393 protein-coding genes, 2 tRNA genes and 3 pseudogenes (1 of these 398 only partly in view) are annotated in these 461,373 nt (G+C 71.7%); 174 read left to right on the top strand and 224 right to left on the bottom strand.

The genetic code is table 11. From position 1 onward, the window contains the following. From FVE25_RS14240 to FVE25_RS14215, 6 genes are all read right to left on the bottom strand, one after another. A protein-coding gene (locus tag FVE25_RS14240; protein ID WP_157247133.1) for an ABC transporter ATP-binding protein crosses the window boundary here: on the bottom strand, positions 1-428 show its 5' end (the start). 499 nt of this gene lie to the left of the window's left edge; only the first 428 of its 927 coding nucleotides appear in the window; it begins with the start codon at positions 426-428; its stop codon lies off the left edge, out of view. After that, positions 422-2,137, bottom strand: coding sequence for a dipeptide/oligopeptide/nickel ABC transporter permease/ATP-binding protein (locus FVE25_RS14235; RefSeq protein ID WP_157247131.1), 1,716 nt, complete (start codon positions 2,135-2,137; stop codon positions 422-424). Before FVE25_RS14235 ends, FVE25_RS14240 begins: the two co-directional genes overlap by 7 nt. Then, positions 2,134-3,078 (bottom strand): ABC transporter permease, encoded by a 945-nt coding sequence (locus tag FVE25_RS14230; protein WP_157247129.1) that lies wholly within the window; start codon positions 3,076-3,078, stop codon positions 2,134-2,136. The genes FVE25_RS14235 and FVE25_RS14230 overlap by 4 nt, the downstream gene beginning before the upstream one ends. Position 3,079: 1 nt before the next feature. After that, positions 3,080-4,600 (bottom strand): ABC transporter substrate-binding protein, encoded by a 1,521-nt coding sequence (locus FVE25_RS14225; RefSeq protein ID WP_157247127.1) that lies wholly within the window; start codon positions 4,598-4,600, stop codon positions 3,080-3,082. Positions 4,601-4,621: 21 nt separating this feature from the next. Then, positions 4,622-6,187: an amidohydrolase gene (locus FVE25_RS14220; RefSeq protein ID WP_157247124.1), complete on the bottom strand. Its 1,566-nt coding sequence runs from the start codon at positions 6,185-6,187 to the stop codon at positions 4,622-4,624. 140 nt (positions 6,188-6,327) lie between these two features. After that, positions 6,328-7,221, bottom strand: coding sequence for a formylglycine-generating enzyme family protein (locus FVE25_RS14215; protein WP_246267008.1), 894 nt, complete (start codon positions 7,219-7,221; stop codon positions 6,328-6,330). A gap of 96 nt (positions 7,222-7,317) precedes the next feature. Here FVE25_RS14215 and FVE25_RS14210 point away from each other — a divergent pair, with 96 nt between their 5' ends. The 3 genes from FVE25_RS14210 (at position 7,318) to FVE25_RS14200 (ending at position 11,018) form a co-directional block, all read left to right on the top strand. Next, positions 7,318-7,875 (top strand): PadR family transcriptional regulator, encoded by a 558-nt coding sequence (locus FVE25_RS14210; RefSeq protein WP_181019588.1) that lies wholly within the window; start codon positions 7,318-7,320, stop codon positions 7,873-7,875. Then, on the top strand, positions 7,872-9,626 hold the full coding sequence (locus FVE25_RS14205) for a sulfatase (protein WP_157247118.1): 1,755 nt from the start codon (positions 7,872-7,874) through the stop codon (positions 9,624-9,626). Before FVE25_RS14210 ends, FVE25_RS14205 begins: the two co-directional genes overlap by 4 nt. A 69-nt stretch (positions 9,627-9,695) precedes the next feature. Further along, a complete protein-coding gene (locus FVE25_RS14200) occupies positions 9,696-11,018 on the top strand; it encodes an MFS transporter (protein ID WP_157247116.1) in 1,323 nt (440 codons plus the stop codon). Positions 11,019-11,074: 56 nt separating this feature from the next. On the opposite strand, the gene FVE25_RS14195 is transcribed toward FVE25_RS14200, so the two are convergent. The 4 genes from FVE25_RS14195 to FVE25_RS14180 are packed head-to-tail and all read right to left on the bottom strand — an operon-like array spanning position 11,075 to position 13,264. Further along, the gene (locus tag FVE25_RS14195; RefSeq protein WP_157247114.1) at positions 11,075-11,509 is read right to left on the bottom strand and encodes an SRPBCC domain-containing protein; all 435 of its coding nucleotides are present in this window, start codon (positions 11,507-11,509) and stop codon (positions 11,075-11,077) included. Next, complete coding sequence (locus FVE25_RS14190) at positions 11,506-11,829, bottom strand: ArsR/SmtB family transcription factor (protein WP_157247112.1); 324 nt, start codon at positions 11,827-11,829, stop codon at positions 11,506-11,508. Before FVE25_RS14190 ends, FVE25_RS14195 begins: the two co-directional genes overlap by 4 nt. 38 nt (positions 11,830-11,867) lie before the next feature. After that, positions 11,868-12,386 carry a GNAT family N-acetyltransferase gene (locus FVE25_RS14185; RefSeq protein ID WP_157247110.1) on the bottom strand — a complete coding sequence of 173 codons (519 nt, stop codon included), beginning with the start codon at positions 12,384-12,386 and terminating at the stop codon, positions 11,868-11,870. After that, complete coding sequence (locus tag FVE25_RS14180) at positions 12,386-13,264, bottom strand: SCO6745 family protein (protein ID WP_157247108.1); 879 nt, start codon at positions 13,262-13,264, stop codon at positions 12,386-12,388. The genes FVE25_RS14185 and FVE25_RS14180 overlap by 1 nt, the downstream gene beginning before the upstream one ends. A 29-nt stretch (positions 13,265-13,293) precedes the next feature. Here FVE25_RS14180 and FVE25_RS14175 point away from each other — a divergent pair, with 29 nt between their 5' ends. Then, positions 13,294-13,902, top strand: coding sequence for a CGNR zinc finger domain-containing protein (locus tag FVE25_RS14175; protein ID WP_246267007.1), 609 nt, complete (start codon positions 13,294-13,296; stop codon positions 13,900-13,902). A 39-nt stretch (positions 13,903-13,941) separates the two neighbouring features. On the opposite strand, the gene FVE25_RS14170 is transcribed toward FVE25_RS14175, so the two are convergent. Next, positions 13,942-14,703, bottom strand: a complete 762-nt coding sequence (locus FVE25_RS14170) for an SDR family NAD(P)-dependent oxidoreductase (protein WP_157247106.1) — start codon at positions 14,701-14,703, stop codon at positions 13,942-13,944. A 32-nt stretch (positions 14,704-14,735) separates the two neighbouring features. Next, entirely contained in the window at positions 14,736-15,365 is a 630-nt protein-coding gene (locus FVE25_RS14165) for a hypothetical protein (protein WP_157247104.1), read from the bottom strand. 158 nt (positions 15,366-15,523) lie between these two features. On the opposite strand from FVE25_RS14165, the gene FVE25_RS14160 reads away from it, so the two are divergent. After that, a complete protein-coding gene (locus FVE25_RS14160) occupies positions 15,524-17,809 on the top strand; it encodes a HelD family protein (RefSeq protein WP_157247102.1) in 2,286 nt (761 codons plus the stop codon). On the opposite strand, the gene FVE25_RS14155 is transcribed toward FVE25_RS14160, so the two are convergent. Further along, positions 17,799-18,260, bottom strand: a complete 462-nt coding sequence (locus tag FVE25_RS14155; RefSeq protein WP_246267005.1) for a MarR family winged helix-turn-helix transcriptional regulator — start codon at positions 18,258-18,260, stop codon at positions 17,799-17,801. The two genes, FVE25_RS14160 and FVE25_RS14155, sit on opposite strands and share 11 nt — an antisense overlap. A gap of 104 nt (positions 18,261-18,364) precedes the next feature. Here FVE25_RS14155 and FVE25_RS14150 point away from each other — a divergent pair, with 104 nt between their 5' ends. Next, positions 18,365-21,604 carry an efflux RND transporter permease subunit gene (locus tag FVE25_RS14150; RefSeq protein ID WP_157247098.1) on the top strand — a complete coding sequence of 1,080 codons (3,240 nt, stop codon included), beginning with the start codon at positions 18,365-18,367 and terminating at the stop codon, positions 21,602-21,604. 297 nt (positions 21,605-21,901) lie between these two features. Here FVE25_RS14150 and FVE25_RS14145 read toward each other — a convergent pair whose 3' ends face one another. Continuing rightward, positions 21,902-22,168, bottom strand: coding sequence for a hypothetical protein (locus FVE25_RS14145; protein WP_157247096.1), 267 nt, complete (start codon positions 22,166-22,168; stop codon positions 21,902-21,904). Between the two features lie 145 nt (positions 22,169-22,313). On the opposite strand from FVE25_RS14145, the gene purB reads away from it, so the two are divergent. Continuing rightward, positions 22,314-23,741, top strand: a complete 1,428-nt coding sequence (gene purB, locus FVE25_RS14140) for an adenylosuccinate lyase (RefSeq protein ID WP_157247094.1) — start codon at positions 22,314-22,316, stop codon at positions 23,739-23,741. Further along, positions 23,738-24,478: a GNAT family N-acetyltransferase gene (locus tag FVE25_RS14135; protein ID WP_219825492.1), complete on the top strand. Its 741-nt coding sequence runs from the start codon at positions 23,738-23,740 to the stop codon at positions 24,476-24,478. Before purB ends, FVE25_RS14135 begins: the two co-directional genes overlap by 4 nt. A gap of 243 nt (positions 24,479-24,721) precedes the next feature. Here FVE25_RS14135 and FVE25_RS14130 read toward each other — a convergent pair whose 3' ends face one another. Next, positions 24,722-25,951: an isochorismate synthase gene (locus FVE25_RS14130; RefSeq protein ID WP_181019587.1), complete on the bottom strand. Its 1,230-nt coding sequence runs from the start codon at positions 25,949-25,951 to the stop codon at positions 24,722-24,724. Positions 25,952-26,135: 184 nt separating this feature from the next. Between FVE25_RS14130 and FVE25_RS14125 the strand changes: the two genes are divergently transcribed. Genes FVE25_RS14125 through FVE25_RS53825 form a run of 4 tightly spaced genes read left to right on the top strand, consistent with a single transcriptional unit; the run spans position 26,136 to position 28,857 of the window. Continuing rightward, entirely contained in the window at positions 26,136-26,939 is an 804-nt protein-coding gene (locus FVE25_RS14125) for a GDSL-type esterase/lipase family protein (RefSeq protein WP_157247093.1), read from the top strand. 24 nt (positions 26,940-26,963) lie between these two features. Beyond that, complete coding sequence (locus tag FVE25_RS14120; RefSeq protein ID WP_157247091.1) at positions 26,964-27,173, top strand: hypothetical protein; 210 nt, start codon at positions 26,964-26,966, stop codon at positions 27,171-27,173. Further along, the gene (locus tag FVE25_RS53830) at positions 27,155-28,666 is read left to right on the top strand and encodes a protein kinase domain-containing protein (RefSeq protein WP_181019586.1); all 1,512 of its coding nucleotides are present in this window, start codon (positions 27,155-27,157) and stop codon (positions 28,664-28,666) included. The genes FVE25_RS14120 and FVE25_RS53830 overlap by 19 nt, the downstream gene beginning before the upstream one ends. Continuing rightward, the gene (locus FVE25_RS53825) at positions 28,639-28,857 is read left to right on the top strand and encodes a hypothetical protein (protein WP_181019585.1); all 219 of its coding nucleotides are present in this window, start codon (positions 28,639-28,641) and stop codon (positions 28,855-28,857) included. The genes FVE25_RS53830 and FVE25_RS53825 overlap by 28 nt, the downstream gene beginning before the upstream one ends. Here FVE25_RS53825 and FVE25_RS14105 read toward each other — a convergent pair. Then, on the bottom strand, positions 28,854-29,561 hold the full coding sequence (locus FVE25_RS14105) for an HNH endonuclease family protein (RefSeq protein WP_157247087.1): 708 nt from the start codon (positions 29,559-29,561) through the stop codon (positions 28,854-28,856). The two genes, FVE25_RS53825 and FVE25_RS14105, sit on opposite strands and share 4 nt — an antisense overlap. 71 nt (positions 29,562-29,632) lie before the next feature. Here FVE25_RS14105 and FVE25_RS14100 point away from each other — a divergent pair, with 71 nt between their 5' ends. Genes FVE25_RS14100 through FVE25_RS14090 form a run of 3 tightly spaced genes read left to right on the top strand, consistent with a single transcriptional unit; the run spans position 29,633 to position 31,318 of the window. Continuing rightward, positions 29,633-29,995 carry a fluoride efflux transporter FluC gene (locus tag FVE25_RS14100; protein WP_157247085.1) on the top strand — a complete coding sequence of 121 codons (363 nt, stop codon included), beginning with the start codon at positions 29,633-29,635 and terminating at the stop codon, positions 29,993-29,995. Next, complete coding sequence (locus tag FVE25_RS14095) at positions 29,992-30,357, top strand: fluoride efflux transporter FluC (RefSeq protein ID WP_157247083.1); 366 nt, start codon at positions 29,992-29,994, stop codon at positions 30,355-30,357. The genes FVE25_RS14100 and FVE25_RS14095 overlap by 4 nt, the downstream gene beginning before the upstream one ends. 49 nt (positions 30,358-30,406) lie before the next feature. After that, on the top strand, positions 30,407-31,318 hold the full coding sequence (locus tag FVE25_RS14090) for a S1C family serine protease (protein ID WP_157247081.1): 912 nt from the start codon (positions 30,407-30,409) through the stop codon (positions 31,316-31,318). 185 nt (positions 31,319-31,503) lie between these two features. Here FVE25_RS14090 and FVE25_RS14085 read toward each other — a convergent pair whose 3' ends face one another. The 4 genes from FVE25_RS14085 to FVE25_RS14070 form a co-directional block, all read right to left on the bottom strand. Next, entirely contained in the window at positions 31,504-32,751 is a 1,248-nt protein-coding gene (locus FVE25_RS14085; RefSeq protein ID WP_157247079.1) for a glycosyltransferase family 4 protein, read from the bottom strand. Positions 32,752-32,904: 153 nt separating this feature from the next. Beyond that, on the bottom strand, positions 32,905-36,000 hold the full coding sequence (locus FVE25_RS14080; protein WP_157247077.1) for a S41 family peptidase: 3,096 nt from the start codon (positions 35,998-36,000) through the stop codon (positions 32,905-32,907). A 255-nt stretch (positions 36,001-36,255) separates the two neighbouring features. Beyond that, a complete protein-coding gene (locus tag FVE25_RS14075) occupies positions 36,256-36,435 on the bottom strand; it encodes a hypothetical protein (protein WP_157247075.1) in 180 nt (59 codons plus the stop codon). A gap of 44 nt (positions 36,436-36,479) precedes the next feature. Beyond that, on the bottom strand, positions 36,480-36,743 hold the full coding sequence (locus FVE25_RS14070) for a DUF3040 domain-containing protein (RefSeq protein ID WP_157247074.1): 264 nt from the start codon (positions 36,741-36,743) through the stop codon (positions 36,480-36,482). Positions 36,744-36,875: 132 nt separating this feature from the next. On the opposite strand from FVE25_RS14070, the gene FVE25_RS14065 reads away from it, so the two are divergent. After that, positions 36,876-37,913 (top strand): Rv2578c family radical SAM protein, encoded by a 1,038-nt coding sequence (locus FVE25_RS14065; RefSeq protein ID WP_181019584.1) that lies wholly within the window; start codon positions 36,876-36,878, stop codon positions 37,911-37,913. A 142-nt stretch (positions 37,914-38,055) separates the two neighbouring features. Here FVE25_RS14065 and FVE25_RS14060 read toward each other — a convergent pair whose 3' ends face one another. After that, positions 38,056-38,982, bottom strand: a complete 927-nt coding sequence (locus FVE25_RS14060) for an AraC family transcriptional regulator (RefSeq protein WP_246267003.1) — start codon at positions 38,980-38,982, stop codon at positions 38,056-38,058. 71 nt (positions 38,983-39,053) lie between these two features. On the opposite strand from FVE25_RS14060, the gene FVE25_RS14055 reads away from it, so the two are divergent. Continuing rightward, positions 39,054-39,899: an SDR family oxidoreductase gene (locus FVE25_RS14055; protein WP_157247072.1), complete on the top strand. Its 846-nt coding sequence runs from the start codon at positions 39,054-39,056 to the stop codon at positions 39,897-39,899. 59 nt (positions 39,900-39,958) lie between these two features. After that, positions 39,959-40,348, top strand: a complete 390-nt coding sequence (locus tag FVE25_RS14050; RefSeq protein WP_246267000.1) for a DUF4440 domain-containing protein — start codon at positions 39,959-39,961, stop codon at positions 40,346-40,348. A gap of 251 nt (positions 40,349-40,599) precedes the next feature. On the opposite strand, the gene FVE25_RS14045 is transcribed toward FVE25_RS14050, so the two are convergent. Beyond that, positions 40,600-41,220, bottom strand: coding sequence for a TetR/AcrR family transcriptional regulator (locus tag FVE25_RS14045; protein WP_181019583.1), 621 nt, complete (start codon positions 41,218-41,220; stop codon positions 40,600-40,602). 48 nt (positions 41,221-41,268) lie between these two features. On the opposite strand from FVE25_RS14045, the gene FVE25_RS14040 reads away from it, so the two are divergent. From FVE25_RS14040 to FVE25_RS14005, 8 genes are all read left to right on the top strand, one after another. Then, positions 41,269-43,254, top strand: coding sequence for a HelD family protein (locus tag FVE25_RS14040; protein WP_157247068.1), 1,986 nt, complete (start codon positions 41,269-41,271; stop codon positions 43,252-43,254). A gap of 83 nt (positions 43,255-43,337) precedes the next feature. Next, the gene (locus FVE25_RS14035; protein ID WP_157247066.1) at positions 43,338-43,724 is read left to right on the top strand and encodes a hypothetical protein; all 387 of its coding nucleotides are present in this window, start codon (positions 43,338-43,340) and stop codon (positions 43,722-43,724) included. 33 nt (positions 43,725-43,757) lie between these two features. Further along, positions 43,758-44,519: a MerR family transcriptional regulator gene (locus FVE25_RS14030; RefSeq protein WP_157247065.1), complete on the top strand. Its 762-nt coding sequence runs from the start codon at positions 43,758-43,760 to the stop codon at positions 44,517-44,519. Continuing rightward, positions 44,516-45,124 (top strand): hypothetical protein, encoded by a 609-nt coding sequence (locus FVE25_RS14025; RefSeq protein WP_157247063.1) that lies wholly within the window; start codon positions 44,516-44,518, stop codon positions 45,122-45,124. Before FVE25_RS14030 ends, FVE25_RS14025 begins: the two co-directional genes overlap by 4 nt. Further along, complete coding sequence (locus FVE25_RS14020; protein ID WP_157247061.1) at positions 45,121-45,453, top strand: YciI family protein; 333 nt, start codon at positions 45,121-45,123, stop codon at positions 45,451-45,453. Before FVE25_RS14025 ends, FVE25_RS14020 begins: the two co-directional genes overlap by 4 nt. Next, complete coding sequence (locus FVE25_RS14015; protein WP_157247059.1) at positions 45,450-45,797, top strand: YciI family protein; 348 nt, start codon at positions 45,450-45,452, stop codon at positions 45,795-45,797. Before FVE25_RS14020 ends, FVE25_RS14015 begins: the two co-directional genes overlap by 4 nt. Continuing rightward, positions 45,794-46,963, top strand: coding sequence for an RNA polymerase sigma factor (locus FVE25_RS14010; RefSeq protein ID WP_157247057.1), 1,170 nt, complete (start codon positions 45,794-45,796; stop codon positions 46,961-46,963). The genes FVE25_RS14015 and FVE25_RS14010 overlap by 4 nt, the downstream gene beginning before the upstream one ends. Positions 46,964-47,016: 53 nt before the next feature. After that, positions 47,017-50,406 carry a serine/threonine-protein kinase gene (locus FVE25_RS14005; RefSeq protein WP_157247056.1) on the top strand — a complete coding sequence of 1,130 codons (3,390 nt, stop codon included), beginning with the start codon at positions 47,017-47,019 and terminating at the stop codon, positions 50,404-50,406. 63 nt (positions 50,407-50,469) lie between these two features. Here FVE25_RS14005 and FVE25_RS14000 read toward each other — a convergent pair whose 3' ends face one another. From FVE25_RS14000 to FVE25_RS13980, 5 genes are all read right to left on the bottom strand, one after another. After that, positions 50,470-51,501, bottom strand: a complete 1,032-nt coding sequence (locus FVE25_RS14000; RefSeq protein WP_157247054.1) for a hypothetical protein — start codon at positions 51,499-51,501, stop codon at positions 50,470-50,472. Between the two features lie 61 nt (positions 51,502-51,562). Then, on the bottom strand, positions 51,563-52,402 hold the full coding sequence (locus FVE25_RS13995; RefSeq protein WP_157247052.1) for an LLM class flavin-dependent oxidoreductase: 840 nt from the start codon (positions 52,400-52,402) through the stop codon (positions 51,563-51,565). Between the two features lie 72 nt (positions 52,403-52,474). Then, positions 52,475-53,881, bottom strand: coding sequence for a DUF2207 family protein (locus tag FVE25_RS53820; RefSeq protein ID WP_181019582.1), 1,407 nt, complete (start codon positions 53,879-53,881; stop codon positions 52,475-52,477). Positions 53,882-53,883: 2 nt separating this feature from the next. Then, positions 53,884-54,435, bottom strand: a complete 552-nt coding sequence (locus FVE25_RS13985) for a LemA family protein (protein ID WP_425489488.1) — start codon at positions 54,433-54,435, stop codon at positions 53,884-53,886. A gap of 55 nt (positions 54,436-54,490) precedes the next feature. Then, positions 54,491-55,981 (bottom strand): pentapeptide repeat-containing protein, encoded by a 1,491-nt coding sequence (locus tag FVE25_RS13980; RefSeq protein ID WP_157247048.1) that lies wholly within the window; start codon positions 55,979-55,981, stop codon positions 54,491-54,493. A gap of 49 nt (positions 55,982-56,030) precedes the next feature. On the opposite strand from FVE25_RS13980, the gene FVE25_RS13975 reads away from it, so the two are divergent. Continuing rightward, entirely contained in the window at positions 56,031-56,612 is a 582-nt protein-coding gene (locus tag FVE25_RS13975) for an NUDIX hydrolase (protein ID WP_157247046.1), read from the top strand. A 2-nt stretch (positions 56,613-56,614) separates the two neighbouring features. On the opposite strand, the gene FVE25_RS13970 is transcribed toward FVE25_RS13975, so the two are convergent. From FVE25_RS13970 to FVE25_RS13960, 3 genes are all read right to left on the bottom strand, one after another. Then, the gene (locus tag FVE25_RS13970; protein WP_246266998.1) at positions 56,615-57,268 is read right to left on the bottom strand and encodes a lysophospholipid acyltransferase family protein; all 654 of its coding nucleotides are present in this window, start codon (positions 57,266-57,268) and stop codon (positions 56,615-56,617) included. A gap of 80 nt (positions 57,269-57,348) precedes the next feature. Then, entirely contained in the window at positions 57,349-58,050 is a 702-nt protein-coding gene (locus tag FVE25_RS13965) for a hypothetical protein (protein ID WP_157247044.1), read from the bottom strand. Between the two features lie 251 nt (positions 58,051-58,301). After that, complete coding sequence (locus FVE25_RS13960) at positions 58,302-59,147, bottom strand: SDR family oxidoreductase (protein ID WP_157247042.1); 846 nt, start codon at positions 59,145-59,147, stop codon at positions 58,302-58,304. Between the two features lie 77 nt (positions 59,148-59,224). On the opposite strand from FVE25_RS13960, the gene FVE25_RS13955 reads away from it, so the two are divergent. Together FVE25_RS13955 and nadE are read left to right on the top strand one after the other, a co-directional pair. Further along, positions 59,225-59,695, top strand: a complete 471-nt coding sequence (locus FVE25_RS13955; RefSeq protein ID WP_157247040.1) for a MarR family winged helix-turn-helix transcriptional regulator — start codon at positions 59,225-59,227, stop codon at positions 59,693-59,695. 56 nt (positions 59,696-59,751) lie between these two features. Then, positions 59,752-60,582 carry an ammonia-dependent NAD(+) synthetase gene (nadE, locus tag FVE25_RS13950; RefSeq protein WP_157247038.1) on the top strand — a complete coding sequence of 277 codons (831 nt, stop codon included), beginning with the start codon at positions 59,752-59,754 and terminating at the stop codon, positions 60,580-60,582. Here nadE and FVE25_RS13945 read toward each other — a convergent pair. The 3 genes from FVE25_RS13945 to FVE25_RS13935 all read right to left on the bottom strand — a co-directional run bounded on the left by FVE25_RS13945 (position 60,572) and on the right by FVE25_RS13935 (position 65,342). Continuing rightward, complete coding sequence (locus FVE25_RS13945; RefSeq protein ID WP_157247036.1) at positions 60,572-62,836, bottom strand: hypothetical protein; 2,265 nt, start codon at positions 62,834-62,836, stop codon at positions 60,572-60,574. The genes nadE and FVE25_RS13945 overlap by 11 nt on opposite strands. Before the next feature lie 78 nt (positions 62,837-62,914). Next, positions 62,915-63,967, bottom strand: a complete 1,053-nt coding sequence (locus FVE25_RS13940) for an LLM class flavin-dependent oxidoreductase (protein ID WP_246266997.1) — start codon at positions 63,965-63,967, stop codon at positions 62,915-62,917. Positions 63,968-64,613: 646 nt separating this feature from the next. Then, on the bottom strand, positions 64,614-65,342 hold the full coding sequence (locus FVE25_RS13935) for a hypothetical protein (RefSeq protein WP_181019581.1): 729 nt from the start codon (positions 65,340-65,342) through the stop codon (positions 64,614-64,616). Between the two features lie 40 nt (positions 65,343-65,382). Between FVE25_RS13935 and FVE25_RS13930 the strand changes: the two genes are divergently transcribed. Further along, positions 65,383-66,024, top strand: coding sequence for a TetR/AcrR family transcriptional regulator (locus FVE25_RS13930; RefSeq protein WP_157247034.1), 642 nt, complete (start codon positions 65,383-65,385; stop codon positions 66,022-66,024). Positions 66,025-66,275: 251 nt separating this feature from the next. Here FVE25_RS13930 and FVE25_RS13925 read toward each other — a convergent pair whose 3' ends face one another. From FVE25_RS13925 to FVE25_RS13900, 6 genes are all read right to left on the bottom strand, one after another. Continuing rightward, positions 66,276-66,923: a hypothetical protein gene (locus tag FVE25_RS13925; protein ID WP_157247032.1), complete on the bottom strand. Its 648-nt coding sequence runs from the start codon at positions 66,921-66,923 to the stop codon at positions 66,276-66,278. Positions 66,924-66,975: 52 nt separating this feature from the next. Next, positions 66,976-67,185 (bottom strand): hypothetical protein, encoded by a 210-nt coding sequence (locus tag FVE25_RS13920; protein WP_157247031.1) that lies wholly within the window; start codon positions 67,183-67,185, stop codon positions 66,976-66,978. A 511-nt stretch (positions 67,186-67,696) separates the two neighbouring features. After that, positions 67,697-68,320, bottom strand: a complete 624-nt coding sequence (locus FVE25_RS13915; RefSeq protein WP_157247029.1) for a CoA transferase — start codon at positions 68,318-68,320, stop codon at positions 67,697-67,699. Further along, positions 68,305-69,075: an enoyl-CoA hydratase/isomerase family protein gene (locus tag FVE25_RS13910; RefSeq protein ID WP_157247027.1), complete on the bottom strand. Its 771-nt coding sequence runs from the start codon at positions 69,073-69,075 to the stop codon at positions 68,305-68,307. The genes FVE25_RS13915 and FVE25_RS13910 overlap by 16 nt, the downstream gene beginning before the upstream one ends. Then, positions 69,072-69,227 (bottom strand): hypothetical protein, encoded by a 156-nt coding sequence (locus FVE25_RS13905; RefSeq protein WP_157247025.1) that lies wholly within the window; start codon positions 69,225-69,227, stop codon positions 69,072-69,074. The genes FVE25_RS13910 and FVE25_RS13905 overlap by 4 nt, the downstream gene beginning before the upstream one ends. Continuing rightward, on the bottom strand, positions 69,212-70,453 hold the full coding sequence (locus FVE25_RS13900) for a CaiB/BaiF CoA transferase family protein (protein WP_157247023.1): 1,242 nt from the start codon (positions 70,451-70,453) through the stop codon (positions 69,212-69,214). The genes FVE25_RS13905 and FVE25_RS13900 overlap by 16 nt, the downstream gene beginning before the upstream one ends. 143 nt (positions 70,454-70,596) lie before the next feature. On the opposite strand from FVE25_RS13900, the gene FVE25_RS13895 reads away from it, so the two are divergent. Continuing rightward, positions 70,597-71,313 carry a GntR family transcriptional regulator gene (locus FVE25_RS13895; RefSeq protein ID WP_157247021.1) on the top strand — a complete coding sequence of 239 codons (717 nt, stop codon included), beginning with the start codon at positions 70,597-70,599 and terminating at the stop codon, positions 71,311-71,313. Positions 71,314-71,742: 429 nt separating this feature from the next. Beyond that, positions 71,743-73,047, top strand: coding sequence for an ankyrin repeat domain-containing protein (locus FVE25_RS55115; protein ID WP_246266995.1), 1,305 nt, complete (start codon positions 71,743-71,745; stop codon positions 73,045-73,047). Between the two features lie 130 nt (positions 73,048-73,177). Here FVE25_RS55115 and FVE25_RS57000 read toward each other — a convergent pair whose 3' ends face one another. Then, entirely contained in the window at positions 73,178-73,741 is a 564-nt protein-coding gene (locus FVE25_RS57000; RefSeq protein ID WP_425489492.1) for a transposase, read from the bottom strand. Here FVE25_RS57000 and FVE25_RS55110 point away from each other — a divergent pair. Continuing rightward, positions 73,625-73,879: a hypothetical protein gene (locus FVE25_RS55110; protein WP_246266993.1), complete on the top strand. Its 255-nt coding sequence runs from the start codon at positions 73,625-73,627 to the stop codon at positions 73,877-73,879. The genes FVE25_RS57000 and FVE25_RS55110 overlap by 117 nt on opposite strands. Positions 73,880-74,575: 696 nt before the next feature. On the opposite strand, the gene FVE25_RS13880 is transcribed toward FVE25_RS55110, so the two are convergent. Next, a complete protein-coding gene (locus FVE25_RS13880) occupies positions 74,576-76,066 on the bottom strand; it encodes a carboxylesterase/lipase family protein (RefSeq protein WP_157247017.1) in 1,491 nt (496 codons plus the stop codon). 97 nt (positions 76,067-76,163) lie between these two features. Here FVE25_RS13880 and FVE25_RS13875 point away from each other — a divergent pair, with 97 nt between their 5' ends. Beyond that, positions 76,164-76,763: a TetR/AcrR family transcriptional regulator gene (locus tag FVE25_RS13875; RefSeq protein ID WP_157247015.1), complete on the top strand. Its 600-nt coding sequence runs from the start codon at positions 76,164-76,166 to the stop codon at positions 76,761-76,763. 85 nt (positions 76,764-76,848) lie between these two features. Here the strand turns inward: FVE25_RS13875 and FVE25_RS56995 are convergent, their stop codons facing one another. From FVE25_RS56995 to FVE25_RS13855, 4 genes are all read right to left on the bottom strand, one after another. Continuing rightward, the gene (locus FVE25_RS56995) at positions 76,849-76,992 is read right to left on the bottom strand and encodes an undecaprenyl diphosphate synthase family protein (RefSeq protein WP_157247014.1); all 144 of its coding nucleotides are present in this window, start codon (positions 76,990-76,992) and stop codon (positions 76,849-76,851) included. A 1,212-nt stretch (positions 76,993-78,204) separates the two neighbouring features. Next, a complete protein-coding gene (locus tag FVE25_RS13865; RefSeq protein ID WP_157247012.1) occupies positions 78,205-79,098 on the bottom strand; it encodes an alpha/beta hydrolase in 894 nt (297 codons plus the stop codon). Positions 79,099-79,784: 686 nt separating this feature from the next. Continuing rightward, a complete protein-coding gene (locus tag FVE25_RS13860; protein WP_157247010.1) occupies positions 79,785-80,159 on the bottom strand; it encodes a peptidase inhibitor family I36 protein in 375 nt (124 codons plus the stop codon). A 422-nt stretch (positions 80,160-80,581) separates the two neighbouring features. Continuing rightward, entirely contained in the window at positions 80,582-81,763 is a 1,182-nt protein-coding gene (locus FVE25_RS13855) for a M20 metallopeptidase family protein (protein ID WP_157247008.1), read from the bottom strand. 220 nt (positions 81,764-81,983) lie between these two features. Between FVE25_RS13855 and FVE25_RS13850 the strand changes: the two genes are divergently transcribed. The 7 genes from FVE25_RS13850 to FVE25_RS13820 all read left to right on the top strand — a co-directional run bounded on the left by FVE25_RS13850 (position 81,984) and on the right by FVE25_RS13820 (position 89,556). Beyond that, a complete protein-coding gene (locus FVE25_RS13850; RefSeq protein WP_181019579.1) occupies positions 81,984-83,639 on the top strand; it encodes an ABC transporter substrate-binding protein in 1,656 nt (551 codons plus the stop codon). A 15-nt stretch (positions 83,640-83,654) separates the two neighbouring features. After that, the gene (locus FVE25_RS13845; protein WP_157247683.1) at positions 83,655-84,677 is read left to right on the top strand and encodes an ABC transporter permease; all 1,023 of its coding nucleotides are present in this window, start codon (positions 83,655-83,657) and stop codon (positions 84,675-84,677) included. Further along, positions 84,674-85,540 carry an ABC transporter permease gene (locus tag FVE25_RS13840; protein WP_219825490.1) on the top strand — a complete coding sequence of 289 codons (867 nt, stop codon included), beginning with the start codon at positions 84,674-84,676 and terminating at the stop codon, positions 85,538-85,540. Before FVE25_RS13845 ends, FVE25_RS13840 begins: the two co-directional genes overlap by 4 nt. After that, a complete protein-coding gene (locus FVE25_RS13835; RefSeq protein ID WP_157247004.1) occupies positions 85,537-86,547 on the top strand; it encodes an ABC transporter ATP-binding protein in 1,011 nt (336 codons plus the stop codon). The genes FVE25_RS13840 and FVE25_RS13835 overlap by 4 nt, the downstream gene beginning before the upstream one ends. Then, positions 86,544-87,347: an ATP-binding cassette domain-containing protein gene (locus tag FVE25_RS13830; protein WP_181019608.1), complete on the top strand. Its 804-nt coding sequence runs from the start codon at positions 86,544-86,546 to the stop codon at positions 87,345-87,347. The genes FVE25_RS13835 and FVE25_RS13830 overlap by 4 nt, the downstream gene beginning before the upstream one ends. Positions 87,348-87,422: 75 nt before the next feature. Next, positions 87,423-87,920: a hotdog family protein gene (locus FVE25_RS13825; RefSeq protein WP_157247000.1), complete on the top strand. Its 498-nt coding sequence runs from the start codon at positions 87,423-87,425 to the stop codon at positions 87,918-87,920. A 43-nt stretch (positions 87,921-87,963) separates the two neighbouring features. After that, the gene (locus tag FVE25_RS13820; RefSeq protein WP_219825489.1) at positions 87,964-89,556 is read left to right on the top strand and encodes a class I adenylate-forming enzyme family protein; all 1,593 of its coding nucleotides are present in this window, start codon (positions 87,964-87,966) and stop codon (positions 89,554-89,556) included. A 48-nt stretch (positions 89,557-89,604) separates the two neighbouring features. Here the strand turns inward: FVE25_RS13820 and FVE25_RS13815 are convergent, their stop codons facing one another. The 4 genes and pseudogenes from FVE25_RS13815 to FVE25_RS13800 form a co-directional block, all read right to left on the bottom strand. Then, complete coding sequence (locus FVE25_RS13815) at positions 89,605-90,195, bottom strand: TetR/AcrR family transcriptional regulator (RefSeq protein ID WP_219825488.1); 591 nt, start codon at positions 90,193-90,195, stop codon at positions 89,605-89,607. A gap of 111 nt (positions 90,196-90,306) precedes the next feature. Then, positions 90,307-90,498, bottom strand: a pseudogene (locus FVE25_RS55105) (ISL3 family transposase); the annotation flags it as partial. A 181-nt stretch (positions 90,499-90,679) separates the two neighbouring features. Beyond that, positions 90,680-91,342: a response regulator transcription factor gene (locus FVE25_RS13805; protein WP_157246994.1), complete on the bottom strand. Its 663-nt coding sequence runs from the start codon at positions 91,340-91,342 to the stop codon at positions 90,680-90,682. Then, positions 91,330-92,490 carry a sensor histidine kinase gene (locus FVE25_RS13800; protein WP_181019578.1) on the bottom strand — a complete coding sequence of 387 codons (1,161 nt, stop codon included), beginning with the start codon at positions 92,488-92,490 and terminating at the stop codon, positions 91,330-91,332. The genes FVE25_RS13805 and FVE25_RS13800 overlap by 13 nt, the downstream gene beginning before the upstream one ends. Positions 92,491-92,625: 135 nt before the next feature. Between FVE25_RS13800 and FVE25_RS13795 the strand changes: the two genes are divergently transcribed. Continuing rightward, positions 92,626-94,140, top strand: coding sequence for an alpha/beta hydrolase (locus FVE25_RS13795; protein ID WP_157246991.1), 1,515 nt, complete (start codon positions 92,626-92,628; stop codon positions 94,138-94,140). A 6-nt stretch (positions 94,141-94,146) separates the two neighbouring features. Here the strand turns inward: FVE25_RS13795 and FVE25_RS13790 are convergent, their stop codons facing one another. Further along, positions 94,147-94,335: a hypothetical protein gene (locus FVE25_RS13790; RefSeq protein ID WP_157246989.1), complete on the bottom strand. Its 189-nt coding sequence runs from the start codon at positions 94,333-94,335 to the stop codon at positions 94,147-94,149. A 688-nt stretch (positions 94,336-95,023) separates the two neighbouring features. Here FVE25_RS13790 and FVE25_RS13785 point away from each other — a divergent pair. Beyond that, positions 95,024-95,905, top strand: a complete 882-nt coding sequence (locus tag FVE25_RS13785; protein ID WP_157246988.1) for a hypothetical protein — start codon at positions 95,024-95,026, stop codon at positions 95,903-95,905. Positions 95,906-96,069: 164 nt separating this feature from the next. Here the strand turns inward: FVE25_RS13785 and FVE25_RS13780 are convergent, their stop codons facing one another. After that, positions 96,070-96,381, bottom strand: a complete 312-nt coding sequence (locus FVE25_RS13780) for an RNA polymerase sigma factor (RefSeq protein WP_157246986.1) — start codon at positions 96,379-96,381, stop codon at positions 96,070-96,072. A 47-nt stretch (positions 96,382-96,428) separates the two neighbouring features. Between FVE25_RS13780 and FVE25_RS13775 the strand changes: the two genes are divergently transcribed. Further along, on the top strand, positions 96,429-96,668 hold the full coding sequence (locus tag FVE25_RS13775) for a hypothetical protein (RefSeq protein WP_157246984.1): 240 nt from the start codon (positions 96,429-96,431) through the stop codon (positions 96,666-96,668). Positions 96,669-96,935: 267 nt separating this feature from the next. Beyond that, a complete protein-coding gene (locus FVE25_RS13770) occupies positions 96,936-97,274 on the top strand; it encodes a hypothetical protein (RefSeq protein ID WP_157246982.1) in 339 nt (112 codons plus the stop codon). Positions 97,275-98,159: 885 nt separating this feature from the next. On the opposite strand, the gene FVE25_RS13765 is transcribed toward FVE25_RS13770, so the two are convergent. The 4 genes from FVE25_RS13765 to FVE25_RS13750 form a co-directional block, all read right to left on the bottom strand. Beyond that, positions 98,160-98,705: a pyridoxamine 5'-phosphate oxidase family protein gene (locus tag FVE25_RS13765; protein WP_157246981.1), complete on the bottom strand. Its 546-nt coding sequence runs from the start codon at positions 98,703-98,705 to the stop codon at positions 98,160-98,162. A 352-nt stretch (positions 98,706-99,057) separates the two neighbouring features. Next, positions 99,058-99,297: a hypothetical protein gene (locus tag FVE25_RS13760; RefSeq protein ID WP_157246979.1), complete on the bottom strand. Its 240-nt coding sequence runs from the start codon at positions 99,295-99,297 to the stop codon at positions 99,058-99,060. Between the two features lie 231 nt (positions 99,298-99,528). Continuing rightward, entirely contained in the window at positions 99,529-99,786 is a 258-nt protein-coding gene (locus tag FVE25_RS13755; protein ID WP_157246978.1) for a hypothetical protein, read from the bottom strand. 27 nt (positions 99,787-99,813) lie between these two features. Further along, positions 99,814-100,098: a hypothetical protein gene (locus FVE25_RS13750; protein ID WP_157246976.1), complete on the bottom strand. Its 285-nt coding sequence runs from the start codon at positions 100,096-100,098 to the stop codon at positions 99,814-99,816. A 35-nt stretch (positions 100,099-100,133) separates the two neighbouring features. Here FVE25_RS13750 and FVE25_RS13745 point away from each other — a divergent pair, with 35 nt between their 5' ends. Both FVE25_RS13745 and FVE25_RS13740 read left to right on the top strand, forming a co-directional pair. Then, complete coding sequence (locus tag FVE25_RS13745) at positions 100,134-100,352, top strand: rhodanese-like domain-containing protein (protein ID WP_157246975.1); 219 nt, start codon at positions 100,134-100,136, stop codon at positions 100,350-100,352. Then, positions 100,349-100,810, top strand: coding sequence for a MerR family transcriptional regulator (locus tag FVE25_RS13740; protein ID WP_157246973.1), 462 nt, complete (start codon positions 100,349-100,351; stop codon positions 100,808-100,810). The genes FVE25_RS13745 and FVE25_RS13740 overlap by 4 nt, the downstream gene beginning before the upstream one ends. 398 nt (positions 100,811-101,208) lie before the next feature. Here the strand turns inward: FVE25_RS13740 and FVE25_RS13735 are convergent, their stop codons facing one another. Beyond that, complete coding sequence (locus FVE25_RS13735) at positions 101,209-103,026, bottom strand: IS481 family transposase (RefSeq protein WP_219825487.1); 1,818 nt, start codon at positions 103,024-103,026, stop codon at positions 101,209-101,211. A 107-nt stretch (positions 103,027-103,133) separates the two neighbouring features. On the opposite strand from FVE25_RS13735, the pseudogene FVE25_RS13730 reads away from it, so the two are divergent. Beyond that, positions 103,134-103,400: pseudogene (locus FVE25_RS13730) on the top strand (YnfA family protein); the annotation flags it as partial. 145 nt (positions 103,401-103,545) lie between these two features. Here the strand turns inward: FVE25_RS13730 and FVE25_RS13725 are convergent. Beyond that, a complete protein-coding gene (locus FVE25_RS13725; protein WP_157246969.1) occupies positions 103,546-104,199 on the bottom strand; it encodes a TetR/AcrR family transcriptional regulator in 654 nt (217 codons plus the stop codon). Positions 104,200-104,296: 97 nt separating this feature from the next. Here FVE25_RS13725 and FVE25_RS13720 point away from each other — a divergent pair, with 97 nt between their 5' ends. Further along, entirely contained in the window at positions 104,297-105,319 is a 1,023-nt protein-coding gene (locus tag FVE25_RS13720) for a glycoside hydrolase family 113 protein (protein ID WP_157246967.1), read from the top strand. 116 nt (positions 105,320-105,435) lie between these two features. Next, positions 105,436-107,007: an FAD-dependent oxidoreductase gene (locus FVE25_RS13715; protein ID WP_157246966.1), complete on the top strand. Its 1,572-nt coding sequence runs from the start codon at positions 105,436-105,438 to the stop codon at positions 107,005-107,007. 479 nt (positions 107,008-107,486) lie between these two features. Here the strand turns inward: FVE25_RS13715 and FVE25_RS13710 are convergent, their stop codons facing one another. Then, the gene (locus FVE25_RS13710) at positions 107,487-107,873 is read right to left on the bottom strand and encodes a helix-turn-helix transcriptional regulator (RefSeq protein WP_246266991.1); all 387 of its coding nucleotides are present in this window, start codon (positions 107,871-107,873) and stop codon (positions 107,487-107,489) included. Between the two features lie 166 nt (positions 107,874-108,039). Here FVE25_RS13710 and FVE25_RS13705 point away from each other — a divergent pair, with 166 nt between their 5' ends. Beyond that, positions 108,040-108,483, top strand: coding sequence for an STAS domain-containing protein (locus FVE25_RS13705; protein WP_157246964.1), 444 nt, complete (start codon positions 108,040-108,042; stop codon positions 108,481-108,483). Positions 108,484-108,847: 364 nt separating this feature from the next. Here the strand turns inward: FVE25_RS13705 and FVE25_RS13700 are convergent, their stop codons facing one another. Further along, positions 108,848-109,255, bottom strand: a complete 408-nt coding sequence (locus FVE25_RS13700) for a helix-turn-helix transcriptional regulator (protein WP_246266989.1) — start codon at positions 109,253-109,255, stop codon at positions 108,848-108,850. A gap of 351 nt (positions 109,256-109,606) precedes the next feature. On the opposite strand from FVE25_RS13700, the gene FVE25_RS13695 reads away from it, so the two are divergent. Continuing rightward, complete coding sequence (locus tag FVE25_RS13695; protein ID WP_157246960.1) at positions 109,607-109,999, top strand: STAS domain-containing protein; 393 nt, start codon at positions 109,607-109,609, stop codon at positions 109,997-109,999. A gap of 279 nt (positions 110,000-110,278) precedes the next feature. Here FVE25_RS13695 and FVE25_RS13690 read toward each other — a convergent pair whose 3' ends face one another. The 5 genes from FVE25_RS13690 to FVE25_RS13670 form a co-directional block, all read right to left on the bottom strand. Beyond that, a complete protein-coding gene (locus FVE25_RS13690; protein WP_157246958.1) occupies positions 110,279-111,622 on the bottom strand; it encodes an erythromycin esterase family protein in 1,344 nt (447 codons plus the stop codon). Positions 111,623-111,778: 156 nt separating this feature from the next. Continuing rightward, complete coding sequence (locus FVE25_RS55100) at positions 111,779-111,946, bottom strand: helix-turn-helix domain-containing protein (protein WP_425489487.1); 168 nt, start codon at positions 111,944-111,946, stop codon at positions 111,779-111,781. Continuing rightward, the gene (locus FVE25_RS13680; protein ID WP_157246957.1) at positions 111,946-112,239 is read right to left on the bottom strand and encodes a sensor histidine kinase; all 294 of its coding nucleotides are present in this window, start codon (positions 112,237-112,239) and stop codon (positions 111,946-111,948) included. The genes FVE25_RS55100 and FVE25_RS13680 overlap by 1 nt, the downstream gene beginning before the upstream one ends. Before the next feature lie 431 nt (positions 112,240-112,670). Continuing rightward, a complete protein-coding gene (locus FVE25_RS13675; RefSeq protein WP_157246955.1) occupies positions 112,671-113,297 on the bottom strand; it encodes a TIGR04282 family arsenosugar biosynthesis glycosyltransferase in 627 nt (208 codons plus the stop codon). A 29-nt stretch (positions 113,298-113,326) separates the two neighbouring features. Next, positions 113,327-114,619, bottom strand: a complete 1,293-nt coding sequence (locus FVE25_RS13670) for a glycosyltransferase 87 family protein (protein ID WP_157246953.1) — start codon at positions 114,617-114,619, stop codon at positions 113,327-113,329. 121 nt (positions 114,620-114,740) lie between these two features. On the opposite strand from FVE25_RS13670, the gene FVE25_RS13665 reads away from it, so the two are divergent. The 4 genes from FVE25_RS13665 (at position 114,741) to FVE25_RS13650 (ending at position 118,437) form a co-directional block, all read left to right on the top strand. Further along, positions 114,741-115,721, top strand: a complete 981-nt coding sequence (locus FVE25_RS13665) for an NAD-dependent epimerase/dehydratase family protein (protein ID WP_246266987.1) — start codon at positions 114,741-114,743, stop codon at positions 115,719-115,721. Beyond that, positions 115,718-116,374 (top strand): glycosyltransferase family 2 protein, encoded by a 657-nt coding sequence (locus FVE25_RS13660; protein WP_157246951.1) that lies wholly within the window; start codon positions 115,718-115,720, stop codon positions 116,372-116,374. The genes FVE25_RS13665 and FVE25_RS13660 overlap by 4 nt, the downstream gene beginning before the upstream one ends. Positions 116,375-116,572: 198 nt before the next feature. Beyond that, positions 116,573-117,616 (top strand): hypothetical protein, encoded by a 1,044-nt coding sequence (locus tag FVE25_RS13655; protein ID WP_157246949.1) that lies wholly within the window; start codon positions 116,573-116,575, stop codon positions 117,614-117,616. 134 nt (positions 117,617-117,750) lie between these two features. After that, positions 117,751-118,437, top strand: coding sequence for a maleylpyruvate isomerase family mycothiol-dependent enzyme (locus FVE25_RS13650; RefSeq protein WP_157246947.1), 687 nt, complete (start codon positions 117,751-117,753; stop codon positions 118,435-118,437). On the opposite strand, the gene FVE25_RS13645 is transcribed toward FVE25_RS13650, so the two are convergent. The 9 genes from FVE25_RS13645 to FVE25_RS13605 all read right to left on the bottom strand — a co-directional run bounded on the left by FVE25_RS13645 (position 118,372) and on the right by FVE25_RS13605 (position 123,413). Further along, positions 118,372-119,319 (bottom strand): cytochrome c biogenesis CcdA family protein, encoded by a 948-nt coding sequence (locus tag FVE25_RS13645; protein WP_157246946.1) that lies wholly within the window; start codon positions 119,317-119,319, stop codon positions 118,372-118,374. The genes FVE25_RS13650 and FVE25_RS13645 overlap by 66 nt on opposite strands. Then, the gene (locus FVE25_RS13640) at positions 119,316-119,891 is read right to left on the bottom strand and encodes a redoxin domain-containing protein (protein WP_157246944.1); all 576 of its coding nucleotides are present in this window, start codon (positions 119,889-119,891) and stop codon (positions 119,316-119,318) included. Before FVE25_RS13640 ends, FVE25_RS13645 begins: the two co-directional genes overlap by 4 nt. Positions 119,892-119,926: 35 nt before the next feature. Continuing rightward, positions 119,927-120,502 carry a CGNR zinc finger domain-containing protein gene (locus FVE25_RS13635; protein WP_246266986.1) on the bottom strand — a complete coding sequence of 192 codons (576 nt, stop codon included), beginning with the start codon at positions 120,500-120,502 and terminating at the stop codon, positions 119,927-119,929. Then, a complete protein-coding gene (locus FVE25_RS13630) occupies positions 120,499-121,089 on the bottom strand; it encodes a pyridoxamine 5'-phosphate oxidase family protein (RefSeq protein ID WP_157246943.1) in 591 nt (196 codons plus the stop codon). The genes FVE25_RS13635 and FVE25_RS13630 overlap by 4 nt, the downstream gene beginning before the upstream one ends. Further along, entirely contained in the window at positions 121,086-121,508 is a 423-nt protein-coding gene (locus FVE25_RS13625; protein WP_157246941.1) for a nuclear transport factor 2 family protein, read from the bottom strand. The genes FVE25_RS13630 and FVE25_RS13625 overlap by 4 nt, the downstream gene beginning before the upstream one ends. A gap of 78 nt (positions 121,509-121,586) precedes the next feature. Then, complete coding sequence (locus FVE25_RS13620) at positions 121,587-122,123, bottom strand: carboxymuconolactone decarboxylase family protein (protein ID WP_157246939.1); 537 nt, start codon at positions 122,121-122,123, stop codon at positions 121,587-121,589. 129 nt (positions 122,124-122,252) lie between these two features. Next, a complete protein-coding gene (locus FVE25_RS13615; protein WP_157246937.1) occupies positions 122,253-122,405 on the bottom strand; it encodes a hypothetical protein in 153 nt (50 codons plus the stop codon). 57 nt (positions 122,406-122,462) lie between these two features. Continuing rightward, positions 122,463-122,666, bottom strand: coding sequence for a hypothetical protein (locus FVE25_RS13610; RefSeq protein ID WP_157246935.1), 204 nt, complete (start codon positions 122,664-122,666; stop codon positions 122,463-122,465). Positions 122,667-122,804: 138 nt separating this feature from the next. Then, on the bottom strand, positions 122,805-123,413 hold the full coding sequence (locus FVE25_RS13605; RefSeq protein ID WP_157246934.1) for a helix-turn-helix domain-containing protein: 609 nt from the start codon (positions 123,411-123,413) through the stop codon (positions 122,805-122,807). A gap of 112 nt (positions 123,414-123,525) precedes the next feature. Between FVE25_RS13605 and FVE25_RS13600 the strand changes: the two genes are divergently transcribed. Further along, positions 123,526-124,344, top strand: coding sequence for an MBL fold metallo-hydrolase (locus tag FVE25_RS13600; protein ID WP_157246932.1), 819 nt, complete (start codon positions 123,526-123,528; stop codon positions 124,342-124,344). Then, a complete protein-coding gene (locus tag FVE25_RS13595; protein WP_281367853.1) occupies positions 124,320-125,585 on the top strand; it encodes a DUF6004 family protein in 1,266 nt (421 codons plus the stop codon). Before FVE25_RS13600 ends, FVE25_RS13595 begins: the two co-directional genes overlap by 25 nt. 117 nt (positions 125,586-125,702) lie before the next feature. Here FVE25_RS13595 and FVE25_RS13590 read toward each other — a convergent pair whose 3' ends face one another. Next, on the bottom strand, positions 125,703-125,897 hold the full coding sequence (locus tag FVE25_RS13590) for a hypothetical protein (protein ID WP_219825485.1): 195 nt from the start codon (positions 125,895-125,897) through the stop codon (positions 125,703-125,705). A 922-nt stretch (positions 125,898-126,819) separates the two neighbouring features. On the opposite strand from FVE25_RS13590, the gene FVE25_RS13585 reads away from it, so the two are divergent. The 4 genes from FVE25_RS13585 (at position 126,820) to FVE25_RS13570 (ending at position 134,578) form a co-directional block, all read left to right on the top strand. After that, positions 126,820-128,070, top strand: a complete 1,251-nt coding sequence (locus tag FVE25_RS13585) for an NAD(P)/FAD-dependent oxidoreductase (RefSeq protein WP_157246928.1) — start codon at positions 126,820-126,822, stop codon at positions 128,068-128,070. After that, positions 128,070-128,453 (top strand): RidA family protein, encoded by a 384-nt coding sequence (locus tag FVE25_RS13580; RefSeq protein WP_157246926.1) that lies wholly within the window; start codon positions 128,070-128,072, stop codon positions 128,451-128,453. Before FVE25_RS13585 ends, FVE25_RS13580 begins: the two co-directional genes overlap by 1 nt. A gap of 1,197 nt (positions 128,454-129,650) precedes the next feature. Further along, positions 129,651-130,001, top strand: coding sequence for a hypothetical protein (locus FVE25_RS13575; protein WP_157246924.1), 351 nt, complete (start codon positions 129,651-129,653; stop codon positions 129,999-130,001). A 218-nt stretch (positions 130,002-130,219) separates the two neighbouring features. After that, positions 130,220-134,578, top strand: a complete 4,359-nt coding sequence (locus FVE25_RS13570) for a WD40 repeat domain-containing protein (protein ID WP_157246922.1) — start codon at positions 130,220-130,222, stop codon at positions 134,576-134,578. 75 nt (positions 134,579-134,653) lie between these two features. Here FVE25_RS13570 and FVE25_RS13565 read toward each other — a convergent pair whose 3' ends face one another. The 4 genes from FVE25_RS13565 to FVE25_RS13550 form a co-directional block, all read right to left on the bottom strand. Continuing rightward, entirely contained in the window at positions 134,654-135,193 is a 540-nt protein-coding gene (locus FVE25_RS13565; RefSeq protein WP_157246920.1) for an SNARE-associated domain-containing protein, read from the bottom strand. Positions 135,194-135,226: 33 nt separating this feature from the next. Beyond that, on the bottom strand, positions 135,227-136,342 hold the full coding sequence (locus FVE25_RS13560) for a serine hydrolase domain-containing protein (protein ID WP_219825484.1): 1,116 nt from the start codon (positions 136,340-136,342) through the stop codon (positions 135,227-135,229). 427 nt (positions 136,343-136,769) lie between these two features. Beyond that, on the bottom strand, positions 136,770-137,933 hold the full coding sequence (locus FVE25_RS13555; protein ID WP_157246918.1) for a hypothetical protein: 1,164 nt from the start codon (positions 137,931-137,933) through the stop codon (positions 136,770-136,772). Between the two features lie 180 nt (positions 137,934-138,113). Next, the gene (locus FVE25_RS13550; RefSeq protein ID WP_157246916.1) at positions 138,114-138,683 is read right to left on the bottom strand and encodes a DoxX family protein; all 570 of its coding nucleotides are present in this window, start codon (positions 138,681-138,683) and stop codon (positions 138,114-138,116) included. 348 nt (positions 138,684-139,031) lie between these two features. Here FVE25_RS13550 and FVE25_RS13545 point away from each other — a divergent pair, with 348 nt between their 5' ends. The 3 genes from FVE25_RS13545 to FVE25_RS13535 all read left to right on the top strand — a co-directional run bounded on the left by FVE25_RS13545 (position 139,032) and on the right by FVE25_RS13535 (position 141,429). Next, positions 139,032-139,367, top strand: a complete 336-nt coding sequence (locus FVE25_RS13545; RefSeq protein ID WP_157246914.1) for a PadR family transcriptional regulator — start codon at positions 139,032-139,034, stop codon at positions 139,365-139,367. Further along, positions 139,364-140,257, top strand: coding sequence for a hypothetical protein (locus tag FVE25_RS13540; protein WP_157246912.1), 894 nt, complete (start codon positions 139,364-139,366; stop codon positions 140,255-140,257). The genes FVE25_RS13545 and FVE25_RS13540 overlap by 4 nt, the downstream gene beginning before the upstream one ends. 242 nt (positions 140,258-140,499) lie before the next feature. Beyond that, entirely contained in the window at positions 140,500-141,429 is a 930-nt protein-coding gene (locus FVE25_RS13535) for a DUF4184 family protein (protein ID WP_219825483.1), read from the top strand. A 585-nt stretch (positions 141,430-142,014) separates the two neighbouring features. On the opposite strand, the gene FVE25_RS13530 is transcribed toward FVE25_RS13535, so the two are convergent. After that, the gene (locus FVE25_RS13530; protein WP_157246910.1) at positions 142,015-142,506 is read right to left on the bottom strand and encodes an alpha/beta hydrolase; all 492 of its coding nucleotides are present in this window, start codon (positions 142,504-142,506) and stop codon (positions 142,015-142,017) included. A 341-nt stretch (positions 142,507-142,847) separates the two neighbouring features. On the opposite strand from FVE25_RS13530, the gene FVE25_RS13525 reads away from it, so the two are divergent. The 3 genes from FVE25_RS13525 to FVE25_RS13515 all read left to right on the top strand — a co-directional run bounded on the left by FVE25_RS13525 (position 142,848) and on the right by FVE25_RS13515 (position 145,208). Continuing rightward, positions 142,848-143,828, top strand: coding sequence for a helix-turn-helix domain-containing protein (locus tag FVE25_RS13525; protein WP_157246908.1), 981 nt, complete (start codon positions 142,848-142,850; stop codon positions 143,826-143,828). A gap of 270 nt (positions 143,829-144,098) precedes the next feature. Then, on the top strand, positions 144,099-144,440 hold the full coding sequence (locus FVE25_RS54375) for a hypothetical protein (protein WP_157246906.1): 342 nt from the start codon (positions 144,099-144,101) through the stop codon (positions 144,438-144,440). A 339-nt stretch (positions 144,441-144,779) separates the two neighbouring features. Further along, positions 144,780-145,208 (top strand): hypothetical protein, encoded by a 429-nt coding sequence (locus tag FVE25_RS13515; RefSeq protein WP_219825482.1) that lies wholly within the window; start codon positions 144,780-144,782, stop codon positions 145,206-145,208. 154 nt (positions 145,209-145,362) lie between these two features. On the opposite strand, the gene FVE25_RS13510 is transcribed toward FVE25_RS13515, so the two are convergent. After that, positions 145,363-147,558 carry a S9 family peptidase gene (locus tag FVE25_RS13510; RefSeq protein ID WP_219825481.1) on the bottom strand — a complete coding sequence of 732 codons (2,196 nt, stop codon included), beginning with the start codon at positions 147,556-147,558 and terminating at the stop codon, positions 145,363-145,365. A 50-nt stretch (positions 147,559-147,608) separates the two neighbouring features. Here FVE25_RS13510 and FVE25_RS13505 point away from each other — a divergent pair, with 50 nt between their 5' ends. Further along, on the top strand, positions 147,609-148,226 hold the full coding sequence (locus tag FVE25_RS13505; RefSeq protein ID WP_157246901.1) for a TetR/AcrR family transcriptional regulator: 618 nt from the start codon (positions 147,609-147,611) through the stop codon (positions 148,224-148,226). 135 nt (positions 148,227-148,361) lie between these two features. Continuing rightward, positions 148,362-149,654: a retropepsin-like aspartic protease gene (locus tag FVE25_RS13500; RefSeq protein WP_157246900.1), complete on the top strand. Its 1,293-nt coding sequence runs from the start codon at positions 148,362-148,364 to the stop codon at positions 149,652-149,654. Positions 149,655-149,889: 235 nt separating this feature from the next. Here the strand turns inward: FVE25_RS13500 and FVE25_RS13495 are convergent, their stop codons facing one another. Then, complete coding sequence (locus FVE25_RS13495; RefSeq protein WP_157246899.1) at positions 149,890-150,273, bottom strand: hypothetical protein; 384 nt, start codon at positions 150,271-150,273, stop codon at positions 149,890-149,892. Positions 150,274-150,965: 692 nt separating this feature from the next. Between FVE25_RS13495 and FVE25_RS13490 the strand changes: the two genes are divergently transcribed. Genes FVE25_RS13490 through FVE25_RS13480 form a run of 3 tightly spaced genes read left to right on the top strand, consistent with a single transcriptional unit; the run spans position 150,966 to position 152,268 of the window. Then, a complete protein-coding gene (locus tag FVE25_RS13490; RefSeq protein WP_157246898.1) occupies positions 150,966-151,553 on the top strand; it encodes a GrpB family protein in 588 nt (195 codons plus the stop codon). Next, positions 151,535-151,717, top strand: a complete 183-nt coding sequence (locus FVE25_RS13485) for a hypothetical protein (protein WP_157246897.1) — start codon at positions 151,535-151,537, stop codon at positions 151,715-151,717. Before FVE25_RS13490 ends, FVE25_RS13485 begins: the two co-directional genes overlap by 19 nt. Further along, positions 151,717-152,268: a Pycsar system effector family protein gene (locus FVE25_RS13480; protein WP_157246896.1), complete on the top strand. Its 552-nt coding sequence runs from the start codon at positions 151,717-151,719 to the stop codon at positions 152,266-152,268. Before FVE25_RS13485 ends, FVE25_RS13480 begins: the two co-directional genes overlap by 1 nt. 25 nt (positions 152,269-152,293) lie before the next feature. Here FVE25_RS13480 and FVE25_RS13475 read toward each other — a convergent pair whose 3' ends face one another. From FVE25_RS13475 to FVE25_RS13365, 23 genes are all read right to left on the bottom strand, one after another. Next, the gene (locus FVE25_RS13475) at positions 152,294-153,319 is read right to left on the bottom strand and encodes a tetratricopeptide repeat protein (protein ID WP_181019575.1); all 1,026 of its coding nucleotides are present in this window, start codon (positions 153,317-153,319) and stop codon (positions 152,294-152,296) included. 140 nt (positions 153,320-153,459) lie between these two features. Further along, a complete protein-coding gene (locus tag FVE25_RS13470) occupies positions 153,460-154,167 on the bottom strand; it encodes a Crp/Fnr family transcriptional regulator (protein ID WP_157246893.1) in 708 nt (235 codons plus the stop codon). A gap of 17 nt (positions 154,168-154,184) precedes the next feature. Then, complete coding sequence (locus FVE25_RS13465) at positions 154,185-155,486, bottom strand: tetratricopeptide repeat protein (RefSeq protein WP_181019574.1); 1,302 nt, start codon at positions 155,484-155,486, stop codon at positions 154,185-154,187. A gap of 34 nt (positions 155,487-155,520) precedes the next feature. Continuing rightward, positions 155,521-156,204, bottom strand: coding sequence for a vWA domain-containing protein (locus FVE25_RS13460; protein WP_157246890.1), 684 nt, complete (start codon positions 156,202-156,204; stop codon positions 155,521-155,523). Between the two features lie 14 nt (positions 156,205-156,218). Beyond that, positions 156,219-157,280 carry a hypothetical protein gene (locus FVE25_RS13455; protein WP_157246888.1) on the bottom strand — a complete coding sequence of 354 codons (1,062 nt, stop codon included), beginning with the start codon at positions 157,278-157,280 and terminating at the stop codon, positions 156,219-156,221. Continuing rightward, positions 157,277-158,131, bottom strand: a complete 855-nt coding sequence (locus FVE25_RS13450) for a protein phosphatase 2C domain-containing protein (RefSeq protein ID WP_157246886.1) — start codon at positions 158,129-158,131, stop codon at positions 157,277-157,279. The genes FVE25_RS13455 and FVE25_RS13450 overlap by 4 nt, the downstream gene beginning before the upstream one ends. Beyond that, a complete protein-coding gene (locus tag FVE25_RS13445; protein WP_157246884.1) occupies positions 158,131-159,207 on the bottom strand; it encodes a hypothetical protein in 1,077 nt (358 codons plus the stop codon). Before FVE25_RS13445 ends, FVE25_RS13450 begins: the two co-directional genes overlap by 1 nt. An 85-nt stretch (positions 159,208-159,292) precedes the next feature. Beyond that, complete coding sequence (locus FVE25_RS13440; protein WP_157246882.1) at positions 159,293-161,419, bottom strand: hypothetical protein; 2,127 nt, start codon at positions 161,417-161,419, stop codon at positions 159,293-159,295. After that, positions 161,416-162,126, bottom strand: coding sequence for a hypothetical protein (locus FVE25_RS13435; protein ID WP_157246880.1), 711 nt, complete (start codon positions 162,124-162,126; stop codon positions 161,416-161,418). The genes FVE25_RS13440 and FVE25_RS13435 overlap by 4 nt, the downstream gene beginning before the upstream one ends. 3 nt (positions 162,127-162,129) lie before the next feature. Continuing rightward, positions 162,130-163,779 carry a hypothetical protein gene (locus FVE25_RS13430; protein ID WP_157246879.1) on the bottom strand — a complete coding sequence of 550 codons (1,650 nt, stop codon included), beginning with the start codon at positions 163,777-163,779 and terminating at the stop codon, positions 162,130-162,132. Beyond that, a complete protein-coding gene (locus FVE25_RS13425; protein WP_157246877.1) occupies positions 163,779-165,569 on the bottom strand; it encodes a GTPase domain-containing protein in 1,791 nt (596 codons plus the stop codon). Before FVE25_RS13425 ends, FVE25_RS13430 begins: the two co-directional genes overlap by 1 nt. Beyond that, on the bottom strand, positions 165,566-166,537 hold the full coding sequence (locus tag FVE25_RS13420; RefSeq protein ID WP_157246875.1) for a protein kinase family protein: 972 nt from the start codon (positions 166,535-166,537) through the stop codon (positions 165,566-165,568). Before FVE25_RS13420 ends, FVE25_RS13425 begins: the two co-directional genes overlap by 4 nt. Next, positions 166,537-168,687: a hypothetical protein gene (locus FVE25_RS13415; protein WP_157246873.1), complete on the bottom strand. Its 2,151-nt coding sequence runs from the start codon at positions 168,685-168,687 to the stop codon at positions 166,537-166,539. Before FVE25_RS13415 ends, FVE25_RS13420 begins: the two co-directional genes overlap by 1 nt. Beyond that, a complete protein-coding gene (locus tag FVE25_RS13410; RefSeq protein ID WP_157246871.1) occupies positions 168,684-171,815 on the bottom strand; it encodes a tubulin-like doman-containing protein in 3,132 nt (1,043 codons plus the stop codon). Before FVE25_RS13410 ends, FVE25_RS13415 begins: the two co-directional genes overlap by 4 nt. A 19-nt stretch (positions 171,816-171,834) precedes the next feature. Continuing rightward, positions 171,835-174,177, bottom strand: a complete 2,343-nt coding sequence (locus FVE25_RS13405) for a VWA domain-containing protein (protein WP_181019573.1) — start codon at positions 174,175-174,177, stop codon at positions 171,835-171,837. 534 nt (positions 174,178-174,711) lie between these two features. Beyond that, positions 174,712-175,557, bottom strand: a complete 846-nt coding sequence (locus tag FVE25_RS13400) for an alpha/beta hydrolase (RefSeq protein ID WP_157246867.1) — start codon at positions 175,555-175,557, stop codon at positions 174,712-174,714. Positions 175,558-175,568: 11 nt separating this feature from the next. Then, entirely contained in the window at positions 175,569-176,522 is a 954-nt protein-coding gene (locus tag FVE25_RS13395; RefSeq protein WP_157246865.1) for an acetamidase/formamidase family protein, read from the bottom strand. Continuing rightward, positions 176,515-177,345 carry a carbon-nitrogen hydrolase family protein gene (locus FVE25_RS13390; protein ID WP_157246864.1) on the bottom strand — a complete coding sequence of 277 codons (831 nt, stop codon included), beginning with the start codon at positions 177,343-177,345 and terminating at the stop codon, positions 176,515-176,517. The genes FVE25_RS13395 and FVE25_RS13390 overlap by 8 nt, the downstream gene beginning before the upstream one ends. A gap of 71 nt (positions 177,346-177,416) precedes the next feature. Continuing rightward, on the bottom strand, positions 177,417-178,199 hold the full coding sequence (locus FVE25_RS13385) for an ABC transporter ATP-binding protein (RefSeq protein WP_157246863.1): 783 nt from the start codon (positions 178,197-178,199) through the stop codon (positions 177,417-177,419). Beyond that, entirely contained in the window at positions 178,196-179,149 is a 954-nt protein-coding gene (locus FVE25_RS13380) for an ABC transporter ATP-binding protein (RefSeq protein ID WP_157246862.1), read from the bottom strand. Before FVE25_RS13380 ends, FVE25_RS13385 begins: the two co-directional genes overlap by 4 nt. After that, on the bottom strand, positions 179,146-180,006 hold the full coding sequence (locus FVE25_RS13375; protein WP_157246861.1) for an ABC transporter permease: 861 nt from the start codon (positions 180,004-180,006) through the stop codon (positions 179,146-179,148). The genes FVE25_RS13380 and FVE25_RS13375 overlap by 4 nt, the downstream gene beginning before the upstream one ends. After that, positions 180,003-180,965, bottom strand: coding sequence for an ABC transporter permease (locus tag FVE25_RS13370; protein WP_157246860.1), 963 nt, complete (start codon positions 180,963-180,965; stop codon positions 180,003-180,005). The genes FVE25_RS13375 and FVE25_RS13370 overlap by 4 nt, the downstream gene beginning before the upstream one ends. A gap of 9 nt (positions 180,966-180,974) precedes the next feature. Next, positions 180,975-182,624 (bottom strand): ABC transporter substrate-binding protein, encoded by a 1,650-nt coding sequence (locus tag FVE25_RS13365; protein ID WP_157246859.1) that lies wholly within the window; start codon positions 182,622-182,624, stop codon positions 180,975-180,977. Between the two features lie 256 nt (positions 182,625-182,880). On the opposite strand from FVE25_RS13365, the gene FVE25_RS13360 reads away from it, so the two are divergent. Both FVE25_RS13360 and FVE25_RS13355 read left to right on the top strand, forming a co-directional pair. Further along, the gene (locus FVE25_RS13360) at positions 182,881-183,555 is read left to right on the top strand and encodes a GntR family transcriptional regulator (RefSeq protein WP_181019572.1); all 675 of its coding nucleotides are present in this window, start codon (positions 182,881-182,883) and stop codon (positions 183,553-183,555) included. Between the two features lie 221 nt (positions 183,556-183,776). After that, positions 183,777-186,902, top strand: a complete 3,126-nt coding sequence (locus tag FVE25_RS13355; protein WP_157246857.1) for a GH92 family glycosyl hydrolase — start codon at positions 183,777-183,779, stop codon at positions 186,900-186,902. A 55-nt stretch (positions 186,903-186,957) separates the two neighbouring features. Here the strand turns inward: FVE25_RS13355 and FVE25_RS13350 are convergent, their stop codons facing one another. The 4 genes from FVE25_RS13350 to FVE25_RS13335 form a co-directional block, all read right to left on the bottom strand. Continuing rightward, positions 186,958-187,584 carry a DUF1345 domain-containing protein gene (locus tag FVE25_RS13350; RefSeq protein ID WP_157246856.1) on the bottom strand — a complete coding sequence of 209 codons (627 nt, stop codon included), beginning with the start codon at positions 187,582-187,584 and terminating at the stop codon, positions 186,958-186,960. 75 nt (positions 187,585-187,659) lie between these two features. Then, entirely contained in the window at positions 187,660-188,004 is a 345-nt protein-coding gene (locus FVE25_RS13345; protein ID WP_157246855.1) for a DUF1801 domain-containing protein, read from the bottom strand. A 35-nt stretch (positions 188,005-188,039) separates the two neighbouring features. After that, on the bottom strand, positions 188,040-188,789 hold the full coding sequence (locus FVE25_RS13340; RefSeq protein ID WP_157246854.1) for an SDR family NAD(P)-dependent oxidoreductase: 750 nt from the start codon (positions 188,787-188,789) through the stop codon (positions 188,040-188,042). A 185-nt stretch (positions 188,790-188,974) separates the two neighbouring features. Continuing rightward, positions 188,975-191,671, bottom strand: coding sequence for an ATP-binding protein (locus FVE25_RS13335; protein WP_157246853.1), 2,697 nt, complete (start codon positions 191,669-191,671; stop codon positions 188,975-188,977). Between the two features lie 68 nt (positions 191,672-191,739). Between FVE25_RS13335 and FVE25_RS13330 the strand changes: the two genes are divergently transcribed. Together FVE25_RS13330 and FVE25_RS13325 are read left to right on the top strand one after the other, a co-directional pair. Next, on the top strand, positions 191,740-192,306 hold the full coding sequence (locus tag FVE25_RS13330) for a DUF4291 domain-containing protein (protein ID WP_157246852.1): 567 nt from the start codon (positions 191,740-191,742) through the stop codon (positions 192,304-192,306). A 30-nt stretch (positions 192,307-192,336) separates the two neighbouring features. Next, positions 192,337-193,164 (top strand): M55 family metallopeptidase, encoded by an 828-nt coding sequence (locus FVE25_RS13325; RefSeq protein ID WP_157246851.1) that lies wholly within the window; start codon positions 192,337-192,339, stop codon positions 193,162-193,164. Positions 193,165-193,177: 13 nt separating this feature from the next. Here FVE25_RS13325 and FVE25_RS13320 read toward each other — a convergent pair whose 3' ends face one another. Then, positions 193,178-195,022, bottom strand: a complete 1,845-nt coding sequence (locus FVE25_RS13320) for a M4 family metallopeptidase (protein ID WP_157246850.1) — start codon at positions 195,020-195,022, stop codon at positions 193,178-193,180. 252 nt (positions 195,023-195,274) lie between these two features. On the opposite strand from FVE25_RS13320, the gene FVE25_RS13315 reads away from it, so the two are divergent. Further along, on the top strand, positions 195,275-195,826 hold the full coding sequence (locus FVE25_RS13315; protein ID WP_157246849.1) for an RNA polymerase sigma factor: 552 nt from the start codon (positions 195,275-195,277) through the stop codon (positions 195,824-195,826). After that, complete coding sequence (locus tag FVE25_RS13310) at positions 195,823-196,686, top strand: hypothetical protein (protein ID WP_157246848.1); 864 nt, start codon at positions 195,823-195,825, stop codon at positions 196,684-196,686. The genes FVE25_RS13315 and FVE25_RS13310 overlap by 4 nt, the downstream gene beginning before the upstream one ends. Positions 196,687-197,043: 357 nt before the next feature. Here FVE25_RS13310 and FVE25_RS13305 read toward each other — a convergent pair whose 3' ends face one another. Then, complete coding sequence (locus tag FVE25_RS13305) at positions 197,044-197,559, bottom strand: hypothetical protein (protein WP_157246847.1); 516 nt, start codon at positions 197,557-197,559, stop codon at positions 197,044-197,046. Between the two features lie 68 nt (positions 197,560-197,627). Further along, complete coding sequence (locus FVE25_RS13300; RefSeq protein ID WP_157246846.1) at positions 197,628-198,041, bottom strand: VOC family protein; 414 nt, start codon at positions 198,039-198,041, stop codon at positions 197,628-197,630. 90 nt (positions 198,042-198,131) lie between these two features. On the opposite strand from FVE25_RS13300, the gene FVE25_RS13295 reads away from it, so the two are divergent. Beyond that, complete coding sequence (locus FVE25_RS13295; protein ID WP_181019571.1) at positions 198,132-199,088, top strand: helix-turn-helix transcriptional regulator; 957 nt, start codon at positions 198,132-198,134, stop codon at positions 199,086-199,088. Positions 199,089-199,232: 144 nt separating this feature from the next. Further along, positions 199,233-200,273: a M4 family metallopeptidase gene (locus tag FVE25_RS13290; RefSeq protein ID WP_157246844.1), complete on the top strand. Its 1,041-nt coding sequence runs from the start codon at positions 199,233-199,235 to the stop codon at positions 200,271-200,273. Here FVE25_RS13290 and FVE25_RS13285 read toward each other — a convergent pair. Together FVE25_RS13285 and FVE25_RS56990 are read right to left on the bottom strand one after the other, a co-directional pair. Then, on the bottom strand, positions 200,270-200,875 hold the full coding sequence (locus FVE25_RS13285) for a three-helix bundle dimerization domain-containing protein (RefSeq protein WP_157246843.1): 606 nt from the start codon (positions 200,873-200,875) through the stop codon (positions 200,270-200,272). The two genes, FVE25_RS13290 and FVE25_RS13285, sit on opposite strands and share 4 nt — an antisense overlap. Further along, the gene (locus tag FVE25_RS56990; RefSeq protein WP_219825480.1) at positions 200,796-201,476 is read right to left on the bottom strand and encodes a methyltransferase domain-containing protein; all 681 of its coding nucleotides are present in this window, start codon (positions 201,474-201,476) and stop codon (positions 200,796-200,798) included. Before FVE25_RS56990 ends, FVE25_RS13285 begins: the two co-directional genes overlap by 80 nt. 40 nt (positions 201,477-201,516) lie before the next feature. On the opposite strand from FVE25_RS56990, the gene FVE25_RS13275 reads away from it, so the two are divergent. Continuing rightward, the gene (locus FVE25_RS13275; protein WP_157246842.1) at positions 201,517-202,215 is read left to right on the top strand and encodes an alpha/beta fold hydrolase; all 699 of its coding nucleotides are present in this window, start codon (positions 201,517-201,519) and stop codon (positions 202,213-202,215) included. Here the strand turns inward: FVE25_RS13275 and nrfD are convergent. The 7 genes from nrfD to FVE25_RS13245 form a co-directional block, all read right to left on the bottom strand. Beyond that, positions 202,206-203,108, bottom strand: a complete 903-nt coding sequence (gene nrfD / locus FVE25_RS13270) for an NrfD/PsrC family molybdoenzyme membrane anchor subunit (RefSeq protein ID WP_157246841.1) — start codon at positions 203,106-203,108, stop codon at positions 202,206-202,208. The two genes, FVE25_RS13275 and nrfD, sit on opposite strands and share 10 nt — an antisense overlap. Next, positions 203,101-203,916 (bottom strand): 4Fe-4S dicluster domain-containing protein, encoded by an 816-nt coding sequence (locus FVE25_RS13265; protein WP_157246840.1) that lies wholly within the window; start codon positions 203,914-203,916, stop codon positions 203,101-203,103. Before FVE25_RS13265 ends, nrfD begins: the two co-directional genes overlap by 8 nt. Before the next feature lies 1 nt (position 203,917). Continuing rightward, positions 203,918-204,583 carry a formate dehydrogenase accessory protein FdhE domain-containing protein gene (locus FVE25_RS13260; RefSeq protein ID WP_157246839.1) on the bottom strand — a complete coding sequence of 222 codons (666 nt, stop codon included), beginning with the start codon at positions 204,581-204,583 and terminating at the stop codon, positions 203,918-203,920. Then, a complete protein-coding gene (gene fdnG / locus FVE25_RS13255; RefSeq protein ID WP_281367848.1) occupies positions 204,583-207,006 on the bottom strand; it encodes a formate dehydrogenase-N subunit alpha in 2,424 nt (807 codons plus the stop codon). The genes FVE25_RS13260 and fdnG overlap by 1 nt, the downstream gene beginning before the upstream one ends. A gap of 12 nt (positions 207,007-207,018) precedes the next feature. Next, positions 207,019-207,594 carry a molybdopterin-binding domain-containing protein gene (locus tag FVE25_RS54370; RefSeq protein ID WP_219825478.1) on the bottom strand — a complete coding sequence of 192 codons (576 nt, stop codon included), beginning with the start codon at positions 207,592-207,594 and terminating at the stop codon, positions 207,019-207,021. A gap of 69 nt (positions 207,595-207,663) precedes the next feature. Next, positions 207,664-208,164, bottom strand: coding sequence for an LLM class flavin-dependent oxidoreductase (locus FVE25_RS13250; protein WP_157246837.1), 501 nt, complete (start codon positions 208,162-208,164; stop codon positions 207,664-207,666). Then, positions 208,161-209,915: a selenocysteine-specific translation elongation factor gene (locus tag FVE25_RS13245; protein WP_157246836.1), complete on the bottom strand. Its 1,755-nt coding sequence runs from the start codon at positions 209,913-209,915 to the stop codon at positions 208,161-208,163. Before FVE25_RS13245 ends, FVE25_RS13250 begins: the two co-directional genes overlap by 4 nt. Positions 209,916-210,046: 131 nt before the next feature. Between FVE25_RS13245 and FVE25_RS13240 the strand changes: the two genes are divergently transcribed. The 4 genes from FVE25_RS13240 (at position 210,047) to FVE25_RS13225 (ending at position 212,920) form a co-directional block, all read left to right on the top strand. Then, positions 210,047-210,685: a TetR/AcrR family transcriptional regulator gene (locus FVE25_RS13240; RefSeq protein WP_157246835.1), complete on the top strand. Its 639-nt coding sequence runs from the start codon at positions 210,047-210,049 to the stop codon at positions 210,683-210,685. A gap of 4 nt (positions 210,686-210,689) precedes the next feature. Further along, positions 210,690-210,986 carry a DUF6204 family protein gene (locus FVE25_RS13235; RefSeq protein WP_157246834.1) on the top strand — a complete coding sequence of 99 codons (297 nt, stop codon included), beginning with the start codon at positions 210,690-210,692 and terminating at the stop codon, positions 210,984-210,986. A gap of 189 nt (positions 210,987-211,175) precedes the next feature. Next, positions 211,176-212,084, top strand: a complete 909-nt coding sequence (locus FVE25_RS13230; protein WP_219825477.1) for an NAD(P)H-binding protein — start codon at positions 211,176-211,178, stop codon at positions 212,082-212,084. Beyond that, positions 212,081-212,920, top strand: coding sequence for an NAD(P)H-binding protein (locus tag FVE25_RS13225; RefSeq protein WP_157246833.1), 840 nt, complete (start codon positions 212,081-212,083; stop codon positions 212,918-212,920). The genes FVE25_RS13230 and FVE25_RS13225 overlap by 4 nt, the downstream gene beginning before the upstream one ends. 69 nt (positions 212,921-212,989) lie before the next feature. On the opposite strand, the gene FVE25_RS13220 is transcribed toward FVE25_RS13225, so the two are convergent. From FVE25_RS13220 to FVE25_RS13205, 4 genes are all read right to left on the bottom strand, one after another. Continuing rightward, complete coding sequence (locus FVE25_RS13220; RefSeq protein WP_157246832.1) at positions 212,990-214,429, bottom strand: MFS transporter; 1,440 nt, start codon at positions 214,427-214,429, stop codon at positions 212,990-212,992. A 225-nt stretch (positions 214,430-214,654) separates the two neighbouring features. Further along, on the bottom strand, positions 214,655-215,836 hold the full coding sequence (locus FVE25_RS13215) for a cytochrome P450 family protein (RefSeq protein WP_157246831.1): 1,182 nt from the start codon (positions 215,834-215,836) through the stop codon (positions 214,655-214,657). Positions 215,837-215,905: 69 nt separating this feature from the next. Next, the gene (locus FVE25_RS13210) at positions 215,906-221,557 is read right to left on the bottom strand and encodes an RHS repeat-associated core domain-containing protein (protein ID WP_157246830.1); all 5,652 of its coding nucleotides are present in this window, start codon (positions 221,555-221,557) and stop codon (positions 215,906-215,908) included. Next, the gene (locus FVE25_RS13205) at positions 221,554-228,033 is read right to left on the bottom strand and encodes a LamG domain-containing protein (RefSeq protein ID WP_181019570.1); all 6,480 of its coding nucleotides are present in this window, start codon (positions 228,031-228,033) and stop codon (positions 221,554-221,556) included. Before FVE25_RS13205 ends, FVE25_RS13210 begins: the two co-directional genes overlap by 4 nt. Positions 228,034-228,193: 160 nt before the next feature. On the opposite strand from FVE25_RS13205, the gene FVE25_RS13200 reads away from it, so the two are divergent. Then, positions 228,194-229,189, top strand: a complete 996-nt coding sequence (locus FVE25_RS13200) for an ArsR/SmtB family transcription factor (protein ID WP_157246828.1) — start codon at positions 228,194-228,196, stop codon at positions 229,187-229,189. Position 229,190: 1 nt separating this feature from the next. On the opposite strand, the gene FVE25_RS13195 is transcribed toward FVE25_RS13200, so the two are convergent. The 4 genes from FVE25_RS13195 to FVE25_RS53800 are packed head-to-tail and all read right to left on the bottom strand — an operon-like array spanning position 229,191 to position 232,664. Continuing rightward, positions 229,191-230,735, bottom strand: a complete 1,545-nt coding sequence (locus FVE25_RS13195; protein WP_157246827.1) for a hydantoinase/oxoprolinase family protein — start codon at positions 230,733-230,735, stop codon at positions 229,191-229,193. Beyond that, positions 230,732-231,805 (bottom strand): S-methyl thiohydantoin desulfurase family protein, encoded by a 1,074-nt coding sequence (locus FVE25_RS13190; protein ID WP_219825476.1) that lies wholly within the window; start codon positions 231,803-231,805, stop codon positions 230,732-230,734. Before FVE25_RS13190 ends, FVE25_RS13195 begins: the two co-directional genes overlap by 4 nt. Beyond that, the gene (locus tag FVE25_RS13185) at positions 231,802-232,110 is read right to left on the bottom strand and encodes a DUF6092 family protein (RefSeq protein ID WP_157246825.1); all 309 of its coding nucleotides are present in this window, start codon (positions 232,108-232,110) and stop codon (positions 231,802-231,804) included. The genes FVE25_RS13190 and FVE25_RS13185 overlap by 4 nt, the downstream gene beginning before the upstream one ends. Next, positions 232,107-232,664 (bottom strand): nitroreductase family protein, encoded by a 558-nt coding sequence (locus tag FVE25_RS53800; protein WP_181019569.1) that lies wholly within the window; start codon positions 232,662-232,664, stop codon positions 232,107-232,109. The genes FVE25_RS13185 and FVE25_RS53800 overlap by 4 nt, the downstream gene beginning before the upstream one ends. A gap of 130 nt (positions 232,665-232,794) precedes the next feature. Between FVE25_RS53800 and FVE25_RS13175 the strand changes: the two genes are divergently transcribed. Together FVE25_RS13175 and FVE25_RS13170 are read left to right on the top strand one after the other, a co-directional pair. Beyond that, positions 232,795-234,387 (top strand): PucR family transcriptional regulator, encoded by a 1,593-nt coding sequence (locus FVE25_RS13175; protein WP_181019568.1) that lies wholly within the window; start codon positions 232,795-232,797, stop codon positions 234,385-234,387. A 34-nt stretch (positions 234,388-234,421) separates the two neighbouring features. Beyond that, positions 234,422-234,844, top strand: coding sequence for a MerR family transcriptional regulator (locus FVE25_RS13170; RefSeq protein ID WP_219825475.1), 423 nt, complete (start codon positions 234,422-234,424; stop codon positions 234,842-234,844). On the opposite strand, the gene FVE25_RS13165 is transcribed toward FVE25_RS13170, so the two are convergent. Further along, the gene (locus tag FVE25_RS13165; protein ID WP_181019567.1) at positions 234,783-237,287 is read right to left on the bottom strand and encodes a PEP/pyruvate-binding domain-containing protein; all 2,505 of its coding nucleotides are present in this window, start codon (positions 237,285-237,287) and stop codon (positions 234,783-234,785) included. The two genes, FVE25_RS13170 and FVE25_RS13165, sit on opposite strands and share 62 nt — an antisense overlap. A 63-nt stretch (positions 237,288-237,350) precedes the next feature. On the opposite strand from FVE25_RS13165, the gene FVE25_RS56255 reads away from it, so the two are divergent. Further along, on the top strand, positions 237,351-237,479 hold the full coding sequence (locus FVE25_RS56255; protein ID WP_281367847.1) for a hypothetical protein: 129 nt from the start codon (positions 237,351-237,353) through the stop codon (positions 237,477-237,479). 45 nt (positions 237,480-237,524) lie between these two features. Here the strand turns inward: FVE25_RS56255 and FVE25_RS13160 are convergent, their stop codons facing one another. Together FVE25_RS13160 and FVE25_RS13155 are read right to left on the bottom strand one after the other, a co-directional pair. Continuing rightward, positions 237,525-237,974 (bottom strand): iron chaperone, encoded by a 450-nt coding sequence (locus FVE25_RS13160; protein WP_157246820.1) that lies wholly within the window; start codon positions 237,972-237,974, stop codon positions 237,525-237,527. A gap of 193 nt (positions 237,975-238,167) precedes the next feature. Then, positions 238,168-238,728: a cysteine hydrolase family protein gene (locus tag FVE25_RS13155; RefSeq protein WP_157246819.1), complete on the bottom strand. Its 561-nt coding sequence runs from the start codon at positions 238,726-238,728 to the stop codon at positions 238,168-238,170. Positions 238,729-238,990: 262 nt separating this feature from the next. Between FVE25_RS13155 and FVE25_RS13150 the strand changes: the two genes are divergently transcribed. From FVE25_RS13150 to FVE25_RS13130, 5 genes are all read left to right on the top strand, one after another. Beyond that, positions 238,991-240,571, top strand: a complete 1,581-nt coding sequence (locus FVE25_RS13150) for an RICIN domain-containing protein (RefSeq protein ID WP_157246818.1) — start codon at positions 238,991-238,993, stop codon at positions 240,569-240,571. A gap of 140 nt (positions 240,572-240,711) precedes the next feature. Further along, positions 240,712-241,113 (top strand): VOC family protein, encoded by a 402-nt coding sequence (locus FVE25_RS13145; RefSeq protein ID WP_157246817.1) that lies wholly within the window; start codon positions 240,712-240,714, stop codon positions 241,111-241,113. After that, positions 241,110-241,985, top strand: coding sequence for a sigma-70 family RNA polymerase sigma factor (locus FVE25_RS13140; protein WP_343046139.1), 876 nt, complete (start codon positions 241,110-241,112; stop codon positions 241,983-241,985). The genes FVE25_RS13145 and FVE25_RS13140 overlap by 4 nt, the downstream gene beginning before the upstream one ends. 54 nt (positions 241,986-242,039) lie before the next feature. Then, positions 242,040-242,519, top strand: coding sequence for a MarR family winged helix-turn-helix transcriptional regulator (locus tag FVE25_RS13135; protein ID WP_157246816.1), 480 nt, complete (start codon positions 242,040-242,042; stop codon positions 242,517-242,519). Next, the gene (locus FVE25_RS13130; RefSeq protein ID WP_157246815.1) at positions 242,516-243,598 is read left to right on the top strand and encodes an alpha/beta fold hydrolase; all 1,083 of its coding nucleotides are present in this window, start codon (positions 242,516-242,518) and stop codon (positions 243,596-243,598) included. The genes FVE25_RS13135 and FVE25_RS13130 overlap by 4 nt, the downstream gene beginning before the upstream one ends. On the opposite strand, the gene FVE25_RS13125 is transcribed toward FVE25_RS13130, so the two are convergent. Together FVE25_RS13125 and FVE25_RS13120 are read right to left on the bottom strand one after the other, a co-directional pair. Continuing rightward, positions 243,595-245,289 (bottom strand): hypothetical protein, encoded by a 1,695-nt coding sequence (locus tag FVE25_RS13125; RefSeq protein ID WP_181019566.1) that lies wholly within the window; start codon positions 245,287-245,289, stop codon positions 243,595-243,597. The genes FVE25_RS13130 and FVE25_RS13125 overlap by 4 nt on opposite strands. Positions 245,290-245,316: 27 nt before the next feature. Continuing rightward, positions 245,317-248,334: an Ig-like domain-containing protein gene (locus FVE25_RS13120; protein ID WP_157246813.1), complete on the bottom strand. Its 3,018-nt coding sequence runs from the start codon at positions 248,332-248,334 to the stop codon at positions 245,317-245,319. A gap of 197 nt (positions 248,335-248,531) precedes the next feature. Between FVE25_RS13120 and FVE25_RS13115 the strand changes: the two genes are divergently transcribed. Together FVE25_RS13115 and FVE25_RS13110 are read left to right on the top strand one after the other, a co-directional pair. Next, positions 248,532-251,663, top strand: a complete 3,132-nt coding sequence (locus FVE25_RS13115) for an AfsR/SARP family transcriptional regulator (protein WP_181019565.1) — start codon at positions 248,532-248,534, stop codon at positions 251,661-251,663. 67 nt (positions 251,664-251,730) lie between these two features. Further along, a complete protein-coding gene (locus FVE25_RS13110; RefSeq protein WP_157246811.1) occupies positions 251,731-253,248 on the top strand; it encodes a carboxylesterase/lipase family protein in 1,518 nt (505 codons plus the stop codon). Between the two features lie 4 nt (positions 253,249-253,252). On the opposite strand, the gene FVE25_RS13105 is transcribed toward FVE25_RS13110, so the two are convergent. Then, positions 253,253-254,095 carry a LysR family transcriptional regulator gene (locus FVE25_RS13105; protein WP_181019564.1) on the bottom strand — a complete coding sequence of 281 codons (843 nt, stop codon included), beginning with the start codon at positions 254,093-254,095 and terminating at the stop codon, positions 253,253-253,255. 72 nt (positions 254,096-254,167) lie between these two features. Between FVE25_RS13105 and FVE25_RS13100 the strand changes: the two genes are divergently transcribed. Beyond that, positions 254,168-255,367 (top strand): MFS transporter, encoded by a 1,200-nt coding sequence (locus FVE25_RS13100; protein WP_157246809.1) that lies wholly within the window; start codon positions 254,168-254,170, stop codon positions 255,365-255,367. A 24-nt stretch (positions 255,368-255,391) separates the two neighbouring features. Here the strand turns inward: FVE25_RS13100 and FVE25_RS13095 are convergent, their stop codons facing one another. After that, a complete protein-coding gene (locus tag FVE25_RS13095) occupies positions 255,392-256,165 on the bottom strand; it encodes a methyltransferase domain-containing protein (RefSeq protein WP_157246808.1) in 774 nt (257 codons plus the stop codon). A 154-nt stretch (positions 256,166-256,319) separates the two neighbouring features. Here FVE25_RS13095 and FVE25_RS13090 point away from each other — a divergent pair, with 154 nt between their 5' ends. From FVE25_RS13090 to FVE25_RS13075, 4 genes are all read left to right on the top strand, one after another. After that, complete coding sequence (locus tag FVE25_RS13090) at positions 256,320-257,150, top strand: S1 family peptidase (protein WP_157246807.1); 831 nt, start codon at positions 256,320-256,322, stop codon at positions 257,148-257,150. A 102-nt stretch (positions 257,151-257,252) separates the two neighbouring features. Next, positions 257,253-258,443, top strand: a complete 1,191-nt coding sequence (gene dxr, locus FVE25_RS13085) for a 1-deoxy-D-xylulose-5-phosphate reductoisomerase (protein WP_157246806.1) — start codon at positions 257,253-257,255, stop codon at positions 258,441-258,443. A 71-nt stretch (positions 258,444-258,514) separates the two neighbouring features. Continuing rightward, positions 258,515-259,639: a sensor histidine kinase gene (locus FVE25_RS13080; protein ID WP_157246805.1), complete on the top strand. Its 1,125-nt coding sequence runs from the start codon at positions 258,515-258,517 to the stop codon at positions 259,637-259,639. Further along, a complete protein-coding gene (locus FVE25_RS13075) occupies positions 259,636-260,304 on the top strand; it encodes a response regulator (RefSeq protein ID WP_157246804.1) in 669 nt (222 codons plus the stop codon). The genes FVE25_RS13080 and FVE25_RS13075 overlap by 4 nt, the downstream gene beginning before the upstream one ends. A 145-nt stretch (positions 260,305-260,449) precedes the next feature. Here FVE25_RS13075 and dxs read toward each other — a convergent pair whose 3' ends face one another. The 4 genes from dxs to FVE25_RS13055 are packed head-to-tail and all read right to left on the bottom strand — an operon-like array spanning position 260,450 to position 265,410. After that, on the bottom strand, positions 260,450-262,321 hold the full coding sequence (gene dxs, locus FVE25_RS13070; RefSeq protein ID WP_157246803.1) for a 1-deoxy-D-xylulose-5-phosphate synthase: 1,872 nt from the start codon (positions 262,319-262,321) through the stop codon (positions 260,450-260,452). Then, entirely contained in the window at positions 262,318-263,430 is a 1,113-nt protein-coding gene (gene ispG, locus FVE25_RS13065) for a flavodoxin-dependent (E)-4-hydroxy-3-methylbut-2-enyl-diphosphate synthase (RefSeq protein ID WP_157246802.1), read from the bottom strand. The genes dxs and ispG overlap by 4 nt, the downstream gene beginning before the upstream one ends. Next, positions 263,427-264,389 carry a 4-hydroxy-3-methylbut-2-enyl diphosphate reductase gene (locus tag FVE25_RS13060; RefSeq protein ID WP_157246801.1) on the bottom strand — a complete coding sequence of 321 codons (963 nt, stop codon included), beginning with the start codon at positions 264,387-264,389 and terminating at the stop codon, positions 263,427-263,429. The genes ispG and FVE25_RS13060 overlap by 4 nt, the downstream gene beginning before the upstream one ends. A gap of 10 nt (positions 264,390-264,399) precedes the next feature. Beyond that, positions 264,400-265,410 (bottom strand): polyprenyl synthetase family protein, encoded by a 1,011-nt coding sequence (locus FVE25_RS13055; RefSeq protein WP_281367846.1) that lies wholly within the window; start codon positions 265,408-265,410, stop codon positions 264,400-264,402. 161 nt (positions 265,411-265,571) lie between these two features. Here FVE25_RS13055 and FVE25_RS13050 point away from each other — a divergent pair, with 161 nt between their 5' ends. Next, positions 265,572-266,288 carry an IspD/TarI family cytidylyltransferase gene (locus FVE25_RS13050; protein WP_219825473.1) on the top strand — a complete coding sequence of 239 codons (717 nt, stop codon included), beginning with the start codon at positions 265,572-265,574 and terminating at the stop codon, positions 266,286-266,288. A gap of 78 nt (positions 266,289-266,366) precedes the next feature. Here FVE25_RS13050 and FVE25_RS13045 read toward each other — a convergent pair whose 3' ends face one another. The 9 genes from FVE25_RS13045 to FVE25_RS13005 all read right to left on the bottom strand — a co-directional run bounded on the left by FVE25_RS13045 (position 266,367) and on the right by FVE25_RS13005 (position 275,944). Then, entirely contained in the window at positions 266,367-267,161 is a 795-nt protein-coding gene (locus tag FVE25_RS13045) for an AfsR/SARP family transcriptional regulator (RefSeq protein WP_157246799.1), read from the bottom strand. Positions 267,162-267,170: 9 nt separating this feature from the next. Further along, positions 267,171-268,481, bottom strand: a complete 1,311-nt coding sequence (locus tag FVE25_RS13040; protein WP_246267067.1) for an alkaline phosphatase family protein — start codon at positions 268,479-268,481, stop codon at positions 267,171-267,173. A 53-nt stretch (positions 268,482-268,534) separates the two neighbouring features. Continuing rightward, positions 268,535-269,383 (bottom strand): TatD family hydrolase, encoded by an 849-nt coding sequence (locus FVE25_RS13035; protein ID WP_157246798.1) that lies wholly within the window; start codon positions 269,381-269,383, stop codon positions 268,535-268,537. A 4-nt stretch (positions 269,384-269,387) separates the two neighbouring features. Next, entirely contained in the window at positions 269,388-270,032 is a 645-nt protein-coding gene (locus FVE25_RS13030; RefSeq protein ID WP_157246797.1) for an EboA domain-containing protein, read from the bottom strand. Beyond that, the gene (locus FVE25_RS13025; protein ID WP_157246796.1) at positions 270,029-270,925 is read right to left on the bottom strand and encodes an SCO3242 family prenyltransferase; all 897 of its coding nucleotides are present in this window, start codon (positions 270,923-270,925) and stop codon (positions 270,029-270,031) included. The genes FVE25_RS13030 and FVE25_RS13025 overlap by 4 nt, the downstream gene beginning before the upstream one ends. Next, entirely contained in the window at positions 270,925-272,076 is a 1,152-nt protein-coding gene (locus FVE25_RS13020) for an inositol-3-phosphate synthase (RefSeq protein WP_157246795.1), read from the bottom strand. The genes FVE25_RS13025 and FVE25_RS13020 overlap by 1 nt, the downstream gene beginning before the upstream one ends. A gap of 11 nt (positions 272,077-272,087) precedes the next feature. Next, the gene (locus FVE25_RS13015) at positions 272,088-273,218 is read right to left on the bottom strand and encodes an FAD-dependent monooxygenase (RefSeq protein ID WP_246267066.1); all 1,131 of its coding nucleotides are present in this window, start codon (positions 273,216-273,218) and stop codon (positions 272,088-272,090) included. Between the two features lie 119 nt (positions 273,219-273,337). Further along, positions 273,338-274,495: a metabolite traffic protein EboE gene (gene eboE / locus FVE25_RS13010; protein ID WP_157246793.1), complete on the bottom strand. Its 1,158-nt coding sequence runs from the start codon at positions 274,493-274,495 to the stop codon at positions 273,338-273,340. A 12-nt stretch (positions 274,496-274,507) separates the two neighbouring features. Then, complete coding sequence (locus FVE25_RS13005) at positions 274,508-275,944, bottom strand: TIM barrel protein (RefSeq protein WP_181019563.1); 1,437 nt, start codon at positions 275,942-275,944, stop codon at positions 274,508-274,510. A gap of 443 nt (positions 275,945-276,387) precedes the next feature. Between FVE25_RS13005 and FVE25_RS13000 the strand changes: the two genes are divergently transcribed. After that, positions 276,388-276,915 carry an SRPBCC family protein gene (locus FVE25_RS13000; RefSeq protein ID WP_157246791.1) on the top strand — a complete coding sequence of 176 codons (528 nt, stop codon included), beginning with the start codon at positions 276,388-276,390 and terminating at the stop codon, positions 276,913-276,915. Between the two features lie 109 nt (positions 276,916-277,024). On the opposite strand, the gene FVE25_RS12995 is transcribed toward FVE25_RS13000, so the two are convergent. Together FVE25_RS12995 and FVE25_RS12990 are read right to left on the bottom strand one after the other, a co-directional pair. Beyond that, positions 277,025-277,687 carry a response regulator gene (locus FVE25_RS12995; RefSeq protein WP_157246790.1) on the bottom strand — a complete coding sequence of 221 codons (663 nt, stop codon included), beginning with the start codon at positions 277,685-277,687 and terminating at the stop codon, positions 277,025-277,027. Next, complete coding sequence (locus FVE25_RS12990; protein ID WP_157246789.1) at positions 277,684-278,286, bottom strand: sensor histidine kinase; 603 nt, start codon at positions 278,284-278,286, stop codon at positions 277,684-277,686. The genes FVE25_RS12995 and FVE25_RS12990 overlap by 4 nt, the downstream gene beginning before the upstream one ends. A gap of 1,529 nt (positions 278,287-279,815) precedes the next feature. On the opposite strand from FVE25_RS12990, the gene FVE25_RS12985 reads away from it, so the two are divergent. The 4 genes from FVE25_RS12985 to FVE25_RS12970 all read left to right on the top strand — a co-directional run bounded on the left by FVE25_RS12985 (position 279,816) and on the right by FVE25_RS12970 (position 285,375). After that, on the top strand, positions 279,816-281,066 hold the full coding sequence (locus tag FVE25_RS12985) for a cytochrome ubiquinol oxidase subunit I (RefSeq protein ID WP_157246788.1): 1,251 nt from the start codon (positions 279,816-279,818) through the stop codon (positions 281,064-281,066). A 10-nt stretch (positions 281,067-281,076) separates the two neighbouring features. Beyond that, a complete protein-coding gene (locus tag FVE25_RS12980; protein WP_157246787.1) occupies positions 281,077-281,814 on the top strand; it encodes a cytochrome d ubiquinol oxidase subunit II in 738 nt (245 codons plus the stop codon). Between the two features lie 90 nt (positions 281,815-281,904). Then, positions 281,905-283,410 carry an MFS transporter gene (locus FVE25_RS12975; protein WP_157246786.1) on the top strand — a complete coding sequence of 502 codons (1,506 nt, stop codon included), beginning with the start codon at positions 281,905-281,907 and terminating at the stop codon, positions 283,408-283,410. A gap of 522 nt (positions 283,411-283,932) precedes the next feature. Further along, positions 283,933-285,375, top strand: a complete 1,443-nt coding sequence (locus tag FVE25_RS12970) for a DUF6777 domain-containing protein (protein WP_157246785.1) — start codon at positions 283,933-283,935, stop codon at positions 285,373-285,375. 511 nt (positions 285,376-285,886) lie between these two features. Here the strand turns inward: FVE25_RS12970 and FVE25_RS12965 are convergent. Then, on the bottom strand, positions 285,887-286,294 hold the full coding sequence (locus FVE25_RS12965) for a hypothetical protein (RefSeq protein WP_157246784.1): 408 nt from the start codon (positions 286,292-286,294) through the stop codon (positions 285,887-285,889). Positions 286,295-286,803: 509 nt separating this feature from the next. Between FVE25_RS12965 and FVE25_RS12960 the strand changes: the two genes are divergently transcribed. The 5 genes from FVE25_RS12960 to FVE25_RS12940 all read left to right on the top strand — a co-directional run bounded on the left by FVE25_RS12960 (position 286,804) and on the right by FVE25_RS12940 (position 290,860). Next, positions 286,804-287,280 carry an RNA polymerase sigma factor gene (locus tag FVE25_RS12960; protein WP_157246783.1) on the top strand — a complete coding sequence of 159 codons (477 nt, stop codon included), beginning with the start codon at positions 286,804-286,806 and terminating at the stop codon, positions 287,278-287,280. After that, a complete protein-coding gene (gene rnc / locus FVE25_RS12955) occupies positions 287,277-288,215 on the top strand; it encodes a ribonuclease III (protein ID WP_425489486.1) in 939 nt (312 codons plus the stop codon). Before FVE25_RS12960 ends, rnc begins: the two co-directional genes overlap by 4 nt. A gap of 99 nt (positions 288,216-288,314) precedes the next feature. Next, positions 288,315-288,385, top strand: a tRNA-OTHER gene (locus FVE25_RS12950). Between the two features lie 21 nt (positions 288,386-288,406). Next, positions 288,407-288,477 (top strand) — tRNA-Arg (locus tag FVE25_RS12945). 28 nt (positions 288,478-288,505) lie between these two features. Beyond that, entirely contained in the window at positions 288,506-290,860 is a 2,355-nt protein-coding gene (locus FVE25_RS12940) for a hypothetical protein (RefSeq protein ID WP_157246782.1), read from the top strand. A gap of 6 nt (positions 290,861-290,866) precedes the next feature. Here FVE25_RS12940 and FVE25_RS12935 read toward each other — a convergent pair whose 3' ends face one another. Genes FVE25_RS12935 through FVE25_RS12915 form a run of 5 tightly spaced genes read right to left on the bottom strand, consistent with a single transcriptional unit; the run spans position 290,867 to position 297,358 of the window. Beyond that, positions 290,867-291,700, bottom strand: a complete 834-nt coding sequence (locus tag FVE25_RS12935; RefSeq protein ID WP_157246781.1) for a sugar ABC transporter permease — start codon at positions 291,698-291,700, stop codon at positions 290,867-290,869. Next, positions 291,697-293,073, bottom strand: coding sequence for an ABC transporter permease subunit (locus FVE25_RS12930; RefSeq protein ID WP_157247668.1), 1,377 nt, complete (start codon positions 293,071-293,073; stop codon positions 291,697-291,699). The genes FVE25_RS12935 and FVE25_RS12930 overlap by 4 nt, the downstream gene beginning before the upstream one ends. Continuing rightward, entirely contained in the window at positions 293,073-294,263 is a 1,191-nt protein-coding gene (locus FVE25_RS12925; RefSeq protein ID WP_157246780.1) for a sugar ABC transporter substrate-binding protein, read from the bottom strand. The genes FVE25_RS12930 and FVE25_RS12925 overlap by 1 nt, the downstream gene beginning before the upstream one ends. A 9-nt stretch (positions 294,264-294,272) precedes the next feature. After that, positions 294,273-295,592 (bottom strand): alpha/beta hydrolase, encoded by a 1,320-nt coding sequence (locus tag FVE25_RS12920; protein ID WP_157246779.1) that lies wholly within the window; start codon positions 295,590-295,592, stop codon positions 294,273-294,275. Continuing rightward, positions 295,589-297,358, bottom strand: coding sequence for a glycoside hydrolase family 13 protein (locus FVE25_RS12915; protein WP_157246778.1), 1,770 nt, complete (start codon positions 297,356-297,358; stop codon positions 295,589-295,591). Before FVE25_RS12915 ends, FVE25_RS12920 begins: the two co-directional genes overlap by 4 nt. A 105-nt stretch (positions 297,359-297,463) precedes the next feature. On the opposite strand from FVE25_RS12915, the gene FVE25_RS12910 reads away from it, so the two are divergent. Continuing rightward, positions 297,464-298,468 carry a LacI family DNA-binding transcriptional regulator gene (locus FVE25_RS12910; protein ID WP_157246777.1) on the top strand — a complete coding sequence of 335 codons (1,005 nt, stop codon included), beginning with the start codon at positions 297,464-297,466 and terminating at the stop codon, positions 298,466-298,468. A 7-nt stretch (positions 298,469-298,475) separates the two neighbouring features. Here FVE25_RS12910 and FVE25_RS56815 read toward each other — a convergent pair whose 3' ends face one another. After that, positions 298,476-298,775 carry a hypothetical protein gene (locus FVE25_RS56815; RefSeq protein ID WP_343046138.1) on the bottom strand — a complete coding sequence of 100 codons (300 nt, stop codon included), beginning with the start codon at positions 298,773-298,775 and terminating at the stop codon, positions 298,476-298,478. Positions 298,776-298,777: 2 nt separating this feature from the next. Beyond that, positions 298,778-299,086 carry a class I SAM-dependent methyltransferase gene (locus FVE25_RS56810; protein WP_343046137.1) on the bottom strand — a complete coding sequence of 103 codons (309 nt, stop codon included), beginning with the start codon at positions 299,084-299,086 and terminating at the stop codon, positions 298,778-298,780. A gap of 114 nt (positions 299,087-299,200) precedes the next feature. Between FVE25_RS56810 and FVE25_RS12900 the strand changes: the two genes are divergently transcribed. Together FVE25_RS12900 and FVE25_RS12895 are read left to right on the top strand one after the other, a co-directional pair. After that, positions 299,201-299,815, top strand: a complete 615-nt coding sequence (locus tag FVE25_RS12900; protein WP_157246776.1) for a TetR/AcrR family transcriptional regulator — start codon at positions 299,201-299,203, stop codon at positions 299,813-299,815. 18 nt (positions 299,816-299,833) lie between these two features. Continuing rightward, positions 299,834-300,715, top strand: a complete 882-nt coding sequence (locus tag FVE25_RS12895; RefSeq protein WP_157246775.1) for an alpha/beta fold hydrolase — start codon at positions 299,834-299,836, stop codon at positions 300,713-300,715. Between the two features lie 8 nt (positions 300,716-300,723). On the opposite strand, the gene FVE25_RS12890 is transcribed toward FVE25_RS12895, so the two are convergent. The 3 genes from FVE25_RS12890 to FVE25_RS12880 all read right to left on the bottom strand — a co-directional run bounded on the left by FVE25_RS12890 (position 300,724) and on the right by FVE25_RS12880 (position 302,788). Continuing rightward, on the bottom strand, positions 300,724-301,866 hold the full coding sequence (locus tag FVE25_RS12890) for an NAD(P)/FAD-dependent oxidoreductase (RefSeq protein ID WP_157246774.1): 1,143 nt from the start codon (positions 301,864-301,866) through the stop codon (positions 300,724-300,726). Between the two features lie 55 nt (positions 301,867-301,921). Further along, positions 301,922-302,092 carry a hypothetical protein gene (locus tag FVE25_RS12885; protein WP_425489491.1) on the bottom strand — a complete coding sequence of 57 codons (171 nt, stop codon included), beginning with the start codon at positions 302,090-302,092 and terminating at the stop codon, positions 301,922-301,924. A 237-nt stretch (positions 302,093-302,329) separates the two neighbouring features. Then, complete coding sequence (locus FVE25_RS12880; protein WP_157246773.1) at positions 302,330-302,788, bottom strand: MarR family winged helix-turn-helix transcriptional regulator; 459 nt, start codon at positions 302,786-302,788, stop codon at positions 302,330-302,332. 172 nt (positions 302,789-302,960) lie between these two features. On the opposite strand from FVE25_RS12880, the gene FVE25_RS12875 reads away from it, so the two are divergent. Together FVE25_RS12875 and FVE25_RS12870 are read left to right on the top strand one after the other, a co-directional pair. After that, complete coding sequence (locus FVE25_RS12875) at positions 302,961-304,301, top strand: hypothetical protein (RefSeq protein ID WP_157246772.1); 1,341 nt, start codon at positions 302,961-302,963, stop codon at positions 304,299-304,301. Positions 304,302-304,308: 7 nt separating this feature from the next. After that, on the top strand, positions 304,309-305,511 hold the full coding sequence (locus FVE25_RS12870; protein WP_157246771.1) for a hypothetical protein: 1,203 nt from the start codon (positions 304,309-304,311) through the stop codon (positions 305,509-305,511). Here FVE25_RS12870 and FVE25_RS12865 read toward each other — a convergent pair. Further along, positions 305,492-308,668 carry a CHAT domain-containing protein gene (locus FVE25_RS12865; protein WP_157246770.1) on the bottom strand — a complete coding sequence of 1,059 codons (3,177 nt, stop codon included), beginning with the start codon at positions 308,666-308,668 and terminating at the stop codon, positions 305,492-305,494. The genes FVE25_RS12870 and FVE25_RS12865 overlap by 20 nt on opposite strands. A 174-nt stretch (positions 308,669-308,842) precedes the next feature. Next, complete coding sequence (locus FVE25_RS12860; protein WP_157246769.1) at positions 308,843-309,277, bottom strand: DUF6196 family protein; 435 nt, start codon at positions 309,275-309,277, stop codon at positions 308,843-308,845. A gap of 187 nt (positions 309,278-309,464) precedes the next feature. On the opposite strand from FVE25_RS12860, the gene FVE25_RS12855 reads away from it, so the two are divergent. The 7 genes from FVE25_RS12855 to FVE25_RS12825 all read left to right on the top strand — a co-directional run bounded on the left by FVE25_RS12855 (position 309,465) and on the right by FVE25_RS12825 (position 317,398). Next, the gene (locus tag FVE25_RS12855; protein ID WP_157246768.1) at positions 309,465-310,676 is read left to right on the top strand and encodes a glycosyltransferase; all 1,212 of its coding nucleotides are present in this window, start codon (positions 309,465-309,467) and stop codon (positions 310,674-310,676) included. Positions 310,677-310,709: 33 nt separating this feature from the next. Beyond that, positions 310,710-312,869 carry an RNA polymerase recycling motor ATPase HelR gene (gene helR, locus FVE25_RS12850; RefSeq protein ID WP_157247666.1) on the top strand — a complete coding sequence of 720 codons (2,160 nt, stop codon included), beginning with the start codon at positions 310,710-310,712 and terminating at the stop codon, positions 312,867-312,869. A gap of 194 nt (positions 312,870-313,063) precedes the next feature. Then, positions 313,064-313,897, top strand: a complete 834-nt coding sequence (locus FVE25_RS12845; RefSeq protein WP_157246767.1) for a hypothetical protein — start codon at positions 313,064-313,066, stop codon at positions 313,895-313,897. Between the two features lie 146 nt (positions 313,898-314,043). Next, the gene (locus FVE25_RS12840) at positions 314,044-314,700 is read left to right on the top strand and encodes a L,D-transpeptidase family protein (protein ID WP_157246766.1); all 657 of its coding nucleotides are present in this window, start codon (positions 314,044-314,046) and stop codon (positions 314,698-314,700) included. Between the two features lie 93 nt (positions 314,701-314,793). Continuing rightward, on the top strand, positions 314,794-315,414 hold the full coding sequence (locus FVE25_RS53795; protein WP_181019560.1) for a hypothetical protein: 621 nt from the start codon (positions 314,794-314,796) through the stop codon (positions 315,412-315,414). Positions 315,415-315,497: 83 nt separating this feature from the next. Further along, positions 315,498-315,722 carry a nuclear transport factor 2-like protein gene (locus FVE25_RS12830; RefSeq protein WP_181019559.1) on the top strand — a complete coding sequence of 75 codons (225 nt, stop codon included), beginning with the start codon at positions 315,498-315,500 and terminating at the stop codon, positions 315,720-315,722. A 95-nt stretch (positions 315,723-315,817) separates the two neighbouring features. Continuing rightward, positions 315,818-317,398, top strand: coding sequence for a penicillin-binding transpeptidase domain-containing protein (locus FVE25_RS12825; RefSeq protein WP_246266980.1), 1,581 nt, complete (start codon positions 315,818-315,820; stop codon positions 317,396-317,398). A gap of 114 nt (positions 317,399-317,512) precedes the next feature. Here FVE25_RS12825 and FVE25_RS12820 read toward each other — a convergent pair whose 3' ends face one another. The 3 genes from FVE25_RS12820 to FVE25_RS12810 form a co-directional block, all read right to left on the bottom strand. After that, positions 317,513-318,589 carry a hypothetical protein gene (locus tag FVE25_RS12820; protein ID WP_157246764.1) on the bottom strand — a complete coding sequence of 359 codons (1,077 nt, stop codon included), beginning with the start codon at positions 318,587-318,589 and terminating at the stop codon, positions 317,513-317,515. A gap of 86 nt (positions 318,590-318,675) precedes the next feature. Beyond that, the gene (locus FVE25_RS12815; protein ID WP_157246763.1) at positions 318,676-319,629 is read right to left on the bottom strand and encodes a tyrosine-type recombinase/integrase; all 954 of its coding nucleotides are present in this window, start codon (positions 319,627-319,629) and stop codon (positions 318,676-318,678) included. Positions 319,630-319,655: 26 nt separating this feature from the next. After that, a complete protein-coding gene (locus FVE25_RS12810; RefSeq protein WP_157246762.1) occupies positions 319,656-321,299 on the bottom strand; it encodes an acetolactate synthase large subunit in 1,644 nt (547 codons plus the stop codon). 87 nt (positions 321,300-321,386) lie between these two features. Here FVE25_RS12810 and FVE25_RS12805 point away from each other — a divergent pair, with 87 nt between their 5' ends. Beyond that, positions 321,387-322,079: an alpha/beta fold hydrolase gene (locus FVE25_RS12805; protein WP_157246761.1), complete on the top strand. Its 693-nt coding sequence runs from the start codon at positions 321,387-321,389 to the stop codon at positions 322,077-322,079. On the opposite strand, the gene FVE25_RS12800 is transcribed toward FVE25_RS12805, so the two are convergent. After that, positions 322,051-323,259: a cysteine desulfurase-like protein gene (locus tag FVE25_RS12800; RefSeq protein WP_157246760.1), complete on the bottom strand. Its 1,209-nt coding sequence runs from the start codon at positions 323,257-323,259 to the stop codon at positions 322,051-322,053. The genes FVE25_RS12805 and FVE25_RS12800 overlap by 29 nt on opposite strands. Before the next feature lie 38 nt (positions 323,260-323,297). Further along, positions 323,298-327,017, bottom strand: coding sequence for an nSTAND1 domain-containing NTPase (locus tag FVE25_RS12795; protein WP_157246759.1), 3,720 nt, complete (start codon positions 327,015-327,017; stop codon positions 323,298-323,300). An 836-nt stretch (positions 327,018-327,853) separates the two neighbouring features. On the opposite strand from FVE25_RS12795, the gene FVE25_RS12790 reads away from it, so the two are divergent. The 3 genes and pseudogenes from FVE25_RS12790 to FVE25_RS12780 all read left to right on the top strand — a co-directional run bounded on the left by FVE25_RS12790 (position 327,854) and on the right by FVE25_RS12780 (position 331,476). After that, entirely contained in the window at positions 327,854-329,293 is a 1,440-nt protein-coding gene (locus FVE25_RS12790; protein WP_157246758.1) for a WS/DGAT/MGAT family O-acyltransferase, read from the top strand. Between the two features lie 252 nt (positions 329,294-329,545). After that, positions 329,546-330,460: pseudogene (locus tag FVE25_RS12785) on the top strand (RNA polymerase sigma factor); the annotation flags it as partial. A gap of 77 nt (positions 330,461-330,537) precedes the next feature. Beyond that, positions 330,538-331,476: an adenosine deaminase family protein gene (locus FVE25_RS12780; RefSeq protein ID WP_157246756.1), complete on the top strand. Its 939-nt coding sequence runs from the start codon at positions 330,538-330,540 to the stop codon at positions 331,474-331,476. Here the strand turns inward: FVE25_RS12780 and FVE25_RS12775 are convergent, their stop codons facing one another. The 6 genes from FVE25_RS12775 to FVE25_RS12750 all read right to left on the bottom strand — a co-directional run bounded on the left by FVE25_RS12775 (position 331,477) and on the right by FVE25_RS12750 (position 337,499). Further along, on the bottom strand, positions 331,477-332,019 hold the full coding sequence (locus tag FVE25_RS12775) for a DinB family protein (RefSeq protein WP_157246755.1): 543 nt from the start codon (positions 332,017-332,019) through the stop codon (positions 331,477-331,479). Between the two features lie 9 nt (positions 332,020-332,028). Then, a complete protein-coding gene (locus FVE25_RS12770; protein WP_157246754.1) occupies positions 332,029-332,904 on the bottom strand; it encodes an oxidoreductase in 876 nt (291 codons plus the stop codon). A gap of 145 nt (positions 332,905-333,049) precedes the next feature. Then, complete coding sequence (locus FVE25_RS12765; protein ID WP_157246753.1) at positions 333,050-334,222, bottom strand: ROK family protein; 1,173 nt, start codon at positions 334,220-334,222, stop codon at positions 333,050-333,052. Then, positions 334,219-335,607, bottom strand: a complete 1,389-nt coding sequence (locus FVE25_RS12760) for an FGGY family carbohydrate kinase (protein ID WP_157246752.1) — start codon at positions 335,605-335,607, stop codon at positions 334,219-334,221. Before FVE25_RS12760 ends, FVE25_RS12765 begins: the two co-directional genes overlap by 4 nt. Then, the gene (gene xylA / locus FVE25_RS12755) at positions 335,604-336,779 is read right to left on the bottom strand and encodes a xylose isomerase (RefSeq protein WP_157246751.1); all 1,176 of its coding nucleotides are present in this window, start codon (positions 336,777-336,779) and stop codon (positions 335,604-335,606) included. The genes FVE25_RS12760 and xylA overlap by 4 nt, the downstream gene beginning before the upstream one ends. An 81-nt stretch (positions 336,780-336,860) precedes the next feature. Continuing rightward, positions 336,861-337,499, bottom strand: a complete 639-nt coding sequence (locus tag FVE25_RS12750; RefSeq protein WP_157246750.1) for a VTT domain-containing protein — start codon at positions 337,497-337,499, stop codon at positions 336,861-336,863. A gap of 197 nt (positions 337,500-337,696) precedes the next feature. On the opposite strand from FVE25_RS12750, the gene FVE25_RS12745 reads away from it, so the two are divergent. Then, entirely contained in the window at positions 337,697-338,434 is a 738-nt protein-coding gene (locus tag FVE25_RS12745; protein WP_157246749.1) for a serine/threonine protein kinase, read from the top strand. Then, on the top strand, positions 338,362-339,639 hold the full coding sequence (locus tag FVE25_RS12740) for a protein kinase family protein (protein ID WP_181019558.1): 1,278 nt from the start codon (positions 338,362-338,364) through the stop codon (positions 339,637-339,639). Before FVE25_RS12745 ends, FVE25_RS12740 begins: the two co-directional genes overlap by 73 nt. Here the strand turns inward: FVE25_RS12740 and FVE25_RS12735 are convergent. Both FVE25_RS12735 and FVE25_RS12730 read right to left on the bottom strand, forming a co-directional pair. Next, positions 339,636-340,781 (bottom strand): MalY/PatB family protein, encoded by a 1,146-nt coding sequence (locus FVE25_RS12735; RefSeq protein WP_157246747.1) that lies wholly within the window; start codon positions 340,779-340,781, stop codon positions 339,636-339,638. The two genes, FVE25_RS12740 and FVE25_RS12735, sit on opposite strands and share 4 nt — an antisense overlap. After that, positions 340,778-342,355 carry an APC family permease gene (locus FVE25_RS12730; protein ID WP_157246746.1) on the bottom strand — a complete coding sequence of 526 codons (1,578 nt, stop codon included), beginning with the start codon at positions 342,353-342,355 and terminating at the stop codon, positions 340,778-340,780. The genes FVE25_RS12735 and FVE25_RS12730 overlap by 4 nt, the downstream gene beginning before the upstream one ends. Positions 342,356-342,429: 74 nt before the next feature. On the opposite strand from FVE25_RS12730, the gene FVE25_RS12725 reads away from it, so the two are divergent. The 9 genes from FVE25_RS12725 (at position 342,430) to FVE25_RS12685 (ending at position 359,758) form a co-directional block, all read left to right on the top strand. After that, positions 342,430-343,350 carry a LysR family transcriptional regulator gene (locus tag FVE25_RS12725; protein ID WP_157246745.1) on the top strand — a complete coding sequence of 307 codons (921 nt, stop codon included), beginning with the start codon at positions 342,430-342,432 and terminating at the stop codon, positions 343,348-343,350. A gap of 169 nt (positions 343,351-343,519) precedes the next feature. Further along, positions 343,520-345,061, top strand: coding sequence for a fused MFS/spermidine synthase (locus FVE25_RS12720; protein ID WP_157246744.1), 1,542 nt, complete (start codon positions 343,520-343,522; stop codon positions 345,059-345,061). Positions 345,062-345,113: 52 nt separating this feature from the next. Beyond that, positions 345,114-348,392, top strand: a complete 3,279-nt coding sequence (locus FVE25_RS12715; RefSeq protein WP_181019557.1) for a non-ribosomal peptide synthetase — start codon at positions 345,114-345,116, stop codon at positions 348,390-348,392. Beyond that, the gene (locus FVE25_RS12710; RefSeq protein ID WP_157246742.1) at positions 348,389-351,625 is read left to right on the top strand and encodes a non-ribosomal peptide synthetase; all 3,237 of its coding nucleotides are present in this window, start codon (positions 348,389-348,391) and stop codon (positions 351,623-351,625) included. The genes FVE25_RS12715 and FVE25_RS12710 overlap by 4 nt, the downstream gene beginning before the upstream one ends. A gap of 21 nt (positions 351,626-351,646) precedes the next feature. Then, entirely contained in the window at positions 351,647-356,065 is a 4,419-nt protein-coding gene (locus FVE25_RS12705) for a non-ribosomal peptide synthetase (RefSeq protein ID WP_157246741.1), read from the top strand. A gap of 5 nt (positions 356,066-356,070) precedes the next feature. Next, a complete protein-coding gene (locus tag FVE25_RS12700; RefSeq protein ID WP_157246740.1) occupies positions 356,071-356,283 on the top strand; it encodes an MbtH family NRPS accessory protein in 213 nt (70 codons plus the stop codon). Between the two features lie 16 nt (positions 356,284-356,299). Next, a complete protein-coding gene (locus FVE25_RS12695; protein ID WP_157246739.1) occupies positions 356,300-357,388 on the top strand; it encodes a methyltransferase in 1,089 nt (362 codons plus the stop codon). A gap of 64 nt (positions 357,389-357,452) precedes the next feature. Next, positions 357,453-358,553, top strand: a complete 1,101-nt coding sequence (locus FVE25_RS12690) for a methyltransferase (protein WP_219825471.1) — start codon at positions 357,453-357,455, stop codon at positions 358,551-358,553. Beyond that, positions 358,550-359,758: a cytochrome P450 gene (locus tag FVE25_RS12685; protein WP_157246738.1), complete on the top strand. Its 1,209-nt coding sequence runs from the start codon at positions 358,550-358,552 to the stop codon at positions 359,756-359,758. Before FVE25_RS12690 ends, FVE25_RS12685 begins: the two co-directional genes overlap by 4 nt. A 103-nt stretch (positions 359,759-359,861) precedes the next feature. Here FVE25_RS12685 and FVE25_RS12680 read toward each other — a convergent pair whose 3' ends face one another. Together FVE25_RS12680 and FVE25_RS12675 are read right to left on the bottom strand one after the other, a co-directional pair. Beyond that, positions 359,862-360,770 carry an SDR family oxidoreductase gene (locus FVE25_RS12680; RefSeq protein ID WP_157246737.1) on the bottom strand — a complete coding sequence of 303 codons (909 nt, stop codon included), beginning with the start codon at positions 360,768-360,770 and terminating at the stop codon, positions 359,862-359,864. 47 nt (positions 360,771-360,817) lie between these two features. Beyond that, a complete protein-coding gene (locus tag FVE25_RS12675) occupies positions 360,818-362,362 on the bottom strand; it encodes an FAD-binding oxidoreductase (protein WP_219825470.1) in 1,545 nt (514 codons plus the stop codon). 174 nt (positions 362,363-362,536) lie between these two features. Between FVE25_RS12675 and FVE25_RS12670 the strand changes: the two genes are divergently transcribed. After that, complete coding sequence (locus FVE25_RS12670) at positions 362,537-363,034, top strand: pyridoxamine 5'-phosphate oxidase family protein (protein ID WP_157246736.1); 498 nt, start codon at positions 362,537-362,539, stop codon at positions 363,032-363,034. Beyond that, positions 363,031-363,507 (top strand): hypothetical protein, encoded by a 477-nt coding sequence (locus FVE25_RS12665; RefSeq protein WP_157246735.1) that lies wholly within the window; start codon positions 363,031-363,033, stop codon positions 363,505-363,507. The genes FVE25_RS12670 and FVE25_RS12665 overlap by 4 nt, the downstream gene beginning before the upstream one ends. An 18-nt stretch (positions 363,508-363,525) precedes the next feature. Here the strand turns inward: FVE25_RS12665 and FVE25_RS12660 are convergent, their stop codons facing one another. Together FVE25_RS12660 and FVE25_RS12655 are read right to left on the bottom strand one after the other, a co-directional pair. Then, positions 363,526-366,600, bottom strand: coding sequence for an FAD-dependent monooxygenase (locus tag FVE25_RS12660; protein WP_157246734.1), 3,075 nt, complete (start codon positions 366,598-366,600; stop codon positions 363,526-363,528). Beyond that, positions 366,600-368,036 (bottom strand): cytochrome P450, encoded by a 1,437-nt coding sequence (locus FVE25_RS12655; protein WP_157246733.1) that lies wholly within the window; start codon positions 368,034-368,036, stop codon positions 366,600-366,602. Before FVE25_RS12655 ends, FVE25_RS12660 begins: the two co-directional genes overlap by 1 nt. A gap of 163 nt (positions 368,037-368,199) precedes the next feature. Between FVE25_RS12655 and FVE25_RS12650 the strand changes: the two genes are divergently transcribed. Both FVE25_RS12650 and FVE25_RS12645 read left to right on the top strand, forming a co-directional pair. Continuing rightward, positions 368,200-369,255 (top strand): hypothetical protein, encoded by a 1,056-nt coding sequence (locus FVE25_RS12650; RefSeq protein ID WP_157246732.1) that lies wholly within the window; start codon positions 368,200-368,202, stop codon positions 369,253-369,255. A gap of 16 nt (positions 369,256-369,271) precedes the next feature. After that, positions 369,272-371,680, top strand: coding sequence for a M20/M25/M40 family metallo-hydrolase (locus FVE25_RS12645; protein WP_157246731.1), 2,409 nt, complete (start codon positions 369,272-369,274; stop codon positions 371,678-371,680). 1 nt (position 371,681) lies between these two features. Here the strand turns inward: FVE25_RS12645 and FVE25_RS12640 are convergent, their stop codons facing one another. Continuing rightward, positions 371,682-372,266, bottom strand: a complete 585-nt coding sequence (locus FVE25_RS12640) for a TetR/AcrR family transcriptional regulator (RefSeq protein WP_157246730.1) — start codon at positions 372,264-372,266, stop codon at positions 371,682-371,684. A 93-nt stretch (positions 372,267-372,359) separates the two neighbouring features. Between FVE25_RS12640 and FVE25_RS12635 the strand changes: the two genes are divergently transcribed. Together FVE25_RS12635 and FVE25_RS12630 are read left to right on the top strand one after the other, a co-directional pair. Next, positions 372,360-373,760, top strand: a complete 1,401-nt coding sequence (locus FVE25_RS12635) for an MFS transporter (RefSeq protein WP_157246729.1) — start codon at positions 372,360-372,362, stop codon at positions 373,758-373,760. A gap of 444 nt (positions 373,761-374,204) precedes the next feature. Next, the gene (locus FVE25_RS12630; RefSeq protein WP_219825469.1) at positions 374,205-374,540 is read left to right on the top strand and encodes a helix-turn-helix domain-containing protein; all 336 of its coding nucleotides are present in this window, start codon (positions 374,205-374,207) and stop codon (positions 374,538-374,540) included. On the opposite strand, the gene FVE25_RS12625 is transcribed toward FVE25_RS12630, so the two are convergent. The 6 genes from FVE25_RS12625 to FVE25_RS12600 all read right to left on the bottom strand — a co-directional run bounded on the left by FVE25_RS12625 (position 374,535) and on the right by FVE25_RS12600 (position 381,566). Further along, the gene (locus tag FVE25_RS12625; protein ID WP_157246728.1) at positions 374,535-376,808 is read right to left on the bottom strand and encodes a tetratricopeptide repeat protein; all 2,274 of its coding nucleotides are present in this window, start codon (positions 376,806-376,808) and stop codon (positions 374,535-374,537) included. The two genes, FVE25_RS12630 and FVE25_RS12625, sit on opposite strands and share 6 nt — an antisense overlap. A gap of 206 nt (positions 376,809-377,014) precedes the next feature. Next, on the bottom strand, positions 377,015-377,293 hold the full coding sequence (locus tag FVE25_RS12620; protein ID WP_157246727.1) for a MoaD/ThiS family protein: 279 nt from the start codon (positions 377,291-377,293) through the stop codon (positions 377,015-377,017). Between the two features lie 31 nt (positions 377,294-377,324). Continuing rightward, positions 377,325-378,707, bottom strand: coding sequence for a trehalose-6-phosphate synthase (locus FVE25_RS12615; protein ID WP_157246726.1), 1,383 nt, complete (start codon positions 378,705-378,707; stop codon positions 377,325-377,327). Positions 378,708-378,715: 8 nt separating this feature from the next. Further along, entirely contained in the window at positions 378,716-379,975 is a 1,260-nt protein-coding gene (locus FVE25_RS12610) for an MFS transporter (RefSeq protein WP_157246725.1), read from the bottom strand. A gap of 20 nt (positions 379,976-379,995) precedes the next feature. Next, entirely contained in the window at positions 379,996-380,763 is a 768-nt protein-coding gene (locus tag FVE25_RS12605) for a beta/alpha barrel domain-containing protein (RefSeq protein ID WP_157246724.1), read from the bottom strand. A 200-nt stretch (positions 380,764-380,963) separates the two neighbouring features. Continuing rightward, positions 380,964-381,566, bottom strand: coding sequence for a TetR/AcrR family transcriptional regulator (locus FVE25_RS12600; RefSeq protein WP_157246723.1), 603 nt, complete (start codon positions 381,564-381,566; stop codon positions 380,964-380,966). A gap of 72 nt (positions 381,567-381,638) precedes the next feature. Here FVE25_RS12600 and FVE25_RS12595 point away from each other — a divergent pair, with 72 nt between their 5' ends. Then, the gene (locus tag FVE25_RS12595) at positions 381,639-382,682 is read left to right on the top strand and encodes an SDR family NAD(P)-dependent oxidoreductase (RefSeq protein ID WP_246266977.1); all 1,044 of its coding nucleotides are present in this window, start codon (positions 381,639-381,641) and stop codon (positions 382,680-382,682) included. A gap of 42 nt (positions 382,683-382,724) precedes the next feature. Here FVE25_RS12595 and FVE25_RS12590 read toward each other — a convergent pair whose 3' ends face one another. From FVE25_RS12590 to FVE25_RS12580, 3 genes are read right to left on the bottom strand one after another with little or no spacing between them, the layout of a single operon-like run. Then, positions 382,725-383,531 carry a MerR family transcriptional regulator gene (locus FVE25_RS12590; RefSeq protein ID WP_157246721.1) on the bottom strand — a complete coding sequence of 269 codons (807 nt, stop codon included), beginning with the start codon at positions 383,529-383,531 and terminating at the stop codon, positions 382,725-382,727. Further along, positions 383,525-384,265: an alpha/beta fold hydrolase gene (locus FVE25_RS12585; RefSeq protein ID WP_157246720.1), complete on the bottom strand. Its 741-nt coding sequence runs from the start codon at positions 384,263-384,265 to the stop codon at positions 383,525-383,527. Before FVE25_RS12585 ends, FVE25_RS12590 begins: the two co-directional genes overlap by 7 nt. 43 nt (positions 384,266-384,308) lie before the next feature. Next, positions 384,309-384,983, bottom strand: coding sequence for a MarR family transcriptional regulator (locus FVE25_RS12580; protein WP_157246719.1), 675 nt, complete (start codon positions 384,981-384,983; stop codon positions 384,309-384,311). Between the two features lie 184 nt (positions 384,984-385,167). Between FVE25_RS12580 and FVE25_RS12575 the strand changes: the two genes are divergently transcribed. Both FVE25_RS12575 and FVE25_RS12570 read left to right on the top strand, forming a co-directional pair. Further along, positions 385,168-386,301: a serine hydrolase domain-containing protein gene (locus FVE25_RS12575; protein ID WP_219825467.1), complete on the top strand. Its 1,134-nt coding sequence runs from the start codon at positions 385,168-385,170 to the stop codon at positions 386,299-386,301. 461 nt (positions 386,302-386,762) lie between these two features. Continuing rightward, a complete protein-coding gene (locus tag FVE25_RS12570) occupies positions 386,763-387,017 on the top strand; it encodes an EcsC family protein (RefSeq protein ID WP_157246717.1) in 255 nt (84 codons plus the stop codon). Between the two features lie 7 nt (positions 387,018-387,024). On the opposite strand, the gene FVE25_RS12565 is transcribed toward FVE25_RS12570, so the two are convergent. The 3 genes from FVE25_RS12565 to FVE25_RS12555 form a co-directional block, all read right to left on the bottom strand. Beyond that, positions 387,025-387,453, bottom strand: a complete 429-nt coding sequence (locus tag FVE25_RS12565) for a pyridoxamine 5'-phosphate oxidase family protein (RefSeq protein WP_157246716.1) — start codon at positions 387,451-387,453, stop codon at positions 387,025-387,027. A 101-nt stretch (positions 387,454-387,554) separates the two neighbouring features. Beyond that, positions 387,555-388,871 carry an amidase gene (locus FVE25_RS12560; RefSeq protein WP_157246715.1) on the bottom strand — a complete coding sequence of 439 codons (1,317 nt, stop codon included), beginning with the start codon at positions 388,869-388,871 and terminating at the stop codon, positions 387,555-387,557. A 135-nt stretch (positions 388,872-389,006) separates the two neighbouring features. Then, positions 389,007-390,209, bottom strand: a complete 1,203-nt coding sequence (locus FVE25_RS12555) for a glycoside hydrolase family 1 protein (RefSeq protein WP_157246714.1) — start codon at positions 390,207-390,209, stop codon at positions 389,007-389,009. 64 nt (positions 390,210-390,273) lie between these two features. On the opposite strand from FVE25_RS12555, the gene FVE25_RS12550 reads away from it, so the two are divergent. After that, the gene (locus FVE25_RS12550) at positions 390,274-390,846 is read left to right on the top strand and encodes a TetR/AcrR family transcriptional regulator (protein WP_219825466.1); all 573 of its coding nucleotides are present in this window, start codon (positions 390,274-390,276) and stop codon (positions 390,844-390,846) included. 87 nt (positions 390,847-390,933) lie between these two features. Here the strand turns inward: FVE25_RS12550 and FVE25_RS12545 are convergent, their stop codons facing one another. Both FVE25_RS12545 and FVE25_RS12540 read right to left on the bottom strand, forming a co-directional pair. Then, on the bottom strand, positions 390,934-391,761 hold the full coding sequence (locus FVE25_RS12545; RefSeq protein ID WP_181019556.1) for an NAD(P)H-binding protein: 828 nt from the start codon (positions 391,759-391,761) through the stop codon (positions 390,934-390,936). A gap of 49 nt (positions 391,762-391,810) precedes the next feature. Next, positions 391,811-392,203: a hypothetical protein gene (locus FVE25_RS12540; protein ID WP_157246712.1), complete on the bottom strand. Its 393-nt coding sequence runs from the start codon at positions 392,201-392,203 to the stop codon at positions 391,811-391,813. Positions 392,204-392,561: 358 nt separating this feature from the next. Between FVE25_RS12540 and FVE25_RS12535 the strand changes: the two genes are divergently transcribed. From FVE25_RS12535 to FVE25_RS12520, 4 genes are read left to right on the top strand one after another with little or no spacing between them, the layout of a single operon-like run. Continuing rightward, on the top strand, positions 392,562-393,233 hold the full coding sequence (locus tag FVE25_RS12535; protein WP_157246711.1) for a GOLPH3/VPS74 family protein: 672 nt from the start codon (positions 392,562-392,564) through the stop codon (positions 393,231-393,233). Between the two features lie 27 nt (positions 393,234-393,260). Beyond that, complete coding sequence (locus FVE25_RS12530; RefSeq protein ID WP_246266975.1) at positions 393,261-394,730, top strand: APC family permease; 1,470 nt, start codon at positions 393,261-393,263, stop codon at positions 394,728-394,730. A gap of 25 nt (positions 394,731-394,755) precedes the next feature. Continuing rightward, a complete protein-coding gene (locus FVE25_RS12525) occupies positions 394,756-395,343 on the top strand; it encodes a GNAT family N-acetyltransferase (RefSeq protein ID WP_157246710.1) in 588 nt (195 codons plus the stop codon). A gap of 39 nt (positions 395,344-395,382) precedes the next feature. Further along, on the top strand, positions 395,383-395,673 hold the full coding sequence (locus tag FVE25_RS12520) for a hypothetical protein (RefSeq protein ID WP_157246709.1): 291 nt from the start codon (positions 395,383-395,385) through the stop codon (positions 395,671-395,673). Between the two features lie 30 nt (positions 395,674-395,703). Here the strand turns inward: FVE25_RS12520 and FVE25_RS12515 are convergent, their stop codons facing one another. Genes FVE25_RS12515 through FVE25_RS12505 form a run of 3 tightly spaced genes read right to left on the bottom strand, consistent with a single transcriptional unit; the run spans position 395,704 to position 412,817 of the window. Next, on the bottom strand, positions 395,704-396,048 hold the full coding sequence (locus FVE25_RS12515; RefSeq protein WP_157246708.1) for a nucleotidyltransferase domain-containing protein: 345 nt from the start codon (positions 396,046-396,048) through the stop codon (positions 395,704-395,706). After that, positions 396,045-405,449 (bottom strand): Tc toxin subunit A-related protein, encoded by a 9,405-nt coding sequence (locus tag FVE25_RS12510; RefSeq protein WP_157246707.1) that lies wholly within the window; start codon positions 405,447-405,449, stop codon positions 396,045-396,047. The genes FVE25_RS12515 and FVE25_RS12510 overlap by 4 nt, the downstream gene beginning before the upstream one ends. Before the next feature lie 18 nt (positions 405,450-405,467). Beyond that, positions 405,468-412,817, bottom strand: coding sequence for a SpvB/TcaC N-terminal domain-containing protein (locus FVE25_RS12505; RefSeq protein WP_157246706.1), 7,350 nt, complete (start codon positions 412,815-412,817; stop codon positions 405,468-405,470). Between the two features lie 206 nt (positions 412,818-413,023). On the opposite strand from FVE25_RS12505, the gene FVE25_RS12500 reads away from it, so the two are divergent. Then, complete coding sequence (locus tag FVE25_RS12500) at positions 413,024-413,359, top strand: helix-turn-helix transcriptional regulator (protein ID WP_157246705.1); 336 nt, start codon at positions 413,024-413,026, stop codon at positions 413,357-413,359. On the opposite strand, the gene FVE25_RS12495 is transcribed toward FVE25_RS12500, so the two are convergent. Continuing rightward, positions 413,356-414,306 carry a DNA topoisomerase IB gene (locus tag FVE25_RS12495; RefSeq protein ID WP_157246704.1) on the bottom strand — a complete coding sequence of 317 codons (951 nt, stop codon included), beginning with the start codon at positions 414,304-414,306 and terminating at the stop codon, positions 413,356-413,358. The two genes, FVE25_RS12500 and FVE25_RS12495, sit on opposite strands and share 4 nt — an antisense overlap. Before the next feature lie 41 nt (positions 414,307-414,347). Next, complete coding sequence (locus FVE25_RS12490) at positions 414,348-414,635, bottom strand: WhiB family transcriptional regulator (protein ID WP_157246703.1); 288 nt, start codon at positions 414,633-414,635, stop codon at positions 414,348-414,350. A gap of 154 nt (positions 414,636-414,789) precedes the next feature. Here FVE25_RS12490 and FVE25_RS12485 point away from each other — a divergent pair, with 154 nt between their 5' ends. Beyond that, on the top strand, positions 414,790-416,076 hold the full coding sequence (locus FVE25_RS12485; RefSeq protein ID WP_157246702.1) for a glucose-1-phosphate adenylyltransferase: 1,287 nt from the start codon (positions 414,790-414,792) through the stop codon (positions 416,074-416,076). Positions 416,077-416,199: 123 nt separating this feature from the next. Continuing rightward, positions 416,200-416,604, top strand: a complete 405-nt coding sequence (locus tag FVE25_RS53790; RefSeq protein WP_181019555.1) for an isoamylase early set domain-containing protein — start codon at positions 416,200-416,202, stop codon at positions 416,602-416,604. 75 nt (positions 416,605-416,679) lie between these two features. On the opposite strand, the gene FVE25_RS12475 is transcribed toward FVE25_RS53790, so the two are convergent. Then, positions 416,680-417,828 (bottom strand): alpha/beta hydrolase family protein, encoded by a 1,149-nt coding sequence (locus FVE25_RS12475; RefSeq protein WP_181019554.1) that lies wholly within the window; start codon positions 417,826-417,828, stop codon positions 416,680-416,682. A gap of 154 nt (positions 417,829-417,982) precedes the next feature. Continuing rightward, positions 417,983-419,494 carry a M1 family metallopeptidase gene (locus FVE25_RS12470; RefSeq protein WP_157246700.1) on the bottom strand — a complete coding sequence of 504 codons (1,512 nt, stop codon included), beginning with the start codon at positions 419,492-419,494 and terminating at the stop codon, positions 417,983-417,985. Positions 419,495-419,612: 118 nt separating this feature from the next. Here FVE25_RS12470 and FVE25_RS12465 point away from each other — a divergent pair, with 118 nt between their 5' ends. After that, positions 419,613-420,647 (top strand): alpha/beta hydrolase, encoded by a 1,035-nt coding sequence (locus FVE25_RS12465; protein ID WP_157246699.1) that lies wholly within the window; start codon positions 419,613-419,615, stop codon positions 420,645-420,647. Positions 420,648-420,776: 129 nt separating this feature from the next. Beyond that, positions 420,777-423,287, top strand: coding sequence for a chitinase C-terminal domain-containing protein (locus FVE25_RS12460; RefSeq protein WP_157246698.1), 2,511 nt, complete (start codon positions 420,777-420,779; stop codon positions 423,285-423,287). Positions 423,288-423,343: 56 nt separating this feature from the next. Here FVE25_RS12460 and FVE25_RS12455 read toward each other — a convergent pair whose 3' ends face one another. The 3 genes from FVE25_RS12455 to FVE25_RS12445 form a co-directional block, all read right to left on the bottom strand. Beyond that, entirely contained in the window at positions 423,344-424,363 is a 1,020-nt protein-coding gene (locus FVE25_RS12455; protein WP_157246697.1) for a 2-oxoglutarate and iron-dependent oxygenase domain-containing protein, read from the bottom strand. Positions 424,364-424,521: 158 nt separating this feature from the next. Further along, complete coding sequence (locus tag FVE25_RS12450; RefSeq protein ID WP_157246696.1) at positions 424,522-424,851, bottom strand: hypothetical protein; 330 nt, start codon at positions 424,849-424,851, stop codon at positions 424,522-424,524. 104 nt (positions 424,852-424,955) lie between these two features. Further along, the gene (locus FVE25_RS12445) at positions 424,956-425,708 is read right to left on the bottom strand and encodes an IclR family transcriptional regulator (protein WP_157246695.1); all 753 of its coding nucleotides are present in this window, start codon (positions 425,706-425,708) and stop codon (positions 424,956-424,958) included. 153 nt (positions 425,709-425,861) lie between these two features. Here FVE25_RS12445 and FVE25_RS12440 point away from each other — a divergent pair, with 153 nt between their 5' ends. After that, positions 425,862-427,229 (top strand): sensor histidine kinase, encoded by a 1,368-nt coding sequence (locus FVE25_RS12440; protein ID WP_246267062.1) that lies wholly within the window; start codon positions 425,862-425,864, stop codon positions 427,227-427,229. Continuing rightward, positions 427,226-427,873 (top strand): response regulator, encoded by a 648-nt coding sequence (locus FVE25_RS12435; protein WP_157246693.1) that lies wholly within the window; start codon positions 427,226-427,228, stop codon positions 427,871-427,873. The genes FVE25_RS12440 and FVE25_RS12435 overlap by 4 nt, the downstream gene beginning before the upstream one ends. Here the strand turns inward: FVE25_RS12435 and FVE25_RS12430 are convergent. The 6 genes from FVE25_RS12430 to FVE25_RS12405 form a co-directional block, all read right to left on the bottom strand. Further along, a complete protein-coding gene (locus tag FVE25_RS12430; protein ID WP_157246692.1) occupies positions 427,862-429,070 on the bottom strand; it encodes an ABC transporter permease in 1,209 nt (402 codons plus the stop codon). The genes FVE25_RS12435 and FVE25_RS12430 overlap by 12 nt on opposite strands. Beyond that, the gene (locus tag FVE25_RS12425) at positions 429,060-429,725 is read right to left on the bottom strand and encodes an ABC transporter ATP-binding protein (RefSeq protein WP_157246691.1); all 666 of its coding nucleotides are present in this window, start codon (positions 429,723-429,725) and stop codon (positions 429,060-429,062) included. The genes FVE25_RS12430 and FVE25_RS12425 overlap by 11 nt, the downstream gene beginning before the upstream one ends. Next, a complete protein-coding gene (locus FVE25_RS12420) occupies positions 429,722-430,750 on the bottom strand; it encodes a peptidoglycan-binding domain-containing protein (protein ID WP_157246690.1) in 1,029 nt (342 codons plus the stop codon). Before FVE25_RS12420 ends, FVE25_RS12425 begins: the two co-directional genes overlap by 4 nt. Continuing rightward, complete coding sequence (locus FVE25_RS12415; protein WP_157246689.1) at positions 430,743-431,258, bottom strand: hypothetical protein; 516 nt, start codon at positions 431,256-431,258, stop codon at positions 430,743-430,745. The genes FVE25_RS12420 and FVE25_RS12415 overlap by 8 nt, the downstream gene beginning before the upstream one ends. 173 nt (positions 431,259-431,431) lie before the next feature. Beyond that, positions 431,432-431,692, bottom strand: a complete 261-nt coding sequence (locus FVE25_RS12410) for a dsRBD fold-containing protein (RefSeq protein WP_157246688.1) — start codon at positions 431,690-431,692, stop codon at positions 431,432-431,434. 64 nt (positions 431,693-431,756) lie between these two features. Beyond that, complete coding sequence (locus FVE25_RS12405) at positions 431,757-432,599, bottom strand: helix-turn-helix transcriptional regulator (protein WP_157246687.1); 843 nt, start codon at positions 432,597-432,599, stop codon at positions 431,757-431,759. Positions 432,600-432,685: 86 nt separating this feature from the next. Here FVE25_RS12405 and FVE25_RS12400 point away from each other — a divergent pair, with 86 nt between their 5' ends. The 6 genes from FVE25_RS12400 (at position 432,686) to FVE25_RS12375 (ending at position 440,975) form a co-directional block, all read left to right on the top strand. Next, positions 432,686-433,468 (top strand): SDR family NAD(P)-dependent oxidoreductase, encoded by a 783-nt coding sequence (locus tag FVE25_RS12400; protein ID WP_157246686.1) that lies wholly within the window; start codon positions 432,686-432,688, stop codon positions 433,466-433,468. A gap of 97 nt (positions 433,469-433,565) precedes the next feature. Next, complete coding sequence (locus tag FVE25_RS12395; RefSeq protein ID WP_157246685.1) at positions 433,566-436,205, top strand: outer membrane protein assembly factor BamB family protein; 2,640 nt, start codon at positions 433,566-433,568, stop codon at positions 436,203-436,205. Between the two features lie 218 nt (positions 436,206-436,423). Further along, positions 436,424-437,269, top strand: a complete 846-nt coding sequence (locus FVE25_RS12390; protein ID WP_157246684.1) for a hypothetical protein — start codon at positions 436,424-436,426, stop codon at positions 437,267-437,269. A 138-nt stretch (positions 437,270-437,407) separates the two neighbouring features. Beyond that, entirely contained in the window at positions 437,408-437,563 is a 156-nt protein-coding gene (locus FVE25_RS12385; RefSeq protein ID WP_157246683.1) for a hypothetical protein, read from the top strand. 178 nt (positions 437,564-437,741) lie between these two features. Beyond that, positions 437,742-438,356 (top strand): CPBP family intramembrane glutamic endopeptidase, encoded by a 615-nt coding sequence (locus FVE25_RS12380; protein WP_157246682.1) that lies wholly within the window; start codon positions 437,742-437,744, stop codon positions 438,354-438,356. 195 nt (positions 438,357-438,551) lie between these two features. Continuing rightward, entirely contained in the window at positions 438,552-440,975 is a 2,424-nt protein-coding gene (locus FVE25_RS12375) for an ExeM/NucH family extracellular endonuclease (protein ID WP_157246681.1), read from the top strand. Between the two features lie 54 nt (positions 440,976-441,029). Here the strand turns inward: FVE25_RS12375 and FVE25_RS12370 are convergent, their stop codons facing one another. Together FVE25_RS12370 and FVE25_RS12365 are read right to left on the bottom strand one after the other, a co-directional pair. Further along, complete coding sequence (locus tag FVE25_RS12370) at positions 441,030-441,446, bottom strand: BP74-related protein (protein WP_157246680.1); 417 nt, start codon at positions 441,444-441,446, stop codon at positions 441,030-441,032. Positions 441,447-441,567: 121 nt separating this feature from the next. Next, positions 441,568-442,806, bottom strand: coding sequence for an MFS transporter (locus tag FVE25_RS12365; protein ID WP_157246679.1), 1,239 nt, complete (start codon positions 442,804-442,806; stop codon positions 441,568-441,570). 138 nt (positions 442,807-442,944) lie between these two features. Between FVE25_RS12365 and FVE25_RS12360 the strand changes: the two genes are divergently transcribed. Further along, a complete protein-coding gene (locus FVE25_RS12360) occupies positions 442,945-444,084 on the top strand; it encodes a serine hydrolase domain-containing protein (protein ID WP_157246678.1) in 1,140 nt (379 codons plus the stop codon). A 342-nt stretch (positions 444,085-444,426) separates the two neighbouring features. On the opposite strand, the gene FVE25_RS12355 is transcribed toward FVE25_RS12360, so the two are convergent. Genes FVE25_RS12355 through FVE25_RS12330 form a run of 6 tightly spaced genes read right to left on the bottom strand, consistent with a single transcriptional unit; the run spans position 444,427 to position 447,066 of the window. Beyond that, positions 444,427-445,128, bottom strand: a complete 702-nt coding sequence (locus tag FVE25_RS12355; protein ID WP_157246677.1) for a DUF998 domain-containing protein — start codon at positions 445,126-445,128, stop codon at positions 444,427-444,429. Next, on the bottom strand, positions 445,125-445,670 hold the full coding sequence (locus FVE25_RS12350; RefSeq protein ID WP_157246676.1) for a Clp protease N-terminal domain-containing protein: 546 nt from the start codon (positions 445,668-445,670) through the stop codon (positions 445,125-445,127). Before FVE25_RS12350 ends, FVE25_RS12355 begins: the two co-directional genes overlap by 4 nt. Before the next feature lie 7 nt (positions 445,671-445,677). Then, positions 445,678-445,884 carry a helix-turn-helix domain-containing protein gene (locus tag FVE25_RS12345; RefSeq protein WP_157246675.1) on the bottom strand — a complete coding sequence of 69 codons (207 nt, stop codon included), beginning with the start codon at positions 445,882-445,884 and terminating at the stop codon, positions 445,678-445,680. A 50-nt stretch (positions 445,885-445,934) separates the two neighbouring features. Further along, positions 445,935-446,624, bottom strand: coding sequence for a tRNA-dependent cyclodipeptide synthase (locus tag FVE25_RS12340; RefSeq protein WP_157246674.1), 690 nt, complete (start codon positions 446,622-446,624; stop codon positions 445,935-445,937). 59 nt (positions 446,625-446,683) lie between these two features. Continuing rightward, positions 446,684-446,938, bottom strand: coding sequence for an SRPBCC family protein (locus FVE25_RS12335; protein WP_157246673.1), 255 nt, complete (start codon positions 446,936-446,938; stop codon positions 446,684-446,686). Then, on the bottom strand, positions 446,935-447,066 hold the full coding sequence (locus FVE25_RS12330) for a sigma factor-like helix-turn-helix DNA-binding protein (protein WP_157246672.1): 132 nt from the start codon (positions 447,064-447,066) through the stop codon (positions 446,935-446,937). The genes FVE25_RS12335 and FVE25_RS12330 overlap by 4 nt, the downstream gene beginning before the upstream one ends. Before the next feature lie 79 nt (positions 447,067-447,145). Between FVE25_RS12330 and FVE25_RS12325 the strand changes: the two genes are divergently transcribed. The 5 genes from FVE25_RS12325 to FVE25_RS12305 all read left to right on the top strand — a co-directional run bounded on the left by FVE25_RS12325 (position 447,146) and on the right by FVE25_RS12305 (position 453,250). Then, positions 447,146-447,865 carry a phytoene desaturase family protein gene (locus tag FVE25_RS12325; protein WP_157246671.1) on the top strand — a complete coding sequence of 240 codons (720 nt, stop codon included), beginning with the start codon at positions 447,146-447,148 and terminating at the stop codon, positions 447,863-447,865. A 13-nt stretch (positions 447,866-447,878) separates the two neighbouring features. Next, positions 447,879-449,147, top strand: coding sequence for an FAD-binding oxidoreductase (locus tag FVE25_RS12320; protein WP_246266973.1), 1,269 nt, complete (start codon positions 447,879-447,881; stop codon positions 449,145-449,147). Between the two features lie 97 nt (positions 449,148-449,244). After that, positions 449,245-449,421 carry a hypothetical protein gene (locus FVE25_RS12315; protein ID WP_157246669.1) on the top strand — a complete coding sequence of 59 codons (177 nt, stop codon included), beginning with the start codon at positions 449,245-449,247 and terminating at the stop codon, positions 449,419-449,421. A 23-nt stretch (positions 449,422-449,444) separates the two neighbouring features. Further along, a complete protein-coding gene (locus FVE25_RS12310) occupies positions 449,445-451,958 on the top strand; it encodes a class III lanthionine synthetase LanKC N-terminal domain-containing protein (protein WP_157246668.1) in 2,514 nt (837 codons plus the stop codon). Positions 451,959-452,089: 131 nt separating this feature from the next. Then, positions 452,090-453,250, top strand: coding sequence for a serine hydrolase domain-containing protein (locus FVE25_RS12305; RefSeq protein WP_246266971.1), 1,161 nt, complete (start codon positions 452,090-452,092; stop codon positions 453,248-453,250). Here FVE25_RS12305 and FVE25_RS12300 read toward each other — a convergent pair. Beyond that, complete coding sequence (locus tag FVE25_RS12300; RefSeq protein WP_157246666.1) at positions 453,240-456,434, bottom strand: AfsR/SARP family transcriptional regulator; 3,195 nt, start codon at positions 456,432-456,434, stop codon at positions 453,240-453,242. The two genes, FVE25_RS12305 and FVE25_RS12300, sit on opposite strands and share 11 nt — an antisense overlap. 45 nt (positions 456,435-456,479) lie before the next feature. Beyond that, the gene (locus FVE25_RS12295) at positions 456,480-457,451 is read right to left on the bottom strand and encodes a zinc-binding dehydrogenase (protein ID WP_157246665.1); all 972 of its coding nucleotides are present in this window, start codon (positions 457,449-457,451) and stop codon (positions 456,480-456,482) included. 79 nt (positions 457,452-457,530) lie between these two features. Between FVE25_RS12295 and FVE25_RS12290 the strand changes: the two genes are divergently transcribed. Then, positions 457,531-457,731, top strand: a complete 201-nt coding sequence (locus tag FVE25_RS12290) for a hypothetical protein (protein WP_157246664.1) — start codon at positions 457,531-457,533, stop codon at positions 457,729-457,731. A gap of 11 nt (positions 457,732-457,742) precedes the next feature. Here FVE25_RS12290 and FVE25_RS12285 read toward each other — a convergent pair whose 3' ends face one another. From FVE25_RS12285 to FVE25_RS12275, 3 genes are all read right to left on the bottom strand, one after another. Further along, positions 457,743-458,426, bottom strand: a complete 684-nt coding sequence (locus tag FVE25_RS12285; protein ID WP_157246663.1) for a hypothetical protein — start codon at positions 458,424-458,426, stop codon at positions 457,743-457,745. Next, positions 458,423-459,226: a hypothetical protein gene (locus tag FVE25_RS12280; protein ID WP_157246662.1), complete on the bottom strand. Its 804-nt coding sequence runs from the start codon at positions 459,224-459,226 to the stop codon at positions 458,423-458,425. The genes FVE25_RS12285 and FVE25_RS12280 overlap by 4 nt, the downstream gene beginning before the upstream one ends. A 512-nt stretch (positions 459,227-459,738) precedes the next feature. Continuing rightward, positions 459,739-461,088, bottom strand: a complete 1,350-nt coding sequence (locus tag FVE25_RS12275) for an SLC13 family permease (protein WP_157246661.1) — start codon at positions 461,086-461,088, stop codon at positions 459,739-459,741. Positions 461,089-461,373 lie beyond the last annotated feature (285 nt).

The raw sequence follows: 461,373 nt of genomic DNA, 5'->3' as shown, positions 1-461,373 counted from the left end.
TGCCCGCCGGACAGCTCGTAGGGGTAGCGGCCGGCCAGCTTCTGCGCCAGGCCGACCTGGTCGAGCAGCTCGGCGACGTTCGCGTCGCCGCCGCCGGCGCGCACCGCCTGCTCCAGCGTCTGCGAGACGAGCATGCGCGGGTTGAGCGAGGCCAGCGGATCCTGGAACACCACCTGGACGGCCCGGCGGTACCACTGCGGCGTCCTGCGCCCGAAGGCGGCCACGTCGTGCCCGTCGAAGGTGATGCGCCCGGCCGAGGGCCGCACCAGCCGCAGCAACGCCCGCCCGGTGGTGCTCTTGCCGCAGCCCGACTCGCCCACCAGCCCGAACGTCTCCCCGGGCGCGACGGTGAAGCTGACCCCGCGCACCGCGTCGAAACGCCGCCGCCCCGAGGCGTAGGTGACGCGCAGCCCCTCAACGCTCAGCATGGGCTCACTCCCGTCGGCGTGGCGGCGATCAGCGCCTTGGTGTAGTCGTGCGCGGGCGCGTTGAACAGCGGATCGACCGGCGCCGTCTCCACGATCCGGCCCTCGCGCATCACCGCCACCCGGTCGCAGGCGTCGGCGACCACGGCCAGGTCGTGGGTGATCAGGATGATCGTCATGCCGAACCCTTCCCGCAGGTCCAGCAGCAGGTCGAGCACCTGGCGCTGGATCGTCACGTCGAGCGCGGTGGTCGGCTCGTCGGCGATGAGCAGCTTGGGCCGGGCCGCCAGCGCCCTGGCGATCACCACCCGCTGGGCCATGCCGCCGGAGAACTGGTGCGGGTAGTCCTTCAGCCGCCGCTTGGCGTCCGGGACGCCGACCAGCGTGAGCAGCTCGGCCGCCCGTTCCCTGGCCGCGCGCCTGGACAGGCCCTCGTGGGTGCGCAGCGGCTCGCAGAGCTGGCGGCCGATCGTGTGCACCGGCGACAGGGCCGAGACCGGGTCCTGGAAGACCATGCCGATCCCCGGCCCGCGCACCGCGGCCAGGTCGGCGTCGCTCAGGCCGATCAGCTCCCGCCCGGCCAGCCGTACGCTGCCGGAGGTGACCTCGCCGGGCGGCGGGACCAGCCCCGCGAGCGCCAGCGCGGTCATCGACTTGCCCGAGCCCGACTCGCCGACGATCCCGAACACCTCGCCTTCCGCCACGTCGAAGCCGATGCCGCCGACCGCGACCTGGCCGGGGAACTCCACGCGCAGATCGTGCACCTGCAGCAGCGCCCCGCCGTCGGCCGCGGGCGTCGGCGTGGCCTTGGGGGTACGGCGCCGCCACGGCAGCACCGCGTCCCCGTGCCGGCCCATCGCGTCCCGGATGCCGTCGCCCAGCAGGTTGAACGCCAGGACGGTCAGTGTGATCGCCAGGCCGGGGAAGACCGGCAGCCAGGGCTGCTGGGCGGCGTAGGCGCGGGACTTGTCCAGCATCTGCCCCCAGCTCGCGTCGCCCACCTCGATGCCCAGCCCGAGGAAGCTCAGCGTGGCCTCGAACAGCTGGGCCAGCCCGAGGAAGATGGCCGACTGCACGATGAGCGGCCCGGCCACGTTGGGCAGGATCTGGCCGAAGACGATGCGCGGCGTGGAGAGCCCCAGCACCCTGGCCGCGTCCACGTACGGCTGCTCGCGCTCGACCAGCACCGCGCCGCGGGTGAGCCGGAGCAGGTGGATGCCGAAGACCACGCCGATGGCCAGCATCGCGTTGGTGAGCCCGCGGCCGAGCACGGCGATGACGCCGAAGGCCAGCAGCAGGGCGGGCAGCGAGCTGATCGCGTCCACCAGGCGCATCGCCACCCGGTCCCACCAGCCGCCCAGGTAGCCGATGACCAGGCCCAGCGGCACGCCGACCAGCAGCGCCAGCGCCACCGCCTGCAGGGAGGCGCGCAGCGCGACCCGGCTGCCGTAGATGATCCGGGACAGCTGGTCGCGGCCCAGCTCGTCGGTGCCGAGCCAGTGCCCGGCGCTCGGCCCGGCGAGCTTGCCGGGCACGTTGAGCCGGGACGGGTCGTGCGGCGCCAGCCAGGGCGCGAACACCGCCGCCGCCACCAGGAGCAGCAGGAAGGCCATGCAGACGAGGGTCAGCGGCTGGCGCACCAGGCGGCGCAGCACCCGCGCCCACCCGGTGGTGACGACCACCCGCTCGACCTCGACCTGGTCCACGCTCATTGGGGCCTCGCCTTCGGATCGAGCAGCCCGTAGGCGACGTCCACGGCCAGGTTGATCAGCACGACCATGCAGGCCACCAGCAGGATGCCGCCCTGCACGAGCGGGATGTCGTTGCGCACCACGGCGTCCAGCAGCAGCGTCCCGGTGCCCGGGATGGCGAACACCCGCTCCACCACGAAGCTCACCGCCAGCAGCACGGCCAGCTCCCAGCCGATCACGGTGACGATCGGCACCATCGCGTTGCGCAGCGCGTACCGGTAGACGATGCGCCGCCGTGGCGTGCCCACCGCGCGCAGCGCCTGCACATAGGGCGCCCGCAACGTCTCCAGCACCGCGCCGCGCGTCTGCCGGGCGATCACCGCGGCCGAGTGGATGGCCAGCGCGACGCTCGGCAGCACCAGCCCCCGCGCCCACGCCGCCGGATCGTCCTGGAACCGGGTGAACCCGAGCACGGGAAACCACCTCAGCTGTACGGCGAAGCCCAGCACGAGCAGCAGCGCCAGCCAGAATCCGGGGATCGCCAGCCCGAGCGAGGTGATCCCGGTGACCACCCGGTCGGCGGCGGACCCGCTGCGCAGGGCGGCGAACACGCCCAGCGGCACCCCGATCGCGATCGCGACCAGCGCCCCGCCGGCCACCAGCGCCAGGGTCACCGGCAGCCGGCCCAGGAACGTCTCCAGGATGGGCTGCTTGGTGAAGATGGACACCCCGAGGTCGCCGCGGAATGCGCCGAGCACCCAGTCGCCGAACTGCACCGGCAGCGCCCGGTCATAGCCGAGCTCGCGGGCCAGCTGCGCCCGCTGCTCCATGCTGGAGCCCTCGCCGAGGATCTGCCTGATCGGATCGACCGGGGTCAGGTGGATCAGCACGAAGACGATGACCGACACCAGCAGGAGCAGGGGCACCAGCGTGACCAGGCGGGTGAGGATCAACCTGCTCATCTCAGCCGGTCACCTTCGCTTCCCGGTACCGGAAGACCGACGGCTCGGAGCGGGTGGGCACGATGTTGTCCACCTTCTTGGGGTCCCAGGCGAAGACGATCGGCCGGCTGAAGAAGCCGCAGTCGTATGCCTGGTCGTGGATGAGCTTGGTCATCTGCTGCCAGACCTTCTCCTGGGCGACCGGGTCCTTCTCGGCCAGCCCCTTCTCGGCCAGCTCGTCCAGCTCGGGCGCGGCGGCCTGGAACGGGTTGCCGACGCCCTTCTTGGCGAAGCGGTAGGCGTAGTAGTCGTAGACGCCGGGCGTCTCGGAGTTGCTGGTGTTGTAGGCCGCGGGGAACTTGCCCACGTCGAAGGTGGAGAAGAACTGCGGCACCGACATCTTCTCGATCTTGACGGTGATGCCCGCCTCACCGAGCTGGCTGCGGATCAGCTCCGCCATCGGCTCCAGCTCGTTGTAGATCGGGAAGGTGAAGGACAGGCTGGGCTTGCCGGCCGCGGCCAGCAGGCTCTTGGCCTTGGCGATGTCGCGCGGCCAGGCTTTGACCGCCGGGTCGTGGCCCGGCGTGCCCTGGTCGAAGCGCTGGTCGTAGCTCTCGCCCAGGCCCTCGAACTGGCCGTCGATGAGGGCCTTGGTGTCGAGCGAGGAGCAGACGGCCTGCCGTACCCTCGCGTCGGCGAAGACGTCCTTGCGGTCGAAGAACAGGAAGTGGTAGCGCAGGGCCGGGTACCACAGGGTCTTGAAGCCCTGGGCGTCGGCCTGGGCCTTGATCGCGGGCGAGACGGAGATCACGTCGAGCTGGCCGGTGGACAACGCGTTGATGGCCGCGTTGTCGTCGCTGACCGTGTGGATCTCCAGCCGCTTGGCGACGGTGGCGGACTTGTCCCAGTAGCCGGGGTAGGCGTCGAGGACGACCTTGGCGTCCTGGACCGTCTCGCCCGGGTTGAGCTTCCAGGCGCCGGTGCCGGCCGGCTGCTTCTGGAAGGTCTTGTCCTTGATGGTCTTGGGGCTGAGCATGTAGCCGCCGCTCCTGGCCAGCTCGGGCAGGAGCGTGGGCGCGGCCCGCTTGAGCTTCAGGACCAGGTGCGTCGGGTCGACGACCTCGACGGCGGCCACCGGGCCCATGATGGGCGCGTACTGGCTGGGGCTGTCGCGGACGCGCTCGAGGTTGGCTTTCACCGCCTCGGCGTCGAACGGGGTGCCGTCGTGGAAGGTCACCCCCTCGCGCAGGGTGAACTCCACCTGCTCGGGCGTCTGCTTCCACTCCGTGGCCAGGCGCGGCTGCAGGGTCACGCCGTCCGGGGCCAGCTCGACGAGCTGCTCGAACACCGCGGAGATGAAGGTGTTGTTGGGCTTGTTGAAGGTATCCCAGTCGTCGAGGGTGAATCCGACGCCGAAGCGGATCGTTCCCGAGTTCGCGCCGGCGGAGGCGGGAGCGGCGGGAGCGGGGCCGGTGTCCGCACCGGAACATCCGGTGAGGAGGACGGCGGTGGCCAGGGTGACGACGGTCAATGAGCGGGACATGTGGCGGCTCCCATCACACGGTTACGCAAACGATCGGCCGGTCCAGGTCCGGCGGCCGTCCACCACGGTGAGCTCGACCCCGATCTGCGGGATCTCGTCCTCCGGGATGGTGAAGTAGTCCCGGTCGAGCACGGTCAGATCCGCGCGCATCCCGGGCTGGAGCCGTCCCCGCTCGTGCTCCTCGAAGCTGAACCAGGCGGCGCCGTGCGTGTAGATGCGCAGCGCTTCTTCCCTGGTCAGTAAGTTGCCGGCCGCCCTGATGCGGCGGCCGCCGATCTCCTTGCCCGACACGTACCAGTGCAGGGCGGTGAAGGGCAGGTAGGAGGCGACGCGCATGGCGTCGGTCCCGCCGCCCAGCGGCACCCCGGCGTCCAGCAGGGCGCGCAGCGGCGGGGCGTGGGAGACGTCGCCCCACGCCTCGGCGAGCTCCATGCCCTCGAAGCGGAGCATCGCCGGGACCAGCACGCCCACGCCGAGCGCGGCGACCCGGGCGACCAGGTCCGGGGTCAGGCCCTCGCCGTGCACGATCGACCAGCGCAGCTCGCCGATGGGGGCGTCCAGTTGCTCCCAGAGCGAGATGACCGCCTCCAGGGTGTCGGTCCTGATGGCGTGGATCTGCAGCGGCCAGCCCTTGTCCGCCGCCTCGCGGAAGCGCTCGCCCAGCGCCGCCAGCGAGGCGGGCGACAGGTCGGGGGCCCGGCTGAACACGTCGTGCACGTTGTAGTGGATGACCTCGCCCATGCCCAGCACCTTGAGCATGCCGTCGCCGAAGCCCGGCTGCAGGTACCTCAGGTATCCGGGCAGCTCCTCCTGCTCGGCGCCGGGTTTGGAGGCGTGGACGGTCGGCCGTACCCGCACCGTCAGCTCGCCGCGCCGCCACGTCTCGTACAGCGCCGCGTAGCTGTCGGGGCCGGTGTTGGCGCCGCCGCCGTCGATGAGGCCGGTGATGCCCGCCGCGCTGAAGGCCCGGGAGGCGGCGGCGGTCGAGGCGGCCTGCTGCTCGAGCGTGGGGACGGGGAACTGCCAGTAGGCCCAGCGCATCGCCGCCATGCCGCGGAACACGCCGTCCACGACGTCGACGCCCTCTTTCTCGGCGCGCTCCAGGTCCATGGCGCGCATTCCGGCGGAGTTGAGCATCGCCCAGCTGTAGGCGAACTGGACGTAGACCGGGTGCTCGGGCGCCGCCGCGTCGAGCTCGTCGCGGGTGGGCGCCCGGCGCTCGGCGAACTGGTCGGGATGCCAGCAGCCGATCACCTGGATCCACGTGCCCTTGGGCCGGTCGAGGGCCGCCCGCGCGATCAGGGCGAGCGCCTCGGCCAGCGTGGTGACGTTCACCCAGTGGATCTCGTCGTTCCAGGTGAGCCCGGCCCGCACGAAGTGGGTGTGGCTGTCGATGAGCCCGGGCACCACCCGCCGCCCGCCCAGGTCGACCACCTCTGCGGTGTCCCCGGCGGCTGCCGTGACCTCGTCGGTACGGCCGGCCGCGGCGACCCGGCCGCCGGCCAGCCACAGGGCTTCGACCTCCGGCGGGGTGGTTCCGTCCGCGGCCAGAGTGGTGATCTTGCCGTTGGTGAGCAGCAGGTCCATGGCGGCGAGTCTCTGACCAATGCGCCCCTTCTGTCAATCGTTTGCGCTCGCTTTTGCCACGATTGACGCTCTAGCTGGGGAGAAGTACTGTGCAATCGATTGCGAACCGGAATGCGCTTGACCGGTCACCCGGACGGCGCTCAGCCGGCCGGTTTCACCGTGCGGAAACCGCAGTTGCCCGAACTGGATGAGGGGGTGGTGGCCGAGCGGGCGCTGACCCGGTAGCGGTGGCAGTAGGAGTCGTGGCACAGGTACGACCCGCCCCGGATCACGCGGCGCTCGCCGGTGCCGGGGCCGGTAGGACTCATGACCGGAGACCGGCCATAAAACGCGACGTCGAACCAGTCGGCACACCATTCCCATATATTTCCGGACATTTCGTGTAGACCGTATCCGTTCGCCGGGTAGGCGCGCACGGGTGCGGTGGCCGGCCAGCCGTCCTCCGCGGTGTTGTCCGATGGGAAGCGCCCCTGCCAGATGTTGCACATCCAGCGGCCCTCCGGCAGCAGCTCGTCACCCCAGGCGAAACGCCGCCCGGCCAGCCCGCCCCGGGCGGCGTACTCCCACTGCGCCTCGGTGGGCAGCCGCCGCCCGGCCCACGCGCAGTAGGCCGCCGCGTCGTGCCAGGACACGTGCACGACCGGGTGGCCGTCCTCGGCCCGCGACAACGGGCCGAAGGGGTGCCGCCAATCGGCCCCGCGCACGGTGACCCACCACGGCGCCGCCGGATCGACGCCCAGGACGTCGCTCCGGGAAGCGGCCACCGCCAGGTGGAAGACCGCCGAGGACCCCGCCCGCTCGGCGTCGGTGCGGTACCCGGTCTCCCGGGCGAAGGCCGCGAACATGCCCGCCGTCACCGCCGTCGCGTCCATGCGGAACGGCGGCAGCCGTACCAGGTGCACGGGCGTCTCGCCGTCGGCGGGATAACCCTCGGCGAAGGCGTCGCCCATGAGGAACGAACCCCCCGGGATCGCGACGTCGTCGTGGGGGACCGGCGCGGCGGACGGCGTGATCGCGGCCCGGGGCTCGGACACCGGGCCGGTTACGGGTGTGCAACAGGGCGTTGACGGCTTCATGCTGCGAAGTATATGAATCAACTCACATAAGTGCACTTGCACATAGGAGTCTCCGTGAGGTTTGACCACGTCCTGCTCGCACTGCTGGCCGGTCGTCCGTTCAGTGGCTACGACCTGCGCAAATGGCTTGAGGTCGAGGGACAGTTCGTGCGCTCGCGCGCCCACCACAGCCAGATCTACCGGCTGCTCGGCCGGATGGCGGCCGACGGCTGGGTGGAGTTCGAGGTGGACGAGCGCGAAGGGCGGCCGGACGCCAAGGTGTACCGGCTCACCCCGGAAGGGCGGCGCGTGCTGCTGGAGTGGGTGCGCTCGCCGTACGAGCCGCCCAGCCGATTCCAGGACGCCGACTTCACGGCCAGGTTCGGCTTCGCGGCGGCGCTCGACCGGCAGGCGGCGCTGGACATGCTCCGCACGGAGCTGGCCTACCGGCGCGAGCAGATCGCCCGCAGCCGCCACCGCGACCGCACGCTGCGCTTCGAGGACGCGCTGCCCGAGCTCGACCAGGCGCTGGCGCAGGAGGTCTTCGACCGCATGCACGAGGGCGGCGCGGCCGCGGCGGACGCGTGGGTGGCCTGGCTGGAGGAGACCGAGGCTTGGCTGGAGGGCCGATGAAAGCGATCATGGTGATGTTCGACAGTCTCAACCGGCGCATGCTGCCGCCCTACGGCGGCGACTGGACGCACGCGCCCAACTTCGCCAGGCTCGCCGAGCGCGCCACCACCTTCGACCGGTGCTACGCGGGCTCGATGCCGTGCATGCCCGCCCGCCGCGAGATGCACACCGGCCGCCACAACTTCCTGCACCGCAGCTGGGGGCCGCTGGAACCGTTCGACGACTCGATGCCCGAGCTGCTCAAGCAGAGCGGCGTCTACACCCACCTGGTCAGCGACCACCCGCACTACTGGGAGGACGGCGGCGCCACCTACCACGGCCGTTACAACACCTGGGAGTTCTTCCGCGGCCAGGAGGGCGACGCGTGGAAGGGCCAGGTGGCCGACCCGGAGATCCCCGACGACCTCAAGACCATGCGGCACGCCGTCTACCGCCAGGACTGGGTCAACCGGCAGCACATGGACACCGAGGAGCGCCACCCCCAGACCCGCACCTTCGACGCCGGCCTGGAGTTCGTGCGCGCCAACGCCGCCCAGGACCGGTGGTTCGTCCAGATCGAGACGTTCGACCCGCACGAGCCGTTCTTCAGCCACCAGCGCTTCAAGGACCTCTACCCGCACGACTACGCCGGCCCGCACTTCGACTGGCCCGACTACAAGCGCGTCACCGAGACCCCGGACCAGGTCCAGCACGCCCGCTACGAGTACGCCGCGCTGCTGTCGATGTGCGACCACTCGCTCGGCAGGGTCCTGGACGCCATGGACGAGCTCGGCCTGTGGGCGGACACCCTGCTGATCGTCTGCACCGACCACGGGCTGCTGCTGGGGGAGAAGGGCTGGTGGGGCAAGTCGGTGCAGCCCTGGTACAACGAGCTGGTCCACCTGCCGCTGTTCCAGTGGGACCCGCGCACCGGCGCCGCGGGCGAGCGCCGCGAGAACCTCGTGCAGACCATCGACCTGGCGCCCACGCTGCTGGAGTTCTTCGGCCTCGAGCGCCCGGGCGACATGCAGGGCATCCCCCTGAGCTCCGCGCAGACCCGGCACGCCGGGCTGTTCGGCATCCACGGCGGCCACGTCAACGTCACCGACGGCCGCCACGTCTACATGCGCGCCCCCGTCTCCCCGGACAACACGCCCCTGGAGGAGCACACGCTCATGCCCACGCACATGCGCGGCCGCTTCTCCCCGGCCGAACTGTCCGGCATCTCCCTGGCCGAGCCGTTCACGTTCACCAAGGGCGTGCGCACGATACGCGTGCCGGGCCGTACCTTCGTCAACGCCCACCACTTCGGCACGCTGCTGTTCGACCTGGAGCAGGACCCCGGCCAGCGCGCGCCCGTCACCGACGACGACGCCGAGCTGCGCATGGCCGGCCTGCTCGTGGAGCTGATGCGCGCCAACGACGCGCCGCCCTCCCAGTTCGTACGGCTCGGCCTGCCCGTCACCGGCCCGGTCACCACCGAGCACCTGCTGGTGCGCGCCCAGCGCGACCAGGCGGCCCGCGCCGCCCAGGAACTCCCCAGGCCGGAGGACTACCCCGAGGGCAGGCTCTCCCTGCGCACCCCGCTCACCGCGCTGATCGGCGACCCCGTGGCCGTGGAGGTGCTGCGCCGGCACGTGCCCGGCCTGCTCGACTCCGAACTGCTGCAGTTCGTGCGCGGCACACCCCTGATCGATCTCGCGGCGATGGCGGGCGGCGTTCTCCCGCCCGACCGGCTGCGCGCGATCGCCACCGAGCTCGCCGAGCTCTGAGCCGGTGACGGGGCGGCATCCCCGTCACCGGCGAACACCTTCCTCCTCCGCACAGAAAGAGGTGGCGCGATGGCTCAGACTATCGAACAACCCCCCGTGGGAATCCGCGGACGCTGGCGGCAGCTCTCGCTGCTCGGCGGCGCCATGCTCGTCGACAGCACCGAGGCCAGCCTGGTCAACAGCCTGTTCCCGGTGATCAGGCAGGCGCTCGGGCTCTCGCTCGGCGCGCTCGGCATCCTCACCGCCGCCGGCAAGATCGTCGGCGTGGTCACCGGGCCGCTGTGGGTGTGGGCGGCCCGCCGCTGGTCCCGCAAGGGCGTCCTGGTGCTCGCCACCGGCCTGTGGGGCGTCTGGGGCATCGCCGCCGGGTTCTCCCAGAACTTCGCCCAGCTGCTCGTCTTCTACACGATCCTCGCCGCCGGATACGCCGCCGCCCACCCGATCATCACCGAGGTCATCGGGGACCTGTTCGACGACTCCGCCCGCGGCCGGGCCGTCGGCCTGCTGTACGGGGTGATCGCCCTGATCGGCTCCGTCCTCGGCCCGGTCAAGGGCCAGCTCGCCAACGTGGACGACGGCTGGCGCTGGGGCCTGTGGGGCGTCGGGGCGTTCAACGTCCTGCTCGGCCTGGCCATCTGGGTGTGGTTCCGCGACCCCGGCACCGGCGCGGCCGAACGGCAGCTGGCCGGCCTCGACCCGGCCGCCCGCGCCGGCGAGCTCACCTGGGGCCGGGCGCTGGCGTTGCTGCGCATCCCCAGCTTCCTCATCCTCCTCGGCTCCCGCATGCTCTCCGGCCACCTGCTCGTCGGCACGTTCGGCGTGGTCTACCTGGTGGACGTGTTCGGCTTCAGCACGGCCACCGCCTCCGTCGTGCTGCTGCCCTTCGGCGTCGGCTACTTCCTGGGCAACATCGCCGGCGGCTTCGCCGGGGACTGGGCGGTACGGCGCAGCCCCCGCTACGGCCTGGTCGCGGTGCTGCAGGCGGCCCAGTTCGGCTTCGCGATCGCCGCCGTCCTCGGCACCCAGATCTCCTACGGCTCCATCGTGCCCTTCGCCGCGTTCTTCGGGCTGATGGGCGCCATGCAGGGCGTCAACCCCGGCGTGAACCGGCCCATGGTCATGGCCATCACCCCGCCCGAGCTGCGCGGCGCCGCCTTCGCCATCTACATCTCGATCTTCGAGGCGATCGCCTGGGCCGCCTTCAGCCTGGGCGCCGGCTTCCTCGGCGACCTGATCGGGCTCCGGCAGGTGTTCCTGTGGGTCCTGGTCGTGCTCATGGTGGCCAACGGGCTCTTCCTCACGCTGCTCTACCGGCCCTACGCCCGCGACGTGGCCCGCGTCCAGGCCGACCTGGACGCCCGCCGCGAGGACTGGATACGCGGGGTTCACTGAGGAAGACACCGGGACGGCGGGACCGCCACCACGACCGTGTCCACGCGGGGATGCGATCAGCCGAGGCTGCCGAACCGGCCGTTCTCCGCATACCACCGCAGCCCGATCTGCCAGGCATACCCGCGCCGGATCCGCCCCGCCACGTCCGGCGGCAGCGTGTCGAGCCCCCGGTGCACGAGCACCACCTCGGTCCCGCCCGTCACGGCCCGGAACTCCACCTCGATCTCCATGGCCCCGTCGTTGAGCAGATCGGCCCAGAGCACCCGGTGCGGCGGCTCCCAGGCGAGGACGCGGCCGGTGTCGACGTGCCCGCCGTCCTTCCAGACCTCGCGCAGGTACCCGTCCTCGAACCTGATCCCGGCCGCCAGCTCGGGGTTCACCCAGCTGTACGGCCCGCGGACGTACCAGTCGTCGATCTCGTCGGTGAACACCCGGAACGCGGTGCCGGGGTCGGCGGGGACGGTGACGCTGACCCGGACGGAGTCGGTCATCGGCTGCGCTCCACGTGATCCTTGAACGCGCCGAGCTGCTCGGCCCAGAACGCCTGCACCTGGTCCAGCCAGGCATGCAGGGCGGTGAAGGGCTCGGGGCGCAGGGAGTACAGGCGCATCCGGCCGTCGGTGTCGCCGCTCTGGGCGTGCACGAGGCCGCCGGCGCGCAGCACCCGCAGGTGCCGGCTGAGCGCGGGCGCGCTCATCTGGACCGCCTCGGCCAGCTCACCGGCCGGCTTGGGGCCCTCGCGCAGCAGGTCGACCACCTTGCGCCGGGTGGGATCCGCCAGCGCCGCCAGCGTCGCGTCGAGGTCGTTCACCGTCTCCGCCCTTGGCCGTTGACGTTTGACGCCATTGATTATCCCTCACCCCGGCGAGTGAAGGCGATCACCTTCCCCGCTTCGTTGAGCCGCCGCCAGCCGAGCCGTTCGTACAGCCCGACGGCGTCCGGCGCCTCGGCCGAGGTCAGCAGCCAGCAGCGCGGCTCGCCCGCGCACAGCTCGGCCAGCAGCCTGCCGGCCAGCCCGCGGCCCCTGGCGTGCGGGGCGACGGCCAGCTCGTCCACCTCCAGCGCCCCGATCAGCGATCGCTTGACCTCCTCGGGGCCGAGCGCCGCCAGCAGCTCGCCGTAGGAGCGGTCCCGGGGGAAGGGGGCGGGGGTGCGCCACGCCGTACCGAAGCCGCAGGGCCGGCCCTCCTCGACGGCCAGGACCGCGACGAAGGCGTCCCTGCGCGTGTCGGCGCGCAGCCGCTCGCCGAACGCGGCCACCGCCGCCTCGTCCTCGTTCCACGGCGGCGCGCGGAACGCCTCGCGGTAGAGGCCCGTCAGCTCGCCGGCGCGGGCGCGCGCCCGCGCCGGCGTCAGGCGTTCGATCATCAGTAGGGCGCCTTGACGGTGGCGATGCCGAGCGTGCTGGTCATGGGCAGCACTCCGGCCTGGAAGACGGCGCCGAGCACCGGCCCGTTGAGCTGGGCCAGCCGTTCGGCGCGCTCGGTCCCGAGCGCCCGCCACGGTCCCGCGGCCAGGTCGTCGGTCATGCGCTCCACCTGGTCGCGCAGCTCGCGCCCGGCCGCGGTGGCCTGGCCGTCTGCGTCGAGGAGGCCGCGTTCGCGCAGGCGTACGGCGGCGGCCGTCCACTCCTGCTCGCTCCAGCCGCGCCCGGCGAACGTCTCGGCCGGCGCGGCGCCGATGGCGGCGAAGGACACCAGCGCCTCGCAGCCGTCGAGCCCGGCGGCCTGCAGGGCGGCGAGGTGGCCGTCACCGCGGTGCTCGCGCAGCACGGTCGCGGCCTGCCACAGCCGCAGGTGCGGCGCCTCGGCCCAGGGCTGGTCGAGGTTGGCGGCGGCCAGCGGGCGGCCGGGCGTCTGCGCGCTCTCCGCCGCGGCCTGCGCGAGGCCGGCCGCCTCGCGCAGTTCCGGCGTGTCCAGGTGGTCGCCGAGCCAGTCGCGGTAGAGGCGGTCGACGGCTTCCAGCCGGGCACTCAGCACGTCGGCGGGAGAGGCCGTGCGCCAGATGGCGGGCACGTAGGAGGCGATCATCGCGGGGCTGAAGCTGTAGTAGTGCGCGCTGACCAGGTGCGCTCCCGCGGCGCCCAGCGGGGCGGTGCGCCAGGCGAAGTAGCTGGGCCAGCGCGAGTCGATGTCGTAGCCGAGCTCGGCGGCGCGGGCGAAGGCGTGGGGGGCGAAGTAGACGGCGGCGTGGACGGGCTCGAGCTGGTGCCACATGCTGCGCGCGAGCCGGGGAAACGTGGACATGACCCACTTCCTCACTGTCTAATAGGGGGATGACAGTGACGATAGAGCCGTGGCGCATCACTGGTCAATCCCAAATAGACAGTTATGTTGGGCGGTGGGCGGAGCTGGCCGTCGTCCTGGTGAACACCCTCGCGGTCGAGCAGGCCCAGGGCAGGGCACGGACGGTCCCGGCCCCGCTGGAACCCGCCCTGGAGGAGTGGCGTGCCCACCACCACCCACCGCGCGCCCCCGGTCAGGCCGAGCCGCTCGACACCGGCCTGCTGGGAGAGGCGGCCGCCGGCCTGCGGCCCGCGTTCGGGCCCGGGCCGGTCGCGGGCGTGGCCGAGCTCAACGCGCTGCTGCTGCGGCAGGGCGCGGTGCCCAACCTCCACGCGGAGCCCGGGCAGCCGCCGGTGCTGGCCTTCCACGCGCCCGGCGCCGGCCGGTCGGGGGCGATGGCCGCGGACGCGGGCACGGCGCTGGCCATGGTCATCGGGGTGGGCCAGGGCGAGCGGCTGGCCACCTGCCGGGCGCAGGGGTGCGAGCTGGTCTTCTTCGACACCACCCGCAACGCCTCACGGCGCTTCTGCGGCCTGGCCTGCCAGAACCGTGCCAAGGCCGCCGCCTACCGGGCCCGGCGAGGGGCCGGGAAGGCGTGAAGGCGTGAAGGCGTGAAGGCGTGAAGGCGTGAAGGCGGATCAGTGGACCGAGAAGCCGCCGTCCACGTAGAGCTGCTGCCCGGTGACGAAGGCGGCGGCGTCGGAGGCGAGGAAGACGGCGGCCCCCGCGAAGTCGGCGGGCACGCCGTTGCGGCCGCACATGTGGCGGGCGGCCATGGCCTCGACGCGCCCCGGGATCGACTGGGCGGGCTCGGTCAGCGGGGTGAGCACGAACCCGGGGATGATCGTGTTGACGCAGACGCCGTGCGGCGACCACGCCTCGGCCTGGGAGCGGGTCAGGCCGGCGATGGCCGCCTTGGCCGCGCCGTACACGCCGCTGTCGCCGAAGGCGCTGTTGGTCTGCTGGGAGCCGACGTTGATGATGCGGCCCCAGCCGCGGGCGGCCATGCGCGGGCCGTGGCGCCGGCCCAGCAGGTAGGGGGCGGTGAGGTTGACGGCGACGGTCTGCTCGTAGTCCGCGTCGGTGAGCTCGGCCATGGGTTTGCGGATGTTGTTGGCGGCGTCGTTGACCAGGATGTCGATCTCGCCGGACTCCTCGGCGACCCGGTCGGCGTCGGCGCGGACGCCCAGGTCGGCGCTGATCCAGGAGGCTTTGACGCCGTGCCCGGCCAGCCGGTCGGCGGCCGCGCGCAGGGCGTCCCGGCCGCGGGCGACGATGACGACCTCGGCCCCGGCGCGGCCGATGGCCTCGGCCATGGCGTAACCGATGCCGGAACTGCCGCCGGTGACGAGGGCGCGTCGGCCGGCGAGGGAGAACAACTGGGTCAGATAGGAGGACACCCAGCCGAAGCTAGCAGCGCGGCCCGCGACCGTCAGTTCTCGCCGATGGTCTCCGGCAGCTTCCCGGGCAGGCGCTTCGTGATGACGGCGTCGGGCGGCATGGGGCCGGGCAGCAGCGGGCCGTGCGCCCAGGGCTGGGCGGGCGCGGGACGGGTGAGGTCGGTGATCTGCTGGGCGGTGCCCTTCTCGCCGTCTTCCCCGTCGAGGACGGCGGTGACGTGGACGGTGTCGCCGGTCTTGATGCCGGCCACGCCCTGGGGCCCGGCGTTGACGCGGGTGTCGTCGGCGACGGCGTAGGTGCGGGAGAAGCCGTCCTCGCTCTTGACCGTGATGCTGCCGGCGGCTGCGGCGGTGACCTCGCCGGTGTGGGTGGCGACGGTCTGGTAGCCGCCGCCCTCCTTGGGCACGACGACCTCGCTGCGGATGCCGCCGAAGGCGCGCAGGCGCTCACGCCTGGGCGGCTCGGCGGGGGTGGTCGGGGTCGGGGTGACGGTGGCCGTGATCGTCGTCTCGCCGGGCGCCGGAGTCTCGGAGGTGTCCGAGGGCGCGGGCGTGGGGGTGGACGCGGCGGCGGCACTGGCCATCCCGGCGCCTCCGGCGGCGAGCACGAGGGCGGCGGCGGCTCCGGCGATGAGGCTGCGGGCGGGGGTGGTATGGCTCATGGCAGATCTCCTCGGTTTACCGGGGAGTCAATGCCGCCTGCCGTAAGACGCTCGTAAGACACGAAAACCGCGTGCGGGGGCACGCGGTGGTATGGTGGAGGCTTGGCTCTTTGCTTGAAGTGAGACTCACACATCTCCTATGAGGAGTGTATCACACGATGCCCAATCGTCAAGGTGTGCTATCCGCGGCGATCGCGTCCGAGCAGGTCACGGTCTCGATGATGTACGACAGGCTCGACGCGGCCCGCACCCGCGCCGAGGCGGCGCTGAGCGCCGCGCACGCCGGATCCGGCTCGGGGCTGACCGCACGGATGCGCGTCGAACGCGAGGTGACCGCGGGCGAGCACGCGGTCAGGCTGGCCCGGCTGCACGGGGTCGAGCGCGGCCTGTGCTTCGGCCGGATCGACACCTCCGGCGGGCAGACGATCTACATCGGCCGCATCGGGCTGCGCGACGAGGAGCACGAGTCGGTCCTCATCGACTGGCGCGCCCCGGCCGCGCGCCCCTTCTACGTGGCCACCCCGGCCGATCCGGCCGATCTGGTACGGCGGCGCCACCTGCACACCCGCGAGCGCACGGTCGTGGGCCTGGACGACGAGGTGTTCGACCTGGCCGGGATGAGCGAGTCCGACCGGCGCGGCCTGGTGGGGGAGGCCGCGCTCCTGGCGGCGTTGCGGCGGGGCCGTACCGGCCGGATGACGGACGTGGTGGCCACGATCCAGACCGAGCAGGACCGGGTGATCCGCGCGGGCCTGCAGGGCGCGCTGGTGGTGCAGGGCGGCCCCGGCACCGGCAAGACCGTGGCGGCGCTGCACCGCGCGGCCTACCTGCTCTACACCCACCGCGACGTCCTCGAGCGCCGCGGCGTGCTGGTGGTGGGGCCCAACCCGATGTTCCTGCGCTACATCGGCCAGGTGCTGCCCGCGCTGGGCGAGACGCAGATCGTGATGGCCACCGTGGGCGAGCTGTTCCCGGGCGTGCGGGCGACGGCCCGCGACACGCCCGCCGCGGAGGCGGTCAAGGGCGACGTGCGGATGGCCGCGTTCGTCGCCGCCGCGGTCCGCCGCCGCCAGCGGGTGCCCGACGGCGACCTCGAGGTTCCCTGCGAGCACCTGGTCCTGACGGTGCCGCGCGAGGTCTGCGCGGCGCTGCGCGATCGGGCCCGCGCGGTACGACTGCCGCACAACATGGCCCGCAAGCTGTTCGTCACCGAACTGCTCAAGGAACTGGTCGTGGCCGAGGCGCGGGCCCTGGAGGCGGCGCTGCGCATCGAGGAACTCGACGACCCCGACTACCAGCCGCTGGAGCTGGATCGTGACCTCGACGAGACCGGCCTGCGGCTCGGCGCCGAGCGTCTGTGGGCCGACCCCGGAGTACGGCGGGCCGTGGACGCCCTGTGGCCGGACCTCACCCCGCGGCGCCTGATCACCGAGACGCTGGCCGACCCCGAGGCGCTGGCCGCGACCGTCCCGGCCGGGCTCGACTGGCGGGTGCTGCTGCGCCCTGCCGCCGGGCCCGGCGCCGAGCTGACCGTCGGCGACGTGCCGCTGCTGGACGAGGCGGCCGAGCTGCTGGGCGAGGACGACTCCGCCCGGCGCCTGGCGGCCCGCGAGGCCGAGCGCGAGCGCGCCGGCGAGGAGCTGTATGCGCGGGAGGTGCTGCAGGTGGCCGAGCTGGACGACGTCGTGGACCTCGGGCACCTGAGCGACCTGATCGGGGAGGGGCGCCTGGCCGAGCGGCACCACGACGACGGCCCGGAGCGCACGCTGGCCGACCGGGCGGCGGCCGACCGCGAGTGGGCCTACGGGCACGTGATCGTGGACGAGGCGCAGGAACTGTCGGCGATGGCCTGGCGGCTGGTGATGCGCCGGGTCCCGGCGCGCTCGCTGACGGTGGTGGGCGACGTGGCGCAGACCGGCTCGGCGGCGGGGGCGCGCTCGTGGGCCGAGATGCTCGACCCCCACCTGGAGGGACGCTGGCGGGAGGAACGGCTGGAGGTCAACTACCGGACCCCGGTGGAGATCATGCGGCCGGCCGCCGAGGTGCTGCGCGAGATCGATCCCGGCCAGCAGCCGCCGGAGTCGGTGCGCGAGGAGGGCGCCGAGCCGCGGGCGGTCGCCGGCGGGCCCGGGGCGGTGCCCGCCGTCGTGGCCGAGGAACTGGCCGCGATCGGGGAGGGGCGCCTGGGCGTGGTCGTCTCCGACGCCTGGCACCCGCGGGTGCTGGAGCTGTTCCCGGACGGCGCCGACCTCGACGCGCCGGTGGCGGTGCTGACGGTGACGCAGGCCAAGGGGCTGGAGTTCGACGCGGTGGTGGTGGCCGATCCGGCGGGGATGGGCGGGCGCGACCTGTACGTGGCGGTGACCCGGGCCACGCGGCGGCTGGCGGTGGTGCACGAGGGGCCGCTGCCGGGCGCGCTCCGCCTCCTGGCGGCTACGACGTGAAGGAGCCCGGCCGGGTGAGCGCGGCCGCGACCTCGTGCACCCTCTCGGTGACCTCGGCCATCATCTTCAGGGTGGCGAGGTCGAGGCACTCCATGATGCGGCGGAAGTGGCCCTGGCCGGTGTCGTTGATCTGCTCGACGAGCTCGCGGCCGGCGTCGGTGAGCTCGATGCGGCGCACCCGCCGGTCGTTGGGGTCCTCGTGCCTGCTGACCAGGCCGTGACCGACGAGCCGGTCGACGATGCCGGTGACCGTGCCCAGGCCCACGCCGAGACTGTGGGCGAGGTCCTGGCCGGAGACCGAGCCGTGGAAGTGCACGAGCATGACGACCTTGAGCTGACGCAGCGTCAGATTGCTGTCGAACAGGGGTGATCGATCCATGGCGAAGAATCGGCCCAGGTCGCGCTGGGTCTCGGTGATCCGGCGGATCAGGTCGGCGCGTTCGTCGTCCACTCTCACCCCTTGTTTCCTGAGAAGGTTATCAGGAAGTCCACCTCACATTAAATATTCGTGCAAGGCGAAGTGTTAGTCTGGGGCGAACTCTTGAAGGGACTTCCATGACCGCTTTCGCCCGGTTGAGCCTGGTCAACCGCAGCCTCGTGATATTGGTCGCGGTCGTGCTCAGCGCGTTTGGCGCGTTCACGATCCCGCAGCTCAAGCAGCAGCTGTTGCCGTCGCTCGCCTTCCCGGGCGCCTTCGTGATCGCTCCGTACCCGGGCGCGGCGCCGGAGATCGTGGAGGATCAGGTCACCAAGCCGATCGAGGACTCCTTCCAGGGGATCCCGGGCCTGGAGAAGATCACGTCGACCTCCAAGGAGGGGATGGCGCAGATCCAGGTCGCCTTTGAGTTCGGCACCGACATCGAAGAGTCGGTCACCAAGATGCAGAGCGCCGTCAGCCGCATCCAGTCGCAGCTGCCGGACAATGTCGATCCGCAGGTGGTGGCCGGCAACACCGACGACATCCCGGTGATGGTGTTGTCGGTGGGCGACGGCGGCGACCCGCGGGCGATGGCCGACAAGCTGCGCCGGCTCATGGTTCCGGAGCTGCAGTCGGTCGAGGGCGTGCGCGAGGCCGCGGTGACCGGCACCCGCGACGAGGTCGTCACGATCACCCCGGACGCCGAGAAGATGGCCAAGGCCGGGGTGTCGGCGGCGCAGATCCCCGAGGTGCTGAAGGCCAACGGCACCCCGCTGCCCGCCGGCTCGCTCAGCCAGGACGGCAAGTCGCTGTCGGTCCAGGTGGGCGCGCGCGTCGACTCGGTCGCCAAGCTGAAGGACCTCTACCTGACGCCCGCGCAGCCGCAGGCGCAGCCCCAGCCCCCGCAGCAGGCCCGCCCGCAGGGCCAGCCCCAGGGCATGCCGCAGCAGGGCCGCCCGCAGAGCGGCCAGGTGCCCGCGCAGGCGCAGGTCGCCGCGCCCAAGCCGCTCAAGCCGGTCAAGCTCGGTGACGTGGCCACGGTCGAGCGCGGCCTGGCCGAGGCGACGACCCTGACTCGCACCGACGGCCACACGAGCCTGGGCGTGTCGGTGACGATGATGCCCGACGGCAACGCCGTGACGATCTCCGGCGAGATCCGCGAGAAGCTGCCCGAGCTGACCAAGTCGCTGGGCGACTCCTCCGACACGGCCGTGGAGGTCGTCTTCGACCAGGCCCCGTACGTGGAGGAGTCCATCCGGAGCCTGACCACCGAGGGCCTGCTGGGCCTGGCGTTCGCCGTGCTGGTCATCCTGGTCTTCCTGCTGTCGGTGCGCTCGACGCTGGTGACCGCGGTCTCGATCCCGCTGTCGGTGGTCATCGCGCTGATCGCGCTGTGGATCGGCGACTACTCGCTGAACATGCTGACCCTGGGCGCGCTGACGATCGCGGTGGGCCGGGTGGTCGACGACTCGATCGTGGTCCTGGAGAACATCAAACGCCATCTCGGGTACGGCGAGGCCAAGCTGCAGGCCATCTTGACCGCGGTGCGCGAGGTGTCGGGGGCGGTCACCGCCTCGACGCTGACGACGGTGGCGGTGTTCGCGCCGATCGCGGTGGTCGGCGGCATGGTGGGCGAGCTGTTCGGCCCGTTCTCGATCACGGTGGCGGTGGCGCTGCTGGCCTCGCTCGTGGTGTCGCTGACGGTCGTGCCGGTGCTGGCGTACTGGTTCCTGAAGGCGCCGAAGCTGACGCCGGAGGAGGCGCGCGCCTACCGGGAGAAGGCCGAGGCCAAGGAGCTGCGCAGCCCGCTGCAGCGGATGTACCTGCCGGTCCTGCGCTTCGCGACCAGGTTCCGCGTCGTGACGCTGCTGATCGGCGTGGCGGTGTTCGTCGGCACGATGGGCCTGGCCGGCCAGCTCCAGACGAACTTCCTGGACGCCTCCGGGCAGAACACGGTCTCCATCAGCCAGCGCATGCCGGTCGGCACGAACCTGGCGGGCACCGACGCGGCGGCCAAGAAGGTCGAGGACGCGCTGTCCGGCCTGGACGGCGTGGAGTCCTACCAGGTGAACGTGGGCGGTGGCAGCCAGATGCAGGGCGGGGCCGGCGGCGGCGCCGACCGGGCCTCCTACTCGGTCACGCTCAAGGAGGACGTCGACACCGTCGCCGTCGAGCAGCGCATCCGCGAACGGCTGGCCGGGCTGAGCGGCGTCGGCGAGGTCAAGGTGGGCGCGCAGGGCGGCGGGTTCTCCTCCGACTCGATCGACGTGATCGTGCAGGCGCCGGACACCGAGTCGCTGCGCACGGCGTCCGAGGCGGTCAAGGCCGCGATGGTGGACGTGCCCGGCCTGCGGGACGTCTCCTCCAACCTGGAGGCCAGCGCCGCCCGCATCGAGGTCCGCGTGGACCGCGAGAAGGCCGCGGAGAAGGGGCTGTCGGAGGCGCAGGTCGGCCAGGCGGTCGCGCAGGCGTTCCGCGGCGCCCCGCTGGGCGAGATCACGCTGGACGGCCGCGCTTCCGACCTGGTCCTGCGCGGCGGTGACGCCCCCGAGGACGTCGAGGAGATCGAGAAGCTGAAGCTGCCCACCGCGGCCGGTCTGGTGAAGCTGTCGTCGGTGGCCGAGGTCGAGCAGGTCGCGGGCCCGACGCAGGTCTCGCGCATCGACGGCGAGCGGTCGGCGACGGTTTCGGCCAAGGCGACCGGCAGCGACCTGGGCAGCGTGACGCAGGCGCTGCAGACCAAGCTGAAGAGCGTGTCCCTGGCCGCGGGCGCCCGCTACGAGATCGGCGGCGTCTCGGCCGACCAGGCGCAGGCGTTCTCGGACCTCGGCCTGGCGATGCTGGCGGCGATCGCGATCGTGTTCATGATCATGGTGGCGACGTTCCGCTCGTTCGTCCAGCCGCTGATCCTGCTGGTGTCCATCCCGTTCGCGGCGACGGGCGCGATCGGCCTGCTGGTGGCCACGGACACGGCGCTGGGCGTGCCGGCGCTGATCGGCATGCTGATGCTGATCGGCATCGTGGTGACGAACGCGATCGTGCTGATCGACCTGATCAACCAGTACCGCCATCAGGGCATGGGCATCGTCGAGGCGGTCGTGGAGGGCGGCCGGCGCCGGTTGCGGCCCATCCTGATGACGGCCGTGGCCACGATCTGCGCGCTGACGCCGATGGCGCTGGGCGTGACGGGGTCGGGCGGGTTCATCTCGCAGCCGCTGGCCATCGTGGTGATCGGCGGCCTCATCTCCTCGACGCTGCTGACGCTGGTCCTGGTGCCCACGCTGTACACGATGGTGGAGCGGACCAAGGAGCGCTTCCGCCGCACGCCGGCGGCGCCGGTAGAGGAGGAGCCCAAGGTGCTCGCCCCGACTCCGTAACCGGGGCGATGCCACCGCGGCGGACGGGTGTGGTGCCCCGTCCGCCGCGGCGGCTTTCACCCGGGGCCGAAGTGCCATGGGGGCCGCGCCGGACGGGAGGACGAGCGACAGCCCCTGCCGGATCGGCATGTGGAGACCGGCCTGGGTGAGCACGAGCACCGGAACGGGGTAAGGCCAGCGGTGCGGGGTGAATGCTTGTGCCTGCGGAATCTGTCACTCGATGCCGCCACCTCGCTCAGCGCATGACGAGCTCAGCGTGGGCAGACGGCCCGGGAGGGGGCCCGGAGACCGCGGAGGTCAGGTGGCCGGGAGCCTTTTGCCGCCGGGACCCAGTTTGGGCAGGCCGAGGTCGTCGGCGAGGCGCTGGGCGTGCCGTTCGGTGATGCCGTAGGCGTCGGCCCATTGGCGGTTGGTGAGACGGTTCTCGCGGGCGGCTCTGATCAGGGGCGCCAGGCTCTGGCGGTGGCGCTCCAGGTCCGCGCGGTAGCGCTCCTCGACGGCTCTGCGTTCGGCCTGCGCCTTCTGGAGCAGGCGGACGATCTCCCCTTGTGCGTCGCTGGTCATGATCATGAGAGTAGCCGAGCGGTGTGTCCGGCCCCAATGGTTGGCGGCACCCTGTGACGTGGCATGACAGGCCGTGTCATGCCACCCGGGTCGTCCAGGGGGTGCGGCCGTCGCGGCCGGTACAGGGGCAATAGACTCATGGAACGTGACTGAGCCGCGTATCCCCAATGTCCTGGCCGCCCGCTACGCCTCCGCGGAGCTGGCCCGCCTGTGGTCTCCCGAGTACAAGGTCGTCGCCGAGCGCCGGCTGTGGCTGGCGGTGCTGCGGGCGCAGGCGGAGCTCGGGGTGGCGGTGCCGGAAGGAGCCGTGGCCGACTACGAGAAGGCGGTCGAGCAGGTCGATCTGGCCTCCATCGCCGAGCGCGAGCGGATCAGCCGGCACGACGTGAAGGCGCGGATCGAGGAGTTCAACGCGCTGGCCGGTCACGAGCAGGTGCACAAGGGGATGACCTCTCGCGACCTGACCGAGAACGTCGAGCAGCTGCAGGTGCGCGACAGCCTGCTGCTGGCGCGCGATCGCACGGTGGCGCTGCTGGCCCGGCTGGCGACGCTGGCCGAGCAGCACGAGGCGACGGTGATGGCCGGCCGCTCGCACAACGTGGCGGCGCAGGCCACGACGCTGGGCAAGCGGTTCGCCTCCGCGGCCGACGAGCTGCTGGTGGCCTTCACCCGGCTGGAGGAGCTGATCGGGCGGTATCCGCTGCGGGGGATCAAGGGCCCGGTCGGCACGGCCCAGGACATGCTCGACCTGCTCGGGGGCGACCGCGGCAAGCTCGCGGAGCTGGAAGGGCGGGTCGCGGCGCATCTGGGGTTCGAGCATCGTTTCACCTCGGTCGGCCAGGTGTATCCGCGGTCGCTGGACTACGAGGTGGTGACCGTACTCGTGCAGCTGGCGGCGGCGCCGTCGTCGCTGGCCAAGACGATCCGGCTGATGGCCGGGCACGAGCTGGTGACCGAGGGGTTCAAGGAGGGGCAGGTCGGCTCCTCGGCGATGCCGCACAAGATGAACACGCGCTCGTGCGAGCGGGTCAACGGGCTGACCGTGATCCTTCGGGGTTACGCCTCGATGGTGGGCGAGCTGGCGGGCGACCAGTGGAACGAAGGGGACGTGTCGTGTTCCGTGGTGCGCCGGGTGGCGTTGCCGGACGCGTTCTTCGCCTTCGACGGCCTGGTGGAGACCATGCTGACGGTGCTCGACGAGTTCGGCGCCTTCCCGGCGGTCATCGCGGCCGAGCTCGATCGGTACCTGCCGTTCCTGGCGACGACGAAGATGCTGATGGCGGCGGTGCGGGCCGGGGTGGGCCGGGAGCAGGCGCACGAGCTGATCAAGGAGCACGCGGTGGCCGCGGCCCTGGCGATGCGCTCGCGCGGGGCCGGCAACGAACTGCTCGATCTGCTGGCGGCCGACGCGCGCTTCCCGCTGGACCGGGCCGCGCTGGAGGCGCTGCTGGCCGACCGGGTGTCGTTCACCGGGGCGGCGGCCGACCAGGTGGAGTCGGTGTCGCAGCGGGTCGGCGAGGTCGTGGCCGCGCACCCGGAGGCGGCGGCGTACCGGCCGGGCGCGATCCTGTGATCCGTGAGCTGCACACGCCGGACCAGGTGCGCGCGGCGTGCGGTGACGACGACCTGGTGATGTGGGCGGCCCGGGGGCTGGCCCGCGGATCCCGGGCGTGGGCGCTGGGAGACGCGGTGGTGACGGCCTCCCCCCGCCTGGCCCGCCGCGACCGCCTCGGCGTCTCGGGCGACGCCGCGTCCGCGGCACTCCTGGTACGGCACGCGCTGGGTGAGCTGGGCCCGTCCTTTCACCCGGTAGGGGACACGGAGCTGATCGCCCAGGTGGCGGCGGACATCGACGGGATGGAGGTGGCGGGCGAGTTCTCCTGGATGAGCCTCCCCCCGGGCATGGCGCCCACCCCCGGCGACCACGCCGCCTGGCTGGACCCCGCGGAGGACGCCGAGGTGTCGGCGTTGCTGGGGCGATCCGCCCCCGGCTCATACGCCGTCCCCGGCCTGCCCGGAGTCCGGCGCTGGGCCGGGATCCGGATCGACGGCCGGCTCGCGGCGGTGGCAGCGGACGCGTGGAGCGCCCCCGACGTCGGGCTACTGGGCGGCGTCGCAACCGCCGGCGCCTTCCGCGGCCGGGGCCTGGCCGGCCGCCTGTGCCGATGGGTGGCCTGGCACCTGGAGAAGGACTACGGCCGCGCCGCCCTGATGGTCGACGACGACAACCCGGCCGCCCTGGCCGTGTACGGCCGCCTGGGCTTCATCCGCCGCCACATAGCGGCAGCGGGCACGAAGGACGGGGACTGAAGGCGGCGACGAGGGAAACGCGGTCCGGGTCGTCCGTTCCGGGGCGACGCGGAGGGGTCTGCGGAGGATGGGACGTTCCGGCCAGCGGGGTTCCGGTCCAGGGGGCTGACGGGCGCCGTTACGGGGCCCGGCCCCGTCCGACGTGAGAAGCGATCCCGCCGACCTGCGCCCGCCCGCGTCGGCGGGTGGTGTGGGCGGCGGCTGCGCCGTATGGGATTCAGCGCCGCGCAGACCCGCGGCGAGTCACCCCTCGAGGGCGTACTGCATGACGCGGAACTTGGCCTGGGCTTCGGCGAGTTCGAGGGCGGGGTCGCTGGTGGCCATGATGCCGCCGCCGGCGAACAGGCGGGCGCGGTGGCCGGAGATCTGGGCCGAGCGCAGGGCGATGCCCCACTCTCCGTCGCCGTGGGCGTCGATCCAGCCGACCGGGCCCGCGTAGCCGGCGCGGTCCATGCCCTCGAGTTCGCGGATGACGTCGATGGCCGTCGCGGTCGGGGTGCCGCCGACGGCGGCGGTGGGGTGCATGGCGGCCACCACGTCCAGGACGGAGGCGCCGTCGGCCAGGCGGCCGGTGACGTGGCTGGCCAGGTGCTGGACGTTGGGCAGGACGAGGAGTTCCGGCTCGTCCGGGGTCTGCAGGGCCGAGCACAGCGGGGCGAGGGTGTTGCGGACCGAGGCGATGGCGCACTCGTGTTCGTGGCGGTCCTTGGCGCTGGCGAACAGGGCGGCGCCGCGGGCGAGGTCGTCGGCGGGGCTGGTGCCGCGCGGGGTGGTGCCGGCCAGGACGAGGGATTCGATCTCCTGGCCGGTGCGCCGGATGAGGAGTTCGGGGGTGGCGCCGACCAGGCCGGCCACGGAGAACGTGTAGCACTCGGGGTAGCGGGTGGCCAGGCGGGCCAGGAGCAGCCGCACGTCGATGGGGCGTTCGGCGGTGGCCAGCAGGTCGCGGGCCAGGACGACCTTTTCGAGTTCGCCCTCGCGGATGCGCTGGGCGGCGCGGGCGACGATGGCCTCCCATTCGGGCGCGCTGAGGCTGCCGTCGCCGTAGCTGATGCGGCCGGGGGAGCGGATCGGGGTGAAGTGCTCGACGGGGGTCTCGCCGATGACGGTGAGCCAGGCGTGACCGTCGCGGCGGGCCAGGATGGCCTGGGGGACGACGAGGGTGGAGCCCGCGGAGTTCTCGTCGAAAGTGAAGGTGCCGAACGCGACGGGCCCGGTGCCCGGGATGCGCACCTCGTCGCTGACCGCGGCGTGGCCGAAAACGTCGGTCAGCCACTGGCGCGCCCAGGCGAACCGATCGGGGCCGGGGGGTACCGTGACGCGGGCGGCCTCACCCCAGCCGACCAGGCCCTCGCCATGCCGGACCCATGCGAAGGGGGCGGTCTCCGGCAGGGATGCCAGCAGGTCACCGGGGTCACCTACCGAGGTGGTGCGAACCGGCAGAGGGCGGGTGATTCCGAGCGCGACACTCACTCAAGACACTCTATGCGGGAACTGAACACGTTCGACTCCCGCCCCCGTGAATGACCGGTTACGGACCATGAACACGAAAACTTTCCCGCAGTGCGGATCGGGCGTGTCAAGCGGCGATGCGAAGTGGGTGTGACGGCCGCGGTTCGTATGGCCGCCCGCACGGGAGAGATCTACCTTTGTGGCCATGATCACGCCTTTGGCCGCGGCCGCGGTACTGGCGGCCGGATCGGTGACTGTTCCGGTTCCGCAGGTGATGGCCGCTTTGGGGGATTCGATCACGTCGGGGTTCAACGCGTGCGGGTGGTACGTCTCGTGCCCGTCGCGCTCGTGGGCGGCCGGCGACGAGGCCGGGATCCGCAGCCACTTCACCCGTCTGGGCATGCGCTCGGGCAACCTCAACTTCGCCCAGCCGGGCGCGACGAGCGCCGATCTTCGGCGACAGGTGGGACAGGCGGTGAAGGCGGGAGCCGAATATGTGACCATTCTCATGGGCGCCAACGACGTGTGCGCGGGCACCGAGAAGACGATGACGCCGGTCGAGGTGTTCGGCCGGCGGGTCGAGCAGGCTCTCGGGGAGCTCAAGGAGGGGCTGCCGCAGGCGCGGGTGTTCGTGGCCACGATCCCGGACCTGCGCCGCCTGTGGCAGGCGGGCAAGGACAGCGCGATCGCGCGCACGTTCTGGACGCTCGGGCGGATCTGCCGGCCGATGCTCGCCGCGCCGGGCTCGAAGGCGCGCAAGGACGCGCAGCGCCGGGCGCGGGTCCGCGAGCGGGTGATCGACTACAACCAGGCGCTGGAACGTGCCTGCGCCGGCTACGGGCCGAACTGCCGCAGCGACGGCGGCGCCGTCTTCTCCTTCCCCTACACCCTCGACCACATCAGCAAATGGGACTTCTTCCACCCGAATGCCGCCGGGCAGCGGGCGGTGGCCGAACAGACTTTTAAGCACGGCTTTGACTGGTCGCCGGTGTTCCAGCCCAACTCATGACGGTGCCCGGGCGTCCAATGCGATGTGGAAACACGGATCGGGGACTACGAGCTGGCCGGACTGCTGGGCTCCGGCGGCCAGGGCTCGGTGTACGACGCCTATGACCCGGAGGGTCGCCGGGTGGCGGTCAAGGTGCTGCATCCCGGCGGCAGCCGCGAGCGCTTCGCCAAGGAGGTGGAGGCCGCGGCCCGGGTCGCCTCGTTCTGCACGGCGAGGTGCTGGACGCGGAGCTGACCGGCGGCCGGCCGTACATCGTCAGTGAGTACGTGGCGGGGCCGAGCCTGCGCCGCGCGGCCGGCGAGGTGCGCCGCTTCCAAGGGGACGAGCTGCACCGGCTGGGTACGGCGGTGGCCACGGCGCTGACCGCCATCCACGAGGCGGGCGTGGTGCATCGTGACCTGAAGCCGGACAACGTGCTGCTCGGCCCGGACGGCCCGCGGGTGATCGACTTCGGCATCGCGCGGGCGGCGGACATGTCGCTGACCGGCGCCGGGCAGGTCGCGGGCACGCCGGGGTACATCGCGCCGGAGGTGCTGATCGGGCAGCCCGCGGGCGCCGCGGCGGACGTGTTCGCGTGGGGCGCGGTCATGGTGTTCGCCGCGACCGGCGCCGATCCGTTCGGCGGGCCGGCGGCAGGCGCGGCCGCGCATCGGGTGCTGACCGTCCGGCCGGATCTGGGCGCCGTCCCGGCTTCGATGCGGCCCTGGGTGGAGGCGGCGCTGGCCAAGGACCCAGGGGCGCGGCCGACGGCCCGCGAGCTGCTGCTGGCGCTGGTCAGCGCCGACGGCGGCGAGGCGCTGGCCACCGGGACACGGGCGGGCGCGGGGACCGACGTGCTGGCCGCCGGGAGCAGGGTGGCGGCGGGCGCGCTGGCGCCCGGGCACGCCGATCCGCCCCTGGGCACGCTGGCCGAGGACGCCTACGCCGGGCTCGGGGAACGTGATCGGGGGCACGCGCCCGGGATCTTCCTGCGGCTGGTGGCCATGGGCGCGCGGGGGGCGGTCGTCGATGAGCTCGGCGAGCGGGCGCGGCCGGTGCTGGACGCCTTCCGGTACGTGCTGGCCGAGGGAGAGGGGCGGGTCACGCTGACCCATCCGGTGCTGGCGCGGGCCTGGCCGCGGTTGCGCGCGTGGGTGGCGGCCGAGAGCGACGGGCTGCCGGTGCTGGCCGAGATCAGCGTGGCGGCCCGGGCGTGGCAGGAGCACGGGCGGCGCGAGGGCGACCTGCTGAGCGGCATCCGCCTGGAGCAGGCCATGGAGTGGGCGGCCACGGGCCGGGTCAACAGCGCGCTCACCGCACGGGAACGCGCCTTCCTGCAGGCCGCCACGAGCCTGACCCGGCGCCGGGACCGCCGTCGGCGCGCGTTGACCACGGTGCTGTTCGGGCTCACCGTCCTCGCCTATCTCGCGGTGGTCGCCGCGCTCTGGCAGGCGGATCGGGCCGGGGAGCAGCGGGATCTGGCCGCGGGCCGGCAGCTGGTGGGCGAGGCCGATGGACTGAGGGTCACCGATCCGGTCCGGGCGATGTTGCTGAACGTGGCCGGCTGGCGCCCGGGCCCGGCACCAGGGGCGGGCTGGTGGCGGCGCTGGGCGCGCCGGAGCAGTCGGTGTTCCGCCTGCCGCCGGAGGCGGGCGCGTCGGTGGCGGCCGCCGGGGCCAACGGGCGGCTCATGGCGGTGGCCGGTGAGTGGGGCGTGCGCGTGTATGACACGGTGTCGGGCAAGCTGAGCACGGCCTGGCCCTGGCCGCGGGGACAGCGGCGCGACGTGAGCGCGGCGGCGCTGAGCCCGGGCGGCCGGACCCTGGTGGTGTCCCCGCACGAGGGGCCGGTGACGGCGTGGGACGCGCGCACGCTCACGCCCGCCGAGTGGGAACGCCACCTGCCCGGCGTCCCCTACCGTGACCCGTGTGCCGCCTAACCGCACTGGGCCAGCATGGTCCGCTTGTCCGCCCGCGTCACCGGGATGCCGTACTTGAGGGCGACCTGGGCGAACCGGGTGACGTACGCGCACCGGATCCCCCGCCGGGGCGGCAGCCAGCCGGCGGGGCCCGAGCCGTCCTTGGCCTCGTTGGCCCTGCCGTACACCGGCAGGAGGTTGAGGGGGTCGTTGGCGAAGTCGAGGCGCTTGGACATGGGCCAGCGCTTGGCCGCCATCCGCCAGGCGTAGGACAGGGGGACGACGTGGTCGACCTGGACCTCGCCGGCGTCCTTGCGGCGCCAGTCGATGGCGCGGCCGGTGTAGGGGTCGGTGAGGGTCATCGACAGCACTCTGCAGCCGGCCCGCACGAGGTCGCGGCCGTCGCGGGCGAGCAGGTCGTCGCGGGTGCGGCAGCCGTTGCCCGCGTACGGCACGCCGGGGGCGGTGTCGGCCCAGTCGGCGCCGTAGTTGGAACGGGAGTAGCCGGTGCGGGCGCCGCGGGGCTTGACGCGTAAGCGGGTGATGAGGGCGCGGGCGTCCTGCCGGTCGGCGGCGGTGACGGGAGCCAGGCCGGGCCGGGTGCCGCTGCCGTTGCCGAGCGGGCTGGCGGCCGGGCTGGTGGCCTGCGTGCGCTGGGAGTTGCCGAACAAGGAAACGATCAATACGCCGCCGGCGAGGATGGCGACCGCGTCCCGTGTGCTCAAGGAGCCTCCGTATGCTTGGCCACCTCTCGGTTATTTCCCATGATCACCTGATTTGACACGAGGAGGGCGCGGTGCGGGAATGGCGCGTGCTCGCCGCGGTGTCGGCGGGCGGGGTGGCCGGGTCGCTGGCGCGGTTCTGGCTGCAGTCGTGGTGGCCGTCGGTGTGGACGACGCTGGCGATCAACGTGGCGGGCTGCCTGCTGATCGGCGTGCTCATGGCGCTGGTGCACGGGATGCACCGGCTGGCGCGGCCGTTCCTGGGCGTGGGGGTCCTCGGGGGCTTCACGACGTTCTCGGCCTACGTGATCGAGGCGCGGGCGCTCGCCGGCCAGGGCTCGCCCGGCGCGGCCGCGCTCTACCTGGCGGGAACGATGGCGGGCGCGCTCGTGGCGGTCTGGATCGGGGTACGGCTGGCCGCACGGTGGCGGCGATGACCGCGCTCTTGGTGGCGCTCGGCGCCGCGGTGGGGGCGCCCCTGCGGTTCGTGCTGGACGGGCTGGTCCGCGGCTGGGTGACCCGCCCGCCGGGCTTCCCGTGGGGGACCCTGGCGGTGAACGTGCTCGGCTCGGCGGTGCTCGGCTTCCTGGTGGCGCTGCCCGCCGGCGAAGGGGTGATGGCCCTGGCGGGCACCGGGTTCTGCGGGGCGCTGAGCACCTATTCGACGCTGGGGTACGAGACGCTGCGCCTGGCCGAGGAGGGCGCCTGGCGGGCCGCGCTGGGCAACGTGGTGCTCAGCGTGACCGCCGGACTGGGCGCCGCCGCGGCCGGTGCGCTTCTGGCGCAGCCGCTCGTCTGAAGCCCCGCGGAGTTACCGTGTAATCCTGTAAGCAACGAAGGAGCGCACGATGGCGGATCCCCTCGACGCCTACTCCCAGGTGGTCACCTCGGTCGCCGCGGAACTCCTGCCCAAGGTGGCGGCCGTCCGGGTGGCACGGGGCAGCGGTTCCGCGGTGGTGTTCACCTCCGACGGCTTTCTCCTCACCAACGCGCACGTCGTGGGCTCGGCACGCGGAGGCACGGTGGCCTTCGCCGACGGCTCGGCGGAGGAGTTCGTGGTGGTCGGGCGCGACCCGCTCTCCGACCTGGCGGTGATCCGGGCCCAGGGGCCCACGCCGGAGCCCGCCGTGCTCGGCGACAGCGACAAGCTGGTGGTGGGACAGCTCGTGGTGGCGGTCGGCAACCCGCTGGGGCTGGCCGGTTCGGTGACGGCCGGAGTGGTCTCGGGGCTCGGCCGCTCGCTGCCGGCGCGCTCCGGCTCCGCGGTGCGGATGATCGAGGACGTGATCCAGACCGACGCCGCCCTGAACCCGGGCAACTCCGGCGGCGCCCTGGCCGACGCCCGGGCCCGGGTGGTCGGGGTCAACACCGCGGTGGCCGGGATGGGCGTGGGGCTGGCGGTGCCGATGAACAGCACGACCCGGTCGATCATCGCGGCCCTGATCCGCGACGGGCGCGTACGGCGGGCCTTCCTCGGGCTGGTGACCTCGCCGGCGCCGCTGCCGGAGCCGCTGCGCCGGCGCACCGGGCAGGCGGCTGCGCTGCGGGTGGTGGAGGTGGTGGCGGGCTCACCGGCCGAACGGGCCGGGCTGCGGGCCGGCGACCTGGTGCTGAGCGCCGGGCGCACTCCGGTGGGGGACGCGCAGAGCCTGCAGCGGCTGATGTTCGCCGAGGCCATCGGGAGACCGTTGCCGATCACGGTCTACCGCAACGGCGCCCTGGTGGACGTGATCGCGGAACCGCTGGAGCTCACTGCCTGATCTCCTGGGTGAGGGGACAGGGGTGACGAGGGAACACGCGGCCCGGGGTACGTCCCGCGCTCGCCGGTCTGCGGGCGCCGTGACGGCGCCCGGCCCGTCCGACGTGCGAAGCGATCCCCCCGACCTGCGGAAACCGGCGTCGGCGGGTGGCGGGGGCGGCGGCTTCGCCGTAATGGAAGGAGATGCTATCGCCGACGGCGGGCCAGGAGCTCCTCGAGGAGGGCGTCCCACTGGCGGCCGACGGCGTCGACGTCGTAGGTGCGGGCCGTCTCCAGCGCGCCGGCGGCCAGGGAGCGGCGCAGCGGCTCGTCCTCGATGACGCGCAGGATGGACGCGGCCAGGTTGTCGTTGGTACGCGGCTTGACCAGCAGGCCGTCCACCTCGTCGGTGATCATCTCCTTGGGGCCGTGCGGGCTGTTGAAGCTGACGATGGCCAGCCCCTTGGCCATGGCCTCCAGGATCGTCATCGGGAAGCCCTCGTGGCGGGAGCTGAGCACGAAGACGGACGCCTTCTCCAGCTCGGCGCCGACGTCCTGGGTGGGGCCGGGGAGCTCGACCTTGCCCTCGAGGCCGGCCTCGGCGATCTGGGTCTGCAGGTTCTCGCGCTGGGGGCCGTCGCCGAAGATGCGCAGCTTCCAGTCGGGGTGGAGCCTGGCGACCTGCTCCCACGCGGTGATGAGCCGGTGGAATCCCTTCAGCCGGGTGATGCGGCCGACGGCGATGACGAGCTTGGCGTCGAGCTTGGCCTGGCCGCCGGTCATCGGCGGGACGGCGTTGGGGATGCGGACCAGCCGCTTGGGGCGCTTCGGCAGGGTGTTGCGGTAGTCACGCAGGTCGGCCTTGGTGAGGGTGACCAGGGCGTCGAAGCGGCGGTAGCGCCACTTGATGAGCTCCTGGAGTTCCTCGGGCTTGGCGTTGAGGCCGACGTGTTCCTGGGCGACGGTGATGACGTTCGGGTTGGCCAGCTGGGCCATCGCGAGGTTCAGCCCGGGGCGGGTGCCCATGAGGACGCCGGTGTGCATGGAGCGGATGAACCGGGCCAGCTGGAGGTCGGTCCAGGCGTTGAACCGGTGGGCGGCCGACTCCCCTTCGGGGATGAGGCGGCTGGGCATCTTCGAGAGCATGCCGCGCACCCCGCGCCGGGGCTTGAGCCGGTCGTCGAGGAAGCGGAACTTGACGCGCGGGTCGACGGGGAAGAAGGGCTCTTCCGCTTCCTTGAGGATGGAGACGATCTCGACGTCGCGCCCGGTGGCGGCCAGGTAGCTGGCCAGGTTGAACACGGTCCTGATGGTGCCGCCCATGCCGTTGGCGTGCAGGAGCAGGATGCGGATCGTGCCGATGGACGGAGGCGGCGCGTTGCGTTGCCGGCGTCGGTTGTATCCCCTGTACAGCCGGGCGGCCGCGGCCTTCCCCTTGCGTGCCAGTGCGCGCACCTTGTCGTAGTCCCCTCGTCGGTCTGTGTGTGAACACACGTGGCCGGCGGCGGGAGAGTTCCCGTCACCGGCCTATTGTCCAGCTTTAGGCGGGTGCGCCGGACTCCCCGTGGCACTGCCCCGTCTATGACCTTTTAGACGCCGTTCACCCCGTCAAGGTTGCATGTGACTTCCCGGTGAATGCGGAGGTTTGCGCTGCAGCAGGTCGAGAGCGGTGTCGATGGCCTTCTCGAGCTGGGTGTCGAGGCCGGCGGCGTAGTCCTGGGGAGTGATGTCGACCTCGATGTCGGGATCGGTGCCGTAGTTCTCCACTTTCCAGCCGACGTCGTCGAAGGCGAAGGAGCACTCGGGCTGGGTGGTGACGGTGCCGTCGGCGAGCCGGTGGCGGGGCCAGATGCCGACCACGCCGCCCCAGGTGCGCTTGCCGATGAGGGGGCCGAGGCCGAGGAGCTTGAAGGTGTGGCTGAAGATGTCGCCGTCGGAGCCGGCCCATTCGTTGGTGAGGGCGACGAGCGGGCCGCGCGGGGATTCCGGCGGGTAGGGCTCGGCGTCGCCGTAGCGGGGGTAGCCGTAGCCGAGCCGCCGGCGGGCCAGCTTCTCCAGCAGGAGAGCGGAGACGTTGCCGCCGCCGTTGTGGCGGACGTCGACGATGAGGGCGTGGCGGTCGTATTCGGTGAGGTAGCCGCGGTGGAACTCGGCGAAGCCGGTGGCGCTCATGTCGGGGATGTGGATGTAGCCGACGCGGTTCTGGGAGCGCTGGTGGCAGCGGGCGCGGTTCTGGGCGACCCAGTCGCGGTAGCGGGCGGGCTGCTCGTCGGCGAGCGCTCTGACGGTGGCGGTGAAGGTGTGCTCGCCGCGCTGGAGGGTGAGCTCGACCTCTTGGCTGGCCTGGTTGACCAGCCGCTCGTTGGGGGTGGTGTGCGCGCCGATGGGGTGCCCGTTGATGGCGAGTACGGCGTCGCCGGGGCGGATGTCCAGGCCCATGCGGTTGAGCGGTGAGGTGGCGTCGGGGTCCCAGGGGTCGCCGGTGACGATGGCGCCGATGCGGTAGACGCCGTCGCGGTAGTCCCAGTCGACGCCGAGCTTGCCCTGGCTGTAGTCGGGACCGGGCCGGTACTCGCCGCCGCTTTCGTAGGCGTGGCTCGTGGCGAGCTCACCGTGGAGCTCCCACAGCAGGTCGGAGAACTCGCCGCGGGTGCTGACGCGGTCCACGAGGGGCAGGTAGCGGTCGTGGACGGCCTGCCAGTCGATGCCGGCCATGTCGGGGGTCCAGAAGTGGTCGCGTTGCAGGCGCCAGGCCTCGCGGAACATCTGCCGCCATTCGTGTTCCGGCCAGACGGAGACCTTGACGCGGTCGAGGTCCACCCAGCCGCTGTCGCGGCCGGGCGGGTCGTCGTCGTGCTCGGGGACGTCGGCGGCCTTGACGACGCGCAGCCGGTCGTCGGCGCGGTAGAGGAGTGTCTTGCCGTCGCGGGCGAGCTCGAGGTCGGTGACGCCCTCGGCGAAGGTCTCCGTCTTGCCGGCGGCGACGTCGTGGAGGTGGAGGATCGGCTCGCCTTCGAGGGGGCTGGACAGGATGAGGACCTTGTTCCCGAGGGCGGCGATGCGTTCGTAGCGGCCTTCGGGCAGGGGGAAGGCGGTGACGCGGCGGTGGATGCCGTCGGCGTCGACGTGCAGCGGCTGGGGGTCGCCGGCGTCCTCGTCCTCGTCCTTGGCCGTCAGGGGGCGCGGCCGGGGGACGAAGGGGTCGGGGGTGTGGCGCTGCAGGGCGATGGCGTAGGGGCGGGTGCCGAGGGGGAAGCCCAGGTCGAACTGGAGGTGGTCGTAGACGGGGGAGAAGACGCGCTGGCCGATGAAGTAGAGGTAGCGGCCCTGCGGGTCGAAGGCGGGGGCGTAGTCCTTGAGGATCGGCTGGGTGGCCTGGATGGTGCGGCCGGTCTCCGGGTGGTGGAGCTTGATGGCGGTGCTCTGGTAGCTGAGGGGGCTGGCGTAGGCGAGCCAGGCGCCGTCGGCGGACCAGGCGGGGTCGTGGGGGGCGGCGTGGGAGTTGGCCTCGACCAGGGTGGCCTGGCCGGTGCCGAGGTCGAGCAGGTGAAGCTCGCCGCGGTGGTTGGTGAGCGCGATGCGGTCGTGCACGGGGTCGGGGACGAGCTCGGTGACCCGGCCGAGCTCGGCCAGCGGCGTGGCGGCATGGGGTTCGAGCAGGGTGAGGGTCTCCTCGCCGCCGTCGGTGCTGGCGGCGGCGACGAGGCGGGCGCCGTCGTTGAGGAAGGCGAGGTGGCGGTAGCGGGTGCCGTGGGGCGCGCCGTGCCGGCGGACCGGCCCCTCCCAGGCGGCCAGGGTGTATGCCTTGCCGCGGGTGGTGAGGGCAAGCGTGGTGCCGTCCGGGCTGAGGGTGGCGCTGTCGAGGTAGTCGGCGGCCTCGACGAAGCGGCGGTTGCGCTGGGTGCGGGAGGAGGCCAGGCGGACGTCGACCTTGACCGGCCGGTCGGCGTCCGCTTCGAGGAGGTAGAGATCGGCGCCGGCGTGGTAGACGAGGCGCCGGCCGTCGCTGGTGAGGTTGCGGGCGTAGTAGTCGGTGTGGTGGGTGTGGCGGGTGAGGTCCTGCCCGGCCGGGGTGCAGGAGTAGACGTTGCCGGTGCCTTCGTGGTCGGACAGGAAGTAGACGCGCTCGCCGCTCCAGCAGGGCGCGGCGAGGTTGCCGGGAAGCTTGATGAGGCGCCGGAAGGCGCCGCTGCCGTCGGGATCGATCCAGAGGTCGCCCGCGGTGCCCCCGCGGTAGCGCTTCCAGCGGGCCGGATCGGCGGTGTTGCGGCCGAGGACGATCATGTCGCGGGGGCCGTGGGCGATGGAGTTCGCGGGCCCGTACGGCAGGCGGTGCGGGACGTCGCCGGGGGCGACGCGGTGCAGCCAGGTATGTCCCTCGAAGGGCTGGCAGGCGTCGCTGGCGTACAGGATGCGCTCGCCCGGGTCCCAGCCGGTGACGGTGCAGCGGGCGCCGTGATAGGTCAGGCGGGTGGCGGCGCCGCCTTCCGCGGGCATGACGTAGACCTCTTCCGGGCCCTCTTCGCGGCCGACGAAGGCCAGGTGGTCGCCGCGGGGGGAGATGCGCGGGTATCGGGCTTCGGCGAGCCCGGTGGTGAGGCGGAAGGCGCGGCCTCCCCGTGCGGGGGCCATCCAGAGGTCGTCCTCGGCGGCGAAGACGACGACGTCCGCGAAGATTGCGGGGAAGCGCAGGTAGGCGGGCATGGCTTCTCCGGTGGTCGGGCGGCGCGGGGGAGCGCGGCCTCCGGCAGGTTGTGCTGCTTGGTCACGGTGGCCCGCCGTGGGCAGCCTAGCCGTGGGTACGGTGCCCCGCCGTCAGCCGCCGGGCGTGGGGTACGGTGCCCCGCCGTCGGCAGCCTGGTCGTGGGTACGGTGCCCCGCCGTCGGCAGCCTGGTCGTGGGTACGGTGGCCCGTCGTCAGCAGCCGGGACGGGTGTCCCGGCCGGCTGAGCGTGGTGGTCAGGCTTCGTCCATGGGTTTGCGGCTCGCCTGCCTCTTGGCGGCCTTGGCCTGCCTGGTGGCCTTGATGGTGGCCTTCTTGGCCTTGCCGGATTTGGTGGCGGGTTTCTTGCGTGGTTCTGCCATCGTCGGTTCCCCCGATGCGCTCGCGATGCCCTTGACGACATCGCTGCTGTTCATACCCCGTTCACCCACAAAACCGACATTTCGTACTTTGGGGGTGGTCAGAAGGAGAGCGAGGCGGCCTCGTTGTGAAGGATGAGGATGAGCAGGGTCGCCACCAATGTCGCGATGAGCAGCCAGCTGACCATGATGATGATCGTGGATCGGCGTGGGCGGCGGGTGGCCGGCTCGCCCTTGGCTCTGGCCTCGCTGCGGCGGGCGCGCTCGTTGAAGGACTCCAAACGCGCGACGAGCCGCGGGTCCTCGTCGACGAGGTGGCGCTCGATCTGGGCCAGCAACCGCTCCTCGTCCTGCGACCAGGCCATGGTGCACCTCCGGAACGCAAGCTCTGTGGGGGTGTTCTGCCCAACCATGAAGATCATTAGCCGTGATCTTGCCCGTGAATTGCACGCTCTTTGGTTTTGCGATCAACGTCGAACGTATGTTCCAATCATGTCGTGCGCTGGGACAACCTGCGGCTCACGGGGGCCGACGACCATGATCCTGCCCTGCCGCTGTTCGCCCAGGGGGCGGTGGCGCGGGTCTTCGACACACCCGCCTTCCACGGGATGACCTTCTACGAGGTGCGCGCCCGCTCGATCGTCAACCGCCTCCCGCCGGCGAGCCGCATGCCGTTCGAGCACACCATCAACCCCTACCGCGGCTGCGGCCACGCCTGCCGCTACTGCTTCGCCCGCAACACCCACACCTACCTCGACCTCGATGCCGGGCTCGACTTCGACACCAAGGTCGTGGTCAAGGTCAACGCCGCCGAGCTGACCCGCCGCGAACTCGCCTCTCCCCGCTGGCGGGGCGGGCACATCGCCATGGGCACCAACGTCGACTGCTACCAGCGCGCCGAGGGCCGCTACCAGCTCATGCCCGGCATCCTGGCCGCGCTGCGCGACGCGGCCAACCCGTTCTCCATCCTCACCAAGGGCACCCTGATCCTGCGCGACCTAGACCTGCTGGCCGAGGCCGCGACGGTGACCGAGGTGTCGGTCAACTTCTCGGTGGGGTTCGTCGACGGCCAGGTCTGGCGCGAGGTCGAGCCGGGCACCCCGCACCCCGAACGCCGCCTGGAGGCATGCGCGCGCCTGAACGCCGCCGGTATCCGGTGCGGGGTGCTGATGGCGCCCGTCCTGCCCTACCTCACCGACTCGCCGGCCCAGCTGGAGGCCACGGTGGCCCGGATCGCCGCCGCGGGGGCGGCGCGGGTGACGCCGCTGGTGCTGCATCTGCGGCCCGGGGCCCGGCAGTGGTATCTCGGGTGGCTGGCTCGGGAGCATCCCCGCCTGGTGCCGCGCTACCTGGAGCTGTACGGCAGAGGCGCGTACGCGCCACGGCGGTACCAGGAGCAGGTAACCGCCCGGGTCCGGGAGCTGGCCGGGCGGTACGGCATCGGCCGGGGCTCGGCCCGCCGGCCCGCCTCCCCTCCGACGGCCCAGAGGCCGGGGCCCGACCGGCCGGACGCCGAGCAACTGAGCCTGCTGTAGCCCGCTCCGCACCGGGGCAGCCGGGTCCTGCTGGGAGCACACGCTGGCGATCGCGCCGATGCCGGTGCAGGAGCTGGGTTCGGGTGGTGACTGCGTCGCCACTCGGGCTTTCCGGAGGCCGGGCCGGTCGCTCGTGCGTCCTTCAGCCTGCCCGGTGCCGGTAGTCGCCGGGCGTGACGCCGTACCACTGGCGAAAGGCCAGGTGGAAGCCGACCGGCGAGCCGTACCCGACGCGCTCGCTGATGCGGTGCTGCGGCAGGCGCGTCTCGGTGAGCAGGCGGGCGGCCTCCTGCATGCGGCGGGCGGTCAGGTGGCGCATCGGCGCCTGGCCGACCAGGCGGCGGAAGGTGGCGGCGAAGGCGGAGCGCGACATTCCGGCTTCGGCGGCCAGGCTTTCGAGGGTCCAGGTCTCGGTGAAGCGGGTGTGGACGGCGCTCAGCGCGGCGGCGACGCCGGGGTGCCGCAGCGCCTGCAGGATGGGCTGGTCGGCCGGGCAGCCGAGGTCCAGGGCGGCGCGCAGCGCGAGGACGAAGACCATTTCGAAGGCGCGCAACGCGACGAGCTGGGCGCCGGGCCCGGCGGTGTCCCATTCGCCGGCCAGCTGCCGCAAGGTGGCGCCCAGGAGCGGGTGGGCGTGCAGTTGCTCGCTGCGCAGCGTCAGCAGCGGGGGCAGCGCCTTGTAGAGGGGCGCGGCGGCGGCGCGGTCGTAGTGCAGGCCGCCGCAGAGCATGAGGGTCCGCGGGCCGGGCCCGGGGATCTCGACGGTGGTGACGTCGCCGGGCTCGCGTTCGGGCAGGACCTCGGTCAGGGGTACGGCGGGCCCGCCCGGCCGGTCGCCGAGCCGGTGGGCGCTGCCGTGGGGGAAGACGGCCAGATCGCCGGGTTCGAGGCGGACCGGGGCGCTGCCGGGCAGTTCCACGGCGCAGGAGCCGGTGACGACGTAGTGCAGCAGCGCGCAGTTGTCGCGTTCGCCGCTGACGCCCCAGGGGGCGTGGGCCAGCCAGCGGCTGTGGAAGACTCCGTGCAGCCGCAGCGGTGCCAGCAGGTCGCTGAGCAGATCCCCACTCACGAGACGATCCTTAAAGATTTCGAGACTGGTCTTTATAGAGCGTATCGCGCGCGGGCGGCACGCTGACTGCCATGACTTTTCTCGTACTCAACGCGGCCGGCGCCCAGGGCGGCGCGGTCGCGCGCAAGCTGGTGGCCGAGGGGCTGGACGTGCGCGGCTTCTCCCGCAGCGGCAAGGTGCCCGCCGGCGCGCAGCCGGCCGTCGGCAACCTGGGGGACGCGGCGGCGGTCGCGGCGGCCTTCGCGGGCGTCAGCCACGCCTCGGTCATGCTGCCCATGGTCTACGAGCCGGACGTCGTGGAGCGCTACGTCCGCAACGTGCGCGACGCGGCGCTGGCGGCCGGGGTGCGCCGGCTGGTGGTCAACACCGGCAACCGGCTGCCCGGGCACGACAGCGGCCTGCCCGTCTTCGAAACCCGCCGCCGGGCCGTGCGCACCCTGCGCGAGGCGGGCCTGCCCGTGGTGGAGCTGCGCCCGGCCGTCTACCTGGACAACCTCGCCGCCCCCTGGGTCGCCGGGCCGCTGGCCGCCGAGGGCGTGCTGGCCTACCCGCTGCCGTCCGACCTGCCGGTGGCCTGGCTCGCGCACGAGGACCTGGCCGCCTGCACGCACGCCGCCCTTCTCGCCGACGGCCTGGAGGGCGCCACGGTGAACCTCGGCCCGTCCGAGTCCGTGACCGGCGCGGAGCTGGCCGCCGCGATCGGCGCCCGCTACCTGGCCCAGGACGTGGACGTCTTCGAGAAGGGACTGACCGCCCTGGTGGACCCGCCCACGGCCGCCGCCATCGCCGCCACCTACCGCCTGGCCGCCGACGACCCCGCCCTACTGGCCGCCGACCCGGCCGCGCCGGACCTTCTAGGCGTACGGCCGACGCCACCGCGTACCTGGCTGGCCGCCCAGCCCTGGGCCCGGCGATGACCGCCACCGGGCCGGCTGCGGCGGGGGCCGGTCGGCCCGGGGCGGCTGAGGCGGAGATCGTGCGGCACCATCGGGTGATCGAGCGCTGGCTGTCGGGCGAGGCCGGGCCGGGGGAGTTCGCCGCCCTGGCCGGGGCGCACGCCGACGGCTTCACCCTGGTCGGCCCCGGCGGCGTCACCCTGACGCGCGACCAGGTGCTCGCCGAGCTGGAGCGCCTGCGCGGCGCCGTGCCGGGCCTGCGCATCGAGATCCGCGAGGTACGCGTGGTGGCCGAGGAGGGACCGCTGCTGGTGGCCACCTACCAGGAGCGGCAGCCGGGCAACGCCCGCCGGTCGAGCGTGGTGCTGCGGCGCACCGAGGCGGGCCTGCGCTGGCTGCACCTGCACGAGACCTGGCTGCCCGCCTCCGTCCAGCCCTCCCGCGTCTCGCACGGCCCCGGTACCGAATGAGCGGTTTCGCCTCATGCGGACGGTCACCGGGGTGTTGAGTGGAGCCATTGGGTCGGGCTGATCGCGGCGGGGAGGCCGGGTGCGACGGGCTGCGCGGGTCACCTTCGTCATCTGCCCGCTGCCGGGGATCCGGGCGCCGGGGTGTGCCCGGTGCGCTCTGGATGGCGCGTCGCCGCCGAGCCCTCGAGATCACCGCTCTCCGTCGGTGGTCTCCGGCGCTTTCTCCCGGCATCACCCTGGTCCGCGCGTGATCAGCGGCCTGCCGTACCCGAGAGGCGGGTGAAGGCGCGGCCGGCGGCGGCGCGGGCCTCGGGGTGGACGGCGGCGGCGGTGCGTCCGGCGGCCAGTTCGCGCCAGGTGCGGCGGGCCAGCACCCGCTGGACCGCCACCACCTGGGCGGCCAGCAGTCCCGCTTCCAGGTCGTCGAAGGCGCCGCCGGGATGGGCGAGCAGGGCCTCGGCGAGGGCGGCCTCGTCGGCGGCCACGTGGACGGCGAGGCGGGCGGCCAGGCCGGGGGTGTCGAAGACGAGGCGGTGGAAGGCGAGGACCTCGGGGTGGTCGTTGAGGCCGGTGACGGGGTCACGCCGGTCCAGGCCGTCCAGGAAGTGGGCGTGCAGGGCGGCGACGGGGTCGGCCGGGCCGGCGGCGCGCACGACGCGGGCGGTTTCGCCCTGGTGGTCGGCGATGCGGTGGACGACGAGGTCCTCTTTGGTGGCGAAGTACTTGAACAGGGTGGGTTTGGAGACGTGGGCGGCGGCGGCCACCTCGGCCACCGAGACGTCGTCGAAGCCGCGCTCGAGGAACAGCGTGATGGCCGCCGCCGAGATCGCCTCACGTACCTGCTGCCGCTTGAGCTGGCGTAGTCCGGTCATGCGTATATATTAACCTGGTTAATAACTTAACCGGGTTAAGGGAGTTGGATGAGCACGCTTGCCGACGAGAGGCAGTACGTCGAGACCTGCCGGGCGGCGCTGCGGCGCATGCTGGAGTCCGCGCGCGAGAACGTCGTCGTCGGTGAGAGCGTCGCCGGCGACCGCTACAGCGCCGAGCGGCTGGGCCGCCACCTGAAGAGCCTGGCCAAGGAGCTCGGGGAAGAGCCCGCCGGGCCGCCGTTCTTCGGCCGGCTCGACTTCGGCGCCGGTGAGCACCGCGGGCGCAGCTACTACATCGGCCGCCGCCACCTCACCGGCGAGCACGGCGGCGTGCCCGTCGTCATCGACTGGCGGGCGCCGGTCTCGCGCGCCTTCTACCGCGCCAGTGCCCGCGACCCGCTGGGGGTGGCCACCCGGCGGCGTTACGGCTGGTCGGGGCAGAGCCTGACCGGGTTCGAGGACGAGCACCTGGGCCGCGGCGAGCAGGGCGGCGGCGCGATCCTGGCCGCGGAGATCGAACGGCCGCGCGTGGGTCCCATGCGCGACATCGTGGCCACCATCCAGCCCGAGCAGGACGAGCTGGTGCGCGGCGAACTGGCCGAGTCGGTGTGCGTACAGGGCGCGCCCGGGACCGGCAAGACGGCGGTCGGGCTGCACCGGGCGGCGTACCTGCTGTATGCGCACCGGGCGCGGCTGGAGCGGTCGGGGGTGCTGGTGCTGGGGCCCAACCGGGCCTTCATCGGCTACATCGCGGCGGTGCTGCCTGCGCTGGGCGAGGTGCAGGTCGAGCAGACGACCCTGGAGGAACTGCTGGGCGGCACCCAAACCAGCGCCGACAGCGCGGAGGCGGCCGTGGTCAAGCACGACGCGCGCATGGCCGCCGTCCTGCACCGGGCGCTGTACGGGCGCATCGGCGAACCGGTCGAGCCGGTCACCGTCACCGACGGCGCCGCCAGGTGGCGGGTCTACGAGGACGAACTGCGCCGCATCGTCGACGACACGCGGCGGGAGGGCCTGCCGTACCTGACGGGCCGTGAGCGGGTGCGCGCCCGGATCATGGCGCGCATCACCCGCCAGGCCGAGCTGCGCGGCGTCACCGTCACCGCGGCCTGGACCAAGAAGATGGGGCGGCAGGTGACGCCGTTCCTGGACGAGGTCTGGCCGGCGGTCAAGCCCGAGCAGGTGGTGTTCGAGGTGCTCAGCGCCCCGGGCGCGGCGGCCGCGACGGTCCTGGACGAGCGTGAGCGCGCGGCGATCACCTGGGCGCGGCCGCCGCGCTCGGCCAGGAGCGCCCGCTGGACGGCGGCCGACATGGTGCTGCTGGACGAGGTGGCCGGGCTGCTCGAGCGGCCGGCGGGCTACGGCCACGTGATCGTCGACGAGGCCCAGGACCTGTCGCCGATGCAGTGCCGGGCCATCGCCCGGCGCAGCGAGCACGGGTCGCTGACGGTGCTGGGCGACCTGGCCCAGGCCACCAGCCCCTGGGCGGCGCGCGACTGGGCCGCGCAACTGGCCGCGCTCGGCAAGCCCGGGGCCACGACGGTCGTGCTCAGCACCGGCTTCCGGGTGCCGGCGGCGGTCGTGGAGCTGGCCAACCGGCTGCTGGCCCGTCTCGCGGCAGGCGTGCCGCCGACCCGTTCCTTCCGGCGGGACGGCAGGCTGAGCGTGCGCCCGGTCGCCGAGCTGGCTCCCGCGGTCGTGCGCGCGGCCCGGGCGGCGCTGGAACTGGAGGGCTCCGTCGGGGTGATCGCCGCCGACGCCGACGTGGCGGGCCTGCGCGACGCGCTGCGGGACGGCGGCCTGGACGCCGCCCTCGTCCAGCCGGGGGACGGCGGCGCGTACCGGCGGCTCAGCCTGGTGCCCGCCTCGGCGGCCAAGGGACTGGAGTACGACCACGTCATCCTCGCCGAGCCGGCGGCCGTCGCCGAGGCCGAGCCGCGTGGCCTCAACCGGCTGTACGTGACGCTGACCCGGGCGGTCTCCCGGCTGGAGGTGCTGCACGCGCGGCCCCTGCCCGCGGCGCTGATCGCCTGAGTCTCGACAGAACGCGCAGCTTAGGTGTGAGATGAGGGGCGAGACACGCTACACGCCGGGGCCTGCACCGAGGGAGCCGTCCTATGACCACACCACCGAATCCGTCGCAGGGCGAGGAACCGGACGCCCGCGAATCGCAGTGGTCGCCCCCGCCCCAGCAGCCGGGGCCGGCTCCCCCCTACGACCAGCCGTACGGACAGCCCTACGGCCAGGCGCCCCACGGCCAGTCCCCGTACGGCGAGCCGCCCAAGAGCTCCGGCACCCAGGTCATGTCGATCATCGCCTTCGTGTGCGCCGGCGTCGCGCTGCTGATCCTGCCGATCATCTTCGGGCCGATCGGCATCGTGCTCGGCATCGTCGGCCACACCCGCGGCGAGTCGCTGGGCAAGTGGTCCGCGGTCACGGCCGGCGTCACCATGGTCCTCAGCATGGTCATCGGGTTCCTGGTGCTGCAGAGCAGGGTCGCTTGACCTTGTCGTAGCGTCAACGTCTTTCATGGAGGTATGCGGATAGGACAACTCGCCGCCCTGGCCGGCGTCTCGACCAGGGCGGTGCGCCACTACCACCACCTCGGCCTGCTGCCGGAACCCGAACGGCGGGCCAACGGCTACCGCGTCTACGGGCTGCGTGACGCGGTCGTGCTCTCGCGTATCCGCCGCCTGTCGGAACTGGGCCTGTCGCTGGAGGAGATCCGCGACGTGCTGGCCGACGCCCACGGCCGCGAACTGCGCGAGGTGCTCACCGACCTCGACGCCGACCTGGCCCGGCAGGAGGCGGAGATCAGGGCGCGCCGCGAGCGGCTCGCCGAGCTGCTGGAACACGAGCGGCTGCACCCCGACGACGCCGTCTCCCCGGAGATGGCCCGCGTCCTCGGCCGCCTGCCGAAGGCGAAGGGGACGATGGCCGAGCGCGACCGCGAGTTCCTGGCGCTGCTGGACACCTCGCTGAGCGACGAGCGCCGCCCCGGCGTCCTGGACCCGCTCCTTTCCCTGCCCGAGACCGGCGACCCCGCCTTCCACGCCCGGGTCCTGGAGGTCTACGCCGACCTGGACGCCTTCGCCGCGGAGGACCCCGGCGAGGACGACCCGCGGGTGGAGGAGCTGGCGTGGCGGCTGATCGAGCTGACCCCGCGCCACCTGATGCCCGCCGACGGCCTGGCGATGCCCGGCGAGGACGACCCGTTCCTGCGGGCGTTCCTGGCCGACTTCAGCCCCGGTCAGCGCCTCGTCATCCGCCGCGTGATGCAGCTGCTGGACAAGCCGTGAGGGTCGTGCGCCGCATGCTGGCGCACGAGCTGCGCGCCCTGGCCAGCCTGGCCTACTGGGTCACCGGCCGCCGCCACGGCGTGGGCCACGGGATGGTCGCCCTGCCGTACCACGGGGGCGGCGGGCTGACGATGTGGATGTTCCTGTTCGGCGTCGTCCTGGAGGGGGTGGCGCTGGAGCTGTGGCTGGGCTGGCCGATCCTGACCGTCCTGCACGTCTATTTCGTGCTGTCCATGCTCGGCATGATCGCCGCCGCGCGCACCCGGCCGCACGTGGTGGGCGAGCACGAGGTACGGCTGCGCCACGGCGCCGCCTTCGACCTGCGCATCCCCCGCGAGCTCATCGTGGCCGCCCGCGCCGGCGCCCGCATCCACGAATCGGGCCACATCACCGTGGACGGCGACCGGCTGGAGCTGGTCGTGGACGCGCGCACCAACCTCACCCTGGAGCTGTCGCAGCCGGTCACGCTGATCCGGCCGCTGGGCCGTACCGGACAGGCGCGGCATATCCGATTGTTCGCCGACGATCCGCGAGAATTTCTGCGGGCGTTGTCGATTCCCGCGCCGCCCGCGCGTCATGGCGGTGAAGGAAGGGAGAGAACATGAAATACGTGCTGCTCGTCGTCGGCGACGAGCAACCGTGGGCGGAGGCCGGGCCGGAGGAACGCGCCGCGGTGTACGAGAGGTGGGGCGCCTACGACGCGTTCCTGACCGGCAGGGGCGCCGCCCTCGGCGGCCACGAGCTGGCCCACTCCTCCAGCGCCACGACCATCCGCAAGAACGGCGACCAGGTCCTCATCTCCGACGGCCCCTACGCCGAGACGGTGGAGCAGATCTCCGGCTACATGGTCGTCGAGGCCGGCAGCCTGGAGGAGGCGATCGAGCTGGCCACGCCGATGCCGTCCGACGTGGTGATCAGGGGGGTGCCGGCATGAAGTACGCGCTGTTGCTGTACGGCGACGCCGAGGCGTGGGCCCAGGCCACACCGGAGCAGCGGGAGCGGTCCCTGGCCGCGCACGAGGAGTACATCGAGATGCTCATCAAGCGCGATGCCATGCTCGGCGGCGAGGAACTGGCCCAGCCGGGGCCCGCGCTCAAGCTGAGCAAGGGCGAGGACGGCCAGGTGCTGCGCACCGACGGCCCGTTCGCCGAGACGATCGAGCACCTGGGCGGCTTCTACATCATCGAGGCCGCCGACCTCGACGAGGCCATCGAGCTGGCCAAAGCCTGCCCGGAGCCGATCGTGGAAGTGCGGCCGGTGGTGGAGCACACGGGATGAACGCGGTCGAGCAGGCATACCGGGAGCACTGGGCGCGCCTGCTCGCCATCCTCACCGCCGAGTTGCGCGACCTGGACCTGGCGGAGGAGTCGCTGCAGGACGCCTTCGCCGCGGCCGTGGCGGCCTGGCCGCCGGTGCCGGACAACCCGCCGGCGTGGCTGCTGACCGCGGCCCGCCGGCGGGCCGTCTCGCGCCTGCGCCACAGCGCGGTGGCCGCGCGCAAGCTGCCGCTGCTGGTGGTCGACGAGCCGCAGGCGGGCGACGACCTGCTCAGCCTCATCTTCACCTGCTGCCATCCGGCGTTGTCGATGGAGGCGCGGGTGGCGCTGACACTGCGCTGCGTCGGCGGCCTGGGCACCCGGCAGATCGCCCGGCTGTTCCTGGTGAGCGAGGCGACGATGGCGGCCAGGATCACCCGCGCCAAGAAGAAGATCAGCCAGGCCGGCATCCCGTACCGGGTGCCGTCCGGGCCCGAACTGGCCGGGCGGCGCGACGGGGTGCTGGCCGTGCTGTATCTGATCTTCACCGAGGGGTACGCGGCCGCGGAGGGCGAGGACCTCATCCGCGCCGAGCCGGCCGTCCAGGCGATCGCGCTGGCCCGCATGCTGGCCGAGCTGATGCCCGGCGACGGGGAGGTGGCGGCGCTGCTGGCCCTGATGATGCTGCATCACGCCCGACGCGACGCCCGCCTGGACCGGCGCGGCCGCCTGATCACCCTGGCCGAGCAGGACCGCGGCCGCTGGCACCACGAGGAGATCAAGCAGGCGCTGGCGATCCTGCGGCCCGGCCCGCCCGGCGTCTACCAGTTGCAGGCGGCCATCGCCGCAGAGCACGCCTCGGCCGCGACCGCGCGGGAGACCGACTGGGTGGCCATCGCCCAGCTGTACAGCATGCTGGAGGCGCTGACCGGCTCGGCCGTGGTCCGGCTGAACCGGGCGGTGGCGGTGGCCGAGGCGCGCGGCGCGCAACGGGGGCTGGACCTGCTGGAAGGGCTGGAGGTCCACCTGCCGCGCCACCACCTGCTGCCCGCCACCCGGGCCGAACTGCTGCGCAGGCTGGGGCGGCTGGAGGAGGCGGTCGAGGAGTACGGCAAGGCCCTGGAACTCGTGGCCACGGCGCCGGAGCGGGAGTTCCTGCAGGCCCGCCGGGCGACGCTGCGGCCGTGACCCGCGGCCGGGGTGTTCAGCGCTCTGCAAGGACGCGGCGCTAGCCTGCGCCCATGGTCGATCCGGAGCGCCCCGTCCAGGTCGGCGGCTACTGGCTCGCGGCCCGGCTGGGCTCCGGCGGTCAGGGTGTCGTCTACGAGGGCTACGACGAGCACGGCAACCGGGTGGCGGTCAAGGTGCTGCGCGAGGACGCCGGCTTCGGGCGGGATCGGGAGGTGGCGGCGCTGAGCCGCGTGGCCTCCTTCTGCACCGCCCGCGTGCTGGCCCACGATCTGCGGGCGGCGCCGCCGTACCTGGTGAGTGAGTTCGTGGACGGGCCGAGCCTGCGGCAGGCGGTGCGCGCGGGCGGGCCGTACCGAGGGGACGAGCTGCGCAGGCTGGCGACCGGGATCGCGACGGCGGTGGCGGCCATTCACGCGGCCGGGGTGGTGCACCGGGACCTGAAACCGGACAACGTGCTGCTGGGCCCGGACGGGCCGCGGGTGATCGACTTCGGGATCGCGCGGGTGCTGGACCAGAGCGCGACCAGCACGATGGGGGTGGCGGGCACGCCGCCCTACATGGCGCCGGAGGTGTTCAGGGGGCAGAGGGCGGGGCCGCCTGCGGACGTGTACGCCTGGGGCGCGGTGATGGTGTTCGCCGCCACGGCCCGGCCGCCGTTCGAGGGGCCGACCGACGCGGCCGTCATCTACGCCCATCTGCACACCGAGCCGGATCTGTCGGAGGTGCCGCCGCCCCTGCGCGGGCTGGTGGCGCGGGCGCTGGACAAGGATCCCGGGCGCCGCCCGAGCGCCGCTGGCCTGCTGCTGGAGCTGATCGGCGAGAGCGGGCTGGAGCAGGGCAGCCGCGTCGCCGCGCAGGTCCGGCCGCCGCAGGCGCTGGCCGACGGCCGGCCGCCGCTCGGGGAGACGGCCGAGCGGGTGTACGGCGGGCTGCGGGCGGACCAGCAGGAGCTGGTGGCGCAGATCCTGCTGCGGGCCGTCGTGCCGGGCGAGGCGGTGCGCGAGGTGGAGGCGGCCGAGCTCGAGGCGCTGGGCCCGGAGGCGTCGCAGGTGGCGGCGATCCTCGAGGGGGCGGGCCTCGTCGGCCGGGACGGCGGGCGGCTGGCGATGAGCCCGGCCCTGCTGCGGGCCTGGCCCCGGCTACGCGGCTGGGCGGTTTCAGAGGATATTTCGGGATATCGGGTGGTGGGGGACGGGGCCGGGCGCTGGCAGGCGTACGGCAGGCGGCCCGCCGACCTGCCCCACGGCAGCCACCTCGATCAGGCGTTGCGCTGGGCCGCCACCCGCACCGGACGGCTGGCTCCCACGCCCGTCGAACGCGCCTTCCTGGCCGCCGCCCAGGCGGCCGAGGCGGGCCGCAAACGCGTCCGGCGCGCGCTCACCGTCGCGCTGGCCGTCATGCTGGTGCTGGCGCTGAGCGCGACGGGGGTGGCCGAGTACCAGCGGCGCGCGGCCGAGGCCCAGCGCGCGCTGGTCGCCCGCCAGCTCACCGAGGTGAACGCGCGGCACCTGGTGGCCGGGGCCGCCGAGCTGCGCACCGTGGACCCGGCGCTGGGGATGGCGCTGTCGGCGGCGGCCTGGCGGCTGGCCCCGCTGCTGGAGACCAGGGCCGGGCTGCACGCGGCGCTCGCCCAGATCGAACTCGGCCGCTTCGTCCCGCCGCCCGGCCGTATCGCCGTCAGCCCCGACGGCGGCACGCTGGCGGTCCTGAACGGTTTCAACGCCACATTGTGGGACCTGACCTCAGGCAGGAACATCGGCGAGATCGGCGGCATGCCCCTGGAGGTCACCGCCCTCGCGGTCGCCTCGGGCGGCCGGCGCCTGGCCGTGGGCGGCCTCGACGGCATCAGGCTGTGGCAGGACGGCCGCCCGAGCGGCGGCGTGTTCGGCCCGAAAGGGATCTCCGACTACCTGGACCTGGAGAACAGGTGGCCGGGCCTCATGGCCCCGCTGGAGTTCAGCCCGTCGGGCGGGGTGCTCATGGCCAAGGGCCTGGACTTCGTGCAGCTGTGGTCGGTGGACTCACGCACGCAGCTCGTCGTGCCGGGCACCGCGCGCAACGCGGCCGTCGCGCCCGGCGACCGCTACGCCGCGCTGACCGGCGTCGGCGTCTGGGACATGAAGAACGGCGTCAAGCTGCACGACCTGCCCGCCGCCGACTTCGACGGCCTGGCCTTCAGCCCCGACGCCGGGACGCTGGCCATCTCCGGCGACGACGGCGTGCGCCTGATGGACCGGGCGACGGGCCGCCTCGCACCCGAGCGCTACCGGAACGACCAGGCGCGGGGCACGGCCACCCGGACCGCCTTCAGCTCCGACGGCCGCCACTTCGCGGTGGCCCAGGCGGGCGGCCGCATCGCCCTCTGGCGGGCCGGGAACACCGTGCCGGTGACGACCTACACCTCGGCCGACGCCGTGGACGACGTGTGGTTCGCCGGAGCGTCCACGCTGCGCGCGGCCGGTGCCAGTGGCGCGGTGCTCGACCTCGACCTCGCCCCCTACCTGACCGCGCAGGAGCACGAGGGGACGCCCAGCCCCGGCGGCACGCTCCTGGCCGTGCCCCGCCCCGCCTCCCTCGACCTGCTCGCCGCCGGCGCGGTGACCAGCCGCCCGCCCGCCGTCGCCTCGCGCCTGCCCGTACGGCTGGGCGTGAAGGACGGCTTCGGCTTCGGCGCGACGGCCGACCGGCTGGTCACCGCCACCGCGTCCGGCGAGGTCACGGTGTGGGACGTGCCCGGCAGCCGGAAGATCGCCTCCTTCCGGGCGAAGAGGTTCACGTCCGTCGCCTCCGTCGCCCTCAGCCCCGACGGCACGCTCGTCGCCGTGGCCGACGACTCCGGCGGCGCCGCCGGGCTCAGCTGGGTCACCGTCTACGACCTGAAGGGCACTCAGATAGCGGATGAGGACACGCAGGAAGGCCAGAACGTCCTCTTCAGCCCCGACAGCCGCACCCTGATCGTCCTCGGCCCCCAGCCGCAGCGCATCGACCTGCCCGGCGGCACGATCACGCCCTTCGGCGATCAGGCCCTGGACGCGGCCGCCTTCAGCCCCGACGGCCGCACTCTGGTCGTCGCCACCCGGGCGGGCCAGCTGGCGCACGTCGACCCCCGCACCTGGAAAGCCGCCGGCCGGCCGTACCCCGCGGGCGACGAGGTTCTCGGGCTGGCCTTCAGCGAGGACGGGGCGACGCTGGCCGTCTCGGGGCAGCGGGTGACGCTGTGGGACGCGGCCACCCGCACCCGGCTCGGCCCCGGCACGGGCGCGCTGCCCACCCGGCACGTGGCCTTCGGGCCCGACGCGCAGCTCACCGGCTGGGGCCTGCGGATCCCACGGCGTCCCGCCGACCTGCTCGCCGCGGTCTGCCGCCGGGCGGACAGGGTGATCACCACGGAGGAGTGGCACCGCTACGCCCCGGGGATGCCGCTGCGCCCGTGCGGCTGACCCCGCACACTGGCCGGCCCGCGCGGCTCTCGCCCTGAACCGGAACGCGGATGGCTCTGACCGTCAGAGCTTCTCCGCGACCCAGTAGTTCACCCGGCCGCCCGCGTGCACCACCCGCACGACCAGGAAGCCCCTGCCGTCGACGGTCAGCGGCCGGGAGTGCAGGCGTTCGTTGGTCGGCGGGTCGGGGAAGGTGCGCCGGTTCTCGAACTGGAAGACGGTCTCGGGCGGGGCGCCGCGGAAGAACGGCGGGAAGAAGGAGAAGGCGGCGCCGTCGTTCACCCGCAGGATGACCTGGAACTCGTCCGGCCCGCCCGGCACGGTCCTGCGGTAGAACTGGAAGTCGAGCGTCACCGAGCCGCCCTGGCCGGGGGTGCGCACGACCGGGTCGGCCGTGAGCTCGTTCTCGCCGTCGGGGAAGACCAGCGCCCGCACCGCCCGCCACGACTCGGCGAGCTGCCAGCCGCCGACTCCCGGTGAGCGGAAGCTGTCGCGGCCCCACTGGTCGCGGAAGGCGCCGAGCACCTCCCGCACGGCCGGCAGGTCCCGCGCCGGCTCTCCCTGCCGCACCTTGACGTGGTAGGTGACGCCGGTCGCCTGGTGGATCGCCCGGCACAGCTGGAAGCGCCGGCCGCCCTTGACGAACTCCCGGCAGCGTTCCTCCACCTCGTTGGCCGGCCCGAGCGTCACCGCGTTGTAGAAGACCATCGACGACGGCGTGCCCGAGAAGACGGGGAAGTAGTTGGGGATCTCCCTGCCGTCGCGGGTGGCGGTCTCGATGACCTGGTACTCGGTGCGGTGGCGGCGCTCGCGGGAGAACACCTCCAGCCGCAGCGGGATCAGGTCGCGCTGCACCTCCGGGGCGGAGGTGAACTCGTCCGTGCCCGGCGCGAAGCCGTACTGCGGCTCCACCCGATGCCAGACCGACTCCGGCTGCCACGTGCCCACCCCCCGCAGCCGGAAGTCGGACGGGCCCCACATGTCCCGGAACACCTCCAGCGCCTGGCGCGGCGTCGGCAGGTCGGAAGAGATCACCGGTGCCGTCAGGGCGAGCACCACCGCGGAAACCACCGAGAGGACACGACGACCCCGCATGATCCTTCACCTCCGGGAGAGGGTGGCACGAGGTAGTACGTAGCGAGGCGGCCGAAAAGCTTCAGCGCCAGTCGCCGAGCCGGTCGATCACCTTGTCGAAGACGGCACGCTCGCCGGGCTTGGGAGCGTAGACGACGATCTCGTCGAAGCCGAGTTCCCCGTAACGCTCGGCCGTCCGGGCGAAGGCGTCGGCCGAGGCCCAGGGGGTGACGGCGCCGTAGGCGAGCAGGATCTTGCGCACCGGTTCCCGATCGTGCTCCCGCACGAGCCGGTCCAGGGTGCGGATCCGCTCGGCCGAGGCGCGGTGGAAGTCCTCCTCGGCGGCCGCCCCGGGGAAGGTCACCCAGCCGTCGGCGTGCCGGGCGACGACGGCCAGGGCCTTGGGCGCGTTGGCGGCGACGATGAGCGGCAGGCGGCGCTGCACCGGCGGCGGGGTCATCGCGGCGTCCCGATACGGGTAGTAGGGGCCGTCGTGGTCGGAGACGTCCCCGGACAGCAGCCGCTCGACGACGCCGGTGAACTCGCCGAGCCGTGCCGCCCGCTCGGCCGCCGGCCACATGGGCACGCCCGACATCGCGTGGTCGGTCGGCCACACGCCGGAGCCGATGCCGAGCTGGAAGCGCCCGCCGGAGATGTGGTCGAGCGTCACCGCCTGCTTGGCCAGGACCGTCGGCCGCCGGAAGACGACGTTGGCGATGAGCAGCCCGATCGCGATCCCGGTCGTGGTGGCCGCCCAGGCCGCCAGCAGCGAGGGGCCGTCGTGCACCGCGATCGCCGGGTCACGCGGGTTGCGCATGTTGTCGCCGGTCCACAGCCCGTCGAAGCCGGCCTCCTGCGCGATGCCCGCCCAGGTGGTGGCCTCGTCCCAGGTGGCCGGGTTGACCTTGAGTCCGAATTTCATGCGTTCGCCGTCCTTTGATGTGGATTGCCGTGCGCAGGACAACACCGGGGGAGATCGGATTCTGCCCGGCTCTCAGGTGTCGTGGTAGCGGACGTCCGGGCGTGGCCGCCGCTCCAGCACGTCGATGGAGGCCAGGTAGCCCGCGCGGGTCACCCGCGCCCGGACCACGTCGCCGTCGGCGACGCCGGTCAGCTGGCTGCCGAGCGCGCGGATCGCCCGCACGCGCCGCGGGCCGTGGTCGATGGCCAGGTAGTACAGCTTGCCGGTGATGTCGGCCGCGTGCAGCCGGATCACCCGGCCCTCCAGCGTCCGGCGCGGCCTGGCGGCGGCGGCCCGGCTCTTCCACACCGCGCGGTAGATCAACCCGATCGGCAGCACCACGATGATCATGAAGGCGAGGGTGACGAGCCCGCCGCCCACCGTCATGATCATCGAGACCATGAAGGGCTGCGGGTCGTCGGGGCCCAGGGGACGCAGGCCGTACCAGATGCTCACGCCCAGCGCGCTGCCCACCCAGATGCCGAAGATCAGGAAGAGCAGCAGCCCGGTGATCACCTTGTTCTGGCCGGGATAGGTGATGCGGACCCGGTGCCAGAGCCCGCCGTGGTCGGACCAGGCGCGCTCCTCGTCGCGCGGGCGCAGCACGGGCAGGCTGGCCAGCGCCGCGCGCGTGAGACCGAACGCGGCGGCATAGGCCAGCTGCCGGCCCCAGATCGTCACCGCGGCGGACGGCAGCCCGTCCACGTGCGCGATCCCGCGCAGGTGCGTGCGCACGCCGAGCCAATGCGCGGCCGCGGCCCGGCCGCGCCGGGTCAGCCGCTCACCGGCCAGCCGCTTGTCGAAGGCGGTCGTCACGACCAGCCCCGTCAGCAGGATGTGCGGCGTGAGCGTGCCCACCGCCCCGGGCATCAGCGTCAGGTCCGCCAGCACGCCCAGCAGCAAGGCGGCGATCAGGCCGGTGATCGACATGCCGGTGCCGGGGCCGCCCGCCTTCCTGGTCAGGCCCAGCGCGCGCGCCTCCTCGATCACGCTCTTCTCGAAGCCGTCCCGCCAGCGGCCCAGCTCTCGGCTGCCCTCGGCGATCGCCTCGGTGGCCACGACGCCGGTGCCGCCCAGCGCGGTGAGATGGTCCAGAACCATCAGCTCGTACGGCTTGAGCCCGCCCCTGTCCCGAGCCCGGCGCAGCCGTACCAGGCAGAGGCCGGGGCCGACCTCCTCGATGCCGGCGTGACCCCGCGCCGCCAGGTCGAGCACCGTGGCCGCGGCCGCCTCGTGCGTGAGCGTGCCGTTCTCGGTGATCAGGTCGACCACGGCGGGGGAGAGCCCCTCGAACTCCGGGGCGGCCGCGGCGCGGCCCACACGCGGGCCCTTGGCGGCGCGGATGCGCGCGACCAGCTGCAGCAGCCACAGCAGGGCGAAGGCGGCGGCCGCGATCGCGACCGGCGGCGTCAGCGCGGCGAGCTCGTCCTGCCCGATCACGGTCAGAACCTGACCTCGACCGGGCCGCGCTCGGGGTCGGCGGTGCGGAAGTACTCGCGTTCGCGATGCCCGGTCAGCCCCGCCACCAGGTTGGACGGGATGGTGTGCAGGGCGTTGTTGTAGGCCAGCACGGCGTCGTTGTAGTACTGCCGGGCGTAGGCGATGCGGTTCTCGCCGGTGGCCAGCTCTTCCTGCAGGGCGGCGAAGTTCTCACTGGCCCGCAGGTGCGGATAGGCTTCCGCGATCGCCAGCACGCCGCCGATCGCCGTGCTCAGCGTGGCCTCGGCCTGCGCCCGGCGTTCCGGGCCGGCGGGCTGCGCGGCGGCGGCCCTGGCGGCGAGCACCGCCTCCAGCGTCTGGCGCTCGTGCGCGGCGTAGCCCTGGACCGTGCGCACGAGGTTCGGGATGAGGTCGTGGCGGCGCTTGAGCTGCACGTCGATCTGCGACCAGGCGTTGTCGACGGCGTTGCGCTTCACCACGAGGCTGTTGTAGATCAGGACGACCAGGAGCACGCCCAGCAGGAGCAGGGCGAGCACGATGAGGATAGCGGTCACCCTCATCATGTAACGCGATGCGCTTGCAGGCGGCATGACATTCCCCTGACTGAGGTCAGTCGCCGCCCCTTTCCCCCACGGTCGTCAGCCGGAGCGTCTGCCACCCGTCCGCGCCCGGCACCACCCGCCAGGACGGTGGGAACGTGCGCACCATCCCGTCCGCCGCGGCCGCCAGCCGGGCGCCGCCGAGCTCCGCCGTCCCCAGCCCCTTGGCCCCGCTGAACTTGACCGTGCTCGTGAAGGTCGCCGCACGGAACTCGGCGACGCCGATGAAGGCGGCCTCGCGAAACCAGGCGGGACCGGCGAAGGTCGCCCCGCCGAACCCGGCCGGACCGGTGAAGAGCGTCTCGCCGAACTCGGCGGCCCCGGCGAACGTCACCTCGCCGAACCGGGCCGCGCCGGCGAAGGCCGCCTTCCTGAACCAGGCGCCGCCGGTGAACAGCGCGTTGCCGAACTCGGCGGTGCCGGTGAAGGTCGCCTCCCCGAACCCGCCCTCCTCCGTGAAGGTCGCCCCGCTGAACCCGGCGGTGGCCGCGAAGGCCGCCTCCCCGAACCAGGCGGTGCCGGTGAACGTCGCCTCCCCGAACCAGGCCGGACCGGTGAACCGTGCCTTGCCGAACTCGGCGTCGCCGCAGAAGAGCGTCTCCCCGAACTCGGCGGCGCCGGTGAAGTCCGTCCCGCGGAACTCGGCGGCGCCGGCGAAGCAGGCCCCGCCGAACCGGGCCGCGCCGGTGAAGACCGCCCCGCCGAACCCGGCGGTGCCTACGAACCTCGCCCCCCGGAACTCGGCCTCGCCGATGCGGCAGCCGACCAGGCTGAGGTCGATCAGGGTGGCGCCGGTCAGGTCGAGGCGCGTGCCGGGCCAGTGCCGGACGTTGGGGTCGGGCGGCCGCCGCCACCCGCGGCGCCCGGCCGGCGGCCGGTAGCGTAGGTGATCGACCAGAATGCGCTGGGCGGTCAGGCGGACCTGGCGCTCCTCCTGCGGGTCGTGCCTGGCCCCCACCCTGGCCACGCCCCCGACCGCGCCGCGCGGCACCCCGGGCTCGCGCGCCTCCTCGGCCGGGGCCTGGTAGGGCATGCGCAGGTAGGCGCAGATCACGTCCACGACGGTCTGGCGCAGCGCCGGGGTGTCCTGGGCCAGGCGCTCCAGGGCGTACAGGCCGCCCAGCCGTACCGGAGCCTGGGCGTTGCCGAGCTGCTCGATCGCCTTGGTGTAGAGCTCGGTCACCCGGCGTTCCGCGGCGTCGTGGGTGGTGTGCGCGGCGGTCAGCTCCTGATGGCGCTGGCGGCGCACGGCGAGCATCAGGGTCACCGCGGCGCCCACTCCCGCGGCGGTCGCCAGCCCGGTGCGCATCGCCTCGATCCGCGCCGAGATCTGCTGCGGGACCGGAAGCTGCCGGAGGTCCTGGAGCAGCCATTGGACGGTGCCCCACGCGGCGACGCCGATCAGCAGCGCTCCGGGCACGATCCACCACCACACCGAATGCGGCGTGCGCAGTCCGGGCGGCGGCGCGGAGGGTCTGGGGGAACGCCGGAGGAGGCCCATGCCCCTATTTCACTCCGTGACGGCGCCGGCCGCGTGGGATCCTGACCTGATGTCCGAGGTGTCAGAGGAGAGGATCCGGGCCAACCTGGCCGCGTTCGAGCGCCGGCCGGCGCCCGATGCCGCGGGGCTGCGGCGGGCGGCCGTGACGGTGTGCGTGCTGCGCGGGCGCGAGCCGTACCTCATCGTCATCCGGCGCGCCCCACGCGGCCGCAACGCCGGTCAGTGGGCGCTGCCCGGCGGCGTCCTGGACCCCGGCGAGCAGGCCGCCGACGGCGCCCTGCGCGAGCTGGCCGAGGAGACGTCCCTGACCGGTGTCGAGGTGGCCGGCCTGCTGGACGACTTCGTCACCGACTCCGGCTTCGTCATCACGCCGGTCGTCGCCTTCGGCGGCACGCAGCGCGCCGTCGCCGACCCGCGCGAGGTCGCCGCCGTCCACGAGATCCCGCTGGAGCGCCTGCTGGCGCCGGGCGTGCCGCGCTGGCGCGGGCGCCTGCTGCAGATGCCGCTCGGGCCCTCGATCGTCATCCACGCGCCGACCGGGGCGATCTTGTGGCAGTTCGCCGAGGTCTGCCTGCGCGGGCGCCCTCAGCGGGTGTACGGCCTGGCCCAGCCGTCCTGGACGCGGACCTGAGGCTAGGAGGCCGCGGCCTTGACGCTGGCGGCGTAGGCGGAGACGTACTCCTGGCCCGACAGCCGCTGGATGGCCGCCATGATCTCGTCGGTGACGCGGCGCCGGTCCCGGGCGTTCTTGTAGTCGCCCTCGAACCACATGGGCTCGCCGATCGTGATCCCGATCCGTGCCGGCCGCGGCACCCGGGCGCCCATCGGCATCACCTTCTCGGTGCCCGACAGCGCCACCGGCAGCACCGGCTTGCCGGTCTTGAGCGCCAGCCAGGCCACGCCGATCTTGCCGCGGTAGAGACGGCCGTCGGGGGAGCGGGTGCCCTCCGGGTGGATGCCGAACAGCTCGCCGCGCTCCAGCAGGTCGGCGGCAGCGTCCAGCATGGCCTGGGCGGCGTGGGCGCTGTCCCGGTCGGTCGGCAGGCTCCCGCCCAGCCGCATGAACCACTGCGAGACCGGATTGCCGGAAAAATACTCGCTCTTGGCGGCAAAGGTGACATGCCGCGGCAGGAGCGCCGGCAGGAGGAAGGAGTCGATCATCGACAGGTGGTTGGCCGCCAGGATCGCCCCTCCAGCCCTGGGCACGTTCGCCGCGCCCGAAATGTGCGGGCGGCACATGACGGTCGCGAGCGGGGCAGCGGCGAACTTAACCACTTGGTACAGCAACAAGGTCTCCTGAGTCGATCTCGCTCGGCGCCCACCACCATATGGCAGCCGCCCCACTCGGCGGCCCGCAGATCGCTTCTTCAGCCCGTCAGGTCGGCCACGTAGGTTCCGATGGCCAGCATGAGGAGGCCCGACGTGAAGCCCAGCAGGATCGCCAGCCCGCAACCGGTCCCGCCCTCGACGGGCCTGACCACGCGTGGCGGCACCGGATCGAGGGCCGACCAGATCGGGCGGGACTCCAGGAGCACGAAGAGCGGCGCCCCGATCTGGCCGACGGTGAACAACCAGAACCACGCCCACCGGTTGGCCAGTCTCGGCCGGCTGAACAGCATGACGACAAGAGCCATGACCCAGGCCGCCTGGACGACCTGGCCGTAGCGATGCGGCACCTCGCCGAGCCAGGCCGGCCAGAATCCGCTCTGGCCACCGCGTGGTTTCCGGATGAGCCTGCCGTCGAAGGATGCCCTGGCCAGATCCGTGGTGAACCGCTCGATCGGGTAGCCGGCGTTCCAGGCGTCCTGAGCCATTCGCCAGACCAGGGAATCGGTGGTCCAGATCAGGCTGGACGCGATGAGGGTGTCGCGGTCCTCCGGCGTGGCGTACCCGTCGCGGACCACGATCGCCTCGACGCGCCCGGCGCGCAGGTCACGCTGGAAGTCCGCGAGCCACCCCTGCGCGGGGGTCATGCTCAGAGCGGTGAGGAACACCCCCCAGAGCAGCGTCACCAGAAGGACGAAGCGGACCGCCAGGCCGGCCACCCGCCAGGGCATCGCGATCTCCATGCGTCAGCCTTCCGCCGATGGGGCCGACCCTAACCCTCCTTGATCGGGAATGCGCCCTGTCCTCATCCGCCTACCGCGGATGGTGGACCCGTGTACCGCGGCAGGGGGACAAACCGGTTCAGCCTGTGCGCAGATGTCCGCGCGGCGGCTCCCGGACCAGAATGAAACCCGCAGCGACTGGGCAGGCGCGGTCGATCCGGGGGCGAGGCCGTGCCGTACCAGTCGCTGCGCACCACCACCCGGAGGGCGGGTCAGCCGAGCCAGGCGCGCGTCAGGGCCTGGACACCCGAGCCGTCCAGGTCCGTGAGCTTGGCTGCGGCGAACTCGCGCACCGCGGGGGAGGTCTGCACGCGGAAGGCGGGCGCGGCGCCGGTCAGCGCCTCGATGATCGGCGCGGCGGCCTCGTCCGGCGTCTGCGCCTCCTCGAACGACGTGAGCGTCCGGTCGATGTACGCCTTCATGGCCTCGCCGTACGGCCCCGCGGCCGCGATCGCCTCGGTCACGGACACCCCCAGGTTGGCGACGAACTCGGTGGCCACCGGACCCGGCTCGACCACGGTGACGCCGACGCCCGCGGTGGCCGCGACGGGGGCCAGGGACTCCATGAAGCCCTCCACCGCGAACTTGGCCGCGCAGTACGCCTCGTTGAACGGCTGGCCGACCACGCCGCCGATGCTGGTGACCGTGATGACGCGGCCCCGGCCGGCGCGCAGGTACGGCATGGCCGCCTTGGTGACCGCCACGACGCCGAAGAAGTTGACCTCCATCGTCGCGCGGACGTCGTTCATGCTGCTCAGTTCGATGGTGCCGACGTGCCCGGCGCCCGCGTTGTTGACCACGGCGTCGAGGCGGCCGTGCTCGGCGAGCACCTCCCGCAGGCAGGTCTGGATGGACTCGGGGTCCACCACGTCCAGCCGCTTGACCTGGACGAGGCCGGCGACCCCGGCCTCGGCGGCGGCGCGGGTCAGGTTCGCCGCCTTGGCGGTGTCGCGCATCGTGGCGATGACCTGCCAGCCGGCCTTGGCGGCGCCCACGGAGGCGGCCAGGCCGATGCCGGAGGAGGTGCCGGTGATCAGGACGGTCTTCGAGGTGTTCACTGGATCTCCCGTCTAGTTGGTGTGTGTGCACACACTATATGCGTGTGCACACACACGCAAATAGGTAGGCTGTCTCCATGGCCCGCACCGACATCAGCCTGGGTGACCTCTCCGCTCGTGACCACGCCTTCTACGGCCTGATCTGGGCCGGCACCACGCTCTCCGCCCGGATTGACCAGGCGCTGACGCGGGCGCACGGCATGCCCCTGTCCTGGTTCGAGGTGATGCTCTGGCTCAGTGGCCAGAATGAGCCGGTGGCCGCCTCCGACCTGGGGGCCAAGACCCTGCTCAGCCGCAGCCAGGTCTCCCGCGTCGTCGACTCCCTGCAGGCCCGCGGCCTGGTCGCCCGCGTCCCGTCGCCCGACGACGCCCGGTCCGTGCGCGTCGCCCTCACGGCCGAGGGCCGCCGGGCCTTCGCCGAGGCCGACGCCACCCGCCGCGAGGCGCTGCGCGAGATCTTCGACGACCTCCTGGACGACGCCGACATCCAGGCCCTGGGAACCGTCTGGGCCAAGCTCAAGGGCGGCAGCCGTACGGAATCGTGCTGACGTGTGTCCTTTAGAGTGCATTCGTCCGCGCACGCGGCCCTGACCGAGGAGCGACCTTGACCGAGACGGCGTCCATGTCCGTGCAACAGGAGATCGCCAGGGATCTCCAGGTGAGCCAGACCTTCGACGCGCACCACGAGATCGAGCGCCGGGTGGCCTTCCTCGCCGGGCAGCTGACCTCCACCGGCCTGCGCTCGCTCGTGCTGGGCATCAGCGGCGGCGTGGACTCCATGACGGCCGGCCGGCTGTGCCAGCTCGCGGTCGAGCGGGTGCGCGCCACGGGGCGGGAGGCGGTGTTCTTCGCGATGCGCCTGCCGTACGGCACGCAGGCCGATGAGAAGGACGCCCAGCGCGCGCTGGAGTTCATCGGCCCGGACCAGGTGCTGACCGTCGACGTACGCCCGGCCAGCGACGCCGCCCTCGAGGCGCTGCTGGCCGGCGGCCTCACCTTCCGCGACGCCCACCAGCAGGACTTCGTGCACGGCAACATCAAGGCCAGGCAGCGCATGATCGCGCAGTTCGCGGTGGCGGGCGCGCACGACGGCCTGGTGGTGGGCACCGACCACGCCGCCGAGGCGGTCTCTGGCTTCTTCACCAAGTTCGGCGACGGCGCGGCCGACGTGGTACCGCTCACCGGCCTCACCAAACGCCGCGTCCGCGCCCTCGCGCAGGCGCTGGGCGCGCCGGCCGAGCTGATCACGAAGATCCCGACCGCGGACCTGGAGACGCTCAACCCGGGCAAGCCCGACGAAGACGCGCTCGGCGTGACCTACGACGACATCGACGACCTCCTGGAGGGCAAGCCGGTCGGCGAGGCCGCCTTCACCGCCATCGTCGCCCGCTACCGCCTCACCGAGCACAAGCGGCAGCTCCCCATCACCCCCTGACGCCGGGCGTCTCGTCCGAGGTCAGGGCCGCGGCCAGAGTGTCGGCCTCCTTCCACACCGCCGGATCGATCCAGTACCCGCCGTGCCCGCCGATCGGCGGGTACGGCTGGCCGTACTGGAACAGGCTGGACGGCGGGTCGGGCAGCAGGCGGTCCACGGCCGGGCGGGCGGCGGAGAAGACGGGCCCGCCCAGCGGGTCGGTGAGGTAGTGCACGTTGACCCAGCCCCGGGCCCCGGCGAGCCCCGCCAGCACCTCGTCGTGGAAATAGGCGGGGAAGGCCCAGTTGTAGAGCTTGTGCGCCGGGGAGCCGAAGGTCAGCAGGGCGAAGCGGCCGGCGGCCGGCAGGCAGCCGGGCTGCAGAAGGGCGGCGATGGCCAGGATCGAGCCCTGGCTGTGGCCGACCAGCAGGACACGGCCGCCGTTGTCGTGCAGCCACCACATGCGCCGCTGCAGCTCGGGGACGGCGCGTTCGGGGTAGGCGGGCGGCGAGAACGGGTGATAGCAGCGCGGCCAGAACGTGCCGACGTCCCACAGCACGCCGACCATGCGGCGGTTCTGCGCGTCGCTCCAGCCCATGCGCAGCGCGGCCAGGAACCCCACGGGGATGAGGGAGGCAACGGCGGCGCCGACGGTGACCAGCCAGAGGGGCGGCGGCGGTCCCGCCTGGCCGAAGCGCCACTGCGCCCAGGCCAGCAGGGCGACGCCGAGCAGGGCCAGGCCGGTGAACAGCAGGTCGAGTTCGCGCATGGAGCCCGACACCCAGCGGGCGCGGGCCACCCCGAGCGCCCAGGCGCGGTCGGCCAGCGCCGAGACGTACCACCGGCGCGGGCCGGGCCGCGGCTGCTCGCCGGCCTCGCGCGCGCGGTACTCCGCCTCCACGTCGTCGGACCCCACCTGCAGCAACCGCACGAACCGCACACCCAGGACGATCGCCACGAACGCCACCGGAGTGAACACCAGGTAGGCCATGACCTGCCCGAACATCGGAAACACCACGATGACCGGCTCACCCCCGAGCGTCGCCGGCCCGGTGTAGCCGTAGACGACCGCGCCCAGGAGGTCGGACACCCTGATGAGCAGCCCGATCAGCACGAGGTTCAGCCCGATCCCGGCCAGCGCGACGACGACGACCGGCGCGCCCCAGCGGAACCCGCGCTCGCCCGGCCCGCCGCCGGTCACCGCGGCGACGGCCAGCACGGCCGTGAGCGCCGCCACCGTGAGCCCGAACCCGGCGTAGAAGACGGTGATCGCCTCGCGGAGCCCGGGCGTCTCGCCCACTTGGTTCCCCGGCCCGGCCGCGGAGGTCCACGCGAACGCGGCCGCCGCCGCCAGCGCGACCCACGAGGCGGGGCCCAGCCACGGTTCGAGACGCTCCAGGAGCCGGTCGCCCGCGAGCGCCGCCAGCGCCCCGACCAGCGTCAGCCCCGCCAGACCCAGCGCCAGCGGGTAGGCGATCGGCCACCCGGGCGGGCCCGCCGCGTGGCCGGTGTACGCGATCAGAGCGGCCAGGAACGCGATCGCGGCGGCACTGTGGGTACGGCTGAGCCGCGCGGCCACGTCGTAGCCGTCCCAGAACCACGGGTCGGCCATCCCGCCGCCCAGCGCCGCGGCGCTCACGGCCGGCCCCTCCCGTACGGCTGCGCCGACCTGCCCTTCCTCGTCCTTCGCTTGCTGAACAGGAGGCGCGACGGCCTCATACCTGCGCCGCGACGTATGCGCCAGCAGGGCGAGCAGCACGATCGCGACCAGCGGCACCACGGCCCCGAGCAGGATCCGCCGCCCCGCGGACTCCGTCATCCCCGGCCAGGCCAGCGGCCACAACCACCACGGACTCGCGCACCCCGCCCGCCCGCCGCACTGATACCCGACGTACCCCGACCCGATCGCGGTCAGCAGCAGCACCAGATTGAGCGTCAGCGCCAGCGCCGCCCACCGCACCACCGCCCGATACAGCGCGAACAGCACGCGGCGCCCCGGCAACGTCCTCGGGCACATCCACCCCGCCACGTTGGCGAGCATGAACGGCAGCAGGAGCAGCCAGAGAATCCGGGTCGCGCTCCGCGAGGTCAGCCCGCCCCACGAGTAGGCCTCGACATGCCTGCCGCCGGCGTCGCGGGTGCGGTAGAAGCCGGCGATGTCGTCCCCCGACACCTGCCGGGGCGCCGGATCGCCGAGCAGCTCGGCAGGGGTGGCGCCGCCGACCCCGTGCACGCGCAACTCGGTCACACCCGCCAGCTCGGGATCCTCGGCCATGGCGACTCCTCGGACTCGTGCCTCGCCATCCCCGAACACTTCCGACGTTAACAGCAGCGACGCGGACGCAGAGGAGACTCAGGCAATCAGCTTCGCGAACCTGGCCATCTCCGCCGGCGGATCCACCACCGGCTGGATGACGACCTCGTCGACCCCCGCCTCCTCCAGGGCGGCGATCCGGGCGACCAGATCGTCGTGGGTGCCGACCAGGGCCAGGGCGTCGATCAGCGAGGGCAGGACGAGGTCCCTGTCCGCGGGCGCGATGCGGGCGAGGTAGCCGGGGTACAGGGCGAGGTGCCGGTCCGGGGTGTCGGACGTGGTGGCCCGCCGTACGAGAAGGGTCTGGACGGCCTGGCGCTGCTCGGGGGAGAGCCCCGCGGCGAACGCGGGCGTGTCGGCGGCGAAGGTCAGGAACGACAGGGCGAGATGGCCCGTCGCGTCCCGGGCGGCCGCGCCGTACGGATCCTCGTCCTCCTCCAGCACGTGCAAGGGGACCATGAGATAGGAGTCGCCGTCACCCGAGACTCGATGAAGGGCGTGCCAGGCGGCAGGATCGGGCAGCCCTATGGAAATGAGGCCGGCGCCGCGACGCCCCGCGACCGCAGCCGCCTTCGGACCGAGCGCGGCCACCGCGAACTCGACCGGATCGGCGGTGTTCACCGCGCCGCCCGGGTGCAGCAGCCGGACGGCGCGGCTCTGATGCTCGACGGTGTGCCCGGCGCACAGGCCCTGGAGCGCGGCGGTGAAGCTCTCGAGCTCGGCCGTCGTCCCCGGCAGCAGCCCGAGGGCCCGGCGGGCGGTGTTCCCGGTGCCGACGCCGCAGATGACCCGCCCCGGCGCCAGCGCGTTCAGGCTGGCGAACGCCGCGGCCGCGGCCGGGACCGACCGCAGCGCCGGGGACGTCACGCCGATGCCTAGCCTGACGCGGCTGGTGACCTTGGCGCACAGGGCTAGCGTGACGAACGGATCGGCGTGCAGGACCGGCGTGTCGTAGACCCAGAAGCTGCTGAACCCCAGATCCTCGGCCAGTACGGCAAGCTCCTCCGCACCGGGTTGTGCCATGATCACGATGCCTTTGCGCATGAGGCCGCTCCGGGAGGTCGTCGTGTCCGTACCTTCGATGGGGAGCATGCCCTGGATCGGGCAACGTGAAGAGGCGCCCCGCGTCATTGCGTGGGGCGCCTCTTGGTACGTCAAGGCCGCTGTGGCGGTCGCCTCCTCGGCGAGAGGCACAACACGGCTCCAGCCGAACGGTATTCCGTGAAGGCGGTAATTTGCGGCCCGGGGGACACAAACCACAGCGGCATCCTGAGTTAAGCACACGCCTGGGCGATGGAGGTAATCGTGACCATGTGATTGCTTGATCTAGGACCGCGTGCCGCGATCTACGACCGTGCCGGCTCCGCCCGTCATCAGGACGAAGCCAGGCGCGGCGCCTACCCGATCGGCTGCGAGCAGGTGGCCGCCGTCTGGTCCGTGGTGAGCGGTGAATCGCCGGGCCCCGAGGCCGGCCTGCGTGGTGGCGGGTTCTTCGCGCGCCCGCGCGTCGGGTGGCCCCGGAAAGTTCCGGATAGCCGAGGCATTTCCCGGGAAGGGCCGTTTCGCAAGATTCGCTGCCCAAGCACAGCAGATGCACAAGGACGTACGTACTCCCTGCGTACCCGGGTCTTCTCCTGTGCCAGGCGAAGACCCGGCGGCCTGGCATCTGGCTGACGTCCTCGCCGACGATCGCATGTCATGGGCGGGCCGATGACGTGCCCAGATGTCGCTCGTCGAGTCAGGCGGGGGCGATCGCCCGGTTGCCGGTGAACGTCCGGGCCGGGGTGTCAGGGCTTTGCCGGATCAGAACGATGCCGTAGGCGACGATCCAGGCGACCCACATCAGCCAGCCCAGGAGGCCGAGGAGGCTGAGGGCCCCGCCGTCGTCGATGACCCAGTGGGCGAGGGTGGCCGAACTGAACTGCAGCGCAGCGGCCAGCAGTCCCACGGTGGCGTGCCATGGCCGGATCAGCCCGGTGCGCAGGCCGCCGAGGGACAGGCCGAGGAGGGCGAGGGCAAGGAAGGTTCCGTTGAGGGTGAACACCGCATCGTGCAACGCCCACAGGCCCATGGTCGCGGAGCGGTCGTGCGGGGCCGTCGCGGTGAGGGCGAGGCGGGTTGCGACGACTCCGGCGAAGGTGGCGTTTTGAAGGGCCAGGCCGGCGAGTCCGAGCAGTGACCACGCTTCGCGGCGGTCCCGCTCGGAGCGCCACAACGCGGTGAGCGCGCCGGCGCCGAACAAGGTGGCCAGGATCCACGCGGCGGGGGTGAGCGCGGATCCGATGCCGATGGTGAGGTCCTCGGTGGCGAAGAACGCGGTGACCTCGCCGATCTCGGCGCCGGTGAGTGGCAGGCCGGCGGGCATCATGATCACGTTGGCGAGGACGATCAGGGTGGCGAAGCCGATGGCGGCGATGCCGCCGATCCGGGTGAAGCCCATGGTGGCCGACTTGGATTTACCTATCATATATTCATTATAAGTCGCGTAAACTCAGAGAGGGCAAGGCATGGACGCAGAGCAGGGCCGACGTCGCTACGACTCGCTGCGTCGCACGACGCAGGCGCTGGAGACCCGGGCCGAGATCGCCCGCGCCGCCCGCCGGCTCTTCGACTCACGGGGCTGGGCGGACACAACCGTGCGCGAGGTGGCGCGCGAGGCGGGAGTTTCCGTGCCCACGGTGTATGCGACGTACGGGAACAAGACCGGGCTGACCCGGGCCGTGGCTGATTCGGCGGACCTGTCCGCCGACGCGCCGCGGATGCTCGCGGAGTTGGAGGCCGCAGCGGCCGACCCCGCGCGCCAGCTCACGGCGATGGCCGCCTACGACCGGCGGCTGTTCGAGCGCGCGGGCGACGTCATCCTGCTGATCCGCGAAGCGGGCCGCAGCGAACCCGAACTCGCCACCGTTTACAGCGACGGCCGTAAACGGGGGGACGAAACCCGGATTCAGGTCTTCTCCTCCTGGCCGCCCGGCACCCTTCGAACCGGCCTGGACCTGCAGTCTGCCGTCGACGTCTACGCGGCCATCTGCAACATCGACGTCTACACCACTCTCACCACCGAACGCGGCTGGAGCCCCGACCGCATTCAGCAGTGGTGGGGGCAGGCACTGGTCCGCGAACTTCTGAGCCGGACACCACGAGCGTGACTCGAAAGCGGGGCGCGCGCTGAACCGCACCGACGAAGCGCTCTGCCGATCCCGCACTCGCCACGGCGAGCACCGCTATGAGCATGGAGCCGGGCAAGGACACCTCGACGCTGTCCGGCGGCCAGGCGGCGGCATTGCCGCCAGGAGCGGATGCAGCAAGCGGGCGGGCGTGCAGTAGATCTGGTCGCTGATCCGCGACGGCCAGGCCGTCGTCACCAACCCCTCCCCCTGCGCCCCGATATCGGGGACCGTCACTGGGGCCGAGGCAGCGTGTGGAGCCAGTACGCTCCCTGGTTGCCCGAGATGTTGTACGGCGTCCGCGCCGCACTCGGATAGCCGTACGTGGTGGGGATGGCGTTGCCTCGTGTGCTGTCCCGGGAGGCTTCGGGGGTGTTGTAGATGCTCTCGACGGTGATGGCGACCGTACTGCGAGCCTCAGCGGCCGCAGAGAGGAGGTCGCTGTAGAAAATCTGGAGGCGGGCCTTGCAGCCCGTGCATGGCCCGATGTTGCTGATCAGGATGACCTGGAGGCTCTGGGTGGCTACCTTCAGTCCTTGCTCAGTGATCCAGTCGTAGGCGTCGAGCAGAGTGGCGACCTCGCTGTCCTGCTGCGACAGCTTGGCCTCGTCCACGCTGATCTCTGCGGGACGTACAGCGCCGTTGTTCGCCGTGAGGGTGTAGTAGCCCTCGCCTGACCTGGGTGCCTTGACCGGGGTCAAGTAGCAGCTTGCGGAGTCGCCCTCGGAAGGGACGTTACCGTCGACGATCACCATGATGCGGGAGAACAGGCCGGGTTCCCCCACACGATGGTCCCGCCCGGCGTGCTCGTGGATCGTGGCCAGTTCCCGCACGATCGCCTGGGTTCTCGCGTCAGGGCTTTGAGCGTGAGTGTGGGACATCGCCGTCCTCCTTCATCAGGTGATCTCCACCCTCCCACCGGGCAAGAGGGAATCAAGGGCTGGCCGATGTCCGGCTCCGGCCAGCGCGGCCCGGGCGCTCGACCAGGCCGGTCGCGAGCAGCTGGCCGAGCCGCAGCTCTTTCGGTCCGGATTTCCACGGCAGCGTGAGGATGACGGGATCGATCACGAGCCGCCACGCCATCACCACCCCGATGACAATGACGAGTACCGGGCCTACCTGGAAGAGCAGGTCCGCCGCCACCACAAGCGGGCCGGCGAGTACATCGGGCTGCAGGCCGAGTACACGGCCGCGCCACCGACGAGACAGCGGCGGCACTGGCCCGTGCGCTCGTGCTGGTCCAGATCGCGGCGGCCACCTATACGGAACAGGCACCCTTGGGCTTCCCCGAACTCCACACCCGACCGGGCAGGACCCGGCCACGCATGTCAGGCGTAGGGACAGGTCGCGAGCACTGGCCCGGACCACGTCCTCGGCGTCGAGCCTCCTTCAACGCAGTCACTCACAACACGCGACATCACATCGCGACCACGGTTTCTCCCGGTCTCGGATCCGGACGACCACTCATACCCAGCCAGATGAGCCAACCCGTCATTCATGACGCGATCGGCGGAAACGATCTCGCGGAGAACGGTCTGGCAGGTCGGCTCGTTGCGCGCGGCCGAGGTCGAGTGATGCCGCCGCGCAGAGTCCGGCCACGTGCTCGTCCGCTGTCTCCTCCGCGACCGCCTCGAGCCGGTCGCCGGCGCGGGCGTCACGCGAGTAGACCGTCATGGAGTTCCGTGCGTATCGTCTCGTCGTGCTCGCCGAGCAGGGGCGGGGGGAGGTGCCGCGTTCGATCGAGCGAGGTTCCGTCGGCTCGTCCCACGCGCAGCGGGGGTCCTGGCAGTCGCACGGGGCCCGTGGCTGGGTGATCGACCTCGATCACCAGGCCCTGGGACTCGGTCTGCTCCCAGGTGTAGACCTCCTCGATCGTCCTGATCGCGCCGGCGGGGACGCCGTCGGCGGCCAGCAGGTTCAGCCAGTGCCGCCTGGGCCTGGTCTTCAGGACTGTTTCGAGCCGCTCGACCAGCGCCGGATGCCTGGCGACCCGGTCGGTGTTGTCGGGGAACTCCGCGGGGTCGACGCCGACCAGCACGGCGAACCGTCGCCAATGCTCCCTGATCACGGGAAAGCCGAGCCGGTCGAGCACACCCGGCCTGAAGTTCTCGATCAGCACGTCGGCCCGGCCGACGAGCCGCTCGAGCATCGCGCGGCCTTCGGGCGACTCCACCTTGATCACCCGCGCGCCCATGTCGCCAAGCATCATGGCCGCGTGCTGTCCCGCGAGCGCCCGCGACAGATCCAGCACCAGCGTGCCTGCTAGCGGCCCTGCCATGCCACCTTCTCCTTGGCCAGGAAGGCCGGTACGGCGGCGCGGAAGTCGTCGCTGCCGAAGACCGCGGCCACGATGTCGTCTCCTCCGGGCAGCCCGGCCACCCGCAACCGGCGTACCGCCTCCTTCGCCGCCCACATCGACAGCGGGGCGTGGGCGAGCAGGCGCCGCTCGACCTCGGCCTGCCGTACGTCCAGATCGTCGGGTGAGCAGAGCTCGGCCACGAAACCGGCGGCGGACGCTTCTTCTCCCGAGAACATGCGAGCGCGCAGCAGCATGTCGAGGGTGCGGGCCGGGCCCAGATGGTGGACCAGCAGCGAATGGGTGTTCATGGACAGGCAGTTGCCCAGCGTCTTGGCGATGGGCGCGCCGAAGCGGGCGTCAGGCGTCGCGATGCGCAGGTCGCAGGCGGCGGCCACGACCAGGCCGCCGCCGACGCAGTAGCCCCGCACCACGGCTAGGGTGGGAACGCGGACCTGTTCGAGCCTGTCGACGATCCGCTGGACCTTCCGCTCGTAGGCGATGCCGTCCTGCCCACCGGCGAACGCGGTGAACTGGGAGATGTCGGTACCCGCGACGAACGCCCTGCCGCCCGCGCCGGACAGCGTCATCAGCTTGATGCCGGGGTCGGAGTCGGCGCGCTCGCACGCCTCGTGGAGGCCGTCCCACATCGCCCACGTCAGCGCGTTGTGCCGGTCGGGCCGGTTGAACACCACGCGTAGCACCGGTCCGTCCACCGAAACGAGGAGCTCGGTCATACGGTGATCCTTTCCTTCTTGAACGGTTTGATGAGCGTTGGCCCTGCCAGCAGTAGCGCCGCCGGCGCCGGCACCAGCAGGGCGATCGGCCTGGTGAAGAGGACGGTCCAGGTGAGGCTGCCGCTCACACCGGTGATCAGCTGGTCTCCCATGAGGTCTCCATTGGTGCGGTGGGGGGTCGGGCCGCGACGCCGTCGTCGAGCAGCCGCTCGATCTCGCTGCCGGAAAGCCCGCATTCGCGCAGCACCTCGACGGTGTCCGCGCCGAGCAGCGGGCCCGCCGACTCACGACGGGTAGGCGTGGCCGAGAACCGCATCGCCGAGCCGAGCTGGCGAACGGCGCCCATGACGGGATGGTCGGCGTCCCAGAAGTAGTTGCGGTGTGCGAGGTGCTCGTCGTTGAACACCTGGTCGTAGGTGGAGATCGGGGCGCACGGCACGCCGTACCCGTCCAGCGCGGCCACGACCTCGGCGGTGGTCCTGGTCGTGGTCACCTGCTCGATGGCGGGCACGAGCTCGTGGCGCAGGCCGTGCCGGTCGTGTGCGTCGTCGTATCCGGCCTCGCCGAGCAGGTGCGTCAGGCCGAGGGCGGTGCAGAAGCCGGTCCAGGTCTTCGGGGTCACCGCGCCGACCGTGCACCAGCCGTCCGCGGTGCGGATCGCCTGGTAGGGCGCCGTGCTCTGGTGGGCGGAGCCGAGCGGTCTGCCGACCTCGCCGGTGGCGAAGTACTTGCCTGCCTCCCACACGGCGAACGAGACGGCCGACTCCAGCAGTGAGACGTCCACGTGCTGCCCCTCGCCCGTCAGGTCGCGGCCGCGGAGGGCGGCGACGGCGCCGAGCGCGCAGTACAGACCGCATACCAGGTCGGCGATCGGCACGCCCACCTTGACGGGGTCGCCGTCTGGAGGGCCTGTCACGCTCATCAGGCCGCCACGCGCCTGCGCCATGATGTCGAGGCCCGGAAGGTCGGCCAGCGGCCCGTCCTGGCCCCAGCCTGAGGCCGAGACGTAGACCAGGCGCGGATTGATCAGACGCAGCTCCTCGTAGCCGAGGCCGAGCCTGCGCATCGCGCCTGGCCTGAGGTTCTCCACGAGCACGTCGGCCTTCTCCGCCAGGCGGAGCAGCGCGGCCACGCCGGCCTCACTCTTGAGGTCCAGGGCGATGGAGCGCTTGTTGCGGTTGAGCCTGGCGAACGCCGAGCTTTGCCCGGCCACGAACGGGCCGATGGCGCGGACCTGGTCGCCGCCCCGGGGATTCTCGACCTTGACGACGGTGGCGCCGAGGTCCGCGAGCTGCATGGTCGCGAAGGGAGCGGCGATGAACGCCCCCACCTCGATCACGCGGACCCCGATCAGTGGCGCGGCGTGGGACGAACTCATGGGATCCCCCTATATGCCGGAAAGTGAATGAAAGTGCACTTCGTCAGACGGGTTGTCTATTGTCTACAGAAGACAAGTGCGCTAGACAAGAGTTCGTTGCAACCTTTTCCTCGACGTTCCCGACGCGACACAGAGAGAACACGATGCGCATCGAGCCACCCCCCAGCATGGTCAGTCTCGCCACCGAGGCGCTGATGCGCATGCTGCTCAGCGGCGCGCTGAAGCCAGGTGATCGAGTCGTGGAGAACCAGCTCACCCAGGACCTCGGCGTGAGCAGGCCGCCGCTGCGCGAGGCGATGCGCGTGCTGGAGCAGCAGGGCCTGATCACCCAGGTGCCCAGGCGAGGCGCCTTCGTCACCCAGCTCACGCTGCACGACATCTACGAGATCTCTACCCTCCGCAGGGAGCTGGAGCGGATGGCGGTGAACCTCGGCGTCCCCGTGCGCGACCAGACTCGCCTGGAGCGGTGCCGTGCCGCCCTGGCCCTGCAGGGCGAGGCCGCACAGGCGGGCGACCACGTCGGCGTGATCGAGCACGGCTACGAGTTCCACAGCTCGGTGATCGGGCTCTCGGGACACCGGCGGGTCGAGGAGGCATACCGCTCGATCCAGCTGCAGATGCTGGTGTGCATGGGCATGAACAGGCAGGCCAGAGCCGACAGAGAGTCGCTGGTCGAGGACTGGCGACGGCACCAGAAGCTGCTGGAGGTGATCGAGGCGGGCGATCCTGAGGCGGTCCACCACGAGCTGGCCATCCACGGCGCCACCACGTTCATCGACGGCATCGAGGACAAGGTCGGCGGCCACTCGCCGGAGTCACTGGCCTGGCTGAAGCGGATACGCGCGGAAGGACAGGCATGATCGAGGAACTGGAGGCGGCCATCGGCTGGGAGGGACCGCCCAGGCGGGACACCGTCGAACGACGGCACCTGAGCGCGTTTCTCCAGGCCATCGGCGATCAATCCGACGGCGAGGTCCACTCACGTCCACCGCGTGCTTCCTCGACGAGCCGCCTTCGACGCCCGCCGCCCAGTCCTACGGCTCAGGCCGTCGTGCACGACCTCGACGATCACCACACACCCGCCCTGGACCGAGACGAACAGGTGGCGCTTTTCAGGAGGCTCTGTGACGTGGTCCGCACATCCGGTCAGGTGGCCGAGGCCGGCCCCACTGCGGATGCATCTCCTGAGAGCCCGGCTGTCATCCCGGCGCCGGCTCAACCAGCCGCCTCCCGCACGCAAGAGCCCGCAGTCCCTCCCGTCGACCCCGCACGTCACCGGGTTCTTCAGGGTGGAACTGCTCAAGGACAGCCTGCGCGCCCGCGGAGGCTCGCCTCTCGACGTGGTCGAAGACACCGGTAGAGGGCTGATCGCACTGCTCGCCGATGCAGCCGCCCGAATCCTCACTGACGTCGAGCTGCCGCCGGGCGTCTTTGGTGAAGTGCAACGCATGGACGGAAATCCGGACCGTACGTACGGCGGTCGCCCCTACCAGCTAGTTCGTGCCGCCCCGGTCGCCTACACCGTGATGCCGAAAATGACGCAGCCCTTCACCCGCGTGCTGCTGGGCTCATGCCCGGCATCGCCACCCGCCGCTATAATGATCAATTCTTTAGGGAGCGTCATGACCGAGCCTCTGCCGGCGGGATGGTCCGGAATCGATGGGCATGGATGGGCTGACCTCGCGGCGATCCGCGCCAGGCTGGAAGCGGGCGCCGACCCCGGCTCGGGCGTCTACGCCTTCGGCGGTTACGAGGGAAGGCCCCTGCACTTCGCGGCCGAATGGGGGACTCCTGAGACGGTGGCCGAGCTGGCCCGTCGCGTCGACGACGTCGATGCCGAGTTCGACGACCGGACCGCCCTGTGGACGGCGGTGTTCGCCCATCGCCTGGACAACGCCCGCACCCTGGTCGCCGCCAGTGCGGACCCCTGGCGGCCCATGATGGCCGGATGGTCTCCTGGACGGCTCGCCCTCGCCGGTCCGACCCCGGACCTGTTCCCGGTCCCCGCCGGGCACCCCGGCCTGACCCCCGACGAGGCCGCGACGGCCGCGGAGGCGCACCGGCTGATCGCCGCGCTGGCCGGCATCGACGACTACATGGGTGTGGCCTGCGTGGCGGATCTCACCACGACTGAGACTGCTCGGCGTCTGGAAGCCCGGCCGGTGGACGACACCACTATGGAGCCGGTCCTGGAAGATCCTTGGGCCGATCCCGACGCCCATCTGGGAATCGTCGGAATCACCGACGTCCCCGGTGGATGCGTCGTCACCCAACCCTGGGGGTACATCCCCTCCACTCCCGAAGTGACCTTGCCGTTGTCCGAGGGAACGGTCTGCTACAGCCTGTTCGCCAACCCCAAGAGCGGCGACCAAGGACTGGTCAGCCGCGATGGAGTGATCGAGGACTCCGACACACTTCCCGGCGGCGGCGACGCGGGCGGACACCTGACGGCCGACGAGATCCTGGCCGAATACCTCTACCAGGGCGAGGCCGTGGCATATGTGTGCGCCAAGGCAGGGCTGCGACTGCCCGACGCCCGGGCCATCGTCGGCCCGCCGGATCTGTGGGTGCGCCTGCCGGAGCGAGAGCGCTGAAGCCGGGTGGTCAGGCCACAGGCGAACCGGGCTGGTGGCAACCCAGGTGATCACGGGCCGAACGCCCACGACACCATTACCGGGAACCCCTCCCGCCAGAACGCACCGCCGTGCGACCCGACCCGCTCCGTCATGACAACGTCCGCACCCGCATCGCGCAGCGCGACCGCCCACCGGGCCGCGGACGCCCTGGGCCGGGTTTGCTGGGTTTGGGTGCTCCGGCCGGCTGAGCCAGAGCGGGACGCAGGTCCCGAAACCCGCGCCGCACACGGGCCGGAGTGGGCCGACCGGCCGGGGCGGGCTTCTCCCAAGGGCGGCGGCGAGGTGACGGCTGAGCCGTAGCTGGGTGCTGACGATGCGGGGATGCAGCCGGTCCCAGGCACCGGCCTCGGCATTGCCATAGTGGCTGGTGTCGGTCACGGTCGCGGCTCGGCCAGGTGGCCGGGTCCCATAGGGCGAACTGGCCGCCATGCTTGTGTGGGCGCCCGCCGTAGGGGCTGGCCCGCATGAACTTCTCGCGCGAAGGCGCCGGACGCAACAGCACCCGATCGGAGCGGATGCGGCCCAGCAGTTCGACTTGCAGGTCGCGCAGGACGTAGGCCAGGCGGGTGATGTCGTAGCCGGCGTCGGTCACGATGAGGATGTCCGGCTCCCCGAGGCCCGATTGCCCGGCGGCGATCAACCGCTCGGTCACCGCGCGCGGTGGCGTCATCGGCTGGGCCCCGGCCAGGCCACGTCCAGCAGCGCCGTCCACGAGCTGCGGCCCGGCTCCGGCGCCGCCACGAACGAGTACGGCCAAGCCGGGATGAACTGGGCGCGGCCGTACACGTGACAGAACTACCGCTCCGGCGAGCAGGCCGCATCCGAGCGCAGCCACGGCGAGACCTCCACGCTCAGCACGATCCGGCCACCCGGCCGGCGCGGCAGCGGCAGACGGGCCAGCACCTGCAATCGCTCCGTGTCGATCCGGCCGTGGTTGAGCCCGCCATAGGCGGCGCCGTGCCCACGCCGCTACTCCGGTAACAAGGTCAGATCCGCCGGTGAGCGGACCGGCCCCGGCTCACACAACAGCGAGCGCATCAGCCCGTCCGGTCAGGCAGGCGTAGAAGTCGTTTCGGAACCGGGATAACTCCCTCTAGGAGACGCCCCGCGCTTCACGCGGCGGGGCCGTCAGATCGAGCGCGGCCCCATGGCGCGAGACGCGGAAGAGGCCATGCCCTCGCCGGCATGGACGGGCTCGTGGGGTTCTTTCCGCCCACGTCACCCGCTGCTGGGCACGCCTACCTGCCGGTCACCGATCTGGAGCCGCTGCCGTACGCGCTCGGGTGGCGGAGAGCGAGCCCATCCGGGCCCTGGCCGGGATCATCCGTGACCTGGGCCCTCTCCCGGCTCTTGATGTCGTCCGTCACTCCTGGGGTGGGATCTGATGCCAAGCGGGCCGGGTGTTGCCTGGCTGTGCGCCAGTTCGCGCTGTCCCCGATGGGCCGGTGAGTGGTGGCATCGCAGTCGTAGGAGTCGACCCGGACAATTACGAAAGATCGAAGGGGGCGGGGGAGTGGCCTTCCCAGATCTGGCGGGATGCCTGTTCGGGGTAGGGCAGAGTCTTCGATTCGGTGTCCAGGACGCGGGTGAGGTGCCCGCCGGGCCGGTGAGCGGACCAGCCCGCGTCGCCGGTGGTGACGAAGCGGACCCATGCCTCCTGGAGTTCGCGGGAGAGCGCGACGGCCTCGGGAGTGGGCTCCTCGCCGATGAGCTGGGTGCCGACGGGGCTGTCCAGCGTGCCGAACGCCAGGGGCACGTCGAGGCTGTGGCAGGCGCCCAGGATGCCGCCGAGGGCCGGAGCGACCCAGCACAGTTCGAACAGGTACGAGGTGCCGCCGGCTGCGGCGTTCGCCTCGGCCAGCTCCTGTGACGGCATGCGGAAGAGGGCGTCGGAGTACACCGTCTCCACCAGCTCCTCCGGGCCTGCCTGCGGGAACGCGGCACGGTAGGCCCGCGCGCCGTCCGGCTGCGGGGCGAGCAGTTCCAGGGCTGCGTGGGCGTCCTCCTCGGTGAAGGTGCCGTACCGTCCGCTCATGACGCTGAAGTACCGGAATTCGTCCCGGGCGTGGCCGACGAGCAGTTCGGTTCCGCTCGCTCGCGCGCCGGTCAGCGCGGGCCAGGGCGTTTCCGGCAGGACCTCGCCGTCGACGACGGGGCACAGCGCGGTGCCGGCCTCCGTGAGGCGTCCCCAGCTCTCCCGGTGCGCGTGGAGGCCGGCGTTGAAGGAGGTGAGCTCGGCGGCCAGGTGCCATGGGTCGATGTCGCGCAGGGCCTCGGCGGTGGGAGCCGCCGCGCCGAGCCGGTCCGCGAACGCGGCGGTGACCTGCCGTGCCAGCGCGGGGGTGCTGTGCAGCCCCGGCACCGAATGGGCGATGGCCCGCCGGAACAGGCCGCGCTCGGACTTCATCGTCAGCAGGGCGGCGACCGACCCCGCCCCGGCGGACACCCCGGCCACGGTGACCCGGCCGGGGTCGCCTCCGAAGGCGGCGATGTTGCGCTGCACCCACTCCAGCGCCGCGATCTGGTCGAGGAATCCGCGGTTGGGCGGCGCGTCGTCGAGGAACGCGAAACCCTCCGCGCCCACGCGGCAGTTGATGGTCACCACGACGAGTCCCGCCTCGGCCAGCGCTGCCGGGTCGAACATCGGGTCGCTCGACGCCGCCGAGAGGTAGCCGCCTACGGGGATCCACACCAGCACCGGCAGTCCCGCCGCGCCGGGATCCGGAGTGCCGACGTTGAGCGTCAGCCAGTCGGTGCCCTGCGGGGGCACGTCGATCGGCAGCGACAGCGGCACCACGGGGCCGAACTCGACCGCCTGCCTCGTCCCCTCCCAACGGTACGGCGGAGCGGGCGCGGCGAAGCGGAGCGCTCCGACCGGGGGCTGGGCGTAGGGGATGCCGCGGAACACCGCGTGCCCCTGCCGCCGGCGCCCCTGCACCACGCCTTCCGTGGTCCGTACCTTTGGCTGATCGGACATGACGATTCCTTCCCTCGAGTGGACCTCAGGATTATGGGTCAAGTGTATTATGTCAACTGTATTGGAACAGTTCCGGGGTACGAGGGAGGGGCCGGAGATGCCGAAACAGGTGGATCACCGCGGACGCCGCGAAGCGATCGCCCGCGCACTGTGGCGGGTGGTGGAGAAGCGCGGCGTCACACAGCTGACGATGCGCGTGGTGGCGCAGGAGGCGGGCATGTCACTCGGGCAGTTGCAGCACTACTTCGCCTCCCGGACCGCCATGCTCTCCTTCGCCATGGACTTCGCGTCCGAGCAGACCTCGGTGCGCGTACACCAGGGGCTCGAAAAGCTCGGTGACCGTCCGCACCCCCGTGACGTGCTGCGACTGACGCTCGCGGAAATGCTCCCCCTGCATGCCGACGCCCGCGCGACCAGCCGGATGAGCGCCGCCTACGTCCTGGAGGCGCTGCACGACGAGGCCGTGCACGAGCAGGCGCGCCGCGGTCTCGTCCAAGGGCGGGCCCTCGTCGAGCAGTTGGTCCGCCAGGCGATCGCCGACGGGCACATCGACTCCGGCCGCGACCCGGCGACCGAGACCAACCTGCTCCTCGCCCTCACCGGCTTCACCTCCCTGATCGAACTCGACGTGATCGAGCCCCAGGACGCGCTCGCCGCGATCGACGTGCATCTGGACCGGCTGTTCAGGAGGACGTGACCTGCCCCGGACACGGGGGCAGGTGGGGACAACATCAGCTCCAGTCCGGCCGCTCCCCGGCCTGGTGCCATCTGACCAGCCACGTCTACCTCGGCACCGCGCCCGTTTCCACCCCGGCCGTCTGGCTCCACTCCACCACCTCAAACAACCGGCGAGCGCCCTCGCGATGCCCGTCCACTGGACCCAGACGGTGAGCCGCGGCCCAGTGGCGGTTGCCGTCGAGGATCATCGCCCTGGCGCGGCACTCCCCGCTCCGGTCTCAGCCCGGCCGGGTCCGTCCGCAGCGCCCTGCCGGGCGAAAGATGGGCCCGGCACTGAGATCGGCGAGCGCGCCAGCGCTTGCTCGTGAGCCACGGCAGGTGCCACCTCCCCACGGGCGGTAGGTGTGTTCACGGCGGGAACCGACGACCCCATGCCGCGGCCAGGGTCAGGCCATGGCGGCGAGCTCGGCGCTCAGCCGCTGGGCCGGCTGCTCCTGTGCGGCCTCGGCGACTGATCAGCGTCAGGCCGGTCGGGGTGGCGGTGGCCGCGGCGGCCAGGACGCGGCGGGTGGTGGGAGTGCGCATGGAGAGGGCTCCTGCCCGGGCCTCCCCCCGGGACGGGGCGGAGCCTGGCGGGTGATCCACCCTGGGCGGCGGCCTGCAGGATCATCGCCAATCATCACTCTTGATAATCATTCGGGCTGCTGCGCTTGAGCGACGACACCCTGCCCGGCGTGCAGCAGCTGGAACTGTTCGCCGCCGAACCCATGCCCGCGCCCGCCGCGGAGGACGACCCCACCGCAGCGTGAGGATGCCGGGCCGCCGCCGAGCTGCCCCGGGTCACGGTGGAGGGACAAGCGAAGGGTGGGGCGCGGCCTTCCCCAGCTCCTGGATCTTCTCCCCACGGGACCGCCCAACCTCGACAGGCTCCCCGAAGACCTTTGCCGCCGACTGTTCGAGGTCTTCCGGCTCGCGATCACCCACGACAAGACCACTCACACAACGACCTGCACCATCACCCTGACCGGCGATATCATCGACACCGTCGGCAGGGTCGCCAACGAGGCCCTGGAAACGACAAATGGGCACCCGAATGTGCCCACTTGTATGGTGCCCCTGGGCCACCCTCACCGGACACGCCAAACCCACCCTGGCCTCCGGTGGCGCCGACCAAAGCATCATCATCTGGCCCCTGCGCCCCGAGCCGTCCTGCGTTGACTCAGCAGATCCTGCGCGAGCTCGATCCCACTGGTGACGGACCTCCGTCACTAGATCTAGGCCGTCAATGCTGAGAACCGCCCGAAGGGTCGATGACCGTGACCATGCCTGGGGAGGCTTTCGCGCTGTGGTGTGGACGCTGCTGGACGGCGCCGCCGGGGGTGCTGGGGTCGGGGATTCGGTGAGGAGCGGCCGGTGACCGCCCCGCACTCGGGCAGGACCTCGCGGTGTGGCCAAGGCGCTCAGGTGGTCCAGTGGCTTGTGATGAATGCGGCGGCCGAGTTCAGGGCGTGGTCGGCGTCGTCGAGGATTGCCGCGAAGGCCTGGAAGACGTGCGGCGCCTCGGGCCAGACCTGCAGAGTGACGGGGACGTCGTGTTCTGCGGCGCGGGCGGTGAGGCGGACGGCGTCATCGAGCAGGATCTCGTGGGAGCCGACCTGGATGAGCAGCGGGGGCAGGCCGGTGAGGTCGGCGAAGATCGGGCTGGCCAGAGGGGTGGCGGGGTCGCCCTCACCGAGGTAGTCCCGGGCCCGGGCGCGCAGGGCTTCGGGGGTCAGGATCGCGTCGAGCGCGGCCTTTCCGGTGGCGCTCGCCCCGGTGACACTCAGGTCGGCCCAGGGGGAGAAGATCGCGGCCGAGGCGGGCTGCGGCAGTCCGGCGTCCTTGAGCGCGACGAGGGTGGCCGCGACCAGGCCGCCGCCGGCCGATTCGCCGACGAACGCGATGCGTAAGGCGGCCACGCCCTGGCCGAGCAGCGCGCGGTAGGCGGCGACGGCGTCCTCGACCGCGGCAGGGAAGGGGTGCTCGGGGGCCAGGCGGTAGTCGACGGAGACGGCCCGTACTCTGGCGCGGCGGGCGATGTCGGCGGTCAGGCCGACCGAATCGGAGGCCGATCCCAGGACGTAGGCGCCGCCGTGGAAGTAGAGGATCACGTGCTCTGGATCGATGTCCGGGGTGTGCACCAGTACCACGGGCACGCCGCCGAGCTGGCATGGCTGGGCCGAGACATCGCCGGGCAGGGGTGCGGAGGCAACCACCTCGTGGAAGATCGCGCGTTGCTGAGCGAGGTCGCCGCTGAGGTCGAGCGGGCCGTTCCGCAGGAGTTTGTCGAGGTCCTGGCGCTGCTGCTGGGTCATCGTGTTGCCTTTCCCGGCGGGCGGTGATGGTACGTACATGCGGGTAGTTCAGGCACGCGTGGATCGTGGGGTGCGTGTGATCGGGGCCGGACTCAGGATGAACTGAGTGGAGCCGGAGGCCACTTCCGTGGACCCCGCTTCCCACAGCCCGGCATCGCGGGTGGCGAAAGGGACGTTGGCGATCTCGACCGCCACCATCCGCGCCACCTCGGCACTGAGGTGGCGGCGGCGCCCAGACCACAACTCATCGTCCGCATGCGGGTGCGCGCCCCGGAGGTGACCGACCGGATCTCGCAGTTGGTGTCGAATGCCATACCTTGACGAGTCAAGGTAACCACCCCTAGCTTACCTTGATAGCTCAAAGTAAGGAGGGTGCGCCGACGTCCTCGTGCGGCGGCGGCGTATGCGGCCTCGCGGCGCGGGGCCTGCGCCCACCGGTCTCGCGCTTACCCGGCCGAGGCCGGCCTGCCGGCGCGCCGTCTGATCGACATGCTCGCCTATCGCGACATCGACACCGGTTGACGGGCTGCTCGGACGCGGTCCCGGGCCATGCTGGGCCGCTTGAGGCCGGGCCTGCGGTGGATCGAGGACGCCGACTGCGGTGTGGCGGGCGGCCCTGCCGGCGGAGTAGGCGGTGGGCTCCCGGGCAGGGGTGAAGCCTGGGGACGGGAAGCCCGGTGCGTGGGTCAGCAGGCGCTGTGCAGGGCTACCGCGTCGATACGCGTGCCGAAGTTGGTGTCGTAGGCGTTGGCGTAGTCGCCGATGTTGACCTTGCGGAATTCGCGGGGGTCGTAGTCGATGAAACAGCCGCGCACGTTGGCGTAGAAGGAGTAGACGTGGTCGTGGAGGTTGGGCGGCATGTCGCGATAGCCGTTGGACGGCATCCAGCGCCACGGCGTGCCCCGGAAGTCGCGCTCGTACCAGAAGCAGATCTCTCCGGCCGCGCACTGGGCGGCGGCTCGCTGCAACGCGGTCTGCGACGCCGGGGAGGCGTCGGAGGCGGCGGCTGCCGTCGGCGTTGCGGTGAGCATGAGTGTGGCTGTGATGACGAGGGCCTTCATGGATGTCCTTCCTGGAGAGATTCCAGGAAGGGACTCTATGTGATTGATCGATTATCCACTGTGACCGACTCGGGTAGCCGCCGGCCTCATCCCGCGCCGACCGAGGAACGGGCGGCCCGCCTTGGATCTCTGCCAGCAAGCGGTGACTGGGCCGCTCTCGAACACCACGCCATGCCTGCGACATGGCGCACCTATGCGTGAGCTTCGCCATGACAAGGCAGGGGCACGGTCAGAGCCAGATGCCGGGGTGGCGCCTCGGGGCAATCGGCCGTTCCTGCTCGCCGACCTGGACCGGGCCCGGGGCGGGTCGTGATGTGGCCCGGCCGGTAACCCTTCAGTGCTCGCTGGCCGGGGTCGAGTCGCAGCTCGTAGTCGTAGGTCCGGTACGGCCGGAAGTCGAAGACGCGCGACCGCCGGGTCCGTTAGGCCAGCAGGGCGAGAGTGGCTCGGGTCAGGGACTCGACGCCGACGGAGAGGGCGGTTTCGTCGATGTCGAAGGCTGGGTGATGAGAGGACGGGGCGTCGGGGGAGGGGGCGCCGACGGCGTAGTAGCAGCCGGGCACTTCGCGCAGGAAGCGCGACATGTCGTCGGAGCCGGTCATCGGCTCGACGGGCTGGACCCGCTCGGGTCCGAATGCCTCGGTGAAGGCCGTCCGGAGGAGCTCGGTGACGGCGGGGTCGTTCGTCAGGGTCGGGCAACTGGGGCCGAAGGTGAGGCCGGCGGAGGCGCCACCGCGCTCGGCGATCTCTCGTACGATCTGCGCCACCTGCTCGCTCAGCGCGCCGCAGCCCTCGGGGTCGAGCGAGCGGATCGTGCCGGCTATCGAGACCTCGGTGGGGATGATGTTGGGGGCGGTACCACCGTTGACCTGAGTGGCGGTGACCGTGGCGGAGTCCCCGATCCGTGCTCTGAGGTCGCGCAGGGCCAAGATCACCTCCGCCGTGATCGGCAGCGGGTCGATGGCGCCGTCCGGGGCACTGCCGTGACCGCCGGTGCCGGTGATCGTGATGCGGAAGGTCTCCAGGGCGGCCAGCAGCGGGCCCGGGCCGAGCCCGAGCACGCCCACAGGGTAGAGCTCGGTCAGATGCAGGCCGACTGCGCGGTCGACGCCCGTCAGGGCGCCGTCCTGGATCATACGGCGGGCGCCGTCGCCGAGCTCCTCGGCGGGCTGGAAGCACATCCGGACCCGCCCGTTCCAGCGGTCGCGTAGCGCGTGCAGCACCTGCGCGACGCTCAGCGCGATCGCGGTGTGCCCGTCGTGCCCGCAGGCGTGCATGACACCGGGCACGGTGGAGCGGTAGGGACGGCCGTCGGCCACCTCCTCGATCGGCAGGGCGTCCATGTCGGCACGGACGAGGACCGTGGGGCCGGGGCGGCCGGAGTCCAGGTCGGCGAGCACGCCTGTGCCGCCGACGCCCCGCCGTACCTCGAACCCGAGCGCCGCGCAGCGGTCGGCGACGAGTGCCGCCGTCGCGTGTTCCTGGAAGCCGAGTTCTGGGTTGGCATGCAGGTGGCGGCGCACCTCGATGGTGCGTTCGGCGAGCCGGGCGGTCTCGGCGAGGAGTGCGGCGTTGAGGTCTGGGGTCGGGAGGGCATGTGGCATGCGCCGGACCCTACACGGTCCATCGCCACGCGAACGACCGCCGGCGTCGTTGCTGCGCTGCCGCAGCCAGCGCGTCGTTGTGCCTGATCGCATCGCCGCCCCAGGTCAGAGGGTTCGCTTCCCTGCTTCGACCTCTTGTGGTTATGGAACGACCTTTATATATTGCGCTTTACATCACATGCCGTCGATCGGGGCAGGTGGCCCAAGCGAAGGAGTTCCGATGTCTCTATCCCCTGGTGGCCGCCGTTCTGCTGGACAGCTGGGGGCGGCGGCGGTGGCGATCGTCGCCGCCGGCGGTGTGGTGGCTTGCTCGTCCGCTTCGCAGACCGACGCGGGCGGCGGGCAGCAGCAGCCCCAGCTTGTCGCGAGCCTGCCGCCCGCCAAGGGGCAGGTCGACCGCATCACCTGGAATCTCCCGGGTGAGCCGGCCACGCTCTTTCCCCCCAATGCGGCCGCGTACAGCAGCGGCCAGGTCGTCGGCAACCTGTGCGAGGGGCTGCTGAAGATCGACGCCGAGCATCGGCTGACACCGAACTTGGCTACATACAAGCAGGTCGACCCGAAGACGATCGTTTACACGATCCGCTCCGACGCCCGGTTCTGGGACGGCAAGCCGGTGACGGCCGAGGACGTGGCCTACAGCCTGAATCTGGGCAGGGACCCATCACGGATCGTCAGCTTGAACTACATCAACGTCAAGAACATCACCGCGACCGGCCGCGACCAGGTGACGGTGCGGTTCACCAAGCCCGACGAGCTGTTCAACAACGAGATGGCCAATATCGCGGGCATGGTGGTGCAGAAGGCGCATGCCGAGCGGGCGGGCAAGAAGATCGGCACGCCTGAGGGCGGGCTGATGTGCAGCGGACCGTTCAAGCTGGAGTCATGGCGCAGCGGAGACAGCATCACGATCTCGCGTAATGACGCCTACTGGAACCCCGAGCGGCGGGCACACGCGAAACAGGTGACGTTCACCTTCGTCACCGACACCACGGCGCTGGTGCAGGCGCTGAACGCGGGAGAGATCGACGGCGCCTACGAGATCTCCCCGTCGGCCATCCCGGCGCTGCGCAAGTCCGGTGCGGGACGCTTGACGTTCGGCCCCTCGATGCAGTCGTGGCAGCTTGACGTGGCGAACCCGGGCGGTGTGCTCGGCGACGCGAAAGTGCTCCAGGCGTTTCTCACCCTTGTCGACCGTGCGGCGCTGGCCCGGGTCGTCTTCAACGGCGCAGCGGCCCCGCTGTACACCGGCCTCTCGCCCGCGACGTGGCCCAGCGACCAGAAGGAGACCTACCAGCAGGCGTACCAGCGTTTCGCCAAGGAGCGCGGCTACGACCTCGAGAAGGCCAAGAGGCTGGTCGCCGAGTCGGGCTATGCGGGCCAGGAAATCGTCCTGGTGACCAAGGGCGGCAACGACAGCGGCTCGCGTACGGCACAGCTGATCCAGCAGCAGGCCAAGCAGGCAGGACTGAAGATCAGGATCAACACGCTGACCCCGCTGGCGTTCGACCAGGCCGGGACCGACGCAGAAAGACGCAAGGGAATGGACCTGATGCTGCACTCGACCTTCAACGCCACCCAGGACCCCCTTGAGACCCTTGGCCTCGGCTACCTGCCCGGCCAGCCCTACAACTACGCCGACTTCAACAACGCCGAGGTGACCCGGCTACTGACCGAGGCGCGGCAGAGTTTCGACGCCGCCGAACGGGCACGCAAGATCGTGGCCGCCCAGGAGATCTTCGAACGTGCACCCAACTCCATCCCGCTGGTCAGCAACCACACCGTGACCTTCCTCAACTCACGGCTCACCGGTGCGATCACCTCGTTCGCCTACTGGTCGATGCCGCAGATGGCCTTCGTCGGCTCGGCCGGATAAGGCCGCGTGGTGACCATGAAGCACTCCGGCCCGGAACCCGGCCTCGCCTCCGATCTGAAGACCGGCGCGGCCGCTACCGGCGGGACCGCCTGGACCGGGCTGCTGCGGCGGGCGGCCACATTGGCCGCCGGTGGGGTGGCCACGGTAGTGGTCTCCTCGCTCGTCGTCTTCCTCGCGCTGGCCCAAGCCCCCGGCGACCCGGTGGCGCAGCTCCTTGGGGATCGGGCCACTGCCGCCCAGCGGGCCGCGATGTCGGCGCAGCTCGGGCTCGACGACCCGGTTCTGGTGCGCTATTGGCATTGGCTGACCGGTGTCCTGCACGGCGATCTCGGGGCGTCGCTGACCTATCGCCAGGACGTGACCGCGCTGCTGACGCCGCGGCTTGGCGTCAGCTTCATGTTGACGGCGATGGCCGCCCTGATCACTTTGGTGGCGGGGGTCGGCCTGGGCACGTTCGGCGGCGTCAGCGGACGCTGGCGCCCGCTGGTGAGCGGCCTGACCGGGGTGGGCATCGCGATCCCCGGATTCGTGGCCGCCGCTCTGCTGATCAGCGTCTTCGCGGCCGGGCTCGGCTGGTTTCCGACCTACGGTGCGGGCAGCGGGTTCGGCGACCGGATCTGGCACCTGACGCTGCCTGCGGTGGCGCTGTCGTTAGGCTGGTCGGCCTACATCGCGCAGATGACGGCCGCTGCGGTGAAACAGGAGGCGGACAAGGAGCACGTGACCACCGCGATCGGCCGGGGTCTGCCCCGGTTCCTGGTGATCCGGCGGCACGTGCTGCGCAACGCGTTCATCCCGCTGCTGACGGTCTCCGGCCTGGTGACGGCCGGTCTGGTCGCCGGGTCGGTGGTGGTGGAAACGGCGTTCGCCATCGACGGGATCGGCTCGCTGCTGGTACGAAGTGTGTCCGCCAAGGACTACCCGGTGGTCAACGCCGTCTCGCTGATCATCATTGTCGCGTTCGTCGCCGTCACCACCGTGATCGACCTGGTCCAGACGTCGCTCGATCCACGCCTGCGGGACGGAGCCGGCGCATGACCGTGACGCAGATGGCGCAGGTCGCGCGGACGGCGCCGTTGTCGATGCTGCGGCTCGGCCGACGCGACCCTATCCTGACGATCTTCGCAGTAGTGTGCGGGCTGCTGGTCCTGCTGGCGGTGTTCGGGCCGCTGCTGGCCCCGTACCCGCCGGATCGCACCGACATCCTGGCCTCCGGGCAGGCCCCGTCGGCGGCCCATCTGCTCGGGACCGACGCGCTTGGCCGCGACATCTTGTCCCGGTTGCTGGCCGGGGCTCGGTTGAGCTTCGCCGGACCGGCGGTCATCGTGGCGACCGGTTCGGCGCTCGGTACCGCGCTGGCCATCTTTTCGGCCTGGCACGGCGGCTGGGTCGACCGGGCTGTGGCCCGGGTGCTGAACGTGCTGTTCGCGGCGCCGGGCGTCCTGGTCGCGGTGCTGGCCGCAGCGATCTTCGGGGCGGGTTTCTGGGCTCCGGTGATCGCTCTGTCAGTGGTGTACGTCCCCTACATCGCACGCGTCGTACGCAGCGCCGCCCTGACGGAACGGCACCGGCCGTACGTGGAGGCGCTGGCTCTGGCCGGGCTGCCGGCCTGGCGTATCTGCACCCGGCACGTGCTCCGCAACGTGGCCCCCATCATCATGGCGCAGGCCACACTGGCGTTCGGGTCGGCGCTGATGGAGTTCGGCGCGATCTCCTTCCTCGGCCTCGGCGTCCAGCCACCGCAGGCCGAATGGGGCGTCATGGTGAACGACGGCAGGTCCGAGATGCTCGGCGGAGCCGTCCAGCAGAGCGTGACGGCCGGGCTGTGCATCGTCGCGGCGGTGGTCGCGTTCAACGTACTCGGCGAACGGCTCTCTGTGCGGATCGGAGCAGACCAATGAACGAGCGGGTGAACGAGCCGCTTCTGGATATCGAGAACCTGGGTGTCGAACTGCCCCGTCATGATCGGCGTGGCGCGCGCCGTACGGTCATCCAAGGCGTCACCTTGTCGGTGGCGCCGGGTGAGGCCGTCGGGGTGGTCGGCGAGTCCGGCTCGGGCAAGTCGATGACGGCCCGGGCGGTGCTGCGGCTCCTGCCGGCCGGCGCGACGGTCACGGGCCACATCGGCTTCCAGGGCCGCTCCGTCCTCGGGTTGTCGCGCCGGGAACTGGCCGACTACCGCTCCCGGCGGGTGTCGATGATTTATCAGGATCCGCGCGCCCACACCAACCCGCTGCGTACCATCGCCGACTTCCTCACCGAGGGTGTGGTCGCTTGCGGCGACATGTCCCGGGACGAGGCGGCTGAAGCCGGCTGCGCCCTGCTCCGCGACGTCGGTGTGAGCGACCCGGAGCGCCGCATGACGCAGTATCCGCACCAGCTTTCCGGCGGCCTGCTGCAACGCATGATGATCGTGATGGCGCTGCTGCCCTCTCCCGATCTGGTCCTGGCCGACGAGCCCACCACCGCTCTGGACGTCACCGTCCAGTCCGAGGTGATGGCGATCCTCGCCGAGCAGATCCGTGAGCGCTCACTGGGTCTGCTGTTCATCACCCATGACCTCGATCTCGCCGCCGCGGTCACCGACACGCTGGCGGTGATGTACGCGGGCACGATCGTGGAGATCGGTCCTGCGGCAGCCGTCTACGCCGGCCCGGCACACCCCTATACCGCCGCGCTGCTGGCCTCCCGACCCAGCCCCTTCAGCGTCAAGCGGATCGCCGCCATCCCCGGCCGCCCGATAGCGGCATTCGAAGCCGGGGACGGCTGCGTGTTCGCCGCCCGATGCCCCTACGCCACGGATCAGTGCCGCACCCAGCGGCCCTTGGCCCGCCCCGTCGCGGGCCGCTCGGTGGCTTGCCATCGGGCCGAGGACCTGGAATCGGCCCTGCGGGCGATGGTCTCGTGACCGAACCGCTGCTGCTCGTCCAAGGACTGCGAAAGGTCTTCAGCGGGCGGAGATCCTCGCCGGGCCTGGTGGCCGTGGACGACGTCGGCTTTGACCTCCGCCCGGGGGACTCACTGGCCATCGTCGGCGAATCAGGCTCCGGCAAGACCACCACCGCCCGGATCATCGCCGGACTCGAAACCGCCTCGGAAGGCCGGGTCCTCCTGAGCGGCACACCCATCGCCGGGCCAGGCGTCCGCCGCCCCGGCAGCCCCGACATCCAGATGGTCTTCCAAGACCCGTCCGGGTCACTGGACCCCCGCCAGCGAATCGGCGGCGCCATCGCCGAGTTCCTCACCCTGCGCCGGTACCCGCGCGCCCAGCGCCGCGCCCGTGTGCACGAACTGCTGGAAGCGGTCGGCCTGGACGAACGTCACGCCGCCGAATACCCCCGCAACCTGTCCGGCGGGCAGCGGCAGCGCGTGACCATCGCCCGTGCCCTCGCCCTGCAGCCGCGGATCCTGATTCTGGATGAGGCCGTCTCCGCCCTGGACGTCAGCGTCCAGGCCCAGGTGCTCAACGTCCTGATCGACATCCGGCGCAGGCTCGGGGTCTCGTATCTGTTCGTCTCCCATGACCTGGCCGTCGTACGGCAGATCAGCGACCGCTGCCTGGTCATGCGAGCCGGTCGGGTGGTCGAGCACGGCACCACGTCCGAGGTACTCGACCACCCCCGCGAGCTCTACACCCGCCAACTCCTGGAGGCGATACCCCGCCCCGGCTGGAAGCCGCGGCGGCGCCCCTCCCTCACCACCCTCTGAACACCGCATGGGCACAACAGGCACACATATGCGCTCGTTTTATAACAAGCTATACATTTCCGTGGAGGACGAATCATGGGCATCGACCACACCGACGACTCCGAGATCGTCACGCTCAGCGTCGCCCATCCCGGCCAGGCGCCGTCGCTGCGCGACAAGACCTTCCTGACGCCGTGGTTCCAGATGGACCCCGACCGATCGGCCGCATTCGACAAGGCTTCCTACTTCGACCGTTCACCCCACCCCTACGACGAATCCGGATACGGCCGGGACCTGGTGGAGGGCTTTCACCTGCTCGCCGTGCTCGATCACCTGGTCAACCATGCCCTGTGGTCCGAAGGGCCCTGGCTGGCCTGGAACTACGGGCTGGACCGGGTGCGGTTCGTGTCCGTGATCCGGTGCTCCGACCGGTTCCGCGTCCGAGGAACGATCGCCGACGTCATCGACCGGGGCGAACAGGGGCACCTGCTCGTCGTCGACTGCGTCGCGGAGGTCGAGGGCCGCGAACGCCCCGGGTTCGTGGCCACCCAGCGAGCGCTGTGGACCACCTCCTCGCCCCGCCCGGACGCCTGAGAACCCCAGCACCACACATCGCCCTGCCGCGAACGGAGAACCCGTGCACGACCACTTGACCATTGATCTCACATCCCACCACCGTGACCTGCTGGACCTCACCATCCCGGAGGCATTGGACCGCGCCGCGCGGGCCTGGCCCAACGCCGGCGCGCTGCACTTCATCGACACCGGGCAGCGGATGACCTGGGCCCAGTTGCAGCAGGCGGTCAGCCGGGTGCGCTCAGCGCTGGAAGCACTCGGCCTCAAGCCCGGCGACAAGGTCGGCCTCATGCTGCGCAACCAGATCGAATTCCCGCTGGCCTGGCTCGCCGTGATCGACGCCGGCGCCCTTGCCGTCCCCGTCAACCCCCGCTACACGCGGCGGGAAGTCGACGCCGTCCTCGGCGACGCCGGAGCTTCCTGGCTCGTCGTGACCGAAGACCTGCGCGAACACGTCGCGGGCGCGGTGCCTCCCGGCAACGTCGTCGTGACGGGCCACAGCGGCGCCCCCGGCAACGCCGAGGGGCGAACCTTCGAGGAACTGCTCAGACACCCCGCCACACCCAGGACCCACCAGGCCCGGCGCCGCGATGTCGTGGGCCTCCAGTTCACCTCCGGGACCACGGGCCTGCCCAAAGGCTGCCTGCTCACTCACGAGTACTGGCTCGACCTCGCCGTGTACGGCGCAGCGGCGTTCGGCGACCCGCAGCGCATCCTGGCCGACCATCCGTTCTTCTACATGCAGAACCAGGCGTACCTGATGACGGCGCTGGCCAGTGGCGGCCAGTTGTACGTCACCTCCGGCCTCAGCAGGCGCACGTTCATGCGCTGGCTCACCGACCACGGCATCGACATGGCGTGGATCGACGAAGGCATGCTCAAGCAGGAACCGTCCGAACTCGACCATCGGCTCCAGCTGAAGAAGGCGCCGGTGTCGGCCATCTCGCCCGCGCTGCACAAGCCGCTTGAGGAACGCTTCGGCCTGATGGCACGAGAGCTGTACGCGAGCACAGAGGTCGGACCATCGACGTTCGTCCCATGGGAACGGACCGACCTGGTCGGCTCGGGCTCGATGGGATGGTGCCTGCCCCACCGCGAGTCCAAGGTGATCGACGCCGCCGGGGCCGAGACGGCCCCCGGTGAGGTCGGCGAGCTGTGCCTGCGGGGGAGCGGGATGATGCTCGGCTACCACAACCGGCCCGAGGTCAACGCCGAGCTGTTCCTGCCCGGCGGGTGGTTCCGCACCGGCGACCTCGTCCGCAAGACCGCCGACGGGCAGCACTTCTTCCTCGGCCGCGCACGGGACATGGTGCGCCGCAGCGGCGAGAACATCTCCTCCGCCGAAGTGGAGCTGCACATGCAGGCGCAGCCGGAGGTGGCCGAGGTCGGCGTGATCCCCGTACCCGACCCCGAGCGAGGCGAAGAGGTCAAAGCCATCGTCGTGCCCAAACCCGGCAGTACGGTGACCGCCGCCCAGATCATCTCCTGGTGCCGCCAGGGCCTGGCACCGTTCAAGGTGCCGCGCTACATCGAGTTCCGCGACACGCTCCCGCACACCCCCAGCGGCAAGATCGCCAAGAGCGTGCTCAAGGCCGAAGACCCCCTCCATGACGGCGTGGTGGACACCCGCGCCGTGAGCAGCGACCCGCTGTGATCCGCGTGCGGGGCGGCGCCTCAACCGAGCCCGCCCCGCATGGGCGATTCACACGACCGGTTCACGCAAGGGCAGAGTCGACAGGAAGTGCTCCAGCACACGCAGCTGGCGGTCCCGGGTCCAGATCTCGGGGTGCTCGACGGCCGACAGGTTGATGCCATTGACCCACGACCGCAGCAGATCCACCGCGAACTCAAGATCGTCCTTATCGACGAGCTCGGCCACGTGCTCGCGGAACAGATCCCTCATCACAGATTCCAGTCGCATGAAGAACGCGCCGATCGCAGGCTCGGCATCCCGGTGGGCCAGCAGTGCGATCCGTGCCCGCTCCATGGCGAGCTCCTCCTCGTCATCGAGCGGCAGACCCCACTCGATCACCCGGCGGAGCCTCTCGACCGGGTCCTCTACCGCCCGGATCGTCTCCCCGAACTCGGCCACGTTGGCGGCCACGCCATCCAGCAGCCCTCCGATGAGCGCCTCCCGGTTCGGGAAGTAATGAGTGATGAGGGATATGGATCCGCCCATCTGCTCCGCCAGGTTACGCAGGGAGAACCTGGCGAATCCGCCTTCGCTCAGCACGGTCACGGCAGCACGGACGATCTCACGCGAACGCTGCTCCGGGTCGACGTACTTCGGCACTGTCATCCTTCCACGAGGAGCCCAGCGGCCACCGCCGTGACGCTACGTGCCCCTGCGATGCGCGGTCTGGCACATCCTACGTGTAGCAATCTTTACACGACGATACATACAGGTGATGATAGGCCGGTCTCCTTCGGTCCGGCCTTGGGTGACGTAGCAGTAGAGCAGGTTGAGGCTGCCGGTGTAGCCGAGCTGTTTGATCTCGCGAAACATCTGCAACGTTTCGGGCTCGCGGGTGCGGGCGTAGCGTTTGACGGTACGCAGAGACAGGTTCAGGCGGCGGGCGCACTCCAGCGGCCCAAGGTTTGCCGTGGACATCCTCGCGCCGGGCAGACCAGCCGTCGTACCTGGACCGATATCACCGCGCGCCGCCCGTCGACCACCACGCCGGCAAGATCGTTGATCTTTAGCGCGCCCCACCCCGACAGGTGAGCACCCAGCGCTACCACCGATTACGGGACAGAGTCCGTTACCTAGACAGCCCCTACCTGAGATGAGGGCTGGGAGCGCCGTTCAGGTAGGCGAGGACGGCGCGTACGCGGCGGTGGCCCGAATCGTCCGGAGACAGGCCGAGCTTGGCGAAGATGTTGCCGATGTGTTTGTGGACGGCGTTGTCGGAGATGAGCATCCGCTCGGCGATGGTCGTGTTGTCGTGGCCCTGTGCCATCAGGGCGAGCGACTCTCGTTCGCGGGCGGTGAGGGTGTCCAGGGGATCGTCGGCGCGGCGGGCCAGGAGCTGGGTGATGACTTCCGGGTCCATGGCGGTGCCGCCGGCCGCTACTCGGCGTAGGGCGTCGATGAACTCCGCCACCCGGCCTATGCGGTCCTTGAGGAGGTAGCCGATGCCGCCACGGCCGTCGGAGAGGAGTTCGCCGGCGTACTCGCGCTCGACGTACTGCGACAGCACCAGGATCGGCAGCGCGCCGTGTTCGCGGCGGGCTCTCAGCGCGGCGTGGATGCCCTCGTCGCGGAACGACGGTGGCAGGCGCACGTCGACGATGGCGACGTCGGGGCGGTGCTCGGCCACAGCGGCGTGGAACTTCTCGGCGTCGTCGACGACCGCCACCACTTCGCAGCCCTTCACCGCCAGCAGCAGTTCCAGGCCGCTGGACAGCAGGACGTTGTCCTCGGCGATCACGACTCGCATGGCGCCTCCTGATCGATCATTAGGTGTACGGCGAGCGTGGTGGGGCCGCCGGGCGGGCTGTCGAGGCGGAGCGTGCCGTCCAGGGCGGCCACCCGGCGGCGTATTCCGGGGATGCCGGTGCCGCGGGTCTCGTCGGCGCCGCCCTTTCCGTCGTCGGTGATCTCGACGGACAGGGCGTTGTCGACACGCTTGATTCTCAGGGTCGCCCGTGTGGCGGCGGCGTGCTTGGTGATGTTGGTCAGCGACTCGGCGATCACGTAGTAAGCCACCGACTCCACGGTCGCCGGGAGCGTACCGAGGTCGGGGAGCTCGATGTGGACCGGGACGCTCGATCGAGCGGCCAGCGCCGTCAGCGCTCCGTCGAGCCCCCGGTCGGCGAGGATCGGCGGGTAGATCGTCTGAAGGACGGCGCGCAGCTCGGTCATCGCCTCCTCCGCGGTCTCGTGCGTCTGCTGGAGCAGCGTCGCCGCCGTCTTCGGGTCGTCGGCCAGCAACTCGCGGGCCAGGCCCACCTGCATGGCGATGGCCACCAGGCGTGCCTGCGTGCCGTCGTGCAGGTCGCGTTCGATCCGCTGGAGCTCCCTGCCATGGGCGTCGACGACCCCGACGCGGCTCCTGGTCAGCGCGTCGACTCGCTCGGTGAGCCGTTCGCGGGGCGATGGCGTAAGCATCGCCAGGCAGAGGCGCGCGTGGAGTCGCGCCAGCATCGGGAGGAGCCGCCAGAGCGCGACGCCGAGGACGGCGATCTGAACGGAGCCTCCGATCAGCGCGGTCGCCCAATCGTCGACGCGGACGTCGAAGAACGAGAACAGGGTGGGACGCGTATCGGCCGAGAACGCCCACCACGAGGTCGACGCCACCACGGCGACCAGGATGTTGCCCAGGCACAGCAGGGTGGCCATCCCGAGTGGGAAGCCGACGGCGACGTGCGCGAGCGCCCAGGCGAGATTCCGCCGCCCGCCCGGCCGCCCGCCGGGCCGTCCGTCGGCCGAAACGCCGAGCAGCTTGCCGGCCCGCCGACGGTGCCAGGCCGCCCAGCGCCGTGCCGGCTGCGGCGCGAGCAGTACCGGGAACGCGAGTGCCGTGACCACGGCGGTAGCGAGCGTGACCAGAAGATAGGCCGAGCCGGCGGATGCCCGCCCAAGCATGTGCTCCTCCTCGCGACGCTGGTGTGGGATCACTATTTCGCGGCCCGTCCCCACCGGGCACTACAGCAGGCTGTACCTGTGCGCGTGCGGCTGGCGGTATCGTGCCGGACGTTCGGCCCGCATAGCGTTCCGGCCATGAAATCGACATTTGCCCAGGCCCGCAAACTGCTGGTCTGCGCCCTCGCCTTGACCGCTCTGTCCACCGCCGTCGCGTCCCCCGCGAGAGCCGGCAGCGGCCTCGACTGGAAAGCTTGTGCCCAAGGCTCCGACGACGCCGTCGGCCTCGAACTCGATCGGGCTGGTGGGCGATGTGCGGAGCTCACGGTTCCGCTTGATCATTCCAAGGCCGCCGGCCGTACCATCAAGCTCGAGCTGTCCCGCATCCCCGCCACCGACCGCGCGCGTCGCATCGGCACCATGGTCCTCAACAGCGGTGGTCCGGGTGAGAGCACACTGGGCATGCCTTTGCGGACGCGGGCGGCCATGAAGGACGTCGCCGCCCGTTTCGACCTCATCGGCCTGGATCCGCGCTTCGTCGGGCGCAGCACGCCGCTCGACTGCGGCTGGCCGGTCGGCATGTGGATCCGTTCGGCCGGTGCGACGCGCGCCTCGTTCGATCGCCAGGTGGTGGTGCAGCGCGATCTGGCCAACCGTTGCGCCCAGCGCCACGCGGACGTGCTCCCGTACGTCAACACGCGTGACACCGCCCGCGACATCGACCTGGTGCGCCGCGCGCTCGGGGAGCGCCGGATCTCCTTCCTCGGCTACTCCTACGGCAGCTACCTGGGCGCGGTCTACACCCAGATGTTCCCCGGCCGCACCGACCGCGTGGTCCTGGACAGTGCCGGCGACCCGGGCAAATGGAGCCCCAGGGCGACGCAGGGCAGCGAGGAAGAGGCGGAACGCGCGCTCCGCGGCTGGGCGCGCTGGGCCGCCAGACGTCACGACACCTACGGCCTCGGCGACACCCCGGCCCGCGTGCTCGGCACCGTGAACTCGATCGTCGTCGCCACGCAGGATCGCCCGCTGCGGGTCGGTGAGTACGAGGTGGACGACCAGGTGGTCCCGTACATCCTCGCCGGCTCCGGCGACGACCGTCCTGCGGCCCGCGCGGAGTTCGCCTCCACCGTGCGGATCCTGAACGAGGCCGCGCACGGCCGCTCCGCCAAGCCCGGTCCCGAGCTCGCCGGCTTCCTCGCGTTCGTCCTGTCCAGCGCCGGATCCCCGCTCGCCAGCCCGGCCGCCGCGATCATCTGCGGCGACAATGCCGCACCGCGCGACCCCGAGGTCTATTGGAACGACATCCAGCGCAGCCGTGCGCGCCACCCGCTCTTCGGCCCCCTCAAGAACAACATCTGGCCCTGCGCCTCCTGGCCGAACCAGCCGCGCGAGCGCGCCACGCACATCGCCAACGCCACGCCCGCGCTGATCGTGTCCTCCACCGGCGACACCGCCACCACCTACGAGGGCAGCAAGGCCATGCGCCGGGCGCTGACCGGCTCGCGCCTGCTCACCCTGCGCGACACCACCGCCCACGGGATCTACGGTGAGTACGGCAACGCCTGCGTGGACGCCAAGGTCAACGCCTACCTTGCCACCGGCGTCCTCCCGGCCGTCGACCAGACCTGCCGCCCTGACGCGGGTCGCTGAAGTTCATCAGCCGGTGCGGAGGATCCGGGTCTGGCGTGCGGGAGGACCGGATCCGCCCGCGGGTGCCCAGGATTCACGTGAAGGCAGCACTTCGGCCAGCACGGTGACCGTGTCGTACCCCTCGAAAGCGATGAGGGAGGTGTGGCACGTCTCCCATTCCAAGAACTCCAGCTGCCCGGTCGGCACACCGATCATGAGCTCAGCCAGACGCTGTCAGACGTGCTCGCTGAGCGAGTCAATACGGGCCCAGGATCCGCATGTCCGCTGACACTATTTCCGCGCGGACTACTGATCAAGTCCCTGGCCGCGACCGAATACCTCGGCCACTACATCCAGGCTTGCCACACCCTGGCAGGGGTTGCCTGGACGCGCTCAGTGCTGTGACGGACCCCCATCCGGACATCCGCGAATCGATTTCGGTCACCGGCAGGTGATGCGGCGTCGAGCCTGTAACGCCGATGTCCTAGAGGGGGATGACCCGTCTGTAGGCGAGGGGGGACAGGGTGAGCCGGCTGCTTGGCATTGCACTGATGGCGGGGTGCGTACCGGCCTTGCTCGTGGGGTTGGGCGGGTGTGGCGGGGCCGGAGCACCCGCCACGGTCACGGTCACCATGTCGCCGCCGACCAAGAGCGAGCACAGCCCGGTAAACCCCGGACAGGCGACGACGGCGCCCACACCACCCCCGTGCCCGACTGGCGGGGGAGACCAGGTGACGGCTCCGTGCCCAGCGGTGGGACGGTCGGAGAGCCCGTCCCCGACTATCACCGTTCCACGGCCTACGAGCACGCCCGACCGGGGAACACCTACTCCCTCCGTGAGTGAGAGCGAAGTGACTGCAGCGGTGAGCTCGAATGCGCCGGCGCCGCAAGAGACGACCTCGCCGTGACGGATGATGCGTCAGAGGTCGATCAGCCTAGGCCGCTCGATGTTGTGGGGCTGATCACGCTGCTGGTCGCCACGGGAGCGGCCATCCTCATCTATATGGGCTGGGCCTATCTGGACGGCTACCTACAGCCGTTTTCGTTGAGACCGACAGACCTGAACTACCGCCCCGACGAATACGCGCTGTACGGGCTCAACCTGTTCTCCCCAACCTTCCTGCCGTGGATGGCCGCCGTCCCGCTCGCGCTGGTCATGCTCACGCGCCGAGCTGCCTTACTGCCTTCGGTTCCCGCTCGGTTGCGGGCTATCGGCGGCGCCATCCGCTCGCACCCCGTTATCCGCCTGCTGGGCAGCGCCGTCGCCGTCGGCGCCATCATCACGATCACCGCCATGGTCCTGGCCATAGCCGCGCTAACGGGACGCCCTGTCAGCACCTACCTGCTGCTGGCCCCGGTCATCGTCGGCCCATTGCTGCTCACCTGGTCAACGAGGGGGACGCCGCTAGGCCGGTTGGCTTTCGCCGTGGCTGCCGCCGTCTCCATCTTCTGCCTGCTGTGGGCAGCGTCGTTGTACGCCTTGCAGCAGGGCAGACACTCGGCGCGGGAACTTGTCGAGAAGCTTTCCGATCGCCCTCAGGTGGCCCTCTACAGCGCAGACACCCTGGCGGTGAACGCCCCCGGCGTCACGCGCGAGTCCTTCGGCCAAGGCGCCTACAAGTTCAGGTACCTGGGCCTGCGCCTGCTGATCATCCGTGGAGAGACCTACTACCTGATTCCCGAGATCGCTCCCGCACAGTGGACCGCGGGCTATGGCCGGACCTTCGTCTTCAAGGAAGAAGACGACATCCGTCTGGAAATTCTGCCAGGCACCCGTCGCGGCTGAGTCCGCACGCAAAACGATCATTAGCCGCCCCCGTTCGCCGCGCCCCGGACGCACTGAGGTCGTGCGGCCACGGCCGGAGTCCGTCATGGACAGACCCTGGCCGGTGCCGGCGTCGCGCTGATGCCTCCAGTGCGGCCCGCCGTCCTTCCAAGATCGAAAACCTTTCACGTGGTCGACGGGCTCCTCGCAGGACTCGGCGACGTGCCGGACCAGAGCGCGCGCGAGGCCACGGCGTGCACCCAGGCCCGCGGGTGGGTGAGCTCGTTCCACCGTTGATACGCCTTGATCATCGTGTCCTGGGCGAGGTCGGCGGCTACGGCCAGCGTCGCGCCGTGGTTGAGCAGGAAGGCGACCAGGTCGCCCACGGTGGCCCGGTAGAAGGCGGAGAAGTGCGCATCGGCAGCGCCGGTATCGGCTGCCGGGTGGCGCGGCGCGCTGGGCGGCCGAGGCCGCTCGGGCGGCAGGGGTTCGTTCATGCCGGGGTGTGCGTGCCCGGCGCCGTGGTCAGGGTCAGGGTCAGGCGGTGACCCTGGCCGTGTTGCTCCAGCCGCTCGCTTCCGAGGGCGACCTGGGTCAGCTGCACGAGGGAGCGACCTTGGATCTGGGCGTGGCGGGCTCGTCAGCGCAGGCACAGCCACACCCTGCCAGCGCGGCCGCGTGGGCGGTGACGATCGCAACGACGCTCACCACGGCGGTGATCATGTCCATGGGCGTGTCCTCGGGGGAGCAGGGGCCATCGCCGGTGAAGGCCCGTCAGGTATGAGAGCCCAGAACGGGCAGGGATATGAATCCCGCCATCCAGATTCTTTCGTCGGCGCTCCGCCGGGCGCGGAGTTTTGCTCCTGACAATTTTGCTTCTTACGGCTCGTTGCCTGACGGGCGTTCCAGGTGTTCAAAGGCTGTTACCTCTGGTTGCGAGCCGGATCCGACAACGCGTCTGGACCCGCCTGCCCGGCCGGGTTACCGTCGGAGTAGCTCATGATCCACCTGAATCGGACTGCGGATCTGCAGGGGGTGCGTCATCAACGCCATGAGGATCGTTGCGGGCCTCGCTCTTGCCTCGGCTCTGCTCACCGTGGCCGCACCGGCCCGGGCGGCCACGCCGATCTGCATCCCGGAGCACCCGGTGTGCGCGGGCCTGGACGACGGCCGCTTCGTCTTCACCGTCAAGCCGCCGCCCACCGCCCTGGCGGTGGGCGCCACCGTCAACGGGGCGCCGGCCACCGGCACCCTGTCCACAACCACCACACCCGCCTACGTGCAGGGCTGGTTCCAGCCGTTTCCGCCGCTGGAACCGGGCGATGTGATCTGCCTGCAGTTCTGGGCGCCGGGTGTGCCGCCCGGACCGTACTGCGACACCGCTCGTTAGGGACGCGCCGGCCGCCAGGACCTCAGCGTCGACGAGCGCCGCGCGGCCTTCCACGGCCGCCGGGCTCCGCCGCCCAGCCAGGTCCCCCAGCTTGGCGATCATCGTCCACATGTCGCAGACGACCGCGTCCAGCTTGCCGTACGGCATGGGCCTGTCCTTGTATCCGGCCACCAGGTGCGAGGCACGAGCGGGGGTGTCGTGGCCCATGGTGATGGTGTAGATGTCGCCGAGCTTCAGGAAGAGCTCCAGGTGACCTCTGGGGTGCCGGGCAGCCAGAATGGTGGTGCGGGCCTGGTCATAGGACAGGCCCTGTTGCTGGGCCAGCGCGCGGGCGGCGCGGGTGAGCTTGCGGTTGCCGCTCGGCATGATCTCTCCGGTTCCCGGCGGAGCAGGGCCCATGTCTGGCCCCGCCGACAGAGGGACGGCCTGCCAGCGGAACGATCACCTGGCGCTGAGTCTGAAGACCGGCCCCACCACTGAGGCCGCCCTGCCCGGGCGCGGGAGCTTCTCCGTCATCGCCCCTGCACCGCGTGGGCGATGGATCGGGCTCGGGACGGCGGGCGCATGCCACCGTAGACGGCGTCGTAGGGCACCAGGCCGACAGTTTCAGCCGCTGCCCTACTGTGACCGTGCGCTGTAGGTGGCGGATGAGCGCTCTACTTGGCGGGACAGCGTGTTGTGGTGGGCGAGACGTATAGCGCAGAGGGTTGAATGGAACCACCTCTTCGGCCCCTTCCGCGCACGCTCATGGAGGTCGACAAGCAGCACGCACGGCCTGAGGCATGCGCATCCGCCAGATCGAGAAGCACGCGCTAATCGAGCTGAAGAAGTTCGCCCGCGATCGGCTTAGAGTTCGCGGCCGGGGCTTTCTTGTGCGCAGGCCCGCTAGAAGGTGTAGCGGGTGTGGCTGAACACTTGGCTGTCGTGCCCGAAGCTGTACGCCGTGCCGGGTGCCACCGCAAACAGTAGATCGTTACCCTTGCGGATGCTGTCGCCGAAGCCGTAGAAGGTTCCCTCCGGCGAGGTGATGTGGTCCCCGTACTGCGCCTCGAACGCGGTGATGACCTCGTCCTGCCGCGTCGGATCCGTCACCCGCTCCGCCGTGCCCTCGATCACGATGTCGAGACCTTCGGACAGTGAGTTGCGCCCTGTGGTGAGTGCGCACTGGGCATTGCCGGCCAGGTTCTTCGCCTTCTGCTCGCCCGGCCCGGTGCTGAAGTGCAGCGCCCCGTCGTACCAGGCGGCGATCAGTGGCGTGACATGCAGCCGGCCGTCCGGCCGGACCGTGGTGATCCAGAAGACCTCGGCGGACCGCAGCCGGCGCTGGACCTCGGCCCAGTCGGTGGCGGTGACGTTCTCCGCGCCCGGGCGCGGGTTCAGCGCGGAGCTGTAGCGGGCGTCAAGCTCGGTCTTGGGCTGCTTCGGCGTCATGCGCAACCCCCTCCCTTCCTGTTCTCGTAACGAAAGGCTACGCAGCCCGGCGCTCATGCCCGGGCTTCTGGCAGAGATCTGTGAGCACGAGGAACAGCACAAGCAGGACCTTCTTCTCACGGATACGGCAGCTACCAGCAAGGAACCATGCCGTCCGGCCTCGGCGGCCGCGATCTCATCGAGTTCTTCGCGAGTGTCGACGGATACTTCACCGCCGCACTATCCGCTTCGGTCATCCGGGCAGCGGGCAGGAAGTGGGGGCGCTGACCCGAGCAAGGCCCTGCGTGTGCATAGGAGCGGATGTGCTGGGCCAGCGCGAAGATCTGGCGGGTGGTGCAGGCCATAGTGTGTGTCACGTCCCATGTGTTGTCTGCGGCTGGGCGGCGGGCGGGTGGGCGTGCCGCGCGATCTGGTCCACGATGGCGAGGGAGTAGGTGAGCCAGGCGCCGCTGCCGAGCGCGTCGGACTCGCCCCGCAGCGCGGCGGCGCGGCGCCGGATGGCGGTGAGTTCGGCCGTGCTGAGCGGCGGGTTGTCCACCCAGGGGCCATAGCCGCCGTCGTCGTGGTCGCCGACGGCGACGAGGTGGCGCATGTGCGCCTGGGGGTGGGTCAGATAGGGGCGGGGTAGTCCATGGCGTGCGGCAGCCAGGCCGCGCCGTGGTCGAATCCGACCAGAGCGCTCACGCTCTCGCCTGCGCCGCTGCCGTGGGTGGTGGCCGTCATGTTGCCGACGCGGTCGTGGTTGCCGATCCGGGTGTCGAGCAGCCCGATCCGGACGGCTTGCGGGCTGTCGATCAGGGCGGTGGCCGGCTCGAGGCGGCCTTTACAGGTGTTCGATCCACACCTCGCAGGGCCGGTGCGGGTCGCGGTGGGCGCGGGCGACCGGGGCGTCGATGGCGGCCGCCAGCAGCGGGGCCAGCTGCGGCTGCTCAACACACGCCGCGACTTCACCCGCTTCGACGCCGACCTCCGCAACCCCTGGCTGAGGTGGGCCGTCCAAGCGGCCACCACCCCGGCGGCCCGGCTCGCTCTCATGCTCGCCGCCGTTCACGCCGCCCGCCCGGCCGATCGACGACTTCACCCACTAGATCCTGCTCGAATGGCTGGATCACCGCCGCACCCGCTGGCCGACACCGCCAACCCGCACCTGCTCATCAACCAGATGAGCGCCCACGGAACGAGCCCGGGCAGCACCATCCACTTCGTCAAGACTCGGCTGCGCGGCCAGGCCGCGACCCTCGGACGCCTGCGCCTCTACCGGCAACTCGAAGAGGCCCTCACCCACGGCCCCGAGCCTCTCCACCTCGCCGCCGTCTTCGGCCTCGCCTCCAAGACCGCCATCCACCACGCCGGGAACGCCTGCACCCTCCTCGCGACCATTATCGAGGAACAAGATCCCGCCAGTCGCGACGAACCCAAGGGTCCAACGTGCCCGGCCAGGAGTCTGTCGAGCTGGCAGCGCAGGTCGCCTCCGATCGGGCGGCCGCGGTGGTGGTCTACTACTTGGGCCCGTACTGCAACCGCTCCAAGATCGCCGCTGCCGCGTTCGCCCGGCTCGGCTACGCCGGAGGCAAGCAGGGCTGGGCCGAGGCCGGGCTGGCCTTCGACGGCAGCCGCGCGAGCGCCGGGGCGGGGCGGCCGGCATGAGACAGCACATCGGACTCCAGGACGCCGACGGGCCGTACCTGCGCAGCGGGCAGGTGGCCGAGCAGGCTGGGGTCAACCTGCAGACGCTGCGCTACTACGAGCGCCGCGGGCTGATCGCCAAACCGGCGCGCAGCCCGGGTGGGCACCGTGCTTACCCACCTGAGACCGTCACCCTGCTGACGGTGATCAAAGCGGCGCAGCGGCTCGGCTTCACCCTGGAGGAGGTGGCCGAGCTGATCGATACCGGCCGGCGCGGTCACGCCACTCCCGACCTGTGCGAGCGCGCCCAGGAAAAGATCGCCGAGGTGGACGCGCGGATCGCCGACCTGACCACCATCCGGAGCGCGCTCGGCGCGGTGGTCAGCGCCGGCTGCGACAGTCTGACCCACTGCATCTGCCCCGACTGCCCGCTACCGTTTGCCGACCTGGCCGCGAGCCGTACCCCTGAAGAGAACTGACCGCAGTGAGCGCCCACCATGACCATCGTGCCCTGCCGGGTCCGTCCCGGTGACTCTGCCTACTGTTGGCAGGCAGCCTGGAGTGGTGGGCGGCCCGGACGCCGACGGAGGCGGGCCATCGCTACGCAGCAAGGTCACCGCCGCCGCGCCTCGCGCGGTCGGCGGGTCCGCCGCGGTCGGAAGCTGCGGATGCGGCGGGAACGGATGCGGGCGCTGAACACCTGCCACGCCGCACCAGCCCCGGCGGCCCGGGGCAGGGCCGCTGCCGGGATGCGTTGTACTACCTTCCATGACGATCGTGCGTTCCCTGGTGTTGTTCGCCCTGGCCGCGGTCGCCGAGATCGGCGGGGCCTGGCTGTGTCAATGTGAGGTCTCAGGACATGGTTAACCAGTTGTTCTCAGGACTTGGTTGACGAGTCGGTGGTCTGGGTGCCCATGCCGCGGACATAGATCCGGGTGATCGGGGCGGTGTTCTTGCGTGGCCTGATAGCGAGTTCTTCTTCGCCGTGCAGAACCCGGAAGTGGGTGTCTTCGATGACGACGGTGACGAGCTTGCCGACGTGCCGAGGGCCGACCTTGATGAACTGACCGGCGACCATGAACCGGCCCTGGGCGTGGACACGACGCTGAACGCGGATGGAACCCGGTGCCAGTGGAGGCGGGGGTAGTGGCGTGGCCGCCGAGCGGGCTCCGGTCAGCTTGGCGAGTTCGTCGGCGGGTATCGGGCAGGGCCAGGTGCCGATCAGGGCGTCGTCGGCGATGGCGTGCATGAGGTGGCCGTCCAGGCGGAGCACCACGGTGCGGCCGAGGTGGCTGGGCCCGATGACGATCTTCTGCCCGGCCACTTTCACGTGGCCGTCGCGGCTGTGCACCTTGCGTTCGACCTCGACTGGTTCCCCGGCGGCGAGGACGGTCCGGCCGATGGCGCGGGGCAGTGCTGCGACCGCCGGCTCCGGTCCAGCGGGCCGGGCGCCACGCATGGTCATGTAGGCGAGGTCTTGCGGAAGGAGCCGGGAGGCGAGGGTGCGCACCAGGTGGCCCTCCAGCAGCAGGTGGATGCTGCGGATATCGGCCCACACGGTTAACGTGCGTCCGGCGAGCCCTTGGTGGATCTTCGCGGTCTGCTTGCCGGGCACCAGAGTCAGTGTGCCGCTGGGCGGGACCCGGACCTCCCACTCGATCGCGCACTCGCTGATGGTGGCGGGTGGCGGCTCGACCACGTCGGCCAGCTCGCCCGGCAGGCTCGCCTCGACTGTCGGCGCCGGGCCGGGGAGTTCGTCACGGGCGGGGCCGTGTGGGCGGAACATGCTGGCCGGGACCCGCATGTCCAGCGCCTGGTGCGGCCGGGCGTGGTTGTAGGCGTGTACCCAGGCGTCGATCGCCTCCTGAGCGGCGGCCATCGACTCGAACGGTGCGACGTGATCGAGCAGTTCCCGGCGCAAGGTCCCATGAAACCGCTCGATCTTGCCCGTGGTCGTGGGCGAGCGGGGCTTGGTGAGACGCTGGGTGACGCCGTTCTCCCGGCAGACCCGCTCAAACAGCACCTCGACCGGCTGCGGGCGGGTGTGCCGGCCGGTGAACTGCTTGCCATTGTCGGTGAGGACCTCGAACGGCACCCCGTAGCGGCGCATCGCCGTGGTGAAGGCCTGGCAGACCGCGCGCCCGCTGGGCACCGCGACCACCTGCGCGATCACCACGAAGCGAGAGTGGTCGTCGATGCCGGTGACCATTTTGCACTCCCGGCCATCGGCCAACGGCACTCCACCGACCAGATCCATCTGCCACAGGTGCATCGGTGCCTCGCGCTGCCAACGCCGATAGACCCGCTGACGGCTTTGCTCCTGGCGCCGGGTGAGACCGTTGCGGTCCAGGACGCGATGCACGGTCGCCTTCGACGGGACCGGCTCCAGCCCTTGCTGCTCGAGCTCGAAGCTGATCCGGCGGGCTCCCCAGCGCGGATGCTGGCGTCGGATCTGGCAGATCAGCGCCTCCACTTCAGTGGCGAGTCGTGTCGGGCTGGTCTTGGGCCGTCGTGATCGGTCTTCCAGCCCCGGCAGCCCCTCGGACTCGAAGCGCTTGCGCCAGGCATGCACCGACTGCCGCGAGGTCCCGTAGCGCGCCGCGACCTCCCCGATGGGCGATCCCGCCAGCACCTCGCGGACTGCCCGATAGCGGTGCTCCACTGTCGCCTGCCGGTCCACGAATGCACTCCTCACGCGCTTGATCAAGAAGCCGGAGGAAGAAGATCATGAACGAGTGCAGGGCGTCAACTATGTCCCGATAACGAACGGTGAAGCATGTCCTGAGACCTCACAGCGACAGGCTGATCTGGCAGGGTGTGCGCGAGCAACGCGGCCTGGTCTGGATCGGTGCCGGCGTCATCGCCCTGGGGTTGTATGGGTTCGTCGCCACGCTGCAGCCGGATGCGAACTTCGGCCGCATCCTGGCCGCCTACGGCGGGGTGTTCGTCGCTGGATCGCTGGCTTGGGGGATGGTCGTCGACGGCTTCCGGCCCGATCGCTGGGACGTCATCGGCGCGCTGGTCTGCCTGGCCGGGGTCCTGGTGATCATGTACGCGCCGCGCGGCTGAACCACCTGTCGCGTTCGCAGAAATGAGGCGTTCTAGTCGCACGTGAGCGGGCGCGGTCTGATTGGCCGATGTTCGGCGGCTTTCCTGCGCGCCAGCGAGGATTCTGCTGCGGACGTTGGGGCGCCCGTTTTCCTGAGGTGGGAGTTCACTGCTGCTGGTGTCTGAGTGCTCGTTGCTCGGCGGCGTCGAGTGCGGGTGTGAGGGGTGCGAGCGTGGTGCGAAGGAGGTCTGGTAGCGAGCCGGACGGCACGACGAGTCCACTGGTTGTGGAGGACGTGGCAGTCGGCTGCAGCCACTGCTCGAGTGCCACGCGAACTGCGGCGGCCACGCTCGCCGCGAGCACCCGTGCGGTGTGCGGGTCGCCGTCGCCGAGACGTTCGGCGATCGCGTCGGTGAGGGGGTGCTCGATCGCGGTGGTGGTTTCGATAAAGGCTTCGCGCAGTGCTGGACGGGTGCTAATCAGCAGCAGCGCGTCCCGGCCGGATGCTCCCGGGGCAGTGTACTGATCCACGATGGCCTCGATGACGGCGGCGGCGAGGCCGACCCCGGCGGGCCGGTCGGCCACCGCCGCCGCGACTCGCGTTTCCCGTTCGCCGGCAACGGCGGCGACGATCGCCTGTTCGCGGCTGGAGAAGTAGTTGTTGTACGTCCTCGGTGAGACGCCGGCGGCCTCGGCGATGTCATCAACGCGCACGTTGTCCGGTCCGCGCTCAAGGGCAAGCCGCAGGGCCGCCGCGCGCAGGGCCTCTCGGGTGGCCTGCTTCTTCTGCTCGCGCAACCCGATCCGTCTCGTCGCCACCGTCTCAGTATCCCAGTTTTGATGCGTGTACGCAAACTTGCGTGTACGCAATTTTCTGCTTAGCCTGGCGCCTCATCCCACAGAAAGGACCCGTGCAATGAGGGCCAAAGGCATCACCTACGACACCGGCTTCGTCCGCAATGGGGCGTTCTCTCGCGAGCGCTTCGACCCGGACGTGGTCAGGCGTGAGCTGGAGATCATCCGGGACGACCTGCACTGCACCGCGGTCCGCGTCATCGGCGGCGATCCCGAGCGGCTGGAACTGGCCGCGACGTACGCCGCCGACCTCGGGCTGGAGGTCTGGTTCTCGCCCTACCCGCTGGAGCTGACCACCGAGGAGATGCTGTCGCTGTTCGCCGACTGCGCTGAGCGGGCGGAGCGGATCCGGCAGCGGGGCGCCGAGGTCGTGTTCGTCGCCGGCGCCGAGCTGAGCCTGATGAACAAGGGATTCCTGCCGGGCGACACCCAGGAGGACAGGCTCGGGCTGCTGACTCAGCGAGATCGCCTGGCCGAGCGGGTCGGCGAGCTCAGCGCACGGGTCAACGACTTCCTCGCCGGTGCCGTTGCACTCATTCGCGAGCGATTCGGCGGCCGGATCACGTACGCCGCCGTCCCGCTCGAGCGCGTCGACTGGGCGCCCTTCGACATCGTGGGCGTGGATCTCTACCGTTCGGCCGAGGTCGCCGGCCAATTCACCGAGGGCGTGCGCACCCTCGTCGCGCAGGGAAAGCCGGTCGCGATCACCGAGTTCGGCACCGCCGCCTACCGCGGCGCGGGCGACAGGGGCGGCCGCGTTCTGGAGGTCGTCGAGTTCGGCGAGGGCACCGGCGTGCCGGTCCGGCTGAACGGCGAGTGCGTCCGCGACGAGTCCGGCCAGGCCGCCTACCTGCGGGAGCTGCTGGAGATCTACGACGCCGCAGGTGTCGACAGCGCCTTCGTCTTCCTCTTCGCGCTCGACAACTTCCCGCACCGCCCCGACGGCGATCCCTGGGACGACCTCGACCTGGCCAGCCCTGGCATCGTCAAAGTCCTCGAAGACCGTCTCGGGGACACCTACCCCGACATGCCGTGGGAACCCAAGGCCGCCTTCACCGCCCTCGCCGAGTACTACCGCGGCTGACCACGCCGCAAAGACCGCACCTTACGGCGAGCCGTACCGGCCACCACCCGCAAACCGGCCGGGCGCGTCGGCGCTTCATCAGTCCCGGCCCTTTGCGGGCGAACAAGGGAGTACACATGATCACAGATGTCGTCATCGCCGGCGGCGGCCCGAACGGGCTGATGCTGGCCTGCGAGCTGAGCCTGGCAGGGGTCCGGACGGTCGTGCTGGAGCGGCTGCCGGAGCCGAGCGAGGAACCGAAGGCGAACGGATTGCTCGGCCAGGTCGTGAAAATGCTCGACCGCCGGGGGCTGTGCGAACGTCTCAGCGCTAGCCCAGAACCGCCGCAGCCGAACTCCGCGTACTTCATGTTCGGCGCGATGGGCCTGGACCTGAGCCTGCTTGAAGACAGCCCCATCTATGCCCTGCCGGTGCCGCAGCGACGCATCGTGCAGGTTCTGCAGGAACGCGCCATCGAACTGGGCGTGGAGATCCGGCGGGGACATGAGGTCGTCGGCCTGTCGCAGGACGACGACGCGGTCACCGTCGATGTCGCGAGTCCGGGTGGGGCCTACCAGCTGCGGGCCCGCCATCTTGTCGGCGCGGATGGAGCCCACAGCACCACGCGCAAGCTCGCCGGCATCGGATTCCCCGGCATCACCTACGACCGGATGACAGTGCGCTCTGCACACGCGACGGTCCCGGCGGACTGGATCGATCCTGCGACCGGAGCGCTGAACGTGCCCGATTACGGCGCCGTCATGCCGTTCATGCCTCATCGCACCGAGCGCGGAGGGTTCTCCTACGCGCCGATGCCTGGCCACCCGCCGCTGGTCAGCACCACAGAGTGGGACCAACCCGCGACTGACGCTCCGATGAGCCTGGAGGAGTTGCGGGCGAGCATCCGCCGCGTGCTCGGCCTCGACGTGCCGATTGGTCCGCCCGACGGCCAGGGACCGCACGCGCTGCGCCGGCTGACCGGCGGTAACACCCGGGTCGCCGAACGGTTCGCCGATGGCCGGGTGTTCCTGATCGGTGACGCCGCCCACGTGTACGCCGCCACGGGGGGCGGTCCAGGGCTCAACCTCGGCCTGCAGGACGCGGTCAACCTCGGCTGGAAACTCGCCGCCGAGATCCGTGGAGGCGCCCCGTCCGGGCTGCTGGACAGTTACGAGACAGAGCGTCGATCGGCCGCCCAGCGCATGGTGCTGAACGCGCAGGCGCAGGCGGCCCTGATCGCCCCCGGCAGCGATGTCACAGGACTTCGCGAGGTGTTCGCCGAACTGCTCCGCGACCCGGACACCGTGCAGCGCCTGGCCGAACTCACCGCGGGCGCCGACGTCCGCTACGACATGGGCGGACGCGAGACGCACCCGCTGACCGGCCGGTTCGCCCCGGACATGAAACTGCACACCCCGGCCGGTCCGGTCCGCCTCGCCGAGCTGACCAGATCCGCACGCCCTCTGCTGCTCGACCTGACGGAAGAAGCATCACTGGGGGAGACCCTTGCCCTGCGCCACGACCAGGTCGATATCGTCACGGCGCGCTCCCAGACCCCCGCGCCCACCGCCCTGCTCCTTCGACCGGACTGTTACGTGGCCTGGGCATCCGCATCGCCCCGGCCCGATGCCATGGAGATCGAAACACTCCGGGCAGCCTTGCAGCGGTGGTTCGGAGGCATCGAACCCGCCCCACTCCTGACGCCGTGAGCGTTGACTCGGGCACGTGTGCGGGCAGGCCACCCCTTTTCTTTCCGCTCACACAGACCAAGCCGTGAGCTTGGTGGTGGTCCGCGTGGTGCGCGGGCCGCCACCGCCCACGTCTTCTCCGCATAGCGGTGCAGGGCAGCGACCTCAAGCTCGGCAGGGAGGCCGGTCTCTGCTTCGCCCATGGCACGTGATCCTGGTGTAACTCCATCCGCAGGCATCCGACGGGCACGTGGTGACCTACTTCAGCTTCGGCAACGCTGAGCCGCAGGCCGACTGGCTGGGCACGCACGCCGCCTGCCCGCGCCCGAACCCGGCAGGCTCACCCAGGCCGGCGCCGTCGTGACCGACGGCATCCCCTGCCACCTCCTCCAGTTCGCCGTCCCCGGCCGGGGAAGACGACGAGAGGAAAAGCTGAGCACCTGGCACCTGGCACCGGGCGCCGGGTGCCCGCAGGACGCGCTTTCCGGCAGCCGGGCCGGTCAGGTTTGGTGCTCGTGCGAAGGTCCGGTGAGGGGCTGGCCGGTGAATAGTTGGAGGAGCCGGCCGATGGGGACGCCGGCCTCGCTGGGGCGGCGGAAGTTCAGGTCGGGGTGCAGCGCGTAGGTGTTGCGCCGGCCCACCCGAGCGCGGGTGAGGTAGCCGCTCTCGCACAGATCGCGGACGATCGCCTGCACGGTGCGCTCGGTCGCTCCGATGGAGGCGGCCACGTCGCGCAGCCGCACCTCGGGATCACGGGCGATCTCCACCAGCACCCGGGCGTGATGGGTCAGGAACGACCAGCTCGAAGCACTCCCATCGTCGGCCGCGCTGCCCCGGACGCCGCCCTCTGCCGGGGTGGTGTCTGCTGCGCTGTGTTGGTAGTTCACGGCATTGCTGCCCTTCTCGGCGGCGCCTTTCGGAAGGATCGACCTCTTATGTACGAAGCTTATAGCACGAAACAGGTTTCGCGTATTATTCTGCGCGTGTAGATGCGTGGCACGCCATCCGGTCGCTTGGGCCGGGCTGGCCCGAGAGCGATGAGTGAGCACATCCATGACTTCCTCTGCCGTCCTGACCGGCCGCACAGAGATCGCCGACGAGGTCGAGATGACACCACTGTTCCTGCTGAGCGTCAGCCTCCTGCAGGCGACCCTGCTCACCGTCACCGGCGAGCTGGACGCCTCCAACACCAACCGCCTCGAGGAACACCTCGCCGAAAACCACCCCGACCCTCGCCTGCCCCTCGTCCTGGATCTAGGCGGGCTGACCTTCATGGACAGCAAGGGCCTGAACCTCATCGTGCGCCTGCACGCCCAGGCCGCCACCCATGGCGGCGGCCTGCACCTGGCCGCCGTGCAACCCCGCCCCGCGCGCATCCTCGACATCACCGGCGTACGCCACGTGCTGGCCATCCACGCCACCGTGGAAGAGGCACTCCAAGCGGCCGCCGACGAAACCCGCAGCGCGCCGGGATCGCCCTCGGCCGGCATCGCCTGACGCGCCGGCCACCGGGCGGCTGAGAAGACGGCGAGGCCGCGCCACCGGCGAGTGGTGCGGTCCTCGCTGTGCGGATGGAAGCCGATCGGTCCGGTTATCCGCCGGGCCCGCGCCGGGCAGCTCGGAGACCGGAGTCAAAGGCCCGGCCACCTGGGCGGTGTCGAGGAGTCGCCCGGGGATGCGGTGGTGGCGCAGGCCCGACTGCCGCCAGGCCGTCACCCACGCGCGCACGTCCTGCTCGGAGTTGGAGCACGCCCAGATGAAGGCGCGTCCTGCCCGCTCCTAGCCGGGCTGGCAGTGCCACCCCCACCTGCGGAGTTCCCACCCGGCCACCGCCGCAGCCCGCACGCCAACAACAGGCAGGTCAGCCGCCCGGAGGCGGGCCGGGGCTTTCGCGCTGCGGGGAGGCGGCCGACGGTGAGCCGTCGATGTCGCGGTCGGCGAACATGTCGATCAGCCGCCGCACCGGCAACCCGGCCTCGGTCGGATACCGGAAGTGCTGGTCGGCGTTGAGCGTGTAGTGGTTGTGGCGGCCCACGCGCTCACGCGAGAGGTAGCCGGCCGCGTGCAGGTCGTTGACGATGTTCTGCACGGTGCGCTCGGTGACGCCGATCCCGGCCGCGAGGTCGCGCAGCCGTACCTCGGGGTTGCGGGCGATCTCCAGCAGCACCCGCGCGTGGTGGGTCAGAAACGTCCAGCGGGGCAGCTCGAAACGGTGGGACAGACCGAGCGGATCGGACGCGTCGGGCCGGTGATGGTTCACGGGGTGCACGGGATTCATGGTGCTCACCAAGGCTCAGGTTTCTGGGGCTCGCCGGAGCGGGCCGCGTCGGCTCAGGGCCGGGCTCTGGCCGGCCTCGGGTCGGTTTCCCTGTCGTTCACCAAGCTTAGAGGTGAATAGCCTTTCAGGTAACACCATTCAGGGGTTACCGTGGCGGAAGGACAGGATCTCATTCCGGCCGTCAGAGAGGGGCTGCAGCACCACCGCGCATGCCCGATACCCTGTCCCCGAAACGGTCGGACCCGCCCGCGCACCCGGCACGGCGCCAAGCTCGACACCCGAGCTCCACGCCCACGGACCGTGCCAGGCGCTCACGCTCTCCGGCCAGGGACGAGGCCCCTCATGACCCCGCTGCACCTGACCTGCCGGCGCCTGGACGGCGGCACCGATATCGGCGCCCGCGGCGGCACCCTGATCGACGTGGCCGGCGAGCTCGACCTCGTCACCACCGCCGACCTGGGCACCTTCATCACCGCAGTGCACCCCGATCCAGCCCGGCCGCTGCTTCTGGACCTGGCCGCGGTCACCTTCATGGACTCCACCGGCCTGCACCTGCTCATCGACCTGCACCAGCGCGAAGAGCGATGCGGCGGCAGCCTGCACCTGGCCGCCCCTCACGAACGCGTCACCCGCGTCCTGCAGATCACCGGCGTCCATGCGCTTCTGAACACCCATCCCAACCTGCAGCAGGCCCTGGCAGCCACCCACCTGGCTGCCACGCCCGCGCTGAACTGACACATCCCACCCGGCCACACCCCGGCGAAGGGGACGCCGGACAGCGGCTTCTGCGGCTCCACGTGAGCGCCCCTCACCCAACCTCACCTCACGTGGAGCCCCCGACCCAGCGGAAACCCGGGCGGACCTAGTACCCCGCACCGACTGCCTCCACCAGCGCCAGCCGGCCCCGATGGAACAATCCCGCGCTGGCAGTTATTGGTCAACCACCTAACGACTCCGTGCTGGGAGCCATGCAACCTGCTTCACCATCGGCCGACCAGCCCGAGGGCAGGAGGGTCAGGGCAGTGGGGTGGCTGCCTCGACCCGGTTGAGGTGCACGATCGCGTCGAAGGCCGCTCCCAGGGCCAACGGCCGGTTGAACTGCTCGGGCACGTACGTAGCCGGGATGGTGAAGGTCGGACGGGCGGTGTCCAGCCAGGCTCGGGTGGACGGAGTACGGCCGGCCCGGCGCAGGTCCACGTAGTAGTCGCGGTAGCGTACCCGGTCCAGGACGGCCTCGCTGCTGTCCGGGACCGGGGCGCGGGTGTCGAAGACTGCGACCTGGCCGGTCTTGGGGTCGGTGGCGCGGAAGCGGCCGCTGTGGATGGTGGTGCCGATCGCTACATAGGAGGTGCCTGCCAGGGAGCGCAGGACGGCCCCCTGGGTGACCGGGTACTGGTCGGGCCAGGCCGAGACGTAGCCGATATGCCCGTTGTGCGCGGCCGCCACGGTCTTGGTGCCGGTGTGGCGCTGCCACCACACGGTGTTGTCGGCCATGGCCCGGTCACGGTGACGGTGCAGGGCCGCGCCGTCCAGGGCGTACATGGTGGACATCTGGACGATGACGCGGGCCTCCTGCAGTACCCGCGGGCTCACCTTGCCGCTGTCATCCAGCAGGCGGTAGGCGGCCTGAGCGTCGCCGGCCAGGGCGGCGCGCTGCTCGGCCGGCAGCGCGGCCAGGGCGTTCATCCGTTCTTCCACGCCGGCGGGCAGAGCCAGCAGGCCCGCGTAGCGGCGACGCAGTTCGGGCTCCAGCGACGGCTCGTGCCTCTCGGCCCAGGCGAGGATGCGCCGGTACTGCTCGGGATGGACGTCGCCGATGTCGAATCCCATCACGCGCAGCTTGCGTGAGGCGGTGCGGTTGTAGTCGCGCATCCACTCATACAGGTCCATCCACTCCTGGGTCTTCCACGAGCCGTAGGACTGCTGGAACTCCTCGGCCATGATCGTGCGCAGGTCGCCTTTGCCGGTGCGCACGTACGCGTCCAGGCGGACGCCGGCCGACCAGGTCGCCTCCAGCGCCAGCGTGGTGAAGCCCTGGGTTTGCACCAGATGCCGGAACATCCGATGCCGCAGCGTGAACAGCTCCTTCGAGCCGTGCGTGACCTCGCCGATCCCCACGATGGTGGCGCCCTTGGTCATCGCCGACAACGCCCGCAGGTCGTGGGACGGGCCGCCCGGGACGGTGCTGCGCAGTTCCTGGGCGTGGCGCTCCAGGCTCGCCACCACCCGTTCTTGGCCGGGGGCGACGGCCGCCGGCCAAGAACGGGTGGTGGCGAATGCCGGAGCGCTCACGCTCGCGAGACAGGCCGCCAGCGCCAGGGTGACCGGCACGGTACGACGCAGAGTGTTGCTCGCCAAGACAGATCCTCACGTTGGGTGTCGGATGAAGCAATCACCAACGTAGGGATGGGCGCAGGCGGTTTCGATCCCGCCCGCTGGCCGGTCGATGGTGGTGCTGGCTACCCCGCGCCCGCCCGCGGCCCAGCTCACAAGGTCGTTTTCCAGAGGCCGGCTTCAGGCGCCGAGGCAGCGCAGTAACGGCGGCGACCCTGCGGTCCACGCGGTCGCTGGGAGCCGAGCCGAGCCGAGCTTGGCGAAGATGTTGCGGGTGCGCTTGTGCACCGCTTCCTCGGTGATCACCATCTTGTCGGCGATGGCCGGGTTGCCCAGTCCTGCGGCCATCAGCACCAGCTCCCCAGCCCGGCTGCAGGCGCTTGGCCGCCACGGCCACCTCGATGCCCTCCCCCGGTTCCCGCGCCATCGCGGGCGCCGCCCTTGCCGTCGTCACTCACCTGGACGCGCAGCAGCGGGCCTGCGCGGTCGACGGCGACCTCCACATGCTGGGCGCCGCTGTGCTTGGCCACGTTGGTCAGCGCCTCGGCCACGGTGAAGTAGGCGGCGCTCTCCACCGACAACGGCACCACGCCGAGCTCGCCCACCCGTACCCGGCAGGGCACCGAGCATCCGGCGGCCACCGCGTCCAGCGCGCCGGCCAGCCCTTTGTCCTCCAGGACCCGCGCCGGCCAGACGCCTGCGTTCCCACTCGGCCGCGCTCCTGGTCATCGCGATCATCGCCGGCACCAGCGCCAGCCCGACCCCGACCAGGCTCAACGCGGCCACCACCAGCCAGCACAGGGCGACGACGACGGCCATGAACGCGGGCGTGGGGGAGCCGGTGGATGTCGACTCCAACGGCTTCGCAGTAGCTGGAGCGGGCCAGGTAGAGCTTGAGCAGGGCAACGTACCTGCGGTCGTCGAGCAGGACGATGCGCACGCTGCCGCCTTTGCCGTGGATGCGTGCGTGGTCGTCGTCCAGGCGCAGGTCGAGGTCGTCGGCAAACACGCCGCACACCTCGGAGGTGCAGACGTAGGTGGTCTCGAACAGCAGCCGTGCGGGGCAGCGTCCTCATCGGCTCAGCTCCCGCAGGAGCCGGGCGAAGCGGGTGTGCGGTGCCTGGACGGCGACGCGGGTGGCGTCGGCGGCGGTGTCGACGTCGGTCAGCTCGGGCAGATGGTGTACGGCGAGGCCGGCTCGTGCCAGGCGGTCGAGCTGGTGTTTGCCGGTCTCCGCATGCGACATGGGGACCCCGAGCAGCAGGGCGGGGTCGGGCCGGCGCAGGCCCAGCAGCCAGAAGCCGCCGTCGGCGGCCGGGCCGTAGACCGCGTCGTGGCGGTTCAGCGCCTGGCATGCCTGGGTCAGCAGGCCGGGGGTGAGCTGCGGGGTGTCCATGCCGATGAGCACGATCGGCTCGGGCCGCAGGCGGTGGGCGTCGGTGAAGGCGGCGGCCAGGCGCTGATCGAGGCCGTCGCCGCGCTGCGGGATGATCACGTACCCGGCGGGCAGCCAGCTGCCGGGCAGTCCGTCCAGGGCCAGCAGGCGCTGGGTGGCCGGGCCGGCGGTGACCGCCCGGAGCGTGTCGCTCAGCGCGGCCTCGGCCAGGGCCGCGGCTTGGGCCGGGGTGAAGGGCGGGGTGAGGCGGGTCTTGACCCGGCCGGGGACGGGCTCTTTGGCGATGACGACGATCTGCGTCATGGGCTAGACGGTAGGGCTGGGCGGTGTGCTCATTCCTTACGAGGTGGTGACGGGCCCGGTCGGCGGACGGCCCAGGTGATCAGGACGGTCAGTGTGGCGGCGGTGTAGACGATCGCGGCCAGGTGATGGTCGGCTCTCGGGCCGGAGACGAGGGCGATCGCGCCGGCCAGAGCCACGCCGAGCCATTCCCATCGGCCCTCCACGGCGGCCAGGGCCACGACCAGGAGCGCGTACCAGGAATAGCCGGGGGTGAAGATCAGCAGGACCGATCCGGTGACCACGAGCGCCCCGTGCCAGGGACGGCTGGCGTCGCCGTACCGCAGGACATGCAGGGCGATCAGGGCGAGCAGCCCGATCGCGGCGTACGGCGCCCAGCCGTCGGGCAGGAGCAGCCGCAGCACCAGGTAGCGGTTGCCGTCGGCGGGGCTTCTGTAGCGTTCCTCGGCGAGGTAGCCCAGGAGGAAGCCCGCGACCGAGCTTCGGGACGTCAGCGTGTAGGGCAGGTAGGCCAGGGTCACGACCAGGACGGCGGGCACGATGACGGCGGCGATGCGCCGCCAAGCCACACCGCCCGCCAGTACGCCCGACAGCGCGCCGGGCAGCGCGGTGGCGGGCAGCAGTTTGGCGGCGACCGCCGCGCCGAGCAGCGCGCCGCGTGCGCGGGCCGTGGTGAAGGCCAGTATGACCAGGAGCACGGCGAGCATGTCGACGTGCGCGTTGTTGACGGCTTCGATGGGTACGGCGGGGCACCACGCCCAGCAGGCGGCCGCGCGCAGGTCACGGGCGCACAGCAGGAGCAGGACCGCCACCGCCATCGCCCAGCCGCCGAGCTGCAGCGCCTTGTGCCGCACTCCGTCCGGCGACAGCCGGTGGATCAGCAGGAAGTACCCCTGGGCCACCGGTGGGTAGATCGTGGGAACGCTGGGCCGGTTGATCCGCGTGCAGCCGCCGTCTGGCAGCGGCCACCGGTCGCGGCCCTCGCACGCGGGCGGGAACAACCAGGCATCCCGCACGAACACCAGTGCCGGGTCGGCGGGCGGGTGGTCGTAGGGCGAGAGGCCCGCCGCCTGCACGCGGCCGTCCCAGGCGTAGCGGTAGGAGTCGGTGCTGCTGCTCGGCGGCGCGCTCAGCCCGGTCGCGGCCAGCACGATCCCGCCACCGGCCACCAGCGCGGCCAGCCGCCGCCGCGGCACTCCCCGCACCAGCCACAACGCCCCGCCGAACAGCGTCCAGGCGGCGAAGTACCAGCCCAGGCGCGGCGGCCCGGCCACGGCCACCACGACGACGACGGCCAGGGCCGCGAGGAGCGCGCCGACCTTCATGCACCGCAGCCTCGCACCGCCGCCCGGGCGCCGGGCAGGGGCCGTTGGCGGATCGTAAGAGTTCTTACGGTCCGCGAACACGGTCTCGGCACGCCAGGACGGGGCGGTTAGCGTCGGCGGCGTGAAGGTGATGCTCACCGGCTCGGCCGGTTTCATCGGCAGTCACGTCGGCGAGACGCTGGAGGCCGCCGGGCATCGGGTCATCCGGCTGGACCTGCGCGACGGCGCCGACGTGCGTGACGCCGGGGTCCTGGACCGGCTGTTGCCGGGGGTGGAGCTCGTGATGCACCAGGCGGCCAAGGTCGGCCTCGGGGTGGAGGTGGCCGACCTGCCTGACTACGCCTCGGTCAATGTGTACGGCACCGCCGTGCTGCTGGCCGCGATGGCCCGGCACACGATCCGGCGCCTGGTGCTGGCCTCCTCGATGGTCGTCTACGGCGAGGGCGCCTACACCTGCGCCGAGCACGGTTCGGTGCGGCCCGGCCCGCGCGCCGTGGCCGATCTGGACCGGGGCCGTTTCGAGCCACGCTGCCCGCGCTGCGGCGCCATGGTGCGCTGCGCGGTCATCGGGGAGGACGCGCCGCCCGATCCCCGCAACGCCTACGCCACCAGCAAACTCGCCCAGGAACACCTGGCCGCCAACTGGGCCAGGGAAACGGGCGCCGGCGCCGTCGCCCTGCGCTACCACAATGTCTACGGTCCGCGCATGCCACGCGACACCCCGTACGCCGGGGTGGCCGCGGTCTTCCGCTCCGAGCTGGCGGCCGGCCGGGCCCCGCAGGTCTTCGAGGACGGCGGGCAACTGCGCGACTTCGTGCACGTGCGCGACGTGGCCCGCGCCAACCTCGCCGCCCTGCGCGCCCGCCCGCCCGCGGGCACGCTGGCCGCCTACAACATCGCCAGCGGCACCCCGCACACCGTCGGCCAGCTGGCATATGCGCTGGCCGGCGCACGTGACGGGCCCGCGCCCGAGGTCACCGGCGGCTACCGGCTCGGCGACGTCCGCCACATCCTCGCCTCGCCGGACAGGGCAACGGGTGAGCTGGGCTTTCACGCCGCGATCGGATTCGAGGAAGGGATGAAGGAGTTTGCCTGGTCATGACCGTCGACGTGATCCTGCCCTGCCTCAACGAGGAGGCGGCCCTGCCCTGGGTGCTGGAGCGCATGCCGGACGGCTACCGTCCCATCGTGGTCGACAACGCCTGCACCGACCGCACCGCCGAACTCGCCCGTGCCCTGGGCGCCGAGGTCGTGGCCGAGCCCCGGCCCGGCTTCGGCGCCGCGTGCCACGCCGGGCTGCTGGCCGCCCGGGCCGAGCTGATCTGTTTCATGGACGCCGACGCCTCACTCGATCCCCGCCACCTGCCTTCGGTGGCCGATCCCGTGGCTCGCGGGCAGGCCGACCTTGTGCTGGGCGCCCGCCGCCCGGTGGCCTCGGGGGCGTGGCCGTGGCATGCCCGGCTGGGCAACGCCGTGCTCGCCCGCCGGTTGCGCCGCCGTACCGGAGCCGAGCTGCACGATCTGGGGCCGATGCGGGCCGCGCGGCGCACGGCGCTGCTGGAGCTCGGGCTCACCGACCGGCGCTTCGGCTACCCGCTGGAGACGGTCCTGCGCGCCGCCGCATCGGGGTGGCGCATCGTCGAGGTCGACGTCGGCTACCTGCCCAGGAAGGGGCGCTCCAAGGTGACCGGAACCGTCCGCGGGACCCTGCGCGCGATCGCCGACATGCGCCGCGTCATGGCCGAGCACGCCTGAACGCCCTGACAGGTCATCGGCCCGCCGTCACCCTCTTTCTGAACCACGACATCGGCGCATACGCCGGCGGAGATCATCGCTCGCCACCCCTTGAGGAGGATGTTCCGAATAGTTCCGAACACGGTCTGATCTTTGCTATTTGCGAGGTATGGGTGACCTTCTGGGAGACGATGATCGTTCCTCGATGGAGGCTGCCCGATGTTCCTGTCCCCTGCCAGAGCCGCCGCGGTCGCGACGGCAACCACGATGATCGTGTTATCGACGGCGGTGATGGCGCCCCCGGCACGGGCCACCGCATCCGGGCCACCGCCGCAGGCGTCCTCATTCGACCACGCCCTGTACTGGAACGGGGTGCTCCTGGACGCTTTCCGCCGCGTGCGGAACAAGGACGCCGCCCCCACCCTGCTGGCGCGGGCGGGGGCGATGCTGCACATCGCGGTCCACGACGCCAACTGGCCGGCCGCGCCGGTCACCTATCTGCCGAAGATCCAGCAGCAGCACCCGGACGACTCCATCGAGGCCACCATGGACGCGGCCGCCCACCGCGTGCTCACGGACGTCTTCAAGAACGCCGAAGTCGAGGGCGGAAACAGGGGCATCGACTTCGGCCCCAACCTGACCTACGCGCTGAGCCGGATCCCCTCCTGGGTGCCGCGGCAGTTCGTCGACGGGGGCAAGACGGACGGGGTGAAGATCGGCGCTCTGATGATCGCCGCCCGCGCCGCGGACGGCCCGGCCATGGACCCGGCCTACGCCGAAGGCACCGTGCCCGGCGCGTGGCGGCAGACGGGCTCGGGCGCGCCGGTCGGGCCCAACTGGTGGAAGCTCAAGCCGTTCGCGATGACGTCCTCGGCGCAGTTCCGGCCGGGCACTCCGGGTGGCTTCACCTCCTACGGGCAGGTGGTGAGCAGCCCGGCCTACGCCGCGCAGGTCCAGGAGGTGAGGGAGTACGGCTCGGCCGTGTCGGCCAGGCGCAGCGCCGATCAGACCCAGGCGGCCTTCTTCTGGGCCAACGACGTCGACGGCACCTACAAGCCGGTCGGCCACCTGTATGCGATCACCGCCGACATCGCCCGCCAACAGCGGCTCAAGCAGAACGAGACGGCGGAGCTGCTCAACCTCGTCTCGATGGCGCTGGCGGACGCCTCGATCGTCGCCTGGGGGGCCAAGGATGCCGAGGCCGGGCTGGAGGCGGGCTTCAACCTGGGTGACTTCGTCTATGTGACCCGCCGCGACCAGTAACCGGCCCCCTCTGCTCATCCCCCTGGCCCCTTCTCCGTCCTTCCCCGGCCAGGGGGATGTCCGCGTCCATCCCCCTGCCGATCCGGTGAGGGTCGGGCAAGTCCCGTACAGCTGACGAACTGTATCGTGGCGCCATGGATTACCTGGCCGAGCTGCGGCGTGAACTGGACGCGTTCGGCGCCGTCCTGGATGGTGATCTATCGGCCCCGATCGAGCACTGCGGCGGCTGGAGGCTGATGGACCTGGCCGTCCACATGGGAGCGGGGAACCTGTGGGTCGTCACGGCGGTGCGGGAGGGCCATGGCAAAGGCTATGACGAGGATGCCGCCCCCCATGACCGGGCCGGTCTCCAGAGTTGGTATGCCAAGACGGCGGACGCGCTCGTGCAGGCACTGTCGGTCGATCCCGCGAACGAGGCGTGGACGTTCTTCCCGCCGCACACTGTCGGGTTCTGGCGGCGGCGCCGCAGCCAGGAGACGCTGATGCACCGGTGGGACGCCGAGAACGCGCTCGGCTCGCCGATGCCGATGGATCCGGCGCTCGCCGCCGACGGTGTCGCCGAGGTCTTCGACACCATGGCGCCCCGCATGATCTCCAGGGGGGCAGCCACCTACCCAGACCAGAGCGTACGGATCACCGCCACCGACGCCGGGCAGTCGTGGACCTTCGGGCCGGGTGAGCCGATCGCGGAGATCTCTGGCCATGCCGAAGACCTGCTGCTGATGTTGTGGGAGCGTAAGCCGCGCGACACCGGATCAGTCACCTGGGCTGGGGACCGGGAGGCGGGGCTGAGGGTGCTGGCCGGGCCGCTGGTCCCCTGACGGGAAGTGCCGCGATGTCCGCCCGCCTGGAGCGCGGCGGTACACCGCGGCGACCGCACGAACGAGCGCGGCGCTGATGGTCGCTCCGCAAGGCGATCGGCCGATCGCGACGTGCAGGAGTACGGCGAGCGCGAGGGCGGTCCAGGCCGGGCCGAGCGTCTCCAGCCAGCCGGTGACGGCGCCCTGCAGCCTCGTCACCGTGCCGATGATCGGGTCCTGGGCCGCGGCTCCGGCGAAGACGCGCAGTTCGTACCAGCCGTAGTAGGCGACGTAGAGTCCGGCCAGGACCAGGAGCGCGCCGCTGATGCGGGGAACGTGGGGCAGGATGCGCCGCATCCTGGCCACGGCGGCGCCACGCGCCAGCGCGACCGCCAGGGACAGCAGGGTGATCACCAGGCCCATGCCGAGGGCGTAGGCGACGAAGACCGCCAGGCCGCCGAGGACGCCGCCGCCGGTCAGCGACGCGGAGGTGAGCGCGAGGAAGGGGCCGACGGTGCACGACAGCGACGCGACGGCGTAGGACAGGCCGTAGCCGTACTGGGACAGGTTCCCGGTGCGCAGGGCGGGGACGCGCAGGAGCAGTTCGTGGCCGGACAGCAGCCGGCCGCCCAGGGCAAGCGGGGCCAGGCCGATGGCGATCGTCACCCAGGGCAGGTAGCGGCCCAGCAACAACGCCAGCGGGGTGACCACCAGGCCGAACAGGCCGAAGACGGTGACGAAGCCCGCGGTCATCGCCACCGAGCAGCCCAAGGCCCGGCGCACGCCGCCGCGGTCGCCGGCCGGCAGCATGCTCAGGTAGGCGGGCAGCAGTGCGAAACCGCACGGGTTGACCGCGGCCACGCTGCCCGCGGTCACGGCCAGCGCCAGCGGCAGGTCGTTCATCCCGAACGCAGCTTCTCGACGCGTGCGCCGACCTCCTCGGCACCCAGTGGGCCGGTGGCCTTGGTGGTGGAGCCGTCGGCGTTCATGAACAGGAACGTCGACTGGGAGGCGATGCCGAGCTTGGCCCAGACCTCGCCCTTCTCATCCGACAGGTGGGTGATGGCGCCGGTGCCGGTCTGCTGGACGAACTCCTTCATGGCCGGCTCGGTGTCCAGGCTCGCGACGCCGACGAAGGCCACGTCCCGGTAGGCGGCAGCGGCGGCCTTGACGTTCGGCGCCTCGGCCCGGCACTTGGGGCACCAGGGTGCCCAGAACCAGAACACGACCGGCTTGCCGGCCAGGCTCTTGCCGTCGAAGCTCTGGCCGTCCAGGGTCTTGGCGGTGAACTTCAACGCCGCGGGGACCGTCTTGGCCGGGGGAGTGGAGGATGCCGGCGGTGGGACGGCGCCGGTTGAGGCGGGCGCCTGGCTGGTAGACGCGCTGGTGCCGGTGGCGCTCATCCGTTCGGAACCGCACGCGGCGAGCAGCAGGAACGATGCCGCGACGGCGACCGTCGTTCGAACTGCGATCATGCGGCCAGCGTAGAGGCCCGCCGGTCGCCCAAACCTTACGCGGTGATGACGGCTTGCCTGGCATGGTGACGGGCGGCGCGGGCCCGGTTGCCGCAGGCGTCGGAGCACCATTGGCGCCGGTGGTGGTCCTTGACGAAGAACAGGACGCAGCCCGGGGCCCGGCAGGCTCGCAGGTTGGCGAGCTCCGCTCCGGTGAACAGGTCGACGGCGTCCTGCGCGATCGCCGACAGCGCGGCGGCCGCGGCCGCCGCGGCGCTGCCCGGGCTCGCCGCGGGCGCACCGCTCCAGCGCAGCTCACGCCAGTACGGCGCGGCCCGCACGTGCCGGTTGAGCGTCTCGACATCGGCCACCGGCGGGACGGTCTCGTTGACGGCGGCCGCGGCCAGGTTCCTGATCGCATCGCGCAGTTCGCGCGCCAAGGCCAGGTCCCCGGCGTCGACGGCGTCCGGGACGACGGGCAGGGCGAGCCGGGGGCCGACCTGCTCGAACCAGGCGGCCAGTTGCGCGACGGTCTCCAGCCCGTCGCGCAGCCGGCCGCGTACGGCGTAGGTGGCGTTGGCCAGCTCGATCGGCAGCGGCTCGCCCATGATCGGCCCGGTCTCGACGCTCACGCGCGGGCCTCGCGCAGTTCCCGCTCCAGCCGGTCGATGCGTTCCTGCATGGAGGTGAGCGCGCCCTCCACCGCCTGGCGGGGGAAGAGCTGCGGGATGTGCTGGTGGCAGTTCCAGTCGAAGGCCTCGACCTGGATGAGCACGGTGCGTTCCACCTTGGCACGATAGTCGGCCACCGCCAGTGGCGAGTCGCCCTCCACCACCCGGGCGCGGCCGAGGATCTTCATGCGGGCCTGGTGGGCGTAGTCCATGAGGAACAGGGAGACCCGCTCGTCGTGGTCGAGGTTGCCGACGGTGACGTACTGCCGGTTGCCGCGGAAGTCGGCGAAGCCGATCGTCTGCTCGTCGAGAACCTTGAGGAAGCCGGGCGGTCCGCCGCGATGCTGGATGTAGGGCCAGCCGGTCTGGCCGACGCTGGCCAGATAGAAGCTCTCGCGGGATTCGATGAAGTCCCGTTCGGCCTCGCCGATCCGGTCGGGGTCCTGCGGACCTTCCAGCATGCGGCGGTAGGCGCGGTCACTGCCGTGCTCGCGCTGGTGCCGCTGGACGTTCTCCGTGAAGGCGAGCTGCGCGAACCTGCTGGTCATCGCCGTGGCCCGAAGATCGTGCGGTCGCCCTCGTCGATGGCGACGTCATTGATGCTGGCCTCACGGCGGGCCATCAGCCCGTCCGGGGTGAACTCCCACAGCTCGTTGCCGTAGGAGCGCCACCACTGGCCGACGTCGTCGTGCCATTCGTATTGGAAGCGGACGGCGATGCGGTCGCCGGTGAAGGCCCACAGCTGCTTGCGCAGCGCGTAGTCGTGCTCGCGCGCCCATTTGCGGGTCAGGAACGCCTTGATCTCCTCGCGGCCGGTGAGGAATTCGTCGCGGTTGCGCCAGACCGAGTCAGGGGTGTAGGCCAGGGCGGCCCGCTCGGGATCGCGGCTGTTCCAGGCATCCTCGGCCAGCTGCACCTTCTGGGCTGCGGTCTCGGCGGTGAACGGCGGAAGCGGGGGTCGGGACATGCGGGCTCCTCCTCGGGGATGGTCGTGCCGGTACGGCTCGCGCCCGCACCGTGTGGGCGCGAGCCGTACCGGAGTTGATCAGTGCTGGACGAGCGGCCAGTCGATCTCGGTCTGAGCGGTCTTGTTGAAGTAGTTGGTGAACACGTTGAGCGCGACGTGGCCGACGACCTCGGCGATCTCACCGTCGGACAGCCCGGCCTCGCGGGCGGCCTTCAGATCGCTGTCCTCCAGGTCGCCGCGGGTGCGGACCAGCGCGACGGCCAGGACCAGGGCGGCCTGCGCCTGGGCGTCGGAGGCGCTGCCGTGGCGGGCGGCTTCTGCCTCCTCGGCCGACAGCCCGGCCAGGTTGGTGCCGATGTAAGTGTGCGCCGACAGGCAGTAGTCGCAACCGTTCTCCTGAGCCACCACCAGCGCGATCCGTTCACGGACCGCGGCGGGTAGCGCACCGCCGGCCAGGGCGCCGGAGAAGTCCAGGTATGCCTTGAGCACGGCCGGGCTGTTGGCCATCGCCTTGGTCATATTGGGCGTGACACCGAGGGCCTTTTGCACCCCGGTGAGCAGGTCGGCGGCCTTGCCGGTGGCGGTGCCGGGCTGGATGAGGGCAAGACGGGACATGATCAAACCTTTCGTTCGTCAGAGGTGGTCGGCCAGCACCGCTTCGTCGCCATCTCCACCTCTCTTTAATGGTTATGTCGCGATATAACCGTTAGGTAGTGATCGTGATTCCCGGCTTTCGAAGAAGTTTCAAGATCTTTTGGTGGTTGACTCGCGGCTGTGTACGTCATCACGCGTCCACCGGCCGAGCCCGGCGGCCGCGGCGAGCCGGTGGGTGACCCACGCCGGGGCCAGGGTGCGGCCGATCTTGGCCGGGCCGAGGCCGCGGGACGTCACGGCCATGGTCGGCGGGCCATGCGCGGGGGCGGCGGTCTCGACATGGTCGGGCGGGAGCTGGAATCACAGGACGGCGGTGACGGCCAGGCCCGCCGTGCCCGGGAGCGCGTAGGCGGCACGCACGCCCACCGGTTCGGCCTGGCCGGCCCGGGGACAGGCGATCGACTCCCGGCCCGTCCTGGCCAGGATGGCGAACCTGCTGGCCCGCGGCGACGGCTGTCGCCTTGTCCTCCGCCGGCGGCGCGCCTTCCCGGACAGCCAGGTCATAGCTCATGACCGCATTGTGTGGCGCAGCAGTGACGCCTACGCGATCAATGCGGCTGCTCGCAAGCCGGCTTCCCGGAGAATGTCGTGAGTGTGGCGATGCCCTAACCGGCTCCGTTCAAGCCCGCAAGCTGCGGCCGATCAGGTTCTGCGCGAGATGACCATGATGTATTCGCAGGGAGCGTTCGTTCGGTTGGCGAAGCCGTGGTCCGCGTCGGCCTGGAGGAACAGGGAGTCGCCTGTGTTCAAGGTCTCGTTGATGCCGCCGATCGCGACGGTGAGGGTGCCTTCGAGTACCACGAGTTGTTTCTCCGTACCCGGCGGATACGCGGGCAGCAGCCCGGTAGAGACCTGCGCGGGGAGGTAGTGGACGATCATCTCGGCTCCTCCCGCGCCTGGGGCCGCTGACACCATGTGCCGCTCGAAGCCGGTTTCCGGGTCACGGAAAACGGGGCGATCGTTCTTGCGCATGACAACGGCCACACCGGGCGCGGCAGCGGCCGACGCGCCGATCAGGTCCGAGAGCGAGGCGTCGAGAGCGTGGGCGATCCTGGACGCGACGCCAATCGTCGGGCTCTTCTCACCGCGTTCGACTTTGGACAGCATCGCCCGGCTGACCGACGACTGTGCGGACAACTGCTCCAGCGTCAGGCCCGCCTCCTCGCGGCGTCGCCGCACGTTACCGCCGAATGCGCCGGCCAGGTCGTCACCGTGCTGTGGTTCGGCCTCGTTTGCGTCTTGCTCGACCACCGTGCTCCTTGATTGTTGAGTGTCTCGCCGCCCACAGTGTAGGGTTTCTTCTAAAGAAGATATGATCTTCTATTGAAGACACGCGATGTGTATCCAACATGACGGAGGTTCCATGCGTTTGATCTCGAGTGGCCGGCACCATGCCACGTTCGAATTCGGCGATCTGCAGGTGATCTCGTTGCGAGACGGGTACATCGACATGCCGCCGACACGGCTGCGCGACGAGGGTGGGCGCACGCTCGTCGAGCTGCCAGCCGCCGTCCCGCTGGCCGGCGACAACTTGCGGCTGTCGGTCAACGCCTTCTTCGTCACCGACGGCACGCGGTCGGTTCTCATCGATACCGGTGCGTCCAACGCCTGGCACGACCCCACCATGGGATTGATCTACGACGCGCTCGACGAAGCGGGAGTCGATCGCGCGCATGTCACCGATGTGGCCATCACCCACAGGCACGAAGACCACGTGAGCGGCCTGATCGCGCCGGACGGTTCAGAGGCGTTCGCCAAACTCGAGCGCGTGTGGATCGGCGCGGGCGACACCTCGGTGTTCACCGGGCGGCTCGAGCCGATCCGCGACCGGGTCGTACCGGTGTCGGAGAAGATCGCGATCAACGACTGGACCACCGCGATCCCGACACCGGGCCACACGCCCGGTCACACCGTCTACGACGTCAGGAGCAGCGCCGGCCATCTTCTCGTCTGGGGCGACACCGTTCACGTTCCCACGCTCCAATTCGAGCAGCCGAACGTGTCCTGGGAGCTCGACGGCGACCAGTCCCAGGCCCGTGCCGCGCGAGCGGCCCTCCTGCGGCAACTGACCCAGCCACACCACTTCGTAGCCGGCGCCCACCTCGACTCACCCGGCATCGCCCGCGTAACCCCCTCCGGCGAGGGTTACGCGCTGGAATACCTCGCACCACCGATCGGCTGATTGAGGCTGCCGGCTCCGGGCCGCGCTCGCGATGGCGGCCAAGGAGGGCAAGCTCGTCATGTCCGTCTGCTCCTGCCGCGCGATGCCCCCCGGGGGCCCACCTCCTCGCCGGTACCACCGTCGTGTTCGGCGACGACTACTACGCGGGCCGCCGCGAGACGGTCAACCTCTCCGGGTTAGTCCAGATCAACACCTGGCCGATGCCCGGCTTCGAGACCCGCGTGGACAAGGACGGCTACGCCGAGCTCGAGCAGGAACTGGCCGGCGCTCCCGAGGCCGGCGTCAAGGGCTTCAGCTACGAACTCGACGACCGTATCCAGCTGGTGTCCAACCCGCTGCTGCCCAGCCTCGGGCTCGTGCGGCAGATCGCGCCGGGCAAGAACTTCCCCGCGCAGATGCATCTGCGCCGCTTCGGCATCCTGGAGACCGGCACCCTGCGATTGACGCACCGCAACGCCATCGACACCTACGCCGTCATCGACAACGTCCCCCCGTACAACAAGCCGCTCACCCGGCCCTACCACGGCACCCCACGCGGCGACGGCCCGTTCGACATCGCCCACGCGCCGAACGTGCTGCGCGCCACCACCCTGCCCGAGGCGTGGTACCCGGCCGACGACGACAACCAGCCGACCGGCACCACGCCCACCCTGTTCTTCGCCCCGAGCGCGGCCCCGTTCATGTCGATGCTCGTCGACCCCACGATGATCATGCAGGTGTCGATGGAAGGCAGCATCGAGGTCGAGATCAACGGCAAGACCGAGCGCATCGACGTGGCCGGCGACCACCTCAAGGCGGCAGGCGCCGAGATCCTGCTGTTCGAGCCCGGCAAGCACGATGGCGGCGCCGGCGTCCTGGCCCAGATGTCACGCCTGGCCACGGTCGGTCACAGCGACGCCCTCGGCGGCCGCGTGATGCTGCGCGCCAGCTGGCCGCGGCCCTCCGGCGGCGCACTCGGCGAGGGCAACGAGGACAGCCTGAGCCAGGTGCGCTTCGCCGGCGACCTGCACCTCGACGCAGAGGTCGACCTCATCACCCCGACCGGTACCCTGTATGCGGCCGGCCCGGTACGCCTCGGCGGCAAGCTCAAGGACCTCCAGCCCACCGGCAGCGACCTGGCCTTGACCGGCGTGGACACGCCGATCATGGCCGCCGACGGTACCGCCAAGGCGCGCCTGACCGGCGCGCGGTTCACCATGCGCGACGCGTCCGTCGGGGAGCACGCCACCGTCTACGGCTGATATCTCGCTGGGGAGGAAGGACATCCGGGCGGGCCGTACCGATGACGCCTGTCGGCGTCAGGCACGCTCAGGCACCGAACGAAGATCGCCGGTTTGGCGCCGATTCCCGCACGCGTCTCAGCCATAGGCGATTACTTCGCGCGCGTGCTTCGTGCACGCGCGCGAAGGCAGGTCTTCGAGGAGCCCGGTTCCGCACCGCGCCAGCATCGTGTCCCGATCCAGAGCCTCGCTCGACGGCGCCACGTTGCTCGCCGCGGTCCTGGCAGAGGTGAACCAGACCTGCTCGGACGCGGCTGGCTGGATCTGGAGCACACCGCCCATCGGACCACCGGGGCGCGGACGTCTCAGGACTGCCGGCGGAGCGGCGGATGGATGGAGCCACGCGCGAGGGCCGGCGACCCGAGGTGGGCGACACAGATCAGGCAACTGGATCGCCCATAAGCTCCTGGATGGGTTTTATCCCTCCCGAGATGACTAGCGCGCTCGGGGTGAAAGGAACGTGACCCGGGGAGTATAGGACTCCTCCGCCCGGCTCTCTGCCGCCCTGTGTTGACGCAGCGACGTTCTACTGTTCTTGCGGAAACTCTTCTCGAGATGGCCGGCGAGACCTTTCGTGCGGCCGCCGGAAGGCCCGGCGCTGTGATCGAGAAGGGAAGTTCGCCGTGACGGCGAATCGTCCGGAAGAAGAATGTCATCAGTGGGTGCAGACCTGTCTGGCCGCGCTGCGTCTCGTCGGCTGGCTGGGCTGGCTGAAGTTTCTTCCCCCGCGATCCCGCTACTCATGGATCAGTTTCATGATCACCGCGTTTGAGGCGCTGAACGGAGCCCCGCTCCTTCCCGGCCATCACGCCGGCCGCCCGCGCCCACATGCTGACCGTGCTCAAGCGCAAGCCCAACAACGGCAACGCCCATCTGAACGCGATCGCCGACGTCAACCGCCGCCTCGGCCTCGGCCCCGCCTCGCGCCCGCGTGCTCGGCTGCATCGTCTTCTCCGCCGGCCCCCGCGTCCACGAACTCGTCGCCTTCGGCACCGACGACGTGCTCATCCGCATGGCAAGAACCGCGAACCCTCCCTGTCAACAGACAGAGGTAGCGCTTCCGTGCGGGGGATGAGTCCGCCAGGTGTCGCCATCGGCGCGGGAAACGGTCGACGCTTGTCGAAATCCCCGCTGGAAGAAACCGCGAGACACTCCTGGGGCTGGTGGAAAGAACAGCTGAGGATGGACTGCACTCATGAAAGTCTCGGTCGTCGGTGGCGGGGTCATCGGGCTGGCGTGCGCGTGGAGCCTGACCCGCCGCGGTTTCGAGGTCACCGTGCTGGACGCGGGACGGGTCGGTGACGGTGCCTCCGCGGCCAACGGCGGTTGGATCACCCCTTCGCTGTCGGTCCCCCTCTCGGCTCCCGGCGTTCTGCGCACCGGACTGCGGCACGCACTTCGTCCCGATGGTGCGCTCGTCATCAAGGCGCGACTGGACGCCTCGTGGCTGCGTTGGCTGTGGCGATTCCGGTCTGCTTCCTCGCCCGCGGTTTTCGACCGCGGTGTTCGTGCGCTGCTCGACCTCAACCAGAACACCCTCGACCTCTTCGACGCGTACCGCACCGACGGGGTGAGTTTCGAGATGCACGGCGCCGGCCTGCTCGCCCTCGCCCGTGATCGTGACGGCCTCTCCGACTTCCAGGAATCGATTCAAGCGTTGCAACGGCGCGGCTATCAGGGCGAGGTCGAGTTTCTCGGCCCGGCGGAGGCCCGCGAGCGCGAACCGGCGATCAGCGGCACCGTGGGGGCGGCGCTGCGGATGTCGATCGACCGCCACGTCGACCCCCTGTCCCTCACCGCGGGCCTGGCCGAACGCCTGCGCGGCCTCGGCGGCGCAATCCTGGACCACACGCCGGTCACGGCGATGAGCAGGGACGGCGATGGCTGGCGGCTGGACACGCCGGCCGGGCCCGTGCGCGCGGACATCGCCGTGGTCGCTCTCGGGGCCGCCTCCAACTCCGTGCTCGCACCGCTGGGAGTGCGCCTGCCCGTCGTCCCGGCCAAGGGGTACGCGATTGACCTGCTCGGTGAGGGGCACCGCCCGCGCCACGCGCTGTACGCCGCCGAAGACAAGATCGGAATCACCCCTCTTGCCCGGTGGCTGCGCATCGCCGGTGTGCTCGAACTCGGTGGATCGCGCACCGCGTCGGCCGATCCACGGCGAATCCGCCAGATCGTGGAGGGCGCGCGAAGTTACCTCGCCGATTGGCGTCCTGCCGAGGAGAACTACGGGCGCGCGGGCCGAGCCGGGCTCCGACCGGCGACCCCGGACAGCCTGCCCTTCCTGGGACCGGTACCGGAGCTTCCGGGCATGTATCTGGCCACCGGCCACGGCATGCTCGGCGTCACTCTGGCGCCCGCCACCGGCGAGGCGATCGCCGACATGATCGAAAACCGAACCGTTCCGGAGCGGTTGCTGCCGTTCCAACTCGCCGGGAGACTCTGATGAACCACCACGACGTTCCCTCACCGCCCGCCCCGTCCTACCGCCGTCAGGGGGACCTCCTGCTGCTCTCGGGTCAGATCGGCGTCGACGAACACTGGCGTCCCGTCGGCGGAACGTTTCAGGACGAGGCCGGCAAAGCCTTCGACAACGTGCGGAAAGTTCTGTCCGACGCCGGTGCTCAGACTCATCACATCCTGAAGGTCACGGCCTATCTGGCGGACATGAACGACTTCGACGCCTACAACGAAGTGTGGCTGGCGGAATTTCCCCGGACACGCCCGGCCCGGACCACCATCGGTGCGACGCTCTATCCGCCGCTGCGCATCGAACTGGACGTGATCGCATGGGTCGACGGGGCCGTCCGGGGTCCAGCCGGCGCCTGAGCCGCTGCCGGCCGGCCGTACCGGCTCCGCCCCGGACCGCTATGGCCGCCTCGATGTGTGCGCGTCGCCGTCGCGTACGGCCGGCGGGCTCAACGTCGTACGTACTGACCTCAAAGTCATCGACTGGCGGCGTCCGCATAGAACGGGCTGTCGCAGGTAGGCATCGAAGCGGCAAACGAGGAAGGCGATGTGCTCGGGCGGTGTGTGGGGTGGCCTGCCAGGCCGGAGGCTGAGCTGGGGCGATGGCGTGATGACACGCCAGAACGGTAGCGGCCGGGAGGCCGGCACCCGGCGGCTGGGCCCGGGTTGGGGCGGTGGCCGGGTCCCGGGTGGGGGCGGCTGTTGCCGGGACTGCGGTGGTGACGCACACTGCGCTGGTAATGCACCCCTGCGCGTCCCCGCCGGTCTCACCCTGAAGGAGCGCCGAAGCCTTCCCTCCAGTCCCTTCTCCGCCTTCCGTCCCTGGGTTCGGGTTTCGCGCCCGTCTTGCCGGCTTGGCCTGTGCCCGGCCGACGGGGGCGGGGGGCTGAGCCTTGCTGATCTGGTGTCCGGCGGGTCCGCCAAGCCCGCGTCCCATGACCGCGCGGGTGCTCGTCATGCCCGGCTCCGGTCCGCCCACGCCACGGGGCACCGGCGCACTGATCGCCGAGGTTCCGGTCGGCTATTCTCCCCACCGCCTCGCCTTCGGCCCGCCGCGGCCTCGTAGGACGGCGACACCCAGCACCGGTAGGCCGGCAAGGCGCCACTGGGGGAGACGTCAGCTACCCGGCTGGCTACTCCGACTTGTGAAACAGCACTCCCACAGTTCGGCCACGGCGCCCAGTGGCGCGACTCGCGACCACACTATGGCGACCGGGTCCGGCCTTCACCTGGCGGCCCGGTCACCCCTGCGGCTGCCTGGTGAGGCCCGGACGCTCGGCCGCAGTTGATCACGGGGTCTCCTGTGTTGAGGATGATGCTTGGGTCGTTGCCGGTGCCGCTGTCGACCAGGGCAGGAGTGCCCCCAGGCCGCCGGTACACGGTGATGCAGTCGCTGCGCCCGGCAGGGAAGGCGAGAGGGGAAGTGAGCGGCGGGTTCTGGCCGGTGCCGACCGGAGGGGAGCCGGATGGGGCGGGAGCCGGGCCCTGGACGTGTGCCGTCAGGTCTGGTAGGCCCTGGGGATCTGTGTGCTGAGGGTTCGTGGAGGAGGCGGCGCGGTGGAGAAGTGGGTGCGGCGGGAAGTGCCGCGGCAGGTTCTGGAGCAGGCATCGGCGCAGCCGGGTGGGTATGTCTACGCGATCGACCACCGGCAGATTCGCGACGCCTCAGGGAATGTGCCGCCGGAGGCGATCGTCGGGTGCTGGAAAGCCGGGGACGATGGACGGCCGACCGGGGAGCATGCGGCCAATCCCGGGCATGGACCGATTGCCGATGACTTCCGTGCGTTGAGCGAGGCGGACCACTGGCTGGGGTGGGCCGGGGAGGACCCCGCGGCTGAGGTACGGAGATCGGTTGAGGAGACGCTGCGCGAGGCAGGTGCCTGGATCGGTCGTTCACATGCGCCTTGAGGACGCCAAGGATCTGCTCAAGTCTCGCATGTACGAGGTCGAGTGATCTTTGACGGTGACCACCGGATGCCCGCGGGCGTGCGCAGATCTGACCTGCGGCTCCATTACTATCGGCCGGCAGGTCCCCGGGCTTTGCGGGGCGCCCCTGCTCGCGTGCGCGACGAGATCCACGAGCAGTGCTATCGCTCATTCGGGGCTCATCAGTCATATTCGACATCGTGGAAGTCGTGGGCCCGCCGCCGGAAACGCGGATCCGGCAGATGCAGGAGGGCATCCGGCATCGCCTGGGCAGGCTGGCGGGCACCGCCGGCGTCGGCGCGCGACGCTGGTCGGGGCCGACGGTGCTCGGGCTGCTGTGCGCCGGAGCGTTCGGGCCGCTGCTGGCCGCCGCCGCGAGCGTGAGTGGGACGGTGGCGCTGGCCGGCGTCGGTGTGCTCGCCGCCGTCGGCGGCAACGTGCTGACCGACGTCCTGAAGGCCGGGGTCGCGAAACTCCGTGAGGGCACCAGGGAGGAGGCCGAGGACGAGATCCAGGACCGGATCGTCCAGACGCTCGCCGGCGGCGGACCTGCCGCAGAAGAGCTGAGGGCCGACCTCGCCGCGGTTCTGCGCGCCACTGACGCGGCGGGAACCGCGTTGTCGGAGGCGGTGGAGCTCGGCGACCGCGGCCTGCAGTCCCACCTGACCAAGGGGTTCGCCGAACTCGGCCGGGATTTCGGCGAGTTCGCGTTCCTGCTGGAGGAGATCTCCGCCGCGTTGGCGACGATCCAGCGGGGGATCGACGAACGCGGGGCGGAACACCGCCTGATCGTGGATCTGCTGCGCACCGAGGCGACCCACACCCGGCTGCTGCGTGATGACATCGCCGCCATCAGACGCCGCACCCTCGCGGGCCAGGACGGGGCGGCGCCCGGGCCGCGATGGGCACACGAGCCGCCCTACCGCGGGCTGCATCCGTTCGGCGAGACCGAGACGGAGATCTTCTACGGCCGTGAGCAGCTCACCGCGGAACTGGTCGGCAAGGTGGCCGAGCAGCTCGACGGCTTGCCGATGGTCATCGTCTCCGGCTCGTCGGGCGTCGGCAAGTCCTCCCTCATCCAGGCCGGGCTGCTGCCCGCGGTGGCCCGAGGCTCCTTGCGCCCGCAGGCGGCCACCTGGCCCCGGATCGTCATGACGCCCACGATGTCGCCACTGGAAGAACTGGCCACCCGGCTGGCGCTGCTGTCCGGCACCGACGGCGCCGCCGTACGCGACGCGCTTGCCGCCCGGCCCGCGGACGCCGCCCTTCTGGTACGGCAGGCGGCGCTGTCCCGGTCGGCGGAGCGGCTGCTGCTGGTCGTCGACCAGTTCGAGGAGGTCTTCGACCACGACGACGCGCAGCCGTTCATCACGGCGTTGCACGCGGCGGCCGCCACCCGCAGCGGACCGGACGCGAGCCCGGCGGCGATCGTGGTCCTGGCCGTCCGCAGCGACTTCCTCGACCGGTGCGCGGCCCACCCGCTGCTGGCCGCCGCCATGAGAAACGGCCAATTCGTGGTCGGCCCGATGACCGAGTCCGAGCTCAGGCGTGCCATCGTCGGCCCCGCCGAGGCGGCCGGCTTGACCATCGAGCCCGGGCTCACCGACACGATCCTCGCCGAGCTCGGGCAGGCGGGCACGTTCGAGGCGGGGTCCCTGCCGCTGTTATCGCAGACGATGCTCGCCACGTGGGAGAATCGTACCGGCGACCGGCTGACCACTCGCGGATACGGCCTGGCCGGCGGGGTCGCGCACGCCGTGCAGACGAGCGCCGAGTCCGTCTACCTCGCTTTTCCGCCGGAGCGACGGCAGGTCGCGAGCGCCGTGTTCAGACGGCTGACCGTCGTGACCCGCGACGCTCGAGTGGCGCGGCGGCGGGTCAGCCGTCCGGGGCTCGCCGGCGGGACGGACCTGGAGGTGCTGGAGGCGTTCGCGGCCAAGCGGCTCGTCGTCCTCAACGAGGACTCCGCGGAGATCGCGCACGATGTCCTGCTGCGATCGTGGCCTAGGCTGCGCGGGTGGCTGGAGGAGGACCAGGCGGCGCAGATCCTGCTCGGCCGGCTGCATCAGGACGCCATCGAGTGGGACACGCACGGCCGGGATCCGGCCTTCCTCTACCGCGACACCCGCCTGGCCGCCGCGCGGACCGCGACCGGGTTGGACGCGCTGGAGCAGGCGTTCCTGGACGCCGGTCTCGCCCTGGCCGCCGCCGAGCGCAGAAGCATCCGCCGGCGCCATCGGGTCCGCACTCTGCTGACCGCGTCGCTGGCGGTCCTCCTCGTCATCGCCGCCGTGATCTCCGGCCGCCTGCTGGCGGCTCTGGGCGAGGCCGACCGGCAGCGTGACCTCGCCCTGTCCCGGCAGCTTCTGAGCGAGGCGCAGACGTCCGCCCACAGCGATCCGGTGCTGTCGCGCCTGCTCACCGTGGCGGCCTGGAGGCTGTCTCCACGACCGGCGGACCTGATGCTCCCGCTCAAGATCGCATCGCTGCGGCCGGAGCTTGCCCTCCTGCGAACCCAGGGCGTCCAGTCGTCGTCCCTTGCCTTCAGCCCCGATGGCAAGATCCTCGCTGTCGGGACCGACTCCTACAACGCGAGCGGCATCGGCCGCAGAGGGGCGGTCCAGCTCTGGGATGTGGCCACTCGTCAGCCCCTGGGCGGCCCGCTCGCCACGCGTGAGGACTGCACGTACTTGCTGGCCTTCAGCCCCGACGGCCGGACCCTGGCGGTCGCCGGACAGGGGCCGGGCGATGAGAAGGTGCCCGACGTGCAGTTGTGGGACGTGGCCACCCGACGGCCGGCAGGACGCGCCATCGTGGACTACACCGACAACCCCGCATACAACTCCATCATTGGAGCGCTCGCCTTCAGTCCTGACGGGCACACGATCGCCATCGGGACGGGAAACACCCAGGACGAGCGGGCGACCGCGCGACTATGGGACACCAGAACCGGCGCCCTGGTCCGGCTGCCGTTGCCTGCCGAGATCGACTCCGTCGACACCTTCAGCTTCGACGCAGACGGACGAAGACTCGCCGCCCAGGTGGGTAATCGTACGGGATTCGGCGACTCGGGCGGGTATACCAGCAAGGTGTGGGTATGGGATGTCGCATCCCGCGAAGCGCTGCCCGCTGTGTCGTCCCGGATGGCCTCGGCCGTGGCCTTCAGCCCTGTCGGAGGACTGCTCGCCCTTCACGAGGGGAAGGGCAAGCAGGCGGCGACCCGGGTGTGGGATCTGGACGCCACCGTGCCCGCAGCCGTCTCGCTCGCCGACTCGGCCGCGGCGGTCGGCGCCCTGGCGTTCAGCGCCGATGGGATGACGCTGGCCGCCGCAGAGGGCGGGACAGCGCGGCTCTGGGACGTGGCGAGCCGACGGCCGGTGAGCGCGCCGCTGGCCAGCTACACCGGCGTCGTGGAGTCGCTGGCCTTCAGCCCGGACGGCACCATCCTCGCCGCCATCACCGGTAACGCCACCGACGGGCGCGACAACGACGCGCTGGCAACCGTGCAACTGTGGAACACCGCCTCCCTGAGACCTCGGGGCACACCCATCAGGACCGGCAACGGCGGCACCGCTTCGGTGGCCTTCAGCCGCGACGGCCGGATGCTGGCCACCGGCGGGTCCTCCCACCCGAAGACGTGGCCCGGCAAGCCCGCCACAGTCCAACTGTGGAACGCGGCGGACCGGACACCACTCGGCGAGCTGACTCGCAAAGACTCCTCCAAGACCTCGACGTCGAGCTATCTCGTCACCTTCACCGACCACGGCAGATCTCTGGCCGCCACGTCGATGACCCAGACGGTGCACGGCGAGGACGAACTGCGGCTGGAGACGTGGGACGCCGCGACCCGGCAGCCGATCAAGACACCGGCGTCGGGGCAGTCGGACGACGACTACCTCATCATTCCCAGTCCCGGCGGCGACGCCCTGGCCGTCGCACGTCAATACCGGGTCGACACCACCTCGGGGGGCTTCTACACGGAGTCGGAGATCCAGCTCAGAGACCGGGCCACCGCCGCCCCACTCGGCCCGGCCTTCGCCAGGCAACAGGACACAGCCTGGCCGATCACCTTCAGCCCGGACGGCACGATGCTCGGGACCGCCGTCGCGGGCGACCATGCCGAGGGCTCGACGGTCCAGGTATGGGACACCGCCACGCGCAGGCTCCGATATCCCGCCATCAGCGTCTACGGCGAGAGCATCCTCGACATGTCGTTCGACGCCGGCGGCAAGACCTTGGCGATGGCGGTGCTGGAGACGGCGACCGGCTCCGATGACAAGGTGTCGGTACGGCTGTGGGACCTCCGCACCGGCACACAGGTCGGCGCCCCGATCTCCAGCACGACCGGGCTGGTTACGGCCATCGCCGTCAGCCCCGACGGACAGACCCTCGCTACCGGCGGCGCCGGCGGCGAGGTGTACCTGTGGAATCTGGGCGGCACGGAAGCGGGCCTCGTGCAGGAGGTGTGCCGACTGGCCGGCCGTTCCTTCACCGAGGCCGAGCGCCGCCGCTACCTCCCGGACGCGGGCCCCGGCGCAAGCTCCACCTCCTGCGGGTGACAAAGGACTGTGGTGTCCGTGGGTGCCGCCGGTCGCTGTTTCACGTCGTGGAAACGCCCGCCCCCGCTCGGAGGTCTATGACTCGAGGTCGTTGCGGGCTGCATCCGGGTAATGGGGCAGCTCTCGCAGAGCGTGGGACGTCTCCCGGTCCATGACGTCGCGCGAGGCGTGCGCCACGAATTGGGCGAGCAGCCGCTCGCTGTCGTCCAGCTTCCCTCGGAAATCCTCCCGCGCCAGGTTCGGCCGAATTTCATCGATCGCGTCCAGCGCTTCCTGGGCGCAGGCCGTCACGTCGTTGTCGCCGGCGACGATCTGCGCACGGAAGAGGGCGTGCAGAGCGGTTCCTTGGGCTCGGTCGCTTTCCGCGCGCGCCTCGTGATAGGTCGGTCCTCCGGGATCGTCCTGTCGCCTGTACCAGCGGGTGGCTCGCGCCTGCCGGAGCGTGGTCGCCGCCACGGCGAAGGCGCCGTACGCCTCGATCCGCTCTTGTCGCAGCTGGGAACCTCTGAGTCGCTTGTCGGCATGATCGGTCGCACGGCGTTGTAACCAGTACGTGATGATAGATCCCAGGAGGGTCCCCACGACGGCAACGGCTCCAGCCAGTACAGTCTCCATGATCTCATCGCACCACAGCAGCGTTAGCGACGGCTAAGGCTTGCCGCAGAGAGCGTTGTCGATCAGCTTCCGATGCGCCGCCTCGAGCGCGAGCGCGGACCTGCGGTCGGTGGTCATGCTGTAGGTGAACGCGACCGCGCTCCGCCGCCCGTCCGCGCTGACGCCCTCCCTGCTCTTGTGCCCCGCCCCGTCGCCGCCGTGTCCCCAGTAGCCGCCGCCGCAGCTCAACGGCACCCAGATCAGCCCCAGCCCGTACCGCTGGCCGCGCAGGCCGGGCTCGTCGATCGGGACGGTCTTCTTCATGGCGGCCAGCAGCTCGGCGGGCAGCAGCCGCCCGCCGAGCAGGGCGCGGAAGAACCGGCCGAGGTCGCCGATCGTGCTGACCAGTCCGCCGTCCGGATAGTTCTCGGCCGCCACGGTCGTGTCCGTCCAGCGCGTGCCGAACTTCACGTACGCCCGGGCATGCGGCTTGGGCAGGTGCGGGTTGTCCGGAGCGAAGGTGTGGCGCAGCCCGAGCGGACGGGCGATCCGATCGCGGACCTCCGCCCCCCACGCCCGCCCGGTCACCCTGGTGATGATCATGCCGAGCACGATGTACCCGGTGTTGCTGTATTCCCAGCGGCTCCCCGGCTCGAACCGCGGCCGGTGCCGCAGCGCGGTGCTCACCAGCTCCCGGGCGCTGTAGTGGCGCAGGCGCTGACGCTGCCAGCTCGCCCTGCCGGTGATCGCGAACCGCGGATCGGCCACGTAGTCGAACAACCCGCTGGTGTGCTGGAGAAGATCGCGAATCGTGATCTTCGCGCCGTCGTTGCCTCGCCCCTTGATCAGCCCGGGCAGGTGCCGCTCCACCGTGTCGTCGAGCGCCAGCCTGCCCTCCCCTGCCAGTTGCAGCACCACGGTGGCGACGAAGGTCTTCGTGGTGCTGGCGATTCTGAAGTAGCCGTCGCGGGGCACGGGCGTTCGCGTGCCCCTCCGGCCCGTCCCGGCGTGGGCGTACGCGCTTCGCCCCGGGCCGACGTACTGGGCCTGCACTCCGGTCTGGCCCGTGGCGAGGATGGCGGCCACGTCCTCGCGCAGGCCGGTCCCCTCGGCGGCGGGCGCGGTGACCGGCGAACCGGCCAGAACGACGGCGGACAGTATCCGGATCACGGCGGCGCCTCCTGATGGCTCGAGGATCTCTGCCTCCAGCGTCCCGGCGCCGCCCGGTCGTTACGACGTCCGCACGAACGGGTTCCGCGCTCGTCCCCGCGAAGGAGCGGCGCATCTTTGGATGCGGGCGGGCAACGGCACGAGACCTGGACGGTGGTCGGGACGACGCGCTTGGAGACGGTGAGCGAGGCGAGCATGCCGACCGCCCTGATCGCGGTGCCGGTCTTTCTGATCCGGTCCTTCCTGGTCGGCGTGCGCTTCTTGACGCCCCGGCCGACTCGTTCCCGCACGGTCGGGGCGACCAGGATCGGTATGAGCGCCGGAGCCGGCGGCCTGAGCAACCGTTGGCGGCGGGACCCTGCGCCTGGACCGGCCGGCCCGGGTCATCGCGTTCGCATGCGGCCGGTCAAGCGCCCGGCTGCGTGCGTCAGTCGCCGGATCGCAAGACGAACGCCTTCCCGGACTCCTTGTCGCCGTCCTGGTAACCGTACGCCCAAAGCCCGGATCCACCGGGGATCGCGGAGACGTGGACCCGGTCGTGCGGGCCGCTGACCAGGGGGCGTTCCATCGTCCATCGGCTTCCGTCGTAACGCACCAGGCTCGCGCTGTCGCCGCCGGCCCATACCTGACCGTCCTCCGTCACCGTGACACTGGTCAGCGCGACGTCCCAGGCGGGAAGTTCGACTCGCTTCCAGGCGACGCCGTCCCAGTGCATGACCAGCGGTGCCGTGGTCGCCTTGCGTGGTTCGGGCGTGCGAGGGCACTCCTTCGGCAGGTTGGAGTGAGACGCCGCGGCACTGATCGCGCCGACCGCCCAGACGTTGTCGGGCGCCGCCTGCCAGACGTCGTACAGCACGCCGTCGGGGATCGGCGCGAGGTCCTCGCGTTGGAGGGGCAGGTTCTTCTTCCTGTCATCCGGATCCTGGCGCATGATCATCGGGGTGACGCCCGCGCAGCGGTTCTCCTGCGGCGTCGCCCCCACCGCCCAGGTGTGCCCCTTGCCGGCGGTCACGGCGGTGAGCACGCCGTCCTTCTGCGGCGTGAGCTGGAACTCCTTGCCGTCCCACTCGACGACCATGGCCCCCGTCGGGCTGCCGCCGACCAGCGTGACCCGTCCGTCGTCGGTGGCGAGATCCCTGAAGTAGTGCCCACGTGCGATGCCGAACGGCCGATGGACCGTCCACTTGCCCGCCCGCAGCCGTGCCACCTCGGAGTCGCTCGCGAGCCACAATCCGCCGTCGTCGTCCATGCCGAGGCCGTCGACGGAAATGAAACCGAAGTCCGCCGGGACGGGGACCTCACGCCAGGCTTTGCCGTCCCAGCGCAGGAGGAGGGCGAAGCTCGCCTGGTCCGTGGCCCATGCCTCGTAACCACCCGCCCACGCCTGCAAGGGACCGGTGACGGCCATCTTCACCAGGCCGCTGCCCGGGCTGAAGCCCGGAAGGTCGACCTGACGCCACTGACCCCGGCCGGCCTCGGTCGCCGAAGGTGAGGGAACGGGGGACCGTACCGGCGCGGCCGCCTCGCCCGAGCACGCCATCAGCACCCCCAAGCCGAGAGCCAGGACTCCGACTCGCCACAAGATCGCCATGAGAGGGAGCCTAATGGGGTTCAGGCGGTCCGGATTCGGTCCGCCGTCCGAGCAGGGGCCAGAACGCCGGCAGCCGTGGCGCCTCCTGCGAGGACGTGCACAGGCCCTGCCCGCGACGCCCGGACAGGGCCTGTGCACGTCCTCGCGTTGTCGTCGCCGGGACCCGCATGTGCCGAGTGGTCAGAACTGGACCGTGGTCATCGTGTACCACGTGGGAGCGAAGACCAGCAGGGCCATCGCGACGATGATCGCGAACGCCGTGAGCGCGCGTGGCGTGGTGATGGGCGCGGGTGCGATGGGCCGCCGGCGCCAGCGGCCGACCGCGATGACCGCCGAGACGCCTCCCAGCAGGATGTTCGCGGGCACGAGGGCGAATTCGCCGCGCGAGAGGTGGAAAGCGGCCGCGAGAATCATCGTCAGCGCCAGCGCGGCGCCGGCGAGCGGCGTCAGCTTCGGCTTGACCCTCGTCAGCGCCGGAAGGATCAGGCCGATGCCGCCGAGCACCTCGCAGATGCCGATGAAGACGATCAAGGGCTGTGATACCGCGGCATACCAGGCCACCGCCCGGGGCGCCGCAGCGTACAGGGCACCGTCGTACAGCAGAACCTTGCCGAATCCGCTGCCCGCGAAGAAGAAACCGAACAGCGTCTGAAGGGCCCAGAACGCGCCGTTGAGCGTGAACCTCACTCCACGCCGCTGGGTCGGCCGGCCGTTGATGCTGAGTGCGTTGGCGCTGAGGAACTGGGTCATGTCCTGCCACTACCTCTCGTGCGGGGCCGTCCCGGGGGCCGGCTGTTCTGCCGTGTGGTGATAGGGACAATCTGACTCCGAGGCGGGATCGCACGCAGTACCTGTGGGACACGATGGGACAGGCGGAGCGCGGTTCACCTGCGCAAACGAGACTTTTACGGCAGTGCCACGCTGGGACGGTTCCCGCGACGCGGGTGATCAGGGCCGGGTTGCGTGGTCAGGGCTCGCCCGTGCGTGCCGACCATGCTCGGCACAGGCCCGGACGATTCTGCGGTTAGTTGGCGACGGTCCGGGTCCGTGCACCGCCGCGGCCTGCCGAAGGTCCGTCGGGCGGAATACTCTGCCGGTATGAGCGAACGAGGAATGCAGGAGCTGACCCTGCTGCTGCTGATGGCCCTGGCGAATGCCCCTCGGCACGGATATGCCATCGCTCAGGAGGTCAAGGCCGTCACGGACGGCCGAGTGGCGCCGCGTACCGGGGCGCTCTACGGGGCGCTGGACAGGCTCCTGGCGGAGGGTTTGATCCAGGTGGAGCGTGAGGAGGTGGTGGGCGGCCGGGCTCGTCGTATCTTCGCCCTCGCTCCCACCGGGCGGGAGAGGCTCGAGGCCGAGGCGGAGCGGCTGGCCGCGACCGCCCGGGAGGTCAGGCGGCGTCTGGCCGACGGTGCGGCGGCGCCGGCGTGAGCGATTCCCTCGTCCGTCTGTATCCGGCTGCATACCGGGCTGCTTACGGGCAGGAAATCATCGACGTGCACCGGGAGATGACGGCGGACATGCCGTGGCCGGCCCGGCTGCGTGCGGACGCCGACCTGGCCGCGCACGCCTTGCGGGTTCGGCTGGGGCTTGACTCGGCGTCGCCAGCGGGGCGCTTCTTCGCCCTGGCTGCCCCGTTCGCACTGGCGGCCGGTGCGGTGGCTGGCGGGCTGCATCTGGCGCGCTGGTACGCCGGGCTGGTTCTCTCGCCGGCCCCGATATGGGTGCAGCTGTCCACCATGGGTGGTGCGTGGGCCCTGTACCTTCTGTTCTCACTGCTGGTGTGCGTCGGCGCGGTCATGGCCTTGACCGGCCGGTGGGGGCCGGGTGCGGGGGTGGCCGTCTGCGGGCTGCTGGGGAAGGCCGTGCAGTGGGTGGCCGGTGCACACGTGTACGACGGGTACGACGGGGTCATCGCTCCGGTCGTGGCGTTGCTGACCGTCGCCGTCGTCCTCGCCTGCCCTCCGGATCGACGCGGTGACAGGAAACTGTCGGTAGCCGCTGGAGCCATGGCTGCCGCGGGGTGGTTTCCCGTCGTCGTCGTGAATGCGGGGGCCTACACAGGGGCCTTGCCTGTGAGCACGGACTACGGCGCCTGGCCGATGCTGGTCCTCGTCTTCGCGGGGGCCGTCCTCGCCCTGCGCGCGCGTTCCTCAGGTCTGCGTGAGATGGCTGCGATGGCCGTGGCCTGTCCGCCGCTGGTCGCCTACTCCTACGCGACTGCATGGGGTGATCTCCGGCCCGTCCTCGGCACCCTTGTCCTGCTGTCGGTCGCGGGCGCGCTCACGACGTTCTTCCAGGCAGTGCGCCGCCGACGCTGACCCCGCCTTCGCTTTCCGGCCGTCCGCCAACGGGCGTACGGCTTCGCCGTGCCGACCATGTGTCGTGCCTGGCGGCTTCCACGTTGCAATAGTCCGTTGAGATGAATACTCTCTTCAGTGTTCTATCCGGGAGTGCTGTCTTGGCCGGCCGTGCGATCGCGCGTCCCCCGGCGAAAGGGCACCCGCAGCGCGACGTGCGGTGACCCCCGCCCGGTCCCCTCCGAGCAGAGAAGATCATCGAGTTGCCGTTCACCTTGTCCCACCCCGCGGCAGTGCTGCCGCTGATGCGCCGGCCCTTCGTGCCGGCGTCTCTGGTCGCGGGTGCGGTGGCGCCCGACCTCCCGTACTTCCTGGCCGCCCTCGGCGTGTCCGAGACCAGCCCCCAGGACTGGTACGGCGTGCTCCTCAACGCCACGGAAACCCACTCGCTCGGTGTGGGCCTGGCGGTCAATCTGCCCCTTGCCCTCACTCTGGTCGCCGCCTGCCGGATGCTGCGCGCGCCGATCACAGCACTGCTCCCATCCGGCCTCGGGCTTGCGAAACCCGAGCGGACAACCGGCCTGCCCGCCAAGGTCCGCTACACCATGTGGCTACTGGTCTCCGCCCTGATCGGTATCGCCTCCCACCTCGCGTGGGACTCCTTCACCCACGGCGACGGCTTCCTGGTCACTCTCGTGGAGCCGCTGCGCGCCTCGGCCGTGGGAGGCTTGACGGTCGCCCGGCTGCTGCAGTACGTGAGCACCGCCTTCGGTCTGGTGGCCATCGCCTGGCATCTTTGGCGCCGCCGGGATCGCCTGCGCACCCATGGCGGCACCGACACCGTTGCCCGCCTGGGTCCCGTCATGCGGTGGGGCGTGGTGACCCTGCTGGTGGCGGCGCCAGTGCTGGGCGGCGCCGTCGACATCCGTGACGACTTCAACGCCTACCGCCATGTGACCGAAGTGGACTACAGCCAACCGACTACCGTCGACCGGGGAGACGGCGCGATCGAGACCACCTATCCCTCCAAGACGGTCCAAGCTCCGTGGGGGACCCTCGCCGAAGGGGTGTTGACCGGGGCCGCCAAGAGAGCGGGCGCTTCGTTCGCGGTCGCACTGCTGCTGTACTCCGTCACCTGGCAGATCGGCGCCATCTCGCGCCGGCCAGAGACGGGGTCCGGGCCCGCCCCCTGACCGCAACCGGCTCGGGACGGGAAGTGACGGTGTCCGCGCCCTGACCGCCGAGGTGCCCGGTTCAGCCCCCGAGACAGGCAGCGGGTAGGCAACCAAGCCGGCATCCACGTGATGGGAGGCACACCGCAGTTGGTACGGTGACCGGAAATGATCACCGGTTCGGGTGGTCGGAGTTGGCCAGGATGAACGGGCATAGCGATCCGAAGTACGCCTCGATCGGGGTTGGCCCGCGGGCGGCGCGGATCGAGCACAGGGCGGCCCAGGTGTGGTCGACGCCCTTGTGGTCGCGGTCGACCCCCAGAGTTGGTCGTCGCCCATGGAGCGGCAGCCGGGGAAGTAGGTCACGCCGTGGGCGCTGTAGCAGCCGGTCCGGCCAGCCCAGCCGGAATCGGCTGTGCCGCCGGTCACCTGAAAAGCCCTCCCCGTCAAGATCTCCTTTCTGGTCGGCCTGCCTGGACCTTCTCGACGGTCGCCTGCTGAGCGGTGTCCGAGCCGGTGCGCCGAGGGACGCCCCACCTGCGTTGTTGTGGCGGTTCCAGCGGCTGGCGTGGCCGTCTTTCACGTGCCTCGGCGGCGCTGGCGGGCTCATGTGTGGATCAGGGCGGTGATGTCGTCGAACAGCCGCTTCTGGGCGGTGGCCGCCTCCGGGGAGACCAGGTCCATGCCCTGGATGAAGCCGTGCTCCAGGCCGGGTTCTTGGCGGTGCGTCACGTGTGCGCCGGTCTGCGCCAGCCGGTGGGCGTGACCGGTGCCCCTGTCCAGGACGCTGGGTTGCGCGAGCGTCAGATGCGCGAGCGTCAGATCGGTATTGGGGCAGATCGGAATCCGCAGGCCGGGCAGCGCGGCCACGTCATCGATGGCCGCCGGGTGGGGATGCTCGGGCGCGCGCCGGTAATCGACGGCCAGCACCTCGACGTCGCAGGCATCGGCGATGCGCCGGCACGTGCGGTCGTGGCGCAGGGGGATGCCGTTCGGGCCGTGGAGGTCTTCCACCTGGCTAAGGTCGGGTCCCATGGGCCGGTCGGCGGCTCGCTGGCGAGAGCTTTCGCGAAGTTCTGCCACGTTCGGGTGGATCATGCAGTGTCTCGTTCGATCGGGGGCGACGGGTGGGCAAGACCAGTGTGATCGCCGGGCGGCCGACCGTCTCACGGTAGCCCGGCGGCGGCTCCCAGGGCAGATCGGCTGCGCCATTCGTTGCCTGCATCCCGCGGCGATTGACCAGAAAAGGGCCGCCGGCACGAACCTGGACGCCTGCGTCTGTTCCGCAGGCTGCCTGGAGGGGCGGCACCGGTGCTCATCTCCAACGATCAGCCCTGTACTCCGGCCGGGGTACAGAGGCCCGCGCCGAGCGGACGATGACGTCACCGGGCCGAGTGCGGAGGATGAGGCGGTGATGGCGGTTGACCCGGGGAGGCGTCGTGGAGACGGTCAGCACGGCCGAGGTTCCGGCGAAGGAGCGGTTCGCCGCCTGGCGCGAGGTGAGCTCGAAGCGGTGGGTGCCGCTTGACGCCCGTTGCGAATCGCATGTGGAGAGCGCCTTTCGGGCTCGGGCCTGTTTCAGCACGCTCGGCCCCGTACAGGTGGTGGTGCTGACCGCGACACCGCTGTCGATTCACCGCACGCCCAAGCTGATCCGCCGATCCGACCCCGAGACGTTCTTGGTGACCTGCACCGTCCGCGGTCGCGTGTGGGGAGAACAGGACGGCCGGCACGCGGATCTGCACGTCGGTGATCTGTCCCTGCGCGACAGTTCGCATCCTTACCTGACCCGCCTGACGCCGGCCGAGCACGTGGCTCAGACGGTGTGCCTGCAGTTCTCACGCTCGTCGCTGCCGTTCCCCCAGCGGGACCTGCGGGATCTGGTCGCGCTCCGTATCCCGGGCGGCCGGGGCGTCGGCGCGCTGTCTTCGCAGTTCCTGCTGCGCCTGGCTCGGCACATGCACGAGTTCAGCGCGGCCGACACCGCCCGGCTGTCCAGCCTGACGCTGGACGTGCTGACCGTGGCGCTAGCCGGCGAACTGGACGCCCGCCGCGCGCTGCCGCCCGAGACCAGGCGGCGCGCGCTGATTGCCGAAATCCACGCTTTCATCCAGCAGAACCTGGGTGACGGGCACCTGACCCCGGCCGCGATAGCCGCGGCGCACCACATCTCCGTGCGCTATCTGCACAAGGTGTTCCAGCAGGACGGGAGCACCGTCGCCGGCTGGATCCGCGCGCGCCGCCTGCAGCGGTGCCGGCGCGACCTGGCCGACCCGCGGCTGGCCGCCCAATCGATCAGCGCGATCGCCGCCCGGTGGGGGTTCACCAGCCCCGCGCACTTCAGCCAGGCATTCCGCGGTGCCTACGGCCTGTCGCCGAGCCAGTTCCGCCGGCAGTGCGCAACCGTGCGCGATGACTAAACAGGTGTGCGCTGTGCCGTAGGACAGGACTCGGTCATGAGCCGCATTCTCTTCACAGGGAGATCGTCCCTGCGGGCGAACAGGAAAGGGATCAGGTTCGCGGTTCTCTCCCGCAGGCCGAGGATGAGGGGAGGCGTCGAGCGCCGTATATCCGCGAAACGATCCAGTGACAGGAAATCTCGCGAGATGACAAAGTCTTCCGATCAGCAGGAGGGTCCAGGGATGACAAGAAAGCCGTCGGCCAAGAAATGGGCACTAGCATTCACTGTCATGTCACTGCTGACCGCGTCAGCCGTGACGAACGCTTCGACAGCCGCCGCCGCCACTGCTCGGGAAAGGGACGTAGGAGTCCTGATCAGTCAGAGGCGATGCAACGTCGGAGAGAAACCTCGCCAGATCGTGCTTTTCCTGGGCATCGGAGGGGACGAGGACCATCGCTGCTACGGAGGCGTAACCGGTTCGATCGCACTGCCCAACCTCGGGGTCTTCGAACTGTACTCGGGCGGTTATACGGGTGTCATCGACTGTCAGAACAACCTCCATTTCTTCAGGCCCAATGAGAGAAAATTCCCCATCGACGTCTGCAACGAGCTGACCATTCTGCCGGCATGAGGGTCGAGCGTCACGCAGCGCCCAGGCCGCCGAGGCCGAGGCCCGCAACCCCCTGATCGGCCGCCACCCGCCGGAGCCCGGACCACGCCGGCACGACCAGGAGCGCTCCGGCCATCCGCGGCCCGCCCCAGTCCGCGCTGACAGCACCCTTCGCTACCATGACGGGCGGCAGAGTCGTGTCGCCGAAACACGCGAGGAGTGCGGATGCAGCCGGATCCACCGCAGCCCGGGTTACCTCAATACGGCCAGCCGCCGATGGCGGGCGGGCCCGCGCCGTGGGGTGGTGGGCCGAGCCCGTTGGCGGCGCCGCCCAAGCCGAGGGCGAACGCCGCGGCGGCGGTGATCGCCGGCATCCTGGCGCTGCTCACCGCCGGCATCCTCGTCTGGTTCGCGCTGAACGAAGTCGTCTACGCCGTCGGGCCGGCCGGTCGCTGGTCCAGCATGGTGATGGTGAACGTGCTCGCCGGCGTCATCAGCGCCGGGTTGCTGCTGGCCGCGGCGGCGTTCACGTTCGCCCGCAGGATTTCCGGCGCGTGGACACTGTGCGCGCTTTGCGTGCTCTACGTGGTGGCGAACCTCGTGGTGGCGCCGCTGCTGTGGGGCACGTCCTTTGGGGCTCAGCTCACGTTCCTCTTCGGCTTCGACAAGATCAACGGCGTCGCCGCAGGGCTGGCGACCATCTTCTGCTTTCTGACGGCGACCGTGGCGGCGATCGCCGGCAGCGTGAAGTCGCACGGCCCAGCCACCGCCACGCCACCCCGTCGGTGATCACTGGACCAGCCGAACGCCCTGCTCGGTGACGACCACCAACCTGCGGCTCCGCCGTACCGGACAGACCCAAGATCCAGAAGGCCCGCCGTCGCCCCCGGGTACGTAGCAGCGGGCGCCTCAGAGGGGTACGGCAGAGCCGCAGGCGAGGCTCCTAGCCCGCGAGCATGGCGGGGTTGAACGGGATGGGCGCGAGGCGGTATCCGGCGGGCGGCTCGGTGTCGAGCAGGTGGCGCACGAAGTAGTCCCAGCGGCGGCGCGTCACATAGTCCTCGAATCCGATGAATCCATGCTCGGCGCCGGGCACGATCAGCAGCTCGAAGTCCTTGTTCGCGGCGATGAGCCGCTGGACCAGCCGCATCGTCAGGTGCTGGGTGACGTTGTCGTCCAGTTCGCCGTGGACGAGCAGGAGCTTGCCCCGGAGCCGGTCGGCCAGCTCGGCGTTGGCCGAGCGGGTGTAGGTGGCGGCGTCGAAGGGGCCTTCGTAGGATTCGCCCCACATCGCGTGGTAGAGGCGCTGGTCGTGGCTGCCGCACTCGGCGACGCCGACCTTGAAGAAGTCCGGATGGGCGAGCAGGGCGCGGGCGCTCGCGTAGCCGCCGCCCGAGCGGCCGAAGATCCCGACCCGGTCCAGGTCCAGCCAGGGGCGGGTCTCGGCGAGCTGGCGCAGGGCCGCGACGTGGTCGTCGAGGTGGCCGCCGGTCTCCAGCGCGCCGTAGGAGGCGTCGTGGAAGGCTTTGTCCCGCCCCGGGGTGCCGCGCCCGTCGAGGGCGAGTACGGCGAAGCCGAGCGCGGCCACCGCCTCGGCGTCATAGCCGTAGAAGCCGGGATCGAAGCTGGGCTGCACCCGGTTGGTCTGCGGCCCGGGGTAGGGGTGGTCGATGACCGGGTAGCGCTGGGCCGGGTCGAAGCCGTGCGGTTTGTAGAGCACCCCGTAGACGTCGGTCACACCGTCGGCGGCCTTGACGCGCACGCGCTCGGGCGGCTGCCAGCCGGTGGCCAGCAGGCCGGAGATGTCGGCGCGCGCCAGCTCCACCAGGACGCGGCCGTCCCAGCCGCGCACCGTGATGACGGGCGGCACGTCCACGGCGGAGGCGGAGTCGACGAAGCAGGAGCCGTCGTCTGCGGCGTTCACCTCGTGGTCGAGGTCGTCGGCGGTGATCCTGGTGAAGCCGGTGCCGTCGAGCGCGACACGGCAGACCTGGCGGCGGTAGGGGTCCTGGGGTATCAGGCCGGCGGCGGTGAAGTACACGCCGGAGGAGTCGGCGTGCAGGATCTCCTGGACGTTCCATTCGCCCCCGGTGAGGCGGACGGTCCGCTCGCCGTGCAGGTAGAGGTGGCCGAACCCGTCGCGCTGCGAGTACCACACCACGCCCTCGGGCAGCACCTTCACCATCGGCTTGTGGGCGATCTGCTGGGCCGGCTCGATCCGGGTGGGGCCGCTCTCCTCGACCAGCGTGCGCACCTCGCCGGTCGCCGGGTCCAGGCTGTTCAGCCGCAGGGTGCGGTAGTCGCGGCTCTGCTCCAGGTAGTAGGCGGCCGAGCCGTCGCCGGCCCACCAGACCCGCCTGAGCGTGATGGGCGACATGTAGGCGGCCAGGAGCGGCTCGGCCTTGGCCGGCATCGCCGTACCGGCTTCGACGTCGAAGACGATCAGCTCGGCGCGCGGCTGCACCTCGTCGCCGGGCAGCGCGTAGCGGTAGGTGTGCAGGACGGGCCGGCCGCCGTCGGCGGGGGCGCTCTCCATCAGGTGCATGAGCCCGACGCCGCGCTCGTCGAGCCGGTGGGTGATCAGCCGCTTGCCGTCCGGCGACCACACGACGAGCGGCGGATAGTACGGCAGGCCGAGCCGGCGCAGGAGCGTCCGGTGGGAGCCGGAGTCGGTGGTGGCGCCGTAGTGCCGCTCGGCGGTGCCGTCGCCGGTCAGCGGGGACTCGGCGCCGCTCGCGAGCTCGCGCAGCCACAGATCGTGCCCCTTGCGGAAGACGGCGTGGCGGCCGTCGGGGGAGACGACGTCTGCGGGGCCGGGCGCGAAGCTCCTGGTCAGGGTGTAGGTGTCGAGCGAGCAGCGCCAGCGCGCCCCGTCGGCGTCGAAGAACACGGCGCCGTCCTGCAACGTGATGGCGCCGAAGGGCAGCGCGTCCGGGTCGGCGCCCAGGGCCTTGGCCAGCCGTTCATGGTCGAACGCGGGTTCTTTGACGCCCGTCGCCGGGTCCACGCGCAGAAACCGGCCCTCGGCGCGATACCAGAACGTCCCGTCCCGCCAGACGGGCCGGATCTTGCCGCCGGGTACCAACCTGGACCTGTTGTGCCCGAGCAGCTGCTCGGCGGTGCGATAACGTTGATCCATACACGTACTGTACATGTACAGTACGCGCTACCGCAGAGGGGAGATCGAGCATGCCCCGTGCCCCGCGAGGGACGCTCAGCCACAAGGTGATCCTGGAGCACGCGACGCGGCTCATGGACGCCGAGGGGCTCGAGGCCGTCACCGTCCGGCGGCTCGCCCAGGACCTGGGGGTGCGGCCCATGGCGCTGTACACCTACTTCAAAAGCAAGGAGGAGATTCTTGCCGCGCTCTACGACGGCCTGCTGGCGACCATCGAGCTACCCGAGTCGCCCGACGCCGGGCTCGACGGGGTGCGGCAGATCATGCGGGAGTTCTTCCGGCTGCTGACCGAGCATCCGGCGCTCATGAAGGCGGGTTCCGGTGGCCAGGGCGACATGCGGTTCGGCGAGGTGATCTACACCCTGCTGCTGAACAGCGGGATCGAGCGGCGGACCGCCGTCGGGATCACGGCCAGCCTGGTCCGGTTCACGATCGGGAGCGCCTCGGTCTACCAGGAACGGGCGGGATGGGATGCCGGCTACTGGTCGAAGCTGCGCGCCTCGCTGCGGGAACTGCCCGCGGAGAGGTATCCGGTGATGCGCTCGTTCGGCGATGACCTGCCGGAGTTCACGCAGGAGGAGGTCTTCGAATTCGGCATGGACCGCATCCTTCGGATGGGCGTTGATTAGCACGGCAGAGCCGTACGCCGGGCCCATGGGGTTCGGCAGCGTCGCACGCCGCAGGGCCGTCGGGGCTTATGCGGCTTGAACATGCGCTCCTGTTGTGTGGCCGTGCGGCTTTCCCGATGACGTGAGGAGCACGACGTGAGCGATCTCGACCGGCGCCGATTCCTGCAGACGGCAGGTCTGGCCGCGGCGGCCCTGCCTCTGCTCGACAGCGCGCCGGCCCACGCCTCCGGCCAGGACCCCGACGCGCTGTTCAAGCAGGGCAGGTTCGCCGAGGCCGAGCGCGGATATCGGCGCCTGCTGCTTGACGACCCGAAGAACGCGCGGGCCACCGGCCAGCTGGGCTACCTGGCTCTGCTGTCCAACCGGTTCAGGCGCGCCGAGACCTTCCTGACCCGCGCCATCCGCCTCAACCGCGACGACCTCACCGCCAAGCAGCGACTGGCCGAGTGCTACGTCAGGCAGGACCAGCCGGCCCGTGCCGTACCGCTGCTGCGGGCCACCGGGCGTCCGCGTGACAAGGTGTACGCGGAGCTGTTCTCCCACGTCGAAGGCAGGCCCTGGCAGATCCACGGCGCGCGGCGCACGCGGGTGCCCTTCCACACCCTCGATCCCGTCCCCTCCGTCGAAGCCTCGGTGAACGGCGGCCGGCCGCAGAAGTTCTACCTCGACACCTACGCCACGCTCGACCTGTCGGAGGAGGCGGCCAAGAAGGCGGGCGTGCGGCCGGTGGCCACGTGGTCGGGCGGGATGGCCGACAACCACCCGATCACCATCTACCTCGGCGTCCTGGATTCCTTCCGGATCGGGGACATCGAGATCCGCAACATCCCGATGCAGTGGAGCGACGTGAAGAGGCCGACCCTCCCCGACGGCTCGGAGGCGGCGGGGGCGTTCGGGACGACGATCTTCTACCACTGCCTGGCCACGATGGACTACGCGGGCCGGGCACTGGTGCTGCGCCGCAGGTCGGAGCTGCCGGTGTTCCGGGCGGAGGCGGACAGATCCGGCTCGGAGCGGCTGCCCTTCTGGCTGGCGGGCGACCACTTCCCGTGCACGCTGGGCAGCCTGCGCGACTATGGTCCCCGGATGGTCACCGTGGACACCGGCGGCATCGGCAGCGCCCTGGGCACCACGGTGGAGATCGCCGAACGGGCCGGCTTCGAGGTGGACTACGAGCACCCCAACGAGGTTCCCGGCAACAAGATCTACCCGCTCAAGGCCGACCGGATCAGCCTCGGCAGGGCGGTCGGACGCGACCTGCCCGGCACCGCGGAGGAGAAGGCCGGCCCGGGGACGCCGGGCCCGGGCCAGTCCGCGCAGTTCGGCTTCGACCTGATCGCCAACTTCAGCCACGAGTTCTTCAAGCCGTTCGCCATCACCTTCGACTACACCGGCATGCGCCTGTACATCACCGGCGAGTCGCTCTGAGGGTTCTCCCGGCGCGGCCTTCACCGGGCTGCGGACGAACCGCTCGAGCTGCGGGTACGGGCCTGGTGGTAGCGGGCATCGGCGTAGACTTGCGGGATGCCGGCCGTCGGATCCGGGTCGCGGAGCGTGCACCTGTGAGACACCTCTGCTCGGCAGCTCATCGGCACCGCGCTCTTGACGCCTGGTGATTCCGTATCATGATTTTCAACCCACGTGCCATCTGCCGGGCAGACGCTCAGCGGCGATAGTACGGCTTCGCCTTGACGCTCGCATAGCGCTGCCAGAGGCCGCCGTTGTCCTCGAAGTCGTACCAGGCGTCCTCAAGGCGATCGTCGACAACGTTGCAGGTGCTGGTGCGGGATTGACCCCGCTTGATCGGGCCCACGTAGACGGCGCCCTTGCCGACGTAGCGGCCGTTGATGTGCAGGCGGCAGGTGCCGCCCACCCAGGCGAGGTTGTGGCGGGTGTTGTTGATCACCTTGATGCGGATCTCGCAGGCCGTCTTGCACCACCCGAAACTGAGCTTCAGCCGCACCCGCCCGGCGGCTGCCTGGGCCGGTGGCGCGACCAGGGTGCCGGCCAGGGCGAGGCCGGAGATGAGCGCGATCAGACGTTTCACGGAAACTCCCGGTAAGGAAACGGTCAATTCCATCCATGATCACACGGTCGTGCGAGGGGTCACAATGAAACGTCCCGTCTCGCCCGAGCTTGCCGAGGTCTCATTCGATCTAGGGGACTGGCAAGCGTGGCCGTTGGCCGACCTGCCCGCCGTGCCGGCCCACATGGATCTGGCGCACGGCCTGTACTACGTGCTGCTGGGGCGTTCGCGGCCGACCCGGCCCGGACACCGTCCGGCACCTGGGGTGGCTCGTCTTCGGGGGGAACGCGGTGGCGATCGGCACGGTCGCCGTGTTCGCGGCCGTGGGTCTGCTCGTGCCGCCGGGCGCGGGGCGGCCGGGTGTGCGCTACGTCCCGGCCGGAAGCTGGCTGGCCGCACCGCACAGTGGTCGTTTCCCACCAAACGGCTGTCCCCCTACGAACGCCGCCCGTAAGGACAGCCGATGATACCGTTAGGCCGCTCTCAGAGGCGGCGCGAAGCGATACCTTGCCATATATGCAAATGTACGGCCCGGCGTTTATTCGGCCGTCTCCCCGGGGTATGGTGAATATGCTCGCATGGTTTCGGGCAGCACGTATTCAGGGTCCTCAGGCGCTCGGCGTTGACTCGGCCGTGAGCGGGAGTGCCGGCATCGGTCCACCCTGGCCTTGCGTTTCTAGGCATGGTGGATATGCGGCGGTATCATCGAAGGTATGGCGGCCGTAGCTATTGTGGCATACAGCCCCAAATGGGAAACCCTGGGGAAAGCTCTCGTCGCTGACATGCGTGCTGCGTTAACTCCGCCGGCGCTCCGGGTGGAGCATATCGGAAGCACGTCCATTCCTGGCATGGACGGCAAGCCGATCTTCGATCTGCAGGTGAGCGTGGCCAGTCTCGACAATGCCGAGCAGGCACTGTCCTCGGCCCTGCCCGCCCTGGGGTTCGCGGACACGACGTACTTCTACGATCATGTTCCGGCGGGTTCCGATGATTCGCCGGACCTGTGGCGCAAGCGTCTCTGGATGCGCCGTGAGGCCGGTCCCGACGTCAACCTGCACATTCGCCAGCGGGGGTATCCGGGTGAGCGCTTCGCCCTGCTGTTTCGAGACTGGTTCCGCGCCCACCCCAAGGCCGTGCCCGCGTACCGGTCCTTCAAGTGGTCCCTGGCCCAGGCCGTGCGCGATCCTGCGATGTACACCGAGATGAAGAACCCGGTCGTGGACCTGGTCGTGGCGATGGCGGAGGACTGGGTGAGCCGCACTGGATGGCGAGTGGATTCGGCATGGGATTCCCCAGCGTGACGCCGCGAAGTCGGATTAATGGGTATACAGCGCTATTTTTCGATGGAAAGCTCGATAATGCGATCTATTACCGTATTGAGGATGATCACTGGTGGGATGAATTATCCCAGGATGGCGTGAACCCCATCGGAGCTCTGGCGGCGGATGCCCGGGTGGCGAAGTGATGCGGAACAAGCGCGGCCCGGCGAAGAGCCCGCCCCCCGCCTCGCTGCCCACCGAGCCGGGGGCCGAGGACGCCTGGAAGGCGCTCACGCTCGTGCTCGATCTGGTCAAGCACGCGGAGATGAAGGCGGGCCTCACGTTGGCCTCAGCCGGGGCGGTCGGCGGCGTCCTCTACTCGCTCATCAGGAGCGTTCCGCGCGCGAGCGTGCTGTTCGGGACGACGGCAGGGTTCTGCGTCCTGTTCGTCATCGTCGCCGCCTCCGCCGCAGGACTGGCCCTGATTCCCCGGGTTCGCAGCGAGCCGACCAACCTCCTGCACTTCCACCACGTCGCCACGCGCTTCGGCATCCGGTCCGACGTCTACATGGGTGAGCTCAGTGCGTTGGTGACGCAACCCGACGCCCTCGTCTCGGCCATCGCCCACCAGGTGTGGGCCAACGCCAGGGTGGCCCGTCAGAAGTACCGCTGGGCGACCCTGGCGCTCATCGCGCTCCTGGCGGCACTGGGAGGGCTCGCGGTCACGGCGATCGTCGCGGTGGTCCAGCACCTCTGACGCTCGCCGACCCGATCTCCAGGCATTATGGGCTGGCGGTGCCAGGCAGGGGAAGCTCCAGGAGTTCCCTGGTCAGAGTCGCCAGAAGCCCGCCGTCGTCCAGGAGTTCGGCTCCCGTCGCGAGATAGTCCTTGGCGGCGGCGTTCCGCCCCGCCAGCCGCTCCAGGCGACCGAGCTCCAGATAGGCCCGGGGCTCTCGCGGGGTGTGGTCGATCAGCTTCTTGAAGGTCTGCCGCGCCGCCTGAGTGTCGCCGAGGCCCAGCTGGCTGCGGCCCAGCCGGAACAAGGCGGAGGGCGGGGCGCCCGGCCCGATCCGCAGCAGTTCCTCGAGGTCTCTGATCGCGTCCTCCAGATCTCCCAGCGCGATCAGGCAGTCGGCTCTGACGTCCAGCAGGGCCATCCGCTCGGTCACGCCGGACGGGGTCACTCCGTCGAGCGTGCGGACTGCATCCCGGAAACGTCCCTGATCGGCCAGTGAGCGTGCCTCGGCGACCTCGCCGCCGCCCTCCGCCTGGTCCGTGGACGGCGCCGGCTCGCCACCCGTGCGGTTGGAGACCCATACCCACGCCGTGGCGGAGAAGCCCCGGTCCTGGATGGTGCTGCGCACCTTCCAGAAGTCGTCGGCGTCCAGATCCCGGAAGCCATGCCGAATCACGTCCTGATACAGGTGGTCGGACACGACCATGGCCAGCTCAGCCGCCGGGAAATCCACCAGGACCGCCTTGACGACGGGGCTGTCGAGCAGGCGGAAGCACTCGATGATCGCGGGACCGCTGAACCCCGTCGGCCCGGCGGCGATGACCCCGTTGGTCAGCGCCAGCCGGAGCCGGATCCGCGCGGCCTCGCTGAGCAGGCGATTCTCCTGCCGCAGCGCGGTGGTCAGCCCGCGCACCAGGTCCGGGATCACCGCGGTCTCGTCGATGTCGCTCGGCGGCATGATCAGGACACCGTCACCGCTGCTCTGCACGATCTCCTCGGGCAGCCCGGCGGCCCGGCAGGCCGCGTGCACAACCGTGACCAGGCTTCGCTGCGCCCGGATCTGCTCAGGCACCGGCCGCCCGCTCCAGCCTTTGATGTCGATGGCTCCGCAGAGCACTCGCCGAGATGGTGACATGGGGCTTCCCTTCTACCGCGCTCGTGAAGAATGACGTCACCGTGCGCAAGCCCGGAAGTGATGACGTCCGGTGAGCCTCATCCGGACGACGGGTCGCCGAGGAGATGGCCGGGCGGGCTCATGTCGGCGAGCCGGGCCAGCCCGGCCACGTCCAGGATGACCACCCGGCCTCGTCGGCTGATCATCAGCTCCTTCATATGGGCGATGGCCTTTTGCACGGTCCCTTCCTTGGCGCCGATGAGCATGGCCAGCTCCGCCTGACGGAGATCGGCGGCCCAGTGCCCGTCGATGGTCGTGGCGAATCGCTGAACCTGGTACAGAACAGCACGGGCGAGCCTCTGGTCCACCTCATAGCCGGCCGCGTCGGCGCGGAACATGTTGGCCTGCCTGAGCCGCTCGGCGATGTTGGCGGCGAGCGTCACCGCCGCACCGGGGTGGGTGCCGGCGAATCGCTTGAACACCTCGCCGCTCACCACCAGGGTCGTGGCCGGCACGCGTACGGTCACCGTGGCCGTGCGCGGCATGTTGCCGAACACGGCCATCTCGCCGAGGATGTCACCGGGATGACGGATGGCCAGCAGCGTCTCCGAGCCGTTCTCCACCGTGGTGCTCACGTTGACTCTGCCGGTGAGAAGCAGGAAGACCACCGCTCCCGCGTCGCCCTGATGGACCACGGTCTCCCCGGGCTGGTAGGTCTTGACCCGGCCGAGACGGAGCAGCGCGTTGCGGGTCGGCTCGTCGAGCGCGCCTAGGAACGAGTCTTGGGGCCACAGGTCAGGAGGCATGCGCAGCTCCTCTCGGATCAGGTCGGCGGAGGGCGCGGGGAGTTCGCCGCCCAGTGCGATGTCACCGGGTCCAGGCCACTCTCTTCGAGCACCCTGATTATGACGTCGCCGCCTTCCCACGACGCGGCACCTGCAGAAATTTCGCGAAGGAAGTCCTTTCTGTCCGCACCGGAAATCCGGATCAGGGCCGTGCCCAGAAGCCGCCGGGTCGACTGCACGTCGCTACGGCGGGCCGCACGGAAGGCCAGCGACATCAGGGGGAGCGGACTCAGCGGATCGGCCTCCGCGGCCTCGTTGAGGAACGCGTCGGCCAGCGTGCGATCTCCCAGCACGCTCCGCGCCCGCGACACGTCCAGCAGAAGCGCCCAAGCCAGGCGGCTCGCCTCACGGGACCTATCCGGGCGGGTCTGGGTGATGCGCAGCCCCTCGGTGAGATAGACCAATGCCAGATCGATACGCCCGCGTTCGAGCTCCAGGCGTCCCAGCCGCTGGCAGACGGCCGCGCACAGGGGCCTGTGGTTCAGCAGGAACGACCATGCCTGGGCCGCGGCTTCGAGATCGCCGAGCCGGTGGTGGCAGTCGCCCAGCCGCAGGAGCGGCTCCTCGGCGTCCGGCCCGTTCAGTCCGGGCAGGAGCCGCAACGCCTCCTCCAGGTCGTGGATCGCCTGCCGGTAGTCGCCGTTTTCCAGGAGGCGGCCCGCACGCGCCGCCATTTCCTCGGCTCGCGCACCGGCGCAGGCATCACCTGGCCGGATGCCGTCCGGCTCTGCCCCGTGCGCGCCGGTCCGGTCCGGTGCGTAGAGCCAGGCGACCGAAGGCAGACCACGGCCGAGACGGATCCGGCGGTAGTCCTCGGGGCGGTTGTCCGGGATTCCCAGCGCCACCACGTTCTGATAGAAGGAGTTCGAGGCGACGACCGTCAGGCCGATCCCCGATCCCGCGCCCGACGCGGCCCGGACGGGCTCGCTGTCCAGCAGACGCAGGCACTCGGCTACGGCGTTGCCCATGATCCCCGGCGGCATGACCAGCCCTCTGGCCAGCGCGAGGCGGAGCCGTACCCGGGACTGACCGTCAACCGCGGAGTTCGTCTTCTCGAGAGAGAGCTGGATCTCCCGGATCAGGCCCGGAACGGCGTTCAGGAACCGCGTGTCGCCCGGGAGTATCAGGTACGTTCCATGGCCGAGGAAGCTGTGGTGCGTCGCGTTCCGCAGCAAGACGGACTCCAACGACCTGGCCAGAGTCGCCTGGAGCCGGACTCGTTCGGCGGTCCGGCCGTGGCTGCAATCGTCGACGTCGATGGCTACGCACAAGCCGTCCACGGATCCCTCCGTTCCGGTCGAGGTCGCGGGGCCGTCAGAACTCGACATGTTCGAGAGGAAGCGTCCGGTAGCCGCTCACGCGCTCCGGAATCTGGAGCGCGTGAGCGGTGGCCGTGGCCACCAAAGAGTTGAGCATGTTGTGCAGCGCGGCCGTGATGGCCTCCGTATCGGTTCCCGCGCACGGGTCGGCGATGTACGCGGCGACGGTGGCCATGCGTTTGAGGACGGCCTCCACCGCGTCGCCGAAACCGTAGGTGATGACGTGAGGATGCGGACGCCACGTCACGTCGGTCAACGCCTCGAAGGGCTCGGTCCATCTCTCCTGCGGATCGTCGGCGGGAGCGCCATCGGTCAGGAGGAAGACGACCGGGCGCAGGGGGCGTACTCCCTGAGCGGTCAGCCTGGGCAGATCGAGCTCGATGCGATCGCGCAGAGCCTCGAACAGCGGCCCGAAGTACGTGGAGCCGCGGCACTCCACGGTTGGCAGGCCGGTGAGCCTGGCGATCTCCGTCATCGCGAGCACCACGTGCGGCCTGGTGCTGAAGGTGAGGATCGACAGATGGACGAACTCGGAGATCCTCGGGCTGGAGTAGAGCGTGTTGACGATGTCCTCGAGCGTCCGGTTGAGCAGCGCTTCATGGGGCTTCATGGACTTGGACACGTCGAGCACCAGATAAGTGGGCAAGCCCTGGGCGGGCTCGCTGCTCGGGTTGTTCACGATGGCTCCACATCTCAGGAGAACAGGGACGCCACGAGCCCGGCGCCGGCAAGCAGGATCAGGACGGTGACGCAGACGGCGATCACCAGAGTCACCAGGCGTGCCGTTGAGAAGCGCGGTGATGGGCGGCGCTTGTGCGGACGGCGCTCGCCGGGCGGCTCGAGCCGCCTGGCATCGGCGGGGCCCTGCGCGAGCCGGCTTGCCGTCGCCGAGTCCAGCAGGGCAAGCAGGTCCGAGATGAGCGGCCGGAGATTCGGATCCGCGGCGCCCAAGGACCTGCGCAGCGCGTCTCCGAGCGGACCATCGCGTACGGTCGCCGGCAACGTGCCGTAAGCGGCGGCGAGATCCGGCCCCCGCACGCCCGTCAGGCAGCGGAGGATCAGTACGGCCATCTTGTAGCGGTCCGTGCGGACGGTGAGCCGGGTTCCAGGCGTGACACACGGGTCGTCCCACGCCTTGGATTCCACCCAGGGGCGCTCCGATATGCCGCACGCGTCCACGTCGATGACGAAGATCCGGCCGCTGCCCCGTGTCCAGAGGGCGTTGGCGTACGACCAGTCGCCGTACACGACGTCGTACCGCTCCAGCATGGCGCCCACCGCGGCCAGATTGCGCGCGACGGCCAGCCGCTCGGCCGGACCGGGCACCTCCCAGCCTCGCTGGGCGTAGAACTCCGGGTCGGCCTGCACGAGGTGGTCGATCTCGAGCGGTTGCGTCGTCGTCCCTCCGGAGATCATCCGCATCGGGACGTAGAACTCGGGCGACGCCTTGGCCACCGCGACGCCGACCGTCTTGGCACCGTCGACGATCCGGGTGACCGGCCAGCAGACGCTCCGGTCGATCAGCGCCCGGTCGGCCGCCGGCATCCGCGCAGGCAGGGCGATCAACCGCGCCAGGACGTCGGCATTCTCCGCGCGCCGGTCCGGCCGGTAGAGCTTGACCAGCCAGCCGGGGTGGTCGGCGCACTCGTAGATGACCTCGGATTCGCCGTTCTCCGCGGCGATCACCGCACCGCGCGCCGCAACCTCGTGCAATGGGGTTGTCGCTTCGAAGGGGCTGTCCGACCAGGTCCTCATGGCCCGCACCACACGACGACCACGGTGCGGTCGTCGAGCCTTCCGGCCGACTCGAAGCCCACGTCCCGGAGGAACTCGACGATGTGGGGCGGCTCCTTCCACCTGCTCGCGAGCCAGGGCGCCAGCGCGTCGCCCGGGGTCAGCGCGTCTCCGAGACCGTCGGTGGTGAGCGCCAGGACCGCGCGGGGCTCCAGGTCGACGGTGGTGCTCACCGCCACCTCTGGATGAAAGGGCAGGAACTCGGTCAGCCGGCCGGGGTCGAGCTCGTTCTTCTCGTCGCCGATCAGCCGCCGCCAGCCTTCGGGGAGCCGGAGCCATCCTCCGACGTCGGCGAGCGACATCAGCTGGGCCGTCCGCTGCCCGGACGGGGGCGGGCTCACCGGGATGACGGCCGCCAGCGCCGCCGCCCGTACGTCATCCTCGGTCACCCCCTGCCGCGCGGCCCATCCGGCCATGTTCCGGGCGGCGTCCAGGAAGATGGCCGCGGCGGACAGCGGCTCGTCACGATCCAGATCCGCCCTGATGCGTGCGACCAGGGCGGTGACCGCCACGTTGGCGCCGAGGTGCGACTGCTTGCTGTCGGACATGCCATCCGCGAGCGCCACGATCAGATGCCGTTTGGCCGTGTCTCTGCCCAGGCGGTAGGCATCCTGCCTGGGTACGGCAGGCTCCTCGCACCGGTGCCCGGGCCCCACGAGTGAGACGGCTCTGACCGTCAGGTCGCCGACGCTGACCGCGTCCGCGGCGATCCCGGCGAGGGCCGGTTCGTCCGGTAGCCGCCAGGGCAGCTGGGCCGCCAGCGGCCGCCCGGCGGGCATGGGATCCGCGGTCCTGCGGAACGGCCAGGGCATTATTCTCCCCCGCCGCGTTGCCAGGGCGCCGGGTGCCAGCCGGTGACGTTGTCCACCGAGCCCGGGACGATCTGGGAGGGCAGGACGTCTTCGTCGTCGTCAGCCTTGGCCGGCTGGATGGCGCGGGCCGGTCGCGTGCCCACCTGCTCGATGCCGAACGCGCCGATCGGCGCGGCACCGGCGATGCCCTCGATGGGTTCGATGATCAGCTTGCGGATCGTGTCCATCTCGGCCTCTTGGATCAAGTCGTTGCTCACGAGCTTGTCGAACAGATCGATCCGCGCCTGCATGCTCAGCTCCTTGCGCTTGCGGATGTCGCTGATGACATCGCCCACCCGATCGGGCGCGCGGTGGAGCAGCAGCATGATCAGGTCGTCCTCGGAGGTGATCTGCTTGCGCAGGCTCATGATGCCCTCGGCTTCGAGCTGTCCCTCGACATGGGCCTCGGCCTGGGCGGCCATCCACCCGGAGGCCCGTCGGTCGTGGCTGACCTGAACGGCGAAGCGGAACAGGCAGATTCCCTCCTGCGGGTAGTTCTGCACCTGGCCGTCGCCGAACTCGGCCATGAGCCTCTGCTCCACATCGGCATCCTGAGTGATGACGAACCCGCGGCAGATGGGCGCCACCGCCTCGCGGATCCGGGACTGCACGAGCGCGTTGCCGTCGAAGATCCGGGACGTCACGATCTTGACCGGATCGCTGACCCGCCAGCCCACGTCGATGCTCAGCCGGAACTTCGCCGCCTTCGACCGGCTGGCCACCTCCAGGTGCAGCGCGAGGTAATGGTCGGACATGTCCACCTCGAACCGCCAGCTGTAGCGGCGGCCGAACAGGCCGGGAGGCTTGGCGAGGTGGAAGACCTGGCCCCTGTCGTCGGAGTAGAGCAGCGCACGTCCCGGCTGGATGGCGGTCTTGCCCGCCGTGGCCGTAGGCAGTTCGCTGAGGATGAGCGGGGCCGGCGGCGGGGACGACGGTCCCCAGATGCCTTCGGCGGCGTCCGGGGGGAGGTTCTCCAGGCGCGGCCTGCCAGAGCGCTGCTGATGGAGGGGCGCCTCCTGAGGGAGCGGACTGTTCATGGGAGGGGCGTAATCGGAGGGGACGGACGGTGCGGGCGGGTTCTGCGGGGCGGGTCCGTTGGGAGGTATGGGCTGGTTCACGGCATCACCCTTCTCCTGTGATGAGGGAGAGAACGTCTCTCGAAGCGGCGGGCGCGTGGCGGGCTCCGGCACTCCACTTGCGGGCCTCGTGAGCGAGGATCGTGGCGCTGCGCGGCGTTTCCGCGACGGCCTCCATGAGCCGGGCGAACGATCTGCGGGCAAGGGGGTGATCGTCGACGCTCCTGGCCCACTCGGCGAGGATCTCCTTGGCGTGCGGGTTGAGATGGGGGGCGGTGATCGCGTCGCGCCACAACGCGGCGATCTCCCGATGCCGGACGGGATCCCTGGTCGCGATGTACAGCAGAGCCGGCCACGTGATGTCGTCCACCGCGCGCACCAGGTCGGCTGAGGCGAAGAGGAAGGCCAGGCGCGCGGTCGCCTTGCGTGAGCTCGTGGTGAGCCAGTGCAGCAGGAGCGCGGGCGCCTCCAGCCGCTCGCCGTCGACTTCCCACATCTCGGTCAGGCTGTGGCAGATCGCCGTGGTGACCTCCAGGTCATCTGACGAGGAGAGCTCCTCGAGCGCCTTCATGGCCGCGCCCGGTCCCGCGGCGTCGTACTCGATCCGCCAGCATCGGGCCGCGGTCGCCCGCACCTCCGGGGCTTCCTCGGCCGACCACGCGGCCACCAGATTCCGGGTGTGCGGTCCGAGGTCGGGGTCGGCCGCGGCGGCGTGGCACATCGCCCTGGCCGCGGCGTCGCGCAGATCGGGGTCGTCGCTCTCCGCCCATGGGTTGATCACCAGGGCGCGGACGTGCTCGAAGGACTTGGAGGCCAAGATCCCGGTGGCGACCGCCGTACGCACCCGGACCGACTCCAGTTCGTGCCGCGCGCAGAGGCGCAGCCATGCCAGCAGGGTGGGCCGAGCCTGGTCGTACTCGTTCCAGAAATAGAGAAGGTACTTCTGCTGGAACGCCGGATCGCGGTACCGGACGGCTTCGGTGGGCGCGCCGCCGTGCCGGGTCTGCACCGTGGAGCGGACCACATGGGCGCGCAGATGCATCAACCGGGTGCCTTTGCGAGGGGTCAGCGGAGCGTGCCGTTCCGGTTCCGCGCTCGCCAGCGGCCTGTCCGGTTCCAGGCTCTCGCACAGCAGCCCGGCCGCCGCCGAGACGGTCTCGTACGGCTCGCCGCCCAGGACCGCCACGGCCAGCGCCATGCTCTGCGTGGGCAGGTCGGGCAGCTTCTCCGCCCATCTGGTGAATTCAGCGGCGTCCAGCATCGCGAGCCGGTCGCGTACGGTGTCGTCGAGCGGTTCCCCGGCTCGAGACGCCTCGGCGGTGAACAGCGCGATCAGGGCCGCGTGCCCGGGGGAGGGGTTCCTGTCCAGTTCCTCCTTGACCAGCGCCATCATGGCCTGGTCGGCGAAGACCTGGTCGACGGCCGCGTCCTCGAGATCCCGCTCCAGATGCCGGCAGAAGACCTCCATCCGGTCGATCACCTGCCCCAGCTCCATGACCAGGGCGTCGACCTCGGAGTCGAGGATCCGGCGGTTGGGGGACAGGGTCACCACCAATCGGGCGTCGGCGCGCTCGAACGAGTCGGTGAGCTGGTTCACGTCGTCGATGGTGAGCTCCCGGGTGGCGGCTCCCGGCAGATCGGCCAGAACGTAGCCGCATCCGGCCGTGAGCACGTCGGAGGTGAGCGTGCTCAGTGCGGTGTCGGAGTGCAGCCGGAAGATCGCCGAGGAGCCGAGCAGGAGTCGTGTGGCCGCCAGGCACTTGCCGCTGCCGGGATTGGCCCGGATGAACAACACCCGGCGGATGCCGATCGCATCCCGGAGCGTGTCGAAGTCCACGGGAGCCACGAAGCGCTGCTCGGCGTCCTTGAGATCGTCTGGGCGGAGTTCCCACACCCGGGGGGCGTTCTTCGCTCCGGACACCGCGTGGTAGTTGACGATCACGTCTCGGCCGGCCGCGTGCCCTGCGCTGACGGTGGCGCCCGTGAAGCTGGAGAAGGCGTCGGCCTCGGTGCCCAGCCGCTCCCGTACGGTGCCGGGATTGGCGGCCGCGGCGGAGAATTCGCGGCCGAGGTCGTGGGGCTTGCGCTCGCTGGGCTCCGGCTGTTCACCCTCCGGAGTCTGCGGGTCCGCCTCTTTCGGTTCTTCCGTGGCCGATGGCGGTTTCTCGCTCATGGATTCGCTCCGCGGTGCTCTACGGTGATGTCACGGCCGGCGACGAAGCCGGCGGTGATGGTCGCGTGCGCGAACGGCCCCTGGGAGGGAAGCGCCGTATCCGAGGCCGGTTCCGCGGGTGGCTCCGGCACGTCGGCGGCGCCGCCCGGGACCCAGAGCCACGCTCGCCGCCTGCTTCCGGCGTCGACCTCGTGGAGATCTTGTTGCTCCAGCGAGGTGAGCTGGCCGGCGATGGTGTCCTCGACCACGGCGGACGACATGATCACGACGAGGGCGGCCGAGGTCCGGTCCAGGAGGGCTCGGGCGGCGGCGCAGTTCGCCAGGTCGCGTGCCATGACCGGCCCGGGGCCGGTGAATCCGTGTGCGGCGCATCCGGCCGACATGCCGAAATGGATCGCCAGCCGGAGGCGCAGCCGCCCGTCGGCGGTGGTGAGGCGGTTGTGCTCCCGGGTCGCGGCGTGCAACTCGTGGACGAATCGATCGCAGACGACGGTCTCGGGTGTACTGAGCGGCAGCACCACCACGAGCTCGCCGCCGGCCACGCTGAGCGGATCCCAGGAGCCCGGGTCCAGCCGGGCGCGGCCGGCCGCCAGGCTCAGTGTTCCCCTCAGCCCTTCGCTGGTCAGCTGCTGCATCCTCGCCGTGCGCGCGTCGAACCCGTGCGCCTGGAACGCGAGCACCAGCCTGCGTTCGTAGTCCTGCTCCACGGCTCACCACCGGACCAGGATGAGAACCGTGACGATCACGGTCGTCGCCAGGCCGGTCAGCAGCCATCGCGGGACCGTCACGCGCTGTCGCAGGAAGCGGGAGAGGAAGGTGAGCGGTGATCGTGGAGGGTTGCCCGCGACCGGATCGCGGTGCGTCGCCCGGATCCGGTCCAGCAGGTCGGGCACGAGCGAGGCCGCCAAGGCGGCGGCGTCCTCCGGGTCGGCGAGGCGTGCGTAGATCAGCGTGATCGCCGGGGTCCAGATCCCGTCCGGTTGCGAGATCCGGTCCGCCAGCCAGGACATGGTCCGGGGGTCTCGGAGCTTGCCGGTGAGGACCGGCTGCAGCAGGCCCGCCAGCCGCGAGGGCGCCTGATCCCGATAGTGCGCGGAGAGCTGGCGTACGTACCAGTCGTGATGGTTCAGCTGACTGATGATGCGCCTGACGTCGGGTTCCGGCACGACGACCCGGCGGCTCGCGGCGGCGCAGATCCATTCGACGGCCCGGAAGAAGTCGTCGCAGGGCTCCTGGGGAAGCGCGTTGTACAGCTTCACCAGGAGCTTGTCGTCCATGGCCGGCGGAGCCGCTGTCAGGTCGTCGTCGGGCCGGAGGTGCCGAGCCTGCGCGGAGGGGGTCGTAGGGGGCGCGTGCGCCGGCGAGGGTAGCGCGGGGGAAGCGGGGAGGAAGGCGCCGAGCTCGGCCAGGGTCGCGTTGAGCCGGTCCGCCAGGGACGGATGGCCCGCGACGATGGGGTCGAGCCTTTTGGCGAGTCCGACCCGGCCGAGCTCGTGGTATGCCGTGGCCAGGCAGTGCGCGATCATGTCGTAGTCGTCCGGAGACGAGAGGACGTACCCGGCCTCCTCCGTGAGGAAGATCTTGTTTTCGTCCCGTGGTTGCATGGGCGGGGCGCCGCCGCGTACCTCCATCGCACGGAAGACGAGGTGCGGTACCCGTCCCGGGGAGTCGTCGCTCTGGGACGGCTCGAAGGTGGAGAAGGAGGGCATCCAGCCGTTGTCGATGCCGCTGAGCAGGACACCGGCGGTGAACCGCAGCCCGCACAGGTAGCTGCCCTGGATGGGCCCTTGCAGGCTGGCCGCGGGGAGTACGGCGGCCATCGGCCGGCGCGGTTCCCTGAGCGCCCCCGCGATCAGGTAGGCCAGGCCCTCCGGGGGCTGCGAAAGGCCGTCGGCGTGTTCCAGGTACTCTCCGACCAGCTCTTCGAGCTCGCCGGCGGGAACCTTCTCGAGTCGTTGACGAGGGGCCACCTGGCCGGGCGGCGGAAGGAGCCGAAGCGCGCGAAGCCCCCGCCACTGGCATGCGAGAGCCAGGTTGACGCCCACCGCCTCGCTGGTGCCTATCAACGCGCGGGCCACCTGAGGATGGCGTCCGCCGCTTTCCCTCCGGGAGTGGTCCCCGACGAGGAGGGCGCTGGGGTCGCAGGAGCGTTCGATGATCGCTGCGATGTCGTAGTCGGGAAGAACGTGGTAGACGAGGCTCCTGTGGCTCATCGTCACGCCTTTGGGGAGTGTCGCCGCCTTGATGAGGATCTGGCAGGCGTTGAGGATGTGGCGGTCGTCGGTGGAGGACGCGATCGGGCTGAAGTCCTTGCCCGGCTGCCAGCGGAACTCGACCTGGTCAACTGGCGCAGTGTTCATCAGATTCCGATCTTCCGAGCTTCCGGGGACGTAAGCACGCCGGTCATCGCCATGAGGGAGATCAGCGGGTTGAGCACCCGGCGGGGCCACACACCCCGGACGAAGGTCTTGTCCACGACCAGGTCGGAGCCGGTCGCCGAGGCGACGTGGAAGGTGGCCTTGCGGCACTCCCGGTAGGGCCGTGTCCACGCCAGGGCGCGCCTGGCCTGAAGATAGGCGTAGACGTCGGCGCTTTCGCGCAGCGACGACTCCGCGTCGAGCACCCGATCCTCCTGCCGCAGCCACAGCGCGATCGGGTCGTCGAAGCGCAGCAGATCCGCCTTGGACAGCACGATCGCCGTACTGAGCTCGGGCAGCCGGCCCGAAGCCTGGAGGAGTTCGAGGACGGTGCCGAAGGTCCGGTCACCGAGCTCGTCCCGGCCGAGCTCCGCCGCGTTCACCACGAAGATCAGTCCGTCGGCGACGTCCAGGAAGCGGCGGGCGGACTCGATCTCCAGCAGGTCGCCGCCGGCGACGTCGAACAGGGCGACCGGCCGTGCCTGGCCCTCTCCTTCGCGAACCACGAAGATGTCGACCAGGCCGATGGTTCCCGGCCGCGTGTGCTCCACGACTCTCGAGTCGTTGAGGAAGGGACTGACCTGCTCGTCGATCAGGCTCTGATGCCCCGCCAGGCTGATGGCCTGATGGCTCAGCCCGAACCCGAGCCCGTGCTTCTCCATCTGCGCGATCATGGCGATGAGCAGGTGAGTCTTCCCCGAGTTGGTGGCGCCGACGAATCCGTAGACGGACGGCGTGCCGTGCTGGCCGTACGCCAGCGGAAGGTAGTGCGCGGAGCCGGGGTCGGCCGCATCCGGATCCGCGCAGCGGACGAAGGCCGTGCGCCGCAACACCGCCTGCTGCGTGGGGCTTGCGGCCGGCGGGATCGTGAGGGGGACGTAGGCGTCCTTGACCCGGTCGTACCGGTAGAGGTCCTGTTCCTCCCAGTTCAGCGTGGAGGCGCAGATCGGGCAGGGGACGAGCTTGCCGCCGGCGGGGTGCGGAGCCGGCTGGGGCGGTTCTGGAGGGGGCATGGGCACTCCGGTGGCCTTGCGAGAGTAGTGGGCGACCAGCCGGCTGGCGACTGCGTCGTACGTCGGGTGCGGGGAGAGGCTCCCGGCGCCCTCGCTGAACCGGATGAACAGCCCAGGATGATGCGGCGGCCTGGTCCGGTCGTCATAGGTTTCGAAGGACAGCCGCCGGCGCACCCCGTCCGGATCGTCCACGGCGAAGCCGTTCAAGATCGTGTCCAGGCCCCAGAGCAGCGGATAGGCACAGCTGGACGGGGCCAGCCGGATCGAGCCGTCGCCGGCGCCCAGGGCGTGCGACAACAGGGGCACCAGCTGCGACAGCGACTCCGGCGAGCGGGCCTCGGAGTCCAGGCTGACCCGGTACGGCTCGATGGCCCGCCGGGTGAGGAGCACGAGGTCGTCGCCGGCCCGCAGCCACTGCCAGTCACGCACCTCGAGCGCCAGCCGCGGGGTGAGCAGGGAGGGCGTTCCCAGGAGCAGCTGTGCCCTCGCGCTGTACTTACCCTGCGGCTGCTCCCGCCGGATGAACACCGCGCGGTCGTCGAAGACGCCGTAGAAGTGGCTGACCTCGGGCGAGCCGGAGGGATCGGTGCGCAGCCAGTGCTGGACCCGCCGGTGAACGCCGGCCAGTTCGTCCCGCGGGAGGGTGGATCGGGTGGGGCTGAAGGCGGCGCCCGTCGGGAGCCGCGTCCACTCGTAGGCGATCTGATGGAGACCGTTCATCGGCGCCGTCCCCATCCCCGCTTGCGCTGGGGCGTCTCCGTCTTCGCGGCCGGTTCGGCCGGCTGCGGGCCGGCGGGGACCGCGGTTTCCGGGTGTTTGCCGGCCCTCAGCCTGAGAAAGTCGGCCCGGCCACGTTCCAGGGAGGCGTCGGGCGAGAGCCCTCGGGGCACCGGGTCCGCCACGTTGATCCGGCTGAGGAGCTCGCGAACCGGAGGCCGTCCCGCCGGAGGCCCGAAGATGCCGGCGAGCAGGCGCGCCAGGTCGGGATCCGCCCCGGTCAGGTCGGCTCTGTCGGGTTCGTGGCCGGTGGTCACGTAGAAGATGAGCCGTCCCGCGGCCCAGACGTCGTCCTCGCTGCTCACCGTGCCGCCCACGGTGCCGGGCCGCTGCTCGGGCGCCCACCACGGGGGCGCGCCCGCGACGGTCCGCGGCGTTCCGGCGAGCGCGGCCTCGGTGAACCCGATGATCTGCGCGTTCACGCTGTCCCAATAGACCGTCTCGGGGGAGATCGCGCGGTGTGCGATTCCGGCGGCGCTGATCCACCGGAGGCCGGTCAGCAGACTCGCCTGGAAGATCGACTTCTCGCTGGGCAGGATCCTGCCCAGAATGCCGCCGACCGGCTTGCCGCGGCAGGGCTCCAGCAGGACGAACGGCCGCTCGCCGTCCGCCTCGTATCCGATCAGGCGGGAGACCTGCGGGGGGTAGGGCCCGGATCCGCAGAGCCTGCTCAGCCGCAGCCCCGCCAGAATCTCGTTGTCGAGCGCGCCGTATCCGATGCCCGGCTCCTCACCGGAGATGCCGACGTGGCGGACCTCGTGCCGTGTTCCATCGGCGTACGTGAGCGTGACCAGGCAGGATCGCAGCGGCGGCGCAGGCTGGGCGGGATCGTCGTGGCAGGCGGTCACCGCGCCCTCGGCCCAGGCGCCATGGCGGTCACGGAAGCGCAGCGTCTGTCCCGGTTGTGCCATCAGCGTCTGCCCTCCTGCTCGGCTTCCAGCTCATCGGTCCAGCTCTGGTAGGCGACGCCGGGCCGTACCGGGACCAGGCGGAGTGTCCCCGCGTGCCGCGCCGAGGGCACCCAGGTGATGCCGGCGGGCAGCGCCCCCTCCATGGCGGTACGGCAGTGCTGCGGCGCGAAGCGGACCACCGCGGGCGGCTCCGTGCCCACGTCGAGCAGCGACAGGTCCTGAGCCAGGCAGAGTTGCCACATGGCGGCGTGCGGATCCTGGCTCGCGGCCTCCGTCAGCTCCGTCAGGTCCTCGTCCGAGCCGGTGGCGGCCTCGATCACCCACTCGGTGGCGAACGGCGGAGGATCGTGTGTGCCGTGCTGGGCCACGTGCTCTTCCCACTCCGCGAAGAGCTCGGCGGTCTTCTGGCCGGCCTGCTCGCCGTGCTCGGCGGTGGAGCCCGCCGCCAGCGCGCGCAGCCGGGGAGCCATCGCCGCGCGCACCAGATCGGCCAGGAAGTGCTCGACCCGCCGATCCCGCCGGCTCGGCCCTGCGTGGTGCCCGTTCGGCTGGTCGACGTGATCGCGGAGGACGGCCGCGACATGCGCGAGGGCGGCGTTCATCCGGGCGACGGCGTCCGCGGTCTCGATGCGGGCTCCCGCCCGCGCCCATTCCCCGGCGGCCGCGGCGGCGACGGAGAGCATCTCGTCGATCGCCCTTTCGGCCTCGTCGAGGTGGCACGCGGCCAGCCATCGCATCGTCCTGGACCGCCAGGATTCCCGCACCGTCCATACCGCCCCGGCCAGCGCCGCGACCAGCAGGAACGGCCACACGGGCGGCGGCAGGGGGTCGGTGACGACCAGCCCGGTCACGGCGCCGGCCGCCCCAGCCGCGGCGGCGTTGAGACAGAGCGCGCCGGTGTGGCCGAGCCGCCGCGCACCGGGCCCGCGCAGCACGGTGAGGGTGACCAGCAACGTCCAGAGCAGCGCCATCACCAGGCCGCTGGCCGGTCCGAACGGGGACAGCGCCGCCATCGCCGCGGCCAGTGCGCCGACGGCGGGCAGCCAGGGTTGCGGGCCTGGCATGGGTTCGGGGTCGGACAGCCCCTTCACCAGGGCGTCCGGGCAGGCCCGGTGCAGCGCGGGGACGAGCGCCCGGCTCCCAGAGGGCATGAGCCGGTCCTGGCGCTGGTCCAGGCCCTCGATCAGCCGGGGCAGCGGTATGCCCGCGTCCAGGCCGGAGGCCAGGTAGGCGCTGATCGAATCCCGGGTCCCGGCCGCGTCGAACTCCTCCGGCGGGGGAAGGACGACGCCCGCCCTGTCGATGGCCTCCTCGGGTCCGGCGTCGAGTCGCGCGGTCCCGTGGGCCGCGATCAGGAGCTCTTCGAGCTTGTCCCGCAGCAGGCCGACGGAGTGCCCGGCGGCGGTCACCGCGGTGTCCGCGAGAACCGGGCCCGAGAACAGGGACATGGCTTCGCCCAGTTCGTTCCCCAGCGCTGCGGCCTCGTCGACGGCTGCCCTGGCCTGGCTCACCTGGTTCGCGAGCGGGCCGCCTTTGCGCAACCGGACGGGCCTGAGCGCGGGCTGTGCGGCCGAAGCGGCGGGGAAGTCGGGAGGCCGGGCGCTGCCGGACGCCAGGGTCCGCACGCAGGCGGCGCGGAGCGCCAGGAGGAAGTCGCTGCGGCCGTCGCCCATCCAGGCCAGCCTGATGCCCGGATTCGCGACCAGCCCGGGTATGCGTTCGATCAGCCTGAGGGTCTCGCGGAAGACGTCGGCCAGGGTCAGGACGTCCAGCAGGCACGTCAGCCCCGCTTCGGGCCCTTCCCGGCGATCCCGGCGGGTGGCGGGCGCCGCGGTGGCCAGCCGCCAGTTGATCCCGCACGGGTCGGGCACCCACAGCACCCCGGCCGCCTGCGTCAGGCTGCCCGGCAGCGCGATCCGCGGCGGATCGGCGTCGGCGCGGCCCACGGCGACGCAGAGCACCTCATCGGTGTAGCGCGAGGCGAGCAGCGTCTCGTAGGCGAGGCGATGCCGTCCCAAGGTGGCGACATCGTCCACCACGAGCAACGACGTGAGGTCGTGCCGGCTGTCGTCCGACAGCAACGCGGTCACCTCGCCCGTCGCCCCGTCGCCGGATCCGCGCAGATCGAGCCGGACGACCCGCCGGCTCACCGTGCCCCTCCGCTACGCCTCTTGTATGCCTCGTACAGGCCGCGCAGGTTCTCCCTGGTCGCGGAGGGCAGGTCGAACTTGTACTCCAGTGCCGCGGGCAGGGTCTCGTGCCAGAACCTGCGCAGCATGCGGGCCCGCGCCCTCCCCGCCTGGGGGATCTCACCGATGATCCGGTCCAGGCATTCCACCTGGTCGCCGGCGAGCCCGACGACCTGCTCGAACAGCTTCGACGGCGGATGCGTGCCCTCGTCGAGCTTGTACGGCGCGGCCTGCATGAGCTGTGCGCAGAACACCCGCGCGGCATCGTCGTTGTCGGCGAGCGTCCACAGCTCGTACGCCTGGAGCAGGCTGCCCCAGGACGAGGCGTCTTCCAGCGCCCTGAGGGTGAGGGTCATGCCGACCTCGCCGAGCTTGATCTCGGCCTGCGACGGCGAATCGGAGTCGCCCAGCACCCGGATGTTCCCGTTCCACATCACGCACAGCAGGTGATGCAGGATGCGCACCCGATGCTCTTCGCGGGTGGCCAGGTAGCCGAAGTCGTAGCCGGTGCGCTGCCGCCAGCGCAGGAAGTCCCCCGGGAGTGGTCGCTGCACCGCATCCGCCCAGGTCCGAAGCACGTGCCGGACCTCCTTCACATCCGTGATCCCCATGGAGGAGCGGAACAGCACCACCGAGATGGACTCCGCTGTGGTGCTGGTGAACTCGAAGGTGATGTTGGGCCCCTCGGGCAACTTCAGCGACGTGCGCAGATACCTGGCGATCACCTCGCTCTCGCCACCCGGATAGGACACCAGGACCTTCAGGGGACCGGTGCCCTGCGGGGTGAAGTTGGGCGGTACCAGCCCGGTCAGCCGGCTGCGGAAGTCGTCCAGGTCCGCCTCGCTGAACCTGGGCCGGTCCGTCCCCAGACCGGCCGCCTGGTCGAGCAGGTCACGCAGCTTGGGCAGGAGCGTGGGGCGTCCTTGGATCTCCTCCTGGATATAGGTCTTGATGTTGGTCTTGATCCGCTCGCGCAGCTCGTTGATCGCGCGTTCCGGGCTGGTTTCCACCGACTGCCGGTAGATCTGCTGCCAGCCGTCCTCATCCATCAGCCGCCGCAGCACGGTGGCGTCGTCGGCCGTGGGTTCGATCATGAGCCGCTCGCGGACCCGCGTGACGGCGTTCCGGTAGAACTGCTCGAGGCTGCCCGTGGGGAGATGGAAGACGACTCCGACCCTGGGCCGGTACAGATGGGCGGAGCGTTCCCTGAACCGGTCCGGGTCCTGCCTGGCCACATCGTGCAGCGCTTGGTTGAGCGAGCGCAGGTGGTCGTCGGCCACGGCGAGGGCGCGTTCCCATCGTTGATGATGCGAGGACCAGGGCTCCGTCCAGAGAACGCGGCTGCGCCAGCCGTACCAGATGTCTTGTTCGTTGCGGGCTTCGGTGGGCGCCTCGTCGGTCCATTTGACGCTGACCATCCCGAAGGAGCGGTTGCGCAGTTGGGGCAGCGACGGCGGGATCTCCCGGAATCCGTCCGGCGGAGGCGGGGGCTTGCGCCGGCGCTGCATCAGTCCCTGGGCGCCCTGCTGATCCACCGGATCGGACAGCGAGCCGTGCCCGGAGAGCACCCGGCGCGCGCGGAAGGGGTCGATCCGGCTGAGCAGGCCGATCACCGCGCTGCCCGGGTCGAACTGGCTGACCATGGCGGGGACGCTCTGGTCGAGCTGTGCTCGGAGCTCGCCCAGGGCGGCCCGCATCGAGCCGACGCGGTCGGCGAGTGCGGCGAGCACCTCGCGCGCCCCGACGCCCGGCTCGGGTTCGGCGAACTCCACCGGCGGCCGCGCGAAGATCGGGTGGATGTGCGAGAGGGTGAAGAACTCCTCGATCAGTGTCCGGTTGGACTCGTTGCCCCAGGTCGGCTCGCGCATCTCCTCGATGCCCGCGCGCAGCAGGCGACCGGCGACGACGTCGGCCAGTTCCTCCACGGGCGTGGTCAGGGAGGTGACCAGGGCGGTGGACACTCCCTGGTTGCCCACCCCGTTCTCGGCCATGGTCTGCCGCTGGGCGACCGAGTTGATGAAGCTGTCGGCGAAGGATTGGTGCTGCTCGCCGTCGTTGCGCGCCTGAGGGGTGAGTTCCGTCCCGATCAGTGACATGACCAGCGAGACCACCGACCGTCGCAGGTCGCCGGGCGTGGCGCCGGCCGGGCGGGAGAACAGGAACGCCGTCTGCGCGATGCCCGGCCGCATGGCGACGCGGCCCTCCATCGGATAGCGGACGGCGATCTCCTCCGGGTCGGCCCGGCCACGGTCCAGTCCGGGCAGGTGCCGGACCGCGTCGGCGGTGTTCTGGTGGTCCACGAGCTGGAACAGGTCGAGGACGGCGCGCCCGGCGTTGAGCTCGGCCGGCCGGCCGCCGCCCCGCCCGCTCTCGAAGGCGGAGGGCATGAGCACCAGCGGGTAGATCTTCGGCCTGAGGTCCGTCTCCTGGAACTGCCGGCTGATCAGGTGGAAGTAGTCGTAGAAGATTCCGGCCCCGGTGCCGCCGGCGACGGAGAACGCGATGAAGACGTCCACCGCCCGTGAGTCCGCGTCGGCGCCGTCGGCCAGCAGGTACAGGTCGGTGGCGGCCTGGTTGCCCGACATGTGGCCGATCGCGGTGTTCAGGTCGTGGATCGCGGGAGCGATCCCGTCGCGGAACGTCTCGAACAGCGCCGCGCGTCCCACGGTCGGCATCTGCCCCGCGCCCTTCTGCAGCGGCAGGATGCGCGGTTCCCCCTGACTCGGCGGCAGCCAGTTCTGCACCACATCCCCGGCGGCCAGCCGGAGGTTCACCGCCACCTGCGGATAGGAGTCCACCCGCGGGACCAGACCGCGTACGTAGTGGGCGGTGCGCTGCGCGGCCTGCACGTGCTGCTGGCCGGGAACCACGCTCTGCGGCAGCTTGTCCAGCTCGGCCTGGTTCACATCCGCGTAGACGAACTGCAGGCAGTCGGGTAGCTGGTAGCGCAGTGCGTCCTCGCGCTTGCGCTGGTAGTGGGAGCCGTCCGGGCCGCAGATCTCCTCGCGGAGCCTGCGTTCGAGTCCGGCCCCGATCGCGCACCCGGTCCCCCCGAGGCCGACGAAGAGCATGGGGTGGTAGAGCTTCATATGGTCTCTCCTAGCGATCTCAGAGCCAGGGGCTGTCGTAATCGGGTGCGGTCTTCTGCCAGGCATCCTCGGCCGCCCCCGGCGCACGATCAGGCTGTACGGGGCCGGCCGGCGCCGGGCGTCGCTTCCTGGTGTCACGGAGCTTCCTGGTGTCACGGAGTTTCCTGGTGTCGCGGAAGACGAGCCGGTGACCGGTGGGGAGCGCGTCGCTCTCGGCACCGAAGCCGAGGCGGTAGCGCTCGCCGTCAGGCGTCCGCACCTCGACCCCGGCGTCGCCGTCCCGCCGGACCGTGAAGACGTGATCCAGGTCGTCGGGCCGGGCGGGCACGAGCCGGGCGGTATGGGCGCCGGAGTCGCGCACGGTGAACCGGAACTCCCGGGAGCGGCGATGGGGCGCCTTCAGCTCGGCGCCCGCCCGCTCTCCGTCGAGCATCAGCGCGGCGTGGATGCCCGCCACGTTCATGCGGCGGATCCGGGCACTGCGGACGCGCAGCAGGACCAGCGCCAGCAGCAGGAGCAGGAGCACGGCGCCGGCGATGTAGCGGCTGTAGACGTCCCACCAGGTGGGGGGGCGTTCGACCGTGACGGTGAGCAGGCCGGCGGCGTAGATCAGGGAGGGGTCGCCGTCATCGGCCAGCCGCACGGTCAGGGACACGCCGCCCGGGGCGGTGCCGTTGCCGAAGTGGACGGCGAAGTCCGAGGTGGACTCGCCGGGCGGCACGGTGAACGGGGAGCCGGGAGCGAGACGTGCTTCGATGCCAGCCGGTCCCTGGAGCGACAGCCGGACCCGCTTCGGCACGGCGGCGCCGTTGCGCACGGTCAACCGGCCGTTCACCGCAGCGCCCTGGTGTACGGTGCCGTCGCCCTCGAACTCGATCTGGCCCTGCGTGACGATCTCCTGCCCGCTGACCTTCACGGCGATCGGCACCCGCTCGGCCCTGATCCCGGTTCCGGACACCATTCCCGTGAGACTGACGTCGCCGGGCGTCTGCGGTGCGACGAACGTGCCGGCGAAGCGGCCGTCGTGCGCCTTGTCGTCGGGGGCCTGTCCGTCGTCCCTGACCTGGATGGTCTGCGGCCGGGCCAGGCCCCCGCCGGCAGCGGTGACCGAGAAGGACAGGCCGCGCAGGGCCGCCTCGTCGGTGATCGCGCTCGTGCGGGTGACCAGCGAGAGACGGATCTTGATCTCCTGCCCGGCACGGGCAGACGGCGGCTCCGGCACGATGGCCGCCTGCACCGCGCCCTGCCAGAGAGCGGTGGCGCTGACCAGCTGCTGTTTGACCTGCTGGGGAGCCGTCAGCCGGACGGTCCAGGTTCCGTTCACCGGGTTCACGATGCGCATCGCCTCGGTCGGGGTGTTGGCGCCGCTGTGGGTGAACGACGAGTCTCCGAGCTTCCGGCCGGCCGTCACGGTGCGGCCGAGCGGGTCGACGAACTGGACCAGCACCCGGGGGTCGCTCTTGCTCACCGTGATGGTTCCGTCGGTGGCGATCACCGGGATCTCGATCTTCAGGTCACGGGACTGACGGGGTTCGATCGTCGTGGAGTCGGTGGGGCTGAGGCCGGAGCAGGTGGCCGCCGCGTACGCCTCCAGCAGGGAACGCCTGACCTCCCTCCCATCACGCACGATGCGGGCTTTGGGCTGGGACTCGGCGCGCTCGTCGCACCCGGCCCGCGAACCGCCGGTGGCGAATCTGTCCAGGTTGTCCTGGGTGACCGCAGCGCCGAAGCCCAGTGGCCAGATCTGCGCGCCGTCCCGCTTCGTCTGCTCGATCACGGTGCCGAGCTGCTGTTCCGCGGCCAGGTTCCGGCGCTGTTGCACCAACGGGTCGGCGTCCGATCCGGCGCCGTAGGCGGGGCTGCGGGGCACGTCCAGCCGTCCGTCGGTGAGCAGGAAGATCACCTTGAGCGCGCGATCCGGGGAGCCGCTGCGCAGCGTGGCCAGCGCCTGCGTCAGCGCGGCGACGTGGTCGGTGTCGTTTCCCTCGGCATCGGTACGGCGATGCAGCCCCTTCACGCAATCCGACAGATACTGCAGGTTGACGCCGCCGTCCGCCACGGTTGGCCGGCAGACCTCGTCGACCGCGTTCTGGCCGGGCCGGCCGTTGTTGCTGCCGAACCCGATCACGGTGACCCGGCTGTGCGGATTCAGCACGCTCTGCGCGATGGTGGACGTGGCCTCGATCTCCCGGGAGACGGCGGCCGCGGACAGGCTGCCGGACTCGTCGACGGCCACCACCATGTCGAGGGGGATGGTTTCGGGTCCCGCCCGGTCCGCGACGGCCGGATACGCGGGCAGTGGTGCGGACAGCGCCAGCACGAATGCTGTGACCACGCTCAGGTCCTGCGTCATTCGACGCATGACTGATCTCATATTCCTCGTCCCTTGATGAACCCCAGACCCACCAGCGCAGGGTGGGTATGTGGAATCGCCGCTCCATTTGTGGAATGAGCCGCCCCTTCGTCCTGCGGGCTTAATGTTGACCTAATTCAGCCACATTTGGGGTGAATAGTTACTTCACTGTGATCCGAATCGGATTCCGGCAACGATGGCTCATCATTAAATGTCCTGAATTGTTGGCAATTGCCATGCATTTGCGATGCTTTGTCGTGCTTCGGCATGCTTGCGCATGGCGTGACCTGGTAACCCGCAGCAATGCGGATAGCAAGGATTTAAGGTCACGGCCTTCAGGCGGCGTGGGACCGATGTCGTCTGTGTGCCTCTAGGGGCGGGCTTCCGATTGAATGCTCATTACGACATGGTTGGAGATGTCAATCGGCAAAAGTGCCGCTCTAGGCAATATGCGGCAACAATGCGGTTAGTCGTGCTAGCGGTATTTGTCCCGTTTGGGGTTAATGCTGCCGTGGGATGCGAGGAAGTCGGCGCTGACGCAGGTCAGCGCGCTCCCGATGCGGCCCGCTCGGCGTCGACGGTGAGCACGTGAGTGAAGAAGTCCTTCACCTTGCTCACCACGCCGGGACCGTAGTGGCCGACGCCCGGCACGACGTCGTAGCGGACCGGGATGCCGTGCCGTTCCAGGCTGCGCCGCAGCGCCTGCAGCCGTATGGTGCGCGGGATCCCCTCGTCGTTGACGCCGGGGATCCACGCGGGATGGCCCGCCAGCACGCTGTTCGACTGGGTCCCGGTGTCGTCGGCGCCGATCACCAGATGCATGGCGGTACGGCCGAGCGCGGCCGGATTCACCTTCCTGCCCAGCGCCGCCTCGGCCCCTGCGAAGCCGGCGGGCCACGGCAGGTCCTCGTCGAGCAGGGTCACCGCGCCGGGCGCGCCGATCGACGCCGCGCGGACCCGCTCCGGATGCAGATAGGCGAACCGGTGCGCGAACTGGCCGCCGCCCGAGTAGCCGAACAGCAGGAACCTGTTCCCGTCGACCCGATAGCAGGCGGAGATCTCCTCGACCATGGCGAGGAGGATCTCGTCGAAGCGGATTCCCCGGTGTTCGAGGTACTTGTAGCCGTCCAGCTCGCCCGGGTCGGGGATGCCCGCGGGAAACAGCGGGGCGAGCACGATGCAGTCGTTGGCCCTGCCGAAGTCCTCGAAGGAGTCCCGGTACGACTGAACGTCCCGTTCGGTGCCGTGGACGAGCACGGCGAGGGAGTAGACCATGTCCCCGTCCGGCGCGTAGTCGTCGGGGACGTACAGGCAGTAGGAGAAGCGCTGGTCGTATTGGCACGCGTACAGCGGGGTGCGGCCTATGTCGTACAGGGACAGTTCGCGCATGATCCCTCGTATCAGGAAGAGGGGTGGGACAGGTGGGAGGGCAGGACGTGGCGGGGCACGGCCGCGTGGACCGACGACCAGCCACCGTGCACGCACTGGTTCACGGTGACCTCGGCGACCGCGCCCAGTAGCTGGAATGCCTCTCCGGGCAGGAAGCCGCACTCCTCGACCAGCCTGTGCCGGAGCTCGGTCATCGCGGAGCGGAGGTTGTGCTCGACGCTCACGCCGTGGGCGCAGCCGACGGCGCCGATCCGGTGGGGCTCGTCGAGGTACGGCCCGGCCATCGCCTTGCCCAGTCCCGGCAGCAGGTCCACCGTCACGGTGACCTCGGCCGGGGCCTCCAGCGCGGTGCCGGTGATCTCGGCGTCGCCCATGAGCGCGTGCACGTCCCCGAGCGACACCAGCCCGCCCGGCACCTCCACCGGCAGGACGAGGACGCTTCCCGGCCGTAGCGCCTGGCAGTCCATGTTGCCGCCGCAGCGGGCGTGCGACAGCAGGGAGGGGAAGGCGGGACCCGCGGGCGCCACGCCGAGGGTGCCGATCATGGGCCTGACCGGCAGCGCCAGCCGGCCCCGCGAGGTCGGGAACCACACCGTGTCCCCTTCGACGGGGCAGACGCGGGTGTCGCCGGACGGCAGGTCGAGCTCGGGGTCGGCGTGGAGTACCGTCACGGCCCGGGCGCCGAGGCCGACGCGCTCGACGGTGATCGCCAGCGCGTCACCGGGTACGGCGCCGCGGACGGCCACGGGGCCGGACACCGGGTTGAACGCGCCGACCAGCTCGATGAGCTCGGCCTCGGTGCGGAAGCGCTGCTCGGGCGAGGTCAGCAGGTTGGAGAAGCAGTCGAGCGTCTCGAAGACCAGACGGGTCCCGCCGCCGACCTCGATCGCGGCGGGCTCGCCGCCGTCGAAGGCGAACCGGCGCGGGCCCGCCGGGACCCGGACGACCTTCACCGGGTCACCCACGGGCCGTCTCCCGTGCGATCTGCCCGCCGTACACGGAGGGGGCGGTCTCGTTCGGCGCGTTGAGCGCGCCGCGAGCCTGATCGAGCGCGGCCCGGTCAAGCTCGGCCACGGTCAGGCCGGTGCCGTCCTGCGCGCAGGCCAGCACGCGGCCCCACGGGTCGACGGCCAGGCTGTGGCCGTGGGTGACGAATCCGTCGGGGCTGACACCTTCCTGAGCCGGGGCCAGGACGTAGCAGAGGTTCTCGATCGCCCTGGCGCGCAGCAGCGGCTCCCAGTGGACGGCGCCGGTGACGGCGGAGAAGTTGGACGGCACGCACAGCACGTCCGCGCCCGAGCGGGCCAGCGCCCTGTACAGCTCGGGGAAGCGCAGGTCGTAGCAGATCGACAGACCGAAGACGAATCCCCGGTAGGAGACGGTGACCAGGTTCTCGCCCGGGGTGGTGTAGGCGCCCTCGTCCTCGTCCACCTCGGCGGCCCGCAGCCGGAACAGGTGCACCTTGCGGTATTCGGCCGCGATCTCGCCGCCGGGGCCGACGAAGACGGAGGCGTTGTACGGCCGGCCCGGATCGCCCGAGGCGAGCCAGAGCCCGCCGGCCAGGACGGCGATCCCGTGACCGGCCGCCTTCTCGGACAGCAGGGTCAGCGTGGGCCCGGTCCTGTCCTCGACGTGCTCGGCCGCGAGCGGGCCCCGGTAGGAGCACGCCTCGGGGAACAGGACGAGCTCCGCGCCCTGACCGGCCGCCCGGTCGAGCGTGGCCGCCATCCAGCGGAGGTTGTCGGCCCTGTCCTGCCCCGAGGACATCTGGGCCATGGCGATGCGCATGGATCTCCGTTCTTGACGTGACGTCACGGTCGGCTTCGCGGGCGGCTTCACGGATGGCTTCACGGATGGCTTCACGGGCGGCCGAGGTCCGGTGTGGCCGCCAGCAGCGCGCGGGTGTAGTCGTGGGCGGGTTCCGCCGTCACCTGCCTGGCCGGGCCTTCCTCCACGATCCTTCCCCGGTGCATGACCACGATCCGGTCGGCGACGTGGACGGCCGTGGCCAGGTCGTGGGTGATGAGCAGGATGCCCAGCTCTCTGGTACGGCGCAGCTCGCCGAACAGGCTGAGCACCCCCGCTCTGACCGAGACGTCCAGCATCGAGACGGGCTCGTCGGCGATCAGGTAGGCGGGTTCGAGGACGAGGCTGCCGGCGATGGCGACCCGCTGGCGCTGTCCGCCGGACAGTTCGAACGGCCTGCGGTCGAGGAAGGACTCGACCGGGGTGAGCCCGACCGCCGTCAGCGCCTCGCGGACCCGCTCGTCCCGTCCGGCTCTGGGGACGCCGTGGATGGCCAGCCCCTCGGCGACGATGTCCCTGACCCGCTGGCGGGGGATGAGCGACTCGTAGGGGTCCTGATAGATCATCTGGACGCGGCGGCGGAAGTCCTTGAGCCGCCCGCCCCGCAGGGTGGTGAGGTCGGTGCCGTCCACGCTGACCGATCCGGCGGCCGGCTCCTGCATGCGGACCAGGCAGCGGGCCAGCGTGCTCTTGCCCGAGCCCGACTCGCCGACCAGCGCGACGATGGACCCCTTGCCGAGGGTGAGACCGACCCCGTCGAGGGCGGGGGCAGGGGCGGCCCGCCTCCGCGACCGGCGGCCGTAGGTGACGACGACGTCTTCGGCGACGAGGCTCACGCGACCACCTCCGCCAGGTGGCACGCGCAGGACCGGGCGCCGGACAACCGCAGCAGCGGGGGCGCGCTGGTCGCGCATCGGTCCAGCGCCTCGTCGCAGCGGGGCTGGAAGGCACAGCCGGGCAGCGGCCCGTCGAGCCTGGGCGGTGCGCCGGGGATGGAGGTCAGCGGCCGCTCGCCGGCCAGGTCGGGTGTCGCCTCGACCAGCCGCCTGGTGTAGGGGTGGCGCGGGTTGTGCACGATGTCGGCGCACGGCGCGTTCTCCACGACCGAGCCCGCGTACATCACCGCGGCCCTGTCGCACAGCCGGGGGACCAGCGCCAGGTCGTGGGTGACGAGGACGACGGCCAGCCCGAGCGAGTCGCTCAGCTCCTTCAGCAGGGTGACGATCTGGTCCTGCACGATCACGTCGAGCGCGGTGGTCGGCTCGTCGGCCAGCAGGATCCTGGGCCGGCACGCCAGCGCGAGCGCGATGACCGCCCGCTGCCGCTGGCCGCCCGACAGCTCGTGCGGGTAGCGGGACACGGCGTCCGCCGGCAGGCCGACCAGGTCGAGCACCTCGCGGGCACGCAGCCTGCCCTCCTGCCGGGAGCCGCCGTGGATGCGGACCGCCTCGACGATCTGGGCGCCCACTCTGCGGACCGGGTTGAGCGCGTTCATCGCGCCCTGGAACACCATCGCGATGTCGGTCCAGCGGTGCGGGCGCATCGAGGTCTCGCCGCCGGCCAGGATGTCCGTGCCGTCGAGCAGCACCTGCCCCGAGACGGTGGCGCTCGCGGGCAGCAGGCCCATCATGGCCAGCATGGTCGTGGTCTTGCCGCAACCCGACTCGCCGACGAGGGCGATCCGCTCGCCCGGGGCGAGGTCGAGGCTGACCGCGCGCACCGCGCGCACCTGCGCGCCGCCGGTGGAGAAGGCGACCTCCAGGTCGCGGATGCTGAGCAGGCTCATCTGTTCACCACCTGGAAGTACGTCCGGGACGCGTGCGCGACCTTGAGCCGGGGATTGAGGGTGTCCTCGATCGACTGGGACACCCAGTAGCAGCACATGACGACGAGCGAGATGGCGACGCCGGGCGGCGCGAAGGCCCACCAGGCGCCCTGCGTCATCGCCGTCCGCTGGAACGCGAAGCGGATCATGGTCCCCCAGGTGACGGTGTCGGGGTCGCCGAGGCCGAGGAAGGTGAGCGCGGTCTCGGTGAAGATCGCCAGCGCGATGGTGAGCGCGGCCATGGCGCTCAGCAGCGGCGCGAGCTGCGGCACCAGGAAGCGGACGATGACGCGGGCATGGCTCGCGCCGAGCCCGAGGATGCGCCGGATGGCGGGCCGGTTCCTGAGGGAGGCGGTCTCCGCCCTGATGACGCGGGCCGTGGACGTCCACAGCAGCAGCGCGATCACCACGACGAGATGGCCGATGCTGCTGCCCCACACCGCCGCGATGACGATGCCGAGCGGCAGGGCCGGGATCACGATGGCGTAGTCGGTGATCCGCATGAGCAGCCCGTCGATCCAGCCGCCGAAATAGCCGGCCACCACGCCGACGACGCCGCCGATCAGGATGGCGACCAGAGCCGCCGCCGCGCCGACGAACAGCGTGGGGCGGGTGCCGTACAGCAGGAGGCTGAGCACGTCGTGGCCGCCGTCGTCGAGACCCAGCGGGTGGGCGGGTTCGGGCGGGCCGAAGACGGGGCCGACCTGCTCCATCGGGTCGTACGGCGCGAGCCATCCGGCCAGCAGCGCGACCGTGGTGAGCAGCAGCAGTACGGCCACGCCCGCGGTGGCCCGGGGGTTGGCGCGCAGCCGTCTCATCGCGCCACCCGCGGGTCGAGCCGGACGTAGAGCAGGTCGGCCAGCAGGTTGAGGGTGACCACGGAGACGGTGAGCACGAGGAAGACTCCCTGCAGCATCGGGTAGTCGCGCTGGACCACCGCTTCGTACATGGCCCGGCCGACGCCCGGCCAGGAGAAGACGCTCTCCACGAGGATCGAGCCGCCGATGAGGCCGCCGAGCGAGAGCGCGACGAGGGTGGTGATGGGGAGCATGGCGTTGGGCAGCACATGCCTGGCCAGGATGCGGACGGGGCCGGCGCCGAGCGCCCGCGCCGTCAGCACGTGGTCGTCGCCGAGCGTCTCCATCATCGAGGAGCGCACCACCAGCGTGTACTGGCCGAACACGATGAGCGCGATGGTCATGGCCGGCAGCGTCATGTGCTTGACCAGGTCGGCCATGAGCTCGGCGCCCGACGGGTCGATGAGGAACTCGTCGCGCATCCCCTGCGCGGGCAGGTAGCCGCCGAGCAGCAGGATCAGCAGCAGCCCGAGGAAGTGCGTCGGGACCGAGTAGAAGGCGATCGCGACGTTGGTGCTCAGCCTGTCCACCCATCCGCCCCGGTACCAGGCCGCCAGCGCGCCGCTGACCAGGCCGATCAGCAGGGCCAGCAGCAGCCCGGCGGTGACCAGGGGCAGCGTGTTGGCGAACGCCTCGGCCAGCCGGTCGCCGACCGGTTCCTGCGTGGCGAAGGACACGCCGAGGTCACCGTGCGCCAGACGGCCGAGATAGATCCAGTACTGGTCCCAGAGCGGCAGGTCGAGGCCGAACTGCCGGCGGAGCGCGGCGGTCAGCTCCGGAGAGCCGCCGGGGACGCGCGACATGTTCGCCACGGCGTCGCCCGGCAGCACGCGGAACAACAGGAAGTTCAGCGTCACCACCGCGTAGACGGTCACCAGGGTCGCCAGCAGGCGTCTGATCAGATGGCTGGTACGCGACACGGGCGATCCTCAGGACCCGGAGCTCGACGACAGCAGGCCGAAGCGGGACTGCGAGTCGAGGATGCCGAGCGCGGAGGTGGCGAACCCGCTCCAGCTCTTGGTGTGGGCCTCGACGACGTCGTCGTAGTGCGTGATGATGTATGGCCGGGCGTCCTTGACCATCTTCTGCATCTCCCAGACGAGCTTCTTGCGTGCTCCGGCGTCGACCGTGCTCGCCTGCCGCTCGTACATCTCGTCGTATTTCTTGTCGCAGTAGGCGGAGTCGTTCCAGCTGCCCCACTGGCCGCAGGTCATGGCGTTGAGAAGGAAGTCGGGGTCGCGCTGGGCGATCCAGCCCCACTGCGCGACGGTGTACTGGTCGTACTTCTTGTCCGTGCCCGCCATCTGGTCGAAGGCGGTGGCGTTGTCGGCCGGCCGGGGCTTGAGCTGGACGCCGATCTTCTTGAAGTCCTCGGTGACGATCTGCAGGGCGCGTTCTCCCTCGCCGCCCTCGACGTCGGGGATGATCACCTCGTACGACATGGGCTTGCCGCCGGCGGCCCGGACGCCGTCCGGGCCCGGCCGGTAGCCCGCCTCGTCGAGCAGCGCGGCGGCGCGGGTGAGGTCGAAGGCGTCGGGCTTGACCGACGGGTCGTACCAGTCGCCGCTCACCGGCGGGACGACGGAGCTGCCCGGTGTGCCGAAGCCGAGGTAGGCGACCTCGATGATGCGTTTCCTGTCGACCGCGGCCTCGAACGCCGCACGCACCTTCGGCTCGCGCAACTCGGGGTGGGCCTTCTGGTGAGGGGACTGGTTGATGATCAGGTCGTGCATGCGGAAGCCGGGCTGCCGCGTGACGGTGAACCCGGCCTGCTCGACGGGTTTGGCCGCGGTGATGGGCAGCGGCGCCGCGTAGTCGATCCTGCCGGTCTTGAGCGCGTTCACCATGGCGTCGGGGCTGCTGAAGAACTGCAGGCCGAAGCCGGACAGCTTGGGCTTGCCGCCGTACCAGTGGGGGTTGGGCTCCATGAGCGCGATCTGGTCCTTGGAGTATTTGGCCAGCCGGAACGGTCCACCGGCGACCAGTGGCGCGGCGTTCGGAGTCTGCTTGAGCCGCATCCCGTCGCCGGTGGCGTGCTGCTGCCACACGTGGGCGGGGAGCACGGGGATCTTCACCAGGCGGCCGAGCACGTTGGCGGTCGGCTTCTCGTAGGTGACGGCGACCTGGGTGGGGCTGAGGGCGGAGGCGCTCTTGACGTTCTTCACCGACGCGGCTTCCGAGGCGGTCGCGCCCTCGCGGTATTTCACGATCGTGTTGATGGTGAAGGCCACGTCGGCGGCGGTGAGGGGTTTGCCGTCCGACCACTTCGCGCCAGGACGCAGGTCGAACGTCCAGGTGAGCCCGTCGGACGAGGTGGTCCACTTCGTCGCCAGGTCGCCTTCGAAGGCGCCGGAAGCGATGTACTGGACGAGGAACGGGTAGTTGTAGCGGAAGATCATCGCGCACGTCGTTCCCGTGGACGCGAACGGATTGATGGAGTTACAGGTGAAAGTGGTGCCGATCCGCAGCACGCCGCCGCCCGTCCCCGCGGCGGGGGAGGCCGTGCCCTGGCCGCCGGAGCACCCCGCGGCCAGCAGACCAACCAGGGACAACGCGGCGATCCGAGTCTGAGGTTTCACCGTCTTGCCTTCTTTCTCCGTGCCCGCACGAGGCTCGGGCCGCACGCCTGGGTCAAGGGCGTGGGCCGGGCCGCGCCCCGGCGGAGGCCGTGCCGGCCTGGGGGATCACCGGTGCTCGTCGCGGAATGAGCGGCCAGTATATCGGTCAACCTTTTTCCGGCAAGACCCCTGGTATCGGCCCTCCGTCATGCGGGATTGCCGGGATTCGAGCAGCGGCGGGATCGCGGCCGGAGGCGATAGCCGATATATTTGGGCGGTGCCCCTGCCGCTAGTGAAGTCAGCCAGGCGCTACACGAGCGCTCAGCAGTTCGCCTACGAGGAGCTGCGCAGCTGGATACTCAACGCAGTCCTGCAACCCCACGAGATCGTGCGCGACGTCGAGATAGCGCAGTTCCTCGGCGTGAGCCGCACACCCGTGCGTGAGGCGCTCATCAGGCTCGGTCAAGAAGGGCTCATCGAGGCCAGCGCCAGCCGGATGACCCGGGTCGCCGGCCTGCCGCTCGACCGGGCGCCCCACCTGTTCCAGGCCGGCGCCCCGCTCGACGCGCTGGCCGCCGAGCTGGCCACGCCGCTGATGACCGAAGCCGACCTGAACCTCATGCAGGGCCTGCTGGAGTCGATGGCCCGCACCACCGCGCCCGACCGGCTCAGCGCCCTCGACGAGGAGTTCCACCGGGTCTACTACCGCAGAGCCGGCAACCCGGTGCTGGTCGAGTTGCTCGAATCGCTCGACGAGCAGTTGCGCCGCATCGAGCGGCACATCTGGGGTTACGTCCCCGTTCACGAGGAGGCGTACGAGGAGCACCGCGTCCTGCTCGCCGCCCTGCGTGCGGGCGACGCAGGCGCCGCGGCCGAAGCGGCCCGCGCCAACTGGCTGCGTTCCCTGCGCCGCGGCGAGGAACTGCTGAAGCCGGCGCCCCAGGAGGCGTGACGCCCCGCGGGCTGCGTGACCGGCTTCGGACAAGCGTATTGACATGGGCGAAATAGACATCTGAATAGAGGTAGACAACGTTGTCATGGCCCCTCGAGGAGGCCCATGACCATTCGTGGCCCCCCACCACACAGACGTGAACCCGCCAGCCCACACCCCCAAGGCTCCGCGATCCGCGAACCACAGCCTCTCGCTGCGCTCACGTCACAAAGGGGACATTCATGTCCAAGATCCCGCTGTTATGCATCCTGACGGCCCTGACGACCTTCCTCCTCCCCCTGCCGTACGGCACCGCCGCGGCGCTCGCCCCCCTCGCCCAGCACGTCAACCCGTTCATCGGCACCGACGACAGCAACTCCCCGAACCCGGTCCCCGGCGGAGCCGGCGGCAGCACCGTCCCCGGACCGGTCGCCCCCTTCGGCATGGTGCAGTTCAGCCCCGACACGCCGACGGCGGAGCCGTCCGGCTACCGCTTCAGCGACACCCAGATCCAGGAGTTCAGCCTGACCCACTTCAACGGCGCGGGCTGCGACAACAACGAGGACATCGGGATCCTGCCGATCACCGGCGATCTAGGCGCCTCCCCGGGCACCGCATGGACCGGCTACCAGGCCACGCAGAACAAGAGCCAGGAGGTCGCCCAGGCCGGGTACTACAAGGCCGTGCTCAGCACGTACGGCAACACCCAGGCCGAGCTGTCGGCGACCCCGCGAACCGGCATCATGCGGCTGACCTACCCGGCGACCACCACGGCGAAGGTGCTGATCAACGCCAGCCGCAGCGCCACCGGCAACCGCAGCGGCTCGATCGGCATCAGCGGCAGTACGGTCACCGGCACCTTCACCGGCGGCGGATTCTGCGGCTCGTCCAAGACGTACCAGATCTTCTACCGGATGGAGTTCGACCGAGCCCCGACCGGCGTGGGCACCTGGCTGGGCGGCACGATCTCCACCGGCTCGACCAGTGCGAGCGGCGTGAACTCCGGCGGCTGGCTGAACTTCGACACCACGGGCAACCCCGTCGTCCAGGTGAAGATCGGGATCTCGTTCGTCAGCCAGCCGGGCGCCGAGGCGAACCTCGCCGCCGAGCAGAACGGCTTCGACTTCGCCGCGGTGCGCACCGCCGCCGACAGCGCCTGGAACACGATGCTCAACCGGATCGTGGTCGGCGGCGGCTCACCGGCCGACCTGCAGAAGTTCTACACCGCGCTCTACCATGTCCTGATAAATCCGAATATCGCAAGCGACGTCAACGGGCAGTACCGCGGCTTCGACAACGTGATCCACACCGCCGGCCACACGGTGTACCAGAACTACTCGGGCTGGGACATCTACCGCTCGTGGGCGGCGCTCATCGCGTTCATCGCCCCGGCCGAGGCCGGTGACATGGCCAAGTCGATGGTGCTGAACGGCCGGCAGGGCGGCCTGCTGCCCAAGTGGTCGCATAATCACAACGAGCACTTCGTCATGACCGGCGACCCCGGGCCGATCATCATCACCAGCATGCACGCCTTCGGCGCCCGCGACTTCGACGCCGGCGCGGCGCTGACGCTGATGAACGCCAGCTCCAACGGCGGCACCGCCCAGGGCACCCCGATCCGCGGCCGGCAGGCGGGGTACGTGCAGCGGCAGTTCATCCACGAGGACCCGTCGGACTCCCTGGAGTACTCCGCCTCGGACTTCGCGGTGGCCAGGTTCGCGCAGAGCCAGGGCAACACCTCGATGTACACCACCTACATGGCCCGGGCGCAGTGGTGGCGCAACGTGTTCAACACCGAGTCGGGCTACATCCATGACCGCAACGCCGACGGAAGCTGGCCGTGGCCGCTCTCGCCCGGCAATCCGGCCGGTTACACCGAGGGCAACGCCTCGCAGTACACCTGGATGGTCACCCACAACCTCAAGAGCCTGATCGACATGATGGGCGGAAGGGAGACGGCCATCCAGCGGCTCGACCACCATTTCACCCAGCTCAACGGCGGGCTGTCGCAGCCCTACTTCTACATCGGCAACGAGCCGGAGCACGGAGTCCCGTGGGCCTACCACTTCGCGGCCTGGCCGCGGGGGACGTCGGCCGTGGTGCGCCGGGTCATGAACGAATCCTTCACCACGGGCGCCGGCGGCCTGCCCGGCAACGACGACCTCGGCGCCACCTCGGCGTGGTACGTCTGGGCCGCCCTGGGCATGTATCCGCCCACACCGGGCGCGGACACGCTCGCGCTGCACGGCCCGCTGTTCCCCTCCGTCCTCATCGACCGGCCCAGCGGCGACATCCAGATCAACGGCACGGGCGCGGGCCCGTCGGCCCAGTACGTCCAGTCCCTGTCCGTCAACGGCACGCCGGCCCAGCGGCCGTGGCTGCGTTACGCCGACCTCGCCGGCGGGGCGACCCTGTCGTACACCATGGGCGGCTCACCGTCCTCCTGGGGCACCGACCCCGCCGACGTGCCGCCGTCGTTCGGCGACGGCTTCACCCCGCCGCCCGCCGCGCCGCGGCTCGGCCCCAACCTCGCGCTGAACAAGCCCGCCACGGGAAGTACGGCGTGCGCCGCCGCGGAGAGCCCCGCCAAGGCCGTGGACGGCTCGCTGGCCGGCAACAGCAAGTGGTGCTCGGCGGCGGCCGGGACCAAGGTCCTCACCGTGGACCTCGGCTCCAACCAGAGTGTCAACGCCTTCGTGGTCAAGCACGCCGGGCTCGCCGGCGAGACGACCGGCTGGAACACCGGCGCCTTCACCATCCAGACGAGCACCGACAACGTCACCTTCACCACGGCGGCCACCGTCTCGGGGAGCCGCTCCAGCCGTACCTATCACCCGGTGGCGGCCAGGACCGCCCGCTGGGTGCGGCTCAACGTCACCACGCCCGCCAACGACGGCAACGGCGCGAGCCGCATCTACGAGTTCGAGGCGTACAACGCTCCGCAGAGCCCGAACCTGGCGCTCAACAAACCGGCCACCGGCTCGGCCGCGTGCAACGCCGGCGAGGGCCCCGCCAAGGCGGTCAACGGCAGCGTGTCCGGCGGCAACGGCGACAAGTTCTGCTCGCCGACCGTGCCCGGCAACCTGCAGGTGGACCTGGGCGTCTCGAGCACCCTGACGCGCTTCGTGGTCCAGCACGCCGGGGCGGGCGGCGAGAGCGCGACCTGGAACACCGCCGCGTTCACCCTTCAGGTCAGCCAGGACGCCGCCACCTGGACCACCGTCGTCACGGTCTCCGGCAACACGGCCGGCACCACCACACACACGATCACGCCCACGGCGGCCCGATACGTCCGGCTGAACGTGACCACCCCGACCAGCACGTCCGACACCGCGACCAGGATCTACGAGCTGGAGGTCTACGCCTGACGATCTGACCGGGTGGGTACGGCGTGCGGCCCGCCGTGCCCACCCATCGACTCCGTCAGGAACCGCTGACGTACGCGGTGACGAAGGTGATCGCCACCGCCACGATGAGCGTGTTGAACAGGAACGCCAGCACGCCGTGGACCAGCACCTGGCGGCGGATGCGGCGACCGGTGACCGTGACGTCCGTGGTGCCGAACGTGGTGCCCACGGAGAAGGCGAAGTAGGCGAAGTCCGCGGCCGCCGGCTCCTCGTCGCCGGGAAAGTCCAGCCCGCCGTACTTGGCATGCAGCGCCAGGTAGTGCGTGACGAAGCCGACCTGCAGGACCAGCCATGAGGTGAGGACGGCGACCACGCTCAGTGCGATGACCAGCGTGCCCGTGCCGGACTGATCGGCCTGCGGCATGGCCGCGATCGTCACGCCGAAAGCCAGGAACGCGGCGCCTTGGGAGAGCTGGGCGGGCCTGAACGTGAGAAACCTAAAAATCCCGGGCAGCTTCGACGCCATCGCCAGTGCGTGGAGCTCCGGGAGCGTCCGGTTCCGGTACGCCAGCCAGGTGAGGATGAGGTACGTCGTGGCGTAGACGTCCCAGACGGCCATGACCAGGACCAGGAAGTCGCCGGGGATGAAGTACACGGCCAAGGCCAGGGGGAGCGCCAAGAGCTGGCGGGAGGTTTCACGCATCCACCACAACACGCGGCAGACGCTACCAATATTTGCGATCTCGATCTCCGGAAACCCCGAGATCAGGTGGCCGGCTCACAAAGTGAGCGTGGTCTTCTCCAGGATGCCGGCCAGGCGCGTGTAGTCGACGTCCTGCCCTTCCTCGATGTCGACGGCCTTGCGTTCCCCTTTGCCCAGTCCCCGGATGAAGCCCTTGACCACGGGAATGTCCGTGGCGTTGAACATCATGAAGGACACCTTGTCCCGGGAGACCGCAATGACGGCCGCGAAATGGCCGTTCTTGAGGAAGTGCGGCTTGCCGTACTGCAACCGTTCTTCGACCGTGGGAACGGTCTCGTGGACCATCGCGCGCAGCTTCTCGCAGACGCCGATCTGCCACGGCGCGGTGTTGTCGATGTATCGGGTGACGTCGTCGTTCATGCTGTTCTCCAATAGTCGCTTCCGCACGTGCTGTGTCAGTCGACGAGGGCTCCGCAGGAGATGTTCACCTGCGTGGAGGTGATGCTCCTGGCGTGCTCCGACGCCAGGAACGCGGCGACCCGGCCGACGTCGTCCAGGGTCGCGGCTCGCTTGAGAAGCGTCGCATCCACCATCTTCTGCTTGTGCGGCGCCGTCTCGGGAATGTCGGGCAGGGAGTCGGGGATCCCGCCGGTGCGCATCGAGACCACGCGGACGGAGTGCGGGCCGAGCTCGCAGGCCCACTGGCGGCGCATGGCCTCGACCAGGTCGCAGCCGACCTGTACGGTGCCCAGGCCGGGCGCGGAGTTGGCCGGGTTCGAGCCGCCGAAGTGCAAGATGACTCCCGAGCCCTGCTTGACCATGTGCCGTGCGGCGGCCTGGGCGGTCAGCAGGAACGAGCGCGCGACCTTGTCCATCGCGTGGCCGAACTCCGCGACGGGCATGTCGAGCAGCGGCACGAACAGCGCGTTCTGGGAGATGGCGTTGACCGAGACGTCGATGCTGCCGGTCTGTGCCGCGATGGAGTCGACCCAGCCGTTGACGGCGCCTTCGTCCAGGGCGTCCACGATCGCCGTCTCGGCCAGGCCGCCCCGGCGGCGGATGTCGGCGGCGACGGTGTCGAGCGTGCCGGGCGTACGGCCGGCGAGGAAGACCCGCGCTCCCTCGGCGGCGAAGCCCCGCGCCATGGCGCCGCCGATGGATCCGCCGCCTCCGTAGATCACCGCGGTCTTGTTCTCCAGAAGCATGTCCGTCTCCGTTCGTCGTTTCGATGGCTCGAATCTAGGGACGGTACGGCGCGGCGGGCATCGGTCCCATGACTGCTCCGGCGGATGCGCTGATCGGGACGTGCGGCGACGGGAACGGGGCACTGCCGGCCGGTCCGGGGCGGGTACCGGTCATGGTGCCGCGTAAGTAGGCCGACTGATACGGCTCACAGCTCGAGCTTGGCGAGCTCCATCCTGCGGGTCACGCCGATCTTCGGATAAGCCCGGTAGAGGTGATGCCCCACGGTGCGCGGGCTGAGATACAGGCGCGCCGCGATCTCCCTGTTGCTGTACCCGGCTGCGGCCAGCCGCACGACCTGGAGTTCCTGCGGGGTCAGCCGCTGGAGCGGATCGCCGGCCTGGGCGCGGGCGACGGGCCTGTCGCCGAGGACCGTCAGTTCGGTGCGGGCACGCTCGGCCCAGCGTGCCGCGCCGAGCTTGGCGAAGGTGTCCTCTGCTTGCGCCAGCGCGGCGCGGGCCTCCGCGCGGCGGCGCCGGCGGCGCAGCCATCCGCCGTAGGCGAGCTGGGTCCGGGCGAGTTCGTACGGCCGGCCGGGGACGAGCCGCAGCGCGGCGCGGTAGTGCCGTTCGGCCTCGTCGTCGTCGGTGAGCAGGGCCCGGCAGCGCAGCTCCAGAGCCTTGCCGACGTCGTTGTGCCCGGCCCACGCCGTCAAGGCCGGCAGGTGCCGCCGGGCCAGGTCGGCGCGCCCGCTGCGGATGGCGGCCTCGACGTGATCCGGTACGGCCCTGATGAGCAGATCGTGCCGGGCCGGGCCCCCGCATGCTTCCTCGAACGCGTCGAGCGCCTGCTCGGGACGTCCCTCAGCGAGATCGAGCAGTCCCACGCCCCACGCGGCCAGGGCCGCGTTGGTGGGGTGCAGGGCAGCGTGTTCACGCACCTCCCCGGCCAGCACGCGGCACTCGGCGGCGTCGCCGATGACCGCGGCCAGCCAGGCCCCGATGGCCTTCAGCACGGTCACCTGCATGTCCATGCCGATGTCGGAGGCCAGCGAGATGCCTTGAGCGAGGTCGGCCTGAGCGCCGCGGAAGTCGCCTCGCAGCAATCGGCCGATGGCCAGCGGCTCGAGCACGTACGGCAGCCAGCCGAGCGACCCGTCCGCTCTGACGTCGGCCGCGAGCGACTCCAGCACGTCCGTCGCCGCCACGTCGTCGGCGGTCAGCAGCCCCATGAACCCGGCGATCACCCGCGCGACGAAGTCCTGGACGGTCCCGGTCCGGACAGCCTCGACCAGCGCGCGCATGGGCACGACCGCCGCGCCGACATCGCCGTCGGCGTGCCTGCCGTACCCGATCAGCGCCGCCACCACGGGCGTCAGCGCCGCGTCCGGGGGCAGCCGGACGGTCGTCAGCTGGGCGACGGCCGCTTTGACGAGATCGTGGGCGCAGGCGTCACGGGCCGCCCACACGGCCTCGGTCAGCATGGACACCGCCCGCTCCGGATGGCTGCCGATGATCAGCGTGGCGCCCTCCAACGCCAGGGCCGCGTCCGCGGCCGGTGAGGTGCTTTCGTAGGCCACCTGCGCACGCACGTAGGTGGCCTCGGCGACGACAGCGGCCCTGGCGGTCAGCGCTGCGGCCTCGGTCGCCAGCCGGGTCGCCCATGCCGGGCGGCCGGCGTCGTAGGCCGAGCGGGCCGCGCGGACCATGCGCTGCGCCTTGTCCTCCTGGCCGGTGCTGAGCCGCGCGGCCCGTTCGTACGCCACGGCGACCGCCACCGCGCCGCCGCGATCCCGGGCCCGCTCGGCAGCGCGTTCCAGGTCCCCGGCGACGTCATCGTCGGGGCCGGCCGCCGCGGCGGCCCGGTGCCACGTGCGGCGGTCGGAGTCGGCCGCGAGCGACAGCGCACCGGCCAGGGCCTCGTGTACGGCGATGCGTTGATGATGAGGGGCGCTCTGGTAGACGGCCGAGCGGATCAGCGGATGCCGGAACCTGATCTCGTCGGCTGACGTGACGACGAGCCGGGCCTCCTCGGCCGGGCCGAGATCGACGGATGTCACCCCGAGGGCGACGCCTGCCCGCAGGACCACGTCGAGTTCGCAGGTGCCGTCGGCCGCGGCCAGCAGTAGGAGCAGGCGGGTGGCCGCGGGCAACTCCTCGAGCTGGGCGCGGAAGGCGTCCTGCACCCGTCCGGCGATCCTCAGCGGACCGACCGGCGTCACCAGGCCGTCCCTCGACACGCGGGAGAGCTCCATCAGGGCCAGCGGGTTGCCGCCCGCCTCGTCCAGGAGCCTGTCGCGCACCGGAACGGTCAGCTCGGGCGCGCATCCCGCCAGCAGTTCCACGGCGGCGTCACGATCCAGCCCGTCCAGCCGCATGACCTCGATCCCGGGCGTGAGGAACGGCTGCGCGGTGTCCCGTACCGCGAACACCATCACGATCGGATCCTCGTGAAGCCTGCGTGCCGCGAACAACAACGCGTCAGAGGACGCCCGATCCAGCCACTGGGCATCGTCGATCAGGCACAACATCGGGCGCCGCGCGGCAAGGTCCGACAGCAGCGTCAGCGTCGCGGCGCCGACCAGGAACGGGTCACGCACCGCAACCTCGCCCAGACCGAACACCGACCGCATGGCGGCCGCCTGCTGGCCCGGCAAGACGTCCAGCCGGTCCACGAACGGATGCAGGAGCAGGTGCAGCCCGCTGAAGGGCAACTCGGCCTCGGTCTCGATGCCGACCCCTCGTAACACCCCCATCCCGTCCGCGGCCGACGCCAGATCGTCGAGCAGGGCCGACTTGCCGATCCCCGCCTCACCCCGCACGACCAGGGCCCCGCTCTGCCCTTCGCGGGCCTCCGAAAGCAGCACCTCCAAGCGGCCGCGCTCATGGCGGCGCCCTATCAGCATGACGGCACAGTAGCGCCTGCGCCGAAATCGGCTCGCGCCGCGGGAGGAACGGATGGCAGGGTGCAGACGTGGCACCTCTGTACCAAATCCGCGCGGACTACGACGCTGACACGATCGTGGTCTACCAGGCGTACACACCCGCGATCGCCGAGGCGGCGTTGCGCGCGGGCCGTTTCGTCGCGCCGTTCGCCTTCCACCGGATGACGTGGATCAAGCCCTCGTTCCTGTGGCTGATGCACCGCAGCAACTGGGCCCGCAAACCCGGCCAAGAGCGTGTTCTCGCCGTGCGGATGACCCGGCAGGGCTGGGAGGAGGCGCTGTCCCAAGCCGTGCTGACGACCGCGGACGCCGCGGCCGTGGCCCGGGCGCCCGTCCATGTCCAGTGGGATCCGGAACGCTCCTCCCGCGGGGCGGCGCTGAACCACTACAGCATCCAGGTGGGCATCGGCCGCCACGTGATCCGCACGTTCACCGATGACTGGATCGTCGGCCTCACCGACCTCACCCCCCAGGTCCGCAAGGCGGCGGCACTGACGCAGGCCGGGCACGCCGCCAAAGCCCGGCCGTTGCTGCCCGCTGAGCGTGTGTACCCCCTGCCGCGAAAGCTGGAAGATCTCCTTTTCCGAGGCCGATGACGGCCGGCAAGCGAATAGGCTCTCCAAGGCATGAAGGTGCTGATCTCTGTCGACATGGAGGGCATCTCGGGGATCGTGCATTCCACCGAGACGAATCCGGGGCACTACGACTACGAACGCGGCCGGGAATCGCTGACCGCCGAGGCGAACGCCGCGGTCGCCGGCGTCCTGGACGCCGAACCCGCTGCCGTGGTGTGGGTCGCGGACGCGCACGGGACATTCCGCAACATCCTGCCCGAGAAGCTTGACCGGCGGGCCCACCTGGTCCGTGGCAGGCCGCGCCCGCTGGGCATGCTCGGCGGTCTCGACGAGCACACCGAAGCCGTTGTGCTCGTCGGCTACCACGCCCGTGCCGGTGGCGGCCCCGCCGTACTCGCGCACACCATGAACGACGACGTCCTCGACGTGCGCGTGGCCGGGCGTTCCCTGGGCGAGATCGGGCTCAACGCCGCCATGGCCGGCCACCTGGGCGTTCCGGTGGTGCTGCTCAGCGGAGACGACGCCGCCTGCGCCGAACTGCGTGATCTGGTTCCCTCGGCCGTCACCGTCGCGGTCAAGCAAGCCCTGGGGCAGGCGGCCGCCGTCGCCCCGCACCCCGGAGAAGCCCGGGAGCGGCTGCGCCGGGCGGCCGCGGACGCCATCGCGCGGCGTGCGCTGATTCCGCCTCTGACCATGGCCGGGCCGCTGGAGGTCGAGGTCGATCTCCGCAGCCCGGCCACCGTCGATCTGGCCGCCCTCGTGCCGGGTGTCTCCCGAGCCGAAGGCGGCCGGACCGTCGCCTTCACCAGCGAAGACTTCGCCGAAACCTACCGGCTGGTCCTGCTGCTCGCCCAGCTCGCCACCATCAAACCCGGCTAGGCCGGGCCGGCGCTCACGCGGTGACGTTCAGGGTGAGGACGGTGATGCGGTCGGCGGAGGTGCCGTTGGCCCGTACCGCGATGTAGTAGGTGCCCGGCGCCGTGCCGGAGCCGGTCCTCACGGTCAGCGTGGAGGCGGCGCCGGAGGTGATCATGGCCGGGGCGAAGTCCGCCGTCGTGCCCGCGGGCAGGCCCGTGGCGTACAGGCTGATGTCCTGTGCGGGGCCGACCGTGGTCACGGTCGAGACGGTGGCGCTCACCTGGCCGCCGGCCCGGACGGTCGCCGAGGCCGGGGTGAGCGTGACCGTGAAGGCGTTCGGGCAGCCCTGGGGCTCACCGGTCACGGCGGGGACGCGTACGGCGTTCCAGGCGGCCCTCACGGTCTTCACCTCCACGCAGGAGCCGGGAAACAGCTGGCGGGCCGCCTCCAGTGAAGCCTTGCGGGCCCGTCGATGATCCCAGATCTGGGTCTTGCGCAGCAGCGTGCCCATGAAGATCTGGCCGGCCTTGCGGATGCCGAGCCCGGTGATGATCGAGTTGTCGCAGGTCGGGCTCGGCGGCCGGCCGTTGGCCGGGTTGCTGCCCTCGGCCAGCAGGTAGAACCAGTGGTTCTGCACGCCCGCGCCGATCTGGGGCTCCATGGGCGGCACCATGCTGGAGAAGCAGTCCGGGTGGCCGCTCAGCGTGGAGGGCTTGTGCATGTAGCGGATCGGGCCGGTGCCGGCGATGTTGACCTCCTCGCCGACCGTGTAGTCGGGCGGGTCGAGGGTGACGGGCTGGTTGGCGTAGTGCTCGGTCAGCGCGCCGAAGATGTCGCCGGAGGATTCGTTCAGGATCGACTTCTCGTTGGTGCCCACATCCTGGCCGGGGGTGTTGGTGAAGACGGCGTGGCCGTACTCGTGCGCCACCACGTCCATCGACGTGGTCTGACGGAGGTTGTCGGCGGTGTGGCCGAAGTTGGTGTAGGTCCCGGTCCAGTAGGCGTTGACGTCGCTCAGGCCGACGCGGGCGGGGAAACCACGCCCGAAGCCGTCGAAGCCATCACGATCCAGCCAGACGTCGAGCATCTCCCACTGTTGGTGGACCGCGTACAACGTGTCCACGCAGGCGGTCTCGAGGTTGGTCCCGCTGCCGTTGCCCCAGGAGTCGTCGGATCCGGAGTACGGCACGCCGTTCTGCCCGCCGCAGCCGGTGCCCGGGCGCGTCAGGTCGGTCATGGAGTAGACGCCGCCGGTGAAGCGCGTGGGGATGGTGACGGGGTCGCCGTTGTAGAAACTGTTGCCCACCCCCGCCATGACCTCGTCGGACTTCTGCGCGATCGCGCCGGTCCCGGCGTCGACGAAGACGTGCAGCCTGCTCGGCCGGCCCCGGTCGGCGCCGGTGACCACGACCTCGTACACCAGGCGGCCGCGTCCTTCGGCCATGACGCTCAGCTTGGGGGCGGCGACCGACGCGACCTCGCTCAGCTCGGCCCTGGCCAGCCGCGCGGCCTCCTCTGGGCTGAGCCTGGGGGTGGTGTTCACCTCCAGGGCGGCCTCCTGGGAGACGGAGGTGCTCAGCACGCTGCCGGCGGCGTCGGTGACCACGACGAAGTCGCCGCCGAAGACCGGCAGGCCCGCGTAGGTGCGGGTGTAGGGGGTGTAGCGCAGGCCGCCCTGACCGGTGATCACCCGCCGGCGGGTGTAGGCGTCCTTGGGCGAGCTGTGCAGGACGGCGGGCCTGGAGGTCACCAGGCGGTCGGTGGCAGCGGTGATGCGATCCGGCGGCTTCGGCGGATCGGCGGAAGCGGGCGGAACCGAGACGGCCACGAGCACACCGACGGTGCCCGTGACCATCGCTAACGCGACACGGCGTCTCACGGGAGCGCTCCTTCGAGCTGGGCGGCAGCGGGGGAGTGCCGGGCTGCCGGCTACGAATGGGGGGAGGAGCCTCTTGCATTCGATCCGATGAGCCACACCCGGTCAATGTCCGAGTCAGGTCACGAGGGCCGCACGCGGGCGGATGCGTGCCGGCGGCTGATCACGTCATCGAGCTCTGAAATTCTGCGGCCGCCTGCGGACACGTATCAATCGAAGCCCCGAAAACCTGGGAAAGGCCGATGAGGACGACGCGTGAATGAAACGGACAGCCGGCTCCGGTTTGAGACCGTGTACCGGCAGACATATGAACAGATCCTCGGGTACGCCATGCGGCGGTGTTCCTCTCCCGAGGACGCGGCCGACGTCGTGGCCGAGACCTACGTGATCGCGTGGCGGCGGATAGCGGAGCTTCCGCACGGCGAGGCGGGCAGACTCTGGCTGTACGGCGTGGCCCGGCGGGTCCTGGCCAACCACCGTCGTGGGGAGCGGCGCAGAGCCACCCGGCACGCCGAACTCACGGCCGAGGCTGAAGTCCTCTATGCCGTGCCCGCTCCTCAGACCGGGCCCGACGACGTGGCCGAGGCCATGCGCATGCTCTCCGACGACGATCGCGAGCTGCTGGCCCTGGCCGTCTGGGAGGAACTCGACCCCGGCGAGATCGCCGCGGTGCTGGGCTGTTCGCGCAACGCCGCCCGCATCCGCCTCTATCGGGCCCGCAAGCGCTTCGCCAAGGCGCTGGAGGAGACCCGCCCATTGCTCGCCCACCTGGAAACGCGGCCGCTCATCGAGAAGGAGTCACAGTGAACCACGATCAGCTCTTCAAGAACCGGGCCAGGGTACTGGATGCGGACCTGGCCGGCCGGGCGTCCGCCGCGGGCGCGGACGCGCTCCTGGCGGAGATCGTCCGGCTGGAGCAGGAGCCGGCCCGGCGCCGCCGCCTCTGGCCGTCACCTCGCCGCGCCGTACTCGGGCTGGCCACCGCGGCCGTGCTCACGGGAGCCTTCGTCATCGTGCCGTCCCTCTTCGGAGAGTCCGGCCAGGTGTACGCCAGCCAGGCCGTGACGATCGACCGCGACGGTGACCTCTACGCCTTCTACATCACCGACGGCGACCCCGATCCCGGCGAGCTGGAGAAGGCATTCCGGAAGGTCGGCCTGAACGAGGTCACGGTCGAGCTGATCCCCGTTTCGCCGCGGGAGCTGGGGCGCGTCATCGGGTTCGACAAGACCGATCCCGACGCACGCATGTCGTCAACCCTGTCCGACTGCGGCGTCCGGGTCGAAGGGTGCCTTTCGGCCTTCCGCGTCACCGCCGGCATCAAGGGGCCGGCGACGTTCCGCCTGGGCCGCCCGGCGAAGCCCGGCGAGAAGTACGGCTTCCCCGCCGACGCGAGCGCGTCGGGTGAGGCGCTGGCCGGAGTGCAGCTGCAGGGGCGTCCGGTAGCCGAGGCGGCGCGGGTCGTGCGCGAGCGCAACCTGAAGGTGGTGTACGAACTCGATTGGCCACTCCGGGACGGCGGCGTCGGCTCCCGCTCCGAGACGGACGTGCCCGCTTCCCGCATCGATCCGGCGTGGAAGGTGGCGACGGCCGAGACCTACAACGACGGCGTGATCATCCTGCACGTCGAGCCGGGCGCGGGTGCGACGCCACCGCCCGGATTCTGATCGGCACCCCCCGATGCCGGGCGTGCGACCAGAGCGCCTGGGGCCGCCCGGCATCCTCGCAGCCGGAGACCTGGCCGGACCGCAAGAGCCTGCCCACGCTCGGGCGGATCGCCAAAGACCAGATGGGCCTCAAGGGCGTGTCCGCGAAGGAGATCGACGCCGGGCTCGCCCTCGACGCGACGACGAACCAGTACTGATCCGGCGTCAGGGGCACATGGGCACGCCGGAGCCTAGGAGCCCCAGGGCCATGTCCGTGCTGATCGGAATCCTCCCGGCCTCGATGACCAGGTACCACCGGCCGTCGGCGAGCAGGACGCAGCTCCCGACCAACGCCCCCGGATCACTGCGGCAGACCGGTCACGTGATGCGCTTCGCCTTGTCCGCCGTCGTGCGGAACCTCGTGCCGTCCCACCTGTAGGTCTGGCTGACGATCAGATCCGGGCAGCATCGGGGCGCCTTGTCGCTGAGCGCCCTGCCCTGCAGGTGAACGGCCCCGCCCCTGATCGCGACCTTCAGGGAGGTGAAGTAACGGTTCTTGCCGAGCTTTCCGAGCAAGCGCGGCGCCGAGGGCTTGGCGGATCCGTCGTAGACGAAGGCGATCATCGGATTGCTCGCCGTGGGGCTCGGGCACGACGATACGACGACGGTTTCCCGCTTTCCGTCCCGCGTAAGGTCGCCGACGCCCGCGACGCGGGCGCGCACGACGTTCCAGGCGGCACGTGGCTCCGGTTTGGGACAGTTCAGCGCCGGCTTCACCACGGACGCCCAGTCGACCTTGGCGGCGGTGGCAGCGCCGGCCGTGCCCCCGCCGAGGACGATCGTCAGGCAGGCGGCGAGGGAGCCGGCGCCGGTCCAGACTCTCCGATGACTCATGCGGTCGGTAAGTGAGGTCATGGTCAGTCAGACGCGGGAAACCTCGAAGATGTTGCGGACCGCCGCCATCATCCGTTGAGGACGTCCACCACCCAGGTGACGCCGAACCGGTCGGTCAGCATGCCGTACAGGGGCGCCCACGGAGCCGGTCCCAACGGCCGCACGATGGTCGCACCGTCGGCGAGCTTCTCCCACCACCCGGTGATCTCCTGCGCCGCGTCCCCGCGCAGCGAGACGAAGAAGGCGTTCTGTCCCTTGTCGTACGGCAGGCGCACGGGCACGTCGTAGGCCATGACGTGGAAGCCGTTGCCGGCGGCCACCTGGCCCCACATGATCTGGCCGGCCTCGGCCGGGTCTTGCGCGGCGCCCGCGTCCTGGTAGGTGACCATGGCCGCCTCCCCGTCGAACACGGACCGGTAGAACGTCAGCGCCGCCCGGGCGTCGCCGCGGAAGTTCAGGTGGATCACGGACTTCACGGACATGAGCCGCTCCTTGTCACTCGGTTACGTGACCCCCACTGTCGCAGCGGTAGCGGTCAGGATGTGTCCGCTACTTGCGGCACGATGGAAACCGTGCAGAAAACCTCAGCCCGGCTGCTCGCCTTGCTCTCGCTGCTCCAGGCGCGCCGGGACTGGCCCGGGGCGCTGCTGGCCGAGCGGCTGGAGGTGAGCCCGCGCACCGTGCGGCGCGATGTCGAGCGCCTGCGCGAGCTCGGCTACCCGATCGTGGCCGCCAAGGGCCCCGACGGCGGTTACCGCCTCGAGGCCGGCAGCAGGCTGCCGCCTCTGCTGTTCGACGACGAGCAGGCCGTCGCCCTGGTCGTCGCCCTGCAGACCGTCGCCGTCACCGGGGCGGGCGTCGGCGAGGCGGCGGCCCGGGCGCTGACGACCGTCCGGCAGGTCATGCCCGCCCGGTTGCGGCACCGCATCGACTCCTTCCAGGTCACGGCCGTCGAGCCGGCCGCGGCCGCGCCGGTGGACGGTGCGACGCTCAGCACGCTCAGCGCCGCCATCCACGCCCGTGAGGAGGTGCGCTTCGACTACCCGGGTGGGCGGCCTCGCCGGGCGCACCCCCACCACCTGCTCACCTGGGGCGGCCGCTGGTACCTGCTCGCCTGGGACCCGGACCGCGGCGACTGGCGCACCTTCCGCGCCGACCGGATCACGCCGCGCGTGCCCAACGGCCCCCGTTTCACGCCGCGCGACCTGCCGGGAGGGGACGTCGCCACCTTCGTGACCAGCAGGTTCCGGGGTTCGGAGAGCGGCTGGCCCTGTCGCGGGGAGGTGATTCTCAACCTGCCCGCGGCCGAGGTGTCCCGTTACACGCCCGACGGCTTCGCCGAGGAACTCGGCCCCGGCTGGTGCCGGCTCATCCTCGGCTCCTGGTCGTGGCCCGCTCTGGCCGCCGCCGTCGGCAGGTTCGACGCCGACTTCGAGATCATCGGCCCGCCCGAGCTGAAGGAGGCCGCCGCACACCTGGCCCGGCGCTACGCCCGCGCCGCGGGGAGCCCCCCGAGCGCATTGGGGTGAGGCTTTCTCGTACAGCCGGCCGTACCGGAAACTCCCAGGTCAGCCCGATGACCGGGTTTCGGGCACGCCACCTGGCCGACGGGTTGACGGCCGGTCAGGCGGATCTTAACCTCCAGACGCCACAGACCCTCCGGAGGGAGCATCGTGAACATTGCCATCCATGCGGCGGCAGCGGTGATGACGGCCATGAGCCTCGCCCCGGCCCCCGCCAGGACCCACGCCTACGGCTATCACAACGGCACGGTGATGATCGACGTCACGCTGGAGCGCGCCTATCACAGCCTGGTCGACCCCTTACGCCCCGGTATCTCGTGCGCGATCAACTACCCCACGCCCCTCAAGATGCCGATGGACGTCCCGATCGGCGTCGGAAGACCCTGGGGCCGCTACAACACCATCACCGCCTGCGGCGACCTGATGTACGGCGTGCAGCGCATGTGGGACATGCTGCACGACTGGCTGGGCCGCGACGGCATCGACGGCGCGGGCGGCGGCGTCCCGGCCCGGGTCGCGGGGGACCCGCCCGCCCCGGCTCCGGCCCCCGTCGTCGCCTTCGTCTTCCGCCGCGACGCCGGCAACTTCCCGACCGGACTGGACCTGGTGGGCCACGAGTACGGCCACGTCGTCTACCGCACCACCCCGGGCGGCGCCGGCGAGGACAGCGAGAACCTCGGCATCGGCGAGGGCTCGGCCGACATCTTCGGCACCCTCACCGAGGGGTACGCGAACAACGCGGTCGACCGGCCCGACTACGTGATCGGCGAAAGCCTCGAACTGCCCGGCGGCCTCCCGCTGCGCCACACCTTCGACCCCGGCCTCGACGGCCACCCTCCCTGCTACGGCGCCCAGATCCCCGGCGCTGAGGCCCACGCCGCCTCCGGCCCCCTGCGCCACTGGTTCTACCTCTTGGCCGAAGGCAACCAGCCCGGCGGCGGCAAGCCGCCGAGCCCGATCTGCGCGGGCGGTCCCGCGTCGGTGAGCGGTGTCGGCCTCGTCAAGGCCGGTCGCGTCTTCATGGAGTCGCTCCTGCGCAAGACGCCCACCTGGCGCTACGCCGACGTCCGCGCCGCCTCCGTCGCCTCGGCCCTCGACCTGTACGGCCCGGCCGACCCGGCCTGCGTCACCGTCAAGGCCGCGTGGGACGCGGTCAGCGTGCCTGCGGAGCCCACCGAACCGGCCTGCTAGACCGTCCGCGTCCAGGACGGCCGCCTCGTGCGTTCCCGCCCCTGGGCGGGGTCGTCGAGCTCCCAGTCCAGATAGCGCTTGCCCGGGTACACGGGGCAGGCGTCGCCGCAGCCCATCGTGAGGACGACGTCGGCGGCGCGCACGATCTCCTCGGTCCACGGCTTGGGGAACTCGCGAGAGATGTCGATGCCGCGCTCGGCCATGGACGCCACGGCCGCGGGGTTGATCTCGGCGGCGAACTCCGAGCCGCCCGACCAGCCGACCGCGTGCTCGCCGGCTGGCGCGGCGAAGAAGCCCAGTGCCATCTGCGAACGGCCGGCGTTGTGCACGCACAGGAACAGCACGATCGGCCGGCCGTCGCCGTGGCCTTCGACGCGGGCCAGGGCGTGCAGGCGCTGGCGGGCGAAGCGCTCGGCCGGCAGCGGCAGGAAGTTCGCCACCGCGGCGCTGGTGGCGAACTGGTCGTAGCTGGTGCGCAGGAACCGCTCGATCGTCTCGGTGCCGAAGGCGCCGGTGAACTCGTCACCCAACCGGCGCGCGGCGGTGGTCAGGGCGAGCTGCTGGTCGATGGTCAGGTCGTGGCGCTTGTAGGTGTCCGGCATCTCGGGGCTCCGCAGTCACATAGATGAACCTCGATACGGCCGATGTCGTGCGCCTGGCAGCCCGGGTGCACGTAGACGCTGTGCTCGACCGCCCCCGCGTACACCTGCCTGGCGGAGACCGAGGAGGCGGCGACCCAGCCGACGACAGCGCTCCGGCGGCGCTGCCGATCCGCTGCTCGGCCGCCGCCTGCCGCATCGGATCGCCGGTGCCGTCGGCGACCACGTCGCTGACCCCGAACCGGCCGCTGGGCCGCGGCACCCGGAAGGCTTCGGCCGGCACCGCCGCCTTGTCGCCGGACAGGTTGATCACGCAGGTGGAGATGACCACGTCGACCGAGCGGGGAGGCCGGGGGATGGCCTCGATCGTGCCGTGCAGGAACTCCACGTTCGCCACGCCCGCCTGCTCCGCGTTGCGGCGGGCGCCGGGCAGGCCGGCCAGGTCGTCGCAGCCGGTGACACCGATGCCGCCGTCGGCGAATGTCCGCGGCCCGCAGTCGAGAGCGGGCTCGCACTCCTCCTGGCCATCGCTCTCGACGATTGAGTTGATCGAAAACCATCGCTTTTCGTGATGCCATCGGACCCCTAGCGTGGCAGTGACCATCCAGGGATCACGGCAGGTAAACAACGATGAAGGGAGAATCATGAGCACGTTCGTGCTGATTCACGGCGGAGGAGACGTCGGATGGTCCTGGCACCTGGTGGAGGCCGAGCTGCGCGCGCGGGGGCACGACGTGCTGGCTCCCGACCTTCCGGGCGACGACGAGTCGCAGACCCTGACGGACTACGCCGACGCCGTGATCGAGGCCGTCGGTGACAGGAAGGACCTGGTCGTCGTGGGCCACTCCTTCGGGGCGTTCACCGCGCCGCTGGTCGCCGACCGGGTGCCCGCCGACGTTCTGGTCCTGCTGGCGGGCATGGTCCCGTCGCCGGGCGAGTCGCCGGACGAGTGGTGGACCGGCACCGGCTGCCACAGCGCGGTGCGGGAGCAGGCCGAGCGCGACGGCGGGCTGACCGGCAACTCGGATCCGTACGTGTGCTTCTACCACGACGTGCCGCGCGAGCTGGCGGAGGAGGCCATGGGCAAGGAGCGCGCGCACCCGTCCAGGGCCGCGTCGGCCGCTCCGTGGCCGCTGGCCGCGTGGCCGGACGTGCCGACGAGGTTCGTGCTCTGCACCGAGGACCGCGTTTTCCCGCCCGACTTCCTGCGCGGGCTGGTCCGCGACCGCCTGGGCATCGTCCCCGACGAGATCGCGGGCAGCCACTGCGTCACGCTCAGCCGCCCCAAGCAGGTGGCGGACCTCCTGGCGGGCTACGCGGCCGCCGCGAGCCGTCACACCTGAACGCTGAAGATCACGACGGCGCGCAGGGCCAGCACCCCGCACAACACCACCAGCGGCGACAGCAGCGAGTGCCGGAGCGCGACGGCGCCGGACGGCGAGAGCCGCTCGGTGGCCAGGCCGTAGAGTCCCGGGATCAGCCCGGACAGCACGACGACCCACAGCAGGATCCAGGGCGGGCCGAAGACCTGGGCCGAGGTGCCGGCCGCGACCAGGGTCAGCGTGAAGACCGTGATCAGCACGAGCTCCAGCAACGCGTACAACCGCTCGGAGACCGAGAGCATCCCGGAGCTGGGCCGGGCCTCGGGGCGGAAGCGCGTCAGGAGCATCAGCAGCGCGGCCGAGCCGGACAGCCCCGAGGCGAGGAACAACCCGCCCAGCGCCCAGGTGTCGCTCCACACCGGCTGGTTGGACACCGACAGCAGCACGCCCGTGTAACCGGCGATGAACAGGCCGAAGAACGCCCCGGCGACGTTGAAGACCCGGTTGTCGAGCCGCACCACGACCGGGAGCCGGATCTTGCCGTCGCGGACCAGCGCGGCCAGGAACGAGACCGTGGTGAACGCCCCGTACACGACCAGCGCCCAGGCGCCGATCGACATCGGGGACCACGCCTTGAAGTTCGGGCCCTGCGCGCCCGGCGTCGTGTTCCAGAGCATGTGCCAGAAGCGCCACGGCTGCCCGAGGTCGAGCGCGAGCAGGATCGGCGCGACGAGGACGGGAGGGAAGGCGACGTAGAAGCCGATCCGCGCCATCGGCTCGTCGGCGCGCGAGCCGCGCAGGCGGATCAGCGTGGCGATGAGGTAGGAGCCGCCGGACAGCCCGGCCAGGACGAAGTAGAACAGGATGTACCAGAGCCAGTCGGGCGGGCCCGCGAAGTGCTGGACGTCATCCATCGTCCCTCGCCACCTTCTCCTTGCGCCGGCCCAGCGCGATCAGGCCGGCCAGGACGCCCGCCACGGCGGTGATCGCGGCGCCCAGGTAGCCGCCGGCGTTGTTGCGGCTCGGCAGGACCGCGTTCTTCTCGTCGGGCAGCCGGTAGGCGGAGGGCTGGTCCATGAGCAGGAAGAACGCGTTCAGCCCGCCGTACACCTTCTCGTCGTGGCCGTAGAGGTTGGCCTCGGTGACGCCCTGGGCGTGCAGGGTCTCCAGCCGTCTGGCGGCCGTCTGCCGCAGCTCGGAGACGGGGCCGAACTGGATCGACTCGGTCGGGCACGCCTTGGCGCAGGCCGGTGTCAGGTCGTTCTGCAGGCGGTCGTAGCAGAGCGTGCACTTCTGCACGACGCCGCTGACCGGGTCGGCGCCGATCACGTCGTACGGGCAGGCGGCTATGCAGTAGCGGCAGCCGTTGCAGACGTCCGGCTGGATGAAGACGCTGTCGAACTCGGTGCGGATGATCGCCCCGGTCGGGCAGACCTCCATGCAGCTGGCCTGCCGGCAGTGCTTGCAGACGTCCGACATCATCAGCCAGACCTTGCCCTGGCCCTGGGTGGCCGCCGCGTCCGGCACGTTGTCGTGGAACTGCACGTGCCGCCACGTCTCGGCGTCGAGCCGCCCGGTGTTGTCGAATCCGTCCAGGAACGACGGCGCGTCGCCGTCCAGCTGGTTCCAGGTACGGCAGGCCACCTCGCAGGCTTTGCAGCCGATGCAGACGCTGGTGTCGGTGAAGAAGCCGTAGGCCCGGCCCGGTGTGATGTGCGGCATCTCAGAACCCCATCAGGTTGGGCGTGATCTTCGTCAGTCCCCGCTCGGCCGCGTACAGGCCGAGAGGCAGCGCGGCCAGCTCGTCGACCTCGGGTACGGCGCGCGGGTCGCGGCCCAGATCGATGTCGATCAGGTACCGCCGGCAGTTCTCGCAGCCTTCCACACGGACGTGCGGGAAGAGGGTCGTCTCGTCCGGGGCGTGGCGGCCGACGCGGGGGCCCCGGCGGGCCTCGCCGTACACGACGCGCCGGGGATCCTCGCAGGAGGGACAGCCGCCGGCGGAGAAGCCCCAGCCGGCCGAGCAATCGGCGCACTGCAGCATGCGCCGGCCGCTGACCAGGGGATCCTCGCTCGCCGTACGGAAGCTGAGCTGAGGGAGGCCGCCGCAGCCCGGGCAGCGGGCGGAGGCGCCCTCCAGGACGGTCCCCGGCGGCCCGCGGCGCGCGGCCCTGGCGAGGTAGTCGCGGACGGCCGGGGGAGGGTCGGTCGCGAGGACGGCTCGCGCCAGAGGGGCGGGGCCGTGGGCCACCGTCGCACGGACCACGCCGGGCAGGCCGCCGCCCGCCTCCCACACCTCGGCCAGGGCGAGGTAGAGCGTGAGGACCTCCGCCGCGTGGGGATGGCGTTCCCGCAGCTCCTCGGCCCGCGCGCGGTGCCTGCCGTACATCAGATCTTCTCGATGTTCACGAGGAATGCCTTGTACTCGGGGGTGCGTGAGCTGGCGTCGCCGACGAACGGGGTGAGGGCGTTGGCCAGCCAGTGCTGGCCGGTGTTGATGCCGACGAAGCCCCAGTGAATCGGGATGCCGATCTGGTAGACCTTCCTGCCGTCGATGTCGAGGGCGCCGAGCCGCCCGGTCACGACCGCCCTGACCTCGAGCTTGCCGCGCTTGGAGGAGACCCTGACCCGGTCGCCGGTCACGATGCCCTTCTCCCTGGCCAGGCCCGCGGGCACCTCGACGAACGCCTCCGGCTGCAGCCTGACCAGGTGCTCGACGTTCTGGGTGACGTAGTGCTCGTGCTCGGTCAGCCGGTAGGAGGTGGCGACGTAGGGGTAGTCCGCCACGGTGCCGAAGCGGTTCTCCCTGCCGGCCGCCTTGTCGTAGAGGAAGGCGACGGGAGTCGTGGACTGGCCGGGGTGCAGCGGGTTGGCCACCGGCGATTCGATCGGCTCGTAGTGCTCGGGGAAGGGGCCGTCGGCCACGCTGTTGCTGAACAGCCTGCCCACCCCCTCGCCGGTCATGATGAACGGCAGCGGCGCGTCCTCGCCCGGCGCCGCGTCCTTCGGGTAGTCGGGCACGTCGCCCGTCCAGGCGCCGTTCTCCCACGCGATCCCCGGTCTCGACGGGTCCCACGGGCGTCCCGCCTCGTCGGCGGAGGCCCGGTTGTACAGCACGCGCCGGTTGAGCGGCCAGCTCCACGCCCAGCCGGGGTAGAAGCCCATGCCGGTCGGGTCGTTGCGCCCGGGGTCCTGGACGCCGTCGCGCCGCTTGGCGAGGTTGCCGGTCTCGGGATAGTGGCCGGTGTAGATCCAGTCGCCGGCGCTGGTGCTGCCGTCGTCCTTGAGGTCGGCGAACGTGGCCAGCCGCTTCCCCGTCGTGAGGTCCCGCCCGTTGATCTCCTGCGCGATCTCGTCCAGCTCCGGTTTGCGGGGATTCTTGTACGGCAGGCGCAGCTGAAGAATCGGATCCCGATACGTCCCGCCCTGGGTCTCGTAGAGGTCGCGCACTCGCAGGAACAGCTCCGACAGGATCCAGTGGTCATGGCGTGCCTCGCCCTCCGGCGGGATGACCTGGTCCTTCCACTGCACCCAGCGGCCGCTGTTGGTGAACGAGCCGTCCTTCTCGATCCAGTGGGTGGCGGGCAGCATGAACACCTCCGTCCGGATCGCCGCCGGATCCATGCCCGGCGCCCGCCAGAACTCCGAGCTGGTGGTGGTGAACGGGTCCATCACCAGCAGCCACTTGAGGTTCGACAGCGCCTTGAGCACCTGGTTGGAATCGGGGCCGATGCTGGTCGCCGTCATCCCGGACAGCATGACGCCCTGCATCTTCCCGCGCAGCGCCTGGTCGAAGATGGAGATCCAGGAGGCGTTGGCGGCCGGCTTGGGCAGGTGGTGGAAGGCGAACTGGTTGTCCTTCGTGGCGGCCTCGCCGTACCAGGACTTGAGCAGGCTGACCAGGAACCTGCCGTAGTTCTCCCCGAAGTAGTTGACCGACCTCGGATGGCTCTTCTTGGAGGCGCTCGCGGCCAGATAGGCGGCGAGGTCCTTCTGGCCCGGAGCCGGGATGCGCAGGTAGCCGGGCAGGATGTCCCATGAGATCGCGTGGTCGGTGTTGCCCTGGATGTTGGCGTGCCCGCGCTCGGCGTTCATGCCGCCGCCGGGGCGGCCCATGTTGCCCAGCAGCAGCTGGAGGATCGCGCCCGAGCGGATGAGCTGCACGCCGGTGGTGTGGTGGGTGAGGCCGACCGCGTAGACGATCGTCATCACCTTGTCGGGCCTGCCGGTCTCGCCCACGAGCTTCGCCACCTGCAGGAACTGCTCGCGCGGGATGCCGGTGACGCGGGCGACCAGGTCGGGGGTGTAGCGGCGGTAGTGCTCGCGCAGCAGGTTCAGGACCGAGCGGGGGTGGCCGGGGTCGATCCTGGCCTGCCCCTCGCCGTCGCTCTCGTAGGCCCAGGACGCGGTGTCGTACAGGCCGGTCTCGGCGTTGAAGCCGCTGAACAGCCCGTCCTGGAAGGCATAGCCCTCCTTGACCACGAAGCCCGCGTTGGTGGCCCACTTCACGTAGTCCTCGTGGTACAGCCGGTTCTCCAGCACATAGTTGATCAGGCCGCCGAAGTAGGCGACGTCCGTGCCGGTGCGGATCCGCAGATAGGTGTCGGCCACCGCCGAGGTCCTGGTGAAGCGCGGATCGGCATGAATGATCTTCGCGCCCCTGTCGAGCTTGGCGCGCATCAGCCATTTGAAGCCCACCGGGTGGGCCTCGGCCGGATTCGCGCCGTTGACCAGGATCAGGTCGGCGTGCCTGATGTCGCGCCAGTGGTTGGTCATGGCCCCTCGGCCGAACGTGGCGGCCAAACTGACCACCGTGGGGCCGTGTCAAACCCGGGCCTGTTGCTCCAGGTGCACCAGGCCGAGGCCGCGCATCAGCTTCGTGGCGAGATAGCCCTCCTCCGAGCTGAACGCGGCTCCGCCCGCGAAGGCGATGCCCTCGCAGCGGTTGACCACGTTGCCGTCGGCGTCCCGGGTGACGAAGGTGGCATCGCGCGCGGCCTTGATGTTCCTGGCCATCTTGTCCAGCGCGAACTCCCAGGACACCCGCTTCCACTCCGTCGCGCCGGGGGCGCGGTAGAGCGGGTGCGGCACCCGCCTGCGCGAGACGGCCAGCTCCAGCGCGGTCGCGCCCTTGGGGCACAGGGTGCCCTCGTTCACCGGGCTGTCGGGGTCGCCTTCGATCTGCAGGAGCTCGACGTGGCCGTCCGCCGCCTTTCTCGTGTACGCGAGGAGCGCGCAGCCCACCGCGCAGTAGGGGCACACGGAGTGGGAGATGGTGGCTCCCTCGATGCGCAGGCGCTGCTTCACTTCGATGGCCCCGGTGAGGTCGAAGCCCAGGACCGTGCCGCCGAGCGCACCCGCGGCGCCGATTCCCAGGAACTCCCGCCTGTTCACCTCCACGACCGAACTCCCCTCAGCCGCATGCTTGAAATTTCACCGTACGGCCGGTCAGGGAAGCGGTCAACGCGCCTAGCCCTGTGCGAGCTGGAGATCCTCGCGGCCGCCCGGATCGTCCGGGTTGCGCAGGAGGTCGAGCAGCCGGGGATCGGCGGGCACGAGCACCCCGTAGTCTCCGCGCTCGCCGCGTTCCCGGAGAAGCTCACGCCATGCCGTACGGCCCAGCGGCACCTCGGCCGGAACCCAGCGTCTCCCGTCCCCGTCCGCGTAGGCGCCCTCGCCCAGCCGCAGGACCGGGCCGTCGCCGCTGATCAGGGCCAGGCGGCCGCGGCTCACCCGGTCCAGGGTCGCCAGCGCCTGCGCCCGGCCGTCCGGCACCGCCGCGACGAGCCGCGCCCGGTAGGTGAGCGCGGCGAGCGCGGCTGCCAGGACGAGCGGGTCGAGCTCCGGCGCCGGCCCGTGGTCCAGCCAGAGCGCGTCCACTCCGGCGGCCTCGAACGCCGCCCCCTCGGCCAGCCACTCCCCGGGCTCGCCCGGCGGCGCCAGCACCACGCCCACCTGCACGTCCCTCATCGCGCCGCCCCTTCCTTCGCCAGCTCGGTGACCGTGCGCAGCCGGTCGTCCACCCGGCGGGTGAGGCCGGCCCGATCCAGGTGCTCCAGCAGCGGGATCACGACGCGACGGCTGGTGTCCAGCGCGATGCGCGCCTCACCCGCCGTGAACGGCTGCGCGAGCCCGGCCAGGGTCCTGGCCGCGCCGAGGTCCGCGCCGGGCAGCAGCACCACCCCGTCCGCGAGCCGCAGGAGCAGTCCCGCCCGGGCCGCGAGCGCCACCGCCCGCGCCGAAAGCCCCAGCTCGGCCAGCCGCGTGGTGTCCGGCGCATGGTACGGCGCGGCCGCCAGCTCCCGGCTCAGCGCCTCGACGGCCTTGACGATCGGCTCCGGCAGCCCGGTCCCGCCGATGCGCCCGTCGGACACGGCCAACGGCGGCCGCGCCCTGACCAGCGCCTCGACCAGCTCCCTGGCGGGCAGGCCCAGGGCGACGCGCGCGGCGTCGACCGGGATGCCGGGCTGGTCGGCCACCATCGCGGCGAGCTGCCCGGCCAGCGCGGACCACCGCAGGGGATCGACCGCCCAGTCACCGGCGCCCGGAGCCTCGAGCGTGCTCACCTCACACCCCATCGCCGCCAGCTCGGATCGGCGGGCCACGCCCCGCCAGCCCAGCACGGTGGCCGCGCCGGGCGCCGAGGACGCCACCGGGGCGAGCTCGGCCGCCCGCCGCCGCGCCGCGCCCCTGGCCCGCAGGACCGGCGGCCGGACGTCCAGGACGAGCACGCCGGTGATCGGCCGTCCCCCGCAGCGCAGCAGCGCCCGGTCGCCGATCCGGAGCGGCAGCGGACGCGACAGCGTCATCCTGACCAGGCGCGTCGCGGGGGCGGGCGCGCCGGGAGGGGGCGTGTCCAAGGGGCGCAGCCGTACCGGAACCGCGGCCGAGCCGATGTGCAGGACGGCCTCGCGCGGCGGGCGGGGGTCGGCCAGCCGCACGTCGATCACGTCGGTGGCCAGCCACGCGCCGGGGCTGAGCAACGTCGTCCCGCGCGCCACCCGATCACGCTCGACACCGCGCAGGTTGACCGCGACCCGTGCGGTGGCCGTCACCTCGCCGACCGGCTCGCCCAGGGACTGCAACGCCTTCACCCGGACCGGCTCGCCGTCCGCCAGCAGCGTGTCGCCGGTACGCAGCGTGCCCGCGGCCAGCGTCCCGGTGACCACCGTGCCCGCGCCCTTGACGGTGAACGCCCGATCGATCCAGAGCCGCACCGGCGCGGCGGGGTCGGGCGCGGGGAGGCCGGCGAGCAGCACGTCGAGCGAGCGCCGGAGCTCGTCCAGCCCTTCCCCGGTCTCGCCGCTGACGGTGACCACCGGCCACGGCACCCGCTCGCGGGCCTCGTCGAGGGCCAGCGCGGGATCCATCAGATCGGTGCGGGTGACCACCAGCAGCCCCCGGTCCACGCCGAGCGCCTCGATCGCCTCCCAGTGCTCCTGCGACTGCGCCTGCCATCCCTGGTCGGCGGCGAGCACGAACACGACGGCGGGCACCGGGCCCAGCCCGGCCAGCATGTTGGTGACGAAACGCTCGTGCCCCGGCACGTCCACGAAGGCCACCCGCCTGCCGGAGGGCAGGACGGTCCAGGCGAACCCCAGGTCGATGGTCATGCCACGGCGGCGTTCCTCGGCCCACCTGTCGGGCTCGATGCCGGTGAGCGCCCTGACCAGGGTGGACTTCCCGTGATCGACGTGGCCGGCGGTGGCGAGCACCTGCATGTCGGCACCACCCCTTCCGGCCCGGGTCTGTCCATCTTGGAGGTCTGCGCGCCAGGCGGCAAATGCGCGGACGCCGTCGGCCGCCCGGGCGAAACCTGCAATGGACTCCAAATTTGGAGTAGGCTCCACGTATGTCCGAGGGGTTGCGCGAGCGTAAGAAGCGGCAGAGCCGCCGGCGCATCTCCGATGTGGCCCTCGGCCTGTTCGTCGCCCGCGGCTTCGACAACGTCACGATCGCCGAGGTCGCCGCGGCCGCCGAGGTGTCGGTCAACACCGTCTACAACTACTTCCAGGCCAAAGAGGACCTCGTGCTGCCGCCGGAGGAGGCGTCCCCGCAACGGCTGGCCGGCATCGTGCGCGAGCGCCGCCCCGGCCAGTCGGCGGCCGAGGCGGTCCTGGCGCGGCTGCGGCAGGAGGTGCGCGGGCGTGAGCGCAGGCTCGGGCTGAGCGAGGGGTTCGGCCGCGTGCTGGAGATGATGCGGGCCGCGCCCACGCTGACCGCCCGGCTGGAGCGTCTCGCCCACCAGATGACCGCCGAACTGGCCGGGCACCTGGCTCAGGAGACCGGCGCCGCGTCCGGCGACCCGCTGCCGCGGGCCGTCGCCTGGCAGCTCGGCTGCCTGCACGCCATGGTCCTGTCGGAGGTCGGCAGGCGGACCACGGCCGGTGAGCGGCCGGACGTCATCGCCGCGCACGTGCTGGAGCTGATCGACGCCGCGGAGGAACTCATGGGAGAGCGTCTCCTCGGCTACGCCGTACGAGAGGAATGAGCAGGTGTTCAGGGTAACGATCAGAGGGAAGTTCCGCGGGCTCGGCGACGCCGGGAGGGCCGCCGTCCTGGCCGCGGCCGGCACCGTCTACACCGAGGCCGGGACCTTCACCCATGATCAGAGCGTGACGGCGTTCACCTTCCGCTGCCAGGTGCCGGCGGGGCCGGACGACGGCCAGGACGAGGCGGCGCTCGGCGCGATGGCCGCGCTGGAGGCGCACGGGCACCCGCACGAGATCCTGCAGCTCGCGGTGACCGACATGCGCGACATCAAGGTCCGCCGCCGGCGCCGCCCGGCCTGACCAGGCCGTCATCGGCCGCCCGCCGGCGCCCTTCTGCCGGTACGGCTCCGCGTCTGACCAGGTTGGACATTGTCCATATGCGGCGAAATCGCGAGCGGGCTACTCTCGCCGGGCAGGCGGAACCGCCGCGAACGCGGCTACGGGCGCGGCGGTTCCTTGGAGATCCGACAGGGATCCACAGGGAGTCTAATGACGACACTGGTGACCGGAGCAACCGGCAACATCGGCAGAAGGGTCGTGGCGGGGCTCGTCGGCGCGGGACAGCGCGTCCGGGCGATGAGCCGCGACCCCGAGAAGGCGGCGGCGAGGCTGCCGGCCGGCGTGGAGAGGGCCGGCGGGGATTTCGACCGGCCCGAGACGTGGGCGGACGCGCTGCGCGGCGTCCACCGGGTCTATCTGTTTCCCGGCGTCCATCTCGACGCGGCACAAGGGGAGGGGTTCATCGACCGGGCGGTCGAGGCGGGAGTGCGCAGGTTCGTGGTGCACTCCGCCGTCGCCGCCGGGTTCCCCCACCAGGGCGACCCGCGCGACCCCGGCCTGACGCCGCTCCAGCGGCACCTGGCCGACGAGCGCCAAGGCCATCGGGACATCGAGCTGGCGGTGGAGGCCACCGGCGCGGAGTGGACGCACGTCCGCCCGGGCCTGCTGGCGGCCGGTGCGCTGGAGTGGGCCGGGGAGATCCGCGCGACGGGCTCGGTGCGCGCCCCCTACCCCCGCGCCGCCCAGGCGCTGACGCACGAGGCCGACGTGGCGGAGGTGGCCGTGGCGGCCCTGCTCACCGACGACCACGTGGGCGCCACCCACACCATCACAGGACCGCACCCGGTCACCCAGCTCGACCAGGTCCGCGCCATCGGCGCCGCGACCGGACGCGCCGTCGGCTTCGTGGAACTCACCCCGGAGCAGGCGAGGCAGGAGTGGTACGACCCCGGGCAGGGCGTCGATCACGCGGTCCTCGACTGGCTGCTGGAACTCCTGGCGGCCAGCGCCGACGATCCGGCGCTGGTGCCGCCCACCGGCACGTTCGAGCGCATCACCGGCCGCCCGCCGCGCACCTTCGCCCAGTGGGCGTGCGACCACGCGGAGGACTTCCGATGACGACCGTACTGGTGACCGGCGCGACCGGCCGGGTAGGACGCGAGGTCGTCGCCGCGCTGCTGCGGGCAGGGGTGTCCGTGCGTGCGCTGACCCGCCGGCCCGGCGCCGCCGGGCTGCCCGATCAGGTGGAGGTCGTGGCCGGCGACCTGGAGCGGCCCGCCTCCGTGGCACGGGCGCTGGAGGGAGTGGAGCGGCTGTACCTGTTCCCCGTGCCGGATTCGGCCGAGGAGGTGGTGGCCATGGCGAAGCGGGCAGGGGTGCGCCGGATCGTCGTCCTTTCCGGCGCCCTGGCCGATGAGGACGCCGGCGGCGACACCGGCTACGCGCCGGTGGAAGCCGCGGTCCGGGCATCGGGGCTGGAATGGACGCTGGTACGGCCCGGCGAGTTCGCAGCCAACTGGCTCGACTACGCGCCCGACGTGCGGGCCCGGCGGCAGGTGCGGCGCCCCTTCGCCGAGGCCGTCAGCCGCCCGACCCACGAGGCCGACGTCGCCGCCGTGGCCGTGGCCGCGCTGCTCGAGGACGGGCACGCCGGATGTGCCTACACCTTCGCCGGGCCACAGGACCTGACGGTGGCCCAGCAGGTGCGGATCATCGGCGAGGCCATCGGTGAACCGGTCGAGCTGGTGGAGCTCACGCCTGAGCAGGCGCGCCAGGAGTGGTACGACCCCGGGCAGGGCGTCGATCACGCCGTCATCGACTGGCTGCTCGACCTGTACGGCTCCTCGACGGGCGGCAGCCCGGTGACCGGCGCCGGCGACTTCGAACGGGTCGTCGGCCGCCCGCCGCGCACCTTCGCCCAGTGGGCGTCCGACCACGCCGCGGACTTCCGCTGACGCCGCGCACAGCCCGGTGAGGGCGGCTGCGCCGTACTCACCGGGCTGTGTGACGCCGGGGGAGAGCGATCATTGACGGCGAGGGGCCCGCGCCCTGGGCACGACGGTGACGACGACGAGAACGGCGGCGGCCACCAGCGCGGCGCTGAGGATCATGCCGAGCGCGTATCCGTCGTTGAGGGTCTCGGGGGTGACGATCGGGCCGGTGCGCTGGTGGGCGGCGGTGCCGAGGACGGCCAGGCCGAGCGAGGCGCCGATCTGGCGGGAGCTGTTGAGCAGGCCGGAGGCGGTGCCGCTCTCGTGGGGCGCGAGGCCGGCGGTGGCGATGGAGACGCCCGGGCCGAGGCAGAGCCCGATGCCGGCGCCGGCGATGATCGAGGGCCCCAGGACGTCGGTGACGAACGTGCCGTCCGGGCTGATCAGGCCGAACCAGGCGAAGCCGATCGCGGCCAGCGGGCCGCCGATGACCAGCAGCGTCCGCGGCGCGAGCCGGTAGCCGAGTTTGACGGCCAGCACGGAGCCCGCGACCACGCCCACGGCCATCGGCAGGAACATGAGCCCGGCCGCCGCCGGTCCGGCGCCGAGCACGTTCTGGAGGTAGAGGGAGGCGAAGTAGAAGGACGCGGCCATGGCGGCGCCGATGAGCAGGGTGTAGGCGTTCGCGCCGGTGACCGAGCGGCTGGCGAACAGGCCGAGCCGGATCAGCGGTTCGCGGCCGGTGGTCCGCTCGACGTGGACGAAGGCGGCCAGCAGCGCGGCCGCGACGGCCAGGGTCGTCACCGTGACCGGCGAGGTCCACGGGTACTCCTCGGTCCGGACGATGCCGAACACCAGCAAGGTCATGCCCGCCGTGGCCAGGACGGCGCCGAGGACGTCCGGCCGGCCGCCGCGGGCCGCGGGCGGGTCGGCGGCGACACCCCGCCAGGCCAGGGCCAGCGCGCCGACGGCCATGGGCACGTTCACGAACATCACCCACCGCCAGCCCGCGTACTCGGTGAGCAGCCCGCCGATCAGGACGCCGAACGCGGCCCCGGCGGCGTTCGTCGCACTCCAGATCCCGAAGGCGCGGACGCGGGCGCGCCCCTCGGGGAACGTCGTGGCCAGCAGCGCCAGCGCGGCCGGGGCCAGGGCGGCGGCACCGATGCCCTGCGCGGCCCGGGCGGCGACCAGCTGGCCGGGCTCCAGGGCGAAGCCGCCGGCGAGCGAGGCCAGGCCGAACAAGCCGAGCCCGATCAGCAGCAGCCTTCTCCGGCCGTAGCGGTCGGCGGCCTTGCCGCCCAGCAGGAGCAGCCCGCCGAACGTGAGCGCGTAGGCGTGGATCACCCAGGTCAGCCCCACGGCGCCGAAGCCGAGACCGGCGGCGATCCGCGGGAGCCCGACGTTCACCACCGACAGGTCCAGCGACACCATGAACTGCACGACGGCCACCGCGGCCAGCGTCAGCCCCGGCCGCGCCGGCGCTCCGCCGGCCGTTTCTTCACGCTTACGGCTTCGCGTAGGTATGTGCATGACGGCAATGGTCGTCCGGCGGCCCGCTTCGCGGCATCGTGCAAGCGGAGTCATTTGCCGCTCACCCCGCGGAACGAACGGCCGCCCGCCCTACGACGCCGGGAGTACTCCCGCGACGTGTCGCGCCGCCGGGCCGAACGGAACGGCGAGGCCGTCCGGCCTCCTCATCCGGCTACGTCGCCGTCGGCGGATCGGGCACGGACCAGCGGAAGAGCCTTCCTTCCGCTAAACGCCCAGATCAATCCATAGGGCGCGTAGTCCCCGGATGCGATCGCTGGGCTCCCATTCCGGCACGTCCCGGGGTGCGCGGGAGAAGGCGGGGAAGCGGGCCAGCAGCTCGGTGAAGGCGATCTCGGCCTCCATCCGGGCCAGCGGTGCGCCCAGGCAGTAGTGGATGCCGTGGCCGAACGCCACGTGCCCGGCGGCGGGGCGCCTGATGTCGAGGGTGTCGGGGGAGGGGAAGCGGGCCGGATCGCGGTTGGCCGCCAGGAACGACACCTGGACGACCTCGCCGGCGGGGATCTCGACGCCGCCATAGGTGACCGGCACGGTCGTCACCCGCAGGCTCGCCTGGGTGACCGGGCCGTCGAAGCGGAGGAACTCCTCCACCGCGCCCGGGATCAGAGACGGGTCGGCGCGCAGCGCGGCGAGCTGGGCGGGATGGGTGAACAGCGCGTTCAGGCCGTTGCCGATCAGGTTGACGGTCGTCTCGTAGCCGGCGACGAGCAGCAGGAACGCGGTGGCGATGAGCTCGCGTTCGGTGAGGGCGTCGCCCTCGTCGCGGGCCTGGATCAGCGCCGAGAGCATGTCCTGGCCGGGGCCGGCGCGCTTGGCGGCGACCAGCTCCGACAGGAACGTGACCATGGAGGCGGACGCCGCCGCCCTGGCCTCGGCGGGGGAGTGGCCGATGAGGGTGCGGGTCCAGGACTGGAAGTCGCCGCGCTCGTCGTGGGCGATGCCGAGGATCTCGCAGATCACCGTGATCGGCAGGGGCGCGGCGAATCCGGCCATCAGGTCGACGACGCCTCCGTCCTGGGCGAGGTCGTCCAGAAGGTGCGCGGTGATCTCCTCGATGCGGGGGCGGAGCGCGTCGATCGCCTTGGGGGTGAACGCCGTGGCGGCCAGTCTGCGCAGCCGCGTGTGGTCGGGAGGGTCGGAGTTGATCATGTTCTGGACGAGCCACGGAGCGGTGATCAGCGGGCGGGAGCCGTACCGGGCGAGCACCTGCTCGACGTTCCCGCTCGCCTTGGACAGGGTGGGGTCGGCGAGCGCGGCGCGCACCTCGTGGTAGCCGGTGATCAGCCAGCCGGGGGTCCCGCCCGGTGTCCGGTCCATCCGGAGCACCGGGGACTTGCCGCGCCATGCGGCGTAGTGCGGGTGCGGATCGTCGTGGAACCCCTCGGCCATGCCGTAACCCCCTTGCGGTCGGGCGGTGCCCTGATGCTGACACACCCGCTCAGGTCAATCCAGGGCCGATCACCACGGGAGGTAGCCGGTGTCCCACTTCCCGCTGACGAAGGTGAGGCTGCCGAACGTGCCGCCGAAGCCCCAGCCGACCTTCGCCGTCAACGTGGTGGAGAGTTGCCCGGTCTTGTGCTCGATGCTCTCGTCGACCGCGAGGTCGAAGTCCCAGCCCTTGTGGACCTTGACTCCGGCGGCGAACTTCCGGAACTCGCCGATGGAGCCCTTCGGGCTGCCGGTGTTGACGCCGATGCCGGAGGACGTGCTGAAGCTCGGGTCGTCGCTGCTCGCGCTCTCGCTGGTGAGGCTGACCGACGCGCTGAACCGGAGTTCCCCGCCGATGGTCAGGCTCCCCTTGAGCTGCCCCGAGAGGCTCACTCCCTTCGCGTCGAACCGCACGCAGCCCTCCGCCGCCACGGCGAGGACCAGGCCGCCCGAGCCCTCGAGGCAGATGGAGCCCGATTTGATCGCTCCCTCGCTGAGCGTCTCGATGGCCTTCATGACGAGCTGCATCTTCTCCTTGCTCGCCCCCAGATATTCGCCGACCTTCTGCACCATCTCCCTGGTCCGCTGTTTGACGGCCTCGTTGCGCTTCTTGTTCTCCGCCGCGATGCGGCGCGCGGAGAGCTCGGCGTCGCTGATGCCGCTCCGGACCCGCGAGCATCTGCCGACCCCGTCCGGGCAGTTGGCGCGACCCACGTTGACCCAGCGGGTCAGCTTCTTGACCTGGTCGGGTGTGTAGAAGCCGTTGCGGACGTGGCCGGAGTCGGTCGGGTGGAACCCGCAGTCGCCCCTCCAGATGACGCAGTAGCCCGGCTGGTCGTCCGGGCGCAGGCCCGTCGGGTCGGACAGGGTGACGGGACTGTTGTTGGCGTAGGCGTAGGCGTTGAACTGCTGCGGCGTCGCCACATCCATGATCGGGTCCACGGAGAGGAACCTGCCGTAGGCGGGGTCGTACGGGCGGGCGCCGAGCGTGACCAGCCCGGCCGCGGCATCAATGGTCCCGCCGACGAAGCCCTTCTCGCCGGGGAACGAGCTCGCGGCTCCGCGGGGCGCGCCGAACGGGGTCTGGCGGCGTTCGGTCACCGCCAGCGTGGTCGCGTCGATGGCCATGCTGAGCGTGCCCTGGTGGTCGCCGGCCAGCCAGGTGAGCCCGGCGGTAGTGCGCGTGGCCACGGTCTGCTTGCCGTGGGTGTAGGAGCGGGTGGCGGTCGCCTGGCCGGTCCGGGGCAGGCGCACCTCCTGTCCCGGCAGGTAGAGGGTGATGCCGTCGGGGTCCTGGCGCAGCAGGCGCTCGCCGTCGGCGCCGTGGACGAACTCGGTGCTCCGGCCGTTCAGGGTGGCCTTGGCCAGGTTGCCCAGAGCATCCCAGTCCAGCGTCTGGGCGGGGCGGCCGACGGTGTTGCCGGCCTCGTCGTAGGCGAAGGACACGGAGGCGGGTGCTCCGGCGGGCGCCTGCGTGCTCACCGAGGTCAGGGTGTGGGACAACGGGCGGTAGCTGTAGGTGCGGGTGGTGTCGCCCGCGCTCGTGTGCTCGGTGTCGGTGGCGCGGTTGCCGGCCGCGTCGTAGGTGAACGACTGCCAGTACGGCGCGGCCCCGGACAGCCCGGCGGCCGAGGGGCCGGCGGCGCAGTCGTTGCCCGGCGTCCACGCCTCGGTGAGCCGGCGCAGTCCGTCGTAGCGGAAGCACTGGACGTCGGCGGGCAGGTCGCGGGGGGTGTTGGCGATCGAGGTGATGTTGCCCGCCGGGTCGTAGGCGTAGTTGACGTCGGAGCGCATCGGCTTCGGGAGCTCGGCGTCGACGATCGCCCGCTTGACCCTGCGGGTGTGGTCGTCGTAGTAGTACGACAGCCAGGTGCGCTTGCCGGTCTCGCCGAGCTGGATCCTGGCCGGCTCGCCGTAGGCGGTGTAGCGGGTGTCGGTGACGTAGTCGACGGTGGCGGTGCCGTCCAGACCGCCGTAGGTCGTCGTGGGACGGCCGGCGTCGTCGTAGCCGTGGACCACGACCTCGCCGGGCAGGCCGCCGACCGCGGGGAAGGCGGTGCTCTTCAGGCTGCCGTCCACGTTGTACTTCTGCCGGGTGACGTACGTGCCGGCCAGCGCCTCGGCCCGGGGCGACTCGGGGATGACGTACGTCAGGCCGGTGCTCTGGTAGCGCTCGTTGTAGCCGAGGACGGCGGTGGTGTAGGCGTGGCCGTCCAGGTAGCGGGTGCTGGTGGCCGGTTGGCCCTTGCCGTACGGGACGGTGTCGTAGCTCCAGCGCGCCGTGACGGGGCCGGTCGCCGAGCCGGTGTGGAGCGCGGTCCTGCGGCCGAGGGCGTCGTAGTCGTAGGCGAGGACGCCGCCGCGCGCGTCGGTGATCGTGGCCACGCGCCCGGCGCGGTCGTGGGTCATCGTGGTGACGCCCTTGTCCGGATGTTCCTGGCGGACGAGGCTGCCGCGCAGGTCGTAGCCGAGCCGCCAGGTGGCGCCGGCGGCGTTCTTGACGGTGGTCAGCCGGCCGGCCGGGTCGTAGGCGTAGGTGGCGGTGTCGGTCTCGGTGGCGCTCTTGTGCTGGCGCAGCTCGACGGTCTGCCCGCGGGCGTCCTCGACGTAGGTGGCGGGGGTGCCCCCGCGGGGCGGGGTGAGGTGGGTGCGGTCGCCGCCGTAGGACATGGTGGTGCGCCACAGCTCGTGCGCGCCCCCCATGACGATCTCGGCGACGGGACGGCCCACGCCGTCGAACTGGGTGCGGGTCAGGGAGGCCACCTCGGTGTCGGCGGCCACCCACAGCTTGCCGTCCACCTCGCCGTTGTTGAAGTAGGGCTTGGTGACCTTGTAGATGCGGCCCTGGGAGTCGTAGCGGGTGTCGGTGAGCACCCGTCCGCCACCGGGCGCCGGGGCCTGGATCTGGCGCTCGCGCAGGAGCCCGTCGTAGATCGTGTTGCTGGTGGTGTAGTTGCCCTCGGGGCCCAGGGTGGCGGTGGTGACGACCATGCCGGACTTCTTGTCCACGGTGTAGGCGAGGCGGTGGTTGCCCTGCTCGTTCTCCTGGCGGTACCTGCCCGGCAGCCAGACCTCGACGGCGCGGGAGAGCGCGTCGTAGGCGGTCTCGGAGACGTTGCCGTTCTGGTCGACGACCTTGAGGGGGAGGCCGGTGGCCGGTTCGAGGGTGGTGGTCGTGACGTGGCTGAGGGCGTTGGTGACGGCGATCTGGGTGGTCGGACCGCCGGCGTCCTGCGTGTAGGCGGTGCCGGTGGTGCTCCCGGCGGCGTCGGTGACCGCGGTGGGCCGCCCGCGCTCGTCGAAGGTGGTCGTGGCGGTCGTGGTGTAGACGGGGCCGGAGGCGGGGTGGCTCTGCAGCGTCTCCGTCTTGGTGGCGTCGCCGCGCACCGGCGGGGCGCCGTGGTCCTGGCCGTCGTAGGACGTCCGCTCGTCGGCCAGCGCGTCCGCGGGGAAGGACGGCGTCTTGGCGCAGCCGGTGCTCACCGTCTGGGTGCGGGAGGGGAGGGCGAGCAGCCACGCCGCCTCGTTGCGGACATACGTGACCCGCGTGCACCGGTCGTCGTCGTCCTTGGCCGTGTCGCCCTCGTCGCCGGTCGTGACGAGCAGCCCCCGGTCGTCGTAGGCACGGGTGACGCGGGTCGTGCGGCGCCCGCCCGCGGCCAGCGTCGTGTACGAGGTGGTGGCGCCCGGCCGCACGATGTACGCCTTGTACTCGCCGCGCTGCGCCGTGGGCCCCTGGGCCGACGGGACGGTGATCTCCTTGGAGACGACGGTGTCGGTGTCGCCGTCGTAGGTGATGTTCTCGAAGCGGAAACCCTGCAGCCACTCCGAGTCGTCCCGCTTGACTCCCTCGGAGTCCTCGGCCTGGCCGCCCATCCCGCGGAAGTAGCGTTCCTCGCTCTTGGTGAGGGGCCCGGCCGGGTCGCCGGGCTTGCCGGCGCGGATCTGGGTGCGGGCGAAGCCGCGGAACTCGTTCCAGGTGCGCTTGTCGGGCGGGGTGAACTCCGACCGGTCCAGGTGCCAGGCGGCGCCGCCGAGGTAGGAGTACCTGGTGACCTGCTCGGTGCTGCTGCTCAGCCAGTCGGACTGGGTGATGGCGGCGACGACGTACTTGTGGAAGTAGTCGGTGCGCTCGGCGTGCTTCGGCGGCGCCCATCGCACGGGGAAGCAGCGCAGCGTGTTGGTCTGCGGGGAGGCGGGCATCGAGGCGCCGTCGCCGCAGTCGGGCTCGGCGTAGGTGACGGAGGTGACGCCGCCGGTCTCCGAGACGATGCCGGTGATGCGGTAGCGCAGCAGCGGGGCCACGCCGCCGCCCGCCGACACCCGGTTGGGCATCTTCGTGCCCTCGAACGTGACCGGGGGCAGCGACTGGTTTCCGCCCGCGTGGCCGGTGTGGGTGATGCTCTTCAGCCACAGCGCCGGGCTCTCGCCGTCGCCGGTCTTGGGGAACTGATGGTCCAGCGTCCAGGAGTCCACGTCGGTGAAGGCCGCGCCCCGCCGTACCTGTGTCGTGATCTTCGCGAGGCGCTTGGTGGTCCAGAACGACGGCGAGTAGCGGTCCTTGCACGTCGGGGTGTCGCACTTCTCCGCCCACGGCACGTCGGGCCAGTTCTGCGGCATCGCCGGGGTGCACACCGAGCCGGGCACGCACCGGTCGGCCGTGGTGAACTCCACCCTGGCCGCGGGCTGCGCGCCGGGGGTGTCGCGCAGGCCGTACTCGATGCGCTTGAGCCAGCCGCCGCGCGTGTACGGCACGGCGGCGTCCTTGGCGTTGAAGGCGTAGGAGTTCGACTCGGTCTCGTAGGTGTAGTACGTGAGGTTGCCGTGCCGGTCGACGACCTTGTCCAGGTTCCAGCGCCACGCCTGGACGCACGAGGAGGCGGCGAACGTGGCGGCGTGGCAGGGCTCGCCCGCGTCGTCGCCGAAGACGGGGACCGTCCAGGTGGAGCCGGAGCCGGGGCGCGAGCCGAAGAAGTACTGGGTGCCGTCCGGGGTGGTGACCTTCCAGTACTCCTTGTCGGCGTCGCCGTTGTCGGCTCCCCTGAGGCGCTCGATGCGCGAGCCGTCGTCGCTCGTGGCCCGCCACTTGTCGCCCTGCGCCTCCTTCAGCAGCATGCCGCCGCCGCCCGGATAGGTGGCGAAGGCGTTGTCGCTGCGCCAGCACAGGTCGCCGACGACGGGCGGCACGGTGCCGCCCTCCTTGTCGGCCAGGCAGGCGCCGTAGGTGCGCTCGACGAAGCCGGCACCGAGGCTCCATCCGTCGCCCGCCCACGACGCCTGGTTGTTGGTGGCGCTGGTCCGGCCGTCCACCGAGGAGGAGGAGTAGCCGAGCGCCAGAGAGGGGGCCGCGCCGCCGGGCGCGGGCGGCACGCGCAGGGGATAGGACCAGCTGAAGTCGCCGGTGTGCCCGGCCACCTGCCAGGTGGCCGAGGGCTGCAGCGGCGTCTCGTACGACGTGCCGCCGCCTTGGGCGGGCTGGCCCTGGGCCGGCTGGTTGCCGCTCAGCGCCTCGGCGCCGGCCTGGTCCTGGGCCCGCGGCGGCAGGGGAGCCTGCGGGGCGACGGGGGTCGACTCGGTGCCGGGGAGCGGTACCGAGGGGCCGCCCGCGGCGGCGGCGACGGCGGGGGCCTGCACGAGCCCCAGTATCAGCAGGACTGCCGCGACCAGGCGTAACGCCGTCATGAGGTGGCCTCCGCGATCGTGGTGGGAACGTGGCCGAGCGAGCGCTCGAAGGGATAGCCGCCGCAGTCGCCGATGTTGACGAAGCTGCCGCCGTTGAAGGTGCAGCGCACGAGCTCGTGGCTGGGGCGCCCCTGAGGTGGCTGGGTCCAGGACTTGCCGAGCCAGGACAGCACCGTCTTGCCCTCGCAGTTCTGGTCGGTGGAGACGAACTGGCGGCTGCCGTCCCCGCAGCTCATCAGCGTCTGGGTGCCCGGCTCATGGGTGAGGGCGAGGTAGCCCTGGGGCCCGTCGCTCTTGTGCCCGGGCGGGGGCCCGTCGATCAGGCTGCGGTGGTGGTAGCCGGGCAGGTTGTAGCGGGCCAGCACCGCGTAGGCGGTCGTGTAGCCGAGCAGCTTGTCCGTGCGCACGCCCTCGCACTGGGCGTCCCTGGACTCGAAGCGTTCCGTGGCGGAGGCGCACCGGTAGATCGGGATGGCCGGCGGCCCGCCGGTCTGCGCGGTGCGGACCAGGCCGATCTCGCCGAGCTTCGCGCCGCCCTCGCAGCCGGCCTCGGCCGAGGTGAACAGGTCTCCGTCCTTCTCGCAGGAGTAGAGCATCGTGGTGCCGGGCCCCGGTACGGCGGGCAGGCCGAGCACGCCCTCGAAGTGGTAGCCGGGCCGGATCTCCGCCCCGGTCGGCGCCGTGTAGTGCTCGCCGGCGGCGTTGACGAAGCGGCCGAGCTGGCCGGGCTGCGGCTTGGGGTAACCTCCGCGGACCGCGATGTCGGGCTCGGCCAGGGCGCCGAAGCCGATCCTGAGGTCGTCGATCAGGCCGGGGAAGTAGCCGGCCGGCTGCCCGTCGGCCAGGTCCCTGCCGACGTTCAGCTCGCCGGACGGCGCCCAGAGCGTCACGCCGTCCCTGGATCCGGAGAACTCGCCGTTCACGTAGAGGCGCAGCTGCCGGGCGGGGAAGTCGTAGACGCCCATGAGGTGCGTCCACTGGTCCGCCCTGGGCGCGGTGCGCGAGCGCGCGTGGACGGCCGCGGCGCCGTCGGCGTCCTCCTGCGCCCCGCCGAACACCCACCGGTTGAGGCCGGGCCGGTACTGCAGCGCGAAGGCGGACATCCGGCGGCCGCCCTGGCTGACCACGGTGGCGACCTGGTCGGTGCGCGCGAGCTTGACCCAGGCGGAGATCCCGAAGCTGCCCCGCGCCGAGACCGAGCTGGTCGCCGCCACGGCCGCGTCGTTCACGCCGTCCAGCTTGAGCGCCTGCCCCTGGACGCCGGGGGCGAACCCGGCCCCGCCGGTGGCCGTCAGGTGCTGGCCGCGCCAGGAGGTGTCGCGGGTGGTGCCGTCGTCGAAGCGGTAGAACTCGAACTCCATCGGCTCGATGTCGTCGTAGACCTTCCCGGCCTCGCCGTCGCTGAGGGCCTTGCCGTACACGCGGACGTCGTCGACGTACTTGGGGAAGAAGGCGGACGGCGCGCCGTTCCACTTGGCCCGCCCGACGGTCAGCGGGCCGGGGGCGTTCTGCACGGTCACGTTCGTCTGCGCGCCGCTGAGCAGGCCGTTGACGTAGAGCCGCAGTTGCCGGCGGGCCGCGTCGTAGGAGAGCACGAGGTGCGTCCAGTCGTCGGTGGCGGCGGGCGCGGCCGAGTAGACGAGCGTGGACTGCGGGTTGTCGGTGTCGCCGTCCGGTACGGCTGCCGCCCACCTGCCCTTCCCCGCGTCGTACATGAGCATGAACGTGCTCACCCGGTTGCCGTCCTGGCCGATCACGACCCGGTTGGCGGTGCCGGGACCGCTGAGGTGGGCCCAGGCGGCCACGGAGAAACTGCGGCCGGTGTCCACCACGGGCCCGGCCGTCTCGGCGTAGGCGGCGTTCCCGTCGAGGGCCACGGCGTGGCCGTAGCGCCCCCAGTGCCAGGTGGCGCCGCCCTTCAGCGTCAGCGGCAGGTTGCGCCCGCCCGCGTCGGCCGCAGCCGGGCCGGATCCCTCGTCGAACTTCCAGGCGCCGAGGTCGGCGCGGGGCAGCGTGGCGGCGCCGGCCTGGGCGGGGTAGGAGCCGTAGAGGCCGAACACGCGCTCCTTCGACAGCGCCCCCGCGTACAACCGCACGTCGTCGACCTTGCCGCGCCAGTACTCATCCGCCTTGCCGCGCCCGATCCGCAGGGCGCCGTTCGCGTGCCACTGGGTGTTCTGGGTCCCGTCGCCGACGCGGACGCCGTCGACGTAGAGCCAGATCTTCTTCACCTCGGGCTGGTAGACGCCGGTCAGGTGCACCCAGTCGGTGAGCTCGCCCGGCTTGCCGGAGACGGCGGCCTTGGTGACCGTCCCGCCGGCGGCGTCCGATTCGGTCATCTCGAAAGTCCAGGTGCCCTCCAGGTTGTCGCCGCGGTCGCGGACGTGGCCGAGCCGGAACTTGCTGGCCTGGTCGCCGTCGAGGCTGACCGCGTCCACCTTGCAGCGCACGCGCACGGTCAGGTCGCAGTCGCTGCCGGTCAGGTTCACCCATGCGGAGACGGTGAACGCCTGGTCGGTACGCAGGTCGACGCCCTCGGCGGAGACGTGGTCCCCGGCGCCGTCGAGCGCGATCGCGTTGCCCGACCGGCCGGGCACGAAGCGGGCGTCGCCGGCGAGCGTGGCCGTCCTGGCGCCCGTGGAGTCCGCCGCCCCCGTGCCGCTCGGCTCGTCGAGGGTCCAGTTGTGCACCAGGGCGAGGTCCCGGCCGGCCATCGTGCTGATCTCGCCGTCGAACAGCACCCGGTTGTAGACGGCGACGTCGTCGACCGCGCCGGCGAAGAAGTCGACCTCGGCGCCCTCCCACAGGGAGCGGCCGATCGTCATCGAACCGGAGGGGTTGTTCCACGTCTGGTGTCGCGGTTCGGTCCCCGCGGGCTTGCCGTTGACGAACAGCGACATGCGCCGGGCGCCCGCGTCGTACATGGCCACCAGATGAGTCCAGACCCCCGATTGGATCTTGGGCCCGGTGACCCGGCGGCCGTCCCCGCCGCCGTCGCCGTTCCACAGGGTGAAGGCCCAGTTGCCGGTGGGGGTGGCCTGGAGCTGGAAGACGGCCGAGCGCGCGCCGTCCTGGGAGATCACCGCCGGGTGCTGGCCGAAGGCCGGGTACCCGTCGAGCCTGGCCCAGGCGGCGACGGCGAAGCTCTGCGTCGTGTCCACGACGGAGCCGGCCCGCAGGTGGCCGCCGCTCTTTCCGTCGAGCCGCAGCGCCAGGTCGTCCGGGTCGGGCTTGGCGCTCTGCCCGGCCGTCCACGCGGCGCCGCCCCTCAGCTCGCCCTCGCGCGCGGGGACGGACTCGTCCTTGGCGCTGCCGTCGAGCTTCCAGTAGGCCGAGGTCACGTTGGCCTGGCCGACGATTCCCTGGATCTCCTCCGAGGCCAGCGCCCGGCTGTAGGTGCGCAGGTCGTCGATCCAGCCGGGCCAGTAGCCGCCGATGGCGGTGTTCCACTTGTGCCGCCCGACCAGCATCGCGCCGGTGGCGTCGAAGCCGGAGGGCCGGGCCGCGCTGCCCGCGAGCCGCCCGTTGACGTAGAGCCTGAGCTGCCTGGCCGGCGCGTCGTAGACCGCGGCCAGGTGCGTCGGCGCGCCCACCTGCGCGGGCTCCGAGCTGCGCGCGTACACGTCGCCGTCGTGCCGCGGCGCGTCCTCGCCCGGCGTGAAGAACTCCCACGAGCCCCGGGTCTCGCTCTCCCTGCGATAGCCGAGCATGAACCCGCTGTTGACCTGCCCGTCCTGGGAGACGACCGTCGCGGTGTGCTCGACCGGCGGCGCCTGGTCCAGGTAGACCCACGCCGCGGCGGAGAAGCTCTGGTCGGTCGCGACCACCGGCCCGGACGTGGACACCTGCCCGCTCCTGCCGTCCAGCCGGAGCGAGCCGCCCGAGGCGCCCGTGCCGATGAAGGAGGCGCCCTGGGAGAGCACGCCGTGCTGGCCGCCCTGGACCTCGTTGACCGCCGTCGTGCCGGTGCGGTCGTCGAACTTCCAGTGCCCCGTCTGCACGTTGTCGGCGCCGACCGCGGCCTTCACCTCCGCCTCGGCCAGCGCCCGGTCGTAGACGCGGACCTCGTCGACGGCGCCGGACCACGGCTCGGGGCCGCCCGCCCGCACCGGACCGGCCACGTTGGACGGCGCCGCCGTACGGGCGAGAGAGCCGGAGCGCACGCCGTTCACGTACAACGTCATCGTGTTCTGCCGCGGTTCGTAGACGGCCGCCAGATGCGTCCACGTCCCGAGCTTGGCCGTCGTGGCCGAGGCGACGGTGTCGGCGCCCATGGTGAAGGCCCACCGTCCGCCGTCGGCCGGGCGGAAGCCGAGGTCGAAGCCGTTCTCCTGGCTCACCGCCGAGCGCGCCCTGCCCGCCTCGTCCGCCTTGACCCAGGCCGAGGCGGAGAAGGCGACGTCGGTCCTGACCGTGTGCGGGGCGCTGAAGTGGGCGCCGGAGCCGTCGAGCCGCAGCGCCGAGCCCACCGCGCCGGCCACGTAGCCGGCGCTGCCGTGCAGGGTGCCGTCGCGGTCGCCGAGGAAGGCGCTGTCCGCGGGCGAGCCGTCCATGCGCCAGTGCGCCAGGGGGCCGTTGCCGCCGCGCACGTAGAAGCGGTAGTTGGTAATCGGGCTGCGGTGGCCGGCCCGGTCCACGCTCTGCACGGCCAGCGTCTGCGGTCCGTCACCCGGCGGCGTGGCGGTCACGCTCGCCTTCCCGCCGAGCGCGTCGGCGTCCACCTTGACGTACGGCGCGCGATTCCAGTTGTAGAGGTAGTGGTCGACGTCGGGCACCCCGGCGGCGGTGAAGGTGAACGTGCCGGGCACGTCGACTCCGCCGTGCCAGCGGTTGTCGCCGGGATACTCCGGGCTGGAGACGGCGGGCGCCGTGGTGATGCCGGTCCGGTCCACGACGAAGCCGCCGGGCCCCCAGGCCCAAGGCCCGCCGTCGTTGCCGTCGGCGGCCCACGCGGTCCAGTCGACCGTCTTGCCGTCGCGGCCGGTGAGATCGAGATCGGTGCTGAACATGGCGCCGGAGCTCTGGGTCGGCCCCCAGTCGCGGTTCTCCCGCTCGCCCGAGGTGTAGATGTCCCAGATCGGGCGGACCTGGTCGCCGTCCGGGTCGGACAGCCGGGTGAGCAGCCGGATCCGCTCGTCGCCCACCCACGCCCGGCCCTCACACCAGCGGCAGGCCGCCGGCAGCGGCGGGTCGGTGCCCATGTCGTAGGGCGCGTTGGGCCTGGTGTTGTACTTGATGATCAGCCTGGCCGTCTCGGTCGCGTACTTGCGCCACGACAGGCCGTCGCCCTCGTTCTCCGCCTTGAGGAAGTAGGTGGAGATCCCACCGGCGCGGATGTTGCCGCCCACGCCGAAGCCCACGCCCTTCCAGCCCGAGCAGCTGCCGTAGACGGTGTCGACGGGCTTGGTGTCCAGAAGGGCGCCCTGCGGGGCGTTGCTCCAGTTCGTGCCCGGGCCGATCTGGCCGGTGGCGATGAACAACTGGTGCCGGGCGGTGTGCGGGCACGTGGGGCCGTACTTCACGCTGATGTTGAACCAGGCGCCGAGGATCTGCTTGCCCGCAAGGGCGCCGGTGTCGAACTGGAAGTACGTGCGGACCGCGCCGATCCCGTTGCACTGCGGCGACGGATAGCACTGGCCCACCTTCGCGTCGCCGCCGTCCTGGCCGCCCAGCCAGGCCGTGGTGCCCGGCTTGCCGGAGAACACCTTGCCCCAGCCCGCCGACGCGCTCGACTCCCAGTCCGGGTCGATCACCACCGGGTAGCGGGTGGCCGGGTCGGTGAGCATCGCCCGGTCGGGCGTGACGACGATCGCGCCGTCCTCGACCGCGGTCCGCGCCACCGCGCGCCGGGCCGCCCCGTCCGGCTCGTGCAGCGCCGACGGCGCCGCCTGTCCCGCCGCGTCCCACATGGCGGAGGCGGGCGCGCTGAACACCGTCTTGCCCGCAGCGTCGAGCGCGAGCAACCCGCCGTCCTTGCCCGGCTTCAGCCGCACCCCCGTGGTCGTCACCGCGTAGCGGACGCTCTTCAGGGCACGGGCCGCCTCGGCGTTCTTGACCACCAGGTGCTGGACATAGCCGCCGGCATCGGCGCGGATGCGCAGGTCGACGCCGGGCAGCACCTCGGCGTACGTCGCCACGGGCCCGGCCAGGCTCGGCTCCGGCAGCGGGCCCGGCCAGCTCAGCGCGAGCGCCTTGCCGTCCTCCTCCAGCCGGGCCAGCGGGGCCTTCTCCCCGCCGCCGGACAACGCCAGGCCGACGGCCGCCGTCTTCGGGCGCACCAGGCCGTCGGCATGCCGTACCAGCGTGGTGTCGACGCCCTTCCAGCCGCCCGCGTCCTTGACGCGGACGGGGACCGCGCTCAGCGTCGCGGTCATCGTGCCGTCTGGCTGCTCGTGGACGATGCTCGTCTCGGTGGTGAGTGACTCGACCGGTCTCGGCTCTTTGGGAGGTACGGCTTGCGCCTCGGGAACCGGCACAAGTGCCGCTACGAGGGCTAAGGCCACCATGAGGACACAACGGCATAACCAGGGATGCATGCGATCAAGCTAGGTGGTGGCGTCCGGCCCGTTCGAGATCATTCACGCTGGCCTTAAAGACGCACTACAGTGGCACTTGATGCGTATCAGGCGTTATCTCTTGAGTGTCGAAGATCTGGCCAAAGTCCGGCTGATCACCTCACTGGGGCCGCTCGCGGAAACGACGTTCGCGCTCCAGACGTTGCAGCGCACCGCGCACCCCGCCCTGTTCGGGGCATGGCGCAAGAAGGCCCGCCACCGCATCCCTCCCCACGCCGCGGCGATCAGCCGGTTCGTGGCCCCGCCCGACGGCGTCGTCATGGACCTGCCCACGATGTTCGGCACACATTCCGAGGTCGACGAGGCGCTGGATCGGCTGCGCGGCTTACCCCACTGGATGCTGCACGCCGAGATCGACTACCTCGCGGGCACCCGGCCCATGCCCGGACCCCTCGGCCACCTGGCCTTCGGCGACGGCCCCGGGCGCGAAACGCTGCTCCAGGCGGTGCGCACCGGCTTCGCCGCCGTCCTGGAGCCCTACTGGCAGCGGGTGCGGGCGCACCTGGAGACGCAGACCCTCCTCGCCTCGCGCCTCCTGGCCACCCGCGGCCTCGAGGGGATCCTGACCTCCCACCCCTCCCTCATCTGGCAGCCGCCCGTGCTGGAGATGCGCAGAAACCAGGCCCCCAGAGACCCCTACCGGCAGGTCAACGTCCAGGAATACCGCCTGGAGGGGCGCGGGCTGAGCATCGCGTTCTCCATGTTCCTGCACCGGCCGACCATCCTGCATCCCGAGGACGTGCTCAGCCCCTTCATCCTCGTCCTTCCCGCCCACCCCGACCTGCGGGCCGGCCTGGACATGTGGAGCAGCGGCGAGCAGACCACCGGGCAACGCCTGGCCGCGCTGCTCGGCCGTACCCGTGCCGCCGTCCTGGAGGCGGCCGCCGACGGCCGCACCACCAGCGAGATCGCCCGCCACCTGGGCATCACCGCGGCGGGCGCCAGCCAGCACACCACCGTGCTGCGCGAGGCGGGCCTGATCACCACGCTGCGGCACCGCAACACCGTGATCCACACCCTCACGCCGCTCGGCGTCACCCTCCTCAACGGCGGCTAGGTCAGGTCAGCGGGCCGGTGGCCTTGACCTGGACGCGGACGCTGTCGCCGGGCAGGTAGGAGATGGGGATCTCGGTGATGGCGGTGATGCGCGTGCCGGCGGGGTCGGCCCCGGCGCGCACCGCGGCGTCGACGGCGGCCCGTTTGGCGGCTTCGAGGCACGCCTCGCGGCCCCCGTCGGAGAACTGGTAGGTCCGGTCGAGCGTCCCGGACGCCTCGGCGATGGCGGCGCCGATGGCGTTGGCGACCGCGGCGTACTCGTGGCGGTGCACGGTGCTGACGCCGGGGATCTCCTCCGGGATCAGGTGCGCGCCGCCGCCGACGGCGACCAGGGGCAGGTCCGACCGGGCCACCTTGATCCGGTCGGCCAGCCTGCCGATCGTGTCGTCGACCCACGCCATGGCCTGCCCGGCCAGCGAGCGGGGCACGTCGGCGGCGCGGCCGGGCTCGCCCGCCGCCAGGCGCCCGGCCAGGACCGACACGTCGGTGAGGGTGAGCGTGTCCCCGCCGAAGACGCGGGCGCGTTCGGTCAGGCGGTGCGCGACGCTGTCCGGCCCGATCCGCAGGCTCTCGTCCGCGCGGACCACGGTTCCGCCGCCCAGCCCGACGGAGATGAGGTCGGGCATGCGGTAGTTCGTACGGACCCCGCCGATCTCCACGGGCAGCGCCGACTCGCGCGGGAAGCCGCCCACCAGCATGCCGACGTCGGTGGAGGTGCCGCCGACGTCCATGATGATCGCGTCCGTCAGCCCGGACAGGTGGGCCGCGCCGCGCATGGAGTTCGTCGGGCCGGAGCCGATCGTCATGACCGGCCGGCGCGCCGCCTCGGCCGCGCTCAGCAGCGTGCCGTCGTTCTGCGTCATGTAGATCTCGGCCCGCAGGTCGTGGGCGGACAGCGCCTGCTCGAGGCCGGTCACCACCTCCGCGCCGACGAAGCGCAGGGCCGCGTTGAGCGTCGCGGAGTTCTCGCGTTCGAGCAGCCCGAGCCCGCCGATCTGGTGTCCCAGGGTGACGGGGAAGTCCTCGCCGAGCTCCTCGGCCAGGATCTGCCCGGCGCGGATCTCGTGCGCGGGGTTGGCGGGGGAGTGCACGCCGGTCAGCGCGATGGCGTCCACGATGGTGCCGCAGGCTTTGGCGAAGGCGCGGACGGCGTCCTCGTCCAGCGGGCCCATCTCGCTGCCGTCGAACTCGTGGCCGCCGCGCACGACCGCGCTGTAGGCGCAGACCAGGCCGGCCAGGTCGCGCGGCCAGTCCGCCAGCGGGGAGATCGACAACGTGGCGGGGGCTCCGATGCGCAGCACGCCGACCCGGGCCAGGTTGCTCCTGGCGATGAGCGCGTTGACCGGGTGCGTCGTGCCGAGCATCACGTGGCCGACGTCGGCCGGCCGTACCCTCGCGAGCACGGCCGCCAGGCCGGTCCCGATGCCGTCGAACAGCGTCGCGGTCGTCGGGGTCTTGTGCCACGTCACGACGTGCCCGGCGGCGTCGACGGCCACGACGTCGGTGTTGGTGCCGCCGACGTCGATGCCGATGCGGATGGTCGTCATCGGGTCCCTCCGATGGGCACGAAGTCGAGGTCGTAGCCGAACGCGCGCGGCCCGGCCAGCGCGAGCCCCTCCGGCGTGTGCCACTGCGGCAGCGCCGGCATCGCGATCACGTGCAGGCGCTGGCCGTAGGCGACCGACTCGGTGGTCATGGCGGTGCCGGTCTCGGTGTCGAGCAGGGTGATGAGGTCGGGAACCATCGCCTTCGGCTCGCCGTCCTCGAAGGCGATCAGGTTCTCGTTCTGCACCTCCACGCGCATGGCGCGCAGGGGGTCGTCGAGGTGGGTCAGCGTGATGGTGCCGCGGGCCCAGCCGCCGGTGGTGCGGCGTTCGATGTCGGCGACCTTGCCGGTGAACAGGATCTCGGCCTCGCAGAAGCGCAGGAACTCGGCGTAGGCCCCCGGCCTGCCCTCCTGGATCGCGCGGATCCTGCGGCCGATCTCCAGGCAGTAGGTCAGCGAGCCGTTCGCGGCGAACCGCGCGCACTCGCCGGCGGTGACGGCATAGGCGCTCACCACGGCGAGCATCCCCATCTGGGCCACGCACGAGCGCGCCAGCCTCTCCCCGGTGGCGTTGTCGACGGAGTCGAAGAAGACGTAGTTGCCCATGGAGTCGGCCATGGTCATCGGGGTGACCGACAGCCCGGCCAGGGTGAACAGGCTCATCTCGATCTGCGGGAAGGCCCGCCTGATCGCGTCGGCGTCCACGCAGGGCAGCCCCAGTTCGGCGGCGACCACGAGCGGGAACAACGAGTTCAGGCCGCCGTTCTCCAGCGGTAACACCGCCACCCCGGTGCGGCCGAGATGGCTTTCCAGGGCTCTGAGCACCCGCCCGGCCTCGTCGCCGTTCGGGAACTTCTCCACGACCACCGTGGGCGCCCCGACCATGCAGATCGGCAGGAGCAGGCCGTCCGGGTCGAGGTCGGCGGCGTTGACGATCTCGATCGGGCCGTGCTTGGCGATGGCCTCGCGCAGCATGATCTTCGCGATGTAGGGGTCACCGCCGCCGCCGGTGCCCAGGACGACCGCGCCGAGCGCGAGGTCCTCGACGTCGTCGAGCGTGATGCTGTTCACGAGCCTGCCTCCTGTCGGTCGGTACGGCGCAGCGCCTGCGTGGCGAACTCGCGCACGTAGCCGGACAGCCATGTGGTGAAGGCCGCCTGGTCGGTCATGGCCAGGGTGCGGTGGGCGGCGAAGTCGGCTCGCGCCCGCCGGAGGAAGTCGTCGTCGTCCATGATCCGCATGAGCCGGTCGGCCGCGTCGAGCATGCGGAAGGCCGACAGCAGCCGGGTCTCGTCGAAGGCGAGCGGCGCGCTGCAGACCAGCACGGTGACGGTCTCGTAGAGGGCGTGGTTCAGCCGCTCGCCGTCCGCGGTCACCGGGCGCCGTCCGCGAAGGCCGCGCCGAAGGCGTTGTGGTGCAGCCCCGAGGTGAATCCCCTGGCGGCGGGTGAGGCGGTCTCCTTGGTGACGTAGCCGACGGCCACCGTCACGTCGGGCCTGATGTGCCCGGGCAGGCCGAGCAGGGCGCGGACCGCCTCGTCCGCCCAGCTGGTGACGGTGCAGACGCCCAGGCCCAGGGTCTGCGCCATGAGCGCGAGATGGGCGCAGGCCGCGCCGGAGTCCAGGCGGCTGACGTGCTCGGCCAGGCGCGGGCCGCCGGACGTGCCGGCTTCGCCGAGGTCGGTGCAGAGGACGAGCATGGCCGGGGCGTTGTTGAGGAATCCCGGCAGCACCTGCCGGGCGGTGGCCAGCAGCGCCGGATCGTCGGCGACCACCACGTGGCGCACGCCCGAGCGCGCCTGCTGGGCGCGGGCGGCAGCCCACGCCATCCTGCCCAGGACCTCGCGGGGCACCGGGCGATCGGTAAAGGTCCGGTGCATACGGCGGCGCCGTATGCCGTCCGCGACGTCGAGTGGCTTGGCATCGATCATGTGCGCTCCCTGGGGGGCGGGGACGGTCGAGCACGACACTAGGCCGGGTCCGACAAAAGGGATATGTGGGATAGCACATCTCAAATCCGCATCTTGTGCACACGGCACAACCGCGGCTACCGTGCGGCGGATGACGGTGGTCCGCGACATCCTGCTCCGCCCCGACATCAGCCGGGTCGTCACGGTGCTCTGCGACGCCGGCCACCATCGGGAGGTCGCCGGCGTCGCCCTCATCGAAGACATGCGCACCATCGCGCGCACGCGGCACGGCCAGGCCGGGATCTGCACCGGCAGGGCTTCCGGCGAGATCATCCCCGACCTGCTCGACGTCGCCGTGCGCTTCGCCGCCGCCGCGAACGTGGCCGTGCTCGCCCTGGTCGGGCCGCCCCTCGACCGGCCGCTCCCGCTGACGGTCGGCAGGCTCGCCGAACGGTGCGAGCTCTCGCTGCTGGCGGTGGAGCGGGACGCGGACCTGGCGCAGCTGACGATCGCGATCGAGCAGGAGATCGCCCGCGGGCCGATGCGCGTGATCTCCCGGGCGGCGGCTGCGCTGGCGGCCCTGGAGCGCGCGGAACCCGGGCCGGACCCGATCGGCGAACTGGCCGCGCTGGCCGGCCGCGAGCTCGGCCTGCCCGTCGCCGTCGCGCCGGGCCTCGGCGGCAGGGGGGCGCCCGGACCCGACGGCGACGGGGCGCCCGGATCCGAGGGGGTTGGGGCGCATGGACCCGGCGGCGAGGGGGCGCCCGTCACGGTCTCCGGGGCGGTGCTGGCCCGGCTGCGCTGCGCGCCGGCGGGGGACGCCGCCGACGCGGTCGTCCGCCTCGTGCTGCACCGGGCCGCCTCGCTCGCCGGGCACGCGATCGAGCAGGCCCGCCGTACCTCGGAGGGACCGGCCGCGTCGCGGGCGGCGCTGCTCGCGGAGCTGCTGCTGAGCGCGCCCGAGGACGCCGGGCCGCTGCTCGCCAGGACGCGGCGCGCGGGGTTCGTCGTCGACGGCTGGCACACCGTGATCCACATCGAGCTGGACAACCTCGACGGCCTCACCGGAGGCGACGAGTCCGCCCGGCACGAGCTCACGGTCGAGGCCCGCCGCCTGGCGCTGCAGTCGGCACTCAACGACGGCGCCGGCTGGCAGCGCGCGGACGCCGGCAGCGCCCTCACGCTGGTGCGCACCGACCGCGCCGAGCCCGCCGCCGCCCAGCCGAAGGCCGTCGCCCGTACGGCCGCCGCCGTCCTGGCCAGGCTCAAGGAGCAGTTCGCCGGGCTGCGGCTGTACTGCGGCGTCGGCGGCTCCTACCCGGGACTCGAAGGACTGCAGACCTCCGCCACCGAGGCCAGGGCCGGCGGCGCCGCCGCCCGCACCGCCCGCCACCAGGACCGCCCGCTGGCCTTCCGCGACCTGGGCTTCCGCCGCGTCCTGCTGCAGTGGTACGCCATGAACAGCTCCCGCGTCGTGGTCGACCGCCTCCTGGCCCCGCTCGACGAACTGGGCCCCCGGCGCAGGGACGAGGCCCTGCGCACGCTCCAGGCATTCCTCGACCACCCGGGCTCGCCCCGCGACGCGGCGGCGGCGCTCGGCGTGCACCGCAACACCGTCGCCAACCGGGTCAAGCGCCTGCTCGACCTACTCGACGTGGACGGGAACAACGCCGACCACCGGCTCCTGCTGCAACTGGCCTGCCGCGTGGCCGCGCAGTCCGATCGCCCGGTCCGGGTAAGGTGAGCCCGGCCTTATGTGGGGTGATCGGAGGGATTCCTTGGCGGGCGATCGCGCACTCGTCCCCATCCGCGAGGTCGCCGACGGCTTCGCGATCCCGATCTCGACCCTGCACTACTGGGAACGCCAGGGCCTGCTCACCCCGGATCGCCGCGGGGGACAGCGCCGCTACGACGCCGGTCAGCTGCGCCGGATCGCGCTGATCCAGCTCTGGCGCGAGACCGGGATGCTCTCCATCGCCGACATCACCGCCATCCTCACCGGCCGCGACGCGGGCGGCTGGCGCGACACCGTGAGCGGCAGGATCGAGGCCATCGGCGAGCAGATCGAGCGGCTCGACGCCGCGCGGACGTACCTGAGCCACCTGCTGACCTGCACCCACGAGCCGCTCGAAGCATGCCCTACCTTCCGGGCGATGGCCGACGCCCGAGCGAGATCGTTCCCCGCGAGCCGTCGACCGTGATGAGCTGGCCGTCGCGCACCCGCGTGGTCGCGCCGGCCACCCCGACCACGGCCGGGATCCCGTACTCGCGGGCGACCGTCGTACCGTGCGAGATCATCCCGCCCGTCTCGGTGACGACGGCCGCGGCGTTCAGGAACAACGGCGTCCAGCCCGGGTCCGTCGAAGGGCAGACGAGAACCTCCCCCGGCTCGATCCTGGCGGTGCCGGGATCGCGGACGATCCTGGCCGGCCCGGAGGCCAGGCCGGACGCGCCGGCCAGGCCGCGCAGGAAGGCGTCGTCGCCGGCCCCCGCGGGCCGGTACTCGGGAACGGTGCCGTCCGACAGGACGACGGAGGGCACCTGCCGGCGCCCCGCCTCCCGCTCATACACCGCCCGCCGCTCGCGCACCCGGGCCCGTTCGTCGTCGTGCCCTCCATCCAGTACGGCGGAGCGCAGCTCGTCCAGGCCGAGGAACATGACGTCCTCGGCCCGCTCCAGCACCCCGCGCCCGGCCAGATGCTCTCCCAGACGCAGCAGCCGGCGGCGCAGCTCCTGGTAGCCGAGCATCAGGCAGTACTTGGGCAGTTCCCGCAGCCCACGCAGCTCCCGTGCGGAGGACAGCAGGAACCCGGCGGCGATCCGGCGATGCAACGGCACCCGGCGCACCAGCTCCGCGACCGTGGCCCGGGCTTCCCGCCCGGCGGCGGCGAACTCGGCCGCCGCGTCGAACCCCGTCTCCGCGGCGGCCGCGTAACCGATCAGCAGATTGAAGACCGGCGTGGGGTCGTCGGCCCAGCGGGGCAGGCCCAGGTCCATCTCCGCGGCCACCCGGCAGCCGTAGCGCGCGAGGAAGGCGTCCATCCCCGCCGCCAGCGGACGCGGCAGCCTGCCGTACCGGTAGGTCTCGGCCAGGCGCCCGGCGTCGTGCGAGGAGAGGACCGCCGCGGACTCCGGGTCGGCCTTGGCCGCCATCGCCAGGTCCCACAGGCTCAGGTCCATCTCCGTGGTCGGGTTGCCGGGCACGCCGCGGAAGCAGGCGCTGACCTCCTCCGGAGCGGCGGCCCCCGCGAGCAGCCGGGCGGCCAGCCGCTGCGCCAGCCCGCCCGCCGTGTTCGCGGTGCGGGGGAGATCCGCCTCGATGCGGCAGACAGCGCGATGGTTCGCCTCGATCCAGCGCAGCTGCTCGGCGGGCCGCTCGGCGCCGGGACCGATCAGCGCGCGCACGTGCCGCAGCGAACGCCGCCGGGCCCGGGCCCGCGCCCACCGGGGAAACAGCCAGGCGGCGGCGATCGGCACGTGACGCCTCGCGGGCCCGGGCGACGGCTGCGCCGTCCCGGTGGCGGCGAAGCGCGGATCATCGGCCAGCCCGGCGATGATCTGACCCGACGGCGCGGCCAGGTCATCGGCGAACGACACCATGAGCGGCCGCTTCGCGTCGTCCGTGACGCCCTCGGTGATGTCCCAGTACAGCCAGCCGGAGACGTCGACGATCTCGGGAGAGAACCCGATGGAGGCCAGATACGCGCTCATGCCGCGCTGCCGTTCCCGGATCATCGCCGAGCCCATCGGCGTCAGCGGCCGGAACAGCCCCTGGTAGACGTTGACCGACCAGTACGCCCGCAGCCGGCCGTCCGGCGACTCCGGGACGGGGAAGGCCGTGGTGATGGGCCTGGTCTGCGTCAGCCACAACCTGCCTTCGACGTCGATCGCCCACTCGACGTCCTGCGGGGCGCCGAACCCCTCCTGCAACGCGGCGCCGGCCTCACGCAGCCGCCGCAGATCGGCCCCGTCCAGGCAGCCGTGGCCCTCCGGCTCACGATCGCCGCTCAGCACGTACTGATCGGGCACGACGGCGCCCGACACCACCAATTCGCCGAGGCCCTCGGCCGCCTCGGCGACCATCTCGGTCCGGCAGCCCGTCACCGGGTTCAGCGTGTGCAGGACACCGGCCGCCCTGGCCGCCACCATGCGCTGCACCACGACCGCGATGACGGCGTCACGGTGATCGAGGCCATGGGCCGTCCGGTACCGGACGGCCCGGTCCGACCAGAGCGAGGCCCAGCACCGCTTGACGGCCGTCAGGACGTTCCCGGCGCCGCGGACGGACAGGAACGTGTCGTACTGCCCGGCGAAACTCGCCTCCGCCAGATCCTCCTCCGGCGAGGACGAGCGCACCGCGACGGCGGCGTCCGCGCCGAGCGCGTGATAGGACCGCGTGATGGCGCGGGTCAGGTCCTCGGGCAGGTCCGTGGCCAGGATCGCCGCGCGGATCGAGCGGGCGGCCTCGTCGCCGAGGGGGCCCGGCGGCACCCGCACCCCGGCGCGATCGTAGGCCGCGGTGGTGACGACGAAGCCGCCGGGGACGCTGAAGCCCCGGCCGAGCATGGCGGCCAGATTCACGGCCTTGTTCCCGGCGCGGGCGACGTCCACGCCCGTGAGCTGCTCGAGGGGTATGACGGTCAACTGCTCAGCACTCCTTGGCCGGTGGATGCGGATGGCGGGATCACGATGCATCCTCAACCGGGCTTGAGCGCAAGAGGGCGCGATCACCCCCGGGCTGCCTTGCAGCCCTCCGTCTACAACGGCGTCGCCTCGGCCGACGCGCTGAGCACCTTCTTCAACCGCACCCTGCGCAAGCAGGCCGGCACCTGGTAGGCCGCGGCCGGGCCCGCGGGCGCGGCCGGACGGTTGCGCGGGGGTTCAGCCGATCGCCCGCTTCACCAGCTCGGCGATCTTCGCCTCGCCCGCGGGGGTCAGCTCGTTGATCGCGAAGGCGGTCGCCCACACGGCGCCGTCGTCGAGGTTGGCGACGTCGTTGAAGCCGAGCGTGGGGTAGCGCGCCTTGAACTTCGCCGCCGGCTGGAAGAAGCAGACGATCTTGCCGTCCTTGGTGTAGGCGGGCATGCCGTACCAGAGCTTCGAGGCCAGGCCCGGTGCGGCGGCCTTGATGATGGCGTGGACCCGCTCGGCCACGACGCGGTCCGCCGCGCCCATCTCGGCGATCTTGTCGAGCACGTCGCGCTCGATGTCGGCCTCGCTCGTGCCGCGGGAGGCCTTCTTCAGGTCCTTGGCGTGCTCCTTCATCGCGGCGCGCTCTTCGTCGGAGAACCCGTCGAACTTGGTGCCGGTGGCGGGCTGGGTGGTGGTCATGGCGGGCTCCCTGTCTGGTCCTGCTGTCGGCGTTCTGGTGGCTTGCCCGGTTCCTCCGGGGGCGTGACACCATCACAGCCGAGCGGGCCCGCCACGACGATCCCGATGGGACGCCGTGGGACAGGCGAAGCGGCCCTGACCTGCGCGGAGCCGGCGTGACAAAAGTCTTCCGCCGTGGGACAGGGTCAGCGGATCACAGGCGGGCCATCCACTCGTCACTCGTGAGAACCTCGGCGCCCCTGGCCGGAAAGACGCGGCCGACCAGGAAGTCGTGCACATCCGCTTCCCCGTCGGCGCAGGCGTCGCTGAGCACGGTCACGCGGTAGTCGCGGTCCGCGGCGTCGAAGAACGTGGCGGCGACCATCGCCCCGGTCGCGACACCGGTCAGCACGATCGAGTCGATGCCCTGGGCGCGCAGGATCAGCTCGAGGTCGGTCCCCGCGAACGCGCTGGCGCGCCGCTTGAGGACGACGGCCTCACCCGGCGACGGCGCGATGTGCCGGTGCACGAGGGTCTCGGGGGAATCCTCGTGGAACAGCGTCCCCGCCCCGTGCAGGGTACCGATCACCTGGTTCCCCGCCGCCACGTCGAGGCCCGAGGCCCTCAGCGCGAAACGGATGAAGATCACCGGGATGCCGGCGGCTCTGGCCGCGGGGACGACCTTTTCCATGACGGGAAGCACATCGGCGGCGAAGGGGTAGTTGTCCACGATGCCCGCTTGCAGGTCGCCGACGATGAGCGCGGTGGTGGTCATACGACTTCCTTGTCTGTACGGCACGCCGTCGGCAATCCTCACCCCGGCGTTCTTGCAGTCGATCAAGTACGACCATAGCGGGACGGCTTCCCGCTCAGCCCATCGGCCCGGATTCCGGCCAGAAGGTAAACAACCCCTGGCTTCCTGGTGAATGTCCCGCCCGCCGGAGATTTGCCACCTGGGCGAATATCAGTCACTTATCCGGCGTTTATCGGATCCGCTGATCCTTTCCCCGTTTCAGCCAACGAGCACAGGGGAGCACATGAAACGACTATGGGTCGCGGCTTTAGCCGGCGTGGCGTTACTCGCCACCCCCGCCCAGTCCGCCCATGCCGGAACGGGCACGGTCTCCACGGCCGCGAGGCCGGCTCAGGACGTGTTCAACGACTGTCAGTCACCCCGGAGGGTGCGCATCGACCGGACCAACGAATACATCAACGTCCCCGATTGCGCGGTGACGCTGAAGAAGGACCCGTGGCAGGAATGGGGTTCCGCTGAAGAGGTCGGAGACAAGATCTCCGCCTGTGAGGCCATCGGCAGCACGACCTATTCGCGGGCCAAGTCCGTGAGCCATTCCTTCGGTTTCCAGCTCGACTTCGCGCTCAAGCGTCCCGTGGGCGACCTGAGCAACAAGCTCGACGGGCAGATAGGCCCCAAGCTGGGATATTCCGTTACTTGGTCGGATACGAAGACCTGGTCGACCACCGCGACCGTGGACAAGTATCACACCGCGTGGATGGAGGTCAGGCCGAAGGTCGCCAAGGCCCGGTTCGATCTGCGGGCCGACTACGGCAGCGGTGAGCGGTACACCTTCACGGACGCGACGGTGACGTTGCCGGCCAAGGAGAGCAGGGAGGACACCGTCACCACCCGCCAGGTCCGCATGACCCACGAAGAGATCGCGAGGTGCGGTGGCGGTGACCAGCCCGGCGGCGCCGCCGTCCGGCACGGGCTGATCGGATTCCTGCTGTCGGGCAGCGGCCGGGCGATGGACCTGGACAACGGCAACGGCGACAGCGGGACCAAGATCCAGGCATACGCCGCGAACAGCAGCAATCCGCAGAAGTGGGGCTTCTATCACAAGGGCGGCAACATCTATGTGATGGAGACCGTCCTCGCAAAGTCCATGCTGGTCGACCTCCACCCCGGCACCAATCGCACTCACGTGATCCGCGAGCACGGCGGCGGCAACCAGCGCTGGGAGTTCAAGTCCATAGGCGACGGCTGGTATCAGATCAAGAACCAGGCGAACCCCGGCTGCCTGACCGACGTCGGCCACGGCAACGCCCTGGAGGAACATGCCTGCCGCGACGGCGACATGTTCCAGCGCTGGAAGATCCAGCCTTCGGTCTTCACCCCCGACCCTCGCAACGGCCCCGGCGGCGGGGGCGGCCCCGCGCACGGCAAGGTCGTCCGCCTGCACTCCGCCACCGGCTTCGCCGCCGACCTGAAGGGCGGCAACCCCGGGGACGGGACCATCATCCACGCCGCGAACCGGGAGGCGGGCAACACCAACCAGGACTGGGTCCTGTGGGACAAGGGCGGCGGTAACTGGCTCATCGAGACCAACTACCGCGGCGGCGGGGTCATGGACGTCAAACCCGGAGGCGACCACTTCGTCCTGCCCACCGGGGACTGGACCCTCCACCTGGTTCGCGTCCACGGCGGCGACAACCAGCTCTGGCGCTTCGACCCCGCGGGAAACGGCCTCTACCGGATCCGCAGCGTACGCGGGGTGAACAGGTTCCCCGCCGGGGGATGCCTGACCGCGAGCGGCCCCGGCGAAACCCTCCACACCCAGAACTGCGACCAGGGTGACAAGCAACTCTGGGCGATCCGCTGACATAGATCTCCCGGGCCCCTGCGCGCACCGGCGCAGGGGCCTCCGGCGCGCGTTCTGTTACCTTCTCCCACCGGCACTCGTCATAGGGGGTGACGACCGAGACGAACGGTCGTCGCACCGACGAGTGAAGAGAGAGCAGGATGCTGACCACCATCATGTACACGACGGTCTACGTCACCGACCAGGACCGCGCGCTGGCGTTCTACACCGAGGGACTCGGCCTGGAGAAGCGGGCCGACTACGCGGGGCCCGACGGGCGGTTCCTCACGGTCGGGGTTCCCGGCAGCCCGGTGCAGATCCTGCTGTGGTCGCATGCGGCGGCGGCGGGCCGGCCGGGCGGCACGGGCCGGCCTGCCGCGCCCGGTCCGTTGATCCTCGAATCCGATGATCTGCGCAAGGACTTCGAGATCATGCGCGGGCGCGGCGTCACCTTCGACGAGGGGGAGCCCGTGGACTATCCGTTCGGGGTCCGGATCGAGGCGGTGGACCCGGACGGCAACCGGGTCTCGCTGCGTCAGCCGCGAAAGCCGCGCCGGTCGTGACCATCCACCCCTCCGGCCTCATGACCGAGGCGTTCGAAGCCCAGCGCGATCGGCTGCGGGCCCTGGCCTACCGCGTGCTGGGCTCGCACGCCGACGCCGAGGACGTGGTCCAGGAAGCCTGGATGCGTCTGGTCCGCCAGGACGAGGCGAGCATCGGCAACCTGGCGGGGTGGCTGACCACCGTCGTCGGCCGGATCAGCCTGGACCTCCTGAGATCCCGCCAGGCCCGCCCTGAGACCGGCTACGGGCACGAGTTCGCCGGCCTCGTGGTGACGGCCGCCGACGAGCCAGCGCCGGACGAGCAGGTGGCGCTGGCCGATTCGGTGGGCTTGGCCCTGCTCGTGGTGCTGGACTCGCTCAGCCCCGGCGAGCGGCTGGCGTTCGTCCTGCACGACATGTTCGCGGTCCCGTTCCGGGAAATCGGCCACATCCTCGGCAAATCCGCCGACGCCACCAAGATGATCGCCAGCCGCGCCCGCCGTAAGGTCCAGGCCACGGACCGCCCGGCGGGCCCCGGCCGCGAGCACCGGGAGGCCGTCCACGCCTTCCGCGCCGCCGCGCTCGGCGGCGACTTCGAAGCGCTCCTGCGCGTCCTCGACCCGGACGTGAAACTGACCGTCGACACCCCCGGCGGCCTGGTCGTCACCCTCGGCGCCACCGAGGTCGCCGCCGGCGCCCGCAGGTTCTCCGGCACGGTCGCCCGCCAGCGGCCCGTGCTGGTCAACGGCATCCCCGGCCACATGTCCTGGCGCCCCGACGGAACCCCTCTGTCCGTCATCGCCTTCACCGTGGCCGAAGGCCGGATCACCCGCATCCACATCATCATCGACCCGGCCAAACTCGCCTCGATCCAGCTGCCCGCCCCACCCTGAGCCGGCGGATCGCACCACGCGCCAATAGTCAACGCGACGTAGACTATTCGCATCATGGCGCGTACACCCGACGGAGATCACGACGTCGAACGGCTGGCGTCTCGGCTGCGGATGCTGGCCCTGCAGCGTTCGGACGCATGGCTGGACCTCGACCTCACGCTGCCGCAGCTGCGCGTCCTGCTCGTGGTCCGCCGGCGCGACGGGGCCACGGTGTCGGAGCTGGCCGAGATCGTCGGACGACGGCTTCCGGCCGCGTCCGCGCTGGTGAACCGGCTGGTCCGCGCCGGGCTCCTGCACCGGGTGAGCGATCCTGGCGATCGCCGGCGGATCCGGCTCCACCTCACCGCCGAGGCGGAGCAGATGCTGGCCACGGTGGACCGGCGTGCGGCGGACAGGTTCACCGCCATCCTGGGACGCATGAGCGCCGAGGGGCGTGCGGCACTGGCCGGCGCGCTGAGCGAGCTCATCGACCTCGTCTCGGCCGACCTGCGCGAAGACACCGGTCCCCGCCTCACGGAGGAAGGGCGTCCATGAGCACCTACCCCTATCACAACCCGTACGAGGATTTATCCGGAAATATCGGCATCAGGGCCGTTCGGGCGGCAGGTTTCCGCGAACGCCGATTCGATACCGGCACCGTGCGGATCAACTACGTGGTAGGCCCGGACAACGGGCCCCCGCTGGTCCTGCTGCCGGCGCAGACGGGCATCTGGGAGAGCTACCAGCGGGTGCTGGCGCCGCTGTCGCGGCGCTTGCGCGTCTACGCGCTCGACGTGCGCGGGCACGGCAAGTCGAGCTGGACCCCCGGAGAGTACTCCTGGCAGCACCTGGGCGCGGACCTGACGCGCTTCCTGTCCGAGGTCGTGGGCTCCCCGGCCGTCCTGTCCGGTAACTCCTCCGGCGGCCTGCTGGCCCTGTGGTGCGCGGCCAACCTCCCCGGCCGGGTCGCCGCGGCGATCCTGGAGGACGCCCCGGTGTTCTCCGCGGAGCTGCCCCGCTTCCGCGACCGCGACCGCTATGTGTACGGCGGGCTGAAACACCTCGCGGAAACCCTGGGCGATCCCGAGCACCGGGATGTCGCCGCCTACTTCCGCGGCTTGACCCTCCCGGTCTCGGAAACCCGCCAGAAACGCGTCCCGGACTGGTTCGGCTCCTTCCTGTCCCGTCGCGCCCAGGCGTTCCAGTCCCGCCACCCCGGCCGTCCGCTGGACCTCCGCTTCTTTCCCCTCAGGCTCCGCCTGCTGCTCAAGTGCCTGTCGATGTACGACCCGGACTTCGCCCGGGCCTTCGTCGACGGCCGGTTCTACGAGGGCCTCGATCACGCCGGCGCGCTCGCCCGCGTGTCGTGCCCGCTGCTGGTCCTGCACGGCGACTGGCGGCGCCTGCCGGGCCACGGCCTGATCGGCGCGATGGACGACGAGGACGCCCACCGGATCAGGCAGCTCGTACCGCACGCCCGATATCAGAGGATCCATGCCAACCACGTGATCCACATGTTCAAACCCCGCCACTTCGTCCGAGCGGTCAACGCCTTCCTCACCGACGACGTCTTCGGCGAATCCGCCGGCCCGGCAAGTGAGCCCGGCAGATCCGGCGGAGCCGAGCGAGCCTAGAAGAACGTCATGGGGCTCTCGTAGAGAAGGGTCTTCTCGTCCGCGACGAGTTCGGGGACCGGCTTGGTGAGGAACCCGAAGTTGTCCCACATGAGCCGGTTGAAGTACTGGTTGCACGGCGGGACGCCACAGGGCACGTGGCTCAGCGCTATGACGTGCCCCAGTTCGTGGGCGAGGGTCCAGCGGTTGGCGTCGTACCGGATGACGGCGTTGGGCTTGCCGACCGGGTAGCTGCCGCAGCCGGCCACGCCCGCCGGGGTGATGGAGCCGACCACGTACAGGACGACGTCGGTGGCCGAGGCGTTGGCGCGATAGGATGCCAGGGTGGCCTGCTCGGTGGAGACCTGGTGGTTGTCGGGCCGCGCCAGGCAGGGGCGGACGTCGACGTCGTCCATGCCGGTGACCTGGATGCGTTCGACGGAGCCCAGTTCCACGCCGAGCTCGGCGGTCGCGAAGACGGTGCGGGCGTCGTTCAGCGCGTTGGTGATCGGGGCCATGTCGTGGTGGGGCAGGTTGACGAGCTTGAGATGGACGCGGACCCGCTCGGTGTGCCACCAGGCCGAGCCGACGCTGCGGTCGGGGCGGACGTAGAAGGCGTCCAGGTGGTCGGGGCGGCGGCCGACGAGGCTGATCGGGCCGGGCGTCGCCCGCTGGGCGGAGGCGGCGGTGAGCCGGGTCCACGCGCCGGGCAGCCGCTCGTCGTAGGACAGATGCTGGACGCGGCCGTCGGGGGCGATCCAGACGAGGTCGATCTGGCCGGGGGAGCGGCTCGTGGCGGACAGGCCGCCGGGGGCGGCCGCGCCTGGCCAGGCGATCGGCCAGGGGGCGGGCCAGTTGGCGTGCGGGTTCCACGCGGTGGTGCCGATGCCGCCGTCGGGGCCGATCCAGAAGACGTCGAGGTGGTCGGGGCGGCGGCTGATCGCGGTGAGGGCGGATCGGAGCGGTGCCCTGCTGCTCCCGATCTTCACGTGGCCCGCGGGCGCGATCGAACGTGACGGCCAGTTCGCTTGAGCGTGCCACCACGTGGTGGACACACCGCCGTCAGGCCGGATCCAGAACAGGTCGAGGTGGTCACGGGCGCGTGAGACCACCGACAGGGCGCCGCCGAGGGCGTGCACGGAGGCGTTCGGGGTGATCGTCCAGTACTGGCGCCAGTCGTGGGCCGGGTTCCACGCGGTGGTGCCGATCGCCTGACCGGGGGTGATCCAGAAGACGTCGAGCTGGTCGGGGTTGCGGGCGGCGACGGCGAGGGTTCCGTACATGGCGCTTCTCGACGGCGAGATCGACCGCGGGAGCGCCCATTGGGGGGTGGCCGTGTCCCACCACGAGGTGCTGACGCCCGAGTCGGGCCGGATCCAGAACACGTCCAGGTGGTCGGGATTGCGGGCGACCGCGGCCAGCCCGCCGGAGAACGAGCCGGCCTGAGCCGACCCGGCGGGAGCGACCATCCGCGTCTCCCACGCGGGCCAGGAGTCGCTCCACACCGTGGTCATGACGGCTCCGTCGGCGCGGATCCAGAAGACGTCGAGGTTGCCGGGCTTGCGGGCGACGGAGACGAGCGTGTTGTTCTCGGCCCCTGTCGCCGGAAGGACGAAATCGGTCCAGGCATGGGCCGGCGTCAGCAGCGACACCACCAGCACCAGCGCGGACAGGACGACGACAGCAGGGCGTAACCTGCGGAACAAAGGCATGAGATTCCCCGGGGAGACGAGCGCGGGCTAGGACGGATCCCTGCGGTAGGTGTCGCACTTGGTGTTGGCCGCATTGAACGGGCTGGTCGAGCAGATGCGCAGCCGGTCGCTGCGCCCGTTGAGCGTGAAGGTGGCCGGCGTCCAGGCGAACTCGCAGGTGCCCGCGCGGTCGCCCTTCACCCAGAGCACTTGTCCGCTATAGGTGGGGCCCTGCCCGGCGATGCGCAGCTCGATCCCGCCGTGGGGGAAGGTGCACCCCGAACGGGGCTCGAGGAAGTCGGGCCCGTAGCGCTCGCCTTCGTAGCCGGACGACAGGGACCGGATGCGCAGGTAGCCGCCCCAGTCTCCGCCGATCCGGGGCGGTGGCGGGTCCACCCGCAGCTGCTTCCGGTCGCTGCGCTGGGGCGTGCGGCCCGTGACCGTGATGGCGTGGGTGCCGGGGGCGGAGATCTGGAAGTCGAGTACGGCCCGGCCGTCGCGCAGGGCGGTGCTCGCGCCGAGGGTGGCGCCACCGCGGCTGAAGGTCACCTGCTCGCCCTCGTCGAAGCCGGAGCCGATCGCCCGGACCGTGTCTCCTGCGGTCACGTTCGACGCGGGCAGGGTCAGCACGATGTTCGCGGCCTCCACCCGCAGGCGGGCGTCCGCGCGACGGCCGCCGGCGCCGGTGGCCGTGACGGTGTGGGAGCCGGGGGTCAGAGCGGCGGGGATCTGGAAGTCGAGTACGGCCCGGCCGTCGCGCAGGGCGGTGCCGGTGCCGAGGGCGGTGCCGCCGAGGGTGAAGGTCACCTGCTCGTCCTCGTCGAAGCCGGAGCCGATCGCCCGGATCTGGACCTGGCTTCCGGTGGTCACCGCCGATTCGGAAAGGGTCAGCTCGAGCGGGCGCGCCGGCTTGTCCCTGAGGTCGAGGCGCGCGTCGGCGCTGCGTCCCGAGGTGCTGCCGGTGGCGGTGACGGTGTAGGCCCCGGCCGGCAGATCGCCGGGGATCGCGTCCGTCAGCTCGGCGACGCCACGACCGGTGGCCGGGGCGGTGCCGAGCCGGCCTCCTTCGCCGGTGGAGGGGCTGGTCCAGGAGAACACGACGTCCTCCCGGGGCGCGAATCCCGATGCCCGGGCGGTGCCGCCGTCTCCGACGTACGGGGACGACGGTGAGATGACCAGCCGGACGGGCCCCACGTCTACGGGGAGCTGCTGACTGCGACGGTCCGTGGGGCGGTCGGGGCCGGGCGGGACCTGATGTTTCGGGGGGTTGTAGGGGGCCGCCGGGGGAGGGCTGCCTGGCCGGAAGGGCTGGCCGGGCGGCACGGATGGCCGGCTGCGGGACGTGGGTGGCCGGCTGTGGGACACGGGTGGCTGGGCGCCCACCTGCGAGATCTCCTGAGGCCGGGCATCGGGCCCGGCGTCCGCCATCCGCATGCCCAGCACGGCGGTGGAGATGATCACCGTGGCCGTCACCGTGGCGATCACCGCGCCCTGGGCCGTGCCCAGCGCGGAGACGCCCTTGCCCGGCGCGGGGGACGTGTTCAGGAGGACGCCCGCCCCCACCGCTCCGGCCTGCACACCGAGCAGCAGGCCCAGCGCCCTCTTGCGGGTCCGCTCCTCCTGCTCGAAGTAGGCGAGGTCATCCCGGCGGCCCGCGCGCGTCGCCGCCTCCAGCCCCAGGGCCAGGACCTGACGCCACGATCCCCAGCGCAGCGAGCGTCCCAGGAACGGGGCCGCCGTCCGCGCCAGGACGCAGGCCGCCTCCGCGGTGCCGCGGTCGAGGGCCAGCCGGAGCACGGCCACGATCGCCGTGGCGTTCTCGGCGATCTGGTCCCGCCTGGCGCTCTTCACCCACTCGGTCAGCTGGATCGCGTACCCGGTCGCGGCCGGGGCGCCCACCGGGACGGGCGGGGTCCCGGCCGCCCGGAGCCGGCCGCCCGCCGAGACGTCGGCCAGCGCCGACCCGCGCAGGCCCGCGACGGCGGCGTCGACGTGCTCCGCCTGCGCCAAGACGGCCACGACGGCGGGGGAGAACCAGGTGCCCGGCATCGCGGTGAGCACCTGCCAGATCGACCGTGCCCGGGTGTCGAGCGCGGCCACCAAGCCGTCGGCGATCGTCTGGGGGGCGGTCGCCACGGCCAGGATGCCGGTGCGGGACATCGCGACGGCGGCCTGCAGCAGGGCGCGGGGGTGGCCGCCGGTGAGCCGGCAGAGCTCATGCACCGCCGCATGCTCCTGCTCGCTCAAGCCCTCGCCCGGAACCCGGCCGCATGGAGCCCCGCCCGGAGCCCCGCTCAAGCCCTCGCCCGGAGCCCCGCCCGGAACCCCGCTCGGAATCTCGCTCTGGGTCTCGTTCGGGATCCCGCTCAGGGTCTCGCTCGGGACCGGGCCGGGGGCGGCGCCCGGACGGCCGGGCTGGAGGGCCGCGAGCTGACCGGTGAGGAACGCCGCCGCCGCGTCCTCGGGGAGCCCGCGCAACTCCAGCGCGTACCCGCCGGAAGGCATGCTCCTGCTGGTAGAGCCGACCAGCAGGGTGGCTGCGGGGGTGGCGCTGATCAATGCGGCCAGGTGCTCGGCCGGGCCTTCGAAGCCGTCGATCACGATGAGAGCCCGCACCGCCCCCATGAACTGCCGCAACCGCTCACGAGTCGGCTGATAGTCCGGATTATCGTAGAAAATCGTGAAGAGCCGCTGAAGCAGGTCGTCGACTGATTCGCTGGCGTCCTGCACGTACACCACCGGCTCCCCGGCATCCTGCCAGTCGGTGGCGATCTTGCTCAGCAGTGCCGACTTGCCGACGCCCGGCACGCCGTACACCTGCACCGAGGCGGCGGGCTCACGCAGCCAGCGCCGCACGATGCCCAGCTCCACCTCGCGGCCGACCAGGCCCGCGGCGGGCATCGGCCGCCAGCGCGGATCGGGCCGCTCGCGCAGGACGACCTTCGGCGGCTCGCCTTCATCCGCCAGGGCGGACGGGCTGCCGACGTAGTACCTGATGAAGTTGTTGTCGCCGACGACGGCTATCCCGCTGAGGTCGCCGCCGACGTTCACCTGCGTCCCCTCCACGCACCTCTCCTCACCACGGCTGCAAACGGCGTCCGGACCGATCACACCCCCGGCCGCGCTGCCAAGGATGCTCACCGTGGCGGGAAGATTGCTTGCTTAATCCTTGCTTCGCAGGTCAGATGGGTATACCGAACCGTTGGCCGCCGTTGGAGCCGAACGGCTGCCCTCAGCTTCGCGGGGGTGTAGTGATAGGGCACATGAGGCAAATCCCGCACGCAGAGATCCGGTTACTCGGGCCGGTGCAGGTGCACGGTCCCGACGGGCCGCTGGACGTGGGGGCCGCCCGGCAGCGCTGTGTCCTCGCCGTCCTCGCCGAGGACCCCGGCGCCCTGGTGTCGGCGGACATGCTCATCTTCCGCGTCTGGGGAGACGCGCCACCGGCCAGGGCGCGGCAGGGGCTGCACACCTACATCGCGCGGCTCCGCCGTACCCTGCGAGGGCTGGGCGACGTCGCTCTCGTCAACCGCGACGGCGGCTACGTGCTGGAGATCGCCCCCGAGCGTGTGGACGTCGTGCAGTTCCACGTCCTGGCCGACGAGGCCAGGGGCGCGGTCAAGGACGATGACGATCCCGCGGCCGCCGAGCTGTTCGCCGGCGCTCTGGACCTGTGGCGGGGCGGGGCACTGGCCGGCATCGAGGGGGAGTGGGCCGAGGGGGTGCGCGCCAGGCTGGCCGAGCAGCGGCTGGTCGTCCTCCAGGAGCGGATCGAGGTCGATCTCCGGCTGGGCCGCCACAGCCGGCTCGTGCCCGAGCTGACGGATCTGGTCCGCGAGCATCCGGCCACGGAACGCCTGATCGGCCAGCTGATGCTCGCGCTGTACCGGTGCCGGCGCCAAAGTCACGCGCTGAGCGTCTACCGCGAGCTCAAGCGCCGGCTCCACGAGGAGGGGCTCTACCCCGATCCCACCCTGCAGGAGCTGGAACGCCGCATCCTGCAAAGCGACGAGACCCTCGACCTCGACCGCCCGCGCCCGCGACCGGACGGGCCGGAGGCGACCGGCCCCGGCGATCCCGTCCGCGACGAACTCATCGCCGAGATGCGCCGGCGATGGATTCACCAGGGGCTGGAGCGCGGCCCCGCCGACCGCATCGAGGTGAGCCTGGCCGAGCAGCCCGACGCGGTCAGCGACAGCTTCAGCCCGCTGCCGCCGGGCCCGCTCGCCACCCCGCAGCCCCTGCCCGCGACCGCCAGCCCCCTCGAGCTGTTCAGGGCCCGGTTCAACCGCCGGCTGCTCATCCTGGGTGCGGCCGGGTCGGGCAAGACGACGCTGCTGCTCGAACTGGCCCGCGACCTGCTCGACGTGGCCGACGCCGACGCCGGGGCGGCCGTGCCGGTGATGTTCTTACTGTCCCGCTGGAGCGAGCGCAGCGGCGACTTCGGCGCGTGGATCGTCGCCGAGCTGAAGGAGCACTACGCGCTCGGCGCCGAACAGGCCAGGACCTGGCTGGCCGACGACAGATTGATCTTGCTCCTCGACGGGCTGGACGAGGTCCCCGAACCCAAACGGCAGGCGTGCATCCAGGCCGTCAACGACTTTCGCGCCTCCCGCGAGGGAGCCCTCTGCGGGTTGGTGGTCACCGCCAGGATCGCGGACTACCGCACGCTCGGCACCCGCCTGGCCCTCGGCGGCGCACTCGTGCTGCTGCCCCTGACCGCCCGGCAGGTGGACGACTACCTCGCCAGGACCGCCGCCGGGCTGCGCGCCGCCCTGAACCGCGACCCCGTCCTGGCCGAACTCCTGACGACCCCGCTGGCACTCGGACTGGCGGTGTTCACCTACGGGGACCACCACCCCGTCGCCACCGGCGGCGGCGTCGAGCAGTACCGCAGCAGCCTCAACGACGGCTACCTGGCCCGGATGCTCGCCCGTGACCGCGCCCGCGACCAGGCGCCCGGCCCCGGCCGGCCGGCGGCGCCCCACCGGAGCGACCCCGCGCACACCCACCGGTCGCTCGTCTGGCTCGCCCGGCTGATGACCCGCCACGAGGAAACGATCTTCTATCCCGACTGGTTCACCCCCACCTGGCTGCCGGGCTCGGCCCCGCCCTGGCCGCTTCCCGCCCGCGCCGGCCTGCGCCTGGTCACCGGCCGCGGCGGCTGGCGTCGCCTCGCGGCGGCGCTCACCTACGGTACGGCTGCCGCGCTGATCACCGGAGTCGTCTACGGCCTGCAGGCACTACTCGGGGTCACCGTGCCGGAACCCGACCCGAACCTGGCCACGAGCCTGGCCTTCGCTCCGCTGGTGGCGGTCACCGTATGCCTGGCGGTCGTCGTCACGACCATGCTCCCCACGCCCGGACCGGCGGTGCGCGCCCTGGTCTACTTCGCGGTGCTCTTCGGGGCGGGCGGCCTGCACAAGGGCATGCGCGTGGGAGCCGTCGAGGGAAGCGAGAGCGGCCTGGCGACCGGGCTGTCCGGCGGCCTGGTCTACGGGGCGACCAGCGCCGCCTCGGTCGCCCTGGTGCTCCTGCTCGCCGCGATGCTGGTCCGCGCGGCGGGCACCCGCTGGACCTGGTCCTGGCCCCGGATGATGTGGGGACTGGACATCGCCATGGCCATCGCGCTGGCCGTCGGCGTCAGCCACGCGGCGGCCCGGATCGTCCTCGGCCACCGCGGATGGGTGTACGACCTGCTCAGCGGATTCGGCTACGGCCTCATCGTCGGCCTGGGCGGCGGCCTGATCGTCGGCATCGCCTTCGGGCTCGTGGACATCGACACCGATCAGCCGGCTGCCCGCTGGCACTGGTCGCCCCGGCGGCTGGCCCTCGCCTTCGCCGCAGGCGTCGCGTATGGCACGATCCACTGGCTGCTGTTCGTCGTCGCCGTCAGCACCTTCATGGGCCCCGACAAAGGCCCCATCTTCGGCCTGATCGTGGGACTGACCTTCTTCCTGACCTTCACCCTGGGCTTCGGCATGACCCCCGACCGGAACCTGCCCCCTCCCGCCCCGGCCCGGGCGCTGACCGCCTCCCTGCGCGCCGCGGCGGGGCCCATGATCGTGTCCAGCGCCCTCAGCCTCCTGGCCGCCTTCCTGGCACGGCGGTCGGTCGTGGACTACGTACAGTTCATCCTGCCCGGCCCCGCCGTCCTGTCCGGGCTTCTGACCTTCTGGTTCACCGGCGGCGGCACCTGGCTGAGCCACCACGTCACCCGCTGGACCGCCTGGCACGCCGGGCTTCTGCCCCGGAACCTCATCGGCTTCCTCGCACACGCCGACGAACGCGCCCTCCTCCACCGTCAAGGCGGCGGCTACCAGTTCCCGCACGGCACCCTCCAGGCGCACATCGCCCAGCGCGACCCCGGCCGGCTGCCCGCCTGGCACCCTTAAATGGTTTGCCCGCGGACGGCGCGCGCTGGGACGCTCGGCTGAGCCGGAACGGAGAGGAAACGAGACCGTGGCCGTCACCGCATCCAGCAAGCCGCCCGAGCCCGAGCCGGAGGTCGGCACGACGGCCGGCATCCTGCGCGGCGGCCGGGAGGCCGGCGTGGCGGTCTTCCGCGGCATCCCGTTCGCCGAGCCGCCGGTCGGCGCCCTCCGGTTCGCCGCGCCGTACCCGGTGCGCGGCTGGGAGGGGGTGCGCCCGGCGCTCGCGTACGGCCCGCCGCCCCCGCAGTCCGGCCTTCTCGGGGGGTCCCGCGACAGCGCCGGTGACGACTGGCTGACGCTCAACGTCTGGACGCCGGAACCGGGTCCGGCGTCAGCGCTCCCGGTGATGGTGTGGATCCCCGGCGGCGGCTACGCCATGGGGAGCTCCGGCCTCCCGGAATACGATGGCGGGCGCCTGGCCGGGAGCGGGACCGTGGTCGTGACCCTGAACTACCGGCTCGGGATCGAGGGGTTCGCGCAGATCGACGGAGCCCCGGCCAACCGTGGACTGCTCGACCAGGTCGCGGCCTTGGAGTGGGTGCGGGACAACATCCGGGCGTTCGGCGGGGATCCGGACCGGGTCACGGTCTTCGGGCAGTCGGCCGGCGGCGGGTCGGTCGCCGCGCTGCTCGCCATGCCGCGCGCCGCCGGGCTCTTCGGCCGGGCGATCGCCCAGAGCGTGCCGGGGACGTTCTTCTCGCCCGAGCTGGCCGCCGACGTCGCGGCCGCCTTCGCCGCCGAGCTGGGGGTGCGGCCCACGGTGTCCGGCTTGTCGGCGGTGGCCCCGGCCCGGCTGCCCGGCGCGGGTGACGCCGTCCACGCCAAGGCGGTTCGGTGGAGGGAGCGCTGGGGGCGGATCGCCCACCGGGCGGTCCTGTTCGCGCCGGTCGTCGACGGTGACGTCCTGCCCGCGACCCCCTGGCGGGCGCTGGCCGGCGGCGCCGCCCGGGACGTCGGGCTGCTCGCCGGGCACACGCGTGACGAGCACCGGTTGTTCAGCCTGATCGACGGCGTGCTCGGCCAGGTCACGCACGAGCAGACCGAGACGGCCCTGCGCATGCTCGCGCCCGGCCCGGACGGCGCACGCCGCTATCGGGAGGCGTTTCCGGCCGCGGCGGAGGAGGAACTGTATGAGCTGGTCAACGCGGACTGGCTGTTTCGCATGCCGAGCCTCCACCTCGCCGCCGCGCAGGTCGCCGGCGGCGGGCGGGCTCACCTCTACGAGCTGACCTGGTCCGTCCCCGGGCTGGGCGCCTGGCACGGCTTGGACGTGCCGCTCGTCTTCGGCAATCTGAGCAGCGGGCAGGCCGCCATGCTGATCGGCGACCCGGCCTCCCCCGCCGCGGAGGAACTGTCCGCGCGGATCCGCGAGGCGTGGACGGGTTTCGCCGCGCACGGCGACCCGGGCTGGCCCGCGTACGACGCCGTCCACCGCCGCACGCGGCTCTTCGACACGCCGCCGGCGGTCACCGCCTACCCGGAGGATGCCTCGCGGCTGCTGTGGCGGGACCACGTCTTCCCGGCGCTGCCGCTGCTGTCCGGCTGACCGATCAGATCATCCGCCGCAGGGCGGTCTCCACGGCGTCGATCAGCGCGTCGCCCTCGGTGCCCGGACGGCGGGCCAGGCCGAGTTCGACGTCGGGCAGGGCCGGCAGCGCGGACGCGTCGTGGCAGGCCATCGCGGGCTCGATGTTGGCGGGCATGAGCGCCGCGACCCCGAGCCCGGCCCGCAGAGCGGCGAGAACTCCGGCGAGACTGTTGCTTTCGAACGCCACCCGCCAGCGGCGCCCGGCGGCCTCCAGCGCCTCCAGCACCGACGTCCGCCAGGCGCACGTGTTCGAGAACAGCACCACCGGCAGCGGATCGGCGTCGGCGGCGACACCCTGCCCGGCCGCCCAGGCGAGCGGGATGCGCACCGTCCAGCGCGGCGGCCAGGGAAGATCCGGGACCTCGTCGAGCACGAGCTGGACCCGGCCCGTGTCGTAGGCGTCCCGCATCGCCGCGTCGGAGAGGATGAGCACCTCCAGCGTCGCGCCGGGGTGCAGCCGCGCGAGGTCGGCGAGCGCCTGGGGGAGCCGGGAGACGGCGAGGTCTTCGAGGAGTCCCACGCCGCAGTGCCCGGTGAGCGCACGTCCCGTTTCCGCGAGGGCCTGTGCCGACAGCGCGAGAATGCGTTCGGCGTAGGGGAGCAGTTCCTCGCCGGTCCGGGTCGGCGAGACGCCGGACGGCGCCCGGTGCAGCAGGGGACTGCCCACGACGCCCTCCAGCTTGCGCAACTGCTGGCTGAGCGCGGGCTGGGTCTGGCCGAGCGCCGCCGCCGCGCGGCTGATGCTGCCCGCTCGCACCGCGGTGACGAACGAGCGCAGCAGGGTGGTCTCGAGATCACGCGCCATAAGCATCCATTATATCTGCTACAACGAATTAACCACTTCCTATGGCAAGGTTCGCGATCTACCGTCAAAACGGTGACCAGATTCCGACAGGTGCTCGCGGTGCGGGGGATGACGCCGCTGCTGAGCATCGCCCTGCTCGCGCGTGCCGCGATCACGGCCGACGCGATAGCGCTGACGATGTACGTCGTGCTCGCCCTCGACCTGAGCTACGCGGCGGCCGGGGCCGTGGCGGCGGCGCTCACCGCCGGCGTCGCGCTGGGCGGGCCGCTCCTGGGCCGGATGATCGACCGGCGGGGCCTGCGTACCGTGCTCCTGGTCACGATCGTGCCGCAGTTCGTGTTCTGGCTGGCCGTCCCGGCGCTGCCGTACGTGATCTTGCTTGGCGCCTCCTTCGTCGCCGGTCTGCTGATGGTGCCGGTCCAGCCGGTCACCAGGCAGGCGATCGCCGCGATGACGACGGCGGAGCAGCGGCGGGCGGCGTTCGCGCTGGAGTCGGTGATGGGCGAACTGTCGTACATGGCGGGCCCGGCGGTGGTGATCCTGTTCGCGGCGAAGGCGTCGCCCGGCGTGGTGGCCTGGGGGGTGGGGGCCGCGATCGTCCTCGGCGGGGTGGGGATCGCCCTGCTCAACCCGCCCCTGCGGGCGGAGGACGAGGTGGCCGGCGAGGCGGCGGACCGGCCCCGGCGCCGCGAGTGGCTGGGCACGCGCATGATCGCCGTCCTCACGATGGGATTCGGCGTCGCGATGCTGCTGAGCGGCGTCGATCTGGCCATCATCGCCACCCTCGAAGAGGCCGGTCAGGTCTCGTGGGCGGCCGTGGTCGTCGCGGTGTTCGGGGTGACGTCCGTCGCGGGCGGCCTGGTGTACGGAACGCTGTCGCGGCCGATGGCCACATGGCTGCTGCTCGGACTGCTCGGGCTGGTGACGATTCCGGCCGGGCTCGCCCATGACTGGCCATGGCTGAGCGTGGCCGTCATCGGCGCCGGACTGCTCACCGCGCCGACCCTCTCCACGGTCTCCGACGCGGTGAGCCGCCTGGCGCCGGCCGGCGTCAGAGGTGAGGCGACCGGCCTGCAGTCCTCGGCGCAGAGCGCGGGGTTCGCGCTCGGCGCCCCGGTCGTGGGCGTGGCGATCGACGTGTCGGGACCGGCGGGCGGCTTCGCGGCGGCCGGTCTGGCCGGACTGCTCGCCGCGCTGACGGGATACCTGCTCTCGCGCCGTGCGCCCGCCTCATCGCCGCGGGCACTGGAGCCCAGCGCGCCGGCCCGATGACAGGGCGAGGCGCGGGGCCGGCGGTCAACGGCGCGTGGCCGCGGTCACGAACAGGGGGAGGGCGAGGAACAACTGCCCGCGTTGTCCCCGTTCGCGCTGCTCGGCGAGCCAGGATTCGGCCTGCGCGTCGCTGATCGCCCCGGCCGAGCGTGCCCTTCCGGCGAGTTCGGCCAGCACGGGCACCATCGTCGCGTCGGTGAAGATCCGGGTGTGGGCCTCGACGGTGACGTCGGCGAACCCCGCCTCGAGGAGGAGGTTGCGGCTGCGGCGCACGACGCGCGGGCCGGTGACCAGGTCGGCGCGGGCGTGCACGATGGTGCGGGTGAGCGCGGCGTCGCCGGCGTCGATGACGAAGGTGTCCCAGTCCTGCCCGATCAGCACGATGCGCCCGCCGGGGGCGAGCACGCGTCGCGCCTCGGTGACCGCGCGGGCCGCGTCGTCCAGGATGTGATACACCTTCTCGGCCCGATAGCCGTGCAACGCGCCGTCGGCGAAGGGCAGATCGTAGGCGTCGGCCACGCGGAAGTCCGCGGCCGGCCAGCGCCCGCCCGCCACGGTGACCATCCGCTCGTCGGGATCGATGCCGACCGCCCGCGCGCCCCGCTCCGCCATCTCCGCGACCGCCCGGCCGGACCCGCACCCGACGTCGACCACCGCGGCGCCGTGCGCGAGCCCGAGCAACTCGTAGGAACGCGCGCGCAGCCCGGCCGCTCCGGGGATGTCGTCCGCGAGATCGAGCAGGGCGATGAGCGCGTCGGTGTCTTCGCTGGTACGGCGTGCCGTCTGGTTCTTGTTCACGTCCGAGATCCTGCGACTTCAAGCCCGCTTGAAGTCAAGCGAACTCGGGTGGGGCTGTCCCTACCCCGGGTTGACGTGCTGACATGATCCCCCCGCCGAACACGGACATCTAGCGTTACAACATCCCAATCTTCCACTGAAGGGTTCCTTCTCCGTGTTCAGCAAGAAGTCGCTCCGCCGCGCCGCCTCCCGTTCCGCCGTCGCCGCCCTGGCCGGCGCGGTCTGCCTCGCGGCGACGGCCGGCAGCGCCGGAGCGATCGTCAACGGCGCCAAGCCGGCCGAGTCCTACGGCTTCATGGCCTCCATCCCCATCGCGGCGCCCGCCAAGGGCCTGAAGGACGGCAACTGCGGCGCCGCGCTGATCAACCCGCAGTGGGTGGTCACGGCCGCGCACTGCCTCGACATGGAGATCGGCTCGATCGTGAAGGGCACCGTCCGCATCGGCAGCGACCGGCGCACCTCCGGCGGCACCGTCCGCAAGATCGCCCAGGCGATCGCCCATCCCGGCTATGCCCAGGCCACGGCCAAGGCCCCGTACAACACCGCCGACCTCGCGCTGATCCGCCTGGACAAGCCCGTCTCCGTCAAGCCCATCCCGATCGCCCCGCAGGCCGGCGGGCCCGGCACGCCCACCCGCATCATGGGCTTCGGCATCACCAGGTTCAGCAAGAACCCGGGCGAGTGGAAGATGTCCCCGACGCTGCGCCAGCTCGAGACCCGCCGCGGCGCGGCCGCCGAATGCGGGCCCGGCTACGCCTCCGACGCCCGCCTGTGTACGATCAGCCGCAAGCCCAAGGCCATGGCGTGCAACGGCGACTCCGGCGGCCCGCAGATCCGGCGCGGCCGCGGCGGCCGGTGGGAGCTCATCGGCGTCACCTCCGGCCCCGGCGCCCCGAGCCCCTCCTGCGCCGAGGGTCCGGGCCTCTACACCAACGTGACCGCCTACCGCGGCTGGATCGACCAGACCATCCGCGCGAACAGCTGACCGAGCTCAGGGGAAAGGGCCGCTCGCGCGACCCCGGCCGGCGGCGCCGCAACTCGAGCGGCATTCGAGCCGAACTCGAGAGCCGGCGAGAACAGTGGACGGGTGTATGCAGAGACCATCCGCTCCGTCGTCCTCCTCGGCTCCACCGGCTCGATCGGCACCCAGGCCCTCGACGTCATCGGGGCCAATCCCGGCGGCTTCAAGGTCGCCGCGCTGGCGGCGGGAGGCGGCCGGGTCGGGCTGCTGGCCCGGCAGGCCGCCGAGTTCGGGGTCGAGGCGGTGGCCGTGGCCGACGCGGCGGCGGTGCCCGCGCTGAAGGAGGCGCTGGCCGGGCACGGCGCCGAGCCCGTCGTGCTGGGCGGCCCCGAAGGAGTCGCGGAGGTGGCGGCCTGGCAGTGCGACACCGTGCTCAACGGCATCACCGGCGCGCTCGGGCTGACCTCCACGCTGGTGGCGCTGGAGGCGGGCAGGACGCTGGCCCTGGCCAACAAGGAGTCCCTGATCATCGGCGGGCCGCTGGTGAAGCGGCTGGCCGCGCCCGGGCAGATCCTGCCGGTCGACTCCGAGCACTCGGCGCTGCAGCAATGCCTGTGGGCCTCGGGGCCGGAGGCGTACGATCCGGGCAGCGTCCGGCAGCTCGTGGTGACCGCCAGCGGCGGGCCGTTCCGGGGTCTGCGCCGGGACGAGATGAGCGGCGTCACCCCTGAGATGGCCCTGGCCCACCCCACCTGGTCCATGGGACCGGTGATCACCATCAACTCCGCGACCCTGGTGAACAAGGGCCTGGAGGTGATCGAGGCGCACCTGCTGTTCGACCTGGACTTCGACCGCATCGAGGTGGTGGTCCACCCGCAGTCGATCATCCACTCCATGGTCGAGTACGTCGACGGCTCGACCATGTGCCAGGCCAGCCCGCCCGACATGCGGCTGCCGATCGCGCTCGCCCTCGGCCATCCGCGCCGCGTGCCCGACGCGGCCCGGCCCATCGACTGGGCCAAGGCGCACACGTGGACGTTCGAGCCGCTGGACGACGTGGCGTTCCCCGCGGTCGCCCTGGCCCGGCACGTCGGTACCGAGGGCGGCACCGCGCCGGCCGTCTACAACGCGGCCAACGAGGTGTGCGTGGAGGCGTTCCTGCGGGGCGGCCTGCCGTTCCCGGCGATCGTGGACACGGTGGCGACGGTGGTGGAGGAGCACCGGGTCACCGCCGCCGAGTCCGTGGAGGAGGTGCTCGCGGCCGACGCCTGGGCTCGTGCGCGGGCGGCCGAGCTCACCGCCGGGCAGTCCCGCTGAGCGCCCTGAAGATCTGAACTCCGCATCCACATAGTAGGCATTTATCCGCAATACCCGTCCAGAATGGGAGCATGCGAAGGCCGTCCGCCCACACGCTCATGTCGCTCGTGGCGATCGCCAGCATATTGCTCGGCACGCTGGGCACCTTTTTGGTCGAAGACGTCCGCGATGCCAACGCGCTCGACCTCGTGCTGCTGGTCACGGCGTCCGCGGGGACGCTGGCGCGGCGCAGCTACCCGGTCGCGGCACTGATCATCGTGGGCGTCTCCGTCGCCGTCTACTATCCGGAGTCGCGGTTCGACGGCCCGATCGCCATCCTCGTCTTCATCGTGCTCTTCACCGCCGCCGACCAGGGCCGGCTCATCGCGGCCGTCGCCATGGGGTCGACCCTGATGCTGGCCATGGGGTACGGCGAGGCCCGTGGTGTCGGACATGTGGACGACACCCTGTTCGTCGCGATCGCCGGATGGGTGGTAGCGTCCATCGCGTTCGGCGGGGTCACCCGCAACCGCAGGGCGTACCTGGAGGAGGCGGAGCGGCGTGCCCTTGAGGCCGAGCACAGCAAGGAAGAGGAGGCCAGGCGGCGCGCGAGCGAGGAGCGGCTGCGCATCGCCCGGGAACTGCACGACGTGCTCGGGCACAACATCTCCATGATCAATGTGCAGGCGGCCGCCGCCTTGCACGGGCTGAAGAAACGGCCCGAGGACGCCGAGCAGGCGTTACGCACGATCAAGGACGCCAGCAAGGAGACGCTGCGCGGGCTGCGGATCACGCTCGGAGTGCTGCGGCAGGTGGACGAGGACGCGCCGACCGCGCCCGCCGACAGCCTGGCCCGGGTAGACGCCCTGGTCGCGGCCTCCGGCCTGGAGGTGACCACGGAGCTGTCCGGCCCGCTGGACACCGTGCCGGCCGAGGCGGACGTGGCCGCCAGCCGCATCATCAGGGAGGCGCTGACGAATGTTTCCCGCCATTCAGGAACAAATCAGGCAACATTAACCATCAGTAACACGTCCGGAAATATCATGATCCGCGTGGAGGATGATGGTCCGGGCGCCACCTTCGACGGGGGCACCGGCTTCGGCCTGCAGGGCATGCGCGAGCGCGCCGCAGCGCTCGGCGGCAGCCTGGAGGCGGGCCCGCGCCCCGAAGGCGGTTTCCGCGTCGTCGTCCACCTGCCATTGAACGGGGCTTCATGATCCGCGTAGTGCTCGCCGACGACCAGACTCTCGTGCGTGCCGGGTTCCGGTCCATCCTCACCGACGAGGATGACATCGAGGTCGTCGCCGAGGCCCCCGATGGCGCCGCGGCCATCGCCGCGGCCCACGAACACCGCCCCGACGTGGTGCTGATGGACATCCGCATGCCCAAGCTCGACGGCCTGGAGGCCACCCGCAAGATCGCCGACGACTCCGGGCTGAACGGCGTGAAGGTGATCATCCTGACCACGTTCGACCTGGACGACTACGTGTACGGCGCGCTGCGGGCGGGCGCCAGCGGCTTCCTGGTCAAGGACACCGAGCCGGCCGAGCTGATCCACGCGGTCCGGGTCGTGGCCAGGGGCGACGCCCTCATCTCGCCGTCGATCACGCGGCGGCTGATCGCCGAGTTCGCCGACCGGGTCAAGCGCCCCGAGCCCGGGCCCGAGCTCAACGCGCTCACCGAACGCGAGCGCGAGGTCATGACACTGGTGGCGGCGGGCCTGTCGAACAACGAGATCGCCGAGCGTCTCGTGCTCAGCCCCGCCACCGCGAAGACCCACGTCAGCCGCATCATGACCAAACTGTCGGTCCGCGACCGGGCGCAGATCGTGGTGCTCGCCTACGAGGCCGGAATGATCATCCCCGGCTGGCTCGCGTCCTGAGCCACGCCGGTGACGCCAGGACCCCGGCCGGTGCACTCCGACACCTGAACCGGGGCCCTGGCCGCGCCGCCGCGGCTGGCTGTTGGGGGCAAACGAGCCGCTCACGCAGCGGCAGAACTCGGGCGTTGCTTGATCGAACGGCGTGTCAGCGGGCCAGGGCCGGCCGCAACGTACGGCTGATGTCCCTGGCCAGGTCGGCGCCGGTCAGCCCGTTCTGGGCCAGGATGGCCGCCCGCTTGGCGTGGTTGAGGAACTGCTGCGGAAGACCGAAGGAACGCACCGGCACAGCGGAGTCGGCATCGCGCAGCAGCCGCGCCACCGCGTCGCCGACCCCGTTGACCCGGCCGTTGTCCTCCACGACGGCCACCAGGCGGTGCGACTCCGCGGCGGTGACCAGTTCCTCCTCCAGAGGCTTGACCCACAGGGGGTCGACCACCGTGGCCTGGATGCCCTCCGACTCCAAGATCTGCGCCGCCTCCAGCGCGGTGGCGGCCATCGGGCCGACGGCGACGATCAGCACGTCCGCCGAGACGGAGCCGGACTTGCGGAGCACGTCCATGGCACCGAGCCGGCCGACGGCTTCGATTGGCTCGGAGATGGCACCCTTGGGGAAGCGCACGACGGTCGGCCCCTCCACGGCCACGGCCTCCCGCAACAGCGTGCGCAGCCGGTCGGCGTCACGCGGCGCCGCGATGCGCAGCCCGGGCACGACCTGCAGGATCGACAGGTCCCACATGCCGTTGTGGCTGGCTCCGTCGTCACCCGTCACCCCAGCGCGGTCCAGCACTATCGTGACCGGCAGCTTGTGCAGGGCGACGTCCATGAGCACCTGGTCGAAGGCGCGGTTGAGGAAGGTGGAGTAGATCGCGACCACCGGGTGCAGCCCGCCGTAGGCCAGACCGGCGGCACTGGTCAGCGCGTGCTGTTCGGCGATGCCGACGTCGAAGCAGCGCTCGGGGTAGGCGTCGGCGAAGGCGGCCAGCCCGGTCGGATACAGCATGGCGGCGGTGATCCCGACCAGGTCGTCGCGTTCCGCGCCGAGCTTGACGAGCTCCTCGCTGAACACGTCGGTCCAGCCCGCCACCTTGGGCGCCCCCGTGCCGGTGACCGGGTCGAACGCGCCGGTCGCGTGGAAGCAGTCCTCCTCGTGGTTCTCCGCCGGGAGGTACCCGCTGCCCTTCTTGGTGATCACGTGCACGATGACCGGTCCGCGGAAGTCGCGGGCCGCGCGCAGCGCGGCCTCCACCGCGGGCTCGTCGGTGCCGTCGATCGGGCCGAAGTACTTCAGCCCCAGGTCCTCGAACATCCCCTGCGGCGTGAAGATGTCCTTGAGCCCCTGCTTGAGCCCGTGCAGCGCGCTGTACAGCGCCGGGTAGCCGCTCAGCTTCTCCTTGGCCCCGGCCAGCAGGTCCTCGTACGAGCGGGTGAGCCGGAGTGAGGACAGATGGGTCGCGAGCCCGCCGATGGTCGGCGAGTAGGAGCGGCCGTTGTCGTTCACCACGATCACGCAGGGCAGGTCCTTGACGCCCGCGATGTTGTTGAGCGCCTCCCAGGCCATGCCTCCGGTCAGCGCGCCGTCGCCGATCACGGCCACCACGGTCCGGTTCGTCTCGCCGCGCAGCTTGGCCGCCTTGGCCAGGCCGTCGGCGTACGACAGGGAGGTGGAGGCGTGGGAGTTCTCCACGAAGTCGTGCTCCGACTCGGAGCGGCTCGGATAGCCCGAAAGGCCGCCCTCCTGACGGAGGGTGGAGAACGTCCCGGCCCGCCCGGTCAGGATCTTATGCACGTACGCCTGGTGGCCGGTGTCCCAGATGATCGGGTCCTTGGGGGAGTCGAAGACGCGGTGGAGCGCGATCGTCAGCTCCACCACGCCGAGACTGGGACCGAGATGGCCTCCGGTCTTCGACACCACCTGGACCAGCAGCCTCCTGATCTCGTCGGCCAGTTCCGGCAGGTCCCGTGGGTCCACGGCCTTCAGGTCACTGGGATTGGCTATCCGCTGCAGAAGACTGCTCATATCACGCCCATCTGCTCGCCGAGCTTCATTGCCTCCTCCACCAAGGCCTCGGCGATCTGAGACTCGGGGACGGTCTTGACGACCTTCCCCTTGACGAAGATCTGGCCCTTGCCGTTCCCGGAGGCGACACCCAGGTCCGCCTCACGGGCCTCACCGGGACCGTTGACGACGCAGCCCATCACGGCCACGCGCAAAGGCGCCGGGAATCCCTCCAACGCCGCCATCACCTCTTCGGTGAGGCGATATACGTCCACCTGGGCGCGCCCGCACGAAGGGCAGGACACGATTTCCAGGCCGCGCTCCCGCAGCCCGAGAGACTCCAGGATCTGAGTACCGACCTTGACCTCTTCCACCGGCGGCGCCGACAGCGAGACCCGGATCGTGTCACCGATTCCCTCGGCCAGGAGCGCGCCGAACGCGACCGAGGACTTCACCGTGCCCTGGAAGGCCGGACCCGCCTCGGTGACTCCGAGGTGCAGCGGGTACTCACAGGCCTTGGCGAGCTGGCGATATGCCTGAATCATCACCACGGGGTCGTGGTGCTTGACGGAGATCTTGATGTCGCGGAAGCCGTGCTCCTCGAACAGCGAGCACTCCCACAGCGCGGATTCGACCAGGGCGTCCGGCGTGGCCTTGCCGTACTTCTTCAGCAGGCGAGGGTCGAGCGAGCCGGCGTTGACGCCGATGCGGATCGGCGTGCCCACGTCGGCGGCGGCCTTGGCGATCTCCGCGACCTTGTCGTCGAACTTCTTGATGTTGCCCGGGTTCACCCGGACGGCCGCGCACCCGGCTTCGAGCGCGGCGAAGACGTACTTGGGCTGGAAGTGAATGTCGGCGATCACCGGGATCGGCGACTTCTTGGCGATGATCGGCAGCGCGTCGGCGTCGTCCTGGGACGGCACCGCGACGCGGACGATCTGACACCCGGACGCGGTGAGCTCGGCGATCTGCTGGAGCGTCGCGTCGATGTTGGCGGTCACCGTGGTGCACATCGACTGCACGGAGACCGGGGCATCGCCGCCGACCGGCACGTCGCCGACCATCACCTGGCGCGACTTGCGGCGCTTGGTCAGGCGCTGTTCCGGCAGCCCAAGCTGGACGGCGGTCATGACGCTCCCTCCTGTGCCGCGCGCAGATCGGCGCGGAGCTCCGGCGGCAACGCGAAGACGGTGCCCTCGCGTGGGCCCGACGTCTCCTGGACGTCGTTGAATCCGCGCTCGGCCAGCCACGCCAGCACGTCCTGGACCAGCTCGTCCGGCACCGAGGCGCCGGCGGTGAGCCCGATGGTGGTGGCGTCGCGCACCCACGCCTCGTCGATCTCGTGGGCGTAGTCGACCAGGTAGGAGGCGCCCGCGCCGGCCTCCAGAGCGACCTCGCACAGGCGCACCGAGTTGGAGGAGTTCTTCGAGCCGACGACGATGAGGACGTCGGACTCGGGCGCGATCGCCTTGACCTCCATCTGGCGGTTCTGCGTCGCGTAGCAGATGTCGTCGCTGGGCGGAGCCTCCAGCAGCGGGAAACGCTCCTTCAACCGTGACACCGTTGTCATGGTCTCATCCACCGACAGGGTCGTCTGCGACAGCCAGATCACGCGGGACGGGTCCTTCACCTCCACGTTGGCGACGCCGTCCGCGCCGTCGACCAGGGTGATGGATTCGGGCGCCTCGCCGATCGTGCCCTCGACCTCCTCATGCCCTTCATGGCCGATGAACAGGATGTCGTAGCCCTCGGAGGCGAACCGGCGCGCTTCGTTGTGCACCTTGGTCACCAAAGGGCAGGTCGCATCGATCGTCTTCAGCGAACGCTCCGCGGCGGAGCGGCGCACCTCGGGCGAGATGCCGTGCGCGGAGAAGACCACCGTGGCGCCGTGCGGCACCTCGTCGGCCTCCTCTACGAAGATCGCTCCCATACCGCGCAGTCTCTCGACCACATGCTTGTTGTGGACGATCTCCTTGCGCACATAGATGGGCGGTCCATACAGATCCAATGCCTTGCGGACGGTCTCCACCGCCCGGTCGACCCCCGCGCAGTAACCCCGCGGGCTGGCGAGCAGCACCCGCTTGTCCATTCCTCACCTCTCATGAGACGCGCTCGGTGGTGGCGTAGGCGATCTCCCGAAGGGCCACGACGGCCTCGGGACGGAACGGCGCAGCCTCCAGCGCGGCCAGCCCCTCCTCGCGACGCCGGCGGATCATGTCCTCGACGTGCTTGAGAGCCCCGGTGTCCACGAGCAGTTCGCGCACCCGCTCGGCGCCCGCCTCGTCCAGCTCCGGATTGCCCAGCAGGCGGTTCAGAAGCTCGATCTGCTTCGAGTCGGCCAGCGACAGAGCGGTGGCGATCAGCACGGTCACCTTGCCCTCGCGCAGGTCCTCCACGGCCGACTTGCCCGTCACGTCCGGGTGGCCGAAGACGCCCAGCACGTCGTCCCTGAGCTGGAATGCCTCACCGATCGGCAGCGCGTAGGCGGTGCACGAACGCAGCACCTCCGGGCCGCCTCCGGCCAGCGCGGCGCCTACGTGGAGCGGGCGTTCCACGGTGTACTTCGCGGTCTTGTAACGCACGACCGTGGTGGCGAGGTCCAGATCGTCCTTCGCGCCTCCGGTGGCCTGCAGGTCCAGGCACTGGCCGTAGAGCGCTTCGGCACGCATGGCCTCCACCAGGCTGCGCACGGCGATCAGACGCTGCGGGTCGACCCCGCTGGCATGCAGCATCTCGTCCGACCACACCAGCGCGATGTCGCCGAGCAGGATCGCGTCGTTGACCGAGAGCGCCTTGTGCAGCGTCGGACGTCCCCTGCGCATGGCCGAGGCGTCCATGATGTCGTCGTGGATGAGCGCGAAGGCGTGGAAGAGCTCCAGCGAGGCGGCCGCGCGCAGCACGCTGGTGCGCTCGCCGGCCTCCTCGACGGTCTCCCAGCCGTAGTAGCAGAGCAGCGGCCGCAGCCGCTTTCCGCCGTGGATCACGAATTCGCAGAGATGGTCGATCAGATTCTCGAGGCGTGAATCAGGCAGCGAATTCAGCTTTTCACGCAGGAAATCGACCAGTACAGAATCGAGCCCCTGCCGTACCGCAGTGTAATTTACGGTCATCGCCTCAGGCGTCATACGCCACACGCTAGGAGGCATTCAGTCCTAAGTTCCTGGGCACGTTGTCCCAGCCGCGTCCCGGGAGCGCGCCAGTCAATTGATTCTCGAGTGTGGCTCGAGTCGCTCCGGCGAATCTCGCAGCATCCGGCGGAGAGGAGAAGGTCATGGCGATCGGCGTGCTGCTCGCCGGCGGCGTGGGGCAACGGGTAGGGCTGGCCATGCCCAAGCAGCTCGTCGAGGTCGCGGGAAAGACGATCATCGAGCACTCGATCGCCGTGTTCGAGAGCGCGCCCGAGATCGACGAGATCGTGGTGCTGATGACGCCCGGGTACGCCGGCCGGATACGCGAGATCGTGGACCGGGGCGGCTACCGCAAGGTCACCAAGATCGTGGAAGGCGGCGCGAGCCGTACCGAGACCACGTGGCGGGCGCTTCAGGCGCTCGGCACGCAGGAGTGCGACGTGCTGCTGCACGACGCCGTGCGCCCCCTGGTGTCGCCCCGGATCATCGCCGAATGCGTGAAGGCCCTGGAGACCCACCGGGCCGTCAACGTGGCGATCCCCAGCTCCGACACGATCCTGGCCGCGGCTCCCACCGCGGACGGCGAGTCCATCGGCGCGGTGCTGGACCGCGCGACGCTCCGGCGCAGCCAGACGCCGCAGTGCTTCAGGCTGTCGGTGATCAGGGAGGCGTACGAACGGGCGCTGGCCGATCCGGACTTCGACAAGCAGCCGGCCACCGACGACTGCGGCGTGCTGCTGCGCTACCTGCCCGAGGTGCCGATCCACCTGGTGCCGGGCAGCGAGCGCAACATCAAGATCACCCACCCTGCCGACCTGCGCATCGCCGAGCTGCTGTTCGCCACCCAGGACGCCTCCTAGGGTCCCGGGGGAGGGAACGCCAAGGTCCCCGCACTCCTGACCGCGGAGGCGGGGACCGTGAGGCCCGAGGGCGCCGAACTATCCCGCGACGCGCGAAGCCGGCGCCGGATCGGCGATGAGAGCGCCCTCGGGCGAGGACCGATGCCCGAGTATCCAGGCGTGCAGCCGGCGGATCTCCTCCGACGGCTCCAGCCCCAGCTCTTCACGGAGCGTCGTGCGCAACTGCCGGTACCACTGGAGGGCGTCGTTGCGCCTGCCCGCTTTGTACAGGGCGAGCATGAGCTTGCCATGCAGCGCCTCGTTGAGCGGGTAACGAGCGGTGAGCCGCTTCAGCTCACCGATCTGGGCGGCGTAGTCGCCGAGCTGGAGTGCCGCGTCGATGCGCAGTTCGAGCGCATTCATCCGCAGCTCCTCCAGCCGTACGGCTTCCGCCCGCAGGAGCGCTCCCTGGGGCACACCCGCCAGCGCCTGCTCTCCTCCCGACCACAGCGCCAGGGCACCGTTCAGGAACTCGTAGGCAACCAGCGGGCGGGCGGCGGCAAGGGCGGATCTGCCCTTCTGCACGAGCCGCTCGAACCTGAAGGCGTCCACGGCCTCCCGGTCCAGGCGCAACTCATACCCTTCCGCAACCCGCGCGAGCACCGCGTTGTTCAGCACTTTGCGCAGATGGTAGACGTAGGTCTGCAACGTCGTCCGCGCGCTGACCGGCGGTGCGCCCGACCACAGTTCCTCGATCAGTGCCTCGTCGGGTACCGAGCGGTTCGCGGACAGCGCCAGCAGGCTCAGCACCTGCTGGATCTTCCGTGCGCTCGGCGTGCAGTCGGCGCCGTTCCATATGAGGGTGAAGCCGCCGAGCAGGCGGATGTCGAGCATGGGCTCTCCTTAGGTGAAGGCCAGCTCCAGCAGCAGTTCCTTGACGTCGGTCGCCGCGAGAGCGGGGCGGGCTGCCTGGCCGCTGGTGCACAGCAGCACCGGCGCGTCCCGCTCGTCGGACGGCAGTCGTCCGTGGCTGCCCCCGACGCGCGAGGGGTCCAGCGACACCACTTCCATGGTGTAGCGCATGCCAAGTTTCTTCCGCGCCACCGCGAGCGCGGCGTCCACCTTGACCAGCGGATTGGTGTGGTCGAACAGCAGCTCCGCAGGGTCGTAGCCGGGCTTGCGGTGGATCTCCACCAACTTGGCGTAGTCCGGCGCTCGTGCGTCGTCGAGCCAGTAGTAGTACGTGAACCAGGCTCGAGGTTCGGCCACGGCCACCAGTTCCCCGGCACGCGGGTGATCCAGGCCGTGCTCCTTCTTGCCCTGTTCGTCCAGGACCTCGGCGACGCCGTTCATCCCGGACAGCAGTTCGGTCACCGCCGGCAGATCACCGGGGTCGGCCACGTACACGTGGGCCACCTGGTGGTCGGAGACGGCGAAGGCGCGGGACGTCCACGGGTCCAGGTACTCCATACCGTCCTGGGTGTAGACGTTGAGCATCCCGGCGCGGCGCAGCTCCCGGTTGACGTCCACAGGCCGATCGGCGTCGGTGATCCCGTACTCGCTGAGCGCGACCACGGTGATACCGGCGCCCTGGGCGTCATCCAGGAGCGGCGCCAGCGCCTCGTCCAGCTCGGCGGCAGCCGCGGCCGCCTGCCGCCCGCTGGAGCCATAACGTTGCAGGTCGTAATCCAGATGGGGCACGTACACGAGGGTCAGGTCCGGCTGCTGGTGGCGCAGCAGGTGCCGGGCCGCGCCGATGATCCAGCGCGAGGACGGCAGTCCCGCGTTCGGTCCCCAGTAGGTGAACAACGGGAAGTCGCCGAGATCGGCGACCAGCTCGTCGTGCAGACCTGCCGGGTAGGTGTAGAAGTCAGGTTCCTTGCGGCCGTCGGCGTAGTAGATGGGTCGCGGCGTCACCGTCCAGTCGACGTCCGCGCCCATCGCGTACCACCAGCAGACGTTGGCCACGGTGTAGCCAGGCTGCTGCCGGCGGGCGGCCTCCCACACTTTCTCTCCGCCGACGATCTTGTTGTGCTGGCGCCACAGCAGGACCTCGCCCAGCTCACGGAAGTACCAGCCGTTGCCGACCACGCCGTGCACGGACGGAAGCTCCCCGGTCAGCAGAGTGGACTGAACCGAGCACGTCACCGCGGGCAGCACCGTGCCCAGCGGAGCGCGGAATCCCGCCTCTCCCACCTCCCGGAGCCTGGGCATGTGGTCGAGCAGGCGCGGGGTGAGCCCGACCACGTTGAGCACGAGCAGCTTGTTCACGAGCCACCCCGCTTGATGGAGTTGCCGTCGTACTCCTCGGCGACCTCCGCGTTGTTGAGCTCCAGCCGTCCGCTCTGGCCGTAGAAGTCCACCGGGTTGCTCCAGAGGACCTTCTCGACGTCCTTGTCGTCGAACCCGGCGGCCAGCATCGCCTGACCCGTCTTGAGGGTCTTGAGCGCGTCGCTGTGCCCCCAGTCGGCGGCCGAGTTGACCATCATCCGGTCGGTGCCGAACTCCTTCAGGATGCTGACCATCCGCTCCTCGGTCATCTTGGTGTCCGGGTAGACGGAGAAGGCCATCCAGCAGCCGCTCTCGGCGACCATCGGCACGGACAGCTCGTTGAGGTGGTCCAGGACGACCATGCCGGGGTCGATGCCGGACTCGCGGACCACGTCGAGGGTGCGCTTGGTGCCGACGGCCTTGTCCCGGTGCGGGGTGTGGACCAGCGCGGGCAGGCCGTGCTCGACGGCCAGCTCCAGGTGCCGGGCGAGAATCTCGTCCTCGAGCGGGGTCATCGAGTCGTAGCCCGTCTCGCCCACCGCGACGACCCGGTCCTTGACCAGGTAGCGCGGCAGCAGGTCCATGACGCCCTTCAGCCGGGGGTCGTTGGCCTCCTTGGGGTTCAACGCGATCGCACAGTGGTGGCTGATGCCGAACTGCGAGGCCCGGAAGGGCTCCCAGCCGAGCAGGCCGTCGAAGTAGTCGACGAACGTCTCCACGCTCGTGCGCGGCTGCCCGAGCCAGAAGGCCGGCTCCACCAGCGCCTCGACACCGGCGTCCGCCATCGCGCGATAGTCGTCGGTCGTCCTCGAGGTCATGTGGATGTGGGGGTCGAAGATGCGCATGCCGTCAGCTCCTCCGCGCCAGAACGTCGGCGGTCTCAGGAAGGTCGGGGTGGGCCTCGATGATGGGCCAGATGTCCTCGGGCACGGACCGGCCGGCGGCGATGCGCTCCGCGGCGTAACCCGCGAGCATGCGAGCCAGCTCCGGGTCGGCCCGCTCGGGCAGACCGGCGATCTCGGAGAGCGGGATCTCGGTGAAGATGCACTTGAGGATGCCCTGGCGGTAGGCGGCGGCGTCGAGGTGCCGCGCGCCGTACTCGCCCATCGCGGCGGTGACCAGCGTGGTGTCGTGCGTGCGGACCGCCTCCTCCGTCAGCGCGAGCGCGGCCGGGCCGAGCCTGCCGTCCCGGTCCAGGAGGGTCAGAGCCTTGAGTACGGCCCGCCGTTCCGCCGCGCTTCCGCCCCGATACAGGCGCGTCAGCACCTCGGCCAGGTCGGCGCCCTTCAGCGGCAGCGCCGTGAGCAGAAGGACTCGGGCCGCCTCGCCGACGTCCCAGCCGTCGCCCAGCGGGCCGCGACCGGCCTTGCGGGCCGCCACGGGGAACAGCTTGTCGACGGCGAGAACATCCTGGCGCACCTGCTCGGTCGCCTCGTCCAGCCACTGCTGGGCGGCTGCGGGAAGTTGCTGCTTGTCCAAATCGAGGGCGATCATGTGGGTGACGTCCTTTTACCGAGTTGTCGGGTAACCGGAAACGCGGTCGCGATCCCCAGCGCGGTGCCGGGCGAGCCCGCACGAGCCGTCAGCGCGGCCTGGAGGAGAGTGAGCCCGTGGATGCCGGAGGCCACGGCACCCTGCATGTTGCGCGGCGAAGGATCGGCCACGGCCATGAGCTGCGACCGAATGCCGTTGGCCGCGTAACTCCCGGCCAGCACGAGCGCCGAAGCCTGGTCGGCGGGACGCGCGGTCGCGCCGTTCAGGACGGCGCCCGCCGCCACCAGGCCGGTGGCGGTGAGCGCGACCCCGGGAACGGCCATGGGTGCGCCCTCGACCTCGTACTTGCTCAGCAGGCTCACCGTCGCGGTGTGCAGGCCGGTCAGCAGGGCCGCGGGGACGGCCTGGCGCATCCGCCCCGGGCTCGCACCGGCCAGCACGTTGAGGAACCGTGTGGCGGCCATCGAGATCGGGCTGATCGGCGAGGACTTCAGCGTCAGGTCGTACGCCCACACCGCGCCCGCCAGCGGCAGCACCGTCGCCAGCCCGCGCTTGCCGTCGGCGGCGAGCGCGAGCGCGACCCCGGCCGTGGTCAGGCCGACCGCCACGCCGAGCGCCTCCCCCGGGGAGATGTCCCCGGAGGGGATCGGCCGGTTCGGCCGCTCCTTGGCGTCCAGCTCCCGGTCGGCATAGTCGTTGAGCGCCATGCCGGCCCAGTACAGGCAGATCGACGAGACCATCCGGCCGAGCAGCGCCGGGCCGGAGGCGCGGCCCGTGGCCGCCGCCCCCGCCAGGATGTCGCCGGGGACCGTCAGCGCCGCGGGAGCCCGGACCAGACGGGCCAGGCTCGCCAGCTTGCTTCTGCGGGGTTTCCCGGATGTGTCGCGGCTCATCATCCCTTGGCCTGCAGGCCCTCTGCCCAGTCGGTGAGCATGGTGTACTGCCGCTCGAGCTCGTGCTCGTCGGTGCCGACCGGGTCCTTGAAGAAGAACGCCAGCTCGGGCATGGGGCCGCTGACGCCCTCGCGGTGCGCCACCGCCACCAGGCGGGCCAGGTCGAGCACGAGCGGCGCGGCCAGCGAGGAGTCGCAACCCTGCCAGATGAACTGCATGGTCATCCGGGTGCCGAGGAAGCCCTCGAAGGTGACGTGGTCCCAAGCGGTCTTCCAGTCGCCCATGTCGACGAGGTTGTGGATGTGCACACCACCCTCGACCTGGTACTTCAGGATGGCCTCGAGCACCATCGCCTTGGAGACGGCCTTGCTGACCACGCGCTCGGGGTCGGCCAGGTTCGCGCCGTCGCCGCCGCCGAGCACGTTGGTGCCGTGCCAGGACTTCACGCGCAGCGCCCGGTGCGCGAACATCGGCGCGAGGGTGGACTTGACCAGCGTCTCGCCCGTCTTGCCGTCGCTGCCGGCGTACGGCAGGCCACGCTCGCGCGCCAGCTCGTCCAGCGCCGGGACACGGGCGCCGGGGGAGGGCGTGAAGTCGACGAACGGGCAGTCGGCGAGGAAGGCCGCGTAGGCGAACAGGGAGCTGCTCGGCAGCACGCTCTGGCCCTGGGCCAGCGCCTCGCGCAGGGCGGCCAGCGACTCGTGCGCGGGAACCTTGCGGATCGGGGCCTCGGTCGAGGAGACGTTGACGACGACGACCCGCTCCAGGTTGTTGCGGCGGCGGAAGTCGTTGATGTCGGCCACGAGCGCCTCGGCGACCATGGCCTGGGTGTTGCTCGCGTCGCCGTCCGCACACGGCAGGATCTCCGCGTCGGCCGCCATCAGGTCCTCGCGCACGGCCTCAGGGAGGTTCCTGGGGAACACCCCGGCCGCGGCCAGCTCCTCGGCGCGCTTGACCAGGTCGGTCTGGACCACGTCGTGGCCGCCGAACACGAGCTCGTCGAAGCCGGGCAGTCCAATGGAGCTGAACGCCGGCAGCTCCGTCACACATCCATACGCCGGAGCGAGCCCGGCCCGCATGGCGGCGGCGCCGGTGATCGTCGTGGTCGCCACAGAACCGCGGCCGCCTACCAGCCAAATACCAGTACGCATGATCGTCCTCCTTACGTAAGTTCGGTTTCGATGTCGTAGCCCTGGACCGCGGCGACCTCTTCGACCATCGTGGCCAGAGAGTCGCGTCCCGTGTCCGAGCGCATCTTGAGCGTGCCGCCGCCTCGTGAACCACGTTGGACGACAGCGGTGTGGGGAAGTCGGATGGATTCGTAGCGCCGCAGCGCTTCCGCAACCTCGCCCGGGGCGGCGGCCAGGCAGTGCGCCAGTGCGACGCCGTCCTCCATGGCCTGGTTGGCGCCCTGGCCGAGGTGGGGGAGCATGGGGTGCGCGGCATCGCCCAGCAGGGTGATCCGGCCCACGCTCCAGCGCTCCAGCGGCTCTCTGTCGTACAGGGCCCAGCGCCGCACGTCCGTCACGGCCGCGGAGATGACCGACTTGACCTCGGGGTTCCAGTCGGCGAAGGCGGCGGCGAGATCGCGGGGATCGCCGGGCGCGCTCCAGGACTCCAGCTCCCAGGTCATGTCCAGCACGACGGCCACGAAGGTCAGGGACTCTCCGCCGCGGACCGGGTAGACGTGCATCGTGCAGTTCGGGCCGCCCCAGATGAGCAGCGAGTCGGTCGGCAGGGCGCTGGAGGGCACCTGCCCGCGGAAAACGCTGTGACCGGAGAAGGTCGGCTTCTGGGGCGGGGCCACCACCTGCCGGACGACGGAGTGCACGCCGTCCGCCCCGATCAGCACGTCCGCCTCGGCCGTGGTGCCGTCGGCGAACTCCATCCCCACCGACTTGCCGTGGTCGGTGTAGGAAACGAGCTTGCTGTTCAGGCGTACCAGTTCCGACGGCACCTGCGCGGCCAGCAACTGGTGGAGATCTTGGCGGTGGATGGTGTAGAAGGGGTCGCCGAAGCGCTTGGCCCACATCTCACCCATGGGGAACCGGGTGAGGGTCCGGCCCTCCTTCCAGTCGCGCACCTCCGTCGCAGCCGGCATCACCGCCACCTCGTCGAGCTGCTTCCCGAGGCCCCAGCGGCGCAGAATCCTGCTGCCGTTGGAGCCCAGGTGCAATCCGACGCCGACTTCTCGAAGTTCTGGCGCCTGTTCGTAGACTTTTACCTCGACGCCCTTTCTCAAAAGCGCCGCCGCGGCAGAAAGCCCTCCGATTCCCGCGCCGATAATCGCCACTTTCAATGTCACGCCGAGAACCTTTCTCCGGTTGGCAGAGATTTCCGGTGAAACGTTCTCAACGTAACTGTCCCGCTGTCCCGAGCGCCTGGGGACATTGTCCCGGAGGGGTCCTTGCGTCAGACCTCCTTCAACCCCAGGGATTCCAGCGCGTCCCGGGTCCACGCCAGCTCGCCCGCGACCCCCGCGATCAGCTCGGTGTCCCCGCGTTCGGCACCCGGCAGCACGGGCCAGGTGTAGGTCTCGACTTCGGCGTGCTCGGTCCGGGCGGTGGGACCGCCGAACAGGGCGTCCAGCGCGGCCAGCAGAACCGGCCTGGTGGAGGACAGCGGCGCCGGCAGGTCGGCGTGCAGGGGCACGTGGAAGTGCACGCGCCAGGGGTCTGCGCCGGGCAGCCCGCCCGCCATGGCGTCGGGAAGGTCGTCGCAGCTCAGCAGGGCGGACGAGGTCAGTTCCTTGGTCTGGTGCAGGAACCGCGGCTCGGCGAAGCCCGACAGCGCGCTCTGCACGCCGGGACCGCTGGGCTCCGGCACCTCCAGAGCGCAGGAGACCTGCGTCTTGACGATGGACAGGTCCGCGTTCTCCAGCGCGGCGACGGCCTCTTGCGGATCTTCGAACGCCACGGACAGGTGGCAGATGTCCAGGCAGACGCCCAGCCGTTCGGTGTCGAGGGAGCGCAGGTGCTCGACCGCCTGCGCGATGTACTCCACCACGCACCCGGGCTCGGGCTCCAAGGCGACCCGCACCGTCCGCCCGGTCTCCACCTCCAGCGCCGCCAGCCCGTCGGCCAGCGCATCGAGATTGCGCCTGGCCTGGTCGCCCCGCTCGGGCGTCCAGTCCGCCCGCCACCCGAACGGGAGGGTGGAGATGCTGCCCCTGACCACGTCGTCAGGCAGCAGGGCGGTCAGGATCCTCGCACAGTCCAGCGTGTACTCCAGCCGGGACAGATCCGCCCAATCCGGCTTGTAGACCGTCTTCTTCGTGGACGCCGCGTGGAAACCGGCATAGGGGAAGGCGTTGAGGGTCACGACCTCCAGTCCTCGCTGGTCCAGCTCCGAGCGCAGCCACCGCAGGGCACCGGAATCGGCCGCGAGCTCGGCCACGACCGGCGCCGCCAGCCACAGCCCAAGCCCCAGCCGGTCGGTCCCCAGCCGCTCCCGCACCGGCTCGGCGTAGCGGGCGAGCTGCGTGACGACCCCGTCGAGGTCCTCGGCCATGTGCATGTTGGTGCAGTACGCCAGGTGAACGAGGGTGCCGTCGGAGTGCAGGAATCGCATGATGCCTCCTTCTTACGGATACAAGGGAGCGGACGACCGGGCGGCTTCGCGCAGAAAGCGAATCGACCGGGCCGCCACGTCGGGCGCGGCGTGGCTGTGGCGGGGCAGCTCCACCGTGGCCTGGCGGTCGTAGCCCACCTCGACCAGCTGGCGCAGCACGGGCGGAAAGTCGATCTCGCCTTCGCCGAACTCCAGGTGCTCGTGCGCCCCGCGCCGCATGTCCTCGATCTGGACGTGCACCAGGCGCGTGGCCGCACGCTTCACGCACTGCGGCACGGGGTCGGGCTCCAGGCACTGGCAGTGGCCGATGTCCAGGGTGAGCCCGAACAGGTCCGGGGGATCAAGGCGCTTGATCAGCTCGTCGAACGAGTCGAGGGTGTCGATGAACATGCCGGGCTCCGGCTCGAAGCCGAGCAGCACGCCGTGCTGGTCCGCCTCCTCCGCGACCTCCGTGCACGCCGACAGGAGCTGGTCCCAGAGCTGGTCCTCCGACAGCTCCGGCGAGGCGATCCCGCTCCAGAACGAGACCACCTCGGAACCGATCTCGGCGGCGATGCGCACGGCACGGCGCAGCAGGTCGACGCGGAGCTCGACGCCGCCGGCCGACACGAGGCTGGGGTAGTGCTTGCGCCAGGGGTCGAGCACGTACCGGCCGCCGGTCTCGATGACGACGTGCAGGCCCAGCTCGTCGAGCCTGCGGCGCAGCCGTACCAGCCGCTGGGGGAGGTCGTCGGCGAAGGGGTCGAGGTGGTGCTTGTCCAGGGTCAGCCCCACACCCTGATATCCAAGGTCGGCGAGCATCCCCAGGGTGTCGTGCAGGGTGTGGTCGCCGAAGCCGTTGGTGCCGAATCCGAAGACGAACTGTTGTTCATCCATGGTGCTTGTGTCTCCTGTCCTCGATCGGACGCCCAGACGACCCCCGTGGGTCTGGCTTGGTGAACTGGGCACCGGTGTGAGAATCCCGGCGATCGCCGGCCGCAGCTCGACGCGCCGCCTGATCATGTCGACCGTGCCGTGTTCCAGCAGGGACTCGGCGGTCTGGGCGGCGGCGGGGAGCGGTTTGCGGATGGTTCCATCGATGACGCGGGGCCCGGTGAACCCGAGCCTGGCCCGCGGCTCGCACACGATGACGTCGGTCAGCGTGGTGAACCACGCTTCGAGTCCCCCGGAGGACGGGCCGGTGACCAGGGACACCGTCAGGAGTCCCGCCTGCCGCAGCCTGCCGATGGACTCGGTGACGTTGGCCATCTGCATGAGGGAGAAGACTCCCTCCAGCATGCGGCCGCCGCCGGCCGTGACGATCAGCAGGGGCAGGTGCTCGGCGAGGGCGTGCTCGGCGGCCTTGCCGATCCGCCTGCCCACGGCCGCGCCGGGCCGCCCGCCCAGGAAGCGGAAGTCCATGACGGCGAGAGCCAGCGGCCGGCCCTCCACCGTCCCCGTAGCGCACACCACCGCCTCCGGAGAACCGCCCCCCAGCGGGGGGACGCCGATCGGCCGGAGGCTGCCCGGATCCAGTAACTGAGCCAGGCGCTGGGGCGCGGTCAGCGGGAAGTGGTGATCGCACCGCGGGCACACGCCAAGGTCGGGTCCGACGTTCCGGTCGTCCCCCACGTGCCGGCATCTGGGGCACGTGCGGCGTTCGCTCATCACGCCCACCGTCGCCCGCGGTTCATATAACGCCTCTCGCGCACGAATAACTGGATGGGGGAATTCTTCGGAGTTCGACTCGAACGGGGCTCGAGGGAGACTCGAGCTCGCCGCCCAGCGGCATGAACCGGGGCACGTCGGCGCGCGTGCGGAGCCGGACTCTATACCGGCCCTAGTGCCGCTCGAGTCGGCCTCCGGATATTGGTGCATGGCAGCCTACGCGACACGAATCGAGGTCCCGCTCAATGGAAACCGTCGAGAACTCGGTCGTCATCGGCAGCACGCCCTCGCGCGTGTACGAGCTCTGCGCCGACCTGGGCCTGTGGCCCACCGTGTTCAGCGCCGTGGAGTCGGTGGCGCAGAACCGGGTCGTCGAGAACGAGGTGGTGGCGGAGATGAAGGTCATCGACGACCTCGGCGAGAGTGTCACCTGGTGTCACTGGTACTACTTCCCGGCCCACTTCTACATCGGCTTCGAGGTGCTGTCACTGCCTCCGTCGACGGTGGTGCTGAACGGGAGCTGGCACGTGAGACCGGACAAAGGTGGCGCCCGCCTTGAGATCGTGCACAACTTCCTGACCGAGGTGGATGCCGAGGCCGCCTCAGGGGACCTGGCCAAGGTGCTCCACCGCAGCACCGAACGGGTGCTGGGCGAGCTGAGCACCTACCTTCAGCGCGAGCGGGACGAGGCCGGGAACCCGGGCGCGAGCCGTCGCCCCGTTCCCTCCGCCTGGCCCGTCTCGGCCGGCGGCGACGTCGCCCTCGTCCTCTAGCCGTTGTCGTGTCCCGGACGTGGCGGGTGATGGAGGGGAAAGAATGCACGACGAACCCCAGGGCGTGTTACACCCGCCACGGCGGCCGGAGGTGGTCCTACCGTCGTTCCTACTCGCCCAGTCCCGCGTCCCTGGCACGGACGGCCGCGGCCATGCGATCGTTCACACCCAGCTTCATGTAGATCTGCGTGATGTGGTTGCGAACGGTCTTCTCGGCCAGGACGAGATCCCTGGCGATCTTGCGATTGTTGTATCCGCGCGCGAGCAGATCCAGGATCTGCCGCTCGCGCTCGGTGAGCTCGGGAAAGGCCGCACGACTCGGCAGCACGTGCAATGCCGAGAAATACCCTTCCAGCCGCGCCGCCACCGACTGGCCGAAGACCGCGCCTCCTTCGGCCACGACGTGAATGGCACGGATCAGCTCCTGACGAGACGCCAGTTTGACGAGAAAGCCATGCGCTCCCGCGCGCAGGGCGGTGACCACGGAGTGGTCGTCCTCGGCCACGGAAAGGATCAGCACCTGCGGGGCGGTGTCGTCTTCGGCGGTTTGCGCACGGATGAGCCTGGTGGCCTCGATGCCCGATCCGCCGGGCATCTGGAGGTCCATGACCACGACGTCGGCCGGCGGATCGAGCAGGCGCAACGCGCCTACCGCCTCCTCACCGCTGGCGGCCTCGCCGACGACCTCCAGGCCGTCGGCGGACTCCAGCGCGAACCGTAATCCCGCTCTGAACACGGGATGGTCGTCGACCAGGAACACGCGGATGCTCATGCCGCCCTCCGCGGCAGCACCGCGCGCACGAGCGTGCCGGGCTGTGGCCGCGCCGGCACGACGACACAGTAGCCATTGGCCTCCTCGGCGCGCAGCCTCATCGAGGTCAGGCCGATCCCGCCCTTCCTGGCCCGGGGAAGACCGACGCCGTCGTCGGCCATCTCCAGAATGACGTCCCGCTCCTCGACCAGGAGACGCAGCCGCACGTGGTGGGCATCGGCGTGCCGCAGCGCGTTGGTCAGGCCCTCCTCGGCGATCCGGTAGAGAGCCCGCTCCGTGGTGGCCGACAGGTCGAGCCGGACGTCGGGCACATCCGCCGTGACGTCGGCCCCCAGCCCGTTCACGCGCACGACCAGCCGCCGGAGGGCCTCGCCCAGGCTCCACCGGTCCAGCGCCTCCGGCGGCAGTCCCTCGACCACGCGCCGCATCTCCTCCGTCAGCTGGACGATCTCCGCCGCGGCCTCCTGAATGAGCTGGCGGGCCGCCGGATACTCGTCGAGCTGATCGGCCACGGTGAGCAGGCGCAGCCGTATCCCCGCAAGCCTCGGGCCCAGGTCGTCGTGGAGGTCGCGGCGTATCCGCTGGCGCTCCTCCTCCACGACCTTCCGCTCCCACCCGAAGGGCCGTGCGGGCGCCGTGCGCTGACGGCGAGTGTCAAACAGGCGCCGCCGCCATGACGCGATCCTCTGAAAAAGAGGGATCGTCCGGATGTGCTGTTCTGTCCCCCGCACATTTAGCCCTTTCAGACCTCTCGTTTCCGGTTCTGCCACCTGAGTGAGCAAGGACCCGCTGAATGCATGCCGTGCCGATTCAGTTAATGCGCCGATCGCTAGCATCTGACCCCGTACCTTTTCTTGCGCCAACCCCGTGCCCCCTTTATGTGCTGGAAATACAATTTCCTTTCGTGCTCTCGGGTCTGTAAAGTTCAGACCCAGAACGCTTTTTTACGTTGTGTCACGACCCCCCATCGGCGGTGATCGTACAGGCGTGCTGCGTTGATGACCAGATGAGGCTCCAGGCCCCGCGACTGGATGCTGACGAAGCGAACACTTGGTTGCCGGAATGACTGGGCGTCATCTTTTGGCAAGCTGTTGGAAACATTTACAACACCGAGTCGAGCGGCCCGGGCCGGCGCCGCCCGCGGGCGAAGGAGGGTCACGACCGCGGCCGTCCCACCAGGTTCCTTCGCGAACTTCCCCGAAAACTTCGCGAACTTCCCCGCGAGGCGCGTCCGGCAGTTCCTCACTCCGTCCTTCCGGCGGATGGGCGCAGGACGTCGCGGACGGCGGTCCTGGACGCCCTGATCACCCCGGCCGTGACCGAGGCGGGCATGGATAAGGTGACCAGCGTCGACGCGGGCGGGCACGGAGTCGCGTGCGCGCGCGATTTCACTGCTGCCTCCATGGGGTTGGGTGTGCGCCCCCGGGGTTTGGCGAGGCCGTGGTCGATCTACCCGAAAGCTCGTGCAAGGCATTTGATCCCGGTGCCGTCCACCTGATCAACGAGGCCGGCGGCCATTGGCAACGGCCTATCGCGTAGTCCGATGCCGTGCGTGGTCGCGTGGACAAGGTGCGACCTGTGGTCATGCTCGTCCCGTTGTACACACAATGAGGTGCGCTTGTTGCCACTGCTCCATCCATGAGAGTCATGTCGGCCTTGCCCTAGTGCGTCACGGTGCGCTGATACGGGCGGCACCCGTGGCAGAGCACGCGCCCGAGGTTGACAGGCGCGTAGTTGCCCAGAGACCTAACGAACTCGTCTTGAACGAAGTGCATCATCAACCCGCCATTTGGCAAATGAGGCAACAAATAAGCTCGAACATAAGTACCGGCGAGCCGTGGGGTCAAGCCTCCGGTGCCCGGGGTCGGACCCCGGCCCACCCGTCCGTTACTATGCGAAGACTCAGGACTCGGGCGCGAAAGCCCCAGGCAGATGGTGATCACCTGTTAGATACGGCTTGATCACTTCAAATCACTCTCGGTCAGCTTACAACCAGAGATGTACCGCCGATTGACTGAGATACATCTCCGGATGTATGCCGACATGTGGGCTTACTGCGAGGGATGTAAGCCAGGTGACCGCCACGGAATGACGCGACGCGGCGCAGCCGTAACTGATGCTGCCCCCCATGGAGACGGTGGATCTCGCCCGCCTGCAGTTCGCGCTGACCGCGGGCGCGCACTTTCTCTTCGTGATCCTGACGCTCGGCCTGGCGACCCTGGTCGCCGTGATCCAGACGCGGGCCACCTTCTCCGGCAACACCCTGCACATGCGGATGACCCGGTTCTGGGGCCAGCTTTACATCATCAATTACGCAATGGGCATCGTCACCGGGCTGGTGATGGAGTTTCAGATCGGGCTGGCATGGCGCGGGCTGACCGATTTCGCGGGCAACGTCTTCGGCTCGGCGCTGGCCCTGGAGACCCTGGCGGCGTTCTTCGTCGAGTCCACCTTCCTGGGCTTGTGGATCTTCGGCTGGAACAAGCTCAACCGGTGGGCGCACCTGGCCGTGATCTGGGTCGTCGCGCTCACCGCCTACGCCTCCGCGTTCTGGATCATGGTCGCCAACGGCTTCCTGCAGAACCCGGTCGGCCACGTGACCGAGGGCGGCGCCCTGCGGATGATCGACTTCGGCGCGCTGGTGGCCAACCCGGTCGCGCAGCTGGCCTTCTGGCACGTTCTCAGCGGCGGCCTGATCGCCGGCGGATTCCTCATGGCCGGGGTGAGCGCCTACCATCTGCGCAGGCGCACCGACGAGCAGGACTTCTTCCGCAAGTCGCTGCGGATCGGGGTCGGGGTGGCGCTGCCCGCGACGTTCTTCAGCGTGACGTTCGGCTCGTTCGCGCTGAACCACCTGCAGCCGGCCAAGGACGGGGCCTGGGACGGCGCCGCCGCGGAACTGGCCGCGGCGCAGGCGGCGATGGTGGCCAGGTTCGGGCCGGGAGACTATCTGCCGCCGGCCGGCGTGGTGCAGGGCGCGGGCATCACGATGATGAGCATCTGGGGAGTGTTGACGGTCGTGGCGCTGCTGAGTTGCGTGCTGATGGCCTTCCGGCCGCTCGTCCGGGACTTCCGGCTGTGGCACCGCGTGCTGATGGCGATGATCCCCCTGCCGTTCGCGGCCGTGATCGCCGGGTGGATCGTCCGCGAGATAGGACGCCAGCCGTGGACGGTCTACGGGCTGTTACGCACCGCCGACGCGATGACCCCCGTCACGGCGCCCCAGATGTGGTTCTCGATCACCGCCTTCGTCGCCCTCTTCGCCGCCCTCATCCTGATCAACTACTGGCTGCTGGCCCGGCACGCCCGCCGCGGGCCCGGCGCCGTGGCCCTGGGCCGGAACCCGATCGACGCCTCCATCACCGCCCCGACATTCTGAGGAGGCGACCATGGAGATCTTCGTCCTGGCCTTCTTCGCGCTCGGCTACCTCGTCCTGGGCGGCGCCGACATCGGGGTCAGCATGGCGCTGCCGTACCTCGGCCGCTCGGCGGCGGAGCGGCGCGAGGTGATCGCCGCGATCGCGCCGTTCTTCCTGGCCAACGAGGTGTGGCTGGTGGCGACGGCCGGCGTGCTCGCCGGGCTGTTCCCCGAGCTGGAGAGCGAGCTGCTGAGCGGCAACTACGTGGTGGTCGTGGTCCTGCTGCTGGCCTGGGTGATCCGCGACATGGGCCTGTGGCTGCGCGGGCGGATGCCGGGCGAACGCTGGCAGCTGTTCTGGGACGGAGCCATCGTGGCCGGCGGCTGGGGCCTCGCGCTGAGCTGGGGGACGCTGCTCAGCCATGTGCTCGTGGACCTCGAGGGCCTCGCCGCCGCGCTGTCGGCCCTGCTCGTGGCCGCGCTGTTCGCCACGCACGGGCTGGCGTTCGCGGCGCTACGGCTGCGCGGGACGCTGCACGAGCGGGCCATCGTGCTCTCCGGCGCGGGGGAGGCCCGCACGTACGCGCTGACCTCGGCGGCGCTGCTGGCGGTCGGGGTGCTGGCGGGCCTGCGATTACCCCTGAATCCCGGTACGGCGGGCGCGCTCCTCGTCCCGGTGATCCTTGCCCTGATCCCGCTGCTGGTGGCCGCCCAGGCATGGGTGTGGTGGACCTTCCGGCACCGCGTGAGCGGACCATCGTACCTGTGAGCCACCGATGACCTGACCACCGCTTCCCGCGCTCGGCTCGGTGAGGGCGACGAGGAAGGGGACAGAAAAGTACAGAAATGGAGATGGCAGATGTCGGTGTCAAACACGACGCATGCCGTACAGTCCGACCGGCGGCGGGGGATGGGCGCGGTCGTGCCGGCCCTGGTCGCGTTCGTGATCGCCCTCGAGCTCGGCGCGCTCTACGTCGCCATGCCCGGCCTGAGCGTGGATCTGGCCAGCAACGGCGTGAACCAGCTGTGGATCATGGATATCGCCGGCTTCCTCATGGCCGGGTTCTTCATCACGCTGGGCAACCTCGGGAGCAGGGTCGGCCATCGGCGGCTGCTGCTCATCGGCGCCGCCTGTTACGGCGTGCTCTCGCTCACGTCGGCCTACGTGTCCGAGGCGTACACACTCCTGGCCGTGCGGCTGTTCGCCGGCGTCGCGGGCGCGATGCTGCTGGTCGCCGCGTTCGGCCTGATCGGTCATCTGTTCGCCGACCCGCGGCGGCGCCGCGCGGCCGTGGCCTCGAACGCGGGCGCGGCGATGCTCGGCTTCGTCCTCGGTCCCCTCGCCGGCGGCCTTCTTCTCACGTCCTTCTGGCCGGGTTCGGTCTTCCTCATCTCCGTGCCCGTCATGGCGCTGCTCGTCGTATCCGGGCCGTTCCTGCTGCCCGAGGCCCGCGAGAGCGAGGCGGGCCCCATCGACGTGGCGGGCATGTTCCTGTACTTCCTCGCGGTCATGCCGGTCGTCGACGGCGTCAAGGTGCTCACCGCCGACCGCCCCTCCATCGCCCTCCTGCCGCCGCTGATGATCCTGTTCGGCGCCGGGTTCGGCATCCTGCTCGTGCGCAGGCTGAAGCGCCGTCCGAGCCTGTCCCTGAACGGCGTGCCCCGGGTCGCCCTGGCCGTCACGATGGTGGCCGCCGCGGTGATGGCGGGCACGTTCCTGCTGGTCAGCCAGTATCTGCTGAGCGTGCTCGCCCTGGGGCCCCTGCAGGCGGGGCTGTGGCTGCCGCTGCTCGGCGTGGGGCTGGCCGCGGGCTGGCGGCTGTCGTCCGCGCTGCCCGCGCGGGGGACGGGCGCGATCGCCCCGGGCGTCGCCGTCTCCGTCGCCGGATTCGCGGTGCTGTCCCAGATGGGCGCGGTGGACGGTCCCCTCCTCGCGGTGCTCGGCGGCGCGCTGGCCTGCCTCGGCGCGGGCTCGCTGCTCGCCTCCGGCGTGCGCGGCCTCCCCGGGCCGGTGGCGGGCGTCGGCCACGTCCTGGGCGCCGGGCTGGGCATCGCCGTGATGGGCGCCGCCGCCACCTACCTCTACCGGATGTCCATGGCCGACGTGCCCGTCCCCGGCGCCGCGGCCGACATGGCCGAGCACGCGCGCACCACGATCGCGGGGGCCACGGACACCGCTGGGGACCTCGCGGCGGGCGCGGCGGCCGAACTGCTCGCCGTCGCGCGCGACGCCTTCACCGCGGGCGTGGGCATCGTGGCCCTCGCGGGCGCGGCCGGCCTGCTCGCCTTCATGGCCGCCGTGGTCGGCGCGGCACGCCGTCGTACGGCTGGCCGCGAGGTGAAGGCACATCCGACCGTCCGATGAAGCCGGCGGCGCCGGCTCGGTACGCTGGCGGCGACGGAAGGTAGATGTGTCCGCAAAGGTAGCTCCGTAGGGGTATTCCGGCCACGCCGCACGTCGGGTATCGGCACGACCAGCAGACCGGGTACGACCCGGGCCCGGAACCGCGGAAGCGAGCGGGCTCGCAACCCGCGCCGATGGGTTTCCCTATTTGCCTGACGTGAGAAAGTTTCTGGCTTTCGCGGTAAACCGCCCATTCCTGAAGCGAATCCCGTGTTGTCGCCGAGGCTTTGACCGGGCCCGGCGGAATATCCGTGAGCAGCCATCTCGCGGACGCACCTTATGGGTCCCCGCTATGCCCGGCGGAGTTGGAGTGGCGCGCCGGTGAGAACGGTAACTCCGGCCGCGTTACAGAAGGCCCGCATGCGTCTCACGCCCGCCCCGTGAGGCGCGTGCGACGGGCGGCGATCACGGACCGCCACCCTTCCATGCAAACCCGATATTTCCTATCGCTTTCCCCGCCCGCCGAGCGGACAATAGGCGGCCGTGGCTCTCCAGTTCAGACGATGGATCTGGATCGCGCTCCTGCTGTGCAGCCTCGCTGTCGTGGCGCTGGCCGCGGTCATCACCTACGTCGGCCTCGACAAGGCCGACCAGCTGGCCAGCGTGATCAGCGCCCTCACCGGGCTGGTCGCGCTGGGCGTCGCGATCCGGTCGATAGCGCCCGCGCGGCAGGCGGAGGCCCCGCCGCCCGAGTCCGGCGATCGGCGCATCAAGATCGCCATCGCCTTCGTGGCGGCGACGCTCGCCGGCGCGATCGCCGCCGGCACGCTGGTCTTCCTGACCATCCAGCAGGCCGTCTCGCTCATCCCGGTGGACACGATGCAGGAGGACGCCTTCGTCTCCGAGCCCGCCGACCCCCACACCCCCGGCCGTGACGTGCGGCCCGCCTTCATCGACGGCGCCCCGGAGGCCGGAGGGAACGTCGACGGCAGCCGCGACGGCGCGTACGCCACCACCAAGCACGGCGTGGCCTGCGACGTGGGAAAGCTGGTCAAGTACCTGACCGATCCCCGGCACGCGGCGCAGGCCCGGACATGGGCGGCGACGCACCGGATCCAGCCCGGCCAGATCCGGTCCTACCTCGCCAGGCTGACGCCGGTACGCCTGCGGATGGACGCCCGCGTCACCAACTACGACTACAAGGACGGCGAGGCGACGCCGTACCAGGCCGTCCTTCAGGCCGGTACGGCGGTGCTGGTCGACGAGCGCGGGGTGCCGCGGGTGAAGTGCAACTGCGGCAATCCGCTGGCCGAGCCGCGAGGCACCGCAAGCACCTCCGACAACGTCAGGAAATATGCGCACAACCCGGGTGACGCCTGGAGCTCCTTCGCCCCGAGAAGGGTCGCGACCTTCACCGCGGGCAAGAAGGTCAAGCGCTTCACCCTGATCGACCTCGACGACGGCAAGCTCTACCAGCGCAAGGTCGGCTTCACCGGCAAGAAGGACACTCCCCTCCGTTCCGGCGACTCCGCGTGCGCGGACCTGCGCCAGTCCACCAGCTGCGGGGGACCGGGGCCCCGGGTGACGCCGGAGGACGAGGCCGCGCTGGAGGCGACGCTGCGCCGGATCACCGGCGCGGTGGAGAACGGCGACTGCACCCCGCTCTACGACGCCCTCACCTCGGCCTCGACGAGGAAACTGGGCATGTCCAGGGCCGCGTTCATCGCCAAGTGCCAGGCGGGGGAGGACCAGCTGCGATCGCTCGGCGCCAGGACCACCATCGACGACGTCAAGGTGGTCGAGCAGCGGGGGGCTCAGGCGATCGTGGCCTTCAGCGGTACGGTGACCATTTCCGGAGGGGCGGGCGGCCCTCAGTCGCAGCGGTTCTCCGGCGAGCGGCGGCGCCTGATCCGGGAGAACGGCAACTGGAAGATCGAGCTGCCCGATCAGCTTGTGGACGCCCTTAAGCGAGCATTCGGCTCATGAACCTATTTTTCCGGAAAAACACCGCCTTTTACTCCCGAAGCGAATCTACTTTGTAAAGGCGTTGTCACGATATATCCGCCAATAGCGCGAAATCAACACACCTAGCGCCCATCGTATGGACCTGGCAGTCGGATGACACCGCCCGCACCGCCCAACCACGCCTGGAGCCGCCCGACCGGCCACACCTGGAGCCGCCCGACCGCGCCCCCCGCGTAAGCCGTCTGGAGCCACCCGCCCGGCGCCGCCCGCCTGCGACCCGCCCGCGACCTGCGATCCGACCGCGACCCTGCGCCCCGTGCCGCGCTGCCCGGCGCCGCTCGCGCCGTGGGTGCCGCCCGTCCCGCGCCGCCCGTCGCTGCCCGTCGCCGTCGTCGGGTCCGTCGCCGTCCGTCGGGTCCGTCGGGTTCGTCGTGGTGCGCGCGCCTGCCTCGACAGCCATGCCCCGTCGCCATCGCCACAGCGGGGGAGCCCATGAGGGCGGCTCGGGACGCCCCCGCTGTTCGTCCGGCTGTCAGGAGCAGCTGGGATCATCCGTGGTCACGCTGCCGAACTTGGCGATCGGCAACTTGGCGCGGATCGTGAAGCAGCCCCCGTTCTCGGCGGCGGCCTGGAGGTGCGGCAGCGCCCGGCGGTAGGGGATGGCGATCGCCGCCCCGCAGGCGAGCCCGTAGAGGGCCGGCAGGCGGAAGCAGACGAGGTTCGCGGCGGCGTCCACGGACCAGCCGTGCTTGTTGAGATAGCGGGTGACCGACCGGGTGGCGTGGGGGCGGAGGTAGAACGTGCAGTTGATCCTGCTCACGCAGTCCTTGTTGAAGTACACGCCGGCGGCGGTGGCCTGCGCGGGACCCGTCTGGACGGCGGTCAGGCAGGCGGCGCAGACGAGCGCCGCCAGTATGCGGGCCGATCGGGGGTGTTTCACGGTCGACTCCTTCCGTTGCTGGGCGAGATCGACGCTCGGCTCCTGGCGGGGTGTCCGGCGACCAGGTCCGGACACATACCGGAAAACCCTCTGCAATCGGCTGCTCACAGCCTTCGCCTCGCGGGCGGTTCGGTGTCCGGCGCCTCCGGACACCTCCGCTCCGCGCCGACCGTCCCGGCACGTCGCGCACGGACCTGGGCCTTTCCCCTCCGGCCTAGACCGGCCTGGAACGGCCTGGAGCGGGCTGGAGCGGCCTGGAGCGGCGGGCTGGCGCCGTGGCCGGAATCGAGGAGATTCTCGCCGTGGGAGGTCACGTTCTCAGACGGCGCGTGCTCTACCGAGTGTTCACGCGCCTCCCTCTCCCCGACCGGAACGGACGTGATGCACATGGCGAGCCTGCTGGACCCGACGCTCACCACGATCCCCCCACTGCCCACGCCATGACGACGCCCGGCTCCGGCACACGGGCCGCCATCTCGGTGGCGAGGGCGGATGCGGAGGTGTAACGCGTGGACCTGGAGGCCTACTACAAGAGCGAGTTCAAACCTCTGGTGCGGTTCGTCATGAGGTCCATCGGCACCACCGACGTGCACGAGGCGAGAGACGCGGTGCAATCCGCCTTCACCCAGGCTCACTCGCGGTGGGACACCATCAAGAACCCCGACGCGTGGCTGCGGACGGTGGCGCTCCGCGAGTTCCTGCGCCGGCGCCCGCCGCCGCCCACCGACCAGTTACCCGTCCCGGCCGGCCCGGACAGCACCGCGGACGCCGTCGAATGCCGCCGGCAGGAACGCCTGGTCCGCGCGACCCTGCAGAGCCTGCCGCCCCGGCAGCGCGCGGTCATGGCGTGGTACCTCGACGGCTTCAAGCCCGGTGAGATCGCCACCCAGCTAGGCCAGGACCCCGCCGCCGTCCGGCAGAACCTGCACAAGGCTCGTTCCAACCTCAGAAAGGCGATGAACGCCACAACCGAGGAAGCATCATGACGCGTCACCACGAACCCTCCCACGCACACGAGAACAACGCGCACCTCGACGCCCTGCTGGCCGACGCCAACGCGGAGCTGAGCGCGCTGCTGGATGCGCTGATCGATGTCAACGCCGGGTGGGACGACCTCACCGCGCATCAGCCCGCGCCGGCAGGCCCGAGCACGCCGGAGCGCGCGGACTTGATCGGGGCGCTGGGCGTCGAGGTCTCCCGCGAGTTGCTGGAGCGGGCGCTGACGCATCGTTCGTACGCCTACGAGAACGGCGGCCTGCCCACCAACGAGCGCCTGGAGTTCCTCGGCGACTCGGTCCTCGGCCTGGTCGTCACCGACACCCTGTACCGCGGCCACCCCGACGTGACCGAGGGGCAGCTGGCCAAGCTGCGTGCCGCCGTGGTCAACATGCGCGCGCTCGCCGGAGTCGCGCAGGACCTGGGCGTCGGCCCCTGCATCCGGCTCGGCCGCGGCGAGGAGGTGACCGGCGGCCGGGAGAAGGCGTCGATCCTGGCCGACACCCTGGAGGCGCTGATCGGCGCGGTCTACCTCGACCATGGCCTGGACGTGGCTGCCGCCCTGGTGCGCCGGCTCTTCGACGCGCTCATCGTCCGCTCGGCGGAGCTCGGCGCGGGCCTGGACTGGAAGACGTCGCTGCAGGAGCTCACCGCGCTCGAGGAGCTCGGCGTGCCCGACTACCACGTCATGGAGAGCGGCCCCGACCACCACAAGACCTTCCGCGCCTCGGTATACGTCGGCGGCACCACCTTCGGCTCCGGCGAGGGCCGCAGCAAGAAGGAGGCGGAGCAGCAGGCGGCCGAGGCGGCCTGGAACGCGATCCGGCGGATCGCCGCCGCCCGGCAGGTCATGGCCGATCCGGAGGACACGGGAACGTCCACGGCCGGAATGGCCACCGCCGAGCCGAGGAAACGCACAGGTTGACGAGGTGCGCCGAGCACGCCCGGGCGTGCTCGGCCCCGCCGTCCGGAAAACCATTGGCAGCGCGGCCCGGCATGTCCGATATGGTGAGCGGCACCACACCATGGAGTAGCTCAGTGGCAGAGCGCCCGGCTGGGACCGGGAGGGCGCAGGTTCGAATCCCGCCTCCATGTCGACGGCCGGACCCGGCCTCTCCTGAAGTAGATCAGTGGGTAGATCGCCCGGCTCTTCCGGGAGGGCGCGAGTTCGATCCTCGCCTTCAGGTCTTCACGAGTGACGTCAGGGGGACCACGGTGTCAGAGGAGCCGCGCCGCACGGCAAGTCCGGGCTACGCCTACGGGCAGCTCCAGCGCGCGATGAACCGGGCCGCCGCGGGCGAGGCCAAGGCGGCGGCGTGGCGGGCGGTGCTGGACGGCATGGAGACCGGCCGGCTGACGATCGGCTCGCGCACGCCGGTCGCCGATACGCCCGCCTGGGTGACGCTCGAGGTCGCGCACGGCGGCTTCGCCACCGGCCGGTACGTGGCGGAAACGCCGCTGAGCGAGGCCGAGGCCGCGCGCTTCGGCGACCGCGAGCAGCTCAACCTGTACTACCTCAGCGACGAGGGCCAGGCCGAACTCCTGGAGGTTCTCGCATCCGGGCGCTACCGCGTCGACGCTCCCGAGGACGCCGCGCTGATGACGGCCGCCTGGCTGCTCGACCGCGGGCACGCCGCCGACGCCCTCGATCTGGTGGTCTCCCTGCGGCCGCTCATGCACCGGCTGCGGATGACGCCTCGCCTGACGGACAGCCCCGCGCCCTCCGGCGCCACGGTACGGCTCGCGCCGGTGGGGGAGGTGAAGGCGGCCCTGCGCGCGGTGACGGTCAACCCGCGGATCGCGACGATGCTGGAGACGCTGCGGGTCTGGCTGCCGCTGTACGACCGGCTGGTCGCGCTGTGGTGCGACACCGTCGAGGGCGAACTGCCTGAGCTGTCGCACGGCGGCGCTGCCGACGGCGAGCTGCCTGGGTTGTCGCACGGCGGCACTGCCGAGGGCGAGCTGCCTGGGTTGTCGCACGGCGGCGCTGCCGAGGGCGAGCAGCCCGGGCAGTCGTACGGCGGGGCCGTCGAGGGCGGCTGGCCGTGCCGCGTGTGGCCGGCCGACTGGACGCGGCGCCGTACCGAATGGCTGGCCGACTACCGGGAGGCGAGCCAGACGCACGCGCCGCCCGCCGCGCACACCCACCCCAAGAGCAACTTCGCCCGCCTGCGCCGGGCGCTGGACGCCTGCGAGTACGACAGCAGCGCGCTCACGGGCCGCGACGTCGGCTGGATCCGCCGTGTGCTGGTCGGCACCGTCACCCGTCACGGCGCCCCCGGCTCGGAGCGGCGGGCCGCCCTGCGCAGCACGCAGGCCGTGGCCGCGGCCCGGCCGACCCACGCGGCGCTGGCCGCAGTCCTGGCGGGCAGGCTGGACCGCTACCCGGAGGAGGGCGGCATCCCCGCCGTCGAGCCCCTCGCGGCCGACACCCTGCCGGAGGAGGCGGGCGCGGTCCACCCGATCCCGCCGCACCTGGCCGCCAAGCTCACCCGCGCCCTGGAGGCGCCCGTGGACGAGCTCGTGGCCCGCGGTGTGATCACCTCCGGCGAGGTGCTGGCCCGGGTGCTGCCGCAGATCACCGCGCAGCTCGTCGCCGCCGACCTCGGCGACGAGCACCTGGCGGGCCTGTACGCCCAGACCTACGGCGCGTTCCGGCGGCGCCGCAGCCTGCTGCTGCTCAACCTGGAGCATCAGGTCCGCTTCGACGAGCTGCCCTGGATCGGCGCGCTGGAGCCGTTCCGCGCGCCCAGCCCCGACGGCGCCCGCACCGCGCGCCGCACGCTGGCACAGGCGACGACGCTGGCGCTGACCGCGTTCCCGCAGACGATCCTGCCCAACCCGCTGCTGCGCGAGCTGGGCGCGCTGGCCGAGCGGGCCGGCCTGCCGATGCCCCTGGTGGAGGAGGTCGCCGCCGACATCTTCATGGGCTCCTTCACCACCAAGTGGCGCACCGCGGCGGAGATCACGAGCCGGACGATGGCCGGCACCCTCTACGCCCGCTACTACGACCTCCCCGAGGAGCGCGCCTGGACCTCGGCGGGGAAGAGCGGCCGCCGGTGGGGGAAACGCACCGCCGAGGACTTCGCGACGTTGTGCGCCGAGCGCGCCAAGGAGGCGCAGACCGGCACGAGCCGCGGCTTCGTCGCCGCCAACGGCACCGTCCTGGAGCAGAGCCAGATCCTGACCACCCACAACCTGGCCGCCCTGGTCCACACCCTGCACCTCGAGGACGACCTCCGCGCCCAGGCCCCCGCCCTCGCCGAGCGCACGTTCACGTGGATCGTCGCGGGCCTGTCCGCGCCGAGCCTGCGCATGGTCAAGAACATGGCGTACGGCTGGCGGCAGGCGATCTTCTATCTGAGCTTCTGCGACCGGCAGCAGCAGGAGGCGGCCTTGACCGGCCTTCGCCGGATGCTCCCCGACGCCCGCCTGGCCCCGGCGGTCAAGGGACTGTCCCACGTGATCGCCGGCGGCCGCTTCGCCGCCGGCGGAACCACTCCGGACGGTTCCGGACGCCGCTTCCTCGGCTGGACCACCGGCGCCCACTGGTGCCTTCCAGTCGCATGAGCACGGTCACGTCTTGACGGCGCCGCTGGTCAGGCCGCCGACGATGAAGCGCTGGAGGAACTGGAAGAGGATCAGCACGGGCAGGGCGCCGATCAGGGCGCCGGCGGCGAAGACGCCCCAGCTCTGGCCGAGCTGGTAGGAGACGAGCTGGTACAGGCCGACGGCGAGGGTCTGCTGGTCGGGGTCGGTGAGGACGAGGCCGGCGATGACGAAGTCGTTCATCGTGGCCACGAAGGAGAATAGGGCGACGACGACGAGGATGGGCCTGACGAGGGGCAGGAGGATCAGGAAGAAGATCTGGGCGTGTGAGGCGCCGTCCATCTGGGCGGATTCGTCGATTTCGCGGGGGATGGAGTCGAAGAAGCCCTTCATGAGGTAGGTGTTCACGCCGAGCGCGCCTCCCAGGTAGACCATGATCAGCCCGAACGTGCTCCCTATCCCCAGCGGCGGAAATATCTCCTTAAAAGCCGACAAAAGCAGAAAAATCGCGACGTAGGCCAGCACCTGAGGGAACATCTGGACGAAGACCAGGCCCACCAAACCCGCCTCACGCCCCCGGAAACGGAACCGGGAGAACGCGTAAGCCGCGCACGCCCCCAGGAACACCGACCCGGCCGCCGTCGACACCCCGATCACCAGCGAGTTGACGAACCAGCGGGGAAACGGGTGCAGCGCGTCGGTGAACAGCGTCCGGTAGTGCTGCCAGCTCACCGCGCCGAACAGGTCGTTGGATCCGGTCAGCGTCCCGCTCGGGTTCAGCGAGGCGGCCAGCGCGAACACCAGCGGGAACAACGCGACCACCGTGGCCAGCAGACCGGCCAGGTGCCTCCAGAGTCTCATGCAGCCGCCTCCAGCCGCCTGGCCCGCCGGAACCCCGCCAGCGACATCGCCGCGATGACCGCGAAGATCAGGATGGAGACCGCGCAGGCCAGGCCGTAGTTCCGGGACGTGCCGCCGAAGGCCAGCTTGTACACCAGCGAGATCAGCAGGTCCGTCGAGCCCACGTCGACCGGCGCCCCGGCATCCCGGGGGCCGCCGCCGGTGAGCATGTAGATGACGTTGAAGTTGTTGAAGTTGAACGCGAACGTGGCCACCAGGGCCGGCGCGGTCGAGGCCAGCAGCAGCGGCAGCCGTACCGAGGCCAGGACCCGCCAGGGACCCGCCCCGTCGACCTGTGCGGCCTCGGCGAGCTGGCGCGGCACCGCCTGCAACGCGCCGGTGCAGATGAGGAACATGTACGGGAACCCGATCCACACGTTGACCACGAGCACGCTCAGCTTGGCCAGCCAGGGGTCGGTCAGCCACGGCACCGGGGCGCCGCCCAGGAGCACCTCGTTGACGAAGCCGTGGTCGGTGTTGAGCAGGCCCTGCCACAGCAGCGCCGCCATGAAGGCCGGGAACGCGTACGGGAAGATCAGCAGGGAGCGGTAGACGCGATAGCCGTCCAGGACGAGCGCGAGCACCAGCCCGAAGCCGAAGCTGAGCGCGACCGACAGCCCCGCGAAGGCGAACGTCCACACCAGCACGCCCAGGAACGGCCCGCGGATCTCGGCGCTGGTGAGCACGCTGGTGAAGTTCTCCGGCCCGACGAAGACCTTCCAGCCGGGGCTCAGGGCCCGCCCGTCGGCGGCGCGGAAGGAGCCGCGCCCGTCGTCGCGGTAGACGGTGCCCGCGGCGTCGGTGACGGTGCCGGCGGCGGCGTCGTGGACGAGCGTGGGCCGGTACGGCGCGGCCGTCACGCCGTCGGCGGTCTTCAGCACGCCGCCGGCGACCGGCACCCTCAGCTTGACGATCTCCGCCTGCCTGGCCACGATCTCGGCGTACGGCAGGGCCCGCCAGCCGGGCCCGGCCTGGAAGCCCAGCTCGCCGTCCTTCTCCGCCACCCGGATCGGCCGGCTCGGGCCGGCCTTGACCTCGCTGGCGGCCAGGATCGCCGCGACCGCGTCGGACTTGGTGCCGTTGTGGCCGTCGCCGTAGTTGGTGAAGGCCGCGTAGCCGGTGTAGAGCACCACATACACCTGGTAGACCAGCAGCAGCACGACGCCCGGCGCCAGGTACTTGGCCGGGACCGCCCGCTTGCTCAGGTAGACGACGTTGACGGCCACCGTCCCCGCCAGCAGCAGCGCGAACATCCACCACGAGCGCTGCCCGCCGAGCGCCACCAGCCCGTAGACCGCCAGCGCGTCGGCGACCGCGAGGGGAACGAAGCGCATCACGATCCGATCTTGGCGCGGATCCGGTCCGCGGCCTTCCTGGTCAGGCCCGCCGGGTCGCCCTTCCCCGTGATGATCGCGAGCTGCGAGAGTCCCCAGTCGGCCCAGACGGCGTCCATCGCGGGCACGTTCGGCGTCGGGACCCCTGCGGCGGCGGCCGCGGCGAACCCGGCCGGCACCGGATCGCCGGCCAGTTCCTCCCGCACCGACGTCATCGCGGGCGGCCGCCCGCCCGCCGCGTGCAGCGCCTTCTGCGCCTGCGGCGTGGCCAGGTAGTTGAGCAGGAAGTCGTTGGCCAGGATCGGGTTGGCGCTCTTGGCGCTGACGAAGAACCCCTGCACGCCCGCGAACGGCCGCGCCTTCTGCGGCCCCGCCGGCGGCACCGGGTCCACGGCGAAGGGCACGCCCGCCTTGACCAGCGCGGGCGCGTCCCACGGCCCGGTGACCAGGAACGGCGTCCTGCCCTCGACGAAGGCGCTGGTCGCGATGTCGCCGGTCAGCGAGGTCGAGACGACCTTCTCCGCCGACAGCTTCCGCAGGTAGGCGGCGAACTTCAGCCCGCCCGGGTCGTCGATCGCCAGCCTGCCGTCCCGGCCGAACACCGCCGAGCCGAACGAGGTCTGCAGCGCGTACAGATGGAAGGGCGAGCCCGCCTTGGGGTCGACGGGCAGCCCGACCGGATACTCGGCCTTGCCCGCTTTGACCAGCGCCCTGCCCTTGGCCACCAGCTCGTCGAAGGTGGCGGGCGCGGCGGGCGCCAGCGTGGTGTTGCGCAGCACGGCCACGCTCTCGATCGCGTACGGCAGGCCGTACGTCTGCCCCTCGTAGGTCATGGCCTCCACGGCGGCCTTCGCGAACAGCCCCGCCTTGGCCGACAGGTCGAGCGGCGCCACCACGCCGTTCTGCACCAGCTTGCCCAGCCAGTCGTGCGGCCCCACGATCATGTCGGGCCCCTGGCCGGAGGGCGCCTGGGAGACGAAGTCGTCCCGCAGGCCGCCCATGGCCTTCTGCACGATCTTGACCCGGACGCCGCGGTCCTTCTCGAACGCCGCGGCGATCTGCTGCAGCGTCGCGGCCCGGCTGTCGTCGGCCCAGACGGTGAGCGTGGCGGGCGGGGGCGCCGCCTTCTCAGCGGCGGCGCAGCCGGCCGCGAGCAGGGCCGCGGCGGCGAGTGTGGTGAACGTGCGCATGGTCGCTCCTCAGGATCCGGCGTGCGGGTCGTCCCGGGCCGGATCGCTCCAGCTTTCGACACGCACCCGGACCCGCCGGTCCGCGTCGTGCCTCAGGGGGGTTCCGATGGGGACGCCGTCGGCGTCCAGGCCGTCGCGGCGCCAGCCTCGCCCGACCGCGCCGTTGAGCCCGACGCCGCGCGGCAGCCGCCACGCGCCGTGGTGGACACCGGGCGCGACCTCGGTGGTGGCCAGGCCGGAGAAGTAGACGGGCGAGTCGTCCGGGGTGCCGTCCGGCACGATGACGGTGACGTCGAGCAGCGCGTCGGGGCCGCCCTCGACGACCGTCACCCGCGTGGTGACCGCCAGCTCGCCGACGCGGGCCACGACCTCGGCGCGGCCCGGCTCGACGCCTTCGAGCAGGGCGTGGCCGACGCTCTTGAGCGCTACGGCGGGCCGCCAGGTCACCTCGGCCCCGAGCGCCGAGTAGCGGCAGCCGTCGGCCCGCTCGGCGATGGGCGCCACGTCGAGCGCCTGGCCGGTGGCCGCCTGGCCGTCGCGGCCCGACAGGCGCACGGGCGGCCCCGCCGTACCGAACAGGTGCAGCAGGGCGCTGCCCGCGCGCGCCGCCCAGGCGTCCTCGTGGTGCGGCGCGGACGGCTCGTGCAGGAAGCGCAGCTCGTCGTCGGGCGCGTAGCCGAGGCCGAGCAGGTGCTCGGCGAGCTCGCGCACGGGACCGACCATGATCAGGCCCTCCATGCCGCCGACGTCCATCCAGATGCGGCGCGGCCCGCGGGCGTCGAAGCGCCGGTGGACGGATGTCTCGGCGAGCGTCAGCGGGTCGGCGAAGACGAGGAACGGCGAGAGCACCGCGGCCAGCCCGAACACCTCCGGCCTGCGGAAGGCCAGGTGGTAGCTGACCAGCCCGCCCATCGAGGAGCCCATCACGGCGGTGGCCGCCGGGTCGGCGGTGACCGCGTACCGCTCGCGGATCACCGGCAGCAGCTCCTCGACGAGGAACTCCTCGTACCGCTCCCCGCGGCACACGCCGCGCGGATCACGCGGATAGGGCGCGACGTGGGAGTACTCGTCGCCGCGCCGGTCGCCGGCGTTCGAGACGCCGACCGCGACCAGCGGCGGCAGCAGGCCGCGCCCGATCAGGTCGTCCAGCGTCTCGTCCACCCGCCAGCTCGGGCTGAGGCCCGCTCCGGCGAACACGTGCTGTCCGTCCTGCAGCACCACCACCGGGTACGGCCCCGCCGCCGGATCATGGCCGGGCGGCAGGTAGACGAAGACGTCGCGGGTGTTGCCCAGCGCCCGCGAGCGCACGCCGGCCAGGGTCTCGATCATCGTGTGGTCTCCCAGATGTGGAAGGCGGGCCCGTCGCCGGGCATGGGCTCGCCGGGTGCGAGGTCGGGCGCGCCGAGCAGGCCGGCCAGCGCGGCGGGCGCGGGCATCGGCGGGTGGGCGCCCCTGCTGACCTGGACGAGCAGCGTCTCGTGCGCCGTGGCCCGCTCGAACAGCACCACCTCGTCGTCGGCGCGCAGCCAGCGCAGCCCGCCTCGGCGCAGCGCCTCCCGGCCGCGCCGCAGCGCGATCAGCTCACGGTAGAGCCGGTGGGTGCCGTGGTCCTGCCGGTCCGGCTCCCAGGGGAAGGGACGGCGGCCGTCCTCCAGATGCACGCCCTCGACCCCGACCTCGTCGCCGGCGAAGACCATCGGCAGGCCGGGCAGCGTGAACAGCAGCGCGGCGCCCAGGTGCTGGTGCTCGCGGCCGGCGATCGAGCGGAAGCGCGCGGTGTCGTGCGAGCCGAGCAGCGTGAGGTTGTGGGTGTGGGCCCGCCACGGGATCCGGGCGGCATAGGCACGCATCACGGCGGCCAGGTCGCCGCCGCCGTAGTGCGGGATGGGCCCGGGAGTGCCCCAGAACTCGGTGGAACGTTCCCGTGCCAGCCACGACCACACCGGACGGGCGAACCCGGCATAGGCCATCGTCCCGTGCCAGCCGTCGCCGCGCAGCGCGGCCGAGGCGTCGAACTGGTTCTCGGCCAGCAGCAGCCGGTCGTCGCCGAGCGCCGCCCTGGTGTCCGCGGCGACCCGGGCGTTCAGCTCGACCCCGCCGTGGCGGCCGGCCGACTGGGCGACGTCCACCCGCCAGCCGTCCAGGCCGAACTCATCGGGGTAGCGGGCGATCACCGCGTCCAGGCGGCGGCGCAGCTCCGGCGACCTGTGGTCGAACTTGGGCAGCGACTTCACCCCGGCGAAGGTGGCGTAGTCGTCGCCGTCGAAGTAGTAGAAGCCGCGCTCGGGCCCGGGGCGGTCGCTTCTCGCCTTGACGAACCAGTCGTGGGCGTCGCCGGAGTGGTTGAGCGTGATGTCGCCGATCACCCGGATGCCGCGCTCGTGCGCGCGGGCGGTGAGGTTCTTCAGCGCCTCGTCGCCTCCCAGCAGCGGGTCGACGCGGTCGAAGGTGACGGCGTCGTAGCGGTGGTTGGAGCGGGCGGGGAAGAACGGGGTCAGGTAGATCAGGTTCGCGCCCAGGGCGGCGATGTGCTCGAGCCGCTCGGCCGCCCCCCACAGGTCGCCGCCGTAGATCTGCTGCAGCGCGTACGGCCGGCCGTACGGGATGGGCTCGTCCCAGGCGGCGGGGCGGGCCCAGGACGGCAGCGGGCCGCGCGGCCGGTCGGAGCGGGCGAAACGGTCGGGGAAGATCTGGTAGATCACCGCGTCGGCGGCCCAGGCGGGCGGCGGCGGGAAGGCGGCGAGCGTGAAGTCGGCGGCGTCGGTGACCTCGGTGCGCGACAGTCCCGCGGCGGTCAGCCAGAGCGGGCCCGTGACGGTGTGCAGCAGGAAGCGGTAGCCGCACTCGGGGTTGGCGATCCGGAGGGTGGCACGCCACCAGGTCTCGCCGGGGGTGACGCGGTCGATCAGCGCCTCGGTGAAGCAGGGCTCGCCGTCGGGGGTGCTGCGGACGAAGACGCGCCGGGTCCCGAGCGCGTCGGCGGTGCGCGCGAACACCTCGACCCGCTCGCCCAGCCCCGGCGAGGGATCGGAGACGTACAGCGGCGAACCGTCGTGGTGTGCCGCTGTGTTGCATAGTGTTTCCCGTTGGACCATGCTGTTGACGCTCCCTTTACCTGCTTCGATGGGTTGGAGCCTAAGCAGGCGCGATGACTGGTAGCAACCGGGGAGAAACATGTTTCAACGGTTTCTGGAGCTGCTGTGACACGGCTGTCGGTACGCACGATCGCCAAGCGCGTCGGCGTCAGCGCGGCGACCGTCAGCCGCGTGCTCAACGACCGGCCCGGGGTGGCGGAGGAGACCCGCGCCCGCGTGCTGCGGGCCATGCGCGAGCAGGGCATGGTCGCGCCCGCGCCGCAGTCGCAGCCGTTCGCCGGCATCATCGTGCCCGAGCTGGACAATCCCGTCTTCCCGCTGCTGGCCGGCGCGATCGAGGCCAAGCTCGGCGCGCTCGGCGTGACCGCGATGATCGGCAGCTCGACCAAGCAGGGGCCGACCGAGCTGGACTACCTCGCCTCCCTGGCGCGGCGGAGCATCCAGGGCCTCGTCCTGGTCTCGGGGCGCCACGCCAACCCCTCGGCCGATCACGGCTTCTACTGGCAGCTGCACCAGCGGCAGATGCCGATGGTGCTGGTCGGCGGGCACGTTCCGGACCTGCCCGTCTCCACCGTCACCACCGACGAGGCCGCGGGCGCGGCCATGGCCGTGGACCACCTGCGCTCGCTCGGCCACACCCGGATCGGCCTGGCCGGCGGCCAGGGCTACCTGCGACCCTCCCAGAACCGCCTGCGCGGCTACGGCCGGGAGATGCGCCGCCGGTTCGGCTCGGTGGACGACGCCCTCTACGCCGAGACCGACTACTCGCTGACCGGCGGCCACGCCGCCGGCCTGCGCCTCATCGAAGCCGGTGCCACGGCCGTCGTCGCCGGCAGCGACCTGATGGCCCTCGGCGTCCTGGCCGCCGCCCGCCAGCGGGGACTGTCCGTCCCCGAGGACCTGTCGGTGATCGGCTACGACGACACCTATCTCGCCTCACACAGCAACCCGCCGCTCACCACCGTCCGCCAGCCGGTGGAGCAGATGGCCGGCGCGATCGCCACCGCCCTGTGGGAACGCCTGCAGGGCTACCACACCCCTCACGTCGACCACGTCTTTTCCCCTGTCCTCGTCGCCCGCGCCTCCACCGGCCCGCCTCGGCAACTGTAGGGCCGTTTCATCCGGCCTCCAGGACGAAGAACAGGAAGCTCGGGGTGGCGGACAGGGACCGGAACTCCTCGGGGAACAGCTCGCGGGCGGCCGGCACGGGCTGACGTTCGCTGATGACCGACAGGCGGAAGCCGGCCGCGGTGAAGGCGTCGGTCATCGCGTGCAGCGGCCGGTGCCAGAAGCTCATCGGGACGGTCTGGCCGCCGATGGTCCATTCTTCGAGCGAGTTCGTGGTCCCGAAGTAGCCGGCCTCGCGCCCGGCCAGGCGGTGCCCGACGTAGACGATCATGGGATGGTCGACGGACACGATCAGCCGGCCACCCGCAGGTCCGCGCCGTCACCGAGCCGCCGCCGGGCCTGCTCCACCATCCCGGCGCTGCTGTCGAGGCCGGACACGACGGCGCCGCGCTCGCGCAGCGCCGCGAACAGCGGGCCCGAGCCGCAGCCGGCGTCGAGGATCCGGCGGCCGCGCACGTCCCCGGCCAGGGCCAGGATGGCGGGCCGCTCGTAGTAGGCGTTGTCGATGCTCGCCTCGTTCTCGGCCGCGTACGCCTCGGCGAGACGGTCGTAGTCGTTGACTCGGGCGGGCTCAACGTGATTTTCCGGCACGGTAGACATGCCGACCATCTTGGCGCTGAACACGCGGGCCCGCGCAGAAGGCGGCGGTACGTTGAGCGTCACCGACGTCTGGAACGGAGCAGCAGCGTGACGGCAGGATCCGAGGGGCCCGTGATGGCGGAATTGGAAGCGCTCATCGCCAAGGGACGCAAGCACGGCGCACGCAAGCGGGTCATTCTGCTGCAGGCGGCGCGCCTGTTCGTCGAGCGCGGCTACGACCTCACCGGGATCGACGACATCGGCGCCGCGGCGGGTGTCAGCGGGCCCGCGGTCTACAAGCACTTCGCGGGCAAGCAGGCCATCCTCATCGCGCTGATCGAGCTGTCGATCGAGCGCCTGCGCGAAGGCAGCCGGGCCGTGCTGGAGTCCCGTGAGCGGGAGCCGGAGGAGCGGCTGGTCATGCTGGTGAACTGGTTCGCGGCCTTCGCCCTGGAGAACCAGGAGCTCATGCTGATCCTGCAGGGGGAACTGCCGAGGCTGCCCGAGGAGGACCGGCGGCGCCTCGTCGGCCGGATGCGGGAGGTGCGGGAGGAGTGGGCCGCTCTGCTCGCCGAGGCGCGGCCCGGGCTTTCCGCCCTGGGCGCCCAGATCGCGGTCACGTCGGTCATGGGCATGGTCACGCCGGTGATCGCCGCGCGGCTGGGGGGAGAGACGGCGCTCGTCCGCGAGCATCTGAGGGCGCAGATGCTCGCGGTGCTGCGGGCGGACCGCTTCCGCGAAAAAGGTTAACGCGTCTATACTTTTTGTATGACTGCACAGAGGGAACGATGGATCGAGAGCAACGGCGTGCGCCTGTGGTGCGAGACCCTGGGCGATCCGGGCGATCCGGCGATTTTGCTGGTGATGGGTCTCGGCGCCCAGGGAACGGCCTGGCCGGACGACTTCTGCGAGATGCTGCGCGCCGGTGGGCGCTACGTCATCCGCTACGACAACCGGGACACCGGCCTGTCGGAGCGGGTCGACTACGCGGCGCGGCCGTACACGCTGACCGACCTGGCCGATGACGCGGCCGGCCTGCTCGACGGGCTGGGCGTCGAGGCGGCGCACCTGGTCGGAGCCTCGATGGGCGGCATGATCGCCCAGGAGATCGCACTGGAGCACCCCGGGCGGGTCCGCACGCTGACCGCCGTCATGTCCACGGCCGCGGCCCTCGACCCGGAAACCAGCGCCTTCCAGGGCTCCGAACGGGATCCGCGGCTCCTCGCGTGGGACGCCCGCCAGGCCGCCGATCCGCCGGTCACCGCGGACGAGCACATCCAGGCCAGAGTCGACCTCGCCCGTATCGTGACCGGCTCGCTCAGCCCGTTCGACGAGCCGGCCACGCGCCGCATCATCGCCCGGGACGTCGCCCGGGCCGGGGACCTGGCGCACACGATGCGGAATCACGTTCTCGCGGTGACCGCCTCACGTGACCGGTCCGGGCTGGTCGGCTCGATCAAGGCCCCTGCCCTGGTGATTCACGGCACGGAGGATCCCATGGCCCCCTTCGAGCAGGGCAGGGCGCTGGCCGCCGCGATCCCCGGCAGCGTCTTCATGCCGATCGAGGGGATGGGGCACACCCTGCCCGCCCCGGCGCTTGCCCGCATCGCCGCCGCGATCCTGGCGCACACCGGCGGCGCGGACCGCTGAAAGCGCGGTCAGAACACCAGCTCCGCGCGGGCGGTGTAGGCCGGATCGGCGAAGCGCTCCAGCCGCAGGGAGGTGACGTCGAGGCTGGTGATGGCGCCGGTGACGACCTGCTCGGCCACGAGCCGCCCGATCTCGGGCGCCTGCATCAGCCCGTGACCGGAGAAGCCGCAGGCGTTGATCCAGGTCGGGGCGGACGGATCGGGGCCGAGGACGCCCGCGTGGTCGGGGGTGTTCTCATAGGTTCCCGCCCAGCAGCCGCGGCGGTCCAGCGGCAGGTCGGCGATCCAGGGGAAGCGGCCGGCCACGCGTTCCAGCGCCGGCTCCATCCACGACCAGTCGACGCTCACGTCGTAGCCGTCGGACTGGTCCGGGCGCGAGGCGTAGAACAGCACCCGCGAGCCTTCACCGCGCACCACCGCCCCCGAGCCGACGTCGATCGTCAGGGGCAGGGGCGCGCGGAGGACGTCCGGCGCGGTGGCGTAGACGTTGCGGCGTGAGTGCACCACGGGAACCGACAGCCCGGCCAGCGCGGCCGCCTCGCCCGCCCACCCACCGGCCGCGTTCACCACGTGCTGGGCGAGCCAGACGCGCCCGCCCGCGGTGACCCGCCAGCCGCCCGTCCCCTCGTCCGCCTCGGCCGCGGTGACGGGATGGCGGAACAGGACGCGGGCGCCGGCCGCGCGCGCCAGGTCGAGAAAGGCGCAGGTGACCAGGTGGGGGTCGACGACACCGTCGGCCGGCCCCCATGCCGCCCCCGCGATCCCGCTGGGGTCGAACGGGGTGATCCGCGCGGCCGCGCCGGTGTCGAGCAGCTCGACGGGGACGCCGTGACGGCGCTGCAGCCGGACCGCCTCCTGCTGCGCCGCCCAGGCGGCGTCCGGGACGAGCAGCAGGTAGCCGGTGGGCCGGTACCCCACGTCCGTGGCGAAGGAGCGGTAACGCTGGATGCTCCGCCACGACAGCTCGATGTTGAGCGAGCCCGCCCACTGACCGCGCACCGAGGCGAACGACCGGCCGGTGCTGCCCTCGGCCGGTCCGGCGAAGGACTCGGCCACCACGACGCGCCGCCCGGCGCGCGCCAGGTGACAGGCGGAGCTGGCGCCGATGACGCCGGCGCCGATCACGAGGACGTCGGTGTGCCCTTCGCTCATCTGATCCTCCCTGACGAGATCAATATAGGCACGCCCTGCCCCGGGGGCGCCCCGGTCAGTTCAGGGTGACGCGGAGGTCGCGCAGGCCGCGCAGGGCGACGTCCGGGCACCGGCTGGGGCCGTCGTCGCCGGGCGGGAGCGCGAGGCGGGGGAAGTGGCCGATCAGCGCCGAGACGGCGATCTCGCCTTCCAACCTGGCCAGGGCGGCGCCGAGGCAGTGGTGGATGCCGTGGCCGAAGGTCAGGTGGGGGTTGGGGGAGCGCGTGGCTGGTGACCAGCCAGCCGGAGGCGCCGGGCATCAGCTCCACCGGGGTGACGGGGCCAGGGCTCGGCGGCGGTCGAGTTCGGGATGGGGGTTGAGGGTGAAGTCCGGGGGCGGCGTCATCCAGACTCCGTCACCTAGGTGATAGTTACATAGTTCACTATCTGGGATGGAGAATCGGACTGTCAACGCGGCGGTGAACTAGTCGGCCGGGTTCTGAGGGCACGGCTCACGTGACACCGTGACGAGGAACTTCCTGAGCAGGCCGCCCAACTGCGCGCGGTCGGCCGGCGTCAAGCCGCCGAAGATCTCCTCGCTCACCCGGTGCTGGAGCTCGGTGATCCGGTCGATCGTGGCGAGTCCCGCGTCGGTCAGCGTGAGACGGAAGGCCCGGCGGTCGCCGGGGTCGGCGGTCCTGGCGACGAGGCCGTCGGACTCCAGGGCGTCGACCACCGGGGTGACGGCCCGGCCGCTGACGCCCAGCACGTCGGCGAGGTCGCGCATCCTGCTTCCCGGCCTCTGGTGAAGGGTGGTCAGCAGGCGGACTCTGGCGGGCGACAGCCCGTGCTCGCCGAACCGGGCCAGGCCCTGCTGCGAGAAGGCCCGCGCGGCAGCCTGCAACAGCTCGCCCACCTGCGTCGCACTCACATCGCTCGGCATTCCGCGCCCATCCATTCCCCAGGCTGATAGTGAACTAGGTAACGATAAAGGTCGTCTCCGCGGGCCGCCGAACGGACCCGCGAACCACCCCGGCAGCGCCCGGGCTGTATCGCCGGGGCCCCGGGGAGCGAATCACAGATGCGACAGGATCCGCTACGAAGGGGTGTAGCGCGTGGATGTACTGACGCTGTTTGCGGTGGAGGCGGGCCGGGCCCTTTTCCAGATTTATCGTGACAAGGTGGCGCGGACCGCGCAGCGCGAGCTCGCCTTCGACCAGGCGCAGCTCGCGTTCCACCAGCAGAGCGAGCTGGCCGGCGCGACCGGCCGGGCGGCCCTGCTCCAGCAGGCGATCGACCTGGGTGCCAAGGCGGCCACCGACCTCGTGCAGTCCCGGCGGCAGGAGAAGATCGCCCGGCAGGCGCGGGAGTGGGAGGTGGCACGCCAGGAAGCCGAATGGCGCCACCAGGAGAAACTGCTCGAGCAGGAGCGCCGATACCGCCTCGAGGAGGCGGACGGCGCGGCCGTCAGGGAGCTGAAGGTCGGGTGGATCAAGAAACGGCTGGACAAGTATCCCTTCGAGCGGGGCCCCGGGCACCTGCGGGCCTCCTTCACCACGACCCACCCCGATCCCGGCACCCGTCCGCTGCTGATCGTCCTGGCGCCGCCCGCCGTACAGGGCGAGAGCGGCAGCCCCTGGGCCGCCTCCTTGATCCGGCGCGTCAAGATGGTCCTGGCCGAACACGTGGACCCGCCCTTCAGCCCGGAGGTGTACCCCGCCGACAGCGCCATCACCTGGCCGGACTCCGACCTGTACGCGGGGGATCTGGCGGGGATCCCCACCCTCGTCGTGAGCTTCGAGCTGGACCGTGAGCGGATCGACGTGACGATCGGGGGCTGCCACCTGATTCCCCGCGCGGTCACCCCCATGGTTCGCTCCCAGCACGTCCAGACCGTGCGCTTCTCCCGCGACGACGCCCCCGAGGGGCCGGAGGCGGCGGCGGAGCTGAATCACGAGCGGGCCGCACGCCTCATCGCGATCAGCCTGGTCATGGCCGTGGACTGCTTCCACCTGCTGCACACCCCGGCCTACGAGGAACAGCTCGACCGGGTCATCGCGGCAGTGGGCCCCGCCGCCGACCGGCCGGCCCAGGTGGACCTTCCCCTGGGCTCCCTCCGGGACCCGGCCTACCACCTGCTGCAACGAGCCCCGCGGCGCTGGCTCGCGGCCCCCGGCGAGCAGGGCGACGCCGACCTCCTGCTGGCGATCTCCCTGCTGGCCGGGCACGACAGGGCCAGGGACGATCTCCCGCCGGCGGAACTCCTCGACGCCGCCGTTCACGGCCCGCTGGCCGCCCGGCATCACCTGAAGCGCCTGGACGAGGTTCTGCGCCGCGCGCCCGCCGGCTCGCCGTTCGCCGGGCTGGAGCTTCCGCGGCGCATCACCCCGCACGGCGAGCAGGCGCCGCGCGGACGGCTTCCCTATCGGCCGGGCGAGTCGCCCTTCACCTCGTGAGGACATCATGGCCGTTCCCCGCGTGGTCATCACCGCCCTCGGCGTCCCCGGAGCCGGCTCGACCACGCTCCTGCACGCGATGTACGACGTGCTGTCACTCGGCGTGTCCCAGGGGCAGTCCTATTACCTGCGCGCCGAATCGGCCGAGGCCGACCTCGAGTTGCGGCGGGTCTGGAAGCTCCTGGCGGACGAGGGCAGGTTTCCGCCCCGCCGTACGGAAAGGCCCGTCACCCACACGATGACCCTGCGCGACGGCCGCGCGGACCTGGCCGTCGCCGAGTGGACGGAGCATCCCGGCGACGGGGCGGAGCAGCTGGCCGAGAGCGACACGATCGTCCTGGTGCTCGACGGCGGCGTCCTGGGCGATCCGCTCGACGACACCACGCGCGTGCACGCCGCCGGCCTGATCGGCGCCGCACGGATGTCCTTCCTGCTCCAGCACCTGTTCGGCCTGCGGCGCGAGCACGGCGGGGCCTGCCCGTCCATCGCCGTCGTGGTCACCAAGTTCGACCAGATCGCGCGCGGCCCGGACAAGAGCGAGGAACGCCTGATCCGGGAGGTGCGGGAGCTGCTTCCCCTGTGCTTCGAGCCCGGCACCCACACGATGGTCTGCCCGGTCCGCGCCGGAGTCTTCCCCGGAGCGCAGCTCAGCCGGGTCGATCCGGAGCTGGTCAGCCCGCGATGGGTGCACCTGCCGATGCTGTTCGCCGTCATGAGCCACCTGGATCGCCTGCGCGCGGACGAGCTCGCCGCGTGCCGGGAGCAGGAGGCCGCGCTCGAACGGGACGAGCGCGAGCTGCGCCGCCGGGTGGGCAAGACGCTGGGCCTGACGGGGCTGGCGGCGCTGGCGGGCCCGTGGCAATACGCCGTCGTCCGCGGCGGTGTCGCGTGGGGGATGCAGGCCGGAGGCAGGTGGATACGCGGCCGCCGGACCGGCGGCGAGGACCGGGACGAGGTGGGCAGGACGCGGGCCGCCTTCCGCCGGGTCGGCGAGGCTCTGGGACGGCCCGGCAGGCTGCTGCCCGCCCACCGGGAGCTGATGCGGCGGCTCGGCGAGGTCAGGGAGCGGATCCGGGAGATCGACGAGGGACGGGACGACAGGTCGTGCCAGATCAGGGAGCTGGGCGAGCACCTCGCGCCGGTGCCGATCTTCCGGTCCGGGCGGCGGCGGGAGCCGGAGGCCGGGGCCCCTAGCCCCCCGAGTGAATGAACGGCGCCCACAGCGCGGGCAGCCCCGGCAGGTCCGCGCGCAGCGACAGCACCGCCCGGTGCAGGGCCTCGGCCGGGTGCGCGGCGTCGGCGTAGAAGATCTTGGCCACCTCGGCCGCCGGACTGCCGTAGACGGGCCACAGCGTCGCCACCACGTTGGCGTACCCGGCCAGGTGGAAGGCGGCCGCCAGATGGATCGCCTCGCCGGCCGGCCCGCCGTGCGGCTGCGCCGTACCGCAGGCCGACAGGTAGGCGAGGTGGGCGCCGCGCAGGCGCAGGCCGGCGACGGCGGTCAGGCGCAGATCGCCCCGGGGGCCGATGAGCAGGCGGCTCTGCGACGGGCCGGCCGGGCCGAGGTGGCCGTGGCAGGCGAAATGCACGCGGGCGGCCGTCGCCAGGTGCGCAAGGACGGTCGCCGGTGGTTCGTCGTGCAGGCTGAGCGCCTCCGGGAAGGCGGCCAGGACGGGTTCGCCGGGGTGCGGGGCTCCGGAGCCGGTGACCACGAGGGTGCCGCCCGCCGCGGGGTGCGCGGCGGCGGCCCGCGCGTGGGCCAGCGCGCCGATGGTCGGCGCGGTGGAGGAGACCACCCGGTCCAGCACCGTCCTGCCCGTGCCGTCGGTGTGGTGCCCGGCGGCGTGCAGGGGGAGCAGGGCGAGCGGGCCGGTCCCGATCCACCACACGCGGCGCTCGCCGGGCAGCGCCGCCAGCACCGGCTCCGCGACGCGCTCCCACAGCCAGGCCAGCACGCCGTGCACCTCGCCCGCCCTCTCGCCCGCCCGCTCGCGGGCCGCGTGGAAGACAACCGCCTTGGCCACGGCCTCGCGCCGGGTCAGGCCGGGCAGCCGCAGCGCGCGCACGCCGTCGCGGGTCACGAGCAGCGCGTCGCAGCGGTACTCGCTGACGTTCACCACCACGATGGGGCCGCGCCCGGCCTGCGCGGTCAGCTCGGCGGCGGCGGGGGGCGCGGCGAAGCCCCCGTGGCCGGGCAGCGCCCTGATCTCCTCGACCAGCGCCGCCCACCGCCCGCTCAGCTCCCTGCGCCGGGCGGCGGGCGCGGTCTGGTCGGCGTCGAGGTCGCGGCGCAGCCGCTCCACCCGCGTGGCCAGGGCGGGGTCGAGCCCGGCCGGCTCGGGCCCGGTCGCCAGCGTCTGCGCGTACAGCGCCCCGCGCCCGGCCTCCAGCAGCTCCAGCGCCCGCTCGGGCAGCCCGTTCTCCAGCGCGCAGGCCGCAGCCTCCGCCGCCACCCCGGCGATCTGCGCCAGCCGGTGCTCCTGTTCGGCGCGCTCCAGGTCGCGCGGCGCGAGCCGCGGCAGCAGCCCGATCGCCGTCTCCAGCCCGGCCAGCGCCTGCGTCCAATCTCCCAGCACTGCGCCGCACCCGCCCCACTGCCGGGCCGCGCCGATGCGCGAGGTGAGCGTCCCGGCCTCGTCCAGCGCCGCCTCACGGCACAGGGCGAGCGCCGCACGCGCGTCCCCGGCCCCGCCGTCCCGCTCCCTTTCCGGTACGGCGGAGCCCGCCTCGTCCCCGGAGGCCGGGCCGGCCTCGTCACCCAGGGCGGGGCCCGTATCGGTTCCGGGGACGCGGCCGGCCTCGGTTCCGGAGGCGGGGCCGGTCTTGTCGTCCCAGGGCGCGCCGCTCTCGCGCACGGCCCGGCGCAGCAGGGCGCTGCCGAGGTTGCCCAGCAGACCGGCCCGATGGGCGTGCCCCGGCGGCGTGACCTGGATCGCGTCTCTGCCCGCGGCGATGGCCGCGTCCAGGTCGGCCGGGTCGCGGCTGTGCTCGTAGCGGGCCTGCAGCGCCAAGGCGAGTTCGTGGCGCCGCTCGCCCAGGTGCGGGTGGCCGGACCGGGTGACCGCCAGCGCCCGTTCCGCGGTGCGCACGGCCAGGTCGTGGCCGGCCCGCTCCCCGGTCCGCTCGGCGCGCAGGCGGCGGGCCGTGGCCAGGTGGGACAGGAAGCGGCCCTGCTCGGGATCGCCGGCCGGCATCTCCTCCAGCGCGGTCTCGAGCTGGCCGAGCGCGTCGAGTTCGGCCCCGGCCGCGCCGGTCCTGGAGAAGAGCGTGAGCAGCGCGACGGCCAGGTTGAGCCGGAAGCGGGCCAGCGCCGAATGCCGGGACGGCGTGCACGCCAGCGCCTCCCGCCCGGCGGTGACCGCCTCCTCGATGTCGGCCCGCTCGCCGGATCTCAGGTAGCGGGCGCGCAACGCCGTACACAGTGTGGTCAGCAGACCGCCGCGCTCGGGGCTGCCCTCGGGGACGGCGGCCAGCGCGCGACGGGCCGCGGCCACCGCCTCGTCGAGGTCGGTCGCGTCACCGGTGCGGGCGTAGCGCATGCGCAGCAGCCCGCACAGGCTCGCGGCCATCGCGGCCGCCCACGTGAGCGGGCCGTTTCCGGCGGCGGACTCGGCCCGCCGGGCGTTGTCCACGGCCTCCTCGAGGTCGTCGAGTTCGCCGGTGCGCTCGTAGCGGGTCTGCAGCGCGCCGGCCAGGTTGGCCCGGTGGGCGCTGAACCTGGGGTGGCCGGGCGGCGTGGCCGTGACCGAGCGGCGCGCGGCGCCGACGGCGGCGTCCAGACGGGCGGGGTCGCCGCTCGCGTGGTAGCGGCGGGACTCCACGACGCTGAGCTCGGACAGCAGCATGCCCAGGGCCGGATGACCCTCCGGCAGCAACGTCAGGGCGTCGGCCAGGGCCCGCGCCGCGGCGATCAGATCACGGTCGCAGCCGGTGCGCTCGTAGCGCTGCCGCAGCGAGCCGGCCAGGTTGAGCAGGGCCAGTGGATCGCCCGGCGCCACCGCCCTGACCAGCTCGATGCTCTCGTCCAGCGCGGCGAGGTCGTTGCGGTGCTGGTAGCAGACCGTCAGCAGCCGGCCGAGGTTGACGTCGGCGGCGGCGCGCTCCGTGGTGCCCTCCCGCAGTCCCGCCGCCGCGGCGCGGGCCAGGTCGATGGCCTCGTCGAGGTCGGCCCGGTCGGAGAAGCGTTCGAAGCGCCTGAGCAGTGCCGCGCTCAGATTGCCCAGCGCCACGTCGAGGCGGGGGCCGCCGGCGGCGACCGCGACCTCGCCGAGCCTGATCGCCTCGTCGATGTCCGCGCGGCTGCCGGACCGCTCGAACCGGAGTTTCAGCGTCAGCGCACGGTCGATCAACTCTTCGGTCTCTGTCACGGCTTCCCCCTGAACATCGGGCTTTCCGCGTCATGAACCCAGCAATACGATCTTCATGATGGCCGATACCGCCTCGGCCGTGATCCAGGTCGTCCTGCTCATCGTCTTCGTCCTGCCGGGCTTCGTCCACCGGCAGACCTCGTCCACGTGCCGAGGGCCGACCATGCCCGGCGGTCAGGACGAACGCAGGGCCTCGACCACGGCGACGGCCTCGTCCAGCAGGCCGACGGGACAACCCCAGTAATCGTAGATCCCGCCCCGGGCACGGTTGCTGCCGCACACGACGAACACACCGGTGCCCAGCTCGGCCTTGAGGCGGGTGGCCAGCCAGCCGACGAAGCCGCTGTTGTCGGCGCCGGGCGGGAAGTGGAAGGAGAAGATCCCGAACTCCTCGACCTGCTCCCGCGGTCCGGCCAGCGGGACGAGGCTGCTCCAGCTGTCGGCGTCGCGCACCACCGCCAGCGTGCCGGGGGTGAGCTCGGGCGGCCGGTCGGCGGGAGACTCCTCGAAGCACCAGACGCCCTCGTGGACGGTGAAGTCGGCCAGGGCGATCACGCGGCGCAGGCGCTGCTCGGTTTGCTGCGGGGTTTCCACGCTGACACTGACCACGGCGAGCTCTCCCAGTCCTCGAGACGAGCTCTCATTCTCCCGTGGGCCGCTGCGCGGGTGAGGGCAGGGGGTTGCCGCTCCCCTCCACTCTCAACCTATAGCGCACTCGGGGACTTGCCACAAGACCCCGGTCATGCCGCACAATCAACGGCCGAGGCCTTTTAGCTGCGAAAATGGGGGACGCTTAATGCGGGTGCTGCTGTCGACGTACGGCTCGCGCGGAGATGTCGAACCGCTGGCCGGGCTCGCGGTGCGGCTGCGGGAACTCGGCGCGGAGGTGCGCGTGTGCGCGCCGCCGGACGAGGACTTCGCCCAGCGGCTGGCCGGCATCGACGTGCCGCTGGTGCCGGTCTACCAGTCGGCGCGGGCGCTGACGGCCGCGGCGCCGCGGGCTGCGGACCTGCCCCGGCGCGCGGCCGAGCTGATCGCCGGCCAGTTCGGCACGGTCATCGACGCGGCCGAAGGGTGTGACGTCGTGGTGGCGACGGGTGCGCTGCCGGCCGCGGCCGGGGCGCGGTCGGTGGCCGAGAAGCTGGGCATCCCCTCCGTGTCGGTGACCTTCCAGCAGCTCACGCTGCCGTCGCCGTACCACTCGCCCCTGGCCTACCCGGGCCGGCCGTTCCCGCCGGGGGAGACCCGCAACCGGGTGTTGTGGGAGCTCGACGCCCGGAGCATCGACGCCCTGTTCGGCGCGGCGCTCAACACCAACCGGGCCGCGATCGGCCTGCCGCCGGTGGAGCACGTCCGCGACTACGTCATCGGCCGCCGGCCGTGGCTGGCGACGGACCCGGTCCTGGACCCGTGGAAGGAGACGCCGGACCTGGACGTCGTCCAGACCGGCGCCTGGATCCTGCCCGACGCCAACCCGCTCCCGGACGACCTGCTCGCCTTCCTGGACGCCGGCCCGCCGCCGGTGTACGCGGGCTTCGGCAGCATGCCCATGCGCGCGTCCACGGACGTCGCCCGGGTGGTCATCGAGGCGGTCCGGGCCGCGGGCCGCCGTGTGGTCGTGGCCCGGGGCTGGGCCGGCCTGGACCTGATCGACGACCGGGACGACTGCTTCGTCGTGGGCGAGGTGAACCAGCAGGCGTTGTTCGGCCGGGTGGCCGCCGTCGTGCACCACGGCGGCGCGGGCACCACGACGACCGCCACCCGCTCCGGCGCCCCGCAGGTGGTGGTGCCCCAGGTGGCCGACCAGCCGTACTGGGCCGCCCGGGTGGCCGAGCTGGGCATCGGCGTGGCGCACGACGGCCCGGCGCCGACTTTCGCCTCCCTTTCCGCCGCCCTCGGTACGGCACTGGCCCCGGAAACCCGCGCACGAGCGGCCGCCGTGGCCGCCACGATCCGGGCCGACGGCGCCATGGTGGCCGCGAAGCGGCTGCTCACCGACCTCCACTAGAAGACGCGGTCACCGAGAACAACCACATCGGAGCTGAATTCCTTGACTACCAGCGCGTTCGATCTTCCCGACCGCCTCGCCCGCAAAGCCGACCCCACGCTGATCGCCGCCGACGAGCGGCACTTCGCCGCCATCGCGGAAAGCCTCGAGCAGTCGATCACCGACCTGTCCGGCCGCCTCGACGCCGAGCGCATGGCGGCCGGCGGCAAGGGCCAGCAGGCGCTGGACCGGGACCTGGAGATCCACCGCCTGACCGCCCGCCTGCGCACCCTGCGCCGTTTCGGCCTGGATCTGTGCCTCGGCCGCATGGTCAGCGCCGACAACCCGGAGGAACCCGTCTACGTCGGACGGCTGGGCCTCACGGACCGGGAGGGACGCCGGCTGCTGCTCGACTGGCGCTCCCCGGCGGCCGAGCCGTTCTTCGGCGCCACGCACGGCAACCCGATGGGCCTGACCAGCCGCCGCAGGTACCGCTGGACCCGCGGCCGCATCGGCGACTACTGGGACGAGGTGTTCACCGCGGACGGCATCGAAGGCCACGCCGCGCTGGACGACCAGTCGGCCTTCATCGCCAGCCTGGGCAGCAGCCGCTCGGCCAGGATGCGCGACGTGCTCGGCACCATCCAGGCCGACCAGGACGCCATCATCCGGGCGGGCTCCCGCGGCGCCCTGGTCGTCGACGGCGGCCCGGGCACCGGCAAGACCGTCGTCGCGCTGCACCGCTCCGCCTACCTCCTCTACTCCGACCCGCGCCTCGGTCACCGCCGGGGCGGCGTGCTGTTCGTCGGCCCGCACCAGCCCTATCTCGCCTACGTCGCCGACGTACTGCCCAGCCTCGGCGAGGAGGGCGTGCAGACCTGCACGTTGCGTGACCTCGTTCCCGAGGGCGCCAAGGCGGCGGCCGAGCCCGACCCGGAGGTGGCCCGCCTGAAGGCCGCCGCGACCATGGTGAAGGCGATCGAACCGGCCGTCAGGTTCTACGAGAACGCGCCCGCCAAGGGGATGACCGTCACCACCCACTGGTCCGACGTCTGGCTGAGCGCCGAGGACTGGGCCGAGGCGTTCGCCGCGCCGGACCCCGGCACCCCGCACAACGACGCCCGCGACCAGATCTGGGCGGAACTGCTCACGATCCTGGTGGACAAGCACGACGAGGAGGCCCCGGCCGAACTCGTCCGCAAGTCGCTGCTGCAGAACAGGGAACTGCTCACGGCCTTCAACCGCGCCTGGCCGCTGATCGAGGCGGCCGACCTGGTCGGCGACCTGTGGACGGTGCCCGCCTACCTGCGCCTGTGCGCCCCGTGGCTCACCCCCGAGGAGATCAAGAAGCTGCAGCGCGCCGACGCCCAGGCTTGGACGGTCTCCGACCTGCCGCTCCTGGACGCGGCCCGCCAGCGTCTCGGCGACCCGGAGGCGTCCCGGCACAAGCGCAGGCAGGAAGCCGCCCTCGCCGCCCAGCGCGAGCGCATGGCCCAGGTCGTCGACAGCCTGATCGCGGCCGACGACGACGGCGAGGGCCTCGTGACGCAGCTACGCCGGGAGGACCTTCAGCGGAACCTGGTCGACGAGTCCGAACTGCCCGCCCTCGAAGCCGACCGGCTCGCCGGCCCGTTCGCCCACGTCGTCGTGGACGAGGCCCAGGAACTGACCGATGCGGAGTGGCAGATGCTGCTGCTGCGCTGCCCTTCGCGGAGCTTCACCATCGTCGGCGACCGCGCCCAGGCCAGGCACGGCTTCACCGAGTCGTGGCAGCAGCGCCTCGAGCGCATCGGGCTCGACCAGATCAACCTGGCCTCCCTGAGCATCAACTACCGGACGCCGGAAGAGGTCATGACGGCGGCCGAGCCGGTCATCCGGGCCGTGCTCCCGGACGCCAACGTGCCATCCTCGATCCGGGCCAGCGGCCGGCCCGTCGTCCACGGGTCCGTCGCCGAGCTGGACGCCGTCCTCGACGCCTGGCTCGCCGAGCACGACGACGGGGTCGCCTGCGTCATCGGCGACCCGGCGTTCCAGGAGCGGCCCCGCGTGCGGTCGCTGACGCCGGAGCTGGCGAAGGGGATGGAGTTCGACCTGGTCGTCCTCGTCGATCCCGAGTCGTACGGCGACGGCGTCGAGGGAGCGGTCGACCGCTACGTCGCCATGACCCGGGCGACGCAGCACCTCGTCATCCTCACGAGCCGGTCGGCGGGCTGAGCCGGGACTCCGTGAGCAAGGTGGGGGGCTGAGCCGGGACTCCGTGAGCAAGGTCGGCGGGCTGAGCCGGGACTCCGTGAGCAGGGCCGGCGGGGTGAGCCGGGGCTCCCGTGCAGGCCATGCACGCGGGTCCCGTGCAGGGTCTGCACGGGACGTCCACGGGGGCTGCACGCCCGGCTGCTAGCGTCCGGCGCATGGCGAGGACCGTCTTCCTCATCGCCGGCGCGGCCGTGGCCCTCATCCTGGTGATGGCCTATCCGTTCCTGCCCGGCGCCCACGACGCGATGGCGTTGCCGCTGTCGGTCCTGGTGCAGGTCGCCGGGCTGTTCGGCATGCCGGCCGTACCCGTGGGGATGGTGTGGCTGATTCAGCGGAGGCGGGGCCGCCGGGTGTTCCGGCACGCGGTGGCGGCGATCTGTCTCGCCACGTTGGCCGCGCTCGCCGTGGCCGGGGCGGCGGCCTTGACCGCGGGCTTCTCCTTCGGCCTCCTGGTGGCGGGGCTCTGGTCGCTGGTGCTGGTCCGCTGGGTCCCCCGGGTCAGGGCGCTGTGCGCGGGGGAGCGGGGGGCCGGTCGCGCGCCGCTCTGCCTCGTCACGCTTGCGCCGGTGCTCCTGCTGGCCCAGATCCTGCTCCTGGCGCCGCTCACCGACGCCGCCCGGGCGCGGCTGATGGCCGGCAGCGGGCAGCTCATCGCCGACATCGAGCATCACCGCACCCGCTACGGCAGCTATCCCCTCTCCCTTCAGGCGCTCAACCGGGATTACGACACCTCGGTGACCGCCGTCCTCCAGTACCACTACGTCCCGCGCGGCCAGGCGTACAGCGTGTACTTCGCACAGCCGCGTTTCCTCCTCGACGAGGTCGGCGTGCGGGAGATCGTGATGTACAACCCGCGTGACGAGCACCTCATGCCCAGCCACGTCTACTGGATCCTTTACTGGTCACCCGAGCAGCTCGAACGGAATCAGGGCTGGTTCGCGGTGCGGGACACCGGGGTCGCCCGCTGGAAGGCGTTCGTCTTCGACTGAGCGGAAAGGGCGCCACGTGGATGGCCGATGTTCGCATTGGCGAATGTCGGGAAATCTGAGGAATTTCGTGGGGATAATGGTATGGGAAGCGGGGGTAGTCAGGATTTGTGAGGCATAAGGGTCGGTGGGGGGCGGTTGGCGCCGGCGTGCTGGCGTATGTGGCGGCGCTTTTTTCCGGCGGGCCGGCATATGCCGACACCGCGCCGCTGTCGTACGGCTCGCGCGGTGCGGCGGTCATCGGCATGCAGGAGGCGCTGTACCGGCGCGGCTTCCTGTGGGAGCGGCCCAGCGGCGTGTACGACGCGCGTACCCGGTATGCGGTGTGGGCCTTCCAGAAGAGCCGGGGCCTGCAACCGCGGACCAGGGTGGGCCCCCGCACCCTGCGGGCCCTGCGCACGTCTGACCACCGCAGGCCGCTGCCCCTGAGCCTGCGCACGGGCGCGCTGGTCGACCTCAAGCGGCAGCTGCTGACCGTGTATCGCGACCATCGCCAGATCATGACCGTGCACGTGTCCACGGGCGCAGGGGTGGAATACTGCCACAGCGGACGCTGCGCCGTCGCGGTCACCCCGACGGGCGACTTTCAGATCGACCGGCGCGCCGCGGGCTGGACGACCGGCCCGCTCGGCTCGATGTACAACTCCCTGTATTTCAACGGCGGAATAGCCATTCACGGCTCCCGCTCGGTGCCCAGGAGACCGGCTTCTCATGGCTGTGTCCGGGTTCCGATCCACGCGGCCGACCTCATTTTCCGGGTGCTTGACATCGGCGACCCCGTCCATGTCCGGGCGAGTACCAGGTAATACTTTTGCAGATTGTTAGCGACTCGGCCCAGATTGTCGCGAGTTGACGTCGGGTAATCCCACGTTGGCCAATCGTAAGAGAGAGGGGCCTTGATGTCGTACCGCTCCAGCCTGGGCAGGAAAGGCGTTTACCTCGGGACGGCCGTCGCGGCCGTGGTAGCCCTTTCGTCGCTGCCTCCGACTATCGCGAATGCGCAGAGCGGCGTCGCCGCGGAAAGTGAGGTGTCGCCGCCGCCGCGGGACAAACCGTCGCTGCGTCACCACGGCCGCCCCTTCTGGGGGCCCAAGCGCTGCCACCGGTGCCATTCGGGGGGCGGCTGCAAATGCCGGCCGGGTGAGCGCGGTCCCGCCGGACCTCCCGGGAAGACCGGACCTCCGGGACCGCCCGGGCCGGCCGGCGCGGCCCGCGGGATCGACAGCGCGTTCCACGGCAACGTCAAGTTCATCGGCCTGGCGCCGGGGGATGGAAAGACGTACATCCGCGATCCCCGAACAATCCCTACATGGCACAACATCTCCACTCGTCCCGGTTATCCCGGTAACGTCATCGACGTTTCCCTGGCAGTCCATGGGGACAACCTCCACGTCACGGTCCTCAATTCGGCCGGAAAGGTCGCCCAGACCACCTGCAAGGTGGATCCGATCCCGGGCAGCAACATGAATCATCCTGCCTGGCCGGGTAACTGCACGGCATTCGTCGATCACACCCCCTGACCGGCCGGTTACACCGCGGATGCCGTCCTCCCGCATGAAGGACGGCATCCGCGGCTCAGCGGTCTGATTTGCGCCGGTGAACGGTGAAACATCCGGGCGATACGCACGCCGTCCGCAACCGGGTGCGCTTCCGCAGCCGCGCCACAGGCAAAGAGGCCGAGACCCTGATCGTCCAACTGATCACGGTGCGCGACGGCCGTATGCTGGAATGCCGCCCGTTCTGCTGGGACCCCCGGGCCGTCAACGCGGCCCGCGATCCCGTCGCCGCGATCGGCGCGGCCCCCGGGGAACGATCTGCAAAAGTGTGACATGTCGGGATATGTCCGCTACTAAGCTCGGGAACTTGGGGTCTGCCGACGGATCAGGGGGCTGAGCAGTGGCGCGAGGTAGGACCATCGCGATCGTGTCCGGGGTGACGGTGCTCGCACTGGCGGCGGCAGGCGGAGGCGCCTACCTGCTGCTGCGTACCACGGGCAGCCCCATGGAGACCGCGGGCCGGTTCGCCGGCGCGTGGCAGAACGGCGACGCCGCCGCCATGACCAGGGAACTGGCCGCGCCCCAGTCGCTGGCCGGGTACGAGCAGATGCGCACCGGCCTGGCGGTCGAAGGGCTCAAGGTCACGCTGGGCAACGCGGCCCCGGAGCAGGACGGCCGGTCGGCGGTGCCGTACACCGCGGAGCTCAAGCTCAAGAACGCCGGCACGTGGACCTACGAGGGACAGATCCCCGTGAAGGTGACCGACCGCACCTGGAAGGTGGACTGGACGCCGCAGACGCTGCACCCGTCCATGACGCCCGGCGCCACGTTCGCGCTCAAGACGCGCTGGCCGGCTCGGGCCGAGATCACCGACGCCACCGGCGAGCGCATCGACACCGGCCAGGTCGGCGGGTCGATCCAGCAACTGGTGGGCTTCCTGGACAAGGCGACCAAGAAGGACGTGGACCAGCTCGGCCCCTCGTACAAGGTCGGCCAGGCCGTGGGGCGGGGCGGGCTGCAGGAGACGTTCCAGAAGCAGCTGGCCGGGACGCCCGCCACCGAGGTCCAGCTCGGCGGCAAGACGCTCGAGACCATGGACGGCGCGGACGGCGAGAAGCTGGAGACCACCCTGGATCCCCGGATCCAGGATGCCGCGGTCGCCGCCGTCAAGGACCTCGACAAGCCGGCGGCCCTGGTCGCCCTCGAGAGCGACAGCGGCGAGATCAAGGCCGTGGTCAACAACCGGGGCGGTTTCGACCGGGCCATCAACGGGCGGTACGCGCCCGGCTCCACGTTCAAGGCGGTCACGGCCATCGGGCTGCTGGGCGGCGGCCTCGGGCCGCAGGAGCGGGTCACCTGCCCCAAGTACGCCACCGTGGGCGGGCTGAAGATCCGCAACTCCGAGCGTGCCGAGTACGGCTCGCTGACCTTCTCCGACTCCTTCGCCTACTCCTGCAACACCACGTTCGCCCCGCTCGCCCAGCGGCGGCTGGGAGCGGAGAAGCTGCTGGAGACCGCCGAGCAGGTCGGCTTCAACCAGCCGCTCACCATCGGCGTGCCGGCCACCAAGCCCAGCTTCCCCAAGGCGGAGTCCGACGCCGAACTGGCCGCCGAGTCCTTCGGCCAGGCCCGCATCACCGCCAGCCCGCTGACCATGGCCGCCGTGGCGGGCGCCATCGCCGACGGCACCTGGCGCCCGCCCACCCTCGTGCCCGGCCTCAAGCAGAAGGCCGAGCCGCGTGAGCTGCCCGAAGGCGTGCCCGGCCGGCTCGGGGCCATGATGTCGGCCGTGGTGACCAAGGGCACCGCCAAGGCCGCCGGCCTGCCCTCGGGAACCCGGGGCAAGACCGGCACGGCCGAGTACGGCACTGGCCCCAAGCTGGAGTCACACGCCTGGTTCATGGGCTACAAGGGCCCGCTGGCCTTCGCCGTCGTGGTCGAGGGCGGTGGAGGCGGCGGCAAGGTCGCCGCCCCCGTGGCCGCGAAGTTCCTGCGCGGCCTGCCGTAACCCCAGCCCACAGGCCCTGCGCCGCGGCCTGCCGTAGCCGCAGCCCACAGGCCCTGCGCCGCGGCCTGCCGTAGCCGCAGCCCACAGACCCTGCGCCGCGGCCTGCCGCGGACCTCAGCCGCAGCCGCCCTTGGCGGGCTTGACCGCCTTGTCCGCCGCCGCGCCCCTGGCCGCAAGGTACCCGCCGACGACCAGGTTGCTCTCGTGGATGCTCTCGCGCGTGGACAACTTGGCCAGCAGCCTGGCGGCGCCGGTGGTGACGTCGACCGCGTAGACGTACGAGCCGGGCACCGTGAACCGCTTCCCGGGCCGCTCCCGCCCGGCCGCCGCCACGACCTCCGTGGAGTTGAGCCAGTCGATCACGTCGGCCTGGTGCACGTCCTTGGGCAGCTGCGGCTTGACCTTCTTCATCGTGCCGGCGGCGGTGGAGAAGGAGGTCAGCCAGACCGGCGTCATGTCCGGCCCGCAGGCGGGCGGGTCGGTGGGCACCAGGTTGGCCGCCCGGCCGTCCCGCGCGGCGAAGGGGCCCCAGATGAGGTGCTTGCCGGCGTTCTCCGGAATCTTGACGTCGGCCGGCTTGCCGCCCGTGATCGTGCGGAACATCCCCCGCGCGCCGATGCCGGGCTCGCGCAGCAGCGTGAACCGGTCGCCGTCGGCGTCGAGCAGCGTCCACCCCCTGGGCATGCGCCGGGCCGTCCCCTCCTCGACCCGGACGTAGACGGTGGCGGCCTTCTCGGCGTCGGCCGGCGTGATGGCCAGCCCGTTGCCGTCGCGGACGAACCGCAGCGTGAACGGCGACCCGGTCGAGCCGCGCGGCACCTTGTAGGGCACCGTCCAGGTCTCGGCGCTGTCCAGGTCACGCACCACGACGCGGTCGTCGGAAGCGCGATGGTAGGCCACCCGCATGCCGTCCGGGCTGATCGCGAACGACCCCGTGTCGCCCACGTCGGGGTCCTTCTTGTCCTTCTCGTAGGCCAGCGCCTCGGGGAAGGAGTAGATCTTGCCGTCACCGGTGACCACCCGCCAGGTGTCACACGTGCCGGAGGGCCGCAGGCTCTTGCCCGTGACACACAGGTAGGCGAAGGTCGCCGGGCCCGCCCCCGTCTGCGGTAACGCCGGTGGACGCCCCGGCGATGCGGCGAATGCGGCCGTGGCCGGCAACGTGCAGCCGAGCGCCGCGAACGTCAGCATGGCAGTGGTTTTCCTGAGCCTCATCGGATTCCCCCCCTGGGAAGAGTCGGTTGCCTCTTGTTGGAGGGACGCCCGGGCCGGAAAGTTCACCCCGACAGCGGACGGGCCGCCGGCAGCTTGATCCGGTCCACGGCCTCGCGGCGGGTCTTCTCCGGCCGGCGGTCGTAGCGCGCGGTGGTGGCGGGCGAGGAGTGGCCGACGAGCGCCTGCGCCGTGGCCAGGTCGACGCCCGCGTCCAGCAGCTCGCCGATGAAGGTGCGGCGGAAGTCATGGGCGGTACGGCGGGCCGCCCCGGCCTCGCCCAGCCGGCGGGTCAGGATGTCGGCGATGCCCTGCCCGCTCAGGGGGCGCGGGCGCACGCGGCCGGCCTTGCTCAGCGGGCTGAACAGCGGCCCGGGCGCGGTGCCGCGGATCGCCAGCCAGCGTTCGAGCAGCCGGATGGCGTCGGTGGTCAGATAGACCATGCGCTCCTTGTCCCGCTTGCCGCGCACCCGCAGCGATCGCGCGCCCGGGTCGTAGTCGGCCAGCTCCAGCCCGGCCAGCTCGGCCCGGCGGCAGCCGGTGGAGTACAAGGCGGCGATGAGGGCGGCGTCACGCACCCCGGCCACGGAGTCGTCGCAGGCAGACAGGGCCGCGCCCACGACCTCGGGCGGCACGTGGTGACCGGTGGGCAGGCGGCTCTGCCGTACCGGAGAAAGGTCGGAGGCGCGGGCGAGGTCCTCGGCGGAGGTCTGGCCGAGCCGCCACGCCTCCTTCAGCACGCGGCGCAGCGCGACCAGGTGCTTGTTGACGTAGGCCGGCGACCAGCCCTGCTCGGTGAGCAGCGTGCGGATGCGGACGGTGTGCTCGTAGCGCAGCAGGTGCCAGGGCTGGCCGGCGCCGGTGGAGGCCGGTTCGCCGGTCAGCAGGCGGGCGATGCGATCGAGGCAGCCGCGCATCGTACGGCGCGACTCCGCGCTGGTCAGCGAGTCGAGATAGACGTGGTAAGGATCGCGGGCGGGCTCGATCCGCGAGGGGGAGAAGGTCTCGATCTCGGTCATCGCCCACGATCTTACGCGCGCCCCTTTCAGAAGGGGCCGGTCAGCTCGCCGAGCTTGTCGGTCAGCTCCAGGTTGGCCGCGTAGTCGACGGGGACGGCGATCACCGAGACCGTGTCGTCGTCCAGCGCCTTGCGCAGCGTGGGCAGCAGCTCGGCGGCGGCGGTGATCCGGTAGCCGCGGGCGCCGAAGCTCTCGGCGTACTTGACGAAGTCGGGGTTGCCGAAGGCGATGTTGGAGTTGCGGCCCAGCTCGAGGTCCATCTTCCACTCGATGAGGCCGTAGGCGTCGTCCACCCAGACCAGCACCACCATGGGGATGCGCTCGCGCACCGCGGTCTCGATCTCCTGGGAGTTCATCAGGAAGGCGCCGTCGCCGGTGGCGGCCAGCACCTTGCGCTCGGGGAAGGCGAGCTTGGCCGCCAGCGCCCCGGGCACCGAGAAGCCCATTGAGGACAGGCCGTTGGAGACGATCATGGTGTTGGGCTCGTAGGTGGGGTACATGCGGGCCATCCACATCTTCACCGCGCCGGTGTCGGCCAGCACGATGTCCTTCCTGCCCATGGCCGCGCGGATGTCGGCGACCACGCGGCGCGGGGACATGGGGAAGGCGTCCTCGGCGCCGGCCTGCTCGAGCTCCTCCTGGATGAGGGTGCGGATCTTCTCGCCGGTGCCGTTGAGGGTGAAGCGCCTGTCGACGGCTGCGCCGAGCGCGTCGAGGGAGCGGGAGATGTCGCCCTGGATGCCCACGTCGACCGGGTAGTGGTCGTCGACCTCGGCCGGGGACTGGTGAATGTGGATGATCTTCTTGTCGCCGTGCGGGTTGATCTTGACCGGGTCGAACTCCTGGAGTTCGTAGCCGACGCTGATGAGCACGTCGGCCTCGTCGAAGCCGAAGTTGACGTAGTCGTGGCGCATGAAGCCGACCGCGCCCAGGGCGTGGGGGTGGTCGTCGGGGAAGACGCCCTTGCCGTTGAAGGTGGTGGCCACGGGCAGGCCGAGCCGTTCGGAGAACCGCACGAGCGAGGCGCCGGCGCCGGCGCGGGTGGCGCCGTGCCCGGCCAGGATGATCGGTTGCTGGGCGTGGGCCAGCACGTCGGCGGCGCGGGCGACCTGACCGGGGGAGGGGTCCACCGGGCGCACGGTGTTGACGCGCAGCGGGGCCAGCTCGCCGGAGACCTCGGCGGCCTCGACGTCCTCGGGGATGGCCAGGTAGACGGCGCCGGGACGCTCGGTCTGGGCGGTCTTGAACGCCTTGCGCAGCATCTCGGGCAGCGCTTCCGCGGCCGGGACCAGGTCGGCCCACTTGGTGATCGGCCGGAACAGCGAGACCAGGTCGACGACCTGGTGGGACTCCTTGTAGATGCGGTCGAGGCCGACCTGCGCGGTGATGGCGACCACGGGCGTGGAGTTGGTGGTGGCGTCGGCCACGCCGAGCTGGAGGTTGATCGCACCCGGGCCCAGGGTGGCGGAGGCGACGCCCGCCTTGCCGGTCAGCCTGCCGTACATCTCGGCCATGAACGCGGCGCCCTGCTCGTGACGGACCAGGATGTAGCGGATGGAGGAGTCGTTGAGCGCGTCGACGAAGTGGATGTTCTCCTCGCCGGGGATGCCGAAGACGTACTGGACGCCCTCCGCTTCCAGTGCCTTCACCAGCAGCCTTGCCGCTTCCATCGTGGTGCCCCCTTCAGAATTTCATTGTGCGTGCAAGCAAAAGTATGGTCTGGTTCATTCCCTGGTTATACGTATAAACTCCGGCTCATGAAGCTCAACGTCCACGAGCGCGGCGACGGCGGCAAGCTCGCCCTGCTCATCCACGGCGGCATGTCCGACCACCGCACCTGGCACGCCGTCGAGGCCGAACTGGTCGCCCGCGGCTACCGTGTGCTCGCCCCCGACCTGCGCGGGCACGGCGCCAGCCCGCGCGGCGACTACAAGCCGGAGCTGCTCGGCGACGACCTGGCCGACACCCTGCCCGAGGGCGCCGACCTGGCCATCGGCCACTCCCTCGGCGGCCTGGCGCTGTCGCTGGCCGTCGACCGGCTGCGCCCGGGCAAGGCCGTCTACTCCGACCCGGGCTTCACCCTCGACAGCGTGCCGGCCCAGGCGCTGGCGTTCATGAGGCAGATGGTCGCCACCGCCACCGAGGCCGGCGTGCGCCGGATGAACCCCCGGTGGTCCGACGCCGACGTCGAGGCGGAACTGGCGGGGTTCGCCCTGTTCGACCCGGCCTTCCTGGACGGCGTGGCGGGCTTCGCCCCCGACTATCTGCCCGCTGCGCCGATCGTGCCCTCCCTGGTGCAACTGGCCGACCCCAGCTTCACCGTCAAGCCCGGGGCCGCGGCGGAGCTGGCCGGGCGCGGCTTCGAGATCCGCACCGTCACCGGCGCCGGCCACTGCATCCACCGTGACGACCTGCCCGGCTTCATGTCCTCCCTGGACGGGTGGATCTGAGCTCGGCCACGCCCTCCAGCAGCCGCTCCACGTCCGAGCGGTCGTTGTAGTGCACCAGCCCGGCGCGCACCGCCCCGCCCGAGTCCCGCACACCGAGCGCGCCGGTCAGTTCCCAGGCGTACATGTTGCCGCTCCACACGTTCACCCCGCGCCCGGCCAGGTGCTCGGCCACCTGCTGGGGCGTCGTCCCGGCCACGGTGAAGAACGCGGTCGCGGTACGGCGGGCGGGCTTACCGTACACCGTGACGTGCGGCATCGTCTCCAGGCCCGACATCATCGCGGCGAACAACGCCAGCTCGTGCTCCTCGGCCGCGGTCATCGAGGCCACCAGGCGCGCACGCCGGCTCCCCGTGCCCGGGACCAGGTCCGCCAGGTGCTCGACCGCCGCCGTCACCCCGGCCAGGTCCGCCAGCGCGGCCGTGCCCAGCTCGAACCGCTCCGGGACGGTGTCCGGCGAGGGCAGCAGCTTGTCCGGGTGCAGCGACTCCAGCGCCACCGGGTCGGCGACCACCGCGCCGATGTGCGGGCCCGACCACTTGTAGGCGCTGGTGGCGTAGAAGTCGGCGCCCAGCGCGTGCATGTCCACCGGGCCGTGCGCGGTGGCGTGCACCCCGTCCACGAAGGTGAGCGCGCCGGCCGCGTGCGCGATCTCGCAGATGGCCGCCACGTCCGGGCGGGTGCCCAGGGTGTTGCTGGCCGCCGTGAGCGCCACCAGGCGGGTGCCCGGGCCGATCAGCTCGGCGTACTGCTCGACCGGCAGCTCACCGGTGACCGGGTCCGCCTCCGCCCAACGCACCCGCGCGCCGGTCTGCGTCCACGGCCGGACGTTGGCGTCGTGGTCGAGGCGCGAGACGACCACCTCGTCGCCGGGCCCGGTCAGCACGCGGGCCAGCCGGTAGGTCAGGGTGGTCATGTTCGGGCCCAGGATCACTCCGTTGGGCAGCCCGCCGACCAGGTCGGCGATCGCCGCGCGGCAGGCGGCCACGATCGCGGTCGAGCGCTCGCTGGCCGGGAAGACCCCGCCCACGTTGCCCAGGCCCCGGCGGTAGGCGTCGGAGATGGCGTCGATGACCGGCTGTGGCGTCTGGGTGCCCGCCGCGCCGTCAAGGTAGGCGTGGCCGTCGGCTAGAGAGGGGTACAGCGCGCGTACGGTTTCAACCGTTTCATCGGAAAAGCCCATGATGTCTTCATGCTCGCGCTGAAGGATCTCAACCGGCGTCAGCGCAGGACGGATTCGGGGTTCAGGGGCCAGACGATGACGGTCTGATCGGTGCTGCCCGAGGCGAGGGTGGTGCCGTCGGGGCTGAAGGCGAGGGTGGTGACGGCTCCGGTGTGACCGGTCAGGGTGGCCCAGGTGGTGCGCTGCTCCAGGTCCCACAGCAGGATGGAGCCGTCGCTGCCGGCGATGGCCAGCAGGCGCCCGTCACTGCTGAAGGCCACCGCCCGCGCGGGGGCCGGGGTGTTGGGCGGTGCGGGGATCTTCGTCCGGGTCTGGGCGTCCCAGAGCGTGACCTTGCTGTCGGTGAGCGTGGCCAGGTGCCGCCCGCCGGGGCTGTAGGCGCTGCGCACCTCGCTGGTCCGTGCCGGGTCGGTGTGCGTGGGCGGGGACGGCGTCAGGGGCTTGGCGGGGATGCCCTGGGCGACGAGGCGGTCCTGGTGGAGGCAGATCAGCTGGTCCCCCTGCGGGGTGAAGACGGCGCCCGGGCACTCGACGGCGCCCTGGAGCAGGGTGTTGGAGCCCATGTCCCACAGATAGGCGTGACCGTCGGCGGTACGGCCGAGCAGGGTGCGGCCGGTGGAGCTGAAGGCCAGGTGGTTCGGCTGCTGCGCGTAGGCAGGGACGGCGAACGGGAGCGTGCCGAGCTGCTCGCCGGTGGAGGAGTCCCAGAGCCTGATCCGGGCGTCCGGCTTGGACGTGGCCGAGTGGCTGGTGACCAGGATGCGGCCGTCGGGGCTGTAGGCGGCGGCCTCGGGGGAGGAGGGGTCCGCGAGCAGGAAGGTGCCGGCCCGGCGGGTGGCGAGGTCCCAGGTCCGCGCGGTCACCTGGTCGAGCGTGGTGATCCTCTTGCTGTCCGGGGCGTAGGCGATGGAGCGGATGGGGTTCGTGTGGCCGATGAGCGGCAGGCTGGCACGGTCATGGATGGCGATGACGCCGGTGTGATCGGCCGTGGCGAGCAGGCGCCCGTCCTGGCTGAGGGTCAGCGCGATCACGTCCCCCGGGTAGCTTTGCACCGTGGCGCTCGGCTTTTTTTCGGCCACGTTCCAGAGAGAGATCTGGCCCTGCTTGTGGCCGAGGTAGAGAAGGTGGCCGCCCGGGGAGATCGCCGACACCCAGCTCCGGGTGTCGCCGTACCACTCCTTCTTCCCGGTGAGCGCCTCGATGACCGAGACGCCGACGTCGTAGTCCTCGAGCTCGAGCCGGACGCTCCCGTCGTGGCTGTAGTCGGGGAACAACGGGAAGGGGAAGGGCTGATCGCCGGTGGGCAACCCGAGGGCGCGGGCGCGGATCGCCGTGGCCTGGGCGGTCTTCAACCGCTCGATCGCGGGCGCGCCCCGATAGGTCGTCGTCTTGCGGCTGGCGATGTCCCACACCGTCACGGAGGGCGCCTCGGCCGTGCGCTTCTCGTCGCCTTTGACCTCGAAGGGCTGTGCGGCGATCTGGCGACCGTCGAAGCTGAAGGCCAGCGTGCGGGCAGAGGTGGTGTAGGCCAGTTTCGTGACGGGCTGGTTGGTGGGCAGGTCCCACACCCAGACCATCTCCTCCTCCTCGAAGGCGAGACGTTTGCCGTCGGGACTGAACGTGATGGCGGAGGCTTTGTGGCCGATGGTGGCCACCAGGGCGCCGCTTTCCGTGTTCCAGATCCGCACCGGTCCTGCCTGGCGCTCGGCGTAGGCCAGCAGCCGCGCGTCGGGGCTGAAGGCGAGCGCCGCGGCGACCCGCCTCTGGTTGGGGTCCTGTCCTTGGCCGGGATCGTTCAGGTGGACGCTGGCGCGGGGGACGGCGGTGATGCTGAGCAGGCTGCTGCGGGCTTCGGCGGTCGGCGCCCGCCGGTATGCGTCGCCGGCCAGGCGCAGGGCCCGGGGGGTGTTGGTGCCCGCGGCACGCTGGGCCTGCGCGGCCAGTTCCCTGGACTGGGACTGGGCGAGTTCGTGCTCGGCGAGCTGACGCTGTTGCACCGCGAGGACGGCGGCGCTGGAGACGAGCAGAAGCAACACCCCGAGCGCCGCCGACAGGGTCCGGAACCGGTGGCTGATGCGCCGCACCGCCACCTGCCTGGCCTCGTCCGCGCTGATGCTGGCATCCAGGAACGCCCGTTCGTCGGCGGTGAGCCCGGCGTGGTCGTTGTGGGCGGCCCAGTCGCGGGTGAGGGCCAGCCGTGCGCCCTGGTACAGGCCGCTGGGATCGCGGCCGAGCTCTCGCCAGGTCGAGGTGGCCTCGGCCAGTTGCTGCCGGATGCGCAGGCCCTGCCGGTCGGCCGCCACCCAGTCCCGCAGCCGGGGCCAGGAGGTGATCACCGCTTCGTGCGCCAATTGCACGGTCTGGGCGTCGGCGGTGATCAGCCTGGCGTGGGTCAGCCGGTCCAGCACCGCGCCCAGCCTGCCCGCCGTGTCACCGTCCGCCCTCTCGTTGAGCGCGGGGGGCGTGTGGGCGGAGTCCGGCAGGCCGGGTTCGGGCGGGCTCGTGCCGGACAGGTCGGCGCGGGGCAGCGGGCGGCGGGTGACCTGGCCGTCGGCGTCCACCGTGATCAGCCGCAGGAGCAGCCGGCGGGCGGCATCCTGCTGGTCGGGCGAGAGCGTGACGTAGGCCGCTTCCGCGGTCTGGGCGATGGCGCCGTGGATGCCGCCGGCGCTGTGGTAGGCGTGCAGGGTGAGGTTCTTGCCGCGGCGCCGGCGCCAGGTCTCCAGCAGCGCGTGCGAGACCAGCGGCAGCGCGCCCGGCTGGTCGGCGGTCTCGGCCACGATCGTGGCCACCAGCGCCGGCTCCACCATGACGTGCTGCAGGGCAGCGGGTTTGACCACCACCTGGCGCAGCTCGGCCGCGCTCATCGGCGTCACCAGCACGGTCGCGGCCTGAAGCGCCTGGGCCAGCGCGCGGTGGGCGGCGCAGTGCCCGTAGAAGTCCGCCCGCAGGCCCAGCACCACCCGCACCCGGCTGCCCGCCCATCGGGCCGACACCAGCACCGAGGCGAACGCGGCCCGCTCCCGCGCGCTCGGGCACAGGGCGAAGACCTCCTCGAACTGGTCCACCACCACCAGTAACTCCGCCTTCGGCCCGGCGGGCAGCGCGCCGAAGCGGTCGGCCAGCTCCGTCAGGTCGCCCCCGGCCAGGTCGCCGGCGGCCAAGCCGTCCTCTCCGTTCGGCTGCGCGGGCGCGGCGCCCGAAGCCGGCCCCGTTCCGGCGGTGGCGAGGGCTTCGTACAGGGCGGTGAGCGGGCTGCGGCCCGGGGCGAACACGATCACGCCGATCTCCGTCGCGCCCGGCAGGAGGCGGGCGCGGGCGGCCGGGATCAGCCCCGCCCGCAGCAATGACGACTTCCCGCTGCCCGACGGCCCGACCAGCGCCAGGAAGCGCCGCTCGCGCAACTGCTCGAGCAGGCCGGCCACCAGCTCGTCGCGGCCGAAGAACCGATCGGTGTCCCGGACGCCGTAGCCGGCCAGCCCCACGTAGGGCGCCTGCGGGGCCCCGTTCGCCTCCTTGGCCCGCGGCGTCTCTCCGGCCGCGCACGTGACGGCGGAGGTGTCGAGGATGTCGGGGGCGATCGCCAGCAGGGCCTCGGTGGTGCGCCAGCGCTGCTCCCACTCCTGCTGGTCCCCGCCGCAGGCCCCGGCGAAGGCCAGGGTCACCGCCAGGCTCGGCAACCGGTCACCCCGCGCCGCCCCCTGCAGCGCGGTGGCCGAATAGCCGGCGCGGTGAGCCAGTTCCCGATACGTGGGCATGCCCGCGTCTTCCCGCAATCGCCGCAGCGCGTGCGCGAACGCCTCTATGGGACCCGCCTGCGGATCCAATGCTTTCTCCGGACGACCCATGCGGACTATTCGACACACATTGACGGCGTTTCGGCAATAGCCCGGACGAGAAACATCGCATACGTTTCCAAGGTTTTCGTGCCGATGCATGTTCATCGAGATCGCCCTCCGGCCCCGCCGGCGTACAAAGGGGAGGGAACGGCATCTTCTCTCGCGCCGGCCGTACCGGCACGACATAAGCCCAGGTCATCTCGCCTGCGGGCACGACGGGCGGACGGCCGGGCCCGGCCGGAGCGGCGTTGAAAAGCGGGAAAAGGGGCTTGGTGTTCGAGGGCGACTCGCCCAGAATCAAGCAAGGAAGCACCACTCCCTCTCGTTTCTAGGGAATCGGGTAAGCCTTACCGACCTAAACGGAATTTGCTCATCGGGGGATAGGTCGGCAAGCAGAAGCTGATTTCACTATTCATCGACGGGGGACGCATCGAGAGGAGGGGCCTGTGCGGCATTCGCCTCCGGCTTGAGGCGCGGCGGTACAGCCAAGAAAAGTGTCAACGGGGGGCTGAACCGCTGCACGACCTCGGTGCGGCGCACGTGGTCCGGCGACGGGTTGTCGTGTCGTTTGAGGGGGCCGGACCGGCCGGCGCGCCACGGGGGCACGGGATGGGCATTGGATTGATCATTGTGAGTGGGCCGCCGGCGGGGCCGGGCATGGTTGACGGGCGTACGCCCGCCCTGCCCGGCCCCGCCACCACCGGCCTTGTGGCGGCGGCCGCGGCGTGATTGGTTCGGTGGCGGAGGTGTGACCTGTGCCACAACTGACCGCCCTGGATGCCCAGTTCCTGCATTTCGAGACCGCCACCAACGTCGCCAACATCGCCGGCCTGGCCATCCTCGAGGGCGACGTCAACCGCAGCGACCTGCAGGCTCTGCTCGAGGCGCGGTTGCCGTACATTCCCGCCCTGCGGCGCAAGCTGGCGCCGGTGCCCTTCGGGCTGGATCATCCGTACTGGGTGGGTGAGGACGACCTCGACCTCGACTACCACGTGCGGGAGATCGGCCTGCCGCCGCCCGGCGACGACCGGCAACTGGCCGAGCAGGTGTCCCGGCTGCATCCGCGCCGCCTGGACCGCAGGCGGCCGCTGTGGGAGATCTACCTGATCCACGGGTTGTCCGGCGGGCGCATGGGCCTCTACACCAAGATTCATCACGCGGCGGTCGACGGCGTCGGCGGGGCGGACGTGCTGGCCGCCCTCCTCGACCTCACGCCGGTGCCCGCGCCGCCGCCCGCGGGGCGCCCCGAGCCCGACGAGCCGACGCCGGACGGGCTGGAGATGGCCGGCCGGGCGCTGATCAGGATGAGCGGCAACCCGGCCCAGGCGGTCCGCTTCGCCGCCGGGGCGCTGCCGCATCTGGACGAGATTCCGCTGGTGTCGTGGATTCCCGGCGCCCGGCTGGTGTCGGGGCTGGCCAGGAGGCTGGCCGGATCGCAGGTGCCGGAGCTGCCGTCGCTGCCCGCGCCGAAGACGCCCTTCAGCGGGCCGGTCTCGGAGCATCGGCGCTTCGCGTTCGTCTCGCTGCCGCTGGAGGAGGTCAAGCAGGTGCGCAAGGCCGCCGGGGTCACCGTCAACGACGTGGTCATGGCCGTGTGCGCGGGGGCGCTGCGGCGGTGGCTGGCCGTTCACGGCGGGGTGCCGGACATGCCGCTGGCCGCCGGGGTGCCGTTCTCGCTGCGGTCGGCGGGGGAGGACGGGCCGGGGAACCAGGTGACGATCATGACGGCGCCGCTGGCCGTACACCTGGCGGATCCGATGGAGCGGCTGCGGCACGTGCGCGAGGCGATGCGGCGGATCAAGGACAGGTTCTCGCTGGCGCCGGCGCGGTGGTTGCGGGAGTTCAGCGAGTCGATGCCGGCCGCGCTCATGGGGCTGGCCTCGCGTTCGGCGTTCGGGCTGGTCGGGCAGACGGCGCCGCCGATCAACGTGGCGATCTCGAACGTGCCCGGGCCGCAGTTCCCGCTGTACGTGTGCGGGGCGCGGCTGCTGACCCACTATCCCGTCTCGGTGATCACCGACATGAGCGGCGGGGTGAACATCACCGCCTTCTCCTACGACGGCTCGCTGGACATCGGCGTGATCACCGACCGGCGGATGGTGCCGGACGCCTGGGAACTGGCTCGCCATCTGCGCGAGGCGCTGGACGAGCTGCTCCATGCTGGTTTGGTCGGCGATGTCAAGAGTCTTGGCTGATGGAGCTTGGTTGCCCCGTGCGTTGGGTAGCGTGAAGGAGCAGCCTCCGCTCAGCATCCCCATCTAAAAATTTTAGGTCCGTCCTCATTTTAGGTTGACGATACGCCAGTGTCAACCTAAACTTAGGTGTGTCCTAAGTTTGGAGAAGGGTTCGTCTTGCCGCAACTCACCGCGCCATCGTCGAAGCAGATTCACCCAAGCGAGGAGAGCGTCTTGTCCGAAGTAGCAGAGCTTCCCGTCCTGGACGACACCGCTCCGGGCACCGGCGACTCGGTCAAGGCATACCTCAAGGAAATCGGCCGCGTCCCTCTCCTCACCGCCGAACAGGAGATCGAGCTCGCCAAGCGCATCGAGGCCGGGCTGTTCGCCCGCGAACGGCTCGAGACCGAGCCCGGCCTGCCCGCCGACCTCCGCGCCGACCTGGAATGGATCGCCGAGGACGGCCTGCGGGCCAAGGAGCGCATGCTTGAGGCCAACCTGCGCCTGGTCGTCTCCATCGCCAAGCGCTACACCGGCCGCGGCATGCTCTTCCTCGACCTCATCCAGGAAGGCAACCTCGGCCTCATCCGCACCATCGAGAAGTTCGACTACCGCCTCGGCTTCAAGTTCTCCACCTACGCCACCTGGTGGATCAAGCAGGCCATCACCCGGGCCATGGCCGACCAGGCACGGACCATCCGCATCCCCGTGCACATGGTCGAACTGATCAACAAGGTCGCCCGCGTGCAGCGCCGGATGCAGATCGAGCTCGGCCGCGAACCCACGCCGGAGGAGATCGCGATCGAGGTCGAGCTGACCCCCGATCGCGTGATCGAGGTCCAGACCTACAGCCGCGAGCCCATCTCCCTGCACACGCCCCTGGGAGAGGAGGGCGACAGCGAGTTCGGCGACCTCATCGAGGACACCGAGGCCGTCTCCCCGGCCGACGCCGTCTCCTTCACCCTCATGCAGCAGCAGCTGCGCGGGCTCCTGAACGACCTCACCGAGCGCGAAGCCGGCGTCATCAGCATGCGCTACGGCCTGGTCGACGGCCGGCCGATGACACTCGACGAGATCGGCAAGGTCTACGGGGTCACCCGCGAGCGCATCCGGCAGATCGAGTCCAAGACCATGTCCAAGCTCCGCCACCCCTCGCGCGCCCTGGCCCTGCGCGACTACCTGAGCTGATCGCCACCCGGGCGGGACATCCGGACCGCCGGAAAACCGGATGCCCGCCCGCCCGGCATCGGGCTAGGGTCCGTGCGGTGAGAGATCTGCGCGCGCTGCCCAAGGCCCACCTGCACGTTCACCTGGAAAGCACCGTCCGCCCCGAAACCTCCCTGGAACTGGGCGGGCCCGGCGGGCGCGGCGGCCCCTTCGCCACCTTCCGCGACTTCGCCGACCACCGCGCGCAGGTCCGCGAGCGCCTGACCGAACCCGCGCACTTCCGCCGCATCGCCCGCGAGTTCTGCGAAGACGAGGCCGCCCAGGGCACCCGCTACGCCGAGGTCAGCTTCACCGCCGCCGCCCACGGCGACCGCCTCGGCGACCCGGAGATGCCGCTGGAGGCCGTGCTCGAGGGCCTGGCGGAAGGCCGCGGCCACGGCATCGAGACCCGCGTGATCCTCGACCACTCCCGCCGCCGCCCCGTCGAACGCCTCTGGCAGACGCTCAAACTCGCCCAGCGCCACCCCGAGGTGATCGCCATCGGCCTGGCCGGCGACGAAGCCTACGGCCTGGCCCCCTTCACCGGCGTCTTCGCCGCCGCCCACGAGGCCGGCATCCACCTCGTGCACCACGCCGGCGAGGCGGCCGGTCCGCAGAGCATCCGCGACGCCCTCGGCCCCGGCCGCGCCGAACGCATCGGCCACGGCATCCGCATCCTCGACGACCCCGCCCTCACCGCCGAGGTCGCCGCCGCCGGGATCGCGCTGGAGGTCTGCCCGAGCTCCAACGTCCTGCTCAAGCTGGTGCCGTCCCTGCCCGAGCACCCCCTGCCCCGCCTGCTGGAGGCCGGGCTCCTGGTGACGATCAACACCGACGGCGAGGCCGACCTGGCCGGCGAGTACCGCCTCCTGCGCGAGGTCTTCGGGTACGGCGACGCCGTACTGGCCGAGCTGGCCGCGAACGGGGTGCGCGCCTCCTTCGCGCCCGGCGAGCTCAAGGACGAGATGCTGACCGGCATCGCGCGCTGGCTCGCCTAGTCACATCCCGGTGGCACCGTCGATGCGCTCCCGCAGAAGATCCGCGTGGCCGTTGTGCCGGGCGTACTCGGCGATCATGTTCACCAGGATGCGCCGCAAGGAGATCGGCGCGCCGGTGCTCCTGCGGATTCCCGTCGCCTCGAGGTCCGGGGCGTCATCCGTGATGCGCCGGGAGTGCTCGCACTCCGCCCGCCAGCCGGCGAACGCCTCCTCGACATCCCCGTCCAGGTCGTCGAAGTCCTGGTCGGGTTCGTCGTCGGAGTAGTACAACAGCGGGACGTCCTCGCCGGCGAACTGGATGCGGAACCACCACCGCTCCACCCCGGCCAGATGCCGCACCATCCCGTGCAGGGACAACCCCGACGGCGGCACCGCCCGCTCCGACAGCCGCTCCGGCGGCAGACCTGCGCATTTTCCGTCGAACGTCGCCCGATGCCAGTCCAGGACCGCGGTCAGGATCTCTCGTTCACCGCCGACATCCGGTGGCTCGGGCCGCTCGCTCACGTTCCACCGGGGCGCGTAGTGCTGGGGTGTGTCGGTCATAGGGCGAGGTTACGACGCGCCCAGGGCGGTGAGGCGAGCCACCTCCTCGCCGGACAGGCGCAGGTTTCCCGCCGCCACGTTCTCGGCGAGATGGCCGGGGTCGCCGGTGCCCGGAATGGCGAGCACGTGGGCTCCCTGGTGCAGCGTCCACGCCAGCCGTACCTGCGCCGGAGTGGCGTCGTGCGCCCGGGCGACGGCGAGCACCTCGTCGGGTTCGGCGGCGGTCGCCCCCGCCTCGCGCCCGGCGCCCGCGATCGCGAAGAAGGGGACGTAGGCGACGCCGAGCTCGCCGCAGGTGCGCAGGAGCTCCCGTTCGGTAGCCGGGGCGCCGATGCCGAAGGGGTTCTGCACGCAGACCACCGGGGTGATGGCGCGGGCCTCGTCGAGTTGCCGCACGGTGACGTTCGAGATCCCCAGGTGCCGGATGAGCCCGGCCTCGCGCAGCGCGGCCAGGGCGGCGACGTGCTCCCCGATCGGGCCGTCCTTCCGGCTGGGCGGGACGCGCAGGTTCACCACGTCGAGATGGTCGCGGCCGAGCCCGCGAAGGTTGTCCTCGACCTGGCCGCGCAACTGCTCGGGCGCGGCCCACCACCACGCGCCCGACGCGTCGCGCCCCGGCCACACCTTGGTGGTGATCACGAGGTCGTCCGGGTAGGGGGCCAGCGCTTCGCGGATCAGCTCGTTGGCCGACAGATGCGGGGAGAAGTAGAAGGCGGCGGTGTCGATGTGGTTGACCCCGAGCTCGATCGCGCGCCGCAGCACGGCGATCGAACGCTCGCGGTCGGCCGGGACGCCCTCGCCGAAGGCGGCACTGCCCGTCAGGCGCATGGCGCCGAAACCGATCCGGTTGACGGTCAGATCGCCGAGCCGCCAGGTGTTCGTCATCGTGGAGGTCCTTGTCTCAGGTGATCGCGGACATGAAAAAGCCTCCTCGGGCGGACGGGGTCCGGCGGAGGAGGCTCAGATAGTGATGATCAGGATATCAGGGGCAGGTTCGCCGCGTGCCGAAACGCACCGATGCCGCCCACGCTCACCTGGGCTGCCCACCTCCCACGAGCAGGTGCGGCTGTGCACACGCCAGCTGGGTGATGATCCCGGCCGCGCCCTGGACAGCCGCCCGATCTCCGAGCTCGGACGCCCGCAGCTCGGTCGGCCGCAGAGCGTCGGCCAGCACGCGCGACGTGAGCTCCTCCTGTACGGCCGGCCGCAGATAGGCGAACAGCCGGGCGTAGACGCCGCCGAGCACGACGGCGGGCAGGTCGCACAGGTTCAGCAACGAGGCCAGCGCCACGCCCAGCGCGCTGCCCGCCGCCCGCGCCGCCTCCACGGCCGCGGCCTCGCCGGACTCCAGCGCGTGCAGGAACGACGGGAGATCGCCCCGCCCGGAGGCGTCGAGCATCGCCCGCAACCCCGCGTAGCGCTCGACGCACCCGCGCCCGCCGCACGTGCACGGCCGCCCTTCGCGCTCGATCACGAGGTGCCCGAACTCGCCGGCGAAGCCCCTGGCCCCGCGGAGCACCTCGCCGTTGATCACGAGCCCCGCGCCGACGCCGGCCTCGCCGGAGACGTAGGCGAAGTCGCCGCCGGTGACGCCGACCGGCCACAGGTGGGCACGGGCGGCGAGGCTGGCCTCGTTGCCGGTCTCGACGATCGGCAGGCGCAGGGCGGCCGCCAGGTGTTCGCCCGGCCGCGTGCCCACGAACTGCGGCAGGTTCGGCGCCCGGATCACCTGCCGCTCGTGGACGACTCCGGGTACGGCGAGGCCGGCGCCGAGGACGGGCCCGGCGGCCTCGCCGTACAGGGACTGGGCCAGGGCGGTCAGCTCGTCGAGCAGATCGCCCGCCGGACGGCCGCGGTTGTCCGTGTCGCGGCGGCGGAAGTGCTGGAGCCGGCCGTCGAGGGTCAGGGTCGCGGCGGCGATGTAGCCGACGTTCACCTCCGCGCCGATGGCGACCGGCGCGCAGGGGTGGAACCGCAGCGGGTGCGACGGCCGGCCGCGGCCGTTCGCCTCGGCCAGGTCCTCGATCAGCAGGCGGCCGGCGAGCAGGGGTTCGACCAGGCTCGCGACGGTGGCCTTCGTCAGGCCGGTGCGCTGGGCGAGCTGCGCCCGCGAGCCCGGCCGGGAGGCCAGGGCCAGCAGCACGGCGGTGAGGTTCGCCTGGCGGAGCGCCCGCAGGTGTGCCGGGCCGCGTGGGGCGGTCATCGGCCGAGGTGGTGGTCGGCGGCTTCGGCGTAGCGCTCGCGCAGGCCCGCGGCGGGCGGTGACTCGTAGACGTCAGGGGGCGGTGCGGTGCCGTGCCATGCGGGCGGCTCGCCCAGGAGCACCCGGGCGGCCTGGCGGGCCATGCCGTCGGCGACGTATTCACCGGCCGCGGGCACGATCACCGGGAGCCCGAAGACCGACGGCGCGATCCGCCGCACCGCGGGGGCGGCCGCCGCCCCGCCGATCAGGCGCACGGCGCCGAGCCGTACGCCCTGGGCGGCCAGCGGCTCGAGAGCGGCCGCCAGGCCGCACAGCATTCCCTCGACCGCGGCCCGGGCGACGTTGGCCGGTGTCGCGTTGCCGGCGGTGAGGCCGTGGAGGGATCCGGACGCGTGCGGCCGGTTCGGGGTGCGCTCGCCCTCGAGGTACGGGACGAGGACCAGGCCCTCCGCGCCCGGCGGCGCGCTGAGCGCCAGATCGCTCAGGCGCATCAGGTCCACGCCGAGCATGGCGGCGGCCGCGTCCAGCACGCGGGCGGCGTTCAGCGTGCAGACGAGCGGCAGATGACCTCCTGTGGCGTCGGCGAACCCGGCCACCGTGCCCGTGGGATCGGCGGGGCGGCGGTGGTGCCGGGCCATCAGGACCCCGGAGGTGCCCACGGACACCACGACGTCCGATCCGGCGTCGACCCCCAGCATCGCGGCCGCGTTGTCACCGGCTCCCGCGCCCAGCGGCAGCCCGTCCGCCGACGTGGTGTGCTCGTAGGGGCCGAGGACGCGGGGCAGCACGACGTCGTCCCGGCCGAAGGCCAGGCGCAGCAGGTCGCCGCAGTAGCCGCCGGACACCGAGTCGAAGTAGCCGGTGCCGGACGCGTCGGAACGATCGGTGGTCAGCTCGCCCAGGCCGGTCGCGCCGCGCATCCGCCAGGTGAGCCAGTCGTGCGGCAGGCACACCGCGGCGACGCGGGCGGCGTTCGCGGGCTCGTGCTCGGCGAGCCAGCGCAGCTTCGTGACGGTGAGGGAGGCCACGGGAACGGAGCCGACCCGCTCGGCCCACGCGGCGGCGCCCAGCTCGCGGACGAGGTCCCCGGCCGCCCCGGCCGAGCGGACGTCGTTCCACAGCAGGGCGTCGCGCACGACCCGGCCGCCGGCGTCCAGGCACACCATGCCGTGCTGCTGGCCCGCGATGCTCATCGCCGACACGTCCGCCGTCCCGCCGGCCGCCGCGATCGCCTCCCGCAGGGCGCGCCACCACGCCTCCGGATCGACCTCGGTCCCGGCGGGGTGCGCCGCGCGGCCCCGCCGTACCAGCGCGCCCGTTTCCGCGTCCCGGATCACGACCTTGCACGACTGGGTCGACGAATCGACCCCGGCCACGAGGGTCACCTGGCTCCCATCAGGTGCTCCACCGCGAGCTGGTTGAGCCGCACGAAGCCGCAGCCGCGCTCGCCGAGCTTGACGGGATCGCCGTCGTCGCCGGCCGCCAGCAGGTCGTCGTAGCCCTCGCCCGGCGCCAGGGTGGGCACGCGCAGGTCGGGGACCCGGGCGCTCGCCAGGGCCGCCCGCACCTCGGGGTCGGCACGGAAGGCCCGGGCGCGCTCCTTCAGCAGCAGGTAGGTCCGCATGTTGGCCGCGGCCGACGCCCAGACGCCGTCGGCGTCCTCGGTGCGCGAGGGCTTGAAGTCGAAGTGCCGCGGCCCGTCGTAGGCCGGGCCGCCGCCCGGGCCGCCGTGCTCGAGCAGATCGACGAGGGTGAAGGCGCTCATGAGGTCGCCGTGGCCGAAGACCAGGTCCTGGTCGAACTTGATCCCGCGCTGGCCGTTCAGGTCGATGTGGAAGAGCTTGCCGTGCCACAGCGCCTGGGCGACGCCGTGGGCGACGTTCAGGCCCGCCATCTGCTCGTGCCCGACCTCCGGATTGACCCCGACGAGCTCCGGGCGCTCCAGGCCGGCGATGAACGCGAGCGCGTGGCCGACCGTCGGCAGCAGGATGTCGCCACGCGGCTCGTTCGGCTTGGGCTCCAGCGCGAACCGGATCGGGTACCCGCGCTCGGACACGAAGGCGGTGAGCAGGTTGACCGCCTCTCGGTAGCGGTCCAGCGCCGCCGGCACGTCCTTGGCCGGGTCGTACTCGGAGCCCTCCCGCCCGCCCCACATCACGTAGGTCGCGGCCCCGAGCTCGGCGGCCAGCTCGACGTTGCGCAGCACCTTGCGCAGCGCGAACCGGCGCACCGACCGGTCGTTGCTCGTGAGCCCGCCGTCCTTGAACACCGGGTGCGTGAACAGGTTGGTCGTCATCATCGGCACGACCAGGCCCGTCTCGGCCAGCGCGGCGCGAAAGCGGGCCACCCGGCGCTCCCGCTCGGCCGCGGGGGCGCCGAAGGGCACCAGATCGTCGTCGTGGAAGGTGACCCCGTACGCGCCGAGCTCCGCCAGGCGGTGCACCGCCGCGACGGGGTCCAGGGGCGGGCGGGTCGCGTCGCCGAACGGGTCGCGGCCCTCCCACCCGACGGTCCACAGGCCGAAGGAGAACTTGTCGTGCGTCGTGGGTGCGGTCATGAACGCCACCATTTAGTTTGAGCACTGAACTATATGGTGACGAACGTAAGAGACTCCCGGCCGGATGGCAAGAGCCGTGCGTCAGTGGCCGGACGGGCCCTCGTCCCCCTGGAGCTGCCCGGCGGGGGCCGGGTCGCCCGGGGGCTGCGCGGCGGGAGCCGGGGTCAGGCGCCGGCCGGCGAACCAGCAGATGCCGGAGGCCAGGGCGACGAGGAGGAAGACGATGATGCCGTCGGCCGTCGTCGCGCCGCGCCAGCCGGCGTAGGAGAAGGCGGCGGCCGGGCCGGCCGCGCCGATGACGGCGGCGGAGAACGCCGCCAGCGGCCGCATGCCGAAGGCGCCGGTGGAGAAGGCGACCGTCTCGGCCAGGAGGGGAAGGGGCCGGCTGACCACGATGGCCAGCATGCCCCAGCGTTCCACCATGGCCGCGGCCCGCGTGACGTCACCGCCGGGCAGAACCGTCTTCAGTGAGCCCTTGGACCGCCGGCCGATGTAGTAGCCGACGGCGAAGCTTCCGACGCTGCCCACGACCGACAGCGCCATGCCTCCCGCCCAGCCGAAGGTCGCCCCCAGCGCCACCATGACCACGCTGGCGGGCAGGGGGACCAGGACGTCGACGACCAGGAGCGCGACGCCGATGGCCGCGGCGACCACCGAGTACGAGCCCAGCCACGATCGCGGGTCGGTGAGCAAGGGGATGCCCGCCGCTTCGACGAGCAAGAACACAATCAGAGAAACCGTCAGAACTCCGGCGGGCAGCATCCAGGCGCGCAAACGTGGCAACCCCATCAGCTCCTGTCAGTGAGAACGTTTGAGTGCGGTTGATCTCATGACCATAGCAACTTGCAAACTTCATTGACTGAGAGAAAGCTGAGAAGTCAATTTCTGGAAAGCCCAGCCGCTGCGACAATTGAGGCATGCTCGTCATTCAGCCGGATGAAGGGACAAGTTTCCCGGTCAGGGAGTTGTCCGACGGTGCCCGCGTGGTGTTCGGGCGGGCCGGCGCGGCCGTGGAGCTGCCGGTCGCCGCGAACCTGGGCCTGTCCCGGCAGGGTGGGTCGATCACCGTAGTGGGTGACCACTGGGCGATCTCCAACACCAGCTCGCGCAGCACCTACGTGGTGGAAAACCCCGAGGGCGGGGGAGAATTCGTCAAGGTCACGCCCGGGGCGCGCGAGGTGCCCATCGGGTACGGCTTCGCCCGGGTGGTGCTGCCCGCCCTCGGGAGTCCGGTGAGCTTCCTGGTGTGGGCGCCCCGGGACATCGGACGGCCGGCGACGGCCGTGCCGTACGACACCCGGAGCGTTTATGACCTCGATCGGGGAAAGAAGTACTTTCTCGTGCTGGTGGCGTTGTGTGAGCCCCGGTTACGGGTGGCGTCGTCGGCGCGGATACCCACGGTGCCGCAGATCCTCAGACGGCTGGGCGATCCCACGTTGACGAGATTTGCCGTTAACCATCACATTCGCTATCTCGCCGTGGAAAAACTTCGCATTCGGGAGGAACCGCTGACCGGCAAGGCCGACTGGCAGCGGGCGGCCCGCTCACCGGCCGGGCCGACGTCTTCGCCTGGGCGTGCACCATGGTGTACGCGGCCGGTGGCCGGGCGCCGTTCGGGCAGGATTCCGCGCCGCTGGTCATGCACCGGGTCCTGAACCTCGAGCCCGACCTCGGCCCGCTCGACGGCGCGTTACGCGACCTGGTCTCCGCCTGCCTGGCCAAGGATCCACGGCGGCGGCCGAGCGCGCGGCACCTGCTCGACCGGCTGCTCGACCTGCCCGCCGCGCCCGCGTTCTGCCCGCTGCCCCCGCCCGCCCCGCCGGTCTCCGGTGAGCAGACCATCGTGCCGCCGCCGCTGAAGGAGCCGGGCACCGGCCTGACCCGCAGACGCGCGCTGGGCGCGCTCGGCGCCGTGCTCGCGATGACCGCGGGCAGCGGCGGGCTGATGCTGGCCAACCGGCCGGACGGGCCGCCCGACCTGCCCGGGCTCGAAGGCGGGCTGGTCCCCGACCCGGGCGGGCCCGTGGAGCTGACCTCCTACACCGACTCCGCCGTCGGCCACGCCTACGTCGCCGACAGGAGGAGCGGCGCCTTCGAGCGCACGAGGTACTGGCTGGCGGTCGTCTCCCCGAAGCGCCGGTACGTCGCCGCGGTCCCCACGATGCCGGAGAACACCAGGCACCTGAACGTCCTCGACCGCGACACCCGGCGCGAGCAGACCGTGGACCTCGGCCGGCGCTTCATGGCGCCGCAGTGGGCGCCCGGCGGCGGCAGGCTGCTGGTCACCCTCCTGGACGAGGAGGACCTGACAAGGGCCACCGGCTTCGCGATCATCACCGTGGACGGCGACCGGCATCGGATCACGCCGGTCCCCGTGAACGAGCCCACCGTGGGCTGGCTGCGCTGGCGGCTGTACCCGGGCGCCTTCGCCTGGGACCGCCAGGGCAAGGGGGTCGTCGCCGCCTCCCTCGAGGGCAACTGGCCGGACAAGCGCCTCACCCGCTACGACCTCACCGGCAGGCCCCTCGCGTCGCTGCCCCCGACCGGGCCCAACGTCGGCACGCCGTACTCACCCGACGGCCGGCACCTGGCCGTGCAGCACGAGCTCGCCGAGAGCGACGGCGGCTCGGTGCGCATCTACGACCCGAAGGGCGGCCTGGTCAGGCAACTGGATCTGCCGGCCGCCCGGCTGGCGGGCTGGTACGACGCGACCCACGTGATCGTCTACACCTTCTCGGGCGACACCGGGCAGACCCGGGTCGTCGGCATCGACGGCACACCGGGCCGCGTCCTGATCACCAACGGCGGCAAGCCGCAGATCTGGAACCTCACCCCCTACTTCTCGCCGCGGATCGCCTAGACGCCCTCGGCGCGGCCGAGCAGGCAGGCGGTGATCCGGTCGAGGGCCTCCTTGAGCACGCCGGGCGGCGTCGCGAAGTTGAGCCGGACGAAGCCGTTGCCCGCCGCCCCGTGATCGGCGCCCGCGGTCGTGGCCACGCCGGTCCGCCGGAGCAGGTGGGCGGCCGGATCGGCGAGGCCGAACCGGCGCAGGTCGAGCCAGGCGAGGTAGCCGGCCTGCGGTTCGACGTAGCCGATGTCCAGGGCGGCGAGCGCGTCGGTGACGAGCTTGCGGTTGCCGTCCAGGAACCGCACGGCCTCGCGCAGCCACGGCCGGCCGTCGCGGAAGGCGGCGACGGTGGCCGACATGCCGAGCGGGCTCATGCCGCCGACCGCCGCCCTCGGCAGCTTGGCCCAGATCCGGGCGTCCCCCGGGTCGCTGAAAACGATCAGCCCGCAGCGCAGGCCGGGGAAGTTCCACGCCTTGGTGGCGCTGATCAGGGTGACCGCGGTGTCGTCGAGCGAGCCGTACGGGGTGAAACCGGGTTCGTAGCGCAGCGGCGCGTGGATCTCGTCGCTGATCACCTTCGCGTCGTAGCGCGCGGCGAGCGCGGCCAGCTCCCGCAGCGGGCCGCGTTCGAGGACGCGGCCGGTCGGGTTGCCGGGATGGCACAGCAGCACGCTGCCCGCGCCCGCCCGCAGGGCCCGCTCGATGCCGTCGAGGTCGAGCTCGTAGCCGTGCTCCCCGGTGCGCATCGGCACCTGGACGGCCTGGCGGCCGGCGACCCCGATGGCGTCGAAGAAGCGGCCGTAGACCGGCGTCGGCACGACCACCGGCGAACCCGCCCTGGTCAGATGCGTGACGGACATGGTCACGCCGCGCATCAGCTCCGGCAGCAGCCGGATCCGGTCCGGGCCGACGCCGAGGCCGTGCTCTTCGGTGAGCCATTCACTGGCCGCCTGGGGAACCTCGCTGAGCTCGTCGGCGACCGGGTAGCCGAACGCCTGCCGGCGCACGGCGTCCTGGACGGCGGCGAGGACGGGGCCGGGGACCGGCAGGTCCATCTCCGCGACGGTGAGATCGATGACATCCCGGTCGAACTGGGTCCAGCGCTTGTTCTGCCGGGCGCGGGATCGCTCGAGGTCCCAGTCGAGGTCGATCAAGCCATGCTCCTTGCTTCTTGTGGGGTTGCGGTCGCCGCCAGCGATCGCTGGTGGCGCAGGCCGGATCGGTGCGCGAGCCACCAGATGCCCGCGCTGAGCGCGCCGACGAGCAGTGAGTCGTACGGCGCGGCGACGATGCCGGCGCCGCCGAACGAGCCGAGCGCGGACAGGGCGGCGAGCATCACCAGGAAGCCCACCAGCCAGCCGCCCACCGCGCGCAGGCGGGAGGTCCGGACGAGGTAGATCAGGAAGCCGATCAGCAGGAGCGGCACCGCGACCCGGATCTTCTCCCAGGTCGACCAGTAGAGGATGAGCCCGGACAGCACGAAGGAGGCGAAGCCGACCGGGATGGCCCAGCGCCGCAGCCAGCCCTGCTCCGGCGGGGTCGCCGCGGCGAGGACGGTGACCGCGACCGAGACGGCGGCGTAGCTGAGCCCGTAGTAGAAGCTCAGCGAGCTGGCGATGGACTTCCAGTTGCCGAACGTGAGCACGATGACGGAGCCGATGCCGACGTTGAGCATCAGGGCCCGCCGGGGGATGCCGAAGCGGGCGTCCACCTTGGCCAGGGCGGCGGGCAGCAGGCCGTTCTGCGCGGCGCCGTAGGTGTAGCGGCCCTTGACCCCGATGCCGATGAGCAGGCTGCCGGACGGGGAGAAGACGGCGTCGGCGAGCAGCACGGTGGCGAACCAGGACAGGCCGAGCAGGGTGGCGAGGGAGGCGAGCGGCGAGTTGAGGTTGATGCCGTGCCAGCCGCTGCCGAGCAGCCCGTTGGGCAGCGAGAAGATCATGACCGCCTGGAGTCCCATGTAGAGGACGATCGTCCCGGCCAGCACGATCAGCGTGGCCCTCGGCACGGTGCGGCGCGGGTCCTTGGCCTCGCCGGACATCACCGCGGCGGCGTTGATCCCGGTGAAGGAGTAGACCAGGCCGCCGCCGACCACGGCGGTGAGCGCCGCAGAGACGCCGTAGGGCGCGACCCCGCCGCCGGTCGCGATGTTGGTCGTGTCGAAACCGCTGGCCAGCAGAAGGATCACCGTCAGGGCGGGGATGACCACTTTGATGGTGGCGACCACGTTGTTCACCCGGGCGAGCATTTTGATGCCGAACAGGTTGATCGCGCAGAAGAAGACGAGCAGCCCGGCGGCGATCAGCCGTCCCGGCCAGCTCAGCGATTCGCCGGACATCACCCACGGCAGCCACTTGGCCGCGTACTGGACGACCGCCGTCGACTCGCTCGGCCCGGCGCTGACCGCCTGCAGGAACACGGCCCAGCCGACCAGGGAGCCGACCAGGGGGCCGGAGGCCAGTTGCGGCCACCGGACGTTGCCGCCGGACATCGGATGGCGGAAGGCGAGGTCGATGAAGGCCAGGGCCACCAGCGCGGTGGCGACCGAGGCGATGGTCCAGGACAGGAAGGCCGCCGGCCCCGCCGCCTTGGCCGCGGTGTAGGGCGCGAGCAGCCAGCCGGAGCCGATGACGCTGGAGAAGGTGATCAGGGAAAGGGAGGTGGTGCCGAGTCCGCGCCGCAGGCGCAGATCTTCATCCGGTGAAACGGCCGACAGCGTCTCTGACATGCCCTGAACTATTGACGATGACCCAATTGCCTAGGTAGACCCGAAATGTCTGGGGCCAGGGTTAGGCTGTGCCTATGACTGTCCCCGGGTTCGACGGCACCGGTCACAAGATCGAGACCATGGATCTCGTCGTGTTCACCACCGTGGTGCGCACGGGCAGTCTCGGTGCCGCGGCGACCGAGCTCCGGCTGTCGATGCCGTCGGTCAGCGCCCGGATCGCCGCCATGGAACGCAAGCTCGGCACCACCTTGTTCGTGCGCAGCGCGCGGGGGAGCGCGACCACCCCGGCCGGCGAACGGCTGAACGACTACGCCCAGCGCTGCCTCGACCTGCTCGACGAGGCGGCCATCGCCGTGGCCACGCACGAGACCCAGCGGCTCGTGCTCGCCGCGCCCGCGAGCCTCGGCGACATCGTCTTCCCCGCCGCGCTGCGGGCCGTCGCCGGCCGGCCGATCGCCGTGCACTGCCGGGTCGCGCACAGCGGCGAGGTCGTCGGCCGCCTCGGCGACGGCACCGTGCACGCCGGCTTCGTGATGCCCAAGGTGCCGCTGCGCGCGTTCCGCTCGGAGCCGATCAGCCAGTCCGCGCTGGTGGCGGTGTGCCGCCCCGACCACCCCCTTGCCGAGCGCCGCCGCGTGCGGATCGAGAATCTCGGCCGCACCGGCGTCGTCGTCTACCGATGGGGCCGCGACGCCCAGGAACTCGCCGCCTCGCTCGAGCAGCCGGACCGCGGGCTGGACGCCCCGATCCACACGACCGGCCTGCCCTCGACCGCGATCCGGCTGGCGGTCGACGCGGGCTTCGTCGCCGTGATCCCCCGCTTCGTCGCCGCACGCTCGATCCGGGACGGCGAGACCGTGCTCCTGCCGCTGCGCTTCGGCGGCTGGCGGGTCGACGTGCAGTTCGTCTACGCCTCGGCCACCGCCGACCGGCTCGGCGTGCGCACCCTGCTGGACAACCTGCCCGCCATCCGCGCCGCCTTCGACGACGACTGATCCGCCGGAGTCTGGAGCCCGGCGAACGGCCTGGAAAACGGCGTTTCCGCAGCCTGAAAGACTGGTGAAAGGGTCTCGCCATGAAGCCGCAAGGAAGCCGCCCGCCCCTCTAGCCCGGTGTTTAGGTGAGGGGCACGACGGCATTCACAGTCGAGCGGCGGAGACCGACGTGGTTGATCTGAGAAAGCAACGCGCCCCCGAACAGACCGGCAGAAGAGAGGGCCCGGCGAGCCTGCCCATCTGGGCCGCCGCGGTTCTGGTGTTCGCCTCGGCGGGTGCCGTCCTCGTGCTCGAGATCATGGCGGTACGACTGGTGGCGCCGTACATCGGCATCAGCCTCCAGGTGAACTCCGCCATCATCGGCACCGCCCTGACCGCGATCGCCATCGGCGCCTGGGCGGGCGGCCGGATCGCCGACCGGGTGAACCCGCGCCGCCTCATCGGCGTGCTGCTGCTCGTCAGCGGTGTCTTCACGCTGCTCGAGCTGCCGCTGGTGAGGTGGATCGGCCAGATCATCAACGGCACCAGCGCGGTCCCGGTCCTCATCCTGGCGGCCCTGTCCGTCGTCGTGCCGGCGACCCTGCTGTCCACGATCAGCCCGCTCGTCGTCAAGCTGCAGCTGCACGACCTGCGGCGGACGGGCAGGGAGGTGGGACGGCTGTCCGCGCTGGGCACGGTCGGCGGGATCATCGCGACGTTCGTGACGGGCTTCGTGCTCGTCGCCTCCCTGCCGAGCACCACGGTCATGGTCGGGCTGGGAATCGTGCTGATCCTGCTCGGCGTCATCGCCGACTTCGTGCTGCGCAGGAAGACCGGCATCGCGGCCGCGATGACCGTGCTGGCCGTCGGGGCGGCGTTCCTCACGGTCGCCGGGCCGGGGCCGTGCGACAAGGAGACGACGTACAACTGCGCCCGCATCACCGCCTTCCCCGAGGACCCGTCGGTCCGGGTGCTCAAGGTGAGCAACTCCGAGATCGGCTACACCGACATGGACGAGCCGACCCGCCTGCACATGGGGTACGTCCAGGCCATCGCCGCCGCCACCGACCTGCTGAACCCGGGCGGGCGCCTGGACGGCCTGCACATCGGCGGCGGCGCGATGACGCTGGCCACCTACCTCGAACAGACCAGGCCAGAAGGGACGCAGACGGTCTACGAGATCGACCCCGGCCTCGTCGAGCTGGCCCGTGAGAAGCTCGCCTTCCGGGAGAGCGACCGGCTGCGCGTCCACGTCAAGGACGGGCGGCTGGGCCTGCAGGAGCAGCGCTCGGGCGGCTACGACGTCGTGATCGAGGACGCGTTCGGCGCCTTCGCGCCGCCCTGGCACCTGACCACGACCGAGATCGTGCAGGAGGCCCGGCGCACGCTCCGGCCCGGCGGGATCTACGCGGTCAACCTCATCGACTTCCCGCCCGCCCGCTTCGCCCGCGCCGAGGTGGCGACGCTGCGCGCGGTCTTCCCCCACGTCGTGCTCGTCTCCTACGACGCGATCGTCAACGGGTCCGAGGGCGGCAACATGGTGCTGCTCGCCTCCGACCGCCCGATCCCGGTGGACCGGCTGCAGCAGAACGTCTCCCGGCTCGACCAGACCAAGCTGCTGAAGGTCGCCGACGAGAAGCGCACCGCGCGCTTCGCGGGTGACGAGCGACCGCTGACCGACGATCACGCGCCCGTGGACCAGCTCATCACCGTTCCCTTCCGCTACTGGTGAGCTGACCCCGGCGGCCTTCGGCACGATCGTGGAGGACGGCACAGAGATGGCCATGCATGACAGCACTCACACACGCCCGCGCGTCCTTGGACCCGCCAGCCCCCGGCAGGAGGCATTGTGCCTGCTGCGGGAGCTGGACCCGGCCCGGCCCGGCCTCGTCCTGGGCCTCGCCTTCCGCCTGGACGGCGGCACCGGCCCCGACGCGCTGCACCGCGCCCTGCTGCGCCTGGTCGCCAGGAACGACGCCCTGCGTACCCGGTTCCGGCGGCAGGGCGACGGCTGGCAGCGCGTCGCCGACGGCGACGCCGGCACGGCCGAGCGCTGCTGCCGCCGGGAGGCGCTGCCCGCGGGGCTGAGCGACGACGACTTCGACGAGCGGATGGGCCGATGGTGCCGCGAGACGCTCGACCCGGAACGCGGCCCCCTGTTCCGCGCCACGCTGGTCACCTGCTTCGACCGGCCCGCGCATCTCGTCGTCCGGGTCCATCACACCGTCGCCGACCTGTGGTCGGTGGGACTGCTGCTCAACGAACTGGCCGCGCTCTACGCCGAGGAAGTCACCGGTACGGCTTCCGCCGGCGAACCCGCGCCGCAGCCGGGCGCCCAGGCCGCTGCGCCGCAGGCCGCCGACGCGGCGTGGCGGTTCTGGTCCGAGGTCTACGCCCTGCCCTGCGACCCCCTCAACCTCCCCGCCACCCCGCCGTACCCCGGCCGTGACGACGCCGGCGACCGGCCGCTCGAGCGCCCGAACCACCAGGTCCCGCTGGACCTGGGCGCGGAACGCTCGGCGGCGGTGGCCCGGCTGGCCCGCGAGTGCGGCGTGAGCCGCTACACGGTGTTGTTCGCGGCCATGGCGCTGGCGATGGCCGCGCTGACCGGCGCCAGGCGCACGCCGCTGGCCGTGTCGCACCACGGCCGCACGGCCGAGAGCGCCACCGAGGTCGGCTACCTGCTGACCACCGTCACCGTGCCCGTGGACGCCCGCGCCGGGACCGTCCGCGACCTGCTCGCCGGCGTCCGGAGGCTGCTGAAGGCTGTCCAGCGGCACTCCGGCGCCGGTTACCCCGAGCTGGCGGCGCGCGCCCAGAGCGAGGGCGGGCCGGAGATCCCGGCCCCGGACGTCACGCTGGCGATGTTCCAGGACTTCCCGGCCACGCCCGGCCTGGGCGCCGCCCTGCTCGGCGACCGGCCCCTCCGCATCGGCCCGATGGAGCTGACCGTCGTGCGGACGCTGCCCAGCATCGGCCCCTGGGGCCTGGCGACGCTGCTGGCCGACGACGGCGAGCGGCTGTTCGGCCGGGTCGAGCTGGACTCCGGCCGCTACCGCCCCTGGTTCGCCGACCGGCTCGCCGCCACGCTGCCCGCCGCCGTGGACGCGCTGACGGCCGCGCCCGACGCCCCGGTGAGAGAGCTCGAAGTCGTCCCCGCCGCCGACCACGCCCGCTTCGAACGCTGGTCCGCCGCACCCGCCCTGCCTGCGGGCGACGGGCCGGACACCCTGCACGACCTGGTGCTCGCGGCGGCCGAGCGGCATCCCGGCCGCCCGGCGCTGATCGCCGCCGACGGCTCCCTCACCTACGGCGAGTTGTCCGCGCGTTCGGTGGCCGTGGCCGCCGGCCTGACCGGCGCCGGAGTCCCGCCGGAGGCGGCCGTCGGCGTGCTGCTGCCGCGCCGGAGCGACCTCGTCCCCGCCCTGCTCGGCATCCTGCGGTCCGGGCGCGCCTACGTCGGGCTGGACCCGGCGGCCCCCGTCGCCCGCCTGGCCGAGGTGATCCGCCGGGCGCGGTGCGGCGCGGTGCTGACCGACGGCGAACTGGCCGGGACGCTGCACGAGGTGCTGGCCCTGACACCCGGCGACGACCGGGTGCGGCCGGTGCGCGTGGATCGGCTCCCACCCGCCGAGGCCGTCCGCGAGCCGCGGGTGGCGCCCGAGGCGCCCGCCTACCTGATGTTCACCTCGGGCTCGACCGGCCGCCCCAAGGGCGTGGTGATCCCGCACCGGGCCGCGGTGAACCTGATCAGGTACGGCGGAGCCGCGCACACCCCCGAGGAACTGGCCGAATCGCTGGCCGTCAGCGGCGTGCACTTCGACCTGTCGGTGTGGGAGCTGTTCCTGCCTCTGGCCCACGGGCACCGGGTCCGGCTGCTGGACAACGCGCTGGACCTGCTCGACCCGGACAAGCTCCGCGAAGCGGCGGCGGGAACGTTCCTGAGCAGCGTCCCGTCCGCCGTCTCGACGCTGGTGGAGCACGACGCCCTGCCCTCCGGGCTGCGCCTGGTGACCATGGGCGGCGACGTCATCCCCGCCGGGCTGGTCCACCGCATCGTGGCCGGACGGCCGCGCGCGAAGGTCATGGCGATGTACGGCCCCACCGAGACCACCACGTACATGACCGCCGGCGAGGCGGGCGCGGACGTCGCCGAGCCGGTGCCGATCGGCCGCCCCTTCGCCGGGACCCGGCTCCGGGTGGTGGACCAGGATCTGCGGCTGGTGCCCGCCGGCGCGGTCGGCGAGCTGCTCATCGGCGGTCCCTGCGTCTCGCTCGGCTACGCCGGGCAGCCCGGGCTCACCGCCGAGCGCTATCTCCCCGACCCGGACGTGCCGGGCGCGTGCCTCTACCGCTCGGGGGATCTCGTGCGGTGGCGTCCGGACGGCTCGCTGGAGTTCGCCGGCAGGACCGACCACCAGATCAAGATCCGCGGGTTCCGCATCGAGCTCGGCGACGTCGAAGCCGGGCTGCGCCGCGTCGCCGACCTGCGAGAGGTGGCGGTGGGCACGGTCGGCAGCGGGCAGGACCGGCGGCTGGCCGCCTACCTGGTGCCCCGCGCCCCGATCGGCGACGTGCCCGGATGGCTGCGCGAGCTGCGTGAACGGCTCTCGGCGGAACTGCCCGGCTACATGCTGCCGGCCGAGTTCGCGGCGCTGCCCGAGCTGCCCAAGAACCGCAACGGCAAGCCCGACCGCGACCGGCTGGCGCGCACGCCGACCCTCGCGCTCGGCCGCCGTGCCGCGCTCGCGCCCAGGACCGACACCGAGCGGCGCATCGCCCGGCTGTGGGCCGACCTGCTCGGCGAGGACGCGGTGGGCGTGACCGACGACCTCTTCGAGCTCGGGGCGCACTCCCTGGTCCTGGCCCGCGCCGGCCACCTGCTCCGCGCGGAGTTCGAGGTGGAGGTGCCCCTGGCCGAGCTGTGGCGGCGCCGTACCGTGGCCGATCTCGCGCGGCTGGTCGCGGAAGGGACGCCGCGCACACCGCGCTCCGATGCCGGCGACGTCCCCCGCCTGGACCGATCCCGCTTCCGCGCCTCACACGCCGAGGAGCTCCGATGACCGATGCGCTTGTCTTCCCCGCCTCCCCCGGCCAGCAGCGGCTGTGGTTCCTGACGCAGATCAACCCCGAGGCCGGGCCCGCCTACGGCCTGGCCGCCCGCCTCGACCTGCACGGCCCCGTGGACGAGGTCGCCCTGCAACGGGCGCTCAACACGGTGGCCGACCGGCACGAGGCGCTGCGCACCGGCCTGCGCCGCCACGACGACCGGGTCGTCCAGCTCGTGCTGCCCGGAGTGGCGGTGCCCCTGGACGTCGTCGATCTCACCGCGACCGGCCAGGAGCGCGGCGCGCGGCTGGAGCGGCTGCTGTCGTTCGCGGCGCGGCGGCCCTGGGACCTCGCGACGCCGCCGCTGCTGCGGGCCGCGCTGGTCCGGCTGGAGCCCGAGCGGAACGTGCTGCTGCTGTGCGTGCACCACGCGGTGTGCGACGGCATCTCCCTTCAGGTGCTCCTGGAGGAACTGCTCGCCGCCTACCGGCACGTCGAACTGCCCGGCGAGCCCGCGCAGTTCGCCGACTACGTGATCTGGAACTCCGGCGGCCTCGAACCCGGCCAGGACTGGAAACGCCGCCGCCAGGCCGGCATCGACCACTGGAAGGACGTCCTGCGCGGCGCCCCCGACGCGCTGGAACTGCCGGCCGACCACCGCCGTCCCCCCGCCCAGTCCTTCGCCGGGGCGCGGGAACCGGTCCGGCTGCCCGCCCACGTCGCCGGGCAGGTGCGGGAATGGGCCGTGAAGGAAGGCGTGAGCGTCGCGACGGCGCTGCTGACCGCGTTCCTCACCGTGCTGCACCGCAACAGCGGCGCCGACGACCTGGTCGTCGGGCTCCCGGTCGCCAACCGGGACCATCCGGACCTGGCGGGCGTCGTGGGGTTCCTGGCCAACGTCTGCCCGCTGCGCGCCAGGATCCCGTCCGGGCTGACGCTGCGCGGGCTCGCCCACCAGGTGGACCGCTCGGTCGTCGACCTGCTGGAGCACGCCGGAGTCCCCTTCGGCGAACTCGTCGGCGCCCTGAACCCGCCCCGGCTGCTCGACCGCAACCCCGTCTTCCAGACGCTGTTCGGCTTCCAGCCCGGCTTCCCGCGCGAGCGCACGCTGCCCGGGCTGCGCGTGAGCGTGACCGACGTGGACACCGGCACGGCGCGAGCCGACCTGTCGCTGTTCCTCTTCGAGGAGGCGGGCGGGGAGATCGCCGGTTTCCTGGAGTACGCCACGGCCCTGTTCACCCCGGGCACCGCCCGGCGCCTCACCGCGCAGTTCCGCACGGTGGTGGACCGCCTGCTTCACGGGCCGGACGCGCCCGCCGCGTGCGTGCGCCTGACGGACAAGCGTCTCGCAGACGTACGGCGCGGCCGTGGCAGGCCGGAGGCGACCTGGCCGATGCCGTGGGCCGAGGTGAAACGTCACGCGCGCGCCACCCCGCGGGCCCCCGCGCTGGCCGACGACGAGACCACGCTGACCTACCGGGACCTGGTGGAGCGCACCGAGGCCGCGGCCGCCGCGCTGAAGCGGGCCGGCGCGCGTCCGGGCACCCACGTCGCGGTGCACCTGCGCCGGGGCGCCGGCCTGGGCGTGGCCGTCCTGGCCTGCCTTGCCACGGGCGCGGTGTACGTGCCGGTCGACCCCTCGGCCCCGGAGGCCCGGCGCAGGTCGATCTTCGAGGCCGCGGCGCCCGCGCTGACCGTCTGCGACGCCCCCGGCGACCTGACCGGCCTCCCCGCCGGCACCCTCCTGACCCCCGCAGACCTGCGTGCCGCGCCTTCCGGGGACCTCGGCCCGGATTCGCCCTCCGCGGAGTCCGGCGCCGTCGGCCCGGACGCGCCCGCGTACCTGATGTTCACCTCCGGCTCCACCGGGCGCCCCAAGGGCGTGCTGGTGAGCCACCGCAACCTCGCCTCCCTGCTCACCGTGCTCGGCGAGGAGCTGGGGCTGCGCCCACGGGACCGGCTGCTGGCGCTGACCACGACGTCCTTCGACATCTCGCTGCTCGAACTGCTCGCCCCTCTCACCGCCGGTGCCGCCGTCCAGATCGCGCCCGAGCGGGCCCAGCGCGACGGCACCGAGCTGGCCGGGCGGCTGTCCGATCCGGCGATCACCCTCGCCCAGGCCACGCCGGCGAACTGGCGCATGGCCCTGGACACGGGGTGGCGGCCCGGCCCGGGGCTGCGCGTGCTGTGCGGCGGCGAGGCCATGCCGCCCGACCTGGCCGACGGCCTCAGCGGCGCCTGCGCCACCTGGAACCTCTACGGGCCGACCGAGACCACGATCTGGTCCTGCGCCGCCGAGACCTCGGCCGGGCGCCCGGTCACCATCGGCGGGCCCATCCCGCACACCGAGGTCTTCGTCGTGGACGAGGAGCTGAACCCGGTGCCGCCGGGCGTCTGCGGTGAGCTGCTCATCGGCGGGCCCGGCGTGGCGATCGGCTACCTCGGCGACCCCGCCCTCACCGCCGCCCGCTTCCTGCCCGCCCCGTACGGCGGCGCCCGCGTCTACCGCACCGGCGACCTGGTGCGCGTGCGCGACGACGGCGACCTGGAGTACGTCGGCCGTGCCGACGACCAGGTCAAGCTCCGCGGCCACCGGATCGAGCCGGGCGAGGTGGAGGCGGTGCTCCGTACCGCGCCCGGAGTCAGGGACGCCGCGGTGGCGCTGAGCGGCCGGGGCGCGAGCACGCGGCTGGTCGCCTGCCTGGTGCCGGCGGCGGGCGCGGACGCCGATCCCGGCTGGCCCGCCGAGGTACGCCGCCACGCGGGCACGGCCCTGCCGGCCGCCATGCTCCCCGCCGAACTGCGCGTGGCCGCGGCCGTGCCGCTGTCGCCGAACGGCAAGGTGGACCGGAGGGCGGTGCCGGGCACCGGCCGGCGGCTGGAGATCAAGGCCGACCGGGTGCCGCCGCGCACCGACGCGGAACGGCGGGTCGCGGCGCTGTTCGCGGAACTGCTCGACGTCCCCGAGGCAGGCGCGACCGACGACTTCTTCGCGCTCGGCGGCCACTCCGTGCTGGTCGGCCGGCTGATCCAGCGGGTCGAGGCGGAGCTGGGGGTGCGGATCCCGGTGCTCGACATCTTCATGGACCCGACGGTCGCGCGGGTGGCCGAGACGGTCACGCGCGCACGCGGCGAGATCCCGGACGCCGCGGAGCCGGAGGAGCCGCCGGACGCGCCCGCGTGGGGGCCGGGGGACGAGGACTGGGAGTTCGAGCCTGTACGCGCCGATGCGGCGAGCAGGGGCTGACGAGGAACAGGAGGCAGATCCGTGACCGCTCGGGAACACCGCTCGCGAGATGCGCTCGCCGAGGTGATGGCGGCGCGTGGAGCCGAACTCGCCGACCCCCTGTCGGCCGGGCAACGCCGCTGGTGGCTGCTGAGCCAGCTGGGAGGGGACGATCCGGCCGCCGTGGTGGCGAGCTACCGGATCGACGGGCCGCTGGAACCGGCTGCGGCGCAGCTGCGGCTGTCCCGGTTGCTGCTCGCCCAGGAAGCCCCACGCAGCGTCTTCGCCGAGGCGGGCGGGCGGCCGGCGCGGCTGGTGCTGCCGCTGGCGGAGCCGTCCGTGCGCGTGGTCGACCTGACGGGCGCCGGCGACCCGGCGGGCGAGGCCCGCGTGCTGACGCGGGTACTGGCCGCCGAGCCGTTCGACGTCGGAACCGGGCCGCTGTTCCGGGTGCTGCTCATGCGGCTCGGCTGCGACCGGTGGGAACTGTGCGCCGCCGGTCACCGGCTCGTGGCGGACGCGACCTCGCTCGACCTGGTGGCCGCGGCCATGGCCGGCGACGAGACCGGCGGCCCCGCCGTACCCGCGCTGTCGGAGGTGTTGCGGAGGGAGCGGGAGGAGGCGCGCCGGCCGGGAGCCGCGGCGCCGATCCTGGCCCGGGGCAGGCAGCTTGCGCCGCCCGCCGCGACCGAGATTCCGCCGGCCGGCGCCCGGCCCGCGGTGAAGCGGCACGACCGGGGGAGCGAGGTGGTCCGGCTGGACCGCGCGCTCGCCGCCGGCGCCGCCCGGGTGCGTGACTGGCGGGAGCACCTGGTCGCGGCGTGGCTGATCGTGCTCGCCCGCCACGAACCCGCCCACGAGGACGCCCAGTGCGCGGTGCGGCTGCCCCGCCCCGCCGCGCTGGGCGGGGTGCTCGGGCCGCTCGACGAGCTGCGGCTGGTCCGGGCGCGCGCCGGTGACGACGACACCGTGGGCGACGTGCTGGCGGGGGTGCGCGCGGAGCTGGCCGGGCCGGCGGCGCCGTACGCGCGGCTGGTCGAGCTCTGCCCACCGGCCCGTGACCTGAGCCGCACGCCGTACGCGCAGACCGTGATCCGGGCCGTGGACGCGCGCGAGCCCGTGGCGAGGAGCGGTGTGACGGCGGCGCACGCGATCCCCTCGGGGGCGGGCACCGCCGAGCAGGACGTGGAGATCACCGTCTGGCTGGGCCGCGACGAGCTGGTGATGCAGGTCGACTACGACGCCGCGCTGTACGACGGCCCGACCGCCCGCGGGCTGGCCGACCGGCTCGCCACGACGCTGCGGGCGATCCTGCCCGGCGGCGCGGGCGACCGGGCCGACGCCTCCGCCCGCGACCTGGAGCTGACCGGCGCCGCGGGCCTGCCCGAGCCGCCGGCCGCGGAGCGCGCGCGGAAGGTGGACGGCTCCGGCGGGTCGCTGCTCGACCTGGTCGCCGAGCAGGTGCGGCGGCGGCCGGGGCAGCCCGCGATCCGGTTCGGCGCCGCCGAGGTGAGCTACGCGGAGCTCTGGCGGCGGGCCACGCGGATCGGCGCCGTCCTGCGCGCCCGCGGCGTGCGGCCGGGCGCGCTGGTGGCGGTGTGGCTGCGCCGCAGTCCCGACGTGGTCGCCGCGCAGCTCGGCGTGCTCTGCGCCGGGGCCGCGTTCGTGCCGATCGACGCCGGGCACCCGGCCGACCGCGTCCGCTACCTGCTGGCCGACTCCGGGGCCGCGCTCGTGGTGACCGAGACGGCGGTGGACGTCCACGGCGACCTGGGCGTGCCGTCGGTGCGCCTGGGTGACCTGCCGGTCCCCACCGAGCAGGAGCAGGAGCCGGTGCCGGTGGACGGCGACGCGCCCGCCTACCTGATCTACACCTCGGGCAGCACGGGACGCCCCAAGGGAGTCCTGCTGCGGCACTCCGGGGCGGTCAACAACGCGACATGGCGGCAGCGGACCTGGCCGCTCGGCCCGGACGACCGGGTGCTGCACAACCACGCGATCGGCTTCGACCCCTCGATCTGGGCGGTGTTCTGGCCGCTCAGCGCGGGCGCCACGATCGTGCTCGCCTCCGAGGAGCAGATGGAGGACCCCGACGCGCTCGTCACGCTGCTGCGCGAGCACGGCGTGAGCGTCGTCGGCGGCGTGCCGACGCTGCTCAGGCTCCTGCTCGAGCACCCGGACGCCGGCACGTGCACGAAGGTCCGGGTGCTGCTCAGCGGCGCGGAACCGCTGGAGCGCGCCGTGGTCGAGCGCGCGGCCGGCGTCTGGTCGGCCGAAGTGGCCAACCTGTACGGCCCGACCGAGACCACCATCGACGCCACCTTCCACCGCGTCCGCTCCGGCGAAGGACCGGTGCCCATCGGCGCCGCCATCGACAACGCCCGGGCGTACGTCGTGGACCGGGACCTTCGCCGGGTGCCGCCCCTGGTTCCCGGCGAGCTGCTGATCGGCGGCGACGGGGTCGCGCTCGGCTACCACCGGCGGCCCGGCCTCACCGCCGCCCGCTTCCTGCCCGACCCGTACGGCGAGCGGCCCGGCGGCCGGCTCTACCGCACCGGCGACCTGGTCAGGATGCTGCCCGGCGGCGACCTGGAGTTCCTCGGCCGGATCGACGACCAGGTGAAGATCCGCGGGCATCGGGTCGAGCCGCGGGAGATCGAGTCGATCCTGGCCGGCGAGCTGGGCCTGCGCGCCGCCGTACTCGCCCTGGAGGCCGGGACCGAACACGCGCGCCTCGCCGCGGCCGTGGTCGCCGACGGGGACCGGCACACCGCGGACTCGGTCCGCGCCCTGCTGGCCGCCCGGCTGCCCGACTACCTCGTGCCCGACCGGATCGAGCTGGTCGAGGCCCTGCCCAGGACCCGCAACGGCAAGCTCGACCGGCGCGCGCTGGAGGATCGCCTGGCGGCCAGCCCGGCCGACGACGGGCCGGAGGCGCCCGCCGAGCCGCGCACCGACCTGGAGCGCTCGGTGGCCCTGGCGTTCTGCGAGGTGCTGCGGGTGCGGCGGCTGGACGTGCACGCCGACTTCTTCGCCGCGGGCGGGACCTCGATGCTGCTGGCCCGGCTGGCGACCGTGCTGCGCGCGCGGCACGCGGTGGACATCCCGCTGCACGAGTTCTTCCGGGTGCCGACGATCGCCGGGGTCGCCGAGACCATCGACGTCTACAGCCGCTCGGGCCTCGAAGGCGTGCTGGGCCGGCACCACGCCTCGATGCTGGAGGCCGACGGGACGCTCGACGACGGCATCAGGCCCGACGGCCTGCCCCCGGCCGACTGGAGCGACCCGCGCCGCGTGCTGCTCACCGGCGCCACCGGCTACCTCGGCCTCCACCTGCTGGAGGAACTGCTGCGCCGTACCGACGCCACCGTCGTGGCGCTGTGCCGCGGGGAGAACCCCCGCCACGCCATGAACCGGATCAGGGAGGGGCTCGCGACGTACGCGATCGACCTCGGCGAGGAGCTGCTGGACCGGGTCGAGTGCCTGATCGGCGACCTGGGCCGGCCCCGGCTCGGCCTGGACGAGCCGACGTGGGAACGGCTCGCGCGCGAGGTGGACGTGATCTACCACAACGGCGCGCTGGTCAACTTCGTCTACCCGTACTCGGCGCTCAAGGCGCCCAACGTGGGCGGCACCCAGCAGGTCCTGGCGCTGGCGTGCACCACCCGGCTCAAGGCGGTGCACCACGTGTCCACCATCGACACCCTGCTCGCCACCCACACGCCCCGGCCGTTCCCGGAGGACGACACGCCCCTGCGGTCGGCGGTCAACGTGCCGGCCGGATACACCGGGAGCAAATGGGTGGCCGAGAAGGTGATGGACGTCGCCCGCCGCCGGGGGATCCCGGTCACGGTCTTCCGGCCCGGCCTGATCCTCGGGCACACCAGGACGGGGGCGACCCAGCCGACCGACTACCTGCTGATCGCGTTCCGCGGGTTCCTGGAGCTGGGCGTGCTGCCCGACTATCCGCGCATCTTCGACGTCGTGCCGGTGGACTACGTCGCCGCCGCGATCGTGCACGTGTCGCGGCAGCGTGCGGCGCTGGGCGGGTACTACAACCTGTTCAACCCGGCTCCCGTCCCGCTGCGCCGCTTCTGCGACTGGCTCGCCGAGTACGGCTACCGCTTCGACGTCGTGCCGTTCGAGGAGGGGCGGCGGCGCGCCCTGCAGGTGGGGCCCGGTCACCCTCTCTACCCGATCGTCCCGCTGATCAGGGACGCAGATCCCGAGCCGCACCGCGCGCTGGACCCGCGCTACATGCACGAGGTCGAACCGGCCAGGGAGACGGCCGCGACGCTGAGGTTCCTCACCGGCAGCGGCGTCTCCTGCCCGCCGGCGAGCGCGGAAGAGGCCCATCGGGTGGCGGACTACCTGGTCGGCGTCGGATTCCTGCCCCCGCCCGATGCCGTGGGCGCCTCAGGGGGGCGGAGAGCGACAGAACCACGAGAGAAAGGAAGGTGAGCGCCATGGCGACGTTCCTCGGCGACGACGACACCGTCGCCTGCGTGGTCGTGAAGAACACGACAGGGCGGTACTCGATCTGGTCGCCGGACCGGTCCGTGCCCGAGGGCTGGGTGAAGACCGGCTTCGCGGGGACCCGCGCCGAATGCCTGCGCCACATCGAACAGGTCTGGCCCGATCCGACCGCCGTCCCCGTCAGCGCGGACGCGACATCATAGATGGAGGAAGCATTCCATGACGACCACCCTGAACACCCTGGAGCGGACGAACGCCTCCGCCCCGGCACCGCTCGACATGGAGCGGCTGTCCTGGATCCTCTTCGGCCACGCGGCCTTCCAGTACCTCAACGCCGCCAGCGAACTGGGCCTGTTCGAGCTGCTGGAGCGGCGCGGCCCGCTGGGCGGCGAGGAGGTCCGCCGCCACCTGCGGCTGGAGGGCAGGGCCGCGGACATCCTGCTGCTGGGCTGCACCGCGCTCGGCCTCACCGTCAAGAAGCGTGATCGCTACGACCGCGCGGACGTCATCGCCGACCTGATGGAGACCGACGACTGGGAGCGGTTCAAGCACACCGTGGCCTTCGAGCAGTACGTCGTCTACGAAGGACAGGCGGACTTCACCGAATCGCTGCGCGCCAACTCCAACGTCGGCCTGCGGCGGGTGCGCGGCACCGGCCGCGACCTGTATCACCGCCTGTCCGAGAACCCCCACATGGAGCAGGTGTTCTACCGCTACATGCGGGCGTGGTCCGAGCTGGCCAACCGGCACCTGGCCGAGGCGCTCGACCTCTCCGGCGCCGAACGGCTGCTCGACTGCGGCGGCGGCGACGGCGTCAACGCCATCACCCTGGCCAAGGCCAACCCGCACCTGAAGGTCAGCGTGCTGGAGATCGAGGCCGTCGAGACCCTGCTCAACAAGCGCATCGCGGAGGAGGGCGTCACCGAGCAGGTCTCCGTGATCCCCGGCGACATGTTCACGGACACGTTCCCGTCCGGGTTCGACGTGGTCATGTTCGCCCACCAGTTCGTCATCTGGACGCTCGAGGAGAACACCGCGCTGCTGCGCAAGGCGTACGGCGCGCTGCCCGAGGGCGGCAAGGTGGTCATCTTCAACTCGATGTCGAACGACGCGGGCGACGGGCCCGTCGTCGCGGCGCTGGACAGCGTCTACTTCGCCTCGCTGCCCGCCGAGGGCGGGATGATCTACTCCTGGGCCCAGCACGAGGACTGCCTGCGCGCGGCCGGGTTCACCGACGTCGAACGCATTCCCTGCCCGGGCTGGACCCCGCACGGAATCCTCGTCGCCACGAAGAAGTCCCGGTCCTGACCGTCCATGCCGCCCCCGCCGGGGGGCGGCATGGCCACCCGTCATCCGTTGAAGGGAGGAGCCCATGACCGACACCGATGAGCGGCCGGCCCACGAAGCGGCGAGAATGCGCGAACTGATCTACGGCGGGCTGGTGTCGCGCTGCGTGTGCCTGGCCGCCCAGCTCGGGCTGGCCGAGCTTCTGGCCGGCGGCCCCAGGCCCGTGGAGGAGCTGGCCGCGGAGACCGGCGTGGACCCCGCGGCGCTGCTCAGGCTGCTGCGCGGGCTGGCCAGCCAGGAGATCTTCGCCGAGCGCCCGGGCGGCACGTTCGCGCTGACGCCGCTGGGCAGGACGCTGTGCCGGGACGCGCCGTCGTCCGCGCAGGCCACGGCGCTCCTGGTGAGCGGGCCGGTCGGCGCCGCGTGGACCGAGCTGCCGCAGACGGTCAGGACGGGCGAGTCGCCCTTCGAGCGGCGCTTCGGCCGCGGCTTCTTCGACTGCCTGGAGCTGGACCCGGACATGCGAGCCGTCTTCGACCGCTCGCAGGCGCACGGGCTGGAGCTGGAACTGGACGAGGTCCTGAGTGCCGTGGACCTGTCGCCGTACTCCACGATCGTGGACGTGGGCGGCGGGGACGGCCTGATGCTGGGCCGCTTCCTGCGGGCCAGCCCCCAGGCCAAGGGCATCCTGTTCGACCTGCCCGCCACCGTGGCCACGGCCAGGGAGCGGCTGGAGCGCGAGGGCCTGCTGGAGCGCTGCTCCCTGGTCGAAGGGGACTTCTTCGACCGGATCCCGGGCGGCGGCGACCTCTATCTGCTCTCCCACGTGCTGCACGACTGGGGCGACAGGGAGGCCGTGGCCGTGCTGCGGACCTGCCGCGCCGCCATGGCGCCGGGATCGGTGCTGATGGTGATCGACCTGGCCGCGCCCGGCCGCGCCGGGAACGCGCCCGCCGACCGGGCCGTCGCGGTCATGGACCTCTACATGATGTCGCTGTTCGGCGGGACCGGAGGCAAGGAGCGGACGTCCGGCGAGACGCTCGCGCTGCTCGGCGCCGCCGGCCTGCACGCCGTACGCACCCGTCGGCTGCCGAGCGGGATGGGCGTGATCGAGGCGGTCACCGCCGACGAGGGCGCCTGCGCGCCGCCGCAGCCGCAACCGGCAGGAAGAGGACACGGATCATGAACGAAGACCACACGAGGTACGGCGGGCCGCCCCGCTACCCCTTCCCCGGCGGCACGGCGCTCAGCCCGCCCGGCGAGTACGCCCGCCTGCGGCGCGAGGAGCCGGTGAGCCGGGTGACGCTGCCGTACGGCGGCGCCGCATGGCTGGTCGTCCGGCACTCCGACGTCCGGTTCGTGCTGTCCGACCCGGTCTTCAGCCGGGCCGCGTCGATCCGCCCCGGCACGCCGCGCTTCTTCGAGCACCCGGTGGCGGAGGGGATGGGCTACCTGGACCCGCCCGAGCACACCAGGCTGCGCCAGTTGCTGAACGGCGTCTTCACCTACCGGCGGGTCGCGGCGTTCCGCGAGAACGTGGTCCGGATCGTCGGCGACCTGCTCGACGGGCTCGACCGCGCGGAACCGGCCACCGATCTGCAGGCCGGCCTGGCCGTACCGCTGGCCGGGCGGGGCGTGTGCGAGTTCGTCGGCGTGCCGTACGCCGAGCAGGACAGGTTCGCCCCGTTCTTCGCGGTCGTCACCTCGACCGACCCGCCGAGCCCGGAGGAGACGGCCGGGGCCATCGTCTCGGTTCAGGAGTACTTCGCCGAGCTGATGGCCAGGGAGCGGCGCGAGCCCACGGACACCTTCTTCGGCGCGCTCGTGCGGCGCAACGACGAGGAGCGCCGGGTGTCCGACCAGGAGGTGGCGACCCTGGCGTTCGGGGTCGTGGTCGCCGCGTACGAGACGACGTCGGCCCAGTTCGGCAACACGCTGGCGCTGCTGCTGAGCGACCGGCGCCGCCTGATCGAGCTGCGCTACAACCCCGAGATCGTCTCCTCCGCCGTGGAGGAGACGATGCGGTACACGCAGCTGCTGTCGTACGGCGGCAACCCGTTCGTCGCGACCGCCGACGTCAAGATCGCCGGCACCGTCATCGAGGCCGGTGACGTCGTCGTCCCCTCGATCAACGCGGCGAACCGCGACGAACGGGTGTTCGCCGACCCGGACGCGCTCGACCTGCGCCGCCAGCCCAACCCGCACCTGGGCTTCGCCCACGGGCCGCACTACTGCGTGGGCGCCCCGCTGGCCCGCGCCGAGATGGAGCTGGGCCTGCGCGGGCTGCTGGACCGCCTGCCCGCGCTGCGGCTGGCCGTGGCGCCCGAGGACCTGGCCTGGCGGCCGGGCCGGGTGATGCGGTGCCCGGCCGCGATCCCGGCGACGTGGTGAACGGTCAGACAGGTGAGCGGTCAGCCGCGGTGAACGGTCAGACAGGTGAGCGGTCAGCCGCGGTGAACGGTCAGACAGGTGAGCGGTCAGCCGCGGTGAACGGTCAGCCGCCGCCCGCGACCTCGGCCGGCGTCCTCTCCGACGACTGGATCGCGGCCAGGTCGCGCGGCCAGCAGGGGCGGCGGCCGTCCACGTCGGCGAAGCCGTACTCCTCGGCCAGTTCCCAGCTCGCCATCAGCTTGCCGCTCTTGTCCAGCACCGCGGGGTCGGCCGCGAGGGCGGCGACCCCGCGGCCGAGATAGCGGGGCGTCTCGGAGGCGGCGAAGTAGCGGTCTTGGGCGATGCCCGAGCGCCAGTCCTGCTCGCTCACGCCGAAGTGGTCGAGCATCGCCTCCGAGCGCAGGAAGCCAGGGGTGACCGCCACCGCCGCGACCCCGAACGGGCGCAGCTCGGCCGCCTGGCCGGTCGCGTGCCGCACGACGGAGTACTTGGCCAGGTCATAGTAGACGTCGTCGCGGTAGCCCTGCTCGGCCGCGTCGGTCACCTCGACCACGAGCCCGGCCCCGCGTTCGGCCAGCAGCGGGACCAGGTGCCAGCTCGTGATCAGATGGGTGCGCACGCCCAGGTCGAGCGTCCGCAGGCCGGTATCCAGCGGGCGTTCCCAGAACGGGACCCCGAACCGGGCGAACCGGTCGGCGCCCCAGATGTCGTTGACCAGCACGTCGAGCCGCCCGGCCTCCGCACGCACCCGCTCGGCCAGCGCGGCCACCTCCTCCGGCCGCAGATGGTCGACGGCCACGGGCACGCCACGGCCGCCCGCCGCGTCGACCAGGCCGGCGGTCTCCTCGATCGTCTCCGGCCGGCCCATCTCCGAGCGCCGTCCCCTGGTGCTGCGGCCGGTCACGTAGACCGTGGCGCCCGCCGCACCCAGCTCGACGGCGATCCCACGCCCACATCCCCGGGTCCCGCCCGCCACCACGGCCACGGTCCCCGCCAACGGCTTGTCCGCCACGGTCGCACTCCTCTCGTCGTCGTTCCCCTGCCCCGTTCGCGGCACAATCACCGGCCGATGGCCTGGGCGTAGCGGAACAACCCGTGCGGGTCGTAGCGGCGCTTGACCTCCACCAGGCGCGGATAGTTCTCCGCGTAGTAGGCCGCGCGCCAGTCGGAGATGCGGGGGTCGGGGAAGTTCTGGAACGTCTCGCCGTTGGAGTTGCGGTCGGCCAGCGCGAAGCCGCGCGCCCCCCAGTCCTCGGCGGCCAGCCGGTCCTCCTCGCCGGGCGATCCGCCGGGCAGGCCCGCGGTGAAGCCGATGTAGTACTGCGAGGTGCGGTGCACGTAGGCGGTCGCGGTCCGCGGCACCCGGTTGGCGCGCCCGCCGAAGGCGAAGAAGGTCAGATAGCGGTACTGCCCGGGGCGCCGGTCGGAGTCGAACACCGCCAGCGCCTCGGCCACCGCGGGCTCGGGCATCGCCCGGTCCGTCAGCCGGCCGCGATCCACGCCGTAGCCGAACCTCGGCAGCACCGCCTCGGGGTTGTAGCCCACCCGATGGCACTGCTCGTCGGTCTTGTCGGCGCAGTCCCAGACCTGCCGCATCGCCTTGCCGTACGGGAGCGTCTCGGCGGTGCGCCCGGTGGGACGGCGGCCGACGGCGGCCACGAGCGCGTCGAGGTGCCGCTTCAGCTCCCCGGGCTCGCCCAGCCAGGCGCCCCAGACGTAGACCAGTGGCACTTTGCCCGGCGCGGCGTCGTTGAGCTGGACGGTCATGTTCGCGCCCAGGTCGTCGGGCCCGTCGATGATCCACTGCTGGTACGCCGGGATGACCTTGATTGCGTCGTCCCAGGTCCAGGCGACGTTGTAGTTCGTGAGCCGGGGCATGGGGATGTGCCGGACCTCGAACTCGGTGACGACGCCGAAGTTGCCGCCCGTCCCGCCGCGCAGCGCCCAGAACAGGTCGGGCTCGCTCTCGGCCGAGCAGCGCACCACGCGGCCGTCCGCCAGCACCACCTGGGCGGAGACCAGCAGGTCGCAGGCCATGCCGAACTTGCGCGTGTGCCAGCCGACGCCGCCGCCCTGAATGAAGCCGCCGGGGCAGACGGTCGGGCAGATCCCGGCGGCCACCTGCACGTTGCGCCGCTCCAGCGCGGCCAGCGTGTCGATGGCCTGGGCGCCGGTGCCCAGCGTGACCGTGCCGCGGCCGGCCCGCACGTGGTTGAGGCGGGAGACGTCCAGGACCAGCCCCTCGCCGGTCGACCACCCGCCGAAGTTGTGGCCGCCGCTCCTGACGGCGAGCGGCAGGCTGTTGTCCTGGACGAAGCGCAGGCAGGTCTGGACGTCGCGGGCGTCCGCGCAGTAGGCCACGCCCTGGGGCCTGATCCGGTCGAAGGAGGCCAGGGCGAGCTGCCGCGCCAGGTCGTAGTTCTTGTCCCCGGGCCGGACCAGGTCACCGTGGAGCGCCTGCCGCAGCCGGTCCCACGTGCCGGACCGGGACCGCGCGGCCGTCGCGGGCGCCGCCCGCACCAGGCCGTCTCCCGCCGTGCCCATCCCGGCGCCGCCCAGCGCCACGGCGGCGCCTGCCTGAAGAAACGATCGCCGACTGATCATGTGCGCCCTTCCTCGCTGCGGTGACTGCACGCCTGCGCGGTCCAGCATTCCGCAGGAACACCCGCCCCCGGCGGGGCGGCGACAGAGACCGGAAAGAGAGTGGCCTGAGGCGGGCGGGCGCGGCGTACGGTGAGGAGGCCGGGACGTGCGAGAAAGACGAACGGGATCAGCGGAATGACCTCGACGACATTGCTCCCCGACCACATCACCCAGGTCTTCGACCGGACGCTCGCCTGCGAGCTCAGCGTCCGCGACCAGGACGGGCCACCGGTCACCATGCCCATGACGTTCCTCTGGCGGCCCGACCGCTGGGAGTTCGTGCTGGCCAGCGGCATCGTGGTACGCAGGAAACTGGACCTGCTGCGGCGGGACGGACGGGTCGCCCTGTCCTTCACCCACTTCACCGGAAGCGGGCTGGCGGACCCGCCGGCCGTACTCGTGCAGGGCACCGCCACGGTCGCCGGCCAGGTCTTCGCCGCCGCGGGCCTGGAGGACTTCTGGCGCATGCTGTTCCGCAAGAAGCCGAGCAGCAGGGCCGCGCTCTTCGACCCCGAGGACCGGGTCGGCCTGCGGGCGAAGTTCTACTGGCGGGCGCGCGTCGTGGTGCGCCCCGACCGGATCTGGGCGATCCACGGCGAACCGGGACACCAGAAGCTGGAGCGGATCATATGAACGACGCCCGACTGTCCGCCGAGGAACTGCGCCCCGTCCTGGACGCGCTGGACGACTTCGGTACGGCGGCGCCCCTGCTGTCCTTCGCCGACGCCGGAGGGCATCCGTTCAGCGTCCCGGTGGCCGCCGCGCCGGACGCCGACGGCACCTGGGCGCTGAAGCTGCCCGATGCGCTGCCCCTGCCGCCGGGTGAGGCCGTGCCCGCGTCGCTGCTGTGGCACGTTCACGACGAGGCGCTCGAAGGGCTGCGCTCGATCCTGCTGCGCGGCCGGCTGGTGCCCGGCGCCTCGCCCGTCTTCGAGGTGACCGCGCCGCCGACGACCTCCGGTGTCGGCACGACGGACTGGAACCGCATGTTCGCCAGGTTCGAGCGCAACGCCGAGGGTTACCTGCGCGACTACGGGCTGACGCCGCCGGAGATCGACTGGGCCGCGTTCGAACGCCTGGCGGCCGAGGCGGGCGGCCGGGACTGACCGCCGCCCCGGCCGGTCTCACCTCTCGACGCTCTGGGCGAAGCTGAAGAATCCATGCGGGTCGTAGCGCCGCTTGACCTGCCGCAGCCGCTCGTAGTTCGCCCCGTAGTAGGCCCGCTGCCCGTGCTTCAGCGACGGGTCGGGGAAGTTGACGTAGGACCCGCCGGAGGAGTGCGGATCGACGGCGGCGAAGCCGCGATCCACCCAGGCGACGGCCGCGGCCCGTTCCTCCTCGTCCGGGACGGGGACGTTCAGGGCGACGGTGTACCCGGTGAAGAACAGCGCGCTCCGGTGCACGTAGGCCGTCGCGCCGGCGGGAACCCGGTTCGCCGCCCCGCCGAGGGCGAAGAAGCCGAGGTAGCGGAACTGCCCGGCGCGGCGCCCGGCCTCGAAGGCGGCGAGCGCGCCGGTCAGCCCGGCCCCGCGCAGCGGCGCGTCGAACATCCGGCTGCGGTCGATCACGAACTGCTGGCGGGGGAGCTGGGCATGGGGGTTGAAGCCGATCCGGTGGCACTGCTCGGCGCTCTTGTCCGCGCAGCCGTACCAGCGCATCATCGCCTGGGCGTAGGGCAGGTCCGTGACCTCGCGGGTGAGGGGCGGGGTGCCGATCTCCGCGAACAGCGCGGCGAGCTCGGCGTCGAGCCCGGCCCGGCCGGTCAGGCGGGCGCCCTGCACGAGCACCGAGGGAACGGCCCCCGGCCGCGCGTCGGACAGCAGCACGCCCGCGGAGGAGGCCAGCTCGGGCGGGCCCGCGGCGATCCACTCCTGCCAGGCGTCCAGCACCGTAGCGGCCCGCTCCCACGGCCAGGTCAGCGCGAAGCCGGCCATGCGCGGGACCCGGGTCGGCAGGACCTCGAAGTCGGTGACGATGCCGAAGTTGCCCCCGCCGCCGCCTCGCATGGCCCAGAACAGCTCCGGCTCGCGCTCGGCCGAGCACCGCAGCAGGCGGCCGTCGGCCAGGACGATCTCGGCGGACACGAGCCGGTCGCTGCCCAGGCCGAACGCGCGGGTCTGCCAGCCGATGCCGCCGCCCAGCAGATAGCCGCCGGGGCACACCGTGGGACAGAGGCCGGTGACCACCTGCAGGTCGTGAGGAGCCAGCCTCGCCGCGACGTCCACCGACTGCGCGCCCGGCCCCAGCCGCACCGCCGCGGCGGAGGGCCGGACGTGGTCGAGCCGGGAGACGTCCACGACCAGGCCGCGCCCGGTGGACCAGCCGGCGTAGTTGTGCCCGCCGCTGCGCACCGCGGTCGCGACCCCGTGCTCCCGGGCGAACGCCACGCACGCCCGCACGTCGTCGGGGGAGGCGCAGTAGGCGATCGCCGCCGGCCTGATCACGTCGTACTGGGCCAGCGCGAGTACCCTGGCCCGGTCGTAACCGGCGTCCGAGGGCAGCACCAGCGTGCCGCGCAGCCGGGCCCGCAGGCCGGCCCAGTCGCGGCCCCCGGCCCGCGGGCCGGCCGGGTCATGGCCCCGGGCCGGCAGGCCCGCCGAGTCGTGGCCGCGCGCGACGGCGGGCGCGGTGCCGTGGCCGATCATCGCCGCGGCCGTGCCCGCGCCCAGGCTCAGGAGAACTCTGCGGTCCACCAGCGCCCTTTCCGGCTGCGCGGCGGAGGAGCCGCACCAGCGGCGCAGGGCAGCGGTGAGCCCGCCGGGGTCGCGGCCGATCCAGCAGGTGAAGCCGTCGGGGCGGATCAGCGCCGAGGCGCCCGGGGGCAGCGGCTGCGGCCCGCAGGGGACGCACACCTCCACCCGGTCCGCCCAGTCCGGCGCGGCGGCCCGGACCGCCGGGCCGCCGCCGTCGATCAGCACCGCGCGACCGGCCCTGAGCATTTCGGCCATCCGCACAGCCTCCCCGGTCGTCGTCCCGGTGACGTGGGTGTCGGGGTAGCGCCTGCCGACCAGCGCGTGGTCGCCGCGCCGCCGCATGGACGGATAGACGACGTCCAGGCCGGACAGCTCACGCACCACCTGCGAGCGGACGAAGGGCAGCGTGGCCGCCTTGACCCCGATCCAGCGCAGCGTCCTGGCGGGCGGGGAGGAGGCGGTGTTGAAGCGGAACAGCAGGTCGGTCTTGCGCAGAATGCCGGCGGCCAGCGGCCAGCGCTCCTCCTGGTAGGTGTCGAGCAGCGCGTCCCCCGCCCGTCCCGCCGCCACCGCGGCCAGCTTCCAGCCGAGGTTGACCGCGTCGGCGATGCCGAGCTGCAGGCCCTGCCCGCCGGAGGGGATGTGCGTGTGCCCCGCGTCGCCGGCCAGCAGCACCCTGCCCCTGCGGTAGGTGTCGGCCTGGCGTTGCTGGCTGCGGTAGCGCGACGCCCAGATGATCTCGGACAGGCCGTAGTCGCCGCCGAGCACCGCGTGCATGCTGTCGAGCAGCTCCGCCTGGCTGACCGGCTCCTCCACAGGGACCGACATGCGCAGGTTGTCCTCGACGACCACCCGGTAGGTGCCGTCGGGGAACGGGAAGAGCGCGATCATGCCGCGGGGCACCGACAGCCCCACCACCTTCTCGGCGGGCGGGCGGCTCAGCCGTACGTCGGCGACGACCAGGGAGTTCGGGTAGTCGCGGCCGTGGAAGCCGATGCCGGCCAGGGTCCTGACGGCGCTGCGGACGCCGTCGCAGCCGACCACGTAGTCCCACCGGGTCTCCTCCTCGGCCTCCGCGCCGTCGGCGCGCAGCCCGGCCAGGACCTCGTCGCCGGTGTCGGTGAGCCGTTCCAGCGTGACGCCGCGGCGCAGCGTGACGCCGCTGTCCAGGGCCCATTCCGTGAGGACCCGCTCGGTGTCGGTCTGCGGGATGATCAGCATGTACGGGAAGCGGGTCCGCAGGTCGTCGAAGGGCAGCCACCGCACGCCGTCGCCCACGGGGGCGGCCGACCAGGCGATGCCCTCCTCCAGCATCCGCTCGGACAGGCCGCGCGCGTCGAGCAGTTCCAGCGTCACCGGCTGCAGCCCGAACGCGCGCGACCGCGTGGAGGGCTTCTGCCTCTTGTCCACCACCGTGCAGGCGACGCCGGAGCGCGCCAGCTCGGCCCCGAGCGTCAGCCCGGCCGGTCCGGCGCCCACCACGAGCACCCGGGCCTGTCCGCTCATCACGACGTCTCCTCTCCTGAGATCCGGACCATCCGGGTGAGTTCCCCCGCCACCGGCCCCGGCGCGGGAACCTCGTCCGTGCCGGCGTCCAGCACCCGGGCGCGCACCGGGCGGCCGGGCACCAGGGAGATCCGCACCACGGGATCGACCCGCGCGCCGGGCTCCAGCACGACCGGGCAGCGCTGCATGATCCGGGTCAGCACGAGCTTCATCTCCAGCAGCGCCAGAGCCCGGCCGATGCAGCTGTGCGGGCCGAACCCGAACGGGAAGTACCCGGGGGCCGCCTCGCCGGTCCAGCGCTCGGGCAGGAAGAGGTCCGGATCGGGGAACGCGCGCGCGTCCCGGTGCGCGACGTAGGAACTGACGACGGTCATCGCGCCGGGCCTGACGGGGAACCCGCCCACGGCGGCGCCCTCCCCGGCGAACCTGACGACGAACCCGGCGGGCGGCAGCAGCCGCTGGCTCTCCTTGATCACCTGATCCAGCACCGGCATCCGCTCGACCACCTCCGGCGTGGGCGGCTCGGGCCCGGCCACGGCCAGGACCTCCCGGCGTACGGCATGCCACCACGGCCGGTGCCGGTCCAGGAGCACCAGCGTCCAGAAGAGGCTGGAGGCGACGCTGTCCTGGCACAGGATCGTGTACGCCTCGGCGATCAGCTCGTCGTCGCTCAGCCGCTCCTCGCCCTCGTCCGGTTCCGGCGGGTGAATCAGCTTGCTGAGCAGGTCGGCGCCGCCGCCGGCGCGCCGACGCGCCACGATGCCCCGCAGCACCTGCTCCGCCTCGCCCGCCAGCGCGTGCATCCGCCGGTACGGCGTGCCGGGCACCGCCACCGGCAGCAGCGCCGTGAGCGGATGGCCCGCGGCGGCGCCCAGCCGGACCATGAGGCCGTGCAGCCGCTCGGCGTCCTGGCGGGTGTCCAGGCCGGCCATCGTGGCCATCGACGCCCTGGTCACCAGCGCGGCCAGCTCCCCGTGCAGGTCCACCGCGCCCTTCTCCGGCCACCCGGCGAGCACCTCGTCGGTGACGCGCAGGATCGTCCCGGCGTACCGGCCCACCTGGCGCGGCGAGAACGCCCCGCGCATCGCCTGGCGGTGGCGCCGGTGCAGCGGGCCGTTCAGCCCGAGGAGCCCGCTGGTGAGCAGCCGCATCGGCGAGCCGGGCGGCATGCGCAGGTGGCGGAAGGAGTCGACGGCGAAGGCCGGGTCGATGAGAACCTCGCGCGCCTCCTCCGCGCCGAGCACGAACACGATGCGGGGGCGCCGCGCCGGCAGGCCGCTGACCGGGCCGTAGCGGCGCCGGACCGCGGGCAGGTAGCGGAGCGGGTCACGGAGCAGGTGGTATCCGGCTCCGGCCTGCCGCAGGAAGAGCGGGTCGGCCGGGCCGGGCAGCGCCTCGGGCGCGGGAGCGCGCGTGGCTACGGTGTCCTTGGCCATGCCTCCTTCCTAGGCCGCGGGGCCTGCCGGTCCCGGATGAGGAGAAGGACAACCGCAAGAAAGCAGCAATTGTCCTGAAAGACGGCGATGGGGTGCTGTCCGGTGCCGCCTATGGTCGGAATCTCGGAACCCCGTCCGCTTTCGTCTGGGGGGTGACAAGAAGATGCAGGACTACCTGCAGGGGGTCGTGACAGAGCCCTTCACGCTCTGCCGGCCGGACGACCTGCCCGGCACCACCGGGGAGCTTTCCTCGGCCGCCGGCCTCGTCCGGCCCGGCGCCCGCACGGTCACCGGACCCGGTGCCCGGCGGGATCTCGCCGGCCTGCTCGCCGCGCTCGGCGAGGCCAGGTCGGCGCTTGACCGCGGCCCGGTGACGCCCGTGGGTGAGGACCCCACGGAATCCGACCTGAACAAGGCCAACGACCTGGGCTTCGGCATCCTCCGCGTACGCGGGGAGCCGGTCCGGGTGCTGACCGACGCCGCCTTGCGCTCCATCGCCGCGGTCCTCGGCCTGGCGGCCAGGAACGGCACCGGCTTCGAACCGGCCACCTGGCGCCGCCTCGTCGGCGGCTTCGACGCGTTGCTGCTGTGGCTGGCCGACCCCGGCCGCGCCCCCGCCTCGCACCCCGTGCCCGCGCCCGGCGAGCGGCAGCCGCTCGAACCCGGCGGCGCCCTGCGCCGGTGGATCTACGGCCACCACGTGTTCATGGTGTTCTCCCAGGGCTGCACGCTCTCGCTGGCCTGCCTGCGCGAGCGCGCCGCCGCCGGCGACGGCAGCGGCGCGGCCGCCGCCGCGGCCACGGCCGTGCGCCTCATGTGGGCCTCCCAGGGAGCGCTCTCCTTCGCCGGCGACGTCGCGATGGAGGACTACGCCACGGAGATCCGGCCGACGCTGATGCCGCCGATCGCGCCGCCCAGGATGACCGGCCTGCACTGGCGCGACCACGAGGCGCTCGTGCGCGAGCTCGCCGCCGCCAGGGACGCGTGGCAGTGGCTGGCCGGCAGCCGCCCCGAGCTGCTGGAGGAGTTCCGCGACGCGATCGACTCGGCGTACTCGGCCCACCGCGGCGTGTGCGCCTCGTTCGTCGGCGACCGCTCGCCGAGCCTGCTGGCCACGTCCCGGTCCTCCCGACCGGCCGTCGCCGTGCTCGAACAGTTCCACCGCCGCCGCCTCGACATGCTGCCCCCCTCCGCCCGCGATGACGGGGACGGGCGGTGACGACCGGGAGAATGGGATGACCAAGGCTTTCAGCAGGTCCAGGCCGCTCGCCGCGGCCACGCGTTTCGGCCCGGCGCTCACCGGAGCCACGCGTTCCGATCCGGGGCTCACCAGAGCCGGGCGTTTCGGTCCGGTGCTCACCGAGGTCGCGCGTTGGGGGCCCGCGGTCGCCGTGGCGGCCGTGGCCGCCCTGTCGGCCGCCGCGTTGCGCCCGCCGCGCCCCGTCGGGGCCGGCGCGCCGCCCGGCCGGTTCTCGGCCCGGCGGGCCCGCCGGCACCTGGACGCGCTCGCCGCCGAGCCGCGCCCCGCCGGGTCGCCCGCGGCGGCGCGGGCCCGCGACCACGTCGTCGGGGAACTGCGCGAGCTCGGCTTCGAGGTGGACGTCCAGGACGCGATCGGCGTCAACGACCTCGGGCCCGCCCCGTACGGCCCCCGCTACCTGGGCGCCGGCCGGGTGCGCAACATCGTCGCCCGCTACCCCGGAACCGTTCCCGGGCCCGCCGTCCTGCTCATGACCCACTACGACTCGGTGGCGCACGGCCCCGGGGCCAGCGACGCGGGCGTCCCGCTGGCCGCCCTGCTCGAAGCCGTCCGCGCGCTGCTCGCGGGACCCGCCCCCCGCTCCGACCTGCTGGTGGTCGTGACGGACGGCGAGGAGGGCGGGCTGCTCGGCGGCCGGGCGTTCTTCGCCGAGCACCCGTACGCGGACACGGCAGGCGTGGTGCTGAACTTCGACGCCCGCGGCACCGGGGGACCGGTGCTGATGTTCGAGACTGGACCGGGAAACGGGCCGGTGGCCGGCCACCTGGCACGCTCGTCCGCGCCCGCCTTCGGCAGCTCGACCTTCGTGGAGGTGTACCGTCGGCTGCCGAACGCCACCGACTTCACCATGAGCAGGGAACGCGGCCTCCCCGGCCTCAACTTCGCCAACATCGAGGGGTTCGTCCACTACCACGGCCCGCTGGACGACCTCGCCCACGTCGACGACGCCACCCTCCAGCATCACGGCGAACTGGCCCTCGACCTGGCCAGGCGGCTCACGTCGGCCCCCGTGACCGGGCTGACCGGGCCGGACTCGGTGTTCTTCACCCTCGGCCGGGGACGGCTGGTGCGCTACCCGGCCGCCGCCGCGGGTCCGCTCGCCGCGCTGGCCGCGGCCGTGTGGGCGACCGGGCTGTGGCGCTGGTCCCGGCGGGCCGGGCCGTACGAGGTGGTGAAGGGGCTGCCCGCGCTGGCGGGGAGGCTGGCGGCCGGTGCCGGGGGAGCGGCCGGGCTCGTCCAGGCGGTCGGGCGGGCGCGCCCGGAGTTCCGGCTGCACGGTGACTTCTATGACTCCGGACCGGTCTACGGCGCCGTCTGCGGGCTGAGCGCGGCCACCGGCTGCCTGCCCGGCTCCCGGGGGGCGGCCCGGCTGGCCGCGGCGACCGTGCCCTTGGCGGTGGCCAACGCGGCCTTCGCCGCCCGGCTGCCCGGCGCCTCCTACCTGGCGACCTGGCCGCTGCTGGCCGGAGGCGCCGGGCTCCACCTGCTGGCGTCCGGCTCGCCCGGGGTCCGCGCCCTGGGGGCGGCGGTGGCGGGGATTCCGGCGGCGGGCCTGCTGGCTCCGCTGTCCCGCCTGCTGTTCACGGGGCTGACCCCGCGCATGGGCTGGACCTCGGCGCTGGCCCTGGGCCTGCTCGGGGAGCTGGCCGCCCCCGCCGTCGAGCGCCTTCCTCCCTGGGTACGGCGGGCCGTCGCCGCCCTCGCCGCCGGTGCGGCCGCCGCCCAGGCGGTCCGGGTCGCGCTCCGGGGGTGCGGACCGGAGCGTCCCCGGCCGGAGACCCTGGGCTACCTGCTCGACGGCGACACCGGAGAGGCGCTGTGGCTCAGCACCGACCCCGCGCCCAACGGCTGGACCCGCCGGGCGCTGGGCGCATGGCCGCGGAGCGGCGAACTGGCGCGCTACTTCGCGGGGTGGCGCCGCAGGTTCCTGCATGCGCCGGCGCCGCGGTTGCCGCTGCCGTCTCCCGAGGCCGACATCGTGGACGTCTCCCGGGACGGCGGCGTTCTCCGCGTCACCCTGTGCCTGCGCTCGCCGCGTGAGGCGTCCCAGATCCGTCTCGCGCTGCCCGGCGGCGGTGTGCGGCGCTGGGCCGTGGAGGGCCGGGCCCCGGCAGGGGACCGGGTCGTGAGCTCCGATCCCTGGGAGCTGTGGCTGCACGCCGTGCCGCCGAAGGGGCTGCGTGTCGAGCTGGAGGTGACCGCGGGACACGGGCCGGTGGAGATCGTCGTCGCCGACCGCTCCCACGGCCTGCCGTCCGCCCTGACCGGCCGCCTCCTGGCCGCCGGGCCCGCTCCGGAGGGCCGCGTCCAGGCCGCGTCCTTGCATGTCGAGACCTGGGGGAACGCCACCTGGACGACCCGGCGGCTGACGGTGGCCGGCTGAGCTATCCGCGGCCCGGCCTGCGGCGCCAGCCGTCCAGGACGGCGGCGAGCTGGGACTTCAGGCTCGGCATCAGGTGCCCTTCCGGGGCCAGCGCCCAGTCGATCTGGACGCCGTGGACGAGCGCCGCCAGGACGCGGGCGGCCAGGGCGGGCTTGGGGGCTCCGGGCAGGGCGGCCGTCTCGAGGAGGGCCTGCAGCTCGGCGCGGTAGGCGTCGCGCATGTGGGCCAGCCCGCTGCGGAGCGTGGGATCGCTGATGTCGTAGGCGAGCTGGCTGAGGTGGTTGGCCGTCGTCTCGGGGTCGTCGACGCCCTGCGCGACGACGATCGCGGCGGCGAGGACGGCGGCCACCGGATCCGGCTGGGCGTCGGCCGCCGCGCGCATGCGCTGCCGCAGCGCGGCCGAATCGAGGTCCATCATCCGCAGCAGCAGGGCGCGTTTGGACCCGAAGCGGGTCACCACGGTAGACGCGGCCACGCCGGCCTCGAGCGCCACATGGGCCAGCGTGAACGACTGGCCCCACTGGGCGATCGCGCGTTCGCAGGCGGCGATCAGCTCGGCATCGGAGATCTTCTGCGGTCTTCCCACAGGGTTATTGAATCACGATTCGGAATCGGTTAGTTTATTGAACGACGGATCGGAAATGAGGTCTCAACGTCGACGCGACCGAGGAGGCACCTCATGAGCGAGAAGATGGGTCTGCGCACGGGGTTGGTGGTCGCCGTGCTCTGCGCGGCGCAACTCATGCTCATCGTCGATGTCGTCATCGTCAACGTGGCACTGCCCTCGGTGCGTGCCGAGCTGGAGGTGACGCCATCGTTCCTCCAGCTCACCACGATCGCCTACACCGTCACGTTCGGCAGCCTGCTCATCGTGGTCGGCCGGGCCGGCGACCTCTACGGCCGCCGCAAGGTCTTCCTCGCCGGAGTGGTGCTCTTCACGCTGATGTCGCTGGCCTGCGGGCTCTCGCAGACCGCGTGGCAGCTGTTCGCCGCCCGGGCCGCCCAGGGCGCCGGAGCCGCGCTCGTGTCGGCCAACGCGCTCGCGCTGCTCGTCGGCACGTTCCCGGACGAACGCGTCCGCAACCGCGTGCTCGGCGTGTGGGCGGCCACGCTGTCGGCCGGGGCCATGGGCGGCCAGCTTCTGGGCGGTGTGATCACCGAGACCGTGGGCTGGCGGGGCATCTTCCTGGTCAACATCCCGATCGGGCTGCTCGTGCTGGCGCTGACCGTGCGCCTCGTCCCGAGGTTCGACCCCGTGGGCGGCGGCCGGCTCGACCTGGCCGGCGCGCTCATGCTGACCGTCGCGCTGGGCGGGGGGAGCCTGCTGCTCGGGTACGCCGGGCAGGGCGTCTCCGTGCCGATCGCCATCGGCTTCGTGGTCGTGATCGGCGTGATGGCCGCCTTCGTGCTGACCGAACGGCGTGTCCGCGACCCGCTGCTGCCCCGGCATCTGCTGGCGCGGCGCAACGTCGTGGTCGCCAACCTCATCCTCGCCCTGAACGCGGGCGCGGTGGGGGCGTCCCTGTACTTCACGACGCTGAACATGCAGACGGAGATGGGATACGGCCCGCTCCAGACCGGGCTCGGCTTCGCGCCCATCACCGCCATCGTCCTGCTCGTCTCGTCCAAGGTGGGCTGGCTGATGGAAAAGCTGGGGGCGCGGCTGATGCTCGTCCTGGGCGCGGTCTTCGGGGTCTCCGGCACCGTCCTGCTGGCGCTGAGCAGCGGCGGCGGCAGCTACTGGACGTCGGTGCTGCCGGGACTGTCGCTGGTCGCCCTGGGCAGCGGTTTCGCGTACGCGCCGACGCTCTCGCTGGCCACCGCGGTTCCGGAACCGGATCAGGGCGTGGCCTCCGGCCTCGTCAACACCTCGCAGGAGATCGGCACCGCCGCCGTCCTCGCCGTGCTGGCCGCCGTGGCCGCGGCCGCTGCCACGGGCACCGCGGCGGGGCTGACCAACTACCCCGTGGGGTACTTCGCCGCGGCGGTGGCCGCCGGGCTGGCAGGGGCGATCGCCCTGGCGACTCCGGCCCGCGAGGTCGGGGAACCGGCCGGCGAAACCACCGAGAGCGTTCATTGACGACGAAGGGAATTCCACGGAAAGCCATTCTGTAAATAGCCGTGGATGCTGGCTTCCCCGAAACTCGGGGAAGCCGGTTCTTTTTGCCCGGAAAACCCTTCCCGACCAATTGTGACGGCATTGTTTCCTGAAAGACTCAACTTATCAACATTCCATCTCCCGGATTTCTCTGTCAGGATTCAAGCATGTCGATGACGACGACTGTCGTTTACCGGAAAAGCGCTTACATTGGCCAGGACGGCAAAGGCAGCCCAGCTCAGGACAGGAGGCTTCGCAGTGGCGTCGGCGGGCACCGCAACCGAGATCAAATTCATACGCTGGCCGGCTGAGGCCGAAGTGCGAGAATTCCACAGAAGCGTCGGCACGCCGCGGCTCCTCATTGTCGAGGGTCAGGCATCGGCGCCCGTGTGCTCGGACATATACGAGGACTGGGTACGCGCTCCCGTGAGCAAGGAGGACCTGCACGCGAGAATCGCCGCCTTGCGGGCCCGCGCGGAGGTCTTCGCGCTCCCCGAGATCGACCCCGGCGGCATCCTGCGCTACCACGGCAGCCAGGTCACCCTGTCGCCGACCGAGACCGACCTCGCCAGCGAGCTGGTCGCGGGCTTCGGGTGCATCGTCGGCCGCAACGACCTGGCCGAGTGCCTGCCCGAGGGGTCGCAGAAGTCCAAGCGGAACGCCCTGGACCTGCACATCATGCGGCTGCGCCGCCGGCTCGGCCAGGCCGGGCTGACGATCCGCAACGTCTGGGGCCGCGGCTACATGCTGGAAAGGCTATGACGCCGCTCCCGGGGGGTTCCGGCCCCCCGGGCCCCTCCCCAGCCGGGACCGGACCTCGGCGGCACGCGGGTCCTCCATCGCGTCATACAGCGTCACCGCCTCCGCCCACGCCTCGCGGGCCTCGGACCCGCGGCCGTGGGCGCGTAACACCAGGCCCCGCCGTACCAGAGCGTCGGCCTCTCCGGCGCGCGCGCCCGCCTGCCGATGGGCCTCCAGGGAACGGCCGACGAGGTCCAGCGCGCGCTCGTACTCGTCCCTGGCGAGGTGGACGTCGGCCATCCGCGCCAGCGCGGCGCCCCGCCCGTCGTGTTCGCCCAGATCCTCCAGGACCCGCAGCGCGTCTCCGAGCAGCCGCAGCGCGTCGTCGTAGTGGCGGCGGGCACGCAGGGAGTCGGCGACGGTCATGAGCGCGCGGGCCATGCCGTACCTGTCGTTGAGCTCCTGGAAGCCGGCCAGCGCCGCGCGGGCGTGCCCGGCGGCCGCCTCCTGCAGCCCCTCGCCGGCGGCCAGCAGGCCGAGCCCGGCGCGGGCCCAGGCCACGGCCCTCGGGTCGCCGCCGGGCAGCGCGAGGACCTCCTCCCAGCAGCTCCGGGCGCGGTCGGGGCACTGGAGGCGGCAGTGCGCCTCGGCCAGGGTGACGCCCGCCCAGGCCGTGCCGTACGCGTCCCGGGCGGTCCGCGCGGCCTCCCGCGCCAGCACGGCGGCCTCCAGCCACATCCTGCCGGGCACGCGCAGCAGGCTCAGGTAGCCGCCGAGGGCCAGGAGGAGCCGCCACGCCAGGCCGGACTGGCCGTGGTCCATCGCCAGCCGCGCGACCGGCGCCAGGTTGACCGCCTCGGCGTCGCACCAGCGCAACGCGGCCTGGACGTCGTCGCCGAACAAGGGCGGCACGGCGCCCGGGTCCGGCGGGCGCACCGGCGCCCAAGACGGGGTGACGGCCTCGCTGGCCGCGACGGCGGTCAGCAGGTAGCCGCCCGCAAGGCGACTGACCGCCGCGTCTCGCTCCTGCGCGGACTCGCTGTCCGCGGCGCGTTCGGCGGCGTACAGCGCGAGCGGGCCGCGGATGCGGTACCGGGCGCTCGGGACGGTCTCGACCAGGTTGGCGGCCACCAGGCGCTCCAGCATGTGGCGGCAGGCCACGACCGGGACCCCGGCGAGGGCGGCGGCCGCCTCGGGGGAGAGGTGCGGGCCCTGGTGCAGGCCGAGCAGCCGGAACAGCCGGGCGTCCGGCTCGTCCAGCGTGCGGTAAGACCACTCGAACACGTTGCGCAGCGCGACGGAGTCGTCCGTCGCGAGCCCGTCGAGCCGGTGGCGTTCGTCGGCCAGCTCGCGGGCCAGTTCGCCCACACTGCGATGCGGATGGGCCACGGCTCGCTCGGCGGCGATGCGCAGCGCCAGCGGCAGTCCGCCGCACTGGTCCGCCAGGGCGGCCAGCGCCTCGCCCTCCTCGTCGGCGCGCGGGGCGCCGATCACGTTTCGCAGCACCTCCCGCGCGCTCTCGGCGGTCAGCGGCCCGAGCTCGACGCGTTCGGCCTCGGTGCGCATGGCCAGCCCGCTAAGCCTCCTGCGGCTCGTCACCACGACGCCGCAGCCGCCCGCGCCGGGCAGCAGGGGCTCGACCTGCCGGGACGAGGCGGCGTTGTCCAGCACGACGAGGACGCGCCGCGAGGCCAGCAGGGAGCGGTACAACTTCGCGCGCTGTTCGGCTCCGTGCGGGATGTCCTGCTCGCCGACCCCGAGCGCGATGAGGAAATCCTCCAGCACCCGGCCCGGATCGACCGGCTCGCCTTCCTCCGCGTGCCCCCGCAGATCGCTGTAGAGCTCCCCGTCGGGGAAGGCGTGCAGCTCGCAGTCCTTGATGTCGTGGGCGCACCGGAGCGCGAGGGCGGTCTTGCCCACTCCAGGAGGCCCGTCGACGGCGACCACGACCGGGTCGCGGGCCGGGCCGGTCTCACTCAGCGCCTCGTGCATCATGGCCAGCTCGCGGTCGCGGCCGACGAGCCGGGCGGGAGGGGCGGGAAGCTGCGCGGGCGGGCGGGTGTCCTCCGCCCCGGCCAGCGCGATGAGGTTGCCCTCCGCCTCCAGCGCCTCGTCGCAGCGGCGGGCCAGCTCGCCGGAGGGGGGAATGCCGTTCTTGATCTTGCTGAGCCAGCTCGGGTGGTAGCCCACCAGATCGGCCAGGCCGCGCCAGGACAGGCCGCGCTTCTTGAGCAGCCGCTGGAGTTCCCCGGCGAACGCTGAGGGCGACTGCTGCTGATCCCCGTCCACAGCCACCCCCGTCGAACTCTTCCGCACCGATCGCACCCGGCCCCGGATGAGCGCCTTTGACGCTCCCGGGGCGACCGGCGGGTCGTTCTTGATCGGAAAATCGGTGAAGGTCAAGCCTTCTAGGGGTGGAATATACCGCTCAATATGAGGATTATTCCTGCCTCTATTTCGGGCCTCTTGTTGGGGATATTATCCGCGTCCTAATCTCAGGCCCCGCCGGCCACCGCCGCGAGAATGGTGACGTTGTCCCCTTCGGTCAGCGGCGCGTCCAGGGTCCGCCGGACGGGCACCTGGCCGTCGTTGATGAAGACGTTGATGAACCTGCGCAGCCTGCCGTCGTCCCCGACCAGGCGCCCGCGCAGCCCGGGGAAGCGCCGGTCGAGGTTCTCCAGCAGCTCCGCCACGTCGCCGGCGTCCGCGTGCACCGACCGCTGGCCCCGCGTATACGACCGCAGCGGGGTGGGGATCTCTACGGTGACGTCCATATGCGACTCCTCTGTTGCCGAATGGCGGGCCTCAGCCCGCCGCGAAGACCGCTCGCGCCCACGCGAGCGGGCTCTCTGCCCGGAGCACCTGCCTGCACGCTTCCCCCGGCCCCGTCGCCGGGCCGTCCAGGGCCTCCTCCATCGCCGTGCTCATCTGGTCCAGGTCGAACGGGTCCAGCCCGGTGGCGTAGGGACCGAGCTGGTCGTGCACGCCGGCGTTCACCGACAGCAGGAGCGCGGCGTCGTCGCTCAGCAGATACGCCGCCTCCTTGGCGAACAGGTTCAGCCCGTCGTAGGTGGAGTTCACCAGCGCCGCCCGGCTCATCCCGAGCGCGGCCACGACGCAGTTGCGCGAGTCGTCGCCTGGCCCCGGATAGATCAGCGTGGCCGCCTCGCCGCCGAAGCGCGCGTTGATCCGCTCGACGATCGACTCGGTACGCCGCCGGTAGTCGAGGTGCCGGCCCGCGGCCCTGCTCGGCGTCGTCACCACCGCCGCGAACCAGCAGCGCCCGGCCAGCTCGGGCCGGCGCGCCAGCATCCGCTCGTAGGCCAGGAAACCGCGCGGCAGGTTCTTCCACAGGTCCAGCCGGTCCGCCCGCACCATCATCCGCCGTCCGCCCGCCGTCTCCGCCAGCCTCTTCGCCCAGCGCGCGGTCGCCGGCTCGTGCCGCATGCGGTCGAGCACGTCGTGGTCGACCGGGAACGGCACCGCGACCACTCTGGTCGTACGGCCGGCGCAGGTCACCGTCCGGCCCTCGATCCGGGCGCCGGGCAGGAACCGCGCGCAGCAGGCCAGGAACGCCTCGGCCCACCGCTCGCAGTGGAAACCCACCACGTCACAGCGCAGCAGGCTCTCCAGCAGGCGCGTGCGCATCCAGGCCGGCAGGACGGAGTAATAGTCGGGCTCCACCCACGGCGTGCCCAGGAAGGCGGCCAGCCGGTTGCGGCGCACGCCGAACTCGGCGTCGAAGAACTCCGGCACCAGCATCAGATGCGGGTCGTTGATCAGGACGTGCTCGTCGGCGGTGTTGCCGGCCAGCTCGCCCAGCCGCTTGGCGTACATCCGGTTGACCGTCTCGTACGCCGCCCAGGACTCCAGCATGCCGTCGTCGAAGACCGGCTCGGCGGAGGTGTCGTGCATGTAGTGCAGCAGTCCGAGGAGGAGCCGGATGGAGATCACGTCGTAGTGGTGGTGGCGGACCTCGTCCGGCAGGTCGATCGGGTGCAGCCCGACGCCGTCCGCCAGCCGTACGGGCGAGGTGCCCTGAAGGCCGGGCGGCGCGGTGAAAATCCAGTCGCCGCCACCCTCCTGGAGCAGCGCGACGAGCATCGGGGCCAGGCCGCCCGGCGAGCGCGGGCGCAGGGTCCCGCCGTCCCAGCGAGGACAGGTGTTGCTGCAGGTCAGGAGCTTCACGGTCGGCCTCATTCCGTCCGGCGCGAGCGATGGCAGTAGAGGAGGGCGCCCAGCGAGAGGCAGGCGCCCACGAGTGAGTACGCGGGGTACCCGGCGGCCGCAGTGATCAGGCTCGCGACCGGCGCGCCCAGCATCGCGGCGAGCTGCATGGCCACCTCGCCGGCGCCCTCGGCGTGCGGGCGCAGGCCGTCCGGCACGGCCGCGGCCAGCAACGCGCTGCCCGCGACGATCCCGCAGTTCCAGCCCACGCCGAGGACCAGCAGGTGGATCGCCATGGTGAACGTGCCGTGCGCGCTCACCAGCAGGCCCGTCAGCGACACCGCCAGCAGCAGCACCCAGCCGAGCGTCAGCACGGCGTGCGCGCCGAGCCGGTCCACCAGGTGGCCGGAGATCGGCGACGGGGCGAACATGCCGGCCACGTGCAGCGCGACGATCACGCCGATCGGCTCCAGGCCCTGCCCGCCGCTCATCATGTGGACGGGCGCGACGGACATGAACGCCACCATGACGAAGTTCGCCGCGGCCAGCGTGACCAGCGCCGTCCTCGCCCGGTGACTGCGCAGCCCGCCGAGCACCCGGGCGACGGGGGGCGGCTCCGTCACCGGGCCGGTGAGCGCGGGCGCGGCCCGCCCGAGCACCGGAAACCGGGGGATCGAAGCCGCCGCGAACATCAGCGCCGCCAGCCCGAACGCCACCACGGCGACCAGGTACAGCCCGGTGAGCCCCGGCAGCCCGGCCGCCTCGGCCAGCGCCCCGCCCGGTCCCAGCAGCAGCGGGCTGAGGACGGCGCCGGCCGCGGTCCCCACGAACACCGCGCCGAGAGCGAGACCCCCGCCCTCCGCCCGGCGGACGGCCAGAGCGGCGTAACGGGCCATGAACACCGAGGAGTTGGCGACGCCGAGCACGACGCTGCCGGCCAGCAACAAGGGGAAGGAGCGCGCCACCGCGGCCAGGATGACCACGATCGCCCCGGCCGCGCCTATCAGATAGCCGGCGGCCAGGCCCCGGCCGCGCCGCCCGCGCCCGGCCTCGGCGGAGACGAGCACGGCTCCACCCGCCGAACCGACCACGAGCAGGGCGACCGGAAGCCCGGCAGCCGCACCGGTACCCGCCAGCTCGGCGCCCAGCAGCGCCCCGGCGGTACCCCCTGCGGCGAGGCCGGTGCTGCCCGTCGCCGTCGCGACGGCCAGCAGAGCCAGCACGCCGCGCGGCGAACGCGCAGGTCCCGGGATCTCACGCGGTCCGCGCGCGCCGATCCCGGAGGACACCGCCCTTTCCCCTTCCGCGGTCAGAGGGGGTCGCCCCCCATCGGCCCGGACCGGTAGGTCAGCAGTCCGGACCTGACCGCGTACTTCATCGCCTCCGCGAGCATCAGCGGCCTGTCGGCCCGCACCAGCGCGGTGTTGACCAGGACGCCCGCGGCGCCCATCTCCATGGCCGTCACCACGTGGCGGGACGTGCCCAGGCCGCCTTCCACGATGACCGGAAGGCTCACGCTCTCGATGACTTCGCGAATCGGCCCCGGCTGGGGGATTCCCCAGCCGGACCCGACGGGAGCCGCCATGACCCGCAGCGCCGCGCAGCCCAGGCTCTCCAGCTCCTTGGCGTCGGCGACGTCGGGCAGAATGAACGGCAGAATCTCCATGCCCTCCGCGCGCAGCGTTTCCGCGACGCCGATCGTGGCGTGGTTGTCGGGCCGGTTGCCCGCGCTGCGCACATCGAGCTTCAGCACGCCGATGTCATAGAGGTCGCGCAGCATCCGGGCCGTCTTCAACGCGCTCGCGGCGGAGCGGGCGAAGGACGTGGTCCCGATCCAGTGGTATTCGTCCTCCGGCAACTCCTCCGCCATGTCCGTGAGAAGCAGGCTCGAGCGGTGATTGTCGGGGTCCATCGTGGTGATGAACACATCCGAGCCGCTCGCGGCCAGGATCCGCTGGACGAGGCCCGGGTCGTCGTACTGCTCGATCCCCACCAGCAGGCGGGAGCGGAAGCGGCGCTCACCCAGGACGAGCCAGGGCTCGTCAACTTCTCTGTGCGTTTCGACGGCCTGGGTCATCCCCTCATCCTTTCCTCGGGAAATCGCATCCGGACGGCTACGCTTTCACCTAAACATTCCCGTGGTGCGGGGGACGCATTTCTTTCAGGACCCTTGCGGCCCGCTGTTTTCCGCAGGCGGATGAGGGGATGAGCACGCGAGCGGATTACCCGGATCGGCGGTTCCGGTTGTGAATTTGGCCGAGAGTCAAGCGTGCCCGGTCAGGAGACCGATCGCGCCACCAGGGCCACGGCCTGGCGCATGGCCCGCCGTACCTCGTCGGGTCCGTCGCCACGCTGCAGTGCGGCGAGCGCGGACGTGCTGACCGCGCCCACCATCGCGCCGACCAGGGCGGCGGCGGTGATCGGGTCGAGGTGCTCGGGGAAGGCCCGCCGCAGCGCCTCGGCCAGGCCGGCCTGCGTGGCGAGGTAGCGCTGCAGTATCCGGGCCTGCAGCGCGGGCGCCTCGGCGACCAGCCGCGCCCGGACGGCCGCGAGCCCGTTGGAGAGGTCGTTGCCCCACGCGTCGGTGATCATCCGGTCCATCGCCCGCACCAGCACCTCGGCCAGGCCCTCCTCGGGCCGGCGATCGGCGATCGCCTGCAGCGCCAGGTCGGTGCGCAGGTCGGCGTTGGCCAGGAGCACGTCCTCCTTGGCCGGGAAGTGGAGGAAGAAGGTGCGGGGGGACACCTCAGCCGCGTCGGCGATCTCGGCCACGGTCACCTGGTCGTAGCCCTTGTCCTCGAACAGGCGCACGGCCGCCTCGATCAGCGCTTCCCGGGTGCGCTGCTTCTTGCGCTCGCGCAGCCCGCGTCTCTCCGTCATGTCCGGCACTCTACCGGATTGATGCATACTGTGCATTACTACAGTTACTGCACTCAATGAAAGGTGGTCGTCATGGAGGGACGTGTCGTCCTCGTCACGGGAGCAGGGCGCGGCATCGGGCGGGAGGAGGCGCTGTACTTCGCCGCCGCGGGCGCCAAGGTCGTCGTCAACGACCCCGGCGTCGCCGCCGACGGCACGGGCGGCGACGCCGGGGTGGCCGCTGCGGTCGCCGGGGAGATCGTCGCCCGCGGCGGGCAGGCCGTGGCCAGCACCGACAGCGTCGCCGACTGGGACGGGGCCCGCCGCATGGTCGAGACGGCCCTGCGGGCCTTCGGCGACCTGCACGTCGTGGTCAACAACGCGACCATCGAACGGACCATGGGCCTGGCCGACCTGGGGGAGGACGACTTCGACGACGTCCTGGCCGTCAAGCTGAAGGGCACCTTCGCGGTGACACGCTGGGCGGCCCGCTACTGGCGCGAACGGCACCGGGCGGGGGACCGCGCCGACCGCGCCGTCGTCAACACCTCCTCCGGCTCAGGGCTGCTCAACCCGCTGCCGGCGCAGGCCGCCTATGCGGCGGGCAACGCCGGGGTCGCGGCGCTGACCACCGTGGCCGCCCTCGAACTGGGCCGTTACGGCGTGCGGGTCAACTGCATCTCGCCCTCGATGGCCCGCACCCGGCTCACCGCCGGCGTCCCCGGCATGGGCCAGGAGCCTCCGGCGGGCGGCTTCGACCCCCTGGACCCGGCCGCCTGCGCGCCGGTCGCCGCCTATCTGGCCGGCGAGGACTGCCCGCTCACCGGGCAGGTGCTGTGGGTGCGGGGCGGGACGGTGGCGGTCGGGCACGGCTGGTCCCTCGGCGATCAGGTCGGCAAGGACGGGCTGTGGAGCGTGGCGGAGCTGGCGGCGAAGGTGAAGGAGCTCCGGATGGACGATCCGTTCGACAAGCTCGCCCACGCCCTGAGCGGAGCGCTCGGCGTCACCGGACGCGACCGGCTCCAGGAGATGATCAACACGCTGCTGGACCAGTTCGCCCCGGGCACGTCGGCGAGCGGGCGATCCGCGGGGCCCGTCCGCACGGCTACCACACCGGCAAGAGCGGAGAACTCCTGAAATTCAGCCGGTTCCCGGACGCGCCGCTGGGCGGCAAGGTCCTCAAGCCCGCCCGGCTGGAGGATCTGCGCCAAGACGTAGGCGGTCGTCCCGCTCGAGCCTGGTCCAGCCCGTCCACCCCCGCTGCCGCAGCAGCTCCACCAGCCGGCGGGCCGGCGGCAAGGTGTCGAACACCATCGAGTCCATCAGCCTGACCAGCGATGGCTCGAGGCCGACGTCGTCGATGTAGTCCTCGCCGCGCTCGTCCGCCGTGCGGGTGAGGTAGGCGGCCAGGTCGTCGGCCAGGCCGGCCAGCCGCGGGTCGTCGGCGGTCCAGTCGAGGGCCCGGCCCAGGGTGAGAAAGACGTCGGTGAGCCGCGCGTCGGCCATCTGCTCGCGCTTGCGCGCCATCCACTCCAGGACGCGCTCCGGTGAGCGCGCGGCCAGCGGGATCCAGCCGTCGCGTTCGAGCCGGACGATCCGTTCGTCGACGCCGAGCGCCCGCAGGTGGCCGAGGTAGTCGGTCACCTGCGGCGGCAGCGCGAGGTCGTCCCCGGAGGCCAGCCGGGCGATCCGCCGCCGGTGCCGGCGCCGCTCCCGGATCTCCGCGCGCAGGCGCCTGTCGATGTCCGCGACCGCCGCGGCGAACTCCTCCTCGCCGGCGTGCAGAAGCTCCCGCACCCGCGCGAGCGGCACGCCGGCCTCGGCGAGGGCCCTGATCTTGATGAGCTCGAGTACGGCGGCGCCGCCGTACCTGCGATAGCCGGAGCGGTCGCGCTCGGGTTCGGCCAGCAGCCCCTTGGCGTGGTAGTGCCGCACCGCGCGCACCGTCACTCCGGCGGACGAGGCCAGCTCACCGATGGTCAGCATGGGACCATTCTCCCGATGATCCGGGCGACCTCCGGGGCGTGGGTGAAGACGAGCCGGTGGTCGGCCTCGAGCCAGTGCGCGCGGACGCGCGGCAGCTCCCGGACCAGCCGCTCGACGCCGGCTCGCCAGTTGCGGTTGAGCCGCGCCGCCCACGCGCCGTCGCCGGCCATCGAGCTCGACATGATCATGCGGACGGGCAGGTCGATCCTCCGGTACCGATCGAGGATCCGGGCCCGGACCCCGTCGATCTCGACGTTGAGCTCGAGCATCTGCCGGCCGGTGAGCGGGGCGCCTCGCTCGGACTCCCACAGGGCGCGGAACACGGGCAGGTCGGCCTCCGTGATGAACGGTTCCGGCACCGGGTTCGCCCCGTCGATGAGCACGAGTCCGGCGACGGCGCCGGGATGCCCGGCGGCGTAGTGCACGGCCAGGTCCGCGCCCAGCGAGTAGCCCGCGAGCACGGGCGGGCCGAGGTGTTCCACCGCCGCCGTCACGGCGGCCAGATCGCGGAGGAACGCCGCGAAGGAGTACCCGCCGGCGGCCGAGGCGCGGCCGTGGCCCCGGAGGTCGACGGTCACCACGTGGTGGTCGCGCCGCAGCAGCCCGGTCAGCTCATGCAGGCCGGCCTGCGTCGAGTTCAGCCCGGGACACAGGACCAGCGGGCGTCCCCGCCCGGCGCGAGAGACCGGGATCGCGACGCCGTCGTGGTGGATCGTGAAGTTCCGCGTGGTCATGCGCTTCATGGTGCCGGGTTGACCCTGCGTCAAGGTCAACCCCTCAGGCCAGGAGGGAACGCCACCGGCCGGCCAGTTCCATGATGTCCAGGCTGACACGCTCGAGGTACGCCGCGGTCTTGGCCAGCCGCTGTCCCACCGGGCTGTCGAGCCCGCGCGCCTCGGCCGCCGCCTTCGCGGCCCGCGCCGCCTCGAGCGTCTGCCGCTCGCTGGTCATGATCGCGTGGTACCAGGCGTCGTCGTCGAACACGTAGACGTCGCGCCGCCGCCGCGGATCGCGCTCGCGCCGGATGAATCCGAGCTGGACCAGGTAGTTCACGGCTCCGGAGACGGAGGCCGGGCTGACCTTCAGCCTGTCCGCCAGCTCGGCCGCGGTCCGCCTGCCGTCCTCGGCCAGCATCAGGTCGAGGTGCACGCGGGCGGCCATCTTCGGCGTCCCCGCCCTGATCGCCGTCTCGAGGAGTTCCGCCTCCGCCGCTGCGATCTGCGGTACGGCTCCGCGCGCGGGCGCGGGGGTGCCGCGTTGCGCTCGCCGGATCGTCGCCTGGTGCGCCTGCTGGGCCTGGTAGCCGGCGGGGCCGCCGTTGCGGCTGATCTCCCGGGTGATCGTCGAGGTCGGCCGGTCGAGCCGCCTGGCGATCTCGGCGTAGGTGAGCCTGCCGGCGAGTCCGGCCGCGATGCGCTGACGGTCCTGCTGGGTCAGTCGTCCTCCTGGCATGCCGTCAGTATTGCCTTCGCCGCCAGCCATTGCAACTTGGTGTTGCATTCGAACGCAGCGTCATTGCATCTATTTACCGCTTTCCATCTGGGCTAACGCAGTTTCTGTGATTGACATGGCCGCTGAATGCAACATAGCTTTCGAATCGCACCAAACACGTACTATCGCGAAGCGAGGAATGATCATGAGCACCTCCGGCACCCCCGTGGCCGCCGCCGTACAGGATCGCCCGGAACTGCAGAAGGCGATGCAGACCTTCGTCGACGCCGGTTTCCTCGGGATGCAGCTGCGCGTGACCGACGAGCGGGGCGAGTGGGCCGGCAGTGCCGGGCTGCGCAAGCTGGGCGAGGCCGCGAAGCCCTCGGTGGACGGGCTGTTCCGGGCCGGCAGCGTCACCAAGAGCGTCATCGCGACCGTGGTGCTGCAACTGGTGGCCGAGGGCACGATCGGGCTGGACGAGCCGGTGGCCGGCTACCTGCCCGAGTTCGAGCTGGACCGCCGGATCACCGTGCGGATGCTGCTGCAGCACACCAGCGGGTTGTACGCCTACACCGGCGAGTTCCGCCCCGACGGGTCGGTCGAGCCGGGGATCCCCGGAGGGGGCAAGGACTGGGTGGACGTCCGCTTCAAGACCTATCAGCCGGAGGAACTGGTGCGGTTCGGCCTGTCCAGGCCCGCGCGGTTCGAGCCGGGGACGAGCTGGAGCTATTCCAACACCAACTACACGCTGGCCCAGCTGCTGATCGAGAAGGTCGGCGGCAGCTCGATCGGCGACGAGGTGAAGCGGCGGATCCTGCGGCCGCTCGACCTGCGGCACACGGTTTTGCCCGGCACCACGGACATCCCCGGGCCGCACGCCCACGGCTACTACCGCTACGAGGAGGCCCCCGGCCGGTGGAAGGTGATCGACGTCTCGCGCCAGGACCCCTCCATGACGGCCGGCGCCGGTGACATCATCTCGACCACGAAGGACATGCACACGTTCTTCTCCGCCCTGAACGGCGGCAAGCTCATCCCGGCCGAGCTGCTCACCGAGATGCGCAAGACGCACCCCGAGAGCGCCGGCATCTACGGCAGATACGGCCTCGGGCTGTACGTGCAGGACCTGGGCCCGGGCTGCGGCACCGTCCTCAACCACAACGGCAACGCCACCGGGGGGTACATCGCGCTGATGTACAGCACGCCCGACGGCAGGAAGACCCTGACCGCCTCGATGACCACCGGGGACCGCACGCCCGACCTGGCGGCGTTCCCGAAGCTGCTGGACGACCTCGTCAAGGGGGTGTTCTGCGGCGGGGAGGCCGCGCCGGCCCGGTAGACGGGCCCGGCGCGTCAGGCTGCCCGGTGAATTGTCCCCGTTTATTTGCATATTATGCGATAAATCGGGCTGACAGCTCCTCATGAGGAAATAGTCAAGCTTGTGTACGTGGGCCGGCTTGAATCCCTCGGTTATGGTGCATACCTCGAAACTCGAGGAGGGATGCATGGGCGCCGCGGATCTATTTCTGCAAGCGTTCAACGCCGTCGGGATAGATTCCGGTCTCGCGCGGGACGCGGCCCGGAATTACTCGTCGGTCGGTACCTGGAAGAATTCCCAGGCGGCCCAGACCGCGCTCGTCGGCGGAGCCGCGCTGATCATTCCCGGCGTTCACATCGTCGGCCTGGGAGTGGACCTCACGATGGTGCTCCACAAGATGGCATGGACGACCTGGGGGATCGGCGGGCTGCTGAGCGCGCTGGACGACGGCAAACTCGATCTGGCCCTCACCCTGGGAGGGCGTGAGCAAGGGGGTCGCCAAGGGGTCCGGCAAGATCGTCGGGAAACTGGCCGGCGCCTCGGCCTCCAAGCTCACCACCAAGGCGATGGCGAAGATCAGCCCGAAGGCGGCCGCCGTCATGGCCAGCGGAACCGCGGCGAAAGCCGTACCGATCCTCGGCGCGGTCGCCGGCGCCGGCGTCAACATCTGGATCATCCGCTCCATCGGGTCGGCCGCCGAGAAGTACTACCGGGGCAAGGCGGAGGCGGCGCGCTGAGCGCGCGTCAGGCGGTGAACTCCTTGCCGAAGTCGTAGGTACGCCAGCGTTCCGGCCGCACCCGGACGGTGTGCATCGACCGGATGAAGTCCTCGGCCGAGGTGAAGAACCGCTCGCCCGCCTCAGGCCCCAGATACCGGATGGACCATCCGCGATACTCCTCCAGGCTGGTCGGCTCGTCCCCGACGACCGGCCCCTCGACGGTCACGTACTTGTACGGCATCGCCTCCTGCTGCACCGTGAAGGTCACCCGGCCCGCGGCCCGGACCAGGTCCATCTTCCTGCTGCCGGGACTGGTGGCGAACTTGAGCTCCCCGCCGGGCTCGTAGCTGTACCAGATGGGCACCGCCATCGGTGCCGCACCGTCGGAGCCGGCCACACTCAGCACCCCGATGTGCGTCCCGGCCAGGAAGCTCTCCCGCTCTTCGGCGGTCATGCGCGTCGACATCATGTGCTCCTCAGTCGTTCGTGGATCGACACCGTCATCCTTCTCGACGCCGCGCACGATCGGCTGAGGACTCGCTGGGGGTGTGCCCGCTACACCTGCGCCGCGACCGTGCGCGCGACGTGGAAGAGCTGCCGCTCCGCCCCCGGACGGCAGACCAGTTGCAGGCCGACCGGCAGACCGTCCACCGCTCCGGCCGGTACGGACAGGGCGGGCAGCCCCAGGACGTTCCACGGGCTCGTCAGTGCCAGCAGGGCCGCGCGGACGGGGACCGGCGTGCCGTCGATCTCCGTCTCGCGCTGCCCGAGGAGCGGGGCGGTCAGGGGTACGGCGGGCAAGGCCAGCACCTCGTGGCGCTCGAACAGCGCCCCGGCGGCCTCGGCCAGGCCGGCCCGCGAGTCCACGGCGCGGACGTACCGCCAGCCGGGCATCTCCGCCGCGGCGCGCAGCCGCTGGAGCGTCTCGGGTTCATACAGTTCGGGCGAGGCTTCCAGGCGTTCGGCGTGGACGGCCGCCGCCTCGCAGCTCTGCATGGCGTGGAACGTCTCCCGCAGCGCCTCCACGAGCCCCTCGGCCGGCCGTACCTCCTCCACCGTCCCGGCCGCCGCCCGCGCCAGCCGTACCACCTGCGGATCCACCGCGGACATGCCGGCGGGATCGAGCCACGCCACGCGTGCGCCCTCGGTCGCGGCGCCGCTCTCCCGCCCGCCGGTCAGGCACCGGTAGGCGAGCAGGCAGTCCTCGGCTCCGCCCGCCAGGACGCCCACGTGGTCGAAGCTCCGGGCGAGCGGGAAGACGCCGTCCGCCGGGATCGCGCCGTACGCGGGCTTGAAGCCCGCCACCCCGCAGAGCGCGGCCGGGATGCGGACGGATCCGCCGGTGTCGGTGCCGACCGCGAGCGGCACCAGCCCCGCCGCCACGGCGGCCGCGCTGCCTGCGCTGGAGCCGCCCGTCATCCGCGCCGGGTCCCGCGGATTGCGCACGGGCCCGGTGGCGGACAGGTCCCCCGTGGGACCGTACGCGAACTCGTGGGTCGTGGTCGTGCCCACGATGACCGCACCGGCCTGGCGCAGCCGCGTCACACACGCGGCGTCGGCCGGCGCGACGTGCCCCGCGAAGTGCCGTGATCCCATGGTCATCGGCAGCCCGGCGACCATGACGAGGTCCTTGACCGCGACGGGGATGCCGTGCAGGGGGCCGCGATCGGCGCCGCGGGCGAGTTCGTCCCCGGCCTGCCGCGCCGCGGCGATCGCGCCGCGGGCGTCCACGGTGACGAACGCGTTGAGCTCCGCGCCCGGCCCGGCGATCGCGTCCAGGGCCAGCTCGGTGAGCTCGGCGGGCGTGGTGCGCCCATGGCGCAGGTCCTGGGCGAGGTCGCCGATGGTACGGCCGGTGAAGGGACCGGGCATGAAGGGCCTTTCCACAACATCAGGGCGTCGGGGCAGATCCACTGCTTACCACCCTCGCCGAGGAGCGGCCGCGGTGCCGCGCGGACCTGGAAGCCCGGCCGGCCCGCCGCGGCCCGCGCCCCTGAGCCGATCGGCCTACGGCGCGTCCCCCGGCAGCGTACGGGTGCGGCCGATGGCGCCGAGCCAGGCCGCAGACGGCTTGGGGGTGCGCGCGAACGTCCGGCGGTCCACGTGGATGAGGCCGAAGGTGGGCGCGTAGGTGCCCCATTCGTAGTTGTCCAGGGCGCTCCAGTGGAAGTAGCCCCGCACGTCGACGCCGTCGGCCATCGCCGCGGCCAGCCCCTGGAGGGCGCCGCCGGTATAGGCGATACGGCGGGCGTCGTCGGCGGTGGCGATGCCGTTCTCCGTCACGATCAGGGGTGTGCCGGGGGCGACGGCGGCGGTGTGGCGCAGGGCCTCGCCGAGCGCGGCCGGGTAGTACTCCCAGCCGGTCAGGGTCCGCTCGGCGTCCTGGGGCGCGGGCACGGGGCCGCCGGGGCCGATCCGGGTGCGGGTGTAGGACTGCACGCCCAGCCAGTCGTCGCCGGCCGCCGCCTGGAGGAAGAGGTCCTCGCGGGAGTGGGAGTAGGCGGCGGTGATCTCTTCGGAGCCGGGGAGCGCCTGGTACACCTGGTTGGCCACCGACCAGCCGGTCCGCACGTGCGGGGCGCGGGACTTGACCGCTTCCACGGCACGCCGGTGGGCTTCGGTCAGGCACTCGGTGACCGCCGGGTCCGGTTCCGGCAGGCCCGCCGCGGGCAGGGAGCCGCCGGTGGTGAGCAGGTGGAGGTAGCTCGCCATCGTGGCGATCATGTTGGGCTCGTTGACGGTGCACACGTGCTCGACGCCCTCGGCGTAGACCGGCGCGGCCGCGTCCACGTAGCGGGCGAACAGCTCGGCCGCGTCCGGCGCGCTCCAGCCGCCGCGCCGGGCGAACCACTGCGGTGAGCTGAAGTGGTGCAGGGTCACCATGGGGCGCAGCCCGCGTTCGCGAGCCCCGTCGGCCATGCGGCGGTAGTGGTCCAGCGCGGCCCGGGAGAACTCACCCGGGGCCGGCTCGATCCTGGCCCACTCGATGCTGAAGCGGTAGTCGGTGAACCCGAGGCCGGCCAGCAGGTCCATGTCCTCGCGCCAGCGGTGGTAGCTGTCGCAGGCGTCGCCGCTGGGCTCCTTGATGTGACCGGTGCCGGCGGAGTCGTGCTCCATGGCCCACCAGTCGCTGTTGGTGTTGCCGCCTTCGGTCTGGTGGGCGGAGGTGGAGGCGCCCCAGAGGAAGCCGTCGGGAAGGAGGTTGCGCATGGCGCCTCAGCGTAGCCACGAAAACCTTGGGTCTCAATGGTTTGATGTCGTTAGAATCCTCCGCGTGAGCGCACCACGCGGGCCGTACGCCAAGAGCTCCGCCAAGCGGGAGCAGATCCTCCGGGCGGCCCTGGAGATCTACGCCGAGGCCGGCAGCCGCAAGGTCTCCGTACGCGACATCGCCAAGCGCGTCGGCATGACCGACACCGGAGTCCTCCACCATTTCGGCAGCCGCGAGAACCTGCTGACCGCGGTCCTGGAGGCCAGGGACGCGATCGGCGCCGAGACGTACGGCGACACCCTGTCGGACGCCTCCGCCGGCGCGAAGCTGCTGGCCGCCAACGTCTCCACGCCGGGCCTGGTCAAGCTCTTCCTCGACGTCGCGGCCGCGGCCGCCGAGCCCGAGCACCCCGCGCACGACTACTTCGTCGAGCGCTACGCCCGCCTGCGCCGGGAGGTCGCCGCGCGGCTGGCCGATCTCCCCGCCGCGGGCGACGCCGGCGAGATCGACCGCGCGCGGGCGGCCCGCATCCTGATCGCCGCCGTCGACGGACTGCAGATCCAGTGGCTGCTGGAGCCGGAGATCGACATGGCCGCCGACCTCGCCGCCCTGCACCGGTTGCTCACCGGCGCCTGACGCCGCCGTGCCCGCCGTACGCGATCGAAAGGTACGGCGGAGCCGTCACCCCGGAACCTCGCCCGGACGGCTGAGGCCGGAGAATCCCTACCGGCGGAACTCGTCCGCGTGTTCGCGTGCCCACTGGGCGAACCCGCGGGCCGGTGCGCCCGTGACCTGCTCGACGGTGTCGGTGATCAGGTCCGAGCGGGGCCGGGCGGTGGCGGCCAGCAGGGCCTCCACCAGCGCCGGCGGGCGGCCGTCGGCGAGCATCTGCCGCCGCGCCTCCTCGGCCGGGACGTCCTGGAAGCGCAGCGGCCGGCGCAGCGCGTCGCCGAGCAGCCGCACCTGGTCGGCCCGGGTCAGGATCTCCGGCCCGGTCAGCACGTGGACGGCCCCCGCGTGCCGTTCGTCCGTGAGCGCCCTGGCGGCCACCTCGGCGATGTCGTCTTCGTGCACGACCGCGGTCCCGGCGATGCCGGGGCCGCGCACCACGTCGCCGGCGCGGATCTGCCCGATCCAGCCCCGGGCGTTGGCGGCGACGGTGTCGGCGCGCAGCACGGTCGCGGTGGCGCCGGACTCGGAGATCAGGCGCTCCAGATCGGCGTGCAGCCGGTTGATCGGGTCGTCCTGCCGCCGGCCGACGCCGGCCGAGGAGAGGTACACCAGCCTCCGCCCGCCCTCCGCGATCGCCTTGATCACCTGCTCCGCGTGATCGGCCGTCAGGAAGGGCCACACCAGGAAGACGGCGTCCACCTCGTCCAAGGCCAGACCGGCGGGATCCGTCAGATCACCCACCGCGACCTCGGCCTGCGGCGGCAGGTCGTGTCGTGCCTCGCGGACCAGCGCCCGCACCGTGACGTTCTCCCGCAGGAGGCGGGCGAGTACCCGCCGCCCCACGTTCCCGGTCGCGCCGGTTACCAGAATCCTGTGCATGAAGGGTGCAACTCCGTGACGCCCGTGCCGTCATCCCCGCGCGCGGACGTCAGTCGATGCGCTGGCAGATGGTGACCGGGAGCCGCGGCGACCACCTGCCGGTGACCTTGTCGTAGGCGCGGGCGTACCCGTTGGGGCCGCCGTTGCAGGGGGCGGCGATCGTCGTCTCGACGTAGATGGCGCCGCCGGGGGTGATGGCGTGGGTGCGGGCGGTCTCCCACTTGGAGAAGGCGACCCTGCCGGTGTTGAACTTGACGGTCAGGAAGACGCGGCCGCCCACGGTGAAGTTGCCGCCGGCCACCTTGAGGTGGTTGTTGAAGGTGTACTGGAACAGGAACGACGGCGCCTGGGAGGCGGTGGCGCTCGAGGCGTGGGCGGCCGGGCCGAAGGCGCTCAGGGCGACGATGGCGGCGGTGGCGGCTCCCAGCAGGCTACGGGTCATCGGGATCTCCTCGGTGGTCGGGCTGAGGGGTGCTCCACCATTGACGGCCACGTCTCCTGCAATCCGCTTTCAAAGGGCCAGAACTCACGTGTGAACTGGGACTATTCTCCCTCCGGCCGTTTCCCCTCGCTAACGGAGTGTTGTATCGGGGTTTACGGTCTTTCCGATACCGGCCAAGGGTCAAGTGATGCTTGACGTCTCACGGGTGCATTCACCATGATCAACCGGGTTGGAAAACTGCGGATTCAACGCACAGGCGGAAATCCGGCGAGGAGGCCCGAAATGGAACAAACCGCCGATAGACCCCCCAACGCCTACACAAGTTCGCGCTCGGGGTGATCTTTCCCCATCTACCGTCATGACATCCCGCCCGCCCCTCCCCCTGGCCGACGATCTGTTCCTGGTCGCCTGGGACGTCACCATCTCCGGCCAGCCCCGCCTGCACCCGCACAGCATCGGCCTGGCTCTGTCCGGAGCCCTCCTGGCCGAGCTGGTGTTCGCCGGGCGGCTGGCCGTACGCGAAGAGCGGCTGACCGTCACCAGCCCCGCCCCCGTCCCGGACCCCCTGGCCGCCAGTGTGCTGGCCGAGCTCGTCGCGCACCCGCAGCACACCACGATCCCCACCTGGCTGGCCTACCTGGAGACACAGGCCGTCACCAAGGTGGCCGACCGGCTCATCGCCGCCGGGCTCCTGGTCCGTGAGCAACCCCGCCTGCTGCGCCATCGCCCCTCCCGGTACAAGTACGCCGACCGCACCGTGTACGGCAGAGCCGCCTGGCCGCCGGAGCGGCTCCGGGGCAGCCTGCTCGCGCACCGCCCCGTGGCCGAGCAGGACATGATGCTCCTCGCCCTGGCCGACGGGTGCGGCCTGACGCCTACCCTGCTGAACGATCCGGCCGTGCGCCGCACCGCCGAGGAGTACCTGGCGGCCGTCCTGCGCGCCCTGCCCGCGCCGCTGACCGCCATCGCCCGCCAGGTGCGCTCGTCCGTGGGCGACGCCGTACTGACCTATCGCACTCATCGCTTCTGACCCCCCAACGCTGCGAAAGGGAAACCCTTGACACACGCCCACCGCCATCCCCCAGGCGACCGGATCACCGCCGCGCTGGCCGCCAACCGCCTCGGCGTGCCCGCTGTGGCGTTCTTCGTCCTGTCGGCCGCCGGGCCGCTCAGCGTCATCGCCGGCGTGGTGACCACCGGTTACGCCGTCACCGGGATCACCGGGCTGCCGATCGTGTTCCTCGTGGTCGGCGCGGTTCTCGCCCTCTTCGCCGTTGGATATGTGGCGATGGCGCGGTACATGGCCAACGCCGGGGCCTTCTACACCTACGTCACCCACGGCCTGGGCCGCCCCGCGGGCGTGGCGGCCGCCTGGTGCGCGCTGCTGGCCTACAACGCCATCCAGGTCGCCCTGTACGGGGTGTTCGGCGCCGCCTCGGTCCCGCTGCTGGCCGCCTGGCTCGGCGTGACCGTGCCCTGGTGGGTGGTCGCCCTGCTGGCCTGGGCGCTGGTCGTCGTGCTCGGCCTGTCCCGGGTCGACCTCAACGGCCGCGTCCTGGCCGTCCTGCTGACGGCGGAGATCGCGGTCATCCTGCTCTTCGACGTGGCCGGCCTGCTCAACCCCGCCGAGGCCGCGCTGCCCTGGCAGGCGCTGTCGCCGGCGGAGCTGTTCTCACCCGGGGTCGGGGCGCTGCTGGTCATCGCCATCCTGGGATTCGTCGGATTCGAGGCGGCCGTCGTGTTCTCCGAGGAGTCGCGCGACCCGCGCCGCACCATCCCGGGCGCGACCTACCTCGCAGTCGCCGTGATCGCCGGCGTGTACGCGCTGTCGTCGTGGACCATGCAGGTGGCCGTGGGCGCGGGCAACATGGCCGCCGTCGCCCGCCGCGACAGCGCGGAAACCATCTTCATCCTGGCCGCCGACCAGATGGGGGACGTGGTGGCCACCGCCGGCCGGGTCCTCTTCATCACCAGCACCTTCGCCGCCATGCTCTCCTTCCACAACACCAGCGCCCGGTACCTGTTCGCGCTCGGCAGGGAGCGCGTGCTGCCCGAGGTGTTCGGCCGCACCACCGCCCGCACCGGCGCCCCCAAGACCGGATCCATCGCCCAGAGCTGCCTCGGCCTGCTGGTCATCGTCGTCTACGCCCTGCTCGGGCTCGACCCGATGGTGCAGCTGTTCTACTTCGGCGGCACCCTGGGCGGCTTCGGCATCCTGCTGCTCCTCACCGTGACCGCGATCTCCGTGCCGATCTACTTCGCCCGCAACCCCCACGACGAACCCCGCACCCACACCCTGCTCGCCCCGGTGGCCGCCGCCGTCATCCTGGTGGTCATGCTCGGGCTGGCCATCACCAACTTCGCGACCCTGCTCGGCGTGCCCGGCGACGACCCTCTCGTGATCATCCTCCCCAGCCTGTACGGCGTGGCCGCCGTGCTCGGCCTGGCCTGGGCCTTCGTCCTGCACCTGCGCCGCCCCGGCGTCTACATCCAGATCGGCCAGGGCGCCAAGGCCCTCGCGTCCTGATCCTCACCCACCAGGGAGCACACCCATGTCCCCGACTCCTGCCGTCCACCGGGCGGACTACGCCGACCTCGACCAGGTCGCACACCTGGTCGGCACCGCGTTCGCCGGTCTGGACGTCGTCGCCTACATGATCCCCGACCCCGGCCGGCGGGCTCCGCTCATGTCCGCCTGGGCCGCCATCATGGTCGAGGACGCCTTCAAACGCGGCCACGTCGACGTCATTCCCGGCGCCGGCGCCGCCCCGCTGGCCACCGCCGTCTGGTTCCATCGCGAGGAGCCTCTGCCGGCGCCCGACGACTACGACCGCCGCCTGGCCGAGGCGGTGGGGCCGCACCGGGAGCGCTTCCAGGTCGTGGACGAGCTGCTCGAGGCCAGCCACCCCCAGGAACCGCACCACCACCTGCTGTTCCTGGCCGTGCGGCCGGACCACCAGAACCACGGCCTGGGCACCGCCCTGATGGACCATCACCACGCCACGCTGAGCGGCCTCCCGGCCTACCTGGAGTCCGCCAGCACCGCCAGCACCCGCCTCTACCTGCGCAACGGGTACACCGAGCGCCGGCCGATCGTCCTGCCCGACGGCGCCAGGTTCTGGCCCATGTGGCGGCCCTGACCCGGGCGCCGCCGTACGGAACCGCAGTAGAGTGCGGGCGTGGCGATCGATCGTCAGCAGCTGTACGACGGCTCGCGGGATCTGCTGGACCGGCTGGCCGACCGGCTCGAACGGCACCTCGAGACGTATCGGAGCCTGCACGACGTCGGAGAGCCGATCTACATGCTGAACGTGCTGTGCGCCGACCTGACCAAGTCGAAGATCCCGGTCAGCCCGGAGGAGCGTGACCTGCTCGCGGTTCTGATCGGCGACCTGCGGATCCGCGCGGGCGACTACCCCTACCTGGACGACCCCGCCCGGATCCTGGCCGCGCTGCACGTGGTGCCCTGACCGCCGCGCGCTGCCAGGCCGGTGAGCGTGTCACCGGCAGCCAGCGGCCGCCGTAGCCGGGTACAGCGTCCGGCACGTGCGCAGCACCGAGTGAAGGAAGTGGTGCTCCTGCCTGCCGTACTCGCGCAGCTCCTCCTCGGTGACCACGTGCACGTCCACCCGCACCGCGCCGCCGCCCAGGTAGGGCGTGAAGTCCGACGGGCGGGGCGGGTCCGGGGTGCCGGTGGGCATGACGACGAGGAGATCGAGATCGCTGCGCGCGTGCGCCCGGCCCTTGGCGTAGGAGCCGAACATCAGCACGCGCTCCGGCCGGGCGACCCATACGACGCGCTCGACGATGGTCGCGATCTCGTCGTCGCTCAGCAGGACCGTCATGGGCGCTCCACGGTGTAGTTGACGATGAGGAAGAGCTCGCGCACCTCGTCCGGCGGCAGGGAGCGGAAGTCGGGGGCCCCGGACCGGCGGATCTTGAGCGTCCAGCCGGTCATCGGCGCCTCGCTTCCGGTGAGGTCCCGGTGGGCGCGGTGCATGCCCTGGTAGACGGTGTCGGGAACCAGCGGGAGCAGAGCGCCGCCCACGGGCTGCACGGCCACCTCGTAGGTCTGGCCGTCGGCCATGAGCGCCGCGACCTCCACGGCCCTGACCTTCCTGGTGGGGAAGGCGCGGGTGAACAGGGGCAGGCGCTCGGCCAGGTCGCCCAGCGTCATCTCCTGCTCGTCGGCCGGGTTGGCCGGGTGCAGGAACCGGTAGAACGCGTCGGGGAACTCCCGCTTGAGGTCCAGCGCCCGGTACAGGCCCTTGCGGCCGCCGGCCAGGAGCGCGGCCGACAGGGTGTCGTCGATGTTCTTGAGCGCCTCGGCGCGCAGCAGGGCGCCGCCCTCGCGCGCGGTGTACCGCAGATGGATCACCACGTCCGAGATGGTGCCGAGGTCGAACTGCGGCACGTCCGCGTTCAGCCGCAGGTGCCAGGAGCCGATCGCGCCCGCGCCCTCGAACGGCAGGTATCTGTCGTCCTCGAAGGCCAGGTCGAACAGCCCGTCGTCGTCCACGGCCGTGCTGGTGGCGATGGACTGCACGCCGGTCAGGCCGTCGCGGAAGCGGGTGTCGCCCGCCGGGTTCCTGGCGTACTTGCCCGCCAGCAGGGTCGCGTCCTTGCGCAGGCTGTCGCCGGTGAGGGTCAGCGTGGCGGCCACGCTGCCGTAGGGCCCGACGACGCACGGGACCGTGAGCGAGACCGACTGGACGCGGCGGAAGTAGTGACCGGGGTGGTCCAGGTCGAAGAGCACCTCGGGCAAGTCGATCAGGCACTCGCCGTTCCGCTTGAGCTGCAGCAGCGCCACCGGGTCGATCTGGGCCAGCGAGACGTGCTTGGTCAGCTCGTACTCGCGCTTGTTCAGGTCCAGGAACGCGGCGTCGAGGCGGCGCAGGTCGTGGCCGAGCCGCTCGCCGGCGAGCAGGCCCTTGCGCAGGCTGTCCCAGTAGCCGTGGCGGATGTAGGAGGAGTCGGACAGCCCCAGCTCGTAGCGGAAGCAGCGCTCGGCCCGCTTGGCCAGGTCGAAGGCGAGCTGGTAGCTCTGGAAGTACACCGTGGACAGCTGGCCGATCATCCAGTCGTACAGCTCGGCGTTGGTGAACTTGCCGCGCTGGAACTCGTCCTCGACGGCGGCGTTGGCGCGCTGCTTGTCGTGGTGGCGCAGATCCTGCCGGGCGATCTGGTGCCGGATCTCCGCGGCGAGGATCTGCTTGTCGATCTGCGGCAGCTCGGTGGCGGCCAGGTTGCGCTGGTACTCCCAGTCCTGGGCCCGCCGCGCGTGACCGGCCAGGACGCCGGCCATCGCGGCGCCCTTCTCGGCCGCGGTGGCCAGCGAGCGCAGCGTGGCCACCGCCATCTCGGCCGACTTGCCCACCTGCGGGCCGCCGATGCTGCCCGAGACCGTGGGCGAGCCGCCGAATCCGGCGGCGCCGGCCAGGAACGTCGGGATCAGGCTCAGCCCGCCGGACAGCACGTAGCCGACCGCGACCGCGGCCTCCAGCCCGAGCGAGACGCCGGACAGCGCCAGCGCGACCTTCTCGCCGGTGTTCAGCCCCTGGTCGAGCAGCCGCTGGTGGTAGGCGCGGCGCAGCTCCGCGAGGTCGCGGTTGCGCTGGTTGGCCTCCTTGGTCGCCTGCGCCTCCCGCACCTGGCTCTCGCGCACGTCCCTGAGCAGGTCGAGCACGGCGATCTCGTGGCTGGAGCGCAGCGCGGCCAGCGTTTCCCCGTCACGCTTCTCCAGCGCGGCGAGCATGGCGGCGCCGAGCGCGGTGACCGCGGCGCAGACCTCCTGGGCCCGCTGGATCATGACGGGGAAGCGGTAGGGCGGCATCGGCGCGTTGATGTCGCTGATCGCCGCCGCGACGTCGAGCCCCGCCGCGGCTGCCTTGACCAGCAGCGCGGGATCGATGGGCGGCTCGAACAGCGGCAGCTGCCGGACCACGCCCTCGATGTTCATGCAGTGCCGGATCTTGAAGAGCCGATCCTCGACGGTGTCCCACAGGGCGAGGAGCTTGTCGTTGTTCGGGACGCCGAAGTACAGCACGTCCAGCCGGGGCAGCTCCGGCCCCTCCGGGGCGGGCGCGGTGGGCCCCGGCACGCCGGGCAGCAGGTTCTCCACTTGGAGCAGCACGTTGCCGAAGTCGTCGATCCCGCGCGCCTGGAGCTGGTAGAAGGTGCGGACGGGGCTGGGCACCCGCCGCGGCACGCTCTTGGGCCGCGGCCCGAGGATGGTCCCGGCCAGCACGTACAGCTGCGTCGCCTCGTTGATCGACTCGATCGTGTCCTGGGCGAAGAGCTGGTCACCCCACGCGGTCAGGGTCTGGATGTACTTGATCAGCACGTTCTTCTGGTAGGCGACGGTCCGCATCCGCGCGATGGTGTGCGGGCTGAAGGGGTGCTGACGCCACTCGGCCACCTGCGCCCGCAGCTCGGCGTCACCCTTGGCGATCGCCAGCAGCATGTTCTCGATCTTCTGCTTGTAGTAGCCGTCCTTGGTCGTCTCGAAGAACGGCTTGGTGATCCAGTACTTCTGCTGCGGCGTCGCGGGGTCGGGCGTCTCGGTGTCGGTGCTGGTCGGGTCGAAGACGTAGTGGTACCACTCCAGCGCCTCCTCGAAGCGCTGGTTGGCGGCGAGCTTGCCGGCGATCAGCATCGGCAGGTGGAAGAACAACTCCCAGTTGTACGGCGCGTACGCCCCGCCGTAACTGAAGTCGACCTCTTCCTTCGGGTACGGCTGGGCCACCGTGAAGTCCGGCTGATAGGCGGCGAAGTCGAACGGCGCCGGGCTGCCGGGCACGCTCTGCGGGCTGACCTGGATGCGCCGGTTCAGCACGCCGCGCAGGCCCCAGATGTTCAGTTCCTTGGTGAACAGCTCCACGAACGGGTGGTAGTGCGCGCCGAACCGGAACGTCGAGACCGACCAGCTGTACCACCACCCCCAGTAGCTGTAGGACCAGTACGTGCGGTGCTCGTAGTCCACGTGGTAGGCGCGGGCGGGGTCCCAGGTGAAGAAGGTCCCGGTCTCGGCGAAGCCGGACGCCTGCGAGTCGATCACGGAGAAGGTCTGGCCGGGCGTGATGTTGCGCAGCACGCGGATGGCAGGGGCGTTCTGGTGGGCGGGGATCGAGTGCGCCTTGCCGAACTCCGCCACCGAGGAGTAGTAGAAGTACTGCGAGGCGCTGCCGTGCTTGATCAGGTTGCCGTGGTAGACGCTCTCCGGCGGGGAGATCAGGTGCTCCCAGTGGTGCAGGAAGCCGAACAGGCTCGGGGGGCCGAGCGGGCCCGGGGTGATCTGCGGGCCCAGCTTCTCGAAGGCGCTGCGGGAGCGCGGGGCGACGCCGTTGGGGTTGGGCGTCATGTACACGTGGGTCCGGATCTGGGGGACGTGCCTGGTGCGGAAGGTGATGTTCTCCGGATGGTCGCCTCCGGTCTGCAGGTGCAGCACCTTCAGCGGCGCGTCGGAGAGCACCTTCGGCGTCCAGGCGCCGTTCTTCAGCTCGCTCCAGAAGAGCTGGACGTCCCAGAACTTGCGGGGGAGCTCGATCGACGAGGGGGCGTTCTCGCGGGGCGTGCGGACCGAGGTGGGCTCGTCGGCCTTCTCCATGAGCTGCGGCCACAGGATGTAGAGCCTGCGGTTGTGCAGGCCGATCTGGATGTGGTCGGCCTTGATCTCCAGCTTGACGGGCTGCCAGGCGGTCCAGCGGGCCTTGTTGAGCCGGGTGCGGTAGAAGTACTCGGCGCCTGTGCTGCTGCGGGTGCGGCCGATCACGTGCAGGATGCTCTCGTCGCCGATCCGCTGCTCGAACACGGCGCGGATCTCCAGGTTGGCGACCTTGTCGAGTTTGTCCAGGTAGACGCGGTACGCCTCCTCGACGGTGGCGGCGGTGACGTCCTGCTGCTGCAGGTCGCGCTCCAGCTCCAGGAAGAAGGGAGACTTCTCCTCGCGCAGCTCCGGCTCGATCCAGTTCTCCGGGTAGAGGAAGACCTTGCGGTTGGCCTCCCACACCCGGTAGCGGCGCATCCACTGCCACTGCTTCCACTTCGGGTCGGCGACCGTGCTGGCCACGATGTCCCGCTCCAGGTTCTGCAGCACGCGCTGCACGAACAGCTGCGCGGAGCCGGTGGCCTGCTTCAGGCGGGAGGTGAGCGCGCAGGAGCTCATCTCGACGTCGATGAGGAAGTGGCTGTACAGGCCGTTGGCGTCGGTCCACTGCTGGCCGAGCGCCGGATCGGGGTGCGCCGCGAGCCAGTCCGCGAGCACGTCGCGGCGGCGCTCGCGCAGCGCGTCCTGGACCGGGCGGTTGGCGTCGAGCCACTGGGGCAGGTCGTAGCGGGCCTTGAGCACCTGCTTGATCTCGTCGGCGACCGCCGCGTCCGGCGTGGCGTCGGCCCAGGCCACGGCGCGGGCCGCGGTGACGCCGAGCAGGCGCAGCGCCGTCATGGCCTCGGCGACCCTGCGCAGGTTGGCGGCGACGGCCAGGCGCGCCTTGACGTTGTCCACCCCCGTGGCCAGCCAGCCGTACGCGGTGGCCAGAGCGGTGAGGTCGGCCTCCTTCCACGCGGTCAGCCTGGCCAGGGCCGCGATCGCCGCCGCGGAGGTGGCGGCCGGGTTGAGCAGGATGGCGGCGAAGTCCAGCGCCGACAGCTCGGAGGCGGGCAGCCCCGCCTTCCAGTCGAAGAACCAGCGCATCGACGTCCAGCGCGACAGCGCGACGGTGGTGCTCCGGTCGACGCCCAGCGCGCCGGCCCTGATCCAGCCGAGGCCGTCGGCGTTGGCGCCGGTCAGCCACCAGGTCACCTCGGCCGGCCGCATGCCGAGCTTGCCGATGAGCATCGCGACCTTGTGCAGCAGGCGCAGCGCGGCGTAGACGGCCGGGAAGGTGGCCTCGTCGAGCTCCAGCGCGGGATCGACGAGCCGGGGATCGTTGATCACGGCGCGCAGACCGGCCGCCGACCCGGACAGCGTCAGCAGCGACAGCGCGGTCGCGGCGGACACCTCGTCGATCCGCAGCAGCGCGGCCACGTGCTGGTCGACGAAGAGGTCCTTGTGGGTGCGGAGCAGGAACGCCTCCAGGCGCGGCGCGACCAGGGCGAAACGGGCGTCGATCCGGGCCTGCCGCTGCGCGGGGGTCTCGCCCGGCGGCAGCGCCGCCAGCGCCGCGCGGGCCGCGGCCAGATCGTCGAAGATCGCGGCGAAGTAGCGGTCGATGAGCTGGTCACGCTGGGCGGCCGGGCCGTTCCAGCTTCCGTCGACCAGGGCCAGGGCGGCGACCAGGTCCCGGTCGGCGGCCAGCGCGGGCAACAGGCCCAGCTTGGCGCCCACGTAGGCGGCGTCGGTCTGGTCGGCCTGCCTGCGCAGCCGGTCGGCGATCTCGATCAGTCCCTGCCGGAGCTGGCGCAGGGAGGCCAGCACGGTCCGGTCCTCCAGCGCGACGCCCGCGTTGGCGGTGAAGGTGTGGGTGAGCAGATAGTCCAGCTCGACCACGGAGAACGCCGAGGCGAGGACCTCGTCGGCCAGTTCGGCGAAGGCCACCGCGTGGGCGGGCGAGGCGAAGGGGTCCGTCCCGGCGATCCTGGCCAGGCGCAGGAAGTCCCGCACGGGCAGCCCGAGCCCGCGGGCCAGCACCGCCACCCGGTGGATCCGGTTGAGCACCGCCGCGGTCAGCGGCGCGGTCCTGTCCAGGGACAGGTCGGCGAGGATCAGGTCCAGCTCCGGCTCGCCGATGCGCAGGCCCGCGAGCAGGCCGGGCACCCGCTGCCCGATGGTCCCGCTCAGCTCGGCGGCCCGCGGCGGGAACGTGCCGGTGGCGTCCACCAGCTTGTTGCGGAACAGCCGCTGGTAGACCGTCTGCACCGGCGACCCTTCGTCGGCCGAGCGGTCGACGTACTCGTGGTCGTCGAAGCCGCGGAAGACGGTGATCAGGCTCGGCAGGTCCAGTCCGGTACGGCCGGCCAGCCTGCGCAGCCCGGCCAGGTCGCGCAGGGCCGCCTCGTCGAGCGTCCGGCCCGCCAGGAACAGATCGAGCTCCCACTGCGGGATGCCGAGCCGGCGCCACAGCCGCACGAAGCGGTGGGTACGCCCGAGCACGTCGGCGTTCAGCCCGCTGATGGTGAACGCGGAGGTGTCGCAGCCCTCCCGCTCGACCACGGCCACGTTCTGGGCCGGATCGGCGTAGCGCGTGTCGAGGAGCTGCAGCAGGTCCCGGTAGGACAGCTCGGCGCGGTGCAGCATGACGGGCACCTTGGCCAGGACCTCCAGCCACGTGCCGGTCACGACCTGCGCCGGGTCGTCGGGGTGGGGGATCGTGTTGCCCGTCTCGGCCAGCCCCCAGAACTCCCACGGCTGCCGGCCGGGCAGCGCCCCGTTGACGATCTGCCGCTCGGCGTCGCCGACGCCCAGCAGGGCGCAGTCGATCTGGGCCGGCGTCGGTGTGCTGACGGTCCCGTCCGGCATGGTCTGGCCGAACAGCGTGAACAGCCGCTCCTGCGGCAGCCCGAGCTGCCCGAGGTAGCCACGGGTCTGCTCACTGGCCAGGTCGAACGGCAGGGCGAAGGGGAACACCTCGCCGGCCAGCTTCCGGTACGCCTCCAGGTTGAGGTGCTCGGGGTTGGCCCGCACCTCGGCGGCCGACCCGATCGTCTGCCGGGTGGCCCGCAGCCCGAGCTCGGCGCCCTGCGCGAAGACGACGTAGGAGTGCGCCTTGTCCCTGATCACCCAGCGCCCGCGCACGTCCGGGTCGTAGACGAAGGCGTCGGCGGCGATCGCGACGTTCTTGGCCCGCAGCTCGGCCAGCACCTCGGCGGCGATCGGCCCCTCCACCAGCCGCGGCTGGATGGCCGCCGACAGCAGCACCACCGCCGGCGGGGCCACCACGTCCTCGAGGATCTCGTTGACCAGGTCGATGTAGGGCAGCGGTGTGTTGGTGTTCTCGCAGCTCAGCTCGATGTCACCGAGGTCGGGACGGCGTTCGAGCAGCACCTGCCGGACGCTCTTGCCGGCGTGGACGCCCTGCCCCTGGGTGCCGCGGTCACCGAGGAAGCGCAGCACGTCCACGAAGTGCGCGGCAGGGCTGTACACCGACTGGCAGGCGGCGCACGCGCAGTAGTCCAGGGAGCCGAACAACGTGCGTAGATTCGGCAGCGCATCGATCTTGGCCTGGGTCTCGGCGTCGAGCAGCCGCTGGGCCAGGGCCGAGGGGGAGATGCCGTACAGGGCGGCGTTGAGGTCGGCGTAGGTGGTCAGCGCCAGCGCGTAGGTGATCTCCGCCTTCTGATAGAGGGTGCGGGCCTGGATCCGGTTGATCGGCGTCTCCTCGTCGGCCGAAGCGTCGGCCGAAGCGTCGGACGGAGCGTCGGCCGAGGTCCCCGCCGTCGTCCCCGCCGACGCTCCGGTCACGGCGTCGACGAACTGGCCCTGCCCCATGAAGTAGATCTTCTGCGCGGAGTCGATGCCCCGCGACAGCAGCGTGTTGGCGGCGGCGAAGGTCGGCTGCAGCTTGAAGACGCGTTGCACCGCGGCGAGCTCGTCCAGCGTCGCCGGGTCGGGCGTGCCGCCGTTGCCCTCGGTGAGCCGGTCCCGCTCGGCCAGATAGTGGTCGATCCGGTAGCGGTCGAGCTGGAAGTCGGGATGGTCGTCCAGGAAACGGATGACCCGCTCGCTGAGCTGGGGCGCGGTCGAGCTCGCGCGGGCCGCCTTGGCCGACAGCGAGGCGGTCGGGTAGGCGCGCTCGAACTGCTGGTCCAGGATGGCGGCGTAGGTCTCCTTCTTCTGCTCCGGGGTCTCGCCGTCGATGTTGTCGGGCACGCCGATCGGCCTGCCGTCGGGCCCCGGGCGGGCGAAGACGGCGAACCACTCCTGCTTGGAGAACCGGGCCAGGTCCTGCTTGGTGACCTGGCCGGCGCCGACCTGCTCGGCCAGCGACGCCACCAGGGGGACGTGGTTGCGGGTCAGCGTGCCCAGCTCCACGCTGAGCCGTACCTGCTTGACCGTGGCCTCGGGCAGCGTCTCGTCCTCTTCCAGCTTCTTCCACAGACCGGCCAGCGAGCCGGAGTAGGAGGCGAGTGTGGTCAGGATCGTCTGCCGCTGGGCCGGCGGCACTCTGACCACGTCGAGAAGCTGGCCGATCGTGCCCTTGCCGCCGCCCACGGCGACGTCGGCGGTGTAGCGCAGATTGATCTTGGCCAGCGTCGCCAGGATCGCCTCGATCGATTCGCGCAGCCGGGCCGGGACGAGGTTGTCGTCCACGGCCTTGACCAGGAGCTCGCGCTGGCGCTGGGGGAGCAGCGCGGCCAGCGCGCGCAGGAGCGCGTCCTCCATGAGCGCGATGCGCTCGGGGTGCTTGAGGTCGTCCAGCAGCGTCGCGCGGAAGATCGACGGCTCGCCCTGGTGGATGAAGGCGAACAGCGCCTCGGGCGGCAGGGGCGTGCCGTCGCGGGCGGTGCGCTCGGCCAGGCGCCAGGAGGCGGCCCAGGTGCCGATCTCCAGCGCGGTGTAGCCGGTCTCGCCCGCCAGGAACGAGACGTCCTGGTGCTGCTCGTCCTCACGCAGGTCGAGCGGGCTGAGGCCGTCCAGCAGCGGCGTCAGGACGCCGGTCTGCACCTCCCAGAGCGAGGGGCCGCCGTAGACGGCGCCGTCCAGGCTCAGGTTGAACTCGTACTCCGCCGGGGCGTTGTACTGCACCGGTGACCGGAACAGCTGCGTGCCCGCGGTGTCGGTGACGGTGAGGACCAGGTCGGCCGAGTCCTTCTCGGCGCGGCGGAACTGCGCCTCCGAGTAGCGGACCTCGTAGCGCCCCTCGCGCACCTCCGACTGGCCCAGCGGCTGCTCGTGGCGCAGGTCCCGGTCGGCGGCCCGCACGACCACGTCGCTCATGAGCTCGCCGAACTTGTTCCTGACCAGGCCGAACACCCGGCGCGTGGGGGCCGGGTCCGGGCGGTAGTCGACCTTCAGGTCGATGACGGTCTTCGGGATCTCCTTGCGCTTCGGCGGATGGCTCTTGCCGATCTCGCGGTCCCCGGCGAACACCTTGATGATCACGGTGTTGACGTGGTGGAGCGGCTGGTCGGGATCCTCCTCCACGCGGATGCTGTAGCGGCCGTCCGCGCCGGTGGGCGCCTGCCCGAGCGGCACCTCCTGGTGCGCCTGGCCGGGACCGGACGCACGCACGAGCACGTCCGGCAGCGGCCGGTCGTCCGCGTCGGTGATCAGCCCCTGGACCGTGTACGACCGAGGTGGTGCTGGCATGGTCCGCCCCTTCGCGATTCAGAACAGTTTGCTGAGCCCGTAACCGATGACCCCGATGGCGGCGCCGATGGCCGCGCCCGCCGCCGTGCCGACGCCGGGGATCGGGATGAACGTGCCGATGATCGCCCCGGTGCCGGCCGCCGCGAGCACGGCTGCGCCGATCGAGACGTTCCTGGAGGCGCCGAGGCCCGCGGCCGCCGACTCGACCGCGTTGCCGGCGATCCCGCCGCCGAGCGCGGGCAGCGTGACGGCGAAGGCGAACGTGGTCGGCGCGGCCGAGATCGCCGCCGCGACCTCGGCGGCCGGACCGGTGACGCCGAGGGTGCCGACCGTGACCGAGTGGGCGTAGATCCCGGCGATCTCGGCCTCGGCGAAGCCCGGCAGGAGCGTGCTCGCCAGGGATCCGGCGACCCGGCCCGCGCCCCCGCCGCCCGTCCGCGGCCCGCCGCCGCCACCGCCCCCGCCCGAGCCGGACGGCGGCGTCCAGGGGCGGATGTCCGGTTCCTCGATCACCGCGCCGGCCGGCAGCGGCGTGCCCTGCCCGCGCTGGAACCGCTGGCCCATCTGCGCGAGCGTGCCCCGGTTGATCGAGCCGGGATTGGGGATGTGGGGTCGCCCGGCCGCGCGGGCGGCTTCGTTGGCCCGTTGGAACTCGGCGTTCCCGGCCATGTCGATGTCCTCGGTGATGTTGATCGGCTGGCCCGTCGCCGCGCGGTTCTGGATGACGGTCGATCGGGCGTTGTCGCCGCGGGTCTTGTCCAGCGACACCCCGCGCGGCGAGCGGACCGTTGGGTCGCGCTGGTAGGCGCGCCGGTCGTAGCCGGGCTCGACGGCCTCGGACTGCGCGTGCGGCGTGGTGTGCTCGTTCTCGGTGGTGCGGGTGGCCCGGTTGGCCGGGTCGGTGTACTCCGCCCTCGGCTGCCGCTGCATCGCCTCGACGTGGCCGAAATCGCCCCGGGAGGGCAGCGCGGCCCCGCCGGGCGTCCACTCGGCGTTGAACGTCGGGCCTCTCCGCCCGCGCATGGAGCTCCAGTCGATCGTCACCGTCCCCGGCCGGTACGCGCGGTCCGGGTGGGCCCGGGCCAGCCACGCCTCGAAGCGGGTGATCGCCACCGCGTCCGGCACCCGGCGGCCGGCCTCCATGTAGACCGAGCTGGGCACCTCCCACGACACCTGGCCGAGCGGGCTCGGCTGCCGGCCGTCGGGGTCGCCGTACATGACCGGGTTGTTGCGGCAGTAGCGGTACTGGTTGAGCCCGTCCGCGAACCCGGCCGGATCGGGATTGATCCACCGGCCAAGCCACGCCGCGTAGTAGCGGGCGCCGCAGTAGTACAGCCCGCTCTCCTCGTCACGTTCGCGCCGCCCGAACCGGTAGCGCTTGAGGCTCAGCCCCGCGGCCGACTTGGCCGAGCGGTAGGCGGTGGTCCCGAAGGGGTGGTACTCCTCGTACCCGGTCACGCCGCCCTGGTCGTTGGTCTCCAGGACGGCGGAGCCGAGATGGTTGCCGTACTGGTAGCGGATCACCGGCGCGCCGAGCGGGTTGTCCGGATCGCTGCCGCCGGAGTCCACGGTCTTGATGGACACCTGGGCGATCTGGCCGCTGTCGTCGGAGATGTGCAGGGTGTGGCGGACCAGGTGCGGCGCCGCCGTACCCTGCCGCTCGCGGTAGATCTCCAGCGCGCCCAGATAGACGCGCTCGCGCACCAGCCCGTTCGGCCTGCGCACCACCGCGCGGACCCGGCCGCCGTCTGCCCCGTAGGCGTAGCGGGCGGTGCCGCCGGTGCCCAGGTCGATCTCCTGGAGCTGGTCCAGCGCGTTCCACAGGAAGGCGTGCTGCGACAGCCCGGCCACGTTGCCGTAGCGGTCGTAGGCGTAGGTCTCGGTGTACGGCCCGGCCTCCGGGTCACCGGGGCGGCTGGTGGCGGCCAGGCGGTTGGTCCGGTCGGCCGGGTCGTCCTGGTAGCGGTAACGGTAGTGCCGCGTCCAGCTTCCGCCGTTGACGGCGGCCACGTGGCGTAGCGAGGTCAGGTTGCCCGCCGGGTCGTAGGCGTAGTGCTCGGTGTAGCGCCGCACCGCCGCGGTGTCGTTGACGTGCGGCAGCGGCACGATCCCCGCCAGGTCCCCGGCGTCGCGGATCGCGTCGTTGCCCGCGGCCAGCTCGCGCCCGGTGGCGGTGACGAGCTGGTAGAGCGCGTCGTAGGTGTACCTGGTCTCGGGGGTGACCACGGCGTTGGCGAAGAAGTGGGTCTGCTGGGCGTCGTCGCGGATCGCGGTGACGTTGCCGACCGGGTCGTAGGTGTAGCGCAGGTGCTGCAGGTCTCCGGCGGCCAGCTCCGTGAGCCGGAGGCTGGCCGGGTCGTAGCCGTAGCGCAGCCGGACGCCGTTGCCGTGCTCGGCAGTCAGCCGCCGGCCCTTGGCGTCGTAGGTCTGCCCGGTCAGGAAGGCGCGCACCGGCCCTTGGCCGCCGAGCCGGGCGCCGAGGGTGGCCAGGCGGCCGGCCCGGTCGTAGGCGGGCGCGAGCACGGTCCCGTCCGGCAGCGTGATCTCCCGCGGGCGGTTGAGCGCGTCGTAGGTGGCCGAGCTGGTGAACGGCGGCGCCGGGTCGAGCAGGGCAGCCGCCGCCGCCTGCGCGGCGGGGTATCCGGCGGCGTCGGCGACGGCTTGCCAGTCGGCCGGGACGGCCGGGTCGGCGGTGAGCCTGCGGCTGATGGCGTGCGGGATGCCCTTGAAGTCCGCAGACTCCACGGTGATCACGCCTGCCTGGTCGAAGGTCTGGTGGGCGGTGCCGTTGAGGTTCCTGGCCAGCGCGTCGGGGTGCCGGTCACCGTACACGACGTGGTGGAGCAGGACCTGCGGGCCGGTGCCGTCGCGGACGGCCAGGCCGGTCGGGCGGCGCAGCGCGTCGTAGGCGGCGCGGAAGACGCGCCCGTGCTCGTCCCACGAGCGGACCAGGCCGCCGCCGGCGTCGGCGAACGTCCACCGGCCGCCTCGCTCGGCGGTGGTGCCGAAGACCGGCGTCCCGGTCATGGAGGTGAAGCCGCTGCTCGTGCGGCGGCCGAGCTGGTCGAAGACCGCCGCGTGGCGGCCGGTGAGGTCGAGCTCGGAGCGGATGGAGGCGGTGCGGCCGTCCTCGTGGCGGCTCACGGTGAGGATCGTGCGGCCGAGCGGGTCCAGGTGGGCGGTGGCGGGCGTGCGCGCGTGCCGGGCGGCCAGCCAGGCGGCGCGCCGATCGGGGTCGGCGGGTTCCGGGCCGGCCGGGTCGGGGCTGCCGCGCTCGGCGTACCAGTCGCTGGCCAGCACGGTGTCGTTGGCGTCGTGCAGCTCCAGCCGCCAGGCGCCGATGGTCACCGTGGTGAAGGTGCCGTCGGGCAGGTCGGTCCGCACGGCCCGGCCCAGCGGGTCGTACCTGATCACCGGGGTCACGCCGACGGTCGCCAGCACCTCGAAGTCGTCGTACTCGGGCGTCGGGCTGAAGTACGGCTCGTACTGCTTGACCGGGTTGCCCTTGTTGTTGACGATCGTCCGCCCGGTCGCCAGCCAGCCTCCCGGCGCCTGGGTCTTCACCAGCGCGACGCCGCCCGAGCCGGAGGCGTAGACGTAGCTCTCGTGCCAGGCGGTGCTGGGCTGCCCGTGCTGCTCGCGGACCCGCCGCCGGGTGACGTTGGGCCGTCCGCCGCCCGCCCACCGGGTCAGGTCGTACTCGAGCACCTCCGTGGGGTCGTCCAGGGTGTCGCCGTCGCCGGAGCCCGGCTTGCCCATCACCGCCCGGCGCACCGGCAGGCCGAGCGGGTCGTAGGCGACGGCAGTCCGGTTGTGGTTGGGGTCGGTCAGCTCGACCGGGCCCAGCACCCGGTAGTCGTTGACCACGCTCGTGCGCTGCCACGCCGCCTGCGTCACGCTCACCGACTCGGCCAGCAGGTGGTAGCGGTCGTAGGCGATGCGGGTCTCGACGCCGAACGGATCGCGGGCGCCGTCGGGCAGGTAGAACGCGGCGGCGGGGTCGGCCGGGTAGCGGGAGGTGCCGGAGGGGATCCACCGGTCGCCGTCGCCGTCCAGGTCGCGGTAGCCGGCGGCGGTCCAGTCGGCCGCCGTGATCACGCCGGCGTAGTGGGCGTCGATCACCGGCCCGGTGAAGGCCAGCCGGTAGGTCTCGAAGGTCAGGCCGAGGGCGCTCTGCTGCCCGAGCGGCAGCGGAGCCAGGTCGTCGCCGCGGTAGAGGGTCCTGCCCCGCTCCAGCAGCCGGCGCCTGGGCGCGTCCTCGGCGGGGGTGACCGCGTAGTCGACGTCGGCGGCGGCGGTGAACCCGGCGCGCAGCTCCTCGAGGCTGTAGCGGCCGGCGGCCTTGGCGACGCCGGTGAGCTGGTACGTCCTGGATTCGGCGGGTGCGGGCAGCCGGTGGTCGGCGGCCGTGCCGATCGCGGCCGTCCGGTCGGTGCGCGTGCAGGTCACGTAGGTGCGGGCCTGGTCGCCGGCGGCCTGCTGGGGGAGGTCCGGGTCACGGCGGGCGCGGCCGTACACGACCGCGGCCGACGTCACCGGGCGGCCGAACGCGTCGGACTCCAGCACCAGGGCGTGCTCGGCGCGCTCGTCGCCGGGGTCGCGCTCGCCGTGCAGGGTGAGCGTCTCGATGCCGGCGGGCATGACCGAGCCGTCCTGGATCCTGTGTACGGCGTAGCGGTGCTCGGTGATCGCGTACGGGTGCGCCTGCGCGGGTGTGCCGTCGTGGGAGTAGACCTCCTGGCGCAGCGGCAGGCCCTTCAGCGCCGCCACGCAGGCGCGGTAGTCGTCCGTGCTCAGGCCCGGCGGGAACGCGGTGGGCGGCAGTTCCCTGCGCTGCCGGTAGAACTCCCGGTGCAGCTCCTCCAGGTCCTCGAAGGCGCCGGTGTGGAACCAGCTCCGCGTCGTCACCGGCGGCTGGAACAACTCCGGCGCCAGCTCCTGGTGGCCGCCCTCGCGCTGCGTGCCGCGCACGTAGTCGGCGAAGGACTCGCTGTCGGTCCGCTCGATCAGCGCGAACCCGCGGAACTCCCGCTCGCCGGGGTCGAAGTAGCCGTGCCGGTAGGCGTAGCGCGAGACCAGCCGCGTGCCGTCGACGTGATCGATGCTCTCGACGCGCTCCACCACGTGCAGCGGGAACGGCAGGCGGGTCAGCCACGGCCGCCCGGCCCGCTGGTCGGCCGCGTAGAAGCGGGTGGAGGGGGCGTAGCCGATCCTGGTCTCCGCGCCCATCGAGTTCGTCACCCGCGACAGCAGCCTGGGCGGGCCGTCGGCCATCAGGTTGACGTAGCGCAGCGGGCTGGGCGCGTCCACGGCCGCCGGGGTGGACCAGACGAGGCAGGCGGTGCCGCTGCCGAGCAGGTCGGTGACGGTGACCGCCGACAGGTCGTCCAGGTGGGGGAAGCTCGGCAGCTCGACCGGGGCGCTCCACGCGTTCCCCGATTCGTTGAACCACAGCCGGGCCGTGCTGCCGAGGTAGACCACGTCGGCGGTGCCCGTCCCGTCCACGTCCGCCAGGCGGACGTTGCGGGCGCTGAAGCGCCCCTTCTCCTCCAGCAGCGGGCTGCGGCTGGTGACGATTCGCTTCCCGAACCGCCCGTGCCCCAGGCTCGGCCAGTAGCAGATCTCCGCGTTCCGCACCCTGACCAGGTCGTACAGTCCGTCGCCCGACATGTCGGCGAGGAAGACGGCCTGTTCCTCGTCGGCGCGCACCAGCTTGGGGCCGCGCTCCTCCGAGTCTGGCAGGCTCACCCGCAGCCCGGGGCCGAAGCCGCGCTCGCCCAGCGACGGATACCAGGTCAGCGCGTCGTCCTCGGTGACCAGCAGGTCCGCCAGCCCGTCGCCGGACAGGTCGGCCAGGCGCACGTTGTCCCGGGTGAGGTCGAGCTGCGGCAGCTCCTGGAACGGCGCGTGCTCGCGCCAGCCCTTGCCGTCGGTGCCGCCGGCGAACCCGGTCAGGTTCCCGGCCAGCGCGACCACGTCCAGCCGCCCGTCGCCGGACAGGTCGAGCAGCACCTGGCGGCCGCCGCCGAGCCGCCCGGGGGAGGGGCGCGTGGCGACCGCCTGGTGCGGGCCGAACCGGCCGCCGCCGAGGTTGTGCTTGTAGTACCAGGTGCTCTGGTGCTCGGTGAGGATGCCCGGCATGCCCTCGCCGTACAGATCGATCCACTGGTACGGCCCGGCCGGCACGTTCTCCAGCTTCGCCTCGGCCACGGTGTGCCCGATCGTGGCCGGGGTGTACTCCAGGCGCACCGGCGGCAGGGAGGCGCGCTCGTAGCCGCCGGCCGGGTCGCGCCGGTAGCCGTGGCGGGTGACGGTGGCGAGCTGGGCGATGGGGCCGTTGCCGTACTCCAGCTCCAGGGCGGCGACCAGGGTGCCGGCGCCCATCCCCGGCTCCAGGGGGAAGTGGTGGAACATGAGCGCCCGCCGGCACAGCCGGTACAGGCGCAGCTCGAAGCCCTGGCGGTAGGAGGAGAAGGGGTCGCGCCGGGCGGGCCTGGGCCGGTCGGGGAGCGGGCCGGTGCCGGCGTGGTCGCCGTAGTCGAGGACGAGCTCGAACATCCAGTCGGCGGACGCGCGCAGGCCCGGGCTCAGGTCGGCCGGGCGGCGGCCGGAGGCGTCCAGCAGGGGGACGCGGTTGCCGTAGCGGACGCGCTTGAGGTAGCGGGCGGCGGTGCGGGCGCCTCTGGACAGCTCGTGCGGCTGGGTGAGGTCGACGCCGGCGGTGTCCTCCGGCTGGTACTCGTAGACGATGGCGTTGCCGTACGGGTCGCGGGTCTCCGACAGCAGCCAGGTGAAGACGCGGCCCGGGTCGGCGGGGTCGCTGACGCGCTCGGCGGGCGTGCGCCCGAAGACGGACAGGATGTTCTCGCCGGTCAGCGTGCGCCAGTGCACGTCGCCGTCGGCGAGCCTGGTCCAGCGCTCGACGCGGGTGAAGGCGCCCTCGACCCGGCGGACGAAGCGGGTGACCGTGTGGCCGGGCGCGCTGCCCTGCCCCGCCTCGACGAGGTCGTCCTGGGCGAGGCGGAAGGTGTCGCCGGCGTCGTAGCGGGGCACGCCCCGGTCGATGCGGCGGGTCACGTGCGGGAGCGGGAGCTGCCAGCCCAGGCCGAAGGGGCCGTTGCCGGAGGACGAGTCGTAGGACAGCGCCAGATCGGGCTGGAAGTCGGAGCGGGACGGGCTGAGCGGCAGGGGGATCGTCATGGCCGCGGTGCCCAGGGGCGCGTTCGCGCCGAACCGTTCCCCGAGCCCGCGGATCGCGCCGCCGCCCTTGGGCAGGCTGAGCATCGGGGTCAGCGGTGCCGGCGCATGGCCGCCGCCCGCGGACGGGCCGCGGTGTGCCGAGGGCGAAGCATCCTGCCGTCTGGCCATGGTCCCCCCACACCCTTTTGACGGACTTGGGCTCTCCTATATCGGAGCTCGGTAGCCGGATCGTTACGGGCGGTCATGGAAAGTTCTCCTGACAAGGTGTGTACTCGACCCCTGACCGCCGATACCTGAAAAGAAGTTCACCCTAATATGGGGGGAAAGTCACTCTGCCGATACCGTCCGCCACCGCGGGCCGAAAGCGTGAAGCCATGCAGCAGCCTGATCACGGGACCCCGACCTGGACCTTTCTCACCCACCATGCCCGGGTCCTGCTGGAGATCGCGCGCAATCCCGAGGTGCGGTTGCGTGAGGTGGCGAGCGGCATCGGCATCACCGAACGCACGGTGCAGATCATCGTCAACGATCTGCACGCGGCCGGATATCTGAACCGGGAGCGCGTCGGGCGCCGCAATCGCTATTCCCTCAACGCCGATCAGCATTTCCGGTACCCCACCGAGGCCGACGTTCCCGTCCGGCGGCTGATCGACATGTTCGCCGACCGCGACCTGCCCGCCCAGCTGAGCCCTCCGGCGGAACGCGGCTAACGCCGGGTGCGCCGGAGCAGGTCGATCACCTGCGGCTCCAGGTCGCCGCCGGGTGAGACGGTCCTGCCCCGCTCGTAGGCCAGGATCACGCGCGGGTCGACGTACGAGGCACGGGTGACGGCCGGGGTGTTGCCCAGCCGTGCCGCGACCTCCTCCATCGCCCGCCGTACGGCCTTGCGCCGTCCCAGCCGCCCGCGGGGGCGGCGAGCCCCGCCCAGGGCGGCGGCCGCCAGCACGGTGGCGTGCCAGGTGCGGAAGTCCTTGGCCGACACCTCGCCGCCGAGGTGCTCGCGCAGGTAGTCGTTGACGTCCTGGGCGCCGACGTCCTTCCACCCGGAGCCGTTGCGGTAGCGCAGCAGTTCGCCGTCGTGCCCGGTGCGCAGCAGGTCGGCCACGACGGCACGCACCGCGTCGTCGCGGATCTCGACCGTGTGGGCCGTGCCGCCCTTGGCCGCGAAGTGGCAGCGGACGGCCTCGCGGGTGCAGCTGACGTGCTCGTTCTTGAGCGTGGCCAGCCCGAACGTGTCGTACTCGGCGCCGCCCGCCCGGAACAGCCCGAGATCCAGCATGCGCGCGGCCGCCGCCAGCACCCGCTCGCGCTCCAGCCCCTCCCCGGCCAGCTGCTCGCGCAGGCGCCGGCGGAAGGCGGGCAGCCGTGCCGCCATCTCCGTGACGCGGTCGAACTTGATCCTGTCCTGCTCCTCGCGCCAGAGATCGTGGTAGAGGTACTGGCGTCTGCCCGCCGCGTCCGTCCCCACGGCCTGCAGATGCGCGTCGCCGTCCCGGCAGATCCACACCTGCCGCCATGCCGGTGGCACGGCGAGCGCCCGGATCCTGGCCAGCACCCGGCGATCCCGGACCGGGCGGCCGCCCGCGTAGTGGTAGCTGAAGCCCCGCCCGCGCCGCCGCCGGACGATCCCCGGCTCCTCCGGGCTGCTGCGCCGCATGGCGCCGCCCCCTCCGCCGGCCCGAACCCGCGGCTGTCCCATCAGCGGGCGGACCGGCGCGGGGTGGACGGGCCGGTGCGCCGGCGGGCGCGGCGGCGGGCGATCGCCCTGCGTTGCCCCGGGTCGGTGCCGCCCCACACCCCGTGTGCCTGGCCGGTGTCCAGGGCGAAGGCCAGGCAGGGCTCGCGCACCGCGCATCCGCCGCACACCGCCTTGGCCCGCTCGGTCTCGGCCGCGCCCCGCCGGGCCGGGGAGACGGGGAAGAACAACTCCGGATCCACGTCCAGGCAGGCGGCTCGCTCGATCCAGGTGCCGGTCAACGCTCTCATGCCCCGCGCCTACCCCGGGCGTCGCGGGGTAAGCCGCCGGAGCGGATCTTGCCCGAACGCAACCGGGGGAAGGGGTCCATGTTTCCATCTCTTTGGGCGCTACCAAGGAAGTTCTTGCAATGGAGCAGTGAATCCCGGGGATAACGTCTCCTTTATGACCTCGTGCAGAGTTCTGGCAATAGTGCTGGCCGGCGGACAGGGAAAGCGACTTCTTCCCCTTACCATGGGAAGGGCAAAGCCTAATGTGCCATACGGCGGAATGTTCCGCCTGATAGATTTCGTCCTCTCCAACCTGACCAACGCCGGCTATCTCAAGATCGTCGTGCTGACGCAGTACCAAAGCCAGAGCCTCGACCGCTACATCGCGCGCGGCTGGCAGGTCTCCTCGCGGGTGGGTCACTACATCGCGTCCGTCCCGGCGCAGAACCAGTTCGGGCCGCACTGGTTCAACGGCTCGGCCGACGCGATCCTCCAGAACCTGCACCTGCTGAAGGACGACCCGCCGGACTACGTGCTGGTGTTCGGGGCCGACCACGTCTACCGCATGGACCCGGCCCAGATGGTGGCCCAGCACGCCGCCTCCGGAGCCGGCGTCACCGTCGCCGCGATCCGCCAGCCCCGGGCGCTGGCCCACCAGTTCGGCGTCATCGAGTGCGCGCCGGGCACCCGGCGGATCACCGGATTCGCGGAGAAACCCCGCCACGCCGCGGGGCTGCCGGGCGCGCCGGAGGAGATCCGCGCCTCCATGGGCAACTACGTGTTCACCACACAAGCCCTGGTCGAGGCGGTCCAGGAGGACGCACTCGACACCTCCAGCAGGCACGACATAGGCGCCGACATCATCCCCATGCTCACCCGCGCGGGCCGGGCGGAGATCTACGACTTCACCGGCAACGCCGTCCCCGGCGTGAGCGCGCGCGAACGCGGCTACTGGCGCGACGTCGGCACCCTGGACGCCTACTACGACGCGCACATGGACCTGATCGGCCCCGATCCCGCGTTCACGCTCGCCAGCGAGCACTGGCCCATCCGCACCTTCCACGACCTGCTCGCGCCGGTGAAGTTCCAGTGCGGCGGCGAACGCCCGGGCCGCGCGATCGACTCCCTCGTCTCCCCGGGCGTGCTCGTGTCCGGAGAGGCCGTCGTCGAGCGGTCGGTCCTGTCCCCGCAGGTCACCCTCGAGGCGGGCGCCCAGGTCTCCGGCTGCGTGCTGATGGAGAACGTGCGCGTGGGCAGGAACGCGATGGTACGGCGGGCCGTCGTCGACAGAGACGTGATCATCCCCGACGGCGCCAGGATCGGCTTCGACCCCGACCTGGACCGTGAGCGCTACACGGTGACCGACGCGGGGATCGTGGTCGTCGGCGGCGAAGCCGTACGGCCGCTTGACGAGCTTTATCCGGTGACCGCGATATCGGATTCTCTGCCCAATCATCGCTAAAAATTGGGGAGATCGGATTATTCGCGGCCCGCTGCGCGGGTATGGCTGAACGCGGAAATGGCCGGTTTACCTTGTCCAGGGAGAGCGATGTTCAGTTATGGCAAACCCAACAGGAAGGGGCAGGTGGAGGTTCTCTTCACCCTTCCCGGCGACCACGGCCCCGTTTCGGTGGTCGGCGACTTCAATGGCTGGGACCCTTACGCACATCCGATGCGCCTAGGCGACGACGGGCGCTACAGCGTCACGATCGCGATTCCGCAGGGCGAGGCGTTCGCCTTCCGGTACCTGGCGGACGGCGGGCGCTGGTTCGATGACGATCACGCCGACGAGTACGACCACCGCGGGGCGATCTTCCGCGTGGCCGTACCCGCCATGCCGAAGGCCGCTGCCACGAGGAACGGCGCCACGAGGAACGGCGCCTCGAGGACCGCTGTGTCGAAGGCCGCCGCCTCGAAGAGCGCCGTGTCGAAAGCCGCCGCGCCCCGCACGCCGAGGCGTCCCGCGGCGACGGCCGACGCGAGGGTCTGAGCTCCCCCGCCGGACGTCTGACGGTGACGGAGTACGGCTGCGGCTGGGTCGCCCGGCCACAGCCGTACCCCGGCTTCACGGGATGATCTTGACTGCGGGGAAGCGGCTGCTGGGGCGGTCGAACAGCGTGGTCGGCCGTCCCTTCAGCCACCGGTCGAAGAACGCCGCCACGTAGGCCCGCTGCGCCGCGATCGACTCGGCCGGCTCGATGGCGCCGATCAGGGCGCGCAGCCGCTGCTCGGGGATGCCGTCGATCTGCGGGCCGAGCGTCTGCGCGTCGGTGAAGGAGTAGTGCTGCGAGCCGGTGAAGCGCAGCTCCCGCTTCCAGCCGGTCGAACGCTCCCAGAACGACTTCCAGCTCGCGTCGCTGTCCCGGGTGTGCGTCTCGTTGGCCGCCTGCGCGAACGGCTTGGCCACGCCGGTGCCCGCCACCGGGCCGCGATGCCCGCCGTCGAGGTTGAGTCCCGCGTCCACCCGCCGGTCGTCGTGCACCACCTCGGCGGCCGCCGAACCGCCCATCGAGTGGCCGAACATGCCGACCCTGGACAGATCCACGCCACGCCGGGCGAGCTGGTCGAGGACGAACCGGGTGTCGGCCACGCGCACCTTCACCGCCTTGGCCATGTCCTCGGGCGTCGGCTCGGCCAGCCGGGTGCGCTCCACCCGCCCGCCGGGGAACTCCACCTGCGCCGCCTCGTAGGTGTGGTCGACGGCCACCACCAGGTAGCCGCGGCTGGCCAGGTCCTCCACCAGCACGGTGCCGACCGAGCGCGGCGAGGAGAAGCCGGGCGAGAACACCACGACCGGCGGGGTGCCGCGCATCGGCGCGTCCTGGCGGGCATGGGTCCTGGTCGCGGCCCAGTCCACCGCGCCCGGCTTGGTGCCGAACATCGCCGGCGCGAGCGTCTTGTCGAAGTCGGCCGCCGCCCCCGGGCTCATGTGCGGCGCCACCCGGCCCTGCGCCTTCTTCGCCGGGTACCAGAGGCTCACCATCAGCTCCCGGTACGGCCGGCCGGCCACCCAGGGGTCGGGCCGGGAACGGTCCACCAGGTGCAGCGAGACGGTCCCGACCGGGTGAGGCCCGGTGGGCGCGGGCAGGGTGAGCGTCTGGGCGCCGGCCGGGGCGCGGGTGATCTCGGCCTGCGCGGCCAGGGCTTGCGCGGCCGGGGCCGGAAGGGTGATCGCGGCCAGGCAGAGCGCCGTGGCCGGGAGTGCTTTCCTCATGGTCACGAGCCTCGCAGCGAGCCTGCCCGCTTCCGTCCCCCTGCCGGACGAACTCCGGTGTCATACCGTGGTCTGCCGGGTAAGCGCTGGTCGTACATCGGCCGGAACGCAAGAAGCCGTGGGGCCCCGCACCGGGACCCCACGGCGGCGACGGTCAGCGGATCGGGCCGTGCATGATCTCGTGCATGCGCCGGTTGGCCGCGAAGGCGGCGGGCGGTGCCGCCGTCGCCGCGGCCGCGGCCGTCGGAGCGGGCTTGGCCGCCGGTTTGCCGACGGTGTCGAGCCAGGTGGAGAAGACCGTGTCCAGCTGCTCGCCGGAGATCTTCTCCGCCAGGGAGACGAACTCGGGGATGGTGGCGTTGCCCTGCCGGTTGATCCGGGCCCAGGTGCGCAGGATGGTGAAGAAGTCCCGGTCGCCGACCTCGCTGCGCAGCGCCTGCAGGGCCATGGCGCCCCTGAGGTAGATCGCCCCGTTGAACAGGTTCGCCGGGCCCGGGTCGCTCACCTTCACCTGCCAGAACGCGCTCGCCGGCGGAATCTGGTCGTACCAGGCGTTGGCGAGCTCGGCCGCCGTGCCGGTGCCCTCCTTCTCCGACCACAGGAGCTCGGCGTAGGTCGCGAAGCCCTCGTTCAGCCAGATGTCGCTCCACCGCTTGAGCGCGACGCTGTCGCCGAACCACTGGTGGGCGTTCTCGTGCACGACCACGCCCACGTCGGGACCGGCCTCGAAGAAGACCGAGTCGTACACCGGCTGCGCCTGGGTCTCCAGCGCGAAGCCCACGTTCTCGTTGATGACCGAACCGCCCATCGAGGAGAACGGGTAGCGCCCGAACACGCTCGCCAGCCAGCCGACGATCTCCGGCGTGCGCTCGACGCTGTCCTTGGCCGCCTGTTCCCGGGGCCCGAGATCCTTGCCGTAGGCGGTGTAGACGGGCAGCCCGGAGGGGGAACGCCCCTTGCGCACCTCCAGGTCCCCGACGTACAGCGTGGCCAGATAGGTGGCCATCGGCTTGTCCATCACCCAGTGGTAGGTGGTCCTGCCCTGCGAGCTCCGCTGACCGGCCAGGATGCCGTTGCTGACCGCCTCGGTGCCGTCGGGCACGGTGACGGAGATGTCGAAGGTCGCCTTGTCGGCCGGGTGGTCGTTGCTCGGGTACCACCACCAGGCGATCTCGGGCTCGCCCAGGGCCAGCGCCCCGTCGGCCCGCTTGATCCACGGCGTGACGATCCCCGGCACCTGGATGGAACCCGGGTTGCCGCCGTAGGTCACCTGCACGGTGAACGGCGTCCCCTTGAGCAGGGGCATGGCCGGAGTGACCTCCAGCTCGTGGGCGCCGCTCTTGGCGAAGGCGGCCGGACGGCCGTTCACCCTGATCTCCTTGACGTCCAGCAGGAAGTCCAGGTTGAAACGATTCAACCGCTGGGTGGCGACCGCCACGATGCTCGCCTTGCCGTCGAGGCGATCGGTGCCCGGCTGGTAGTTCAGCCGGAGTGAGTAGTGTCTGGCGTCGTAACCGCCGTTGCCGTAGTCCGGGAAGTACGGGTCGCCGATCCCCGGCGCTCCGGGCGCGTTTCCGGTCGCGGAGACCGGGGTGGCGAGAGGTACGGCGAGGGCTAGCGTCAGCACGGCGGCCGTCACGGCACGCCGCAGGCAGCGCACGATCATGTCCCTCCTAGGAGTGATCGGATGCCCGCGAAACTATGCCAACTCGCCCGCCGGGAGAAGGCCACACGCCCGCATAAGATCGTTTTACTGAATCCGCCGGTCCTGAGAAGGAGAAGCCGTGCTGCCCTGGTCCGCCGATCTCGCCGGCCGCCTCGACCGTCACGTCATCGACAGCCGCGTGCTCCGCGGCAACCCGCTGGGCGATCCGCACGAACGCCCCCTCTGGGTCTACGTCCCGCCCGGCTACGACGAGGAGCCGGCCGGGCGCTACCCGGCGGTGTACGTCATCCAGGGCTACACCGGCCACCTGGCGATGTGGGACAACCGGACCCCGTTCCGCCGCCCCTTCCCGGAACTGGCCGACGAGGTCTTCGCCGCCCGGCGGGCGCCCGCGGCGATCGTCGTCTACGTGGACGCCTGGACCGCTTACGGCGGCAGCCAGTTCCTCGACTCGCCGGGGACCGGCCGCTACCACACGTACCTGTGCGAGGAGGTCGTGGCCTGGGTCGACGCCCGCTACCGGACGATCCCCGAGCGGGACATGCGGGCGATCACCGGCAAGTCCAGCGGCGGCTACGGCGCCATGATCACCCCGATGCTCCGGCCCGACGTGTTCGGCGCCCTGGCCACGCACGCGGGGGACGCGTTGTTCGAGGCCGCCTACCTGCCGGAGTTCCCGCGCGCGGCCCGCGCGCTGCGCGACCTGTACGGCGGCTCCTACGCGGCCTTCCTCGCCGACTTCCGCGGCCGCGTCGCCATGACCGGGCCGGAGGACGGCCTTCTGATGGAGGCGTACGGCTACGCCGCGGCGTACTCGGCCGACGACGACGGCACGGTACGCCTGCCGTTCGACGGCAACGGGGAACTGGTCCCGGAGGTCTGGGACCGCTGGCTGGCCAGGGACCCGGTGCGCATGGCCCGCGAGCCCGGGTACGGCGAGGCGCTGCGGTCCATGCGCGCGATCTGGATCGACGCCGGCACCCGGGACGAGTACTACCTGGACCTCGGCGCCACCGCCTTCCACGAGGCGGTGCTGGCGGCCGGGGTGCCGGCCGAGCGGACGCGCTTCGAGCTGTTCGACGCCACCCACGCGGCGATCGAGTACCGCTACCCGCTGGCGCTGGAGTGGCTGTGTCACCGGCTGAGCGCGTGACCCATCCGCCGGGCCACTAAACTATTTGGAAACTTTACTAAAAGATAACGTTGACTTGCCTGGTGGGAGCCCTTACCTTCGCGCACAAGAGCGCATACGTGCGCCCATCACCCCCCAGGATGGCGAACCATGCCCAAGCAAGCGCGTCTGTCCCTGGCCGCGGTCGCGGCCGCGGTGGCCGTCGCCGCGGCGACCTTAGCCGGCACCAACGCCGCCGCGGCCGTGGACCACGAAACCTGCCGGCCCGACGGCCTCCACCAAACGCCCGGCGTGGCCGTGCCGTACTGCACCGCCTATGACGACCAGGGCCGCGAGACGATCGGCGCGGGCCACTCGCGCCGCGTGATCGGCTACTTCACCAGCTGGCGGCACGGCGGGAACGGCCAGCCCGCCTACCTCGCCCAGAACATCCCCTGGTCGAAGATCACCCACATCAACTACGCCTTCGCCCACGTGGGCGCCGACAACAAGATCTCGGTGGGCGCCGACTCGGCGGACAACCCCTCGACCGGGATGGAGCTGCCGGGAATGGACCCGGCGCTGCCGTACAAGGGGCACTTCAACGCGCTGAACACGCTGAAGAAGGCCAACCCGCACGTCAAGACGCTGATCAGCGTGGGCGGCTGGGCGGAGACCGGCGGGTACTTCAACGCCGCCGGCACGCGGGTGAACTCGGGCGGCTTCTACACCATGACCGACAGTCAGGCGGCGATCGACACGTTCGCCGACTCCGCCGTCGCCTTCATCCGGAAATATGGCTTCAACGGGGTCGATGTCGACTATGAGTACCCCACCTCGATGAAGGACGCCGGCAACCCGCTGGACTGGCAGGTGGCCAACGCCCGGCGCGGCAAGCTCGTGCAGGGCTACGCGGCGCTGATGAAGACCCTGCGCGACCGGCTCGACCGGGCCTCGGCGGCCGACGGGAAGTACTACCAGCTGACCGCGGCCGTGCCCGCCTCCGGCTACCTGTTGCGCGGCATGGAGACCTTCCAGGTCGCGAAGTACCTGGACTTCCTCAACATCATGTCCTACGACCTGCACGGCGCCTGGAACGAGTTCGTCGGCCCCAACGCCGCCCTCTACGACGACGGCAAGGACGCCGAACTGGCCAAGTGGGGCGTCTACACCACCGCGCAGTACGGCGGCATCGGCTACCTCAACACCGACTGGGCCTCCCACTACTACCGCGGCAGCCTCGCACCCGGCCGGATCAACATCGGCGTGCCGTACTACACCCGCGGCTGGAAGAACGTCACCGGCGGCACGAACGGCCTCTGGGGCAAGTCGGTCGGCACCACCTGCCCGACCGGCCTGACCACCTGCGGCGACGGCGCGACCGGCATCGACAACCTCTGGCACGACAAGGAGAACGGCCGCGAGGTCGGCGCCGGCTCGAACCCGATGTGGCACGCCAAGAACCTCGAGCGCGGCATCCCCGGCTCCTACCTGGCCAGCTACGGCGTCACCGAGGGCATCACCGGCACCTACACCCGCGCCTACGACTCCACCCTCGTCGCGCCCTGGCTGTGGAACAACGCCAAGAAGGTGTTCCTGTCCACCGAGGACGAGCAGTCGCTCAAGACCAAGGCCGAGTACGTCCGCGACAAGGGCCTCGGCGGCATCATGATCTGGGAGCTGGCCGGCGACTACAAGTGGAACGGCACCGAGTACACCATGGGCGACACGCTGACCACGCTGGTCGACGACACGCTCAAGACGGCGGCGCCGTACACCGCGACCAGGGCGAAGACCGCGATCCCCGCCGAGAAGATCGACGTGACGTTCGCGGCCGAGCAGTTCCCCGTCGGGGACAGCAACTACCCGATCAGCCCCAAGCTCAAGATCACCAACCGGTCGGCCTTCACACTGCCCGGCGGCACCGAGTTCCAGTGGGACTACTCGACCTCCTCGCCGCCCAACGCCAAGGACCAGTCCGGCTTCGGCCTGCGGGTGATCGGCAGCGAGCACACCGGCGCGAACAACATCGGCGGCCTGAAGGGCGACTACCACCGCGTCTCGGTCAAGCTGCCCACCTGGCAGACACTGGCCCCCGGCGCCTCGGTGACCATGGACTACGTCTACTACCTGCCCGCCCCCGGCCCGGACAACTTCACCGTGACGTTCGGCGGCAAGACGTACGGCGTGGCCCAGGACCTGGCCAGGGGCGGCGCCACCGTCACCCCGTCGCCGACGCCGACGGTCACCCCGACCGGCGGCACCTGCACCGACCCGGCCTGGGAGTCCGGCAAGGTGTACAACGGCGGCAACCGCGTCTCCTACAACGGCCGCACGTGGGAGGCCAAGTGGTGGACCCAGGGCAACCAGCCGGGCACCAACGACGTCTGGCGTGACCTGGGCGCCTGCACCGGCGGTCCCACCCCGACGGCCACGCCCACCGTCACCCCGACCGTCACCCCGACCGTCACCCCGACCCCGACCCCGACGGTCACGCCCACCCCGACTCCCACGCCCACCATGACCGTCACCTCGGGGTGTCCCGCGTGGCAGTCCGGCGTGAGCTACCCGACCGGCGCCATGGTGAACTTCGAGGGCGTCTGCTACCGGGCCAGGGTGGGGCACACCTCGCAGCCCGGCTGGACGCCGCCCAACGTGCCCGCGCTCTGGAGCCGCGTCTAGGCGTCACGTTCAGGGAGCTGGAGAGGGCCCGGGAGCCGCACCCCCGGGCCCTCTCGTCACCTCAGGCAGGGCAGGCGCAACGCGGTCAGCCGGCCCTCCCGCAGGATCCGGCGGGTGGCCGGCCGATCCGGATGGCGGCGCATGAGCACGTTGGTGACATGCGTCCCGTAGTGGAGCGGCTCGCCCCCGTACGGATCCTCCAGGAGGCTGCCGAATCCGGGCTCGTGGAAATAGGTCATGGCATGGCGTTCCGCGTCGGCCAGGTCGGCCCGGTTCGGCGTCGCCGGCAGCAGCCCGCCGGTGAGGAGTTGCAGGAGGTCGCCGGGATGGACGGTGAACGTCCGGGGCCGCGGCCGCACGTAGACCCACGGCTCCTCGCCGGCGTACATCCCGTCGGTGCTCTCACCGGGCAGCCAGTTCCGCGGCCGCTTCTCCCCGTCGACCGGCGGCCGCACGTACATGCCGCCGACCTCGTCCTGCGTGGTGATCACCAGCAGCCCGTAGTCGGTGTGGGCGCCGATCCCGCGGGTCCCGCGCCCGATCCGCGGGGGGAAGCGCACGGCCCGGAGCTGGTGCCAGCCGTGCGTGGTGAGGCCGGTCAGGCGGCCGGGCGCGTCCATCTGGAGCCCGAGCGCGACCAGGCGCAGCACCTGGTCGCCGAGCGCGCCCAGCCCGGCCGTGAACGCCGTCATGCGCCGCCGGTAGATCGAACCCGGCCAGGGCACCGGCCCGTGGCCGGGCCAGCGCGCGTGGACCCGCAGGTCGCACACGGGCACGTCGGGGAAGATCGTGAAGCTCTCGCAGCAGTCCGTCTCGCCGCCGGCCTCCTCGTCCGAGGCCGCGTATCCGCTGTAGGTCAGGTCGCTGACGAAGCGGGACTTGACCTCGCGGGGGAGCGCGAAGAACGCCCAGCTCGCCTCGAACGCGGCCAGGGCCGCCTCCTGCTGCGCGGTCGTCGCGGTGACCTGGAAGACGCCGTCGGTTCGCCAGGTCTCGACCATGGTACGGCCGAGCGTCACGTCCGAGCGGCTCCCGGTCACGGCCTCCGGCACGTCAAAGGTGCGCAGTTCGGTCATGTGCTGCCCCTTTCCGCTGGACCGGCTCCACAGGCACCTGTACGGAGGGGTTGGGGGCCCGGGCCGGCCGCCCGGCAGGTGATGCGCCCAGCGGTTGCTCACGAGCGCCCAACGGGGTGGGGCCGCCCTTTCGCCGCGCTCGAAAGGGCGGCCCGGTGTCAGACCGTGTACTTGCAGATGAGCGCCTGGCTGCCGCCCTGGGCGTAGCCGGCGTAGACGTAGGTCGGGTTGAAGTACTTGCACGCGGCCGAGGGGCTGCCGCTGCCGACGTTGATGAGGTTGGGGGTCGCCCAGCGGTAGCAGTTCAGGCTGCCGTTGTAGAAGCCGACGGTGGAGCTCGGGTTGACCTTGGCTGCGCAGTATTCGCCGAGGGAGAGCGGGCTGTAGACGATCTCGAGGGTCGCCGCCTGCGCGGGGGCGGCGGTGAAGGCCAGGGCGCCGGCACAAGCCAGCGCGGCCGTGGTGAGGGCGAGCACGCGACGGGGCATTACAACCTCCAGGGGGCTCTGAGCTGCGTTGATCGCAGTATTAAATAGGAAACCTTCCTATGCAATGGGCTTTCTGCCGACCCTTCACTCTGTGGTGGCGCGGGTCAGGAGATCTCGGCCAGCAGCCGGGAGGCGGCGGTCTGCAGATGCGTGACGATGTACTCGACCGCGTGCGCGCCGATCCGGCCCTCCGGCCCCGACACCGAGATCGCCGACAGGGTGGGCGCGCCGGTGACGGGCACGGCCAGGCACCGCACGCCCTCCTCCTGCTCGGCGTCGTCGACGCAGTAGCCGCGTTCCCTGATCCGCGCCAGCTCCTCCAGGAGCAGCTCGGGATCGGTGATCGTGTGGGGCGTCATGGCGGGCAGCCCGGCGCGCTCGGCGATCGACAGCGCCTGCTCCGGCGGCAACTGGGCCAGCAGCGCCTTGCCGACGCCGGTGCTGTGCAGATAGACCCGCCGCCCGACCTCGGTGAACATGCGCACCGAATGCGAGGAGGGCACCTGCGCCACGTACACCGCCCGATCGGCGTCCATCACGGCCATGTTGGCGGTCTCGCCGACGGCCTCGACCAGGTCGGCCAGGATGGGGCGGGCCCAGGTGGCGATCAGATGGGCGGCGCTCTCGCCGAGCCTGATCAGCTTCGGCCCGAGGGCGTAGCCGCGCGAGGGCAACTGGCGGACGTACCCGGTGGCGGTGAGGGTCTTGATCAGCCGATGGATGGTCGGCAGCGGAAGGCCCGACTGCGCCGACAGGCGGCTCAGCTGGATCTCGCCACCGGCTTCCGCCATGAGTTCGAGCAGCGCGAAGGCCCTTTCCAGCGACTGGACGCCGTTGGCCGGGCGTTGCATCGACATGTATGGAGCTCCAAGAAGGCTGGCTTTTCTGCCATACGGAAGAGTACACATCCCGCGCGCCCGCCCGAGAGCCGCCACCAAGGGGGGACGCCTTCTTCACCACATCGCGGGATGCCACGGCCCCGCGCCCCGGCCTATGCTCGGCCCGTGCGGATGACCGGCCTGCGCTCGCGCATGGCGTTGTCCTATGTCCTGGTGTCGGCCGCGGCCGTGCTCGTCGTCGAGGCGATCGTGTTCGGCACGCTGCTGCCGTCCCTGCTGTCCGGGCGCGACCAGGCCACGCGGGCCAGGCTCCAGGCGGTGGCCGGCGCCAAGACCTTCAGCCTGGTCGCCACCGAGATTCGCGCCCGTCAGCCGGATCTCGGCCGCGGCCGGCTGCTCGCCCAGCTCGCCGTGAGCGGCTTCCGCGCAGCCGGCCCCGAAGGCGCCACGGCGGCGACGGTCGTGCTCCTGGACCGGAGCGGCAAGGTCGTGGCCGGGTCCGCGCCCGCCGCCGCGCCCCCGGGCTCCAGGCTCCGGGCGGAACTGCCCGCCACACTGGACGGCCACGGCCCCGCCTGGGCGGTCAGCCCGATCCAGGCGGCCGGGGGCGAGTCGATCGAGCTGGTGGGCGGCCTCTACGTGCAGGTGCCCGCGACGGGCTCCACCTGGGAGATCCTCGCCGGGCAAGCGCCCCTCCTGGGCCCCGGCGCCGTCGTGCTCCTGCTGGCCGTGCCGGCCGGGGTGGTGTTCGGCCTGCTGAGCACCCGCGGGCTGATCGCCAGGGTGCGCCGCCTGTCGAGCGTGACCGCCGCGGTGGCGGGCGGCGACTTCGGCGCCAGGGCCCCGGTCCGGCCGGGGGACGAGCTGGGTGAGCTCGAGGAGGCGCTCAACGTCATGGCCGTACGGCTCGGCGCCGCCGTACAGGAGGAGAAACGGGACACCAGGCGGGCCGAGCGCGCCCGCATCGCCCGCGAGCTGCACGACTCCGTGTCGCAGGATCTGTTCTCCATCGGGTTGCTGGCCGACGGGCTCGCCACCGCCATGGCGGACGACGGGCGGCTCAGGCCGCGCGCGGAGGCGATCTCCAGGACCGCCGCGCACGCGATGCGGGAGATGCGCGCGCTGCTGCTGGAGCTGCGGCCGGTGGCGCTGGAGGACGCGGGGCTGGCGTCCGCGCTGCGGGAGCTCGCGCGGGTCTACGAGGAGCGGCTGGGGCTGCGGGTGAACGTCGCGGTGGACGAGGTACGGCTGGCCCGCGTGGCCGAGCACGCGCTGCTGCGGGTGGCGCAGGAGGCGCTGGGCAACATCGCCCGGCACGCCGGGGCCACGGCCGCCGTCCTGCGGCTGGCCGAGGAGGAGGGCGGAGTCGTGCTGGAGCTGTCCGACGACGGGCGCGGGCCGGGCGAGGCCCGGAGGCACGGGATGGGGATCACGCTCATGCGCGAGCGGGTGGCGGAACTGGGCGGGCGGATCGAGTGGGGCGCCGCCGACGGCGGGGGCACACGGGTGCGGGTGACCCTCGCGGCGGACGAGCGATGATCCGGGTGCTCGTCGTGGACGACCACGAGGTGGTGCGCCAGGGGCTGCGGTTCGTCCTGGAACTGCAGGAGGACATGGAAGTGGCCGGGGAGTGCGGGAACGGGACCGCGGCGCTGGAGATGATCGGGCGGCTGCGGCCGGACGTGGTCCTGCTCGACCTGGCGATGCCCGGCGTGGACGGCCTGGCCGTACTCAGGGAACTGCGGGGGAGCGGCCCGGCGGTGATCGTGCTGTCGTCCTACGACACCGACGGGAAGATCGTTGAGGCCATCCGGGAAGGCGCGGTGAGCTTCCTGACCAAGACCGTGCCGATGGAGAAGGTGGTGGCGGCCGTGCGCGCCGCGGCCGGCGGCGAGCCGATGCTGGAGCCGGACGTCGCGGGGCTGCTCATGGCCGAGATCAGGAACACCAGGCCGCGCGACCCGCTGGAGGCGCTCTCGCCGCGCGAGCGGGACGTGCTCGTCGGCATCGCCAAGGGCCGCTCCAACAGGGAACTGGCCAGGATGCTCACGCTGAGCGAGGAGACGATCAAAAGCCACGTCTCCAGCATCCTGGCCAAACTGCACCTGACCGACCGCACCCAGGCCGCGATCTTCGCGCTGCGGTGCGGCCTGGTCCCGCTCGACGGCGCCCTAGACGACTAGCCGCAACGCCTCCGTCGGCGACATGCGCGTGGCCCGCACCGCCGGATACAGCCCGGCCAGCGCGCCCACGGCGACGGCGACGGCCAGGCCGCCCCACACCGCGGAGCCGGGCACCAGCACGCTCCACCCGCGGACGGCGGCCGTCACGACCGTGGCGGCCACGCCCAGCGCGACTCCGGCCAGGCCGCCGGCCAGCGACAGCACCAGCGACTCGGCCAGGAACTGTACGCCGATGTGCGCCCGGGTGGCGCCCAGCGCCATCCTGAGCCCGATCTCCGCTCTGCGCTCCAGGACGGAGATGACCATGACGTTGGCGATGCCGATCCCGGCCACGAGCAGCGCGATCGCGCTCAGCCCCAGGAAGAGCCCGGCCGACGCGCCGGCCACGGCCACGCGCGCGGTCAGCGCGTCGGAGGGGCGGCTGACCTCGGCCTGGTCCGGATCGACCGGGCTGGCCGCCAGGGCGAGCGTCCCGGCGGCCTCCCGCACCAGGTCCTGCCGGGCCGTGACGTACAGGCGCGTCGGGTGCCCGTCGTGGCCGAGCAGGGCGGCGGCGGCGCCGAAGCCGACCAGGGCGGAGCGGTCGAGCTCCGCGGCCATCGGGAACGGCTCGAGCACGCCTACGACGGCGAACCAGTGCCCGCCCAGCCACACCCGCGTGCCGGCGTCCAGACGGGAGACGCCGAGCGTGGCCGCCGCCTCCGCGCCGAGCACGGTGACCGGCAGCCGGGCGGCGCCCGCGTCGAGGAAGCGTCCCGTCCGCACCGCGCCGGACAGCGTGGCGAGCAGAGTCCCGTCCACCGCGCGTACGGCGAGGCCGCCCGTCCGCCCCGGCGGGATGAGGTCGCTGCGGTAGACGTGCGCGCCGGGCAGCTGGGCGGTCGCCGTCACCCCGGTGACGCCGCGCACCCTGCGCGCCATCGCGGCCGCCGTGACCGGAAGTACCGCCTCCTGGCCGCTGACCCGGCTCCGGGTGCTGCCGACGGTGAGCAGGTTCGTGCCGAGCTGGTCGATCTGGGCCAGCAGCGCGGACTGGCCGGACTGGGTGATGCCCAGCACGCCCACGACGGCGGCGATGCCGATCGCGACGCCGAGCGCCGACAGCAGCGCCCGCGTCCGGCGGGCGCGCAGCCCGAGCGTGGCCGTGGGCAGCAGGTCGGCGGGACGCAGCCGCGACGGTGCGAGCTCAAGGGGCATGGCCGGCCACCTGCCCGTCGCGCAGTTCCACCCGGCGGTGGCAGGAGGCGGCGACGTCGTGGTCGTGCGTGATGATCACGATGGTCGTGCCCTCGGTGTTGAGCCGCCGCAGGAGGCCGACGATCTGGCGGCCGTTGGCGGAGTCGAGGTTGCCGGTCGGCTCGTCGGCCAGGAGGATCACCGGCTCGCCGGCCAGGGCACGGGCGATGGCCGCACGCTGGCGTTCGCCGCCGGACAACGTGCCGGCCCGGTGCTTGAGGCGGTGACCCAGCCCCACGTTCTCCAGGGCCGCCCGCGCGGCCCGGCGCCGGCGCCGGGCCGGGATGCCGCGGTAGAGCAGGCCGGTTGCCACGTTGTCCAGCACGTTCAGCGCGTCGAGCAGGAAGAACTGCTGGAACACCATGCCGATGCCGTGCGCGCGCAGCGCCGCGAGCCGGGCGGGCGGAAGGCGCTCGACGGCGTGCCCGGCGATGACGACCGACCCCGAGGTGGGCCGGTCCAGGGCGGCCATCAGGTGCAGGAGCGTCGACTTGCCCGATCCCGACGGGCCGGTGACGGCCACCATCTCGCCCTCGCCGATCGTCAGGCTCACCCCGCGCACCGCCTCGGCCAGCGGATAGGACTTGCGCACGTCGCGCAACTCGATGACGTTCATCGCGGCGGCACCTCCACGGCCATGCCCTCGGCCAGGCCGGGCCCGCTCACCTCCACCAGTCCGGCGGTCTCGTCGAACAGCCCGATCGTGACCGGGATGTTCCCGCGGCCCGGGGCCACGACGTCGTAGGCGCCGCCCGGACGGGCCACGAGCGACGGGATCGGCACGGCCAGCACGTTCCTGTGCAGCCGTGAGGTGATCGCGACCTGGACCTGAGCCTGGTCGAGGCCCCTGGGCGGCGTCCCGCCCGTGAGCATGATCGTCACCGGGATCACCGCGCCCTGCTCCGCCGAGGTCACCGCGACCCTGCTGACGCGCGTGACGCGCCCGGCGGCCCGCTCGCCGCCGGGCAGCGTGACCGAGACCCCGTCACCGGCCCTGATCCGCGGCGCGACGGCCGGCTGGAGCTTCACGTCGATCACCCTGGCGGTGCCGGTGAAGCGCACCACCTCGGCCCCGTAGCCGGCCGGGGCGCCCACGTCCGCCAGCCGGGCCGCCACCCGCACCGGGCCGGGCAGGAACACCACCTGGCCGAGGCCGACGCGGCCGGTGACGGGCAGGTTCGCCGCGTCCTGCCAGCGGCGCACGGCCCAGGAGGTCGCCGCGGAGAAGCGGCGGTCCACGGTCAGGGCGGCTCCGTGGCCCATGGCCTTGAGGTTGCGTTCGAGCTGGAGGACGTCCAGGCCGTCGGGCACGCCTCGGGCCAGGGTGCGCCAGGCGGGGCGCTTGCCGTACATGAGCGTGACCTTGCGGCCGGACAGCTCGTACACCGTGCCGCCGCGCGTCAGGGTGGCGCCGGGCACCGGCAGCGAGGTGACCACGCCGCCTTCTCCCGCCACGGACACGGTGTGGCGGCCCGCGAAGCCCAGCGTGCCGGTGACCCGTTCGCGCTGGGCGACGTCGGTGCGGGTGACCGGCGTGGTCTCGACGCCGGGCGGGGCGGGCCGTGCCGGGCTCTGCCGTACGGCGCAGGCCGTCGCGGCGAGGACCACCCCGGCCGCGACCATGCCGCGTGCCCTACCCACGGCCGTTCCTGTCGTCCGGGCCGAGCACCTTCAGCCCCTTGCCCGGGTCGGGGTTGTGCTGGTTGCACGTGCCCGTCTGGCGCATGAAGGCCCGCTTGTCCAGCAGCTCCGCGGGCAGGGAAAACGTGCCGTCCGGGTTGGGGTCGGGCCAGGCCGGCAGCCCGTTGCCGCGCATGCACTCCGCGAAGCGGCGCCAGGACGCCATCTCCTCCCGGCTCGGCACGCGCACACGCTGCCCCTGCGCGGGCAACCGGTCGATGACGGACGCGCACGCGTCGAGCGCGTCCTGCGGCGGCGCGGGGGCGCCGCTGGGGAAGCCCGGTTCGCCCGTCTGGTCGAGCACCGGGTGGGGGAACCGCGGCAGGCCGTTGGCGCGCAGGCACGTGGCGAGCTCGCGCATGACCGCCATGGCTTCCTGCGGCGTGCCCGGCCTGCCGGCCGTCGTGCCGGTGTTCCCGCAGGCCGTCAGCAGGGCCAGCGCCGCGAAGACGTTTCTCCTGATGGACATGCCAGGAGTGTCCGGCGGGCGCCGCCGTACGGGATCCCGCAAGAGGGCGAAAGGGGCTAGCCCATTCGGGGGAGCTCGGGGCCGGAGGCGCCGCGGGTGACCGCTTGAGAAGGGCCGGCGGGTTGCGTGCGCCCGACCGGCCCTTTCGTGTCATGCGGCCTCATGCTCCTCCCTCACCTGGCGGACATCTGCCCGACGTTGTGCTCGACGTCCGTGGAGGCGGCCCCGTGCAGCTTGTCGGTCAGGGCCGTCAGTGCGCGGGCGACCGCGATCTCGTCGCCGATGCGGGCGGCGGGCGGGTCGACCGGATTGCGGTGGGCTTCGCCGTACCCGTGCATGGGCGCGCTGCCCGGGGCGGCGAGCATGGCGTGTGCGGTGGTGAGGTCGCCCTGCTCGGACAGGTCGATCTCCACGGTCCAGTGCTTGTCGTTCATCTCCCAACGCTCCTTAATCATGCAGGATGCGCTTTATATGCATTAAATACCCATATATGCATATCTAACCGATTATCTGGGTGGTTCCCAGGACATTCAGAAGAGCCAGGGCGTCGGCGTCGCGGGATCCCTGCGGCGCGCTGTAGAGCACCAGGTGCTGGTCGCGGTCCGTGAGCGCGAGCGAGTCGCAGTCGACGGTGATCTCCCCGGCGACCGGATGACGGAACGTCTTGGTGAGCGCCGGCGCGGCCTGCACGTCGTGCCGTTCCCAGAGCCGGGCGAAGTCGGGGCTGGCGTCGCGGAGCTCGGCGACGAGCCCGGCCACCGCGGGGTCGGCCGGATAGCGCGCGAGGGCGGACCGGAGCTCCATGACGACGTGGAGCCGGAACTCCGCGGCATCGGAGACGCCGTACGGCCCCGCATCGGCGTCAGCCGCGAGGAACGCCCAGCGCGCGAGATTGCGCTCTTCGGCGGAGAGCCCGGCGAAGTCCCGCATGAGCGCGGCCGCGAGGTCGTTCCACGCGAGCACCTCGAACGCGGCCGACATGACGAAGGCGGCCGTCTGCGGCAGCCGATCGAGGAGCGCGAGGATGCTCGGCCGGACGTCGCGCCGATGCAGTCCGGTACGGCTCGGCGCGGTGCCCGCCAGGAGGTGGAGATGATCGGACTCGGCGCCGGTGAGCCGCAGTGCCCCGGCGATCCCGGCGAGGACCTCGGCCGACGGCCGCGGCGCCCGGCCCTGCTCGAGCCGGACGTAGTACTCCGTGGAGATGTGCGCGAGGACCGCCACCTCCTCGCGGCGCAGCCCCGGTGTCCGGCGTCGCGGGCCCGAGGGCAGGCCGGCGTCCTGCGGCCGGAGCCGCTCGCGACGGCTGCGGAGGAACGCCCCGAGTTCCCGTTTGTCCATCTCCCCAGTGTGCACGTGGTGCGGCGGCGGATCCTGGTACTCCCCGTGCCTGCCTCCCGCCCGCCGGCCGGACAGACACTGCCGGCATGACGAGCGACATCGACCACGCACCCATCGGCCTGCTGACCGGCAAGGTGGTGTTCATCACCGGCGCCAGCCGCGGCATCGGGGCGGCCGCGGCCCGGCTCTTCGCCCGCGAGGGGGCCGCCGTCGTCCTCGCCGCCCGTGGCACCGGCGCCCTGCGGCGGATCGTCGCCGAGATCCGCGCGGACGGCGGCGTCGCCGACGCCGTCACCCTGGACCTGGCCGACCGCGCGAGCATCCGCGCGGCCCTCGGCCGGGTCGAGGAGCTGCACGGACGGCTCGACGGCGCGTTCAACAACGGCGGGGCGGGCCAGCAGCCCGGCCCGCTCGACACCACGAGCGAGGAGGACGTCGAGGAGCAGTTCACGGTGAACTTCCGGGCGCACTGGACCGCCATGACCGCCGAGGCCGCCCTCATGCGGCGTACCGGCGGCGGGGCGATCGTCAACACCTCGAGCATCGGCAGCCGCCGCGCGAACCCCGCCCTGCCCGCCTACGGCGCCATGAAGCGTGCGCTCAACAGCATCACCGAGACCGCCGCGGTGAGCTGGGCCCGTGACGGCATCCGGGTGAACGGCATCACCCCCGGCGGCACCGCCACGGAGATGATCGCCGCGTGGGAGGCGGCGGTCCCCGGCATCGCCGAGCAGATGACGGCCTCGATCCCGCTCGGCCGGATGGCCGAGCCCGGTGAGGTCGCCGAGGCGGCCGCGTGGCTGCTCAGCGACCGGGCCTCGATGGTGACCGGCGCGATCGTGCCGGTGGACGGCGGCGCCGGCGCCTGAGGTACGCCGGAAACCTGCCCGGCGGCGTGGCCGCGGTGTACCTTCGGTCATCAAGATCCTCGAACTGAGGCGTCCTTCCAACCGGGGAGATCGCACCATGGGCATGGATCAAGACGCGCCTGCGCGCAGAACCCGTGCCCGGGCGCCCGGCATCGTCGGCGCGGTGCTCGTGGCGGCCTGCACGGTCCTCGCCGGTGACACCGCGCCTCCGCTGCCGGGGCCGGTCGCCTGGCGGACGGCGTGGTCCCTGCCGGTCGGGGAGGAGCCGCCGGGCCCTCCGGAACCGCGCTACGGCGTCGCGGAGGGCGGGCTGGCCGTCGTGACGGGGCGGGGCGCGGTGGACGTGCACGACTCGCGGACCGGCCGGCGCCGCTACACCATCGCGGCGGAAGCCGTACCCGCCACGGCGGCCTGGCTCGCGGGCGAGACGGTCGTCGTGGCGAGGCGCGCGCCCGATGCGGCCGAGCGCGGGCTGGCGGCCTACGACCTGGCGGGCGGCCGCCTGTTGTGGCGGAGGACGGTCACCGCCGAGGGCGGCATCATGGTGAGCGAGGGCGCCGTCACGATCCTCGACCGGCCGGCCGCGCCGTCCACGATCACCTCCTTCGGCCTCCGCACGGGCGAGGTCACCGCGCGGACGCGCCGCTCGCACGGCTGCGTCTCGTACGGCGCCGCCGCCGGCCGATCGGTGGCGTTGCTCACCGAATGCCGGGATCGCATCGAGCTCGTCTCACTGGACCCGCGGACCCTGCGCCCCGCGTGGAGGCGTCCCCTGCCGGTGCCCGCCGGACCGGCGGACCACCCGTCGTCCGGGGTGACCGCGGGCGACGACGGCCATCTGGCCGTCACCGTCCGGGGCGCGCAGTCGTTCGTCGCTCCGGACGGCAGATTGCTGTCCGGGGCGCGGGCGGCGCTCAGCGGACCTCCCCTCACGGGGCGGGAGCGGTGGAGCCGCCCCCTTCTGGTGGGGTCCTACCCGGAGGTGACCGGCGCGAGCGCCGACGCGCTCGACGGCATCCGGCCGACGCCCAAGTTCCTGATCTCGCTGGAGACCGCCACGGGCCGCGTCCTCGCACTGCCGATCGCCACGCCCGCCGCCATACCCCGCCTGGTCGGCGCCACCGAGGACATGGCCTTTGTGCACGACGAGATCGGTGCGATCGTCGCCTACGAGCTGGTCCGCGGACGGCCCGGCGGGCTGCCCCTGTCACGCTGGCCGGACGCGTGCGCGCTTCTGGACGTGGCGTCGGCGGGGCTCGGCGGCTACCTCCCCGGACCCGTGCGGCGGACGGTGAACGGAGCGCTCACGCCGAAGCCCGCCGGTTGCGACTGGATCCCGGCCGGCGACGTGGGTGCGGAGGTGTCCGTCTCGGTCGCGTGGATGTTCGCCACTCCGGGGGCCGCGAGGGAGGTGTTCGAGGCCCTCGTCGGCCGCATCAAGGAGACGGGCAGGTACGACCCGGTCACCGAGACCAGCCATGCGCTGACGCAGTCGATCCCCCTGCCCGGCGGCAGCGTCAGCGAGTCCATCGTCACCGCGGGCCCGGCCCTGGTCCTGCTGCGGTCCAGCTCGCGCAGGGTCCTGCGGTCGCTCACCCCGGTGCTGCAGCGGGCGCTGCTGGCCCGCTACGAGCCGGCTGCGACCGTCGCCGAGCCCGCGCCGCGGGCGGGCTGGGTCTTCCCCGCCGACGAGCCGATCGGTGCGCTGCTGGTGGCGGACGGCCGCGTGTACGCGAGCACCCACGCTGAGGTGCACGTGCTGGACGCGGCCTCCGGCACCCTGCGCTGGAGCCGCGGGATGGGGGGATTCGTCACGGCGGGGCCGATCCCGGCGGGTGGCACCGTGTACGCCGCCACCCTCCCCGGCCGGGTCCACGCGCTGTCCGGCTCCTCGGGGCGGACGCGGTGGAGCCGTGAGATCGCGCAAGCGAGCGGTCTCGCGGCCGGTCGCGGCACCGTCTACGCCTGGACCGCCGACGGGCGGGTCATCGCGCTCGACGAGGCGGCGGGCCGTACCCGGTGGAAGGCCGAGACCGGTGACCCCATCCAGGGCCTCACCCCGCACGTGGCGGGCGAGCTGGTCTACGTCACGGGCAGTGCCGGCGTCGTGGCGCTGGACGCCCGGTCGGGGACCCGCCGCTGGCGCTTCCCCGTGGACGCGAAGGAGGGAGCGGCCCGTGTCACCGTTTCCGGCGGCACCGTCTACGTCGCCCTCGCGGACGGCCGGCTCTACGCGCTGGACCGGATCACCGGCAGGCTCGCCTGGCGTTTCCGGGTCGCCACCCCGAGCTTCGCCGGCCTGGTGGTGTCCGGTGGCGACGTCTACGCCGGCGGCGGGGGAGCGCTGCACAGGCTCGACGCGACCACGGGCAGGGTGCGGCGCACGTTCGAGGTCGGCACCGCCGGCGAGGCGACGACCACCCTGGCCGTCGCCGGCGGCGTCGCGTACCTGACGCACAGCGGGGTCAGAGTGGACGCCGTGGACACCGCCACCGGCAAGCTCCGCTGGACCTACCCCCTCAGCGGCGGGCCGGGATGGCTGGCCGACTTCCCCGTGCCGGCCGCCGGCACCATGTACGTCCAGGCAGGGGACGGCACGTTGCACGCCGTCGCCACCGCGACCGGCACCCGCCGGTGGACACTGGAATCCGGCGACGCCTTCGGCACGGCACCGGTCGTGGCGGGCGGCATGGTGTACATCGGCAGCCACAACGGCAACCTGCACGCGACGCGCTGACCTCCGGCGACGGCTCAGCGGTGCGGAGCGCGGGGAAGCGTAACAGGGTCGTGACCACGCCCAGCGTCAGGAACACCCAGCCCAAGGAATCGCGTCAGAGCCAGTGGGTCCTGGCTCGCGGACTGTCCGTGCCGGCCTGGCCGGTGTACCGTCAAGATCCACGCTGTACGGCGGAGCCTGTTCGCGTATTTCCCCTTCCCGGAGAAGGAGATCGCACCATGGGCAACGGGCGAGACGGGAGCGATGGCGCGCCCGAGGCGCGGGAGCGGTCCGAGACCGGCGGGTGGACACCGGCGCGCACGTGGGTGGCCGGAATCGTCAGCGCGGTGCTCGTGGCGGGCATAGGAGTGGTGTTCACCTCCTGGTACAACGCCGCGGGCACGGACGTGGTCGATCGGATCAGCGGCGCCGCGCCGGTCACGATCGGCCACGTGAGCGTGGAGACCGGTGATGTGCCCCTCGCGCTGAGAATGCCGGTGACCGACCCGGACGGGCGCAGAGTCCTGCTGGGCGGCCATGTCACGCCCGCCGAACGGCAGGCGCTGCTGACCCGCCACAAGGCCGCGCCGATCGGAGGGACGATCATCACGGTGGTCCTGACGGGGCGGCGCGCCGGCGTGCGCATCATCGACGTGAAACCGCGCGTGCTGGCGCGTGAGCCCAGGTCGGCGGGGGCGTATCTGGGCGCGAACTTCGGCGGGGAGGTCTCCACGGTCGAAATCCGGGCGGACCTCGACGCGGCCGCCCCCCGTTTCACCACCAGGAAGGAGCCGGACGTCCGGTACTTCGGCCGCAAGCAGATCGACCTGAAGAAGGACGAGCGGGTCACGCTGAGCCTGGAGGTCGAGGCCGGGCAGGCGTACTACGAGTTCGACCTCCTGGTCACCGTCCTGGCTGACGAACGGTCCGAGCAACTCGTGATCAACGGGCCGGATGGCCCGTTCCGGGTGACCGGCAAAGTCCGTGACTTCCGCTCCTTCTACAGCAAATCTGACCAGGGCCGGTGGGCGCTGATGCCGACGGACCAGGTGTGTGAGCTGTTCCCGAAGGCCAAACGGTGCTGAGCCCGCGCGTGCCACCGGCATTCTCGTGAGTGCGGTGAGATAGAGCCAGAACAGCAGCGCGTAGGTTGACGACGCCGGCGACGATGCTCCGCGAGCCCGGTGGCGGCCAGGTCGGTCGATGGTGCGCACGGTGCCGGGGTGGGTGATGCCGAGAGCGACCTGCACCGCCCGGATGCTGCACCCGGGGGCCACCACGACGGCGTCGAGCGCCGCCGCGTCGTTGGGCGTGAGGCCGGACGACGCGGTCAGGTCGGCGCTCTGCCCATCGGCCGGGGCGAGCCCGAGCGCACCTAGAAGGTTGGCAGACGCCGCTCGGGCACGGCAGGACCGTGGCGGCCCCGCCCTGGGGGTCGACGTCCTGACGCCGACCGGCCCCAGTAAAGACGCGATATGTCTTGTCTTCTGAAATGTCGCGATATATCGTCTATCTCACCCGCAAGATCGACATTCTCCGCGATCAGGAGCCCGGCCGATGGACGTCGCAACTAGCCCGAAACCTCTGCAGATCCTCGCGGTATGCGCTGCCTGGCTGACGATGTGGCTGGCCACGCAGGGATTGTTCGTGATCAACGATTACCTTCCGGGAGGTTCGCTCAATGTCCGGTTAGCCTGGCTCACGGGCTACGTGGCCGTCGTGCTGTCGGTGGCTTTGGTGGTTTTCCGAAGGTTCGGCCGGAGTTTCATGCCGCGCAGCAAGCTGCTGTGGCTCTACGGCGTCCCGCTCGCGCTCCTCCTGGCTCTCCCGTTCCACTACAGCGGCCCCGTGGCCGTCCCGCTCCTGGCGGCGATGATCGTGATCACTGCCTTCTGGCAGGACTACCTGTCCTTCGGCCTGGTCCAGACCTTCATCGGGCAGCGCACATCCCCCCTCGCGGCCGTGCTCATCACGGGAGGGCTGTTCGCCGTCGGGCACGTCGTCTTCCTCGCCGGACAGACGGCGCCGCTCGCCTTTCTGACCGCATGCGCGGTCTACCTCGCAGCCGGCTGCCTGCTGGCCTGGCTGCGCGAACAAACCCGGAGCATCTACGCGACGAACGCAGCACACCTCTCGTTCTTGCTGGTGTTCACGCCGGTCTTCAGCGCTTAGCCGAGCCTCGCCCGGAACGGTCCATGGAGGGCTTGTCACGGTTTGAGGAGGAGTAGATGAATTCTTGGCCCCTCGAAGGGGTCAAACAATGACAATCCCCAGCTCCGGCGGATGATGCCTGGCAAGTCATGTCAAAGACATAAATAACGATCTACCTGTAGAAATGCTCAGAATCATTTTCTACAAGGAGATCACATGACCAGACGTGCCAAAGCGGCACTCCTGGCCGCTGCGCTGATGGCCGGAGCCGGCATCGTGGCCGCCCCGGCCGGGGCCGCGTCGTCCAGCGTCGTCATCGCCGAGGTGTACGGCGGCGGCGGCAACTCGGGCGCTCCCTGGAGCAACGACTTCATCGAGCTCTACAACCTGGGCTCGCAGCCGGTGGACCTGACCGGCTGGAGCGTGCAGTACGCCTCAGCCGCCGGCACGTCCTGGCAGGTGACGCCGCTGAACGGCAGCCTGACCCCGGGCGGGCGCCTGCTCGTTCAGGAGGCGGCGGGGACCACCGTCACCGACAAGCCGCTGCCGCCCGCCGACGCCACCGGGACCATCCCGATGAGCGCCACCGCCGGCAAGGTCGCCCTGGTCTCCAGCACCACCGCGCTGGCCGGCTCCGACGTGGTCACCGCGCCCGGCGTGGTCGATTTCGTGGGGTACGGCACGGCCGCCAACGCCTCCGAGGGCGGCGCCCCGGCGCCGGCGCCGTCCAACGGCACCTCCGTCAGCCGCGCCGCCACCCCCTCCGACACCGACAACAACGCCGCCGACTTCACCGCCGGCGCGCCGACGCCCACCAACCGGGCCGGGCAGACGGGCCCCGGCGGCGGCGAGCCCACCCCGACGCCCACACCGACGCCCACGCCGACCGCGAACCCGTGCGACACCGCGGTCACCCACCAGATCGCCGACGTGCAGGGCGCGGCCGAGCAGAGCCCGCTGGCCGGGCAGAAGGTGCGCGTCGAAGGCGTGGTCACCCGTACCTTCACCAGCGCCACCGCCCGCTCCGGCTTCTTCGTCCAGGACGACACGCCCGACGCGAACCCGGCCACCTCCGACGGCGTGTTCGTCTTCGCGCCGAATTTCGCCTCCACCGCGCTGAGCACCGGCGCGCGGGTCAAGGTCTCCGGCACCGTGGCCGAGTTCGGCGCGGCCACCCAGATCTCCACCGTCACCGCCGTGGACGCCTGCGGCACCGGCACGATCGCCCCCGCCGCCCTCACCCTGCCCATCGCGGCCGGCGACGCCTTCGAACGCCTGGAAGGCGTCCTGGTCACGGTCCCCGGCAAGCTGACCATCAGCGAAAACTTCTGGCACGCCCGCTACGGCCAGCTCCTGGCGGCCACCGGCGGCCGGCTCTACATCCCGACCGACCGCCCCGGCGTCGATCCCGCCGCCGACCTGCGCCGCTCCCTCGTCATCGACGACGGCTCCTCCGGCCAGAACCCCAACCCCATGCCCCACTACGCCCCGGGGGACCAGCTCGCCCGCTCCGGCGACGGCGTCAGCGGCCTGACCGGCGTGCTCAACCAGGGCGCGTACGGCTCCGCGAGCACGAACGTCAAGTACCTGGTGCACCCCACCGCCCCGCTCACCTTCACCCGCGACAACCCGCGCCCCGCGGCACCGGCCAGGGTGGGCGGCGACGTGAAGATCGCCACCTTCAACACCTTGAACTGGTTCACCACGCTGAACGCCGCCGGGTACCCGAACCCGCCCTACAACCCCGACTTCACCCCGCGCGGCGCCAACACCGCCGCCGAGCGCGACCGTCAGCTCGCCAAGGAGGTCGCGACGCTGAAGGCGCTGAACGCCGACGTGGTGAGCCTCATGGAGGTGGAGAACCCGCGTCCCGACCTGGCCTCCACGGGCTTCAAGCCCGCCGCGCTGGAAGCCCTGGTGGACGCCCTCAACGCCGAGATGGGCGCGGGCACGTACAAGCTGATCACCCACCCCGGGCCCGGCACCGACGCCATCGCCGTCGCGATGATCTACAAGGCGGCCAAGGTGAAGCCGGTCGGCGCGCCCACGACCATCGCCGACCCGCGTTTCTTCAACGCCCGCCCGCCGCTGGCGCAGACCTTCCGCTCCACCAGGCTGCTGCTGTCACTGCGGCCCTTCACCGTGATCGCCAACCACTTCAAGTCCAAGAGCTGCGGCGCCGCCGGCGGCGACAACGCCGACCACGGCCAGGGCTGCTGGAACGCGCAGCGCGTCCTGCAGGCACAGGCGATCATCGAGATGATCAAGAATCAGAAGCTGGTCAACCCCATCGTCGTGGGCGACCTGAACGCCTACAGCGAGGAAGACCCGATCACGACCTTCTCCGCCGCGGGCCTGCGCAGTGTCAGCAAGCAGTTCGTCCCGGCCGCCGGCCGCTACAGCTACGTCTTCGGCGGCGCCTCCGGCGAACTGGACCACGTCCTCACCACCAAGCAGGTGATGCGCCGCATCACCGGTGCCACGATCTGGCACGTCAACGCCGACGAGGACGTCTACTACGACTACAACACCGAGTTCAAGACCGCCGGCGACCTGTACCGGCCAGACCCCTACCGCACCGCCGACCACGACCCCCTGCTGCTCGGGCTCGACCTGCTCGGCCTGGTCGGCAACCGCTGACCCGGTGAATCCCGTACCAGCGCGTCGCAGCGCTGGTACGGGAAGGCCCGGCGGTTAGCGGGCGGGGGAAAGCGGCTGAATGTCGACTACCTGCGTCCCCCAGGGACAGAAGCGGTCGCCGGACAGCGTGCCGTTCTCCACGTCGGACGGCTTGCCGTCGCACAGTTCCATCGAAACGTCGACGAACTCCAGGTCGTTCGGGTCCAGGTGCCAGCTCCACCCGGTGTTGACATCGGTCCCCGTCAGGATTTTCCCGTTGATGTGCTGCCGTTTTCCTTCGCCGGACAGGTTGCGGTAGGCGGCATCGACGTCGTTGGGCTCGACGAGGCGGACGCGGAAGGTCTCCCCGCCCGTGTTGATGGTCGCCACGTATTCCGCGACCGCGGTTCCGGCCTGGGCGGGGCTTCCGGCGGCGATGAGTCCTACTGCGCTGACCGCGACCGCGGTGGCCATGCGAAGAGCGTTGAACATGAGTTCTCCAGCTTCCTGGCTCGCCAGTGGGCAAATGGATGTCGCCCGTCCATCTAACGGTGATCTTTACTGGATGTGAATGCTCGCGAGCATGACAAAGATCACAACACCCAGAGGGTCTTCAGGAACACAGATCGCGATCACGGCGGCTGCCGCGCAGGTGAGTCATTCCGGGGACGAGGAGCAGGCACGGCGGGATCACCAGGACGAGCCCCGCCGCGCCCAGAAGGACGGCCCGGTCGCCGGCGAGGTTCGTCAGCGGGCCGGTGAGCGCCTGGCCGAACGGCATGAGGCCGAAGGTGCTGAGCCAGGCCAGGGAGGTGACCCGCCCGATGAGACGGTCGGGCACCTCGCGGTACATCGCGACGTCCCAGCAGAGGGCGTAGGTCTCCACGCCGAAGCCGGCCACGAGGTAGCAGCAGAAGAGTGCCCAGACCGACGGCGCGTACAGCAGGCCGAGGGGGACGACGGCATACAGCGACATCGAGCACATGGCCACGACTCCCGGGCGCCGCGGCCGCCAGGCCATCATCGTGGCACTGCTGATCAGCCCCCCGGCGCCGTAGCACGCGAGGGCGGTGCCGTACGCCGTGTAGGAGCCGAACGTGTCCCGGCTCAGCACGGGCAGGAGGACCTGGCCGGGCGCGATCACGAACATGAGGCTGACGGGGGAGAAGAGGAGGAGGGCGGTCAGCCACGGCCGGCGGGCGGCGTCGGAGAAGCCCGCCTTCGCCTCCGTGAGCAGGGAGCGGCGGGCGTCCGGCGTCCGGTACGGCTCCGCGACCCGGCGGAAGGCGAGTGCGGCGGCGGCGAACGCCAGGGCCGCCGGGGCGAAGGCGAGGATCGTGCTCCCGCCGGCGAGCAGCGTGCCCGCCACCGGTCCGGCGATGACCCCCAGCCGGGTGCAGACGTTGATCAGGGCCCGCCCGGACACCAGCTGGGTCTCGTCCAGGGAGCTGGACAGGATGGCGTTGAACGCGGGCCGGATGAAAGCCTCCGCCGCGCCGGCCGCGAACAGGACGGCGGCCGGCAGCCATACGGCGGCGCCGGGCCCGGCCACGACGATGGGGACGCTCGCCGCCACGGCGTCGACGGCGAGCATGAGGGTCAGGATCCGCCGTCGCGGTAACCGATCGGACCAGACGCCGCCGGCCAGGAGAAGGAGCAGCGAGGCGATGCCCTTGGCGGCGAGCACGACGCCGACCGCCGCCGCGTCACCGCCCGAGCCGAGCACCGAGACGGTGACGGCGACCGCCAGGACCTGCTCGCCCAGCACGAACCCGATGTGCGCCAGTGCGATCAGCCGGAAGGCGGGATTCCGTAGTGCGGTCAGATCGATGCCCGCGGGGATGAGTCTCACGGTTCAGTCTCCGGTCCCGCCCGGCGCACTGACAAAAGATCGCGCCGTGCCGTCCAGCGTGTAAGCGGCGTGTGAGACGCCTGTCATCGGGGCCGGACATCGTTGCCGCATCCGCGAACCGCAGGGAGGAAGTGCAACATGACCGCCATCACGGACAAGGTCCAGGAGGCACTCGACTGGTCGGTGGCCGAGCTGGGTGTCACCGGCATCGTCGCCCACGTCCAGGACGAGAGCGGCAACTGGTTCGGATCGGCGGGGGTGGCCGACCTGGAGACGGGCCGCCGCCGCGAGCCGGCCGACCGGTTCCACGCCGGCAGCTGCGGCAAGGCGTACACCTCCGCCGCCGTCCTGCAACTGGCCGCCGAGGGCACGCTGAGCATGGACGACACGGTGGAGCAATGGCTGCCCGGCGTCGTCAGCGGCAACGGCAACGACGGCGGCAAGATCACCATCAGGCACCTGATCACCCACACCAGTGGCCTGTGGGTGACCGGCTGGGACCGCGACGTGGTGCGCCGATTCCACACCCGGGCCGGCTGGGCGGAGAACAGCCGCTACGTCTGGACCGTCGACGAGCTGCTGAAGGTGCAGCTGTCCAAGCCGCCGATCTTCGAGCCCGGCGAGGGCTTCGCCTACACCAACGGCGGCTACCACCTCGCCGGCGCGATCATCGAGAAGGCGACCGGCCGCTCCTACGAGAAGGAGGTCGAGCGGACGGTCATCCAGCCGCTCGGCCTCACCGGCACCTACGCGCGCCCCCTGCCCGAAGCGGGACTCCGGGGTCAGCACGCCAGGTTGTACTCGAGGATGTTCATCAAGGACGGCGTCGATCCGGCCATCCTGACCACGCAGAACTACGAGGCGCATCTCATGGGACCCGACGCCGACCCCGTCGACGTCACCGATTCGACCACCTTCGGGTGGGCCGCCGGAGGCGTCATGTCGACCACCGGCGACATGCTCCGCTTCACCCGGGCGATGATCGAGGGCACGCTGCTGCCCCCGGCCCAGCACCGCGAGATGTGGGCCACGGTCCCCACCACGGACTGGATCCCCAACACCCGCTACGGCACCGGAGTGTCGCAGTGGACCCTGGCCGACGGCAGCGTGCTGCACGCCGTGGCCGGCATGGCCAACGGATCCGCCGCCATCACCATGGGCACCCCCGACGGCCGGCGCCTGGTCTCCATGAACACCAACTGCGACTGGAACTGGTTCCCGGCCTTCGACCGCGTCATCGAGGCGGCGTTCGGCTCGCCGTACCTCCGGCCGCAGTAGCCGCCCATGTACGCGGCGCTCTGGGACCGGTCCGGGCACCCGCGGACGACGGGTCCCCGATCGACCTCGGCGGTGCCGGGCTGCGCGCCTTCCTCGCCCGGCCGGCGTTGCCGGCCGGGCAGGTGGTGCCCGCCGGCTCGCTGGTCGAGGACCTGCGCGGCGGTCAAGCCCCTGCACACGATCGTTCACCGGTTGCGCAGGGAGGCCGCGATCGTGGAGTCGGCGGCGACCGGCTACCGGAGGGCGGCCCGCACCGGGCGGCGATCACGCCGGGCATGAGCCGGGCGATCCGCGGCGCCTACGAGCACGGCGACACCCACCTGCGCGCCCTCGTCGCCCGGCTCATGAAGGACCTCGGCCGGGCCGTCTGCGACCGGGCGTACCGGGCGGGCGCCGCGATGCCCCGACCTGCGGCCATCGATCGCCTGTCCAGGCCAGAAGGGTGATCCAGGCCCAGACCACGACGATCCCCGCGCGCTGGAACAATCCGGCCTGACCTGCCAGCGCCGGGTCTTGGGCGAAGCCCAGTCCCGCCAGCACCCAGAAGGCGGGAAAGGCCAGCGCGGTCACGACCGAGTAGACAACCCACGAACGCCGGCCGAGCCCGTAGAAGCGGCGAGCCAGGACGAGGCAGGCGGCCGGCAACGTGACCAGGGTGACGACGGCCGACAGATCATGCAGGCGCCCGGACGCGGTGGACACGCCCGGCTCGACCGGCGGCCCCGGCGGATAGCCGGGCACCGGGTCGGTGACGAAGACGCCGGCGCCGATGAGGCTGAGCCCCCATATCCCGATCAGTAACGGCCCCCATCTCGCCCCGCGTAACGCCGCCGGCAGACCGGCCGCGAACGCCATGGTGAGAAGGCCGCACACGATGAAGGCGGCGCTCTGGACCCAGCCGGCCGGGCCGAGCGCGAGCGAGCTGACCGGATCCCGGAGCGGGTCGTATCCCTCCCGGACCGCGCCCTGGACGACGAACGCGGCGACGAACACCGGTCCGGCGACGACCCCGCAGCCCAGCAGGGCTCGCGCGCGGGCGCTCATCCGACGGCCCGCCGTACCGTGTTATAGGTCACCTCGTGACCGTCCAGCACCGCGGCCAGCGGCGCCGACACCCCCTGGCGCAGCAGCGCGAGCAGCAGATGCGGCGACCCGATCTCGCGCGCGCCCAGCGCGCGGGCCTCGCGCAGGCTCAGCTCGAGCACCTTCTTGGCCTGGGGGCTGTACGGCCCGCCGACCCGGCCCGGACGCCGGGGCGGCCGCGCCGTGGCCGGCTGATCGAGCGCGTCCGGCCCGAACGTCTGCTCGATGCGGCGGAAGACCTGCTCGACGTCGATGCCGACCTCGCCGAGCGCGGCGGCCTCGTCGTCGGTGAGCCCCGCCCGCAGCCGGGGCCCCCGGGCGGCCACGGTCAGATCGTCGGCGGAGACGCCGTGGCGGGTGAGGATGTCGGCCCCCGCGCCGCCGCCGCGGGACAGGGCGAGCAGCAGGTGGTCCGGCTCGGCCTTGGCGGCTCCGGACTCCGCCGCCAGGTTCGCGGCCGCCAGCACGCTCTGGCGCGCGTCGGTGGTGAAACGTTCGAACATCGGGCTCCTAACTCTGCGTCCGCTGGGCGAGTTTCTGGTGTACGGCCTGCCTGGTGACACCCAGTGCGTCGGCGATCACCTGCCAGGACCATCCACGGGCTCTGGCGTTGCGCACGTGGAGGGCCTCCAGATGATCGGCGAGCTTGCGCAGGGCCACGACGGCCTTGAGGCCCACGGCGGGGTCCGGGCCGGCCGGGTTGGGGTCTTCGGTCACGGTGTCAAGTTATATTGACGGCCGGAGTGTGTCAATATAACTTGACACACTCATGGCCGAATGCGCAGGGCGATGTATCCCTGACCGGGGAAGGCGCGGAATCTGGCGTCCTCGGTGAAGAAGTAGCGGGTGTCGGGGGTGAGACGGCTGTAGGCGGTGACCGTCTCGGGCACGCCGAGGATCCCGACGGCGTTGATGACGAACGGCAGGGTCTTCTCGCTGTGCACCTGGCCGATGTCGATCTGCCGAGGAGTGGGCTCCCAGCCCTCGGGCATCCTGGCCATGAGCGCGGCTCGGGTCCCCGCGCGCAGGAGTGGTCCGTACTCGGGGTCGGCGATGGCCCGGCGGGCGTAGGCCAGCCCGCGGCGGTACTCGGCGGTGCCCGACCAGTCGGCGAACTCGCTCACGCGCGGGTACGGCCGGCCCACGGTGTCGCGGGCGCGCCGGATCCGGGCCGCCATCTGGCTGATGTCGGCCCGGGCTCTGCGGTAGGCGTGATGCTCCGGCCGGCCCCGGGCGAGATAGGTCGCAACGGTCATCTCCAGGTCGGAGACCAGCACGTCGACCTTCTTGACCGCCCGGGCGGCCCATCTGAACGTCGCCGCCAGGCGCGCGGCGGAGAAGTAGGGATTTCCCGGGCTGACCAGCAGCGTGAGGTGTTCCCTGCCGGTCAGGATCTGGGCGCAGCGAGCACTGCACGGCTCGACGTCGACGAGCGCGTCTTCTGCGGGGTGGTTCATCGCTAGCTGCCTTCCCCGCGCGCCGGGCTCCGACGAGCGGGCGACGGCAAAGTCCGGGCTCAGTGCTCAGAGGGGGCGGCGGTGTCCTGCACCAGCAGGCGCAGGAACTCGCCGCGCTCCTCGACGACCCGCACCCGGGCCACGCCGGGTTCGTAGCGGGGGGTGGCGTTCTCCAGGTCCGCGGCGACCTGCCACACGGCCTCGAAGGGGGCGGCCAGGCGGCGCTGCCCGACGACGGCGCCGGGCAGGGCGGCCGCGAGGATGGCCAGGCGGTCGATCGGATCGATGGCGGGGTGTGCCACGGGCTCGTTCACGACTCCCACACCTCCCGGAACGCGGCCCTGGCTCGATGCAGCCGGGATTTCACGGTCCCCGCCGGGATCCCCAGCGTGGTGGCGATCTCCTGTTCGCGGAGTCCTTCCCGGGTACGCAGGACCAGCACGACGCGCTGCTAGACCGGCAGCCGCGCCAGCGCGTCGTCGATGTCCACCAGCCCTTCCGGGGAGGGGGAGTGGCGGTCCGTGAGCGTCTCCTCCGCAGGGACCTCCGCCTCGTGCCGGCGGGCCAGCCGGATCGCCGTGCGGACGGTGACCGACCGGCGGCTCTCGGCCGCCTTCGCCCACCAGCGCCTTCGCCGGGCGCTCGCCGGCGGCGTCCGGTACGTGACCGGCGGGTGGTCCACCCTGGTCGAGCTTCTCGCCGGGCGAGCCACTGGCCTCGGCGTCCGGATCCGCACCCGGACCCGGGTCTCCGGCCCGCCCGAGGGTCCTGCGATCCTGGCCACCAGCCTGACCGCGGCGCGCCGGCTGACCGGCGACGGCTCGCTCACCTGGCCCGGCGCCCGCACGGCAACGGTCAACCTGGGCCTGCGGGCCGGCGGCGGCCCCGATTGGTTCCGGGTCCTGGACCTCGACGACCGGATCTACGCCGCCCGCTACAGCCTCGCCGACCCCACCCTGGCCCCGCCCGGGCACGAACTCCTCCAGATCTCCGCCGCCTGCGCCCCGGACGAGCGAAAGGCCGACGCCGAACGCCCTCCACCGTCTTCTCGACCAGTCGTGGCCCGGCTGGCGCGGTGCGGTGGGAACGCAGCGCCCTCGCCCTTCAGCAGGTGGCATCCGGGACCCGCGAGCGTGTCAACGTCCCCTGACGCGGCGGGCTGCTTCCCGCCGGCCCGCGCCCGGATTCTCTGCGCCGTCGGAATGTCGCTCGCATTCCGCTATGTTGCAGAAAGTCACTGAAGGGAAGAAAGAGATGATTGAGACTATTCGTCCCGGGGATGCGGCGTATGCGCAGGTCGCTGGGAGCTTCGCCCACGCGGGCAGCCCTGCTTACGTCTTCCGCCCCCGCACGGCCGAGGAGGTCGCCGAGGCGGTGCGGTTCGCCGCGCGCGAAGGGCTGGAGCTGTCGGTGCGCAGCGGCGGGCATCACGGCGCCGGATACGGCACCAACGACGGCGGCGTGGTGGCCGACTTGTCGCAGCTCAACGGGATCGAGGTCGACGGGCGGCGGGTACGGCTCGGCGCCGGCGCCACGTGGGGCCAGGTCGCCGAGACGCTGGCTCCGCACGGGCTGGCGATCTCGTCGGGTGACACCAGGTCCGTAGGGGTCGGCGGGCTGCTGACCGGCGGCGGAATCGGCTGGATGGTGCGCAAGTACGGGCCCGCCGTCGACCGGCTGGTCGCGGCCGAGGTGGTGACCGCCTCCGGCGAGATCGTCCGGGCGAGTGAGCAGGAGAACGCCGATCTGTTCTGGGCGATCCGGGGCGGCGGCGGGCACGCCGGCGTGGTCACCGCCTTCGAGGTGACCGCCGAGCGGGAGTCGGCCGTCACCTTCGCCCGCTTCACCTATCCGGCCGGGCAGGCGGCAGCCGTACTGAAGAAGTGGAGGGACGCGCTGCGGACGGCCGATGAGGGGCTCACCTCGACGGCCCAGCTCTTTCCCGCCTTCGGCGAGCAGGCGCCGCCTTCCGTGGTGATCCTGGCCGCCTACGCCGGCGACGACCCGGCGGCCGTGGAGTCGCTGGCCGCGCTGGGTGACCTGGTGGCCAAGGACGTCAAGGTGGTGCCGTACGCCGAGGTGCTGGAGGATGCGTTCCTGCCGCCGGGCTTCCAGCCGATCGTGCGCAACCGGTTCGCGAGCGACCTGACCGACGAGCTGATCGACACCTTCGCGGAGGCGGAGATCCCGCTGATGTATCGGGAGATCCGCGCGATCGGCGGGGCGCTCAACCGGGTTCCCGCGGAGGCGACCGCGTTCGCGCACCGTGACGCGGTGGCCATGGTGCAGACCGTGCTCCTGGGCACGCCGGAGCAGCACGGGCCGCGGCTGCCCGCCTTCGAGGCGCTGTGGGCGGCGCTGAAGCCGCACGTCTCGGGCGCGTACGGGAACTTCCTCACGCACCCGACCGACGAGGACGCGGCCGAGGTCTACCCGGGCGCCACGGGGGAGCGGCTGGCCGCGATCAAGAAGGTCTACGACCCGGCCAACCTGTTCGCCCGCAACATTCCGCTGACCTCGTAACTGCCCGAACGCCGGACTGTACTACCGTGGGTCGCGAGCACGCCCACTGCGCAACCAGCCCTATGCCCGGAATCTCCCGGAAGCAGAAAGGATCGCCATGAGGGCACTGCTTGAACTGGCCCCTCGCGACGCCGGCATCGCCCCGCCCGAGGTCGGCGTCGAGTTCCTGGAAGGCGCCACGCTCCACGAGATCGCCGCGTGCTGGATCACCTGCACGCTGGCATGCCGGAACACCGAGAACTCCGTTGTCCCCACGGCTGACGACGCCATCTGAGGCGATCGCCGGCCCGCGGTGACATGACGGCGACGATCGCGGCCACCGTGTCGGACCTGGTATCCGCCGCCGGCGGCCAGGTCCGGCGCACGGCCACGTGGCTGCACGTGGAGCCGCCAGGGCAGCGGCTGCCCGAGCACGGCTGGAAGTTCCACGTCTCGTCGCGGGCGGCCGACTTCCCCGGCCTCGTGAGCGTGCTGGTGCCGTACCTGCTCACCGCGGGCTGCGCGTTCAAGGTGGCCCGGTCGGTGAAGGTGCTCGGCGAGCTGAACGACGGCATCACCGCGCCGCCGAGCGTGGGGAAGGCGGTCACGATCTACCCGGACCAGGACCGGCTGGTCCACCTCGGCGCCGGCCTGGTGGACCTGCTCCGCGGCAGGCCCGGGCCCCAGGTGCTCAGCGATCGCCGCCTGGCGCCGGACGCGCCCGTCTACTACCGGTACGGGCCGTTCCGGAGCATCCTCGTGGCGGGCAGGGACGGGAACCTGCGATCGATCATGACCGGCCCCGGTGGCGAGACCTTCGAGGGCATGGCCCTGCTCACCTACCGGCAGCCCCCGTGGGCCACCGACCCGTTCCGGCCGGCCGTACGCCACGAAGCGGACGGCCCGGTGCTGATCGGCAACCACTACCGGCTCTTCAAGGGACTGATGGAGTCGGTGCGCGGCAACGTGTACGCGGCCACCGACGTCCGCACCGGTGAGACGGTCGTGGTGAAACAGGCACGGGCGTACGTCGCGGAGTCGCCCGACGGTGACGACACCCGGATCCGCCTGCGCAACGAGCGGTTCGTGCTGACCGCCTTACGGGAGGTCCCGGGCGTGGCGCGCTTCCGCGACCACTTCCGGCACGGCGCCGACGAGTATCTGGTCACCTCCTTCGACGGGAAGTTCAGCCTGACCGAGGACGTCGCCCGCAAGGGGCGCTACCTGCCGGACCCGGAGGCGGGCCGCAGCCTCGACCGGCTCGCGCACCTGCTCGCCCGGACCCTGCGGGACATCCACGCCCACGGCTACCTGCTGCGCGACCTGAGTCCGAAGAACCTCGTCGTCAGCATGACCGGCGACGCGGTGACCTACATCGACTTCGGCCACTGCAACCACCACGACGTGAGGATCCGGGGCGGCACCAAGGGGTACGCCCCGGCCCGGCAGGTGGCCGGCGAGCCCGCCGAGCCGCGTGACGACCTGCACGCGCTCGGCATGACGCTGTTCGCCGCCCTGACCGGCGCGGAACCGCTCGTCTCCGAGCGCGACCCGGACGCCTCACGCCTGATGGCGCTGCGCATGCTCGACCGGATCCACGGCGACCGGCCGCCGCCCGTGGTGGCCCTGATCACCGGCTTGCTCTCGGGCGAGCCCGCGGCCATGACGGCCGCGTTCACCGCACTGGCCGACGCTCACCCGCCGCCCGGCGTACGGCCGGCCCGGCGCCACACCCCTGCCCCGCACCGGCGCGGACCCGGCACCGCCGCGCTGGTGGAGCGCGTCCTCACCGCCCTGGTGCACGGCGTCGACCAGGCGCTCGACCAGCCGGACGAGGCCCTCGACGCGAGCGTCTACCGGGGTACGGCCGGCATCGGGCTGTGCCTGCTGCCCCACCTGGACCGCCCAGGGGTGGCCGCCACCGTGGCGCGATTGGCCACGGCCACGAGGCGCACCGCCGAGCGGGTGAAGCTGCGGCCCGCGCTGTACCTCGGCACCACCGGCGCGGAGATCTTCCTGCGGAGAGCCGGGGCGGCTGGCGTGGCCGCGACCCCGCTCCCTGCCGAAGCCCTCACCGGTGAGCCCGAAGGCGACGACCTGATCCTCGGCGCCGCCGGCGTCGGACTGGGCCACCTGCTGCTGAGCGAACTGGATCCGCGGCCGGACCACCACGCGATCGCCCGCCGCTGCCTCGCACTCGTCCGCGCGCACGACACCCCTGTCTCGTTCTTCCCCCAGCAGGAGGTGCCGATCCCCGGGCTGGACACCACCATCGGCATCGCCCACGGCCAGGCCGGGTCGGCCGAGTTCCTCCGGCAGTTCGTCCGCCGCTCCCCGTCGCGGGAGGCGGAGCGGTTGTTCGCCGGCCGCGTGAGCGCGCTCGCCGGGCAGGTGGCGGCGCTCGCCGGCCGGGTCGCGGAGCCCGACGCCGTACCGCTGTCCGCCTCCTGGTGCCGTGGCTTGGCCGGGATGGGCCGGGTCCTGCTGGCCGCCTCCCCGCACCTGCCCGGCGGCTCGCTCACCGACCTGGCCGTGACGTGCGCGGACGGGTGCCTGCGGTGGCTGCCCTACCTCTCCACGGCGGGCCAGTGCTGCGGGGTGGCGGGCATCGGCGAGTTGTTCTGCGACCTCGCCGGTCACGACGAGCGCTTCCTGGCCGCGGCCGAGTCGGCCGCCACCCAGCTCCTGCTGCTCGGCGCCGACGCGCCCCCGGATCCGCCGGTGCGCGGGCCCGGCGGGCTGTCGTGGGCCGCCGGGACCGCCGGTGTCCTCGCCTTTCTCACCCGCCTGCGCGACCTCGGCCCCGCCACCGGCGTCGCCGGCCCTTTCTGAGCGCGCTGTGTGCGGTTTGTGAGCGATGGGGCCCAGGGTGGGGGCGTTCGCATCGCCTACTCACCCGGAGGAACGGGTCAATGTCCCCATATATGCGTCGGATTACTGCTGCTCTTACGCTGGCCGTGAGCGTGGCCGCGGCCTCCCCGGCCGCCGCCGGGGCCACGCCGTACACGACAGGGAACGAACTGCGGAAACTGGCCCGCGCGCTCGTGGACGCCGGGGCGCCCGGCGTGCTCGTGCGGGTCGACGACGGGCGCGGCCGGCCGGTGGAGATCGCCGAGCAGGCCGCCTGGACCAGGCGGGATCACCTGCTCAAGCCCGGCGACGAGTTCCGGGTGGCGTCCAACACGAAGACCATGACGGCCACGCTGGTCCTGCAACTGGTCGCCGAGGGCAAACTGGCCCTGACCGATCCGGTGGAGAAATGGCTGCCGGGCAAGGTGCCCAACGGCGGCGCGATCACGCTGCGCATGCTGCTCAACCACACCAGCGGCCTGTTCGACTACACCACCGACCCCGCGCTCCGGCCCTCGATGCTGGGCAAGGATCGGCGGCGCTGGACCTCGGCGCAGCTGCTCGCCGTGGGCGTGAAGCACGACCCGCTGTTCGCGCCGGGCAAGAAGTGGTCCTACAGCAACACCAACTACGCCGCGCTCGGCGCCGTGCTGGAGCGGGTCACCGGGACGAGCGTGGCCGCGCTGGTCAGGGACCGGATCGCCCGGCCGCTCGGGCTCAAGCACACCTATCTCGCCACGGACTCCACCTGGCGGGGCTCCTACGCCCGCGGGTACGAGCGGGACGCCGCGCACATGCCCCCGAGCGTGCCGGCCGCGGTCCGGGACCTCGCCGGCCCGCGCCGCAACGGTCACGTGGACGTGTCCGGCAACAGCCCCGGATGGGGCGGAGCGGCCGGGGCGGTGGTGTCCACGACGCGGGACTGGGCCCGGTTCTACGGCGCGCTGATGTCCGGCAAGCTCCTGCCCGCCGCGCAACTGGCCCAGCTGCGCACCACCGTGCCGGTCGATCCCCGCCAGCCGGACGGGCCCGGATACGGGCTGGGCATCCAGCACGCCGCCCATCCGTGCGGCACGTTCTGGGGCCACGACGGCGGCATCCCCGGCTACCTCACCACCACCGTCACCGACCAGAGCGGCACCCGGACGGCGACCGTCCTCGTCTCGACGGAGTACTGGGCCGAGTACGAGGCCGACCCGAAGATCGCCAAGGCCGCCCAGGCGCTCCAGAGCGCCGCGATCTGCACGATGTACGGCAAGCCCGCTAGCCGATGATCGCGGAGATCAGGTCCTCGGCCCGTGCCCGCGGCATCGCCGTACCCTCGGCCCGCACGGCCGCGAACCGGGCGGCGCCCAAGGCCGCGCTCGCGCGCTGCGAGATCGTCCGCACGTCGGCGTCGCCGGGGTCGTCCCAGCCGCGCAGCGCGGCGGCGACCCCGAGCAGCCGCCCCGCCCGTTCCGGCCGATCGCGCCCCAGCTCGATCGCGGCGGCCGCGACCGCGATCGCCGCGGCGACGGGCGTGTGCCAGGTCAGCGTCAGGTGCACCGCCGGATGGTCGAGCCGCCGCGCGGCCGCGCCGGGAGCGCCCTCCGCGACGTCCACCTGGGCGAGTACGGCCAGCAGCAACGCGGACAGGTGCGGCGTCGACCGCCCGGGCGGCGCCTCCGCCAGCCCGGCCAGGGCATGGTCGCGGGCCGGCCCCGGCCGTCCGGCCCGCCACTCCAGCTGCGCCAGGCCCAGACGGACCTGAGCCGCCGATTCCGCAGAGCCGGCCCGTCCGGCCCGGTCGAGCAGGTCCGTCAGCTGCCGCCGCCCGCCGTCCGCGTCGCCGGCCCGCGCCCGGTGCAGGGCGGCCGCCACGTCGTTCTCCATCGAGTGCTCGGGCATGCCGAGCTCGCGGAAGTACCGGGTGGCCCGCTCGGCCAGTTCGGGCGCGGCCGGTTCGCCGGACCGCTGCCGCGCCGCGTTCAGGGTGCTCAGCGTGGTCGCCAGCCCCCAGCGCTCGCCGAGCTCCTCGAACCCGGACAACGCGGCCGGCAGGATCCGCGCCGCCTCGGCGGCGTGCCCGGTGTTCATGGCCAGCACGCCGCGGGCCAGCAGCGACAGCGACCGGCCCCAGGGATCCGGGGGCGCTTCCGGCATGCTGCCATCGCCTCCCGCGCCGATCGCGAGCGCCAGCCGGGCCATCGCCAGAACGGGGTGACGGCCGGAGCCCGCACCCTCCAGCGCCTCCCGGATCCGCGTGAAAGCCGCCTCGCCCTCCTCCGGGCGGCCGACGGCCTCGATGGCGGCGAGCGCGTGCGCGGCGGCCACGACGTGCGCGTCGGCCGCGCCGGGGACCTGAAGCACCCGGCCGAGCAGGTCCAGCGACTCCGGCGGAAAGTCCCGCAGGAACCAGAACCAGCTCAGCGCGACACCGAACCGGACCGCCACACCGGCCTGCCCGCACCCGGCCGCCCACCGGATCGCGGCCGAGAGGTTGTCCCGCTCCGCGGTCAGGCGGCGCAGCCAGCGCAGCTGGTCCGAGGTGCGCAGGTACGGCTCGGCGGTCTCGGCCAGCTCGAGGAAGAAGGCCGCGTGCCACCCGCGGACCTCGTCGAGGTCGTCCCGCCGGGCCAGGCCGTACTCCCGGATGGTCTCCAGCATGCGGTACCGCGGCTCGGCCGGATCCGCCGACTCCACCGGGTGCAGCAGGGACTTGTCGATCAGCGCCGTCAGCAGCTCCCGGACGTCGCCCACCCGGCCGATCGCCTCCGCCGCGTCCTCCGTGAAGGTCCCGGGCACCACTGCCAGCCGTTCCAGCAGCGTCCGCTCGTCGGCGCCCAGCAGGTCCCAGCTCCAGGCCACCGCGGCGCTCAACGTCCGATGCCGCGGCAGTGCCGTACGGCTGCCGCCCGTCAGCAGCCGGAAACGGTCGTCCAGCCGGGCCGCGACCGCCTCGACCGGCAGCACGCGCAACTGCGCGGCGGCCAGCTCGATCGCCAGAGGCAGGCCGTCCAGGCGGCGGCAGATCTCGGCCGCCGCCGTCAGCGCGCGGCCCTCCGGCGCGAACCCCGGCCGGACCGCGGCCGCCCGGTCGTGGAACAGCCGGACCGCGGCGCAGGCACGCGCCTGCTCGTCCGTGGCCTCCGGCGCGGGAACCTCCAGAGGGAGCACCGGGTGCAGGGCCTCGCCGCCGATCCGCAGCGGCTCCCGGCTGGTGGCCAGCATCCGCAGCCTCGGGCACCGGCCGAGCAGGGTCTCGGCCAGCGTCGCGGCGGTGTCGATCACGTGCTCGCAGTTGTCCAGCACCAGCACCAGCTCGTCGTCCGCGATCGTCTCGGCCAGCTGGTCCATGACCGAGCCGCCCTGGGCCGCGGGCCGGTCGGCACGCACCAGGTCGAGCACCACGCGAGGCACCTCGCCGGCGTTGACCGGCGCCAGCGGGACGAACCACACCCCTCCGGCCGGTGAGAGCCGCCGGCCGACGGCGTGGGCCAGCCGGGTCTTGCCCGCACCGCCCGGACCGGCCAGCGTGACCAGCCGGCCCCGGCCGAGCAGGCCCGCCACCCTGCGCACGTCGTCGTCGCGGCCCACGAAGCTGGTCAGGGGCACGTGCAGGTTGCCGTGCGATCGGCGGGACCTCGGGAGCTCGCCGCGCAACACCGCCAGGTGAGCCTCCCGGAGGTGTGGTCCCGGGTCGCTGCCGAAGCTGTCGGCGAGCAGGGTGCGGATCCGCTCGTAGGCGGCCAGCGCCTCGGCGCCGCGGCCGTTCGCGGCCAGAGCCCGGATCAGCTGGGCGTGCAGGCGTTCGCGCAGCGGGTGCGCGGCGGTGAGCGCTTCGAGCTCGGCGATCAGGTCGGGGCCGGTGGCCGGGGTTTCGCGTCCGGTGGCCGGCGCCTCTGGGCCGGCGGGTGGTGCTTCGGGGGCGGTGCCCGGCGTGAGGTCGGCCTCGATCCGGTCCTCCAGGGCGGTCAGCCGGGCCAGCTCCAGCCGTTCGGCCTCGGCCGCGGCGAACGGCGCGTCGCCCACGTCCGCCAGGGCAGGGCCGCGCCACAGGCTCAGGGCCTCGCGCAGAACGGCCGCGGCCTCGGCGTGCCGGGACTCCGCGTGGGCGCGCCGGCCCGCCCGGGCCAGCCGTTCGAACCGGGTCGCGTCCACGTCGTCCGGCTCCACGGTGAGCCGGTACCCCGCCGGGCCCGAGGTCAGCAGCCCGGGGTCGCCCAGGACGCCGCGCAGCCGGGACACCAGTGACTGCAGCGCGTGCAGCCTGGCGGCCGACGCCTCCTCGCCCCACAACGCCTCGACCAGGGTCGCCGGCCGTACGGCACGGCCCGCGTCCACCACGAGCCGGGCCAGCAGCGCCCGTAGCCGCGCGCCCCCGACGTGCGCCGGACCGGCGGCGGTCTCCAGCGTCACGGGGCCGAGGACACCGACGCGCACCCGGCGGCTTTCGCCCGGTTCGATCGCATCTGCCATGGGCAGCAGCCTGTCAGACTCCGCAGTGTCCTCCGGCCACCGCGGCTACGGCTCCAGAATCACCTTGCCCGACGTCGCCCTGTTCTCCAGGGCGGCGTGCGCCTGCGCCGCCTTCGCCAGGGGGAATGCCTGGATCGCCGGGACCATGCGGCCCTCGGCGGCGGCGGCCAGCGCCCGCTCCTGGGTGCCGTTGCCCAGCTCAGGGCGGGTCAGCAGCAAGGCCAGCGCGTCGGTCACCGTGAGATCGCGGGTCTTGACGAGCTCCGGGTCGGGCTCGAACTCCTCACGGGAGGAGGCGCCGATGCTGACGAAACGGCCGCCGTCGGCCAGCAGCTCGAAGGCTTCGCGCGCCTTGGCGCCGCCGACCCCGTCGAGCACCGCGGTCACCCGGCGCCCGCCCAAGGTCTTGCGGACGGTCTCGCCCCAATCCGGCGCGTTGTAGTCGACGGCCACCGTGGCGCCCAGATTGCGGACGGCCGCGGTCTTGATCGGACCGCCGGCCGCGGCGACCACGGTGGCGCCCAGGTCGAGGCCGTACTGGACGACCAGCCAGCCGATGCCGCCCGCCGCCGAGGTGACCAGGACGACGTCGTCCGGCGTGAGCCCGGCGATGTCCAGGAACTCGACCGCCGTGCGCCCCGTGGTGATCATGGCGACGGCGGCGCGGTGCCCGAGCCCCTCGGGCACCGCGTGCAGGCTCACGACGTCAGCCACGGCCAGCTCGGCATACCCGCCCGGGCTTCCGCCGCCGGTCACGACGTCCTTGCCGATCCATGCCCGGTCGACCTCCGGGCCCACGGCATCGACCGTGCCGGAGACCTCACCACCGAACACCGCCGGCAACTCGGGCAACGGCGGCCCGATCGCCAGCCCCTCCCGCATGGCGGTCTCGATCGTGTGCACCCCGGCGGCACGCACCACGATGCGCACCTGCCCCGGCCCGGGCACGGGATCGGGCAGGTCTTCCAGCGTCAGGTTCTCAGCGGGGCCGAACTCGTGAAGGACGATCGCTCTCATGCCGTCGATCCTGCAACCTCAAGCGGCATTGAGGTCAATGCCCGCGTTTCCGGGCACCCGGCGAGGGCAGTGGCGGTGCATGCCCAGAAGACATCGCTCGGCGCCCACTCGCACGCACGACCGGATGTGCGCCTGCGTCCTGGCGTTCCTGGTCGTCCTCGCCGCCCTGGGCGGGATCGCGGGCATGCCGGGGATCGCGGTACTCGCCGTGCTCCTGGCCGTCATCACCGGCATCGACATGTTCCTGGTGGTACACCGGCAGATCAGGGGCCGCTCGTAGGAGGGAGTGGCTCATCGCAGGAACGCCGATCCCACGTTCGCGTCCAAGACGCCGAGGATGCGGGGCATCAGCGTGTGGAGCGTTTCGGCGGAGGCTTCGTTGGTGGTGAAGGTGATCGTCCAGTCTTTGGAGATCGCGGTCACGACCCGCGCCGCGCTGTCCCGGGCGGTGTCGGACGGGGGTGTGTAGGCGCCGGTGAAGGCGACGGCGACCTCGCCGATGCGGGGTGGGGCCATCTGCTCGAACGTCCAGGTGCCTGGAGGGTCGTCCGCGTAGGCCGGTCCTTTCTCCGTGCATCGCTCTTTCGCGGCCCGCAGCAGGGAACGTGCCTTCTCCGCTGAGTCCGGGCCGATGCGGGTGAAGTCCACCACCACGATCGGTCCGTGGGCCAGCTCGTAGCGGACGGTGACGGACGGCGGTGCGATGTCGACGGTGCCCTCGTGCAGTTGCGGCAGGCACACCGGCATGAAGGAGGCGACGGCCATCCCCTGGATGAGGCGATCGGTCGATACGCTGACCAACCTGGCAACGTCCCCCAGCCCGGGCAGCAGGCGCAGCAGCTCGTCCTTGGAGTGAACATCGACACGGGGCTGCTCCGGAGGAGCCTCCCGTCCCCGGGGCAGCAACCATGACAGGGCGAAGGCGGCGCAGCCGGCGATCGCCAGGATGCCCAGCTTGAAAGCGACGCCCTTCACCGGCCGCCCTCCTTCAGCGGCACCCAGCGGTGAGTGCTGGCGTCGTACTTGTAGGCGGCCGCGTACCGGGCGGCCCTGCCGGAGACGATCAGGGGCCGCTCGGGGCGGTAGACGGACCAGGTCCGTCCCTGGGCGGCCAGGTCGATCTGGATGTCCCACTCGTAGGTGAACGGCCCGGCGATCGCGGTCACGTCGTAGACCCTGGACTCGCCCTTCTTGAGCTCCACGCTCCGGCCACCGAAATAGAACCTGCCGAGTTTCACGCCCGGCGTGCTCGTGTTGAGCACCTCACGGGCGATGGGCTGCGGCGAAGCCAAGTCGAAGCCCACCGGCACACTGCTCTCCTCCCCCTCCGGGCCGAGCTCGAAGTACGTGCCCGCCACGACCGGCCGGGTCGCGCGCACCCGCGCCCGCATCCCGATGATCCGCACGGCGTCTGACCTGGACCCCTCGATGACCAGCCTGACTCCCTGAAGCCCCGTCTTGACCAGGCGGGCCGTCACCTCGGGGTCGCCGAAGATCCGCTCACCACGGGCCAGTCCGGCGGCCACGCCGGGGCCGATCACCTCGGGAGACGACTTCGAGAAGTCCTCGGTGAGCTGGTCGTCCTCCTTCGCGACCGCGTGAATCTCGGGGAGAACGCCGTTGGCCGTCATGTCGATCACCCTCGGCACCGCCGCCCCGATGGCAACGGTCAACACCGTCACCACCACGAAACGCGGCCCGGAAAGCAGCCGCTCCCACAGCGGTTTCGGCTCCTCTCCGGGTTTCTTCTTGCGAACCCGCTTGGATCTGGCCATGCGCGCCTCCCGGAACGGGGGAGTCGGGAGCGTCCGCCCCAAGTATGCGGCGCTCCGCCCGCCCGCGCTGGTGATCGCCCAAACGAGGACTGTGAGGCGGCGTCGCCGGCAGGCCGGGGTGAGGAGGCTTCGTGGATGCCGGCGCGGCCTGCCCCGCGGATGCGCAGCCGGCGGAAGGCGTACGGCAGGGCGGCGGCTTGCATGACGACCCGGCGTCTGCTTGACGATCCGGCGCTTTTCTTGACGATCCGGCGCTGGCCGCCCAGGGCGGTGCCGTACCGGGGCTGTCAGCGGCCGGATCTGCAGCCCACGGACCAGGCGGCGGCGCTTGTCGCGGTCACAGCCATGGGTATCAGGCGAAGTCTTGAAGGCTCGTGGACCTGTCGTCCGCTCCGCAACCGGACGGCGAACTCGACGACACGCAAGCCTGTGGTCATGCCAAACCGAGCCAGGCGAACGACGGTGGGGTTGTCGTTCACCATGGCCGGATTGTGCTGCTGAAAGCGGCCCGGTCAGGACCAGTTGGGGGCGAGGAAGATCAGCCAGGTGACGATGGGTGCGATGGCGATCATGCTGAATCCCCATCGCATGAGGCCGCGGAAGATGTAGTCCCGCTCGCTCTCCTGGGAGTTGGCGACGACGAGGGCGCCGCTGGTGGAGAAGGGTGAGGAGTCGACGACCGAGGACGACAGGGACAGCGCGATCACCAGTGCGACGGCGCCGATTTCGCCTGCGAGCAGGAAGGGGACGGCCAGGGGGATGAGGGCGCCGAGGATGCCGGTGGTGGAGGCGAAGGCGGATACGGCTGCGCCGATGAGGCAGATGATGAGGCCGGCGAGGAGGGGGATGCCGATCTGGGCGACTTTGCCGCCGAGGAAGTCGATGGTGCCGACGCGTTCCATGAGGCTGACGTAGGTGACGATGCCGCAGATGAGCAGGACGGTGGGCCAGGCGATCTGGCCGACGGCGTCTTTGGCGCCGTTGGGGGAGACGAGGGAGAGGACGACGGCGACGGTGATGGCGGTGAAGCCGACGTCGAGGCCGAAGAACAGGGCGCCGCCGGCCAGGATGATCAGGCCGGTGAGGGTGAGGATGCGCTCCTTGTTGAGCACGACCAGGTCGGTGGCTGCGGGAGCGAGTACGGCGGTGCCGCCACCACCGGCTGAGGGTACGGCTGGCCCGGCGGAGGTTCCGCCTGATCCGTCGGAAGCCGCGCCCGAGCCGTCCGCGATCGCGTCGGCCACGTCCCCGCGACGCCGCAGCAGTTCCCGGCCCCCGAACAGCAGGAACACCACCCCGGACAGCGCCAGGTTGAACACGAACGAGCTGATGAACAGCAGACCGGGGTCGCCCGGCAGGTTGTTGCGGGTGACGACGCCGTTGACGATGCTGCCGAAGATGCTGATGGGCGAGAAGCCGCCCGCGCTGGCTCCGTTGATGACCAGAAGGCCCATGAGCAGCGGATTGATGCGATAGCGCGTGGCAAAGCCCATGGCCACCGGCGCGATGATCGCGACCGCGGCGGGAACGACGGCGCCCACGGCGGTGAGCAGACCGGTGACCAGGAACATCATCCACGGGATGAGCGCGATCCGGCCGCGGACCAGCCGCACCGCGGCTTGGACGAGCCAGTCGACCGTGCCGTTGGCTTTGGCCATGGCGAACAGGTAGGTGACCCCGACGAGGATGACGAACAGGTCGCCGGGGAAGCCCCCGACGATGTCGTCCTTGCCCTCGCCCAGCACGAAGGCGCCGACCATGAAGGCGGCGACGAAGGCCAAGGCCCCCATGTGCACGGGCAGGACAGTGGCGACGAGGAAGACTGCGGCGAGAACGATGATCGTGATGACTTGCACCGACATGCGGGTACTCCAGCGGTCGACGTTGCGGAGTTTTCCGCATCGTGGAAGAAGATTTCCGCTTTGCGAGAGTATGACCTGGCTCACATTCGACGTCAAGACTTTTGCGTTTCCCGAAATCGGCATATCTTCCGTATAGCGAGAATATTTTTCCGCATAGTGGAAGAGAGGGTGTGTTCTGATGAGTTACCCCGCCGGCCGCCACTTCCTGCAGATCCCCGGCCCGACCAACGTGCCCGACAGCGTGCTGCGGGCCATGTCGGCGCAGACGATCGATCACCGCGGGCC

It is taken from the genome of Nonomuraea typhae (assembly GCF_009760925.1).
In the GTDB taxonomy this organism is placed as follows: Bacteria; Actinomycetota; Actinomycetes; order Streptosporangiales; family Streptosporangiaceae; genus Nonomuraea; species Nonomuraea typhae.
The sequence above is the reverse complement of the archived record's forward strand: the minus strand, read 5'-3'. Positions and strand labels throughout refer to the sequence as shown.

Coding starts and splice junctions, on each gene's coding strand:
- FVE25_RS12280 (WP_157246662.1), bottom strand. CDS start 459,226: ATGGCCAGATCCAAGCGGGTTCGCAAGAAGAAACCCGGAGAGGAGCCG.
- FVE25_RS12555 (WP_157246714.1), bottom strand. CDS start 390,209: ATGCGCAACCTCCTTCCCGACGGCTTCCTCTGGGGCGCCTCCACCTCC.
- xylA (WP_157246751.1), bottom strand. CDS start 336,779: ATGACCGCACCCACGACGCACGACAAGTTCTCCTTCGGCCTGTGGACC.
- FVE25_RS12470 (WP_157246700.1), bottom strand. CDS start 419,494: ATGATCGTGCGCTGCCTGCGGCGTGCCGTGACGGCCGCCGTGCTGACG.
- FVE25_RS13405 (WP_181019573.1), bottom strand. CDS start 174,177: ATGCGTCGAATGACGCAGGACCTGAGCGTGGTCACAGCATTCGTGCTG.
- FVE25_RS13875 (WP_157247015.1), top strand. CDS start 76,164: ATGCCGAAACAGGTGGATCACCGCGGACGCCGCGAAGCGATCGCCCGC.
- FVE25_RS14230 (WP_157247129.1), bottom strand. CDS start 3,078: ATGAGCAGGTTGATCCTCACCCGCCTGGTCACGCTGGTGCCCCTGCTC.
- FVE25_RS13975 (WP_157247046.1), top strand. CDS start 56,031: ATGTCCGAGGTGTCAGAGGAGAGGATCCGGGCCAACCTGGCCGCGTTC.
- FVE25_RS12590 (WP_157246721.1), bottom strand. CDS start 383,531: ATGCTGACCATCGGTGAGCTGGCCTCGTCCGCCGGAGTGACGGTGCGC.
- FVE25_RS13155 (WP_157246819.1), bottom strand. CDS start 238,728: ATGACCACCACCGCGCTCATCGTCGGCGACCTGCAAGCGGGCATCGTG.
- FVE25_RS12635 (WP_157246729.1), top strand. CDS start 372,360: ATGAGCGAGAAGATGGGTCTGCGCACGGGGTTGGTGGTCGCCGTGCTC.
- FVE25_RS13670 (WP_157246953.1), bottom strand. CDS start 114,619: ATGAAGGTCGGCGCGCTCCTCGCGGCCCTGGCCGTCGTCGTCGTGGTG.
- FVE25_RS13545 (WP_157246914.1), top strand. CDS start 139,032: ATGAGCGAACGAGGAATGCAGGAGCTGACCCTGCTGCTGCTGATGGCC.
- FVE25_RS12340 (WP_157246674.1), bottom strand. CDS start 446,624: ATGAACCACCCCGCAGAAGACGCGCTCGTCGACGTCGAGCCGTGCAGT.
- FVE25_RS56990 (WP_219825480.1), bottom strand. CDS start 201,476: ATGGTCACTGCCACGCTAGGGGTCCGATGGCATCACGAAAAGCGATGG.
- FVE25_RS12300 (WP_157246666.1), bottom strand. CDS start 456,434: ATGGCAGATGCGATCGAACCGGGCGAAAGCCGCCGGGTGCGCGTCGGT.
- FVE25_RS12475 (WP_181019554.1), bottom strand. CDS start 417,828: ATGAGGAAAGCACTCCCGGCCACGGCGCTCTGCCTGGCCGCGATCACC.
- FVE25_RS13910 (WP_157247027.1), bottom strand. CDS start 69,075: ATGACCGAGCTCCTCGTTTCGGTGGACGGACCGGTGCTACGCGTGGTG.
- FVE25_RS12985 (WP_157246788.1), top strand. CDS start 279,816: ATGGAGACGGTGGATCTCGCCCGCCTGCAGTTCGCGCTGACCGCGGGC.
- FVE25_RS13030 (WP_157246797.1), bottom strand. CDS start 270,032: ATGATCGCCCTCGATTTGGACAAGCAGCAACTTCCCGCAGCCGCCCAG.
- FVE25_RS13850 (WP_181019579.1), top strand. CDS start 81,984: ATGTCTCTATCCCCTGGTGGCCGCCGTTCTGCTGGACAGCTGGGGGCG.
- FVE25_RS13285 (WP_157246843.1), bottom strand. CDS start 200,875: ATGCCGGACACCTACAAGCGCCACGACCTGACCATCGACCAGCAGCTC.
- FVE25_RS12815 (WP_157246763.1), bottom strand. CDS start 319,629: ATGACCGAGATCGAGACCTTCTCCCCCTCGCGGATCGAGCCCGCCCGC.
- FVE25_RS13805 (WP_157246994.1), bottom strand. CDS start 91,342: ATGCGAGTCGTGATCGCCGAGGACAACGTCCTGCTGTCCAGCGGCCTG.
- FVE25_RS14070 (WP_157247074.1), bottom strand. CDS start 36,743: ATGGCCTGGTCGCAGGACGAGGAGCGGTTGCTGGCCCAGATCGAGCGC.
- FVE25_RS13450 (WP_157246886.1), bottom strand. CDS start 158,131: ATGCCCTGGCCGTTCCGCAGGACCGCGGATCCCATGCCCGCCGGGCGG.
- FVE25_RS14205 (WP_157247118.1), top strand. CDS start 7,872: ATGAAAGCGATCATGGTGATGTTCGACAGTCTCAACCGGCGCATGCTG.
- FVE25_RS13765 (WP_157246981.1), bottom strand. CDS start 98,705: ATGACGCCGAAGCAGCCCAAGACCGAGCTTGACGCCCGCTACAGCTCC.
- FVE25_RS13025 (WP_157246796.1), bottom strand. CDS start 270,925: ATGAGCCGCGACACATCCGGGAAACCCCGCAGAAGCAAGCTGGCGAGC.
- FVE25_RS12770 (WP_157246754.1), bottom strand. CDS start 332,904: ATGACGAACACCTGGCGGCTCGGCGATCTGACCGTCAACCGGATCGGT.
- FVE25_RS14200 (WP_157247116.1), top strand. CDS start 9,696: ATGGCTCAGACTATCGAACAACCCCCCGTGGGAATCCGCGGACGCTGG.
- FVE25_RS12810 (WP_157246762.1), bottom strand. CDS start 321,299: ATGGAAGCGGCAAGGCTGCTGGTGAAGGCACTGGAAGCGGAGGGCGTC.
- FVE25_RS13675 (WP_157246955.1), bottom strand. CDS start 113,297: ATGACGCAGATCGTCGTCATCGCCAAAGAGCCCGTCCCCGGCCGGGTC.
- FVE25_RS12645 (WP_157246731.1), top strand. CDS start 369,272: ATGACCAAGGCTTTCAGCAGGTCCAGGCCGCTCGCCGCGGCCACGCGT.
- FVE25_RS12935 (WP_157246781.1), bottom strand. CDS start 291,700: ATGAGACTCTGGAGGCACCTGGCCGGTCTGCTGGCCACGGTGGTCGCG.
- FVE25_RS12450 (WP_157246696.1), bottom strand. CDS start 424,851: ATGCCCCGTCGCGTGCTCGCCCTCACCACGGCCGCGCTGGCTTGTGCC.
- nrfD (WP_157246841.1), bottom strand. CDS start 203,108: ATGGATGACGTCCAGCACTTCGCGGGCCCGCCCGACTGGCTCTGGTAC.
- FVE25_RS13780 (WP_157246986.1), bottom strand. CDS start 96,381: ATGAACGAACCCCTGCCGCCCGAGCGGCCTCGGCCGCCCAGCGCGCCG.
- FVE25_RS13585 (WP_157246928.1), top strand. CDS start 126,820: ATGAAAGTCTCGGTCGTCGGTGGCGGGGTCATCGGGCTGGCGTGCGCG.
- FVE25_RS13470 (WP_157246893.1), bottom strand. CDS start 154,167: ATGCCTCCTGACCTGTGGCCCCAAGACTCGTTCCTAGGCGCGCTCGAC.
- FVE25_RS13855 (WP_157247008.1), bottom strand. CDS start 81,763: ATGCCACATGCCCTCCCGACCCCAGACCTCAACGCCGCACTCCTCGCC.
- FVE25_RS12490 (WP_157246703.1), bottom strand. CDS start 414,635: ATGAGAGCGTTGACCGGCACCTGGATCGAGCGAGCCGCCTGCCTGGAC.
- FVE25_RS12805 (WP_157246761.1), top strand. CDS start 321,387: ATGAAGCTCAACGTCCACGAGCGCGGCGACGGCGGCAAGCTCGCCCTG.
- FVE25_RS14020 (WP_157247061.1), top strand. CDS start 45,121: ATGAAATACGTGCTGCTCGTCGTCGGCGACGAGCAACCGTGGGCGGAG.
- FVE25_RS13510 (WP_219825481.1), bottom strand. CDS start 147,558: ATGGATCAACGTTATCGCACCGCCGAGCAGCTGCTCGGGCACAACAGG.
- FVE25_RS13225 (WP_157246833.1), top strand. CDS start 212,081: ATGACGACCGTACTGGTGACCGGCGCGACCGGCCGGGTAGGACGCGAG.
- FVE25_RS13060 (WP_157246801.1), bottom strand. CDS start 264,389: ATGGACAAGCGGGTGCTGCTCGCCAGCCCGCGGGGTTACTGCGCGGGG.
- FVE25_RS13220 (WP_157246832.1), bottom strand. CDS start 214,429: ATGCACATACCTACGCGAAGCCGTAAGCGTGAAGAAACGGCCGGCGGA.
- FVE25_RS12845 (WP_157246767.1), top strand. CDS start 313,064: ATGGCGAGGACCGTCTTCCTCATCGCCGGCGCGGCCGTGGCCCTCATC.
- FVE25_RS13740 (WP_157246973.1), top strand. CDS start 100,349: ATGAGACAGCACATCGGACTCCAGGACGCCGACGGGCCGTACCTGCGC.
- FVE25_RS12400 (WP_157246686.1), top strand. CDS start 432,686: ATGACGAGCGACATCGACCACGCACCCATCGGCCTGCTGACCGGCAAG.
- FVE25_RS14145 (WP_157247096.1), bottom strand. CDS start 22,168: ATGACCAGCGACGCACAAGGGGAGATCGTCCGCCTGCTCCAGAAGGCG.
- FVE25_RS13865 (WP_157247012.1), bottom strand. CDS start 79,098: ATGACCCAGCAGCAGCGCCAGGACCTCGACAAACTCCTGCGGAACGGC.
- FVE25_RS13715 (WP_157246966.1), top strand. CDS start 105,436: ATGATCACAGATGTCGTCATCGCCGGCGGCGGCCCGAACGGGCTGATG.
- FVE25_RS12880 (WP_157246773.1), bottom strand. CDS start 302,788: ATGCCGAGCGATGTGAGTGCGACGCAGGTGGGCGAGCTGTTGCAGGCT.
- FVE25_RS12515 (WP_157246708.1), bottom strand. CDS start 396,048: ATGACGGTCCTGCTGAGCGACGACGAGATCGCGACCATCGTCGAGCGC.
- FVE25_RS13945 (WP_157247036.1), bottom strand. CDS start 62,836: ATGGCCGAGGATCCCGAGCTGGCGGGTGTGACCGAGTTGCGCGTGCAC.
- FVE25_RS14180 (WP_157247108.1), bottom strand. CDS start 13,264: ATGTCCACGTTTCCCCGGCTCGCGCGCAGCATGTGGCACCAGCTCGAG.
- FVE25_RS13845 (WP_157247683.1), top strand. CDS start 83,655: ATGAAGCACTCCGGCCCGGAACCCGGCCTCGCCTCCGATCTGAAGACC.
- FVE25_RS13760 (WP_157246979.1), bottom strand. CDS start 99,297: ATGCGCCACCTCGTCGCCGTCGGCGACCACGACGACGGCGGCTATGGC.
- FVE25_RS13490 (WP_157246898.1), top strand. CDS start 150,966: ATGGCGGCCGTAGCTATTGTGGCATACAGCCCCAAATGGGAAACCCTG.
- FVE25_RS12975 (WP_157246786.1), top strand. CDS start 281,905: ATGTCGGTGTCAAACACGACGCATGCCGTACAGTCCGACCGGCGGCGG.
- ispG (WP_157246802.1), bottom strand. CDS start 263,430: ATGACCGCCGTCCAGCTTGGGCTGCCGGAACAGCGCCTGACCAAGCGC.
- FVE25_RS55100 (WP_425489487.1), bottom strand. CDS start 111,946: ATGGCCGCAGGACTGGGCAACCCGGCCATCGCCGACAAGATGGTGATC.
- FVE25_RS12415 (WP_157246689.1), bottom strand. CDS start 431,258: ATGTCCATCAGGAGAAACGTCTTCGCGGCGCTGGCCCTGCTGACGGCC.
- FVE25_RS13160 (WP_157246820.1), bottom strand. CDS start 237,974: ATGACCACCACCCAGCCCGCCACCGGCACCAAGTTCGACGGGTTCTCC.
- FVE25_RS12915 (WP_157246778.1), bottom strand. CDS start 297,358: ATGGTCCAACGGGAAACACTATGCAACACAGCGGCACACCACGACGGT.
- FVE25_RS14030 (WP_157247065.1), top strand. CDS start 43,758: ATGCGGATAGGACAACTCGCCGCCCTGGCCGGCGTCTCGACCAGGGCG.
- FVE25_RS14015 (WP_157247059.1), top strand. CDS start 45,450: ATGAAGTACGCGCTGTTGCTGTACGGCGACGCCGAGGCGTGGGCCCAG.
- FVE25_RS13230 (WP_219825477.1), top strand. CDS start 211,176: ATGACGACACTGGTGACCGGAGCAACCGGCAACATCGGCAGAAGGGTC.
- FVE25_RS13695 (WP_157246960.1), top strand. CDS start 109,607: ATGACCCCGCTGCACCTGACCTGCCGGCGCCTGGACGGCGGCACCGAT.
- FVE25_RS12355 (WP_157246677.1), bottom strand. CDS start 445,128: ATGAGCGCCCGCGCGCGAGCCCTGCTGGGCTGCGGGGTCGTCGCCGGA.
- FVE25_RS13300 (WP_157246846.1), bottom strand. CDS start 198,041: ATGTCCGTGAAGTCCGTGATCCACCTGAACTTCCGCGGCGACGCCCGG.
- FVE25_RS13380 (WP_157246862.1), bottom strand. CDS start 179,149: ATGAGCCTGCTCAGCATCCGCGACCTGGAGGTCGCCTTCTCCACCGGC.
- FVE25_RS13925 (WP_157247032.1), bottom strand. CDS start 66,923: ATGTCCCACACTCACGCTCAAAGCCCTGACGCGAGAACCCAGGCGATC.
- FVE25_RS14010 (WP_157247057.1), top strand. CDS start 45,794: ATGAACGCGGTCGAGCAGGCATACCGGGAGCACTGGGCGCGCCTGCTC.
- FVE25_RS13340 (WP_157246854.1), bottom strand. CDS start 188,789: ATGCTTCTGGAGAACAAGACCGCGGTGATCTACGGAGGCGGCGGATCC.
- FVE25_RS12670 (WP_157246736.1), top strand. CDS start 362,537: ATGACCTCGACGACATTGCTCCCCGACCACATCACCCAGGTCTTCGAC.
- FVE25_RS13245 (WP_157246836.1), bottom strand. CDS start 209,915: ATGCAGGTGCTCGCCACCGCCGGCCACGTCGATCACGGGAAGTCCACC.
- FVE25_RS12715 (WP_181019557.1), top strand. CDS start 345,114: ATGCATGACAGCACTCACACACGCCCGCGCGTCCTTGGACCCGCCAGC.
- FVE25_RS14045 (WP_181019583.1), bottom strand. CDS start 41,220: ATGACCGGACTACGCCAGCTCAAGCGGCAGCAGGTACGTGAGGCGATC.
- FVE25_RS12560 (WP_157246715.1), bottom strand. CDS start 388,871: ATGCCCGGTCCCTTCACCGGCCGTACCATCGGCGACCTCGCCCAGGAC.
- FVE25_RS14125 (WP_157247093.1), top strand. CDS start 26,136: ATGATCACGCCTTTGGCCGCGGCCGCGGTACTGGCGGCCGGATCGGTG.
- FVE25_RS13410 (WP_157246871.1), bottom strand. CDS start 171,815: ATGAAGCTCTACCACCCCATGCTCTTCGTCGGCCTCGGGGGGACCGGG.
- FVE25_RS13860 (WP_157247010.1), bottom strand. CDS start 80,159: ATGAAGGCCCTCGTCATCACAGCCACACTCATGCTCACCGCAACGCCG.
- FVE25_RS12580 (WP_157246719.1), bottom strand. CDS start 384,983: ATGCCAGGAGGACGACTGACCCAGCAGGACCGTCAGCGCATCGCGGCC.
- FVE25_RS12405 (WP_157246687.1), bottom strand. CDS start 432,599: ATGGACAAACGGGAACTCGGGGCGTTCCTCCGCAGCCGTCGCGAGCGG.
- FVE25_RS14055 (WP_157247072.1), top strand. CDS start 39,054: ATGACTTTTCTCGTACTCAACGCGGCCGGCGCCCAGGGCGGCGCGGTC.
- FVE25_RS13620 (WP_157246939.1), bottom strand. CDS start 122,123: ATGTCCCGTCTTGCCCTCATCCAGCCCGGCACCGCCACCGGCAAGGCC.
- FVE25_RS13425 (WP_157246877.1), bottom strand. CDS start 165,569: ATGAACGGTCTCCATCAGATCGCCTACGAGTGGACGCGGCTCCCGACG.
- FVE25_RS13565 (WP_157246920.1), bottom strand. CDS start 135,193: ATGGAGACTGTACTGGCTGGAGCCGTTGCCGTCGTGGGGACCCTCCTG.
- FVE25_RS12595 (WP_246266977.1), top strand. CDS start 381,639: ATGGAGGGACGTGTCGTCCTCGTCACGGGAGCAGGGCGCGGCATCGGG.
- FVE25_RS12410 (WP_157246688.1), bottom strand. CDS start 431,692: ATGAACGACAAGCACTGGACCGTGGAGATCGACCTGTCCGAGCAGGGC.
- FVE25_RS13135 (WP_157246816.1), top strand. CDS start 242,040: ATGGCGCGTACACCCGACGGAGATCACGACGTCGAACGGCTGGCGTCT.
- FVE25_RS12510 (WP_157246707.1), bottom strand. CDS start 405,449: ATGCCAGCACCACCTCGGTCGTACACGGTCCAGGGGCTGATCACCGAC.
- FVE25_RS12505 (WP_157246706.1), bottom strand. CDS start 412,817: ATGGCCAGACGGCAGGATGCTTCGCCCTCGGCACACCGCGGCCCGTCC.
- FVE25_RS13905 (WP_157247025.1), bottom strand. CDS start 69,227: ATGGGAGACCAGCTGATCACCGGTGTGAGCGGCAGCCTCACCTGGACC.
- FVE25_RS13045 (WP_157246799.1), bottom strand. CDS start 267,161: ATGCTCGACATCCGCCTGCTCGGCGGCTTCACCCTCATATGGAACGGC.
- FVE25_RS14165 (WP_157247104.1), bottom strand. CDS start 15,365: ATGAGCCATACCACCCCCGCCCGCAGCCTCATCGCCGGAGCCGCCGCC.
- FVE25_RS12895 (WP_157246775.1), top strand. CDS start 299,834: ATGACTGCACAGAGGGAACGATGGATCGAGAGCAACGGCGTGCGCCTG.
- FVE25_RS12620 (WP_157246727.1), bottom strand. CDS start 377,293: ATGGACGTCACCGTAGAGATCCCCACCCCGCTGCGGTCGTATACGCGG.
- FVE25_RS13345 (WP_157246855.1), bottom strand. CDS start 188,004: ATGAACGACGACGTCACCCGATACATCGACAACACCGCGCCGTGGCAG.
- FVE25_RS13195 (WP_157246827.1), bottom strand. CDS start 230,735: ATGACGACCATCCGCATCGGCATCGACGTCGGCGGCACCAACACCGAC.
- FVE25_RS13455 (WP_157246888.1), bottom strand. CDS start 157,280: ATGAGGACCTGGTCGGACAGCCCCTTCGAAGCGACAACCCCATTGCAC.
- FVE25_RS13555 (WP_157246918.1), bottom strand. CDS start 137,933: ATGGCGATCTTGTGGCGAGTCGGAGTCCTGGCTCTCGGCTTGGGGGTG.
- FVE25_RS13530 (WP_157246910.1), bottom strand. CDS start 142,506: ATGATCCACCCGAACGTGGCAGAACTTCGCGAAAGCTCTCGCCAGCGA.
- FVE25_RS12290 (WP_157246664.1), top strand. CDS start 457,531: ATGCCCAGAAGACATCGCTCGGCGCCCACTCGCACGCACGACCGGATG.
- FVE25_RS13215 (WP_157246831.1), bottom strand. CDS start 215,836: ATGGCCGAGGGGTTCCACGACGATCCGCACCCGCACTACGCCGCATGG.
- FVE25_RS13020 (WP_157246795.1), bottom strand. CDS start 272,076: ATGCGTACTGGTATTTGGCTGGTAGGCGGCCGCGGTTCTGTGGCGACC.
- FVE25_RS13720 (WP_157246967.1), top strand. CDS start 104,297: ATGAGGGCCAAAGGCATCACCTACGACACCGGCTTCGTCCGCAATGGG.
- FVE25_RS12605 (WP_157246724.1), bottom strand. CDS start 380,763: ATGACCCAGGCCGTCGAAACGCACAGAGAAGTTGACGAGCCCTGGCTC.
- FVE25_RS12665 (WP_157246735.1), top strand. CDS start 363,031: ATGAACGACGCCCGACTGTCCGCCGAGGAACTGCGCCCCGTCCTGGAC.
- FVE25_RS12535 (WP_157246711.1), top strand. CDS start 392,562: ATGACATCCCGCCCGCCCCTCCCCCTGGCCGACGATCTGTTCCTGGTC.
- FVE25_RS12445 (WP_157246695.1), bottom strand. CDS start 425,708: ATGTCGATGCAACGCCCGGCCAACGGCGTCCAGTCGCTGGAAAGGGCC.
- FVE25_RS13770 (WP_157246982.1), top strand. CDS start 96,936: ATGAGGATCGTTGCGGGCCTCGCTCTTGCCTCGGCTCTGCTCACCGTG.
- FVE25_RS12700 (WP_157246740.1), top strand. CDS start 356,071: ATGGCGACGTTCCTCGGCGACGACGACACCGTCGCCTGCGTGGTCGTG.
- FVE25_RS12930 (WP_157247668.1), bottom strand. CDS start 293,073: ATGCGCTTCGTTCCCCTCGCGGTCGCCGACGCGCTGGCGGTCTACGGG.
- FVE25_RS13240 (WP_157246835.1), top strand. CDS start 210,047: ATGTCCGAGGGGTTGCGCGAGCGTAAGAAGCGGCAGAGCCGCCGGCGC.
- FVE25_RS14150 (WP_157247098.1), top strand. CDS start 18,365: ATGACCGCTTTCGCCCGGTTGAGCCTGGTCAACCGCAGCCTCGTGATA.
- FVE25_RS14090 (WP_157247081.1), top strand. CDS start 30,407: ATGGCGGATCCCCTCGACGCCTACTCCCAGGTGGTCACCTCGGTCGCC.
- FVE25_RS12435 (WP_157246693.1), top strand. CDS start 427,226: ATGATCCGGGTGCTCGTCGTGGACGACCACGAGGTGGTGCGCCAGGGG.
- FVE25_RS13305 (WP_157246847.1), bottom strand. CDS start 197,559: ATGAGTCATCGGAGAGTCTGGACCGGCGCCGGCTCCCTCGCCGCCTGC.
- FVE25_RS13080 (WP_157246805.1), top strand. CDS start 258,515: ATGCGAAGGCCGTCCGCCCACACGCTCATGTCGCTCGTGGCGATCGCC.
- FVE25_RS13655 (WP_157246949.1), top strand. CDS start 116,573: ATGTTCCTGTCCCCTGCCAGAGCCGCCGCGGTCGCGACGGCAACCACG.
- FVE25_RS14220 (WP_157247124.1), bottom strand. CDS start 6,187: ATGGACCTGCTGCTCACCAACGGCAAGATCACCACTCTGGCCGCGGAC.
- FVE25_RS12745 (WP_157246749.1), top strand. CDS start 337,697: ATGCTCGTCATTCAGCCGGATGAAGGGACAAGTTTCCCGGTCAGGGAG.
- FVE25_RS13600 (WP_157246932.1), top strand. CDS start 123,526: ATGCGTTTGATCTCGAGTGGCCGGCACCATGCCACGTTCGAATTCGGC.
- FVE25_RS13125 (WP_181019566.1), bottom strand. CDS start 245,289: ATGCCTTTGTTCCGCAGGTTACGCCCTGCTGTCGTCGTCCTGTCCGCG.
- FVE25_RS13615 (WP_157246937.1), bottom strand. CDS start 122,405: ATGGCCGTGACGTCCCGCGGCCTCGGCCCGGCCAAGATCGGCCGCACC.
- FVE25_RS13000 (WP_157246791.1), top strand. CDS start 276,388: ATGGAAACCGTCGAGAACTCGGTCGTCATCGGCAGCACGCCCTCGCGC.
- FVE25_RS12485 (WP_157246702.1), top strand. CDS start 414,790: ATGACCTCGTGCAGAGTTCTGGCAATAGTGCTGGCCGGCGGACAGGGA.
- FVE25_RS13930 (WP_157247034.1), top strand. CDS start 65,383: ATGGACGCAGAGCAGGGCCGACGTCGCTACGACTCGCTGCGTCGCACG.
- FVE25_RS13050 (WP_219825473.1), top strand. CDS start 265,572: ATGGCGATCGGCGTGCTGCTCGCCGGCGGCGTGGGGCAACGGGTAGGG.
- FVE25_RS13795 (WP_157246991.1), top strand. CDS start 92,626: ATGAAATCGACATTTGCCCAGGCCCGCAAACTGCTGGTCTGCGCCCTC.
- FVE25_RS13835 (WP_157247004.1), top strand. CDS start 85,537: ATGAACGAGCGGGTGAACGAGCCGCTTCTGGATATCGAGAACCTGGGT.
- FVE25_RS13210 (WP_157246830.1), bottom strand. CDS start 221,557: ATGACGGCGTTACGCCTGGTCGCGGCAGTCCTGCTGATACTGGGGCTC.
- FVE25_RS14040 (WP_157247068.1), top strand. CDS start 41,269: ATGAGCACGCTTGCCGACGAGAGGCAGTACGTCGAGACCTGCCGGGCG.
- FVE25_RS13250 (WP_157246837.1), bottom strand. CDS start 208,164: ATGAGGGACGTGCAGGTGGGCGTGGTGCTGGCGCCGCCGGGCGAGCCC.
- FVE25_RS13260 (WP_157246839.1), bottom strand. CDS start 204,583: ATGTACGGCAGGCACCGCGCGCGGGCCGAGGAGCTGCGGGAACGCCAT.
- FVE25_RS13625 (WP_157246941.1), bottom strand. CDS start 121,508: ATGTCCCGACCCCCGCTTCCGCCGTTCACCGCCGAGACCGCAGCCCAG.
- FVE25_RS13940 (WP_246266997.1), bottom strand. CDS start 63,967: ATGCTCCCCATCGAAGGTACGGACACGACGACCTCCCGGAGCGGCCTC.
- dxs (WP_157246803.1), bottom strand. CDS start 262,321: ATGAGCAGTCTTCTGCAGCGGATAGCCAATCCCAGTGACCTGAAGGCC.
- FVE25_RS12495 (WP_157246704.1), bottom strand. CDS start 414,306: ATGCGGCGCAGCAGCCCGGAGGAGCCGGGGATCGTCCGGCGGCGGCGC.
- FVE25_RS14000 (WP_157247054.1), bottom strand. CDS start 51,501: ATGCGGGGTCGTCGTGTCCTCTCGGTGGTTTCCGCGGTGGTGCTCGCC.
- FVE25_RS12725 (WP_157246745.1), top strand. CDS start 342,430: ATGACTGTCCCCGGGTTCGACGGCACCGGTCACAAGATCGAGACCATG.
- FVE25_RS13840 (WP_219825490.1), top strand. CDS start 84,674: ATGACCGTGACGCAGATGGCGCAGGTCGCGCGGACGGCGCCGTTGTCG.
- FVE25_RS12575 (WP_219825467.1), top strand. CDS start 385,168: ATGAGCACCTCCGGCACCCCCGTGGCCGCCGCCGTACAGGATCGCCCG.
- FVE25_RS12440 (WP_246267062.1), top strand. CDS start 425,862: ATGACCGGCCTGCGCTCGCGCATGGCGTTGTCCTATGTCCTGGTGTCG.
- FVE25_RS12500 (WP_157246705.1), top strand. CDS start 413,024: ATGCAGCAGCCTGATCACGGGACCCCGACCTGGACCTTTCTCACCCAC.
- FVE25_RS12370 (WP_157246680.1), bottom strand. CDS start 441,446: ATGTTCAACGCTCTTCGCATGGCCACCGCGGTCGCGGTCAGCGCAGTA.
- FVE25_RS12430 (WP_157246692.1), bottom strand. CDS start 429,070: ATGCCCCTTGAGCTCGCACCGTCGCGGCTGCGTCCCGCCGACCTGCTG.
- FVE25_RS12795 (WP_157246759.1), bottom strand. CDS start 327,017: ATGCCCACGTATCGGGAACTGGCTCACCGCGCCGGCTATTCGGCCACC.
- FVE25_RS13580 (WP_157246926.1), top strand. CDS start 128,070: ATGAACCACCACGACGTTCCCTCACCGCCCGCCCCGTCCTACCGCCGT.
- FVE25_RS12295 (WP_157246665.1), bottom strand. CDS start 457,451: ATGAGAGCGATCGTCCTTCACGAGTTCGGCCCCGCTGAGAACCTGACG.
- FVE25_RS14075 (WP_157247075.1), bottom strand. CDS start 36,435: ATGAACAGCAGCGATGTCGTCAAGGGCATCGCGAGCGCATCGGGGGAA.
- FVE25_RS12890 (WP_157246774.1), bottom strand. CDS start 301,866: ATGAGCGAAGGGCACACCGACGTCCTCGTGATCGGCGCCGGCGTCATC.
- FVE25_RS14235 (WP_157247131.1), bottom strand. CDS start 2,137: ATGAGCGTGGACCAGGTCGAGGTCGAGCGGGTGGTCGTCACCACCGGG.
- FVE25_RS13485 (WP_157246897.1), top strand. CDS start 151,535: ATGGGATTCCCCAGCGTGACGCCGCGAAGTCGGATTAATGGGTATACA.
- FVE25_RS53795 (WP_181019560.1), top strand. CDS start 314,794: ATGTCGTACCGCTCCAGCCTGGGCAGGAAAGGCGTTTACCTCGGGACG.
- FVE25_RS14160 (WP_157247102.1), top strand. CDS start 15,524: ATGCCCAATCGTCAAGGTGTGCTATCCGCGGCGATCGCGTCCGAGCAG.
- FVE25_RS12710 (WP_157246742.1), top strand. CDS start 348,389: ATGACCGATGCGCTTGTCTTCCCCGCCTCCCCCGGCCAGCAGCGGCTG.
- FVE25_RS13325 (WP_157246851.1), top strand. CDS start 192,337: ATGAAGGTGCTGATCTCTGTCGACATGGAGGGCATCTCGGGGATCGTG.
- FVE25_RS12375 (WP_157246681.1), top strand. CDS start 438,552: ATGACCAGACGTGCCAAAGCGGCACTCCTGGCCGCTGCGCTGATGGCC.
- FVE25_RS14005 (WP_157247056.1), top strand. CDS start 47,017: ATGGTCGATCCGGAGCGCCCCGTCCAGGTCGGCGGCTACTGGCTCGCG.
- FVE25_RS13965 (WP_157247044.1), bottom strand. CDS start 58,050: ATGGAGATCGCGATGCCCTGGCGGGTGGCCGGCCTGGCGGTCCGCTTC.
- FVE25_RS12310 (WP_157246668.1), top strand. CDS start 449,445: ATGACGGCGACGATCGCGGCCACCGTGTCGGACCTGGTATCCGCCGCC.
- FVE25_RS13035 (WP_157246798.1), bottom strand. CDS start 269,383: ATGCGCATCTTCGACCCCCACATCCACATGACCTCGAGGACGACCGAC.
- FVE25_RS13115 (WP_181019565.1), top strand. CDS start 248,532: ATGAGGCAAATCCCGCACGCAGAGATCCGGTTACTCGGGCCGGTGCAG.
- FVE25_RS12275 (WP_157246661.1), bottom strand. CDS start 461,088: ATGTCGGTGCAAGTCATCACGATCATCGTTCTCGCCGCAGTCTTCCTC.
- FVE25_RS13145 (WP_157246817.1), top strand. CDS start 240,712: ATGCTGACCACCATCATGTACACGACGGTCTACGTCACCGACCAGGAC.
- FVE25_RS12360 (WP_157246678.1), top strand. CDS start 442,945: ATGACCGCCATCACGGACAAGGTCCAGGAGGCACTCGACTGGTCGGTG.
- FVE25_RS14080 (WP_157247077.1), bottom strand. CDS start 36,000: ATGCCCGCCTACCTGCGCTTCCCCGCAATCTTCGCGGACGTCGTCGTC.
- FVE25_RS13355 (WP_157246857.1), top strand. CDS start 183,777: ATGTCCAAGATCCCGCTGTTATGCATCCTGACGGCCCTGACGACCTTC.
- FVE25_RS13275 (WP_157246842.1), top strand. CDS start 201,517: ATGAGCACGTTCGTGCTGATTCACGGCGGAGGAGACGTCGGATGGTCC.
- FVE25_RS14035 (WP_157247066.1), top strand. CDS start 43,338: ATGACCACACCACCGAATCCGTCGCAGGGCGAGGAACCGGACGCCCGC.
- FVE25_RS13660 (WP_157246951.1), top strand. CDS start 115,718: ATGACCGTCGACGTGATCCTGCCCTGCCTCAACGAGGAGGCGGCCCTG.
- FVE25_RS56810 (WP_343046137.1), bottom strand. CDS start 299,086: ATGTCTACCGTGCCGGAAAATCACGTTGAGCCCGCCCGAGTCAACGAC.
- FVE25_RS12925 (WP_157246780.1), bottom strand. CDS start 294,263: ATGCGCACGTTCACCACACTCGCCGCCGCGGCCCTGCTCGCGGCCGGC.
- FVE25_RS13075 (WP_157246804.1), top strand. CDS start 259,636: ATGATCCGCGTAGTGCTCGCCGACGACCAGACTCTCGTGCGTGCCGGG.
- FVE25_RS12695 (WP_157246739.1), top strand. CDS start 356,300: ATGACGACCACCCTGAACACCCTGGAGCGGACGAACGCCTCCGCCCCG.
- FVE25_RS13105 (WP_181019564.1), bottom strand. CDS start 254,095: ATGGCGCGTGATCTCGAGACCACCCTGCTGCGCTCGTTCGTCACCGCG.
- FVE25_RS13550 (WP_157246916.1), bottom strand. CDS start 138,683: ATGACCCAGTTCCTCAGCGCCAACGCACTCAGCATCAACGGCCGGCCG.
- FVE25_RS13825 (WP_157247000.1), top strand. CDS start 87,423: ATGGGCATCGACCACACCGACGACTCCGAGATCGTCACGCTCAGCGTC.
- FVE25_RS13900 (WP_157247023.1), bottom strand. CDS start 70,453: ATGAGTTCGTCCCACGCCGCGCCACTGATCGGGGTCCGCGTGATCGAG.
- FVE25_RS12455 (WP_157246697.1), bottom strand. CDS start 424,363: ATGACCGAACTGCGCACCTTTGACGTGCCGGAGGCCGTGACCGGGAGC.
- FVE25_RS13640 (WP_157246944.1), bottom strand. CDS start 119,891: ATGATCGCAGTTCGAACGACGGTCGCCGTCGCGGCATCGTTCCTGCTG.
- FVE25_RS12660 (WP_157246734.1), bottom strand. CDS start 366,600: ATGAGCGGACAGGCCCGGGTGCTCGTGGTGGGCGCCGGACCGGCCGGG.
- FVE25_RS13915 (WP_157247029.1), bottom strand. CDS start 68,320: ATGGCAGGGCCGCTAGCAGGCACGCTGGTGCTGGATCTGTCGCGGGCG.
- FVE25_RS12585 (WP_157246720.1), bottom strand. CDS start 384,265: ATGACCACGCGGAACTTCACGATCCACCACGACGGCGTCGCGATCCCG.
- FVE25_RS13705 (WP_157246964.1), top strand. CDS start 108,040: ATGACTTCCTCTGCCGTCCTGACCGGCCGCACAGAGATCGCCGACGAG.
- FVE25_RS12315 (WP_157246669.1), top strand. CDS start 449,245: ATGAGGGCACTGCTTGAACTGGCCCCTCGCGACGCCGGCATCGCCCCG.
- FVE25_RS13645 (WP_157246946.1), bottom strand. CDS start 119,319: ATGAACGACCTGCCGCTGGCGCTGGCCGTGACCGCGGGCAGCGTGGCC.
- FVE25_RS12655 (WP_157246733.1), bottom strand. CDS start 368,036: ATGGCCAAGGACACCGTAGCCACGCGCGCTCCCGCGCCCGAGGCGCTG.
- FVE25_RS12685 (WP_157246738.1), top strand. CDS start 358,550: ATGAACGAAGACCACACGAGGTACGGCGGGCCGCCCCGCTACCCCTTC.
- FVE25_RS12565 (WP_157246716.1), bottom strand. CDS start 387,453: ATGACCGCCGAAGAGCGGGAGAGCTTCCTGGCCGGGACGCACATCGGG.
- FVE25_RS12855 (WP_157246768.1), top strand. CDS start 309,465: ATGCGGGTGCTGCTGTCGACGTACGGCTCGCGCGGAGATGTCGAACCG.
- FVE25_RS13130 (WP_157246815.1), top strand. CDS start 242,516: ATGAGCACCTACCCCTATCACAACCCGTACGAGGATTTATCCGGAAAT.
- FVE25_RS14175 (WP_246267007.1), top strand. CDS start 13,294: ATGACAGTGACGATAGAGCCGTGGCGCATCACTGGTCAATCCCAAATA.
- FVE25_RS12460 (WP_157246698.1), top strand. CDS start 420,777: ATGCCCAAGCAAGCGCGTCTGTCCCTGGCCGCGGTCGCGGCCGCGGTG.
- FVE25_RS14095 (WP_157247083.1), top strand. CDS start 29,992: ATGACCGCGCTCTTGGTGGCGCTCGGCGCCGCGGTGGGGGCGCCCCTG.
- FVE25_RS13935 (WP_181019581.1), bottom strand. CDS start 65,342: ATGATAGGTAAATCCAAGTCGGCCACCATGGGCTTCACCCGGATCGGC.
- eboE (WP_157246793.1), bottom strand. CDS start 274,495: ATGCGATTCCTGCACTCCGACGGCACCCTCGTTCACCTGGCGTACTGC.
- FVE25_RS13995 (WP_157247052.1), bottom strand. CDS start 52,402: ATGAAATTCGGACTCAAGGTCAACCCGGCCACCTGGGACGAGGCCACC.
- rnc (WP_425489486.1), top strand. CDS start 287,277: ATGACGCGTCACCACGAACCCTCCCACGCACACGAGAACAACGCGCAC.
- FVE25_RS13040 (WP_246267067.1), bottom strand. CDS start 268,481: ATGCCCAGGCTCCGGGAGGTGGGAGAGGCGGGATTCCGCGCTCCGCTG.
- FVE25_RS13400 (WP_157246867.1), bottom strand. CDS start 175,557: ATGCGCGAACTGTCCCTGTACGACATAGGCCGCACCCCGCTGTACGCG.
- FVE25_RS13800 (WP_181019578.1), bottom strand. CDS start 92,490: ATGCTTGGGCGGGCATCCGCCGGCTCGGCCTATCTTCTGGTCACGCTC.
- FVE25_RS56995 (WP_157247014.1), bottom strand. CDS start 76,992: ATGATCCTCGACGGCAACCGCCACTGGGCCGCGGCTCACCGTCTGGGT.
- FVE25_RS12820 (WP_157246764.1), bottom strand. CDS start 318,589: ATGCTGACGTTCGCGGCGCTCGGCTGCACGTTGCCGGCCACGGCCGCA.
- FVE25_RS12800 (WP_157246760.1), bottom strand. CDS start 323,259: ATGGGCTTTTCCGATGAAACGGTTGAAACCGTACGCGCGCTGTACCCC.
- FVE25_RS12995 (WP_157246790.1), bottom strand. CDS start 277,687: ATGAGCATCCGCGTGTTCCTGGTCGACGACCATCCCGTGTTCAGAGCG.
- FVE25_RS12730 (WP_157246746.1), bottom strand. CDS start 342,355: ATGTCAGAGACGCTGTCGGCCGTTTCACCGGATGAAGATCTGCGCCTG.
- FVE25_RS14225 (WP_157247127.1), bottom strand. CDS start 4,600: ATGTCCCGCTCATTGACCGTCGTCACCCTGGCCACCGCCGTCCTCCTC.
- FVE25_RS13505 (WP_157246901.1), top strand. CDS start 147,609: ATGCCCCGTGCCCCGCGAGGGACGCTCAGCCACAAGGTGATCCTGGAG.
- FVE25_RS13350 (WP_157246856.1), bottom strand. CDS start 187,584: ATGCGTGAAACCTCCCGCCAGCTCTTGGCGCTCCCCCTGGCCTTGGCC.
- FVE25_RS13790 (WP_157246989.1), bottom strand. CDS start 94,335: ATGATCGGTGTGCCGACCGGGCAGCTGGAGTTCTTGGAATGGGAGACG.
- FVE25_RS13150 (WP_157246818.1), top strand. CDS start 238,991: ATGAAACGACTATGGGTCGCGGCTTTAGCCGGCGTGGCGTTACTCGCC.
- FVE25_RS53800 (WP_181019569.1), bottom strand. CDS start 232,664: ATGATCGATGCCAAGCCACTCGACGTCGCGGACGGCATACGGCGCCGC.
- FVE25_RS13880 (WP_157247017.1), bottom strand. CDS start 76,066: ATGTCCGATCAGCCAAAGGTACGGACCACGGAAGGCGTGGTGCAGGGG.
- FVE25_RS12540 (WP_157246712.1), bottom strand. CDS start 392,203: ATGACCCGTAGCCTGCTGGGAGCCGCCACCGCCGCCATCGTCGCCCTG.
- FVE25_RS12870 (WP_157246771.1), top strand. CDS start 304,309: ATGGCCGTTCCCCGCGTGGTCATCACCGCCCTCGGCGTCCCCGGAGCC.
- FVE25_RS13630 (WP_157246943.1), bottom strand. CDS start 121,089: ATGACCAGCAGGTTCGCGCAGCTCGCCTTCACGGAGAACGTCCAGCGG.
- FVE25_RS12765 (WP_157246753.1), bottom strand. CDS start 334,222: ATGACCGCCCCACGCGGCCCGGCACACCTGCGGGCGCTCCGCCAGGCG.
- FVE25_RS13430 (WP_157246879.1), bottom strand. CDS start 163,779: ATGAACACTGCGCCAGTTGACCAGGTCGAGTTCCGCTGGCAGCCGGGC.
- FVE25_RS13445 (WP_157246884.1), bottom strand. CDS start 159,207: ATGAACAGTCCGCTCCCTCAGGAGGCGCCCCTCCATCAGCAGCGCTCT.
- FVE25_RS13955 (WP_157247040.1), top strand. CDS start 59,225: ATGGCCCGCACCGACATCAGCCTGGGTGACCTCTCCGCTCGTGACCAC.
- FVE25_RS12425 (WP_157246691.1), bottom strand. CDS start 429,725: ATGAACGTCATCGAGTTGCGCGACGTGCGCAAGTCCTATCCGCTGGCC.
- FVE25_RS13375 (WP_157246861.1), bottom strand. CDS start 180,006: ATGAGACGGCTGCGCGCCAACCCCCGGGCCACCGCGGGCGTGGCCGTA.
- FVE25_RS12675 (WP_219825470.1), bottom strand. CDS start 362,362: ATGATCAGTCGGCGATCGTTTCTTCAGGCAGGCGCCGCCGTGGCGCTG.
- FVE25_RS14185 (WP_157247110.1), bottom strand. CDS start 12,386: ATGATCGAACGCCTGACGCCGGCGCGGGCGCGCGCCCGCGCCGGCGAG.
- FVE25_RS12690 (WP_219825471.1), top strand. CDS start 357,453: ATGACCGACACCGATGAGCGGCCGGCCCACGAAGCGGCGAGAATGCGC.
- FVE25_RS12920 (WP_157246779.1), bottom strand. CDS start 295,592: ATGATCGAGACCCTGGCCGGCGTGCGCTCGCGGGCGCTGGGCAACACC.
- FVE25_RS13175 (WP_181019568.1), top strand. CDS start 232,795: ATGACGGTGGTCCGCGACATCCTGCTCCGCCCCGACATCAGCCGGGTC.
- FVE25_RS12350 (WP_157246676.1), bottom strand. CDS start 445,670: ATGTTCGAACGTTTCACCACCGACGCGCGCCAGAGCGTGCTGGCGGCC.
- FVE25_RS13610 (WP_157246935.1), bottom strand. CDS start 122,666: ATGACCTGGCTGTCCGGGAAGGCGCGCCGCCGGCGGAGGACAAGGCGA.
- FVE25_RS14195 (WP_157247114.1), bottom strand. CDS start 11,509: ATGACCGACTCCGTCCGGGTCAGCGTCACCGTCCCCGCCGACCCCGGC.
- FVE25_RS13895 (WP_157247021.1), top strand. CDS start 70,597: ATGCGCATCGAGCCACCCCCCAGCATGGTCAGTCTCGCCACCGAGGCG.
- FVE25_RS13440 (WP_157246882.1), bottom strand. CDS start 161,419: ATGAGCGAGAAACCGCCATCGGCCACGGAAGAACCGAAAGAGGCGGAC.
- FVE25_RS12380 (WP_157246682.1), top strand. CDS start 437,742: ATGGACGTCGCAACTAGCCCGAAACCTCTGCAGATCCTCGCGGTATGC.
- FVE25_RS12395 (WP_157246685.1), top strand. CDS start 433,566: ATGGGCATGGATCAAGACGCGCCTGCGCGCAGAACCCGTGCCCGGGCG.
- FVE25_RS12545 (WP_181019556.1), bottom strand. CDS start 391,761: ATGCACAGGATTCTGGTAACCGGCGCGACCGGGAACGTGGGGCGGCGG.
- FVE25_RS13335 (WP_157246853.1), bottom strand. CDS start 191,671: ATGCTGATAGGGCGCCGCCATGAGCGCGGCCGCTTGGAGGTGCTGCTT.
- FVE25_RS54375 (WP_157246906.1), top strand. CDS start 144,099: ATGTCACTGCTGACCGCGTCAGCCGTGACGAACGCTTCGACAGCCGCC.
- FVE25_RS12390 (WP_157246684.1), top strand. CDS start 436,424: ATGGGCAACGGGCGAGACGGGAGCGATGGCGCGCCCGAGGCGCGGGAG.
- FVE25_RS12900 (WP_157246776.1), top strand. CDS start 299,201: ATGGCGGAATTGGAAGCGCTCATCGCCAAGGGACGCAAGCACGGCGCA.
- FVE25_RS13650 (WP_157246947.1), top strand. CDS start 117,751: ATGGATTACCTGGCCGAGCTGCGGCGTGAACTGGACGCGTTCGGCGCC.
- FVE25_RS12650 (WP_157246732.1), top strand. CDS start 368,200: ATGCAGGACTACCTGCAGGGGGTCGTGACAGAGCCCTTCACGCTCTGC.
- FVE25_RS12600 (WP_157246723.1), bottom strand. CDS start 381,566: ATGACGGAGAGACGCGGGCTGCGCGAGCGCAAGAAGCAGCGCACCCGG.
- FVE25_RS12320 (WP_246266973.1), top strand. CDS start 447,879: ATGATTGAGACTATTCGTCCCGGGGATGCGGCGTATGCGCAGGTCGCT.
- FVE25_RS13055 (WP_281367846.1), bottom strand. CDS start 265,410: ATGACCGTAAATTACACTGCGGTACGGCAGGGGCTCGATTCTGTACTG.
- FVE25_RS13980 (WP_157247048.1), bottom strand. CDS start 55,981: ATGGGCCTCCTCCGGCGTTCCCCCAGACCCTCCGCGCCGCCGCCCGGA.
- FVE25_RS13265 (WP_157246840.1), bottom strand. CDS start 203,916: ATGCCGCACATCACACCGGGCCGGGCCTACGGCTTCTTCACCGACACC.
- FVE25_RS12525 (WP_157246710.1), top strand. CDS start 394,756: ATGTCCCCGACTCCTGCCGTCCACCGGGCGGACTACGCCGACCTCGAC.
- FVE25_RS12775 (WP_157246755.1), bottom strand. CDS start 332,019: ATGACCGACACACCCCAGCACTACGCGCCCCGGTGGAACGTGAGCGAG.
- FVE25_RS12980 (WP_157246787.1), top strand. CDS start 281,077: ATGGAGATCTTCGTCCTGGCCTTCTTCGCGCTCGGCTACCTCGTCCTG.
- FVE25_RS13420 (WP_157246875.1), bottom strand. CDS start 166,537: ATGGCACAACCGGGACAGACGCTGCGCTTCCGTGACCGCCATGGCGCC.
- FVE25_RS13390 (WP_157246864.1), bottom strand. CDS start 177,345: ATGCGCATCGCCATGGCCCAGATGTCCTCGGGGCAGGACAGGGCCGAC.
- FVE25_RS12740 (WP_181019558.1), top strand. CDS start 338,362: ATGGTGTACGCGGCCGGTGGCCGGGCGCCGTTCGGGCAGGATTCCGCG.
- FVE25_RS13480 (WP_157246896.1), top strand. CDS start 151,717: ATGCGGAACAAGCGCGGCCCGGCGAAGAGCCCGCCCCCCGCCTCGCTG.